A 461,373-nucleotide genomic window follows, 5' to 3' on the forward strand; every position below is an offset into this window, starting at 1 on the left:
TCCTTAAATATGGCCTGATTATCTTTCAGCCCCAGTATTAACTCTACCAACTCACTATTAGGTAAATAAGCCGCATTAAGCATAACATTTTCTTCCAATTCTACCATTGGATATTTTTCCGACAAATAATCTTCTGTAACCGTTGTCGTTGTTGTATCTAGATATAATTCCCACTTTTCTCTGATCGTTAAAATACCAACTCTAATGTCTGCAACTGGCCTAGTATAAGTAAATGGAAGTAATTGGTTACGTACTGTTCCGTCAAAAAGGATATAATTCATCGTTAAAGTTATAAGTTAAAAGTTAAAGACTCAAGCATTCCACTCTGCATCTAACAACTTTAATAGTTATGGTATCAAAAGTAAAGTAATTACTAAAAATAAAAAAGCCTTTCATAAAATGAAAGGCTTTTAAAATATAATAATCGCTTCGTTTATTTTTTAAACTTTGCGTATTTTGTTTTGAATTTATCGATACGACCAGCGGTATCAATTAATTTAGACTTACCTGTATAAAATGGGTGAGACGTTCTAGAAATCTCCATTTTTATTACTGGATATTCAACACCGTCAACTTCTAAAGTTTCGCTTGTGTTTGCAGTAGATTTTGTTAAAAACACGTCATCGTTTGACATATCTTTAAATGCTACCATTCTATAATTTTCTGGATGTATACCTTTTTTCATCGCTAAATGCTTTTTTATCTTAACTAAATTCGAGGTGCAAATTTAAGTATTTTTTACAAACTAACAACATATTTTCGAAAAAACTTTTATAGTTATTTTTTGTAACGTTTTGTTGTACTTTTATACTAACAAGTAATTAACTCACTTAAATAATTTAAAATGGAAAACGAAAACACATCTATTAAACCTATTGCAACCAACTATGGTCTTTATTACGCTCTTTTTTCTATAGCAGTAATTGTAATCTTATATGTTACAAATATGCAAAAGAACCTTGTAATTGGTACTATAAACGTATTAGGAACAGTAGCTGTATTTGTTTTAGCGATTATAGCTTATAAAAAAACAAACAATAATTATTTAACACTTGGTCAAGCATTAAAAGTAGGATTGGGTACTGCTGCTATTGGTGGTATACTAATAGCGCTTTACACTTATCTTCATTATACTTATATCCAACCTGAATTTATTGAGGCAATGAGACAAGTTCAAATAGTAGAATTACAAAAACAAGCTGAAAATATGAGCTCTGAAGACGCAGATTTAGCAATGAAAATGCTTGATTTTTTTAGTTCTGCAGGATTTATAAGCACTGTAAGTATTATTGGATCTCTAATTTTTGGATTAATCGTTTCTTTAATAGCAGGATTGGTACTTAAAAGCGAATAATAATTTTATCTTTGAAAATATATTTCAAATTAAATTATGGACATATCTGTAGTCATACCACTACTTAACGAAGAAGACTCTTTAACAGAATTACACCATTGGATTGCAAATGTCATGCAATCCAATGGTTTTTCTTATGAAATACTTTTTATTGACGACGGTAGTACAGACCTATCTTGGCAAACTATAGAAACACTTCAAATAAAAGATAAAAACGTTAAGGGAATACGATTCTTAAAAAACTTTGGAAAATCCCAAGCATTACATGCCGGTTTTGCTCAAGCAATCGGTGATGTTATTATTACCATGGATGCTGATTTGCAAGATAATCCAGAAGAAATTCCTGAATTATACAGTATGATTACCAAACAAGGCTTTGATTTAGTCTCTGGTTGGAAAAAGAAACGTTTTGATAATAAAATAACCAAAAACCTACCTTCAAAATTATTTAATTGGGCGGCACGTAAAACGTCTGGTGTCAAACTAAACGATTTTAATTGTGGATTAAAAGCCTATCATAATAATGTGGTAAAAAACATTGATGTTAATGGCGAAATGCACAGATATATTCCCGTATTAGCAAAAAATGCTGGTTTCTCAAAAATTGGAGAAAAGGTTGTACAACATCAGGCTAGAAAATATGGCGAAACAAAATTTGGTATGGATCGCTTCATTAATGGCTTTTTAGACCTAATTACAATTTGGTTTTTATCAAAATTTGCCAAACGCCCCATGCACTTATTTGGAGCACTTGGTGTTATTATGCTTGGTATAGGTTTTATGTTTGCTATTTATTTAGGAATTGATAAACTATTTTTTAACACGACTGGCAGACTAATTACACAACGACCACAATTTTATTTAGCGTTAGTCACCATGATATTAGGTTCTCAATTTTTTGTTGCAGGTTTTTTAGGCGAAATAATTTTACGTCAAAGAACAGAAACAAAACGATACTTAATAAAAGAATCCCTAAATTTAGAAGCCCAAGCTATTAAATAACAGCTTCTTAAATATTAACCTTTTTGCAATTCCTTATTTTTGCAATCAATACTTATAACAATGAGACACATCGATCCAGAACTTTTAGAAAGAGTCAATACTTGGCTAACACCAGCTTTTGATAAAGACACACAAGATTATATAAAAAACCTTATTGCGGTAGAACCTACAGAACTTAAAGAAAGTTTTTATAAAAACTTAGAGTTTGGTACTGGTGGTATGCGTGGCGTTATGGGTATCGGAACCAACAGAATTAACAAATATACTTTAGGTAAAAATACACAAGGAATCAGCAATTATATGCACCAAGTTTTTCCAGGAGAAACACTTAAAGTCGCCATTGCTTTTGACTGTAGACATAATAGTAAGAGTTTAGCAAAAGTTGTTGCAGATGTTTTTTCTGCAAACAATATTAAGGTCTATTTATTTGAAGACCTACGCCCTACTCCCGAGTTATCCTTTGCTTTAAAACATTTAGGATGTCACTGTGGTATAGTACTAACAGCATCACATAACCCACCAGAATATAATGGTTATAAAGTGTATTGGCAAGATGGTGGACAATTAGTACCACCACAAGATGCTGAAATTATTAACCTAATTAATGCGCTTGATTATGCCGAAATTAAATTTGAAGCAAAACCTGATTTAATTGAATATATAGGTGAAGCTGTAGATAACGTATTTATTGATGCAGCAGTAAAAAATGGAAGTTTTGACACGCCTCAAAAAGATAAAGACAATTTAAACGTTGTATTTACATCGTTACACGGGACGTCAATCACCACTATTCCAGAAACTTTTAAACGTGCTGGATACAAAAAGGTACATATTGTTGAAGAACAACGTGAGCCTAATGGCGATTTCCCAACAGTAAAATCTCCAAACCCAGAAGAACCTGAAGCACTTAAAATGGCTTTAGATTTGGCTGAGAAGGTTGATGGTGACATTGTTATTGGTACAGACCCTGACAGTGACAGAGTTGGTGTTGCAGTAAGAGGCCTTGATAATAAAATGATTTTATTAAACGGAAATCAAACCATGGTTATGATGACCGAATTTTTATTACAACAATGGAAAAGCAATAACAAAATAAATGATAATCAATTTATAGGAAGTACTATTGTATCTACTCCAATGATGTCCGCTTTGGCAAATGCCTTTAACGTCGAATGTAAAATTGGTCTGACCGGTTTTAAATGGATTGCAAAAATGATTAAAGACTTTCCTAATCAAGAGTTTATTGGTGGTGGAGAAGAAAGTTTTGGGTTTATGGTTGGTGACTTTGTAAGAGACAAAGATGCTGTAACTTCTGCTTTACTTGCTTGCGAAATTGCAGCCCAAGCTAAAGCAAAAGGAAGTTCTTTTTATAAAGAATTAATACAACTTTACACTAAACATGGCTTTTATAAAGAGCGTTTGATATCTATTACTAAAAAAGGTATTGAAGGTGCTCAAGAAATCAAACAAATGATGATTGATGCTAGAGAAAACCCGTTAACAACTGTTAATGGATCTAAAGTCATCAAAATTGAAGACTACCAACTATCGGAAGCAAAAAATACGCTAGACAATACTACAACTGTAATAGACATCCCTAAATCTAATGTTTTAATTTACTATACAGAAGATGGTAGTAAAATTGCGTTAAGACCAAGTGGTACAGAACCAAAAATAAAATTCTACATCAGCGTTAACACAACATTAGACAATGTGTCAGAATTTGAAGCTACGGAACAAAAATTGGAAAGTAAAATTGATGCTATATTAAAAGATATGCACCTAAACTAAATGAAAAAAATAATACACCAACTTTTACCATTTGTAAAAAAGTTTAAAAGGCACGTGGTTTTTAACGTGATTTTCAACTTATTATATGCCCTATTTAGTGCTTTAGCATTTATCTCTTTAATACCAATGCTTAATGTATTATTTGGTCAAACCACTACAGAAACAACAGCTCCTGTATGGACTGGGTTATCAGATCTAAAAGACTACGGAGAACAATTATTAAACTATAAAGTTAGCGGATACTTAGATAACGGTAATCCACAAATGGCATTAGTTATTGTTATTGCATTAGTTATATCGACCTTTCTATTTAAAAATTTATTTGGATATTTTGCTAATCAACATATGATGTATCTTAAAAATGGCGTATTAAACGACCTAAGAAAAGATATGTACCAAAAAATTATAAAACTTCCTTTAAGCTTTTATTCTAAAAGACAAAAAGGAGATGTAATGGCTAGGATTTTAGGAGACATAAACGAAATGCAAAATTCGTTTTTTATTGCATTGGAGCTCATCGTAAGAGAACCAGCAACTATTGTTTTTTCTTTAATATTCATGTTTTCATTTAGTTGGAAATTGACGTTGTTTGTTTTATTATTTATACCCTTTGCAGGATTTTTAATATCCAGAATAGGAAAAAGTCTAAAAAGTAACTCGTTAAAAGCACAACAAGAATCGGGTAAATTAATTTCGATTGTAGAAGAATCTCTAACAGGTTTAAAGATTGTAAAAGGTTACAATGCTGAAAACATTTTTTCTAATAATTTTACGAATTCCTCCAATAAAATTCTGAAACTATCTAATAGAATAGGTGTAAAAAACAATCTTGCCGGACCTGTAAGTGAGGTCTTAGGTATTGCAACTATTGCTGTTCTTTTATGGTATGGAGGTCAACTAGTACTTGTTGAAAACATTATAAAAGGAACAGACTTTTTAGCATTCATGGGCCTTGCCTACGCGATACTAACTCCTGCTAAAGCTATAAGTAAGGCTTCTTATAAAGTCAAAAATGGAATGGCTGCTGCGGATCGTGTATTTGAAATTTTACATGAAGAAGACGCGTTACCAGACTTACCTAACGCTACTGTTTTAAAAGGTTTTGAAAGCGAATTAAAAGTTGATAATATCTCCTTTAAATATGATGATAACTACGTCTTAAAAAACTTTAGTATCAATGTCCCTAAAGGAAAAACAATAGCACTTGTAGGACAATCAGGTAGTGGAAAAAGTACAATAGCAAACCTAGTGACCCGTTTTTACGACATTAATGATGGTAACATTACTGTTGATGGCCAAAATATTAAAAACGTCACTAAAAAATCACTACGCAGCTTAATGGGACTTGTCACTCAAGACTCTATCCTATTTAATGACACCATTAAAAATAATATCTTAATAGGTAAACCTGATGCCACAGAAGCCGAAATAATTGATGCTCTAAAAATAGCAAATGCTTGGGAATTTGTTAGCGAATTACCAAACGGTATCGAAACGAACGTTGGTGATGCAGGTAACAACTTTTCTGGAGGACAAAAGCAACGATTAAGTATTGCCAGAGCTGTACTTAAAAACCCTCCAATTATGATTTTGGATGAAGCGACCTCAGCTTTAGACACTGAAAGTGAACGTTTAGTGCAAGTTGCACTAGAGAATATGATGAAAAACAGAACATCTATTGTCATTGCGCATAGACTTTCTACTATTCAAAATTCGGATGAAATTATAGTCATGCAAAAAGGCCAAATTGTAGAACAAGGTACGCATACAGAACTCTTAAATAAAGACGGCATGTATAAAAGATTAGTAGAAATGCAAAGCTTTGAATAATATGTAAACAGAATAAATCAAAAAAGGATAAACATGAGTTTATCCTTTTTTTTTATACATAGTTAGATTTGGGGCTAACAACATAAATATTCTTATGGCACAAATTTAATATATATTTTAGTCGCAAACAAGTAGAATCTGCTTTTAATCGATAAAAACAAACTCTTTGTCGGTATTTAACAGGATAAACGCATTAAAAAGAAAGGTTTGCACAATTTATTAAATAATATGCTTTTTAATTAAACTATTAATCTATTTTAGAGTCTAAGTTTATGTATGTCAGACAATGAAACTATTTTAATAAAGCAACTACAATCTGATAGAGATAAAAATGCTGCTTTTAAAACTCTAATAACGCGCTATAAAGAGCGATTATATTGGCACATCAGACATATTGTAAAGTCTCACGACGATGCTGACGATGTTTTACAGAATACATTTATTAAAGTCTTTAAAAACATCAGTAAATTTAAAGGAGACAGCCAATTATATTCTTGGATTTATAGAATTGCAACTAATGAGGCTTTAACCCATTTAAAAAGAAATTCAAAATTAAAAAATATTAATAATGAAGAGGTTCAGGATCTATTAATTAATAATTTAGAATCTGATGTTTATTTTGAAGGAGAGGCTATTCAATTAAAATTACAAAAAGCAATAGCGACGCTTCCAGAAAAGCAACAATTAGTTTTTAATATGAAATATTTTCAGGACTTAAAATACAGTGAATTATCCGAAATATTAGAAACCAGCGAAGGTGCACTTAAAGCATCTTATCATATAGCCTCTAAAAAAATTGAAGCATATTTAAAAGCAAATTAAACCATTTAAGATTTTGATAGTCTTACTAGTACAATGAAAAAAGAAAATCTAAATACAATTAATACTTCTGGATTTAAAGTCCCAAAAGACTATTTTGAAGGATTAGAAGATGCTATTCTAACACAAGCACTATTAGAGACGCACACTAAAGCTTCAGGTTTTAAAACTCCAGAAAATTACTTTGACACGCTCGATTCTGCTATCTTATCTAAAATAGATAAACCAGAACCAAAAGTATTTAACCTATTTAGCAAAAAAACAATATTATCTATATCAAGTGCTGCTGCAGCAATCGTTTTATTATTTAATTTAAATTTATTTAAAACAACACCAACTTTAGACGCCTTAGATACGGTAACAGTAGAAAACTATATTTTAGATGAAATAGAGATTAATGATCTTAACTTATTAATTGGTGATTCTGAATTATCACAAACAGATTTTATTACTTATGATTTAATAGAAATCGATGACTATATAGACGATATAGACTTAAACGACTTATATCAAGACTAAAAAAACACGACAATGAAAACACCTCTTATAACATTATTTGTCTTACTCCTATCTTTTAGTGCTATCGCGCAAAAAGACAAAGCAAAACAGCATGAAAAATTAAAAGCATTAAAAGTTGCACATATCACAGAGCAATTAGACTTTACACCTAAGGAAGCTGAGGCCTTTTGGCCTATTTACAATAAGTTTGATGAAGAAAAACACATCTTACGAGATGTGTCTCAAGCTAAAAGAAACAATATTGATGTTAAGAAATTAACCGATAGTGAAGCTAAAGCTTTAATAAAAGACATGCAAGACTTGGAAGAAGCCAAAGTTAAGAGCTATAAAGTATATATAGACAAACTCTCCCAAATAATAAGTTATAAAAAAATAGTCTTATTATTTAATGCAGAACGCTCCTTTAAAAGAAAAATGATTGAAGAGTTTAGAGGTAGGCATAAAGACAATAAGAAATAAAAAAAAGAAGCCAATTGGCTTCTTTTTTTTGCTCTGATTTAACTTCTTTTAGTTTTACATCATTTGATAATAATAATAATAATAATAATGTAATTCTGAAATAAATTCAGAATGACGCTATTTATACTATTAAAAACGGTCTATTTAAAAGTTAATTTACTAATTTTCTTATTACCTGCTGCATACGCGGTAGTCTCATTTATAAACCTAAGCGTATAATACCCATCATCGCTTAAATGCGTCCAAGTATTACCAGCATCACTACTGTAATCAATACCCTTAAAACCAATAGCCACTAATTGCTGCGCATTACTATTTGGCACGTATTGCACACAACTTCTGTAACCAGGTCCAGAGCCATCAGACATAATTTGCCATGTTTTTCCGCCATCAGTAGTCTTTATTTTATTAGCCAAATTAACATCTGCTTTAGTATAATCTCCCCCTACAGCAAAGCCATTATTTTCATCATAAAAATCTAGACTATAGATCCCTGTTGTTTCAAGACCTTGTATCATTGGTGTATCAAAGACCTCCCAACTACTTCCTTTATCAGGAGAATATAAAATACGACTAGCCTTACCACCTGTGGCTACCCAAGTTTTATCGCCTACAATAGCTATATTAGTATCACTTGCAGCAAAAGCAGCTTCACCCTCTTTTGCTTTTGGTAAAACATCACACGATAGTTTTGTCCAAGTTTTTCCTCTATCTCTAGTAATAATAACACTTAAACAATCGTCTGTAGGATCTCCGATCGCAATACCTTCACTGTCATTCCAAAACTCCATAGAATCATAAAATGCTTTCTCATGATTTTCTTGATACACCACCGTATTTTTATGCAAATCAACATCCAAATTAAAGACTAATGCAGGTGACCCAATGCTTAATCCAAACGCACGGTTTTTTGTCACTGCCAAAGCTCTAAAATTTGGCGTTATACTATCATGTTTTACAGTAATTGGAAATACTGATTTTACTTGATCAGTAACCGCAGTATTTTTATTAAAATACATTCCAAATTGGCCATTAGATGTAAGATAAACCAAACCTGTAGTGTCCATTATTTCAATAGCTCTTACATTTAAAGCATCATCTTCAATTAACGTTTCAATCTGAACAGCAGTAAAGGTTGTTTTAATTGGTTTTGGTACCGTTTTATATTTACCAACACCACAGCCTCCTAAACCAACTATTAGTGACAAACTAAAAATAAGGCATATTACTTTTTTCATAAGTTTTAATATTTCTATAAAAATAGAAAAGCTCCACCATTACAGCGAAGCTTTTCAAAAAAAATAATCAACCAAAATTATTTATCTTCAATTTCTAAGGTTTTAATATCTGCAATTAATTGTTGTACAGCAGTTTTATTTAAACCATTATATATTCCTCTGATGTGTTTATCCTTATCGATTAACACAAAGTTTTCAGTATGTAAAAAATCATCATCTTTCTTTACGCCTCCCAAGTCTTCTTCAACAAAATAAGCTTGTCGTCCTAAATCATAAATTTGTTTTCGATCTCCAGTTACTAAATGCCATTTATTAGAAATAACACCTTTGCCTTCTGCGTAGTGTTTTAATGTTGACACAGAATCTTTAACTGGTGTTACTGAATGCGACAATAATAAAACCTCAGCATCGTCCTTAAATGCTTCTTGTAAAACAGACATGTTTTCTGTCATTTTTGGACAAATCCCAGGACATGATGTAAAAAAGAAGTCTGTAACATAAATTTTATTCTCAAACGTCTTCTCTGTTACTTTTTGACCATCTTGGTCCGTTAAATTAAACTCAGGTATTTTATGGAATGTACTTAAAGCTTCACTTTTACTATCCAACCAATGCGGTGTAAAACTAGCATCACTATAGTAAGGAAGACCATCTACCCTACTACTTTTCTCTTCTACTTGCTCTTTACAGCTTAACACAACAAGAGACATTAGAACTACAATTATTAAATTATATTTTTTCATCTTGTACTATTTCTTCTTCTAATTGAAAACATAAATTGGCTCTTTTTAATCCAAAAATACGCCCATTTTTGGCTTCGTAATTATTGTAAATTTTACCATTACGACGCCATGCTTGTTGCATACCTTCTTCTCTACCATTTACAATAGTCATCTGTTTAAATTTTTCGCCAGAAAAATACCATTGTTTTTGAACCCCATTTGCAATTCCGTTAACAAAAATAGACTCTGATCTTAAATTACTATTAGACCACCAAGATCTAGAAATACCATTTAATTTCCCTTTGGAATAAAAGGCCTCAAAACTTAATAATCCATCTTGAAACCACTTTTTAAAAGCACCTTCTTTTTCTCCATTTTTATAAACGACAGTTTCTGCTTTTGTACCGTTTGGATAATATAAAACCGAAACCCCATTAAAAGGCTTGTCTTGATAATACACAAGCCCGATATTTTGTTTAAAGACTAATTTAGACTTAGGGATTACGACTTCAGAAATTTCAATCTGACCACTACTTGCCATCTCTTTTTTAACCGCTTTATCTTGGCAATTAAAAAAGATTATTAAACTGAATAAAAAACAGTTTTTATTGAATATTGCTTGGAGTTCCTTGATAGTCACCTGGAAATAATATATAGTATGCGTTTAAATATAATTCGTTTTCAATATGGTAATGGTACTCTGCGGTTGTTGTATGTTGCGTTGTACTTGTATGTCCTCCTGATGCATCTAAATCTGTAGGGTATGTTCCTGTAGCGTTACATTTACGTCCATAAAGAAAAAAACCATCGGCTATAATACCAATTAACTCTTCGTCATCATCAGACCAAGCTTTAGGCTCTAAATGGTAATGGTAACTTTGCGGTCCTGTATGTGCTGCTGTATAATCTAAAGATCCAACTGCATTATCTAAAGGGATATTTGGTCCTTCCTCATCGTTATAAATAACTGATCCAGATACTGATATTCCAATTGCACCTAACCCCGTTGCTGTAGAACTACTTGCCAATTGTGGATCTGCAGATACTGTTAATGAATATGAACCGTTAAAATCGTCAATATTCCCAGGTGCCATTTGATCGTAACTTGTTACTGTCGGCTCTACCCATAAAGCGTGATTTGAGCTAGAAACAGTAGTCATTGTTTCTCCTTCAGGACCAACTAAACTTCTTGACACTGTATTTGACCAATATGGAGATGTATGATCAGGTAACCCATTAGTTTGTATTGTTACATTTGAACCACTTAATGCTATTGACGTGTTAGTTGTACTAAACTCGTTAAAAGCAGCATGTAATGTTGCAGTAGTCCCTTCTGTATCTGTATCTGTATCTGTACTAGATGAGGCGTCATCATCACTACATGATACAAAGACTGTACATGCGGTTAATATTAAAAAAGATAATTTAAATACGTTTTTCATTTTATATAGTTATTAGTGATTTATGTTCTTTTAGATGCGTGTTATAAAAATAACTTGCGCTTTTTTTATAAATTAATTTCTTCCGCCTTGAGAAGGCCCTCTTCGCGGTCCTTGATCTCCACCTTTTGACGCTTTTTGCAACTCTTCTTTAGTAATAAAACCATTTGAATTGGCGTCTATTTTAGAAAAGTCTTCTTTTAAAGGCCCTTTAACTTCCTTTAATGAAAGTTTCCCATCCTTATTAGCATCCATTTGTTCTATTATTTGAGATGAATCAGGACGATCACCTTGTCCATTTGGTGGCCCTTGTTGTTCTGCTTCAACTTCCCCCATAACGCAACGCCCAACATAAGGAAACTGGCTAGTCACTAAATACATATACTTACCAGCTACAGTAATACCATTACACTCATCTAAATCTCCATAATCAGCGACATACTCGTAATCTGAGCCATATGTCCCGTCATGATGACCACCAACAGAAATATCCATATGTTGTTTTGGATTGTCATAAGTACAATCTTCTCCTGCTCTTGTCCCATCTAATAATTTAAAACTTGGTTTGTATTGTCCACTTTTAGAATAGTACATAGGAAAACCATCATGTGCAAATCCAATATGAACTAAATCTTGCCCACTATCAAATTTAGAAATCATTGATGTTGGTGTTCCATGATAATGATACGCTCCGGTAGGTTGTACGTGTGCATGGTTAAAATCTAAACCAAGATCTATAACATCTTGAATAGCCTCGACACGATAATTTTCTCCTGTGTCACAAACAACGACCTCAGCAGTTTGAGGTTCAAATTTAATTCCGTTTAAAGCGACTCCTGGCTCTCTCATCCATTGTGCTTTTCCTGTATATCTTGGTGTTACCGGAAATTTATAAGTGATGTCTTGAGAAGCTATAGTGTTAGGATTTCCAGGATTTGGAAAGGTTCCTGTTTCATGGTTTGGTAATGAGTTAGTCACCATAACACGTGTATCTCCAACAATTGTTACTTTAGTTTTTGTTCCAAAAGCACTGTCCTCTAAATCATAATTACCGTAATAATTAGCTGTTGATTTAACGACACTTTCTGTGTCATGCGAATGGTTTCCTGAACCATCATGAGTATGAGATGTTGTCTTTTTTTTACTGTTGCAACCAAACAAAAGACCTACAATTATGATTGCTAAAACTTTAAATACATGTTTCATCTGTCAGTTTAAATTAATTACAATTAATCTTTGTTTTTACGTTTAGGTTTGTCCTGACTATTATAGAATACTTTTAGCTCATCCAAATCAAGTTCCGCATCACTATTAGTATCTATCTCACTAAAATGATCCATTAACTCTAATTTCTTTTCAACAGCAACTTCTAATTCATTTAATGTTCCATCTCCGTTATCATCAACTTCTTTAAGTATTTTTTTAGCTGAAATCTTTTTAGGTTTTCTGGTGTCCAATGACGCTTTAAGCTCATCCAAATCTATTACCTCATCTCCATTAGTATCAATATCATCAAAATCTTCTGCTATTTTTCCTCTTTTATCATTTGCAGCTTCGTCTTTATCGATAACTTCATCTTTATTAGTGTCTAATTTTGAAAGAATCTCTGATGCATCCGGTTTACCACCTCGATCTTGGCCTTTTCCGCCACCTCTTCCGCCTTGACCACCGCCACCCGGAGGTCCTTGAGCAAATACGCTAAAACATAATAGCATAGAAAAGACTGTAAGTACTGTTTTAAGATTGTTTTTCATTTTGGTTTGATTTTTTTTATATAATTATTTGTAACGATTACTACCGGAATAAGAAAAAGAACAAACAAATAACTTTTATTAATTTTTTCTTTTTTTAATTCCGCTTTATTCTCACTAAATTCTAGTGCGACTTTATAGTTATTTTCTTTATTTAAAATAACTCTGCTTGTTTTATTATCTATTACAATTGAAAACACGGATTGATGCTGATTATTTTCCTTAAAAGCGTCAATCTGCACGTCCAAAGTATTGATGTATTTAGGAAAAAGATCTATAATAAATTTCAAATCAGTTTCATGGTTTCCTAATTTTATCCCGCCTTCTAAAAGCTTAATTGTAACCCCATTTACAATTAAATTAAAATTATCTTTTATATACCCAATTGCTTTTTGTTTATAATCCGTTGCTGATAGTGTTTCCAGATTTAAATCACTAAAATGTTTTTTTAAAGCTTCATTTAAACCGTTTTGACTTAAACTGATATTTAATATATTAATATCTTGGTTCACCTCTAAATAATACATTGCTGACAATGGATTATGCGCCTTAACTGCTGTAACCACGGTGAATAACATTAGCAGTATAATGATTTTTGTTTTCATAATTTATTGGAATGAAAAACTATTAATCGCGGCGACACCTTTTAAACATTTTGGTACATTAGGCGCGTCTGTTGTACTTGCTACATAATGATAAACACCATCAGGATATTCTGTAGTACTTCCAGTAATACCGCCACACTCATCTAAATCAGAAGGTTCTACTTGATAAGCATAAATTGGAAATCCGTCTTTAGCAAAACCTATTAACTGACTTCCTGACACTTGGTTAATTAATGTACAAGCAACATCATCTATACCGTTAGCTTCTAAAACTTGATTCATTACTTCTGGCACAAAATGCCAATGGTAATACCCTGCAGGATCATGATGACCACCACAAGGATCTAAAGAAGGAATATTACCACCAGAGATTCCAGGAACACCGGGACCATTAACTACAGATGGTGGATCTCCATTAATTGGCACGCCATCTAAAGACAAACCAACCAATTCTACCGTATCAATCACATTGTTACTTGATGCTAAAACTGGCGTCGCTGGAATTAAAAAAGTTAGCAATAAATTATTATTAGGAGCAGCTTCTAAACAATACGCAAAATCTGGATTTGTTGCGCCAGAATTGAAATCATCGATATGTATATCGCCATTATCATCCACAATATCATAGCCATCAGCTTCCATTGCATTAAACAAGCTAGCTTTCATGACTTGAAATCCCGCATTTGTCGCGCCGTCATAAATCCCTAATCCTCCAACATCATCAATAGTCGTTGGACAGTATGGACCATTTTCTACCGGATTACTGGTAAACACTAATTGATAACAGTCTCCTTGCGAGCCATCTTCCAATGTACAATCGACTTTCTCATAGGACACCAGTGATGTCGCATTAAAAAAAGATTCTTGGATTATATCGTCACTTTGATCTTCTGCACCTATACTATCACTATCATCACTGCTACAGCTAATAAAAGAAAATACAACCGATACTATTAATCCAAAAATTAGAGTTTTATTTTTCATATTGTATTTTTTTTTGAGATTACTGCTTTTAATAAAAACCCTAAACCTAAAACCATTAATAAAGCAGCAAGTATTAAAGGAGAAAAGAAGCTAGCTTCATTTACTGTAACTACAACAAACTTGTTATCCTTACTCGCTAACTTTAGATTATGATTATTTTTTTTATTTAAAACGAAATGTTCTTTATTAAAGCCATCTTTTAACAGGACTAAAGCGCTTTTATTATTATAAACATCTTTAAATGCTGTGTTTTGAACAGAAACAGTCTTTATAACTGAAGGCACTCCAAGTATTTCACAAACCACTTTTGTTTCATGCCCTAATTTGACAATACCCTTACTAAGTGTAATGTTTTGGTTATCGTTAAATGTAATTACCAAATTATTTTTAATGTGTTCTAAGACCATTTCCTGAAATTGTTCTGGAGTTTTATATTCAGGAAAATGTGTTCTGACTTCTTTTTGAAATGCTGTTAAAGACGCACTAATTTGTAGTACCCAAACGTTATTTTCGTTTTGAACCAACATAGTCGTAGAAACTTCTGGCTGATGCGCTTTCGCTGAAACACCAATCAGTAAAAAAAGAATTAATATAAATTTATTAAGCATAATTATATGTTTTAACTCAAAGCGTTGAAACTATTCGCTTACGGCGTAAGCTCCTTTTAACCCATTGATAAAATTATTATTACCAGCTTCATCTACATGATAATGGTATCCTCTGGTGTCATCTGTATGACCTCTTAACTCGTCTAAATCTGAAGGTAAGTTACCAGCTTCATCTTCTAACTCAAAAATACCATGACCATCTAAAGCATAACCTATTAAAGCAGAGTGCCCATCGTCTTGCACTATTTTAGTACTAAACCCTGTAGCTGCATGATAGTGATATCCTTGATTTACGTTAATGTGTCCACCTGCATCATCAAAAGGTGCTAATGTATATGCTGCAAGAATATTATCTGTAGGTGCCGGTGCAGAAAACTCTATACCATTTAATGCTAGCCCACGTGTTGATGGCACTTCGTCTACAGGTTCTCCACCAGGCCCACCTGGCCCACCTGCGCCGCCTGCTGTAGCAAATAGTACCGCTTCATCCTGAAGTACTGGAGTAATAGGTATTAACCATGTTTGCGTTAAATCCGCGATGTAAGACGGAAGACACTCTACACAAAAATTTGCATACTCCTCGCCTACATTTGGATTTGCTGCATTAATACAATCATCTTCTGTTGCTGTGATATAAACATCTCCATTGGCATCATACATCATCCAATTATCGTCATTATAAAAAGTGGCAAGGTTTTCTATAAAAGCACCATCGACATCGTAAACAGTCCCACCTTCTAACCAAATCCCACCATTGTCTGCGGTATCACTTATATTATCCGGACACCAAGGCCCCATGGCATGATCTGAAGGTGCACTACTAGTTACAATTTGATAACAATCTGTTATTGTACCATCTGATAATGTACAAGGCACTGTAGTAATAGTAACAGAACCACTATCTGTAGTAAAGTAAGTCGCATCCAATGTCACCACCTGAGAATCTGTATCTATATCTGTATCTGTTGCGCTGGTATTATCATCGCTACTGCAAGAAATAAAACTGATAACAATTACTATTAGAGCAGGGATTAAAGCCCCCTTAATTAATGTGTTTTTCATGGTGTTTATTACTTTTAAAGTTGTTTTTATTTAATTGAACTATTCTTTAGATGACTTATCTAAACAAAACTTGCGCTTGCATAGCACTTTATATTTAATTATCTATCTCCTTATTTAGTTTATAAGACATGGTCTGCGTTTTCACTCTTAAAATCTTACTATTAAGCAGTTGATTTTCCGTCTGCAAAAGTCTATCTACCAGAGCATTTTGATAGGCTCGACTATTTAAAAGATCCATATAATTAGAGGTTCTAGTAAACGTTTTAGTTTTTTTATAACTTAAACCTCGCTCCGATATAATATCTATTAAGGATATGTGAGATTCGATAGCTGGTTGTAAGCGATTAATAATTATGTTTTCGATTTTATTTTCTTGACTTTCAAAACTATCAAGCTCATTTGGATAGGAAGCAATTAGATCTTTTAATAAAACACTTTCTATAAACTCAAATTTATTAGTACTATTAATCGAGTTTACTGCTCCATTATGAAGTTGAGTTGGTTTATAATTAACTTCTAGAATACCTTTTTTAATTTTATCCGTTAATTGTTCTTTCTCTAAACCAATACTTTTAATAGTCTGATTAATATTTTTTACATCTAAGGTGTATCTATCAATCGACGAGTCTAAAAGTGTCAAATTAGCATCTAATTCTTCATTTAAGGTTTGGTATATTTTTAGTTCTACAATCCTGTTTTTTCTTATCTCATTCATACTATTAATCTTCCACGCTATTAATATCCCAATAACAATTAATAGTATCTCTCCCAAAGCATACACCATATAGCTTTTTATTTTTCCTGAAAAGACTAATGAAAGTCTAATTTTCCTGAATACTTTCATTATTACTTATGTTTTAAAAGTTCAAAATTCATCCTATTTAAAGAGAAAAGGCCTCATGAGTTTTACCTCATGAAGCCTTTAACTACCAATCAACCAAAACTTATCATTTTATATTTAATCTAAATAATCACTCACTGCTGCAGCACGCGTTGTAACGTGTGTATTCAACTCGTTAACTGCATTTTGAAAGTCTGAACTATTTTCTAAAAAGCTATATCCTGAAACTTCCGATGTTGCATAAGGCTCAATTAAAGCTGCATAAGTTGCATATTGAGATTGCATTGTGCTGACACTAAAAGCATCATCCACCACTTCTTGTACATATGTATCATATTGTGTTTTATATACTACATCTTGATACAAATAGCCTATTAATGGCCATTCTGAACTATTTAATCCAGAAAAGTCTAATGGTAACGAACCTCCCATTTTTCCTAACTCTAAGGCTTCATTATTATCCCAAGGAATCCATGTTAATTTACTCGTATCAGGATTATTATATAAAAAATAATTATGTGTCATTCTACCATACGTATCCCAATTTTGAACCACTGTATTTACTGCTAAGTATTTTAAAAACACATCCGTATCTAATACAGCATCAAGGTTTGTTCTCCAAGTCTCAGGATCCGATGTTCTAGATCCATCATTTACGATAGCTAACAAACTAGCCACATCATTAAAATCACCTTCATCTTCGTTTGTTTTTTTAACGTATTCACTTTCATTATAAGATCCTAATGCAAAACTAGCGGCATCACCATCTGGCTTGTATAAATTACCATCGTCATCAGAAAACTGTGTATCTAAAACCGTATCATCCACTTCTTCTACCATAGTGTACACTCCAAAATACTGTGGTCCATCTCCATGATCCACATACACTGTATAAAATGCGGTATGTGATGCTACTAACCCTGCATTTCTGAAAACATCTGTAGCTACTTTTTCGCGTAACATAGACTTGTCATCAAAATTATTTTTAAGACTTAATTTTTTAAAGCCATAAAAACGTTGGTTATCTATTTGTGGATAATCATCTTCAAACTCGTCAAAATCTAATTTAAGAGATAGTTTCAAAATCCCATTTTGCCAACTCGTTTGCAAGCTAGAATTCCCTTTAAATCTAACACCTACGCGATACCATTCTTTACCATTATAAAATACTTCTGCAGGCACAAAAATTGGATCTTCATCAGTTTCGGTTAAGCCGCCACCTCCGCCTCCAGGACCTCCAGCGCCAGCTCCAAATGTTCCATAAAGATTTGTCATATCATCCAACATACTTTGCCAGCGTGTCTCTGTAACAACAATATCCAATCGCTTAACTGCATTATCTTCAAAAACTTCATCAAAATTGGGATCCGCATCTTTACTATGCGTTTCTGCTGTCCAATCTGGAGTTTCAAAATCTGAATCGTCAGTATCTACAACCACTTCACCTTCTTCTGTTGTTGTTACGACATCATCATCGTTATTACAAGAACTAAAGGTTACTAATGTTATACTAAATACTACTGCGACTACTAATAGATTTAATTTGCTTTTTATGTATTTCATATTGTCTTTGGTTTAATGGTTATAATAAAAAATTAGTTACGTTGCCTTCTTTCTGGTTTTGGCGCTTTTTTAAATTCGGCTTCAGATATAAACCCATCTTCATCCGTATCTATCGTGTCAAAATTATCTTTTAAAGGTCCCTTGATTTCTGATTTAGATAATTTACCATCCTCGTCCTTATCCATTTCTTCTAATAACTGGCTAAATGTTGGCGGTTCTTTTTTCTGTCTATCATTAGATTGTGCGTTAACACTATTTACACTTAAAACTGTTACTCCAAAAACTAAAACGGCTGCACTGAATATGTTCTTTTTCATATCTAAATAATTTATTTGTTATGGTATTTAGATGTCTAGTTTTAAAATAACTTGTGCTTAGTTATGTTAAACAAAACACAAAAAAAAGACCTTCATTTTACTGAAGGTCTTTTAATAATTATTTTAATGTTGCACTTTATTCTGGTCTTTCTGGATGTTCTGGACCAGGCATACCAAATCGTCGTGCTTTTTTTATAATACTTTTAAACTGCTCTTTTTGAGTATCATCGCACAACTGATAAATACCTCTTAGTCTTTTAAACAATTCATTCTCCCTTAAAATAACTTTACCCGCTATAGATGTCGTTAAATTATTTATTTCCTGTTGATTTACAGAGGCAGCGGTGATATTATTAAACAGTTGATCTTTTAATGATCTAATTTCATCTCCTACTGAGCGCATTACCGCATGATGCTTAGTTTCTAAGCTTTTAAACTGTTCTAACTGTGTGTCATTAAACTTTAATTCTGTAGCAATAAAATTACCCGACTCCTTTGGTCCATTCTGACCAGGACGTCCTATATAATTGAATAGAAAAAAACCATTCATTATAATTAAAACAATTAATAAGAGATATAAAACTGTATTTTTTTTCATGATTATAAATTGATTAATGAGCCGTCCGTATCTGAGTTTAACCCGTAATCTGAGGCAAAACTAGAAATAGCTTCATTATATTTTGTACTTTTTATTTGTTGTATTGCATATACATTTAACACAACTACGCAAACCAATGTTGCTAACTGTAATTGTGGCGTAAACCAACTCCATGTCTTAGACACGACTTCTTTTTGTGTAAATAAGCGTTGCATTGTTTTGTCTTTAAAAAAAGGAGAGACAGTAACGGCATTGATATTTTCAGAAGCATTAAGAGTCTGATCTATTTTATCTTGCATGTTTGTATTTGTTTTCATAATTCTTAGTTTTAGATGTTTTATTTTCAAAAAACTTGCGTCTAATTATGGTTTTTATAAAATTCTTTTAAAATAATTTGTAAATTCTTTTTAGCTCTAAACAATAAAGACTCGATAGAACCGATACTCTTTTTTGTTATTTCACTTATTTCTTTATAGCTTTTATCATCAATTTTATTTAATGTAAAAACAATACGCTGTGCTTTTGGCAGTTTATTAATGGCTAAAAACAGTGTTTCACTAGTTTCTTTTTGCTCCATGACTAATCCAGGATGATTAATCTCTGTAAAATAGCTGGCTTTATCTAAGTTATAATCGTTTCCTGATAGCGATTGTAAAAAGGCAAAACGCTTCTTAGCTTTTCCTTTCCTGATAAACTCTAAACATTTATTGGTTGCTATTCTATAAATCCAAGTAGACAATTTAGACTGTCCTTTAAATTTATTTATAGAATTAAAAACCTCCACAAACACCTCCTGCGCAATGTCTTCTGCATCCTGTTTATTGGGCACAAACGACAAGCACGTCCCAAACACCTTTTGTTGGAAATCGTCCAAGAGCTTACCATAGGCAGCACTGGTTTGGTTTTTAAGTTGTTCTATAAATTCAGTTTCGGTCAAAAAAAGTAATTATTGTGTTAACAATATTTAGATGCATTAGTTAAAAAAAACTTGCGTTTATTTTTAAAATATTTTTTTCAAAAGGTAAAACTATATATCTTAATACAAAAAAGCATCAAAAATTAGTGTTATTTAAGTAACTTTGCACGTTATTAAATACAAAAAAATGCGCTTACACAAAAATTTATGCTTTGCAACAGTTGATGGTTTATTATTAATCTTTAACGAAGGTCATTATGCTGATAAAGTTGTACAACAATTACTTAAACGTGACAAACGTTGGGGAAGTCGTGACAGAGGTTTTGTTGCCGAAACGACTTACGATATAGTACGTTGGAAACGTCTTTATGCAGAAATTGCTGAAGTAAAAGAACCATTTAACAGAGACGAAATCTGGCGTATGTTTGCGGTTTGGGCTACTTTAAAAGGAATTACCCTTCCAGATTGGAAGTATTTTGAAAATACACCAACAAGAAAAATTAAAGGTCGTTTTGACGAGTTATCTAAAACTAGAAAGATTAAAGAATCTTTTCCAGATTGGATGGATGCGTTAGCCGAAAAAGAATTAGGTGATAAAGTTTGGTCTAAAGAGGCTACTGCTTTAAACCAACAAGCTGATGTTGTTTTAAGAGTGAATACCCTTAAAACGACTAAAGAGAAATTAAAAGAAGAATTATTCGATTTAGATATTGAAACTGAAGAAGTACCAAAGCATGTTAATGCTTTAAAACTTGTTGAGCGTGCCAATGTATTTACAACGGACATGTTTCAAAAAGGACATTTTGAAGTTCAAGATGGATCGTCTCAGTTAGTTGCTGAATATTTAGAGGTAGAACCTGGAATGCGTGTTGTGGACACTTGTGCTGGTGCTGGAGGTAAAACACTACACCTTGCATCCATAATGGAAAATAAAGGTCAAATTATAGCTTTAGATATCTACGCTAATAAATTAAAAGAACTAAAACGTCGTGCAAAAAGAGCTGGCGCGCATAATATCGAGCCAAGACATATTGACTCTACAAAGGTTATCAAAAAATTATACGATCAAGCGGATCGTGTATTAATTGATGCGCCCTGTTCTGGATTAGGTGTTTTAAGACGTAACCCTGATGCGAAATGGAAAATGCAACCTGAATTTATCGAAAAAATCAAGGAAACACAAGCCGAAATTTTAAATAGCTACTCTAGAATGGTTAAATCTGGAGGAAAACTAGTGTATGCGACATGCTCTATCTTACCTTCTGAAAACCAAGAACAAGTCGCTAAATTCTTAGCTTCAGAAAACGGAAAAGAATTTTCTTTAGTAAAAGATAAGAAAATTTTATCGCATCAATCTGGCTTCGATGGTTTTTATATGGCTTTATTAGAAAGAAAATAATTATAATTAAACACAACTACTATGAAACACTTTTACTTACTTTTTTCATTTTTAATCTCTGCATTAAGTTATGCACAACTAGCACCTCCGACTGAGCTTCAAGCGTATTACAGTGGCGTTGACTTTACAAAAACACAACTAGATTTATTTGATGATTTAGCGGTAAAAACAGCTATAAAACATACAAACGGTTTAAGTTATACTCCTGGAATTTGGGAGGCTAGTAAAGTAACTGATGAGGATTTAGACAACACTAATAACGTCCGTTTATTTTACGGATATAGTGATACAGACGGTAATTATATTACTGATAGAACAAGAAGTAAAACTTTAAACGGTGGTAGCACAGGTACTGACTGGAATAGAGAACACGTTTTTCCAAACTCGTTAGCAAATCCTAGTTTAAACAGTTCGGGTACTTCTGGACCTCCATATGCTGATGGACACAACTTAAGACCGTCTGATGTGCAAATGAACTCTAATCGTGGAAACAAAAAGTTTGCTGCGGGATCTGGTAATGCTGGAAACACAGGTAGCAGCTCTAGTTTATGGTATGCAGGAGATGAGTATAAAGGTGATGCTGCCAGAATAATTATGTATATGTACACTAGATATGGTACACAATGTCTGCCTTCTTTCGCTGTTTCAGGAACAACTAATAGTATTGACCCTAACATGGTTGATTTATTATTAGAATGGAATGCTGAAGATCCTGTGTCTTTAATTGAAGATAACAGAAACACTTACCATAGTGATTTATCTAATACATATGCACAAGGTAACCGTAACCCTTTTATTGATAATCCTTATTTAGCAACTGTTATTTGGGGAGGTACCCCTGCAGAAAACAGATGGGGAGCACAACCACCAGCAGATACAGAAGCGCCAACAGCTCCTACAGGATTAGTTGCAAGTAATCCAACGGAAGATACTGTTGATTTAACTTGGACGGCTTCTACAGATAATACTGCTGTCGTAACTTACATTATATACGTAGATGGTGTTTTATATACTTCTACAAACGGAACAGCAACGACATTTACAGTTACAGGATTAGATCCAGAAACAACCTATGCTTTTACAGTTTTAGCTAAGGATGCAGCTAATAACTCTTCAGCACAAAGTACTTCAGATTCTGCAACAACATTAGCAGGCACACCTGCAGGAACAAGTTGTGTTACCCCTGTAGAACAAGATTTTACTTTAATGCCAGACAATAGTAACTCATATTCATCAAGAATATGGACCGATAGCTACGGAGAATGGAATGCTACTAGAGCTAGAACAGACCAAATGATAGATGGTTCTAGAGCAATAGTACTTGACATGAGAACTAACAGTGCAGGTAGCTTAACCTCTCCACTTATCGCAGGAGGTATTGCAGATCTTACATTAACAACACAGCAAGTATTTTCAGGATCAGGAGGTACACTTAGTATTTACGTGAATGGTGTTTTAAAAGGAGACGTCACTTATGACTCTACTGTACAAACAACCACTATTTCGGATATTGACACTGAAGGAAACATTACCGTAGTTATTCAAGATGACAATACTTCTAATGGTGCAAGAGTAGCTATTGATAATTTATTTTGGACATGTTATTCGACATTAAGCACTCGTAAATTTGAGTTAAATCAAGTAAAAATATATCCAAATCCCTTAAACGGAACACTTTTAAATATTGAAGTAAAAGAAGCTACTGCTTTTAAGATCTTTGATCTTTTAGGTAAAAAAATATTAACTGGTAACGTTACACCAACTAACAAAGAAGTAAATGTATCGCATCTTAGTAAAGGTGTTTACATCATGAAATTAGATTCTGATAATGGAACGATCACAAAAAAAATAATTAAAAATTAATTTTTTAATTTCTGAAAAAAAGCGATTCATTTCTGAGTCGCTTTTTTTTTGTTCAAAACCTAGTGAATAACTCTTAAATTAAGCCACAATTATTAGCTACAATTACCACTAAAAAAACTAAATTTGTTTCTTTATAAAAAACAACACTCAAACTAAAAATATAATGATTCATTTCTTCGGAAACCAAAACAGTAAAGTATTTGCTGTTCAAGCAACAAAAGAATTATCAACTCAAACCATCTCAAAGTTGATATGGTTGTTTGGCGACCAGCCAAAAATAGAACAAGCATCTCTGGATGCTTTTTTTGTTGGTCCCAGAGCTGCTATGATTACACCTTGGAGTACTAATGCTGTAGAAATCACCCAAAATATGGGTATTGAAGACATCATCAGAATTGAAGAATTTGAAACTTCTAATCAAGAATTCGACGCCTTTGATCCCATGATCTCTGAAAAGTATAATGGATTAAATCAAGAGTCCTTTACTATAGACATTAAACCTGAACCAATTTTAAATATTGAAGATATCGCAGCATATAACCAGCAGGAAGGTTTAGCTTTAAATGACGAAGAAATAGACTACTTAGAAGGTGTCGCTAAAAAAATTGGTCGACCATTAACGGATTCTGAAGTTTTTGGATTTTCTCAGGTCAACTCAGAACATTGTCGTCATAAAATATTTAACGGTACTTTTATTATTGATGGTGAAGAAAAACCAACGTCGCTTTTTAAGTTAATTAAAGAAACATCAAAACAATATCCTGACAATATAGTCTCAGCATATAAAGATAATGTTGCTTTTATAAAAGGTCCAAAAGTCGAGCAGTTTGCACCTACACGTGCCGATATCCCTGATTTTTACACCAAAAAAGATTACGACTCTGTTATTTCGCTTAAAGCGGAAACACATAACTTCCCAACCACTGTAGAACCTTTTAACGGTGCTGCAACGGGTTCTGGAGGAGAAATCAGAGATAGACTTGCTGGAGGAAAGGGTTCTTTACCGTTAGCCGGAACCGCTGTTTACATGACGTCTTATTCTAGACTAGAAGATAATAGACCTTGGGAACAAGGTATGAATGCTCGTCCTTGGTTATACCAAACACCAATGGATATCTTAATAAAAGCAAGTAATGGTGCTTCAGATTTTGGAAATAAATTTGGACAACCTTTAATTTGTGGTTCTGTATTAACTTTTGAACATGACGAAAATAAAGATGCCACTCTGAGCGCAGCCGAAGGGTCGCAACGTAAATTAGGTTACGATAAAGTAATCATGCAAGCTGGAGGTATTGGTTACGGTAAAGCCGACCAAGCACTAAAAGATACGCCTAAAAAAGGCGACAAAATAGTAATTTTAGGAGGAGAAAACTATCGTATTGGTATGGGTGGTGCTGCAGTATCATCTGCAGATACAGGAGAACTTGCATCAGGTATAGAACTTAATGCCGTACAACGTTCTAACCCAGAAATGCAAAAGCGTGCCGCTAATGCAGTTCGTGGAATGGTCGAAAGTGAAGAAAACTTTATAGTATCTATACATGATCACGGTGCTGGTGGACACTTAAATTGTCTATCAGAATTAGTAGAGGATACCGGAGGAACTATAGACTTAGATGCTTTACCTGTCGGTGATCCGACATTATCTGCTAAAGAAATTATTGGTAACGAATCTCAAGAACGAATGGGCCTAGTTATTGCTGAAGAACATTTAGACTATTTAAACCGTATTGCAGATCGTGAGCGTTCTCCAATGTATACTGTTGGTGAAGTTACCGAAAACCATAGATTTACATTTCAATCTAAAACCAAAGGCGATAAACCTATGGATTTAGCCTTAGAAGATATGTTTGGAAGTTCTCCAAAAACAATACTAACAGATACTACCATTGATAGAAATTATGGTGATATATCTTATAATACAACTGATTTTAACACCTATTTAGGCCAAGTACTACAATTAGAAGCTGTGGCCTGTAAAGATTGGTTAACAAACAAAGTAGACCGTTGTGTTGGTGGTAAAGTAGCCAAACAACAATGTGTTGGACCGTTACAAATCCCATTAAATAATCTAGGTGTAATGGCCTTAGATTACAATGGTAAAGAAGGTATTGCAACGTCTATTGGCCACTCTCCTATTTCTGGATTAATTAATCCAATTGCAGGAAGTAGAAATAGTATTACAGAAGCTTTAACTAATATAATGTGGGCCCCTTTAGAAGAAGGCTTACAAAGTGTATCTCTATCTGCAAACTGGATGTGGCCTTGTAAAAACGAGGGAGAAGATGCACGTTTATATGAAGCTGTTAAAGCTATATCGGAATATGCTATAGATTTAGGAATCAATGTTCCAACTGGAAAGGATTCATTGTCTATGAAACAAAAATATCCTAATGAAGATGTTATATCTCCAGGAACAGTAATTATTTCTGCAGCAGCACATTGTAACAATATTAAAAATGTAATTGAACCTGTTTTTAAAACTAACGGAGGTGACATTTATTACATAAACATATCTCAAGACGACTTTAAATTAGGTGGTAGTAGTTTTGCTCAAATACTTAATAAAATAGGAAACAGTGCTCCTAATACTAAGGATGCTAAATATGTAAAAACAGTATTTAATACAATACAACAGCTAATAAAAGACAACCAAATTAGTGCTGGTCATGATGTGGCGTCTGGTGGGTTAATCACTACTTTATTAGAATTATGCTTTGCTGATACTAATCTTGGGGCGACATTAGATATTACTGCTTTAAATGAAAAAGATTCTTGCAAAGTATTATTTGCTGAAAATTCAGGGATTGTTTTTCAATCTAAAGATGATTCGATAGAAAACGTACTTTCTAATGCAAATATCACATTCTATAACATTGGAAAAGTAACTACTAGTGATACTTTAAATATTACAAACGGAACAGAAAAATTATCTCTGACTATCTCTAAATTAAGAGATACATGGTACAAAACCTCTTTCTTATTAGATCAAAAGCAAACAGCAAATGGTTTAGCACAAGCACGTTTTGATAATTTCAAAAACCAACCATTACATTATAAATTCCCTGAACATTTTACAGGAAAATTACCAAATATAGATTCTACAAAATCAAAACCTAAAGCTGCAATTTTACGTGAAAAAGGAAGTAATTCTGAACGCGAAATGGCAAACGCTATGTATTTAGCAGGTTTTGATGTTAAAGATGTACACATGACTGATTTAATTTCTGGTCGGGAAACATTGGAAGACATTCAGTTTTTAGGTGCTGTAGGAGGATTTTCTAATAGTGACGTTTTAGGATCAGCAAAAGGTTGGGCTGGAGCCATAAAATATAACGAAAACGCTAATAAAGTAATTAACAACTTCTTTAAAAGAGAAGACACACTTTCTGTAGGTATTTGCAATGGTTGTCAATTATTTATGGAATTAGAACTAATTAACCCGGAGCATGATGTACATGGCAAAATGCTACATAACGCTTCAAAAAAGCACGAAAGCGCTTTCACTTCGGTAACCGTTCAAGATAATAACTCTGTTATGCTTTCTTCTTTAAAAGACACTACTTTAGGCGTTTGGATAAGTCACGGAGAAGGTAAATTTAATTTACCTAAATCAGAACAAGACTACAATATAGTTGCAAAATATGGCTATGATAGCTACCCATCAAATCCAAATGGATCAGACTTTAATACCGCTATGTTATGTGATAAAACAGGACGCCATTTAGTCATGATGCCACATATTGAACGCTCTACATTCCAATGGAATTGGGCTAATTATCCTGAAAATAGAATAGACGAAGTCTCCCCTTGGATAGAAGCTTTTGTAAATGCTAGACAATGGATAGAGAATAAAAAGTAAAATTATACACCATAAACGTTAATATTTTTCTTACGTTTATGGTGTAATAATTTAGAACATAAAGCTCTTAATGAATTTTAGATATATTGAATGTACTAGCACTAACCAGTTAGTACAAAATTTTTATGAACTTAATGTTGGAGACAAAAGAATCCCATTGAGTTCAAAGATATTACCTACTGCGCAATCGCATATTTTATTTATCGACACAGCGTCTGATTTAGAAACTAACTTCAAAAATGCCACCTTTAAAAACAAAGGCGTGGTCATTTTAGGGCAGTCCTATAAATCATATGCACTAAAGGCTGATGAGCCTTTTTTTGCTTTTGGAATCAACTTTCATCCAACTGCACTATATAAAATTTTAGAAACAGATATTTCCAAATTAACAGATAAACATATTAATCTTTCACAGATTAATAATAAATTATTTGAACTTTTAGAACCTATTTTTAAGGAAAATATTAAAGGTGAAACGTTAGCAGAAAGGATAGAAATACAACTTTCTAAACTAGATCTTTACGAAAGTAAAAACACAATACTTGTGGATGACGTTATAAAAGTAATCTACGATAAGGAAGGTAAAATTAATGTTGAAGAACTACTCAAACTCTTTCCTATATCACAAAAAAATTTAGAAATTCAGTTTAAAAAAATCGTTGGACTTACCCCTATAAAATTTATCAAACTATATAAATTTTTAAGTTTAATGAAACAATATGAATCTAAAAAATCAACTATAGCAAGGCTAGTTGACTATTATGACTATTACGACCTATCACATTTCTCGAAAGACTTTAAGTTATTTATGAATCAAAAACCATCGGATTACTTTAAATCTGATAACGAATTATTGAATAATTACTTAAAAGTTTAATATTTACGATTATTTACAATTCATTTTAACAGATTTTACATAATTTAGCTAAGGATTTATGTGTTTTATTTAATTTAAATGAAAGTTAAGGGATTCATTTAGATAATAGTTAGTTATTAAATAAAAATCAACAAAGCATTTATTCACGCTATCAATCAGTTAGCTTCGGAGCTGTTTAATTACAGCTCCTTTTTTTTACTTATGTTTGAATTGGGCTTAAAATTTCATACTTTGCAATACTTATTAACTTCGCAAACTAACAAATGATAGAAATAACTAGACTCTTCGATTTTCCGTACTATCAACTTGAGAAATACAATCTTCAAAATTCTTTATCAACAAAACATGATGGTAAGTGGGTATCTATTTCTACAAAAGAATACCTAGAAAAGGCCAATACCATTAGTAGAGGTCTACTAAAACTAGGTGTTGCTAAAAACGATAAAATTGCAGTAATATCATCCACTAACCGTACAGAATGGAATATAATGGATATTGGTATATTACAACTAGGTGCCCAAAATGTACCAGTATATCCAACCATATCTCAAGAAGACTATGCGTACGTACTTAATCACGCTGGAGCAAAATATTGTTTTATTTCATGCCAAGAAGTCTATGAAAAAGTAAAAAAAATTAAAGACCAAGTGCCTTCTTTACAGGAAGTTTACTGTTTTGACCAAGTAGAAGGTTGCAAAAATTGGAATGAAGTTTTAGCCCTAGGTAAAGACGAATCCAGTCAAAACGAAGTTGAAACTTTAAAAAATAACGTTAAAGCAAGTGACTTAGCGACCTTAATATACACATCAGGAACTACTGGAAGGCCAAAAGGAGTAATGCTATCACATGACAACCTTGTAAGTAATGCGCTAGAAAGTTTTAAAAGAATACCAATTGAACTAGGAAGTTCTAGAGCTCTAAGTTTCTTACCATTATGTCACGTGTATGAGCGTATGCTAATCTATTTATATCAATATTGCGGTGCATCTATACACTACGCCCCTATCGATCAAATAAGCGAATACGCGCAAGAAATTAAACCCCAAGTTATGACTGCCGTACCAAGACTTTTAGAAAAAGTGTACGACAAGATTATTGCTAAAGGTGCTGCCTTAACCGGAATAAAGAAAAAATTATTCTTTTGGGCTGTGGACGTAGGACTGGAATATAAACCCTATGGAGAAAATGGATGGTGGTATACACAAAAATTAAATCTTGCTAACAAATTAATTTTCAGCAAATGGAAAGCTGCTCTTGGTGGAGAAGTCGCTGTAATGGCCTCTGGTAGCGCAGCGTTACAACCTAGATTAGCACGTGTTTTTAATGCTGCCGGTTTTGGAGTTATGGAAGGCTATGGTTTGACAGAAACCTCTCCAGTTGTGTCTGTAAACGATATGCGTAATGGCGGATTCAAAATTGGTACTGTAGGAAAACTATTAGATCGTACAGAAGTTAAAATTGCTGAAGATGGAGAAATCTGTGTAAAAGGACCACAAGTTATGATGGGGTATTACAAAGATGACGCTAAGACTGCTGAAGTTATCAAAGATGGCTATTTTCATACTGGCGACATTGGAGTTATTGATAATGAAGGGTTTTTAAAAATAACAGATCGTAAGAAAGAAATGTTCAAAACCTCTGGTGGTAAATATGTTGCGCCTCAATTATTAGAAAACAGATGTAAACAATCTAGATTTATTGATCAAATAATGGTGGTCGGTGAAGGCGAAAAAATGCCTGCTGCCCTAGTACAACCTGATTTCGATTTTCTTAGAGAATGGGCGAAAATCCATAATAAGTCTCTGGGTACTAATGAAGAATTAGTAACTAACCCTGAAGTGATCGCTCGTTTTCAAGAAGAAGTCGATGCTGCAAACGAAAATTTTGCAAAATGGGAAAAAATAAAACAGTTTAGACTTACTGCTGAGGCTTGGACAGTTGAAGGAGGTCACTTAACACCTACTTTAAAACTTAAACGTAAAATAATAAAAGAAAAATATAAAGCATTATATAATGATATTTATGGTTATTAATAATTCAATACCACTAAAAATAGTGGTTATATATTAACTAAAAATATTTTCTATTTCAAAAAAAGCTATCTAAATTTAGGTAGCTTTTTTTATGCACAAATTCTAAATTTACTATGCGTGCATAATAAATTTTTACTATCTTTGGAATATAACTAAATAATTGAGTTTTCAATATGAAGGACAAAACCATAGATTATGTACTTAGAACCACATGGTTAGCAGTCAATAAAATGTACAATGAAGAAGCTGCTAAATTTGGGACTACGATGGCTACTGGTTTCACTTTATTAAGTATTGACCAAGAGGAAGGGACGCCTTCTACCTCATTAGGTCCAATAATGGGTATGGAAGCAACCAGTTTGTCTCGTATCTTAAAACGAATGGAAGAGTTAAATTTAATAGTCCGTAAACCAAATCCAAATGATGGACGTGGTGTACTTATCTATTTAACAGAGTTTGGTAAACAAAAACGTAAAGATGCAAAGGAACGCGTGTTGGTTTTTAATGAAGCTATAAAAAAACATGTTTCTGATGACAAGTTAAAACACTTTTACGAAGTTTCTGACACGATCAACGAATTGATTTCGAATAAAAAAATATACAACCAAAAAGAACACATTTAAAAATAATATGAGCAAACGTAGAATTAAAAAGGTTGCGATTATAGGTTCCGGTATTATGGGATCTGGTATCGCGTGTCACTTCGCCAATATTGGTGTAGATGTATTACTATTAGACATTGTTCCTAGAGAACTAAACGACAAAGAAAAAGCTAAAGGATTTACTTTAGAAGACAAAGTCGTAAGAAACAGATTAGTAAACGATGCTTTAACGGCATCTTTAAAATCTAAACCATCGCCAATTTACAGCCAAGCTTTTGCTAGTCGTATCACTACAGGTAACTTAGAGGACGACATTGCTAAAGTTGCTGATGTAGACTGGATTATGGAAGTTGTAGTCGAAAGGCTAGACATCAAAAAAATGGTGTTTGAAAACTTAGAAAAATACAGAACTCCAGGAACGTTAATTACGTCTAACACCTCTGGAATCCCTATTAAATTCATGAACGAAGGTCGTAGTGAAGATTTCCAGAAGCATTTCTGCGGAACGCACTTCTTTAACCCTGCACGTTACCTAAAATTATTTGAAATAATACCTGGACCAAATACTGACCCTTCAGTTTTAGAATTTTTAAATGAATATGGCGAAAAATTCTTAGGAAAAACATCTGTTGTTGCTAAAGACACACCTGCTTTTATCGGAAATAGAGTTGGTATTTTCAGTATCCAAAGTTTATTTCACGCCGTTAAAGATTTAGATTTAACTATCGAAGAAGTAGATAAATTATCAGGACCAGTAATTGGTCGTCCAAAATCGGCAACCTTCCGTACGGTTGATGTTGTAGGTTTAGATACTTTGGTTCATGTGGCCAACGGAATTAGAGAAAACTGTCCTAATGACGAACGTTTAGAGTTATTTGAATTACCAGATTTCATCAACACGATGATGGAAAACAAATGGTTAGGAAGTAAAACTGGACAAGGTTTTTACAAAAAAACGGTGTCTGCTGAAGGTAAAAAAGAAATTTTATCTCTTGACTTAAACACTTTAGAATACCGTACTGCTAAACGTGCAAAATTTGCAACTTTAGAATTAACGAAAACGATTGATAAAGTTGTTGACCGTTTTAAAGTATTAGTAAAAGGAAAAGATAAAGCAGGTGAGTTTTACAGAAAAAGCTTTACTGCATTATTTGCTTACGTATCTAATCGTATTCCTGAAATTTCAGACGAACTTTATAAGATTGATGATGCCATGAAAGCTGGTTTTGGTTGGGAACACGGACCTTTCCAAATATGGGATGCTATTGGAGTAGAAAAAGGAATTGAATTAATGAAAGCGGAAGGTTTAGAACCTGCTGCTTGGGTTAACGATATGGTTGCTTCTGGTAACACGTCTTTTTATTCTGTAAAAGAAGGCGCTTCTTTCTTTTATGATATCGCGTCTAAAAAACAAACTAAAATACCTGGTCAAGACAGTTTCATTATCCTTGATAATATTAGAAAAACAAACGAAGTGTTTAAAAACTCTGGTGTTGTTATCGAAGATATCGGAGACGGAATCCTTAACCTAGAATTCCAATCTAAAATGAACACTATTGGTGGAGACGTTTTAGCTGGATTAAATAAAGCTATTGATTTAGCCGAAAAAGATTTTGCTGGTTTAGTCGTTGGTAACCAAGCTGCAAATTTCTCTGTTGGTGCAAATATCGGAATGATTTTTATGATGGCTGCAGAGCAAGAATATGATGAGCTTAACATGGCTATTAAATACTTCCAAGATACAATGATGCGTATGCGTTATTCTTCTATCCCAACTATCTCTGCTCCTCACGGAATGGCTTTAGGTGGTGGATGTGAATTATCATTACACGCAGATAAAGTAGTTGCAGCAGCAGAAACTTACATGGGACTTGTAGAGTTTGGTGTTGGTGTTATTCCTGGTGGTGGAGGTTCTAAAGAAATGGCTTTAAGAGCGCAAGACCTTTTCCATAAAGGTGATGTACAATTAAACGTTTTACAAGAGCATTTCTTAACTATTGGTATGGCAAAAGTATCGACTTCTGCTTATGAAGCATTCGACTTAAACCTATTACAAAAAGGTAAAGATGTTGTTGTTGTAAACAAAGACCGTCAAATAGCAGTTGCAAAACAACACGCTATGTTAATGGCTAATTCTGGTTACACACAACCCGTAAAAAGAGATGACGTTTTAGTACTTGGTAAACAAGCATTAGGAATGTTTATGGTCGGGACAGACTCTATGGAAGACTCTAACTACATTTCTGAACACGATATGAAAATCGCTAATAAGTTAGCTTACGTAATGGCTGGTGGAGATTTATCTGAACCAACACGCGTAACAGAACAATATTTATTGGATTTAGAGCGTGAAGCTTTCTTAAGTTTATGTACAGAACGTAAAACTTTAGAACGTATTCAGCACATGTTAACAAAAGGTAAACCTTTAAGAAACTAAGAAAAATGAAAACAGCATATATAGTAAAAGCATATAGAACCGCAGTTGGTAAAGCTCCAAAAGGCGTGTTCCGTTTTAAAAGAACAGATGAATTGGCAGCCGAAACCATCAAGTATATGATGAAGGAATTGCCAGGTTTAGATCCAAAGCGTATTGACGATGTTATTGTTGGTAATGCAATGCCAGAAGGTTCTCAAGGTTTAAATATGGCACGTTTAATCTCTTTAATGGGATTAGATATTGTGGATGTTCCTGGTGTAACTGTAAACCGTTTTTGCTCTTCTGGAGTAGAAACTATTGGTATGGCAACTGCAAAAATACAAGCTGGAATGGCAGATTGTATTATTGCTGGTGGTGCGGAAAGTATGAGTAGCGTACCAATGACTGGTTTTAAACCAGAATTAAACTACGATATCGTAAAATCTGGTCATGAAGATTATTATTGGGGAATGGGAAATACTGCAGAAGCTGTTGCAAAACAGTTTAAAGTATCTCGTGAAGACCAAGATGAATTTGCATTCAATTCGCATATGAAAGCCTTAAGAGCGCAAGCTGAAAATCGTTTTCAAGATCAAATAGTACCAATTGAAGTGGAACAAACTTACATTGATGCAAACGGAAAGAAAGCGACTAAATCTTACACAGTAACTAAAGATGAAGGACCTCGTGCAGGAACTAGTAAAGAAGCTTTAGCTAAACTTAGAGCAGTATTTGCTGCTGGAGGAAGTGTTACCGCTGGTAACTCGTCACAAATGAGTGATGGTGCTGCTTTTGTAATGGTTATGAGTGAAGACATGGTTAAGGAGTTAGGTTTAGAACCTATTGCAAGAATGGTAAACTATGCTGCAGCAGGTGTTGAGCCTCGTATCATGGGTATTGGACCAGTGAAAGCTATTCCAAAAGCATTAAAACAAGCAGGATTAAAACAAGACGATTTATCTTTAATTGAGTTAAATGAAGCTTTTGCTTCTCAATCTTTAGCAGTAATTAGAGAGTTAGGTCTTAACCCAGATATTATTAACGTAAATGGTGGTGCCATTGCATTAGGTCATCCATTAGGATGTACAGGTGCAAAATTATCTGTACAACTTTTTGACGAAATGCGTAAGCGTGACATGCAAGGCAAATATGGTGCAGTGACTATGTGTGTTGGAACAGGTCAAGGGGCTTGCGGAATATTCGAATTCCTTAATTAATACAATACATAATTTCTGTCCGGTCGAGCGCAGTCGAGACCTTTTTAATCGGATAGTATAGAAAAATAGTACTCGACTACGCTTGAACAGACAAACAATAATAAGTATAACAAGATTATAATATAGTTATGGCAACAGAAGAAAAAGATATATTAAGAGGAGGTCAATTCCTTGTAAAAGAAACAAAATGTGAAGATGTGTTTACTCCTGAAGATTTTTCAGAAGAGCAAGCAATGATGAAAGACTCTGTAATGGAGTTTAATGATCGTGAGATCATTCCTCATAAAGCACGTTTTGAAGCTAAAGATTATGCATTAACTGAAGAAGTTATGCGTAAAGCTGGAGATATGGGGTTTTTAAGTGTCGCAGTACCTGAAGCTTTTGGTGGAATGGGAATGGGATTTGTTTCTACAGTATTAACATGTGATTATATTTCTTCTGGAACTGGATCATTTAGTACTGCTTTTGGTGCCCATACAGGAATTGGTACTATGCCAATTACTTTATATGGTACAGAGGAGCAAAAACAAAAATATGTACCAAAATTAGCCTCTGGTGAGTGGTTTGGAGCTTACTGTTTAACAGAGCCAGGAGCTGGTTCTGATGCAAATTCTGGTAAAACAACTGCTGAGCTTTCTGCAGATGGTAAATCATACAAAATTAACGGTCAAAAAATGTGGATCTCAAATGCAGGGTTCTGTAGTGTGATGATCGTTTTTGCTCGTATTGAAGGTGATAAAAATATTACTGGATTTATAGTGGAATATAATGGAGATACACCTAACGGAATTACTTTAGGTGAAGAAGAACACAAATTAGGTATTCGTGCTTCTTCTACGCGTCAAGTATTTTTTAACGACACCGTTGTTCCTGTTGAAAATATGTTAGCGGGTCGTGGTGAAGGATTTAAAATCGCCATGAATGCACTTAACGTTGGTCGTATCAAATTAGCTGCTGCTTGTTTAGATTCTCAAAGAAGAATTATATCTACAGCTGTAAATTATGCTCAAGAACGTAAACAATTTAACACACCTATCGCAAACTTCGGAGCTATCAAAGTAAAGTTAGCTGAAATGGCTGCAAGTGCTTATGCTGGAGAATCTGCAACTTATAGAGCTGCAAAAAATATTGAAGATCGTATTGCAATGCGTGAAGCATCTGGAAATACACATCAAGAAGCAGAATTAAAAGGTGTTGAGGAATATGCAATTGAGTGTTCTATCTTAAAAGTTGCGGTGTCTGAAGATGTACAAAACTGTGCTGATGAAGGTATCCAAATTTTTGGAGGAATGGGATTCTCTGAAGAAACGCCAATGGAATCTGCTTGGAGAGATGCTAGAATTGCTCGTATATACGAAGGAACTAATGAGATTAACAGAATGTTATCTGTTGGTATGTTAGTTAAAAAAGCAATGAAAGGTCATGTTGATTTATTAGGTCCTGCTTCAAAAGTTCAAGAAGAACTAATGGGTATACCTTCTTTTGAAACTCCTGATTATTCTGAATTATTTTCAGAAGAAAAAGAAATGATTAAGAAATTGAAAAAGACATTCTTAATGGTTGCTGGTGGAGCTGTTCAAAAATATGGTCCTCAATTAGAAGATCATCAACAATTATTAATTGCAGCTGCAGATATCTTAATTGAAATCTATATGGCAGAATCTGCAATTTTAAGAACAGAGAAAAATGTGAAACGTACTAGCGAAAAAGAGCAATCTGCTCAAATCGCAATGGCTAAATTATATTTATATCACGCTGTAGATATCGTTGAAGAAAAAGGAAAAGAAAGTATTATTTCTTTTGCTGAAGGAGACGAACAACGTATGATGTTAATGGGACTTAAACGTTTTACAAAATATGCAAACTATCCAGACATCGTAGATTTACGTATCGAAATTGCTGAAAAAGTAAAAGCAGAAAATAAATACTGCTTCTAATAATTCAATAATTAGACTAACTCAAATAATTCTAATTATAAAGCCAATTCAACCAATATTAAATTTGGATTGAATTGGCTTTTTTATTTTACTTTATGGTGTTTAGTCTTTATATAAAAATTGTTGTAACTCCTTGTTATCTTTAAATTCTAATAAACCATCATATAAAGCTTTAACAATATCTTGTTGATGAAGAAAATCATTAAGTCTAGTTCTATCTATTTCATTTGATAAAAAACCAAGTTCTACTATCACACCTGGACAATCAATATTTTTTAATAAATAAAAATTAGCCGTTTTCATTTTAGCCTTTTCAACAAGTTCATTATCCAGATGTTGATTATATATAGCCATTCCAACAGCCATTGAAGCTTTTTCATTTATAGTTTCATTGGTATAATAAACTTCTAAACCATTCGCATTAGAGTTTGATGCATTATTGCAATGTAAACTAAGCATTATATCTGCGTTTTGAGCATTAATAAAATCAGCTCTTTCCTGTAGTGATAGGAAATTATCATCTTCCCTTATCGTAATAAACTTAATCTTATCATCGCTTAAAAGTGATAGTTGATTAGAAATATTGAGCACAATATCTTTTTCGTTAAAAGAACCGGAATCTTTTCCTCCATGTCCTGCATCGATGACAACAGTTAAAGTATCTTCTATTAATGAATCTTCAATGTCTTCTTTACAAGAGCTAAATGCAAAGATGCCTGCAAAAAGAAAAATGACCGAAGTAATTTTTAACGTTCGGTTTAATACTGATGATTTTGATTGATGTAACATAATTATTCGATTTTTGATTTGAATGAAATTAAATCCGCTAGTTAGAGGAACGCGGTATTCCTTTTGTCCTAAGTTAATAATGGTATTTGCATACGTCTCAATATCAATGCCTGAAGAAATGGTTTTGTCATCTGCGATATATTCGTGGTTTTGAATAATAGACTTTTTATAGAGCCAAATAAATGGGTTAAACCAAAATACACAAATCAAAAGTTCAACAAGTATAATATCTAAAGTGTGCAGTTCTGCAGAATGAGCGGTTTCGTGTTTTATGATATTAAAATAAGCCTCATTTTTACTAGTATATTTTTTATTAATAAACAGATAATTGAAAAAACTCGATATCATTTCAGAATCATTGTGCGTTATTAATTTAAGTCTACCAAGGCGTTCATAGTTTTGTCTCGTTAGATTATAAATTTGATAGATATTCTTCAAAAAACGAAATACCAGAAAAAAAGTGATTACAGAATAAATATAAAATAAAGGACTTCTCTGTGATGTATTCACCATTTCAGTATCTCCAAAAGACACCTCCTCTAAATGTTCTGATGCGGCAATAGATTCAGTTATTTTTTGAATAGGCAGTTCTGCGATTTTTGGTACGGCATTAAACATTTTAAATTCTAAAAAAGGTGCCACCAAGCAAAGTAATAATGAAGCTAAGAGAAAAAAACGATTGAACTGAAATGTTTTTTGTTTTCTAAGTAATAGAAAATAAATAGCATAAGAACACCCCAAACTAATAATTGTAAATATGAAATAACTTATCATTTGTTCTTCTTTTTAGCGATTTTTTCTTTTAAAAGTTCCTGAAGTTCTTCTAATTCTTCCATAGACAAATCTGCGTTTTTAGTAAAAAAAGAAGCAAATTGTGCTTTAGAATCGTTAAAAAAATGCTGAATCATTCCATTAACTTGCTTTGTAAAATAGTCGTTCTTTTTAATAATAGGAAAATAAGCTTTGTCTCGTCCTAATCTCTCAAATCCTATATACTCCTTATCAACCATTCGTTTTAATAATGTAGAAATAGTAGTATATGCTGGTTTTGGTTCTGGAAACTTCTCCACAATATCTTTCATAAACCCTTTATCAAGAATCCATAAACACTTCATTATTTGAAGTTCTGATTTATTTAACTGTTTTATATCCACAAGTATAGTTTTATTACTACAAATGTAGTAATAAAAAAATAAAAAACAAATTTTATAAATTTACTACTAATCCATTTTAAAAATTATTAGTTAAAAACCACTTCAAATTGAAGTGGTTTTTTATTTTTCATTAATTTAGAGAAAAATTAAAACTATGAAACAACTTTTCGTTCTACTTTTCTCAATATTTCTATTTATAAGCTGTAAAGACACTAAAATTCAGCATATAAAACCAAATAAAGAATCTAAAGTTGTACATAAAACTAATATTAGTCCAACAATAGACGGAAAAGCTACCGAAGCTATTTGGCACGCTTCACAATGGTATCAAATTGACCAAAAATGGTTAGGAGAAGCGTATTCTGTAGACGATTTTAAAGGTCAATATAAATTAACTTGGGACGCCAATGCCTTGTATGTATTAGTAGAAATACAAGATGACGCACTTACAACACAACATAAAGACCCCTTAAAATTATGGTGGGATAATGATTGTGTCGAAGTTTTTATTGACGAAGATAATAGTGGTGGCGAACATCAGTACAATCATAATGCATTTGCTTATCACATCGCTTTAGATGGTAATGTTGTCGATATTGCTCCTAATAACATCCCTACCCTTTATAATAATCACGTGATATCTAAACGGACTAGTGTTGGAAATACGTCCATTTGGGAACTTAAAATAAATATTTTTGACGCTAGTTTTGTTGATGGAAAGCAAAACAATCCTGTGGTATTAAATCCTAACAAAAAGATGGGTTTCGCTATTGCCTATTGCGATAACGATACTAGTAAAACACGTGAAAACTTTATTGGATCTGAAATTATAGAAGGAGAAGACAAAAATAGAGGATGGATAGACGCTTCCGTTTTCGGAACTTTAATTTTAAAAGAATAAGTATGAAAAAAATAAGCTTAATTATAAGTTTCCTAACTTTTACTATAATTACATCTGCACAAACTAGCCAAAAAATATATGATATTATTGACGCCGTTTCCGCAGAACGCATAGAAAAAGACATTCAAAAATTAGTCGATTTTGGTACTAGAAACACCTTTAGTGATACTATTTCAGAAACTAGAGGAATTGGTGCGGCACGACGATGGATAAAATCAGAATTTGAAGCCATTTCTTCGGACTGTAAAAATTGTTTAGACGTGACGTATCAAAAAGACTTTGTTACTAAAGAAGGTAACAAACGTGTACCACACGATGCTTGGATTGTTAATGTTGTGGCTATTCAAAAAGGAACGAAATATCCAAATCGTTATATTATAATGAGTGGTGATATCGATTCTCGTGGAAGTGATACCATGGAGTTTACAAAAGATGCTCCTGGAGCAAATGACAATGCGTCTGGCATGGCCGGAACTATTGAAGCCGCTCGCGTATTATCTAAATACAAATTTGAAAACAGCATTGTTTATGTTGGGTTATCTGGAGAAGAGCAAGGTCTTTTTGGCGGTGGTGGTTTAGCAAAATATGCTAAAGAACAAGGTTGGGATATTATCGGAATACTTAACAATGACATGATTGGAAACATTAAAGGTGTTGATGGTGTTATTGATAACCGTACGTTTAGAATATTCTCGGAACCCGTTCCTGCTAACGAAACTGAAAAAGCACGTACACTTAGACGTTTTTATGGTGGAGAAGTCGATGGCATTTCTCGTCAATTAGCCCGTTACGTGCATAAAACAGTAAAAACATACATGCCAGAAATGAATCCGATGATGGTTTATAGATTAGATCGTTTTGGACGCGGTGGACACCATAGACCTTTTAACGACTTAGGTTTTGCAGGAATCCGTATTATGGAGGCACACGAAAACTATGTCCAGCAACACCAAGATATTAGAGAAGAAAACGGTGTAAAATATGGCGATATTATAGAGCACGTCAATTTTGAATACGCAAAAAAACTAACGACTGTAAACGCCATAAATATGGCTAATTTAGCTTGGGCACCTCCTGCTCCAAAAACAGTCGCTATTGGTGGTATTGTAGAACCTTCCGTTAAATTTAAATGGGATAAAGTTGAAGGTGCAGTCGGTTATAAAATTTACTGGAGAGATACCACGTCTCCAACTTGGGACCACAGTCGTTATGTTGGTGATGTCTCAGAATTTATGCTAGATGGCATCGTTATTGACAACTATTTCTTCGGGATTGCTTCTGTTGGAAAAGACGGTTTTGAAAGCCCTGTGGTGTTTCCTAATAAAATAATAAGATAAATTTTAGAATGAATAAAACACTAATTTCAACCTTAGTTTTAGTTATTACGCTCTGTGCTAATGCCCATGCACAAGGCTTACTTCAAGAAAAAAACAACTTTACTCATCAAGATACGCTTCGTGGAAGTATCACGCCAGAGCGTGAATGGTGGGATTTAACCTATTATCATTTAGATATTAAAGTTAATCCTGAGACCAAAACTATTGTTGGTAAAAACACAATCCAATATACCGTTTTAAAACCAAACCAAGTATTACAAATCGATTTACAAGAACCGTTAGTACTTACTAAAGTGACTCAAAATGATAAAGCATTAGAGATAAATCACGATGGAAATGCACACTTTGTTACACTTAAAGACCAACAAAATATAGGCGAAATAAATAGCGTAATTGCGTATTACGAAGGTAAACCCCGTGAAGCCATTAGAGCGCCTTGGGATGGCGGAATCTCTTGGAAAAAAGACACCAATGGCAATCATTTTGTAGCCTCATCATGTCAAGGACTTGGAGCAAGTGTTTGGTGGCCAAACAAAGACCACATGTATGATGAAGTTGATAGTATGGATATTAGTGTCACTGTACCAAAAGGTTTAATGAATGTTTCTAATGGACGATTAAGAAGTGTTGAAGAAAAAGAAAATACCACCACCTTTAATTGGTTTGTAAGTAACCCAATTAACAATTATGGGGTCAATATAAATATAGGTAACTATGCTAATTTTTCAGAGGTCTTTAAAGGCGAAAAAGGTGATTTAGATATGAATTACTACGTTTTAAAAGAAAACCTAGATAAAGCTAAAGTGCATTTTAAAGATGCTCCTAAAATGATGAAAGCATTCGAGCATTGGTTTGGTCCTTACCCTTTTTACGAAGATAGCTTTAAGTTAGTCGAAGTTCCTTATTTAGGAATGGAGCACCAAAGCTCTGTAACTTACGGAAACAAATATATGAATGGCTATTTAGGGGATGATTTATCAGGAACTGGTTGGGGTTTAAAATTTGATTTTATAATTATTCATGAATCTGGACACGAGTGGTTTGCCAATAATATTACCAATATAGATATTGCCGATATGTGGATTCATGAGAGTTTTACATCTTATTCTGAAAATCTATTTTTAGATTATTATTACGGAAAAGAAGCTGCTGCAGATTATGTCATTGGTAAAAGAAAAAACATAAGAAACGATAGACCGTTAATTGGCGAATATAATGTGAACAATGAAGGTTCTGGAGATATGTATTACAAAGGTGAAAATATGTTACACACCTTACGTCAATTAGTTAATGACGACGAAAAATGGAGGCAAATACTACGCACACTAAATAGCAAATTTTATCATCAAACAGTAACAACACAACAAATTGAAGATTGTTTAGCTGAAGCATCTGGTTTGGATTTAAAAGGCTTTTTTAATCAGTATTTAAGAAGTATTAAAATTCCTGTTTTAGAATATAAAATTGAAGGCAAAAAATTGCACTACAAATGGACTAATACCGTAGATAACTTTGTAATGCCTATTCAAATTGAAATTAATGGTCAATCGCGATGGATTTCACCTACTGCAAAAAATCAAACTTTAAAATTAAAGTCTAAAAATTCTAAAATCGGTGTTGATAGAGACTTTTATATTACAGTAAAAGCTCTTTAAAAATGAATTTAGAAGAATACTATTTTAAATCAGACACAGCATGGCGAGAATGGCTGCACATCAACCACGATAGTGATGATGGTATCTACCTCATCTTTTACAAAGTCAACCACAAAAATGAAAGTATGCGTTGGGAAGAAGCTGTAAAAGTAGCCTTGTGTTATGGTTGGATAGATAGTACTGTTAAGAGTTTAGGAGATGGAAAACGGAGACAATACTTCTGTAAACGTAATCCTAAAAGTGTGTGGAGTGCACTTAACAAAAGACATGTCACAGCCTTACTTGCTGAAAATTTAATGCATCCAAAAGGCTTAGAAATAATTAAAACAGGTAAGAAAAACGGAAGTTGGACCGCGTTAGATGCTGTTGAAAAAGGTATCATTCCAGAAGCATTACAATTGGCATTTGAAGATAATCCTAAAGCTTTTGAAAACTACAACAACTTTGCCCCATCTTATAGAAAACATTATTTGTATTGGTTAAACCAAGCAAAACGAGAAGCAACAAAACAAAAGAGAATTGTAGAAATTATTAAATTTTGCGAAGCGAATATTAAGTCTAGAGATACTTGGTAGAATATAACTAAGGTTTTACAACTGTCTTTTTTTATTCAGAGCGCAGCGAAGAATCCGAACTAGAACAGAAGTTACTTAGGTATAAAAACTGCTCCGCGTTTTAGGCAAACTCTCCGATTTTGGTTTCAACCAAAACCCCCTCTCTTTAACTAAAGAGAGGAGCGCCATGCTATTAAAAACAGTATTTATAAGGCTTTAGTTCTCCTATGCTAAATATTGTTATTGATCTTTATCTCTCAAGTTTCAAATGGTTTTTAATTATTGTCATTAAGAGTCCATTGAAAACCTCTTCAACTTCACCCTTTTTTCTTATAGATACTTCAGTCCAATCTCCTTCTGAAGGATAATATATTATAATATCATTCTTCCTAAACAGCTTCAATCTCTATAAAAAATAAACTTCTGTCATTCAGAGCGCAGCGAAGACTATCAAATAGAATAGAGCTTACTTAACGTCAAAAAACTGCTCCACGTTTTAGGCAAACTCTCCAATTTTGGTTACAACCAAAACCACCTCTCTTTAACTAAAGAGAGGAGCGCCATGCTATTAAAAACAGTAATTATAAGACTTTAGTTTTCCTATGTCAATTATTGTTATTGATCTTTATCTCTCAAGTTTCAAATGGTTTTTAATTATTGTCATGAGGAATGCAACGGAGATTCTCTTTAACCTCACCCCGTTTTCTACTTTTTAGATGCTTCAGTCGTATCTCCTTCTGAAGGATAATATATTATAATATCATTCTTCCTAAACAGCTTCAATCTCTATAAAAAATAAATTTCTGTCATTCAGAGCGCAGCGAAGACTATCAAATAGAACAGAGCTTACTTAACGTCAACAAAACTGCTCCGCGTTTTAGGCAAACTCTCCGATTTTGGTTTCAACCAAAACCCCCTCTCTTTAACTAAAGAGAGGAGCGCCATGCTATTAAAAACAGTAATCATACGACTTTCTTTTTCCTATGTCAATTATTGCTATTGATCTTTATCTCTCAAGTTTCAAATGGTTTTTAATTATTGTCATGAGGAATGCAACGGAGATTCTCTTTAACCTCACCCCATTTTCTAGTTTTTAGATGCTTCAGTCGTATCTCCTTCTGAATGACAACTGGTGATAATTTATTTTGTTATTCAAAGTAATATCGGGAATCACCTTAAATAATAGCTTTATATTTATATGATGTTTATGCTCTCTAAAAAAGACAGTAATGACTCAAAACTGAAAGGCTTTCACTTTTTTTCGACTTAATATAAAATCGCAACACAATGAATATTCAAAAAATAAATTTTACTAATGCAGAAGGGCAACAATTAGTTGGTCGTTTAGAACTTCCAATAAATCAACATCCTCATAATTTTGCCATATTTGCGCATTGTTTTACTTGTAATAAAAACTTATCTGCAGTAAAAAATATTACTCGCGAATTAACCTCTAATGGCTTTGGTGTATTACGTTTTGATTTTACTGGATTAGGAGAAAGTGAAGGCGATTTTGAAAATACTAATTTTTCAGGAAATGTGGATGATTTAATTAGTGCATCTAATTATTTAAAAGAAAACTATACTGCTCCTACCCTTTTAATTGGACATTCTTTAGGTGGCGCTGCTGTTATTTTTGCAGCCTCTACAATAGATTCCGTTAAAGCTGTTGCAACAATTGGAGCGCCTTCAAATCCAAAACATGTCGAGCATTTAATACAAAATAGTGTTGACGAAATAAAAGCTACAGGAAAAGCAAATGTGAGTATTGGCGGGCGTCCGTTTACGATCAAAAAACAGTTTTTAGACGATATAGAAACTAAGTCACTACCAGATGTGGCTAAAAATTTACGTAAAGCATTATTAGTCATGCATTCACCTCAAGACACAACCGTTGGGATTGAAAATGCCGAAGAAATTTATATCGCTGCAAGACATCCAAAAAGTTTTGTAACACTTGATGGTGCCGATCATTTATTAATGAAAAAAGAAGATTCTGTTTACGTCGGAAGTGTGATTGCTACTTGGGCAAAACGTTATATTTCTATTCCTAAAATAGACAGCGTTTCCACAACACACCAAGCGGTTGCAAGCTTAGATGCTGAGGATGGTTTTACCACACAAATGACCGTTGGAAGTCATACTATGATGGCAGATGAACCTACTAGTTTTGGTGGAAATGATTTTGGCCCTTCGCCTTATGAGTTTGTTTCTGCGGGATTATCTGCTTGTACAGCAATGACTGTTCAGATGTATGTTAAACGCAAAGGTTGGGATTTACAAAACATTGAAGTGCACACCTCACATACTAAAGTAGCGAAGCCAATTATTGAAAATGGTGAACAAAAAGAAATTAAAGTAGACACCTTTAATAGAGAAATCAAATTAAAAGGAAATTTAGACGAAAAACAGATACAACGCATTCTTCAAATTGCAGATAAATGTCCTGTGCACAAAACGTTGCATAGCGAAATACAAGTGGTCACCACATTGGTTTAGATGAATGTATCTAAGGTCCTTTTTAACGCTTTTTGAAATTAGGCAACATTAAAATTAACTAATTTTTAAGAAATCTTATTATTTTAAATCTTCAGAATAGTTGTTTATTATGTTCCGTGAAACAAAAGAATAAAAATCTTGCAAAATCCACACGTTGGTATCGTAAAATGCATAGCCTTGTCGCTATCTCATTATTACTTTTTATTACTATTATGAGCGCTACAGGCTTGTTATTAGCATGGAAAGATCAACTAGGTTTTAAACCAGCAACTGTAAAGATCAACACCAATACTAAACCTTTGCTTTCTTTAAGTCAAATTGAATACAATGCCATACACTACATTGATAGTCTTAAGCTGTCAAATACAATAAATAGAATAGATTATAGACCAAGAAAAGGAATTGCTAAAGTTAGATTTGAAGAGCATTTTACCGAATTACAAATAGACTGCTATACAGGCGCTATTATTTCAGAAAAAACAAGAACCGCCGATATCATTGAAATGATTCACGACGGTTCTATTGTAGATTATTTGTTTAATTTAAAAAGTAATCCTTTAAAATTATTCTACTCTACACTTATTGGACTTGGATTACTTTTTATTTCTTTTAGTGGTTTCTTGTTATGGTTAAGACCTAAACAAATCAAAAAGAACAAGCGATTACTATCAGAGTTCTAATGCAATTATTGATAGTAAGTAGCTCTTAAGACTTTATAATCTTATAACTTTCTCCATCAATATCCATAAAGTAAATACCAGAATTAAATTCACTTAAATCTAATTTGGCCTCTAAAGCATTCACTGTTTTTAAAATTAATTGCTGACCACTTATAGAATACAAAGTGATTATTCTTGCTTTAGACGTTTTAAACGACACGTTTAAATAATCTAAAACAGGATTTGGAAAAATTTTGAATTCATTTTGAGTAGCTCCATTAACACTTAGTGTATTTTCTTCTAATGCATTATACATATTACCTGATAATGCAAACATATATATCGCTCTTAAAGTTGCTCCAAAATAAGCAGCTGTAGGTTGGTTTTTCAATTCTGAATACCCATTGTTTACAAAAGATTGATTAATAGAAGTCATTGCTGCAGAAGCATAAGCTCCAGTAAAAGTAGGATCTTTATACCCCGTATTTATTGCAACTCCTGCCTGAGAATAACCAGGGTAAATTTCATTAAATCCACCTTGTGCATTTACAAAATCAATACATAATTGATTGTAAGCAGCCGCTTGTGTATCTCCATACCAAACATAATCGATAGCCATACGCCATGGTGTTCTTGCTGCATCGTAATTATAAGAACGTCCTTGATCATAAGCCCAAGCCACTTCATTTGAATACGTCCCATCTGCTTTACACCAATCAGAAACCAAATTATAACTCGCGTTATTTTGCGAAAGGTTTGCATTTAAAATAGCATAACTTGTAGTTGCTACCGCATTCCAGAATGCTGTGTCGTTTGAATACACTCCAAATGCTCTAAAATAACCAGGTGTAAAATAAGAGGGATTTGTAGTATTACTTCCCCCCCAAGCATCGCCTGGTTTTAAAACATTAGTTCCGTTTTCCACTTCGTGTGTTTTAATAATACTTATTAAAGACAAAGCATCACTTTCGTAGTTTATTGCTCCAGTACTTTCCCATTTCTTATCAGCAACGATTAAAGCATAAGCGGCATCTAATTCGGCATCTGTAGCGCCATTATTACCAATAACAGTAGTGCATCCTTCAATCTTCCAATTCATAACGCCATTAGCATTTAGAAAATCTTGATAATATAGCCACAAACCATCAAACAGTTCTTTATCGTTTGCATATACAGATAATAACATACCATAAGCAATGCCTTCAGAAACTGATTGACTTGACGTATCAAATTTTATACGGTAGCGTCCATTATTGCAAGGTTCGGCAAAAGTATTTCGCCAAGAAACGTAGACATCGTAGATGTCGTTTGTTGAAATATTTGTTGGTTGAGTACCAAATTGATAATCTCTATTTTCAAAACTAACCGTTGCTATTTGAGCGCTGGCCGTTAATGAAAACAATAAGTAGGTAAAAAAAGTTAGAATGTAATAATTTTTCATATTTGGGATAATTTTAATTCGTTCTCAATATATACGCACAAATTGTAATAAAAGGACTTTACAAAAATATTTTTTTTGTTTTTTATAATTGAATAGTCAGTAAAAACACCATTAGTTGTAACAAAAAAGTGTTTAAAAAATCACTTTTTTAAACACTTTAAATCTTAGTCGATACTATTCAATACACCGTTATAGTCCACTGATAAAACTACCATAAGGATCTTTAAATTGAATCCCTTCTGTAAATCTATATTTACTTAATTGCTTATACTCGACTAATGCCCAAAGCACAAATTCCTTAACAAAGTAACTGTCCTCTTTTAGTGTTTTTGGTTGATGCTTGCCTAATAAATCATCTAAAGGAGACACCGCATCTAGTAGTGCTTTATATTCTTTATCACGTAAACCATCTAATAATTCAAAACCTTCAGAATTGTTAAAAAACCAAGATACAATATCATCATAAGGACTGTCATCCTCTTGTTTTTGAAGCTTTTCTATCTTAGGGAAAAACTCAGGAAACAAACTTTTAACAGCTTCACCAATTAAGTTATAAGCCACTTGTGCTGCTCCTTCTTGCTCTCCTTCATACACCAACTCTACTTTACCAGTAATAGCAGGGATAATTCCTAAAAAGTCCGATAATCTAACGGTTGTAGTCTCATCTCCATTTTTTAAAGCACGTAATTCTGCTGTACTTAATAAGTTTTCGAAAGCGGTAATACTCAAACGTGCACTTACTCCACTTTTTTCATCAATAAAATCACTATCACGGGCTTCAAACACGATTTGCTCTAATACATCTTTAGCCAATTCTGGTACGTGAATACTTTCTTTTTGGCGACCATCAGATTTAGCTTCTTGTTGCGTTATGATTTTTGCAGTTTCAATATCTGTAGGATAATGCGTTAAGATCTGAGACCCAATTCTATCTTTTAAAGGTGTTACAATACTTCCTCTATTAGTATAGTCTTCAGGGTTTGCTGTAAATATAAACTGCATATCTAAAGGTAAACGTAATTTAAATCCTCTAATCTGTATATCGCCTTCTTGCAAAATATTAAATAAAGCGACTTGTATTCTAGCCTGTAAATCTGGCAATTCATTAATAACAAAAATACAACGGTTTGCACGCGGAATCATTCCATAATGTATTACTCTGTCATCAGCATAACTCAACTTTAAGTTCGCTGCTTTTATTGGATCTACATCACCAATAATATCTGCAACAGTAACATCTGGAGTTGCTAATTTTTCGGCAAAACGCTCGCTTCTATGCATCCAAATAATTGGTGTATCATCTCCTTTTTCTGCAATCAATTCCGTTGCAAAACGTGAAATAGGTCGTAATGGATCGTCATTAATTTCTGACCCCTCCACCACAGGAATATACTCATCTAATAAATTTAGCATTAAACGTGCTAAACGGGTTTTAGCTTGACCACGTAATCCTAAAAAGTTAATATTATGTCGTGATAAAATAGCACGTTCTAACTCCGGAATCACGGTGTTTTCGTAACCATGTACCCCTTCAAAAACAGTCGTTTTACTTTTTATTCTTTCAATTAAATTATCTCTTAATTCATCTTTAATAGACTTGCTTTTATATCCCGCTTTTTTTAATTCGCCTAAAGTCTTTATATTTTCTATTTCCATATCTAATTTTTAGAAAAGAGATAATAGACAAAAGAAAATAGACTTAACATTACGTCTTCTCTACTCTCTTTTTTCTATCCTCTTTATTCTTTTATTTTTTTTATTAATTGGAGTGAGAAATTTTTCACTTTTCACTCTTAATTCTTAACTAAAACACTATCCTTTAATTCTCTTTTTCCTATTGGTTTCGTAATCTTCAAAAATCATCTCGCCTAATCCTTTCAAGCCTGTATAAAAGGCTTTTCCTTGATTGGCATGCGTAAATTCTTCAACAAATTGCATTAGATAAGGATCTTGAGCAATCATAAATGTAGTGATCGGAATATGCAATTTTCTAGCTTGTTGCGCTTGGGCGTAGCATTTATTAGTGATGTATGGATTTAAACCGTTACTATCCTTATAATAGGTTCCGTCAGGCAAACGCAAGCAACTTGGTTTACCATCGGTTATCATAAAAATTTGCTTGTTAGTATTACGTTTACGACGTAATAAATCCATTGCTAACTTTAAACCTGCTACTGTATTGGTATGATAAGGTCCAACATTCAAATAGGGTAAATCCTTAATTTTAATTGGCCAAGCATCGTTACCAAAAACCAAAATATCTAAGGTATCTTTTGGGTAGCGAGTTGTAATTAATTCGGCTAAAGCCATCGCTACTTTTTTGGCAGGTGTAATCCTATCTTCACCATACAAAATCATACTATGACTAATGTCAATCATTAACACCGTACTCATTTGTGATTTGTGTGTGGTTTCCTCGACCACCAAATCGTCTTCCGTTAAATTAAAATCACTAATACCGTGATTAATTTGTGCATTTCTTAGACTTTCCGTCATAGAGACTTTATCCAAACCATCACCAAATTGATAATTTCTGAAATCGCCCGTATGCTCATCTCCTATTCCTATACCTTTACTTTTGTGGTTTCCGGATCCGCTACGTTTTATATTTCCAAAGATTTGGTCTAATGCAGATTGCCTAATAGCACGCTCAGTCTTTGCTGTAATAGCGTTACCTTTTTTACCGTCTGGTTTAATTTCTTCACGTATGTAGCCTTTAGCTTTAAGGTCTTCTACAAAGTCGTCAATTGAATATTCTGGAGTCGTTAATTTGTATTCTTTATCTAATTCACGAAGCCAATCTATAGCTTCATCAAAATCTCCAGAAGTATGTGTAATCAACTCTTTAAATATATCAAAAAGCTTCTCGAAAGTGGATTGTGAAGGGGCTTCATATGGTTTAAACACAAAGCCTTTTCTGTTATTAATTTTGTTTTTCATGCCCTATAAAAATACGACATTTTAACACCAAAATAAATGTCTTAACAGCTTTTTAAGATAATGTTGAGTAACTTTAGGCAAACTTATCAACCCAATATGAAAAAATTATCCTTACTCCTTTTATTACTCTGCTCGACTGTAGGGTTTTCGCAAGAATTCTCTATGGATTTAGTTAAAAACATGAAACCAAGAAACATTGGTCCTGGCGGAATGTCTGGTCGTGTCACATCTATAGATGTCGTGCATAACAATCCTGACATTATGTATGCCGGTACAGCTTCTGGTGGCGTATGGAAATCGACTTCTGGCGGTATTAAATGGGATCCTATTTTTGAAAAAGAAGTGACTGCATCTATTGGTGCGATAGCGATACAACAATCTAACCCAAGTGTGATATGGGTTGGAACCGGAGAAGGTAATCCTAGAAACAGTTTAAATGGGGGTTACGGAATTTACAAATCTTTAGACGCTGGAAAAACATGGCAATCTATGGGCTTAGAGAAAACCAGACACATCCATCGTGTGATTATTGATCCTACAAATCCTAATATCGTGTATGTAGCTGCCATTGGTAGTCCGTGGGGAGAACACCCAGAACGTGGTGTTTTTAAAACAACAGATGGTGGTAAATCATGGAAAAAAATATTGTTTGCAAACAACAAAACAGGAGCTGCAGACTTAGTCATGGATCCTACCAATCCAAATAAATTGATTGCAACGCTTTGGGAACACAAACGTGACCCTTGGTTTTTTAAATCTGGTGGAACAGGTTCCGGATTACACATCACACATGATGGTGGAGAACATTGGACAAAAGTAACAGACAAAGAAGGTTTCCCTAAAGGGGAATTAGGACGTATTGGTGTGGCCATTGCGGCTAATAAACCGAATATTATCTATGCATTGGTCGAAGCTAAAAAAAATGCCCTTTACAAAAGTGAAGATGGTGGGTTTAAATGGAAAAAAGTAAATGATAAAAGTGACATTGGAAATAGACCGTTTTATTATTCTGAAATATACGTAGATCCTCAAAACGAAAATCGTGTATATTCTGTTTACACCTATATTAATGTTAGTGAAGACGGAGGTAAAAACTTTAAACAGTTAATGCCGGCTTATGGTGCAGACAACGGTGTACATCCTGATCATCATGCGTGGTGGATCCATCCAACAAATGGAAACTTTATGATAGATGGAAATGATGGTGGTTTAAACATTACTAAGGATGGTGGGAAAAACTGGCGTTTTATCGGAAATATTCCTGTGGCCCAGTTTTATCATATTAATTTAGATAACGACTATCCGTATAATGTCTATGGTGGTATGCAAGACAATGGCTCTTGGAGAGGTCCTGCCTATGTTTGGCGAGCTCAAGGCATACGTAATAGTTATTGGCAAGAAATTAGTTTTGGAGATGGTTTTGATGTAGTACCAGATAAAGACAACTCGCGTTATGGCTGGACAATGAGTCAACAAGGGTCGGTAAGCAGATACGATTGGCAAACTGGTAATAATTATACTGTAAAACCGATACATCCTGATAAAGATGTTACACTAAGATTTAATTGGAATAGTGCTATAAACAGCGATCCATTTGATAATAACACCATTTATTTTGGTAGTCAATTTATACACAAATCGACCGATAAAGGCTTGACCTGGACTGTCATTTCGCCTGATTTAACAACTAACGATCCTGAGAAACAAAAACAACACGAAAGTGGTGGTTTAACCATGGATGCTACAGGTGCAGAAAACCATTGTACGATTTTAGTTATCGAACCATCTCCAGTTGAAAAAGACGTATTTTGGGTTGGTACAGACGATGGTCGTGTCCACGTGACCACAAATGGAGGACAAACCTATGATGATGTTTCTAATAAATTAAGCGGTTTGCCTAAAGGAAGTTGGATCGCACAAATAAAAGCAAGTAATAAAAATAAAGGTGAAGCGCTGCTTATCGCGAATGATTACAGACGTTTTAATTACACACCTTATGCCTATCGTACTAAAAACTACGGAAAGACTTGGGAGCGTATCGTAGATGAAAACGATGTTAAAAGTTATGCCTTATCTATTGTTGAAGATTTAGTAGAACCAAACTTGATGTTTTTAGGTACAGATGATGGTTTATACATATCAGTTGATGCTGGTAACAAATGGACTAAATGGACTGAAGGTTTCCCTACAGTATCCGTAAAAGATTTAGTAATCCACCCAAGAGAACACGATTTAGTGATAGGTACTTTTGGACGTGCTGCTTGGGTCTTGGATGATATTAGACCATTGCGTGCTATTGCAAAAAACAAGCAAGTGCTTAATAATAAAATCCAATTGTTCTCTCCTCCTACTGCTTATCAAGCCGCATACCAACAACCAACAGGAAGTCGATTTGGTGCAGATGCTATGTTTCACGGAGAAAACAGAGGACGTGGTGCACAATTCACCTACTTAGTTAATCCGATAAAAGTTGCAAAAGAAGAAAAAAAAGATAATGATGATGATGATGATGATGATAAAACTGAAGATGAATCGGAAGACACTAAAAACAAAATCAAATGGGATTCTATTTCGCTTAAACTATACAACGGAGACAAGTTAATCAGAACCTTAAAACGAAAAGTCCCTGAAGACAAAGGCTTAAATAAATGGACTTGGTATATGGATGAAAAAGGTGGTGATAGACCGTCAAGAACCGTTCGTAAACAAAAAAGAGAACCAGGTGGTGTTTCTGTAAAACCGGGAACCTATAAAGCAGTTTTAGAATACGGAGATCAAACATCAGAAACGATGATAACGGTGGCTTCAGACCCTAGATTAGACGTATCTACTAAAAATACAGACGACGTTTATACCGCACTTAAAGATTTACAAAATATGCAACAAATTGCTGCCGATGCCACAAAGCAATTAGCTGAAAACAAAACGTTAGCTAAAAAATATAAAACAGAATTAACGGCTTTAGATAAAGACAAATATAAAGCAGAAATCAAAGCCTCTAAAACCATAATTAAAGACATCGATAGCATTTTAGATATTTATATTGGAAAACAAGATAAAAGACAAGGAATTACTAAAACACTAGATGTTAGTATTAATAACAGGTTACGCACGGCGTCATGGTACATAGGATCAAGACAAAACGGATTAACTGTGACAGAGCAAACACTGCTGCAGCATGCCAAAACAGATTTAAAAGCGGCGTTAGACAAAACAAACACCTTTTTTAATGCGTCTTTTAAACCTTATTATCAAACCATTCAAAATATAAATATGACTAAAAGTATTGATGAAATAAAAACCTTTACTCTAGATTAATTGTTGGTTATTTGCAAAAGCATAATTATCTGCTTAACTTTATAATTATTAAGAAAAATCTTTTTTAAAATGAAAAAAATAACACAATTAGTATTAGCATTATCTCTTGTTTTTGCAGTAAGCTGTAAAGACGACACTAAAAATCCTGAGGCTAAAAAAGAAACAACCGAAACGACTGAGCCTGTAGCAAAAACTGAAAATTTTGTTGTAAAACCCGAGGGAACGACGGTAAAGTGGACTGCTTACAAAACAACAGAAAAAGTCCCTGTTGGAGGACAGTTTAATACTTTAAACTTTGAAGAAAAGGCAGGAGACTCTCCACAAGACGCGTTAAATAACTTAAGTTTCTCTATTCCTATTAGTGGCTTATTTACAGATAACGATGCTAGAGATTTAAAATTAAAAACTTCATTTTTTGGAGAAATGTTAAACCCTGAATTTATCAAAGGAACGATTAAGTATACTGACAACAAATACGTTGCTTCTATTACTATGAATGGTGTGACTAATGACTTGCCTTTAGACGTGAAGATTACGGACGAAAGACGAGTAGCAATGTCTGCAACTATGGAGTTAAAAGACTGGGATGCTTTAGGCGCTTTAAGCATTTTAAACAAAGTTTGTTTTGATTTACATAAAGGCGCTGATGGTGTTAGTAAAACATGGGAAGATGTTTCTATTGAAATCAACACTTTTTTAAGAAAAAACTAATACTATTTTATTATATTGGTAAAAAAGCAGCTAGTTTTAGCTGCTTTTCTTTTCCACAATCCTAAATACTATATATGTCATTAGAAACATTAGTATCTAAATTTCAACAGAAAGACGAGCGTGCTTTCGAATCCTTATATAACATGTACAGCGAAAGCATGCAAGGTGTTATATACAATATAGTAAGAGACCAAGACATTGCTCAAGAAGTCATGCAAGATGTTTTTATAAAGGCATGGCATAAAGCTGAATCTTACAACGCAACAAAAGGTCGGTTTTTTACTTGGATTCTTAACATTGCACGAAATGCTGCTATAGATAAAACAAGATCAAAGTCTTTTAAAAACTCTGGTAAAAACCTTAACTCCGATTTTTTCGTAGATATTATAGAGTCACAAGATAGCTTAGACAATAGTACTGACGCCATTGGTATCAAAAAATTTGTCGACAAACTAGCTAAAAAATGTATTGAAGTTATTGAGCTACTATACTTTAAAGGTTTCACACAAAAAGAAGCATCAGAAGAATTGAATATGCCAATAGGTACAATCAAGACAAGAAATAGAAATTGTATTAAAGAATTAAGAGAAGCCGTATTATAATATGAACATTAACGACTATATAAACTCAGGTATACTGGAACTTTATGTTGCTGGTACACTTTCTGAAACAGAAAGCAAAGCCGTGTATGACGTAATGTTAAAGCACCCAGAAGTATTACAAGAAGTCTTAGAGATAGAAACCGCAATTGTTAAACTAACTGCTAGCCTTTCTCCTCAAAAAACGATTGCTTTTAATACCATTAAAGACCAATTAAATAACGCTTCAGATGAAGGTAAAGTTATTAACCTAAACCGTTCTAAATCTAAATGGATCAGCTATAGCGGTTGGGCAGCTGCTTTAGTACTAGCAGGTGGTTTGCTTTGGACTATTGACCAGAAATCTACACTAGAAGATCAAATACAAACGGTAAATATTGAAAAAGATTTTATCGAAATCCAGATGGAAACCTCCAAAACGGATTTAGCCGAAACTAAAAACTTATTAAATATAATTAGAGACCAAAGTATTATTAATATCCCATTAAAAGGTCAAGCAGTTGCTCCTGAAGCATACGCGACTGTGTATTGGGATAAAAAAGATGATACTGTATACTTAGATTTACAAGGTTTACCAGAACCTCCTGAAGGTAAGGTCTATCAAGTATGGTCATTAACTTTAAATCCTTTAACACCTACTAACCTAGGTACTATTGACGATTTCATACAAGATGACAATAAGATTTTTACACTTAAAAATACTAATCAATCTCAAGCCTTTGGTATAACCTTAGAGCCTGCGGGTGGAAGTCAAACACCAACGCTAGAACAATTATATACGTTAGGAGCTTTAGCTGCTTTGTAATAAAAGCTATTACTATCACAAAAAAGACACCTAATTAGGTGTTTTTTTTGTGTGAATTTTAAATTAACGTCCCTACGCCATTTTATAAACCACGTCCTTTCTCTATAAAAACGATAATAATCATTGTTACTAATATGACACAAGAAAGTGTTTGATAATATAATTATCAAACACTTTCAAAACAAACCAACAAAAAAAACAACCTTACCTTTTCATAGTATTAAACATAGTGTATATTAGTTGTACAATTAATTATTTTCCCTAAAATTAATTGCACTATACTCACGTTATTTTTATGAGTAAGGTTTTATTTTACTTAAAACGAATAACTTAACGTCGTTTTAAAACTAAACGGTGTACCAGGTGTAAAATGAATTTCTTCTACTGCCTGCACTTCATTTTGTAATCTTGACTCTGTTAAAAACTGAGTTTCTTTCCAATTGGTATCAAAAACATTTTCAATACTTACTCCTAATTTCCAGTGATTATCAAACGCATAGTTGACGTTTAAATCTGTAACAAAATAGCCTTCGGCTTGAACCGAATTATCTTCATTTGCAGGTCTATCATCCACATATCTGTAGTTAATTCCTCCTGAAAAATTATTAAGATCTTTAAAAGATAGTCCTCCCACCAATGTAAAGTCTGGCGCTAATGGGATATAATCATTACCATTGACTTCCTCTAAACTTCTTGCTCTAGTTACTGTTGCATCTGTATTAAAGTAAATATTATCAGTTAATTGATATCTAACGCCAAAGTCAATACCGTAACGCTCGGATTTTCCACTAGGCTCAATAATTCCGGCATCTCCAACGTACACAAATTCTTCTTCAGAAAACAAATACCATAACGCTGTGTTCAATACTAATTTTTCTGTTGGTTTCCATACATTTCCAAAATCTACTCCATAGGCTTTTGGTAAAGCATTATCTATCTCTTGATTTAATACCACTCTAGAATCGTTAGAATGGAACCCAATCCCCGATTTTACAAACCATTGTAAATTATTATTTTGATTATATTGGATGCTTAACTTAGGAAGTAACGCGACTTCGGTTTGTGATAAATTACTATACGTAGCGCTTAATTGATCTTGGTACTGAAACTTCATATATTCTAAACGTAAACCTGGTGTAATTTTAACATTACCTAAATCGATTTCAGCATTAAAAAAACCATATAAATTACGTTGATTTACATTACCCAACTGGATATTTTCCAAGGTCTCTTTTCTGTTTAATGTATGCGACAATTCGATATCATTAACATCATCATACCTTAGCCCAACTCCTGATGTATAGGTGACATCAAAATTATTATAGTCTCTATTTTTTTTAAATTGCGTATTAAATCCAAAAACGTTTCGGTCTTCTTTCTGTTTAATTTGATCTCCATTTATAGGGTCTTCTAAAAAGAATGTGAAATTTGAATACAACTCAAAATTGTAATTAGAATAAAACGCATTAGTTTGCATAGACACATCGTTATCCAAAATAGTACTGTACTGAACATTAAAATTAGTACGACTAGTCTCTCCTCCCTCAGTATCATCCACTGCTCCAAAATTTGAAAGCGTACCATCATCAACTAAACGTTGTGGTATTTGACCAGAAGCATCCCATTGACTTGTAAAATGACTTAATGTTAGTCCTATTTTAGAATTGTTATTTAAAAAGGCATTATACTTTCCTATTACATTTAATCTGTCAAAATTTTGTGGAGATTCAAATGGACCATCGGTTTCAATATATTCCACCGCGACATAAGCATTTTGAGAATTTTGATTCTCTAAAAGAGTAAACATCCCTAATGTTCTTAACGAATTAAATTGACCTGCAGAAAAACTAATTAGATTATCATCCAACTTATCTTTAGTCTTAAAATCAACAAAACCAGCTGTATTAAAATCCCCATGATCTGAATAGTAAGGTCCTTTTCCAAAACTAATATTTTGTATTGTTTCTGGAATTAGAAAATGTAAATCACTATACCCTTGACCATGTGCATGTGACACCATATTAACTGGCATACCATCTACAGACAAACCAATATCAGTACCGTGATCAATATCGAAACCTCTCAAGAATAGCTGCTCTGCTTTACCACCTCCGGCATGCTGCCCAATAATTAAACCTGGAACTTTTCTTAAAATTTCCTGAGACGAATTAATTGGATTAGTCGCTAGATCTATTTTAATCATACTATTCATAACATCCAAAGGTTCACTTAAAATTAACTCGTCCAAAACAAAAGCTTTAGCTTCAAGGTTTATTATTAGAGTGTTTTCTAATAGCGCTTTAGTTAAAACGACCGTTCTTTTTTGATACCCTAATAACCCAACCATAAGACTATCTCCTACATTGGTGTTATTAATTATAAATTGTCCAAATTGATTTGTATGCGCATGCTCTTTAGAATTTTGATTATAAACATAAGCTGTTTCTAAAGGCTGGTTGTTTTCCATGACAGATCCTTTGACTGTCTGTGCATTAGCCATCCAAACTAAATTGACTAATAAAATAAACGTGATTACTTTTTTCATAACCGCAAATATTATAATTTATTGACACTTTTGAAAGTCAACGGGCCTAATTCGTAACTACTATTTTGTAGTTCTTTTTTAAGTTGAGCAACGTCTTTAAATTTACCATTAGCTTTATAGATTTCTGCGATATGGTATTGCGCTTCTGGTTCAAAGGTTTTTCCAACAACATATTGTTCTGCTATGTTTAAAGCTTTAACTGTATTACCATTGTTAAAATAACTCCACGCTAATAAATCGTAAGATATAGGTGTTGGTCTATTTTGCACTTCAATTTTTGCCAATGTAATAGCCGTTTTACTTTTAGCATCTGCTAATATTTTAGAAGAATACACATTATACATATCTCCATAATTCGTGTCTTCTAATACTTCAAAATAAGAATTTAAGTACGCTTTTTTTGCAACTTCATTATTATCGTATTCTGCAATTTCTGCTTTAAACAACAAATAGTCAGGGGCGTTATGTAGTTGCGTTAAAGCTTCTAAAATACGATTTGCTTCTGTTGTGTTTTTCTCGTAGGAATACACAATCCATGCAATCCCTTTTTTAGCATAAGCATCATCTGGATTAATTGCTAAAGATTTTAAATAGTAGTTGTAAGACTTCTCTACTTGCCCATCATGCCCATAAAAATCGGCTAGGTTTGTATATGACCATTCCATTAAACCCTCTAGTTTAGAAGCTTCTGCCTTTTTAGTAGCTTTCTCTAAGTATTTTATTGCGGAAGCTAAGTCGCCTTTATAATCGCTCCATTTTGAGAGTCTTATTAAATACCCAAAATCGTTTAAATCTTTTACTTTTTCTAAATAGTTTTTAGCAAGAACATAGTTACCTAATTCCATGTGCACATCAAACATCATTTTTTGAGTACCATCAAGGTTTTGTCCATTATTTTCTGCTTTTTCAACTAATTGTAAAGCGTCTTTAAATTTATGTTGTGAAATATAATTACGTGCTAAAGCTCTTAAATGACCCGCCGAACTATATTGTGTTTCTTCATTTAATCTTACTAAAGCTTGTTCTGCTTGCTTTAGATATTTGATATATCCAGTAGACTTGAATAATCTTGATTCTGCGCTAGCAATTTTTGATAAATAAGAAATCTGATTGGGAGTCGCTTCTAATTTATTATTCCAAAAATTATATTCTGTAGACGCACTTAATGTTTCTTTACTAGTCTCTGTAGTTAAATACTTATTATAATCTTCTGGGTTAGTAATTGTTTTCGTTTTTTCTGAACAACTCGTTGCCATTATAATAACAAGTAGTAGCATGTATAATTTAGTGTTCATATAGTCTTGTTTTGTTGTTTGTTTTGTTTTGATGGTTGTATGGGAAATGGTTGTTAAAAAATCTAGAGCATTATAAATAATGCCCTAGATTTAGTTTTGGTCTACCATGGAGACGCTAAATAAGGGAAAGATGTTGAAAATGCTTTATCATTTTCGTTAACATTATCGTTTGATAGTGTTGGATTTTCTGTAAAATCTTCTCCACCAAAAATCAATAATAATTCGACAGTAATCACGTCATCTGCTAAAGTACGACCAGTTAAAACATTTGTACCGTCATAAAAAGTAGTTGTCCCATCAAGAGACACGTTAAGTACATCTGTAGCTAATAAGGTTGTAAAAGCTGCTGCATCTTGACCTAATGCATTAGTATCTCCTACATTTGCAAAAGCGGGGCTTAATCCGGTTAAATTAGTTTCAAACATGGCTTGAAAAGCTGCATTTTGAGCAGTAGGTATTGTTGTATTAAACATGTCTTTAGATCCTGAAGACACAAATACAGTGTTTACAGCTGGTCTACCCATTTGATCATCTTGCATGTACGTCCCAGAAAAGTCTGTCCCTGTTGGTTGCATTGCAATTGCATCGTCATCGTCAGAACAATTAAAAGCGATTAATGTTACTAAAAGGACGGTAAATATATTTTTGAAATTTTTCATAATTTGTATGTTTTTAATAGTTAGTTATTATTTAGACTTAGATTCTACCCAAGTATTGATTGTTCCTGTTCCACCAATCATAGATTTTGGTACCTCAACAACGATAGACATTACGTTTGTACCTGCAAACGTATCCGTTCCTGGGTTATTAAAACCTGGAGCAGTGCCACCAATAATTGCAGTATATTGATTAAAATCAAAGAAAAATGGATCATCTCTTGGTCCAGCAAAAGCAGAAATACCTGCAGATGTTTCTACTATTGGAGTCTCTCCATAAGCTGATATATCTACTACTGTTTGTGTTGCAGACTGCATAACAGTACTACTTAATCCTGTTGTTCCCGGTGCAACTGGTCCAAAAAAGTACATTTTACCATCTCTTGGTATCGCCTGGATAACTAAATCTTCTACATTGTCTCCTGTATTGTCAATGTTAAATTCGATCATCACGTTTTCATCAAAACTAGCACTACCTGTTGCAGATGGACTTAGTAAGCCTTGTACGTTAGCCACAAACACTAAGTTATCTGTGTTCTCGCCTTGAAACGCGTAAAAATCTGTGATATCACTTGTACCACCTTGTACTGCTGGAGCATCAATGTGATCCGCTGATAAGAAGAAGAAACCTGCTGCTGCAAATACACCTACTCCTAAAATAAATTTTAAATTTTTCATAATGTTTTGAGATTTTTTGTTAATTGTTATTTTTGGTTCTCGGATACACTTACGCAACAATTGCAATAGCGGTTTTATAAAAGTTTGGTTAATTTGAAAAAAAAGGAAATAATAATTATAAAAAAGTATCTTTATACCGTAAATAAAAAACAACAATGAACCCATCTGCGTCAGGCTGGATTAAAAAACTAATAAGAGAGCTAAAACCCCAAGATCTCTTTAAAGACAACGACTTGGAAGTGTACTACAGACACTTTAGAGATTGCGGTTTTATATATGGAAGTAATGTTACTGTTGTAAATAATTGGGTTGAAAACGACGATTTTGAAGCCGACGAAATTTGTAAAATAAATTTAGTCATTGCTTTACTTATTGCCTATACCAATCATAATACTACAAACGACTTCTATACTGAAGTCGCTAATTTTTATAATACTATAAACAAAGAAAGAGTCTCTTTTATACAAGCTATCATAGGCTCTAAAGATGTTAAGGATCAAGCCGAGCGTATTATTAATAAGCGTATTCAGATTGATGACAATTTAATAGATAAAAGTTTTAATTACTTTATAACTAACGCCCTATTATTTGTAGATGTCTTAGCGTTTAGAAATTATTTGAAGACAGGTAGTGTTAATGACGACATTATTAAAAATTACGAGGCTATTATAGAGAGTATTGTTTTAAACACTTTAAATAGCAAAAAGGCAAAGTCAGATTATGACAAAAGCTTAATTAATCTTTTTGAACAATCCTTACGTTACCAACGTGATAGTGTCTTAGTCTTTAACGAAGCTATTGCTAGTGTGGACTCTAACCTATTTTCTAGGTATTGTTTAGACCTTGCAGCTATGGCTACTTGGACAGATGCAAAATTAGATAACGAAGAAGAAATATTTTTAAATACTTTAGGCGAAAATCTTAACCTAACACAACACCAAACCAACGAAGCTTCAAAAACGATAGAAGTATTTTATAAAACGTACCGACAAAAAGTGCCCCTTTTAGGCTCTAAAAATATTGTCAAAACATTTTACGATAACTCTACTAATATGGTGTTTAAGTTAATTAAACGCAATAGTAAAAAATTAACGCAAGAGCTTTTAGAAAGTAAAGAGTTAGTTATTCTTTTATCTAAATCGACGATTAGAGATTTAAGCAAAGAAGAACAAAAAAAGGTACAAGACCAACTACTAGATGTTTTTAAATCCATACCTAGCTTAGCGATTTTCTTGTTACCTGGCGGTGCATTACTACTACCATTAGTCATCAAATTTATACCTAAATTATTGCCCAGTGCTTTTGATGATAATAGGATTGAGGACGAAGAAGAATAATTAAGACAACCATTCTTTAAAGTCCTTAACACGCTCTCTAGCGACAATAACCTCAGCTTCATTATAGTTATTTAACTTGATTTGTAAGCGCGAGTTAGTGTAACTTATCATATCCTTGATGGCATTAATGTTTACAAAATACTTTCTGTTTATTCTAAAAAACGTTTCTGGTTCCAACTCCTTTTCTAACCCCTCTAGAGTCGTATCTAATAAATAATTACGCCCTTCTGTAGTATAGAGATAAGTCCCTTTATTTTCGCTGTAAAAGCATTCAACATCATCAATATTTACTAATTTAAGATGTTGTCCAACTTTAACCGAAAATCGTTTTTTGTACACTCTATCGACTGGATTAACCAATAACTTTTTGATATCTTCAAAGTCTAATGCAATGCTTGTTTTCTGCGGAAGCCTAGCCTTATATTTTGTCACCGCAGTTTCTAAATCTTGGTCATCAATAGGTTTTAATAAATAATCGATACTATTTAATTTGAAAGCTTGCAGGGCATACTCATCATAAGCAGTTGTAAAAATAATAGCCGATTTAACCTCAACCGCTTCAAATATCTCAAAAGACAACCCGTCACTAAGCTGAATATCTAAAAATATTAAATCCGGATGCGGGTTAGTATTAAACCAATCTATAGATTCTTCTACCGAATGTAACATGGTTTCGGCTTCCATATCTAATGTCGTAAGCATACGTTGCAGACGTCTTGCAGATGGTTTTTCATCTTCTATTATTATGACTTTCATTGGTACTATTATTTGGTTGGTTTATTTTAATATTTCACTTTTACTATGCGACACCTTTCGGTAAAAAAATCAACGACTAATAAGTTCAGACTGCTTCTACTCTTTTGTCAATCTACACCTTGTGCTTCATGCCTTATGCCTTTTCCCTAATGCCTTTTGACTTATTCCTTTTGCCTTATCCCTATTTTAACTCACCACCTACTCCCAGCGTCTATTTTCTTTATCCTTATTCATATATTTTTCTATTTGACGTTTTTCCCAGTTTTTACCAAATAAAAAGTTGGTTCCAAAAACACCTAAAAAATGAAAACCTAAACCGATTCCCCAGAATAATGCAGTAGAGAACGTTGCAAAACTCCAAAATGGCAAATTAGAATTCCTAGAAATAGTAATCACTAAAAAGATATTAACCACCACATAAACTGCCAAGTGCCAATAAAAGCCCTGTATTTTTTCTACTTTTTTTTTGGCTCTTAAATAGGCTTCCTCTTTTTCATAGCTGCGTTGTAGGTCGGCATCAGCGTCGTTATAAGATTCTTTATTATGTTCCATACTATTTTGTTTTTAGTTCCAACGTTGTTTGCCTTCCTCTTCATTCATAAACTCCTTTATCTTACGGTCTTCCCAATTCCTACCCAAAACACCATCGTTAACATAGACTTTATAGGCATGAAACGAAATCCCAATTCCCCAACCAAATAATGGCCATACAAACCATTTGTAGTTCCAATTGGTATAATAGTTTACAAAAATTAAAAACGGAATAACAATACAATACGAAATTAGGTTATAGTAAAACTCCTTTAACTCTTCAACATGTTTACGTGCTCTTATATATGTGTCATCAAATTCTTTTTGAGGTATTTGTTTCATCACTGATAATTCTTTAGTTAGCATAGGTATTGCCACTCTAAAACTAGATGAGTTTTGGCTAATACTTATACGTTTATTGGTTAATAATGCGTAGCGTTGTTTGATGTTTTCAAGACCAACACCGCTACTCTTTTTTACAATTGCTTTGGGTTGTAAATTATTTTCTACTATAAGGTTTCCGTTAGCTTCATAAATCTTAATATGTAATGGTCGGTTACTAGTTACAACGTTGTGTTTTACTGCATTTTCTAGTAATAACTGTAAAGCTAAAGGGACTACTTTGCTATCTGGGTTTATAGTTTGCTCTGGGATATCAAAAATAATACTGTCTTCAAATCGCATTTTTAATAAAGACATATACGTTATGGCAAACTTTAATTCTTCATCAACGGTAACTAATTCTTTATTTTTTTGTTCTAAAACGTAACGGTATACCTTAGATAAACTAGTCGTAAATTTTTGTGCACTATCTGGGTTTTCTTCAATTAAACTAGTTAATACATTTAAGCTATTAAACAAAAAATGTGGATCTAACTGATTTTTTAAAGCGTCAAACTTAGCACTAGCAGTCCCCGCAATCACTTTTTGTTCTTTCAGTTTATTTTTCTGGTATCTGTTATAAAAATAAACCACATGAAAAACAGAAACGATAGTCAAGGTCATCCACAATCCAAAAGAATAGCCTTGCCAAGTCTCCTTACTAATAAAAAAGGAAAACGAATTACCTATATAAATTACGGACGTAAACCCTCTTAAAAGAAACAGTCCAAATAATGTAATTAAAGTAGAGCCTAAAACCCCCAAAACAACTCGTTTAACGTACTGTCCAGCCATCCATTGGCGACGTTCCATATAGGCGAAAAAAGTCATATTTGATAACCCTAAAACAAAGGAATATAGTTGATAGAATACAAAATCTTCAATAAATTGCCCAACCGTATTGTAACTAAAGCCATTAGATAGGTATTGTCCAAAAACAAAAACCACGCAACCAATAGCAAAGGTTAAAACAATCTTTTTAAAAATGTTATTCATAGGTATCACATTATACTGCATTAACAATTACTGTGCTTTACATGTCGCAGTTAATTGCTTTGCACGCGCCTCTCCCCAATTAGGATCAAACGCCGTTTCAGGTTTAAAGTTAGTAAAAAGTTGTAAAGATTTTTCTATTTGAGCACAAAATGGTTGGGTATCCTGACCAAAAAACTTAGCACTTCCCATATCCCATTCGGCTTTACTTAACATAACTCTTGGGTTATCAGGTGCTAATTGGTTGGCTTTGACGTATAATGCATTTATTTTTCCTGATAACGTCATACCATAAGTTGCCCCATCACTGGCAACATATACAGTATACAACAGGGCTTGAAGCACCATAATTTCGGCATTATCTTTAGATCTACTAGAAGCAGCATCTACAAAAGCTTGTGCTTTTTTAAGTTGAGCATCCAAAGCCTCTTTATCTTTTAATATAGAAAATCCGTCTAAAATTAATACCTGAGCAGCATAGTAGGATGGTAACCAGTTTTGCTTTTCAACAGTGGCAATACGTTCAAATACGTTGGAAGCCTCAGCCATTTTACCGTCTTCCCAAAGCGCAAAGGCTTTAGTCATGCCAGATTGATAAGTCGTTTGCGCTTGTAACATTGTGGTTAAAAACAAGGCAATTGTAATCGCTATTTTATACATAGTTTTTAGAGTTTTATAATAACACTACAAATATCAACCGATCCTACAGTATTTAAAAAAAGGCTTAACCCAACTGTCACTTTTTCAGGCTGAACTGTAAGCTTTTATAATTACGGCCATTTATGTATTGGATTTACAACCCAAAACCACTAACTTTAAGTCTTCAAAAAAACCTACTTATGTCCATTACAACTGTCGAATTTATCGTGTTTACTACCATTGGGTTGCTAATACTACTCAATGCTATGCTAAATATTAATAGATACAAAAACGATACTATTAATGTGGTGATTAAAAACTGGAGTTATAACAAGTACTTTTTTATCACCTTCCTTTGGGGCGTTTTTGGAGGACACTTTTTTTTAGGAAGTAAAAAACCAATTCTTAATATTTTTATTACCCATTGGGAAATCCCGCCAATTGCATTAGCTATTATTGTTATAATCATGATATTATATGGTCGGAAATTACCAAAAGACTTGATTATAAAAACAAAATACCAAGTCCTATTATTAATTACAGGTTTATTATATGGTCATTTTATATGGTCGCAACGTCATGAGGAGTTTATTCAATTTACATTAAACAATTAAAAACTATGCAACCTATCAACCAATTGTTGGCCAACGATGCTTTTGTAAAAAGAATCCAATATCTTATCATCACACTATTTATACTTCTAATTGTTTTTGATATTTATTTGGCTGTGGACAGTACAACAGATAACGACACTATTAGTCGCATTATAAAAACTTACACCGACAATGGCTTGTATGTTTTAACTTTTTTTTGGGGCGCCTTATCCGCTAATTTCTTCTTTACTACCAAACATGTTTTATTAGTTAGTGGTACAGTAGGTAGTATTATTTTAGTCGTCTTTGCCATTTTTATCTATTGGTTTAGCTTAGGAACAAAAGTGGAAACTCTTATTGGTCCAACCGAAAATGACATACGTTGGGCACATGGTGTTTACATGGCGTTTGGTTTTTTAATGGCCCTTTTATTATGGAGACAACGCAGTACTAAGCGTTAATAAATATACGTAGTTCTACGTATTTTATTTGAGAGTTTATAGTTGTAGGTTTATGTTTTAGAATAAAATTGAAGAGATTACGGGTTTCCGTAATTTTTATTGTGGGGAAATGCTTTGTTTTGGAACTAAGTTAATAGCTATTAATCTCACAAAACTATATTTATGAAATTAGAAAACATATTAGATAGAATGGGTTCTATTGAAAAGAACTCTTTTATTAAAATAATTGATACAATAATATCAAAGACCCCTAAAAACATAAAGGAAATCAATAAGATTTTGAGTTCAACTGACAAAGGCTTAAAGTCTGTAGATAACCAAAATATATCTAAAATATTTTCGTTAACTGAAAAAGAATTTCAAGAACATATAAAATGTGAATTTCAGGAAATCGCTTCCCAATTAGATATTTTAATAGATATAATTATACGTGATGGTAATTGTATAATAAAACAAGACTGGTTTTCTAGATTATATGAAAGTGAAATAAAACAGCTTAAAACTAGAATAAAAGGACTTAATGCTGATTTTGAAGATGACAAATCCGAACTGAGTCCCCTAAGAAAAAGGGATTATAAAATCTACAAGTCCTGTTTACACACGGCTTACAATAATGACATCGCAAATAATCGAGAAGCAAAAGTTTCCTCCGATGAATTATCAATTATATTAACACTTTCAAAACAGCTGGGACTTTCTCAAGAAGAGGTTAAACTAATTAACTACTCCATTTTATCTATAAAGAAACTTGATATCCAAGATGTTATCAAAGGATTAAAAAATATTGGCGTAATATTTTTTTCAAATAAAGAGAACACCATCTATGTTGCTGATGAAATGGTAAGAATATTAAGAAAAATTAGAGAAAAAGAAGTTGGAGATAAATTTTACAGAAGAACTCTAAAACTATTAAGAGAACCAATAGTAAACCAAATTTGTAAAGAACACAATATAGATAGAAAGTTATCCTACTCTGAAAAAATTGAAGAGATAATAAAAGAAGGGGTTTCATTTACAACTCTCCTTTTAGAAGATATTTATAAAACTGGAAGCACATTAACTGAAAAGAAAAAAACACTTAATGAGTTATGCGAAAAGGGACTAAACATAAATACTTTAAAAGGCAGCACTTTAGATGAAAAAATAAGTAGTCTGATCGAGTATTTTGAAACTGTAGAACGTGATGAAAAAGTTGGTATTTCTTTAGATGGATTTGATAAATTACTTACGGAGTTAAATCAATCTTTACCGAAACTAAATAAGCAAATAAAAGATCAATTTGAACTACAAGATGAATATGTTTTAAAAGCTGATTTCTTACTAGATTATAATATCAAACCTAGAGATATTTTAGATTTAATAACAAGAGAAGATTTAACAAAATTTATAAAAGACAATGGTATCAAGCAACGTGGAGATGATATTTTAAACATTCTGGAACATTATAAAGACGTTGAAAATTTATATCTAGAAAACTATGAAAATGTTGCTTATAGAAATCTTAACTTACTAAAAGAGAACGGAATCATTATAAAGGAGAGTGAGTTAGGTATAAAATTTGAAGAATTAACAAAGGTTATTTTTAACAGCTTAGGATTTAATGTCGATGAAACGTTCAAGAACAATTTAAATACCCAAAAGGATATGATGGATATTCTTTTAAATTTAGGTAATGATGAAATAATTATAGTCGAGTGTAAAACAAGTAAAGAAAGAGGATATAATAAATTTAGTTCAGTATCAAGACAGCTTAAATCTTATCAAAACTTAGCACTTAAAAATAATTTACGTATTGTTAAAATTTTACTTGTTGCACCAGAATTTAGTGACGATTTTGTTACAGATTGTGAAATGGATACCGAAATGAATTTATCATTAATTACAGCTTCCACTCTATCTAATATTTTCGACTTCTTCAAAACATCAAAACACAAAGAGTTTCCACATGTTTTATTCAGAGATATTGTTATTAACGAAGAACGAATTTTGAAAGCCTTGAGTAAATAGTTTAAATATTATGCTGTAACTTTACCCAAAATCAAAAACATGTCATCTACATTCGCTGCAATAGATTTCGAAACTGCAAAAGGACACCACATTTGTTCGGTTGGGATTGTAACGTTTAAAGATGGAGAAATTATTGAAGAGTTTCATGCTTTAATTCAGCCTCCAAACAACGACTACAACTACCATAATGTACAAGTCCATGGCATTACTGAGGACGACACTCGGTTTTCTCCAAACTTTAAAGCAGTATATCCGGAAATTAAAAAACGTATTTCTGGAATTGTAACGGTTGCTCACAATGAGTCTTTTGACCGAACCGTATTACTAAAAACGATGAGTGATTATAATATTCCGCATACGGATTTGGTCATGGAACAACGTTGGGAATGCACTCTTAAATTGTATCGTAGTAAAGGTTATAAACCTGCTAAATTAGATGCTTGTTGTAAAGTCCATAATATTGCTTTAAAACATCACGATGCTTTGTCTGATGCGAGAGCTTGCGGGAAGTTATTTATAATTGCACAGTTTGAGTCTTTACCTTTATTTTAAAAATTATCAATACACTACTCCTATCGTCGTAGCACTCGAACTGACGTGGTATGATTACCCCTGATTAATGTAGCAAAATTATAAGCATATTACATTGTAGCTCTCCTCTTTAATTTAAGAGGAGAATGAATTTTAATTTCCCTTAAAAGGAAATAAAAAGAAAGAGGAGTTTTTACTATAATAACAGTTCTCAATACACCACTCCTCAAGTAACAACACTCAAACTGACGTACTATAATCACTCCTAATTAGTTTAGCAAAGTTATAAGTATATTATATGTAGCTCTCCTCTTTAATTTAAGAGGAGAATGAATTTTAATTTCCCTTAAAAGGAAATTAAAAGAAAGAGGAGTTTTTACTAAAATAACAGTTCTCAATACACCACTCCTCAAGTAACAACACTCAAACTGACGTACTATAATCACTCCCAATTAGTTTAGCAAAGTAATAAGTCGATTATATGTAGCTCTCCTCTTTAATTAAAGAGGAGAATGAATTTTAACTTCCCTTAAAAGGAAATCAAAAGAAAGAGGAGTTTTTACTATCATAAAGTTCTCGATACACTACTCCTACCATCGCAGCACGCGAACTGACTTACTATGATTACTCCTAATTAGTTTAGCAAAGTAATAAGTAGATTATATGCAGCTCTCCTCTTTAATTTAAGAGGAGAATGAATTTTAATTTCCCCTAAAAGGAAATTAAAAGAAAGAGGAGTTTTTATTATCATGAAGTTCTCGATACACTACTCCTACCATCGCAGCACGCGAACTGAGTTAATATCATTACTCCTAATTAGTTTAGCAAAGTAATAAGTCGATTAGATGTAGCTCTCCTCTTTAATTTAAGAGGAGAATGAATTTTAATTTCCCTTAAAACGAAATTAAAAGAAAGAGGAGTTTTTACCATCATAAAGTTCTCGATACACTACTCCTATCGTCACAGCACGCGAACTGACTTACCGTGATCACTCCGAATTAATTTAGCAAACTAATCAGTCGAATATATGTAGCTCTCCTCTTTAATTTAAGAGGAGAATGAATTTTAATTTCCCTTAAAAGGAAATAAAAAGAAAGAGGAGTTTTTACTAAAAACCAACTAACACCAAGCTCCTAAAGATTATCCAATTGATTATCCGTCCCCTTCTCGCTAATAGTCCAAAAGAACCCTACAAAGAAAAACTGATCTGCTGCAGGCCGTAATGTTCGGCTATTAAACTGTCCATTTAAATCTGGGGTATCTGCATATTGATAACCGGTAACATTTTTAAAACCTAAGGCATTGTTTACAGAAAAATACAAGATTTTTTGTGGACTTAGTAAATAGGCCCAATTAACACTTAAACTGTTATAGCTTTTTGTTTTTTGATTTAAAAACCCACTTGAATTTGGATTGGTATACGTGCGCCCTGATGCAAATCCATAACTAAAACCTACTTGACTTTTCCAGCTATCTATCCAATATTTACCAACAATTGATAAATTATGTGTGTTAGCAAAATTAGGCTGTGCTGCTTCTTGGTAGTTTTTATAATCTCGTGTGGTATCTAATAACGAATAGCTTACCCAATAATCGATATTCCTGAGGCTTTTATTATCTCTAAAAAACAGGTCTAAGCCTTTAGCATAACCAGATCCTGAATTATTATAATTACTACTAAAGCTAGTAAAATCAGTATCGTATTTAACTAAATCGCTATATTTTTTATAATACGTTTCTGCTCTAAATATTTTACCATCTGCATTATATTGATAATTTAAAATGTAGTGTTCTGCTTGTTGCGCGTCCAAATTTTGATCAAATTTTAAAATCGCACTATTGGGTTGTTGGTAAAAATTACCATAAGCCAATGACAATTGACTTTTACGTCCTGTTTTATAGGCTAAAGACGTTCTTGGTGACATAGTAACCTTATCAAACAGCGCACTATATTCTGCACGTAATCCAACTTTTAAGGCTAGATTTTTAGAGAAGAACACATCTGCTTCTGTAAATGCACCTGTAAGATTGTTGTGATAACCATAGTTGACCTGATCTACAAAAACATCATGATAACGCTCATCAAATGTAGTCGCAAACTGCTCGATACCAAAGTTTAATTTAAACCGATTACTAAATCGGTGTTTTAATTTTAGCTTGGCATGAATTGAATTTTCTGTGGAGTGAATGCGGCTATCAAACACATTAACTTTACCTTTAGCATAGGTATAACTTAAACCGCTGGATAAGGTCCAATTACTATTTAAAACCGCTTTATACGAACCATTAAAATATAAGTTTTTGTTATCTAAAGCAAATGGTAATCCGTCTGCATAATTAATATCGTCTTGTATTAGACTAAAATTACTAGTATCAAAAGCGGAATATAATTTAAGGATTCCGTTGTCTGTTTTGTGTCTAAACACAGCTTCTCCAGAAATGGTTTCGTAGGGCTTTTTCCAATCGTTACGATCTTGAAACAATTTTAAATAGGGCGCTAAATTAATATACGACGCATTAACACTTAAGCTGTTTTTACCCCAAATTTGAGTATTACCAAGACTGGCCCCAACACTCATAATTCCTATATCGGTTTTTTCTTGATCTGGTTGATTGACGGTATTTAATTCTAAAACACTAGACAAAGCTTGCCCGTATTCTGCACTATACCCTCCTGTTGAAAAGGTTATTCCGTCAAATAAAAATGGCGAATAGCGTCCACGAGTAGGGACGTTATTAATGGTTGGAGAATACGGCGTAAAGACACGTATGCCATCTATAAAAATCTGAGTTTCTTCTGCATCACCGCCTCGTACAAATAATCGTCCATCTTCGGAAACGGTTGATGTCCCTGGCAAAGTCTGTAAAGCACCAACAAAGTCACCTAAAGCACTTGCTGTAGTTACCACGTCTAAAGGTTTTAAAACGGAAACCTTACTATTGTCTCCTGCCGCAAATGTCCCTGCCGAAATAACAACTGCATCTAAAGTATTAACATCGTCACGCAATGTGATGTTTAAATTTGATAAGCTTGTAACGTCTTTGGTGATTGTTTTAGCTTCATAAGACACAAAGGACACCACTAAGTTTTGTTGTCCAACTGCTGTTGTTGTAAATAAAAATTGTCCGTTTGCTAATGTACTAGCGCCATCATAAGTCCCCTCTAAATAGACATTAGCCCCCACTATTGGCTGATGTTTAGTATCCATTACTGTTCCAGAGATTGTGGTTTGGGCTTGTGTGGTTAGTGTTAAAAGGAGGATTAAAAAGGATAATAAAGGTTTCATAGATTGGTCGTTTTTGATTGTTTGATGCTACAAAGATGGACTGACGACCTAGGATTAGAAATAATTTACTCCCGAAGTGTTGATTTTTACTGCTGAGTTGCGTTAAGGATTGAACGGTGTGTTTGAGCTCCTCGCAGAGAGCGAGTAGAGAAAGCCTGGCCTTTATCCTGAACTAAATTCAGGATAAAGGCAACGTCCAAAAAAATAATTTTAAATTTGTGTAACATCTTTATAATTTTAACTACTAATAGTTAAACTAACCAAATAACCATTGAGTAAACCATTAGAACAAAATTTTGTTGAATTGCTTGAACAGCATCAAAATATTGTACATAAAGTTTGTAGACTTTACACCAATAATTATGATGCGCACAACGATTTATTTCAGGAAATAACCATCCAATTATGGAAGGCTTTCCCGAAGTTTAGAGGGGACAGTAAATTTAGTACTTGGATGTATCGTGTGGGCTTAAATACGGCTATTACACTTTACAGAAAGTCTAAGCGCACGATCAATACGCAACAATTTGACACTGTACAATTTAAAATTAGTGCTGAAGAATACGATAGCACAGAAGAAGAACAATTAAAATTATTATACGCTGCAGTCCACCAATTAAATGATATAGAAAAAGCCCTAGTCTTTCTATATCTTGAGGACAAAAATTATAAAGAAATAAGCGAAACAATGGGTATTACAGAAGTTAATGCTAGAGTGAAGATGAACCGAGTGAAAAACAAACTGAGAACCATTTTAAATCCTTAACCTATGGATGAATTAGAATTATTAAAAAAAGATTGGGTTAAAAGCGATGATCGATTTGAAAAAAAATCAGCTTCCCAAATATATCCCATGTTATTTAAAAAATCGTCTAACATTGTGAAGACGTTATTTTATATAAGTATTGCCGAATTAGTATTTATATTATTGTGTAATTTTACACCTTTTTTGATGTCGGACAATTATCATAAGCATTTTACTGAGACTTTTGGGGATGGTATTATGCAAAAAACACTATTACTCCTATCCTATCTTGTTATCGTTATTTTTATATATTTATTATATAAGTCTTACAAAACAATATCTGTCGTTGACAGTACAAAGCAGTTAATGACTAATATTTTAAAAACGCGTAAAATTATTAAATACTACGTGGTTTATAATTTATTTATGATTGTAGTATCTGCGCCATATTATACTTATTTATCATTAAAAACTAAAAACACAGATTTTAATGTTACAGCTATGTCCACCATGGAATTATCCAAATTTATAGGTATAGTGACAGTATTAACGATAATAGTTATGGCCATTATATTTGGATTTTATAGTTTAATATATGGTATTTTATTAAAGCGTTTAAACAGAAACTATAAAGAGTTAAAAAAGATTGAAGTCTAAAGATGAGACCTTAATAAAACTAAAAAAGCATCAAAATAAAATTTTATTTTGATGCTTTTTTATTGGATATATCTAAACCTTAATAATAGGTAATGTGATTAAATATCACCTAACCACTCTCGTTTTTTATTCAGTTCTTCTTGTGCTAGTAACTCTTTTTGAGGGATTACTTTTAAGAACGATGGGTGTTGCTCGATAGCATATTCTATTTGTTCTACGATATCTGCGATAGAGTCATTTTCGTAATCGATTTTTAAAGGTTCCTTGATTTCGAAAGACTGGTAGACGTTTTTCTTTTTAATACGTAATCCTTTTTTATCAAAACTACGTCTAAAACCATCAATTACTATAGGCACGACTATTGGCTTATAGCGTTTTATAATATGCGCTGTTCCTTTACGGATTGGTTTAAATGGTGTGGTTGTTCCTTGCGGAAAGGTAACGACCCATCCATCATCTAATGCTTTTTTTATGGCAGAAATATCAGACATTTTAACCTGTCTATTCACATCTTTACCTTCACTACGCCATGTACGTTCTATACTAATAGAGCCTGTGTAAGCAAATATTTTAGGTAATAAACCAGATTTCATGGTTTCTTTAGCGGCAACGTAATAAAAATTTAATTTGGGATTCCATAAATACCCGACGTTTTTAATAGAGTCTTGACGATCACTTAATGCCGCATTAAACACATGAAACATTGAAATAACATCCGCAAAATAGGTTTGGTGATTGGAGATAAATAGGACGTTAGTATCTGGTAAATCTCTTATAACATCAGAACCTTCAATCTGTAATTCGTTAAAGCCTCTAAAACGCCTATGTGATAAAACACCAAGTATTCTAATCAGCCATTTTTTTACAAAAAGTATATGTCCAAAAGGATTTCTTTTAAATAACCCCATAGTTTTATTTTACATTTAGTATTCACAAATATAGAAAAACCTTTAACTTATAGGGTAGCTTTTAACAAGTCTTTGACTTCGCTCAACATCATTGCTGTTGCACCCCAAACTAAATGCGTACCCAAATAAAAGGCAGGCACCTCAACATCAGTATCATAACTTGTCTTAACTTTTTTAGACGTTACATTATTATCATCTAATAAATCCGACAGGTAAACTTCCAATAAATCCTCCACTTCATCATCCTGTTTGGTAAAAATAGGTGTTTGTGATGCCGCACCTATATAAGGCTGCACGTTAAAGTTGCTTGGCGGGATATAAACTTGTGTCATTTTTTTATAAACAGTCACTAGTTTTGGATGCACACCAACTTCCTCATGCGTTTCTCGCAATGCGGTATGCATTAAATCTTTATCCTCCAACTCTACTTTACCGCCAGGAAAACCCACTTGTCCAGAATGCACGCCCTTATAGGTTTTTCGTAAAATTAAAATTAGTTTAGTTTGCGCCTCTAAATCAGGATAAAACAGTGCTAACACAGCGCTCTGTCTCGCGTTTTTAATATTTACGCCTTGTTCCTTAACTAATTCCTTCCTATAAGATGGTACCATTTTAAGCTGAGAAGCTTCGGCTGGCAAAGGGATATTTTTTATTTTTGGCAACGCTATGATAAATTCATTAAAATTCATTTTAAAAATGCGCGTATTATTATTGGTTGGTTTTTGTTTTTTATGTCTTAACTGTGAAGATAAACAATCCAAGTCTAAAACCAAAAACAACACTTCTAAAATAGAGACTAAAGCGATAGTAAAAGACACGACTCCTAAACGAGAATTCCCACGGTTAACAGAGGATAATGTCATGGAGTTTTTCTTAGGCTATGAAGCTAAAAACAAAGAAAACAAAGTGCGTATTGTAACCTCTTCTGGAGACATTGATATTTTACTATATGATAAAACTAAATTCCACCGTGCTAATTTTATATTTCTAGCCAAACAAGGTGCGTTTGATAATACACAGTTTCATCGTGTGGTCAAAAACTTTATCATTCAAGGTGGAAATACAGATAATGGACAAGTCACCTCTAGACGTCGTAAAATTGGTAAATATCTTTTACCTACTGATACTAATCGTGGTTATACACATAAAAGAGGTGTTATATCTATGCCTAGTGGCGAAATTGAAAACCCGCACAAACTAGCCTCTCCTTATGAGTTTTTTATAACGCAACAAGACGCGTACCACTTAGATGGCGATTATACTGTTTTTGGAGAAGTCATAAAAGGAATGGACATTGTTGACAAAATAAATGCTGTTGACGTGGATGAAGCGGAATGGCCGCTAAGAAACATCTATATTAAAACCGTAAAAATCATTGAATAGTTCCTCGCTTTTGAGTATTTTTAAGCTGAAAAAAAATCACTCTTTATTTATGAAAAAAAACACATTATATTCTATCCTAACTTGCACTATTGTGCTATTTAGTACGAGTTGCAAAAAAGGCACCAAAACTGCAGAACCCGCAAAACCAATGTCTGATAATATACTGCTTAAAGACTACACCGGGCCTTACGGAGGTGTTCCTGCTTTTGACAAAATGAAAGTTGATCAAATAGAATCTGCTGTTCTTGAAGGTATGGAAAAAGGTCTAGAAGATATAGATGCTATTGCCAACAATACAGAAGCACCTACTTTTGAAAATACTATTGAAGCTATGGAACGTGCTGGTAGCGGTTTAGATAATGTCTTTACTTACTACGGTATTTTTAGTAGTAATATGAGTAGCCCAGAATTTAGAGAAGTACAAGGTAACCTAGCGCCAAAATTATCTGATTATACTTCTAAAATTAATCAAAACGAAAAATTATTTAAACGTATTAAATCTGTTTATGATGCGTCGCAAAGCAAACCTTTGCCAGTAGATCAACAACGTGTTGTTGATCTTATTTACAAACGTTTTGAAATGAATGGTGCCGAATTAGATGCCACTAAAAAGAAACGTTATGCTGAAATAAACAAAGAGCTATCCACACTTTATAATAAGTTTGGAGATAATGTATTACATGATGAAGAAAATTATATCACCTATTTAACCAAAGACCAATTAGATGGTTTAAGTGAAGGGTTTATTAAGTCTGCTGCAAAAATAGCTACAGATAATGGTAAAGAAGGGCAATATGCCATCACCAACACGAGATCTTCAATGGATCCTTTTTTAACGTATAGTACAAATCGCGAATTACGTAAGCAAGTTTGGACCAACTATTACTCTAGAGGAGATAATGGAGACGAATTTGATAATAACACACTTATCGCTGATATTTTAAAACTACGTAGAGAACGTGTTGAATTATTAGGGTATAAGAATTATGCAGAATGGCGTTTACAAGACCGTATGGCTAAAACACCAGAAAATGCTATGGGATTAATGGAAGCCGTTTGGCCTGCCGCTATTGCCAGAGTCAAAGAAGAAGTTGCAGACATGCAAGCTGTCGCTGATGCGTCAGGAAATAAAATTGAAATTGAATCTTGGGATTACCGTTTTTATGCAGAAAAAGTTAGACAGAAAAAATACGACTTAGATAGCGACGAGGTGAAACAATACTTACAACTGGACAAGTTAACACAAGCCTTATTTTATACTGCTGGTCGTTTATTTAACTATAAATTTACGCCCGTTGAAGCTGGAAAAGTACCCGTATTTCATGAAGATGTAAAAGTTTGGGACGTGACCGACTTAGCGTCTGGAAAACATATTGGTTTATGGTATTTAGATCCATTTGCAAGACCTGGAAAACGTTCTGGAGCTTGGGCAACTACGTATAGAAGTCATACTACTTTTGATGGCCCAAAAACAGTCTTAGCGTCAAACAATTCAAACTTTGTAAAAGCGGCTCCTGGAGAAGCTGTATTAATCTCTTGGGATGATGCACAAACCTTTTTTCATGAGTTTGGACATGCGTTACACTTCTTCTCTTCTAATGTAAAATATCCTACTTTAAATGGAGGTGTTCGTGATTATACAGAATTTCAAAGTCAATTATTAGAGCGTTGGTTATCTACAGATGAAGTCATCAATCAATTTTTAGTTCATAATAAAACAGGCGAACCAATTCCTGCAAGTCTAGTGGCTAAAATCAAAAAGGCCTCAACCTTTAATCAAGGGTTTGGTACTACTGAATATTTAGCGTCTGCATTAATGGATATGAAATTACACCTCGCTGATCCTAAAAATATTGATATTGACAAATTTGAACGTGAAACGTTAGTCGAATTAAATATGCCAAAAGAATTACCAATGCGTCACAGAACGCCGCATTTTGGTCACGTTTTTTCTGGTGAAGGTTACGCCACTGCTTATTATGGTTACATGTGGGCAGATGTTTTAACTAGTGATGCCTCAGAAGCCTTTAAAGACGCTCCAGGAGGGTTTTATGATAAAGAAGTTGCTGACAAATTAGTCAAGTATTTATTCGCGCCAAGAAACAGCATGGATCCTGCTGAAGCGTTTAGACAATTTAGAGGACGAGATGCTAAAATTGAAGCCTTATTAAGAGACCGCGGATTTCCTGTGACAACAGAAAACTAAGACCTCTATAAATAATTACAGCTCCTTTTATCCAGCACTATGCTGTGATAAAAGGAGCTTTTTTATGCAACATATTTTCTATTAATACTATTAATACCGAAAGTACAGGCTTATATTTCAAAGACAAATTATCATTTAATAATAATAATTTGACAGCACAATATATAAAACCACTAAATTTGTGCACAAACCAAATGACTAACCTTGTAATGCGTTTCTCTTAATTTATGATGAAAAAACTACTGAGTTTTATCTGGCCGCAAACGACTAAAATAGACACCGATTTTAATGGCATATTAGAGGTCACTTGGATAAACGGTCGAAAAGTATTAGATAGTAAAAATGCAAACTATTCTTACGGAACCTTGCAGCGCATTCTAGAAACAGGTCTTTCTAAAATAGATATTAAAAATAGTCAATCTATCTTACTTTTGGGATTAGGTGGCGGAAGTATTGTGCATTCTTTAAAAAATAAATTTGATTATAAAGGGACATTGGATGTCTTAGAGATTGATGAAAAAGTAATTTCTATAGCAAAAAACGAGTTTAATCTATCCTCCTTTGACAATATCAATATCTTTAATTGTGACGCTTTAGATTTTGTAAACATGTGTACCTCTCACTACGATGTAATTATAGTTGACCTGTTTATTGATCAAGAGGTGCCTTCCCAATTCTTAACAGAAGCTTTTAGTAATCACTTAGCTCAAATTACAAATCCAAAAGGGACTATCCTTTATAATTTGGGGATAAACTTAGACAAGCAAGACAAACAATATCAAGTGATTACTTGTTTTAAAAATCACAGTCTTTTTACTTGTACTGTCTTAGAACATGTAACAGGTACCAACACACTTATGATTGCAAAAAAAAGTAAATAATTAAAAACTATAAAATTTGATTCTATTTACTAGTATTTTCAATACAGTACTTTGTTACCTGCCGTTTTTATTTCAAATCTTCTATTCAACTGGATATTTTCCAACTGCTTCTATTCCTTTTTCTGTAAATTTTAATATTTCTGTTGTTACTTGATAACCTGATTTTTTATATTCGTCAACTACTACTTTTCCAATTTTTGAAGCAAAGAATTGAAAATCATTTTCGGAAAAAATATAACAAAAATCTCGAACTGGAATAACAGCAAAGAAAGGAAAACTAAAATCGGTCTTTACTTTTTCCGCCATTGAAGGTGCTAATAATAGAGCACTTTTTAAATTCGGATATTTTGATTCTAACATTCCCAGTTTTCTATTCTCAAGGATGTCAAATTCGATTACTGATTCAGATAATAATTTGTCAGCATTTTTTTTGGCTTGGTTTTCTAAATCAAGTTCCGTAATATTCCATTTCGAAAGGTCATTTTTAGAAATTAAACTAAATTTATCATTTCCAGTATGAATATATACTTTATCAATTTCATTGGTGATTTTAAAATTTATAAATTCTTTACAATCAAAATCATTGGGGTGTAAAGAAATATAGATGTCATTTTTGGCTAAATTCCAATCTTCAGGAATTTCTATAGAATAATCTGCTAAAATTCCGACTAAATCAGAAATGTGTGTTTTATCTTTATCTCTTGCATAATTTTTTCTTACGTTATCCAAACTGACTTCTAAAGTCAAATCTCCCTTTTTAATAAGAATCAATTCTGCAGTATCAATTGATTCTATTGTCATTCCTTTATTTTCAATTTGTACTTTGAATTGGTCAAAAACGAGATCTTCTTTTATGTCCTTTTTTTGTCGCATTCGTGATTTTTTTTTAATACCAGGTAACGGTTAGTGCGGTTTTCTGTGCGAGGATTTTCCGTAGGAAAATCAGAAGTAGCAAAAGTGCACTGTTCTTTGTTTAAACACTAATCTACGCATTATTTTTATGCGATGTTGTAAAACGTTTTTTATTTAAATTCTAATTTTGTCCATAATCTAGACTTAACCACTTTCTTTTTATATTTCGCTGTTCGAACTGTTATTTGTTCCGTTGCTTGCTTTATTTTTTTGTCAATTTTGTCTGATTGTGGATAAGACTTAACTTTTATATCAACAATTTCCGCTTTTTCAGTTACAGTCAGATAAACATACACGTCACCTTTAAATTCAGTTTCAGAATTCAGTTTTTCGCTAATCAGTTCTTTTAGATTATTTTCCGCACAATCAATTTGTTCTTTTTCCGAAATTCCGGTTTCACAATCATTTTCAAATGGCAATTCCGTAAGAATTGCATAATGATAAATTCCTTCTTTTTTTTGTTTGAATGGCTTTAACTTATATCCTTTTTCAGCTGAATCGTCTGCGTCTAAAAAATATCCTTTCGGAATTTGTCCAATCGCTAACATTGGAATCAGAAGTAAAATTGTCAAAAAATTTAATTTGTATTTGTTCATTTTCTTGTTTTGGTCAAATGTTTTACAACGGTCTTGTCTGTGGCTCGTAGCGTGTAAAATTGCGATTATTTTCGGATTAAGCACAAGCCAGATTTTTAAATTTTACTATTTATCTTTTTTATTGGAAATCGTCAAATTTAAAAATTTGGCGACTTTCCAAATATGCCTTAATTCCGTTTAATCAACTGTCTAGCTATGAGCTATATACACCTTGAGTTTACAATTCATTAAATTTATACATAAAATAGAAAGCACAAAAGAGAGGCATAAGGTTATTATACACGCAGAGACTTTAGATCTCGTCAACATTGAAAATCCCCTCTCTTTTTCTAACCAGATTTCGTACAGTTCTGTGAGGCTTTTAGACCTCGATTTTAAGTCGTTGAAACTCGCGTAGTATGTCCTTTACTCATTTTATAATATTTAAATAAATTGGAAATCGTGAATCTTCGTTCCTTGATTTCAAAAAACACTTTGTTATGAATAAAGATATAAAATATTTTGGACTTGACATCAGTCATTTAGTATTTGATGTTACAGATTCCGAAGGGAATTATTACCAGTTTAAAAATAGTATTTCAGGCTTTAAAAAGTATGTAAAGCTGTTAGATATTAATAGTCATTCTGTAATGGAGGCTACAGGTTATTACCATTATCAGTTGGCTTATTATTTATTTGAAAATGGTCATAAAGTATCAGTAGAAAATCCATTGTCAGTTAAGCGTTTTATCCAGATGAGGCTGTCTAAAATCAAGACAGACAAAAGTGACTCTAAACTAATTTGTGACTATGCGAAACATGTAGAATTAACGTTGTGGAAGCGTAGCTCCAAAGAAGTGCAAGAGTGTCTTCAAATCACCATAACCCTTACCGTGTATACAAAGCAATGTACAATGTTAAAAAACAAACTACATGGTGAAGCCGTTTTGGGAGAACCAAGTAAAGCTGTTGTAAGATCATTAAAGCGTAGTTTAAAACACACTGAAAAAGAGCTAGAAAACTTAGAAGTACGTTTATTTCATTTGGTAAAAGAGGAGCATAAAGATTTATTTACTCGTATAAAAAAAGGATACCAGGAATTGGTAGAAAAACAGCTATTATGCTCATCGTTTTAACAGGTGGATTTGAACGTTTTTCTAGCGCAAGCGAATTATGCAGTTATGCTGGATTAACTCCTGTGATTAGGCAAAGTGGTAGTGGAAAAAGCAAAAAACTAGCCTTAATAGCGGTTTGTAATAAGTTATTAAAACAGGCATTTGCTATTGCTAAATCAGGGTTAATATTTGATAAAGAATATAAAAATACGTTAGTGAAAAATTAATGACATTTTACTTGTTTTTTAACACAGTACTTTGTTGGCTAACGTTTAACTCTTTACTATTTTTAATGTACTTGATCTATTCTTAGTTGATATTTTTAAAAAATAAACACCTTCTCTCAAACTAGAAGTATTTATTTGAAGTTGTTTTTTATTGAAATAGGTATCCTCTAATACTAGTTTTCCTAATATAGAATAAAGTTTAATATTAATTTCGTTCTCTTGATTTACAAATTCAACATTCAGGTTTACTGTAAAAGGATTAGGAAATATCTTGAGTTTTTCTTTTATATTTTCATCAATACTAAGTTCATCACAAGTAATTGGGTTAGATTGATTGAAATAGCTTTCATTAAAATTCGGAAGGCCTAATAATGAACTTTTGCCACCTAGAGAAACACCTTCTAATTGAAAATTACAAGAAGAGCCTTGAGCATTTGGATTATTAATTACTCCAAGTGAATTTACAGAAAGGTTAGCAGACCATCGAGCAAGATATATTTTACCATCAGGACCATTTTGTAAACTCCCAAATGGTGTAGGATTGACACCTTGATTTGGAAATAGTTCTTCAAAAATTATAGTTTTTGTTGAGGGAATATCTAAACTTTCCATATCGTACTGATACAAGACATTGGTGACTCCTTGACTAGTAAGATTATATCCTGATGAGATATAAAGTTTGGAATTGTCTGGCGAAAAAGATAAGCCATAATTATTTTCTAAATTGTTTATGTTTCTAGGAAGATTAGAGTGAAAAGTAATTATCCCTGTTAGTGCATTAAAACTATACAACTTAGAATCATCTCCATTGCCAGAAAAATTATTTGTGTAAGCAAGAAATGAGCCGTTTGGAGAAAATTTCATAGTATGGCAACACGAATCATCAATGTTTCCACTATTACTTATAATTGGTTGCTCAATTCCAGTTTCTGATATTTTATAAATGTAAAAATTATTATTTGAGAAATTTAAAGTTGCTAACCAAATATCTGAACCATCACAATGATTTATTGCACTCATTTTTTCTGATGCATTTAAATGCAATAAAGTATTCTTTGTTGTATTGACAATATCTCCATTACCATTATTTAAATTCATATTCATTTCTGAATATCTTAATCCATTTGGTCCGCCAAAAGCATCAGCATAAAAAATGTAATACATGCCTTCGGTTTTGGGTTTTTGTATTATCAATATTTGACTAGTAGAAACATTACCAAATAAACCAGTTCCATTTGGAGTTACATTGTTATTAGAATCCCAAACATTTACACCATCTGTATAAAATAATAAATTACCAAAAGTATCTGAAACTGAAGCACAAGACTCTATACTGTTCATGAGACTATCAGTTATTTCAATCGGACTACCAGTTGAAAAGTCAAGACCAGCTTCATTTCCAAAATACCACTTGTCGGAAGTACCTTGACCTTGCGCTATAATTGTAAAGACTATTATGGAAAATTGAATAATATATTTCATTCTCTAAATGTTTGCTAACGGTTTTGTGGTCGAGTAGACAAGAGGGATTTCACCTCAAGTCTCTCACAGAACCGTACGTGATACTCTCGCATCATACGGCTCTTGTTATACAAATCTAAAGTACTAAATTACTTGATAAAACCCATGTGCCAATGATAAAATAAGTTAGGAAATTGTTCCTGCACTCTGTTAAACCATTTATAGGCACGTTTTATACTCGTTTTATAGCGCTTATACCGTTTTCTTGCCCACCTCACTAAACGATTGTTGAGTAATTTGAAAACCTTGTGTAGCATAGATATTCTAAATTTACCGTAGTAGCGTATCCAACCTCTAATAATAGGGTTTAAACGATGCGCAATGCCTACAATACTCTTACAAGTCATTCTATGTACTTTCAATTCTCCTAATTTATCAGCAATGCGCTTCTTGGAACTTATACTTATGGCACAATCAAAGCCTAAAAATAATCCTTTAATTTTCTTAGATTTGGATGTTCTAGGCTGAAAAGAGTAGCCTAAAAAATCAAATTTAATAACTGAATAATTTTGTTGTCTTCGATAATCCTTACAGTACACGATTTTGGTTTTCTTTGGATGTAATTCCAATCCTATTTGTGTCATTCTGTTTCGAATTGCCTCTAGCACATGTTCTGCGTGTTTTTGACTTCTACAGTGTACAATTACATCGTCGGCATAACGTGTAAATTTCACGGTAGTGTCGGTGTGTTCTAGCCATTTGTCAAAACCATAATGTAGAAATAGGTTTGCCAGAAGCGGGCTTATAACGCCTCCTTGTGGTGTTCCTTTTCCTTTGTTTTTAATGATTTCTCCTAATTTAGTTAAAACAGGGCTTACTAACCATCGTGCAATATAAAGCTTTACCCAGTTTTCTGGAATGTGCTTTTCTACTGCTAGCATCAGTTTGTTGTGGTCGATAGTGTCAAAGAAACTTTTAATGTCTAAATCTATTACCCAATCGGTTTTCCAGCAGTTTTCTCTAACAGATGTTAATGCTTGATGTGCATTTCTGTGAGGTCTATACCCATAGGAATTGGAACTGAATATTTTCTCTAAACCAGGTTCTATATACATCTTAACCACCATTTGTCCCACGCGGTCACTTATAGTCGGAATTCCTAATTTACGGATGCTTCCATCCTTCTTTGGTATTTCTACCTCTTTGACTGGTGGCGGAAAATAACTCCCCGATGCCATCCGATTCCAAAGTTTGTACAAGTGTTTACTGCGTTTAGCATCGAACTGTTCCATGCTTATCGAGTCCACTCCTGCACTCCCTTTATTGGCTCGCACTTTCTTATAAGCTTCCCATACCATGGTTCTGCTTATTGGTATTGATTTTGTTTCATTCCATAAATTCATCCTCAATTTATTTGAGTTGTTAAATGTAATGCAACCGTATAACCTAATCCCTTCGCTCCATTTCCATTACAGAATCTTCAGCACTACTACGGATTAGTCCGTCCCTGAATATAACATCGGTATTCTACCTCTAGATTGATTCTATTGTGTATTTTCCTTAACATTTATAATCAGGTTCTCGAGTTCCGTATATAAGCCTAAATAAAAGTCATGCCCCCTGAATGACGCCTGCCGTATAGCCAATAAATAGGTGACCGCTATACTCTTCACTCCGTATCATACTTCGTAGCTTTTGACAGAATGTAGCAACTTCTCGACACCTCTAAAGGGGTTCAATTGCGTTCATCTCTTTTATTCGTACCTGACCACGCTCTTGGCGTGACCGTTTCCTAAACGCTCAGTACCTTAGCTCTTTACCAAAGCACCTTTAGGTGGTTTAATGCCTCTTCCTATAAAGCGACATTGGTGGGTCGGGTCCACCATCTTATTTACAGTTCACAATGAGTATTTGTTGCCGCTCATTGCTTGCTCGACACACTATGATTAGTGGCGTGTTTAAGTAACTTAATATAGCAAATAAAAACCGAATAGAAATGAAGTGCACCCAAATGTTTAGACAAATTTATAATTAATTTTATACGGTGTGCCTGTTGCACAACTCTGTTGATAAAGTTATAGCAATGGTTTGTTATTGACAAGATATTATTTGTAAATTACTGGTATGCAAGGAAAAAAGACCTATCAAGAACAGTTGTTTACTCATTTTCTATTGAGCGAACGTATTCCCGAACACAATTTCTACCGACGCCTTAAATCGGTATTGGATTTAGAGTATCTCTATAAACTTACAGCGCCTTATTATGGGACTAGTGGTCAGAAAAGTATTGACCCAGTTGTGTTTTTTAAACTGTGTTTGGTAGGATATCTAGAAAACATAATAACTGATCGTAAGTTGATACAACATAGTAGTATGCGCTTAGATATTTTGTTTTTTATAGGTTATGGTTTAGAAGATAAATTACCATGGCATTCAACAATAAGTCGTACTCGTAAACTTTTTCCAGAATCTGTTTTTGAAACTGTATTTACAAAAGTATTAGAGCTTTGCACCTTAAAAGGCATGGTCAGTGGTCATACGCAAACGATAGATTCTGCACCTATAAAAGCAAATGCTTCTATGGATATTATAGAGCTAAAAGTTCCTTAAGAGGATCTAGCCTCTCATTTAGAAAAAATAAGACATATTAGTGCTCGAGATAAAGCGGCTTTTCGACAAAGTAAAACAAACAAAGCAAATATATCCGATAAGGTTATTAGTGGTACCAGTCAAGAACTAAGTGCTATCAAGAACCGAAATATAAAATGGGCAAAAGACCAAGACCAACGCCCCGGAGCAGGAGCTAAAGATAGTCGCTATACCAGTAATAAGACGCATTACAGTCCAACCTATCCAGACTCTAGAATTAGTGTAAAGCCAGGTAAGGCTAGAAAACTGAATTACATGAGCCAGTTAAGTGTGGACACAGGTGATCATGTGATTACGGATATTAAAGCTTACCATGCAGACAAACGCGACAATCAATACCTTCCAGATACTGTAGGACGCTTACGTTCCAGATTAAATTTATTTGGCTTGCTTTGGCGCAACTGCGTCGCAGATACTGGTTATAGTAGCGGAGAGAATTATGCTTTTTTAGAACAGATAAATTTAGTAAGTTTCATTCCGCCACATGGTACTTATAAAGGCGGTCCAAATGGGTTTGTTCATGATTTAGATCAAGACCACTATGTTTGTCCAGAAGGTGAGATTATTCCTTTTAAGAAAGTCTTTAACGACTACAAGACAGGACGTTTGAAAAAGGAATATCGCGGGAGCACTTATCAATGTAGAGATTGTCCAATAAAAAAGAGTTGTTTAGGTAAAACTGCAAAAGAGAAAAAGTTTTCAGTGACCTATTTTAAAGCAGAATACGAACGTAATATTGCACGTGTAGAGAGTAATCGTGGTCGTTATATGAAAGGTAAGCGTCAAAGCACTGTAGAACCTGTTTTTGGTACACTGACACAGTTTATGGGGTTAAGAAAAATAAATACCATTGGTATTAAACAGGCCAACAAGGTTATGCATCTGTCGGCAATAGCTTACAACCTTAAAAAATATTTAAAGTTTGTACAAAAACTAACAAAAAGTGAAGGAAAAGCACTTGGCGTTTTGTTTTTTGAAATAATGGCACTTTACAAGGCTACAAACTTCCATTTAAGCGTATCAAAATTAAGGTAAATCTTAATAAACAATAAAAATTGAGCCTCTTAAAAAGGCTTATTTTGCTTATTCTATTAGAAAATTATGGGGTTGTGCAACGGTTACCGGTGTTAGCCATAGGATTTGGTTTTATCATTTAGTAAAAATGTCTTTTCAACTTTAAAAATTGTTTTTCGAATAAATGATATGAGATTATACTAATGCCGATTGTTATAATTAAAGATGTTATTCCTAATAAATACCAATTAGAAAAAGATAGATACTTAAAAACCGGAATTAGTAATAATACTATGATAGTATGATATAAGTATAATCCATATGTATAAATACCTAATTTGCTAAACCATAAATTGTCATTTATGTGAATAGAATTATTTCCTAATGTGAATAGTATAGTAACTGAAAATAAAAGGCTCAAGATAAAAGGTGATAAATGCTCAATAAATACGAAGTTAATATTTGGGATTATAAAAACAATTGCAACGTTTAAAATTAAAAAGATATATTTAAAATATCTTGGAATTTTTTCTAAATAATTTATAAAAATTTTCTTATGCATCAAAATATATGCGGGTATTGCTCCAAAGGCAAAGTAATCAAGATGAGAAAATATATCAATATGACTTATTCCAAAATGAGTGTAAATTTGCCGAGATATATTAGCAATAATAATGCTGGATATAATAAGATACGGGATTTTTTTTGCAGAAATAAAATAGAGTAATACCGCCCACAGAATATAAAAATGTTCTTCAATACAAAGTGACCACATAACCCTTAAAGGTGCTCCATCAGGAAATGTATTTGTCATCATCATTTTATAATTCTCACCAAAGAATATTGATGTCAATAAATCAGGTTTGTATCCTTCATTGTTAAAAGGCAAGTTTAGGGCATTCAATATATATGGAGATAAATATGCAAACGCTATCATAAGGTAAAATAATGGCCAAATTCTCAGAATACGTCTGGCGAAAAATTTCTTTAGAGATATTTTATTTTGGTGTTTTTTTTCATAGAGTAAAATATAAGTAATTAAAAATCCGCTTAATACAAAAAAGAATGTTACACCAATTCCTCCACTTTTAAGAAAGAAATCAATATGTATGTTTCCCGTCTTTGGTAAGTGTAATAAAAAAACCAAAAGAAAAGCGAAAAATCTTAAAGCATCAAATGTGTGAAAGTGTTTTCTACTCATTCTGTATAAATCTTGTTCGGTTTAACATCTTATGGCTAACGGTCTTGTATATGAGATGTAGCAAACCCGCAACGACCATAGAATTAAGTACAAAATAGCAATTTTTTATATACTTTGTTAGCTTTTAGTGCTTTTTTGTCCGCTTAATAATTCATTCCGAATTTTTGTTTTTCTGTTAATTTTTGTTTTCAGAGTTTGTGTAAATTCCGCAGTTTTCGATTCCGCAAACGAGCTAAAAAGTCAGACGCAACTCAATTCAGAGTTTGAGTGAGAATTCAGCGTTTTTTTCAAAATTCGGAAACATAATTTTTCGGTTTTTACTTTCTTAAAACTCAAAAAATAAAGAGGCTTTTTTCAATTCCGTAAACTTGCTCGAGCATTAAAGCTAACGTATTTGTATAAGGATAGTGCGGTTTTGTGCAAGGCTAATTTTCCGCAGGAAAATCAGACTTAGCAAAATTGTATTATCCTTTGATTAAGCACTAAACTACGCATTATTTTTATACGGTGTTGTGCAACGTATTTTCATTTAAAAGTCAATTTCATTCAGTTCTTCAATTCCGTTTTTTTCATTTGACAATTCAAGTTTTAGTTGACTTAAAATTATATCATTTTCTATAATTTCAGACAGAAAATTCCAACTTTTATAATCAGGTACAAAAAATGAGTTAGGCAAACACAAATCAGTTTTTGATTCGGAATAATATATAATAGTTTCAAATCCGTTTATATTCAGTTTTTCAGTCTTAAATTCAGTCGATTTTGATTTCAAACCATTTAATGTGACGTATGTTTTATAGTTTTTTTCGTTTAATTTCTCAGATTTAATATGCAATAAAACTTCTCCAGAATATTTACACATATTTAAAGAATCTTTTTCAATTACGTGTTTTGCTGTTTTTTCCGCAATCCTTTTTTCAATAGCATCAGAATCCGTTTTTTTACAACCAATAATTCCAAATAATAATATTATGAGGATTTTCATTTTATTCATTCTAAATGGTTTTCAGAGTTCGTTTTGGATATGTTGCACAACGTTTATGTAGTCGAGTAGACAAGGGGAGTTTAACCCTAAACCTCTCACAGAACCGTACGTGATAGTCTCCCATCATACGGTTCTTCTAATTTTAATTACAAATATAAGCTCCTCCTTTTACAAGTTGGCTAACAGTAATTAAAATTAGCTAACCCCTTTGCTCCATTTCCATTGCAGAAACTTCATCACTACTACGAGTTAGTCCGCCCCTGAAAATAACATTGGTATTCTACCTCTAGTTTGATCCTATTGTGTATTTCCTTTAGTATTTATAGTCAGGTTCTCGAGTTCCGTATATAAGCCTAAATAAAAGTCATGCCCCTGAATGACGCCTGCCGTATAGCCAATAAATAGGTGACCGCTATACTCTTCACTCCGTATCATACTTCGTAGCTTTTGACAGAATGTAGCAACTTCTCGACACCTCTAAAGGGGTTCAATTGCGTTCATCTCTTTTATTCGTACCTGACCACGCTCTTGGCGTGACCGTTTCCTAAACGCTCAGCACCTTAGCTCTTTACCAAAGCACCTTTAGGTGGTTTAATGCCTCTTCCTATACATTGGTGGGTCGGGTCCACCATCTTAGTTACAGTTCACAATGAGTATTTGTTGCCGCTCATTGCTTGCTCGACACACTATGGTTTGTTGCGTGTTTGTGTGCGAGGATTTTCCGACGGAAAATCAGAAGCTAACAAATATACAACTACCATTCGTTAACCTTGAAATAGCAATAAATTATATACGGTGTGCCTGTTGCACAACGTGTTGTTAAAGGTATATAAATTTCGTATATTTAGTAATGCAAGGCACAAAAATATATCAAGAGAAATTATTCAACAATTTCCAGTTGAGTCGTCGGGTTCCCCAAGACAATTTTTATAGACGATTATCAGAAATTTTAGACTTAGAGTTTCTACGGAATCAAACAAAAATCTATTACGGAAACTGTGGACAAAAAAGTTTAGATCCCGTGGTGTTTTTCAAATTCTGTTTAGTGGGTTATTTAGAGAATATCACTAGTGATAGAAAACTAGTATCGCATTGCAGTCTTCGACTGGATATTCTTTATTTTCTAGGCTATGATATCGATGAAGAATTACCATGGCATTCCACGGTAAGTAGAACACGTCAACTGTACCCAGAGTCAGTTTTTGAAAGTCTATTTACTCATGTTTTCAAAATGTGCGTAGACATGCAAATGGTAAGCGGCCATACCCAAGTTATAGACGCCGCACCTGTAAAAGCAAACGCCTCTATGGATAGCTTAGAACTTAAAGTGCCAGAAGAAGATTTAGAAGCTCATTTACGCGCAGTACGACATATAAGCAATAGAGATAAAACGTTACCCTTTCGTAGCTCTAAGGTTAATAAAGCCCCAAAATCGCAACAAGAATTATCAGCAAGCCGTCAGGAATTACAAGCGATAAAGAGCCGAAACAAAAAATGGTCAAAAGATCAAAACCATCGCCCTGGAGCAGGAAATAAAGGTTCCCGTTATACTAGTAATAAAACGCATTATAGTCCAACCGATCCCGATGCTCGCATAAGTGTAAAACCAGGAAAAGCGAGAAAATTAAACTATTCAAGTCAGCTCACGGTAGATGCCGCACATCATGTAATAAGTGACATCAAGGCCTATCATGCCGATGGCAAAGACAGTCAGCATTTACCAGATATTGTATTGCGAGTAAAAAGACGCTTATGGCAATCTGGTCTTACCATAGATACCTGTCTCGCGGATACTGGTTACAGTAGTGGCGAGAATTATGCTTTTTTAGAAAAGCAAGATATTACCAGTTATATTCCCCCACACGGCACCTTTAAAGGAGGACCAGATGAATTTATTTATAATGAAAAAGAAGACCATTACACCTGCCCTCAAGGGAAGATTATCCCCTTTAAAAAGGTGTTTTACGAAAAGAAGAACAACACCAAAAAGAAGGCCTATAGAGGTTCAAAAAAACTTTGTATAGATTGCCCAATACGAAGCGCTTGTTTAAGCAAAACGGCACAAGAAAAGTCATTTTCGGTAACGTATTACCGCGCAGAATACATGCGGAATATAGCACGAGTTGATAGTGAAAAAGGAAGCTATATGAAAGGAAAAAGACAAAGCACGGTAGAACCTGTTTTTGGTACACTAACCCAGTTTTTAGGCATGGGAAAAGTGAATACCCTTGGGATTAAACAAGCTAATAAGTGTATGCATCTATCCGCAACAGCCTATAATCTTAAAAAGTATTTAAAATATATGAAAAACCTGCCAGAAAGTATAGCAGGACTACTTGCTTTTATTAAAAGTACCAAAAACTACCTAATAAGCCTTCGAATGCTATGTTTTAAGCCACTTCAATTTTAGAGAAAATATGGCGTATTAAAATCAAAAATAGCTTAAAATCAAAGATTTTAAGCTGTTTTTGTGCTTTTTTAAGGGGTTGTGCAACGGTTACCCTTGTTGTATGGCGTTTTTTGCTTTTTCAACTAATTCTAAAACTTTATCAGATTTAGTCTCTGTAGGTCTGTTGTTATCAAAAATTTCTATTAGGTCAGTAAGTACTGATTTTAAGTCTAGGTTAATAGCAATAGATAAAATTTTATCTTGAGCAGGATAAGCCATTGGAAAATTGTCATTTCCTTTAATGATACTATGACTTTTGGCTTTATCCCATATGTTTATAAACTCTTTTTTATTTTCATCATTATTTAATAGCATCTCTGTAAAAACGAAATCAATAACCCAAGGATTAGCACTTGGTCCTTTTTCGATTTCCCATTCGATTAATTTATGGAATTTTGGCAAGGCTAAAGAATATTGACTTGAACGAAATAGAGAAATTGTTTCATTTCCTAGATAAAAAAACTTGTTATACTCTTCCGTTGCTTGATTGTATAATTCTTGATATATTATTGCAGATTTTTTGTAATTTTCAATTCCTCCTTTATCACTTAAACTATAAGCTAGTTCTTTTTTCTCTTTTAAGCTAAGTGAGTCCAAGTTTTTTGAATTCAGTAATTTAACCTCATTTTCTTTGGAGATAACTAGTTCTAGAGTTTTTTGAAGTTCGTTTTTAAATTGGGTTTTCGAATTAGTATTCAGTTCATATTTACTTATCAACTTTTCGCAAGCGTTTATTGTTTTTCTTAAATCATCTACGTGAATATTCTTGGCTTCATTAAATAGAACATAAGCGTAACAAAAATCTAAGTCAACATTTGAAGATGTTTTAGTTTTTTCTTTTTTTAATATTTCTACAAGTAATGTCCAGTTGGTTTTTTTCCATTCAACCTCAAATAATTCTTGAATATTACTGGTCAGGTTTTTTAGTTCGAATGGATATTTTGTATTTATGGATTGCATAATTAATACTACTTGATTTTGTGATTCAGTATTCTCATTTTTACTCTTACAAGAAAGTAGAGTTAAACATATTGATACAAGAATAATTGTTTTCATTTCAAATTGTTTTATTTAATGCCATACAACTAGTTATATGATGACTTTTGTTCCACATATCCCCTAAATATTACGGGATATGCGGAACTTTTGTTCCTGATTTTGGTTTTGAAAGGCGAAGCTACAATTTATAAAGTAGTCTTACAATACGTAGAACTACGTGTTTTTTTAGAAGAGGATTAATGACTAAAAGTTAAGACTTTTAATGTGTGGACTATTACAGAAAACTTCATTTAATTATTCAACTCTTAATATTTAGGATTGGTCACTCAAAGTTATAACAGCATATATTAGGTTTGGACTAACTCTTTAATCAGAAAGTAGTATTAATTGTCCCTATACAAGTTAGGCAAACTAACTTTAAACTTAACAGCTATTAATCTAATTGCAATAACAACAACTCCTGCTATTACAAATACAAAATCCGAAGCTATAGGAAGTTTGATCACTAAAAAATAGGTTGCTCCTCCTAAAATACAAGCAGTAGCGTACACCTCTTTTCTAAATATTACTGGTATTTCATTACACAAAATATCTCTAATAACCCCTCCAAAACAAGCAGACATTGTCCCTAAAAAAACACAAATTATAGGGTGTAAACCTGCAGATATTCCTTTTTCTATACCAACAACCGTATACAATCCAATACCAATAGTATCAAATAACAATAAAGACTTTCGCAAATAATCAATTTTAGATCTAAAAGCGACTGCAAAAATGGTTGATAAAATAACAACGTAGATAAAGGTCATGTCTTTCATCCAACCTACCGGAGTCTCTCCAATTAAAATATCACGCAACGTTCCTCCTCCTACTGCAGTTACAAACGCAATAATTAAAATACCAAAAGCATCCATACGTTTATTAAGCGCAACTAATACGCCAGAAATGGCAAAAGCAATGGTCCCTAAAATGTCAATAAAGTAAAACATATTATATATAAAAAATGCAAAATTAGTTTTTATAAAACAAAATCACCTAGTATAACACGCTTTTAATAGTAAAAAAACAAAACTAAAGAAACAACACTTATTTATCGTTAATCTATCAAAGCCAACACATTACCCTATTAGTTTTAGTATTATATTTTTTTAGATTATATTGTCTTTGCTATTAATCAATATATAAAAAAAATGAAACGATTAGTTTTACTACTAACTGTTACGCTCTTATTGTGCCTATCTCAAAACCTACAAGCACAAGACGCCTATTCCCCTTGGACTGTCAGCTTAAGCACTAATGCCATCAATAATCCTATTAGATCAAGTCCTGCTGATTTAGGTCGCTATAAAACATGGGATTGGGATCCTGCTGGCTTTAAAATAGCGTTGGCTAGGCATTTAAAAGGTAAATTATCTTTTGAGTCCACCATCACTTTAAACGGAATTAAACAAAATTATATAGATATTGACGATAAATTCCCGCTAATATCATTAGACGGAGACTTTAAATATAACCTCTCTAACAGCTTTGCAGTAACACCATATTTGATACTGGGTGGTGGTTACACTTGGTTAGATACTATTGGAGCAGGAACCCTAAATGCTGGAGTTGGTATTACTATTTGGTTAACTTATAACTTTGGCTTAACGGGACAAAGTCTTTATAAACATGCTTTTGAAGACTATGGATTACAACATTATCAACACTCGGTTGGTATAATCTTTAAATTTGGAGGTACCGATAGTGATAATGATGGCATTGTTAACACAGAAGACCAATGCCCTAATGTCTTTGGATTGGCTCGTTTTGATGGCTGTCCTGATAGAGATAAAGACGGTATTCCTGACAAATACGATAATTGTCCAGATACGCCAGGTCTCCTTAATGGTTGTCCAGATAGTGATAAAGATGGTTTTGCTGATCCTTATGATAAGTGTCCAACTATTGCAGGAGACAAAACTAATAAAGGATGTCCTTTAGCTGATAGCGATGCTGATGGTATCCCTGACAAATTTGACCACTGTCCAAAAATCAAAGGCGTCAAAAAAAATAATGGATGTGCTGAAGTAGTAAAAAAAGAACCAATAAAAACAGTAAAACCAATGCAACCTGTTCTAATATATTTTGAATTAAGTAAAGCAGAAATTACTCAGGATAGCAAAAAAACATTAGATAATGTTGCTGTATTTATTAACCAATCCACAATAACAACTTACCAGATTTCTGGTCATACAGACAACACCTCTTCTAACCAAACCAATTTAAAATTGTCTTTACAGCGTGCCAATGCGGTAAAAGCCTATTTAATTGATAAAGGTGTCGATAAAAACAAACTAAACACTAAAGGATTTGGAGAAGCCTTACCTATTGACACAACCGATACCGAAGCTGGAAAACAAAAAAATAGGCGTGTAGAAATCATCCCTTTACAATAAAAAGACAATTGGTCTGTTAAAAATAACAGTTGAGTCATTAGTTTTAGTGTTAGCGCTTTGTTAATTGCATTTTTGATGTGTTAACCAATAAAAACAACACACAATGAACACAATAATGACTTCAAACCGAATTAAAAGACATGTATTAAACACTTTAATTTTATTTATACTAAGTATCACATGTACTGTTGCACAGTCAGAGAAAGAATTAAAACAAGGACAGACCGTAACTGCAACTATTAATAATGCAAAAAACAATACTGGACAAATAGTATTTGCTTTACATACAACAGAGACTTGGATGAAAGGTCAAGGTATTCAACATGAAAACATGAGCATTGAAAATAACACTGCTACTGTCACTTTTAAAAATGTAAAACCAGGGACGTATGCTATAATGGTATTACATGACGAAAATAAAAATAACCGTATGGATTTTGAAAATGGTATGCCTTTAGAAAACTACGGAATATCCAATAATCCTATGAGTTATGGTCCGCCACAATTTTCTGAAGGCCAATTTAAAGTAACATCAGAGGATTTAGATTTTAAAATCCGGTTCTAAACACATTAACAATCGATTCGTTATTAAGCCACTTTATAGTGGCTTTTTTTAGTCGATATAATTTGGATTTAAAATTTATTTATCTACCTTAGTACTACTCCCCTAGATCTTATCAAAACTATATTATGAAATGTCGTAGAATCATTTATACTAGTCAATCTACAAAACAATTTAATAAGCGTGACTTATTAGATCTTTTGCATGATTCCCGTGCTTTTAATACAATGGATAATATCAGCGGTGTCTTAATGCACAAAAATGGGTTATTCCTTCAAATTATTGAAGGCAAGTCTAAAGATCTTGAAAATCTTATTGAGCGTCTTCGCAGAGATACAAGACATAACAACCTAAAGATAATTGATGATCAATCAATAGAAGATAGAACTTTTGCGAATTGGAGTATGGGGTGTGCCGATTTTGACGATCCAACATTAAGTCTTATACCTGGTATCAGAACAGATTTAAGCGCCCCTACTGTGATTAACAACTTAATTACAAACCTACCAGAGCTTGTGACTTTATTACTTCAAAATAACGACTAATTATATGTGTATTATAATTGGTTAAAAATGGTCTCGAATACATATATCAAAGTCCTTTTTAGAATTCTAATTGACTGAAATAAAAAAAAGAGCAACCTAAGTTGCTCTTTTTTGTTATCATTTAATGTAATTATAGGCTTTTTCCTAACCAAGCATTCATCATCCAAATTGTTTTTTCTTGCTCAGAGATAAAATCGCTAATCATAGCGTTTGTTCCTTCATCATTTGCTTCTCCTGCTGCATCTAAAATATCACGTTCTAACTTTAATAATTCAGTTAAAGACGTCACAATTAATGCCACTGCATCTACATCTACAGAAACGTTATGTCCAACAGGTACTTTAGCTGATTTGATATAATCATCAAAAGTATGTAAAGGTGTTTCTCCTAATGTTAATACACGCTCTGCAATTAAATCTACCTTCATATTAGCATCCGTATATAACTCTTCAAATTTGACATGTAAGCCAAAAAAGTTTTTACCTCTAATATTCCAATGAATACCTCTTAAATTTTGATAATATATCTGAAAATTAGCTAACAATTGGTTTAGTTGCCCTGCTAATTCTTCTGTCTTTTTTGTGTCTAGTCCTAGTGCATTTACTGTCATAATATCCTGTTTTATTGGTTAAACAAATTTACGATTAAATAATGCGGTTTAAATATAAGTTTTATTGATAGATGTTATATTTTTATAGTCTTAAACTATAATCATGACTATTACTCAATTATCATATGTTTTGGCTGTTGCCGAAAACCAAAATTTTACTAAGGCAGCACAAAAATGTTTTGTAACGCAGCCTACTTTAAGTATGCAAATTCAAAAATTAGAAGATCAATTGGATGTTTTAATTTTTGACAGAAGTAAAAAGCCGATTGAACTAACTGAAGTTGGTAAAAAAATAGTCACGCAAGCCAGAAATATTGTAAACGAATCGTATAGAATACAAGATATTGTTGATCAAGAGAAAGGATTTATTGGCGGCGAATTTAGACTAGGTATTATACCTACAATTATGCCTACTTTATTACCTATGTTTTTAAACAACTTTGTAAAAAAGTATCCTAAAGTTAAACTTAAAATTGAAGAGTTAACAACAGAAGAAATCATAACACGTATTAATGATGGCCATTTAGATGCTGCAATTGCTGCAACACCTTTAGAAAATGAAACTATTAACGAACGTGTTTTATATTTTGAACCTTTTGTAGCTTACGTGCCACAAAACCATAGATTAAGAGATAAAAAAACGTTAGAAACGTCTGATTTAGAAATTGATGATATGCTTTTATTAGAAGACGGACATTGTTTTAGAGATGGTGTTATCAACCTTTGTAAAGCGTTTAAAAATCATAACGATGATAAGTTTCAATTAGAAAGCGGAAGTATTGAAACGTTAGTAAAACTATCTAATGAAGGTTTAGGGATGACCTTACTGCCTTACTTACATACTTTAGATTTAAACGAAAAAGCAAAACAGAATCTACATTACTTTGCAGAACCTTCTCCTGCTAGAGAAGTCAGTTTGATATATCACAAAAGCGAACTTAAAATGCAAATCATTGAAGCATTAAGAGATGTTATCGCCGGAGTTGTTAGAGGTGCCATTGCTTTCCAAAATGTGCAAATCATTAGTCCTATTCAAAAAAAATAGAATAAAAAAAAAGCGACCAAATGGTGAGTCATGGTCGCTTTTTTTTAATTATTAAAGTGCAAAATTAACATAAACGGACACGCGCTGTTTTGACTCTACATTATCACCAAATAAACGTTGACTAACTGGTAAAGTATAACTCGCCCCAAAAATAAATTTTTCGATAGCCAGCTCAGATCCTAAACTAAAATTCAAGATGTCACCATCCGTATCACTCAACGTTTCTCCATATTGTGTTATAGGATCATAAATATCTCCAGACACTCCCACAAATGGCATAATATTCATTTTCTCTTTAGGTATTGCTGTAAAAAAATTAACGGCATAACTAAATTGATCTCCAAATTGGTAGTCATTTTTATTTTCACCTTTTAAATAATAGCTTAATAACGTATTGACTCCAAAGCTATCATTTCCATAATTATATCCTAACGAAAATACGCCATCCACACTTCCAGTCCCTACTTGAAATCCTGGATTAATATTATCTGTTAAGCGTTGTTCAAATTGTCCTGTTGGTAATTTAATACCCAGTCCAAATTGCAAACTATGTCCTGACGGTACCTTTTTATTATCAAAATCAATTTCATTTTCTGCTTTCTTTTTATAAAAAACATGTTTGTACCAACCAACAACACTAGCATCACCTAACCCATTCAAGTTTTCTTTAACCCCATTAAAATCTCGTGTTAAATCTTGATAAGGCAAACTAGCGGTAACATAAAACGATTCGTTTACTGGGATTTGTGCCCATAATTGAACGGTATTAAACGTTTCTTTACTTGTTGGCGAATTTTCAAAAATCCCATTTTTAGATTCAAAATTTTGATAGATATATCGCAAGCCAATAAAATTAGCATTACTTAAAGTACCAAAACCAAAGCTTCCACTGCTTGTTGAGCAACCACATAAATCACATAACACCTGGAAAGGTTCATGCTTTGTGCAAGGGTTTACAGGATTATGAGCTTCCGCTTTAGCGAAACCTAGCATTACCATCCCAATAATTATATATTTAATATTCTGCAAAGCGCTCATCTTCTAAAAATTGAGTATCTGTTAGTGTTTTTAAGAATGTAATTAAACTTTCTTTTTCGTAATCTGTAAGTGAGATACCATAAGTACCATCAGCTCTTAGTAATGTTGGGTCTACATTTCCGTTATCCACAGCATTAGCATCGTAAAAATCTAAAACAACTTCTAATGTGGAAAATCGCCCATCATGCATATATGGATACGACACTTCTACATTACGCAGACTTGGCACTTTAAATTTGTATAAATCGTTTGGATCTTCTAGGATATTAAAACGGCCTTTATCGTCTAACTGAGGATTTACAGGTAACCCATTATTTCTAAACGTTTGGTCGGTAAATAAATCTGAGCTGTGACATCCAGAGCATTTATTCTGAAATGTATTTAAACCATCAAGCTCCATAGTTGTTAAGGTCACATTATCTTCGTTTCTAACATATTTATCGTATTTAGAGTTGGAAGACACCATCATTAACATAAACTGTGATAAGGCTTTTAGCATGTTTTCGCTATTAATTTCGCCATCGTCAAAGGCTTTTTCAAATTGCTCTTGATAATAACTATCCTGTTGCAACTTGACAATAACATTACTTAATGTTTCCCCCATTTCTAAATCACTAGTTAATGGTATAATAGGTTGTAAATCTAGATGTGTGGCAGCACCATCCCACATAAAAGAGGTTTGATATGCTAAATTTTGCATGGGTTGTGCATTTCTAAGTCCGATACCACCATTAACACCATGACTTAATGTATGTCCATGATGCGTAAAAGCAAATGCTTGCTCATGGCAAAAAGCACAAGCAATAGCACCGTTAGAAGACAATTTCCCTTCGTAAAACAACTTTTTCCCCAGCTCAAAACCGGCTTCTGTAATTGGATTATTATCCAAATTATAAGCGATGTCTGGAAAATTAGATGGTAATTCTAACTGTAAAGGTATTGGTACATAGTTGTCCTGTTCTGTACTTTTAGAACAAGAAAACAGGGATACCAAGCCTATTATAATAAGGCTTACTTTTTTCATAAGTATGAGATTTAATAGACCATTGAAAATCATCAAATTTTCAATGGTCTATTAGTTATATTTAATCGTTATGTACGTGGTGTACTTCAAACATAGTAGATATGTTTGTTGCGATTACTGGTGTCTCATTAGCATCTGTATGTACTTGATCATAACCATCTGCAAAGTTTACAGCGGTACTACCATCAAATACTTTAGCGATATCAGCTTTAATATGTACTTCTGGAGACTTATCTGTCCTTACTAATACTGTATTAGGAAAGCTTAAAGTGACCTCTCTATAATTATCTAAAGATGTTCCAACGCTACCCATATGTACATTTAAAGGTTGATCAATCATTGTACTTGTAGAATAAGTCCCATCTAATCTGATAAATTTATAACCCGAAGCCCAACTCCACATCATTTCTTCTGCATCTGCTAAATCTAAAAAATCACCTTGACCTTCTGCGCCTAAAGCAAATCGATCTTGATCAATTCCAATACCAAAAGTAACAGAGACATAATCTGCAGCATCCACATTCTCTAATGTCACATAAATCTCTCCAGCATTATTACCTTCTGATTCATCAATAATAAAAGCGTTGTCTTCTGCAGGATATTCAAAAATGTTTCCGTTTGTATCCGTAAACCTAACATTACTAATAATATATTTTAGATTATCTAATTTAAATGACTCCGAATTAGATTTACTGTAAGACGTGCCAAAGATAAAATCCTGGTCACCGACACCATTATCATATTTTAAAATAAGTGCTCCTGATTGGCCAGATAAATCGTCTGAAGTTGAATCATCGTCTGATGAACATGCTGTAATTACTGCGCACGCTAATAGCGCAAATGTATATTTGAATAATTTCATTTGTATAATTTTTAATTTTAAGTAATAAGTTAATAAGCCTATTATGGCTTACGCCGAAAAATAAAAATTATGCAATAGGAGGTTTAAAATGGAAAGGTTCAAAGTTGAAACTATACCTTTGATTGTAAACTAAAGCGTTTTCCTTTTTTAGTTGAAGTAAAGCATTATTATCCTGAGTATATTGATATTCAGAATAGAATACAGGAAAAAACGACTCAGCTAAGCTACTTATAGCATCACTGTTAGTATCATCAGTACTTGTAGGGACTTGCAATTGCTTTGCTAAATGACACTTACCATTACAAGCCAATTGTGGTTTTTCCTTATTAACACAATAGGTATCTATAATATAATCTATATTTAACTGAAAATAAGCCACATAACCAACATAATATATTGGTCGTATAGCAAAAGACAAAAACAATAGTATTGTAAACAGCTTTTTCAGAAAAAAAATGATTTTTGCAAAGTTATATTATTTAGATGAAATTAATAAAATAAACTTGTGCTATTTAAAACAAAAAAGTCGGAAGAAAAACTCTTCCGACCATGACTAACCCGTGGGTCGCTTTTTATATCTTTATATTAAGGTTTTAAATAAATTAAACATTGGTCTAGTTTTGGGTTTTGTTGCACTAGAGATTCTATATAAAGCTTAAGCTCTTCAATCTCATATGGTAGTAACCGCTCTAGAGCTTTTTGTACTTCTTTACAAAACAAAGACGTGTCAAAACTAACTTTTTGTAGTACAGTTTTAGTGTACTCAAACATTGCTCTTGCCATAATTAATATTTTTTTAAGTTGATTTAAAGTAGTGTTGTAAAATAGGCAAACAGTTTAAAAGTTTCGATTAAAGGTAACGATAAAAAGCTATCCAAAAATGAAAACTATCAAATTTTAACAGTTAAAGCAACGTTAAAATCACAAAACTAAAAGCGATTATCGCCATCCAACAAATTCCCTAAACCGCCTAAAATACTACCTTCTCCCCTACTTTTTTCGCCACTTGGAATACTCTGTAAAACACGTCCTGCTAATCTACTAAAAGGTAACGATTGGACATAAACAATACCTGGACCTTGTAATTTTGCAAAAAACATACCTTCACCACCAAAAATGGTGTTTTTTATACCTCCAACAAACTCTATATCATAATTTACGTCTTGTGTAAACCCGACGATACAACCTGTATCGACTCTTAAAGTTTCTCCTCTTTTTAATACTTTCTTTGCCAAAGTTCCGCCAGCATGTACAAAAGTTAAACCATCGCCTTCTAATTTTTGCATAATAAAACCTTCGCCACCAAATAAACCGCGACCCAATTTTTTACTAAATTCGATTCCAACACTAACACCTTTTGCTGCACATAAAAAAGCATCTTTTTGGCAAATAAATTTACCTTTATGCTCCAATAAATCTATTGCTAAAATTTTTCCAGGGTAAGGTGATGCAAAACTAACCTTACGCTTTCCTGTAAGATTATTATAAAACGCGGTCATAAAAAGGCTTTCTCCTGTTAACAAACGTTTACCTGCACCAAATATTTTTCCTAAAAAGCCTGTATCATTTTGAGAGCCATCGCCAAAAATGGTTTCCATTTTAATACCATCGTCCATCATCATAAAGCTTCCTGCTTCCGCAATAACACCTTCTTCTGGATCTAACTCAATCTCTACATATTGCATTTCTTCACCAAAAATCTCATAATCGATCTCGTGTGCGTTTAAACTATTATTAGATCCTCCATTTTTTTGATACATATTACTAAGGTTTTAATTTATTATATGTTGTTTATTTATATTATTTGTTACAATAATCTATTAACTTTTTACTTTTACTGACCACTCAAAATTAAAAGTAGAGACTACTACTCCATCTGCATTTGTACCTACAGATTGCATCCAAAGTGTTTGACCTTTACCTGTTTTAATGGCTTCAGTTAAAACGTCATCTACTTTTTTACCATCATTACATACAAACGTAATTCTACCGGTTGCCTTTTTTGTAAACGTAGCGTTGTTAGTTGTAACTAGCATAGATATTTTTTTTCCAGACGCTTTAATCTTCATTATCATCATAGCACCAGTAGAAAACTCTGCTGCCATACCTTGAACTGCCCAAAACATAGATTTAAAAGGATTTTGATTAATCCATCTATGTTTTACTGTCGTTATGCACTGTTCGTCATTTAACACTTTTGTCCGCACACCACACAAATAGGCCGATGGTAACTTAAGCATTGTGAATGTATTGAGTTTACTAGGAGATATCTTCATTTATAAATCTATTTTCAGCTAAATTATTGAAAATAATCGAGAATCCAATATGTTAAAAATATGTTAAATTACAGTACTTTGTATTACATAATACCTTTTTAAAGACATATATTTGCATAGACAACTATTATATACTTTTAAAATATGATCACCAATCATCAAAAAAACCTAGCTACTTTTATTCATTTATCGACTTTTTCTCGATTTATATTTCCATTTGGAAACATCATTGCTCCAATCATATTATGGATTGCTAATAAAGATAAATCGGACTTTATTGATACACATGGTAAACAAGCTATTAATTTTCAGTTTAGCATTTTATTATACGCTATGATTATAGGCATACTGACCATTCCTTTTTTTGCTTTTAGTCTATTTGACCATTTAGACATTTTAGACTTTCATGCTTTTGAAGGTATCCATATCAATATTAGTGATCCTTCTCCCCTATTTTACATTGGTGGAAGTTTAGGGTTATTAGCTGTTATTGGATTTATATTAGAACTAATTTTTATTATCAATGCTAGTTTAAAAGCTAAGGATGGGCAAGAATACCAGTATCCGTTTACAATCGAATTTATAAAATAACTAGTCCCCATCAATCAATCAATCAATCAATCAATCAATCAATCAATCAAAAAACGAACAGTTAATCATTATGAAACAGTTTACAACACTATGACAAGTGCAATACCTCTCAGACGGTCACTAAACATCGATATCTGTAATGCAAATGACATCATACTTGTAAAAAACACCAGAAAAGACATATGAAAATAGAAAATACAAAAGCACAAATGCGAAAAGGTGTTCTGGAATACTGCATCTTGTCAGTCTTGAAGGACGAAGATGCCTACGTTGCAGAAATCTTAGGCACGCTTAAAGACGCAAAGTTGCTAGTAGTAGAAGGTACAATATATCCGTTATTAACACGACTTAAAAACGCAGGATTACTCAACTATCGTTGGGAAGAATCAACTTCTGGGCCACCACGTAAATATTACGGTTTAACAGAAACAGGTCATCTTTTTTTAAAGGAATTAACCACGACTTGGAACGAATTACAAAATGCAGTAAATATAGTAACATCAATTAAATCAACTAACAATGAATAAAACAGTCAATATAAATTTAGCAGGTATATTTTTTCATATAGATGAAGATGCGTACTTAAAATTACAGCGCTATCTTGAGGCTATAAAACGTTCATTTACTGACTCTCAAGGGCGTTCTGAAATTATAGCTGATATAGAAATAAGAATAGCGGAATTGTTTTCTGAACGTATGAAAACAGACCGTCAAGTGATTAGCAATACAGAAGTTGATGATGTAATTACCATTATGGGACAGCCGGAAGACTACCTTGTTGATGACGAAATTTTTGAAGATGAGCCTGAGCAAAAAAGTTACTCAAAATCAAACACGTATTCAAAATCTAAAAATGTAAACTCTAAAAAATTATTTAGAGATACTGAAAACAGTTATGTTGGTGGTGTTTGTTCTGGATTAGCACATTACTTTAATATCGAAGTTATTTGGGTAAGATTAATTTGGGTACTCTTAATTTTTGGAGCAGGAACAGGTGTCTTTTTATACATCTTACTATGGGTTTTTATCCCAGAAGCGACGTCTACTGCAGATAAGCTAACCATGACTGGAGAAGAAGTTACCATTACAAACATCGAAAAAAAAATTAGAGACGGGTTTGATAGCGTAACAGAAAATGTAAAAAATATAGATTTTCAAAAACATGCAGACAAATTTAAAGAAGGGTTTGAACAAGCGTCTGATAGTTTTTCCGAATCAGTAAAAAAAATAGATACTAACAAGATTAAATCGAGTAGTAAATCGTTTTTTGAAAGCTTAGGAAGTGTAAGTTCATCTTTATTAAAAATAGTTTCAAAATTTATCGGTATAGCACTAGTTGTATCCTGTGTTGCTGGTATTATAGCCTTAGCCATTGGCTTGATTTTTGGAACCTTTTTTGATGCTGATTTTACATTTTTTACGTCCGACTTTGTAAGAACATATGATGGTACCGATGGTCTGTTTTGGTTATTCCCAGTCTTAATATTTATAGTAAGTGTAATTCCTATTATTTTCTTTATTTACTTAGGTTTAAAAATATTAGTCAAAAACTTAAAACCAATGGGTAGTGTTGCTAAATACAGCTTAATTGGTTTATGGATCATGGCCGTTATTGGATTAGCTATTGTCGGTACAAAACAAGGTTTAGGTTATAAAGAACAGGCTTCTGACATAAAAACACAGCAATTAACTAACATTAAAACCAATGACACTTTAGTGCTTAGTATGAATTATGACGACACCTTTGCAGAGCGGTTTATAAGAGATTATGGTCTGCAATATACAAATGATGACAACGGGAATGACGTCGTGTTTTCTCAAGGTATCAGACTAATTGTTAAATCCACAAAGGACAGTGTGGCTAAGCTGAGAGTTAAAAAATCTGCAAGAGGTATCAATTTGGGTAAAGCTAAAAACAGAGCTAAAAACATCAATTACAATTACACACTAGTAAATAATAACTTAATTCTAGACAATTATTTTACAGTGCCTAAAAATGAAATATCTAGAGATCAAGAAATTGAATTAACACTATACCTGCCAGAAGGAAGTGTTTTATATGCCGAAGAAAGCACATACAATTACCATAGAAACAACACCCATTATTACAACGATATTTTAAATAATGGAATGGAAGAACAACATTTATTAGTAAAACGTGCTAAATTGGAATGTTTGGATTGTGATACTGAAAATAATGACGAAAATAACAATAATCAATCTAATACAACACCTCAGGACGCCTCTATAATAGTAGTTAACGAAGATGGTTTAGTCGCAAAAACAGAAAATTTAGATGTCATCATTAACGATGAAGGCGCTAAAGCAAGCACAAAAAACGTCAAAGTAACTATTAATGAAGAAGATGGCATTAACATAACAAGCAATAAAGACAATAAATAGTAATCATCAATCAAAAAATCAAATCACTATGATCACAGTAATCGAGTATCTAGTAACAACCATTGTGCTTATTTTTTTTTAGAACAGGCACCAAATTAAATCAAAAATAATCAATCAAAAAACCAGCCATTTCAAGCTTTAAAAAAAGTTTGGGATGGTTTTTGCTTATCTTTGTGCGTAACATATATTATATTAATAATGACAAAACAATTACTCCCTCTACTTTTTATTTTAATGACTACTATTACATTTGCTCAAAAAAAGCAAAAAGTAAAAGGAAGTCGTGTCTTAACAACAAAAACGACTGGCATAAATGCTTTTCAGCGTTTGGTTTTAAATGAAGAATTTGAAGTAAGATTAGTCAAAGCAGATTCCACTAAAGTGTCTATAATGACTGATGATAATTTACATGAATACATTAAAATTATTTCTCAAGATAGTACCTTAACTTTAAAAACAACAGGTAGACTTCAAGAAAAAAAATTAGAAATTATTGTTTATTATAGTGATATATTAAATACTATCGAGCTTAAAGAAGATGCCGAGATCAACTCGACAAGCAGTTTAGATTTCAAAGACTTAACACTTACCACTTCTGGAAACGCTAAAGCCTATTTAACTATAGAAAGTAATTTGTTTAAATTAATAAATAACGATAAAGCTAAAGCTGAACTTAACATCACTGCAAAAGCTGCAACTTTAGAATTAAACAACAGTAGTAAAGTAGAAGCTTTGATAAATGCCTCTAAAATAGTAGTCGATCTATTAGAAAGCGCTGATGCTAAAATTGAAGGTGATACTGAAAACTTAATATTAAATGCTGATAATTCTTCAGAATTTAATGGCGAAAATCTAACGACAAAAAATGCTACCGTTACTGCAGAGAACAGAGCTGAAGCTAGTATTGCAGCAAGTGACAACTTAGTCATTAATGCATCAGGAACCTCAATACTTGAAATCTATGGAAGTTCTAAAATAACTATTGAACATTTTGAAGGTAATGCTATCTTAAAAAAGAAGGATTAAAGGAATATAAAGACATAAAAAAACCGAAGCAAATGCTTCGGTTTTTTTTATTTTAAAAAGTTTAAGCTCTAATTATAATTAGAAGTACTTACTTCAAAACTAGAATCTTTAGCTGCTAAGTAACGTTCTGCATCTAAAGCAGCCATACAACCTGTACCTGCAGCTGTAATAGCTTGTCTGTACACATGATCTGCAGCATCTCCACTTACAAAAACACCATCTATATTCGTTTTAGATGTTCCTGGTTTAGCATTAATAATATACCCCGTTTCATCTAAATCTAAAAACCCTTTAAAGATATCTGTATTTGGCTTATGTCCAATAGCTACAAAAAATCCTGTTGCAGGTATTAAATGTGAGTCATTCGTTTTGTTATTAAGTACTTTAACACCTGTTACAACCTGACCATCTCCAATAACTTCTTCAGTTTCTGTATTGAATAAGATTTCGATGTTTTTAGTGTTTTTAACACGTTCTGACATGATTTTAGAAGCTCTAAACTCATCACGTCTTACCAACATCGTTACTTTGGTACACAGTTTTGATAAGTAATGTGCTTCTTCACAAGCACTATCTCCTGCTCCAACAATTACGACTTCTTGATTTCTATAGAAAAAACCATCACAAACAGCACATGCAGAAACACCGCCTCCTAATTTCAAATATTTCTGTTCAGACTCTAAACCTAAATATTTTGCACTAGCTCCGGTAGATATGATTATGGTGTCGCAATGAATTTCTTTCTCTTCATTAACCCAAACTTTATGGACATCTCCTGAAAAATCAACTTTAGTAATCCAACCGTTTCTAACATCTGTTTCAAAACGTTCTGCCTGCTTTTGCAATTCCATCATCATAGCTGGACCTGTAATTCCATCAGGATATCCAGGAAAATTTTCAACTTCGTTAGTCGTTGTTAACTGTCCACCTGGTTGAGTACCTTGATATAAAACAGGTTTCATATTAGCTCTAGCGGCATAAATCGCTGCAGTATAACCTGCAGGTCCAGAACCTATTATTAAGCATTTTACTTTTTCTATTGTCTCTGACATATTAAATTCGTTTTATCTTCTACAAAAGTAGAATTTTTATAAGGAAACTTACACTAGACTCATTAAAAGTTATTATTAAACCATAAGGACTTCTTATATCATAATTTTTAAGATCTACTTATCCAAAATACAGTGAGTTAAAATTCTAGCTGAATTAAATTAGATTCAAAAAAAATAAAATCACAGGTCAAGCCGAAATTAAAAAACTAGAGACTCCATTTTTATGAAGATTATAAAAACACTAACCTGTTAACATTCTGAGATTGTTTTATAAAGTTTACCAACAAATAAACTCAGAAAAATAAAGCAACAAATCTTTGCTGCAAAAGCCAAACTACCAATAATATGACCGAAGCCAAGAATAGCTGATATAAAGGCTAACATGATAAAAAAGATGGTCCAACGCATAAGTAATAGTCTATAATTTTACACAAAGATAAAAACCAAACAACATTCAAAAAAAAGCTTTAACATGCTATTACAAAGAGTTTAACGGACATTAACATACCGGGTTAATTATTAAGAACTAATTAAGAAGTCTACTTAAAACTGCAAAATATAACTGATCTGTCTTTCTTAAAAAACGGTGTAAACCAAAACAAATTCTCTAATAACCATCGTCGGTTACAAGAGAATTTGATTGTATCATATATTTTTAGGCTGTGTTATTACCTCACTTAATTATCTTTTTTAATAACATCATCATTCCAAATTTAGAAAACATCCGATACCCTGTCTGTAACCATTGTGGTGGTTGAATCGCTTCTTTAAAATCGCCCTTAATTCCTTTTAATTCTTCCCAAGCAATTTGTTTTTCTAAACTCAGTTTTTTCAATGCTCTTTCTATGTCTGCTTCCGTCTTAAATTGTGCCATATTAATCAAAAAAGGTTTTAGAAATTGATTGGATAACTTTACTATTAATTTGCTTTCTGTTAAAATAAATAACAACAGAGAACAACATAAAAACTAGACCGACTATTAAAAAGCCTAAAGAAAAACTATCCAACATACTTCCTATAGCAATAGCACTACCCACTGCAATAAAAACAAATCCTATGAGCACCAATCCACCAATTAAAAGGGCTTTCAGTACTAAACTAACAGATGTTGTTAGTTGCTGAAAAACCTTAAGCTTGTAGTACTCGTGGGATTTCTTTAAATAATCTTCTCCTTTATCGATAGCCTGATTTGAAGAGTCTTGTATAGATTCAAAAACAGTCATACTATTTCTGCAATTTTTTATTCTTAGCTTTTAAATCTTTTAATTTACTTTCTAAAGAGGTAATGACATCGTCTGCCTTGTAACTTGCACTAGACACAATACTTTCCAATTGCGTATCTAACGTATGTTTTTGAGAGGTTAATGTACTTGACACTTGATCTTTTAAATGTATTGCCTCGTTAGCAATTTTATCTTTAGTGGCGATAGCCTCTTCTTTTAATTTTTTTCTTGTACTACTTCCTTTGTCAGGTGCAAATAAAATTCCTAATGTTGCTCCAATTGCGCCTCCTAATAAAAGTCCTAATGCTGTATTTGTGTTCTTACTCATCTTCTTTTTCTTTTTTAAATTATTAATAAATAACTGCATTTTAAAGTAGATAGTTATTCGTCCCTACTGACACAAAGTTATAAATCATTCATTTAATTATTCTTAAATAAAATGTAAATTAATTGATAAATATATGTTAAATGAGAATTAATAAAAGCATATACTATGGATAATCCATAATTTTAACAAAACAAAACTAAAAAAAATGAAACACGCAATCCATACTAAAAACCCTTATTCAGGACAGTCCCTTGACCACTATAAGTATCACACGACATCAGATATTAATACAATCCTGGAGCACGCTCAAAAAGCGTTTAATAATTGGAAAACAACAGATATCAAGCATCGCACAAAATTATTAAAAAATGTAGCGAATATTCTAGAAGATAAAAAAGAAGAATTTGGACAACTCATGACTCGCGAAATGGGTAAACCAATAAGTCAGAGTATTGCTGAAATTGAAAAATGCGCCAAGCTATGTGATTTTTATATTGCTAATGCTGATAAATTTTTATCTGATCAAATTATCAAAACGGAAGCTCACGAAAGCTTTATAAGTTACGATCCTTTAGGGACTATATTATCTGTAATGCCATGGAACTATCCTTTTTGGCAAGTATTTAGATTTGCAATTCCAACATTAACAGCAGGTAATGTCGGCTTACTGAAACACGCTTCAAATAGTACAGGAACTGCTATTGCCATCCAAAAACTATTTTTAGACGCTGGGTATCCTGAAGGTTGTTTTCAGACATTGGTAATTAATCATGAAGACATGGACGCTATTATTGGTAATGATATAGTAAAGGCAATTACCTTAACAGGTAGTGAAAAAGCGGGAAAAAGCATTGCGACATTAGCTGGTAAAAACTTAAAAAAGACAGTATTAGAGCTAGGCGGAAATAATGCTTGCGTTGTATTAGACGACGCTAATTTGGACAAATATTTAGATACAATGGTTACCGCTAGAATGCAAAATAACGGTCAAAGTTGTATCGCTGCAAAGCGTTTTATTGTCACAGAAAAAATTTACGATTCGTTTTTAGAACAATTCACTCAAAAAGTAAAAGATTTAAAAATTGGTAATCCTGAAGATACAGACACTTATATTAGCGTTATGGCTAGAGAAGATTTAGCTAAAGAATTAGAAACTCAAGTCTCAAAATCTATTGAAAAAGGAGCGACTGTACATTATGGTAATTCTAGAGACGGTGCTTTTTACCAACCGACTATTATTACAAATGTAAAACCTGATATGCCTCTTTTTGATGAAGAAACATTTGGACCAGTAGCGGCAGTAATTAAAGCGAAGGACAAAAAAGAGGCGTTAGAGTTGGCCAAAAATTCAAGATTTGGACTAGGGACTATGATTTTTACAGAGAACATTAAAGCTATTTATAACGAGATAAGCGACATTCCTGATGGTGCTTTATTTATTAATGATATGGTTAAATCTGACCCAAGATTGCCGTTTGGCGGAACAAAAGCTTCTGGTTATGGTAGAGAATTATCTAAAGAAGGAATACTAGAGTTTGTAAACATAAAGACGGTTTACATCAATAATTAATTTATCGGCAAAAAAGCGGTAAAAAACCACAAAAAAGACAATAAAAAAAAGCCTCAGTAAAACTGAAGCTTTTTTTGTCGGGGTGGCAGGATTCGAACCTGCGGCCTCCACGTCCCAAACGTGGCGCGATAACCGGGCTACGCTACACCCCGAATTGATTATCAATTCCGCTAAACTATTTGTTTTTTGGAGGTGCAAATATACACCTTTTCTTTAAACCACAACTATTATTTTAATAAAATTTCAAAAAAAGTCACTTTAATTATTAAATTCTGAATTCTGAATGCAAAGTAATTTATAATTCCCCATATTTCAGTAACATTCATCCTAAAGATTTTATTAAATTTGCCTATTGAATTTAATAAAAAAATATGCTGATAATAGGAATTGCAGGAGGTACTGGTTGTGGTAAAACAACGGTTGTTAATCAAATTTTAACCCAGTTGCCAGAAGGAGAGGTTGGTATAATTTCTCAGGATTCGTATTATAAAGATACGAGCCACCTGTCTTACGACGAAAGAATTAAAATTAATTTTGACCACCCTAGATCTATAGATTTTGAACTTTTAGAGCAACATCTTAAGGAATTAAAAGCAGGACAAGCTATAGAACAACCGGTATATTCTTTTGTAAAACACAACAGAACTGGGGATACTATAAAGACAAAGCCAAGAAAAGTGATGATAGTGGAAGGTATTTTAATATTGACACATCCTGAACTTAGAGAAATGTTTGATATTAAAATATTTGTTCATGCTGATAGTGACGAGCGTTTAATTAGAAGATTAAAACGTGATATTACAGAGCGTGGTAGAGATATAGACGAAGTTTTAGCACGTTACCAAAATACACTAAAACCAATGCATCAACAGTTTATACAACCAATGATGGAATATGCAGATATTATTATTCCAAACAATAAATACAACACCGTTGCTGTAGATATTGTAAAGACTATTATTAACGAGAAACTACAATAATATAAGGCAATGAAGTGGTACAAAAACATATATATAATTATCCTAATCGGGTTTGGCGTTTGGATGGTTTTTTTTGACACCAACTCATTACAAAGTCATATTGAAGTTAATCACGAAAGAAGCAAACTAGAGGACGAAAAAGAGTATTATAGAAAGGAAATCGTAAAGGATAAAAAAGCAATTAAAAAGCTGACCAGTACTGATGGTCTAGAAACTTTTGCGAGAGAGAAATACTATATGAAAAAGGAAAACGAAGATATTTATATCATCGAATACGAAGACAGCTTAAAGACCAAAAACAATGAGTAATCCACTTTTTTCCGCATTTGAAAAAGTATCTTCTAAAGCTTGGAAACAAAAAATCCAAGTCGATTTAAAAGGTGCTGATTATAACAATACCCTTGTCTGGAAAACTAACGAAGGGATTGACGTACGTCCATTTTATCATCAAGATGAAATGACAGAAACCTTTACTATCCAACCACAACATTGGGCTATCGGGCAAATCATTTTTGTTCAAAACGAAAAAGCGTCCAACAAAAAAGCCTTGAATGCTATTGAAAGAGGTGCTGAAACCATAAAATTTATTATTCCTAGTAACACTATTTCAATTGAAGAGACTTTAGAAAACATTGATCTAGAAACTGCTAGTATTCAACTAGAACTTCTTTTTTCCGCCGAACAGTTTATTAATAACCTGGCCAAAATTTCTGCGAAAGCACAAATAATACACGATCCCATTGGACACTTAGCAAAAACAGGTAATTGGTTTGAATCTTCAGAAAATAGATTAATTACAACTAACCAAATTACAATTGATACCACTACGTATCAAAATGCTGGAGCTACAATGGTACAGCAATTAGCATACGGTCTGTCGCATTTAAACGACTATTTTAATGCTGCTGACTTTGCTAAAGCAGAAATACAAACGATTCATTTTAATGTTTCTGTAAGTACTAACTACTTTTTCGAAATAGCAAAACTCAGAGCGTTTCGCGTCTTATATAATACTTTAGCGCCCGAATATAATTGTAAAGCGCAATTAAAAATAAACGCAATACCAACAAAACGTAATAAAACTATTTACGATTATAACACCAACATGCTACGTACTACTACAGAGTGCATGAGTGCTATACTTGGTGGAGCAAATACTGTTTTTAACTTACCTTATGACGCACTTTACCACAAGGATAATGAGTTTGGAGAACGCATAGCACGTAACCAATTGTTAATTTTAAAAAAGGAAAGTTATTTTGATGAAGTTAATAATGCTTCGGACGGAAGCTATTATATTGAAACTTTAACCGCTCAATTAGCAGAAAAAGCATTAACTTTATTCAAAGATATTGAAGCCAATGGTGGCTTTATTGCACAATTGAAAGACGGTCAAATTCAGAAAAAATTAAAAGAAAGTGCGACTAAAGAACAAGCACAATTTGATAGTGGAAACATCACACTTTTAGGAACTAATAAACATCCCAATGCTGAGGATAAAATGAAACACAATCTTGAGTTGTTTCCTTTTTTGAAAATGAATCCAAGAAAAACACTAATCGAACCAATTATAGAAAGACGATTAGCTGAAACATTAGAACAAAACCGATTAAAAACTGAATAAACGATTATTAAACTATGAACACACGTATTTTTAAAATTGCATTAGTAGTCATTATGGCTGTAAATTTAAGCTGTAAGAAAAGTGAAGCAAAATTATCAGAATTTAAATACGCAGATCAACCTAATGCTGTAGCTTGTAAATCAGGTTATGATGATTTACTAAAAGAAGCTTTGTACGCTTTTGAAAGTGATATTTTAAATAAGTATGACCAGAAAGGTCAAAATAAATTAAGAGCTTACAGAGCATATATCAGTAATGTTGTCTCTAATAGAACAGAGCTTGAAAAAACAGTAACACCGCATACCAAGGCTGTTTTTGACGTCTTAAAATCAAAAACAGAACTATGGGATGGTAACCACTTAAATTACAATAGTGTTGTTGTTAGCTGTATCTTAGAAAACATGATGGATAAAGGTCTTAAACAAAGTTTAAACTCGTTAATAACAACTAATAGTATGCGCTCAGAATTGTTTGCAGCACCTTTAAGAAGCAGTACTTCATATGCTAGAGACACCTATTTAGCAACCTTTGTCGCTTTAGATTTATACTATTCAAAACTTAATACTGTAGATTTTACTAACTTAGACTTAAGTGCAAACATCGCTAAAGCACAACCTATAGACTTTAATAAAAAGCCTACAGCGACTCCTATTCAGGAAAAAGCGCCAACTAAAGAAGTTGATCACACAGGACACAATCACGACTAATGGCTAGAAAAGACCTTCAACATATAACCTTAAAATCTGCAACTAGTAGTGATAAGCAACAGCCTATCACCTCTTTTTTAACTGCGGAAGATATTACTGTCAAATCAGTATACACCAAAGCCGATTTAAAACAAGTCGAGCATCTTGATTTTGTAGCTGGGTTAGCTCCAAATCTTCGAGGTCCTTATTCGACGATGTATGTTAGAAGACCTTGGACAATTAGGCAATATGCAGGTTTTAGTACTGCTGAAGAAAGTAATGCGTTTTATAGACGTAATCTAGAAGCTGGGCAAAAAGGACTATCTGTTGCTTTTGATTTAGCAACACATAGAGGTTATGATTCTGATCACGAACGTGTGGTTGGTGATGTTGGAAAAGCGGGTGTAGCCATAGACTCGGTTGAAGATATGAAAGTCTTATTCGACCAAATCCCATTAGATAAAATGTCAGTTTCCATGACCATGAATGGTGCTGTATTACCAATTATGGCATTTTATATTGTGGCTGCAGAAGAACAAGGTGTTAAACCTGAATTATTAGCAGGAACAATACAAAACGATATTTTAAAGGAGTTTATGGTGCGTAATACCTACATCTACCCTCCTACACCATCAATGAAAATTATTTCGGATATTTTTGAATACACCAGCAAGAATATGCCTAAATTTAATAGTATTAGTATCTCTGGTTACCACATGCAAGAAGCCGGAGCTACTTGTGATATTGAGTTGGCCTACACACTAGCCGATGGATTAGAATATATCCGTAAAGGCTTGGCTGCTGGCATGGACATTGATACTTTTGCTCCTAGATTATCCTTTTTCTGGGCTATTGGGATGAATCATTTTATGGAAATTGCCAAAATGCGTGCTGCACGTATGTTATGGGCCAAGTTGGTTAGCCAGTTTAATCCTAAAAACACTAAAAGTTTAGCCTTACGTACACATTGCCAAACTAGCGGATGGAGTCTAACGGAACAAGACCCGTTTAATAATGTGGCCCGTACAACTATTGAAGCTACTGCTGCTGCTTTTGGAGGTACACAAAGTCTACACACTAATGCATTAGATGAAGCTATTGCTTTACCAACAGATTTTTCTGCTCGAATTGCTAGAAATACTCAAATATATTTACAAGAAGAAACCAATATCACTAAAACGGTTGACCCTTGGGCAGGTAGTTATTATGTCGAAAAACTAACGCAAGATATTACAGAAAAAGCATGGTCTTTAATTGAAGAGGTTGAAGAACTTGGAGGAATGACTAAAGCTATTGAAGCTGGTATCCCCAAATTACGTATCGAAGAAGCTGCGGCTAGAAAACAAGCACGTATAGATTCTGGTCAAGACATCATTGTTGGCGTTAACAAATATGTTTTAGATGAAGAAGATGCTATTTCAACCTTAGAAGTGGATAATCAAACGGTACGTTTACAGCAAATTGAAGGTTTAGAAAAAATTAAAGCTGAAAGAAATACAGTTAAAGTAAATCAAGCTTTAGCTAATTTAACGGAAGCTGCTAAAACAGGTGAAGACAATTTATTAGCTTTAGCAGTAGTCGCTGCCAAAGAAAGAGCAACACTAGGAGAAATTAGTGATGCATTAGAAGCTGTTTTTGGACGTTATAAAGCACAAATTAAATCCTTTTCTGGCGTGTATAGTAAAGAAATTAAAGATGACAAATCTTTTGCAAAAGCAAAACAACTAGCGGATCAATTTGCAGAACAAGATGGGCGTAGACCACGTATTATGATTGCTAAAATGGGACAAGACGGTCACGATCGCGGTGCCAAAGTAGTCGCTACAGGTTATGCCGATGTTGGTTTTGACGTGGATATTGGGCCCCTATTTCAAACACCGCATGAAGCTGCCAAACAAGCGGTTGAAAATGATGTGCATATTTTAGGTGTTTCTTCATTAGCTGCAGGACACAAAACCCTAGTTCCACAAGTAATTGAAGAGCTAAAAAAATACGGTCGTGAAGATATTATGGTTGTTGTTGGTGGTGTTATCCCGAAACAAGATTACCAATATTTATTTGATGCTGGTGCTGTTGCAGTTTTTGGTCCTGGAACAAAAATTAGTGAAGCCGCTATTAAAATTTTAGAAATTTTAATTGACTAATCTACAGTTGGATTGAATGCTTTTTTTTGAGCTGTAAGTTTTTTTGTTTATAATACTTGGACAAATAACGTCCTATCTATTTCTTTTTATCTATTAGATTTATTTCACAATCAGTAACAATTAAAATGAAGGTCTACCCAATTACTCCTTGTATAGTAACCACAGTATTTATAGGGTGATCAAAAAGCATTAAGCAATTACTAAGTCAATAATTGTAATTATTCATTCAACACTTTATAGGTTGTTCAATTACCAAATAAAATAACACTATATGTATTATATTAAGTATTCTATGTCAAAAGCTGCTATTATAGGTCTTTTCCTTGTGCTGTTATTTTCAAATGAGGCTTACTCACAAGCTTACACCAAACAAGAGTTACAGGATTCGTTAGCTAAAATGCCCTATTTTTCAATCCATAAAGACAATTATTTTATTTCAGGTATACCGACTAATAAAGATATTAATAGTACAACTGCGGATGCCAAATATCAAATCAGTTTCAAGCAAACCCTAACCAGAAGCCGATTACCATGGGACACTTATATCTATTTAACTTACACCCAAAAATCGTTTTGGAATATATATGAAGAATCCTTTCCGTTTAAGGATATCAATTTTAACCCGTCTTTAGCTGTGGGAAAGTTCATTTATGATAAAGAAGAACGTTTAAAAGGTGTAGCGACACTTTCTTTGGAGCACGAATCTAATGGAAGAGACAGTATTTATTCTAGAAGCTGGAACCGCTTAAGTTTAGAATACACCACAAACCTCTCCAAAAATACGATTGCCAGCTTTAAAGCTTGGTTACCTTACAGTTACAAAGAAGGAAATCCTGATCTTCTAGACTATGTAGGTATCGGTCAAATTAAGGTATCGCATACCTTTAAACCAGACAAATTAATATTTGATCTTAGATTAAGAAAAGGATTGAATTTAGACGGTAAAGGCTCTATACGAACACGGGTTTATTATAACCCCTTTAGTAATAATATTTCGAACCAATATTTAATGTTAGAGTGGTTTTTAGGACAATCAGAAGGTTTACTAAATTATCAAAAATCGCGAAGCATGATACGATTTGGCTACGTTATAAGAACCAACGAATTTAGATGGTTTAGAGGTAAAGAATAGTCTCTTTTAAATTAACAGACCACCAGTATTACATCCTGTTATATTTTGACTGTTTACGCTCAAATTCATTATAAATTAGCTTCAACCAACAATACTACAAACTATATTTTAGTCCTATTATAGCCTTTAGATTGTAAAAAACAGTGCTTCCTTTGATTCTGAAATTAAAAAACGACAGGTTTAGACGCTACTTAAGACAGCATCCGATATCATAGACACAGTTTTAACCGCTTTCATTCTAGTAATAATATGTTACTACATGGTAACACGCAGTTTTAATTGCAATCATTTTTTTTCCATAAAAACTTATAAATCAGAGCAACTCTTCTCCTTTTTAATAATTTAAAGCTTATGCTAGATTATTATTACGGTTTGTTATTCTTCTATTTTTCAACTAACTTCACTTCGCCGTTATTATAATGTATACCACCAAAATGAGATAAGTTAAACAAAATTAACACTTTGACAGCGACAACAAACACCAGTATCCTAAATAGATAAATAGAGTTAAAACAATCTTTGGAACAACAAAACTGCCTACTATCTAAGTCATGAAAAAAGTAAAAAAAACACAATAATGAAACAAAGCCTAACCTACTATATTACTTTATTTGTGATTCACCTAAAAGGTTTAAAAAAAGAGTTTAGTAACGATCCTATAGATTTCAAAAAAATCAGAAAAAATGATGTTCATCATCCAAAAGGAACATTTTTCAAACAAAACATAAAACGAAGTTTTAAAATTTCAGACTCCCTAATAACTGAAGTTGGTTTAGGCAACAACGTTAACAAATTGGTACTATTTATTCATGGTGGCGCTTTTATTTCTGGTCCAGCTCAACATCATTGGGATGCTGTAAAAAAAATCGCTAAACAAACAAATTATAAAATTTGGATGTGCGATTATCCCAAAGCTCCGGAAAATAAAATAGTAGACATATCAAGAAATATAGATGCAATATATAAAATAGCATTAGAACACTATCAATCCAATCAGATCTTTATAGTTGCGGACTCTGCAGGAGGAACACTGGCCACTAGTTTAATCCAAAGATTGATTAAAAAAAACATAGAATTACCCAAGAAAATAATTCTTATTTCCCCTGTTATGGATGGAAGTATGTCTAATCCTGAAATTGAAAAAATAGATGCTATTGATCCCATGATTTCAAAAAAAGGGGTTTTAAGTGCAAAACAAATGTGCGTCGGAAATAACGATTTAAAAGACTCAATGATTTCACCACTATACGGAAGTTTTGAAAAATTCCCACATACTATTATATTTTCAGCAAAGCATGATATTACTTATCCAGACCAAAAATTAGCTGTTCAAAAATGTATAGATTCTAAAATAAATCTTGAACTAATTGAAGGACAAAACATGCCTCATATTTGGCCTTTGCTTCCTATAATGAAAGAAGCAAAAACAGCTTTGAATAAAATTATAGAAACACTAAAGAACTAACCAACCGGATTGTTAAACAAAACATACCCACTACTATTTTAACCATTACACCTCCTAGAATAAATAGTCATCACATTATTTTAAAAAACTATTATATCCGCTATTAATGACATTAAATATTTTCGAAATTTTAGTTTTGGTTAGTTTAACTCAAGGCCTTTTTTTTTCCATAGTAATCCTAACTCAAAAACCTTTTAGAGTAAAAGCTAACAAATACCTAGCGTATAACGTCTTTTTACTAGCATATATTGGCATTACAGAACTGGTTAGAGCTAAAGGATTTCATAAACAGAACAACGTTATTAGTTACCTTATAGATGATATTCCATGGTTATTATTATTCTATATACCACTATTTGTCTATTTTTTAAAATCGGCTGGGAATAAATTTAGTAACAGCAAAAAATTAATATTTCTTATTATTCCTTTTATAATTTTTTTGATTTTATTTAATCTCATTATTTTACATCATGAATACAAATTAATTTATTGGCAAGTAATTCAAGATGAATATCGCTTTATCTATGATGTCGGTTATTATTTCGCCATCCTTTTTAATATTGTTTTATGTATTCTTTCCTATTTTATTATTCAATCTAGCACGATTAGTTATAACGAAAAAAAATGGTTAAAAAACATATGGTTTTTTAATGTTATACTTTTATTAATATGGGTATTAGATTCGTTTCTACCAAAAAATAGTCTGCCATATACCAATGATGATATCACCTACCCTGTTTGGTTTGGCGTTTCATTTTTTGTGTATTGGCTGATTTTCAGGGGACTGATTCAGTTAAAACTATCACAAGAAAAATCTGAAATAAAGGGCTTATTACAAAGTAAAAATGAGCAAATCATTCCGAAAAAAGAAACTGAACAAACGACGGTAAACAAAGAATTCTCTATAAAAAACGAACATTTTGAAAACTTTTTAGAGTTAATCGTTCAAGAAAAACTATACCGAAACCCCGATTTGAGTAGAGATATTGTTGCAGATAAGCTAAATATGAGTCCCGGTTACCTGTCGCAACTAATAAGTGCATCTATCAATTCAAATTTTACTACATTAATTAATGACTATCGGATAGAAGATATCAAATGGATGTTATTAAATCCAGACTTTAACAAATATAGTCTTGTAGCCATTGGTTTGGAAGCTGGGTTTAAATCAAAATCTACATTTTATAGTGAATTCAAGAAAAAAACAGGTTACACTCCCAATCAATTTAAACTAATGAAAAAAAAGTCCTAATTAATTCACTTTTAACTTTCCCGGACTCTTAAAACACTGATTGACATTACTATTGCTATATCAATTTTAAACATGATTAGTAATGAAAGTCAATGTATTCACACTCTTTTTAATTTTTATTTTTAAAACAAGTGCCTTTGCTCAACAAGAAAAACCTCCGTCACAGACGTATTTAGGTTTAGGTATTGGAGTCAGCTTAGACCGATTAAATGACACTAATTTATCACCTCTTAACCAACAAGGAACAGCATTATTTTATAGAATTCTATATGAGCGTCATTCACGAAACATCTTAAAATTTGACATTAAATATGGTGATGGTATTTTAAAATCCGGACGTAAAAACAGACTAGAAACTTCTTATTACAAAGGAAGTATTGGTGCTACTTATTTAAAAAACCTATCTACTAACAATAGCACTACTAATGTCTATATTGGTGGAACGTATAAATTGGATATATTATATATGGATTGGTATGATCAAGATGCGTTTAGCTATATATCTACCCATGGTTTATCTCTAGATGCCTCGATTTCTCAGAAATTAACAACAAATCAATTGGTACAAAGTACTATTTCCGTTCCTGTTGCGCAATATTTAAGCCGTCCACCTTATAACGGTATAGACGAATACATAAAAGAAAACCAAGATGATCCTATAAACATCATTTTTAATGGAAGACTAACATCGCTTAAGGCATATAAATCTATAAACTGGAACATAAATTATAATTACCAACCATCAAATCACTTAAATCTTAGGCTTGATTATGATTTAAACATCCAAAAAGCAAAAACTATAAGTGAATTTAAAAGCTTATCAAACAGAATTTCAACAAGTATTTTATACAAATTTTAATATGAAAAATCTACTATTTATAATCGTTATCATTTTATTCTCATCGTGTAATAAATTAGTTCTTGATAACGATGAAACCGACTCTCAAACTAATAATTTTGAAATTTTTTGGAAAGATTTTGATGAGCATTATGCGTTATTTAATGTCAGAAATATAGATTGGAATAACCTATATGATGTTTATAAACCACAAATAAATGATGACCTATCGGACGAAGCGCTTTGGGACATTCTATCCAATATGATAGAACATTTAGATGATAGTCACACCTCCTTGTTTGATGGTAATGGACATAGTTATCGTTCTGGCGCGACCTTAAATGATCAGTCTGGAAATGAAATCAGCGAACGACTTATAGTGACAAACTATTTAGATTTCGTGACTAGAGTACCATCCGAAGATAATCTAGCCTACGGCAAAATTAAAAACAAAAATATTGGATACATCTATTTAGGCACAATGGATGGAGAAAATCCTGGTATAATTGACAATATAATACAAGAATTAAAAGACTATGATGCATTGATTTTTGATATCAGACAAAATACTGGCGGTGACGATCGTTACTCTGCAAGAATTGCTAAAGCCTTTTCAGACGGCAAACATTTTATTTATACCGTGGAAACCAGAAATGGATTACATCATGATGATTTTGATGAGAAGACCATAGAATATACACACTTAAATCAAGACATGCCTTACTTAAAACCTGTAATTATTTTAACAGATCGGGCCACAATAAGCGCAGGAGAAATCTTTTTATCGCATATGAAAGCTTTTGAACACACTATACAAATAGGAGATACAACAGCAGGCGATTTTTCGACCGTTAGCAATATGCGCTTTTTACCTAATGCATGGCATTATAGATATTCAATACAAAAAGTCCTATTACCTAACGGTCAAAGTTTAGACGGAATTGGACACGTTCCTGATGTTTATATAAAAAACACAGAAGCAGATATTAATGCTTCAATGGACAAAGTTATCGAAAAAGCATTGCTATACCTTTGGGATGAATTTCAAATCGAATAAAACAAATTAGAATATCTAAATATGGGTATAAACACAAATAATAATTTTTAATTAAAATAAAAAACAACAATTTGTATCTTGCAAAAGTAAACCTTTGAATAACAACTATTTTACATCTAAAATTTTTAGTATAACTATAGAAAATTACAGAATGATGAAAAAAATACAATTAATAAGTCTGTTAACACTAATGACGTTACTGTCTTGCAAGGATAAAAAAGTAGCAGAAATTCCTGAACAAAAAGAGACCTCCATAGTTAATGAAGATCCGCAAGTCCAAGAAATAACTAAGAAAAAAATAACAAATGAATTTTCATGGGATGCCATTTCTGAAACAACAGCGGATATTGGAGTCTACCCTTACATCACACCGCCTAAGGGTATGCTTATCGATAAAAATCAATCGCAATCATATGAGTTCGATAAACTAGAACTGTTCGATGGGCTTCATTTTTTTGTTCTTGAAGGAAAAGTGGAAAGAATGCATATCATAATGGATGGCGATAAAAAATGGGAAAACTATTTATTTGATAAAAGCATTTCAGAATATCTAAAATCAATCGGAGCTAAATTAATTTTTGAAAATCAAATCCCATCAGAATTAACACAAAAATGGGGAGAAAACCCTAATGATATATATAAACATATGCACGAATATTATGCTGGAGATGTCGTTAATAATCCTATTAGCATGTATGTACTTAAAACAGCCAATAAAAAAATAGGCTTTCAAATCTCTTCAGAATCAAAAACTATAGGAGTTATAGAATACACCGACTTTAAACAAAGTATAAAAAAAATTACAGCAGATGACATTTTAGATGAAATTAACAATACAGGCTATGCTACCCTACATATTAATTTTGATACTGGTAAATCAAGAATTAAAGCAGATTCTTATGATATTATCAGCGAAATAGTAAAAATGATGAAAGCAAATACAGCTTTAAAAATTAGCATAGAAGGTCATACTGATAGTACTGGAAACGAAAAATCAAATATGATCTTGTCTAAAAACAGAGCTAAATCTGTTCTTATGTCACTAACAGATGAAGGTATTGAGGAATCTAGACTAAAAAGTGAAGGTTTTGGCCAAAGTAAGCCGATAGAAGACAACTCTACCGAAAAAGGAAAAGCAAAAAACAGAAGGGTCGAATTAAGAAAGTTATAATAGTTTGTTTTAACCAAATTAGTTATGGGGACATGAAGATACTGAATACAAATTGTCATTTACAAAAAAATACAGCACACTTCAATAAAGAAAAAAACTAAGATTCTAAAAACTGACTAGCTCCTTCTTTTATCATTACAATGCAAGAGCACTATTATGAAACAAACTCTTATTTTATTTATATTACTCAATACATCTCTATCCTATTCACAGAATGAAACCACTAGCACTAAATTATTTACAAAAAACATAGATAGTATTCAATTTTCTATTTGGGACATACAGACTAAGGAAATGTCTACCGCTAGTAGTGAAGAAAAAGAATATGAAAAAGAATATGAAAAAGAATTAGGGAGTGTTACCCTATCTAACAAAGACAAAGACTTACTGATTACTAATCTACTAAACCCAAAATCTTATAATGGAAAAAGCGCTCTATTATACCATTATAATTTAATTTTTGATTTATACAAAAACGATTCTATTTCTGTTATAGTAAAAATCTCTACGTTAACTGGAAACATCACTATTGATAATAAAGTATCAGGAGTTTACTTTAGAAACAATTGCACTTTACAATTTGGAGAAGTTCTAATAGCTCTATTAGACTATTATGACTTCTCAAATTATTTTAACGAGGTGCATTTAAATGGAATAACTGATCATACAACTACGGAAGATTAATTAGAGTATTTACACCATTTTTAACAATTGAATTATTAAAATCATTATTCTCATTACACAGATTAGCAAAAGTTCTAAATTGTCATTTTTTTCGATTAATTTCGTTCAGCGATAAATAAACTCATTTAATCGACTAAAACGAATGAAAAACACAATTACAATTTTCAACAAAAAACTTAACACAATACTCTACATCGGACTCTTACTAACTAGTATTCAGTCTTTTGCTCAAAACACTATTTATGTAGACAATCAATTATCTTCAAATTGCTCAGGTGACTACTCTATTCTTAATCGAAATTGTTCGGGTACGGATGGTGATGCCTTTAATACATTAGCTGGTGCCGCAGCAGTCGCTGCTCCGGGAGACACAGTCATTATTCGTGAAGGTGTTTTCTCTACCCAATTAGCACCATTGCATTCTGGTACGGCATTGAACAGAATAGTGTATAAAAACTTTGATAACGAAGATGTACTGATTACTGGAGTCACACTTTCTCCTGCTGTTTTGCTTTATGAAGTCGATTATATTACTATTGATGGTTTAAAAATAGAAAATGTTAGACGTTGGCTAAATGCACTTGGAGCAAACCACCTTATCATAAAAAATAACACATTTAAAGATGCAGTTGATGGTGGCGGTAGTTCTAAAACAGGTTTATTTTTTCAAGAATCCGATCACAATAGGATCACAAACAATATCATTGATAATTCAACTCAAGATAATATAGCGTTGATTCAATCTAACTATAACTTAATTGATACAAATACAATAACTAATGCAGCACACGTATTATGGACCGTTAAGTGCAGTAATTATAACGTAATTCGAGAAAATTATTTCCATAATGATTTACAAAAAATAGGCGAAGTTTATGATTGTGACAATGTAGGTCATGGAGACTCTCCTTATTTAAAAATCACATCACTTGATGATACCAAGCACAATGTAATTGAACAAAATATTTTTGCATTTACAACCTCTCCTGTTAATGCCTCTCCCTATTCTGGTATTCAATATGCGGGTCAAAATGGTATTATTAGAAATAATATTTTTTACGAATGTCAAGGCCCTCCAATATCGTTAACTTTATATTCTGATGAAGCGACTTTCAATTATGGAAATAGAATTTACAATAATGATTTCTATAATAATGAATTTGGTGGAATAGACATCTCTGGGTCAACCAGTCATACCTTTTATGACCAAGAAATAAAAAATAATATCTTATATAAAAATCAATTTATCCAACGTGATTTACGTTGGTCATGGTATGATGCTCTTGACACTAAACCCGTCCAAATTTTTACAGGACGAACAACAGATGTTGTATTAGACAACAATAATATATTCAATTCTCAAATTGATGAATTATATACAATTGCATACGGAATTCGCAATTCTTTATCCAATCCTGATCCAGAATCATTAACATGGTGGGAAACCAATCATCCTCAATTATTTTTAAATAATCTTCAAGCAAATCCTGATTTTGTAGATGCTTTAGCTTACGATTTTCATTTATCACAAGGCAGCCCAATGATTAATGCTGGTGGATTTTTAACTAACACACCTACCGCAGGGAGTGGAACGACAATGGTCGTAGCAGATGCGACTTATTTTACCGATGGTTTTGGTATCACTGCTTATTATGGAGACACTGTCCAATTACAAGGCCAAACCGTAAGCGCTAGTATTACCAATGTAAATTACACGACTAATACATTGACATTAAACACCCCATTGACATGGACCGCTGGTCAACTACTAAGCAAAGCATATAAAGGAACAGCACCTGACGTTGGTGCTTTTGAATATGACGAAAACACACTAAGCACCATCGACCTAGAAGCGGAGAAATCACCTTTTAAAGTGTATCCTAACCCTACATCATCTGTAATCACTATAGCATTAAATACTACAGAAACTAGCACTATAACTAACTTATCAATTGTCAATCTATTAGGGGCAACTGTTTATTCTAGCACCATAAATAACAAAAGGATAGTACCGTTTGACATGAAAGACCTGCCAAGTGGTGTTTACTTTTTAAAAATCGACATGGACAATAAACAAGTCGTCAAAAGAATTTTAAAAAAATAGAATTAAAAGACAATACCAATCGGAATGTACACCATGTAAAGACTTACCCTGCACATTCCGATGTATTATACTAAAACGACTTTATTGTTATTCTACTCAAAAAACTAACATTGGCTACTATAAAAAAAATAAAAATGTTGTCAACTGATATTAACTTGAGAACAACCTATAGCCAACACACTAAGTTAAAGGCTTAAATCACTACTAGAAATCAGCACGATATTTGAATCCACTTCCATTTCATCTAATGTTAACAACTATCATTTTATTTACTCATAAATAATTGTATTTTTACGGTGGACTTTTAGCTGTAGTTAAAAGCTAAATTTTCAATAAAATCAAATTAAATTAATGGGTAAAATAATAGCAATTGCCAATCAAAAAGGTGGTGTTGGTAAAACAACAACCTCTGTTAACTTAGCAGCTTCACTAGGTGTTTTAGAAAAAAAAGTACTTTTAATTGATGCTGACCCACAAGCTAATGCAACCTCTGGTTTAGGTATAGATGTAGAGTCTGTAGAAATAGGGACCTACCAATTACTTGAGCATACCAATAGCGCCAGACAGGCTGTTTTAAAAACAGATACGCCTAATCTAGACATTATCCCTTCGCATATCGATTTAGTAGCGATTGAGATAGAACTTGTTGATAAAGAGGAACGTGAGTATATGCTTAAAAAGGCATTACAAGACATTAAAGACGATTACGATTATATATTAATAGATTGTGCGCCGTCTTTAGGCTTATTAACCCTTAACGCTTTAACTGCTGCAGATGCGGTAATTATACCAATTCAATGTGAATATTTTGCACTAGAAGGCCTTGGTAAATTATTAAACACAGTAAAAAGTGTCCAAAAAATACACAATCCGGATTTAGATATTGAAGGTTTATTGTTAACGATGTACGATTCGCGTTTACGCTTATCTAATCAAGTTGTTGAAGAAGTTCAAAAACACTTTAATGATATGGTTTTTTCAACCATTATACAACGTAACGTAAAACTTAGTGAAGCGCCAAGTTACGGAGAAAGCATTATAAATTATGATGCCTCTAGTAAAGGTGCGAGCAATTATTTAAGTTTAGCGAAAGAAATTATTACAAAAAACTCCTAATTTATGGCGAAGGCAGTAAAAAAACAGGCTTTAGGACGCGGACTTTCAGCATTATTGAAAGATCCGGAAAATGATATCCAATCTGCAAAAGATAAAAATGCAGACAAAGTAATAGGTAATATAGTCGAATTGGATTTAGATTCGATTGAAATGAACCCATTTCAACCACGTACTAATTTTAATGAAGAAACACTGCGTGAATTAGCATCTTCTATTAAAGAATTAGGTGTTATACAACCAATTACAGTAAGAAAATTAGGTTTTGAAGATTACCAATTAGTATCTGGAGAACGTCGTTTTCGTGCTTCAAAATCAATCGGATTAAAAACAATTCCTGCCTACATCAGGATTGCAAATGACCAAGAAAGTCTTGAAATGGCTTTGGTGGAAAATATCCAACGTCAAGATTTAGACCCAATAGAAATTGCAATGTCATACCAACGTTTAATTGACGAAATTCAATTAACGCAAGAACAAATGAGCGAGCGTGTTGGAAAAAAACGTAGTACTATTGCTAACTATTTACGTTTATTAAAATTAGATCCAATCATCCAAACAGGGATGCGTGATGGATTTTTATCCATGGGTCACGGTCGTGCTATTATTACTATTGAAGATCAAAATATACAATTAGAAATTTACGAGACTATTTTAACGGAAAAATTATCAGTTAGAGATACCGAAACTTTAGTTCGTAACTACAACACGACCAAAGAAGTTGTAGTGCCTGTTAAAAAAGAAAAGCAAACTGAAGAATTGCCAATATATGTTAAAAAAGGCGTTAGTGCTTTTTCAGAATACTTTGGACATAAAATCGACGTTAAAGTAGCTAGTAATGGTAAAGGTAAAATCACTATTCCTTTTCATTCTGAAGAAGATTTTAACCGTATAAAAAAACTAGTAGAAGGTGGTCAATAAGTCCTATTTTATTTGTTTACTCTTTTGTTTATTTTGTGCACTATCTTTTGCTCAAGACGAGTCTACTACAACATCAGCAGATAGTACTGAACAATCTGAAGAGCTTCCTAAAGTTTTAAAACAAAAGAAAAAAAAGAAAGCTGATAAACCAGTTATTATAGACACAGACGTTTTAAAAAAAACAAGACCCTATGATCCATTAGCGCCATCAAAAGCGGCATTTTACTCGGCTATTCTGCCAGGTTTAGGACAAGCTTACAATGGTAAATACTGGAAAATACCAATTGTTTACGCTTTTATAGGCGGTGGTATTTATGTTTATATGGATAACAACAAGCAATACAATCGTGTCAGAGATGCCTACAAAAGGCGTTTAGCGGGTTATACTGATGACGAGTTCCAAGGTCGGTTAACAGATGATGGACTTCGTGAAGCGCAAACAAATTATAGAAGAAACAAAGAGTTGTCCTTGTTAGTTACAGTTGGGTTTTATGCTTTAAATATTCTTGACGCTAACGTGGACGCACATTTACTACAGTATAACATCAATGACGACTTAAGTTTAAGACCACATTATAAAATTGAAGAATTTGATAATAAAGGACGTCTTGGACTATCTTTAAATTTCCAATTTTAAAACACGCATGAAAATCGCTTTACTAGGCTATGGTAAAATGGGTAAAGCAATAGAGACTATTGCTTTACAACGTGGACACACTATAGTAATTAAAACATCACGAGACACAAACTACAATATAAAAGAGGCAGACGTCGCTATAGATTTTAGCGTTCCAGCAGCAGCTTTTAATAATATTAGCAACTGTCTCAATAATCAAGTTCCTGTAATTTCAGGTACTACAGGTTGGTTAGATAAATACGATGACATTGTTTCGCTTTGCGAAAAACAAAAGGGTGCTTTTATATATGCCTCCAATTTTAGCTTAGGCGTCAATATCTTTTTTGAACTCAACGAAACTTTAGCCAAAATGATGGCTAAGCTTAATGACTATAAGCTTGATATTGAAGAAATACATCACACCCAAAAGTTAGACGCACCAAGTGGTACGGCAATTACATTGGCAGAAGGTATTATCAAAAATAATACAAAGTATCAAGCTTGGCAATTAGATACTGCTCCAGACAATAGTATTCCTATTATAGCTAAACGTATTCCCGAAGTTCCTGGAACACATGTTATACGCTACACAAGTCCTATTGACACAATTACAATCGAGCACGAAGCACATAACAGAGAAGGTTTTGCGTTAGGAGCTGTCATCGCAGCAGAATGGTTAGTAGGAAAAACAGGAGTATTTACTATGAAAGATGTGTTAAATATTGGGTAACTTTAATAATTTTAACAACATTTGCACTTATCAAATTTTTATTAGACAATAATTATTACAAATATGGACATTACACAGTGGATTATCTTTTTCTTAGTTATTCAAGTTTTACATGGATTAGCCACGTGGAAATTATATAAAAAAGCAGACCGACAAGCATGGGAAGCTTTTGTACCCGTATACAATGCTGTAATATTAATGAAAGTTATAAATAGGCCTTGGTGGTGGACTATTCTATTGTTTTTACCTATTGTAAATCTTATTTTATTACCTGTTGTTTGGGTTGAGATTGCTAGAAGTTACGGTAGAAACTCTGCTATCGATACTTTTCTAGCCATATTTACTTTAGGTTTTTATAGCTTTTATTTAAACTATGTCGCAACCGATATAAATCATATAAAGAGTAGAGACTTACAACCAAGAACAGAATTAGGAGATTGGGTAAGTTCTATTTTATTTGCAGTTGTTGCTGCGACTATCGTCCATACGTATTTTATACAGCCATTTGTTATACCAACCTCTTCATTAGAAAAAACATTGTTAGTTGGCGATTTTTTATTAGTTAGTAAAGTACATTATGGTGCAAGAGCACCTCAAACGACAGTTGCCCTTCCGATGATACACGATGCGCTTCCCGGCACTACGACACCTTCCTATTTAAAATTCCCACAATTACCAAAATTTAGACTTCCCGCTTTTCAAAGTATAAAACGAAATGATATTGTTGTATTTAACTGGCCGGTAGATACTTTAGTGGTTATTAATAATCCTTATGGAGAAGTACGTCACAAACCCATTGATAAAAAAACAAACTATGTCAAACGTTGTGTTGGTCTACCTGGTGATACTTTATCTATAAAAGATGGGTACGTTTATATCGATGGTGTTAAAAATCAACTTCCGGACAGAGCAAAACTTCAGTTTTTTTATAAAGTAATATTAAGTGACGTTACTCCTGAATCGATATATCAAAAATATAAGATTACAGAAAAACAAGAACGTTACGTCTTTAAAACAAGTACTTCAAATTTTAACAAAGCAGAGTTTCAAAACTATTTAAAAGTAAAAAAAATTGACGTTTCTATAACAAAAAAAGATTCTTTAGAAGTTAATTTTCTTGCTAATTTAGATCAAAAGTCTTTTGATTTATTAAAATTAGATATGGCAGAAACAGCCTTGTATGTTAATCTTACAGAAGATTTAGCATCAATAATGAAAAGTGATCCAGATGTTTTAAGCGTTACTAAAGATTTATCCTCTAGTACAACAGAAAATATTTTCCCAAATGCACCAGGTTACACTTGGAACAGAGACTTTTTTGGACCGATTTATATTCCGCAAGCTGGAAAAACAATCGCATTAAATTTAGAAACCTTACCGATCTACAAACGTGTATTGACTGCTTATGAAGGTAATACGCTTAAGGTTAACGGAAATCAAATTTTAATCAACGATAAAGTTGTAGACTCTTACACATTTAAACAAGATTATTACTGGATGATGGGAGACAACAGACATAACTCTCAGGATGCTAGAATGTGGGGATTTGTTCCCTTTGACCACGTCGTTGGAAAACCTGTATTTGTATGGATGAGTTGGGATACTAATGGCAAAGGAATTAATAAAATACGTTGGAATAGACTATTTACCACCGTTGGAGGTGACGGAAAATTGACGTCATACTTTATTCCCTTTTTAGTGCTTTTAGGATTAATTTTTGGATATAATAAATATAGAAAACGTAAGACCGCTTAAAATACAATTTCGCATTACTGCGAAACTAAAGTATGCTAAATACTATATTTTTAAATGTTCCTAAAATAAACAGCATAGTCACCTATTTTCATTACTAAATGAATATACTTATACATCCAACATATTTTCCAAGTATAGCACAGTTTTGTGCTATTGCTAAAGCTGATAGTGTGACTTTTGAGAAGCATGATAATTTTCAAAAACAAACGTACAGAAATAGGACGTACATTTATGGTGCTAATGGTAAACTACAATTAAGCGTACCTGTTATTCATAGCCATAAAGCACGTCAACTATATAAGGATGTAAAAATAAGTGCAAAGGATAACTGGCAATTAGTACACTGGAAAAGTTTAGAGTCTGCTTATAAAACATCTCCGTACTTCGAGTTTTATGAAGATGAGATTCGTCCCTTATTTCAATTAAAATCAGATTATATTTTTGATCACAACTTAAAATGTTTCGAAATAATCACAGAGTGTTTACAATTAGACAGCACACCTAAATTTACTTCTATCTTCGAAAAAACACCAACTGATTTAACAGACTATCGTTACTTATCTAATGCTAGAAAAGAACAAAACATTCCACTTACCCCTTACACCCAAGTCTTTGGAGAAAAGCATGGTTATATTAATAATCTGAGCATTCTCGATTTATTATTTAATGAAGGAACCAATGCAGTAAGTTATTTAGAAACGCAAAAACTTCCATAAGTGATACAGCCAATGATACATTATGGCATCCATTTTGGGCTACCACTTTTAGTTGCACTGCTTTGTTTTAAATCCTATTGGAAAAAGGCCTTTATTATCATGTTATTAGGCTTTTTAATAGATATCGATCACTTGCTAGCCACGCCTATCTTTTCGCCTAACAGATGCAGTATTAACTTTCATCCCTTGCATAGTTATTATGCTATAGCAGTGTATATAATATTGCTAGTGCCTAAAAAAACAAGAATTATAGGACTTGGCTTAGTCATCCATATTATAGCAGATACTATCGACTGTTATTTGATGTCTTACTAAAAGGAAATTTTAGTTAGGATTGGGTAATGATCGGAATACTCCACATCATACGTTTTAAAATTATCAACCGTCCAAGATTTATCCACAAGTAAAAAATCTATACGTAATGGAAAAAACTTAAAATTATAAGTCCGTCCAAATCCATTTCCTTGTTGCTTAAAACTATCTTTCATATCTCCTCTTATGGTTTTATACACATAAGAAAACGCAGAGTTATTAAAGTCGCCGCTAATAATAACTTTATAAGGACTTTTATTTTTATGCTTTAAAAATAGTTCGGTTTGACTTTGCTGTAATTTAAATGCTTCCCCAATACCATTAATTAATTTTTCAGAGTTCTCTGTTGTCAAACTTTGCTCTCTAGGATCAATACGTAACGATTGCAAGTGCAAATTATAAACGCGGATAGTATCGTTCCCTTTGACTATATCAGCAAAAATAGCGTTGTTTGCTGTATTAGGGAATTCTACCGAACCTGAATTAATTATAGGAAACTGAGAAAATATCGCTTGACCTACTCTAGACTTTTCACCCTCTAATTTTATGTACTTGTATTTATAAAAAGAAAAATCTAAATTGTCTTGCGAGTGGTATTCTTGAATATTTAAAATTTGTGGTTGCTCCTTTTTTACAAAATCTACTAACTTTTCATCAATTCCCTTTTCTGGAATCCATTCATATAAATTAAACAAACGGACATTATAGTTCATGACTGTCAACCCCTCTGCACCATCCGCTTCCCAATTAGAAAACTTATACAATGAACCAAATAAAAAATAACCAATGGATATCACCACTAACGACAATAAGAGCTGTTTTTTGATTTTAAATAACCAGTACACAAAAAATAAAACATTAAGTAATATCAAAAAAGGCACCCCCAAACTTAGCACGGATAAGGTCGCAAATGTTTTAGGTGGAATATTAGGCAATACATAAGAAAGCAAGAGTAGAAAGGCAACAACAGAATTGATGAAGAACACTACTTTTTCGAAAAATGTTAAGTTTTTCATGCTTTATTTTACAAATATTTGACGACTATTACTTGTTATGGTATTCATCTTTTAATTACTTTTTTATCAAACGTTTCCAAATTATTTATTATCAGTAATGTACAAACTAAAAAACAATTTAAAAAGGACAAGTCTATTTACCTGCTTTAAATAAAAACTGTTTCTCTTCTTTAGACAAACTATCATAACCACTTTTACTAATCTTATCTAAAATGATATCGATTTTTTTCTGATTATTAAACTGATTAAACTCATCTTTCTTATAACCCGCTACTTTACTTTTTTTGTAAACAGTCTTCATTTTAGGCTTACTATTACTCTTAAACAAAGTACTTACCCTATCCATAAAACGTTCAAAACTGCCCCCTATATCTTGTCCTTTAGCTAATTGCTTGGCATATAAAAAGCCTAAAGCTGCACCACCCAAATGTGCTAAATTACCACCGGCATTATTACCTCCAATAATATTTAAAACATCAAAAGCAATAATAGCTGTTCCAATCCACCATAGTTTTAAATTAAAAGTAAAAAAAGGCATCTCTTTATTAGGCATATAGGTACATAAAAAGATAAGTATCGCTCTAATACCAGCCGATGCGCCAATTAAATATGCCGTATCCGAAAATATTTGTGGTAATACATTATAACCAAATAAGAACGTCACTCCTCCAGCAATAATGCCCATAAAATAGATATTCAAAGCCATTTTTGGTTTAAATAAATTTAGCATCATACGACCTAAAAAGAACAACCATAACATATTAAATAAAATATGTATCGGATCAAAATGAAGAAAGCCATAAGTTATAATAGTCCATGGTTTATATAAAAAACCATAGATATCACTTGGCAAGTATAACCACGTAAAAAAACCAGGAATAACACGTCTAAATATAATAGCAAATAAAAATACAACAACATTAATTGCTATTATTTTTTCTAAGACATTAAGTCTAGCATATTTATATTTTAGTTGTTCTAATTGACTCATCTATCTATCCCAACGGTTTTTATTGAATTGCGTTTTACGCCAGTACCACATAATAAAAAAGCCCATTAGTGCGCCTCCAACGTGAGCCAAATATGCCGTATTACTTGGACTAAAAAAGGACTGTCCAGTAAACGCAGATATTACATCTAATAGTATAATCCCCGGAATAAAATATTTTGCTTTGATTGGTATTGGTAAAAATAGCATCATTAATTCTGCATTAGGGTTCATCATACCAAAAGCGGCTAAAACCCCCATTATACACCCTGATGCACCTACCATAGTACTATTATATGCAAAGTAAGATTTTTGTAAGCTGTTTATCATATCGGTTGAAAGCCCTTCTAAAACCTTACCACTATTCATCATTGAAGAAAACTGATCAGCAGTTACACCAGAATTTAGTACTTCCGTATACCCTGGCAAATAATTCCAATAATAGCCTGCTAATTGAAACAATACTGCTGCTAAACCTGCTGAGAAATACAAAAACAAAAACTTGTTACGTCCTAAACGTTGTTCCACTGGGCCTCCAAACATCCACAAAGCAAACATATTAAATAATAGATGCGTAAAACCACCATGCATAAACATATGTGTCACCACTTGCCAAGGCTTAAAAGCATCACTTGCTGGAAAATGCATTGCAAATAAATCATAAAATAAACGACCATCTCCAACGGTCATTGTACCAACAAACATGAGTACATTTAAAATTATTAGATGCTTTACTGTATCTGTTATTCTCATCATAACTTACATAAATTTTTTATCTAACTCGTCCACAGTCATTGTTATAAATGTGGTTCTATTAGCTGGTGAGACGTTAGGTTCTGTACAACCAAACAAACGATTTACCAAATGTTCTTGTTCTTGGTTGGTTAATGATTGCCCTGTTTTTATAGCTAAGCTTTTAGCCATAGATTTAGCTAATAAATCAGTTGCTGAAAAATTACTATCAGGCACTTCATTTTCAACATCACTAATTAACTGTTCTAAAATTATAGAGACCTCACTTTCTGGAACATTTACTGGAACACCAGTTATTTGCACCGTTTCATTTTCAATAGATTGAAATATAAACCCAGTAGATTCTAAGTCTTCTTTCAATTGGTTAATCAATGCAATTTCTTGATTCGAGAAATGTAATTCCAAAGGAAATAGTAATTGCTGACTAACGCCTTCTTTGATTGTAATATGTCTTAAAAAATCTTCATACAATACGCGTTGATGTGCACGATGTTGATCAATAACTAACATCCCCGATTTTATAGTACTAATTATAAATTTATTATTAAGTTGATACGTTGTTTGCTTCTGCTCTACTGCATTCTCATTCTTAAAAATACTTTCATTCTGTGGTTGACTTTCAAAATGAATTTCGCTAAAATCCGTATTCGTTTTTGTGCCTTTAGACTCTAATCCAACATATAAACTCTCCCAATTAGCACTCGTCTCCTTTTTGTATGTCGGAGTACTTGCCACCGTTCTCACTTTGGGTGTATCCTCTTTAAAGGGGTTAAAACTGCGATCCACTTCAACACTAGGCATTCCCTTTTGTTCGTAACTATATGGTGTATCTAAATTAGCATCACGGTCAAAATCTAAAACAGGTGCAATATTAAACTGCCCTAAACTATGTTTTACTGCCGATCTTAAAATAGCATATAATGTATGCTCATCATCAAACTTAATCTCTGTTTTTGTTGGATGAATATTAATATCTATAGTTTGCGGATTAACCGTTAAATTTAAATAATAGCTTGGCTGGGCGCCATCTTTTAATAAACCTTCGAATGCTGAATTAATAGCATGATTAAGATAAGCGCTCTTAATAAAACGATTATTAACAAAAAAGAACTGTTCGTTTCTAGATTTTTTAGCAAATTCTGGTTTTCCTACAAATCCGGAAATGGTAAGGACTTCCGTCGCCTCTTCAACTGGTACTAATTTTTCGTTAGTCTTGTTTCCAAAAATATTAACGATACGTTGTCTATAATTACTTTGTGGTAAATTAAAGGTCTCACTTCCATTACTAAACATCGAAAATCCAATAGAAGGATGTGCTAATGCTACACGGTGAAACTCATCAATAATATGTCGTAATTCTACCGTATTCGACTTTAAAAAATTGCGTCTAGCAGGAATATTGAAAAACAAATGTTTGACTGACAATGACGTTCCTTTTGGTGTGACAACAACCTCTTGAGACTTAATATCACTACCTTCTATAACAATAGCTGTCCCAACATCTTCATCCGCTTGTTTTGTTTTAAGCTCGACATGGGCAATAGCCGCAATACTAGCCAAAGCTTCTCCTCTAAACCCTTTGGTATTTAATTGGAATAAATCCTCTGCAGATTTAATTTTAGACGTCGCATGACGCTCAAAACTTAACCTAGCATCGGTAGTTGTCATGCCTTTACCATTATCTATAACCTGAACTAGTGTTTTACCAGCATCTTTAATGATAAGTTTAATACTGGTTGAATCTGCATCGATTGCATTTTCTAATAGCTCCTTTACAACGGAAGCTGGACGTTGTACAACCTCTCCTGCTGCGATTTGATTAGCAACGTGATCTGGTAATAATTGAATAATATCTGCCATACGTTTAGTTAGGGAAGAATATGGATAAATCGAAGCCCATAAATAATAAAAATAGAAATATTAAAACTGCTATAATTACTAAAATACGCCTGTTTGCTGCTTTGTCTGGACTGTTTTTAAACTCGTCCAAAGCAGTATTAATTTTTTGTTTGAAGTTAGGATTTTCACCTACAGTAGTTCTATGCTCGTCAAATTTGTGTTTTATTTCAAACGGATTGCCTTCTCCTTTATAAAAACGAGGTGTATAATCAAACTTTTTATTTTTACGTTTAGATAGCAATCCCATAGCACAACTCTATTTAATTTTAGTTTCTAGATAATACATTAAAATAGCAATAAAAACAAGCACACCTATCAGTAAAAATAAGGTAGTTCCTTTTTTAGAGCTCGAGGATTTACGCCTTGTATCATCCCAACTACTATTTAAACTTGCTTTAAGTTTAGTAGCTGCGGTTTCCTCTTTAGAAAATCGAGACTGATAGCTAAATTTTTTGTTTTTCTTCTGACTAAACAAGTCTTAGTAGTTTTAATGTGAATATCACTCAAAAATACTGAAAATACTACAGAACGACAGAATATGAATGCTAAAAATTGTTAACAGACATTAAGCGTTGTGACGTAATGTTGCCATTTTAAGAGCTGCAACACCCGCTTCCACACCTTTATTACCGTGTTTTCCGCCAGAACGATCTATAGATTGTTGCTTATTGTTATCCGTAAGTACGCAAAAGATAACAGGCGTTTCATCAATAACATTAAGGTCTTTTATCCCTTGTGCTACTGCTTCGCATACAAAGTCAAAATGCTTAGTTTCTCCTTGAATAACACTTCCAATAGCGATAACGGCATCCACCCTTTGGTTTTGCATTTTCTTACAACCATAAATTAGCTCATAACTTCCAGGAACATCCCAAATTGCAATGTTCTCTAATTTTACACCGTGCTCTAAAAGTGTGCTTTTAGCACCTTCTAATAACCCTTGTGTGATATCCTCGTTCCATTCTGAAACAACAATCCCAAACCGAAATTGCTCTCCGTTTGGGATTGTTGTCTTATCGTATGCTGATAAATTTGTTGTTGCCATAAATGTAATTAGTTAGACATTGCTTGCGCTTTTCCAATAAATACTTCCGCTTGAGTAGCTTCAGGTGAATTTGGATAGTTGTCTTTAATTTTATTTAATAATTCTAATGCTTCAGAAGCGTCTCCCATATCTAAAGCCGTTACTCCTGCCTTAAATAAATAAGTTGGCGTCGTAAACTCATTTTGACGTAAGTTAGCTGCTTTCTTATAATAGTCTAATGCATTTGATTTTTCATTTGTTTGAGCATAAGCATCTCCAATGGCACCTTTAGCTAAAGGCGCTAAAGCCTCATCTTCACTTTCAAACTCGTCAAGATAATCAATAGCCTCTTGGTATTTTTTTGTGTTTAAATAAGCCATACCTGCATAATAGTTAGCAAGGTTACCTGCTGCTGTACCACTATATTGATCTGCTATATCAACTAATCCTAATTTACCTTCTCCTCCTTTTAAGGCTAAGTTATATAAAGAATCTTGACCTACAGTAGCTGTTACTGCTTCGTTAAAGAATTTTTGTGCTTGGTACATTTCATTCATAGCTTCCCCTTGTTTTGGTTTAACTATAAATTGTTGGTATCCTAAATAGGCTAAAGCAAAAGCTGCTACAACACCAATAATAATAAAAATGTTTTTCTGATTTTTCTCTACAAACTCTTCTGCCTTATTTGCAGATTCGTCTAATGTATTAAAAACTTCAGCGGTTGTTGAGCTGTCTTCAACTTCAATTTCCTTTTCTACTGTTGTTTTTGGTTTGTATCCTCTTTTCTTGTAAGTCGCCATATTAATTTTATTAATGCGCACAAAAATATAATTTTTCTTCAGAAATAAAAGGTTATTTATTTGATATTTTTCAATAATTTGCACATCCTTACAAGGCTCCCCTATTTAAAGCCCTCTATTTTAGTAATAACTCTATGATTTTAAAGTCCTTATCACTTTTAAACTATAAAAATTTTGACTCCAAAACCTTTACGTTTAACGAGACTATTAACTGTCTTGTGGGTAATAATGGTGTTGGAAAAACAAATGCACTGGATGCTATTTACCATTTATCCTTTGGTAAAAGCTATTTTAACCCGGTTGCTTCACAGAACATTAAATACGATGAAGAGTTTTTTGTTATCAGTGGAGAATACGATAAAGAGGAAAAGAAAGAAAACATTGTTGTCAGTTTAAAAAAGGGGCAAAAAAAAGTCATCAAACGGAATAGTAAGGCTTACGAGAAGTTTAGTGATCACATTGGTTTTTTACCTTTAGTAATTATTAGCCCAGGAGATAGAGATCTAATTATTGATGGTAGCGATACCAGACGTAAATTTATTGATAGTGTGATTAGCCAAAGTGACAAAGGCTATTTAGCAAGTTTGATTAATTACAACAAGATTTTATCGCAACGAAATTCGTTATTAAAGTATTTTGCTGCTAACCACACCTATAATAATGACACTATTGAGGTCTATAATCAGCAATTACAGCTATATGGTACAGAGATTTTTAAAAAAAGAAAAGAATTTTTAGACAATTTTATCCCATTATTCAAAGCGCGTTATAAAGCTATTAGTAACAATAATGAAGACGTTAGCCTAAATTATAAAAGTGATTTATTTGAAAACGACTTAGACCAACTGTTAAGAAAAGCAATCAATAAAGATAAAGCGTTACAATACACTAGTGTTGGGGTGCATAAGGACGATTTAGAATTTAATATTGGAGACTACCCTATTAAAAAATTTGGGAGTCAAGGGCAACAAAAATCGTATTTAATCGCTTTAAAATTAGCCCAATTTGATAGTCTAAAAGCCATTAGTGGGGATAATCCTATTTTGCTTTTGGATGATATTTTTGATAAATTAGACGAAACCCGTGTTGCACAAATTATCAAATTAGTTAACGACGAAAATTTTGGACAAATTTTCATCAGTGATACGCATGCAGAACGTACAGAAAATGCCGTAAAACAAGTTCACCAATCTTATGAAATATTTAAGCTATAACATGAAAAAACTAACCTATATTTTACTTATATTGATAGTAAGCTGTTCTCAAAATCCAGAAAACTTTAAACAACATGTCTCTGGCTATTGGGAAATAAGCGAAGTGATTTTAAAAGATGGTACAAAAAGGCAATATAAAATTAATGAAACCATAGATTATATTGAACTAAATAAAGATTCTGTTGGGTTTAGAAAAAAACTAAAACCTAATTTTAACGGAACTTATGAAACGTCAAAAGACTCCGAGCAATTTGTTTTTAAGATAGAAAATGACAGTCTTAATTTATATTACAAAACACCTTTTGCACATTGGAAAGAAACAATTTTAAAAGCAAGTAAAGACAAACTACAGGTTATAAACCAAAATAAAGATTTATACATATATAACCGCTACACACCTATAACAATAGACTAATGGCAAAACGTAACAACAATTTATTAAATATATCGGACGCATTAAAAAACTTTGTCACCGAAAACAACCTTGAGAAAGGCCTAGACAAAGTTAATGTTAGAGACGCTTGGGCAAAACTAATGGGTAATGCCATTAACAATTATACGACTGCTATCGAACTAAAAAAAGACATCCTTTATGTGCAATTAAGCTCTAGTGCTCTTCGTGAAGAATTAAGTTATGGTAACCAAAAAATTATAACTTTATTAAACGAAGAATTAGGCAAAGACATTATTAAAAAACTGGTTTTAAGATGATTAAACTAATAACACACTGTTTTTTTGATAAAAAAATTCAAAAAAATAATGTTTAATTAATATTTTATATTTTATCTTTGAGACTATTATTAACAAATTTTTTTATTACAATGGCACAAGGCACAGTAAAATTTTTCAACGATTCAAAAGGATTCGGTTTTATAACTGAAGATGGATCAGACACAGACCATTTCGTACACATTTCTGGATTAATCGACGAAGTTCGTGAAGGAGATATCGTAGAATTCGACTTACAAGAAGGAAGAAAAGGTATGAACGCAGTAAATGTAAAAGTAGTATAATTATATATTTTCTATTTAAATCATTACAAAAAAAACCTTTCCAAACGGAGAGGTTTTTTCTGTTTATATCACTAATAATCAAATAATTGAAAATAAATAAAATAAAAGCCCATTGTTAAATTTATTGGTCTCATATTTGTATTATTAAAATAATCAATATTAAATCTTATTACGATGAGTAAAGGCACAGTAAAATTCTTCAATGACGCTAAAGGTTTCGGATTCATTACAGAAGAAGGTGTAAACAAAGACCATTTTGTACACATTTCAGGATTAATTGACGAAGTTCGCGAAGGTGACGAAGTTGAATTTGACTTACAAGAAGGAAAAAAAGGATTAAACGCAGTTAACGTTAAAGTACTTTAACAACTACCATATATCTTTAAAATTAAAGCCTTTCTATTTAGAGAGGCTTTTTTTTGTGCTTTAATTTTAAAAGACACCCAAAATTAAATCATCCTCCTTTTAGGTTTATGCTGCAGTTTCTGGTTTAATAGAAATCATGCACTTCAATTAGCACTTAGCCTACATTCACTTTTAGTTTGAACTACAATCTGGTTATAAATAATTTGAATTGGAACTAAACTCTTTTTTTTAGCTGAATAAAATTCTACTTCAAAAAAAGTCAGCAAAACAAGGAAAGTATTCCCTCCTCTCTCCCCTTTATTACAACCAAAATGTACAAAACAAAAAAAAATCCAGCTAATAGCTGGATTTTTTTTAAATCTATAGTGTTTTAAACTTAAAACATTTCACGTCCAGAAAAATGGAAAGCACCTTCAATAGCTGCATTTTCATCACTATCACTTCCGTGTACTGCATTTTCTCCAATAGAAGCTGCATATAACTTACGGATAGTTCCTTCAGCTGCATCAGCGGGATTAGTAGCACCAATTAAAGTTCTAAAATCGTCTACTGCGTTATCTTTTTCTAAAATAGCAGCTACAATAGGACCACGTGTCATATACTCTACTAACTCACCGTAAAAAGGTCTTTCACTATGCACAGCGTAAAATGCTTCTGCATCTTGCTTAGTCATGTGTGTTAACTTCATTGCAACGATTCTGAAACCTGAAGCGTTAATTTTTTCTAAGATTGCGCCAATGTACCCTTTTTCAACAGAGTCAGGCTTAAGCATTGTAAATGTTCTGTTAGTTGCCATTTTTTTATTTTAATGTTATCTAATTTGTTTAAAAATTAATCCGCTTTACTTACTAAAAACGATTGTTAATTTTGTGCAAAAGTACGGCATTTATTAATAAAAACAATAAATTCAATTATTAAAAAATCGTATATTCGTGGGCTATGACAAATCAAGACTACACAGACATAAATCAGTTATTGGCAACGCCAAAAAAAATTGTAATTGTAAGCCATAAAAACCCAGATGGAGATGCTATAGGCTCTAGTTTGGCTTTGTTTCATTACTTAACAAAAACCAATCATCAAGCTACTGTTGTGCTACCAAATGACTATCCTGAGTTTTTAAAATGGATTCCTGGACAGGATTTAATTCTTAAATATGAAAGTCAAAAAGAAGATAGTGATCAAAAATTAGCTGAAGCTGATATAATTTTCACTCTAGACTTTAACGCGTTTCATCGTGCCGGAGACATGGAAACTGTTTTAAATAACAGTACTGCTTTAAAAATAATGATTGATCACCATCAGCAGCCAGATGACTATGCTAAATACACATATAGTGATGTTAGCATGAGTTCTACTTGTGAAATGGTCTATAATTTTATAAAAAAACTAAATGGTTTAGACCATATTGACAGTAATACAGCCACTGCTATTTATGTTGGAATAATGACGGATACTGGATCTTTTAGATTTAGATCTACCACTAGTGCAACGCACAGAGCTATTGCCGACTTAATAGATAAAGGTGCTGATAATACTATGATCCATAATCAAGTCTATGACACTAACAGCTATAACCGCTTACAACTATTAGGCTGTGCATTAAGCAACTTAAAAATAGTTCCAGAATCGAGAGCTGCGTATATTACATTATCTCAAAAAGAACTTCAGCAATTTGATTATAAAAAAGGAGATACAGAAGGCTTTGTAAATTATGCATTATCCCTTAATAATGTTGTATTAGCTGCCATTTTTATTGAAGACTTACAACAAGGTATTATAAAAATATCTTTACGCTCTAAAGGTGATTTTTCTGTAAACGAAATGTCTAGATCACATTTTCATGGCGGAGGTCATACCAATGCTGCCGGTGGAAAAAGTGATGTTAATCTAGAACAGACCATTGAAAAATTTATTAGTATATTACCTCAATACAACACCGCATTACATGAATCGTAATTTAGCCTTAATATTATTAGTGTGCATTACTGCATTAAGCTGCAAGACCCCCGAGGCAAGAAAGCCTGTTTCTGTAAATTCTGGCTCGCTTATAGACGCCTCTATCGCTAGGAACAAAGCCTTGTATCAAAAAGAAACCAAAGTTATTGAAACCATTATAGCGTCACAACCAGAACATCAATATCAGACGTCTGGCAATGGATTTTGGTATCATTTTAATACAAAAATAGACAACGATAGTTTAGCGAAACCCGCTTTTGGAGATCTTGTAAAGTTTAATTATGACATTAAAGACCTTAACGGAACTACAATTTATACTAAAGAAGAACTTAAAACTCAAAACTACGCTATGGACCAGCAAGAGCTGTTCTCCGGACTTCGAGAAGGTTTAAAATTAATGCATGCGGGTGAAACTGCTACATTTATTTTTCCATCACAAAAAGCGTACGGGTATTATGGAGATGAAAATAAAATTGGAACTAACATTCCGATAATTTGCGAAGTTTCTGTACTTTCGGTAACCCAAAAAGAATAGTTATAAACCCTAAACACAATGAATAAATTAATTAACACGATGAAACTATTACTAATTGCCTTAATGGTAAGTTTGACAACCAATTCTTGTCAAGAAAAATATCCAACCTTAGAGGACGGATTATATGCTGAAATTGTAACTAATAAAGGAACAATGGTCGCTAAATTATTTTACGACAAAGTCCCTGTAGTGGTTGCTAACTTTGTAGGATTAGCAGAAGGTACACATCCAAAACTAGAGGACTCTTTAAAAGGAAAACCGTTTTATGATGGTATTATATTCCACAGAGTAATGGATAAATTTATGATCCAAGGTGGAGATCCAACAGGAACAGGAATGGGAAGTGCTGGATTCAAATTTTTTAGCGAGTTTGACACTAGTTTAAGTCATGACAAAGCTGGAATATTATCTATGGCCAACTCTGGAGGTTATGATACTAACGGAAGTCAATTTTTTATCACAGAAGTACCAAAACAAAATCTTGATGGTTTTTATGCAGACGGTAGCCTAAAAAACTGTAACGGACGTGGTGTAAGTTGTCACTCTGTTTTTGGAGAATTAGTAGAAGGTTTAGAGGTACAAGATTCAATCTCTAATGTTGCTGTTGCACCAAGAAGCAACAAACCTGTAGAAGATGTGGTTATAGAAAAAGTTAACATTATCCGTAAGGGTAAAGCTGCAAAAGCTTTTGATGCTCCTAAAGTATTTACAGAGCAAGAACCTTTATTGTCTAAAAAGCTAGATGAGTTAAAAGCTAAAGAACAAGCACTTATTAAAGAAAAAGCTAAAGAAGCTATTAATAACTTCATTAAAGCTAACGCTGAGATGAAAGGGGAAGTAAAAGAATACCCAACAGGATTAGTAATGATTCTTGATGCTAAACCAAATGGAGTAAAGCCAAAACCTTCTGATCGTGTTTTAATAGATTGTACAGGTCTTTTTGAAGATGGAAGTTTTTTCTTTTCTACTACAGAAGAAGATGCTAAAAAATACAATCAATATAATGAGGACGCAGCAAAACAAGGAGCTTACCAAGCATTTGCAATGCCTTATAACGAGTCTGCTACTCTAGTCCCAGGATTTAGAGAAGCTATGTTAAACATGAATATTGGTGATAAAGCTAGAATTTTTGTACCAAGTTATTTAGGATATGGTGCTTCTGGACGTGGTCCTGTACCACCAAATGCTAACTTAATTTTTGATATAGAAATTGTTAGCTTAGAAACAAAATAAACAATTTGATTATTATAAAAAAAGCACTCTCCGGAGTGCTTTTTTTTGTTTTACAACATTTTAAACTATCATAATCTATTGCTAATTATTGTTGTGATATTATGACTAAATTTTAAAATTGAATGCTTATTAAGCATTTATAAAAATTAGAATTTTACAAATAAATAACACTTTAAAACACCTGATATAATGTCGTTACAATCCGACCTTTATTATTATCTAAAGTGTAAGATAACAATGGTGTGTTTTTTATTACTTTAAAATTAAACGGAGGTGCCAATACATTAACACCACTTTGTTTTTTAAGCCTAATTCCCTGTCCTGAAACAATGTCCATATTAGGTATAAAGTCACCATTAGGTACATGCTCGGTTATTATAACATACTTATAATGGTCTAACTTTTGGACAACACTGGCTACCTCAGCATTTGACAAATGCTGCAATACTTGTCTTAATATAATACAATCTCCTGCAGGTAAATCCGCTACTGCAATATCTAAACAATAAAATCGTAAATTATCTGCTACAAACTCCTTTTCATTATAAGCAATAAGAGCCGCAACAATATCTACTGCTTCATACTTTTTAGTATGTTGTACCAGCTGTTTTCCGATATTAAAATCACCACAACCTAAATCACAAACGACCAATGGTTTTTTAAAAGATGTTAAAAAGGCGATTAAAACTTCGATATAAGGCTTTACTATCTCGGGGTCATGTGATCCCTCTCCAGAATAAAAATCAGACTGATTATGCCCCCAAAGTTTATTAGTGTACACCTGTGCCATAGCGTCTTTTGTTGGCCAAGGTTTTTTATTTTTTTTAATCTCTTTATGTTCCATAAAAATGAGGTATTATAATTCAAACCTACAACGTTAAATGCACATTATACAGCTAAAGCAAACCTACAAATTATAAGCAAAAGGGAGAACATAAAACAAACCATTTGTATCCTTAACATTTAAGGATGTGTAAATAAGTATGTCATTTGATAGTGTCAAGTTTTTCAAGTAACTTCGTATAACTTCTAGTATATTAATCTGTACTAAATATATTTCTACTGTAAAATGAAGTTACTATAACAACATACTTCCCATAAAACATACAAGCATCATATCTACTGAAACCCATATTGTCCCTAACCGCTCCACCCCTATTAGATTACAAGATTATGGCGTCGGTATTTTCAATTCGATTTCAACTAAATCCGCCTTAAAAAAAGCCCTTAAAAAAAAATACATTTCGGTTAATAATGTTATCGCCACAACTGCTACATTTATAAATGGAGGAGAATCTATTACACTATCTCTTGTAAAAGAAGTTAGTCAAAATAAAAAATTGATTTTTAAATTAGACGTTTTATTTGAAGACGAGTATTTAGCACTAATCCACAAACCTGCTGGTATTTTAGTTAGCGGTAATAGTTTTAAAACTGTTGCCAATGCCTTACCACAAAACATAATACAAAGTCAACTTTCGGATGCTACAATTCCGCAACCAGTACACCGTTTAGATTTTGCGACAACAGGTATTTTATTAGTCGGAAAAACAAGTAGCAGTATTCGGGCATTGAATAAACTATTTGAACAAAGAGTTGTAACTAAAATATACTATGCAGTAACCATAGGCAATATGCCTACTAAAGGGATTATATCGACTACAGTGGATGGTAAACTAGCTGAATCCAACTATACGCTATGCGAATCCGTCTCTTCTGAGCGATTTGGCACATTAAACTTAGTAAAATTAGAACCACAAACAGGAAGACGTCACCAATTACGTAAACATCTATCAGGAATAGGACATCCCATTTTAGGGGATAAAGACTATGGCTTAGAGAACTTAATTTTAAACGGAAAAGGCATGTACCTACACGCCTATTCTCTAACATTTGTACATCCCTTTACAAATAAAAAAATACATCAAATAGACCCATTCCCAAAACGGTTTAAAAAACTATTTAACACCTTAAAGTAACTTGCTCTATTGCTGTTTAGCGCTTTCAAAAAAATGCCTTTTGGTTTTATTTTCAAACGGAATTAGTCATTATTTTTAATTAACTTCGTTTAACGATGTCTATAATTTATTGAAATAGAATCGAATTACAAATCAAAACAAACTATCAATATGAAAAGAGAACTAAAAGTAATTGAGTTTAATAAAAAACAAAAATTATTAGATTTTGTAAATAGTAGAGCATCTAAACTGGAAATTGTCTCTATTTCTGGTAGTCAAAATGGGTCTTATCAACACTTTTTATGGTACTACGATGTTTAAAAAAACGGAATTAACAGTGAGAAAATAAAATTATTACGGACTAAAATTACTATTCCATTGGACCTTATTATAACACTTGTAAAAATGTAACACTATAAAACCAAAGTACATTTATATTATTATTTAGGTGCCTTCAAAAAAGGTTTGGGTTGATGCAAATAAGGTTTCTGTTGAAAATATTTGATTTCTATCCATAATAATTGGAGTTTTGACCTATCTTATATAGCAAAATAATATTTATGAATCTAGAATTCTTAAACAAACGCAATTCAAAGATTTTTGAGTTAATTTTCATTTCATCCTTTTGGTTGTTACTATTTACTGCTCCACTATTCTTTCAATGGTTTAATAGAGATAGTATAAAGTGGAACATCATTATTAATGTTTGGTTTGATTATTTGCCGTTACTTATTATCTTTTGTATAAATAGAGGTGTTTTAATTCCTTTTTTATTATTTAAATCTCGCCTTTCTTTTTATGTACTTTCTGTAGTTCTTTTAATTACGCTGACCGTACTAGGCTCTATAACCATACGCAAACAATTAAATCCACAACAAACACCACCTTTACATGGGCAAACTTTATTACAGTTCCCAGATTCTAATAAAGACCTAAAACAAAGAAAAACCGGAAACCAAGAAGCCCCCCTATCTACAACACCACCTTATATAAATCTTATATTATTATCTATTTTATTGGTAGGTTTTGATACCGGAATGACCCTTTCTGTAAAATGGGCACAAGGATTACAGCAAAAAGCCGAGATTCAAAAAGAAAACATTAAAAATGAATTGGCTTTTCTGCGTAACCAAATTAGCCCACATTTTTTAATGAATACACTTAATAATATTCATTCGTTAATTGATTTTGATACTAAAGAAGCCAAAAGTGCTATCGCCAAACTTTCTGTATTAATGCGCCATCTGTTATACGAATCAGATGCTACTCCAACAACTTTAGTTAAGGAAGTTAATTTTATTAAAAGTTATATAGAACTCATGAAATTGCGATTTTGTGAAGAGGTAACGATCCTATTTAACTTACCAGAAACGCTTCCTGATATTACTATCCCCTCATTACTTTTTACAAACATTCTAGAAAACGCCTTTAAATATGGGATAAGTTATGAGAACAAATCATTTGTACACATTAATCTGCTGCTTCACAAAAATGAATTAGAATTTAGTATATTGAACAGCGTCCATAAACATAAACGTAGTGAACAACAGCCTGGAATAGGCCTCAAAAACACCGAAAAACGCCTTAAACTAATCTATAACACTAATTATACATTTACCCACGCTGAAGATGGAAATGTATTTAGTGCAACTATTAAAATCCCCATATGATTACATGTATAGCCGTAGATGATGAACCTCTAGCACTGAGACAGATTGTTTCTTATATTGAGCAAACTCCTTTTTTACAACTGACCGCAAAATTTACCAATCCCAAAAAGGTTGATCAATATCTAAAAACCAACACGGTAGACTTATTATTTTTAGATATTAATATGCCAGATCTTAATGGTATGGAATTGGCAAAATCACTAGAAAATCCTCCCAAAATAATTTTCACTACTGCTTATAGTGATTACGCCATAGAGGGCTATAAAGTAAATGCTATAGATTATTTACTTAAACCCATTCAATATGAGGATTTCTTGTTAGCAGCAATCAAAGTGGAAGACTTTATTAAAAAAGAAAGACTTCTTAATACCGAAATAAAAAAAACAGGTGATTATCTGTTTATCAAATCGGGACAAAAACATATTCGAATCAATTTTAATGACATCGAATATCTAGAATCTCAAAAAGAGTACGTCTGTATACATCTGATAAACAGCGCTCCTGTAAAAACGTTAATCCGTCTTAAAAACATTGAAGACGTTTTACCTAAAGAGAATTTTATGCGTATTCATCGCTCCTTTATTGTTAATCTTAATCATATTGTTACGGTAGAGCGCAATAGGATTATTTACAGTGACAAACGTTTTATTGTAGTCAGTGATACCTATCAAAAATCATTTAAATCTTTTATTAGTAATCATTTTTATAATTAAATTTCTATTGATTACATGTGGGCTTTCGTTGATATTATTTTTTTTTATTGATAGCTTTAAGTTCTTTGCGGTCTATTAATTTTAAACACAAAGAGATGACAATTTATAATAAAAAACTATTTACCACACTGGGTATAGTTCTGTCGGTTATTTCAATAGCAAAAAGTCAATCCACTTATCCTATTGTAGATACAGGTGTAGACACATTTTACAGTGATAAATCCATCATATCAACACCTACCAAAGCAGAATCCTATTACGGACAAGATGCCACTTACAAAGGCAACCAGCCTTCTTATACCAATAATAACAACGGTACTATTACCGATCTTATTACAGGTTTGGTATGGGAGCAAGATATGGGAGAAAAAATGACTTTTGATGAGGCCTTTAAAAAAGCTAAAAACTCAACTCTTGGCGGGTATACCGATTGGCGTGTTCCCACAATCAAAGAATTATATTCACTGATCTTATTTACAGGTAAAGTCAAAGGAGCTGTTGCTATAGACTTATTTATTGACACAACCTATTTTAATCAACCGCTTGGAAATAAAAATATTGGCGAACGTGAGATTGATGCGCAAACCTGGTCGGCTACTGAATATGTAGGGCAAACCATGAAGAAAGACGCCACTGTTTTTGGTGTTAACTTTGTGGATGGACGCATTAAAGGATATCCTAAATACAAACCTAGAACAGGTAAAAAAAACACGATGTATTTTCGTATGGTGCGAGGAAACACGGACTATGGTAAAAACAATTTTATTGATAATGGCGATGGTACTATAAGTGATTATGCTACTGGGTTAATGTGGCAAAAAACCGATAACGGTAAAGGACTAGATTGGGAAGCCTCTTTAAACCATGCCGAAAACTTAAAACTCGCCAACTATTCCGACTGGCGCTTACCCAATGCTAAAGAATTACAAAGTATTGTAGACTATTCTCGATCCCCTCAAACAACAAATTCGCCAGCTATACACCCAATATTTAATACTACCACAATAGATGATCCTGAAGGACAATCTGGACAATACCCCTATTTCTGGACAAGCACCACACATTTAGATGGCAGAAATCCAACTGCTAGTGCTGTTTATATTGCTTTTGGTGACGGCCAGGGAAAAATGAGGGGTACACTAATGGATGTGCATGGTGCTGGTTGCCAAAGAAGCGATCCTAAAAGCGGAAATCAAAACAGTTATCCTCAGTTTTTTGGTCCTCAAGGAGACGTGAGGTATGTATATAATTATGTACGATGTGTAAGAACAATTAAAAAATAGAGTTTCATTGATATAATCAGGTATTCTATTGATACTACTTCTTTTTAATACCTAATGACACTAAATTTGACCTCGTAACATAAAAACCAATATTATGGATATTAAACCTATTACTCTTTTAGTAATCTTCATACTTGCCAATTTATTCTTTTCGTGTGATAATGACGACTCTGAAGTCTCAGATAATGATTCTGTTATAGGAACAACAACAGATAAAACTTATCCAATTGTAGATACAGGCGTTTTTGAGTTTTACAGTGATACTGCTATAATAACAACACCGACTGTAGGACATGCTTTTTATGGACAAGATGCCACTTACAATGGAAATCAACCATCATATACCAACAATGGTGACGGTACAATAACCGATAATATTACAGGTTTAATGTGGCAACAAGATATGGGAGATAAAATATCTTATGTGGATGCTGCAGACTTAGTAGAAACAATCAATCTTGGTGGATATACAGACTGGAGAATACCTAGCATCAAAGAATTGTATTCCTTAGCTAATTTTACGGGACGATGTTATGGAGATGATGCTGTCGATATGTTTATAGATACTAATTATTTTATACAACCAATTGGAGATGAATCCATAGGAGAAAGAGAAATAGATGGGCAAACATGGTCTAAAACACATTATGTAGGACTTATAATGAATGGAGATGAAGCCGTTTTTGGTTATAATTTCGTGGATGGAAGACTAAAAGCTTATCCTAAATATAATCCAGCAACAGGAGCCCCTAATGCTATGTATTTTAGAATGGTTAGAGGTGGCCAATCTTATGGAGAAAACAATTTTACAGATAATAGTGATGGTACCATTACAGATCATGCAACAGGTTTAATGTGGCAACAAGTGGATAATGGTACTACTTACAATTGGGAAAATGCATTAGATTACGCCGAGTCACTTACCCTTGCTGAACATGATGATTGGAGGATGCCAAATGCCAAAGAATTACAGAGTATTGTTGATTATACAAGAAGTCCTTCAACTACTGCTTCTCCTGCAATAAATCCTTTGTTTTCTTGCACCCCAATTACTGATCCCGAAGGTAATCCAGGGCAGTATGGGTATTATTGGTCAAGTTCGCCATTACAAGATGGGCCAACACCATATACTGATGCTGTTTACTTCTGCTTTGGAAAAGCACAAGGAGTAATGACTGGTAATTTAATGGATGTACATGGTGCCGGAGCGCAACGTAATGATCCAAAATCTGGTGACGCTACTCTTTTTCCTGATAATTTTGGACCACAAGGAGATGTGCGTTATGTGTACAATTTTATTAGATGTGTAAGAAATGTAGATTAACCCCCTTTAAATAGACCTTTTATAAACAAATAAAAATAGAATATATATGAAATTAAAATTTATTAAAAACTACGCCCTAATACTAATTCTTGTTAGCCTTGTTAGTTGTAGTGAAGATGAAGAGAGCATCACCAATGATGAAGTATCAACTTCTGAACCAATAGAAACCACTGAAACTACAGAAATTCCTGCTATATATTTCAAAATTTATGGAGCAACAAATATTACAAGTGATGGTACTTATGTTACTATTAATACAAATGGTATGCCAGATCACAAGAGTGTTTATTATCCTATTTCGGATGAATTATACGAAGATTTTAGCGGTACCACTTTTGATGGCTATCCATTTGTAAAAAACCCAAACGTGATTGAATCGTTTGATTACAGCTTTAAAATCCCGTTAAATCCAACAGAAGCTACTAACCATGTAGCAACACCACTTGGAGCTATAGGCGTTTCATTAAACGGTGTACCTCTATTTAATCAATACGCAGGGCCTGATCAGCCACTTACTGACGAGTTTCAAAGTTTTGATAAATATTGGGGACATCCAACAGGAAACGGAACATTCCATTATCATATTGAACCATTATATTTAACAACCGTTACAGCTACCAAATCGTCCCTATTAGGTTTTCTTTTAGATGGTTTCCCTGTTTATGGACCAGAAGAAAACGGAACAGATGTTACTGGATTAGATGCCTACCATGGTCATAATCATGCAACTGAAGATTATCCTGATGGCACATACCATTATCATATTACCAATACAGATCCTTATATCAACGGAAACGGATATTATGGAACACCTGGAACTGTAACACAGTAATGAAATACATTTATTTAATCCCCTTCTTTATTTGCTTCTGTTCATGCAAAAACAAAATAGATGAAGCTGTTGTTTATCAATCAATTCCAGCTTCATTTGTTTTAAAAGCAGTGACCATATCAAAAAACAATTTACTTTATGTAGAAGATAAAATCTATTCTGGTTATGTCTACAAACTCCATCCAGAAACAGCAGATACACTTTTAATAGAAAGTTATTATAACGGATTAAAAGAAGGGGGTTCAAAAAAATGGTATGCGGATCATGAATTAATGGAGATGCGCCATTATACTTCAGGTAAAAAAAACGGGAAACAAATAGCCTTTTGGAACAACGGAAATAAAAGGTTTGAATATATCGCCAAAAATGATGCCTATGAAGGCGAATTAAAAGAATGGAATAACGATGGATTGTTATTTCATTTAGCTCATTATGTCAATGGACAAGAAGAAGGAGCACAAAAACTATGGTATGATAACGGTAAAATTAGAGCCAATTACGTCATCATTAATGGTAAGAGATATGGATTATTAGGAACTAAAAATTGTGTAAATGTATCGGATAGTATTTTTTTTAATAAGTAGTCTTTTTTTTATTAGTTGTAATGACAGTAAAAGACAGGAGCATCACAAAAAGGACAACATAGATTTACCTTACTATAACGACCCAACTTTTACACCCGTATTTATTAAAGATAAATCTAGCGTTCAAAAAAAAATCACACATACTATTACTGATTTTGAATTCTTAAATCAAGATAGTGTTCTAGTGAATCAAAATATTATTGAAAACAAAATACATGTCGCTAATTTTATTTTTACTAGTTGTGGTAGTATTTGTCCAATAATGACAAACCATTTAAAAATAGTTAATGATAGTTTACAAAATGACAAAGACCTTGTTTTACTATCTTATTCCGTAACTCCTTGGATAGACACCCCTAGTGTATTAAGTGCTTACAAGAAAAATCATAATATCAGTAACAAGAATTGGTTATTTTTAACTGGATTAAAAAGTGAAATCTATAAGTTGGCTAGACAGTCGTATTATGCCGAAGAAGATATTGGTTTTAGTAGAGATAGTACTGAGTTTTTACATACAGAACATTTAATTTTGGTAGATAAAACCAAAAGGATTCGAGGAATATACAACGGAACTGTGGCTCTGGATATGACAGCGCTAATCAATGATATACGCACTTTACAAAACGAAAAATAATATATTTAGTAATCTTAAGTCTAGTAAAAAATGGCCCATCTAAAATGTTAGATTTACATTTAAATTCTAGAACCTATATAAGCACAGGAAAAGTTAAGATATAAAAAAACATCTACCAATCTTAACATTGATATAGTAATTTTTATAAATGACTTGACAGCTTCTCAAATTTAAAAGCTTCAAGATTTTATTGAATTGAAAATTGGCACAACGATAACGCAATAAAACAACGAATTGTAAACTTTAAAATGTAAAAAAATTCTCCTACAACTCCTACACCTGCTTTTAAATCTTTGACTTTCTCAAAATATTCAATTAACTTCGTTTAGCAATCTATATCATTTAACCTTACGGAGCCCAGTTAGCTGTATATTGTGCACATACTAAAAAACATAATTAAATGAAAAACACCACAATTGATATAAACGAATCAACTGTAAAAAATTATGTAGAATCATTACGTCCTGAAGATCTTGAAATCCGTACAAAACTGGATTTCGGATATTCTTATGATAAAAAAGTAGTCATTATTTATAAAATAAGACCAGTGTGGAATAATCCAAAAAAAACTCAGAATATCGAGTATGTCAAAATCAGATTTTATAAATCAAAACAAGAGTGGCTTTTATACTGGAAACGAGCAAGTGGAAAACGGGAAATTTATCCTTCTTCTAAGGGGGCAACGCATTTAGAAAAAATAATAGAAATGATAAAAAACGATAAACATGGGTGTTTTTTTGTATAATACTGAACAGAATAGCGTTAAGAGAATCGCGGAAGAATTAGATTCTGGATTTGATTGTTATTATAACTCAAAATCCGATGACATTATAGCAATCCCAAGTGTTTCACTATTTTCAAACGAGGAAGATTTAAAAGAAGCTTTTCAAACTCAGTTAGAAACAATCGAAAAACATCACACCGATTTTATCAAATTTGAAGTTTTGCAAAGTTTTCAGTCCTTTAAAATTATGGAACAATTTGTTCAGCTGATCACAGATCAATTGCTTAAAGCAGAATTGGAACAAATTTTAACAAACAAAAAACCCTTTCAAAATTTTAAATACAAAATTGACCATTCGGAGTTTAGACAAGACTGGTTTGATTTTAAACGCAATGCGTTAGAAAAAATAGTAGTAAATCAATTAAACAATCCTTTATAAAACACAACTACTGATTTAAAACACTTCTACTTATCCTAAATAAATTATTATACTAAATTTAATAAAAAAAAATTTTCAGGAATCTATTTTATTATTTCTAACACAAAATTCTATCCTTTTTTGACCACTAGCTAGTTGTGTACACTACTCACATTTATCTTGTCTACTTTTTTATACAAACGTAATTCCCCATTTGACTTTATCATTTTTTTCAACTAACTTCGTTCAAATTAAAACATAACACATTGAAAAAGAAGCATTAACAGTAATTAAAACAAGGTATTTGACGATACTGAATATCTAATAAAAATGAATGAAGGAATGAAAAAATTAATATCTCTAGCCATATTCTCAATATCTCTAAACCTTTTTGCGCAATCAAACACAGACATTTTTTTATTGGATATAACAAGAACTAATAATAAAATCGAATTGATAAATCTTAAAAATATTTCGAATAGTGAAGGTTATGACAACCAACCTTCTTTTTATGATAACAATACTGTTCTTTTCTCTTCCACAAGAAACAATCAGACCGATATTAAAAGTTACAATATAAGTAGCCGTGACAATTCTTGGAAAACAAATACTTCCTTCGATAGTGAGTATTCACCATTAAAAATACCCGATGAAGAAGCTGTTTCTTTTGTGCGTACAGATAAAAGCGGATTACAACGATTGTATCAATATAACTTGGAAACTAAAAAATCTAAAATAATTTTAAAAGACTTAAAGGTCCGTTATTACGTTTGGTACAATCAAAATATTTTGGTTTCATCAGTTTTAGTAGATGACAGAATGGATTTAGTTATCTCTAAACTAAAGGATAATTCCGATCTAACATTGCATAAAAATGTTGGGCGCTCATTACATAAAATTCCAAATTCTAATTTAATTGGTTTTATAAGTTTCGAAAACAATTCCACTATAATAAAAACCCTCAACCCTATAACGGGAGATATAAAAATTATCAAATCATTACCCATCCCGATTACTGATGTTTGTTGGCTATCAGAAAACAAAATCTTGATTCCTGATGGTAAAATAATTGCCCAATTCAATACTTTAGAAGATAGTATGAGTATTTTACACCATTTTAAAGAAGATGAAATAAATGGGATTTCCGCAATTTCGATAAGTCCTGACAGCAAACATTTGGCTCTGGTTTCAGAAGAATCACCAGTTCATTTAATTCAAAAACAATCTCTTGCATTTAACAATAAGGATTTAAAAAGTTTTGCATCCTACTATTCTGACAATGTAATTGTTCAAAACTTTCCCAATGATACATTATATGTGGGTAAATCTAAACTAATATCAAATTATAAAGATATCTTCTCAAGTAATCCCGAAGCCAACGTTCAGGTTTTAAAACGAATAAAAAAAGGAAATATAGTCATCGATGAAGAACGTATAACCATGAACGGTATAGACAATCATCGCGTTGTATTGTATCAAATACATAACGCAAAGATAGTTAGCAAGACTTTCATTCAGAAGAAAGAAAAACTACCCGAAGCAGAAGCTATTGTTCAGCAACAATTAGTAGCATTCAATGCAAAAAACATTGATGCTTTTGTTAAGACCTTCGATAGCGAAGTAAAAGCTTATGACTTCCCGAATAAACTTTATGTAGAGGACAAAAAACAGTTACATAAAACTTTTAGTGATTTCTTTTCCCAAACAAACGATTTACACTGCAAAATCACAAACCGAATAATTATTGGAAGTATAGTTATTGATGAAGAATCTTTGACAGTTAATGGCGACAACTTCAATGCGATTGCCATTTATGAAATAGAAAATGGCAAAATTTTAAAAATGACTACAATAAGATAAAATCATAGACTCATAAGGACAAATACATTGCAAAGACAAAAAAATGGTATTGGTTTAACTATTAAGAGCTAACCTTATGTAAAAAGGATGATGCAGGGAAAGTAAAAATGACAACAATGGATTATTAAACACAAGAAATGTTTTTGGACACAGATGAACAAATAACTATTGAAGAGTATTTAAATGTCCTTATAAAAAAATCAGGATAGCAGAATGCAAATTCCAACGGACTTGGATGAGTTTATGAATAGAAGTCTTATGGGTTTAGCTTTATAATAGAAAAAATAAAATGTTTAGCTAAGTTATAAATCGAAACACTAATCCTTACCACCTGCCTTATATTTTCTTATACTTAACGCTAAACGAAAAAATATTGAGGTCTTTTACTCTTTTAAAACAAGTCACCTTAATTAAAAGCTTCTTATTTTTTTTTATAGATCTCCTTTAATATTTGTGATACAAAATTCCAGTATTTTTGAGTCGACGCGCACTAAATATTTTAATCACCTTTATATTGTCTTCTTTTTTATACAACCATAATTCTCCATTTGACTTTGTCATTTTTTTCAACTAACTTCGTTTAACTTCGAATATAATTCATTGAAATGGAATCATATTCGCTATACGTTGTAGCCAATAAAAAAATGAGCAACTTTGACTTTCATAGAGATTTAAAAAACGAAATTGTTGAGATTCTAAATAGTTCTGGAATAGCTATTTCTTTAGAACAGAATATTCAGAAATTATTAATAGACTTTTTTAATTTACAGTCAAAGATTTTAGAACCTAAAAAGAGAAATGTACATATAGTCCCAAATTTTGAGCCGGAAATTAAGGAACACCACAAGAGTTTAGAAATTAGAACAATTATTAAATATGCAAAAGAAGGAGAAAATCTGAATAGCTTTCAAACAGATAGGATTATTCAATCCAAACAAATTGACCATTTAAGTAATGAATGGAATATATATCATTTTCATTTATCATTAAATCCGGACAAGAAGCCTAAATTTGTGAAAAGAGGTAACCTTCTATTATTTGCTTACATTGATGAAAAAAATATTATTTTTCTTGGACTTGATAAACATAAAAATTCATTTAGTGATTTAAAGTGGATACAGATTCTAGAAAAAAACTTTCCTCATATAATGGAAAAGTTTTTAGCACCTGACTTGCCACCTGTTGAACAAAATTTCAGTACAACAGATAGGGAAGAAATTTGGAAAAGTGGAATATCTTCTGGATTTATGAATATTAATGGAAAAACATATTTATGCCCAGGATTTGGAAAAGTCTCTAGTGGTCATAATATTCAGGTTGTTATGAAAAGTAATTATATTCTACATTGGATTTCTCGTGTTGAAAATATTATTGATAAAGAAAATGAGTATTTTAAAAATAAAGTAACTTTCCTAAAGTTAAGGATTAGTCAAAAAACCATCGAAATATTTGAAAATAAAGAAGGTAATATTCTTTTTGAGTATCCAAGCCTTGATATAAAAAAATAACTGGCTACAACACCGGTAACCGTTGCACAACCCCTTAAAAAAGCACAAAAACAGCTTAAAATCTTTGATTTTAAGCTGTTTTTGATTTTAATACGCCATATTTTCTCTAAAATTCAAGTGGCTTAAAACATAGTATTCGAAGGCTTATTAGGTAGTTTTTGGTACTTTTAATAAAAACAAGTAGTCCTGCTATACTTTCTGGCAGGTTTTTCATATATTTTAAATACTTTTTAAGATTATAGGCTGTTGCGGATAGATGCATACACTTATTAGCTTGTTTAATCCCAAGGGTATTCACTTTTCCCATGCCTAAAAACTGGGTTAGTGTACCAAAAACAGGTTCTACCGTGCTTTGTCGTTTTCCTTTCATATAGCTTCCTTTTTCACTATCAACTCGTGCTATATTACGCATGTATTCTGCGCGGTAATACGTTACCGAAAATGACTTTTCTTGTGCCGTTTTGCTTAAACAAGCGCTTCGTATTGGGCAATCTATACAAAGTTTTTTGGAACCTCTATAGGCCTTCTTTTTGGTGTTGCTCTTCTTTTCGTAAAACACCTTTTTAAAGGGGATTATCTTCCCTTGAGGGCAGGTGTAATGATCTTCTTTTTCATTATAAATAAATTCATCTGGCCCTCCTTTAAAGGTGCCGTGTGGGGGAATATAACTGGTAATATCTTGCTGTTCTAAAAAAGCATAATTCTCGCCACTACTGTAACCAGTATCCGCGAGACAGGTGTCTATAGTAAGACCAGATTGCCATAAGCGTCTTTTTACTCGCAATACAATATCTGGTAAATGCTGACTGTCTTTGCCATCGGCATGATAGGCCTTGATGTCACTTATTACATGATGTGCGGCATCTACCGTGAGCTGACTTGAATAGTTTAATTTTCTCGCTTTTCCTGGTTTTACACTTATGCGGGCATCGGGATCGGTTGGACTATAATGCGTTTTATTACTAGTATAACGGGAACCTTTATTTCCTGCTCCAGGACGATGGTTTTGATCTTTTGACCATTTTTTGTTTCGGCTCTTTATCGCTTGTAATTCCTGACGGCTTGCTGATAATTCTTGTTGCGATTTTGGGGCTTTATTAACTTTGGCTGATCGAAGTGGTACTGCTTTATCTCTATTGCTTATATGTCGTACTGCGCGTAAATGAGCTTCTAAATCTTCTTCTGGCACTTTAAGTTCTAAGCTATCCATAGAGGCGTTTGCTTTAACTGGTGCGGCGTCTATAACTTGGGTATGGCCGCTTACCATTTGCATGTCTACGCACATTTTGAAAACATGAGTAAATAGACTTTCAAAAACCGACTCTGGGTACAGTTGATGTGTTCTACTCAACGTGGAATGCCATGGTAATTCTTCATCGATATCATAGCCTAGAAAATAAAGAATATCCAGTCGAAGACTGCAATGGGACACCAGTTTTCTATCACTGGTGATATTCTCTAAATAACCCACTAAACAGAATTTGAAAAACACTACGGGATCTAAACTTTTTTGTCCGCAGTTTCCGTAATAGATTTTTGTTTGATTCCGTAGAAACTCTAAGTCTAAAATTTCTGATAAGCGTCTATAAAAATTGTCTTGGGGAACCCGACGACTCAACTGGAAATTGTTGAATAATTTCTCTTGATATATTTTTGTGCCTTGCATTACTAAATATACGAAATTTATATATCTTTAACAACACGTTGTGCAACAGGCACACCGTGTAAAAAACATTGCTTATTTTAGTTAAACCGAAAGGCTGTTGCTTTTTTTATTTATCATAATCTTTTAAAAGCTTGGTACAAATACTACTTTCAATTTATAACACCTACTTGGCTTTCTCCAAAATTCAAACTAACTTCGTTGTAAAACGGCTGTAACACACTGACCTATAATACTAAACATTAATATTAGCAGTGATGATAATTCCCCTCAAATGAGACACCTACACTTTATTATAATTACATTTTTATTAACCTCTTTCAGTGGTTTGGCTCAATTTGGAGCCGATTATTCTTCCTATGGTTTTAATTTTATCAATGACGCCAACAACCAAGGTTTAAAACACTGGACAGGAAATAATATTGACGACACTAATAAATTTTACATTTATAAGCAGGACGAATTAAATAATTACGCACTTGAATTAAAACCTGTAAACGAAACTTTAAGCATAAACTATAACGATTTTGGTTACATGGATTTAAATCCTTGTGCTTTTAAAATAAATATAAGAGTCAAAATAAATCACTATTCAGGTAATGATGATGCGCTAACATTTACACTATTTACTGGTGCTAAGAAGGTAGAAATTGATTTTAAATCTAACGGAATATTCTATACTAACAACTCAAATACTTCCCAGTTAATTACAACTGCTGCTCCAATAAATCAATGGGTAACCTACTCTATCGCTCTAGATAGTTGTAATGACATGGCGTCAATAATGTTAGAAAACGATGCCACCAATAGTTACACCTTAAGCTTACCAGACAATACAACTGCACAAAATATAAACCTAACAGCCACAAGTAATGGTACAACACCTTTTACATCAGAAATAGACCATTTATTTATCTATAGTAATCCTATTAAATGGTGGTTAGGACCGTCAAGTGCATTTATCAATGATACGCCTGCGGGCTACACCAGTACAACAGGAGATAGACAGCATTTTTTAACGTTACCTAATGGCGAAAAAATTGGTATTAATGAAAACGGTGGTGGTTATGTTACTTTTACCGAGTTAACTCCTGGTGGCCCAAATCTAGATCCATTTCCTAAATTTGGATCCGGTGGCACAAAAACACTGAGAGGTTATTTTCATACTAATAAATTTAACCCGGTACAAGCTGGTGTTTCAAGCACATCTGGCGGACATTTAGCAAGCGTTATCTCGCTTCCTAATAAATTAATGGTCGAGAGTTTTCCGTTACACTCCTATTTCCAAGATGATTTTATTGAAAACACACCTTTAGTATTTCCTAATAATGAAACACTTGAAGACGAAAATCATCCTGCCATAATTGATGATGATGTCTATGACGAGTTTGGTCTAGATATGAGACACGAATTAATGAGCGAATTAGACTTTAATACCTCAATAGAAAACGTCACACAACCAAACGGAATATCTACCGTTAGACATGCTGCCGAGTGGGAATATATAAGACATCCTTCTTTTATCCTTCAATTTCATGAAGTCACCGTTAATAAACGACCAGAATTTGAAAGCTTTATTGGTGCCAACAACGATATGGGAGACATGAGACATAAGTTTGAATTCAGACTTAATAAAGACTTGGGTTACGAGTGGATTTTGTGGAGAGACAACAACAACACATGGCAATCATTGCATGTGGAAGCAGTTGGAGATTCTAAACAAATTCAAATTAATATAAACACACCATTAGAAAACCGCTTTTTAGTCTTTTCTACATCCTCCAATCCTGACACCCCTGGAGCTGTCTCTTGGTTTTATCCTGAAAGTAATTTTAATGCTAACAGTACTTTACAAAAAAGTAGAGTAAACAAAAACACAATGATGTCCATGGATAGAAGAAACTCCATGAAAATAGTTGCCGATTGGAGAAAAACAAACTGGTGTAGGATGAATTTATATATTAGAAACGAAGGCTTAGCCGCACCATGTAATGGAGATCCAAATCTGTATGAAGCGTTCCAAATGGAAGCTTTACAACTGTTTGGCACACCAAATCAAATCCTTAATAACGTATTAAATTACACCATTACTTTAGATACTGAAACAGTAAGTTTAAATAAAACAACCATTTCTTACCCAAATCCTTTTTTATCCAAAATAACAATAAAAGGATCTAACCTTCTAAACGAAACACTTAAACTTTATAACGCTTTAGGTAAAGATATTAAACATGCATTACACGTAACATCGCGCACAAACAAGAAAATACAACTTAAAATAAAAGGCTTAAATTCTGAAATATATTTTCTAAAAATTGGAGACAAAACTATAAAAATTCATAAAGAATAATTCTACTTTGGAGTTATAAATTAACTTCGTTTTGATTAAAATTCAGGTTTAGCTAGTAATTAACCCAAACAAAAGTGTTTTTTTTAACCGCCCTAAGTTTCATACAAAAGACGTTAACCAAAACTAAATTAAAAAAGACCTCTCCTTTTTTTTATGAATCTCCTTTAATTTTTCTAATACAAAGTTCCAGTGTTTTTGAGCAGACATAAGCTATATATTTTAATCACCTTTATCTTAACTGTTTTTTAGGCCCAACAATAATTCCCCAATTGACTTTGTCAAAATTTTAAACTAACTTCGTTTAGCCTCTAATATAATTCATTACAACGGAATCATATTCGCTATAGGCTAGCTATAAGTAAATAAAAACCCTAAAAAATAATGAAGATTAAAATAACCTCATTAATACTAATAAGTTTCTTTACTGGATATTCTCAATCAACGAGTTTTGGAGATAAAATAAAAGGTAATGTCAAAGAATATACTGAAACATGGTATAACGCAGAAAAGAATGATAATGATTATATCAAGCTCGAAAAGAAAAATTACGATACGTATAGAAAAAATGAAAACGATGTATTTGTTAAAGTAAATTTTTTTAGTGTCGAAAAACATGAAATACCTCAAAACTCATATAATAATAAAAATCAAATAACTGAAACGATTAATTACTATGAAGATGGTGAAATTATGAATAGAACAAAATATATTTATAAGAACGACAAACTTTTCGAAGATAGCTCTTATAATGATTCTGATACAATTATCTCAAAAACTAAATATTATTATAAAAATGATTTAAAAGTCAAGGAAATAAAAATAGGATATTCATATTTCGCAGGATACTCGGTAGACACGACTAAAATATCTTTTGAATATGATAAAAATAAAAATTTAATCAAGAGAACTTATAAATCTCAATATCAAGAAGATGTCGACACTTACAAATATAATAATGAAAATTATTTAACTGAAACTCATTCTTTAGCTATTAATGGTGAATTTGTTTACAAAAGAAAATACATTCAATTTGACAATAATAATTGGACTCAAATGGTTGTTGATGAAGCAAAACAACCTGACGGTAAGTCCAGATGTTATTTTATCGAAAGAGAGATAATATATGAATAACCTACAGCTAACACCGTGTAAAAATAATTGCTTGGTTAAATCTTACTCGGAAAATCCTAGAGGATTTTCCTTTTAGACATTATTGGAATGAACAAACCAATCAAAATGTTACCGTGATTTTACTAACTAATGGCGCTTTAAACTGGACAATTAGACCTAATCAAATACACTCTAAAATTGTAACTATGATATTAGAAGGATAGTAAATTATGCTGTGTAAAAACAACTATACAACTAAGAAGACTAGTATTTTACATAAGCAGACAATAGCCAATTTGACGTTATCAAAATTTTCTACTAACTTCGTTTAGCTTTGGATGTAATTCATTTTAATCAAATTATTTACACACCACAACGATTTAAATAAACTATGGTATTAATTTATTCTTTAAGTATTTTTACTCTTATTTCAATCGGAATCTATTATTTTATTTGGAAAGACAGACTGAATGACAAAAAGAATTTGGAAAAAGATTGGCAGACGTTTCTTAAATATGAATCTTTAAATGACATAAAAGGAATCGCTATTAGTGGTGATAAATTAATTTGGAATAGATACCTGTTAACAGAACAACTTGATGCAATAATAGATGTGGTAAAGTCAAAAACATCTAGTTTCCCTGAATTGAAAAATTTAGAAAATAATGCATTTAATAAAAAGTTACATTTTGATCGACCTTTACCTTCTCCTGGTAGTAGTGGAGGAATAAAACAAAGTTGGTAATTTACCCCAAAATAAACAAAGACAGTACATAACAACAACGAGAAATCTTTACAATAAATTAAATGCTTAACGTATTTAGTCTAATTAGTTACAATTAGAAAACCCCTCGCTTTCTAACCCATAGCCACTCTCTTGCACGCATACGTAACTAAACATTTAAGTTCCAATGAAAATTAAAATAAAATATATTGCTTTAGGTCTTTTTCTAATTGATGCGATTTTTATAATAATCAATATAAAATATCGTGATCAAACACTAAGTGTGGTACCCGTTTTAAATCAGACTAAATTCTTTTTTTTCTTAGGAACTCTTAGTTTTATTGCTTACTTAATTTTATTAAAACAAAAAAAATCATTACAACTTGCTGCGATTATTACCATTACTTCACTAAGTATTGCGATGTATAACAACTTGCGATTAGCAAAAGATAATTATGATAGAATCCAGTGTCTTAAAGGAATATCTGAGTATTTTCAATACTTTGAAAATGACTCGTGTTCAAAAATTGAAAAGAAGTTTAAAGAGGATGTCATAAACGGCACAATAAAATATTTTCAAGATGAATATAATTTCGATTTGGAATTTGAAGAGAGATTAAGAGACAAATATAATGTTGAACTAGTCGGAATAAGTTGCACTAGATATAGCGCAATGAATTGCTACAACGACCTAGTAAAGGATCACATCAAAAAACTAAAGGAAAGATAACTATCTGCAGTATTAAACTTAATATTCAACTTAATATTTAACCATTTGACTTTATCAAAATATTCCGCTAACTTCGTTTTGAACCAAATATAATTAGTTAAAACAAAATCTCATTCGATTTACATTATACTTAATTTCTCTAAATTGAAAAACAAAACATATATAACCATAATTCTATTGTTTTTAAGCTTTCATACTTATTCACAATCTAACAGCAAAGCATTTAATGAATCATTAATTATTTCAATTAACCAAGATTCTATTTCGGCTTATGCTTTTATAGCTAAAGGCGCTGCGCCAAAAGAAACTGTTATTTTATTACATGGACTTCCTGGCAATGAAAAAAATATTGATTTAGCAGAAAAATTAAGACAGGATGGTAAAAATGTAATTTACTTTAATTATCGAGGGTCATGGGGAAGCCAAGGTCAATTTTTATATTCAAACTGTTTGGAAGATATTTCGAAAGTTATAGATTACTTAACAAATGACATAATCTCTAAAAAATTACGGATTAAGAAAAACTCCTTTTGTTTATTAGGACATAGCCTAGGAGGAGGAATTGCGGTACTTCATGGCGTAAAAGATAATCGTGTAAAAAAAATAATAGCTCTATCGGCATTTAATGCTGGTTACGAACTAAATAATGATAGCTTTGATGAACTAAAAAGTTTTCAAAACTACTTAAACAAACAGTTTATGCTAAATATTGATACTGAAAAATTTATTAGTGAGGTATTAAACCATTATATATCATGGAACTTATTGTTTGTAAATTCATATCAATTTGACAAACGTCTTATATTTATAGATGAAAACAAGAACAACTACTCTTGGGTAAAAAGTATTAAAAATAGTGAGTATTTGATAATAGATTCTGATCATTCTTTTTCAGATAAGCGCAATGAATTAGCTATTGAAGTCCTAAAATGGATAAATAAAAACTAAAGACTATTGTGTTGTTGTTGTTTTTATAATACCTCATTACTGTTTTCGCTAATTATTAAAGCTTTTTTAAGTTGTAGTAAACAATAGTGGCGTATATCACTTTACTTTTTGTTTAACACAAGAGTAATTCCCCATTTGCCTTTATGAATATTTTAAACTAACTTCGTTTAGCTTCGAATATAATTCATTACAACGGAATCAAATTCGCTACAGGCTAGCACTAATTAAAAATGACAAAAAAAGAACAAACAGGATCAATAGAAACGATATATCTTGCAGGCGGCTGCCTTTGGGGCGTGCAAGAATTTTTAAAACACATCCCTGGGGTGGTTGATACTCAAGCCGGCAGAGCTAATGGCGTTACACAATCCACTAAAACAACCTATGATGGTTTTGCAGAATGTGTCAAAACAGACTTTGACTCTTCCCTTGTTTCGTTTGAAGAGTTAATACATTACTTGTTAGAAATCATTGACCCTTATAGTATCAACCAACAAGGAAATGATATAGGAGAAAAATATCGCACAGGCATCTACAGCACTGATCAAAATTACCTATTAAAGGCAAAGCAGTGCATTAAAACATTAGAACAAAAGCTAAATGACCAAAATAAAACCACAAAAAAAATAGCTATTGAAGTACTTCCTTTAACAAATTTTATCCCTAGTGACCCAGAACATCAAGATAGACTAACCTTACACCCTAGTGACTACTCTTATTGCCACATTCCTTTAGACTTACTGTATAAGTATAAAACCAATAACTAATATTTAACTAGGTGCCTAGAATGTTGTCAAGACTGTAATTTAAAATAAGAATCACCAATCGTAATCGGCTTATATATTCATAATTAACAAGCACTTAGAACTATTCCTTTACATATTTGTTTCTTTTATTTAGGTATTGGTTAATGGCAAGAGAAGCAAAAATAAGACTACCACCAATTAAAATCTTCTTAATATCTGCCTCTTTATTCCATATAAGAAGGTTGACAATTAATCCTAACGGAATCAACGCATTGTTCATAATTGCTAACGCGCCTGTATTTACCCTAATAACACCTTGGTTCCAAAAAAAATAACCCAAACCTGATGCCACAGCGCCTAAGTATAGTAATACGCTCCATTGTATTGTTGTCGTTGGCATCTTTTCGGTTGAGCCAAAAATAAAAAAAGCAATCAGCGACACTATAAACGCCCCAATAAAAAATAATCCAAAAATAGTATGCTTTGGTGTGTTTTTCAATTCAGGTGTAGATTTTAATACATACTTGTAGGCCACTTGACCAACAGCAAAGCATAAATTAGCACCTTGAGTGATCAAAAAACCTAAAACTACATTTTCACTAATACTTGAATATTGAATATATGCAGCACCTAAAACAGCTATTAAAGCCGTTAGTAAATAGCCTTTATGAAATTGCTTGCTTAAAATATCATTTAACAACGTAATGTAAATGGGTGTAAACACACTAAAAAGTAACACTTCAGGCACAGCCAGATAGTTAAACGACTGAAAATAAAAACAATACATCAAACCTAATTGCACCGCACCAATTGCAGTCAGTTTAAAAATTGTTTCTGCTTTAATTTTCTTAAGTCTTAAAAAAGGTAAAAATAGCAGTGTAGCGATACCTATACGCATCAATACAGAAAACCATGCATCAACAACCCCAGAAAGGTATACACCAATTAAACTAAACGAAAACGCCCAAATAATAGTCACTCCTAATAAATACCTCATAAATACATCCTTAATCAAATAATGAGGGTAAATAGTACACAAACTACTCATCCCTTTAGCTAAAATCTTTAATTCAAAGCGAATATATAAAATAAGCTAAATTAAAGACGGTGAATTTTAACTAATCCTTTGGTTACAGTTATTACAATACTCCAGCTAGGGTCTATACTTGAATGTGACGATGAAACAAAAGAAAGCATTAATTACCTGTTTGACGTTGTCGTTTATTTAAACTAATTTCGTTTAACTTCGATTATGGTTTATTAAAACGGAATCATATTCGCTATACGTTACTAATAATTAAAAAATAAAGCTTAGCAATGACAGATTTTATATTACTACAAAAAAGTATAAAGTACTTATTTATCTGTTTACTTATTAATTCTTGTAAACAAAATTTTGACTTAACAGATGCGCAAATCGACTCTACTAATATCGATGATATTACAAATACAAAAACAGGAAAACCAAATTTTGACTTAGCTGAAGTAAAACTCGACTCCACTAATATCGATGATATTACAAATGAAAAAACAGGAAAACCGAATTTTGACTTAACTGAAGTAAAACTTGGGGAAACTAATATCGATGATATTATAAATGAAAAGACAGAGGATAACAATTTTGTTATAGATGGTAATAAATTCAGAAGCTCAAGTTCTAAAAAAATATTAACTATTAATAATATAGAGCTACAGAATCAAACCAGAGATTCATCTTTTTCAAATTATGTATCATTTGGATATAATAAAAAGAATATTATCACAGATTATACATTAGCATATTATACTCTAAAAGAAGACCCTAAAATTGTTTATAATCAATTAAAAGAAAAAATAGGACCTCCAAGTTTCAAACATTTTAGAAGTGATTATGACAAAGAAAATAAAAATTATGACGCTGTTATATGGGAAGACAAAGAAAACAACAAATTTTATAGGTTGAGATACCATTTGTGGGAAGAGGAGGGCTTAAGAGAATTAAGACTAACTGTATTAATTAATAGTGAATCTGATACGGAAGACCCGACATATTCCGGTCAACCATTTTATTTCTGGAAAGATTACATAAATGAACGTAAAAGATTAGGAAATGAGGATTATACTTATCAAGAATTCATCAAAAAAGGAGGCACATATCGTTTATATTCAGAATAGAATACAGCATAAACTATAGGTAGTAACACCGTATTAAATTAATTACCTACTCTAACCTACTTAAAAAAGTCCTTGCTGACTTTCTATCTGTGATTATTCACTAAATTTAGTGCCTGAAATGTGCAACTAAATCACACATAAACACCTCAAAAATAGTACTAAATAAAAAAGCACAATCCTAAGATTGTGCTTTTTCTATTTTATATAATACCATTTAAAAAGATTACTTTTTAGGAATCTCCTTTAATAGCTCTAATACAAAGTTCCAGTATTTTTGAGCAGACGATATTTATGCGTATTAATCAACTTTATCTTAACCTTTATTTTGGTAAAAAAGAGACTACCCGTTTGATTTTGTCAAAATTTTAAACTAGTTTTAGATATTATCTATATAAATCATATTCGCTTAACACTTTAAACAATGCTAAAAACCTTCATTTGCATATCGATCTTTCTAACTTCTCTTTTGAGTTTTTCTCAAAACATAAAATCTATTATCGAATTCAAAAAGGCAGGAGATAGTTTGACAAAAAACAGACTGACTGAATTTGACAAATCTGGAAATTTAGTTCGTGAAGTGCGTTATGAAAAATACGATTCAAGATCAAAAACGTTGAGAAACAAAATTAGAACTTTAGAATACAAAAACGAACAACGGATTTCTGAATTATTTTGTGAATATTTTGTTGCCAAAGACACTTGCATACTTCGTTCTTTCTCCACATTTGTATTTGACAAAGAAAGCGGAATTGAAAAAGAAATTAAATTTGAGTCTGACTCATTAATCCGGTTTATAAGAGAAATAAAAAGACAAAAGCGAATTAAAAGCTCGAAAACCTACTCTTGGGAATTTATGCCAGTTGAAAAGCCTAATTATGAAAAGGCTATGGTTTTTATTGATACAACTTTTTACGACGAAATGAACCGTAAAATTAAACGTGTAAGCTATAACAACCGTGCAGAAAACCCAGTAATTGAACTTTATGATTATTCAAAAAAATCATACACATATCAAACCAAAGGAACTTCTCGAGATACAATACTGACTTTTGATTATAGTAATTTACAAAAGTTGACGGATAAAAAATCGTTGGACTATATTTCTCAAAATAAAGAACAGTACAAGTACGAAATTGAATATTATTAAAAAAGATTACTTTTTAGGAATCTCCTTTAATAGCTCTAATACAAAGTTCCAGTATTTTTTAGCAGACGATATTTATGCGTATTAATCAACTTTATCTTAACCTTTATTTTGGTACAGCATTAATTGCTAATTTGACTTTGTCTTTTTTTTCAACTAACTTCGTTTAACTTCGAATATAATTTATTGAAACGGAATCAGATTTGCTATACGTCCTACGCAATTGGAGGGAAATTTTGCATTTATACCAATTTTTGGTATATTTGATATAAATAGTATCAAAATGAACAAAAACACCTCAATATCACTCGGGAATTATTTTGACCAATTCGTACAAAGTAGTATTAGTGAAGGAAGATTTAAAAATGTTAGCGAAGTTATTCGTGCAGGATTAAGACTTTTAGAAGAAGAAGAAAATAAAGTTATTGCATTGAAAAAAGCAATTCAAGAAGGAATAGATAGCGGAATAGCACACGATTTTGACCCGAAAAAACATCTTGAATCTCTAAAAGCGAAAAAGCGCTCGAATGGCTGAATATAAACTAACGAACAAAGCTGTTGCGGATTTATCTAAAATTTGGGAATATACATTTGAGGTATGGTCGGAAAAACAAGCAGATAAATATTACGATGGACTAATATCAAATTGTGTAGAAATTGCTGAAAATCCAGATTTAGGAAAGACTTATGAAGGAATTTCAAAGCAACTTTTAGGAATAAAATCAAATCGACATATAATATTCTATAGAACTTTAAACGAAAATTATGTTGAGATTACGAGAATATTACATGAAAGAATGGATTTAAAAAAAAGAATAACTGAATAAAAACTGCGTAGAACATCGCATAAAAATAATGCGTAAATTAGTGCTTAAACAAAGAACAGTGCACTTTTGTTACTTCTGATTTCCCTTCGGAAAATCCTCGCATACAAAACCGCACTATTCATACATAACCGCTAAACGAACATCAATAAATCACATAAAAAAGCACAATCCTAAGATTGTGCTTTTTCTATTTTATATAATACTACTTAAAAAAATTACTTTTTAGAAATCTCTTTTAATATCTCTATTATAAAGTTCCAATATTTTTCAGCAGACGATATTTGTGTGTATTAATCAACTTTATCATAACCTTTATTTTGATACAGTATTAACTGCCAATTTGACTTTGTCCTTTTTTTCAACTAACTTCGTTTAACTTCGAATATAATTCATTGAAACGGAATCATATTCGCTACACGTTGGGCAACATAAGGAACGTAGTAAAAAACAAAAGAATCTGATAGCAATATACTGCTTATTATATAACAACTTATTAGAAAACTAAAATGAGACGAGCAAATTACCTAGGACTTTCTTATCAATTTTGGACTTTAACAAAAGAGTCAATAAATGAAATGAAAAAACAAGGAAACAAAAGTCTCATAATGTCTCCTTATGATCCTGATGAGACAGATGAAGAGTTCCGCAAAAAATATTACCAAAAAACCAAATGGAATGATTTCAATATTGGAGTTCCAGTTTTATTTAATTTTTATCATGGACTTGAACTTTGTATGAAAGGGTTACTACAAGAAATTGAACAGTTTCCTTTAAAAAAGAAAAATCATGGACTAACTTCGTATTACGAATTAATAATAAAAAACAGAACTAAGTTCACTCCCGAGTTAATAAACTCTTTAGACAAAGTGTTAAACTCTGAAAATAGTTTCTCTGATTTTTTTAATAGCAATAATAGTAATGTCGATAATTATTATCAATTATTAAGATATCCTGAAAGCTATAAAGGAGAACATATTTTTCATCATGTAGAGATTAGAGGAAAAGAAAGAATAGGGTTAGATAATTTTGAGTCCATTAAAAACAGCTGTGAAGAGATTGAAAATTATATTATCGAATGGCTAAAACTAACGTAGCCCAACACCGCATAAAGTTAATGTGGGTTTTTATAGTTTACCCAAAGGTTTGTGTTTTTTTATTATGTCACTTCTACTTATTCATCTATTTTTAGGTCGACTAAGTTAAAAACACAAAATAAGTAAAAGCTTAGTGCTCGGTCGAGAATCTTACGATTATCAACTCCCACACTAACCTTATACTAAACGTTAAACAAACATCAATAAATCACATAAAAAAGCACAATTCTAAGATTGTGCTTTTTCTATTTTATATAATACTACTTAAAAAAATTACTTTTTAGGAATCTCTTTTAATATCTCTATTATAAAGTTCCAATATTTTTGAGCAGACGTTATTTGTCTGTGTATTAATCAACTTCATCATAACCTTTATTTTGATACAGCATTAATTGCCAATTTGACTTTCTCATTTTTTTCAACTAACTTCGTTTAACTTCGAATATAATTCATTGAAACGGAGTCATATTCGCTACACGTTGTGCAACATTTCCCAAAAACCGAAAACGAATGAAAAAAACCTTTATCGCCCTTTTAATAATAGTAACTTTTTTTAGTTGCAAAGAAGAAACTAAAGTCGATGCAAATTACGTCATTGCTAAATTTCAAGACAATGCAGACAAAATAAACGTTGTAGAATATCAAATGCATAGAATTGACTCATCTGAAAATGATGACAATCCTTGGTATAATACTGGAACCGCTATTATTGAAAGAGACATAAATGATAAAATATTTGGTATTTCATTTTATGGTAAAAGAGATGATATTGATAAAGAGTATATTTATGATACAGGCAATGGATTTACAATTTCCAAACCTACCAAAAGTTATGAAGTAGAGTCCGAATCTTATGGTTTTCTAGGTAGTCCAGGTGGACAAATGGTTTATAAAAATGTTTTCAAGCTTGATTCAATATACAAAAAAGTATCTGTGTCTGAGACCGATAATTCTTATTTGATATCTTTTGAATTTGAAAATGATACAGTTTATAACGTATCAGACAGAACTAAAGTTTATGAACTTAATAAATCAAACTTTTTCCCGATTGAAATTAAACAATCATCAAAATTTCTTGGAAACAAATCATTTTCAATAGCAAATTTTAGCAATGTTAAAATCAACAAAAATGTTACACATTCTATAAGGGATTTGAAACAAGATTTTCAGAATTACACAATTATACAGCCTGAAAAAAGTAAGCCAAATAAATTACTTGCGAAAAAACTTCCTTTACTTGAACTACCTGATTTATTTGACAAAAATAAAATCGTAAAGGTTAATAACGACAAATTGACTTTGATAGACTTTTGGGAAGTCTGGTGCGGACCTTGTATTGCATCATTTCCTAAAGTGGAAAACTTAAAAAACAAATTCACATCCGAATTAAACGTAATCGGCATAGTTTCGGAAGACCAAGAAAATGCGATCAAGTTGATAAAAAAGAAAGGTACAACGTTTCAAAATTTAGTTGGAAACGACGAATTAAAAAAGACCTTTAGTGTTAACAGTTGGCCAAGGTATTTTTTGGTAGATAAAAACGGAATTGTTCAAAAAGAATATTTTGGATTTTCGGAACAAATAGAAAAGGATATTATAGAATTTAAAACTAAATAAAAAACGTTGCACAACACCTTGTATAATTAATTGCTAGGTCACTGCCGACTTACGAACATTCCTTCGGAATATTCTATCTGTGTTTTATTTGCTAAATTAGTTGCTTAAATCACGCAACTAATCACGTCAAACAAACATCAATAAATCACATAAAAAAGCACAATCCTAAGATTGTGCTTTTTCTATTTTATATAATACTACTTAAAAAGATTATTTTTTAGGAATCTCTTTTAAGATCTCTAATACAAAGTTCCAGTATTTTTGAGCAGACGATATTTGTGCACGCTCATCAGGACTATGTGCGCCTTTTATGTTTGGTCCAAAACTAATCATTTCCATATCTGGATAGTTTTGCCCTAAAATACCACATTCTAAACCAGCGTGACAAGCAGCAATATGTGCTTTTTCGCCATTTAACTTTTGGTATAAATTATCTAACACTTTTAATATAGCGCTATCCATGTTTGGTGTCCATCCTGGATAATCTCCTGACAGCTCAACCTCACAACCTGTAAGCTCAAATGCTGAACGTAACGTGTTTGCTAAGTCCATTTTACTACTTTCTACAGAGCTACGTGTTAAACACCCTATTTTTACGTGACCATCCTTAACAATTACTCGTGCAATATTATTAGATGTTTCTACCAATTCTGGAATATCTGCACTCATACGGAACACACCGTTTAAAGCAGCGTAAATAGCACGTGTTAATCCTTCTTGAACACCAAGATCCATCATTAGTTCTGGAGTTTCTGTTTTAGAGACTTCAATCACTAAATCTGGTTCCATAGTTTTAAGTTCGGTTTTAATGCTATTACCTAACTCCTCCATTTCGCTGATAAAAGCAGCTTCGTGTACAGTGTCTATTGCAACTACTGCTCTACTTTCTCTTGGAATAGCGTTACGTAAACTTCCACCATCAATTTCCGAAATACGTAAACCAAAGTTTTCAAAACCATCAAATAATAAACGGTTCATTATTTTATTAGCATTACCTAAACCTTCATGTATTTGCATACCTGAATGTCCACCTTGTAAGCCTTTTACTTTTACTTCAAATCCTGTTTTAAATTCAGGTGTTTCTTCTTGCTCGTAAGTTCTTGTTGCTGTAACATCAATACCTCCTGCACAACCAACACCAATCTCATCATCCTCTTCTGTATCTAAGTTTAATAAGATTCCGCCAGTTAACAAACCACCTTTTAATCCCATTGCACCTGTCATACCTGTTTCTTCATCAATTGTAAACAAGGCCTCAATTGCTGGATGTGGTATATCTGTACTTTCTAAAAGTGCCATAATGGTCGCCACTCCTAATCCGTTATCTGCACCAAGCGTTGTTCCTTTTGCTTTTACCCAGTCACCTTCCACTACCATTTGGATCCCTTGTGTGTCAAAATCAAAATCGGTATCTGCATTTTTTTGGTGTACCATATCTAAATGCGATTGCATGACAATAGTCACACGATCTTCCATACCTGCAGTTGCTGGTTTTTTGATAATCACATTTCCAACCTCATCTTCTATAACTTCTAAACCTAAATTGGTACCAAAGTCTTTCATGAATTTAATCACGCGCTCCTCCTTTTTTGAAGGTCTTGGTACTGCGTTTAAATCTGCGAATTTATTCCATAATGCTTTTGGCTCTAAAGCTCTAACGTCTTGACTCATTTGTATCGTTTTAATTGAATTACAAAAGTACAAATTGCAGATGCATTTAGACACCTTTTTAAGTTAGAAATAACATTAGGTGTTGCTGTTGATGGTAGATAAAAATATTAATTGAAAAATTATACCAATAAACATAAAATAGTCGAACCTGTTTTGCTTTATGCAGAATTGACTACTTGTCTTCTATACCTAAATGAATAAATAAACGACGTACTTTCATTCTCCAACTTGTTCTTACTCTTACCCAACTTTTACCGCCTTTAACAATTAAAATAGTATCGTTAGAATGCATTGGTTTAATTCTGTTTTGACTTACGTTACCATCAAATTTTAATAATAAACTAGGATTTAGAGTAGGACATTCTTCTTCGTCCAAATCAAAAACATTTTGATGTTCGACTTTATTAAACGTTTGTTTTTTAACTTTTAAAGCTTCAAATAAATCTATAATATTTATTTTTTCAGTAATAAAATCTAAATCGTAAATATCTTTTTTAGCTGCACGACTAGAACCACTTATTAGTTTAAATAGCCCAATATCTTTAGTGGTTACTAACCTTACCTCATCCACAACCTCTATAGCATCCATCATTTTCATATTTTGAATGATTTCTACTTTAATAATTGCACCACATGTTTTAGTTACCCAAAACCTTAGGTATGTGTGCTGATTGCTTTCTTTATCAAAAGGATATTCTAAGCCTGTAATATTCGTTTCACCAAAAAAGCTTTTAACTTCTTCTTCTATAGTTTCAAAATGCTTGACACCTACTATTTCTGGGCAAAATAAATCTATATCTTGAGATTGTCTATGATTAAAACGAAAGGCTAAATTTGTACCACCTGCTAATGCAAATTGAGATAAACTTGGTAGTGCTTGTAATTGTTTTATGGTTTGTAAGAGTACTGGAGTTACTGCACTCATTAACTAGAACTTATAACGTAAAAATGTAGGTTTATTGTAACGTGTTGCTACCATACGACATACATTATTACTAATACGCTCTTTAGTGTTTTTTAAAACTGTATAAATTTCGTTCGTATTATAAGCGCTTTCTATAACTGCAATGTCTTTAGAAAAAGTTTCTTTAGTTGTAGCCATAAGCATTCTAGGAATAATAAGTGCTTTATCTTGTTTAGTAGATAATTGACTTATATCCATATCCCAAAACACATGTTTAGGAGAAATATTAGCTATGTTTACTTTTGTTTTCAAAACTCTTTTTACTTTAGTATATAATACTTAGTAGGTTACAAATGTACAAAATAGTATTTATATAGTACACACTTAAGTATTACTTTGTATGTATTACACAATATTTGTACCATCATCCCTTATTATATTAACTGAATTATGAGTTGTTTATTATTTGATATTGTTTTTTGCTTCTTTAAAATCCTGAACTATATCTTCAAGTATAAATTTATGAGATGCTAGCTTACTACTTATATCACTTAAAGTAGTATTTGTATAATCTCTTATATCATAACCAAAAGCATTTTCTAATTGAGTATCTATTTGGTTAATTCTTTTTGCAATAGCACTTAACTCTGTTTTTATTAATTCTATTTTAGAATCTTCTAAACCTTTATATACTGTATCAATACTAATAAAAGGCATAGAGACATCTTCTGCATTAATTAAGTAATTATTTGTATCTACTTTTTTAAAACCTACATTTAAAGCCACCTTACAAGAACTACTAAAATACACTTCACCTATTTGAGATGCTGTAATAGTAATATATTGTTCTTCTCTTTCTAATACATCAAAAATATAAGGTAGTATGGTGTTTTTTAATGCTATTGAAAGATAACCTTTACCTCTATGCTCTGGAGTTATATACCAATGTAAATCGCGAGACATAACTAAAACAGCACCAACATAATTAGATTTATTTTTAATAAAGAAAAAGCGAAATGGAAGTATGTCTTTTGTCTTTTGAGACTCCCACACTTTAGCAAAATCTACATCTTTACTTATTTGATGTTTAAAAATTGTTTTATGATATGTGTTTGCATTTAACTTATTTATGAAAGATTGTATTTGCTTATTTGTCAATTTATGAATTTTTTATTTCAATTATTTCAATTGGATAATTAAAAGTACTCATTTCTCTTACGCATTGTATTAATGAGAACTTAGCAATATTAGATTCTAATTTATCTAAATTATTTCTTATTACAGGCACTCTTTGCGTATCTGATTTAAAAGCCATTACAAATACTATTTCTTTACCACCAGTTGCGAACTTTTGTAAAAAAGCATCTTTATCTGTTATTTCGTAACCGTTATTGTCAGCTCTACTATTATAACTATCTACCACATCATTAACAAATGAATTATCACCAGAATTTCGAGAAATCATAAACCTATTAGCAGATATTACTACTTGGTTACTTAAATCTCTGATTTTAGCATCAAAACCTGTTTTAATATGAATAAAATATATGGTATCATCATTCTCAAACATTATATCGCACAATTCTATATTTTGACCCAGTGCTTTGTCGAAAACCAAATATCCATTTTCATCTCTGTATTTTGAGTTATATGAATCTTCAGAACCACCTATCCAAGGATAAAATAGAATATCAAGTTTAGAATGATGTCTATTAATCATTTGACTGCATAAACGATTCATAGAATCCCTAAAGTCATCTTTTACTGAATACCATTTAGAATCTATATGAAAGATAGGTCTGTTTTCATATTGTAGTTCACACGTAACATAGTGCCAAAAGTTTGCCCATACATAACGCTTTTTACTATTCCCTTTAAAACCATCAACCCGTAATCTCCACATAATTTTATTAAAATCTTGTTGTGTGGCGTTTAAGTCTAGTTGATTAAATACAAATTCTAAACCTGCTTTATATATTTTATTACGATCATTTACAATAGTAAAATCTTTGCGTTGACCTTTCTTTTTTATTTCAAATCTATCACATTCATAAAATTGCTTTAGCTTAGAAGGATGTACAAAATCTATATCAGACTTTCGAGGACTAGTACCTCTTGCAACTGAGAACCTATTAAGCATATCCTCTCTAAGTTCTATCATCAATATTTTCACAAACTCATCATCTGTAAGACCTCGTTCTTTTATTTCTTCAAACGATGTTAATGCTCTCCTTTTTTGTGTTGTCATTATTTCATTAATCCTCAGAAATAATTGATGTAACTCTTTAAATGATATGCTGTGTTTTATATGGAAGTAAGATGTTATTTCTAACTGAACATTTTTATTTCCAAAATCTATAAAATCAAAGTAAGTATCTTTTATTTCATCATTTAAAATAAGATTAATACTAGAGGGTATATTAACAAAGTTTAATACATCACTAAGCCTTTGGCCTTCTTTAAATATTCTATTACTTTGTGTTAAAGTACCTGAAATCCCCCTTGTAGTTAGTGATATAATTTCTTCATCAAGTGTAGTTAGATATTCATAAAATTCTAAACCGAAACGATAATTTTGGAATGATTTAATTACCATAGTACCACCTCCACCAATAACTGCAAATATTTTATCTTCTACACAAGCAAACAACACAAAGGATAATCGAACTACTGTAAAATCAAGACCTTCTAATAAAGAAGGAGGTAAGAAGTTATCCCAATGTGCTTTTTTTTCTTTTTCATTATAGACGTATGTATAATAGTGAACACCATCTATAACATTAGGCACTAATTCATCATTAACAACTTCTGTTTCTTCTATCCTTGTTTTATGATGCTTAACTAATGTATTTACTATTTGATGTTTTGTTTTACCTATTAAATCCCTATGTGTAGTATCAATTTGGAAAATCTTTATTTCGTATTGTCCATTTGCTCTAAGTCTAATGTCTTCCATATTTTTTACCCTTAATTATTCTCTACAATTGCTATCTCATCCTCCGTCAAACCATTCAATTCATATACCATAAAATCATGTTGTTCATATAAACAATAAATGTATTAATATAAATTGATTTCACTTTACGGTTTCCCTCAATAATAACTGATTTTCAGTTTTTTAAAACATTTCTTATTCCCTTATAAACAAAAAACAACCTCAGTCCATACTCCTGATGGTAGAGGCATCCTTTTTTGCAAAAAAAGATATAACGGACAGCAGGTAGAAACCTTTTAAATAAACCTAAGTGATTGGTCCTAATTTTTAATTATTTTTGAATCATGCTAAAAAATAAAAAACTGTGGATTGCCCTACTGATTATACCAATGTATATATTGGTTAAAGTTTCGGCTAAATTCCCAGACACTGTGGAGGTTGTGTATAGTAATGGTTTGTATCCTGTTATTTCTAAATTATTTAGATATACTTTGGGTTGGTTGCCTTTTAGTTTTGGCGATTTATTATATGCTTTTGGGATCATTTTTATCATTCGCTGGTTAATTTTAAACGTAAAACGCATCTGGAAAGATACAATAGGCTGGCTGATTGATGTGTTTGCTACTGCGAGTGTTATTTTTATGGCGTTTCATTTATTTTGGGGTTTTAATTATTACCGAAATCCTTTGCATAAAAATTTAAATTTAGAGGACGATTACACCACTGAGCAATTAGTTACAGTGACTAAAAGCTTGATTAAAAAATCGAATACCATACAACTAGAAATTACTAAAAATGATAGTTTAAAGGTCGAATTACCGTTTACTAAATCCGAAATCCTAGCTTTAACGCCTAAAAGTTATGAGGCTTTAAAAACTGATTTTCCGCATTTGGAATACCACCCTAAAAGTTTAAAAAAATCGTTATTTAGTGTCCCATTAACGTACATGGGTTTTAGCGGTTATCTTAATCCATTAACTAGCGAAGCACAGGTGGATTATATGATTCCGGTGTATAAATTTCCGACCACTGCTGCGCATGAAGTGGCACACCAATTGGGTTACGCTAAAGAAAACGAGGCTAATTTTATTGGCTTTTTAGCAACCATTAGCAATACTAATATCTACTTTAAATATTCTGGTTACACCTTTGGTTTAAGGCATTGTCTAGGCGAAGTTTTTAGGCGTGACCCTGATCTCTACTACCAATTATTACCAACTATTAACAAAGGGATTTTAAAAAATTATCAAGAGGTCAGAGATTTTTGGAATGACTACCAAAACCCGTTAGAGCCTATTTTTAGATCCACATACACAACGTATCTAAAAGCTAACAACCAAGCTAAGGGTATGGATAGCTACAGTTACGTGGTGGCTTTATTGGTTAATTATTTGGAAAATAAAACCTTATAAAAACGTTAAAACTTATTTGAGGTTTGTTTGGCATATTGGCTTATGCTTATATTTAGTTTTTAAACAACCTTAAACTATCAACCAATGATTAAAAAATGGGCAGCATTAAGCCTGCTGTTGTGCGGTTATTTTTCTTTTGCACAAGAGTACGTTCCAAAAAACGATGGCGTAAAAACCAACACGTCTAATTACACAGCTTTAACAAACGCTAAAATTTATGTCACTCCTAATCAAATTATTGAAAAAGGAACCTTGCTTATTAAGGATGGTAAAGTAGTCTCTTCTGGAGCGTCTGTTACTATCCCGAAAAACGCTGTTGTTATTGATGTGACTGGTAAATCTATTTACCCTTCTTTTATTGATATTTATTCAGATTTTGGTATTAAAAAACCGAGTAGCGCATCTGGTAATAGAAGAAACCCACAATATGATGCTAGTCGCGAAGGTTTTTACTGGAATGACCATATTAGACCTGACCAAAATGCAATAGACTTATTTGAGTTTGATAGTAAGAAAGCTCAAGAATTACGTAAAGCTGGTTTTGGTGTTGTAAACTCGCATATTGATGATGGTATTATCCAAGGGACTGGTGTTTTAGTAACATTAGCAGCTTCTGGTAGTGATGCTACTAGATTATTGGACGACAGGGTTGGTCAGTATTCTGGAACGTCTAAAAGTAAAACCTCTAGACAGGCTTATCCAACATCTTTAATGGGGACTATGGCTTTATTGCGCCAAGTAAACCATGATGCAGATTGGTATGCTAAAGGTAATATTAAAGAAAAAGACCGCGCTTTAGAAGCCTATATAGCTAACAAAAATCTGGTTCAGTTTTTTGATGCTGGCAAAAAGATAAACGCGTTACGTTTTGACAAATTAGGAGATCAATTTGGTATCCAATATGTATTTGTTGGTGGTGGTGATGAGTATGAGTTGATCAGCGATATTAAAAATACCAACGCCAAATTTATCTTACCATTAGACTTTCCGGATGCGTATGATATGGAAGACCCGCTTTTAGCACAGTCTGTTAGTCTTGAAGATTTAAAAGCTTGGAACCAAAGTCCTGCTAATCCTAAAATTTTAGCCGAAAACAATATTCAGTTTGCGTTAACGACTCACAAATTAAAAGATGCTAAAGCGTTAATGCCGAATCTTTTAAAAGCTATCGCATATGGTTTAGATAAAACTAAAGCTTTAGAAGCATTAACGACTATTCCTGCCGGAATTATTGGAAAATCATCAGAACTTGGTCATCTTAAATCTGGTGCTTATGCTAACTTTTTAATTACTTCTGGAGATGTTTTTGATAAAGAAACAACCATTTACGAAAACTGGGTGACTGGTATCAAAGACGAATTAACAGCAATGAATAACCAAGATTTACGTGGTAACTATACTTTTAATTTTGACAATACGGCGTATGAGTTAGAAATTTCTGGTGAGATTGAAAAACTAAAATCTAAGGTTAAAACAAGTACTAAAGAATATGGTTCTAAAATAAGCTTTAGTGATAATTGGATGCAATTAACGTTTGCTGCTGCAGATAGTACTAAAAAGGACTTTATAAGAGTAGTCACTAACGTTACCAACCCAAAAACATTAAGCGGTAAATTGTTCTATCCTAATGGTAACGAAGGAACATTTTTTGCAACTAAACAGGCAAAAGACGCTAAAAAGGAAGACAAAAAAGACAACCAGGACAAAGACGATAAAACACCAACTATATATCCTGTAACATATCCAAATATGGCGTATGGTATGGAAAGCCTACCACAGCAAGAAACGTTATTGTTTAAAAACGTAACGGTTTGGACTAACGAGAAAGATGGTATTATTAAAAATACAGACGTTTTAATTAAAAACGGAAAGATTGCAAAAATCGGAATCAATTTAAGTGCTGGTAATGCAACTGTTATTGATGGAACAAACAAACATTTAACGTCAGGAATTATTGACGAGCACTCGCACATTGCAACAGAAAGTGTTAACGAAGCAGGACACAACAGTACTGCCGAAGTAACTATTGAAGATGTTTTAGATGCAGAAGATGTAGACATTTACCGTAATCTTGCTGGTGGTGTTACTAGTATCCAAATATTACATGGATCTGCTAATCCAATTGGAGGACGATCGGCTATTATTAAATTAAAATGGGGCGAAAAAGCCGATAATCTAGTGTACCAAAACAGTCCTAAATTCATCAAATTTGCTTTAGGAGAAAATGTAAAACAAGCCAATTGGGGAGACAATGCTAAAACACGTTTTCCGCAAACCAGAATGGGTGTTGAGCAAGTGTTTACAGATTACTTCCAACGTGCCCAAGAGTATGATGCTTTAAAGAAAAGTGGAAAACCTTACCGTAAAGATTTAGAGTTAGAAACTATTGCCGAAATTTTAAATAAAGAACGTTTTGTCTCTTGTCACTCTTACGTGCAAAGTGAGATTAATATGCTAATGAAGGTTGCAGAAAAATTTAATTTTAGAATCAACACATTCACACACATTTTAGAAGGTTATAAATTAGCTGACAAAATGGTAGAACACGGTGTTGGAGGCTCTACATTCTCTGACTGGTGGGCTTATAAGTACGAGGTTAACGATGCCATCCCTTTTAACGCACCAATCATGCACAATGCTGGTGTTTTAGTGGCTATTAATAGTGATGATGCAGAGATGTCTAGACGTTTAAATCAAGAAGCTGCTAAATCTGTAAAATATGGAGATATTAGTGAAGAGGATGCTTGGAAATTTGTAACCTTAAATCCTGCTAAATTATTACATATCGATGATCGCGTGGGTAGTATTAAAGTTGGTAAAGATGCAGATGTTGTGTTATGGAGTGATAATCCATTATCTATTTACGCTAAAGCTGAAAAAACGATCATAGAAGGAAAAGTTTATTTTGACTTAGAGCGTGATGCTAAACTAAGAGAGACTATTAAAAAGGAAAAAAACGAATTAACCATGCTAATGCTACAGGCTAAAAACAAAGGGTTAAAAACAAAACCTATTGAGAAAAAAGAAAAAGAGCTATTGCATTGTGATTCTATTGACCACCAACAGTAGTCAATACCTAAAGTAAAACGTAAAATATACACTCATAAATGTTTCGCTTAAGCGGAAATAAAACGATAATAAATCATGAGAACACTCAAAATATTAATCCTGACATTATGTGTTTCGGCAATTAGTTTTGCACAACAAACGCCTGGAGATAAACAAGCCCAAGCCATTACTATTGAAGGTGCCACTGCACATTTAGGAAATGGTGATGTTATTGAAAACGCTTTAATAATGTTTGAAAATGGTAAACTAACCTTTGTTGGTAGTGCTAACACAAAAATTGCAAGACAAGGAACTGTTATTGATGCCAAAGGTAAACACGTGTATCCTGGCTTTATTGCACCAAATGCGACTTTAGGTTTAGTTGAAGTTGATGCTGTACGTGCTAGTGATGACGAAGACGAAGTTGGCGCTATGAATCCGCACATCCGTAGTCTTATTGCTTATAATACAGAATCTAAAGTAGTAGAATCTATGAGACCTAATGGTGTTTTAATGGCGCAAATCACACCTCGTGGTGGACGTATTTCTGGTACATCAAGTGTTGTACAATTAGATGCTTGGAACTGGGAAGATGCAGCGATTAAGGCTGATGATGCGATTCACTTAAACTGGCCAAGCAACTACTCTAGAGGACGTTGGTGGTTAGGAGAACCAAATGTTTTAAAAGAAAACAAAAACTACGCTAAAGAGATTGAAGAACTATCTAGTTACTTTGCACAAAGCAAAGCCTATAACGCTAATAAAACAACACCAAAAGACTTACCTTTTGAAGCGCTAAACGGTTTAATGGATGGTAGTAAAAGACTTTTTGTACATGTAGATTATGAAAAAGGAATTACAGATGCAATCAATTTTGCTAAAGCAGAAAACATAAAACACCTTGTTATTGTTGGTGGTTATGAAGCTAATAATGTTGCCGACCTATTAAAGCAAAACAACGTCCCTGTATTATTGCAACGTACACATTCTAGACCAAAAGGAGATGATCATGATTATGACTTGCCATACAAATTAGCAACGCAATTAGTAAATTCAGATATTTTAGTTGGTTTGGAAAATGCTGGAGACATGGAACGTATGAACACTAGAAACTTACCATTTTTAGCTGGGACAACCGTAGCACATGGATTAACAAAAGCACAAGCACTAAGCTTAATAACATTAAACACTGCTAAAATATTGGGTGTAGATGACATCGTAGGCTCTTTAGAAGTTGGTAAAGACGCTACCCTTTTTATTAGCCAAGGCGATGCTTTAGACATGAGAACAAACAAATTGGACCAAGCTTTTATCCAAGGTCGTACTATTAGTTTAGAAACGCACCAAACAGAATTATACAAGCGTTATTCTGAGAAGTATAAGAACAAATAAATTTAAAAACTATTAAGACACTTCGACTGCGCTAAGTGTGACAGCAATACTACTAATTATCATTTTAGTACCAATGTCAGGCTGAGCGCAGTCGAAGACCTTGTAAAACAAAAAAAACTTAATACTATATAAGCACTTCGACTGCGCTCAGTGTGACAGCAAGACTACTAATTATCATTTTAGCACCAATGTCAGGCTGAGCGCAGTCGAAGACCTTGTAAACATAAAACTTAATACTATATAAGCACTTCGACTGCGCTCAGTGTGACAGCAATAGTACTAATCATCATTTTAATACCAATGTCAGGCTGAGCACAGTCGAAGACCTTGTAAACATAAAACTTAATACTATATAAGCACTTCGGCTCCGCTCAGTGTGACAACAATACTACTAATTATCATACTATCACTAATGTCAGGCTGAGCGCAGTCGAAGACCTTGTAAACATAAAACATTAACGTAATTCAACACTAAATGAGCACTTCGACTCCGCTCAGTGTGACAATTAAATCAACAAAATAACCTTAAACAAAGAAAGCGACCCGATGGGTCGCTTTCTTATTAAATTTATAACTAATAATTACTCCACTACAGTTGCAGCTTCTGGCTTTGCAAATGTATTAGCACCTAATGCTTGCTTAGACAAAGTAACATCAGTAAACTGTAAATCGTTACGTTTTTTAACTGGTAAATTATCTTCAACAATATACCATGTTAAAGTCTCAGGTAATACAATACCTTCAACTGTATGCCAATTACTATATTTAATAAACGACCATTTTTCGCTTTTAGCTTTACTATTAAAAGTAACAGTATATGCTAACCATTCCATTTTAAATGTTGTTGGGTTATAATACAACACATACTCATCATCAGATGACTCTCCTACACCATTATCATAACTAATTTTAATTCCAGGATAATCAACACCTTCAAAACTTAAAGGTTTTGCAACTTCATAATTAATTCCGCTATCAGCCAATACAAATGGCATTGTATGAAAATAGAACATTAAATTATAGTAAAACTTTGGGTTACCTTTATAAACCTCATCACTTTTATTATCTAACCAAACGGTCTTACCATCATATCCTAAAACGTGATCTGGCATTGTAATTAAAGACTGTCTAGATTTTAAATTTACAGCAGTTACCTCTTTACCGTTTGGCTTATTCATTGTAAATGAAACAGATTGCATCTGGTTCCAATTATCAATACCTCCATGTGCTTCAAATACTTTTGAAATATTTTCAGGATAATTTGACTTAGCAACTACAGGCGTTGCTTTAGGTAGCTCTGAAGCTTTTTCTGTCATTGTTTTAGTTTCATTTTTACATGAAATAAAAAGTAAACCAATACATAAAGTGTAAAATAAGTGTTTCATTTAAAATTGTTTTTTTTTAGAATTCTAACTTATGTCGAAAGTAATTAGCTTTACTTACAAAAAAAGCTCCAGTAATTAACTGAAGCTTTTGATATATTATAAGAGTGTATAATCTACTCTACAAATGTTGCTTTTTCTGGCTTAACAAATTGTGCAGCCTCAGGTGCCGTTTTTGTGATTTTTACATCTGTAAACGTATTTGGCGCTTTAGGTGTTGTTGGTTTATCATCTTTAAATCCATAACCTGTAATGGTTTTAGGTAAGATCAATCCATTAACCTCTTGCCAATCACTGTAACGTCTAAAATGTAATTCTTTAGTATCAATTCCTGGTACAAAATTTACTGTATACCCTAACCATTCCATTTTAAAAGTTTCAGGGTTATAATATAAAATATAAATATCTTCAGGTGTTGCTCCTACTCCATTATCATAAGATATTTTAATTCCTGGGTAAGTGCCCCCTTCAAAAGTAAGCGACTCTGCATCAGAGAATTTAATTCCGTCGTCAGACAAAATAAAAGGCATAGTATAAAAGTAGAACATTAAGTTATATCCAAATTTAGGATCATAACCTTTAAACTCTTTCCCTGTTTTATTTAAAAACCAAGGTTTCTGTCCATCAAATCCGATTGCATAATTTTCAGATTTAAGCAATGCTTTTCTGTTATTTAAATCTGTAATTGTAACTTCTTTTCCATCAGGCTTATCTTGAGTAAACTCTAAAGACTTCATAGATTTCCAAAGGGCTACACCTCCATGTGCATCAAATACTTTAGTTAATTTTTCTGGGTACATTTTTGTTTTTACCGCTACCATCTTTTTAGTAGTATCGGCTTCAACTTTAGCTTCAGTTTTAACTTCTGGTTTTGTTTCAGTCTTACAAGAAAACAAAATTAAGGCTAGGGATAATGTGTAAAATAAATGCTTCATTTTAAAAATTTGGTTTTTAGTATTCTATACTAAGTCGAAAGTAATTATAATTACTTACACAAAAAAGTTACGAAACTTATATTAAAAAATAGCCACCCATTTTTATAGTATTAATTATTTTTTAGCATTTAAATTATTGAATTTTCATCTTTTAAACCCAATCTTTTAAAGGACAAACTCCTATAACTATGTATACTGCGAGATTTACCTTAAATTTGCAATCTTCATTACAAGATATAAATGGCAAATAAACAGATTAGCAGTACTCAAAATCAATTAATTAAACATATCGTTTTATTAAAAGAGAAATCGCGTGAACGAAAAAAAACAGGAACTTTTATTATTGAAGGCGAACGCGAAATACAATTAGCTCTAACTGGTCAGTACATTATTGAAACCATTTTTTATTTCCCTGACATTTATGATGTTAGCAAGTTAAATACGTTCCCAGAAGCAATAGACTGTATTGAAGTTTCAAAAGAGGTGTATCAGAAAATTGCTTATCGCGCCACTACTGAAGGGATTATAGCTATTGTTAAAAGCAAACCACACCATTTAGAAAACATTAGTTTCACCAATAAAAAACCGCTAATATTAATTGCAGAAGCACCAGAAAAGCCAGGAAACATCGGTGCTATTTTGCGTACTGCTGATGCTGCCAATGTAGATGTCGTAATTATTGCCAATCCTAAAACAGATCTATATAATCCTAACATTGTACGTTCTAGTGTTGGCTGTGTATTTACTAATCAAATTGCAACAGGGACGACAGATGCTATTATTACTTTTTTAAATAAAAACAACGTTGCTATTTACAGCGCTATTTTACAAGATGCTGTCGATTACCATAAACAAGATTACACACAAGCTTCTGCTATTGTTGTTGGCACAGAAGCTGACGGACTAAGCACTGCTTGGCGAGAAGCCTCTAAACAGAATATAAAAATACCCATGCAAGGCGCTATAGATTCTATGAATGTCTCTGTTGCTGCTGGGATTTTAATTTTTGAAGCTAAACGTCAACGTGATTTTAAATAAAACCTATGACTGCTAATACTCTTTTTTACATCATTATAGCCATTATAATTATCAGTTTTATAATGGATACTATTTTAGATGCGCTTAATGCAAAACATTATAATGATCAATTACCATCAGATTTACAAGATGTATATGATGACAAAGAATACAGTAAATCGCAACGTTATAAAGCTAAAAACTATAAATTTGGGCTATTAACTTCCAGTTTTTCTTTAGTATTAACTTTAGCTTTTTTCTTTTTAGATGGTTTTGCATATATCGATCAAATCGCGAGACAGTTAACAGATAATTATATTGTGGTCACGCTAATTTTCTTTGGTATAATAATGTTAGGCAGTGATATTTTAACCACGCCATTTTCATATTATAAAACCTTTGTTATCGAGGAACAATTTGGCTTTAATAAAACATCTAAACAAACCTTTATTTTAGATAAGATAAAAGGTTGGTTTATGACCATTATTGTCGGAGGCGCCATTCTTGCGGCATTAACTTGGTTTTATCAAACTACAGGATCACAATTCTGGTTATATGCTTGGTTATTAGTGACGTTATTTACAGTAATTGCAAACTTATTTTATTCTAGAATCATTGTCCCTATTTTTAACAAACAAAGTCCATTAGAAGACGGCACTTTACGCATCGCTATCTCTGAATATGCTAAAACTGTAGGTTTCAATTTAGAGAAAATTTTTGTTATTGATGGCTCTAAACGAAGCACAAAAGCTAATGCTTATTTTTCTGGCTTTGGGAGCGAAAAACGGGTCACACTTTACGACACCTTAATAAAAGACTTAGATGAAGACGAAATTGTTGCCGTATTAGCGCACGAGGTTGGTCATTACAAAAAGAAGCATATTGTTTTTAATTTAATAACATCTATTTTACTAACAGGGTTAACCTTATTTATTCTATCATTATTAATAGGAAATCCTTTATTAAGTGATGCATTGGGTGTGTCAACGCCCAGTTTTCATATTGGATTAATTGCTTTCGGAATTTTATATTCGCCTTTATCAGAAGTAACAGGTCTATTAATGCATTGGTTTTCGCGTAAATTTGAATACCAGGCAGATGATTATGCAAAAAAAACATATAAAGCAGAACCTTTGATTACATCGCTTAAAAAATTATCTAAAAATAGTTTAAGCAATTTAACACCGCATCCCGCTTATGTATTTATGCATTATTCACATCCTACTTTATTAGAACGTATTAAAAACCTGAAAGCATAAATCTGTTTGAGTGATAATGTAATGACTATTTTTATATTACTTTATTAGAAAACAACGCCATAAGTAAAGACGCATAAGAGTTTCACCCTAAAAAAATGACAAGAGCTACAAAAAAGAATAAAAAATATATTGGGTTATCTCCTGACGAGTTAATTTTTAGAGGACAACAAAAAGGAGACCAAGTCTATTTAAGAATTATAGATTTTGATTCTGAAAATCTAACAGAAAATGATGTCAAAACAGTTAAAGAAATTAGTGCCTTTCAATACAAAGACACCGTTACCTGGATAAACGTTGATGGGCTTCATAATACTGTAATCATGCAGGAAATAAATACAGCCTTTAACCTTGACACTTTAGTTGTAGCAGAAGTCCTAAATACGGATGCACGTCCAAGAGTGATCGAGTACGACAACTGTACATTAATAACAATTAAAATGCTTAGACTTGATGAAGCTACAGGAAAAACACTTGTGGAAAATCTAAGTTTAATATTAACAAAAACGGTATTAATTTCATTTCAAGAACAAAAAGGAGATGTTTTTGAACCTGTTAGAGAACGTATCAGAAAACAAAAAAAGAGAATCAGAAATGGAGGTACGGATTATCTAACCTTTGCTTTATTAGACATCGTCGTCGATAATTATTTATATGTTATTAGCGTTTTAGGAGAAAAAATAGAAACCTTAGAAGAAAACCTACTCCTTAATCCAAAGCAAAATATTATTACCGAAATTAATAATTATAAGCGTGAGTTAAACTTTTTACGAAAATGTATAAAACCGGCTAAAGAAATGATTTTTTCATTAGCAAAAACCGACTCTGATTTTATAACAGAAAGTACTTATGTTCATTTTAAAGAGCTTGAAGATAATATCAGTCAAGCCAATGATGCTTCTGACGATTATCGTGAAATCTTATCAGATCAGTTAAACATTTATCATACAACCATTAGCAGTAAGCTTAATGATATAATGAAATTTTTAACTGTCTTTTCTGTAATATTCATACCCTTAACTTTTATTGCTGGTATCTATGGTACTAACTTCGAATATGTTCCAGAACTAACCTATAAGTACAGTTATTTTATAATGTGGATCATAATGATAATTGTTGCAGTAGGTATGTTATTATTTTTTAAAAAGAAAAAATGGTTTTAATAGCATTGCTAAAACCTTTGGTATTTATTAACTAATTCTTTCTTGATAATAATTAAATTGAATATAAAAATTACGACTATAAATATGCTTTACAAAATTTTATTTTAACTTGTATAAAATTACTATCATGAAAAATATATGTCTTATTTTAATCCTGTGTGCACTGTTTTTTGGATGTAAAGAGCAACCCGCAAATTTAGATCCTGTACCAAAACACGATAACTTTACAATAGTATCAAAAGAGGTTAATGAGACTAGAGTTATTAATGTTTGGACTCCAAAAGGATATAATAAGGATAATAGCACTTATCCTGTACTGTATATGCCGGACGGTGGAATTAAAGAAGATTTTCCGCATATCGCGAATACGCTTTCAAAACTAATAGACTCTAAAAGCATCCCTCCCATTATCCTAGTAGGTATAGAAAACACAGACCGAAGAAAAGATTTGTCTGGTTTTTCTAAAATTAAAGCAGATGAAGACTATTGTCCACTAACCGATGGTGCTAAAAACTTTAGGGCATTTATAACTAAAGAATTATTTTCAGAAATAAACAAACGCTATCGTACAACTCCTAAAAAAGGAATTGTGGGTGAGTCTCTAGCTGGTCTTTTTGTTGTGGAAACATTATTATTAGAGCCTAATGCATTTGATTTTTATATTGCAATGGATCCTTCATTATGGTGGAATGATATGTATTTAGTAAAAAACGCAACATCATATTTACAACCAGTATCAGACAAGGATATTAAGTTCTGGTTTGCCGGTTCTAATGCTGTAGATATCTCAACAGCTACAAATAAACTTGCTGAAGTATTAAAATCTAATGCACATCAGTATTTGGCTTGGGAATATTCCGACGAACCTAACGAAGCACATAATACTATTTTTAGAGCAACAAAAGAAAAAGCATTCAAATGGATAATGAATTAAGTAAAACTAAAAACGTATGACAATCTGTACTTTAACTGAAGTTGAATAATTAAAATAAAAATCATGTTTAGACATCAGGGCAAAAGCAGAACTTTAAAACATAATCTGCGAATTGCTACGATTTTATCTTTTGTTGCCGGTATTGTAAATGTTTCCGGATTTTTAGCTTTCAAGCAATTGACCACTAATGTTACGGGACATTTTGCATTATTTATTAATGACGTCGCTAACTTAGATTTTTGGAAAGGCACTATTTTTTTCCTTTATATCTTTTCGTTTCTGTTTGGTTCTTTTGTATCCAGTTTCCTAATTGAAAAATATAGAAAAAATAAAAAACTAAATGTCTTCGTTGTACCAACAATAATAGAATGTCTGATCTTAATCACTGTTGGTCTTTTAAGTGATTTTATAGTCATTAAACACCCTAATTTAATTATTTGCTTACTCCTTTTTGCAATGGGACTTCAAAACTCTTTTGTAACCAAAATATCAAATGCAGTCGTGAGAACAACACACCTTACTGGTCTTTTTACCGACTTAGGCATTGACTTATCTTTAATACTATTCCCTAAATCAGAGAAACAAAAAGAAAAACTAAAAGCAAATATCAAACTTAGAATTTATATCATTTTATTCTTTTTTGCAGGAGGATTAATGGCTGGTTTTTTATATTCAAGACTAAATTTTAAATTGAACACTTTAATTGTAGGAGCCTTTATTTTATTAATAAGCATCGTTTATGATGATGTTAGGTATAGACTAATAATGGCGCGTAGAAAATATAATCAAAGAAAAACAATTAGCCGATAAGAAATCTAAAAATCAACTTGGTTCTAAAACCTACAATAGTATAAGTGGTAAAAAAACACTATTACCAATACCGAATGATTTTTAATCCATACTTTAGCGTTCTGTAACCACTATTATTTTAGACTTTCATTGTTTCATAATAAAACAAAAAGTACTAAAAAAGAGCAATACTTATGTAATAACCACAGCATAAAATATAACCAAAAACGCATTTTAACCTAATGAAAAAAGTAATCTCCCTTATTTTTGTGTTTCTTTTCACCTTAAACACATTTGCAAAGACCAATAAAAACTGTAATTCTCTATTTTCAGAAAATCTACCTACAGAATACACACTTACCATTAATGTAACTAATGGCTCTGTTTTAAAACTACTTGAAGATGAAATAATAGATCAAGAAACATTTGAAGAAAACACTACAATTAGACTTATTACCCGTCCTGCTGTTGGTTACAAATTTTCGCACTGGACTGGTGATATTACTGGAAACAGACTTATTTCGGATATCACTATGACAGGCAATAAAACAGTTACCGCTGTTTACGAAGTATGGGAACCTGCTACAGGAATACCGGTTCCGGAATTTGGGGTTTTTGAAAATTATCGTATGTATGATGTTGTCGCTAATCGCAATCCAGAACTGACCTATAATCAAAATACTGAAGGAGGCTATTATACCCACTATATAGATAATACAGATCCAAATGCAACTAACTCTAATAACAATTATGGGTCTTTAGCTGTTCCAAGAACATCATTACCAAGCGCTAGTAATATACCTCCAGGTTCTGTCATAGAATATCATGGTGTATCATATCCGAGAGGTTATACAGTACTTGCACTAACAGGTACCGTGGAGAGACCAATATTTATCCGTGGAGCATCAGCTGATCAACGTGTCACTTTTTCTGGTAACAGTTCTTTTTACATGAATAGCGAATATGTTATTATGGAAAATTTAGAATTTGAAATGAGTCTAACTGTTCGTTCTTATAATACTAAACAGGCACATCACGTAGCTGTTAGAAACTGTAATACAAAAGCATTATCTGCACTTTCTTGGGAAGACGGTGAATCGTCTGAAGACATTGTGTTTTACTGCAACTATAACAACTCTAATGCTTTTGATCCTGCCGATGGAATTTTTTCTGAAGCCGATAGTATGGGAATAGGTATTAATGGTAATTCGAACAGAATATGGATTATTGATAACATAATAACAAGAGCCGGAGGTGATGCTGTAGGAAATGGGCATGCTGCCAATTATACAGCGAAAAATTATTATGTTGGAAGAAATATAATGTATACCTGCGGAGAGAATGCTATAGATATCAAAGAAGTGGATAAAGTCATTGTTTCCGAAAATGTTATGTTTGACTACAACGGTTGGTCTTCAGGTAGTGATGGTTCTGCAATGGTCATGCATTACGGTCCAACATTATCTCCTAAAAATGTATGGATTTTAAACAATGAGATATTTGAATGTACCTCCACAGGTATTCAGGTTGGTGGTGATCAAGTACATGATGTCTATATCATTGGGAATTTAATTCATGATATACATAACGATTCTAATACTGCAAAGGGTTATATATCTTGGTCAAGTCAAATGGTTTATATGATTAATAACACGTTTTTTAATGTCGATAATGGTATAAATTCTAGTATTAGTAATCCAACTGCAACACTATTTGCAGTTAATAATATTGTTTCAAATATAAGTCCTAATGGTTATCATATGTCCATTGGAGGATCAGCACACATGTCTAATTCTGTTTTTGAGAATAATATTTTTTACCAACCTGACGGGGTTTCTAATATAGAATGGGGATCAAACTCATATACACTTAGTCAATTTATGACAAATACAAGTAAAGGAGCTGGTAGTATTGAAGCTTACCCTATATTTGAAAATTCTGAAAATATTGATTTTAGATTACAATCAAATTCACCTGCAATAGATGCTGGTATAGAACATTCTACTTATCAATTATACGAAACGCTTTACGGATTAAACATAAAAAATGATGCTAATGGCGTCATTAAACCTAATGGTGATTATTTTGATATTGGTGCTTATGAATTCGATTTCTCTAATGATAATTCGCTATCTAATAGTACTTTTTCGAATTCTGATATTTACATGTATCCTAATCCTGTCATTGATATATTAGTATTAGAAAACATGTCCAATGTAAAGGACATTTCAATTTTTAATGTCACAGGTCAATTAATTAAAAGTGTTTCAAATTTGAATAACACAATAAATTTAGATGTATCCCAGCTGATTACAGGCGTTTATTTTATTAAATTTAATACGGAAAATGGAGTAAGCACAAAAACTTTGATTAAAAAATAAAGCTCAAGCTTACTTGTCTTTTACAAGAATCCATGTCATTTTTTATTCACACTAAATCAGCAACATAATATTAATACTCGGCTTGCAAAGCACTATGTAAATTATAATGACTAAAATTAAATCCGGAATCTTCTGTTTTTTGGGAACTGACCCTTTGACTTTCAAACAATAGAATATGCATTTCTCCTAAAATTAAATTCATTACAAATTCAGGAATATTAGGTAAAAGTAATGGACGCTTTAATTGCTTTGCTATCGCCTTAGTTAAGTAGCTATTGGTTTCTGGATTTGGAGCTACACCATTATAAACACCTTCTAATCGATTAGTTAAAACATGTAAAAACAAATTAGCCAAATCAGTAACATGTATCCAAGATTGCCATTGCTTTCCAGAACCAAATGCCGCCCCCATACCAAATTTAATTGGTTTGGCCATTTCTGGTAAGGCACCTCCTTTTGAGGATAAGACTAAACCAATTCTTATTTTAGAAACCATTATGTTTAAAGTAGAAAAAGCATCTACCGCTTGCTCCCACTGTTCTACGACTTGCCCTAAAAAAGAGGAACTCACCTCCGTTGTGTCTTCTGTATAATAATTAGTTAAGGAATTAGGGTAAACACCTATTGCACTAGCAGAAACGATCTGCTTAACTTGATTAGGAGTGTTTTTAAGCGTGTCAAATAGTAATTGAGACGTTTTGATACGACTTAACAAAATCGTCTTTTTATACGCTTCTGTCCAACGTTTAGAAATACTTGCTCCTACTAAATGAATAATGGCATCCACCTCATCTAAACAGTCTTTATCGATTTGGTTATTTGATGGATTCCAATAAAACCCTTTATAGTTTTCGGAATTAGATACTTTCGATTGACTAGTGGTTAAATAATTAACAGCAATATTATTTTCGTGACATTGCTTAACAATTTCAGATCCAATTAATCCTGTTGCTCCTGTAATTAATATGCGCATTGTTTTTTATTTAAAAATACAATTTTAGATAGCGACTAATACCCTGTTTAAGTAAGGTTTAACACTAAATAAAAAGAATTTCAAGTCATTGATTAAAAAAGCGATAATGTTATACCTAAATATTAAATCTTAGTTAAGAAACGGCTAGCCAGCTAAACCTTTATTGCTCTTAAAATATGACGCTTATTTGGTGGCCCTGGCAGTCTTTCGACCTTAAAACCGACACTTATCATAGCGCGTCTTGCTGCGCCTTGAGCACAATAAGTAATTAATACACCATTTTTTTTAAGCGCTTCAAACATGATTTCAAAAATAGGCGCTGTCCATAATTCTGGCTGAGCCCCCGGACCAAAAGCGTCGTAATAAATGACATCAAATTGATTGCTTATTTTTAGATTAAAAATATCATGATTGCGTTTCTCGAAAGTAAACTGACTTGAAAGGTGATGTTTTGTCTCCCAAGACACCTCGTGCATGGTTTTAAAAACGGACTGCTTATCCGTTTTCGAAAACAATTCAGGATAATTTAGTTTTTCTACAATATCGAGTCCCACTGGAAAGGTTTCAATACCAACATAATTTATATTAACAGGCAATGCTTCTGTTTTTAAAAACGTATTAAAAGCATTAAGACCTGAGCCAAAACCAACTTCTAAAATAGAACAGGATTGTTCTACATCTTGTTCCGTTTCCGAAGACAAAACAGAAAACAATCCTGCATTTATGTAGACAAAATTAGACTCTTCTATTGCGCCGTAAGTAGAATGGTATAAAGCATTATACTTAGGATGCAATAAGGTAGAAGATCCGTCTTTTGTTAATTCAATTTGTGGTTCCACTATTTTATATCTACTAATAACACACCATCTGCTTCAAAAGAATACGTACGTTTTGGTTCTGTAATAGCTTCTATCTCTTCTTTAGACGCGCCTTTATCTTCTGCATAGTGACGTTGCTCCTCTACCGGTACTTCTTTAACATAAGCCATACCATTTACAATCACTAACTCACCCGCAATATCTTTAGGCATAAAAAAACCATAATCTTTAAATTTGACCATAACTTCATTACCATCTCCTAAATCTGCCGTCATCCAACAACCTTTAGCTTGACACACTTCTTTTACTTTTAAAGTTACTTTTGCAGGTATACTATCTCCTGATTTTAAAGTTCTATATTTAGCAATCATCGATTTAGAAGCCATAGCATCGTTAGCTATAATCTCTTTTCCAAAAGGTTTATAACTAATCGCTTTTGCTCTTTCTTCCGCTGCTTTAACCGCTTCGTCTTTTTTAACGTCATTTTTACATCCCACTATTGTCAACAATAATGCAAATAAGATTAAATAATTTTTCATCTTGTGTTCTATTAAATTTTGTGATTCAAAGATAGTATTTTAAGCGCAATAGTATACTTCCTAATATATTATTCTGTATTTTTGTATCTAAATTTTAACCACAATATATGGCAACTTTAACCAAAAACGATATAAAAATTACAAGAACTGAAACGTCTAAAATAAGTTCTATTGATTTTAACAATTTAGCTTTCGGACAGGTGTTTTCTGATCATATGTTGACGTGTGACTATAAAGATGGTAAATGGCAAATTCCAGAAATCATTCCTTACAGTCCTATAACTTTAGACCCATCTGCTAAGATTTTTCATTATGGACAATCTATTTTTGAGGGTATGAAAGCTTACAAGGATACAGACGGAGAAGTCTTTATGTTTAGACCACTTGAAAATGTAAAACGTTTGAATCTATCCGCAAAACGTTTATCAATTCCTGAGTTACCAGAAGATTATTTTTATGAAGGTTTAAAAGCACTTTTAGAAGTAGAAAAAGATTGGATTCCTACAGCTGAAGGAAGTTCATTATATATTAGACCTTTTATTTTTGCATCAGGTAATGGGTTTCATGCGTCACCTGCAGATGAATATAAATTTATAATTTGTACTGCCCCTTCTGGAGCTTATTTTTCTGGAAAAGTAAATGTATTAATTGAAGAAAAATATTCACGAAGTGCTAATGGTGGTGTTGGTTTTGCAAAAGCCGGAGGAAACTATGCTGGGCAATTTTATCCAACTCAGTTAGCGAAAGCAAAAGGGTATCAACAAGTCATTTGGACGGATGATACGACTCACGAATTTATAGAAGAAGCTGGAGCAATGAACGTTTTTATACGTATCAATGACACCTTATTAACTTCGCCTACTAGCGATCGAATTTTAGATGGTATCACCAGAAAAAGTATTTTACAACTCGCAGAAGCCGAAGGTTTAAAAACTGAAGTAAGAAAAGTAAAAGTTAGCGAATTGGTGGAAGCTTCTAAAAATGGAAGTTTAAAAGAAATGTTTGGCGCTGGTACTGCTGCCGTAATTTCGCCAATTTCCGGTTTTGGATTTAGAGATGAAGATTTTGAAATTCCTGAGCAAGAAAACGCTTTTGCATCACAATTAAAAAATCGTATTGTAGACATACAAACTAATAAAGTAGAAGATCCTTTTGGATGGCGCGTAAAACTGTAATTCAAGTGTATCGTTTTGTCTAATTTTAGAGTACAAAAAAAGCAACCTAATGGTTGCTTTTTTTGTACTTATATATCACTAGACTATTTATCTAATATCCCTTTAATATTTGGTTTAAAGTAATTAGGGCCTTTTAATACTTTTCCGTCTTCACGATAAATTGGTTCACCATCTTCTCCTAATTTACTCATGTTACTACGTTGTATTTCGGCAAAGACTTCTTCAATTTTATACTGCATACCATGTTCGATAATTGTACCACATAAAATATAAAGCATATCTCCTAAAGCGTCTGCAACCTCCACTAAGTCATTATTTTGTGCAGCCTCCAAATATTCGGCATTTTCTTCTCGCATTAACTCGAAACGTAATTTGTTTTTTGCGTCACCCAAATCTGCCTTTGGTGCCTCTTTATGTCCTATTTTAAAAGCTGTATGAAAAGCTTTTACTGCTTCAATTTTATCTTGCATGTAATTGTTGTTTTATTCCTTGATGTTAGTCTTCAGTTTTAGTAATTTTGCTTAAAAATAAATTATGTTTAGTAAAGGACAAATGGTTTTTGGAGTTTTATTCGCTATTGCTTTTATTTTTGTACTCATTAGAATGTACAGAAAGGATTTAAACTTACATAAAGTCCATTTTAAAGGTGTGCTTTGGGTTCTTTTAGCTTTTCTTGGTTTTATAGGAATGATTGTAGCGATTAAAGTTATTTTTAAATAATAACGAATCCTATTAAAATAAAATGCTTTTATTTGTGCTTAAACCAAACCTATTTAAGTATGAAAATTGTAAAACCTACTGCTACCATTGTAGCATTTTTATTGTCTTCTTTTTCTTTCTCACAAAGCTATGTTGGATATGCTGCAGATAATTATTCTGGTATACACGGTGTAATAGACAACCCTTCAAATATTGTTGATTCTAGATTTAAAACAGATATTAATATAATGTCGGGAAGCGTTTTTGTTGGTAGTGACTATTATGGTCTTGACTTTAGTAATATTTTTGATGAGGATCTAGACATTGATGATAGTACGAACCTTTTTCCTTCTGATAAGAATAATTTTTTCTCAAATGCTGAGTTTGTCGGACCGTCTTTTATGTTTAACATCGACGAAAAAAATAGTGTTGGTATTATCACTAGAGTCCGTGCTTTTGCTAATGTAAATAATATTAATGGAGGGTTATACGAAACCTTAAATGAAGAATTTGATGAGGCGTCAGATTTCAGCTTTGATTCCAGCGATTTAATTACCAATACTCATGCTTGGGCTGAGATTGGTTTTGCATATGGTCGTGTTTTATATGATGACACTGACCACTTTTTAAAAGGAGGTATTACTCTTAAATTATTACAAGGTGCTGGCGTTAACTATTTTAATAGTCCAGGGTTTTCTGGTAGCTATAATGCATCTGCCCAAACCATTTCCACAAATGGTAGTATTAATTATGGAAGTACAATTGGTATTAATGATGATGATGATTTCGACTTTAATGATCTACACACAGGATTTGGTGCTGATATTGGAGTAACTTATGAATGGAGAAGAGATAATGGCACGGATAATAAGGGCCTTAATAAATATCTTTTAAAAGTTGGACTATCAATTACTGATATTGGATCCATTACTTATGATAATGTTACGCAATATAGTTTTGACTTAAATAATCAAACAGCAAGCACCGTTGGATATGATGACGCTGAAGAATTTTTAGATAACAATTACACTTCTGTGGAAACAACAAGTAAACAAAAAGTAAATTTACCTACAGCCTTACGTTTTTCTGCAGATTACCATATAGACAAATCAATATATTTAAGTCTATTAGGAGCCTTTTCTCTAGTTCAAAACAACACTGAATACACTAACAAAATAAATAATGCGGTAACTATAGCACCACGAATAGAAACCAAATGGTTTAGTTTTTATTCTCCTGTTAGTTTTAGACAATATCAAGATTTTGCTTGGGGAGCAGGTTTTAGATTAGGCCCTTTAACTTTAGGTTCCGGATCTATACTATCAAACATGATATCTAAAGAATCTAAAACGGCTGATTTGTATCTTGGTTTAAAAATTCCAATTTATCAAAGTAAAAACTAAAAATTGATATCATAAAAAAAAGCCTTAATCTAAATTTAGATTAAGGCTTTTTTAGTTTTACACTTCGTTTATTTTAACTACAAACTTAAATTAGTTTACTTCTGGTAAAAAACTATGGTTTTTACTATAGTCCAACATTTGTCCTTCAAAACTTTCTGGTTGTGTTACTTTAATTGCAGTAATCTCTCCAGCCGCATTAGTTTCTGGAACTAATACAGGATTTACAAAACCGCTATACGCTGGAGATGTAAATTGCTTATTACGTTCTAAAACTTCGTTATGAATATCTTTATCTACTTTTACACCATAACCTTCCACTAAATCTTCTACAGCTTTATAATCGCCTTCAGACTTAATACGTTGTGTTTCTTTTAATAATTGTCCGAAAAGTCCGTGTAGTTTTTCGTAGTCGTTGATGTTAAAATATGTTTTTCCATCACGAGTGATTTTTTCTATAACCTTGTCCGTTTTACCTTTTTCAAAGACCCAAGCACTCACCCATTGTCTGTTACGCATATGCGCTTCTTCCACATCATCACCTAGATTTAATCTAATTAATTGTGTCATTAACCCATTACGGATGTAACCATCATAAGCAGCCATACCCACTTTTTTCCAATCGTCTACCAATCCTAAATCTTGCAATTTTGGGTTGTATAAGTAGTATAACCCTACTAAATCTGCACGACCTTCTTCTAAAGTTGAAGCGTAATTTTTTAATGTCTCTTTAGTCTCTCCTACTCCTGGATTTAATTGCCCTGAAGCATGACCAATAACTTCGTGTAACGCTGTATGTAATTTATCAGCTATTTGTCCGTATTTTTCTTCTAATACATATTCTTCATCATCATTTACAAACTCTTTTAAGCGACCTGTACTTCCTGCGTTATTATACGCATGAATAATGTTTCCTAAAGACACTGATTTACTTCCAACAGCTGCACGAATCCAGTTTGCATTTGGTAAGTTTACACCAATTGGCGTACTAGGTGATGCATCACCTGCTTCTCCAGCAACATTTACTACTTTATAAGTTACGCCTACAACACTTTTCTTTTTGTGCGCATCCATTAAAGGTGAGTTATCTTCAAACCATTGTGCATTTTCAGATAATACAGCCATTTTTTCTGACATATCAAAATCATTAATCTGTACAACCGTTTCATAAGATCCTCTATATCCTAAAGGGTCATTATAGACTTCGATAAAACTATTAATATAATCTACATTTCCAGCAGTTGCTGCTGTCCAAGCAACGTTATAATCGTCCCATGTTTGTAAATCTCCAGTTTTGTAATAATTAACCAAAAGTCCTAAAGCATTTCCTTGTGCTTCATTTTCTGCAACACCTTGTGCTAATTCTAACCATTTTACAATTTCATCAATTGCAGTACCATATAAACCACCTGATTTATACACACGCTCTTTTAACACGCCATCTTCTTTAACTAACTGAGAGTTTAAACCATATGATAGTGGTTTTTCTGGGTTTGGAGATTTCATTTTTTTATAAAATGATTCCACATCAGCATTAGTGACATTTGGTCCATAAAAATTAACCGCAGACAAACCAACGTTATCCACACCTTTAGATAGGTTTACTTTTTTACTATCCTTATCGTTAAATAAAACATCAAAGGCTTCGCCAACCAAAGTTGTATTGGTAGCCGTCATAATCTCCTTTAAATACTCTTGAGAGAATTCAGGTTTAAGCTTGTCGTTAGAATAATGATGGTGGATTCCATTACTAAACCATACACGCTTTACATAGCTTTCAAAAGCAGCCCAGTTATCAGACTTTTTATCGCCTTTATAATTAGTATAAACATTTTCTAAAGCTTTTCTAATTTTTAAATTGTGTCTATAATTCTGGTCCCACATAATATCGCGACCTGACAATCCTGCTTGTGTTAAATAATAGACTAATTTTTGTTCTTTTAACGTTAGGTTTTCCCATCCTGGAATTTGGTAACGTAGTATCTTAATGTCAGCAAATTGCTCCACATTAAAGTCAAAAGCAGCTTCTACTTTTGGAGACTCTTCGGTTTTAGGTTTTTCGGCCTTATCATTACCACAAGACACTAATAGTGTTGCAACAAATGCAGCACCTAATATTGATTTTAATTTCATAATTAAATAGTTTTTTAAAAGTCTTTAAAGATAAGAATTTAACAAATTCAAAATTGATTATCTTTGAAATAACTAACTTTTAATTTTCCCTAGAATGAAATATATAAAGTACCTATTATTTCTTTTGTTGATTACCTTTATTGCAATAGCTATATATGTTGCTGTACAGCCTAATGAGTACACCGTCACTAGAAGTAAAACCATACAAGCGCCTGCTAGTTTAGTTTATAATGAAGTCATTGATTTTAAAAACTGGAAAGATTGGAATGCTTGGATTGAAGAAAATCCTGAAATGATTATTACGTATCCCGAACAAACAAAAGATATTGATGGCTCTTATACTTGGTTAAGTAAAGGTGAGACGGGCAGAATGACAACTATTGCCGCCAAACCCAATACAAGCATCACCCAGAATATGCAACTTGGAGACCAGCCTAGTGCGCAAGTAGATTGGACATTTACACCAAATGAAGATGGTAGTACAGAAGTAACATGGACTATTTCTGGCCATGACTTACCTTTTGGTTTTAAAGCCTACAGCGCTTATTCTGGAGGGATGGATAAACAAATTGGTCCTTATTATGAACGTAGTTTAGAACTTTTAGACAGAAAAGTTGTAGAAAGCATGAAACAACATAGTACCAAAGTTGATGGTATTACTGAACATGGTGGTGGCTTTTATCTATACAAAACAACATCGGCATCGGGTAAAAATATTAGCAAAATAATAGCGCGTCAGCAAGAAGAAATTATAAGCTATATGTCAAAAAACACTATTATTCAAGCAGGAATGCCTTTTACTATTTATAATGATATGAATCCTAGCACCGGAAATGTTATCATGACGCAAGCAATCCCAGTTATGAATAATGTTATTAATGATAATACTAGTGAAATCCTTTGCGGCTACATGCCAAAAACAACTGCATTAAAAACGACTTTAAAAGGAAATTACACGTATCTACCAAAAGCCTGGGATACAGCTTATAAAGCTATTACGGAATTAAAATTAGAACGATCAGAAGACAAACCTTTTGAGATTTACATCAATGACTCCAAAAAAGTACCCAATCCTTCACTTTGGAAGACCGAAATTTACATTCCTATTAAATTAAATGACACACTAACCTCTACCCTTTAAATGAAACAACTAGTTTTAGTTTTTGTAGGTGGCGGTTTTGGAAGTGTGCTTCGTTATATTATTGGGAAAGCCCTTAACAATACAGAAAATGGAATTCCGTATGGGACCTTTGCCGCCAATATATTAGGTAGTTTGCTAATAGGAATTATTCTAGGCTTAGCTTTAAAAAACGACACGCTTAATAATAATCAAACGCTATTATTAGCAACAGGTTTTTGTGGTGGTTTTACAACGTTTTCAACCTTTGCTTATGAAAATCATGTGTTTTTAAAAACTGGAGATTTTACTAGTTTTGCATTATACACTATTACTAGTTTTATACTTGGTTTTTTAGCTGTTTTCTTTGGAATGTGGTTGGCTAAGCAGTTTTAATCTTCCACCTTTTTATACTTTTTGACTCCGGCTTCAATACGCACATATAAAATATTTTCGTTTGGAACAATGGGACAAGAATACCTTTTATTATAAGCGCAATACGGATTATAAGCTTTATTAAAATCTATAACTATTTGATTGTTTTCTGGTAATTTAACTTCAATATAACGCCCACCTTTGTAACTCTCAGCTCCATTTGTATTATCCATAAATGGTAAAAACAAAGCTTCCTCCTGACCGACTTCTTTAGCCATTTCTAGATCTTGATACACATTTAACTTTAAAACTTTGTCTTTAATTTTAAAAGTCGCTTCACCATATTTTACGTAATCAACTAATCTATCTGTTGTTGTTTTCATTTTAAAAGACACTTCATTTGGTGTTCTTTTAAAAGAAGCCGTAACAAGATACGTACTATCAAACATAAAAAAATCTAAGTTTCTAAACAGCTTACGATCACTGTCTGTCAACGGTGACTTAGCTGCATCTTTAAAATTTGCATTCATTTCTCGTTGGTATTCAGTATCGCCTAATAAGGGTAATTTATCTTGTCCACAACTTGAGGTTGTAATTACAATAAAAAGAAAAACAAAATATCTCATACGGTATCTAATTTAATATGAATGCTTTAAAAATTCAATTCAAAAATACAACTAATTCAAAATTTTGTTTAGCTTTGACCCAAACAAATTAATAAAAAATGAATTTAGTCATTACATATTTAACTAAACAAACCTCTTGTAGACATACAAGTAGTTGGACCTGTTATATGTTATGATGATTTAGATATCAATTTATACAATACAAAAAAGTCCAACCTAACCGTTGGACTTTTTACATTTATACTAACTACTAAACCAATGAAAAAACTACTCAAAAATTACATAAGCACTTTTGACGGACTGTCAAAAGAAGTATGGTGGCTGTCTTTAATTACCTTAATTAACAGAGCCGGCACCATGGTTATTCCATTTCTGTCTTTGTATTTAACAGAAGACTTAGGATTTACATTGTCAAACGTCGGTACAATAATGACCGCTTTTGGATTAGGTTCTGTCATCGGATCATGGTTAGGCGGAAAATTAACCGATAAGATTGGTTACTATAAAATTATGGTCTTCAGTTTATTTATATCTGGTTTCATGTTTATTGGTTTACAATACCTAAAAACTATTTACACGTTGTCCTTAGGAATTTTTGCGTTGATGGTTGTTGCAGATATGTTCAGACCAGCCATGTTTGTAGCATTAAGCGCCTACAGCAAACCAGAAAACAAAACTAGAAGTGTTACTTTAATTAGGTTAGCTATTAATTTAGGGTTTTCTGCAGGTCCCGCTGTTGGAGGTTTAATAATTGTAAGCTTAGGTTACGGTGGTCTATTTTGGGTAGATGGTATTACTTGTATTGCTGCTACATTATTATTAATAAAAGTATTAAATCCTAAAAAGACACGAGTACAGGATGACATTAAAGTAGACAATCCCTACTCTGCGTATAAAGACAAACCGTTTATACTCTTTTTATTTGCCTTGTTTTTGTTTGGTTTTATATTCTTACAGTACTTTTCTACCATGCCTTTATATTACAGAGAACGACACTTGTTAAGCGAATTAGAAATCGGTTTACTACTTGGTGCCAATGGCTTTTTTATCTTTTTATTAGAAATGCCATTAATTAAGTATTTAGAAAATACACGCTTTTCAAAAATAGCATTGATATTATTTGGCGCCTTTTTAACCGCTATAAGTTTTCTAATTCTTAACTTTTCTAGTTGGTCAGGAATTTTGATTTTTGCCATGTTTTTAATGACTGTTGGCGAAATGATAGCCTTTCCATTCGCAAATGCTTTTGCATTGCAGCAAGCAAAAAAAGGAAATCAAGGCGAGTATATGGCGTTATATTCTATAGCCTTTTCTTTTGCTCACATCTTTGGTCATAAATCAGGAATGGAACTTGTGGAAGGGGTTGGTTATGATAATACGTGGTATATTATGACCCTACTAGGTGGTTTGTGTATGTTACTGTTATACTTCTTGAATCAATTTATGAAAGGAAAAAAATTAGCCAAATGAATTTAAACCAAGTGACTATATCATCTGCTGATTTAGAAAAAGCGGTAGAATTCTACACTCTACTAGGACTCAAACTTATCGTAGATGCTTTACCTCGATATGCAAGGTTTGAGTGTCCTGATGGAGACGCTACATTTTCTATTCATTTTAATGAAAATAAACAACAACACAATAATACTGTAGTTTACCTTGAAGATGAAAATTTGGAAGCTTTAGTTTTTCAACTGAAACAAAAAGGTATTACTTTTATATCAGAACTAGAATACAAGTCTTGGCTTTGGACCGAAGCCCATTTACTAGATCCTGACGGAAATAAAATTATATTATTTAAAGCTGGTGAGAATCGGAAAAATCCACCTTGGCGCATTAACTAAACTATGAAACACTTACTATACCTTTTTACTATATTACTTGTTGTAAGCTGCAATTCTTCTGAAACTAAAAAAGAAAATCAGACTAATACCACTACCGACACAACAAAGACACAGAAAGTAAAACAATTCCCTGATTTAAAACCTGACCGTTATAATGTCGCGTTTTTAATTATGGATGGTACATTTAATACGGAACTAACGGCGCCTTTTGATATTTTTCAACATACTATTTTTAGAGATAGCATCAAAGCCATGAATGTATTTACAGTTGCTAATACAGACCATCCAATCACTACTTTTGAAGGGATGCGATTACTACCAGATTATAATTATGTTACTGATAGCTTACCTAAAATTGACATTTTAGTTGTCCCAAGTGCAGAGCATCATTTAGATAGTGATTTAGACGATATGGTAATGCTCAATTTTGTTAAGCAGGTCGCTAAAACTGCAAAATTTGTAACTTCACATTGTGATGGTGCTTTTGTATTAGCAGAAGCTGGTCTTTTAAACAACAAAGTATCCACGACGTTTCCAAGCGATATAGACACGATGCGTAAACGCTATCCTGATTTAGATATTAAAAAAGACGTGCTTTTTGTGCATGATGGTAAATATATTACGTCGGCTGGAGGCGCTAAAAGCTTTGAAGCTGCTTTGTATTTATGCGAGTATCTTTACGGAAAAGACGTCGCAAAATCTTTAGCTGGAGGTTTGGTTATCGATTGGGATGTTACTACTATACCACATTTAATTGTAGACTAATTAATGCTTCGTAATCGCATTATTTTTAACCACATGCGATAAAATAATTTGTGTTTTACACTCGCCATAAACAATTAACTGATCTATAAAAGCTTCTAAATGTTTGTGGTTTTTTAAAATGACTTCCATAACGATATTCTCGTTACCTGTAATTCGGTAACAATTAATGACTTCGTCAAAGGTTTTTACTTTCTCTAAAAAAGGTTTTAGTTTTCCCATAAACGCTTGTAAAGTAATCAATGCTTTTAATTGATACCCTACTTCATAAGGAGAAATTAAAGTAATATGATTTTGGATGATTCCTAGATCTTCCATTTTTCTGATACGCTCAGAAACTGCTGGTGAGGTGATTCCTACTTGCCTACCAATTTCGGCATTAGATTGTCTTGCATTTTGTTGCAAACACTTTAAAATTTTCCAATTAAGGGCGTCAACACTCATATTAAAGCAAGTTTAAAAAATAATTTAATTATTAAAGCAAATATAGCTTTTTGATTTAAAATCGAAAGTTAAATATACAGTCTTGTGATTATTTTTGATAAAAAGAAAAATTAAAATGTCTGTACAACCACCTTCTCATCTTTCAGACTTGCCAATATACAAGCAAGCTATGCAGATTTTCATGTTATCCAGAAGTATTTCTGCCTATTTAAATCATGATTTATCTTATTTATATGAAGACGGAACGGAAGATGCTAACATTTACTTTTCTGGCGATCTTGTGCAACATTCAGAATCTCTAGCACCTGAAATTATTAATGCAGAATTAGAACACTGTCATCACAAAAGATACAGACATATAGCATCTGTAAACAGATTAACAAATAGACTGTATAGAAACTGTAGTCGATTAGAGTCTTGTAATAGTAATGGTAAAGACTATTTACCAATATTAAAAAGAGAAATCAGAAAGTTTAGAAAGCTACAAACTACTTGGATGTTAACACTGTAGATTTTAAGTAAAATCTACTATTCTTGCGTTATACATAAATGAGTCTTGGAACGCCTTAATTTTAGCATTAAAAGTCTCAGAGTAAATCACAAACTTTGCTTTAGGTGCACTTTCACTTAATCGCAATACGTAATTATGATAATTATTTCTGGCAATAAAGTCAGCATCATGTATCATAAACAATTGTAATTCGCCTAAATGCAAACTATTTAAATGATATAATTTACTTAATCGTTTTGGTGTCGTTATTAAAATATCAACACCATAATACACCTCTTCACGTTGCTTTTCTAAATCATACTCTTCATAAGCACAATACAAACGTAAATCTGTTCTTTTAGTAAATACTTCAAAACGTTCCTTTAAATCTAAAGACGTTTGTTTATCTTTTACTACAATTAATGCTCTTGGAGAATCCTCATAAGCCTCTGCTCCTAATTTTTGAATCGTGCTAATAATCATAGCTGTCGTTTTACCACAGCCTTTTGGACCGATAGCATATAAATCGCTTCCTCCTTTTATTAAAGGCATTACTTGTTTTTGAAACGCATTAGTAGTTTCTAAACCTGCTTTTTCAATATTTTCTTTTAATGAAGGATGGTATTTTTTGAACGACATTTATGTATTTAAATAAGATATAATGAGACTACTTGTAAACTAGTAGATTGCAAAGATACTAATTAATGACACATTTTACAGTCTGCTTTGTCTTTGATTTCTCCTACCAGAAAACCATCGTCATTTATTATAAAATCACAACAATCAACAAAACCTTGAGCAATTAGTTTTCGACCCCGTTGTATTTGGGATTTTATGGTTGGCAAAGGCAAGTTTAACTGTTCCGCTATTTGCTTTTGTTTCAAGCCTTTTATATCACTTAAAAACAAAGGATCACGATACTTTTTAGGCAAACTTTTAATAATCCCATGCAAACAATCAACTTCTGTATGCTCTAGTTTTTGTTCTTCAAAAATAAAATCTTCATCCGTAGTTTCATACACTTTTTTTTTACTTCTAAAATAATCTAGAACCGTATATCTTGCTATAGAAAACAACCAAGACTTAAGTTTGTCTTGATTCTTTAAAGTATTTAATTTAGTGTGCACTTTTATAAACGTTTCTTGCAATAAATCGTCCGCTACCACAGCATCTTTTACTTTACTAAAAATAAAATATTTGATGTCGTCTGCATGTAATTTCCAAATGTCTTGAGTATCCATATCGATGTATTAAAAGAAACGCTAATCTTAGTATAAAGTTACCAAAACTAGCGTTATTATCACTTCTTTTAAGTGTTGCTTAACAGTTGCAATTTGTACAAGTACAAGTATCGCAAGTACAGTTTTGACAATTTCCTTTTGAGCAACCTTCACAGTTACAAGTACAGTCTTTATTTTTCATGATATCTATTTTTTTATGTTCATATAATAGACGTGATACCATTAAAAAAGATGCAAAACATGTGAATTATTTTTTAATACTTGATTATTGGACGACTATAGTAGCCTCATGAACAATTGGAAAATGACATGAATTAGCTATAAAACATAAGCTGTTTGCCTTTTTATGTAAACTTAACGCCAAGTCTTTTTGACTAGCGTCTTTTATGGTCACTATTGGTTTTAATCGTACGGTTTTAAAACTACCACTACCTGAACTATTGACTTCTAAATCACCTTCAGCATCATCTGTATAGTTTAATACTTCTATATTATTTTGAGCACAAACATATAAATAAGACATCATGTGACACGATGTTAAAGCAGATAGCAATAAATCTTCTGGATTGTATAATGCGTCATCACCTCTAAATGGTTTTGCTGCGGATACTTTTAAAGGAGTTACTTTGTTCTCTATGACAACTTCATGATTCCGACTAAAGGTTCTTGGGTTTTTCGTGCTTTCGCCTTCATTTATATTCCAATTAATGGTTGCTTTGAAGGTGTGTTTGATACGCATAGATTATGTTGTTTTTGCAATTTACTTTCTTTACTAAAAATTTTATTTAAGAGACATCAATGCTTCTAAATCTTTAATCATATTATCAAGCTGGTTCATATAATTACCGTAAAGAACTTTAGTTGATACTCTATAAATAAATATAAATAAGAATGCAAACACTATAACCGCACTAAATATCATCATAATCAATTGAATACCACTAAATTTATCTAAAACACTTATATAAAATGCTGTGTTTTTATAAAATAACCAATATCCTGGCAATATAAGTAACGGAAATATTAATCCAACAACTCTAGTTGTTGATTTTATAGTCCTTTTTATGGTACTTCTATAACTTACTAAGTATTCATAATTTGAATTACTAATTTTAATATCTTCAAATAAGTACAATATTTTTTTATTGTAAAAGAATAAAGTAATCAATAACCCCATTACATATAATCCTAATATTATATGTCCATAAACACTAAGTCCTAATCCTAATACCACTGCCATTGGAAGTAAGCTTTTATTGTCTAATTGGTAAGTGCGTTGTAATTTTTCGATTAGAAGATTTGATTTCTTCTCATAATAATTAAAGACTTTATCTACTTTTAAATCTTCTGGGTTTTTAAATCCATTTTCCCAAATATTTTCAATTGATTTTTCCATCTAATAATACTTTTAATTGTTGTTTTATTCTTAATATTTTTACTGAGATATTATTTGGTGTAATTCCCAAAACCTCTGCAATTTCCTTATATGGTTTCTCCTCTAAATACATTAAAATTAAAGCCCTATCTGTTTCTTTTAGTTTCTTAATAGCATCATACAAAAGGTTTAAAGATTCGTCAGCAAAAGCTGTGTTGTTTATACTTTGGGTATCATATACACCATTTGTTTGCTCTTCTACTTTTTTATACTTCTTTTTAGTATTCGTTAAGCAAACATTTAAAGTTATTCTATAAACCCAAGTAGACCATTTAGATTTTTCTTTAAACAAATCTTTACTCTTCCATATTTGAAGACAAACTTCTTGATAGTAATCCTCAAATTCTTCTTGACTATTTGTATAAGCTCTACAAATTTTAATGATAATGCCCACGTGAGGCTCTATTGACACTATATAAAAATCTCTACTCAAAATTGTTTTCTTAATTAGTATTAACAATATAAAATATATTACAAAAATGTATAAAAAAAATACACCTCGAAGGTTTTAAAACCTTCGAGGTGTATTAAAAAAGATTATATAATGAACTTAAAAGCCTGCTTACATGTTACGTCTATACTGCCCCCCTACTTCAAATAAAGAGGATGTAATTTCTCCTAAACTACAGACTTTACAAACATCCATTAAAGCTTCAAAGATATTTTCGTTATTAATAGCTTTTACTTGAAGTTCTTTTAATAATGCTTTAGTATCATTCGCATCATGAAGATTTGCCAAGGTTTTAATTTGAAACTGCTTCTCTTCTTCTGTTGCTCTAATCACTTCCGCAGGAACAACCGTAGGAGATCCCTTAGAACTTAAGAACGTATTTACCCCAACAATTGGGAACTTCCCGTTATGTTTCAACGTTTCGTAGTATAAACTTTCCTCTTGTATTTTACTACGTTGGTACATCGTTTCCATTGCACCAAGAACACCACCTCTTTCTGTAATTCTATCGAATTCTAAGAGCACCGCTTCTTCTACTAAATCTGTTAATTCTTCAATAATGAAAGAGCCTTGAATTGGATTTTCGTTTTTATTTAATCCTAATTCTTTATTTATAATTAATTGAATGGCCATCGCACGTCTAACCGATTCTTCCGTTGGCGTTGTAATAGCCTCATCATACGCATTAGTGTGTAATGAATTACAGTTATCATAAATAGCGTATAATGCTTGAAGCGTTGTACGAATATCATTAAAGTCAATTTCTTGAGCATGTAAACTACGTCCTGACGTTTGAATATGATATTTCAACATTTGTGCTCTTGCATTGGCGCCATACTTGCGCTTCATTGCTTTTGCCCAAATTTTACGTGCCACACGACCAATTACAGCATATTCTGGATCGATTCCGTTTGAGAAAAAGAATGATAAATTTGGACCAAATTTATTGATGTCCATACCACGACTTAAATAATATTCCACGTAAGTGAAACCATTAGATAACGTCAACGCTAATTGTGTAATCGGGTTTGCACCTGCTTCTGCAATATGATACCCAGAAATTGATACTGAATAAAAGTTACGGACGTTATTCTCGATAAAATACTCTTGAACATCTCCCATTAGTCTTAATGCAAATTCTGTAGAGAAAATACAAGTGTTTTGCGCTTGATCTTCTTTTAAAATATCTGCTTGAACCGTCCCTCTTACTTGAGCAATGGTATTCTTTTTAATCTCTGCATAAACATCTGCTGGTAATACAAGATCTCCTGTAACACCTAAAAGCATTAAACCTAAACCATTATTCCCTTCTGGTAACTCGCCATTATAAGACGGACGCACTTTTCCTTTATATAATTTTGCGATTTTAGCTTCTACTTCTTTTTCTAGACCGTTTTCTTTAATGTAAAACTCACATTGTTGGTCGATAGCAGCATTCATAAAAAATCCTAATAGCATAGGCGCAGGACCATTAATTGTCATACTTACCGACGTCATAACATTTGCTAAATCAAAACCAGAATACAGTTTTTTAGCATCGTCTAAACAACAAATACTAACTCCTGCATTACCAATTTTACCATAAATATCTGGTCTTAAATCTGGGTCGTTTCCGTAAAGCGTTACACTATCAAAAGCGGTAGACAAGCGTTTTGCTGGCAAACCTGCACTTACATAGTGAAAACGTCTGTTGGTACGTTCTGGTCCACCTTCTCCTGCAAACATACGTGCTGGATCTTCTCCTGTACGTTTAAAAGGATATAATCCAGATGTATATGGAAATTCTCCTGGTACGTTTTCTTGTAAATTCCAACGTAATAAATCGCCCCAAGCTTGATACTTTGGTAAGGCTATTCTTGGAATTTGCAAGTGTGATAATGACTCAGAATGTGTTTCAATCTTAATCTCTTTATCTCTTACTTTAAAACTATAAATTGGATTTTTATATTTGTTCACTTTCTCATCCCAACCTGTAATCACTTCCCAATTGTAAGGATCTAAGTTTAATTTTACACGGTCAAATTCGGCAATAAGCATTTTAATAAAATCCTTTTTGTCATCCTGAACTAGTTTCAAGATCTCATCCTGATCAAGACCTTGTTTTCCTATAAAAGACTTTTCGACTCCGCTCAAGGTGACATCTCCTACAGAACCAATTGTTTTAAAGATACCGTATAATCGTTGCGCTACCTCAACTTGTGTGCTTGCTGTTTTGTCATAGGCACGATTACTTTCTGCAATTTCAGATAAGTATCGTGTACGTGATGGTGGAATAACGAAAATTTTCTCGCTCATTTCCTGTGAAATTTCAAATGTCGATTTTAAAACCGAATCCGTTTTCTCCACTAACTTATCCATGATGGCTTTGTAAAGCGTGTTCATCCCAGGATCGTTAAATTGCGACGCAATAGTCCCATAAACTGGTAAATCATCTTGGTGTACATCCCAAAGGTTATTGTTACGCATGTACTGCTTTTTAACATCACGAAGGGCATCTAAAGACCCACGTTTGTCAAATTTATTGATGGCAACCAAATCTGCAAAATCAAGCATGTCGATTTTTTCTAATTGTGTTGCTGCACCAAATTCTGGGGTCATAACGTATAAAGCTACGTCAGAATGTTCCATAATCTCTGTATCAGATTGTCCAATTCCAGAGGTTTCTAATATAATTAAATCGTATTCCGCAGCTTTTAAAACTTGAACGGCTTCATTTACATATTTAGATAATGCTAAGTTAGATTGACGTGTTGCTAAACTACGCATGTATACTCTTGGCGAATTGATAGCATTCATTCTAATTCTATCACCTAAAAGTGCGCCTCCAGTTTTACGCTTAGAAGGATCTACAGATACTAAACCTATTGTTTTCTCTGGAAAATCGACTAAAAAACGACGCACTAGCTCGTCTACCAAAGATGATTTACCTGCTCCACCTGTTCCTGTAATTCCTAAAACTGGTGTTTTAGACGCTTTATTTTTAATATGAATTTTATCTAAAGTCGCTTTAGCAACGTCAGGAAAGTTTTCTGCTGAAGAAATAATCCTAGCAATTGCTTTAGGGTTTTTAGTAGGTAAAATGTCTAACTCGTTACTTAAAGTATCACCAATAGCAAAATCCGATTGTTCAACCAAGTCATTAATCATACCTTGTAATCCCATGGCACGTCCATCATCCGGAGAATAGATACGAGAAATACCGTAATCCATTAAATCCTTGATTTCTGAAGGTAAGATTACACCTCCACCACCACCAAAAATCTTGATGTGCTCTGCACCTCTTTCTTTTAAAAGATCGTACATATATTTAAAATACTCGTTATGACCTCCTTGATATGAGGTTAAACAAATAGCATTTGCATCTTCTTGAATCGCTGTATTTACAACTTCGTCTACACTTCTGTCATGACCTAAATGTATGACCTCTACTCCTGTAGATTGAATAATACGACGCATGATATTAATGGATGCATCATGACCATCAAATAAGGCTGCTGCAGTAACAATTCTTACTTTATACTTTGGCTTGTATGGTGTTGCTTGTGTCATTCTTAGAATATAATCTGTTTTAGACTTGCAATTTACGGAATATTCAAAAATATTGCTATATAATCTGTAATTATATAAAACTTAAAAACAAAAAAAGCAACCATGCTTTTTTAGAGTAATTTAGTAGTCAATACCTATTGTAAATGAAAAAACTAACCATACTTATAAACTGTAAAGACCAATCAGGAATTATTGCTAGTGTTACCAATTTTATAGTCAATAACAAAGGAAACATTGTTTATATAGATCAACATGTCGATAGAGAACAAGACATTTTTTTTATGCGCTTAGAAAGCGAATTTGAAATTGACACGTTTGAAATCGAAGCCTTTAAAGTCAGCTTCAAATCCAATCTTGCTGACAAGTTTATTATGAAATGGCGTATTTACTCTTCTGCAAGCAAACCTAAAATGGCCTTATTCGTATCTAAATATGACCATTGCTTATACGATATTTTAGGACGTTATAATTCTGGAGAATTAGAAGTAGACATTCCTTTTATCATTAGTAATCACGCGACCTTAAAACCTATTGCAGACAGTTTTAATATTCCATTTTACCACATCCCTGTAACTAAAGACACTAAGGCACAAGCGGAAGACCAACAGTTAGAATTATGTAAAAAACATGGCATTAATTTTATTGTTTTAGCACGTTACATGCAAATCGTATCTAGTAAAATTATTAGTCAATATCCAAACAAGGTTATTAATATACACCACTCCTTTTTACCTGCTTTTGTGGGTGCAAAACCATACCACTCGGCATACAAGCGTGGCGTAAAGATTATCGGGGCAACTAGTCATTATGTTACAGAAGCATTAGATGCTGGCCCGATTATTGAACAGGACGTAACACGCGTATCGCATACACATGCTATTACCGATTTAATTGCTAAAGGCCGTGATTTAGAAAAAATAGTATTAGCCAATGCCATAAAACTTCATATTAAACGTAAAGTGATGGTTTTTAATAATAAGACCGTTATTTTCTCTTAATAATCATTTTTATAAATCCTTTTAACTCTTGTTTTTAAATAGCATTAAAAAGAAAACAAGAATAAAACGCAGTTTTTGAATTAAAAACGCATCTTATTAATAGGTATATTTGTACCTTAAATTATACAACATGAAAAAAATATTAGCCTTACTTATTGTTTTAAATTTTACTGCTTGCGCAGAATTACAGCAAGTTGTTAACCAACTACCTCAAGCAGGAGGCATTAGCGATTTAGATATTGCAGGCGGATTACGAGAAGCTTTAGACTTAGGAATTGACAAACAAGTTGCCAAACTGACTCAAACAGATGGTTTTTTTAAAAACGATTTAGTTAAAATTTTACTTCCAGAAGAATTACAAAAAGTAGACAAAGCATTACGTGACATTGGTTTAAGTAGTTTAGCTGATGAAGGTTTGAAAGTTTTAAACAGAGCTGCGGAAGATGCAGTTGGAGAAGCAACACCTATATTTATTAATGCAGTTAAAGACATTACTTTTACAGATGCTAAAAATATATTATTAGGTCAAAATGATGCGGCAACACAATACCTAACTAGTAAAACGCAAACGGCACTATACGATAAATTTAACCCGGTAATAAAAAACTCTTTTAGTAAAGTTGGTGCTGATCAAATTTGGGCCAATTTAATTACTAAGTACAATTCAATTCCTTTTACTAGTAATGTTAATCCTGACCTAACAGATTACGTGACTGGAGAAGCTTTAAAAGGTGTTTACACTATGATTGCTGTAGAAGAACAAGAAATCAGAACTAAAGTTGGGTCTAGATCTACTGCCTTACTTCAAAAGGTTTTTGCTTTACAGGATTAATTAATTTTAGTAAAGTTAGCATAATATTAAATTAACATTTAAACTAAAATAAATTTTGATATTTGCAATGTAAAATAAGCACTCTTATTTTATTTTACTGAGTTAGTTTAGTTAGTTATCAGAGTCTATTTTTTGTGGTAAAGAATGGGCTCTTTTATTTTTTAGGAATATTTTATTGCCTTTTTCTTTTTTTATTTAAATAAAAAAAGTAATTTAAATACCTGAAAACTAACGATATAACAAAATGAATAACCCAGACCTACTTAAAGCGCATCAAAACAAGTTAAAAAAACGCTACAAGCAACTTGTGGAGCACTCCTACAATTTACGACAAACAGATCATGAGGCTAGTGACGTCTCTGCATTTAAAGCCGTCAAACTTTTAGACAAACTTAACAAGCTTAATTATTTAGCTAGAGAAAGTTCGCAATCGCTCTCTTAAATCTTTAAAATAACTAAACGCATTAATTAATCTTGAGCCATACCAAGAAAAGTATTCGCCATCTACTAAGATGGCTTTTGCTTGATTTGTAATTTCACCAAACATTAAAGTGTGCTCGATTTTAAAAGGGAAAGGCTCGCTGGATAACAAAACCACCTCTAGATTATCTTCTTTTTGTATTTTAGTAATATCTACTTCTGGATACCGATCTTGATTAGCATAAATATTTTCAAGTTTATTTAATTCTAAAAGATGATTAATAAACGTACCATTAGCAGCAACCATCCAAGGGTCTTTCCAGATAAAATAAGCAACTTTTAAAACTGGCTGATCCGTTATATATTGTCGGAAATCTTTTAAATTATTATTAATTTCATCTTTAATATCCTGTGCTTTGTTAGTTACATTAAAGATTTGACCATACTGCATTATCAAATCGATACTCTCTTCAATAGTCATAATATCTGACACATGTACCGGACAAATAATTTGACAAGCAATCACTATAGCTTCCGTATTCTCTTCTTTATTACATAAAATAATATCTGGCTGTAAAGCCTTTATTTTTTCGATATTAATCTGCTTGGTCCCTCCTACAACTTGTTTTTTCTTTTTTAAATGAATGGGATGGACACAAAATTTAGTAAGCCCGACAATGGCATCTTCTAATCCCAGATCATAAAGCAATTCCGTTTGAGAAGGCACTAATGAGACAATTCGGATTGGTGTCGAATCAAACTCTAACAGATTGCCTATTTGGTCCTTAATTTTCATTTAATTATTGCTTTAACTGAATGTGATTTTCATAATGTGTTTTCAAAAAAAACGCTTTGTTGTTCTTTTAATTATAAAAAGAATGACTCCGTTTAATTATCCTAATAATGTGATGCTTAACTAAATTCAGCATGACGTGACGGTTTTGTTTTATCTATGAATTGTAATAGTCGGAATATGACAATCCGTTATGGTAATAATTTAATTGGTATAATAGTAATGATATTGCGATACTGAAACAAGTTCAGCATGACGTTGCGGTTTTGTTTTATCTCTGAATTGTAATAATCTGAATATGACAATCCGTTATGGTAATAATTTACTTGGTATAATAATAATAATAATGTGATACTGAAACAAGTTCAGCATGACGTTACGAAATAACATCATTTTTATATAATAATGTGATGCCGAAATAAGTTCTGCATGACGTTGCGAAATACTATTTATTATTTAAAATAACTTCCATTTGTTGCTGTAAGTCTTCTGCTTTAGTCGCTGCTGCTTGCGCAAAATCTTCGTTATTTGAAGCGTAAATAATACCTCGAGAAGAGTTTATCAATAACCCTACATTTTCACTCATTCCATATTTACACACGTCCTGAAGGTTTCCACCTTGAGCGCCAACACCAGGAACTAATAAAAAACTATTTGGAATAATTTTTCTAATCTCTGCAAAATATTCAGCTTTTGTTGCTCCAACAACGTACATCAAGTTTTCAGAGTTCTCCCAGTTTTTAGACGTTTCTAAAACTTGTTTATATAATTCCTTGCCGTCTACTTGCTTGGTCTGAAAATCAAAAGCACCTTGATTAGATGTTAATGCTAGCATTATAGTATGCTTGTCTTTAAAGGCTAAGAAGGGCTCTACTGAGTCCTTTCCCATATATGGAGCCACAGTTACACTATCAAACGCTAAGTCTTCAAAAAAGGCTTTAGCGTACATTGTACTGGTGTTACCAATATCGCCACGCTTAGCATCTGCTATTGTAAAAATATCCGGATGGTTAGCGTTAAGATAATTAATTGTTTTCTCTAATGCTTTCCAACCTTTTATACCATATGCTTCATAAAACGCTGTGTTAGGTTTATAAGCGACACATAAATGATGTGTTGCATCAATTATGGCTTTATTAAACTCGAAAATAGGATCTTCTGTTTCTAATAAATGTTGTGGAATTTTATTTAAATCGACGTCCAGTCCAATACACAGAAAAGACTTCTTTTTAATAATTTGTGCTGTTAGTTGTTGTGTTGTCATTGTTTAATTTAAATAGTAAGAAATACCAAAAACAGTACTTTCTTTTTCTTTTCTATAATCAAAAGTATACATTTCATATATTTTAGAATCCATAAAATTACCATAGAAACCATTATCTGTTTCTGTAAAAGTTAATTTATCTTCTTCAATACAACTTTTAATACTTTCAAACTCAAATTCTTCTTTCAATAATGAAGTAATCCAAATGATGTTTTCAAAAATCGCTGCTTTATTAGCTTCAAACTCTAGATTTCTATCATATAAAAATTCTGCAGATAATAAAAAATGGTCACAACCTCCTCTTGTGATAGTCAGAAACCAATGGTCATTTAATACTATTTCAGCAGATTTACTATCATCATCCCAAGTATAGCCTTCTAGCTCCTTTATTCCTTTTAAAAAGGCATCTGTTTGTGTGCTTTGATCAAAAATACAGTCTTGATTCTGTCGGTTTTGATTTTCTGATTTTTCAGACTCTATACTCACCGACTGTTTGACATCATTAAGTCTAAGACTACTTAACGTTCTTTCTTTTTTACAAGAGAATAGTAAAACTATAATAAAAACAAAAAAGTGTAGCTTCATGTAAAATAAATTCTGAATTCTGAATTACATTAGAAATAAAAAAAAGCCTCAATGAAGAGGCTTGTTATTAAATATGTTCGTCACTAGCTTTCAGTTTTTCTGTATTGTCTGCTAGTTGTAATTCGTCAATAATTTTTTGGATATCTCCATTTACAATATTCTGTAAATCATAAAGCGTTAGCCCTATTCTGTGATCAGTAACACGTCCTTGAGAATAGTTATACGTTCTAATCTTAGCACTTCTATCTCCAGAGGTTACCATCGTACCACGTAAAGCGGCATCTTCTTCATTCTTTTTAGCCAGCTCCATGTCATATAAACGCGAACGTAATACTTTAAAAGCTTTTTCTTTGTTTTTATGCTGCGATTTTTGATCTTGACATTGCGCTACTAATCCTGTCGGAATGTGCGTTAAACGTACTGCAGAATACGTTGTGTTTACAGATTGACCACCTGGACCTGAAGAACAGAAAAAATCTACTCTTACTTCTTTTGGGTTAATCTCTACATCAAACTCTTCAGCTTCCGGAAACACCATTACAGTAGCAGCACTTGTATGCACACGACCTTGTGTTTCTGTTTGCGGTACACGTTGTACACGATGCACACCAGCTTCAAACTTTAAAGTTCCATAAACATCGTTACCAGTAACTTCAAATTGGATTTCTTTAAACCCTCCATTTGTACCTTCACTATAATCTACCGTATCTACTTTCCATCCTCTAGCTTCACAGTATTTACTGTACATTCTAAATAAATCTCCAGCAAAAATACTAGCTTCATCTCCTCCCGCTCCTGCACGTAACTCGACAACAGCATTCTTAGAATCTTCAGGATCTTTAGGGATTAAAAGTACACGTATATCATCTTCTAATTTAGGGATTGCCTCTTTAGCTTCGTCATATTGCATTTTAGCCATTTCGACCATTTCAGCATCACTCCCATCAGCAATAATTTCTTCCGCTTCTTTTAGATTTTGAGTAAACTCAAGATATACCTCTCGCTTATCCATTAAAAGGCGTAAATCTTTATATTCTTTATTTAGCGCGACGTAACGTTTTTGATCAGTAATAACATCAGGTTGGATAATTAAATCACTAACCTCATCAAAACGTTGCTTTACTATTTGTAACTTCTCTAACATCTTCTTCTTAAAATTGTGAAACAAAAATACGATAATTTATGAATTTGCAATACTTTATAGTAGTTTGCTTACAATTAAAATATTAGCGTGTTTTTAACGTTAAATCTATATGCTAAACCAATTATTCGCTATACTCTATTACTATAGAACCTTCGCTTTATGGTCCTTTGCTATTAATATTTTGCTATTAATTACGGGTAACTTCTACATAATAGTCGCACTTATTACAAAATTATTTTTAGTCATTTTACTCCATTATTTGGTTATTGAAACGGATGCCAAGCAAAAACTAACCTTTTACAAGAACTTAGGACTCTCTGATTTAAAATTATTTGGTATCTTATACTTTATAGATGCGCTAGTAACTATTGTTTTTTTTATTATAATAAACCAATTTAGATAACCAAATTTTGATTTTTGAAATTGATAATGTAGAACTTTACTTTAAAAACAAACGTATATTAAATGGTATTTACCTCAAGGCTGAAACAGGTAAAGTAACAAGTCTACTTGGTAGTAATGGCTCTGGAAAAAGCTGTTTATTAAACATTGCTTTTGGCACGCTTAACGCGAAATACAGCCACATCCGATTGGACAGTAAACCTGTATTAAAACCATTATATCTTACAAAAACTGCTGCTTTTTTACCACAATATAATTTTACTCCAAATCAAGCAAAAGTTAACGCCTTATTTTTACTATTTGATATTAGTTGGACAACCTTTATTGCGGACTATCCTGAATTTAAAATACACAAAAACAATACAATAAATAAATTATCAGGAGGAGAACGACGTGTTATCGAAATCTATTTAATACTAAAAAAGAACGCTGAAATTATTTTATTAGACGAACCCTTTAATGGCGTTGCTCCTTTGTATATTAAAAAAATACAGACCCTAATTATAGAAGAGAAACAACACAAAGCTATTATATTAACAGACCACAGATACGCAAAAGTTATTGCCGTTTCTGACACGATATATTTGATAAAAAATGGCTGTTCTAAATTGATCGACAATATAACCGAATTGGAAGATTATAGTTACTTAAGTAATGGGAGTTTATAATGTACTCATTTTTTCTTCACCCTCCTCTTCAGAAAAAAACAGGTAATTTCCTAAATGCATAAAACCAATAAAGTATAACATTCTTTCGAAATAGAAAAACTCACGAACTACAATAAAATGACCTATAAACCAGCACAAATCTGTAAAAACGAATAAAAAAGTAAAGATTATAAAATTAACGGCTTTTTGGGAGTCATTACAAAAATAATATTTTGCTGCTAATGCGGCTGTTATAACACAGACGACCCAGTAAATTTGTATTGAAATTAATTGACTTGCATCTACTGCTACTGTTATATCGGTGACTGACTTATAACCGATTAAAATATTCATCAAGACAACAATTACGAACAATATCTTTAGGTTTCTTCCTAATTTTTGACGTCTAATTCTACTATAAAGAAATAAACTTAATATGGAGAACGCTATTACTTTGACTATCGCATACAGCTCTATCATATAAGGTTCCTTATAAAATAAATCAACACTATCTGCGATAATTAACAATCCAATTATGGTAATTATTAATTTATCTTTAATTTTAAAAATAGAAAATAGCACTAAAAACAAAAGACTTGTTACCAACCTAACTATTTGGCTGTACAAAAAATCCACAAAAAATATTGAGGCTATATTTATTATAACCACTATAAGAGTAAATACTTTTAGTGTCCGTTTTGTTTTCAATAATTGCATTCATTTTTAAAAATCTACGACTACCCCAATCCCAAGTAACTGTTTCCATTGTACAGTAGCACCTCTTTCTACATACTCGTCTTCAACTTCAGTCTCTTCTACAATTTTAATATCATTATCATATCTTAAATGAGAACCTAATGTTGCTTTTACAAAATCATTGACTTTGAAGTCAAACATAATCTCCCAATCCAAATCTATATTTCCAAAACTATTAAGGTAATCTGTATACAGACTTATTCTGTTTTTGATGTAAATATTTTCTAAAACTTCGGTTTCATAAGAGTTAGTTACTAATATACCCATTTCTGTCCGTATAGTTTCACCATCTTTAATTTTATTTCCTAGCGCATCATATGTTGCTGGATCAACCCCAAAGGAACCTTTATCGGCTAATTCATTATCTAAAACAAATGTGGATTTAAAAGTCAAAGGAGACATGTAAAAGGATAACTTCTCAATGTTCTTTCCATATTCTACTCCACCTCCAACAAATAAATAACCTGGAGCCATAAATCTAGAAATTGAATTGTCTCTATCTGGATAGTTATAACCATTAGAATATTGGGTTTTAAAGTTGAACCGTCCTGAATAATACCAATTAGTAATGGTATCTTTTCTAAAACCAATAGTAGAAATAAGCTCAAGCTCATCTTCCGTCTTTCTTAACTTTTGACTTTCTTGCTTATTAACACCGTAGCGTGTTCTTACCTCGCTAAACCAAATTAAATTATTCTTTTTATAACGCAAACTTGAATTAATAGCTAATAATGCAGAAATTGAATTTGCTCCACCCGCATTCCAATTCACAAAGGTTACTTCGTTAAGATCAACCCCAATCTTATTTTTTTGTTTCCATAAAATGGTATCAACAACTTTTACTTCAGTTTCTGGTTGTGCCATTACACTTTGCACACAACACATAAAGCACATTATAAAAATGTATCTCATATTTAAAAAAATTAGTTTCGTAATTAATACACAAACGTTCCGTACGGGCTTTCTATTGTCAGCTTTTTAGAATCAGATGCTTCTACACGACCAATAATCTGAGCATTAACATTATAAGATTTAGATATTGAGATAATTTCTTCTGCTTTTTCTGGAGAGACGTATAGTTCCATTCTATGACCACAGTTAAACACTTGGTACATCTCTTTCCAATCCGTTTTAGATTGCTCTTGAATTAATTTAAATAAAGGTGGAATTGGAAATAAATTATCTTTTACAATATGAAGATTATCAATAAAATGAAGAATTTTAGTTTGTGCGCCTCCACTACAATGTACCATCCCATGGATATCTTTACTGGTAAACTTAGATAAAATATCCTTTATAATTGGCGCATAAGTCCGTGTTGGTGATAATACTAATTGCCCTGCATCTATTGGAGACCCCGCAACACTATCCGTTAATTTTACTTGTCCAGAATACACTAAATCTTCTGGTACAGAGGCATCAAAACTTTCTGGATATTTTTTAGCTAAATAATTATCAAATACATCATGTCGTGCAGAAGTTAGTCCATTACTACCCATCCCTCCATTATAACTTTTCTCGTAAGTGGCTTGACCAAAACTTTCCAAACCAACAATAACATCTCCTGCTTTAATATTAGCATTATCTATAACATCACTACGTTTTATTCTAGCAGTTACTGTCGAGTCTACAATAATAGTTCTTACTAAATCTCCAACATCAGCTGTTTCTCCTCCTGTACTATGGATTGTAACACCAAAACCTTTAAGGTCTTCAATTAATTCTTCAGTTCCATTTATAATAGCAGAAAGAACTTCACCTGGAATACGGTTTTTGTTTCTTCCAATAGTTGAAGACAACATAATATTATCCGTTGCTCCAACGCATAACAAGTCGTCAATATTCATTATTAATGCATCTTGAGCAATCCCTTTCCAAACAGAGACATCTCCAGTTTCTTTCCAATACATATAGGCTAAAGACGATTTTGTACCCGCCCCATCCGCATGCATAATCAAGCAATAGTCTTGATCATTAGTTAGATAATCTGGTACAATTTTACAGAATGCTTTAGGAAACAACCCTTTATCTATGTTTTTTATCGCATTATGCACATCTTCTTTTGATGCAGATACACCTCTTTGACTGTAACGTTTTGAAATTTCTGAGCTCATTATGTTGTGTTAAGCAACAAAGATATTTATAAATAAAAAGCACACAAATAATATGTGTGCTTTTATACTTTTAATTACGACCAAATTGTTAATTACTTCCAATCAGGCATTTTACCATCATTAACAAGTAGTGTTCTCGTTTCTTCTAAATCTAAACTCATTTTATAAATATTGTTCTGAGAGATACCGTCATTAGACGTATTTACAAAAATTACATCTGCTTCGTTCGGCGCAAAACGCACGTCTAAATCGTTAGTCCCTGCTTGCTTTGATGTTGATAAATCTTGTGACATAGCTGTAGCAATTGTATAAATAAACATGTGCGTATTGAGTTGCCTGTATTCTGTATTTTGATTTCCAGAAACATCATAGGTATACAACAACTTTAAACCATCAAAACTATAATCTAATCCTCCTGCAGCTCCGTTTACATTCTGCAAGACATAATCCTGAATCACACCTGTAGCATTAATAGTATAAATCTCCACATTATAACCTACCGCATTATTTGTTTTAACTACCATACTTTGTGTACTTTGATTCCAGTCTACTTCCGTAATAAAATTACCATTAAGTGTTTGATGTAGTTGTACTACACCAGAACCATCTGTATTAATTTGGTATAACTTATCAAAATTAGAATATACAAACGCTGTGTTATTACTTTTCCACTCAAAATCTAATTCCTCTAAGTTAGACCCATTTACGGCAATATTATTTGTTACCTGAGTAATGTTACTACCATCAAGATCCATAGTGTAAATATGTGTTTGTCCGCCATTAGATCTTAAAAATGCTAATTTATCAAGACCTGTTGCTTTTCTTGGTCTCCAACTATTACTACTTAATGATGTTAGTTGATATTCGTTACCCTCACTATCAACTGAAAAAATAACATTGTTCTCATTTATTTTTCTAGTAAAAAACACTCTATTAGCAGGAAACCCAATTGTTGTAAAATTAAATGTTTCACTTAAAACCAAAGCGTTAATATTATCAGAAGCTGAAACTTGCCAGAAATATTTAGTATTGTAATCCAATCCAGAAACCGTTAAGGTTGTATCTATTACATCTGTATATATTAAAACATCAGAATTGTGATCGTTTAAAATTTGAACTTCGTATACCAAATCATCTTCTTCAGGATCAAAACCCTCCCAAACTAGGTCTAAACTTAAATATTGATTTATAGCATCATTAACTGGGCTATTCAATATTGGCGTGTTGGGTGCATCATTATTCGCCGTCTCAACATCTAACTCAAAAATTACGTTAACTTCATTATCTTCAACAACCGTTATAGATTCAAATTTAGATAAATACCCATCTTTCTGAGCTTCTATTGAATAGGTCCCTACTGAAGCTGTATTAATTACAAAATCACCAGAAGCATTTGTAAAAACTATACTAGTACTTGGACTTGTTGATATTTTTGTATTTTCTAAAGGTTCGTTTTCTCCTTTAGACACTACCTTACCTGTAATTACACCTGCACCACTAAGCGACACTTTATCTTCACTACAACTTATTAACACCGTTAACATGAAGAATAAACTTATATATTTTGAAGTTATTTTCATCTGTTTCAATTATTTAAATGTTAAATTAAAATTTAACAGAATGTTTAATTATTATTTTTAAGTAAACGTTTTGCTTTATTTTTTTCTTGCATTTGCCTACGATTTTCTTTCTTCAAGAGTTTTAATTCTGCTTTTTCAAGTTTTTTTAACTTTTTACGTTTATTAAATTTAGTATCTGGTTTAGATAAGTAAAAATTTATTCCTATTCCAAAACGATAAAACATATCATCTATTTTACCAGAAACAACACCATCAATTTCGTCTGAAAACACAAGATTATGCTCTCCATATAGATACACTCCTAAATTATCTTTTATCAAATACTCTAACCCAAAACCAACTTGTAATTTAGGATCTATAGTTTTAAAATAATTAGAAGCATTTGTACCTACACCTCCAAAAAGGTAAGGTGTAAAATTGTCGTATGGTAAAACTTTATACTCTATATTTAAATCAAAAGACATAAACCCCTCATTAATAAGCTCTTTATTTTCTAAATTATATTTATTATAAGTAAACCCTAAGTCTAGGTATGGATTTAAGGTCCGTTTAAATCCTATTTTACTATTAAATTCGGGTTGAGGATTAGGCAAATCCCCATTAATAAGAGCCCCTCCTAAGGCTGTAGAAACAACATAATCTCCTCTTCTTTCTGTTAGAAAACGCTCGTATAATTCTGTGGAAATCGCTTCATCCTTTTCTGCATCAAAATCTTGAATAAGCTTAACTGTAGACTCTTCACTTAATCTAGGCAACCATATTTTATCTTTGATCCCTTCAACAATTAAATTTTCGACTGCTTTCTCAATAGCTTCCTTCATTGCTAATTGTACTGGCTCATTTTTCGTGAAACCTATTTCCGTTTCAAGTAATCGCTGATATTTAACATACTTAAATAGGGTTGCAGATACGGCTTGAGACAAAATAGTTTTTGAGATATAAACTGTTTTTAAAATTTTACCTGTCGACGTAGACACTGCTCTTAAATACACCGTAATTCGATCTTGTCTATACTGAGTAGAACTTCCAATACCCAAATATCTTGCACCTGCTCCTCCTGTAATAATATTTGTATCATAAGATATAACGCCACCTTCCAACAGCACACCTGCATACAGAAGCGCAGGTAACGTAGGTTCGTTTGGATTTTTATTTTTCCGATACTCGTCTCTTGTTGATCTAATTATATTTCTTTCGTTAAGTAAATTTCCTAAGTTTTCTCTTTCTATTACAGTAAACCATTTAGAATCCTCCAAAGCTTTAATTAACATCGTTGTCCCTCCTTGAGATACCGCCGTACTAAAAGTGCTCCCATTTTCAACTGCTTTATACTGACCAGTTTGGTCTTTAAAATTATAAACACCTGCGACTACCGGTTCTTGAGGCAATGGAAACTCTTTTAACCTATTAGTCACAGGACTTGTTTCTCCAATCCTTGCTCTTTCCCGCTCATATGGTTGATTAAAAAAGGCACCACAACTGGTTAGTAATAAAAATAACACAACTCCAAAAGCAGGTCTATAATTTAACATGATCTTTGGTTAAGGGATTAATTAGGAATTATAATTTGTGTCTGTTCTCCTGTATCTACATCTAGAATATTAACAACTAAACCTTCTGCAGAATCATAAATCTCAAGAGCTAAACTTCCAAAACTAAAACTACCTTCCTGCAGCTCGTCTCCTAATTGTGTTTGAAAAAGAGATCTTGATAATTGACTTAATATTTGCCTATTTAAATTTTCACCAAAAGCTTCAAGCGAACTTTCATCATTACCTTCACTAGCGTTAGGGTCTGTAAAAGAATTTTGCGCATTAGCAGAACTTAATAACCATTGATAGTTAAATGTCTCTCCTCCAAATGCAGGATTAATTGGTTGATAGGATAACTGCTGACCAATACAAAAGTATCCTGTAAAAAATAATAGCAGTACAAGTCGTTTTTTCATGATAAAAATAATTAATAGCGTTTAATTGTTTTTGATTCTTTTTCCTGTCTTTTAAAATGCTTATAAACACGCACTATAGCGTAATCGTTCATCTTAGTTAAATACTCTGTACTTGGTCTTACAAAAAACGAAAACACCTCATCATCACCGACTATTACTTCTATTTTTGTATTCCTGCCTAGTGCTAAAATCTCTTTAATAGTAACAACTTTATTTCCGTTTATATTATTTTGCGAATACAACGCATAAAACAGCTTATAAAAGTCCCTTCCTGGTTTCGTTTTTGTATCCTCTACAACAATTCCATTTAATTCAAGACCATCTTTTACGGCAACACTCACATCTTTAGAGTTTTCCTGCGCTTGACGTAATTGCTGTTCTCGTTTTTTCTTTTTCTCTAATCTATCATTAGAATCATCATTAAAAACAATGCGATCTTGACCTATTATATTATGATCTAAATCATAAATTAAAAGCACACATATTTTCTTATCCGCTTTATTTAAATTAAATGTGATAGAATACAAATCGACCTTCTGATTAGCCAATAATATAAATCTTTCATGTTTCTCGTCTTCTATCGTATTTGCGTCTTCTTCTTTATTAAAAACGACTAGTTTATAAATTAAACTTTTTGTGATTTCTGTTTTATTAAAAGCAGTTCCCTTAATACTTGTAAAATCATTTTGTTGATCTATCTGTATTTTAGCCTCAACCTCATTATTAATACTCTGTTCTGATACTTTTACGGAAAACTCATTAATTTTATCTGCTATATCTTTTCTAACCTCTAGACTGTTTTGTTTTTCATCATGCAATACAACTCTGTCTTTACCAATAAGGATCTTATCAGAATCGTACACTAAAAGTAGAATTATAAGTTTTGATTTTTTATCAAAATTAATTGACAACGTAGACAAGTCTTTTTGTTGGTCAGAACTGATATCAAACGAACCACTTTGTTGATTTTTTGACTTATTATTGTTTTGATCTGTTTTAAATACAGACAACTTATAACTTAAATTTTTATTCCCTTTAGTTTTATTAATTGCAATTCCTTTAATCGTAATGTGTTCGTTATCTTGATTGATATGAAGCTTAGCTTCTACTTCCATATTATACACTTGGGAATACACCCCGATTGTAAACAGAAACATAACAACTGATATTGTTATTGATTTTATAGAAAACAAAGACATATAATAAGTCTTAAAAATTTCTAATAATTATAGATTGGCCCTGCCCTTGCATAGAAATTTTTATTTTTTCGGATAAAGTATTAGTCCCAAACATGGTTAAATTCTGATTATCACCCGTTTGATTAATTGTCGCATTTCTAACATCAGATTTAAATGGACTATAATCTAGAAAAGCGTTATTATCCCCATGTTGTATAACGGTTTCATTTATTTTTTTACTGTTTAAATCTAAAACAGCAAGATTCTCATCTCCATTTTGCACAATAACAATAGTACTTTCTAAAGATTTTGAATTACTAATTAAATCATTATCATCTCCTATTTGTGCAATAAAAATAGACTTATTGGTCGTCGATAAGTTTATTGTAGTAGCACCTTGATTTAATAAGAAATTTTCTTGAGAAGACTGTGTTTCAAAACCTGAGATATGATTTTTTGCATCTGTAGTTTCAAATGTTTGAGCTGTAGCTAGGTTGTTTGTAATTAGTATTGAAACAGCTATTAAAAGTTTAAATATAGTTTTCATAGTCTTATGTTTTATTAGAGATATTAAACAAGTAATGATTAATATCGATCTGTTATAAAAAGTATAAGAGCAAATTAATGCTCTTATACCTTATAATTATTTTAATAAAATAATCTATTCTATAATAGCTTAAACTTAGTTACTTTGTGTAACAGTAGACGTGTTACCATTTCCAATTTGATCGACATCACTTGTATGAGTAGTACCTGTTTGTGTAACAATACTATTATTAGCATTACCATCTTGAAAAACATCACTAGTATGTGAGAATCCAGCTTGAGTTACATTACTAATATTACCCATTCCATTTTGTGTAACTGTTGATAAGTGTAAGTCTCCGGATTGTGCAACTGTACTTGTATTAGCATCTCCTGTTTGAGCAACAATTGACGTATTATCATTACCAGCTTGTGCTACAGAAGAACCATTAGAGTTACCTAGTTGATCTACGTCAGACGAGTTATTATCTCCATTTTGAGCCACTGAACTGTTGTTCAAGTTTCCTACTTGGTCCACATCAGAATCATTTAAATCTCCTACTTGAGCCACAAAAGACCCATTATTATTACCAATTTGAGAAACATAAGATTCGTTATCATTTCCTGTTTGAATTTGAGAAGAACCATTTGCATTTCCTATTTGATCAGTAGTCGATAGATTAGAGTTTCCTGTTTGAAAAACAGCACTACTGTTAAAAAAACCATCTTGATTAACATTAGAATCGTTCAAGTTACCATCTTGATCGACGTCAGAAGTGTTATTCCCACCGTCTTGCGACACATAAGATGTATTATCGTCACCAATTTGGTCTACATCACTTGTATTGTAATTTCCAGGATATCCTTGAAAAACATCAGAATCGTTATTATTACCATCCTGCTTAACATAACTGTCATTAAAATTTCCCCATTGGTCAACATTAGAATTGTTATTGTCACCATCCTGATCTACGACACTAACATTATCATCCCCTGCAAACCCCTGTAATACATCAGAAATATTATCATTTCCATCTTGATCAACACTGGAGTCGTTTCTATCACCACCTTGGTCAACATCAGAAATATTAGAATCTCCATCTTGCCAAACATAGGATACATTATCGTCTCCTTGCTGATTTACAGTACTAATATGATTATCTCCATTGTATCCTTGATATACATCTGAGTCATTATTGTTTCCATTTTGAATAACCTCATTATCATTGAAGTCACCCCATTGGTCTACATAAGAATCATTAGCAGTACCGTCTTGATCGATTGAAGATACATTGTCATCTCCGTCTTGCCAAACAAAAGAATCATTAGCAGTACCATCTTGCTCCACCACACTGTTGTTACGGTTTCTTAATGGACCATAACCACTTGCTTGTCTAACTTCAGATAAGTTTGAAGTTCCGTCTTGATCTACAGAAGAATCATTATCATCACCAACTTGATCCACATCGGAATCATTTGTTAGTCCTACTTGACTAACTGCTGAAGTGTTGTTGTTTCCTACTGAATTTACTGAACTGTTGTTCGATTGTGCAAACATCATTGTTCCACACATTAGCGCAGCTGCGCTGAAAAATACTTTTTTCATGTTTAAATATATATTGATTAATAGCACTTCAAAGGTATAGAATTTATAAGTTTACAAAATTTGAATCCCCAAAAAAATCACTCGTTTTAACTATATATTCGTTAACATTTCAATTTTAAACGTTGAAACGCAAAGTCAAATAAGTTTTTTCTTACAATATTTTCACCTTAAAAACCAGAGCTAACTCACTGAAACACTTAAACATACGTAGAACTACGTAGAAAAATCCAGGGTAAAAAGCGCAAATACCAACATACTAGAGCCCTTTTTCTGTAACTAAAATCAGAAAAAGACCTTCACTTATAAATCTTATATAAAAAAACTAATCTATTTCAGTTTCGACTTAATTTAATACTTGGACTATAATGCCCTAATAATGATTCCACAATTAAAAATATGAAGCATTAACACAAACCAATCCCCGAGCAAAAGAGCACATCAAATTAAAGTTTAAAACAAAAAAAAGCCCCAACTTAATGAGGCTAATTTCTTAATTTATCAGATTACTTTGTAAACAACAACTCTCGATACTTAGTTAAAGGCCACAACTCGTCATCAACTAACAATTCTAATTTATCGCAATGGTATCTAATATCTTCAAACAATGGTTTTACCTTACTACAATAGGCTAACGCTTTCTTTTCTATATCCTCGTTCTTATTCGATTTTTTACGTGCCTCAGTCATTTTAGTAACATCAACGTTAATCGATTCTATATGGGTAGAAATTTCTTCAATTAGATTTAATTGTTCTTTCGCATATTTTTTAAAATCACTACCAAAAATCTCTTTTAGTCCTTTTACATTTTTTATTAAAACATTTTGATACTTAACAGCTGTCGGAATAATATGATTACGTGCTATATCCCCTAAAACACGACTCTCTATTTGTATCCTAAGGACATAATCCTCCATTTCAATCTCATAGCGTGCTTCAGATTCAATTTTATTCATCACCCCCAAACCTTCAAAAAGATCCAATGTTTTTTTAGAGATTTTTGCTTTTAATGCTTCAGGCGTTGTCTTATTATTGCTCAACCCTCTTTTCTTAGCTTCTTTCTCCCAAGCCTCTCCATAACCATTACCTTCAAATAAAATATTTTTAGATTTTTTAATATATTCTCTAAGAACATTAAAGATGGCATCATCTTTTTTCATATCCTTTTTATCTATCAAAGCATCTACCTCAACTTTAAAATCAATTAATTGTTTAGCAACAATACTATTTAGCACTGTCATTGGATTAGCGCAGTTAGCAGTAGACCCCACCGCTCTAAACTCAAATTTATTTCCTGTAAAAGCAAAAGGAGACGTTCTATTACGATCTGTATTATCCAATAGTACATCTGGAATTTTACCAACAACATTAAGTTTTAAATCTGTTTTTTCTTCTGGAGACAACTTACCATCTGTCACATTCTCCAATTCATTTAAAGTCTTAGTTAATTGCTGTCCTATAAACACCGAAATAATTGCAGGGGGTGCCTCATTTGCTCCTAATCGATGATCATTACTAGCAGACGCTATTGCAGCACGTAACAACTCCTCATTATCATTGACCGCTTTTATGGTATTTATAAAAAAGGTCAAAAACTGCAAATTACTCATTGGTGTTTTTCCTGGACCTAATAAATTAACCCCTGTATCCGTACTTAAACTCCAGTTATTATGTTTCCCAGAACCATTGACTCCTGCAAAAGGTTTTTCATGAAATAATACTTTAAAATTATGCCTATCGGAAATCTTATCCATCACATCCATTAATAAGGAGTTATGATCCACTGCTAAATTAGCTTCGTCATAAATCGGCGCTAATTCAAACTGGTTAGGCGCTACCTCGTTATGCCTAGTTTTTACCGGTATACCCAATAGCATACATTCGGTTTCCAAATCTCGCATAAACGCCATCGCTCTATTTGGTATAGTCCCAAAATAGTGATCATCCAATTGCTGTCCTTTTGCAGGCGAATGCCCTAGCAACGTGCGACCTGTCTGAACAATATCAGGTCTAGACATAGCTAAATCGCGATCTATTAAAAAATACTCCTGCTCCCAACCTAGTGATGCGTTTACTTTTTTAACGTTTTTATCAAAATATTTACATACTGCTACAGCCGCACTATCTACTGCTTGCAATGCTCTTAACAAAGGTGTTTTATAATCTAAAGCCTCTCCTGTATAAGACACAAAAACAGTTGGAATACACAATGTTGTTCCGTAAATAAATGCTGGCGATGTAGGATCCCAAGCAGTATAACCACGTGCTTCAAATGTATTTCGTATTCCGCCATTAGGGAAACTAGAAGCATCAGGCTCTTGTTGCACCAATTGCCCTCCTCCAAATCTTTCTATAGCCAATCCAGCACCAATAGTTTCAAAAAAAGCATCGTGTTTTTCTGCTGTCGCCCCTGTCAATGGTTGAAACCAATGCGTATAATGCGTTGCTCCTTTTGAGATAGCCCATTCCTTCATTCCTGTAGAAATATGATCTGCCACAATTCTGTCAATCTTTTTACCTAATTGTATGGCATCTCTAACACTTTCAAAACCTTCTTTTGTTAAATACTGACGCATGGTCGATTCATTAAAAACATGATTTCCAAAAATTTCAGAACGACGTTGTTTTTCTTCAATAACAATCGGTTTACGTTTTAAGGATTCTTTTATGGCATGAAATCTTAATGTTGACATATCTTCTTTTTAATTAAATTATTTTGCGAAATTACAAAAATAGACACTAACAAAATATGATACCCTAAAAAAAACAGGGTTATTAACATGCTTTTAATAAATATTTGATTTATACCCTTCTTTTTTTATGGGTAAAATCATTTTTACTTTATATTTGCTATAACATATAACTAAAAAAGAATTTTTTATCATGAGTAAATCTAAATTAGAATATATCTGGCTGGATGGGTATTTCCCAACACAAAATATGAGAAGTAAAACTAAAGTTGAAAATGATTTTAGTGGAAAACTAGAAGACTGTCCGGTTTGGTCTTTTGACGGTTCTTCTACAAAACAAGCTTCAGGAGGTGCTTCTGACTGTTTATTAAAACCTGTTGCTATTTATCCAGATCCTGCAAGAAGAGATGGCTATTTAGTAATGACTGAGGTTTTAAATGCTGATGGTACACCACACGTATCTAACGGTAGAGCTACTATTGAAGATGAAGATAATGATTTCTGGTTTGGTTTTGAACAAGAGTATTTTATCATGGATACTAAAACACAAAAACCTTTAGGATTTCCTATTGGTGGATACCCTGCGCCACAAGGGATGTACTACTGCTCAGTTGGTGGTTTACATACTCATGGTAGAGCATTAGTCGAAGAGCATGCTGATTTATGTATTGACGCTGGTTTAAATTTTGAAGGAATCAACCAAGAGGTTGCTTCTGGACAATGGGAATACCAATTATTTGCACAAGGCGCTAAAAAAGCAGGAGACGAAATTTGGGTATCAAGATACCTTTTAGATAGATTAACAGAACAGTACGGTTATTATATAGAGTACCACCCAAAACCATTAGGAAAAGATATGGATTGGAATGGTTCTGGAATGCATGCTAATTTTTCTAACACGGTTTTAAGAACATGTGGATCTCAAGAAACATACGAGAAAATTTGCGAAGCTTTTAGACCAGTAGTTAAAGAACACATTGCGGTTTACGGAGAGTTTAACGACCAACGTTTAACTGGTGATCACGAAACAGCATCTATCCATGACTTTAGTTATGGTATTTCTGATAGAGGAGCATCAATTCGTATTCCAATTATCACAGTAGAGAAAGGATGGAAAGGTTGGTTAGAAGACCGTCGTCCAGCATCAAATGGTGATCCATACAAAATAGCAGGTCGTATTATTAAGACAGTAAAATCTGCTAATATTAGCTAATAGCTGATCACTAGTTAAATCCAATAAAAAACGCTTTCTATAAATTAGAAAGCGTTTTTTTTATGCTCGATTAGTTTTTATTATCCTTTAAAAACTAAAAAGATAAACGTACCGTACAACGCTACTAAAGCAAAACCTTTATACTTATTTATTTCATTACGCTTTGGTAACAATCCCAACACTAACACTAGTGCTGCAAAAATTAACATCCAAAAAATATCTCTCGATAATATTAGAGACTCTGTTACAGGAATAGTCTTAATCATTGAGGTTAATCCTAAAACAGACCCTATATTAAAAATATTAGACCCAATTAAATTCCCTAAAGAAATAGCTTTCTCTTTTTTAGCAGCAGCAATAACAGATGCAGCCAATTCCGGCACACTTGTACCAATAGCAATCATCGTTACACCAATAACAGCCTCACTAACCCCTAAGCTAGTCGCTATTGACGTTGCTCCTTTAACCAACCACTCACTACCAAAATATAATGCTGCAGCACCAATTAACAACCAAATTCCGATTTTAAAATTAGAAACAACAGCTAACGCATCATCCACCTCCTCTAAATCTTCAGTAGATTTTTGACTTCTTATTAAGTATATTATAAACACAATTAAACTAACAAATAAAACCAAACCTTCAAGTGCCGTTAATTGGTTATCGTTCCATAAAAAATAATATAACGCTATAGAAAACAACATCATAACAGGCCATGTTAATCTATAAAAGGATTTATCTACACCAATAGCTCCAACGATAGCAGTAATCCCCAATACCAAGCCTATATTAGCTATATTAGATCCTACTACATTATTAATAGCAATAGCAGGAGACCCTTTTAAGGCTGCTTGTAAACTGACTAATAACTCTGGTGCAGATGTCGCAAAAGACACCACCGTCATACCTATTACTATTTTAGAAATATTTAGCTTAAAGGATAAAGCCACAGAAGATCGCACTAAAAACTCTCCACCTACTACTAATAATATAAACCCTAAAATAAGATATGCTACACTCATAAAAAATATATTTTTTGCGAAGATACATTTTGAAATCCTAAATAAGAATTAGCGCCTCTGTTTTTTACGTTATCATGGAATGCTTTTTATCCAAAACTAAAAAAACAGTTAAAAAACTAAAAAAATAGTTATATAACTGTTTTTTTAGTTATGTTTGTTTCAGACAATTAATAACACTTTGATTATGCAGAAATTAACCAATAAAGAAGAAGAAATAATGCACATTTTATGGAAGCTTGAAAACGCTTTTGTAAAAGATGTGATGGCAGCAATCAAAGAAGACAAACCACACTACAACACATTATCGACAATGATTAGAAATCTTGTCGAAAAAGGATACGTTAGCTATATGGCTTTTGGAAAGACTCATCGTTATTACCCTATCATAGCCAAAGAAGACTATCGCAATAAATTTATGAATACTGCCATAGACAATTACTTTAACAGTTCTTACAAAAATGTAGTGTCGTTTTTTGCTAAAGAAGAGAAAATAAGCGTTGACGAGCTAAAAGAGATTATTCGTTTAATAGAAAACCAAGACTAACCATGGACTACTTTTTAAAAGCTTCGGCAATTATCATACTATTTTACGCGTGTTACAAGTTGTTTTTACAACGTGACACTTTTTTTCAAGCCAATCGTTGGTTTCTTCTAATAGGTTTGTTTGCTTCCATCCTACTACCTTTAATTATTATTCCTATTTATATAGAATACACACCAACACCAGTACAATTCTTTGAAACTACAATAGCCACAAATCAACAAACCACAGAACAATCTAGCTTTGATTATTGGCAACTACTACCTTTTCTATATGCAACAGGAGCACTATTTGTTTTAACACAAGTGACACTTCAATTTATATCATTACACCGACTATTAAAAAATGAGAAAAAAACAAAAAAAGATCAGTTCATCTATATTGAAACTGATACCAAAATTGCGCCATTTTCATTTTTTAATCGTATAGTTTTTAATAGCAATCAGTTTACCAAGTCGGAACTGCAACATATTATAGCACACGAAAAAGTACATGCTACACAATTACACTCCATAGACATCTTGGTAATCCAAATAGCAAGCATCTTATTTTGGTTTAACCCTTGTGTTTGGCTCTACAAAAAAGCATTACAACAAAATCTCGAATTTATAGCAGACCATGAGGCGCAAAACAAGATAAAATGCGCAAAAAGCTATCAGACTGTATTATTAAAAGCTAGTTTAACTACAAATCAATTAGCTATTACCAATAATTTTTATCAATCATTAATCAAAAAACGAATCGTTATGTTACAAAAATCAAAATCAAAAACAAGAAATCAACTTAAGTTGACCATTGTGCTACCCTTTTTAGCACTATTCTTAATGAGTTTTAATACAGAAGAAGTTTATATCGCTAAAGCGGAAACTATGCAGGACGCAACAGGATCTAATCTTTTTACAATAACTTCAAACTCTACAGATCAAGACATTGAAGCTATTAAAAACCAGCTAGAAGCGCAAACAGATGGTTTGAATATTAAGTTTTCTAATTTAAAAAGAAATCTAGAAGGTAAAATCACAAAACTTTCAATTGAAACAAAATCAAAAAGCTCAAACAAGTTTAATCACAATGCAACTTATGGAAACGACTTAAAAATCCCTGTTTCTAATATTCATTTAAAAATTGAAAATGGAGTATTAGTTTTTGAAAACCAAAATCAAGAAGTAGTAATGCACGCAACAGACAAAAGTGTTATTACTGACAAAACAATCACAAAACAAGATAGCGTTTCACACACTGAAAATACCATTATCAATTCTCAAACAAAAGCTACTAAAGACTTAGCAAACAAACTACTTATTACAGAAGAAGGAGATAAACCATTGTATGTTATAGACGGTAAAATAACAGAAGACAAACTAGATATAGAGCCAGAAAATATAGCATCAATTTTCGTACTCAAGGGAGATATGGCTACAAAAAAATATGGATCTAAAGGAAAATATGGCGTTATTGAAATTACCACAAAACAAAAACATGCTATTACTTCAAATAAAGAAGAGATAATTATCACACAAGATAGCAATGGAAATTTAGTAAAAAACGGTATTATCTACTCTCCTATCAACAATAATACTCCAATACTAAATAAAAACATCACAGTAACAGACACGCTACGGTTTAAAACAAAAAACAACGGGAAACCGCTTGTTTTTATAGACAGTCAAAAATCAAACGAACAAGAGTTATCAAATTTAAAACCTGAAAACATCAAATCTATGAGTGTCTTAAAAGACGAAAAAGCAATAAAAGCTTATGGTGAAGAAGGAAAAAATGGCATTATATTAATTACGACTAAACAAAACAACAAAACCACTTCAATTACAAAAAAAGAATCTAATAAAAAAAGTGGTCCTTGGAAAATATCAAATCCAGAAGTTATTAGCCTTACTTACATAGGCGACGAAGATGCCACTAAAAATGGTAGTACTTATTTTATTAGCATGATAACACCAAAAGAAATTTTAGAACAACACAAAAGATCTTTACAAACTCAAGGTATAGAGTTAAAATACTTAACTATTAATCGCAATAACAAAGATAAAATCACTAAACTTAAATTATCTGTGGAAGATAAAAAAGGTAAAAAATCTAAAGTCACTTATCAAGCAAACAAAGGAATTAGTACTGTAAAAATTAGTCTAGATGGAGTTGGAAATATTGATATTACTTCGGAATAAATAAGCTATAAAAAAAAGACCTTCAATTGAAGGTCTTTTTTTTTAATGTTTAATACACTACTGTAATTACTCAATAATAATCTTTTTTGTAATGCTTTCTCCTTGCGATTTAACAGTAACCATATATAGACCACTAGCTAATTTTAAATCTAAATAACTATTATTACTAATCGTTTGTGATAAAACAGCTCTTCCTTCAGCTGAAAACACAATAACCTCATAACTTGGTTTGTTACCAGACACATATAATTTATCGGACGCCGGGTTAGGATACACTTTTATTGTTTCGGTTGTAAAACCAACAACACTTAATGCTTGACTCCATGGGTTACCTAACTGATCTCCCCAAATATATTCTACTAAGTCTGGTTGATCTATAAACGGATTTCTATTAAACTGCCATTCGTAAACTACATTATTCCTATTCATTTCAAAATCATCTGGCGGATCATTTCTATGCCACTCTAAAAGTGTCGCTAAATCACCTAATTGACCTGATGTGGTCGGATATCCATTTTCAATACTTAATCCATTATATCTAATTTGCATATATAACACGCTTCGTGCAACATCTCCCTTAAAACTCCCTAAAGTCCCCGAAGGACCATTGTACTCTCCGTAATGTTGATTGCTCCTTACACTGTTTTCAGGACCGTCTGCTGCTCGCAAAGCATGTGCATCACTATTACCATGACGTAAAGAATCTGCATTAGTTGTCCAAAACACATCTTTTCCATCTCTAAAATCATCTAAATCTATACTCGCATAACCTGCTAAAGAGCGTGGATAAGTGTGCTCTCTGTTCCAGGTCCCTGTATTATTTGAGGTTGTTTGAAAATCTAGTTTAGGTTTTCCTACTTCTGTATAGACTAACCACACCTGATTGCTATTCTCAGGATTTTGATCGGCTGCTTCCAAAATATCAATAATATCGGCATATGTCTGCGCTCTAACTACTGTAGGATCTGCAATTATATCTTGTAAGGCTTGCTCCAAATCACCCTCGGACAATCCATCTAAACTATCGTAATATCCTGCAGGCTGTGTACTTATAACATTACCAAAAGTCGAGTTTAAAGGCGTTCCAAAAGATGCCACGACAAAATCATTATCAACAACTCTAGTTTCTAAATTATTATTCAAAGCGATATATGTTGTTGGTAATGTTGCTACTGCTAGTTTTAAAACCTCATCACCTTCATCCAACACATCATCTACTATACTAATGGTCGTTGTTATCGTATTCTGACCCGCTGGAATAACAACCGATGTACTCCCCGTAAAATCAGAAGCATCAAAACCACCGTTATTTAACGTAAAATCAATAGTTAAATCAGAAGTCACATTTTGTTCTGTAGTAAACGTTATAGCAAACGTATCACCTTCATTAAACTGCCCTTCTGTAATTGTTGTAAAAATGCCATTTAACACGATACCACTGCCATCATTTAATGCTCTAGGCGTTGGCTCTGTTGAAACATATGTTATACTATCAGCATTTCCTAAACCATCATCAAAACGCTGTATTGAATTTGTATTATTACTGGACCCTTCATTAATTTGATCTGTAACTCCTAATAATGCCATCAACTCTGCATCGTTAGAATCACTAGTATCATAAACCAAAGCATCTACTAAATCCGTTTGTGTTGCTAAAGTCCCTTCTAAAAAATCTGTATCATCACCCAAATACAAAGCAACTGCATCTGCTCCGTTTTGTATTAAGTTGGGCGGAATAATTATTTGAGGAAAAGGAGAAACTAAATCACTACCAATTAAAAGCAATCCATTGACATCTGTGACATATCCATCTAAATCTAAAGCAAAATAACTAGAATCATTTCCAGAAAAAGAGCCATTAAAAAGAACCAGCACATAACCATCTAAAGCAAAATTAGGAACACTTGATAGTAATTCTATAAATTCGTGATTATCTATATTATTACCTTCAAAAGTGGTATCGCAATCTAATTCGTTTATAACAACTGTTTGAGAATACCCCATACTTGCAAAAAGGAATAAGACTAATAAAGTAATTTTTTTCATCGTTATGTTTTTTTTTTGCGAATATAGCGCTTGATACAAGCGGTCCTGTTGTTCCTATATTAAATTATAATTAACAAAATTTACAAATTTAATTTCTAAACAAAGTCAAAGCACTCTCTTTAAAGAAATGAATTGTAATAAAACTAATTTAAACGACTTGCTTTTCGTTTTTATCTTTTTTCATTACAATAGTTCTGTATGGGAACGGAATTTCGATATCCTCTTTATCAAACCGCTTCTTAACACTTTCTAAAACATCTATTTTAAGCTGAAAGCTATCACTATAATTTTGCGCCCAAGCCCAAGCACGAATTGTCATTGAGGAATCATTAAGTTCCGTTAATGCCGTTTTTACCACTGGCTTACCATCCTGTATATCCAACTCTGTGCGGTTATCAAAAATAAGCGGATGATTTTCGCACTCTTCCTGCATTATCTTCTTTGCTAAATCAATATCGCTATCGTAAGAAATTCCAATTTCAATACGCTCGCAACACTTCAATTCGCCTAAATCATAATTAATTAGTTTTTCTTTATTCATGATTGCATTTGGGATTACAATCATTTTATTTTCAAAATTTCTAATCACTGTATGGCGCAATGTTATATCTGTCACGCGACCAACCATTGTATCTGTTACTTTTACCGTATCCCCGATTTTAAAAGGCTTAAAAACAATTATAAAAACACCACCAATTAAGTTAGACAGTGCTTCCTGAGAAGCGACACCAATTATAAGCGCGACTACTCCAGCACCACCTATTGCTGTTTGCGCAACACCTTTCAAAGACGGAAAAGCCAACAAACACAACACGAGTCCAAACAAATAAATCGCTACTAAGACAACAGATTTTAAAAACTTAATACTTGTGGGATCCTGATTACTTTCTATCCTCTTCTGAACATCTAATTTAAACCATAAGTTAACAGTCGTCGCTACAATTATAGTTATAGCCGAAACAAGACCAAGGTACAAGACTGTTTTAAAATCTTTTATAACAACACTTTTTTCATCATTTTCCACAAAAAGATAACTTAACGCTATAACGCCTAAAACAATCCAAAGTGTATTAAGAATCTTTTTAAGCAGGTTTGTAGACTTTCCTTTTTCATACGGAAACTTCCTTTTCTTTTCCTTTATAACCCACTTATGCAACATGTTAGTTAAAACACGTAAAACAATAACGATAACGATAACAAAAATACTGTAAATAATATCTTGTCTATGTACTTGAAAAAATTCTGTCATTGCAACTATTTATTATTCTATTTTTTTTTGGCAGATTAAAACTGAATATAAACGAACCACAACACCATTCGGTAACCAAAGGATTCGCTCTCTACTCTATTAATTCACCTTATTTTAGATGATTATACTATGTCTCATTATAGTGATTACTCTAGCTGCAAATTTACTACTAGTTTGAATAGCTAAAAAACACTTCTATTAAAGTTTTGTTATAAAACAAGTGGGAAACGCACTGTTATTTTACGCTTTTGTGGAATATCTTAGAAACAAACTCGAATGACTCTGCTAAGAAAATAAATTTTAAAAATGAAATTAATGAATTCTACTTATTTACATTTTTATTATATGAAAATTCCCTTGGTTAAAAATAACCTCTCAAAAAACCCTCTACAATTATAACAATTTATAATAATAATTATAAAATATAATTACATATTGAAACTTCAATAAAGAGAAATCAAAAATAATTAAAACCGTTTACGTTTATACGCTTATATAAGTAAAGTCAAATATATCTATATTCATGATTTTGCTTGGTAGATACTATTGAAAAAACATATCTTCAAAAAACAATCCTAAAATGGATGTTATTATTAACCCTTAAAACTTTAAAATTATGCTAACACTAGTCAAACTAATAGTCGACGTTTTAACATCGGTTATACTTTAGAACATAAAATGTAAAACTTAGTCTAGAATAAGTTTTACCATTTTATTTTAAAACACTAAAGACTATTTGGCTAACAACAACTAAAGCAATAATTTTGAATTTAAATTAAAGGGTATGAAACAATCATTTTTCAAGTTTCTAGCAAAAGCTAATAAACTTGTATTACCAAGCTACACAAAGCAAAAATTAGACTTAAGCAAAGCCACTAAACTACAGATGGCTATTTTTGGATGGAAACTATTTGTTACAAAAAATGCATTAAATTAAATTTTATTAAAAAAACTTTGATACTTATATAAAAAAGATATATATTTGCACCCACGAAAAAAAGGCCTCGTGGCGCAACTGAATAGCGCACTTGATTACGGCTCAAGAGGTTACTGGTTTGAATCCAGTCGAGGTCACTAAAAAAATCCGCACACAACTGTTAATCAGATTGTTGCGGATTTTTTATTTTTATATGTGTCACTATTAATTAATTGGAATAGCATCGCGTATTAAATCTTTAAAGTTATAGGCATCTAGAGCAGACTATTTTATTACCTTTCGGTAGAAAACTATCCAACTAACCTATAATTTATGAAAAACAATATTATCACCATTTTTTTATTGGTATTATTCACCAATACTTTTGCCCAAAAAACAATAGAAAACCCCGAATACGGGCTTATCAGCATTCCTGGCTCAATTACAAAAATAGAAATATTAGATACCGCTACCGTTTTACATTTTCATATAAAGTCTTACCGTGAAAGAAAAATTATTATTTCTGACAAAAGTTATATCGAAGTTATTGGTAGTAACAAAAAGTTATTGGTCACAAAATCTGAAGGTATAAAACTTAACGAAGTGAAAAAAGCTTCTGATACAGGCGAACTTTTTTATAGCCTATATTTTCCAAAGTTAGAGACTAATGTAAAAACTATAGATTTTGTTGAAGTCCACGACAATGAAGACGAGTATGCATATGCTTATGATATTGTTATAGATCAAGAAAACGCATCTATGCTACCTTTAGCACTTCGTGGTAATTGGATGCGAATGGATGGTAGTAACCTTTGGGATTATGGTTTTTATACTAATAACGCGATAATAGATAGAGCCGTTTGGAACTATAAAAAAGTGACTAATAAAGGAAAAAAATATACCATTACACTAGAAAGAGAAGGAGCCTTAAAAATTGTTTATGCAAAACTTAATAAAAATGGTCGTGTCGCTTTTGGAGCCACCCCTAAACAACTCGTTGCCTATAGTTTAACCAAGTTACATAACCCAAATTTTAAATTAGAAAACGACCTACCTTACGAGTCTGCATCTTTATTAAAATTAGACTCTACAACCTATTCTGGTATAATAAAAGGATATACAGAACGCGTAAAAGAAAAAGCATATGTTAGTATTTTAATCTATGACGCTTTTACTTTAAAAGTAGAGCCGCTAAAAGTTAAAATTAAAACCGATGGTAGTTTTTCAATTAAGTTCCCTGCAAATTATCCACAATTCATCATGGTGAGTTCTACTTATACAAATCAGCAACAAGTTAATGTAGAACAAGGAAAAGAAACCTTTCATTTTATAAACGACGGAACACCTCTTTTTATGGGAGATTGCGCCATGTTAAATGATGGATTAACAGAAATGAAATCTATAAATTCTTTTTTTAATAATAAAATAATGAAAGAACTAGCAGAAAGCACAATTTCAGTGTCGCCTGAAGACTATAAAAAAGCATGTCTTAAACTTAGAGATAAAGACCTTACTGCGCTTAAAGAACTTAATCAAAAACATTTTTTTAGTCGTAAAGCCCTCCAAATAAAAAAAATGACGCACAATTTTTTTGCAATGAAGTCTATTCATGATTATGAACGTAGAAGAAATGACCAAATTAAAAATTTACCCCCAGAAAAAGAAGGGACAGTAATTATAGACTATAAAATTGAACCTTCATTTTACGACTTTTATTCAAGCGATATATTTAATGATCGTTTAGGGCTTTTAGCAACACCTTATTTTGGTTTTGTTGCTAATAACTTAACTTCTGATAGTAGTTTTAAAAATGAGAATGATTCTGCTCGGGATATCGAAAATAATATACAAGACCGCTTAAATTTAGAGAATACTTTTTTGATGGATTTTATAAGGTTTCGACGATTTTATGGTGATTTTTTTAATGAAGAAAATAACTTTACAGAGGCAGATATAGAAAATGCGAAGCAAGAGATTAAAGATCCTTTTCTTTCAGATTACTTAACAATTACCGCTAAAAGAGTAAAAGCAACTCACGAAAAAAGCACTTCTAACATCAATACAGTAGAAAAGGCTGAAGGCGAAGAATTATTTGAAGCCATGATTAAAAAATTTAAAGGCAAAGTAATTTATGTCGATTTTTGGGCAACTTGGTGTGGAACTTGTATCCCAACCATTAAAAACACTCAATCGTTTAAAGAAGAAATGAAAGATAAAGATGTTGTCTTTTTGTATATATCGGGCGAAAGTAAAAGATCACCAGAAAACACATGGAAACAAGCCATCGCAGATATAAATGGAGAACACTATTGGCTTACAGAGGAGCAATGGAACTACTTACTAAACAAATTCAACTTTAATGGAATTCCTCGTTATATGGTAATCAATAAAAAAGGTGAAGTTGTTAACGATAATCTGATACACCCTTCTATCGAAGAATTAAAAGTGATTTTAAACGAGGAGTTGGCAAAAAAATAGACTCTGAAACTTTTCACATTACTTTTTTTGTGATAAACCACATCGCTAATTAACTTAAGACAAATTCCATATATACAAAAGAACCCCCTAAGTCCTTAGGGCGTTCTTTTTATCCTCTTATTTTTTTCTTATGTTGCACTGTTGCTAAATTGTAATTGGTGTTTTACCGTTACTACTTGATTAATTGTAGGATTGGTAAAAGGCTTTAGCAACTACTATATTTAATTTGAAATATTAGTACTAATGGTGCCTTTTATATTACGTTCTCATCTGAATCAAATCATAAAAAAAAAAAAAAAACATAAAGCATTTTGATATCCAATTAAGACCACTACTAAAACCAGCATATTTCAAAGCTTTTTGAAATGGTTATTTTTTTATTTGCCAACTATTTTCAAAAAAAAATATAAACTAAAGTACTTTCTAAACCAAATCTTAATTAATTTACACCAGCAACAGACAATACTTATAATACAACATGACTCTAACAGATAAAAAATATCAAAGTATCTATTTAATCATTCTGATTACAGTAGTCATATTATTCTGGAACACTTTGTTGATTTATCCTATTAAGTTATTTGTCGTTATGCTCCACGAAATGAGCCACGGTTTAATGGCTATTGCCTTTGGTGGTCAAATAATAGAAATACAAATTAGCAAACAAATCGGAGGCTATTGTCTTTACAGTATTACACCTAGTTTCTGGAGTTCGTTTATGACGGGAAGTGCTGGTTACCTAGGAAGTTTATTTTGGGGGGCTTTGATTTTAATTTTAGCTGTAAAATCTAAAAAAGATAAATACATTACCTTAATCATTGGCATTATATTAGTAGTACTCTCCTACTTTGTATTGCAATCCGGTGAGTTTTTTGGAACGTCAATGACCTTTGGCTTAGGACTTTTTATGCTTATTGCTTTTAGATATTTTAGCAACTTCTTCCATGACTTATGGTTAAAATTTTTAGGCATTATCTCCTGTGCTTATGTCATACTAGATATAAAAGGGGATCTAATTGATAACTCAAACATTGGCAGTGATGCTGATGCAATTGCTGCACTTACTGGTTTACCCAGCGTATTGGTTGGCGTTATATGGATGTGTGTTGCATTAATTATTATGTTTATTGTTTTACGCTATGTCTACAAAAAACAAAAATACAAAGCCTGAATTTGAACAAAATACACTTAAAAATATACTGTTTTTTTATTTCTAATGCTTACTTTTAAATAATCAACACTATTATTATGAAAAAAAACATGGGAGCTTTGGATAAAAGCTTAAGAGTATTAGCAGCTATAATTATAGCCTTACTTTATTATCTAAATATAATTAGCGGAACAGTAGCCTATGTTTTAATGGCACTAGCTATTGTTTTTTTAATCACTAGTTTTATCAATTTCTGTCCTCTTTATACTATTTTGGGAGTCAATACTTGCAAAAGAAAATAACAAGTATAAAAAAAAGAGTCTTTAATTATAAAGACTCTTTTTTTTAAATAATTTCTGCACTTAATCCTGCTTCTAGCAACATGGTGCATCTGGGTTCCAGCTCTTTGTAAGAGCCTGTTTTAACCGTACACTGTCCTTTATAATGCACTAAAATAGTACATTGTTCTGCTTGTTCTGGCGTATGATCACAAGCATAAATTAAACTATCTATTACGTGATCAAAGGTGTTAACATCATCGTTATACACAACAATCTCGTTATTTGGTTTCTCTAAGGTCTCTACCTCGTGTTGTTCTTGTACTTTCTCTTTTGTACTCATCCGTACTTTTTTTTATAAAAGTAAAAAAATATTAGACATAAAAAAAGGCTTCTGTCGTCACAAAAGCCTTTTATTACTGTATTTAACTTAATATTAGTACATAATATTAAGCGCACTGATGTCATCTACTCCAAATTCTCCATCTTCTCCACTACTAAAACAAGCTAACATAATTGATGTTGATGGACTATTTCCACCTAAATCGATTGCACCAATTGATCCTGCTCCTTCATTTTGATTTTGACCACAACTAGCTCTATCAAACCAATCTGTGTGTCTGAATCCAACTGAGTGACCTATTTCATGTGTAATAACATGCTCCACAACATTTGTATCATAATTGTCTAAACCATAAATCTGAACAAATTTATGTGGGTTACCATTACTAGGAAAACCAGCAGATCCTCCTGCTCCTGACTGACTTGGATTATGGTATACCACCATATCTTTTGACTCATAATCAGTTCCAAATGTTAATTGAAAAGAAATTGACACACCACTTAAAGCATTGTAATTATTTACAGCCCATTGTAATGCTGTTTGTTCTTTAGTAGACAATGCATTACTTCCGCCTGTATATCCAATTATAGTTATTGTTTTTCCTTGAGATACTAAATTATTAGTACGGTAGTTTCTATCACTTGCAGATACTGATTCAAGATTTAAGATTTCGTTTTCACTCATAAAAACATCACCTTCTACTTCAATCATTTCTTTAGTGGTACCATCTGGCAACATAAAATCTACTATTTTAACATCTTTAGTATTGATTTGTGCATCTGCTAATTTAGCAAGTAATTCTGCTGAGACCTCTTTAACCGCAACTTCCTCTTCTACGATCGTTTCTTCATCTTTTTGACATGACTGTAATCCTAGAATAAAACATAGGCTAGTTAGAGCCATAAATTGAACTTTCTTCATTTTTGGTTGAATTTTAAATTAATTAAATGGTTTGCTTTACGTAAACTTTTTCACACAATTTTAAAAATTGTTTATTTAAAAAATTTTGCTATTAATCTTATGTGAGATAATTATCACAGCAAAGATAATTGATAAGAAAAGAAGATTATTGTGGTTTTAACCGTAAATTTATGTTTTAATTAACAAAAAAGTTAAAAATTTGTTTTATTCTCAATAGTATTACTTTTTACACTGTTCTTTATTCCTTTTCAAATTTAAGTGCAACCCAATTATTTCTTGTTAATGTCTCTTTTAAAACAAGTTGGTTATCGTTACATTCTTTTTCTATCATTGGGATGTCTTCTTGGTAAAAGCCACTTAAAAACAAGGTGCCTTTTGCATCTAGACATTTTGAATACGTTGCAATGTCGTTTAATAAGATGTTACGATTAATGTTTGCTATAATGGTATCGTACTTTTTATCTTTTAAAAGCGCTGCTTCCCCTTCATAAACAGAAATATGCTTACAATTGTTACGCTCTACGTTTTCTAAGCTATTTAAGTAACACCAGTTATCAATATCTATAGCATCTAATGGTTTTGCACCTTTCATCTCTGCTAATATCGCTAAAACAGCTGTACCGCATCCCATATCTAAAACAGACTTGTCTTTAAAGTCATTTTTAAGGATATGTTGTATCATCATGTGTGTGGTTTCATGATGCCCTGTTCCAAAACTCATTTTTGGTTCGATGATAATATCATATTCTGTATCAAACTTGTCATGAAATGGTGCACGTACGGCACACAGATCATCAACCACAATTGGATTAAAGTTTTTCTCCCACTCTTCGTTCCAATTGGTTTGCTCAATTTCATCAAACGTATATGTAATTTCAAACTCGTCTGACTTTAATATTTGGATATCATCCAAAATAGTGTCTGTGTACTCTTCTTTTTGGATGTAAGCAGTCACACCTTCTTCGGTTTCTACAAAGCTTTCAAATCCTGCGTAACCCAATTCCGCTATCAGAATTTCTGTTCCTGGTTGGATTGGTTGCACTTTAAAGTAATACCCTATGTAAATAATATTTGACATTTTAATTTGTACTGTATTTTGCAGATTAGCCTGCGTTAGCGGTTGTAGTGGCATCCTTTTTTTGCTGCCATATATGGCAAAAAAAGATACAACGGAAGACGCGACCCTTGTGGTAACGCCCAAAGTATTTTGATTTTTTTTTAGTATTTAAAAGGCGTTTACGATCGCGTAAAAATCTTCAGCTTTTAAGGCTGCTCCACCAATTAATCCGCCATCTACGTCTGGTTTAGAGAAAATCTCTTTGGCATTTGTTGGTTTTACACTCCCTCCGTAAAGGATGCTCATGTCCTCTGCTACTTGACTACCGTATTTGTCGTTTAATGTTTTACGGATAAATTTATGCATGTCTTGTGCTTGTTCCGGACTAGCTGTTTCTCCTGTTCCGATTGCCCATACAGGCTCATAAGCTAACACGATATTTTTGAATGCTGAAGCGTCTAAATGAAACAAAGCATTTTTGATTTGTCCTTCCACTATCGCTTCATGGTTTGCTGCTTTACGATCTGCCAGCTCTTCTCCAAAACAAAAAATAACACGTAAGTCTTTTGATAAGGCTTGGTCTACTTTTTTAGCTAAAATTGCATCGTCTTCATTAAAATATGCACGACGCTCTGAGTGTCCTAAGATTACGGTTTGTATACCGACACTTTTTAACATGTCTGCACTAACCTCTCCAGTATAAGCTCCATTTTCAGCGAAATGCATGTTTTGTGCAATCACTTCAATATCATCATGTCTTGTCGCTTCAAAAGCATGCCATAAGTTAGTATATGTTGGCGCAATCATAACCTCTGCATTAGATGTTTTTGTTTGCTTTTTTAAATCAGTAATTAATACTTCTGTTTTTGGTAAATCATTATTCATTTTCCAGTTTCCAGCTACTATGTTTTTTCTCATGACGTTCTGTTTTATTCTAATTTAACTTTTGGATCTAACCAAGTGTATATTATATCTACAAAAATATTAATTATAATGAATAGTAAGGCGATAATTAACACAGAACCCATAATTACAGGTAAATCTAAGGTGTTAAGCGCGTTTACTATTTCTTTTCCTAATCCGTTCCATCCAAAAATATACTCCACAAACACTGCTCCTGCTAGCATACTTGCAAACCAACCTGAGATCGCAGTCACCACCGGATTTAGTGCGTTTTTAATGGCGTGTTTTTTAATGATTTGAAACTCTGATAAGCCTTTTGCTCTAGCTGTCCTGATATAATCTTGATTAAAGACTTCTAATAAGGAGTTACGCATTAATTGTATCACGACAGCTAATGGTCTAATCCCCAAAACGATTGCTGGCAGGATTAAATTTTTCCATTTAATGTGCATTTTTTCGCCAAAGTCATCCAACTCGTAAAGGCTTCCTGTCATTTCTAGATTGGTATATTTATGTAATACAAAACCAAATAACCATGCAAATAATATGGCACTAAAAAAGGACGGTACGCTCATCCCTAAAGTACTTAATATCTGAATGATTTTGTCTAAAAACGTGTCTTTTTTTAATGCTGAAAGTACGCCTAATATAACACCTAAAAAGATCGCGATCAGTATCGCCGATACTGCTAACACAAACGTATTGGGTAAAGTCTCTGATAATACTTGGCTTACTTTTTTACCTTGTTTGGTAAAAGATTCCCGCAAGTACGGAAATTTTATAACTGTAGTTGTGTTACCTATTGCAAACAGTTGTGTTGCTGAATATTTATTTTGACTTAAATAGGTATAGTCGCCTTCTGTTTTAGAATGAAATGAAAGTGGTGACAAATCGTTTAAATAATAAAAATACTGCGTTGCCACCGGCTTATCAAAACCATACTTTTTTTTAATAATGGCTAATTGCTGACTATCCTCGTTTTGACCCAACATCATTTGTGCTGGATCTCCTGGAAGGACACTAAATAAAAGAAATATAACAGTTACCACACCAAATAAGGTGAGTAATGCATACAGGGTTTTATTTAGTAAATACGGTATCAGATTGTATTATTTATTTTGTTTTTAGTTAAAAACAGTGTGCTTCTCGATATAATTTATGATTACCTCACAAATCACTAGCCGTGCCGTTATTCTTTTTTTAGCGTGATTTTGACCACACCAGTAATATTCTTCTCGCTGTCTATGTTTAATGAGTCCAATTGTGTTCTGTCTTTAAACACATCCATTCTCTCAATAGTTTCAGGATCTAAAGCCTCCGTTTCTGCTTTAGTTACCAAAGCATCATCAATAAAATAAGCTACAACCTCCTCAATTACTTTAGGTGCTGGTCGCTCGACTTTAGGTAATGCTAATTGATCAATATCATTCCAATGTATTTTTTGGATAATCGTTCCTTTTTCTAATTTTAAAAGTCCTGGATTAGATCGGATGATTGTCTTTAAAGCGGTCTCGTCGCAAAAATAATAATCAAAATCCAGTTTGTATTGGGATTTAACCACCGCTACTTTATCAGGTCCAGATGCTGTTAAACCAATCACATCATAACCATTTGCTATAGCCATATCTGAAGCTATTTTAATAGCTTCTAAACCTTTCGCTTCTGATAGTGCTAGATTATAATTAACGATCAATACAACGTGTGGTCTAGTTAAAATATCTTGTGTAAAGTCCTCACCATCTTTTTCAATTGAAAAATCATGGATTGGTGGCTCATACCCTTCTGATATAGTTTCAGTAGTTACACCAACATACTGACCTGTAGATTCTGGATAAGATCCGCTTGTAACGTATGCCTTTTCCGTACCATTCTCATCAAATACCCAAGTGTATTCTATTACTGGCTGTGGTGCATCTTCTGGAACAATCATGTTATCTGTAATATTGTTTCCTACTTTAAAAGGTCTAAAGTCTATTGATGGTAAATGCATTAACACGTGGTATGCAAATCCTAAACACGCTATAAAACTTAGTAAAGACAGTATGGTTGTGGTTAACTTACCAAAAAATGGTTTGACGTGTTTTATTCCAAAGAAAATAATTAGGATTAAAATTAACAGAAAAACATCTTTACCAAAGCTTTCCCACGGGTCCATCTTCATGGCATCACCAAAGCATCCACAATCCTTTACTTTATCAAAATAAGCAGAATAAAACGTTAGAAATGTAAAAAAGATAATCATTAATAATAAACTCCAAATTGTAAATTTAGGCTTGTAACCAATAATTAAAAAGATACCTAAAAGCACTTCAAAAACGACTACTATTATTGAAATCCCTAAAGCATAAGGAATAAAAAATGGTAAATCTAAAACGGTTGGACCAAAATACTCCTCTAATTTAAAAGCAAATCCAATAGGATCATTAAGCTTTATAAATCCCGAAATAATAAAAAATATACCAACAAATATTCTTAAAAAACCGACTATGTATTTCATAACTATATATAAATATCAAATTCCAACAACTAAATTCCAAAACACTCTGCTTAACAAATTAAAAAAAAACAAATTCGTAATTATGTTAATTTATTAATTATTGCAGACAGTATTTTTCTAATTTCGCTTGCTTCTATTATTAATGTTTCTATTCTGTTTGACTCTTCTTTATTCAAATCTTTCAAAAGTTTTAGCCAGTATTCACTTTCTTTAGCTTCTTTTCTTGAAATTTTAATTCTAAATATTAAATCTTTATTTCCTAATTTCTCATTTCCTTCAATATAATTAGCGCCAACTGAGCCCGAAGACCTAACCAATTATTTCCCATCTTCTATATTAGAAATTGTTCTATTTAAATCCTTAACCAAAACACGACAATCCCTTGCAAACTCGTAAGTTCTATCTTCTAAATTAAAAGTTTTTGTAGTGCGCAATCTATTTGGAATTTAGTTTTTGTTTTTTGGGATTTTAGTCATTAGTTAAATGTATCATTGCAAAAATGGCGTAATTAATCATATCTTGATAATTAGCATCAATCCCTTCGCTTACAATTGTTTTTCCTGAATTGTCTTCAATTTGCTTAACACGTAATAATTTTTGTAAAATCAAATCTGTTAAGCTACTTACACGCATGTCTCTCCAAGCTTCTCCGTAATCATGGTTTTTATCTTGCATTAACTGTTTTGTTGCTTTGACCTGTGCATCGTATAAAACGGTAGCTTCCTCTACTTCCAAATCTGGTTGCTCTACCACGCCTTTTTCCAATTGAATTAAAGCCATAATGCAATAGTTGATAATCCCGATAAATTCGCTTTGCTCGCCTTCATCCACTTTACGCACGTCATTTTGTTGCAACCCTCTAATACGTTGCGCCTTTATAAAAATCTGATCCGTTAAAGAAGGTAAACGTAAAATTCGCCAAGCACTTCCGTAATCCGTCATTTTATTAATAAAAAGGTCGCGACAGGTTTTTATAACAGCATCGTATTGTTTTGAAGTATCTTGCATATTTGATAAACTCTAATTGAATTTTGCGTAAATTTCGCATAAAATTATTTAAAGTTCAAGGTTTAGGGTTTAAAGTTTTACTAACGTTATCCCAACACCATATATAAGTGTACAAATGACAATAAATTGTAAAGGCAAACTTATAGATTTAAGTACTCCAAAAGTAATGGGTATTTTAAATGTAACACCCGATTCTTTTTTTGATGGCGGACGTTATAAAGACGAAAATTCTATTTTAAATCAAGTCGAAACCTTATTAAACCAAGGGGCAACTTTTATAGATATTGGTGCTTACAGTTCTAGACCAAATGCGCCTTTTGTGTCTGAAGACGAAGAATTGCAACGTATTTTACCAATAATTAAACTTCTGGTAGATAAATTTCCAGATATCAATATTTCAGTAGATACGTTTAGAAGTACTATTGCAAAAGCAACAATCGAGGCTGGAGCAGCTTTGATTAATGATATTTCGGCAGGCCATTTAGATAACAACATGCTGCAAACCATCGCTGATTTACATGTCCCGTATATTATGATGCATATGCGAGGTACGCCTCAAACCATGCAAACGATGACGGTTTATGATAATTTAGTCAAAGACATAAACTTTTATTTTTCAGAGCGTATTGCAACAGCTCGTGCTTTAGGCATTATTGATTTAGTTTTAGATCCTGGTTTTGGTTTTGCTAAAACGTTAGCACAGAATTTTGAATTATTAAACAAATTTGAACTTCTAAACATTACAGAATTACCTTTACTAGCTGGTCTATCCAGAAAATCTATGATTTACAAAACGCTAGACACTACAGCAAATGACGCTTTAAACGGGACTACTGCTTTACACATGATTGCTTTGCAAAAAGGCGCTAAAATACTGCGTGTGCATGATGTTAAAGAAGCCCAAGAATGTATCACACTTTACAATCAATTACATGCTTAACAGATTATTATTTATCAGTATAGCACTTTTATTTTTTTCCTGCGGAAATGAAAAAGTACTGCAACTACCAGAAATACAAAATGCTACAATCACTGAGATTTTAGACGTCTCTCCAGCTTACATTTTTTATGATGAAACCAAGCAAGATAGCGTTGAGCTAAATCGAAAAAACTTAATTATATCAACCAACTGGCTGGTTAATGTAGATAAGCGTTTAACACTAGAACAAGCGTTACCATCTATAATAAAATTACAAGAAAAGAAACGCAATGCAACCATGCATAAAAATGAAAAAGCACGGAATTATTATACTTGTAATGATACTAGTATTAAAAATTTAGGCTTTATTGATTTTACTGATATTGTTTATGTTATTAAAAAAGGTGAGAATCACTCTACAAAAAATTTAAAACCTATTAATGAAAAAGAATTCAAAACAGAACATGTTCCAAACAATGGGATCTACGAACATGTTCATCAAATTGTAGACATTTATTTTGACAAAAACCATATAATATCAAGCAATAAAGCACTACTAAACGAAGGTAATCTACCAAAATATTTAAGAAACTTAGCATTGACAGGAAATGGATATTTTATTGATCTAAAAGTGAATTTCTCCAAAAATTTAACTTTTCAAGAATACATTACTTTTAAAATAATTATTTCAACTTTAGAGTCTGAAACTATTTCAATTTCAAACAACGAATTCATTTATTAACCCAATTATATTAAATTTACAAAAACCGCTTTCCTTTGGATATATTTAAAGACATTTTAAAATTTAGTTGGATAGACATGATAGATGTAGTGTTAGTTGCACTGCTACTCTACTACGTTTACAAACTAGTTAAAGGGACAGTTGCTATTAATATTTTTATTGGTATTGTAGTCATCTATTTTATCTACTTGACAGTAGAAGCTTTACAAATGGTTTTATTAACCAAAATTTTAGGAGGTTTTATAAGTGTCGGTTTTATTGCCTTAATTATTGTATTTCAGCAAGAAGTAAGAAAGTTTTTATTAATGATTGGATCAACCAATTTTGCCAGTAGACGTAAATTTTTAAGTCAATTAAAGTTTTTAAAAATAGAAACTGGTACGTTAACAGATATTGATGCTATCATCTCTGCTTGTAATAAAATGAGTAGCACAAAAACAGGTGCATTAATCGTTTTAGAACGAAATAACAATCTTGATTTTTTAGCGAATACTGGTGATGAAATGAATATAAAAGTCACCCAACCGATCATAGAAAGCATCTTTTTTAAAAACAGCCCACTACATGATGGCGCCATTATTATACAAGATAACATTGTCAAAGCAACACGTGTTATTTTACCAGTAAACAACGAGAAGACCATTCCGCAACGCTTTGGTTTACGTCATCGTGCTGCTGTTGGAGTGACTGAGCGTACGGATGCCATTGCCCTTGCTGTAAGTGAAGAAACTGGGCAAATTTCTTGCTTTAGAAATGGCGAATTCCTGCCGTTTGAAAACACCGTGGAATTAGCTCAAATTTTAAAGAATGATTTAGAATAAGCTTTGCTTTAATTTCTTAGAAAGCTATAAATCAACCCACACATACTAACCATTTTATACTAATTGAAAGAGTTTAGCAATGCACATTAATTACAACGAAAAAGACAAAACAATTGACATTAAAGATGGATTAAAAACCCAATATTTAATGATTAAAGCATTAATGATTCTAAATCTTGTTAATGCCATTCTTAATGCGTCTTACATAAGTGACACTGGGATTGGCTTAATGCAAATTATCTGGATAGTATTAGGGATTACATCAATAGTGGTCTTATATTTTTACTTTTTCAAGAAATCAAGCCAAGAGAAAATTGCAGTTAAATCAATCGAACAATTAACAGAAAAAACCGTCTTTGGATCAAAACGACTGTCTTTAAAATTAACTAATGGAAAAAGTCGGGATATCGTTTACTTAAAAACACCTGAACAAATTACTAACGTCAAAAAAATACTTACAAAAATAGGTATCACTATTTTAGATTAATTTGGGTATCTAGATAAAAAACCTAGTCGCTTTCTTAAGTAAGTAATTAAAATCCTCAACTAAATACCAATAGTCAGCTCTTTAATTTATAAATCATAAGACTATAGTCTTCACAGGAATTAGGCTACTTTTTCAGGTTGTAAAAACTGTACTTCGTACAAGTTTTTATAATACCCATTGTCTTTTTTAAGCAACTCGTCATGCGTCCCTTGCTCCACAATTAAACCTGCATCCATAACAATTATATTATCTGCTTTTTGGATGGTTGCTAATCTGTGCGCGATAACTATAGACGTGCGACCTTTGGTAATTTTCTCAGTTGCCGTTTGTATTAATTGCTCTGAATACGAATCTACAGAAGACGTTGCTTCATCTAATACCAAAATGCTAGGATTGGTTACATAGGCACGTAAAAAAGAAATTAGTTGTCGTTGTCCTGAAGATAACATCACACCACGTTCTTTTACATTATACTGATAGCCATTAGGTAAACTCATTATAAAATCGTGTATTCCAATATCTTTTGCTGCTTGCACAACATCAGCTTCTGTAATATTTGGATTGCTTAATGTGATATTGTTCAAAATAGTATCCGCAAATAAAAATACATCCTGTAATACTACTGCTATTTGTTGTCTTAAAGAGACTAATGTGTACTCTTTTATATCCGTATTATCTATTGAAATTGTCCCAGAAGTGATTTCGTAAAAACGGTTTAATAAATTAATAACCGTACTTTTCCCTGCTCCTGTAGCGCCTACAATTGCGACAGTATCTCCTGCTTTTACATCAAAACTAATGCCTTTTAAGACCTCTTCATCTTCAACATAACTAAAATGTACACCATCAAAATTGATACTTCCTTTAAAGTTTTTAGCAATAAGGTTTCCTGAATTATCTATTTGCGAAGTTGTATCTAATATTTTAAAAACTCTGTTTGAAGCAATCATCCCCATTTGAAGCGTATTAAACTTATCCGCTATTTGACGCAATGGTCTAAATAACATAGGAATCATGGTAATAAACATAAATAAATCTCCAGGTGTAACATTACTGCCTTCTACTAATATGTTTAAACCTCCAAACCAAACAATTAATCCTGTTGTTAACGAGCCCAAAAATTCAGCAATTGGAAAGAAAATAGAGTTATACCAAACCGTTTTTAACCACGCTTTTTTATGGCGATTATTAATTTCTTTAAAATTTTTATATTCAGTATCTTCTCTTGTAAATAACTGTAAAATTTTCATTCCTGTGACACGTTCTTGTACAAACGAGTTCAAGTTAGAGACTTCGTTACGCACATCTTCAAAAGCGCGCTTCATGTATCGTTGAAAAATTTTTGTAGCAAATAATACAATTGGTAACGTTACAAATACAATTAAACTTAACTGCCAATTGTAATATAACATTGCGCCAGAAATCACGACCATAACCAATAAATCTCTGATTATAGTAAATAAACCATCCCCAAAAACAGAAGCGATACGTTCCATATCCGTAACTGCTCTAGTAATTAACACTCCAACTGACGATGTATTAAAGTATTTCATCTTAAAACTAAGAATATGATCAAACAGTTTAACACGAATATCCTTTACCATTTTTAAGCCTAACCAAGACGAAAAATAGATAAAAAACAACTGAAGTACCACTTGTGTTACTAATAGCACAATCATTAATATGATTAGAAAAATAAAACCATTATAGTCTTTTTTAACTAAATGTTCATCAATAATCTCTCTTAACAATACTGGTGTTGCAATACTTAAAGCTCCTAAAATAAGCACCGAAACTATCAATCCGTAAAATACAGATCTATACGGTTTAGTGTATTTAAACAACCGTTTAAATAGTGCTTTGTCAAATATGTTTTCTTTTGTCTTAGTCATTTAGTTTTATTGTATCTGGGTAAGCGACTTCAGTTAAATATAATCCTTGCGCTGGTACTGAAAACCCGGCATTACTTCTGTTTTTAGATTTTATAATAGTGTGTAACTCGTCAACTTCCATTTTCCCAACACCTATATTGATAAGAGTACCTACTATGGCTCTTACCATGTTTCTTAAAAAACGATCGGCTTTAATAGTAAAATGTAATTCGTTATCCATTAATTGCCATTCCGCTTTCATAATATCACAATTGTACGTTTTTACATCTGTGTGAGTTTTTGAAAAACACTGAAAATCTTTGTATTCGAACAATATTTTTGTCGCTTCATTCATTTTTTCAATATCTAAAGCGTGCTTCAAAAAGTAAGATTGATCCACATTAAAAGGGCTTTTTTGTAAAGCCACACGATATAAATAGGCTCTGCTTGTTGCATGAAAACGCGCATGACTATCTTCCTTCACTTTGAATATAGATTGGATAGCAATATCTACTGGTAAAAACGAATTTAATTTATACTGCACTTTTTCTGCATCAAAAAGAATATCTGTATCCCAATGAGCAAACAATTGTTTGGCATGTACACCAGCATCAGTACGACCAGCTCCCATAACAGCAATAGTTTCACCTAAAATAGTGGATAATGCTTTTTCTAAAACTTCTTGTACAGAAATAGCATTAGGTTGCTTTTGCCAACCATGATAATTTTTCCCATTATAAGATAGTTCTATAAAATAGCGCAAGAAAACAGTATTTTTACATATTAAAAAGCAAAGATAATATAAAGACAGAAGCTTGAAGTCCGAAGCTTAAAGTTTTAAGAATAGTTTACCTAAAAAACACAAAAAGCCCTTTAACACAAATGAAAAAAATATTACTACTCTCCGATACGCACAGCCATATGGACGATACTATTTTAAAACACGTCAAATTAGCTGACGAGGTTTGGCATGCTGGTGATATTGGAGACCTTAAAGTAACCGATGCTATTCAAGCCCTAAAACCACTGCGTGCCGTATGGGGCAATATTGATAATGATAAAGCACGTGCCGAATTTCCGGAAAACAATAGATTTACTATAGAAGGTGTAGATGTTTGGATTACACATATTGGTGGGTATCCCAATAGATACAATATTAGGATTAGAGATGAAATAAAAGCTAATCCTCCAAAATTATTTATTTGTGGACATTCTCATATTTTAAAGGTTATACCGGATAAAAAGTTAGGATTATTACACATGAATCCTGGTGCTATAGGCATACATGGCTTTCATAATGTAAGAACCATGTTACGCTTTACAATAGATAATGGTAAAATTGATAACTTAGAAGTTATTGAGTATCCTAGAAAATAAAAAAACCGAAGCTTTCGCTTCGGTTTTTTTTCGCACTAATACTACTAAGATGTTAGGTTTAACGTAAACGATCCACAGATTTGACAAGATCTTCATCCTTCTTAATGGCTCTATTTGATAAAATCAAAAAGACGATAGATATAACAGGGAGGAAAATCGCAACACCTTTCTCAGAAACATCATTTGCTTCTCCAGATGCATTTAGCGTTCGATACACGAAAAATCCTAGTAAAATTAAGTTTAATATCTGATTTAGTCGTCCCAACATAAATTGAGACTTTCTATTTTTAAATTTAAATATTGAAATTACAGCTAATAACGCAGATCCTATAAACAAACCAAAAACAACTCGCTCGTCTTTAGCAAAAACCATAATATCGTTAGTTGTTGTCCATAAATCAAAGACAAAAATTAGTCCTCCTGAAATAATAGCAACAATTAATAAATATACCGTTTGAATACGTTGTAACATATTATAATCTCAAATATTGAATAACAAAAATATAGTTTCTTTTCTTATTAAAGAAACATACTGCATTAAAAATTATCTTTATTATAAAACCTAATCGCAAGCTTCTGTGTTCCAATTAAAAAGGAATAAACATAGAGGACTGAATAAAAAATTGAAATAAAAGTTGTATAATTGCAGTAACGCAATGCAACACTCACACTAGCAGAACGTTAATTCTTCAGAAGTATATCTTATTTTCTTCAAGAAATAATCAATTCAAATTACATCAACACATAAGTTAATTCAACATCAATGTTTGAAATCTCACAATTAAAAGAAATGAAGCTTCCTGAATTACAGGATATGGCTAAAAAACTGAATGTCTCTAAGTTTCGTTCATTAAAAAAATTAGATTTAGTATATCAAATACTAGATAAGCAAGCAGCAGATCCAAAAGCTGTTTTAGAAGTAAAAAAAGAGGATACTCCTGTTAAGAAAGCCCCTGTAAAAAAGGCCGCACCGGTTAAAGCTGAAACCACTGAAAAACCAGTAGCAGCTCCAAAGCCAAAAAGAGCTAGAGTTGTAAAGCCTGCTAAACAAAAGGGAACCGCAAGTCAACCTCAATTAGATTTAACACCCGAAGCCGCACCTAAACCTGTCGCTAAAAAGGAGGTTAGTGAGAAGGAAGTGGTCGCAAAAACACCTGCTAAACCACAACCCAAAAAACCGGTTCACAACCATCAGAAAAACAAACAGTCTAACGACAATAAGGACGACAAACAAAGCGATAATAAGCAACCAAATCGTCCAAAACATAACAATCAAAAAAATAGTAACCAGAAAAATAGCAATCAAAAAAACGGTAACCAACATAACGGAAACAAAGACAGTCGTAACCGTTATAGAGAACCAGATTTTGAATTTGATGCTATTATAGAAAGTGAGGGTGTTTTAGACATCATGCAGGATGGTTACGGATTTTTACGCTCTTCTGATTATAACTACTTATCATCACCTGATGATATTTATGTCTCACAATCTCAAATTCGTTTATTCGGATTAAAAGTTGGAGATACTGTTCTAGGACAAGTTAGACCTCCAAAAGAAGGCGAAAAATATTTCCCTTTAATTAAAGTCAGCAAAATAAATGGTCAAAACCCTAATGTGGTAAGAGACCGTGTTGCTTTTGAGCATTTAACACCATTATTCCCTCAAGAGAAATTTAATATTGCAGAAAAGCAAGCGACTATCTCTACAAGAATCATGGACTTGTTTGCACCAATAGGTAAAGGACAACGTGGTATGATTGTATCACAACCAAAAACAGGTAAAACCATGCTTTTAAAGGATGTTGCCAATGCCATTGCAGCAAATCATCCCGAGGTATACCAAATGATATTACTAATTGATGAGCGTCCAGAAGAAGTAACAGACATGCAACGTAATGTTCGTGGAGAAGTTATTGCCTCTACTTTTGACAAGGAAGCACACGAGCACGTAAAAATTGCTAACATCGTTTTAGAAAAAGCAAAACGATTGGTAGAATGCGGACACGATGTTGTGATCTTATTAGATTCAATTACGCGTTTAGCTAGAGCATATAACTCTGTACAACCAGCGTCAGGAAAAATTCTTTCGGGAGGTGTAGATGCTAATGCTTTACATAAACCAAAACGTTTCTTTGGAGCTGCACGTAATATAGAAAATGGGGGATCTCTAACTATTATTGCAACAGCATTAACAGAAACAGGTTCTAAAATGGACGAAGTAATTTTCGAAGAATTTAAAGGAACAGGTAATATGGAACTACAATTAGATCGTAAAATATCTAATCGTCGTATTTTCCCAGCTATCGATTTAACATCATCAAGCACACGTCGTGATGATATTTTATTAGATGCTACAACCATCCAACGTATGTGGGTGATGCGTAAATATCTTGCAGACATGAATCCTGTAGAAGCTATGGAATTTATAAATGATCGCTTTAGACAAACTAGAAATAACGAAGAGTTTTTAATCTCGATGAATGGTTAAAAGCTAACACATACATAATACAGAAAAGCCTTAACAATCGTTAAGGCTTTTTTTATGACCTAATATGGCCGACATATGTATCACGTTTATTTTTATTCTAAACGCTAGCACAACCCATTGAAACCACATCTACAAGCTACATCTTAATACCATAGATAGAAGATTACATAATGATATTATACCCTTCTTAAATAGAGTCAAAATATCGATACCGCGTCTCTTCGTACTTCTATATTAAAGCTAATACACATAAGAAGTTAATAGAACAACCGTATTTTTATAGGTTTACATCAATTAAAATAAGACACAAAAAAAACGCCTCATATAAATGAAGCGTTTTAAAATTTTTAAAGTAAAACTAATTACATCGCAGCAACGTGCTTAGATAAACTAGATTTCAAGTTAGAAGCTTTGTTAGCATGTATAACGTTTTTCTTTGCTAATCTGTCTAACATAGAAACGATAGAAGGAAATAAAGCTTCAGCTTCTTTCTTGTCTTCTAACTCACGTAATTTTTTAATTGCATTACGAGTAGTCTTATGTTGGTACTTGTTTAACAAACGCTTAGCTTCGTTACTTCTAATTCTTTTTAAAGTTGACTTGTGATTTGCCATTTTTGTTTCCTTATTTTTTTATAAAAATTGTAGCCCGTAGGGGAGTCGAACCCCTCTTACATGGATGAAAACCATGCGTCCTAGCCGATAGACGAACGGGCCATTTAATTATTGAGAGCGCAAATATAAAACATATTTTTTAAACTTGCAAACTTTTCAAATAACTTTTAAATAACTTAGCAACGTTGCCATTGCGGGTGCAAATATACAACTATATTTAAGTATTGCAACAATTTTTATAAAAAAAAACAAAAAAACTTTAATAAGCTTTTGCAAATAACACGCGACGTGCTGATTCTCTGCCAGTAAGCACACAAATTCCTTTTTCAATTTTTCCGTCTAAAGGAAGACATCTAATCGTAGCTTTAGTAATTTCTTTGATTTTATCTTCAGTTTCTGCCGTTCCATCCCAATGTGCAGAGATAAATCCACCCTTTTCTTCTAAAACTTTTTTAAATTCTTCAAAAGTTTCTACTTCTGTAATGTGTGTATCTCTATAATCTAAAGCTTTCTTATATAACGTATCTTGTATTTCCGTCATTAAGCCCTCTACCCTATCTGTTAAAGTATCTAATGCAACAACCTCTTTAGTTAATGTATCACGTCTAGCAAGCTCCACAGTACCGTTTTCTAGATCTCTTGCTCCTATCGCTATCCTTAATGGTACACCTTGCAATTCGTGTTGTGCAAACTTAGCTCCTGGTCTATACGTATCCCTGTTATCAAACTTAACGGATATGTTTCTACTTCTTAAGTCTGTCATTATACCATTAACAACTTCTGTAATAGCTTCCAATTGTTCGTCTGTCTTATATATAGGAACAATAACAACTTGGTTTGGTGCTAATTTTGGAGGTAGTACTAATCCATGGTCATCACTATGTGTCATAATTAATGCTCCCATTAATCTTGTAGATACTCCCCAAGATGTTGCCCATACATATTCTTGCTTCCCTTCTTTTGATGTAAACTTCACATCAAATGCTTTAGCGAAGTTTTGACCTAAAAAGTGAGACGTCCCAGCTTGTAGTGCTTTTCCATCTTGCATTAAAGCTTCAATACAATAGGTTTCATCCGCTCCGGCAAAACGTTCACTTTCTGTTTTCAATCCTTGAATAACAGGAATAGCCATAAAGTCTTCTGTAAACGTGGCGTAAACACCATTCATTAATTCTGCTTCAGCAATCGCTTCTTGTTTTGTTGTATGCGCCGTATGCCCTTCTTGCCATAAAAATTCTGCTGTACGTAAAAATAAACGTGTACGCATTTCCCAACGTACAACGTTAGCCCATTGATTGATTAATAGAGGTAAATCTCTATATGATTGCACCCAACCTTTAAAGGTACTCCATATAATAGCTTCACTAGTTGGTCTTACGACTAATTCTTCTTCAAGCTTAGCATTTGGGTCAACTCTTAGTTTTCCTGGCTTATCTGGATCGTTCTCCAGCCTATAATGTGTAACTACTGCGCATTCTTTGGCAAAGCCTTCAGCATTCTTTTCTTCTGCTTCAAATAGGCTTTTTGGAACAAATAATGGAAAATAAGCGTTCTGATGTCCTGTTTCTTTAAACTTTTTATCTAATTCTGCTTGCATTTTTTCCCATATCGCATAGCCATAAGGTTTTATGACCATACAGCCTCTTACTGCCGAATTTTCAGCTAGGTCAGCTTCTACAACCAATTCATTATACCATTTGGAATAATTTTCAGCTCTACTTGTTAGTTTTTTACTCATATACAGTATTTTGGCACAAAAATTGTGATTATGTTAAATAATAAAATAGTTCAGCAAAACTAACTATTTTTACAATGTTCAACAATTAAAAACAACACGATATGAAATTAAATAACTACTTATCTAAAAAATTACCATCGTTTATGGTTCTTACGGCTGTTTTAGCTTTAAGCTCTTGTGGATCTTATCAATATGTTGGACAAACAAGTGATGGCATTTACGGATCTACTACCGAAAATGCGCCACAAGAAGATATTGCAATACCAGCAGAAAATAATAACAACTACTATTCCAATTATTTTAAAGAAAAAGCTTTAGAAGCAGAAGTATATAATAGTGAAGATGAAATTTTTACAGATATAGATTCTTACCAAGGGTCATATGATGATTCTTTAGAGGAAAATACTCAAAATGCTGGCTGGGGAGCTACCAACGAAAACGTCGTCATTAATGTTTATGATAGTGGTTATAACAACTATGGATGGGGCTATAACAACTGGGGATATAACAACTGGGGATACAACAACTGGGGATACAACAACTGGGGTTATAATAACTGGGGATACAACAGACCTTGGGGCTATAACAACTGGGGATGGAATGCTGGTTTTAACTATGGATATGGTTGGAATAATGGGTTTAATAATCCATATTGGGGACACTCTTATTACGGAAATGGCCATGGCTATGGTTATACTTACAACCGCGGTTACAACAGGAGAGGTTTGTCTTACAACGCTGGAAGACGCGGAACAAATGCAAGCAGAAACTCTTTATCAAATTCAAGATTAAATTCAAGAAATACTGTAACTAGATCAAGAACAACTCCTAGAACTAGAGCTAACAGTACAACACCTAGAACTAGAGCTAACAGTACAACACCTAGAACTAGAAACAACAGTACAACGCCTAGAACTAGAACTAATAGTACAACGCCTAGAACTAGAACTAGAAACAATAGTACAACTCCTAGAACTAGAACTAATAATTCCACACCAAGAAGCAACAATTCTACACCAAGAAGCAACAATTCTACACCCCGAACAAGTACAACTACAAGAAGCAGTTCTTCAACGAGAAGTAGCTCTTCGTCAAGTAGCAGTTCAAGAAGAGGTAGAGGTTAAAATTTAAAAAAAAGATCTATGAAAAAAATAACTATATTAATTATGGGTATCTTATCCATATCTGTTAGTAATGCACAAAGCATTAGTGACGCCTTACGCTATTCTAGTGGAGAAATAACTGGAACAGCTCGCTTCCAAAGTATGAGTGGTGCGTTTGGAGCACTTGGAGGAGACTTAAGTGCAATAAGTATTAACCCAGCAAGTTCTGCTGTTTTCACTACTAGCTATGCTTCATTTACATTAGGAACCGAAAACAATTCTAACAGTACCAATTATTTTAATGGCACAGACAATTCTTCTAACACTTCATTAAATTTAAATCAAGGTGGAGGTGTTTTTATATTTAAAAATAGTAACAATGATTCTCCTTGGAAGAAGTTTTCTTTAGCTATGGAGTATGATATCACAAAAAATTATGACAACGACTGGAGAGCTAATGGAACGGGAAACACTAGTATTGGTCAATATTTTCTTGCCAATGCACAAGGCTTGCGTTTAGATGAAATATCAGCTTTTCCTGGCGAGTCTACTTCTGATGCTTACGCAGGAATAGGAAGTGCTTATGGTTATGGAAACCAGCAAGCTTTTTTGGGTTATGACTCGTATATTTTAGAACCCAATTCGTTTGATGATGATAATACGCAGTATACAAGTAACATAGAAGGAAATTCATTTCAACAAGACTATACTTATTCTGCTACAGGATATAATGGAAAAATTAGCTTTAACCTAGGAACACAATATGGAGAAAACACCTATTTTGGTTTAAATCTTAACTCTCATTTTTTAAATTATGAACGTTACACTAGTTTTTACGAAACAAACAATAACACGAGTTCTCTAGTTAAAGAAGTCTTATTTGACAACACATTGTCTACAAACGGTTCTGGTTTCTCTTTTCAATTAGGAGGTATCTTTAAATTAACCAATGAACTAAGAGCTGGAATAACTTACGAATCTCCAACATGGATGACGCTAGAAGATGAAACGACACAATATGTTGAAACACTTGTTGCTGATGATACTAATGGTGATTTTTACCAAATAGTTAATCCTAATATTATAAATATATTTGAAAGCTATAGAATACAAACTCCTAGTAAGATTACAGGAAGTTTAGCTTACGTTTTTGGGACACAAGGCTTAATAAGCTTTGATTATTCTAGAAAAGATTACAGTAAAACAAAATTTAAACCAACTTCTGATCCAAGTTTCAGTGCTCAAAATGCTCTAATGGAAAATGTGCTAACTGCCGCTTCCACTTTTAAAATTGGTGCAGAATACAAAGTAAAGCAATTTAGTTTTAGAGGAGGTTACAGAATTGAGGAAAGCCCATATGCTAACGGTACAACTGTTGGTGACTTAACAGGTTATTCTTTAGGTTTGGGTTACAACTTTGGTAATACTAATTTAGATCTAGCATTTAACCAATCAAGACAAGATAGAGATGAACAATTTTTTAATACAGGATTAACAAACCCTGTTATTCTAGACACTAAAATTTCTAATGTGACCTTAACCTTAGGATTTAGATTATAATTAGTACTTCATTTATTTTATAAAACGATATAAAACCTGAACAATGTGTTCAGGTTTTTTTATGCCCAAACCTATAGTAATCAGCAATACCAGACCGTAATTAAAAGTGCATATTATGTTAGTATAATCAGCACTTGTAAAAGTTTAGAAGATTGAATTAAAAGGACACAAAACACCTCTCTAGTAGTATAAAAACATTGTATCTAAACAGGAGTAAGACGAAAGTCTTAAGATATAGATGGAGAAGCTTTTTTACTTTATAGCAAAGTTAAGAATTGTTATCAATCTAACGTGAGTATAAAAAAAAGCCTGAACATATGTTCAGGCTTTTTTTTAGTTATAGTGATTAGGTCACTATTTTAGTTTATCGTTTTAAGGTAAAGTGTGCCTTAAATTGTTTTTTACTATTATTTGGATCGTTTGGCTCTCTATAGTCAACCGTAAACCAATAGTCACTAGTTGGCATTGGGTTGCCGTTATACGTTCCATCCCATCCTAGTCCTGTTGGACTTAGTTGTTTTAATAACTTTCCATAACGATCAAAGATGTAAATCACGGCATCAGGCTGATCATCGATTCCGTAGATATTCCACGTATCATTAAAGCCATCGTCGTTTGGTGTAAAGAAGTGTGGATAATCCATTATAGAGATTGGTAAACTAGACTCTCCACAACCATTGATATCTCTTACCGTTACAATATGGTCTCCTGCGCCAACATCGGTAAAGGTATACGTCCCATCATTGGGCATATTAACTTCCCATGGTCCGTCGTCGATACTAAATTCGTATACTGAACTTCCACTACCTGTTGCAGTGACATAAATATTATGCACTTCTGCAAACGCTTCTGTTAATAACTCTACAGCTATTGTTGGTGGTTCACTTTCTTCAACTATAGTTGTAGCTACTGTTTGACACATTGTAACACTACTTGAACTAATATCAGTAACAATCACAGAGTAGTTACCACCTTGCGTTGGTTCTAAACTATTTCCGGTTTCTCCTGGAATAGTAACGTTTTCTAATAACCATTCAAAAGTATAGTCCGTCGTATTTAATCCTGTTTCGATTATTGGTGCGCTCACTACTTCTGTACCATTAGTGTTGATACATAATAAATAACTTGCCTCTAACTCAACCTCTGGTAATGGGTTAACTTGTAAGGTTAGTTCTGCTGTTTCATAACATATTGAAGTATCAACCATGGTTCCGGTTCCTGAGCCATCATCAATCATTGTATCATTATCTACACGGACATAAATAACTTGTGGGTTAATTATGTTTTCATATAATAATGGTAAAGGATCTATTGCTGCATCTGCATCCGCTTGCGTTGCATAGTAACTTACAATATAGTTTGCTGGATCTTGTCCATCTAAAACATCTGGATTTTGAGTAACTAAATCAAACGGTGTACTATCATTTGTAGTATCCCCATCGGTTTCCATATTGTCATCACATAACTCGTAAACAATTGGAGCCATATCAGGATTAGCTTGTGCACCCTCTTGTACCTCGATCGTAAAACTTGTTCTAGCGATACAACCTGTAAGATTATTTGTAATATCTACAGAGATGATTTCTGGGTTAGTAGCATTAGTATAGTTTGATGGATTACCAATAGTAGTACCATCTGCTGCATAAAACGTCAATGTAAAATCTGTAGCACTTTGCGTACCTAAAATTTCGTCTGTTTTACTTACTAAATCAAATCCATATTGACCATCACTAAATAACTCGCAATAGATATAGTCTTCGATTGGACTAACCTCTGGTAATGGATTAACGATGATATCAAAACTAACAATGGTATAACAACCTGTTCCTGATGTTCCTATTTCGTCCGTTCCATTTGTTACACGCACATAAATAGTTTGTGGTGTAATAGCTACTCCTGGATTTGTTGGATCTTCATTGCTATGCATTGTTGGATCTGCTATTGGCGTTGTCCCCATTAAAGCGTTATCTAAATCCGTATAATAACTTAAATGTCTTGGATCACTTGGATTAATACCTTCGCCATTTAATATAACTGCCGCATCTTGAGTTAAATCAAAGAGTTCGATTAAATCGTTTGGTCCTACAATATTAACATCATCACACAACTCGATATTATCTGGATTTTCTAATGGTGTTGGATTTGGTAACACACGTATAGTTAAAGTCGTAAATGAGAAACACCCTGTGATAGAATTGGTAACTCTAACATAAACCGTTTGAGGATTTGCTGGATTAGTACCAACCATCATGTTAGTATATTGTGTTGGATCTGCAATGACATTAACGTCGGCTTGTGCATCTGCTTGTGTCTCATAATACGCGACTATCCAACTCACATTCCCAGCTATGATTTCGTCATTTTTAACCGTTAAATCAAAGGTAGCGATGTCATCGTTGTTTTCATAATAATTAGCATCTAACTCGTCACAAATAGCTAATGGTGTTGGCTGTACTAATACTGGAGGAAATTCGACTATAATTTCAAACTGTCCCGTGGTCACACAACCATTTGTATTACTAACTAATCGGATATAAATGGTTTGAGGATTAGTCACATTGGTATAATTACTAGTGTTAACTATTGGACTATTTCCACTCTCTGCATTTAGTGCTGTAGTATGATACGTTAAAGTAAAATCTGCAGGATTTTGTGTCCCTAAAATTTGTGGTGTCATAACGGTATCAAAATCAAACTGATTGAAACCATCATTATTATCATCACACACTATGTAATCGTCTATTGTTATTGGCACAACTGGTGAAGGCTGCACATCTAATGGTAAAATAACTATTGTAAAACAACCTGTTATATCATTTTCTGCACGTACGTATACATTTTGGTTACTAGGTACAATATTGGTGTATGGACTAGTTAACGGATTAATGTCGCTAGTGGCATCTGCTTCTGTTTCGTGATAGCTAATACTAACACCTGACTCGCCATTTAAGATACTTATCGTTTGACTGTCTAAATCGAAAAGAGCAAATCCATCATTATCACTATCACATTCTATTAATGTACTTGGATTAGCTTCTGGTGAAGGGGTTGGGTTAACTCTTAAATTTAAGGTAATTGTACTAATACATCCTGTCACATTATCTTCTGCTCTTACATAAACTGTTTGTGCATTAGCCGTATTAACATAAGGACTGAAAATTTGATCAGAAGCGGTACCATTACTTGCTCCCGTTTGAGTAAAGTAATACGTTAATGTAATTCCTGTTTGTCCATTTAAAATTTGTGCATTAGCATCTTCCAAAGTAAATGCTTCTTGCGCTAGTGCTGGAACTTCTCCTGGTAAATCAGTATCATTACATAACTCTAATGGTGTTGGCTGTACTAACACTGGTAATGGATTGACTATTAAATCCATTGGTGTTGTTGTTGAACATCCATTAGCATTATCCGTTATTACAACCCAAATCGTTTGCATATTTACCGTTGTATTAGTAAATGCATTTGGGGTCGCTATTGCATTTTGTGGTACTGCCGCATCTGCTACTGTCGTATAAAAGGTAATTGTATAATCTACAGTTGCTAAATCGTTAGTCGTATCTGTATCTAACTGATTTAGTATTTCCGGATTATTTAACTCTAAATCAAATAGAGCAATGCCGTCTGCATCATTATCACAAACCTCCAATGGACTTGGATCAGTTATTTGAGGCGTTGGATTGACGATTAGCACTAAATCTTCATAACTAGCACATGCAGTTGTTATAGTTGCACTTTCAACACGCACATAAACCACCTGAACATCCTCTACGATATTATTGTAAGGACTTGTTAATGGGTTAACATTAAGCTGTGCATCACTAACTGTTTCATGATAAGTTACTGATAACCCTGGTACCCCGCCTGTGATTTGAGCTTCAGAGTCTGTTAATGTAAAGACACTAAACCCATCACTATCTGGATCACAAACTACTAAATCTGTTGGCGCAAAAGTGATTGGTGCTTGCTCTACTTCTAATTGTAAAGTCGTGGTTGTGTAACATGTTGTATTTACATCCTCAACTCTAACAAATACCGTTTGTGGATTACTAATATTGTCATAGGGTATTGGTAATGCATTCATTGCCATATCTGCATCTAACTGTGTCAAATAATATGTTACAGCATACGCTGGATTCCCCCCACTTATTTCATTATTTTTAAGACTTAAATCTATTGAGGTTAAGCCATCTGGTGTACCATCATCACAAACTGATAATGGCGAAGCGGTTACCGCTACAGGTTCTGGATAAACTGTAACCGCAATTGTGGTGGTTGTTGGACAAGATCCATTAGTCGTATAATCAATGTTATATGTAACATTAGAACCTCCTCCCGTAATTAAACCGGAAGCGGCATCTAAAACGGCCACATCACCTGCAACAGGAGACACATTAAATGTAAACACTCCACCTGTTAAACCTGTAATTGTAGCTATTGCTCCATCACATGTTGGTGTGTAAGTAAATGAAGAATCATCTGCAGGAAGTACATTTAATACTTGAGTACTTGATTGTATACATGCTCCAGCAGTTGTATACTCAATAGTATAACTTGCTCCTGGAGTTGCCGACGTTACTGTACCTGTATTAACATCTATTACTGCCGTGTCTGTTACTGCAGGATTGAATACATAAGTTCCTCCTGGTGTAATTACAGAATCTACGATACCACCATTACAATCTGGTAAGACCGTAAATGCTGGATCATCTTGATTTAAAACTGTTACGTTTTGGAAACTATTATCAGAACAAGGACCTGAAGTTGTATACTCAACAGTGTACGTTGCTCCCGGAACACCGTTTGTAACCTCCCCTGTTAACGCATCTATAATTGCTCCATCTGTATTTATTGGATTAAAGACAAAGGTTCCTCCTGTATCTCCAATAATATTCATTGTTGCTCCATCACAATTTTCAATTACAGAAAAAGTAGCATCTTCAACTGGATAAACTGTTACAGACTGTGTGCTACTATCAGGACAAATTCCCGCAGTCGTGTATTCCACTGTATACGTTGTACCAGGAGTTCCATTAGTTATTGTTCCTGTAACTGAGTCTATTACTTCAGGGCCTGTTACCGCTGGATTAAAAGCATAAGTTCCTCCAGGAGTAGCGACAGTATCAACAGTTCCCCCATCACAAGAAGGCACCATAGTAAAGGATGCATCATCTGTTGTTTGCACGACTAAAACTTCATCTGTAGATGATGGACATGTCCCCGTAGTAGTATATTGTATAGTGTAACTAGTTCCAGAGATACCATTAGTTACTTCTCCCGTTATTGTGTCTATTGTTGCTCCATCACCTAAATCAGGGTTTAAAGCAAATGTTCCTCCAGGGGTAACAATACCACTCACTGTTCCACCTGAACAATTTGGTGCGACCACAAATGATGAATCATCAGAAGGATTTACAATTAATTCAAAAACTGGTAAAGCAGATGCAGTATAACATGCATCATTACCTATAACCTGCACTCTTACATAAATTTCTTGAGGATTAACTGTATTAGTATAATCACTAACCAATTCTGTACCAGCAACACCGGCATTAGCTTCGGCAAAACTTAAATAATACGTGACTACAAAACTTGTCGAAGATTGCGTTCCTAAGATAGCTGTATTTTGACTTTCTAAATCAAAAGCTTCAAAACCATCATTTGAGACATCATCACAAGTAATCATATTTGGCGCAGGATTAATTATTGGCTGCGTTGTTATGTTTAAAGTGAACATTTCGGTTTCAAAACAACCCGAATTTAAGTATTCTATTCTAACATAAATAGTTTGAGGCACCCCTAAAACAGCAGACGAACTATAATTTGTAGGTGTCGCAATTGCTGAAGTTCCATTGGTTGCATCAGTTTGATTTTCATAATAAGTAATATTCAAGTCTCCAGAAACAGCAGATGGCGCAGTAATAACTGCATCATTTTCTGTTAAATCGAAAATATATGGTAATGCTCCTGGATTACATAAAAACAAATCATTAGGTAACCCATTATCTAATTCCGGTAAAACATCGATACAAACGACCTCTGTATATTCACAACCAAAATCATCTGTAGTTCTATAAGTATAACAATGGGTTCCTGCTGTAGCCGGTTGCACCGTAATATCATTTCCTGATGTACTTATTATTGAAGGGTCAGCATCCCATCCCTCTGTAACAGTAACTGGTGTAAAAGATAATTCTGGAGGTTGTAAAGCTGGATCAAACTCTATATTCCATGAAAAAATTGTTCCATCATCTACTGATAAATTATCAACCACTCGAATGGTCCAATCTCCATTTAAAGGGCTTCCTAACAAAGAATTAAAAGAGCCTGTAGGCAGATAAGTACCAGGTGCCCAAGAATTACCAGGAGGATTTGTACCTGCCGTAATTGTAGCCCCATTATTAACTGTTGTTGCTGCATTAGCAGACCAGCAATAATCTGCTCCCACTCCAGGTATTTGATTATCTAAATTATCCGCACCTCCAAAATAGGTACCTCCACCTGCTTGATCATAAAGTTGAGTTTCAGCTCCTGTAGGGCCAATAATAAATATGTCTAAATCTCCTGAAAAAGAATGTTCCATATTAATACAAACACTAACAATCTGATTAACATCAGTTAAAGTTTGAGCAGAATCATAGCAATCAACTGTTATTGATGTTTCATAAGTTGCACCAGATAAATCTGGTAAAACTGTAACACCACTAACAGGTGATGTACAACTGTTGATAAATTCAGTTGGTGTAACGACACCGTTTATAGTAGTAGAATCGCCAAAACAAATTACGCTATCTACTGCCTCTGTTCCCGTAAAATCAGGTTCTGTACCAACTTGCACAACTTGATTAATTAAATTAGTATTTGTACAACCTGAAGGGTCTGTATTAGTGTTAGTATCATTCACATTTAAGTTAACAATATACACGCCTGGTGTTGTGTACGAAAACGTTGCCGATTGTCCCGAAATAAAGTTCCCATCTCCTAAATCCCATTCGTAAGTAGCTCCTGTACCATCGACAGAAAAGTTTGCACTTCCGTTTAATGTAATATCTTCTCCTGGACAAACCCAAATATAACCATCTCCATTTGGTGCTGGTGACGCACTGTCCAACTGAGAAACAATTGTTTGACAAGGCTCAAAACAAGAAATATTTGCTGCCCATCCTGCTGCATTCGGAGCTCCATCGGAAGTAAATTCAATAGTTAAACATCCTGATAAATTTGCAGCTGTTGCTGTTACAAGTCCAGGATTAGCAGAAGCTCCCCCCCCCGTAAATTGTCCAAATGCTGGTGCAGAAACATCATCACCATTATAAATGGTCATAATATCGGTATTCAATCCTGTACTAAAAGCTGTAAAATCTAATTGGACTAAATTCCCTGGTGTATCAGGGCAAATAGTCAAAATAAAACTCTCATTATCAGAATAGTTGGCAGACGGCCCTCCTGAATCGTAAAATACGCCTCCACATTGACTAACTGTTGTGCTTTGCATAAGTACATCTTGCGATAAAGCAATAAATGAATTTAATAAAATAAGGGCTACTAAAAACTTTTTCATTGGTTTGTGTTTATGATACATCGTTGGTGTAAACTAATTTGCAGGTTATTTTGTAATGGTTTGAGACTTGATAATAATAAAATACTCCGTATTATCTATCCTGTAAATACTTGACCCAATTCCAAAAAACTGAAGATTATATTTCAAGACATTAAAAGTTGAAGGGTCATAACTTTTATCCATAACTAGAGTACCGTTATAATTATTAAAAAGCCCCGCGTCACTAATAAGTTGATACTTATTTTTATTACCAACTAAACTTGGTATTTTTTTTATGGACACTCTGTTTCTAAGCAAATGTTTAAAGTCTTTTACACGTTGTGGATTACTTAAAACATAAGTTTGTAATTTATCTTGATAAACCTCCTGCAGCATACCCATTTCTTTTGCTGTTAATGGTGCCGCAACATTTTTCTTATATTTAACTAATTGTGTTTGTTGTTTCTTTTGGGTTTGTGCTACTCCTTGCTGAGCAAACAACAATAATCCAAATGCTAGTGTAAAGAAAACTTTAAATTTCATGGTTTTTTAGGATATAATTAGGTTTGAAAATTAAGAAAATTTTAATTAACATTATGTTAATATTACGACCTTAATTTAGGTTTTTCCTATTCTTACCCATATAACAAGTACATTTAACAAAACCCTACCCTCAATCAAATTTATTTATTGTTTATCTTTGCAAACTATTTTAAACACCATTTTACAGACTTTATTTAAATGAAGATTGAAAACAATATAGACGACAACGATGCTATTGGCGAAAACCATATTGGCACAAATCACGATACTCCATTAAGAGCGGATGCTTTTGACTTATCAGATGCTGATAAAATTGAGAGTATAAAAAAAGACGTTACTAAAATATTAGAGACTTTAGGTTTAGATTTAACTGACGACAGCTTAAAAGGGACACCTAACCGTGTTGCAAAAATGTTTGTTAACGAGATTTTTGGAGGATTACACCCAGATAAAAAACCAAAAGCATCGACTTTTGATAACAAATATCAATACGGAGAAATGCTAGTAGAAAAAAACATAACCGTTTATTCTACTTGCGAGCATCATTTACTTCCTATAGTAGGACGTGCACATGTTGCTTATATTTCTAACGGTACTGTAGTTGGGTTGTCTAAAATGAATCGTATTGTAGATTATTATGCAAAACGCCCACAAGTACAAGAGCGATTGACCATACAAATTGTTAAAGAACTACAAGAAGCTTTAGGTACGGATGATGTTGCTTGTGTTATAGATGCAAAACACTTATGTGTAAACTCTAGAGGAATTAGAGATATTGAAAGCAGCACAGTAACGTCAGAATTTGGAGGACAATTTAAAAAGAAATCTACTAGACGCGAATTCTTAGAATATATCAAACTGGAGACAAAATTTTAGTAAACAGCAATGGAACTTTACAAGCATCAAAACATAAAAATATACAACTCCTTAACAGGAGAAAAAGAGAACTTTAAATCTATTAACGAAGGTTATATTGGCATGTATGTTTGTGGACCAACCGTTTACAGTAATGTCCATTTAGGAAACGTGAGAACCTTTATGTCCTTTGATGTGATATTCAGGTACCTTAAACATCTGGGATACAAAGTCCGCTATGTTAGAAATATTACCGATGCTGGACATTTAGAAAATGATGCCGACGAAGGTGAAGACAAAATTACTAAAAAGGCAAGGTTAGAAGAAATCGAACCTATGGAAGTTGTACAACGCTACACTGTCGATTTCCATAACATATTAAACACATTTAATTTTTTACCGCCAAGTATAGAGCCTACCGCAACCGGTCATATTATCGAGCAGATAGAGCTAATTAAAACCATTATTGATAATGGTTTTGGTTACGAAGTTAATGGTTCTGTCTATTTTGATGTCCATAAATACAACGAAACTAACAATTACGGCATTTTAAGCAAACGTAAGTTAGAAGATTTAATACATAACACTAGAGCACTAGACGGGCAATCGGACAAGAAAAATCCACAAGATTTTGCCCTTTGGAAAAAAGCAGAACCTACGCACATCATGCGTTGGCCCTCACCTTGGAGTGACGGTTTTCCTGGATGGCATTTAGAATGTACTGCTATGAGTACTAAATATCTTGGCGATCATTTTGATATCCATGGTGGTGGAATGGACTTAAAGTTCCCGCATCACGAGTGCGAAATTGCTCAAAATCAAGCAGCACTAGGAAAATCTCCAGTAAACTATTGGATGCACGCCAACATGCTAGAGCTTAACGGACAACGCATGTCTAAATCTACGGGTAACACTGTAAATCCTGACGAGTTATTATCCGGTAATAATGCCTTTTTTAGTAAAGCCTACACACCAAGTGTTATCAGATTTTTCGTAGCACAATCATCATACCGCAGTATTTTAGACCTTACTGATGACGGTCTATTAGCCAGTGAAAAAGGGTACAATCGTTTGATGGAAGGCGTAAGCCAACTAGACCATTTAAAAACATCAAAAACATCTACAATAAACATTGACGCTTGGAAGCAAAAATGTTATGATGCCATGAATGATGATTTTAACACACCAATTGCCATTGCAAACTTATTTGAAGGTGTTAAATATATCAATCAGATAAAAGAAGGGTCTGAAACTATATCCGAAAAAGATTTAGAGACTTTTAAAACAACAGTCAATGCTTTTGTTTTTGATATTTTAGGATTAAAAAACGACAAATCAGCAGCTGGAGCCGGAACAGATAAATTATCTGGAGCCGTACAATTATTAATCAAACTACGTCAAGAAGCTAGAGTCAATAAAGACTTTGCTTTATCCGATCAAATCAGAGATGAGCTAGCAGAGGCGGGCATACAACTTAACGATGGTAGAGAAGGCACAACCTTTTCTACGAATTAAATAAATTAACAAAGTCCTTTCTTTACGAGAGGACTTTTTTATTATGAAAAAAATACTAATCGCTCCCTTTTTATTTTTAATTAAGGTTTATCAAACCCTGATTTCCCCCTTTACACCAGCAACTTGTAGATATCAACCCACCTGTTCAAGTTACAGTAAAGAAGCGTTACAAAAACATGGACTACTTAAAGGATTAAAACTAAGTATCAAACGTATTTTTAGTTGTCATCCATGGGGCGGTAGCGGTTACGACCCCGTACCGTAATTATTTGGGCGTTTTAACAGGCTGTCCGTTATATCTTTTTTAAGAAAAATAAAAAAGGATGCCACTTCCATCCTTAACGCAAGCGTACAAGCTTTTAGTCTCTTCTTTAATTTATTGCTAAACCTTTGCTAAGTAATTCTGATAAATAAAGCATAAATGCTATATTTACAACTCCAAAAAATAAACTATGTACATACTTAAATTCGATTGGAATCCGTTAACAGGAATCGATATTATAGGAAATTTTAAAATACATTTTTATAGCTTAATGTGGATTGCTGCATTTGTTATAGGACATGCTATAATGAAATATATTTTCAAACGTGAAAAAATAAAGTTAGAATTTTTAGATCCTCTATTTATACACACTGTCCTTGCAACCATGCTTGGTGCACGTCTAGGACATGTTATATTTTATCAACCTGAATTATTTTCGCAAGACTTTTTTAGCGTCTTTCTACCATTTAAATTCAGAGGTGGTTTCGAATTTCAAGGCTTTCAAGGATTAGCAAGTCATGGTGCAGCAATAGGTATTATTATTGGTATGTTTTTATACCGCAAAAAATACAATTACAAATCATTAATGTGGATTTTAGACCGTATTGTTATACCTGTAGCTTCGGGTGCCATATTTATTAGATTAGGTAATTTTATTAATTCTGAAATCATTGGAAAAATTACTGACTCTGACTTTGGTGTTCGCTTTGTACAAAACTTTTACAACAAATATGAGATCGTACAAAAAACGGGAATTAAAGACGTTAAAAAAGCCTATGCTTCTATAACTGATAATCCAAACATGGCGCCATTACTAGAAGCGGTACCTTTTAGACATCCTGCACAATTATACGAATCGTTTTGTTACATTTTTGTATTTTTGATACTATGGTTTATTTATACTAAAACGACCAAAAAAGATCAAACCGGATTTTTATTCGGATTATTTTTAATACTACTTTGGAGTGTTAGATTTTTTGTCGAGTTTGTTAAAGAGCCACAAGGTGATGAGTTTATCAATTGGTTTGGACTTAACACAGGACAATGGTTAAGTGTGCCATTTATTTTAATTGGTCTTTATTTTATGTTTGTCTTTAAACCTAAAACTGCTATCAAATAATGAAACACTATTTTAAATTTACCACCCTTCTTTTATTATGCACTTTAACACTTGGTTTTACATCTTGCAAAGAAGACAAGCCTGTTGCACCCGTAAAAATTGACTTTAAGAAAGAAGGAGAATTAACGCTTTTTAAAGGCGCTACAGATACTATTGCTAAGGTATTTAACATTGAGGTTGCTAAGACAGATTACGAGATACAAACGGGCTTAATGTATCGTGACAGTATGAAAGATAATCAAGGGATGTTGTTTGTTTTCCCTGATGTAAAGCAACGCTCATTTTACATGAAAAATACACGTATCCCTTTAGACCTTATCTTTTTTGATCACAACAAACGTATTGTTAGTTTTCAAGAAAACGCAAAACCAATGGACGAAAGTGGTTTACCTTCTAATACACCAGCCCAATTTGTTTTAGAGCTTAATGCAGGAATGGCACAAAAGCTACTACTTGATGTAGGAGACAAAATGGACTATTTTGAATACCTCTTAGAAAAATAAAATTAATATTTAGATTATATAAAAAAAGCCTAATTGTTACTATTACAATTAGGCTTTTTTTTGTGTCCTTAAATTTGCTTTCTGCATACCCTTTATTAGATTGAATATCCACTAAACAAGATCACAGTATTATAAAACAATAACACTTTTAGTATTTGAGGTTATAATTAACGGACTAAACACTAAGGCCATTCGTTTAGTAAAAGGTTTATATTACCTCTGAGGTCGCGTTAAGGATTGATGTGGAAATCCTTTTTGTGAGGTACGATCAAAAAGATTGTAGCGGAAAGCCTGACGCACTTTTGCCAATAACAGCAAAAGTGGGTAACGCCCTAAAAAATCATATTGATTGCTTTAAAAAGAGTATTTCGCTCTACTCGCAATGACGCAAAACAAAAAAGCCTTTCTAAATTAATAGAAAGGCTCTTTTTTTATACTGTTTAGTTTATGACTACTTCACTACTGTTTCGTCAACCACTACTTCTTTCTTTTTTAATGCGTCTGCTGCATTTCCTTTTTTAACAAAGTCATACATGATTGGCGTTGCAATAAATAATGATGAGTATGTACCTACAACGACACCAATGATTAAAGCGAACATAAATCCTCTAATTGAGTCTCCTCCAAAAATAAAGATTGCTAATAATACGACTAAAGTAGTTAAAGACGTATTTAACGTACGACTTAAAGTACTACTTAATGATGTATCAATTACTTTAGTAAATGGCCACTCTGTGTGCTCGTTGAAAAATTCACGAATTCTATCAAAGACAACCACCGTATCATTTAACGAGTATCCAATTACTGTAAGGATTGCTGCAATAAATGCTTGATCGATTTCCATTGAAAATGGCATAAACTTGTATGTTAAAGAGAATACCCCTAATACGATGATAACATCGTGGAATACTGCTGCTACCGCACCAAGTGAAAATTGCCATCTTTTAAAACGGAATAAGATATATAAGAAAACGACTATTAATGATCCTAATACAGCCCAAAAAGAAGCTTGCTTAATATCGTCTGCAATAGATGGACTTACTTTGTATTGATCCATAATACCAACTTGCTTATCTGCTTTTGATAAGTCTTTAAACGCTTCAAAAGACACGCCTTTTAAATAAGGTTGTAAGGTGTTATATATTTTAAGTCTTACTTCCTCGTCTACTTCGTTAGCTGTTTCGTTAATTTTATATTTCGTTGAGATCTTTAAGTTATTATCATCTCCAACAGTTTTTACAGTAGCACTTCCAAACACATCTTGTGCTGATAAAAGTCCTTCTATCTCAACTGCACTTACTGGTTCTGCAAAACGAACTTGAGTGGTACGTCCTCCAACAAAATCAATACCTTGATCTAAACCATTAGTAAATAAAGATCCTAAACTTACTACTAATGCTACTGCAGAAATAATATAAGCAACTTTACGTTTTGTAAGGAATTCGATATTAATGTTTCTAAATAAGTTTTTAGTTAATCCTGTTGAGAATTCTAATTTACCACCTCTATTTGCATACCAATCTACTAATAATCTAGTAATAAAAATCGCAGTAAATAATGATGTACCAATACCTATTAATAAAGTCGTTGCAAATCCTTTAATTGGACCTGTACCAAAAATAAATAAGATTAAAGCTGTTAAACCTGTTGTAATGTTGGCATCTAAAATTGAAGATAATGCATTACTAAATCCATCTTTTATGGCTATTTTTTGGTCTTTCCCTTTCGATAACTCTTCCCTGATACGTTCAAAAATAAGTACGTTTGCATCCACAGACATACCAATAGTTAATACGATACCTGCAATTCCAGGAAGTGTTAATACTGCTCCAATACCTGATAACACACCAAATATTAATAAGATGTTGAATAACATCGCGATGTCAGCAAACAAACCTCCTTTACCATAGTAAAACGCCATCCAGATTAAAACTAATGCTAATGCAATACCAAATGACATTGTACCACTATCAATAGCTTCTTGACCTAAAGATGGTCCAACTACACTACTCTGAATAATTTCTGCACGAGCTGGTAATTTACCTGCACGTAATACATTTGCTAAATCTGTTGCTTCGCTTAAATTAAAGCTTCCAGAAATCTCTGTACTTCCTCCCGCAATTGGTCCAGAGTTTGACGATGGCGCAGAGTATACCGTGTTATCTAAAACAACAGCAATTTGACCTTGAGTTTTAAAAGCTTCTCCTGTCATTTGCTCCCAAATCTTAGCACCCTTACTGTTCATTTGCATACTAACCACTACCCTGTTAGCTTGATCATAAGATTGACGTGCATCCGTTACAACAGCACCATTTAATGGCGGTACTTTATCTCTAGTACCTTTTAATACAAATAGGTCTACTAATTCACTATCTTCAGATGGTTTTCCAAATAAAAATTTAGTATGTTTTAATTCTGATGGCAATAACGCTAATACTTCTGGCATTGCTAAGTAGCTTGCTACTTTGTCTTTATCTGCTATATTAAATTGTGCTAGTGTTGCTCCAAACCCTGGTCCAGCAATTAAATCAATTAATGGATTAACTTCATTAATTGTTTCGTTTTCCTCACCTGTTAAAGCTGCTATTGCTTTTTCTTCTTCAGTTAATTCTTTTACTTCTCCATCAGCATCTGCTTTTGTAGTAGTATCTTTTAACTTTGTTTTTAATAACTCATTTGCAGACACTAAAAACTGATTAAATTGTTCTCCTTTAAGACCTTCCCAAAACTCTAATTGGGCTGTTGTTGTAATCAACTCAGTTGCACGTGCGACATCTTTTACACCTGGCAATTCTAATAATACACGCCCGGTGTTACCTAAACGTTGGATGTTTGGAGAAGTGACACCAAACTCATCAATACGCTTACGTAATACTTCAAAAGCAGACACAATAGACTCGTCAACTTTAGTCGCTAAAACTGCTTGAGCATCACTATCTGACATATTAAGATCAATCTCTCCTACTAATGCTCTGTTTGCAAAAATATCTGGAGACGCTAATTTCTTATCTCCTTTTATAGCATCGAATGCCGAAAAGAAATCTTCTAGATATGTGTTTTGACTATCTTTCTGAATTTCGTCTGCATCGTCTAATGCTTTTTTAAATGTAGGATCCTTACTATCGTTTGACAATCCTGTTAATAAATCTCTAACAGAGATTTGAAGTATTGCTTCTAATCCTCCTTTAAGGTCAAGACCTAACTTCATTGAGTTTTGCTTAACATCTCCGTAAGTGTTTCCAAGAAAAACGCTCTCTTTTGATGTTGCTAATGTGTCTAAATATTTAGCAGCATAGTCATTTACTTTTGCAGAGCGGTCTTTGGCTCCTGCTTCAATTTTACTTTCAGCTAATTCTGTTGCATTGTTTTCAATCGCATTATTTTTAAATGTGAAAGACAGTTGGTAGATACTTACCAACCCAAACAATACAGCGAATAGTTTTACTAATCCTTTATTTTGCATGGTTTTGTTTATTTAATGTCAAATGTTTTGATCGCGCAAATATATAAGATGCGTGAAGATTTGACAATATTTTTAATGATTTAAAATGAATTGTTTAAAGCTTAAACAAACGTTATTTAAGGCTTTCAAGGTGGTAATCGATTTTATATTAAAATCGTTAAACAGTCGGTCCTGCTCTACCTTCTGGAATATTAAAAGTTCCTTTATCAATACTAATAGAGATATTAGTATTGACTTTTTTAGCCACAACTTGTGACTGATTTAGTTGTAATATAATTTCAGTGATGCCTGAAAAAGATACAGTAACCTGAGAGGCTCTAGTATAGTCTTGTTTGAACTCTACAATATATTTACCATCAAAACCAACTCCCGATTCCGTTGCTGTTTTGATTTCAAAAACATCAAATTTATAATTATTGTTTGCCGGACTATCAGATTGATTATTTTGACTAACCAATGCGATTAGTTTTTCTTTTAATAAAACTGATTTTACACTTTCAATAGAGGCATCACTATAATACGTTATTTTTAATACTCCATTGTCATGAAGTACTTGTGTATCATTGACACCAATGCTTCTAAGTTGACTTTTAATAACAGAAATAGTCGCTTCTGTTTGAGAAACAGTAGTTTGATTATCCGTAAATTGAAATATAATTTCTTGATTAGGTACAGTAATTTGTTGTTGACTAACAACAAAAATTGTAAGCGCAGTAAGTAATGCACAAAAGTACCATTTTGACCTCATGCGCCAAATATAAAAAATAAGCTTGTACTACTATAATCTTTATGTAAATAAATAGGGTTTAAAACAAAAAAAGAGCAGCTATTACGCTGCTCTTTTTTTATCATATAGTATATAAAAGACTATTGTCCTTCCATTTTCTCGTATCCTTCTGGAACATCGACCTTAAATTTATCTTCAGAAACCGTTTCTTTTTTAATTTCAGTCACTTCCGATATGATAACCATATCAGTTCCCATTTGGTTTACTTTCATTGTCATATGTAAAGGAAAACCTTTTAATTTATCTCCTAAACCTGAAGTTTGTTGTGATGCTACAGGAATAGCCTCAGTAGTAAACATAACCATTTCTACATCAGATCCGTTTTGCGACATTTTAACGATGTATTGTTTACACTCGTATCCTAAAACCGTTTTTACTTCTTCTCCTTCTGTAACAACAACATCTTTTGCTAACTCTTTAGCTTCAGTCGTATCAGTTAACATATATTTTTTTCCCATCATTGGGTTATCCATTAATACTAACATTTTACTTTCGCCATCATTGTTAATTGTAATAACGTTACCAGACATTGGACTATTTAACTCTCCTCTTGAGTTTTTATCTTTGAAGTAAGTTGTTGTCAACATCTCTCCCATCATATCAAACTGAGCCTGAGCTTGCTCGTTATCACTAGACATCGTTGTTTTAGTAATAATAACACCTTCTGTTACTTGATCTTGTGCAACCATAGATAAACTAAAAGCTGCTACTAATAAAAATACTATTTTTTTCATTTTGTGAAATTTGTTTCGATTAATTGTTTTTTTGTTTTGTTGTGCTTATTAATTATTGACAAATACAATGCTATAACAATTTTACAACTTAAATAGAAAGCGATAACATTGCTATCTATTTATTTTTATTAAAACTTATAAGATGTAATTAAATGGTTGTTTTCATTAATAAAAACGACATTATCAACCTCATCAATTAGGTAATTTGGTGTTTTATCCAAAAGGCTAATTTCCGCATCAGGATTACCTGTTTTTTTATTGATCATGTATATCTTATGTATTGTAGGTTTATCATCAGCCTTCACCTTAGTAACAATAAACTTATGATCCTTTACTGTTTTAGAATTATAGTATCTACTTTTAGTAATTTCGAATACAGTAGCCATATTATTACCTTGAACTATATACATACTTGCAATATTTGAAGTTTCAGTTCTTGCACCGTTTTGATCTAACGATGTTACATAAGCACCATTCGAAATTGATGATAAAGCACTAATATTATCTAAGGATCCTTGTATATCTAAATCTACACCTGCAATATTTAACCCTAATTGTGCTAACCCTTTAAGTCCATTTAAATTTGATGGTGGCTCATAATACTTAGTGTATTTAACTTGTCCTGATGGTTCTAATAACGACATGTGTTGATCTGCATTTATTAGATATCCTGCACCTTCAATATATTCTGCAACTAAAGGTGTTTTTCTTTTTACCTTTTCTAATTCTACATCTTCAGCAAAAAGAGTTACTAAACCTGTTTTTAAATCAAACTTATAAGCTTTTTTGTTTTCAAATAGAATGACCTTATCCTCTTTGGTATCATAAGTAACTGCAGGAATTGATTTAAACTTAACATCTTTATCCCAAACATCTTTACCTTTTTCAAAATCTAAGATATTAGAACGTTCTGTTGAAATATACATGACTCCTTTAGGAATCACTGAAGTGTAATACGCATATCCTTTCACTTTACTCGTCCAGATTTTATCTCCGTTATTATCGACCAAAGAAATAGTACTATCATCTTCATCTTTACCAATAGCGATAAAATTATTTTCGTATGGAATTACTTCGTCTAAAAAATCTATTTTAAAACTCTTTTTCCACTTAAATTCATTAGTCGCTGGATCTATTATATTAAAACCTTCCGTTTCTACTAAAATTAAATTATTATCATTATCAGGTCTAATATCAATTAAAGTTCCTCTTAATTTAAGTTTCCCAGGAGTGATATCACTTCCTGTGTTAGGATCTAAAACTACTAATTTATTAGACTTTTTAACACCTACGTACAAACTGCTATTGCCTTCAGAATACACTAAAGCTTTTATATCTTTTTTAGCTTCGTATTCCCAATTAATGTTACCACTAGCTATATCTATAGCATAAATTTTCTCTTCAACACCAACTAATAAATCTCCTTTTTTATTAAAATAAGGACCTTGATCTATAAAAGAGCCGCTAAAAAGTTTTGTTAACATACCTCCCACTTCTCCTACACTTGTAATCCATTGTTCTTCCCAAGTCTTAAGACTAAAGCTCATTAATATGCGCTCTTTATTTTTTAAAAGCTCAAATAAAATGATACCTTGATCTGCTAGTATATTGAAGTTTTTAATTCTATAACCTTCGCCTTTTGTATCAAATAAGATATCCCCATTACTAGAATTAACAATAATCCCTCTTGTTTTCCCTGCTATTGGAACATACTCTACATAAAATAATGGTAAACCATCTATGTTTAAAAACGAATTTCTATCAACTCCCTTCAACTCTTGATTATGCCATACTATTTCTCCTGTAATATTATCCATTGCCAATAATCCTTTAGCTCCAGAAGCGATAATAGCGCCAGTATTAGTTTGCTCAATCCAACCAACTTGGTATAACTGTTCTTTAAGATCAACTTCCCATTTTTTTTCTTGGGCTGATACAACGTTTAAAAACAACAATAATAGTAATGTTAATGCAATTTGTTTTTTCATTATAATGTGGGGTTTTTAAAATTTCCAGTTGTAAAAGTAGGATTTTTAAAGTTAAAACGTAGAAAAAAAATCAAGTATCAAAATGGGTTTCAAAAAAAAAGACTGTCTTTTCAGACAGTCTTTAAAAAAATATTTTAACGTAATTATTATAATTCTAATAATCCATTAGTTTTCTTAACACCTTCAGCAGATTCTACTAATTTTGCTTTTTCAGCATCAGTTAAACTAATTTCTACTATTTTCTCGATTCCGTTTGCTCCTAATACACAAGGAACTCCAATAGATAAATCACTTAATCCAAATTCGCCTTCTAATAAAGCAGAACAAGGGAAAATCTTTTTAGTATCACATGCGATAGCTTGAACCATTCCTGATACAGCTGCACCTGGAGCATACCAGGCAGAAGTACCTAATAAACCTGTAAGTGTTGCACCACCTACTTTAGTATCTTGTACAACTTGTTCCATACGGTCTTCAGATAAAAACTCTGAAACTAAAACACTGTTTCTTACCGCTTTATTTATTAATGGCACCATTCCTTTATCAGAATGACCTCCAATTACCATTCCATCAACATCACTAATAGGAGCTCCTAAAGCCTCTGCTAATCTGTATTTGAAACGCGCAGAATCTAATGCACCACCCATACCTATAATTCTTTCTTTTGGTAAACCTGTCGTTTTGTGTACTAAATAAGTCATAGTATCCATTGGATTACTTACTACTATGATAATTGTATCAGGAGAATTTTTAATTAAGTTAGACGATACTGTTTTTACAATACCTGCATTAATACCAATTAATTCTTCACGTGTCATTCCTGGTTTACGTGGAATACCAGAAGTAATAACACAAACATCACTTCCTGCTGTTTTAGAATAATCGTTAGTGACACCCGTTATTTTAGTATCAAAACCATTTAAAGAGGCTGTTTGCATTAAATCCATTGCTTTACCTTCTGCAAAACCTTCTTTAATGTCTAATAAAACGACTTCTGATGCAAAGTTTTTAATTGCAATATACTCTGCACAACTTGCACCTACTGCTCCTGCTCCAACTACTGTTACTTTCATATCTTATTTAATATTTAAAATTAATTGTGTTTCTTACTGTTCTACAAAATTAACATTTTAAAATTACTTTTTATTAAGAAAACTATAAATCTAAGAGATGATCTTTAATCCTAAAAAAAAGATTCTAAAGTTTATCAGTAATCAAGACGGTTAAAAAAAAATGCTATTATAAATTAATTTATCTCAAAGTCTTAAATATATTAATCAAAATTAAGTATTTCCTTTTTTTACAGGTCAAAATAGATTTTAGAGTAAAAAAAAAGGAAACATTAAAAAATGTTTCCTTTACAATATAAAATTAACTGAACTAATTAAGCATCAATGTTTGCATAAATAGCGTTTTTCTCGATAAACTCACGTCTTGGTGGTACCTCATCCCCCATCAACATAGAGAATACTCTATCTGCTTCTACACCGTTATCAATCTGTATTTGACGTAATGTTCTAAACTCAGGATTCATTGTTGTATCCCAAAGTTGTTCTGCATTCATCTCTCCAAGACCCTTATAACGTTGGATTTTTGAAGACTCACCAAACTCTTGCATAATCTTAACACGCTCTTCATCACTCCAAGCATATTGTTTTTTCGCTCCTTTTTTAACTAAATACAAAGGCGGTGTTGCAATATAGATATGTCCGTTTTCGATTAGTTCTTTCATATATCTAAAAAAGAAAGTCAAAATTAAAGTTTCAATATGCGAACCATCAATATCGGCATCACACATGATTACTATTTTATGATATCTTAATTTAGAAAGATTTAAGGCTTTACTATCTTCTTCTGTACCGATAGTAACACCTAAAGCTGTAAAGATATTTTTTATCTCTTCGTTTTCAAACACTTTATGTGTCATCGCTTTTTCTACATTTAAAATCTTACCACGTAAAGGTAAAATTGCTTGGAACGCTCTATCACGACCTTGCTTTGCAGTACCACCTGCCGAATCTCCCTCGACTAAGTATACTTCACATTTTGCAGGATCTTGCTCAGAGCAATCAGATAATTTCCCTGGCAAACCACCAATACTCATTACTGTTTTACGCTGTACCATTTCACGCGCTTTTTGCGCGGCGTGACGTGCTTGTGCTGCAAGGATTACCTTTTGCACAATGATTTTAGCATCGTCTGGATTTTCTTCTAAATAATCAGATAACATTTCTGAAACAGATTGACTCACTGCTGCAGAAACTTCTCTGTTTCCTAATTTAGTTTTTGTTTGTCCTTCAAATTGAGGTTCTTGAACTTTTACCGAAATAATAGCTGTTAAACCTTCACGGAAATCATCTCCTGCAATATCAAACTTTAATTTGTCTAACATTCCCGACTCATCCGCATACTTTTTAAGCGTATGTGTTAAACCACGTCTAAAACCAGAAAGGTGTGTCCCTCCTTCATGTGTATTAATGTTGTTTACATAAGAATGTAAGTTTTCTGCATATGATGTATTATAAATCATTGCAACCTCAACAGGTACGCCATTTTTTTCACCTTCAAAAGAAATAACATCTTTCATTAAAGGCTCTCTTGTAGCATCTAAAAACTTGATAAATTCTTTTAATCCTTCTTCAGAATGAAATGTTTCACCTTCAAAAGAACCATCTTCCTTTGTAAAACGCTTATCTATTAAATGTACTGTAATACCTTTATTCAAATATGCTAATTCACGCATTCTACTAGCTAAAGTATCATAGTTATAAATTAACGTTTGTGTAAATATTGTTGGATCTGGTCTAAAAGTAACTGTTGTTCCTCTTTTATCTGTATCTCCAATGGCTTTTACTGGGTATAAGGCTTTTCCTTTAGAATACTCTTGCTCCCAAATTTTTCCTTCTCTATATACAGTTGCTGTTAAATGATCTGATAATGCATTAACACAACTTACACCAACACCGTGAAGTCCACCAGATACTTTATAAGAATCTTTATCAAACTTTCCACCGGCACCAATTTTAGTCATTACAACCTCTAAAGCTGAAACACCTTCTTTTTTGTGCATTCCTACAGGAATACCACGACCATCATCTTCTGTAGTAATCGAGTTGTCTTCATTAATCGTAACTGTAATATTATCACAATGACCAGCTAAAGCTTCATCAATCGAGTTATCTACAACTTCATATACTAAATGGTGTAAACCACGTACTCCTACATCCCCAATATACATTGAAGGACGCATACGCACATGCTCCATACCCTCTAAAGCTTGGATACTATCTGCCGAATATCCATCTTTATTGAACTCTTCCTTTTTTTCGCTCATATTTATATTGTTTATGATCTATTTCTGATTTAAGCATAAAAAAAGATGCGACTAAGCACCCTATTGAATACAAACAAATATACAAAATTAATAAGGTTTTTCAAGCTAATTTAAGCGTATAGCATAAAAATTATTAACATTTACTTAAAAACAAAAAAGCGCCTTAAATCGTCTAAAAAACACCTTAAAACAAAAAATAACCGATTTTTATAATTCCTAAAATACAAAAGAACTAAAAAACGCTAAGAAGCTTTATTTTAAACACATTTTAATTTCATTTTTGTAATGCTTTTAAACAAAAAAGATATTTAAAGCATCTTAATTAAAATTATCATTATGTAAACTATAAGAAAAACTGACCTAGCTAGCAACACTATATAAATTATTTTTATACTTTCGTACACCTAAATTGACTTAACCAATCTATGAAAAATTATTTTTCTTCTACATACAAGAAGATGATAGTTATAATGGCAGCTTCTGGCTCGTTATTTCTAATCATTTGTTTTGTTTCTTTTTTTATTTTAAAAAATCAAAACAAAACGTATTTAGCTATTTTAACATGTAGCTTTGTAGCACTGTTAGTCATTTTTGTTTTTTTCTTAAGAAAAATGATTGCCGAACCCTTAAGTTTAATTATTAAGATTCTAGAAAAAAATGACGAATCTGCTATCGCTAAATTAAAAGAGGCCTCATTAGAATTTTCGCGTATTGGTGACTTGTTTCTAAATAGCAATCAACAAAAAGAAGAATTACAAAAAGCTAAAGAAAAAGCTGAAGAAAGTGAAGTTTTAAAAGCTTCCTTTTTAACAAACCTATCGCATGAAATAAGAACGCCTATGAATGCAATTCTTGGGTTTTCTGACATTTTAAGTACTCAAGAACTATCTGAAGCCGAAAAAAAAGAATACATAACTGTTATTACACGTAGTGGAGAGAATCTTGTATTGATTATTGATGATTTAATTGAAATGTCAAAAATTGATACCAATCAAATAAAACCTAATTATAGTGCTTTTAACTTACAAGAGGTTTTAAATGAGGTTAAACAAACTATTGAAATTAGCATTCCTAAAGACAAATCTTTAAAATTATTTTTAGACCAACCCAAACATCCTGTTGTTTTTCAATTAATAAGTGACGAAACAAAATTCAAGCAAATAGTTGTAAACCTAGTTAATAACGCAGTAAAATACACAGAAAAAGGAGCTGTCAATTTTGGATACAATATTAATCCTGATAGTAATATGTTAGAATTTTATATTCAGGATACAGGTATTGGAATGACCAAAGATGATTCTAAAAACATCTTTAATAGATTTAACCGTATTCAGAATGATAAAACGATCAATTTAAGTGGTCTTGGCTTAGGACTAGCTATTTCAAAAGCTTACATTGATATGCTAGGTGGAGATATTTGGTTAAAATCAGAAGAAAATGCCGGTACGACCTTTTACTTTACAGTCCCTTTAAAACTAAATGGGCTACCTATTACACCTAAAAAAGAAATCGAATTAAATCCTGTTGACAAAATAAAGCCTTTAAATATTTTAATTGCTGAAGACAACAACATTAACTTTATGCTAATAAATCGCGTGATGACCATGCGAAATTACACGGTTATAAGAGCGAAAAACGGAGAAGAAGCAGTTGATATCTGCAAAAAAAACGATTCAATCCAATTAGTTATTATGGATTTAAAAATGCCGAAAATGGGCGGTTTTGAAGCTAGAAAAATAATTAAAGAGTTTAAACCATATCTACCTATAATAGCGCACACAGCCTATTCTTCTGCAGAAATTAACAGCGAAGTTTATGAAGCAGGTTTTATTGATTGTCTTTCCAAACCTTTAGACAAAACAAAACTATTTAGGATTATCGATAGGATTCAACATCTTACGCCCGACCCGAAACCAACACAGCCTATTTTAGACTAAAAAAAATGCCCAATAAATTATTGGGCATTTTTTTACTACTTCGTTTTTAAATTCTAATATGCTTTATCGTGCACGTTTGCGATAGCACGTCCAGAAGGCTCGTTCATGTTTTTAAAAGCTTCATCCCACTCTAATGCTGTTGCCGTACTACACGCAACACTTGCTTCTTGTGGTACGCTTAAAGCTGCCGCATCACTCGGGAAGTGTCCTTCAAAGATAGAGCGGTAATAAAACTCTTCTTTATTTTGTGGCGTTTGTATTGGAAATCTAAACTTAGCATTAGCCATCTGCTCATCCGTCACCGCCTCTCCAACAACTTCTTTTAAAGTATCAATCCAGCTATAACCAACGCCATCACTAAATTGTTCTTTTTGCCTCCATGCTACGCTTTCTGGCAACATATCTTCAAAGGCTTTACGAACAACCCATTTTTCCATACGCTCTCCATTAATCATTTTATCTTGAGGGTTGATACGCATGGCAACATCCATAAATTCTTTATCTAAGAAAGGGACACGCCCTTCGATCCCCCAAGCAGCTAAACTCTTGTTCGCTCTTAAACAATCGTACATATGCAACTTATCCAGTTTACGAACGGTCTCCTCATGAAACTCTTGTGCATTTGGCGCTTTATGAAAATATAAATATCCTCCAAAAATCTCATCGGCTCCTTCACCAGACAATACCATTTTAATTCCCATAGACTTAATAACTCTTGCCATTAGATACATTGGTGTAGACGATCGTATTGTTGTTATATCATACGTTTCGATGTTATAAATTACATCTTTAATAGCATCTAAACCTTCTTGAATGGTAAACTTTATCTCATGGTGGACTGTTCCAATATGATCCGCTACTTTTTGGGCTGCCGCTAAATCCGGAGAGCCTTCTAATCCAACTGCAAAAGAGTGTGTTTGTGGATACCATGCTTCTGAAGTATCATCACTCTCAATACGTTTTTGTGCATATTTTTTTGCAATTGCAGATACCACTGAAGAATCTAATCCTCCTGATAATAATACACCATAAGGCACATCACTCATCAACTGTCTATGCACCGCTGCTTCCAAAGCTTCTTTTACTTCTGCAATACTTGTTTCATTTTCTTTTACAGCATCATATTCACTCCAATCTCTGTTATACCATTTTACAAATTCACCATCTTTACTAGACATATAATGTCCTGGAGGAAATAATTCAATTTTAGTACAAACGCCTTCCAAAGCTTTTAATTCGGAAGCCACATAAAAAGTTCCGTTTTGATCCCAACCAATATATAATGGGATAATCCCCATGTGATCACGAGCGATAAAATATTCATCTTTTTCAACATCATAGATTGCAAACCCGAAGATACCATTCATTTCATCTACAAAATCGACTCCTTTTTCTTGATATAAGGCTAAAATAACTTCGCAATCACTTTCTGTTTGAAAATCATATTTACCCTCAAACTGTTGACGCAATGCCCTGTGGTTGTATATTTCGCCATTTGCTGCTAACACTAGTTTATTATCTGGGCTAAACAATGGTTGTTTTCCAGATGCTGGATCCACAATAGCCAAACGCTCGTGTGCCAAAATAGCTTTATCATCACTATAAATACCTGACCAATCTGGTCCACGATGACGGATAGTTTTGGACATTTCTAAAACCTGAGGTCTTAAATCTTCACTTTTCTGTTTAAGGTCAAAAGCACATACAATTCCACACATAATCTTATATATTTTAATTCTTTAATTCTAATTGATGTAGCAAATATGATTATTATGTTTCAATATTAAAACACCAAACCCATTAATGCTTACATATTAAAACAAAAATGTAGTTATTTACAAAAATCAGACACTTTTGCGTTTTAAAAAAGGAATCTTAGCTTTACAATCTGAAAGTAAAACCATTTCCAATGAAAATATTACACCTATGTATCGCTTTGTTTTGCATTAATCTAAGCGCACAATCTACTTGGCAAACGCTACCAGAGATACAACCCAATATTAACAATCAACGTTTTGACGATGTCTTTTTTCTAGACGCCAACACTGGTTGGGCAGCAAATGGATATTACGCCTCTGTACATAAAACTACAGATGGCGGAATTACTTGGTCAGAACAATTAAACCAAACAGACTTAGGCAGTAACCACTATTTTAGGAATATTGAATTTCTAGATCAAAACATTGGTTTTTTAGGTACTTTAAATGGCCTTTTTTACAAAACTATCGATGGCGGAGTAACCTGGACCACTGTTACTAATATTACTCCAAATCCTGTTGCTCTTTGTGGATTAAACACCATTGGAACTTCTACCGTTTTTGGTTGTGGCGCTTATTTTAATCCTGCGTTTATTATCAAATCTACGGATAGCGGTTTGTCTTGGCAATATATTGACATGTCAGCTTATGCAGAGGCCTTAGTAGAAATCTACTTTGTAACAGAAAACCTTGGTTACGCGGCAGGAAGAAATAATAATGGCGGCACTTTATTAAAGACAGAAGACGGAGGAACGACTTGGACTGAAATATACAACTCTACTGTTGTTGGCGATTATGTTTGGAAAATACAGGTTTTAGATAGTAATCCAAATATTATTTTTGGAGCTGTTGAATCTACAGCAGAAACGTTAGGTAAATTTATAAAATCTACAGATGCCGGAAGCTCTTGGTTTACAACGGACGGTCCTGAAACAAATCTTCAAGCAGTTGGTTTTATATCCGAAACGCATGGTTGGATCGGAGGACACACGACTGGTTTCCATGAAACTACTGATGGCGGAGTAACATGGACCAATTTAAACATTGGCTCTAATCTTAATCGAATTTTTGTTGTATCTCCAAATTTAGCTTATGCTTCTGGAAAAACTATATATAAGTATACAGACCAAACTTTAGGCACTAACACTATTTCAGAAACAGAAAAATCCCCCTTACAAGTTACACTTCTAAAAAATCCTGTTAGCGCTGATTTAAAATTTTCTATAGCTTTTAAAAGTGATGATAATCTATTAATCGAATTATATGATGGGTCGGGTCGTTTTATAAAACAACTCTCTAGAGAACAAATAAAAGCATCAGACGTCCTAAGACAATACAATTTTGATGTTAAAGACTTAGCTTCTGGGATTTACTATTTAGATTTTCACAATAACAGCGGAAGACAATCTATAACATTCATTAAAAATTAATACATATTACTTAAACCTGCATAAATAACTACTGTTAATAGTATAAATAAGACTAAATTCATAAAAACACCAAGAACCAATTGCTTTCTATTTCTTTTAAAAAGAAATAGAATCAATATAATATCAAAAAAAACAGAAAATAAAAAAGGAACCACACTATTTAATGGCATTGCAAATAACAATCCAATACATAGACTACCTAAACCAATCAAAACACCTAACAGAACATCTAAAGAGTTTTTCAAGATTAAATAGGACTACGGTATGTTTAAATATTTATGCGTCTGTAATGACACTTTCCATTTTGGATTTGCCATAACGTAATCTACAATCATAGGGATCATAGTGTCCCGCTTGCTCCACTCTGGTTGTAAATATAAAATACAATCGCCGTTAACTTTAGCAGCTTGCGCTTCAGCAAACTTAAAATCGTCCTTATTGTAAATAATACATTTTAGCTCGTGTGCTTTATCATAAACACCCTGAGTCGGTAGTTTCATTTTTTTAGGAGATAAACAAATCCAATCCCATTGCCCGGTTAACTCGTAAGCACCAGAAGTTTCAATATGGATTTTACAACCTTCAGCTTTAAGCTTATCCGTTAATGCTGTCATATCCCAAGTTAATGGTTCCCCACCCGTTACAACTACAGTATCACTATACTTTTTAGCATTAGCAACTATAACATCTGTACTCGTTGGTGGATGTAAATTAGCATTCCAACTTTCTTTAACATCACACCAATGACATCCCACATCGCAACCACCAATTCTTATAAAATAAGCAGCAGTTCCTTTATGAAATCCTTCGCCTTGGATAGTATAAAACTCTTCCATTAAAGGCAGCATCAATCCTTTGTTAACTAAATCTTGTATCTCTTGTTTCATGGACTGCAAATATAATCTTATCTATTGGAAGTTTTAAGCATTTAAAGTTGAAAGTTTTCAATGATTTACGCTAAGATTAGTATTTTTACATCAAATATTTTTAACAATGAGCAGACAAGACGAATTTTTCAAACACATCACAGAGGGAAACACTTGTAAAGGCGACTATATCACTTTGGGATCTGCTATGTTAGATGGCGAAACCGTTAAGGATGCTTTTGTAAATGTACCTTTAAAAACCATGAATAGACATGGTTTAATTGCAGGTGCTACTGGAACAGGAAAAACTAAAACACTTCAAGTTTTAGCAGAAAACCTAAGTGATAAAGGAATCCCGGTCTTACTTATGGATATTAAAGGGGACTTAAGTGGTATTGCACAACCAAGTCCTGGTCATGAAAAAATTGACGAACGTCATGCTAAAATAGGATTACCTTTTGAAGCAAAAGGCTTTCCCGTCGAAATTCTAAGCCTATCGGAACAAGACGGTGTTAGACTACGTGCTACGGTAAGTGAATTTGGACCTGTATTATTATCAAGAATTTTAGACCTTACAGATACACAATCTGGAGTAGTGTCTGTTATTTTTAAATATTGTGACGACAATAAATTACCGTTATTAGATTTAAAAGATTTCAAAAAAATATTACAATACTGCACTAACGAAGGTAAAGAAGAGTTTCAGGACGAATACGGACGTATCTCCTCCGCTTCTACCGGAGCAATCCTTAGAAAGGTTATCGAAATAGAACAACAAGGTGGCGATTTATTTTTTGGCGAAAAAAGTTTTGAAGTCGAAGATTTGTTAAGAACCACAAGGGATGGTCGTGGCTATATTAATATTATTAGATTAACAGACATCCAAGATAGACCAAAATTATTCTCGACTTTTATGCTAAGTTTATTAGCAGAATTATATGAAACTTTACCAGAACAAGGTGACTCTGGTAAGCCCGAATTAATTATGTTTATTGATGAAGCACATTTAATTTTTAACGAAGCCTCCAAAGCATTATTAAACCAAATAGAAAGCATTGTCAAACTAATCCGTAGTAAAGGGGTTGGCTTATACTTTGTCACACAAAACCCAACCGATGTCCCAGAAGGTGTATTAAGTCAGTTAGGTTTAAAAATCCAACATGCCTTACGTGCCTTTACTGCAAAAGATAGAAAAGCAATTAAATTAACAGCACAGAATTACCCTGACACAGCGTATTATGATACTGCAGAAATCCTAACGTCATTAGGTACGGGAGAAGCTTTAGTTTCTGCTTTAGACGAAAAAGGAAGACCTACACCGCTTGCATCAACTATGATGCGTGCGCCAATGAGTAGAATGGATATTTTAAGCGATAATGAGTTACAAGCCTTACTTGACGACTCTAAACTCGTTTTAAAATACAACGACACCATTGATCGTGAAAGTGCTTATGAGTTATTAAACAAAAAAATAGAAAAGGCTGAAGCTTTGCAAATTGAAGAAGACGCTAAGGCAGAAAAAGAGAAAGCAGAAAAGAAAACTAAAACAACCACGACTAGAAGACAAAGCACTGCTCAAAACCCAATAATTAAAGTCTTAACAAGTGCTACATTTATTAGAAGTGTTTTTGGGATTTTAAAACGTGTTCTGAAGTAATAAACTAGTACTCTAGTATCATAAAAGAATGTCGCTTAAGCGGAAATAAAAAAAACAATATAACAACAATGAAAAAAACAATAGTAGCGCTAAGTATTATCGCATTAGTATTTACATCTTGTAACAAAGGGGCAGATCCCTTTTTGGTACAAAATCAAAACATAGGATTATTAACAGACTCTACACAAGTCAAAGAGTTGAAAACTATTTACGCAAACGACTCGATAATAAGTCCAATTGGAGGAGACGAGTTTTCGAGTACTTTAAACACTATTGAAATTTATGAAAAAGGTGGTAAACATTTGTTAAGCTTAACCCCTAAGCAATTACTAGATTCTACAGCAACGATATCTAGTATTATAATAAAAGATGCCCGATTTAAAACTGACAAAGGAATTACAAGTGCTAGTACATTTGGTGATATTAAAGCAAAATATACCATTACTAAAATTCAGAATTCCTTTAAAAGTGCCTCTATTTTTGTAAAAGAAAGCGATGCCTTTTTCTTAATTGACAAAAAAGAATTGCCAGCAGAATTTAGATTTGATATTAAAAAAACAATAGAGTCTGCTAATATCCCAGACACTGCAAAGATTAAGTCTTTTATGTTGGGTTGGTAGTTCTAACTTTTATAGACGCAATATTATAGTATACTCCAAATTTTAAAACATGGAAAGCAAAAAAAAATACACCATACAAAATAGCCCTTTTGTTGTTCCAACAACGGATGGCAAATTAATAGAAGAACATGTTGGTTTGGCTACAGACGGGAATAAAGAGCTTAGCATTGCACATATGGTTGCTCCTGCTGGTTGGAGCGAACCGTTTCAAACACCAGAATTTGACGAATACACGTATATAATCAAAGGAAAAAAGCAATTTATTATTGAGGGGGAAGAAATAATATTGGAAGCAGGTCAATCTATTAAAATAGAAAAAAACACCCGCGTTCAATACTCTAATCCATTTACAATAGCTTGCGAATACATTGCTATTTGCACACCTGCTTTTTCAATTGATTTAGTAAACAGAGAAGATTAAAAATGAAAAAAACAATAGCTAAAGTACTTCCAAAAATAATTGGTAACGGTTTAAATGCCGTGAGCTATGTTGCGCCAAAATATGCAAGTGCAAAAGCATTAGATATCTTTGCAACACCAAGACAAGGTCGTTTTACAGAAAAACATCATCCTTTTTTAGATACAGCCAAGCAACTAACATTACCGCACGATAACCACGACATACAGACCTATAACTGGTCAGGATCCAAAACAACCATTATGCTAGCACATGGCTGGGAAAGCAACACTTATAGGTGGAAGCAACTCATAGAGATGTTACAACAATTAGATTATAACATTGTGACTTTAGACGGACCGGCGCATGGTAAATCAAGCGGTACACAGTTTAATGCTATATTGTATTCAGAATTTATAAATGTAGTGGCTAACCACTATAACCCAGATGTAATTATTGGGCATTCCGTTGGCGGTATGGCGTCTGTCTTTTTTCAGCACAAATATCAAAACGAAGGTTTACAAAAAATGATATTGCTTGGTGCTCCTTCAGAGTTTACAAACGTGTTTAAAAACTATGTCAATATGCTAGGTTTTAATAAGCGTATTGAAAATGGATTAAATGACTTAGTTTTAGAGCGTTTTAATTATAAACCATCTCATTTTTCAGCTGCTAAATTTTCAAAAGAAATAAATTTACAAGGTCTTATTATTCATGATAAAGGTGATAAGATTATTCAATATGATGAAGCAGAACTAATTTCATCAAACTTTAAAAATTCAACATTAATTACCACAGAAGGTTTTGGTCACGGATTACGCGACGATAGTGTAAACAAAGCTATTATTAACTTTATAAAAGCGTAACACATTTTGGAAGAAAAATTAACAAGACTTAATAAATACCTCAGCGAAGCTGGTTTTTGCTCGCGTCGTGAAGGGGACAAATTAATTGATGCTGGACGTGTCACTATTAATGGCATTGTGCCAGAAATGGGAACAAAAGTAACGCCGAGTGATGTTGTTGCTGTGGATGGCGAGATTATTAAAACCAATACAGAAAAACCGATCTACTTAGCCTTTAACAAACCGGTAGGTATTGTTTGTACAACAGACACTAATGTAGAAAAAGATAACATTATAGATTACATTAACTACCCTAAACGTATTTTTCCAATTGGACGTTTAGATAAATTAAGTGATGGTTTGATCTTTATGACAGATGATGGAGATATTGTAAACAAGATTTTACGTGCTAGTAATAATCACGATAAAGAATATCTAGTAACCGTTGACAAGCCTATATCGCAAACCTTTATTAATAGAATGGCGAGCGGAATATATCTTGAAGATTTAGACCGTACTACTAAAAAATGTTCTGTTAAAAAAATAGATTCTCATACGTTCAGAATTATTTTAACCCAAGGTTTAAACCGACAAATTAGACGTATGTGTGAGTACTTAACGTATGAAGTAACATCACTTAGACGTGTTAGAATTATGAATGTCAAATTAGATGTTCCTGTTGGAGAATACCGTGAGTTTACAGAAAAAGAGTTAAAAACATTACACTTACTTTTAGAGGACTCGACTAAAATACATGAAGCTAAAACAGCCAAAGAAAACACGACTAGAATAAGTAAAGCGAGTAAAGAGAGACAAACTCGAGATACTACGGAGCACAAAGCAGAACCGTCTAGAGATGATTTAAAGCAAGAACAACCTATTAGAGAAAATAGAGAACGTCCAATTAGAAACCGTCGTAAAGAGGATTAAACCATGAGCAGCGTATCTCCTTTTCATTTAGCAATTCCAGTACATAATTTAGAAGCCTGCCGTCTGTTTTACCGAGACATTTTAAATTGTGAAGAAGGACGTAATAGTGACCAATGGGTTGACTTTAATTTTTTTGGACACCAATTAGTCATTCACTTTAAAGAAAAAACGACAACAGAAGCTGTAGCCAATGAAGTCGATGGAAAGCACGTCCCTGTGCCGCATTTTGGAGTGGTTTTAGATTGGGCTGTTTTTAACGCATTAGAAGATGATCTAAAATCTAAGGACATTACATTTATTATCGAACCCTATGTTAGATTTGAAGGTTTGGTTGGCGAACAAAAAACGATGTTTTTCAAAGACCCTTCTGGCAATGCTTTAGAGTTTAAATCGTTTAAGGATATGTCTCAAATATTTGCAAAATAACGTCAAATTAATTTATCAAAAAATAAAAAAACCTCATCACTAATCAGTGATGAGGTTTTTTATTTTAGAATAGGTCTTCTACAAGCCCTGTATTTACAACTTTTTAATGCTTCTTTTTAAAAATAAAAAATGGAAAGTAAATTATTAAAAACGCAGGAATTAATATTAACTGACCAATAATAACATACGTTGGCCAGTCTCCAAAATAATCTAAAACAGAACCCGCTTTGGGCTTATAATTTAAATACCCATAATTAGCATTCAGGATTTTATTAATTAACATAAGCGCAACAAAATAGACCTGCAACGCTACAAAAGACTTTACTACACTTTTTAGTGTAGGTTTCATTTTAAAAATAACAATAGCGTATACTATTATAATCAGTAACCCTAAATGAACCACCCAATATCTAAAATAATCAAAGACAGGAAAACCTATTTTTATATCTGGAGTAATCACCCCTTGAGAAGTTCCTAAAATTATCCAAAAGAGTAAAATTTCAAATACTCTAAATGATTTAGTAGAAGTGAAAACAAAAATAAACAACGCCATAAAGCTACATAGAAACAGAGGTAAGTCCGTTTGCAAACTATAATCACCTTGACTAATTTTATATAAATGAAAAACAGCTATAAAGGCAGATACAAAAAATCCTAGCATTTTAAATACTTGATTTTTTAGTCGCTCTGATTTATTCTTCATAACAAAAACAAGAGCAAAGCATAGTAGTACTGCTAAACCAATAGGCAATAGGTGTTCTAAGCTTCCAAATTGTACGTGAGCTAATAATGGCATAAAAAAACCTGAAATGATTAATTTCAGGTTGTAAAATAAGTGTTTATTTTTATAAATCTATGATCTTTGTATGTGACGTTCTCTAGCCAACAATGTGTTTTTTAACAACATAGCAATAGTCATTGGTCCTACTCCACCAGGAACAGGTGTTATATGACTCGCCTTTTTACTTACGTTTTCAAAATCTACATCACCAGTAATACGGTAACCACGCTCTTTAGTTTCATCTGGAACACGCGTAATACCAACATCAATAATAACGACATCATCTTTTACCATTTCTGCTTTTAAGAAATTAGGCACTCCTAATGCTGAGATAATAATATCTGCCTGACTCGTAATTTGTGTGATATTTTTAGTGTGACTGTGTGTAAGTGTTACTGTACTGTTTCCAGGAAATCCTTTACGCCCCATTAAAATACTCATTGGTCGTCCCACAATATGAGAACGTCCAATAACGACAGTATGTTTTCCTTTAGTGTCTACGTTATATCTGTCTAACAATTCTAAAATCCCGAAAGGTGTTGCAGGAATAAAAGTAGACATATCTAATGCCATTTTTCCAAAATTCATTGGATGAAAACCATCCACATCCTTATCAGGGTTTACGGCCATTAAAACCTTTTGTGTGTCAATTTGATCAGGTAATGGTAATTGAATGATAAAACCATCAATAGCATCGTTATTATTAAGCTCCTCAATTTTATCTAACAACTCAACTTCGCTAGTGGTATTAGATAATCTAACCATTGTAGATTCAAAACCAACACGTTCGCAGGCTCTTACTTTACTACCAACATATGTTAAGCTTGCACCATCATTACCAACAATAACTGCTGCTAAATGAGGGACTTTCTCACCATTAGCTATCATCTTATCGACTTCCGCTTTTATTTCGTTTTTGATATCGTTACTAACCTTTTTTCCGTCTAGAATTGTCATTTTTTGTGATTGTATTAAGTTTGCTGTCCTCAGTTGGCAGTCTACAAATTAATAAGTATTATAAAAACAATGTAAAAAGCAAAAACAGCCTATTACTGACTGTTTTTTACTAATTATTTATTTCATATTTTTCATGGCTTGCATCATGGCTTTTCCTTTACCACCTTGCATCATTTTCATCATCTTGCTCATCTGATTAAATTGCTTTAGTAACTGGTTAACTTCTTGTACAGACGTTCCAGATCCTTTACCAATTCGTTTTTTACGACTGGCATCGATAATCGCAGGATTAGTGCGCTCTTTTACCGTCATAGAATGGATAATAGCTTCGATACCTTTAAAAGCATCATCATCTATATCTACATCTTTCATCATTTTTCCAGCACCAGGAATCATTCCAATAAGGTCTTTCATGTTCCCCATTTTTTTGATTTGCTGAATTTGTTTTAAGAAATCATCGAAACCAAACTGGTTTTTAGCAATTTTCTTTTGAAGTTTTCTAGCTTCCTCTTCATCAAACTGCTCTTGTGCACGTTCTACTAAAGACACAACATCTCCCATCCCTAAGATACGATCTGCCATACGAGATGGATAGAATATATCAATAGCTTCCATTTTTTCTCCAGTACCAATAAATTTAATTGGTTTATTTACTACAGATTTAATAGATATTGCTGCTCCACCACGTGTATCTCCATCTAATTTAGTTAAGATTACACCATCAAAATTAAGAACATCATTAAAGGCTTTCGCTGTATTTACAGCATCTTGACCTGTCATTGAGTCTACTACAAATAAGGTTTCTTGTGGCTGAATTGCTTCATGGATGTTAGAAATTTCTTTCATCATCGCTTCATCAACAGCTAAACGACCAGCTGTATCAATTATAACAACGTTATGTCCATTTTGCTTTGCATGTGCAATACCCGCTTTTGCAATAGCAACTGGATCAGTATTTCCTTTATCACTATAAACATCAACTTTTATTTGATCTCCTACAACATGTAATTGATCTACTGCAGCAGGACGATAGACATCACAAGCGACTAATAAAGGTTTTTTTGTTTTTTTGTTTTTTAAGAAGTTAGCTAACTTACCTGAAAAGGTTGTTTTACCAGATCCTTGTAAACCAGACATTAAAATAACCGTTGGGGCACCAGACAAATTAAGGCCTTCTGCATCACCTCCCATTAATTGAGTTAATTCGTCTTTTACGATTTTAACCATTAATTGTCCTGGTTGTAACGTGGTTAAAACGTTTTGACCAAGTGCTTTTTCTTTTACTCTATTAGTAAATTCTTTAGCAATTTTAAAGTTAACATCGGCATCTAAAAGTGCTCTACGTACTTCTTTTAGGGTTTCGGCAACGTTTACTTCTGTAATGCTACCATGTCCTTTTAGTACGTGTAACGCTTTATCTAACTTTTCGCTTAAATTATTAAACATAATTTTTTCTGGTTTTAAGAAGCACAAAAATAGCAATTTGAAGCGTATTTACGAAGTTTCATATACAAATAATTCCATAAAAAAAGGCTGCTAAAATTAGCAACCTTTTAATCAACTTAACTTCAACTAAATTTTTAATTACAATCTTTATCTAAAACTAGTTCGTTATTACTATTATTCACATCATGAAGTATCAGCTGTTCTCCGGTACATTCTACAACATTATAATCTCCATTTAAGACCTGAACATTCCCTCCAGATATATCTGAAAAAGCAACGATTACTTGTCCTCCACTTCCTGAGGTCGACCAGTTACCAGTATAGGTTTCATTATCCGAAGCAATGGTCATCGTTTGATTATCCTGAAAATTAATATCAAAAATATCAAAACTGCTATCTCCTGCATAATTTGTAATGGTCCACACACACATCTGTAAGGTGCCATCAACATCGCCTTCGGTGCAGGTAGTGGAACAATTTTCTACAACTAATGACACTGTAAATATTTGAAATGTGTTAGGATCATTTGCTACCTCAACTCTAGCATAAAGCACATCTGGGTTTACCAAATTGGTGTAAGGCGATGCTAACGGATTGATACTTGTTTCTGCATCCGTATTGGTACTATAATAGTTTACCAGCATATTATTTTGGGCACAGTCTTGGTAGATTGCATCAATATTAAAAGCTGTGAATAAATCTAAATCACCATCATTATCACATACTGTAACCGTTACATCTTCAAAACAATCAAATGGATTAGTCGTGTTACAATCATTCAATAATAGTAATGTATCATTCCCTTGTTCTAAAATTAATTCGCCGGAAGCGCATTCTACCACTTTCCATTGTCCATTATATTCTTCTAAGCCATTAAAATTTATAAACACATAAACGTAACCATCAATTGTAGAAATATCCCAGCTACCATCAAAAAGCAAATCACCTTCATATAAAGTTGATATACTATTATTTTCTAGAAAATTAAATACTGTAAATGAAGGCGTATATCCATTTATACTTGGTATTTGACCACAGTTTAGCAAATAAGTGCTAACCTCTAATTGTGTACAGTCATTATCATCTGCATACTCGTAATCATCATCTTCATCACAATCACCTTCGGCATCACTTATTACAACCTCTAGTTCTTGAATGTTATTAACTTCGATAGCTTCACCGTTAGCCAAAATCATTGTAACAGGAAAGTTTAGACTTGCCAATATTGGTCCGTGTAACGACTCTAAAAACTGATATAAAACTTCATCGTTACTTATTGTTGTTACTTCCGTAACTTGGAAATCTGTATTGTAAATAGAAAATGCAATTGGATACTCGAAATCAATACACTCGATATCATCGTCTGCTTCATTTTCGCCATTACAGTTCGCCATTTGTAATTCCAACTCTTCTTGATTATTAATTACAATTTGAGTATAATCATTTAAAACAACTGTAATAGGAAATGTAATTCCAACGCTATCATCATCTGTATTAAAGGCCTCCAAAACCGCTTGCAATGCATTATAATCCGTAACCGTTTCAATAGTTATAGTGACACCATTTGCCGTAACTGTGACGGGCAATACCACCTCTAAGCAATTAGCATAATCGATAATATTGTCAATAGAGCCATCATTTAAGGCTGTATTACTCATCAAATTGGCAATAGTAGAATTACCAGATATTATATCTTCTTGTTGATTAATAATTTCAGATTCTTCATTTTGACAAGACGCAAATAACAAAAAAACTAATACTGGTAAAAAAAGGATATTTTTAAAATTCATATTTATGTTATGATTCGTTAATTTTTATTTTTCAAGGCAACACATTTTTGCTTTCGTTAATAAAACATTTATTTTTAAGAAACTCCTACCCTAAAAATCAAAAAAAATAGTTCTACTTTGTAACTCGATAAAATACTATGTCAAAAAATTTACATAAAGATATTTGCGATAAATCAAGATTTGAAGCGCTATTTAAACAGCATGCAAAAAACCTACATAACTTTTTGTATTACAAGTTTGGTGAACTTTTAAATCCTGAAGATAAGGCACAAGAAGCATTTATTAAATTATGGGAAAATTGTAAAAAAGTAACACCCAATAAAGCGAAAAGCTTTTTGTTTACAATCGCTAATAATTTAATGTTAAACGAAGTCGCACATCAAAAAGTAGTTTTAAAACATCAAAAAACAATAACCTCACATCATACTAATCTATCTCCGGAATTTTTAATGGAAGAGGATGAATACCGACAAAAACTAGAAAAAGCAATATCTAATCTTACCGAAGCACAACGCGTTGCTTTTTTAATGAATCGTGTAGAAGGTAAACGTTTTAAAGAAATAGCAACCCTTTTAGGTATTAGTACAAAAGCAGTAGAAAAACGTATATATGGTGCTTTAAAAAAATTAAGGCTAGATATAGAAGAATTATAAAATAAAAGATTTTTAGGGTAGGAATTTTACAGCTTACCTTGTTATATGTTTGAATTGCAGTTATGAATAAAGAAGCATTAATATTAAAATGGTTAGATAATAACTTATCCCCTCAAGAGCTTGAAGCATTCCAAGCTTTAGAGGAGTATGACGCTATTACAAAACTATCTAATTATACAAAAGGTTTTAAAGCTCCAGAATTTAATACTGAAGCGGCTTTGCAAGCTACATTATCTAAAATTGAAAGTAAACCAGTGTCTAAAAACAACTGGCTAACACCTTTCCTAAAAATAGCGGCCATACTAGTCATATGCTTTAGTGCATATTATTACACGACAACTTTAGATACGACTATTACGACGCAATACGCAGAAAAAACACAAATAGAACTTCCCGACAATTCTAAAGTCAATTTAAACGCCTTATCCAAAATCACATATAATAGCAAGCAATGGAATGCTAATAAACGTAACATTGAGCTTGAAGGGGAAGCCTTTTTTAAAGTAAAAAAAGGAAGTACTTTTAATGTTATTACAGCAACAGGGATTGTAAGTGTTGTTGGCACACAATTTAATGTCAAACAACGTGCAAATTATTTTGAAGTCACTTGCTTTGAAGGCGTCGTTAGTGTTGCTATTAATACAAAAAAAACAACCTTAACAGCTGGTGATTCTTTTTTAATTATTAATGGTAATCAGATAAAGCGTTTACAAACTGAGAATCAACAACCTGATTGGACACATAATGTAAGTCGTTTTATTAGTGTACCTTTAAGCGAAGTATTTGCTGAATTTGAAAGACAATATAATGTCAAAATAGAAGGTAATACTATTAAAAAAAGCACATTGTTTTCTGGTAAGTTTACGCATAATGATATTAATATCGCATTGCAATCTATAACGCAACCACTACAATTACAATATAAAAAAGTTAACAAAACTATTATTTTAACGCGTGAGTAAATCGTTAAAGACTGCACTATTTTTAATTGTATTACTAGTTTGCAACTTTTCTGTTTATGCACAACACGAAAGACTCCCCCTTTTAGATGTTCTGTCGACTATAGAGTATAAATATAAAGTCAGTTTTTCTTATGCTGATAAGGTGATTAAAGGCGTTATGGTTGATTACAACCCAAAAGACAACCTTACCACTACCCTAGCCAAACTAGAATCTCAAACCGACTTAATTTTCAACCGATTAGACGATCATTTTATTACAGTCTCAAATAATAAAAACAGCTTTTCTTTTCAAAAACTAGAAGAAGTTACTATTTCTAATTATCTAACTACCGGAATTAGTAAAAACAATTCTGGTGCTATTACAATTGCACCAAAATCTTTCGCGATTTTACCTGGATTGATAGAACCCGATATTTTACAAACCATCCAAAACCTTCCTGGTGTTTTAAGTGTCGATGAAACGGTATCCAATATTAATGTACGAGGAGGTACACATGATCAAAATCTAATCTTATACGACGGTATAAAAATGTACCAATCTGGACATTTTTTTGGTTTAATCTCTGCTTTTAATCCCTACTTAACAAAAAATGTAGCGGTTACCAAAAATGGAACAAGTGCTAAGTTTGGAGATGGCGTCTCTAGTGTTGTTGACATGCAATTATCAGACAATACAGAAGAAGATTTTAGTGCTGGTATTGGAATAAACATGATAACTACGGATGGCTTTGCTATAATCCCTTTAGCAAAAAAAACGCAATTACAATTGACCACAAGACGGTCTATTACAGACGTTTTAGATACACCAACCTACAATCAGTATTTTAAACGTGTCTTCCAAGATTCTGACGTCACTAATAACGACATTGCCACAACAACCAACCAGACGTTTAAGTTTAGTGATATTTCTTTAAAATTTTTACACGATTTTAGTCCAAAAGACAAACTTCGTTTTACTTTACTTAATGTTTTTAATCAATTAGATTTTGAAGAATCTTCAAATACTTCGGATACAGACAATATCACTAATCAATTAAAACAACAAAATCGAGCATCGGCATTACAATACGAACATGTCTGGAACGACAAATTAAACACCGCTATAAAAGGGTATTATTCCAACTACGACTTACGTTCTTCAGACTATGACCTTATTAATAATCAACGATTAACACAAGAAAACAAAGTCATTGATAATGGCTTTAATATTGATGCTAATTACAATTTTAATAAAACGGTAGTCGTTAATGGTGGGATGCAGTTTAAAGAAATAGGCATCAGTCATCTTGAAGAAGTTAATGCTCCTATTTTTAAACGGAATATAAAAAATGTCCTTCGCACGTATAGCGCTTACGCGGAAACCGTGTTTAATTCTAAAAATAAGAAGACACATCTTAAATTAGGATTACGACATAATTATTTCCGAAAATTTAATATTTCAATAACCGAACCTCGTGTCTATATCAGTCAGCGTTTTTTAAAAGCATTTAGAATAGAATTATCTGGTGAATATAAAAGCCAAAGCACCTCACAACTTATAGATTTACAAAACGACTTTTTAGGTATTGAGAAACGGCGATGGGTTTTAGCTAACAATAATACAATACCAATTCAAAAAAGCAAACAAATCAGTTCTGGAATCACTTACAATAAAAACAAGCTATTATTAAGTGCAGAAGGGTATTTTAAAACCGTAGATGGGATAACAACCCGTAGTCAAGGTTTTCAAAATCAATATCAGTATACCAACGCTTTAGGTAACTATAAAGTTAAAGGGGTAGACCTATTAATAAACAAACAATTAAACGCTTTTAGCACTTGGGTAAGTTACAGTTACAGTCGCAATAATTATACGTTTAACGACTTAAATAACAGCACTGCTTTCCCTAGTAATTTTGATGTTACGCACCAAATAAATTTTGGAAGTACGTATCACTGGGAACAATTAAAATTAGCTTTTGGAGTCAATTGGCATTCTGGAAAACCATTTACACAACCAGATAGTACTAATCCAAATACAGGAAATACAATACACTATCAAACACCAAACAGTAGTCGATTACAAGCCTATTTAAGAGCTGATTTATCTGCAACATATCAATTTAAGCTTGGCGAAAACAAAGCTGTTGTTGGAGCTTCTATTTGGAACATCTTAGATCAAGAAAATATTTTAAATACATACTATACTATAGATAACAATCAAATCTCTAAGGTTGAAAATGTGTCTTTAGGTATAACTCCCAACGTCAGTTTTAGGGTTAAGTTTTAGCTTTGGTTTTTATAAAAAATAACTCTATCTCTTGATTGCTATTTTTAATGCTTTTTTTTGAGGTAATTTGTAAATTACTGGTGTCTCTATATTTAAATTAATCGAAGAGTAGTCTTTGTTATATGATTATTCTTTTTGACACATTCAACTATCCATTTTTTCTTATTCTAATATTTATAAAAATATTGTACGTCCGTAAACACTCCTAATTTGTCGTTAAAAGCGTATAATTAGTTATTATAAAGCAAGTTATTATGGCTGTTTTTTATATTTGGTGTTCATTTTACGGATGAGCATAGTTGTAGATTACATTTTAAGTCACAAGTGATCAATAAGGAGTTGTTTGTCATCGTTATAGCTCAAGGAATCATTACTGGCTTCAGAACAAATGGAGTTACCAATGTAAATCATGTAAGGCTAAAATATCACTTCGTAGCGGAACTATTATGGAGAGTTCTAAATTGTCATTTATCATTTGGTACAAAATTATTTTTTTTACTAAGTAACATTAAGAAAGGATTTTCCAGTAAAGAAACACAACGTCAGCTTGGCTTGAAACGCTACGAGCCTGTGTGGGCAATGGTTTATAAGTTACGCAAGGCTATGGGCAAACGAGACGATAGCTATACTCTTGAAGGCATAATAGAAGCGTCTCAGCAGGATCACAAAACACAGAAAGCAGACCGTGGTAGCAAGATAAAGTCTAATGAGATGATTATGGCGGAAAGTACAGTTTTAGAGGATCTAGAAACAGGAAAAACAGAGAAATATGCTAGATACTTTAAAACAAAAGTTCTTCCAGATCATAACATCGAAATACAGATAAAACACTACAAAATACCATTAAAAATGATCAATCGCTAGTCATTACAGACCAGAGTACATCCTATATAAACATTGCGAATTATGTGGACATATATATTAGTAAAAAATCTAGTCAACAAACAACTAAAGAGACTCTAAAGTGGGTGCATTTGCAATCAGTAATACTAAAAGGAATTTTGTGTAACCTATCATAAAATAAAAGTAAAACACCTACAACTTTACTTAAATGAATTCATTTATAAGCTTAATCCAAGGTACTTTGGATAAAATATTTGACAGATTAATAATAGCTAGTATTACAGCAAGTGGATACCCAATACATACAATTAAAAATATTATTTTTTTTATTGTGAATAGATTCTAATTGCTAGAATCTATTATTTCCTCAAATAAACACGATTAAAAATGTGTTTTTCATATAAAATAGTCATTCTTTTTAAAGAAGATCCAAAATAGGTTAATTGAACGTATATAAAATTTAATGCTTAAAATATTTTAATCACCAACCTCGATAACTTAAACTGTTATCACTAAAACCGTAATTATGAAAATTAAACATTTATTATTTTGTGCAATTGGTATTTCTATTATGTTGACTTCCTGTCAAAACGAAGAAATTAATCAAGATGAAGATCAACTAATTCAAGAAGAAGTATTGGATCAAAGCGAAGTTGAACTAGCCTATCCAGATCAAATTGGCTCTTTACACAAACTATACTATGGCTTGTCTGAGCTTACTGTTGAAAAAATAGAAGATACTTATGTATTAGATGGCGATATTGTTTTTAGATTAAATCAATTAACTACAACTCCATCTAATGACACAGATAGAAGTGTAGGCCGAACAGGAGGCAGATGGAACAACAACATCGTATATTACCAAATTAATTCTACCTTATCTAATCAACAGCGCGTTTTTGATGCTATTGCCCATTGGGAAGCTAACACATCTGTTCAGTTTGTGCAACGTACAAACCAATCAGACTATGTGTATTTTACACCAGGTAGTGGTTGTTCTTCTTTTGTAGGTAGAATTGGTGGAAGACAAAATATTACTCTAGCTAACGGTTGTACTACGGGAAGTACAATTCATGAAATTGGACATGCAGTAGGTTTATGGCATGAGCAAAGTAGAATTGATAGAAATAATTATATTAATATAAATTTCCAAAATATTCAAGATAATAGAGAAAATAATTTTCAAACCTATGCACAGCAAGGTCAAGATGGTGATGAATACACCTCTTCTCTAGATTTTAACTCTATAATGCTTTATAGTTCTTATGCCTTTTCAAAAAATGGACAACCAACTATAGTCAAAAATGATGGTACTGCATTTAATTCTCAAAGAAGCGGACTATCATCTGGAGATATCCAAGGTATTAATATTATGTATCCTGGAGGAGAAACAGGAGGACGTTTATGCGATGGTGTTTCTGCATGGTCTAGTTCTCAAAATTACCAAGTAGGGGCTAAAGTTACTTATCAAGGGTCTTTATATGAACGAACAAATACAAGGTGGGTAATTATTGGAGAATGTAACTAATCTATAGTTAATAGAATTAAATTTAAAAGACATAAACCAATTGGTTTATGTCTTTTTTTTGGTTTAAAAAGGAATTAAAAATGATATGTTTTAGTGTATCTCGCTTTAGTTTCTGAAAATTTTCTGTCGTGAGTTCTCGAGTTTAAAAGTTTAAATTTTATGATTGTTCCCAAATTTTAAAAGGTAAAATTTTAGCCTAGTAGTTTGGCAACGTTATTTTATACTCAAGTTTTGGTTCAGAAGAAATTTGATATTGTGTATCAATTATTACTGAATCTTTTAAATGTTCAGGAATATTCTGAATACAAATTGGTGTAGTCAAACCGCTATCATTAACACCTATTTTTTCATCTTTATAAACTTGTATTTCCGTAATAATAACAAGTTGATCAAATCCTTTTAACTTTTCACTTTCAATGACAGTTTTCATTTTTGAAAATGATTTTTGTCCCAGGGCTTCTGTTTTTGATTGATTTTGAGGAAATACAGATGCTTTACTAACGTCTAATACTTTCTGTACTTTAATAAAATGTTTTTTTTGAAGTGTTTCTGTTGCAATTCCTATTTTTTTAAGGCCTAGATATAACTCGATTTTTTCAGGTATAAATATTGTATCAAACGTTACTTGTTCCATTAAATTTAAAAAGATAGGAACCTGCTGTTCCTTTGCCAATGCATTTTGCATGGTTTCACTTATAATAATATCGGGTTGATTTTTAGAATCTATTTTAAATTTAGTTGCATCACTATTTATTAAGTCTATGTCAAAGTCTTCTAGTTCTAGTTTTGAAATTATATTTTGTAATATTTTAAAGGTAAATGGATTAACTTCCAATAAGGTGTATTTAATATCTTCTTTAAGGTATCTAAAAATAATAGGAAGTATAAGTGTAGCAAAAGGTCCTGTTCCAGCATACAGAATATGAATTTGTTTTTTATCTTCCTTTCTTTTGTCTTCAATAGCTTTATTTATACCTCTAATAAATTGTCGGGTTCTCAACAAGTCGTCAAGGCAAAGTGCAGCCCAAAACGTACCAAGAGCCTTTCCATTGCTTAGTGCTATGTCCTTTTTTCCTTCTTCTACATCCAGATCTTGCTCACAAATGGTGTTCAAAATAGATTTAAATGCTTTAGAGGCATTTGACAACTTTTGGAAATCAAGTGTGTCTTCAAAATATTCTGATGTAATTCTAATTATTTCTTTTTGAATGTCCATTGTTAATTTATAATCGATGTTATTAATTTTATCTAACCTGTTTATGCATGGTTATGTATTGTTTAATACTAAAATTAATAAATTAAAAAGAATTGAATAGAATATCCGAAGGAATATTCGCAAGTAAGCAGTGACCTAGCAATTAATTATACAATTTAATGTAACCAGTTTTTTTATTTCCAGTTTGTTTCATTGTTCAAAGTCAGTCCCATGGATTTAAATTTTCGTCTTAATTCATTCGAATTATTAATTTCATTCTTTGGAATAATCAGCGAAAGTCCTGTGGATATTTTTAAAAAGAAATGATTTTGAGTCTCGTCAATCTTTTCTATTTCTGATATGTATATTTTTAATTCTCCTGCTTTGTCTTTAGAGAAAATGGAATCTTCTTTTATTTCTATTGTCTCCATTTGTCCAAACCGTTTTGAATAATTCTCATGGATAAATGTTTTGTATTGCTTTTTGTGCGACCATTTGAAATATTTTGGATAGAAAAAACCACTCGTAATGGCTATAAGTCCTAAATATAATGTTAAGGCAATATTCTGGTTTAAATAGAAGTAAAAAGCTGCTAAAACTGACCCAACTGTCATTAGAATCCAACCCTTTTTTTTCTGCTTATTTATCCTTTCAGATTTAGAAGCGTTAAATAATTGAAAGTCTAAAAAATCTTGCTCTTTTATTTTGTATTTGAGTGTCATACTTGAAATGTCTAGTCCTGAAATATGGCTAAAGGTTAAAATTGAAATTGAACTGATAATTTATATACCATATTTAGTGTTTTATAATCTAAAGGTATTCCAAAAGGGAATAGACTTCCATTTAAGCGTATCAAAATTAAGGTAAATACTTAATAAGTAATAAAAAAACAAACCTTTTAAAAAGGCTTGTTTCACTCAATCGATTAAAATAGTATGGGGTTGTGCAACGGTTACCGGTGTTGTGCAACATTTTTTAATTTTATTTAATATTTTATCATTTATGCAATTGTTTTAAATAGCGTTGTTCATTGATAGTGCTTTTAACAATAATAACAATAACAACAATAAGAGAAATACCCCCTGAAACTATAATGTAAGTATAGAATCCATTAGAAAAGTACACCTTAAAGTAAGGCAACAGCAAATAAAATCCAAATATGTAAACTGTTATACAGACTGGTGTAATAATATAATTTATAATTTGTCGGGTTTTGTAATACTTTTTCAGATAGGCGAGGTAAGATTTTTGAGTCATCGAAATGAGTTGCTTTTCTTTGCGATATAACGAAAGAAACTCCAAGATAATTCGTAATGTAAGACTTGAAATCATAAAAATCAAACCTAAATTGAAGGTATTCCACTGATTGAATGCATAATAAAAAGCATAGATTATCAATACAACCACTGTTAACGACAAAACAGTGATACTGATATATTGACTGTTACGTTGCTTCTTTGCTTTTGTGATTATATCTTTGGGATTAAAGTTTGATATATCATTAACTTGAATATCCCATAATTTATTTAAGTTATCATTTTCCATTTGTGATACATTTTAAAAGTGATTTTCGAATACGACTCAATCGTGTTCTTAATGTTCCGTGTGCTAAACCCACGGTATCTGCAATAGTAGTTTGTGGGATGTTTTCTAGTTCTAATAATATCAATGCTTTATTTTGCTCGTTTAGTTGATCTATACAGTGATACATTTTTTTGATATTACCTTCATTGTTGTCATTGTTGTCATCATTGTCACTATTTGACAATAAGTCTTCATTAATAGTGATGCTTTTTCTTGATTTACGTAAATCGCCTAAACAAACATTTACTGCAATTCTATAAATCCAAGTGTCTATAGACGATTTTCCTTTAAATGAGTTTCTATGTTTCCAAACCTTTATAAAAGTCTCCTGAAGCCATTCTTTTGCAAGCTCATTATTACCTGATGCATACCCTAAACATAATCTGTGGATTTTAGAAGCGTGTAAATTATAGATGTTAGTAAATTCTTGTTCTGAAATCATTATTTAGTTGATAATATCGTTTGCATTTGTTTTAAAAACCATTCAGGTTTGTCAAGCATTATAAAATGAGCACTATCTTCCGCTATAATAAAATTGTAATCTTTTAAATTTACATATTGATTTTTATAAGTTTGCTTAACCATTTCCTCTCCATATGGTTGTGACGCTGCAATTATAGTAACTGGAATCGAAATGTTTTTTAAATCTTCTCTAAGATCTAATTTAAGGTAGTCTGTATATCCATAAACATATGTTTTTCTGTCAGATTCTAGTATCCAATTTTTAATTTTTTCTTGAGCTGATTCTTTAAGACTCATACCTTTCGACATTGCTGTGGCAGTTTGCTCAAAGGCTACAGCATCTAGTGCTAGTTGTTGATTATTATATGGACTTTCATAAATTAAGTTTTCAGGGTTGAAATCAGGAATCATCAATGCGCCAGAAGCAGGAAGCGCATCAATTAATATAATTTTAGAAAGTTTTAAATCGTTTTGTGCAGCAAGCCAAGTGGCAATTGTTCCGCCCAAACTGTGACCAATTATGGTAGCATTTTGTAAATCATTTTTTAATATATATTTTTTTAGAGACTCGTTGACTTTAGGTAACCAAGGAAATTCTATTGCTTCTTTTCCTCCAAAACCAGCTAATGTTACTATGTGGCATTCGTAATTCTTTTCAAGTTCCTTTACAAATGGATTCCAAATGTCTCCAGGAACAGCAAAGCCAGGAATTAATACTATAGGTTTACCTTTTCCTGTAACTTCTACACTGATAGGTTGACTTTCATTTTTTGCATAAATAGATAAAGAAAATACGAATGAGACTAATAATAAAATAAGATTTTTCATTGTTTTTAAGTTTTGATTTCCCTTTAGATGTGGAAATCAAAAAATGTTACATCTTATTTTAAAAGTGACATAAAATAGGGTCCATTTATTCTTCGATAATGGTTGGTCTAAATGTTAGTTAAGGGACAAAGTTTACACAATACATTACTTATTTTACTTAAAATCAGCAATCTGTTTTTCAAATTTTCCGCTGTCTTTGAATGCGCAAAGATTTCCATCTGGGTCCAAAAATTTCGCAATCGTTCCCCAAGAATGTTCTTGATAATCAACTTTTATATTTTCTGCGGTTAGTTTTTCCACAAGTAATTTTACATTCGGCACATTCATCCGCAAGCAAGTTCTAAATCGTTCCGTTTCTGTTTTTTGTCCAATATATTCATCATCCAATTCCACCATTAGATATGATTGTCCAAATTTAAAGCAAGTCAGATTTTCGCTTTCAAACATTTTTTTCAGTCCGAGAATACTTTCATAAAACTCAACACACTTTTTATATTCGATTGCATATAATATAATTCCTGTTCGGTTAAATTCCATTCAGATTGGTTTTTTCAGCTGTCTAGTCCTGAAATATGCTACAGGTTAAAATTGAATTTAGGCTGATAATTTATATACCCTATTTGGTATTTTATAATCTAAAGATAAATGTAATCTTACTTCGTTGTATAAATTAATTGCCTTTTTTGTAGGTCTCTTTGCGTGTGTTACACTATCAAAAGTGTGGTCTAGGTAGAACTCCTCTTTTATATCTGTGTGTATACATGACTACAGTATTGTATCATTTGGTACGTTTAATTCGCCGCATGATACTTATAAAGCAGGTCCAGATGGATTTGTTCACGATTTAGATCAGGATCACTATGTCTATCCAGAAGGAGAGATTATTCCTTTTAAGAAAGTCTTTAAAGTTTGCAAAAAAAAGTGAAGGAAAAGCACTTGGATTTTTGTGTTTTGAAACAATAGCACTTTATAAGGCTACAAACTTCCATTTAAGCGGATCAAAAACAAGATAAAACCTAATAAATAATAAAAAACAAGCCTTTTAAAAAGGCTTATTTTGCTTATTCTATTAGAAAATTATGGGTTGTGCAACGGTTACCGGTGTTGCCCACAGTTTTTATTCCTCGCTGTATTCATAAATTCGTTCGGTTTTCCCGTTTAATTTTCGGAAATGACCAATTATATTTTCAAATTTTGGTTCGATTTTAAAAGTTCCATATTCGTCTATAAAACCCCCTTTTCCATTTATTTTCACAGGTGCTAAATCATATTTATAACCTCGAGCATCGTCAAATTTGAAATCAATAATTATGTCTCCTTTATTATTAATATAGCCATATTTTCCATTTCGTTTTGCTATTGCCAATCCATTCTGACCAAAATATGTAAGGCTCTCATAAATCGGTTTTATTAGAATAGTACCAGTTGTATCTGCTAATCCACACTTCGCGTTAGTTAAATACCAACAGTTATATTTCTGTTTTCTCCTTTTTGTTCAAATTCTTACATGATTCAACTTGCATGCACTTCTACTAATTGTTGCCAACGTGATTGTCTACAATTACTATCATGTTCAAGCACCTAATTTGGTAAATAAATAACAGATATAATATGCCACAAGAATATCCGTAAGTAATCTACAACCCTTTAATTTTAAAATTTTGACTTCTATTAATTAAATTTAAATTAAAAGAGTCGGCTTTTTTACTTACGATCAAATACCGTTGCCTAAGCATAAGTTTGGATTATTAATTGATTTTTCCGTCTACCTCTTTAAGTATTTTGTAAACCGTTTCTTTATTACCCTCATTATATCTTCTTACCCAAAATGAATACAAATAAAATATTCGCTTACTATAACCAAAATCGATATCAGAGCCATATTCAAGGGAAGTTTTAAAATCACCACCATTGTATACAAATTCGCTTACTGTATCACTACAATTTTTTATAAACTCATCCCTCATATCATGATATTTATATTCTTTCATAATGTGATGTAGTCTTTGGCATTCATCATCATCCATTTCATCATAGGTTAAAAGTAAACCTTTTAAAACATCATATAGTTTTTGATCTTTGGGTAAAAAATCGTTGTTAAACAAAAACGCGATGTAATCTATCAAATTGGTATTAAAAATTTCATCTATATTCTCTGGAGTTCTATCAAAATAACTATATTCTTTGTTTAATTTTGTCATTACTTCTGTAGAATATTCTGAAAAACGTTGAAGCCACATGTCGTTTCTAGCAATAAAAATAGAATTTTCAGCAATGAACCGTTCAAAGTAGTTATTATTAATATCCAACTCAGCTATTATATAGTTTAAAATGTCCTCATTAAAATCAAATGCTGAGAATTCGTCATCTAAAATTTTTGATTCTACTGCGTTTTTTTTCGAGTTTAATTTGTCTGTTTCAATTTCGGCAGGGAATTGATCTTTAAATTTTTTAACAATAGAAAAGACTACCTCAGAATTTCCTTCATTGTATCTTCTTGCCCAAAACGAGTAGATTTTAAATAATTTATAATCTAAATCATAATTACTCTCAAAATCCATTATTTCGGTCACATCTGTTGAATATTTGGATGTGATTAACTCATAATATGCATGGACATCTTTTTCTGTTGAAGCTTGCATTAAAAATTCTGGATCATTTTTTAATTCTTCATACGCTTTTATAAAACCATCTAGCCACAAATTAGTCCTACTACTAATATAATTATTGTTATCGATAATCATTTTAACCAATATTTCTATTTCGTTATCTCCAAAAAAGTTTTTAATATTTTCCGGTGTTCTATCAAATACCTTCATAAAGTAATGTCCTATAAATGCATCGCCATTTATCTCAAGGCTATCAATAAATTCCCCCTTGTACAATAAGATTGTAGATACTTCTAATTCGTTAAAAAAAAAGGTTTTTTGTAAATATTCAAAGTTTTCAAAAATATTCTTTTTAATTAAATTCAAACTATCATTCAAAACCACTGTATCTTCTGTGTTAATCAAGCTCGCATTTGAGGTTAAATTTTCTATTGTATCAAGACTTCTATTAAAAGGCACTAACTCCTCTGTAGTACTTTTTAATTCTTTAGGTTTTTTTTCGTTTTGACATGAGGCTGTCAATACTATTGATAGGGTAATTATAATTTTTTTTAAAAAGTTCATAATAAGTTTAAGTATTATTTAGTCGTGTGTAAAAGCAATTAAATTACAGGTAGAACGTCTGCGAGGACTTTCGAAAGTAAGCAATAAATTATATACTGTGGTGCCTACAGTTATTTATTCGCTATCTTTTGAAATGATTCATTCGATATGTATCTTTTAGCTTCGTATGATAATTTTATATCAAGTTTGTTAGCTTGAATTTGACTTTTACGAATATTTAAACGAGTAATATCAGACAATACTTCGCCAGAAAGAGTTTTATAAAATACCTCTATAAAAAAAACATTATTATCCTCCGTTATTGAAATTTCCTGTTGAAAACTTGATTGCTCATTTGGTTTTATAAAGTCTAATGTAGTAATACTATAATTCAAGATATCATCATAATAACTATTATCTAAAATTTCTTGATACGTATTAGCTTTTGTAATAGCAACTACTGGGTCTAAAGCAGGTTGAATTCCAATATTATTAACAATTAATTTTATTAAAAGTTTTGGCGCTGAATAAGATGTTAATTCAAATTGGGTTAATAAATATGGTGTTTTTCCTGATTTAATGAGTGTGTCTAATTTTATATTTGTTATGTCTTTTTCTAAATCAATAGATAACCTTTCTTTCAAATCTATACTATTGCTAAATGAATAGTACCAATTATTAATATTTGCATTTGTTAGCTTTGAATGTTCCTTAATTATATCAAATAGTCCTAAATCTTTAGCTCCAACCCAGTTTAATTTAGTAGCATCTTTTGTTTTTCTATATAAGTTATAATCAGCTTCAAGCCTATCTCTCATATAAAATAAAACGGGTTTATTTTCTTTAATAGCTTCCTTGTATTCAAGGTGAGTTGCTGAAATATCTTCAAATCCAGAATTACCTAATTTTGGACCATATCTTTTAGAAAGAATTATAACCACAAGGTCTGAATTCCTTAAATTAATTAAACAAGTTTCAATAGAGTTGGTATTCGTTTTAATATTAAAATCACTATTCAATTGATCAGACATTATTGATGTCAATCCTGACTCCTTTAAAAGTAAGTTTATTTCAGCACGAATATCTATTAAATCGTAACAAGTTGAACTGATAAATATCTTCATTTTTTTTTAATTGTAGGTAACGTGATTGTGTATGGTTAGATTCTGTGTTAATTTACAACAAAAAATTCATATTTTTTTTATATTTTTATTTTTCAAAACGGCTTCGAGCTAGTTTCTAAAGGGCAGTTTCTATTTCTAATAGAGTTGCTCTTTTTTGTTGCTCATAATTTTGAATAAAACCTTCTTTATTTTTATAAACGACGTAAATTAATTCTAATAATTTTCTTTGAACAGCAATCAGTCCTTTCATTTTCACACCACTTTTAGCCGTTAATCTCAAATATAATTCTTTATGGGTTTTATTATATTTTACTGCAGATAATGATGGTAAATGCATCGCTTTTCTCAAATTACGATTTCCTTTTTTTGATATCCTTGTTTTAGACCTTATAGATGTTCCAGATTGTTTTTCTTTTATATCTAAACCTGCATAACTGGTGATTTGTTTTTTATTTCTAATCAGTTCAAATCCATTTGTTTCTGCTATAACAATTACCGCTGTTAGCATCCCTACACCAGGAATTGTGCAAATATTTTTTAATTCTTTTTTTAATTGAGTATCCTTATTTACTATATTTTGAATTTCTATCTTAATCTCCTTTTCTTGTTGGTTAAGAAATTCAATTCTAGTTTTTAAACGCTTTAAACTACTTTTATTAGGTTCTGCTTCAGTTTTTTCTGCATGCAGTTGGTTCTTCACAATTACGCGTTCATCTACTATTTGGCTTCGCTCTCTGGTAAGTTGCTGTAGCTCTTTGTATACTTTTTTTGGTTTCGTCCAACACTCTAATTTTCGTTCTAAACCAAATTGACAAATGGCTTGTGATGCTGTTTTGTCAGTAATGGTTCTTACATTAAGAGTTCTCATATAATTACTAATCTTATTTGGTAATACGATAGTTAAATTACATTTTTTTTTATCTAAATAATACGCGAATTTTTGATGATAAACACCTGTTGCTTCCATTACAAACTGTAGCTTTATCTCTTTATTTATAATTGGATCTAGCCATTTGAGTAAGGCAGCAAAACCTATTTTATTATTTTTAAAGACTTTGTAAGCATAAAGATCTAACGTGAAATCATTATACATTTTTCCTAGAGTTACTACTAGTTCTTTTTGAGCTACGTCAATACCCAAGACTTGTTTTAAGATTTGTTTCATTTTACATGGTTTTTAATAGCATATAAAGTGAGTATCTTTCCTCGTTTTTTCTCCTAGTGGATATTCTGGATATAACTATTTATAATTATTCCTTACATTCTGTTCAAACTCTAAAAGATATAAAAAAAGTGAGGTGATTTCTAACCAACAATATACTTTTAGAGTTATTTAGTTGCGTGCGTACTCTCACTTTTTTCACTTTATTCTTGCTAAATTTATATATGAATTAACTTCCTTTACAAACATAGGAGTTGCGTGGTTAAGCAACTAATTTAGCAAATAAATCACGGATAGAAAATTCCAGCGGAATTTTCGTAAGTCGGCAGTGACCCAAGCAATTAATTATACACGGTGTTGTGCGTTCGTTTTTTATTAGTTACATCCGATTTTTGGAACGCATAACATTGGTGGTAAACCTCCAAGTATTGAAATTCCAATATTTTCAGATTCGTGATTAAAATATAATATCTTGCTTTCTATTCGTGTTGGTAATTCGTCAGGCATTCCCATTCGGTAGATTATTGCTTTCTCGATATTTTCATTAATAAAAGCAATATTACTTATTCCACGAGGCGATTCCATTTCTCCGATTCCGATAATTTTAAAATTTGTAAGTACGTGATAGAAATTCTGATTATCTAAATCCCTTAATTGACCTAAATATGTAATTTCAGTTTTAGTATGTTCGTCAGTCAATATTTGTTTTTCCGATACTTTTTTTTCAGAAATAAATTGCTTGTAAAATTTTAATTCTGATTGACCAAAAGTATATTTCTCAGTCAATTCCTTTCCGTGCATATTATCATTGAAAACTAAAGTGTCTAAAATTAAGTCAGATTTAATTTTTTCCGTTTCTGCTTGGTATTCCGCAATTCGGTTATTCCACGTGTCAATTTGCTTCTGCTTTTGATTACAGCTAATCAACAGAATTAAAATTGGAATTATATGTGTAATTTTTCTTTTCACGATGGTTTTCTCAAATGACGCACAACGTTGTTCTTTACTTTATACTCATTATAAAAGTAGTTATTACTTTTACTAGGAAACAAGAGGAGAACTAGAACGTTGTTTAGAATAATAGTTCCATTATACGTATAAGTCCTCTTGTCTTTCTTAGGTTGCTTTAGGACCATTTGGAATACCAGGAATCACTTCCTAATAAAGGTGATAGTCATAGCAACATTTATTAATCATTCCTCTTTGAGTAGGAACAATATTTAAAAATATGAAAAAATATGTAGATGTTATCGGTATTGATGTATCTAAATTAACAATTGATGCACATATTTATAATAGAGGCATTCACCGTGTGTTTTCCAATACTTCAAAAGGTTACAAAGCACTATTATCTTGGGTCGAAAAGTACCTTGGTAAAGACCTCTATTTTTTTTGTTTTGAGAATACAGGTCATTACTCTACAAATCTTAGTGTTTATTTATCAGAAAACAACATAGATTATGTAGAAGAAAGTCCTTTGACCATTAAACGATCTTCCGGAATTATTAGAGGAAAAACAGATCAGCTTGATTCCGCAATGATTGCGAGATATGCATGGCTTTACAAAGAAGAGTTGACTCTAAGTAGTCCAAAAGCGCAAGATATTCAAGAGCTAGGACGTTTGTTATCCTTTAGAGAACAGCTAGTACGAGACCGTACAGGTAAGATGAGTAGTCTTAAAGAAATGCAGACTTTGCTTAGTAGTCCATCGACTGATGATTGTTGTATAATTGTCAAAAAGATGATTCATTATCTTACAAAACAAATTACAACACTTGAGCAAAGTATTAAAAAACTAATACGAAGTGATGAGTTATTGGAAAAGAATTATCAGCTTTTAAATACCTTAAAAGGGGTTGGTTTAATATTATCTTGTCAATTGTTATACCACACGAACAATTTTAAGCGGTTTGATAGTTGGCGTCAGTTTTCAAGTTATTGTGGTGTAGCTCCTTTTGCGCACAGTTCAGGAACCAGTATTTACCGGAAAAACAGAATTCATAAGATAGGAGACCGGAAAATGAAAACACTCTTAACACTTGCCAGTGTTAGCGCAATACAGTGCGATAAAGAATTAAAACAGTATTACGAGAAAAAAGTTGCAGAAGGTAAACCAAAACTGGTGGCTTTAAATAATGTTAGAAATAAGATTTTGTCAAGAGCTTTCGCAGTGGTAAAAAGAGGAACACCTTATGTCGAATTACAAAAATTTGCAGCCTAGTAAAAAGGTCTTTAAATAATTAGGTTTTGACCTTGGAATACGTATAAGATTAGTTGCGTGTTTTAAGCACTAAAGTTAGCAAATAAATCACAGATAGAAAGTCCGCGAGGACTTTCGTAAATTAGCTAAAACCAGCAATTAAATTTATACGGTGTTGTAAAACGTTTTTACTTATACATATTTTTTCTTTGATTAAATAAATCATTTTCAGATTCTAGTTCTTTTGCTATTTCCTTTCCTAATTCATTTAATTCAATTTCTAAAGGCTCATCAAGATTTCCTTTTATTAAGTCGTAAAAAAATAGTTCTTCTAAATCTCTAATAAAGTCCGAAGATTTCCCCCATTTGTCAACTAAGTTTTCCCACTTATCTTTATGCAGATATAATTCAGAAAGAGAGCGAGAGTCTCTTACCTTAGATTTTAATCGGAATTTGTCTCTTCTCCTTAAAATCGCTTTAATTTTTGTTTTTTCAGAAGGTTGAGATTTTGTTGATTCAATTATTTCATTTACAATATCGTCTGTTTCTTCTTCTTCTTTTTCTTTTCTTTTTTCTAAACGTTTTTCGTCTCTTTCGTTATTATACTTTTGTTCTAAATATTTGGAATAAAAAGAATCTTCCTGCATTTCAGGTCTGAATCTCGTTTGTAATAAAAAAAGACTTATCAAAAATATTGGAACGTTAACAATTGTTGCAATAACCAATGCACCTGTTACCCAAGATGGTTCTGTTATTTGTGAACTAGCAGTCAAAAATGATGCATTCACTAAAATCAATCCAATTAACCAAGCAGCTAGTAATTGAATTGGTTTTGTTATTTTATCTGGATTTATTCTTTGGTTATTCATTTGTTTTAAATGTTTTACAACTCGTTATATGGAAACTTTTGTTGCGGATATCCCCTAAATATTACGGGATATCCGCACTTTTTGTTCCTGATTTCGGTTTTAAAAAGCTAAGCTACAACTTATAAAATTGTCTTACAATACGTAGAACTACGTATTTTTTTTTTGTGAAGAGGACTAGGCAAAAAGCTAAAGATTTCAGTTTGTGGACTATTACGGAAAACTTCATTATAATACAGACATACTATAACCAATTAAAATAAAGGATGTCGCTCCTTGATAACACTAAGTTAGAAGTGGCAGAAAAACGATTTAATTTAGAATTCGAAAATTTACTATACAAACGTGCTGCTGTTGTTAAACAAAAAGGCCTCTTTAATAATTAAAGAGGCCTTTTTAATATCTATTTTAAAAGTAATTAATCCCGTAGTAAAGGCATGGTGCTACAACGTAATAATCCTTCTTGTTTAGCTATCTCTGCATATGGTACTTCTTCAACAGTAAAACCATTGTCTCTTAACCATGTGTTTAATCGGGTAAAGTTTTTTTCAGAAATAATAACATTTTCAGAAATACTAAAGATGTTACTATTCATATTAAACATTTCGTCCTTAGAAATAATAAAACAATTCTCTTTTCCAAAGTATGCTAACAACCATTCAAATTCAGTGTCATCTCTAAAACCTTCTTTGTGCAAAATAGCTTTATTGGTCCCTATGGGTTGAAAACAACAATCTAAATGCAATGCATTATCATGCGCATTAGTTTGTGACTTATTAAGATCAAAACTTTTAACCTTTTTATGCGGAAATTGTTCCGTAATAAAATCTACGCCTGCCTTATTTGTTCTAGCGACAATATAATCCGAGTAATCTGCTCCTCTATACGTTCCGATAAAAATATAATCGTTACACAGCATCACATCTCCTCCTTCTATATGCACTTCTTCTGGTGGACGAATGACCTTTTTAGGATCTATTTGATCAATGATATATTGAATAGCCTCTAGTTCGTTCTCACGTTCGGGAAGGATATTTGCTTTAACAAAAACATCGTCAATCACAAAAGCAATATCACGAGCAAAAATTTGATTACAATCCTGGATTAATTCTGGTCTATATACTTTGACATCATACTTATCAAAAATAGCAGCAACTGCTTCCATTTCTTTAACCATATCCGACTCTACAGGATATGTTCCTGCTTTGATATGCAATAAAGATTTAGGATCGTAAGCCTCTTCTAATTTAGGCGTTGGCCCATTACTAACTGCTGTTCCTAAAACAACTGCGCGTAATCTTGATGTTTCGTTTTTTACATTTAGTTCTAACATAAAATAAAGATATAAAAAAGCTCCATAAAGATTTATGAAGCTTTTTATTATAGTAATAATTAAATTTTATCTTTCAGAAACGGCTTTGAAAGGTCTAAGGTTTTCTCCGATATAAATTTGTCTTGGACGTCCAATTGGTTCTTTACGGTTACGCATTTCTTTCCATTGTGCAATCCAACCTGGTAAACGTCCTAAAGCGAACATTACCGTAAACATTTCGGTTGGAATCCCCATACCTCTATAGATAATTCCTGAATAGAAATCTACATTTGGATATAATTTACGATCTACAAAATAAGGATCACTTAATGCTTCTTCTGCCAAACCTTTTGCGATGTCTAAAACTGGATCATCAATTCCTAAATCCGCTAATACTTCGTCAGCTGCTTTTTTAATAATTTTTGCTCTTGGATCAAAGTTTTTATACACTCTGTGTCCAAAGCCCATTAAACGGAAAGGATCTTGTTTGTCCTTAGCTTTAGCCATGTATTTTTTAGTGTCTCCACCATCTTCTTTAATACCCTCTAACATTTCTAAAACCGCTTGGTTTGCTCCACCATGTAATGGTCCCCAAAGTGCAGATATACCAGAAGATAATGACGCAAATAAACCAGCATGAGATGATCCTACAATTCTTACTGTAGATGTAGAACAATTTTGCTCATGATCTGCATGTAAGATTAATAATTTATCTAAAGCATTAACTAAAATTGGATTTTGAACATAGTCTTGATTAGGTTTTTTAAACATCATTTGAAGGATGTTTTCTACATATCCTAAAGAATCATCTCCATAATCTAATGGTAATCCTTTTTGTTTACGCATTGTCCAAGCAACTAACACAGGAAACTTACCCATTATTTTACATACTGTATTGTAAACATCTTCTTCTGAGTCTACATCTACAGATGACGGGTTAAATGCTGTTAAAGCACTTGTTAAAGACGATAACACTCCCATTGGGTGTGCTGCCTTAGGAAACGCATCAATTATTTTCTTTACATCATCATCCACTACAGATTGTTCTTTGATGTCTTCTTCAAATTTATGTAATTGTGCTTTAGTAGGTAACTCTCCAAAAATCAATAAAAATGCAACTTCTAGGAAATCTGCTTTTTCAGCTAATTCTTCAATAGAATATCCTCTGTATCTTAAAATTCCTTTTTCACCATCTAAAAAAGTAATAGCACTTTCGCAAGACCCGGTATTTTTAAAACCTGGATCTATAGTTGTTACTCCACCTGTTACAGCTCTAAGCGTTTTGATATCTATTCCTATTTCGTTTTCTGTACCAACAATTAAAGGAAACTCGTGTTTTTCTCCATTAATTTCAATCGTTGCTTTATCTGACATATATCTTGATTTATTGTAAGTTAATTTGGATTGTAAATTTACAAAAACTATAACGATTTAGAAAGTGTATTTATAATGGTTTTAACAATTTAACTATAGCTTAAACCTATTAATACCCTTTTACACAAAAAAAACCTTTCAATTTACATTGAAAGGTTGATAATTTACAAGTTATATAAATTTTATTTTTTTATTTTAAATGCCTTTTCTCCTGGATAATAAGCCACCTGTCCTAACTCTTCTTCAATACGCAATAATTGATTGTATTTAGCCATACGATCACTACGAGAAGCAGAACCTGTCTTAATTTGTCCACAATTTAAAGCTACTGCTAAATCTGCAATAGTATTATCTTCTGTCTCCCCAGATCTATGAGACATAACAGATGTATAACCAGCATTATGAGCCATATTAACAGCTGCAATAGTTTCTGTTAAAGTTCCGATTTGATTAACTTTAATTAATATTGAATTTGCAATATCTTCTGAAATCCCTTTAGATAAGCGCTCTACATTAGTAACAAATAAATCATCACCAACTAATTGTACTTTGTCTCCAACCTGTTCTGTCAAATATTTCCAACCTTCCCAATCATTTTCATCCATACCGTCTTCGATAGAAATAATAGGATAGTTTCTTGATAACTCTGCTAAATAATCAGCCTGTTCTTTACTAGATCTTATTTTTCCTGTTGGTCCTTCAAATTTAGAATAGTCATATTTTCCATCTACAAAAAATTCGGCTGCAGCACAATCTAATGCGATCATAACGTCATCCCCTAAAGTATAGCCCGCATTTTTAACTGCTAATGCTATCGTTTCTAAAGCATCTTCAGTACCACCTTCAAGGTTTGGTGCAAAACCACCTTCATCGCCAACAGCTGTACTTAAACCTCTGTCATGTAACACCTTTTTTAGGTTATGGAAAATTTCAGTCCCCATTTGTAACGCATGTGTAAAGTTTTTAGCTTTTACAGGCATTACCATAAATTCTTGAAAAGCAATTGGTGCATCACTATGCGAGCCTCCATTAATAATATTCATCATTGGTACAGGAAGCGTATTAGCACTTACCCCTCCAATATATCTGTATAAAGGCATCCCTAATTCTGCAGCAGCTGCCTTAGCAACCGCTAAAGACACACCTAATATAGCATTGGCTCCTAATTTAGATTTATTAGGTGTTCCATCTATTTCGCACATTAAAGTGTCAATATAATTTTGTTCAAAAACATTAACGCCTAAAAGTTCTTCCGCTAAAATAGAATTTACATTATCTACAGCTTTAGTAACTCCTTTACCCATATACTTATCTCCACCGTCACGTAACTCAACAGCTTCATGTTCTCCTGTTGAAGCTCCTGATGGTACAGCTGCTCTACCAAAAAAACCATTTTCTGTTTCTACATCTACTTCAACCGTTGGATTACCTCTAGAATCAAAAATTTGTCTCGCGTGAACGTTGATTATAATACTCATATATATGTGATTTTAGTTTATTAGATTCAAATTTAACGTTTAATTCTCAGCTATATATAGGTTTTATTGAAGAAATACAAAAAAAACTAGCTATAACGTTTTAGTAAAATATAAAAGGCAACGAAAGTTTAAAATCGTTGCCTTTTTACTATTATTTATTTTTTATATTACTTATAAATTGGTCAAATAAGTAAGACGAGTCATGTGGTCCAGGACTTGCTTCTGGATGGTATTGTACTGAAAACACATTTTTAGATTTCATTTTCAAACCAGCAACGGTATCATCATTTAAATGTAGATGTGTGATTTCTAAATCTGGATGCGCTTCTGCCTCTTCTCTATTAACAGCAAAACCATGGTTCTGAGATGTTATTTCTCCTTTACCAGTTATTAAATTTTTAACTGGATGGTTTATCCCTCTGTGACCATTATGCATTTTATAGGTAGAAATACCATTAGCCAACGCAATCACTTGATGTCCCAAACAAATTCCAAATAACGGTAAATCTCTACTAATTATCTCTTTCGCTAATGCCTGAGCTTCCACTAAAGGTTCTGGATCTCCTGGACCATTAGACAGAAAATAGCCATCAGGATTCCAAGCACTTAATTCTTCAAAAGATGAATTATATGGAAACACTTTAACGTAAGCATCACGCTTCACAAAATTTCTTAAAATATTCTTTTTAATACCAATATCTAATGCTGCTATTTTGATTGGTGCATTTTCATCTCCAACAAAATAAGGCTCTTTAGTCGATACTTTAGAAGCCAATTCTAAACCATTCATCGTAGGTATTTCTGCTAATTGTGCTTTAAGCTTATCTATATTATCCACCTCTGTAGATATTACAGCATTCATTGCGCCATTATCTCTAATATAACTCACTAATGCTCTAGTATCCACATCCGAAATAGCTAAAAGATTATTTTTATTAAGAAAATCTTCTAATGATCCGTTTGAGTCTACTCTAGAAAAATCATAACTAAAATTTTTACAAATTAAGCCAGAGATTTTAATAGAATCCGATTCGACCTCGTTATCATTAACCCCATAATTCCCAATATGAGCGTTAGTGGTTACCATAAGTTGACCGTAATAAGAGGGATCTGTAAAGATCTCTTGATATCCTGTCATTCCTGTATTAAAACAAACTTCACCGAATGCTGAACCTTCTTTACCTACAGCTTTACCATGAAAAATGGTTCCGTCCTCTAATAAGATTAGAGCTTTATTTAATTTTTGATACTTCATAGTCTTTAAAAAAGTTTAACAAAATTGCATAAAAAAAAGGATAATCTAAAATAGATTATCCTTTTTATATCAAATGCTTATTAACATTTATTCTTCTTCGTTAGATGCTACTGGTGGCGTTACTGTTTTAGCACTACCTCCTCTTCTACTTCTACGAGTCGTTTTCTTAGCTTTATTATCTGCATTGTAGATTTCATTGTAATCTACTAATTCGATCATAGCCATATCAGCGTTATCCCCTAAACGGTTACCTAACTTGATAATTCTTGTATATCCACCTGGACGATCTCCTATTTTAGCGGCAACATCTCTAAATAATTCAGTTACAGCTTCTTTTTGACGAAGTCTTGAAAATACAATACGTCTGTTATGCGTCGTATCGTTTTTAGACTTAGTAATCATTGGCTCAATAAATCCTTTTAAAGCTTTTGCTTTTGCTACAGTAGTGTTAATACGCTTGTGCTCTATTAAAGAACAAGCCATATTTGCTAACATTGATTTTCTGTGAGCAGTTTGTCTACCTAAGTGGTTTACTTTTTTTCCGTGTCTCATGACATTTTTTGTTTAATCACCATCTTGCTGCAACTCTTAAGAGGAGCAAAATATGATGTATTAGTCTTTATCTAGTTTATATTTTGATAAGTCCATTCCGAAATTAAGACCTTTGACATTTACTAGCTCTTCTAGCTCTGTTAAAGATTTTTTACCGAAGTTACGGAACTTCATTAAATCGTTTTTATTAAATGATACTAAGTCTCCTAAAGTATCAACTTCTGCAGCCTTTAAACAATTAAGAGCACGAACAGATAAGTCCATATCTACTAATTTTGTTTTAAGTAACTGTCTCATGTGAAGTGATTCTTCATCATAAGTTTCAGTTTGAGCAATTTCATCCGCTTCCAATGTGATACGCTCATCAGAGAATAACATAAAGTGGTGGATTAAAGTTTTTGCGCCCTCCGTTAAAGCATCTTGAGGACTAATAGATCCATCGGTTTGAATTTCAAACACTAACTTCTCATAATCCGTCTTTTGCTCTACACGATAATTTTCAATGCTATATTTAACATTTTTTATTGGCGTGTAAATTGAATCTGTAAAGATTGTTCCAATTGGCGCAGAAGCTTTCTTATTTTCTTCAGCAGGAACATAACCTCTTCCTTTTTCAATCGTAATTTCCATATTGATGCTTACCTTAGAATCAAGATTACAGATAACTTGATCTGTATTTAATACTTGGAATCCTGAAATAAACTTCTGAAAATCTCCAGCAACTATTTTATCTTGTCCAGAAATTGAGATAGAAATAGACTCATTGTCTACATCTTCTATCTGACGCTTAAAACGAACTTGTTTTAAGTTTAAAATAATTTCTGTTACATCCTCCACAACTCCTGCGATCGCTGAAAACTCATGATCTACACCTTCAATTCTAACAGATGTAATTGCAAATCCTTCTAGAGAAGATAATAAAACTCTTCTTAAAGCATTTCCTACTGTTAAACCGTAACCAGGTTCTAAAGGTCTGAATTCGAATTTACCTTCGAAATCAGTAGAATCAATCATGATTACCTTATCAGGCTTTTGAAAATTAAATACTGCCATATTGTTCTTCGTTTTAATTGTTATTTAGTTGCGCGATTTAAAAGTTTGAAGATCACTAATAAATCCTTTGGCTAAATACCAATATGATTATTTATTATTTAGAGTATAATTCTACGATGAATTGCTCATTGATGTTTTCTGGAATCTGGATTCTAGCAGGAACAGAAACATAAGTTCCTTCTTTTTTCTCGCTATTCCAAGTGATCCACTCATATACATTACTTGAATTTGCTAAAGAACTAGCAATTGCTTCAAGTGATTTTGACTTTTCTCTAACGGCAACAACATCTCCAGCTTTTAATTGGTAAGATGGTACGTTTACTAAACCACCATTAACCGTAATATGTCTGTGAGATACTAATTGTCTAGCGCCACTTCTTGAAGGAGAAACTCCCATTCTAAATACAACGTTGTCTAATCTAGACTCACATAATTGTAATAAAACTTCACCTGTAATTCCAGGAGAGGCAGTTGCTTTTTTGAACATGTTTCTAAACTGACGTTCTAATATACCATAAGTATATTTCGCCTTTTGCTTCTCCATTAATTGGATTGCATATTCAGATTTCTTTCCACGTCTTCTTGCGTTTCCGTGTTGCCCAGGAGGGTAATTTCTTTTTTCGAAAGATTTGTCATCTCCGAAGATAGCTTCACCAAACTTACGAGCTATTTTAGTTTTAGGACCAGTATATCTTGCCATTTCTTTAATTGATTTAAGAGTGATTGTGAATTAAGGTCTTAATCTTATCCTTCGACAATCGTTAATCTCTTTGTTGATACTTGTTAATAATTTCAGTTTGCAAATTTATACAAAAAATTAATACCATCTGTATAACAGACGATATTAATTTTTTTGATTTGCTTTATTTGAAAGAGTAATTACACTCTTCTTCTTTTAGGTGGACGACACCCGTTGTGTGGTAAAGGAGTAACATCAATAATTTCTGTTACTTCTATTCCTGCATTGTGAATTGAGCGAATAGCAGATTCTCTACCATTCCCAGGACCTTTCACATACACTTTAACCTTCTTTAAACCAGCTTCTTTAGCTACTCCAGAAGCATCTTCTGCCGCTAACTGAGCTGCATAAGGTGTGTTTTTCTTAGATCCTCTAAATCCCATTTTACCTGCAGATGACCATGAAATAACGTCCCCTTTTTTATTGGTAAGTGAAATAATGATGTTGTTAAATGAAGCAGTAATGTGAGCTTCTCCAACAGCGTCAATAATAACTTTACGTTTTTTTGTGCTTTTAGCGTTTGTCTTTGCCATACTACTTATTATTTAGTTGCTTTTTTCTTGTTAGCAACTGTTTTTCTTCTACCTTTTCTAGTTCTAGAGTTGTTTTTAGTACGTTGACCTCTTAAAGGTAAACCAGCTCTATGACGTATTCCTCTGTAACACCCAATATCCATTAAACGTTTAATGTTTAATTGAGTTTCAGAACGTAATTCACCTTCAATAGTAAAAGTTCCAACAGCATCTCGAATTGCTCCGATTTGATCATCTGTCCAATCTTGTACTTTGATGCTTTCGTCTACTTTAGCTGCTGCTAAAATTTCTTGAGATCTACTTCTACCTACTCCGTAGATATAAGTTAAAGAGATTATTCCTCTTTTCTGCTTTGGTATGTCTACACCTGCGATTCTTGCCATAATTACCCTTGTCTTTGTTTGAATCTAGGATTCTTTTTGTTAATGACGTAAAGTCTACCTTTTCTGCGTACGATTTTACAATCTGCACTTCTTTTTTTAACTGATGCTCTTACTTTCATCGTATTAGTATCTATAGGTTATTCGAGCCTTAGTTAAATCGTAAGGACTCATTTCTAATTTCACTTTATCTCCTGGTAACAATTTAATGTAATGCATACGCATCTTACCCGAAATATGTGCGGTCACAATATGACCATTTTCTAATTCGACACGAAACATAGCATTTGATAATGCTTCTATAATCGTACCGTCTTGTTCTATTGCTGCTTGTTTTGCCATAGTGAAAAATATTAAGCTACTGCTTTTCTGTTTTTACCTGTTTTCATCAAGCCATCATAATGCCTATTTAACAAGTAAGAATTTACTTGTTGCATAGTATCTATTGCAACTCCAACCATAATTAATAAAGATGTACCTCCAAAAAATAAGGCCCAACCAGATTGTACATTTAATAACTTAACGATAAATGCTGGGAACACAGCTATTAAAGCAAGAAACATAGAACCAGGTAAAGTTATTTGAGACATAATTTTATCCAAATACTCTGAAGTTTCTGATCCAGGACGAATACCAGGAATAAATCCTCCGCTTCGTTTTAAATCATCTGCCATTTTATTTGTAGGAACCGTAATTGCGGTGTAAAAATAAGTAAAAATTACAATTAATAATGCAAATACAAGATTATACCAAAATCCGAAGATATCAGAGAAATTTGATTGCATCCATAAACCAGTCGCAGTATCCTTTAATAATGACGATCCTCCGATAAGCCCTGGAACAAACATGATTGCTTGAGCAAATATAATTGGCATTACACCGGAAGCATTTAATTTTAAAGGAATATACTGTCTTGATCCAAATACGTTTTTCTCATAACCTCCAGTTGCAGAACGTCTAGCGTACTGAACTGCGATTTTTCGTACAGCCATCACTAATAAAATTGATAGCAATATAATAACAAACCAAATTACGATTTCAAATAATATCATCATAACGTTGTTACCAGTCTCTAATCTTGATGCAGCATTTTGTAAAAAAGATTTAGGTAAAGTAGCAATAATACCAACCATAATTAATAATGATATACCATTACCAATACCTTTATCTGTAATCTTTTCTCCTAACCACATTGCAAAAATAGTACCTGTTACAAGAATAACTATTGATGAGAAATAAAACACACCACCTTGTCCAAGTAAAAAAGCAGAGTTTGGAATACCAAACATAGGCTGTAAACTTGCTAAATAACCAGGCGCCTGTACTAAACAAATAGCAATAGTTAACCAACGTGTTATCTGAGTGATCTTTTTCTGACCACTAGCTCCTTCTTTTTGTAGTTTTTGTAAATAAGGAATCGCAATTCCCATTAATTGAACTACAATAGAAGCAGAAATGTACGGCATAATTCCAAGTGCAAATACAGAAGCATTGGCAAATGCCCCTCCTGTAAACGCATTTAAAATTCCGAAGATACCTTCAGATGTACCAGTTTGTAAACTCTCTAATTGAGTAGCGTCTATTCCTGGTAATACTACTTGTGCTCCGAAACGATAAACTAATAACAGTCCTAGTGTAACTACGATTCTGTTTCTTAACTCTTCAATTTTCCAAACATTCTTTAATGTCTCTATAAATTTCATCCGTTCAATTATTCTTATAAAGTTACAGCTTCTCCTCCTGCAGCTTCAATAGCAGCTTTTGCAGTAGCAGTAAATTTATGAGCTGTGATACTTAATTTAGCTTTTAATTCTCCTCTTCCTAAAATCTTAACTAGCTCGTTTTTACCAGCTAAACCAAGACCTACTAAGGTATCAAAATCTAAAGTATCTTTAATTTTCTTATCGTCAACTAATTGTTGAATAACATCTAGGTTTACACCTTGATGCTCTATACGATTAATGTTAGTAAAACCAAACTTAGGTACTCTACGTTGAAGTGGCATTTGCCCTCCTTCGAAACCGACCTTCTTAGAATAACCAGATCTAGATTTAGCTCCTTTGTGACCACGTGTTGCAGTACCACCTTTACCAGAACCTTGACCTCTACCTATTCTTTTACCTTGATTTTTAACTGAACCTTCTGCAGGTTTTAAATTACTTAAATCCATTTTCAGTATTATTATTTAGTTTCCTCTACAGAAACTAAGTGATTTACTTTTGCTACCATTCCTAAGATATTAGGAGTAGCCTCGTGTTCTATAGTTTGCCCAATCTTTTTAAGACCAAGAGCCAATAAAGTTCTCTTTTGTCTTTGTGTTCTATTGATTGCGCTTTTAACTTTTGTTACTTTTATCTTAGACATTGCTGTTGTGATTATCCGTTAAAAACTTTTTCTAAAGAGATACCTCTTTCACGAGCAATCGTTCTTGGGTCTCTTAGTTGTAATAAAGCATCGAAAGTTGCTTTTACAACATTATGAGGGTTTGATGAACCTTGAGATTTAGATAATACATCATGTACACCTACTGCCTCTAAAACTGTTCTCACAGCTCCACCAGCAATAACTCCTGTTCCAGGAGCTGCAGGTATAACATTTACTCTTGCACCACCAAATTTACCTTTTTGTTCATGAGGTAAAGTTCCTTTCATGATAGGGATACGAACTAAGTTTTTCTTAGCATCCTCTATTGCTTTTGCAATTGCACTAGCAACATCCTTTGACTTTCCTAAACCATGTCCTACAACACCTGCTTCATCTCCAACCACTACAATTGCTGAGAAACCGAATGCTCTACCCCCTTTTGTTACCTTAGTAACTCTCTGTACACCAACTAAACGATCTTTAAGATCTAATCCACTTGGTTTTACTAGCTCTGCGCTTCTATATTTTTTAAACATAATTTCTTAGAATTTAAGTCCGCCTTCTCTAGCTCCTTCAGCTAATGATTTGATTCTACCATGATATAAATAACCACCTCTATCAAAAGCGATAGTTGCAACACCAGCCTTTAAGGCTTTTTCTGCGATAGACTTACCTACTAATGTAGCTACTTCTACCTTGTTTCCTTTTGCAGCAATATCTTTATCTCTAGAAGATGAAGCGACTAATGTTTTACCATTAACGTCATCTACAATTTGAGCATAAATTTCTTTATTACTTCTAAAAACAGCTAATCTTGGTCTTGCTTCTGTACCAGAAACAACCTTACGGATTCTGTTTTTAATTCTTAATCGTCTTTCGTTTTTTGTTAACGCCATAACTATTATGCTGATTTACCTGCTTTTCTTCTTAATATTTCTCCAACAAACTTGATACCTTTACCTTTATAAGGCTCTGGTGGTCTAAAACCTCTAATCTTAGCAGCAACTTGACCAACTAATTGCTTGTCAAATGATGTTAAAACTATTTTTGGATTTTTACCTTTATCAGAAACTGTTTCCACCTTCACTTCTGGAGCTACACTTAAAACTATATTGTGAGAAAAACCTAAAGCTAATTCAAGGACATTTCCTTGATTTGAAGCTCTATAACCTACACCTACTAATTCTAATTCTTTAGTCCATCCTTTAGATACACCTTCAATCATGTTGTTAACTAATGAACGATATAAACCGTGCTTAGCTTTATGGTCTTTAGTTTCTGCTGAACGTGTAACCAATACGTTACCTTCTTCAACTTTAACTTCTACAGTATTGAAATTTTGAGTTAATTCTCCTAATTTTCCTTTAACTGTTATTGTGTTATTGTCTACTGTTACCGTTACTCCTTCTGGAATGGCAACTGGATTATTTCCTATTCTTGACATTTTCTTCTGGATTTTAGATTAGTAAACATAACATAAAACTTCACCACCTACGTTTTCTCTTTGCGCTTGCTTACCTGTCATAACTCCATGAGAAGTTGAAACGATAGCAATACCTAATCCATTAAGAATACGTGGTAATTCAGTTGAACCAGAATATTTTCTCAAACCAGGCTTACTGATTCTTTGTAATTTTCTAATTACTGGTTCTTTTGTTTCCTTATTATACTTTAAGGCGATTTTGATAGTACCTTGAACGGTACTATCATCGAACTTATAACTTAAAATATATCCTTGATCGAATAATATTTTAGTCATGTCCTTTTTTAAATTTGATGCAGGAATTTCTACAACTCTATGATTAGCACGCACTGCGTTTCTAATTCTAGTCAAGTAATCTGCAATTGGATCTGTATACATATGTATTGATTTGCGGACTGGGTTTTCGGACTATTCCGAACCTTAGACCATTTATAATTTTACCAACTTGCCTTTCTAACACCCGGGATTAACCCTTGGTTAGCCATCTCTCTAAACATTACACGAGAAACACCAAATGTACGCATATAACCTTTTGGTCTACCAGTTAACTTACATCTATTATGTTGACGCACTGGTGATGCATTCTTTGGTAATCTTTGTAAAGCTTCATAATCTCCAGCTTCTTTCAAAGCCTTACGTTTTTCAGCATATTTAGCTACAGTTTTTGATCTTTTGACCTCACGGGCCTTCATTGATTCTTTAGCCATATCTTAATTTTTTTGAAAAGGTAAACCTAATTCAGTTAATAATGATTTTGCTTCCTTATCAGTTGGAGCAGATGTTACAAATGTAATATCCATTCCGTCAATTTTATTAACTTTATCGATATTTATTTCTGGAAAGATAATTTGCTCAGTAACTCCTAAGTTATAATTACCTCTACCATCAAATCCTGTAGCTTTAATTCCGTTAAAATCTCTAACACGTGGAAGTGCTGAAGTTATTAAACGGTCTAAAAACTCATACATTCTTTCTCCTCTTAACGTAACTTTCGCACCAATTGGCATTCCTTTACGTAATTTGAAAGATGCAACATCTTTTTTAGATATAGTAGCAACTGCTTTTTGACCAGTAATCGTAGTAAACTCATCTACTGCGTGATCTACAAGCTTTTTATCTGCAACTGCAGCTCCAACTCCTCTAGATAATACTATCTTTTCTAGTTTTGGAACTTGCATTACATTACTGTATCCAAATTCTTCTGTAAGAGCAGCAATTACTTTGCTTTTATACTCTTCTTTTAGTCTCGGTGAATATCCCATAACTATATTACTTCATTAGATTTTTTAGAAAATCTGACTTTTTTATCACCTTCAACTCTGTAACCTATTCTAGTTGCTTCTCCTTTTGAAGTTAACAATGATAAGTTAGAAATATTGATTGGCGCCTCTTTTTCTACGATACCGCCTTGAGGGCTTTGTGCACTTGGTTTAGTATGTTTCTTAACCATGTTCACACCTTCAACTATAGCTTTGTTTTTTTCAATAAAGACCTTTTGTACTTTACCTTCAGAACCTTTATGGTCACCAGCTATAATTTTGACTGTATCTCCTGTTTTAATTTTAAGCTTTGTCATTTTTTTATCAATTAAAGCACCTCTGGTGCCAATGATACAATTTTCATGAATGATTTATCACGAAGTTCTCTAGCTACAGGTCCAAATACACGTGTTCCTCTCATTTCACCCGTTGGGTTTAAAAGCACACAAGCATTATCGTCAAATCTAATATAAGATCCGTCTGGACGTCTAACTTCTTTCTTTGTACGTACAACAACTGCTGTAGACACAGCTCCCTTTTTAATGTTTCCATTAGGAGTTGCATCTTTCACAGTGACAACAATTTTGTCACCTACAGAAGCGTATCTTCTCTTAGTACCACCTAGAACTCGTATTGTTAATACTTCTTTAGCTCCAGTGTTATCTGCTACTCTTAGTCTTGATTCTTGTTGTACCATAATTACTTCGCTCTTTCAATTATTTCAACTAATCTCCAACATTTAGATTTACTTAAAGGTCTTGTTTCCATGATCTTTACAGTATCTCCGATATTGCAATCGTTTGTCTCATCGTGTGCAACATATTTCTTTGTTTTTAACACGAACTTTCCGTACATAGGGTGTTTTACTTTTTTAACTTCAGCAACCACAATTGATTTCTGCATCTTGTTACTAGTAACGATCCCGATACGCTCTTTTCTTAAGTTTCTTTTTTCCATCTTGTAAGCAGAATTATTGTAAATCTCTTTTAGTTAATTCTGTTGCAATTTTTGCAACCGAACGTCTTACTTGACGTAATTGAATTGGGTTCTCTAAAGGAGAAACTGCATGAGCCATTTTTAAATCTGAATAGCTCTTCTTTGTTTCACTAAGTTTCTCTTGTAACTCAGCTACAGATAATTCTTTAATTTCTGATTGTTTCATAATATCAAATAAATTATGCTTCGTAATCTCTAGCGATTACAAACTTAGTTTTTACTGGTAATTTTTGAGCTGCAAGTCTTAATGCTTCTTTAGCAACATCTAAAGGCACTCCTCCAACTTCAAAAAGGATTCTTCCTGGTTTAACAACTGCTGCCCAATATTCTACTGCACCTTTACCTTTACCCATACGTACTTCAAGAGGCTTTTTTGTAATAGGCTTGTCTGGAAATATCTTTATCCAAAGTTGACCTTCTCTTTTCATGTGACGTGTAGCGGCAATACGAGCTGCTTCTATTTGACGTGATGTTAAAAAATTAGAATCCAATGATTTTATTCCAAAAGTTCCGTTTGAAAGTAAGTGACCTCTACCCGAGTTCCCTTTCATACGTCCCTTTTGCATTTTTCTAAATTTTGTTCTTTTAGGCTGTAACATTTTTTCTGTTCTTTAAAAAATTACTTTCTACGACGTTGTTGTGGCTTTCCACCTTGGCGTCCACCTTTTCCTTGCTTCTTAGCTAAGCCAACAAGAGGAGAAAGTTCTCTTTTACCATATACTTCACCTTTCATTATCCATACTTTGACCCCTAATCTACCATAAGTAGTATGAGACTCAACTAAAGCATAGTCAATATCGGCTCTGAATGTTGATAAAGGAATACGTCCTTCTTTGTAGTGTTCTGAACGTGCCATCTCTGCCCCGTTTAAACGTCCACTAATTTGGATTTTAATTCCTTCAGCATTCATACGCATTGTAGCAGCAATAGCCATTTTTATAGCACGTCTGTATGAAATTCTGTTTTCAATTTGACGAGCAATGCTAGATCCTACTAAAAATGCATCAAGTTCAGGTCTTTTAATTTCAAATATATTAATCTGAACTTCTTTCCCTGTAATTTTCTTAAGCTCTTCTTTTAACTTGTCTACCTCTTGTCCACCTTTTCCAATAATAATACCAGGTCTAGCAGTAGTGATAGTAACGGTTACAAGTTTTAAAGTTCTCTCAATAATTACACGAGATACACTAGCTTTAGATAAACGCGCGTGAACGTATTTTCTGATCTTATCGTCTTCGGCAAGTTTATCACCATAATCGTTTCCTCCATACCAGTTAGATTCCCATCCTCTGATAATTCCTAAGCGATTTCCGATTGGATTTGTCTTTTGTCCCATATCTATCTTAGCTTTGTGTGTTATTGTTAGCTCCTACCACGATTGTTACGTGGTTAGAGCGTTTTCTTATTCTGTGAGCACGTCCTTGTGGTGCTGGACGCAATCTTTTTAACATAGATCCACCATCTACTCTTATTTCTTTAACGATTAACTCAGCATCTTCGATACTTGCATCCTCGTTTTTTGCCTGCCAATTAGCTATCGCTGAAAGTAATAATTTCTCTAAACGATTTGAAGCTTCTTTTTGACTGAATTTCAAAATATTAAGTGCCTTTTCTACGCGTTCACCTCTTACTAAATCGGCTACTAAACGCATTTTTCTTGGTGACGTAGGACAGTTATTAAGTTTAGCGAAAGCGATTTGCTTTTTACCTTCCTTAATAGCGTCTGCCATTTGTTTTTTACGACTTCCCATAGCTTACTTTTTACCTTTATTTTTAGCACCCGCGTGACCTCTAAAAGATCTTGTTGGTGAAAATTCTCCTAATTTATGCCCAACCATGTTTTCTGTAACATAAACTGGAACAAACTGACGACCGTTATGTACTGCGATTGTTTGTCCAACAAAATCCGGAGTTATCATACTTGCTCTTGACCAAGTTTTGATAACCGTTTTCTTGCTAGCTTCAACATTAGCAGCTACTTTTTTCTCTAATTTATAGTGAACGTAAGGTCCTTTTTTTAATGATCTTGCCATGATTTCTTATTTCTTTCTACGTTCTATAATATATTTATTACTCGCTTTAGTTTTAGAACGTGTTCTATATCCTTTAGCTGGTATACCGTTTCTAGAACGTGGATGTCCACCTGATGACTTACCTTCACCACCTCCCATTGGGTGATCTACTGGGTTCATTACAACTGGTCTTGTTCTTGGTCTTCTACCTAACCATCTACTACGTCCTGCTTTACCAGAAACTAATAATTGATGATCAGAGTTAGATACTGCTCCAATTGTCGCTGCACATGTTACTAGAATTAATCTAGTTTCACCTGAAGGCAATTTAATTGTAGCAAACTTACCATCCCTAGCCATTAACTGAGCAAAAGCTCCAGCACTTCTTGCCATTACAGCACCTTGTCCTGGTCTTAACTCTACACAAGAAATAATTGTACCAAGTGGAATATTTGCTAATGGCATTGCATTTCCTATTTCAGGAGCTACACTTTCACCAGAAACAACTGTTTGTCCAACTTGTAAACCATTTTGAGCAATGATATAAGTCTTTTCACCATCTTGATAATTTAACAAAGCGATGAATGCTGTTCTATTTGGATCGTATTGGATTGAAGCAACTTCAGCAGGAATACCCGCTTTAGATCTCTTAAAATCGATAATACGATATCTACGTTTATGACCACCACCTTTGTAGCGCATTGTCATACGTCCTTGACTGTTTCTACCACCTGATCGTTTTTTCGGAGCCAATAGGCTTTTTTCCGGCTTATCAGTAGTAATGGCGTCAAATCCGTTTACTACTCTAAATCGCTGACCTGGTGTGATTGGTTTTAATTTTCTTACTGACATTTGTCTTTAATTACATGTTAGTGTATAAATCAATCATTTCACCTTCCGCCAGTTGTACAATTGCTTTTTTCTTAGCATTTGTTTTACCATGTTGAATACCAGTTTTAGTAAACTTGGTACTTCTATCTGGACGGACATTAATAGTACGAACTTTTTCAACAGAAACTCCATAAGCAGCTTCCACTGCTTTTTTGATTTCTACCTTGTTCGCCTTAGTGTTCACAAAAAAGCTGAAACAATTGTTCAACTCGCTGTTAGCGGTTGCTTTTTCTGTGATTATAGGTTTAATTAAGATATTCATTTTGTTTCTATTTACTTAAATTCGACTCAATAGCTTCTAAAGAACTCTCTAGAAGAATAACTTGATTTGCATTTAATATTTTATAAGTACTTAATTCTGAGCTCATTACAACTTCAGAGCCTTTTAAATTACGTGATGACAAATATACATTATTATTTGACGCACCCAACACAAACAATGATTTTTTGTTTTGTAGGTCTAACGCATTTAAAATTGCTGTGAAATTTTTAGTCTTTGGAGCATCAAAATTAAAGTCTTCTAAAACAATAATTGACTTTTCATTTGCCTTAATACTAAAAGCTGATTTACGTGCTAAACGCTTTAAGCTTTTGTTTAATTTGAATGAATAATTTCTAGGTCTTGGTCCGAACATACGTCCACCTCCTCTAAAAACTCCTGACTTAATACTACCAGCTCTGGCTGTACCAGTACCTTTTTGTTTTTTAATCTTACGTGTACTTCCAGTAATCTCAGCACGCTCTTTAGCTTTGTGAGTTCCCTGTCTTTGGTTAGCTAAGTATTGCTTAACATCCAAATATACAGCATGATTATTAGGTTCAATAGCAAAAACACCATCAGAAAGGTCTGCCTTTCTACCTGTTTCTTTTCCGTTTATATCTAAAACTGCTACTTTCATTATTTTCTAATAATTACATAAGCGTTTTTATGTCCAGGTACACAACCTTTAACAACAAGTAAGTTCTTTTCTGGAACTACTTTTAAAACTCTTAAATTTTCAACTTTAACTGAGTCTGTTCCCATTCTACCTGCCATACGCATTCCTTTGAATACTCTTGCAGGATAAGAAGCCGCTCCAATAGATCCTGGTGCTCTTAAACGGTTATGTTGACCGTGAGTAGCTTGACCTACACCCGCGAAACCATGACGTTTAACAACCCCTTGAAATCCTTTTCCTTTTGATGTACCTGATACATCAACAAATTCACCTTCAGCAAAATGCTCAACAGTGATTGCATCACCTAACTTGTACTCCGCACCAAAACCTTTAAATTCGACCATTTTGCGTTTTACAGAAGTCCCTGCTTTCTTCACATGACCTAAGTCAGCTTTAGTAGCACTTTTTTCTGTCGCGTCATCGAAACCAAGTTGAACAGCACTATAACCGTCAACTTCTTCAGTTCTGACTTGGGTAACGATACATGGTCCAGCTTCGATTACTGTACATGGCATGTTTTTACCATTTTCATCGAAAATGCTGGTCATACCGATTTTTCTTCCAATTAACCCAGACATAATTTTTATTTATTTGTTATTACTATTTATTAAAACACAAGGCTGAAAATACGTTTCAGCCTTGAATTGTATTTTAACCGTTTTTCCTTCGCACGCAGCTTAGGACATGTTTCGCTTAATCAACGTTAAACGAATAAGTTTACTTAAACTTTAATTTCTACCTCTACTCCACTTGGTAATTCAAGTTTCATCAAAGCGTCAATTGTTTTAGAAGATGAAGAGTAAATATCTAATAATCTCTTGTAAGAGCTTAATTGAAATTGTTCTCTTGACTTCTTATTAACGTGAGGTGAACGCAATACAGTGAAAATTTTCTTGTGTGTTGGTAATGGAATTGGTCCAGTTACAACAGCTCCTGTACTCTTTACTGTTTTTACAATCTTTTCAGCAGACTTGTCTACTAAGTTATGATCGTAAGACTTTAATTTTATTCTAATTTTTTGACTCATTTTCTTAACTTTTTAAGATTGTTCTCCTTTAGCTGCTTTTATCACTTCTTCAGATACATTTGAAGGTGTTTGAGCATAGTGTGAAAATTCCATTGTTGACGTTGCACGACCAGAAGATAATGTTCTTAAAGTTGTTACATAACCAAACATTTCTGATAATGGCACGGTAGCTTTTATTGTCTTTGCACCAGCACGGTCACCCATACCTTCCATCATACCTCTTCTTCTATTTAAATCTCCTACAATATCACCCATGTTTTCTTCTGGCGTGATAACTTCTAGCTTCATAATAGGCTCCATGATTACAGCTTTTGCAGCTTTAGCACAGTTTTTAAATCCTAATTTAGCAGCTAATTCGAAAGATAACTGATCAGAATCCACATCATGGTAAGATCCATCTCTTAAAGTAACTTTCATTGAATCAACTTCAAAACCTGCTAATGGTCCATTAACCATCGCCATTTTAAATCCTTTTTCAATTGAAGGTATAAATTCCTTAGGAACGTTACCACCTTTAATTACAGATTCAAATTGAAGACCAATAACACCTTCATCAGCTGGTTCTACTGTAAATACAATATCAGCAAACTTACCACGACCACCAGATTGTTTCTTATAAACTTCTCTGTGATCTGCTACGGCAGTAATAGCTTCTTTATATTCAACTTGAGGTTGTCCTTGATTTACTTCAACATTAAACTCACGTCTTAAACGGTCTACAATAACGTCAAGGTGAAGCTCACCCATTCCTGAAATAATAGTCTGTCCTGAAGCTTCGTCTGAACGTACTGTAAATGTAGGATCTTCTTCAGCTAATTTAGCTAAGCCCATACCTAATTTATCAACATCAGCCTTAGTTTTTGGCTCAACCGCAATACCAATTACTGGATCAGGAAAGTCCATCGATTCTAATACGATAGGATGATCTTGATCTGAAAGTGTATCTCCTGTTTTGATTGACTTAAATCCAACAGCAGCTCCAATATCTCCAGCTTCTATATAGTCAATTGCATTTTGCTTGTTTGCATGCATTTGGTAGATACGTGAGATACGTTCTTTTTTACCAGAACGGTTATTTAACACATAAGAACCAGCATCTAAACGACCAGAATAAGCTCTAAAAAATGCTAAACGACCTACGAAAGGATCTGTAGCAATTTTAAATGCTAAGGCAGCGAAAGGCTCCTTAACACTTGGCTTACGAATTTCTTCTTTGTCAGTATCTGGGTTAATTCCAACAATACCTTCCTTATCCATTGGAGAAGGCAAGTAACGACATACAGCATCTAATAAGAACTGAACACCTTTGTTTTTAAACGCAGAACCACAAATCATTGGAATAATTGCCATGTCCATTACAGCAGCCCTAAGTGCTCTGTGCACCTCGTCTTCTGTAATAGAATCTTCATCTTCCATAAATTTCTCTAAAAGATTCTCATCATAACTTGCTACTTCTTCAATTAAAAGTGCACGATATTTACGAGCTTCCTCTTTCATATCCTCAGGAATTTCGATAACATCGAAAGTTGCTCCTTGAGTCTCATCATGCCATACAATAGCACGATTCTTTACTAAATCTATAATACCTTTAAAATCCTCTTCGTCACCAATGTTTAAAACGATTGGCACCGCATTAGATTTTAACATATCTTTTACTTGTTGACAAACACCTAAAAAGTCAGATCCTTGACGGTCCATTTTATTAACGAAACCAATTCTAGGCACTTTATAGTTATCAGCTAATCTCCAGTTAGTTTCAGATTGAGGCTCAACACCATCAACTGCACTAAATAAGAATACTAAACCATCCAATACACGTAAAGATCTATTTACTTCTACAGTAAAATCAACGTGACCAGGAGTATCAATAATATTGAAGTGATATCCTTTTGTTTCAGGAGTAGGTTCTGCGTTCTCTAATGGAAACTTCCATGTACAAGTTGTAGCTGCAGACGTAATAGTAATACCACGTTCTTGCTCTTGCTCCATCCAGTCCATTGTTGCAGCACCATCGTGTACTTCTCCAATTTTGTGTGAAACACCTGTATAATAAAGAACACGCTCTGTTGTTGTTGTTTTACCAGCATCAATATGAGCAGCAATTCCAATATTTCTTGTATATTTTAAATCTCTAGCCATGTCTTATTAAAATCTAAAGTGAGAGAATGCCTTGTTTGCCTCAGCCATCTTGTGCGTATCCGTACGTTTTTTAACTGCTGCTCCTTCTTCTTTAGCTGCTGCTAAAATCTCTGAAGCCAAACGTAATGCCATAGATTTCTCATTTCTCTTACGAGAAAAACTGATCAACCATTTCATTGCAGTTGACACCTTACGGTCTGCACGTATTGGATTAGGTATTTGAAATGTAGCTCCACCAACTCTACGACTACGTACTTCTACGTGCGGCATAACATTAGATAATGCTTCTTTCCAAATTTCTAAAGCTGTTTTTTCTTCGTCTGTTTTCTTTGTTTCTACAATGTCAATTGCATCATAAAATACTTTGAAAGCTACAGACTTCTTCCCGTCCCACATCATCATATTAACAAATCTAGTTACTAACTGATCGTTAAATCGAGGATCTGGTAAAAGCGGTCTTTTTTTTGCTGCTCTTTTTCTCATGTCTTCTTCTTAAGTTTTTAATTAACTTTTAGGGCGTTTTGCACCATACTTAGATCTACGTTGTGTTCTACCTGCAACACCTGCTGTGTCTAAAGCACCACGAACGATGTGATATCTAACTCCTGGTAAATCTTTTACCCTTCCACCTCTAACCAATACTATCGAGTGCTCTTGTAAATTGTGACCTTCTCCACCGATGTATGCATTTACTTCGTTACCGTTTGTCAAACGAACCCTTGCTACCTTACGCATTGCTGAGTTAGGTTTTTTAGGTGTCGTTGTATAAACACGAGTACACACACCACGTCTTTGAGGACACGAATCTAAAGCAGCCGATTTACTCTTCTTGGTTATTTTGGCTCTTCCTTTTCGTACTAATTGTGAAATTGTTGGCATATAATTCTGATATAATTTTATGTTACCTCTCTCTAAGAGGGGTGCAAATGTAGTGATTAAATTCAAGTAATCAAACCATAATGCATTAATTTTCAACAGAATTTAAAATTATTTTTATACCACATATAAATTAGTTACTTTTTTACGTTAGTTATACTTTTGACACTTAATTAGACAAACTTGCATTTTAAAAACTACATTACTGCTCTTGCACTACTCCTTTTTTCGCAAACAATTTGGTGTCAAGATTTACAACTCCGAATTACTGGTCTCAGCCCTGAAGAAAACGAAGCACTCTCTGATTACAATTATGACGTCACACATTCTTCATTAGAAACTTTAAAACAACATGTGTTTTCCTTTCAAAAACAACTAGCCAAAAACGGCTATACAAACAATGAATTGATTTCACTAAAATTGGGACAAGACTCGCTTTATCTCGCTCAAATTCATTTAAAAAATAAGATTGAAAAAATACTCCTATATATAGCCCCTCTTTTATTTACAAAAACTTACTTTTCAAAACTCCCCTTACCCGAAATAAAAAACGACTCTATCTCTATTCCTTATAATAAATTAGAACACGAACTTACCTTATATAACAAAATCATAAGCGCTTCAGGATTCCCCTTTTCCTCTGTCCAACTTATTGAGATAAAACAAAAAAACAGCACAACGCTTTCGGCTAAATTAATTATCTCAACACAGAATCAAAAAAGAAACTTAAATAAGATAACACTAAAAGGATACGAAAAATTCCCAAAATCGTTCCTAAAACGTTACTTAAAAATTAAACACAATACCGTATTTGATATTGAATCCATAAACAAAAAACTATTAGCTTTAAATAATTTAAGCTTTACTAGACAAACTAAAAGTCCTGAGGTTTTATTTACAAAAGATTCAACACAACTTTATCTTTATTTAGAAAAAACAATAAGTAATAACTTTGATGGATTTATTGGTTTTGCCACAAATGAAGACACTAATAAAATTGAATTTAATGGCTATTTGAATTTACTTTTATCAAACAACCTAAATTACGGAGAAAGTCTATACTTAGATTACAAAAGTGATGAAAGCGAACAGAAAAATTTAAATCTAATTGCCACTCTTCCTTATTTGTTTGGTTCTCCTCTAGGACTAGAAACAAGTCTTAACATAACAAAAAGAGATTCTACCTTTATTACCACAAAACAGAAAGCTAGTTTATTTTATCAACTTAATTACAAAAACACAATACACGGAGGAGTTGAAAATATAGCTTCCAGTAATTTATCGACTACAGATTTAAACAATGTCATTGATTATAATTCCATTTTTTACACTTTCAAATATCAATATTTCCAGCTTCAAAATAATGAAAAATTATTTCGGACTAAATCACAAGTAAAAATCGAATTGGGTTTAGGTAGTAGGAAAACAATTTCATCAAATGAAAAACAAAACAAAATAGATATAGATATGAGTCATATTTTTAATCTTAATACCACAAACAGTGTTTATATAAAAAGTATAATACAAATTATTGACTCAGAAAACTATTTAGAAAATGAACTTTTTACATTTGGAGGAATCAACAGTATTAGAGGTTTTGCCGAAAACAGTTTAACGGCTAACAACCTCTTTACTCTAAACACAGAATATCGGTATAAAATTAGTCCTAACATATTTGTAAATTCAGTGCTAGATTTCGCTAATTTTAAAAACAAAATATTGGATCAAAAAGAATCTCTTTACGGCTATGGTTTTGGATTTGGAATACTAACAAAAGGCGGCTTACTAAGGTTTATATATGCTAATGGCAAAACGGAGACCGACACTTTCAATCTCTCTAATTCTAAAATACACCTTAGTTTAAAAGCTGTTTTTTAACCTTAACTACAAAACCACTTCCAAGACATGTTAATTAAATATTAAAAAAAAACACATAAATATTGTTTTATTAACAAATTATAGTGATTTTTGGGATAGACTAATTTAATATATTAATATGAAAACAAATTTAAATCGATTTTTAACACTGTTTCTAGTGATGGTAGCCAGTCTATCATATGCTCAGGAACGAACAATCTCAGGAATGATTACTGATGAAAACGGCCTACCGCTACCTTCCGCAACAATTGTTGTTCAAGGGACTTCTGTTGGTAGTACGTCAGATTTTGATGGAAAGTATACTATCAAAGCTAGTAATGGTCAAGTATTAAACTTTAGCTATGTAGGTTATGATTCTGTTGACAAGACAGTAACATCATCTAGTACTCTAAATGTAAGCTTACAACCTGGCAATACTTTAGACGAAGTTGTTGTAACAGCCCTAGGTATTAAAAGAGAAAAGAAAAGTTTAGGTTATGCTACTCAAGAAGTAGGTGGTGAAGAAGTTTCTAAAATTAAATCTTCAAACTTTGTAAACTCTTTATCAGGTAAAGTAGCAGGTTTAGATGTAAAATCATCAGGAACTTTAGGAGGATCTACCAATGTAGTGATTAGAGGTAGTTCTTCTATTGCTGGAAACAACCAAGCTTTGTTTGTTATTGATGGTATTCCTGTTAACAATGGTAATTCAAATAGTGCTGACCAAAAATCTGGTCGTGGTGGTTATGATTACGGTAATGCAGCTTCAGATATTAACCCTGATGATATTGCCTCAATCAACGTTTTAAAAGGAGCTGCAGCAACTGCACTTTATGGTTCTAGAGCATCTAATGGTGTTGTAATGATCACAACTAAAAAAGGAAAAAAGAGAAAAGGTATTGGTGTAACTTTTAACTCAAGTTATACTGTTGGTCAAGCTGATTCTGAAACTTTACCTACTTATCAAAACAAATATGGTGCAGGTTACGGACCATATTACGAAGATCCTTCAGGTTATTTTGGATATGTAGACATCGATGGTGATGGAAACCCAGATTTAACTACTCCATTTACAGAAGATGCTTCTTATGGTGCAGCTTTTGATCCAACATTAGATGTTTTCCAATGGAATTCTATATACCCACAACTTGATACATATCAACAAGCTACACCATGGGTAGCTGGAGAAAACAATCCAAACTCTGTATGGAAAAGTGCAGCAACTAGAATTAACTCTGTCTCTCTTGACGGAGGTAATGATACAAGCTCATTCAGACTAGGTGTCACTAACATGTTACAAGAAGGAAACCTTCCAAATAGTGAAATCAAAAGAAATACTGTAAACTTTTCTGGATCTCACGATTTAACAGAAAAATTAACTGTATCTACAACATTTACTTATACTAAAACAAACGGTAAAGGTAGATATGGAACTGGTTACGATTCTAAAAACGTAATGCAAGCATTTAGACAATGGTTTCAAACTAATGTTGATTTTGGTGAACAAGAAGCGGCATACTTAGCAACAGGACAGAATATATCTTGGAACCCTACGTCTGCAACTAACTTAACTCCTCTTTATTCTGACAACCCATATTGGACGTTCTACGAAAATTATGAAACAGATCAAAGAAATAGATACTTTGGAAATTTTGCTTTAGATTATGAAATCAACGATTGGTTAAGCTTTTTAGGTAGATTTACTTTTGACACTTACTCTGAACTTCAAGAAGAAAGAACAGCAGTTGGTAGTAAAGATCCATCTGCATACAGCAGGTACAACAATAACGTAGCAGAATATAACTACGATTTTATCTTAACTGCAAACAAAAATCTTACGGAAAAATTAAACTTAGAAGGTAACATTGGTTTTAACCTAAGACGTAATGACAGAAATAGTATTTTTGCAGAAACTAACGGAGGGTTAAACTTAGCTGGATTATATGCATTATCTAATGGTGTAAACCCTATGAATGCGCCTACAGAGTATGACGCTACATCAAAGGTAGACGGCCTATATGCTAGAGCTAGTTTAGGTTACGATGGTTTTGCTTATTTAGAAGGAACATATAGAAGAGATAGATCTTCAACATTACCTATAGATAATAATACTTATGGATATTACTCTGTAGCTACTAGTTTAGTGTTCTCTAAATTTATCGACGCAGAATGGTTTTCATTCGGAAAGCTTAGCGCCAATTATGCAGAGGTAGGATCAGATACAACTCCTTATAATGTTTTTAACACTTATTTTATTGGAACACCTTACGATTCTACAGGTAGTGCAACTAACCCTGGTGCAAGAAACAATCTTAATCTTCTACCAGAAAGACAGGAAAACTATGAATTTGGTTTAGATACTCAATTTTTCAATAGAAGATTAGGTCTTAATGTATCTTACTACAACACACAAAACAAAGATCAAATTACAAGTGTACCAGTTTCAAACGCTACTGGTTATACGTCTGTTTTGTTAAATGCAGGTACTATTGAAAACAAAGGTTTGGAAGTACAATTAAATGTTACTCCTATTAAAACTGAAAACTTTAGTTGGGATGTAAGTCTTAACTGGGCTAAAAACAAAAGTGAGGTACTTTCATTAGCTGATGGTATTGACAACTTACAACTAGCATCTCTTCAAGGAGGTATATCTATAAACGCTACTCCTGGTCAACCTTACGGAGTTATTAGAGGTACTGATTTTGTATACCACGAAAATGGTCAAAAAGTGATTGATGCAAATGGATATTACGCAACATCTGCTACAAACAACGAAATAATTGGGGATATCAATCCTGAGTGGACTGCTGGTTTAAACAACAGTTTTAACTACAAAAACTTTAACTTAAGTTTCTTAATTGACATGCAAAAAGGAGGAGATGTATTTTCTCTTGATACGTGGTACGGTTATGCGACAGGATTATATGACTTTACAGCAGGAAATAACGAATTAGGAAACCCTGTTAGAAATCCTGTAACTAGTGGAGCTGATAGTGGTGGTGTACTTTTAGCTGGTGTACAAGCTGATGGAACAACAAATACAGTAAGAGGTGATGCAACTACTTTTTCTAACCCATGGGGTTATTCTAACACTCCAAACAGTGCACACGTTTACGATGCAGGTTTTGTTAAGTTAAGAGAAGCAAGTATCACATATAACTTTGACGATACAATTTTAAACAGCGTACCATTTACAGCTGCCTCTATCTCATTAATTGGAAGAAACTTATGGATTATTGATAAAAGTGTTCCTTATTCAGATCCAGAAGCTGGTTTAAGCTCAGGAAATGTTCAAGGATACCAATCTGGTGCCTACCCTACTATTAGAGAAATAGGAGCGTCTTTAAAGTTACAGTTCTAAAAATAAAAAAATTATGAAAAAAACATTTATAACAATATTATCAGTCATGACACTGTTCGCTTGCCAGACAGACGAACAATACGAAGACTTAAACAGGGATCCAAAAAATCCAACGCAAGTTGATGCTGAATTTTTATACAATTCTGCGACAAAAAGTTTGTTTGATCAAATGGCTAGTACAAATACAAACAGTAATGTTTTCAGATTACTAGGGCAATATTGGACAGGGACAACTTACACGGATGAAACGAACTACAACCTCGTAAACCGTAATATTCCGCAAACCCATTGGTCAGAAATGTACAGAGATGTATTATTAGATTTACAAACAGCTAAAAATCAATCAACATCTCCTGCAAGCATTGCACAAATTGATGTTTTAATGATTTACACTTGGCAACAAATGGTAGATACCTTTGGTGATATTCCTTACTCGGATGCATTAGGATTATCTACATTACCAGCATATGATGATGCTGAAACAATCTATTTAGATTTATTAGACAAAATAAATGCTGCCATTCCTAATTTAGTTGGAACAGGATTTACTACTGCTGATAAAATATATGGTGGAGATATGGTTGCTTGGAATAAATTTGCTAACTCTTTAAAGTTAAAATTAGGGATTCGTTTATCAGATTTCAATCCAGCATTATCGCAGTCTACTGTAGAATCTGCTTACGCTGCAGGAGTATTTACTTCTAATGCAGATAATGCATTATTCTCTTACGACTCTGCTCCTCCAAACACAAATCCATTATGGGTTGATTTAGTACAAACTGGTCGTACAGATTACGTTGCTGCTAACACATTAGTAGACGTAATGAATGGTCTATCTGACCCTAGAAGAGCAGCTTATTTTGATGAAAACATGGGTGCTGGAATATACGTAGGAGGGATTTATGGAGATAATAATTCTTTTGGAAGTTACACACATATTGCCGGTTACGATGATGGACTTGACTTACATGATCCAACATTTAAAGGTGTATTGTTAGACTTTTCTGAAGTCTCTTTTTACCTTGCTGAAGCAGGTCATAGAGCTTGGGCTGTAGGTGGTACTGCTGCAGATCATTACGCTAATGGTATTACAGCTTCTTTTGACTATTGGGGTGCTCCAGGAGCAGCAGCTTATTTAGCTGATCCTAGTGTTGCTTATGCTACAGCTAGTGGAGATTGGAGACAAAAAATTGGAACTCAATTTTGGTTAGCAATGTACAATAGAGGTTTTGAAGGATGGACTGTTTGGAGAAAATATGACAATCCAACATTCAACCTACCTGCTGTAACAAGTAATCCTGTTCCAACGAGATACACATATCCTGTAAATGAACAAAACTTGAATGAAGCAAACTGGACTGCAGCTTCTACTGCAATCGGGGGAGATACTCAAACAACAAAATTATTTTGGGATGTGAACTAATAGTTCTATCTAAATAATTTATAAAAACCTCATAAGCCTGTCTTATGAGGTTTTTTTTGTTTTAGAAAAAAAAATAAAATAAAATTTTATTAATCACCAAATTGAGATAAAACATTTAATAATATCTTAACATTTGGAAGCAATAATAACAAACCATTGAAAACACAGACAGCTTATTTTTAACAAATAATTCACATTACACCCTACTAATCAATTTATTATAAAACGATGCGCTACACTAGTACGTAGAAAGCCCGTTAAAAAATGATGCAATTCATATATAGCAAGACAACAACGCAATAATTGAATATATGCAAACACTACGCTCAAAACGTTGCATAATTCGCTCCTATAAATCAAATATTATGACGAAAAAGTTGTTTTATTAAGTTTTTATTATGATTTTTGGCTCAGACTAATTCAAATAAAAATAAAAATGAAAACAAAGTTTAGTGGAATTTTAACGCTATTTCTAGCGTTTGTTGTGCAAATAACGTTTGCACAGGACAAAACAATTTCAGGAGTCGTTTCAGACGAAAATGGTTTACCATTACCGTCAGCTACAATAATAGTAGTCGGAACTTCAAATGGAGCATCAACAAATTTTGATGGTACTTACTCTATAAAAGCGAAAGCTGGAGATAAGCTACAATACAGTTATGTTGGTTACAGTAACAATCAAGTTACAGTTGGTAGTAGCAATACGATCAATATCTCATTATCGCCTGATAATACTTTAGATGAAGTAGTGATTGTTGCGGCCTACGATGTTAGACGTACAAAGAAAACAACTACATCAGCAATACAAACTGTATCGTCAGAGACCATTTCAGGAAGACCAAATGCGTCTTTAGTCCAAACATTACAAGGACAAGCTGCTGGTTTAAACATTACTACTAACTCAGGTCAGCCTGGAGGAGATAGTGAAATTAACTTAAGAGGGGTTGGATCAATCTCGGGAAAAACGGAACCTTTATTTATAATGGACGGAATTCCAATTGATCAAGATAACTTTAGAAGTTTAAATCCTAATGAAATTGCATCTGTATCTGTACTAAAAGATGCTGGAGCAACCTCAATTTATGGAAATAGAGGAGCAAATGGTGTAATTATCATTACAACAAAAAGAGGAAAGAAAAATAGTCCTTTAGAAATCACTTATACCGGTATTACAAGTGTATCGGAATTACAAGGTAATGACTACGATTTAATGAACTCTAAACAACAATTACTTTTAGAAAGAGCAGTTGGAAGTGGTAGAGGGGCTACTATTGGAGATGCAGAAATTGATGCTATTTCTAAATTTGCAAATACAGAATGGATCGATGTTTTCTTCAGAACTGCTTTAACACAAAACCATACAATAGGTATTACTTCAGGTGGAGAAAATTCTAACTCTTTTACATCTATAGGTTATTATGACACACAAGGAATATTAAAACAAAGTGGATTACAACGTTTTAACCTTAGAAGCAACATCAACGGTAATTCTCAAAACGATAGATTTAATTATGGGACTTCTTTGTCTCTTAACTTTTCTAAAAATGAAGAGCCAAACAATATTGGAGAAGGCGCCGTTAACCGTAACTATGTTTTAGGAGCTTATCAATCGTTACCTTACAGATCTCCATCTGAATACACAGTAGGAGCTGGGGGTGATTTAGCCGGTACATTTGTAAATACACCGTTATTATTATTAGATAGATTAGCCACTTTTGACCGTAGTGAAAATGAAATCAAAATATTAGCTAGTGTAAACGCTGGTTATAAATTAACAGAGAAATTATCAGTTAACACGAGAATAAGTGCTGACTTTACTGATGAACAAACTATCGCTGCTGAAGGTCCTGATGGATTTAACTCTCAATTCTTTGCTGGAGTTGGAGAAGATTTCCCTGGTAGAGTAGATCAGCAATCTACAAGAACAATATCTGTAGATATAGTAAACTCTCTAAATTACGCTACTAAAATTGGTGAAAAGCATACATTAGATGCTGGAGTATACATGGAATACTACAAAGCGCATTTAAGAGCTTTTGGATTTAGATCAAATGGTTTAGACCCAAAAACATGGTATGCTGGTGACGGAAGTGGATTTGTTGATGATAATGGAGATAACGACTTCTATGTAGACGACGTTAATGCTGCTTACAACAATGCAGGTTTATTCTCTTACTTTGCAAACGTTGATTACGATTTTGACAGTAAATATGGTTTCGGAATTACAGGACGTAGAGATGCTTCTTATAGATTTAGCGACTCAAACAAATGGGGTACATTTTATGCTGTTTCTGGACGTTGGAATATCGACCAAGAATCATTTATGGAAGGATCTAAATTTAACATGTTAAAACTAAGAGGATCTTACGGTACTTCAGGGAATCAAGATATAGCAGGAATAACTGGCCAATTTGCAGACTTTAGTGCAAACACTTTGACTCAAAATTTATTTGCTACAGGTTCTGGTTACGGAAATCAAAACTCAATTGTACAATCACAAATTGCTAATCCTGACTTAAAGTGGGAAACTACAACACAAGCAAATATTGGTGTAGATTTTGAAGTATTTAATTCAAGATTAAGAGGTACAGTAGATGTTTATAAAAAAGATACTGACGATGTATTTCAATTCCAACCAGCATCTGCTTATACTGGTACAGTAGGACAATCTGTAAACGCAGGTAGCTTAGTTAATAAAGGTGTTGATTTAAGCTTAGGATATGATCTATTAAAAAGTGATGAAGGTTTAAATCTTACTCTAAACTTTGTAGGTAACTATAACAAATCGGAACGTTACGGTGCTCAAGACACTACAATCGAAGAAGGAGGGAAATTATTTCAGTATTACGAAATCAGATATGCTGGAGTCAACCCTGCTAATGGTAACCTATTATTCTTAGATGCTAACGGTGACTTAACAGAAACACCTGATGAAGATACTGATAGAGTATTTACAGGTAAAAATAGATTCCCTGACTACCAAGGAAGTTTCGGATTTGAAGCAGACTACAAAGGGTTTTACGTCTCTACACAATTTAACTACGTAATTGGTGCCGACAGATTTGATTTCAATTATTCTGGATTTGTGGACCCAAGTAATGTAGGTAGTTTTAGAAGTTCTAACGATCTTACTAGAGCATGGACACCAAATAACAGATATACAGATATCCCTTCTCTTACAGCTACTAACCTAAACTTTTCAGGAGATCGTTTTTTACAAAGTGCTGATTACTTAAGATTAAGATTTCTTAGTTTTGGATATAACTTCGATAGAAAAGTCCTAAACAAAATGAACTTGAAAACATTAAGATTGTTTGCTAACGCAGAAAACTTCTTAACAATTACAGGATGGAGAGGTGATGATGCAGAAGGTATTGGAGCAACTCAAAACAATTACCCTACGCCAAAAACATTTTCAATAGGTTTAGAATTAGGTATTTAAAAAAAAACAAAAATGAAGAAAATAAATAAATTTTACGCGATACTTTTAGCGTTGATTACCTTTGCTTGTAACGATGCTATAGACATAGAACAACCAGGACTGTTATTATCTGAAAATGCTTTTCAAAGTGTTGACGATTTACAGGCAGGTTTATATGGTGCCTATAATGGCTTTGACTATACAGGAGAAATATTGTTTAACGGTATTTACACTGATGAATTAGCCTTAGGGTTAAATAATGGAGGTCAAAATGCTAGTGAGTATGATTTGGTTTTAACACCTGCAAGTGTATTTCCTGTAGTAATTTGGACCAAATACTACATAGCGCTTGCCAACGTTAACCGACTAATAGAAGCTTCAGGTAGCATTCAACCCGAAGATGGTGAATTAGACACATACAATTTAATATTAGGACAAGCTTATGCTTTAAGAGCATTTGCTCACTTCCAATTACAAACATATTATACTACTGACTATACTGATGATTCAGCTATGGGAGTTATTGCTTTAAACTATGTTCCTGAAATTGGAGAACAATTATCAAGAAACACTAATGGAGAAGTATTTTCTTTTATTGAATCTGACTTAGTATTAGCTAATAACTTACTAGATAATAGTTCTACAGATCCTACCTTTATTAATAAGGATTTTGTAAAAGCACTTTCTGCTAGAATGGCTGCCTATAGAGGTAATTATACAGTAGCTGCAACGTTAGCTTCAGAATTATTAGCTGACTACCCAATTGCTAGCTCTGCTGATTACTTTAACATCTGGGAAGATACTAGTAATGCTGAAATTATCTTCAAATTAGAAAGAACAGCTAACGACTCTTATGATGCGCAAGAAACAGGAAGTGGAGGTACTGCTGGGAGTTTATTTGCTTTTGCGAATAGTACCATTGATGGTTCTCCTTACATGGAAATGGACCGTCACTTATTTAACGAATTAAGCACTGCAGATATCAGATCTTCTCGTTATATAGACCCTACATCTGTTATATCTCCAGACTACCAAAATTCTCTAGATTATAAAAGTGAAGATATTTTAGTAATTAGAAAATACCCTGGATCTGAAACTGTAAACTTAATGAATGATTTAAAAGTTTTTAGATCTGCTGAAATGTTATTTATTATGGCTGAAGCTGCTGCAGAAAACAATCAATTAGTTGATGTCGCTACTCTAATTAAGCAATTAAGAGATGCAAGATTTGGATCTGCTCAACCTTTACCAGTTTATGCTACTCAAACAGAAGCTTTCGGTGCAATATTAGACGAAAGAAGATTAGAGCTTGCTTATGAAGGTCATAGATGGGTAGATATTAAAAGACTTGGTGCAAAAGGTAACAGAACTTTAGACAGAGAGCCTTTAGACTGTGCATTGGCAAATGCTGTCGAATGCAGTATGCCAAATACAGATAAAAGATTTACAATGCCAATTCCATTAAATGAAATTGATATAAATCCTTTACTAGCTCAAAACCCTGGATACTAATTCTAATACAAAACAAAAATGAAAAACATAAGAAAAATATTAACACTGTCATTGGTCGCTTTTAGTTTCTTCGCTTGTGAAGAAAATGAAAACGTAACATATGACGGATCACTAACTGGTGTAGGATTTACATCAGCAACAACATCTGCTATTGTACCATCTGAAGGAACAACAGTAACTGTAGAGGCACAAGTCACTAACCTGTCGGAATCTGCAAGAACGTTTAATGTAACGGTTGACATGGACGCTACAACAGCTCCTTCAGCAAGTAATTATTCATTTGGAACTATAACAATTCCAGCTAACTCGTTTGAAGGTACACTAGATGTAGCCCTTAACGATACTGATTTAGTTGATATGGTGTCATACGATTTAGTATTAAAACTAGATTTAAATCAAGGTATCGGAGTTGTAGGGTCAGAAATAACGACTATTAAATTTAACAAATATTTGATTTGTAATGATATAATCTTAACATTAAATGAGGACGCATATGCCGACGAAAGAAATTGGAACATTACTGACAGCTCAGGTGCTATTGTAGTACAATGTTCTGACTACGGAGATTGCCCAACTGGTGCTGCTTCTGGAACAATTGCTGCAGCACAGTATGTTTACGCTTTTACTTTACCTGACGGCTGCTACACATTTAACATAACAGATGTATTTGCTGATGGACAATTTGATACTAATATCACTGGAGATTATTCTTTAGACTGTTCTATTATTAATCATGCTTCTGGTTCAGGAAACTGGGGAGCCTCAGAATCAACTGATTTTTGCGTTAACCCATAATAAAATAAAAAGATGAAAAATATAAAACATATACTTTCAATATTCACTATCTGCCTATTTATAGTTGGCTGTGATAGTGATGACAATAAATTAACAGGTGGTAACTCTGATTCTGGATGGGTTGAATTTGATTCTAGCGGATCTACAGCACTTGATGATGCCGAAGTAGCATTACCTTATTCTCTGCCTTATGGTACGAATGTAAATGGATTAGAAATAAGTTACAAAGTAGAATTAGTAAATGGTGATTTCCCAAGTGAAAATTTAGGTACATTTACTACAACTTTAGATGAAGGTCAAACTACTGGAAACATAATGTTCCAACTAGTATCCAATGAAACTGCTGGTTATGAGTTACTGTTTACATTACTTACCTCTAGTAATCCTGAGTATCCAATTGGATTATCAGACGGTAGCCAACAAATAACACACACGCTGACTGTTAATTGTACTACTAAATTGAAAGTACCTACCGCAGCATTTACAGGAGACTACGCTATTACAACATCTCCACTAAGTCCATTTGGAGAAACCATATTTAATGACCAAACTGTAACACTTACTGGTACAGGGAGTGAAAGACAATTTAGCGTTGTTTATTTAGCCGATTTAGGTGTTGGACAACCAGCTATGGATTTTGTATTTAGTTTTCAAACGTGTCAAACGATCTTGGTAAACGAATCTCAAGTAACTAATCTAGCTTGTTCAGATATTGAGGCATTATTAGGGCCTGACACATCAAGTGCAGGTAGTTATCTTGAAAATGATGATAGTTCACTTACTATTTCTGCTACTGAGTTTTATGCACCAGCATGTGGCGTAGACGCGCCAGTACCTTTTACAATAACCTTAACAAAGTTATAATAATAGTAATATTATATAGTTTTAAAAGAGCCTGCAATTTGCAGGCTCTTTTTTTATACCTTTACCTCATGGAAAAAACAACTCAAATATTTGGCCTTAGAGCTATTATTGAAGCTCTAAATGCGGGAGAACATGTGGACAAAGTCTTTTTACAGAAAGGACTTAAAGGCGACTTATTTCAAGAACTAGAAACAGTTCTAAAAAGTAAAAGGGTGAACTGTTCTTATGTACCTGTTGAAAAATTGAACCGATTAACAAAAAACAATCATCAAGGTGCTGTTGCACAAATAAGCCCTGTAAAGTTTTATGACATTGAAGAGCTTTATGAATTGGTTTCAGCCAAAACTAAAACACCTCTTTTTTTATTGCTAGATCAATTAAGTGATGTTAGAAACTTTGGTGCCATAATCCGCACTGCAGAATGCACAGGTGTCGATGGAATAATAATACAAAGTAAAGGCGCTGCTCCTGTAAATGGAGACACGATTAAAACTAGTGCTGGTGCTGTATTTAAAGTACCATTATGCAGAGTTGATCATATTAAAGACGCCGTTTTCTTTTTACAGTCATCGGGCATAAAAGTAATTGCAGCTACAGAAAAAACAGACAACACGCTGTATGATGTCTCTTTTAAAGAACCTTGTGCGATAATAATGGGATCTGAAGGACGCGGTATTAATCCTTCTATTTTAAAAATAGCAAATGAAAAAGCTAAATTGCCTTTATTAGGGGAAATAGAATCGTTAAATGTAAGCGTAGCTTGCGGCGCATTTCTATACGAAGCGGTTAGACAACGTTTATAGTTCTTTATTTTCTTTAAAAGTATAAGTAATAGTTAAAGGTAGAGTTACTTCTGGAAGAGTACTTTCGGGTAGCTCCTCCTCTACTATGGTTTCTATAAAATTACCGTTTTCATCAAAATGCTGTAAAAACACATCATTTTCTTCATTATAATCAGGGTCTTCCCAGACATATCGTTTAGGCTTAGTTATTTGTTTTTTAAATACCATAGCAAACAATAGTCCTACCAATAATCCGCTTAAATGCCCCTCCCAAGAGATGCCTTCCTCAAGTGGTAGTGTATTCCAAATCATACTTCCGTACAAAAAAGCAACTAATAAAGACAATGCAATAAGCCTATAGTGTTTTGCAAAAACACCTTTAAAAAAAATAAAGCTTGCTAAAACATATATCAGTCCACTAGCTCCAATATGATATGACGGTCTACCAATACACCACGTTAAAAAACCCGATAATATAATACCATAAATTAATATTTTAAACGCTATTGGTCTATAAAAATAAAAAAGTGCTGTGCTTAATACAAATAGCGGAATAGTATTATGCCATAAATGTTCTATTCCAGAATGGATAAACGGACTAAAAACGACACCTATTAGACCTGAGGGTTTTTGAGGGTAAACACCTAAAAAATTTAATGAAAACCCAAATCTAATTTCTATGGCAAATATTAACCATAGCAACATTATAAATGCTATTGGATAAGCTACAACGTCTAAAGTAAACTGAAAAGGTTCTTGCTGTTTCATTGTTAATAAATATAGCAAATAGTTATCCAATTTTATTGTAATGTAATAATGTCAGTCAGTTACGGCGTGAGGGATGGATCGTTATGTTTGAAATCCTTTTTGCCTAAGCAAAAAGATTGAGTAGTGACAGCCCGACTATTTTGTGAAGAATGAACAAAAAAGGCACGCCAACCAAAAAAATAATTTAATTTTACATTATGAACACGCCTTTAGCCGAAAGATTACGTCCACAAACTTTAGATGACTATATTAGTCAGTCGCATTTAGTGGGGCCCAACGGAACATTAACCAAACATATCCAACAAGGTCTTATACCCAGTATGATACTTTGGGGGCCACCTGGTATTGGAAAAACAACTTTGGCTAATATTATTGCAACCACATCAAAACGGCCTTTTTACACTTTGAGTGCTATTAGCTCTGGTGTTAAAGATGTCCGTGAAGTTATTGATAAGGCTAAAAATAGTGGCGGACTGTTCACTGCTAAAAATCCAATTTTATTTATTGACGAGATTCATCGTTTTAGCAAATCACAACAAGATAGTTTACTACAAGCTGTAGAAAAAGGTTGGGTGACTTTGATTGGAGCGACCACTGAAAATCCAAGTTTTGAAGTCATTTCTGCTCTATTGTCAAGGTGTCAGGTTTATATTTTAAAAGCGTTTGAAAAAACAGACTTAGAGAACCTTTTAAAGCGAGCTATTGCAAAAGATGAGTACTTGTCTCAAAAAAACATAAAACTTAAAGAAACCGCCGCATTATTACGTCTTTCTGGAGGTGATGCTAGAAAATTATTAAATATTTTTGAGTTGGTGGTTAATAGTGAAACTGAAGAACCTATTACTATCACGGATGCTATGGTTTTTGATAAAGTACAGAATAATACAGTACGTTATGATAAAACCGGAGAACAGCATTACGACATTGTATCCGCTTTTATAAAATCCATTAGAGGTAGCGATCCTAATGCTGCTGTATATTATTTAGCTAGAATGGTTGAAGGTGGTGAGGATGTTAAATTTATTGCTAGACGTTTACTAATATTAGCTAGTGAGGATATTGGTAACGCTAATCCAACCGCTTTAGTTATGGCAAACACAACGTTTCAAGCAGTGAGTACTATTGGTTACCCTGAATCTAGAATTATCTTAAGTCAGTGTGCAACCTATCTAGCATGCTCTCCAAAAAGTAACGCTGCTTATATGGCCATAAATCACGCACAACAATTGGTAAAACAAACTGGAGATTTAAGCGTGCCATTAAATATTAGAAATGCGCCCACAAAATTAATGAAAGAGATTGGTTACGGCGAAGACTATAAATACAGTCATAACTACGCCAACAATTTTGTTAGTCAGGAGTTTATGCCAAAAGAAGTTAGTCATACTAAATTATACGAACCTGGTAATAATGCAAGGGAAAATGCCCAACGTGACTTTTTAAAGTCTCGATGGAAAGAAAAATATGGGTACTAGAATGTAATCTCTATATTTTTCACTTTAAGATTATCATTAATATACTCCGCTAAGACCCACTGGCTATTCATTTTATAGACTACTGCTTCTGAGCCTTTTACAAAATAAACATCTTCTTTTCCAGAGTATAAAATGGTGTATACCGTGGTATTACTATTATTTTTTAAATGATAACTAACAACAGAACCTGAAATTAAATCGGCTGTATACACCTCTTTTCCAGACACCTGTGAGGACACGTCATTAGGCGTTGTATTTACTAGCAAGTTAGGTGTACTTACATCAGATTTAACTATTGTATCCGGTTTATCTTTTTGTACCACATCATTTTGAGCAACTGTTTTCTCCTTGTAATTATGCGTAAAGGTTTGAAACGTTTTAATAGTGTTACGCAAAGCGACATTATAAGCAACTTTATATATTTTATCTCTAGAAACACCTTCTTCAGAAGTAAATACACTTTCGTTTTTACAATTCCTAAAACTGATTTTTAACTTCGTTTTAAACATACTGCTATCTTCAGTAACATCCGCATACACCACTAAACATCCATTATTTGCAGCATCTTCTGGCAAGTCTTCCGAATCTAGAAAAACAATAAAATTCTGTTTCTGCAATAAAAACTGAGTTAATCCATTTAATTGATAATCATTAGCTTTTTTTTGACAAGAAAACTGTTCTGGTACCACAATATATTTGTAATCATTTAATTGTTTTTGAGCATTTAAAGTGATTGAAAAACTAAGTAAAAAAAGGAATGCTAAGACTATTTTATGTTGAAATTTCATGAGATTACAAATATTTTTTAATGTCTATTAAATGATCGATAAATTTTATTTCTGGCTGTTTGTCTACTTTATGATAGTTAAAGCAGATAGCATCCAATCCAATATTTAATGCACCTAAGATGTCTGCTTCATAATTATCACCAATCATTATACTATTTTGAGTTTCGGCTTTAGCCAAATTTAAAGCAAAATTAAATATATCTGGATTGGGCTTTTTTACTCCTGCCGTCTCAGCACTTGTTACTGTATCAAAGTAATGGTCCAATTTTGATGATTTCAATTTATTGTTTTGTGCCTCTTTAAACCCATTGGTAATAATATGTAATTTGTATTTAGGCTTTAGATAATCTAAAATCTCAAAGGTGCCATCAAAAACATGATTAAAACTAGACAAATAAGTAATGTAATCCTCAGATAATTGATTGATCACCTGGTCTTCCACTATAAATTCTAAAGCATCAAAAGTTTCTTTTAATCTGCTATACCTTAAATTCTCTTTGGAAACTTTTTCATCTCTATATAATTTCCAATACTTTAAATTTATAGGCTCATACAGTTTTAAAAAATCTACCAGAGTAGCGTTAACTTCATGTTTTTTGAAGATAAACTCAAAGGTTAATGCTGAATTTTTATCAAAATCCCACAGTGTATGGTCTAAATCAAAAAAGATATGTTCTACTTTATTTCTTTTTGGCATCCAATATTATATTAAATAGTGATTTAAAATGTTTCCAGCGATCTTGCTTACTAAACGTATAATTATGAAATACAGGTACAAACGTGCCATTTACCTTTTTTATTGTATTTATAAGTCTATTAAGTGCCTGCTCTTTATCTAACAGCGAACTATATTTTAAAAAAGCAAAATCTATAGCTTGATATGGCACCACTTTAAGTGGTGTTTGCACTTCAAAATCTAAGTCATAAAACAAAAAAGGTGTACACGTGCCTGCTCTAAACCCCAAATGATTAACATAACCCATAGTATAATCTTCAGGTATTTCTAACTCGACTAAATTACGATAAGACTCTGGTAGATTAACTTTAGAAAACGATTGTCTAGACCCAAGGATAGCATTATTAATAATCGCTTCCATCCTACTCTTTTCTTCTTTAAGCAACTCTATATCTGTTAACGCAAAAAAAGAAATTTTAATACCTACTTGACAATAATCTGCAACGTGTTTTATTAACGACACAAATTTTTGTTTTTGAGGATTTATATTTTTATCATAGGTCGAAAAATCTCCTAATAAAAAGAAAAATACAAATTTATACTTGGAAGATTTTTGTTTATTTATAATATACTTATAAGTATCGTACGGATCACGTTTAAAACCAGATAATACGGAGTAGCGCTGATACAAACGTTTAAATCTAAAAGTCAAAACATCTATAAAAGTACCACTTAGAGTACGCATCATTCCTTTTAATTTATACTCGTAAGCAACTGGGACATCAATGACAGGTATGACATTATATTGTTGCTTGGTAAACTGATAATCAGGATAATTATTCTCTAAAAGCTTTTTAAATTTATAGGCCCAAATATCAACTACTGGTTGGTCTAAAAAGTTGTTTTTAAACGCCATACTTTCTTGTGCTGTAAAACGACCATAATCATCTTTTACATGAGGTAAGTACTCTTCATATCTACTGATCAAGTAAAAAGATGCTGCAAAAATATCAAAAGGCATGGCACTTTTTTCTCCTGCAGGAAAAAAACATTTAGTGTCTTCCCAAGGCAAAACGGAAATTTCTATATCTGACAAACCTTGTTCAAATAAGAACTCACTACTACGTATAAAAATTTCGTTACCTAAAGGTTGTCTTGTATACGACATCTTTAAACTATCGTGCGCGATAAACTCCTCAATAGTTGTTGTAAAACTAACCGGTAAGCCCAAAATCCTAGTACAAATTTGCTTAAAAACATATTTGATTCTAGGGGTTATTTTATGTGTGTAAACTAAAAGCATTTTTTACGTAAGCAGGGATAGGTATGCACTGAATTATCTAGTGACTCAAAAATAGGACTTTCAAAAAGTAAAACATCAAATTATAACTATAAAATTGAATAAATTGCTCCTAACCTTTTGCCTTTAAATATTTATCATTTAAAGTATAGACTCGTCTGCAAAGCTAAAATAAGCGTTTTCCGTGACAATCAAATGGTCCAACACTTTTATATCTAAACTTTGCGCTGCTGTCTTTAGTTTTAAAGTCACATCTTTATCAGCCTGACTGGGTTTTAAAGTTCCGGATGGATGATTGTGTGCCAATATAAGTCCAACTGCTCCAACTTCTAAGGCTGTTTTTAAAACTAACCGTGTATCCACTAAAGTGCCAGTAATACCGCCTTTACTCAATTGATTTTTATAGATCACTTTATTGGAGTTATTTAAATATACAATCCAAAACTCTTCATGCGGTAACTCGCCAATAATAGGCTGCATAAGTTCAAATACAGATGCGCTAGAGGTTATTTTCTTTTTCTGCAAAGCTTCCTCTCCTCTGCGTCTACGTCCTAATTCTAAAGCTGCAATTATACTAATCGCTTTAGCCTCTCCAATACCCTTAAACGCCATTAATTGTTTAATGCTAAGTTTACCTAACTCACTTAAATTATTATCTACACTAGATAAAATGCGTTTGCATAGCGATACTGCACTCTCTGTTCTATTTCCTGATCCAATTAAAATAGCCACTAACTCTGCATCACTTAAGATTGCTTTTCCTTTATATAATAGTTTTTCTCTAGGTTGATCATCTTGAGACCAATTTTTAATTGAAAATGAAGTACTTTTATCTGACATTTTATAAAACTACACATTATTTTGTAATTTTTAAATGAAATAAACAGATCTAACTTTATAACAGACCATTTTGTATCCTCCTAAAAAACATCAAGATAGCGACAAGCAACACTTAAGACAAGTGATAAAAACATATCCGTTAGCCACTGTGATTTCGGTTAAAAACAATACACCATTAGTGACACATTTACCACTAATTTATCGTGAAAGTGATGGAAAATTAATTGGCCATATTGATATTTATAATCCGCAAACTGAATTATTACAAAATCAAAACGATATTACTATTTTATTTTCTGGTCCACAATGTTATATTTCTCCAAGTATTTACACAACAGCCCAGCTACCAACATGGAACTATATAAAAGTGCATTTAACTGGAACCGTCTCTAGAATTGATAATACTGACGATTTAAAGCAATCTTTAATTACAATGACTGAATTTTTAGAAGCTCCAGATCATAAATATATTTTGGACGCTAATAATCCAAGGTTAGACAGCAACCTAAAATATATTAAATTGTTTGAAATATCTATTGCCACTTGGGAAGGTAAATTTAAACTCTCACAGGATAAAAAGCCTAAGGATACGGAAAATGCAAGACAAGAATTATTAAAAGCAAATCAAGCTAGTATTAAAACGTTTTTAGATCAAGTATTCTAAAATTACTCTAGCATTTTTAAAACAACAATCACTATACACTAACACTAATTAAATAATAAAATGGACATCTTAATTAAAATTATCATCGCAATAGTTGCAGTATTACACCTATATTTTTTATATTTTGAAATGTTTGCTTGGGAGACTACAGGACGCAAAGTCTTTAAAACGATACCTAAAGAACTATTTGGACAAACTAAGGTTATGGCTGCTAACCAAGGTCTATACAATGGTTTTTTAGCCGCCGGATTAATTTGGTCTTTTTTTATAACTGATCCACAGTGGTTTTCTAATATTGCCTTGTTCTTTTTAGGCTGTGTTACTATCGCCGGTATTTATGGTGCTTTATCATTGTCTAAAAAAATATTTTTCGTCCAAGCTGTACCTGCATTAATAGGTATTGTATTGGTATTAATTAACAGGTAATACATCTCTTTTAATGACATTTAAAGACGCCTGCTCTGATAAAAATTAAATCTCAATTTAAAATCTATTATTTCCAAAAACTTATACTTCTTAAGAGAACTTATACTTACGTAGCAGAGCTTTAATTTAGCCTTACCACTTATCAAAAAAAACAGCCATTATTATAACACTATAATAATGGCTGTTTACGTATTGTACAAAAAAAAGATGGACTTTATTTAGTACTCGTTATTTATTTAATCTCTACTACTTCAAGATCAAAAATAAGATCTTTACCGGCTAATGGATGGTTTGCATCTAAAACGATAGTGTCTTCTTTAACCTCAACAACTAGTAAATTAGTTTCACGGCCATCAGGAGCTTTAGAAACTAATCCCATCCCTACTTCTGGTTTCATATCCTGAGGAAGATCTGTTTTACTAACTTCTTGTCTTAAAGCTTCGTTAATATCTCCGTATGCTTCTTCTTTAGCAATTGTAATCGTTTTCTTTTCATTTAACTTCATGTCAATTAACCCCTTTTCAAAACCAGGTATTAATTGCCCTTGTCCTAAAGTAAACTCAATTGGTTCTTTTCCGTCTGAACTATCAAAAATTTGTCCATCAGATAATTTACCTGTGTAATTTACTTTTACTGCGCTATTCTCTTTTACTTGACTCATACTGTAATTTTATAATTTTTAAAAATAGGTTTTGCATAATTCTTACACAGCTCCTATTTTAATTTAAATATAGTATAGCCATAAACGCTAAAACCAAGCCAAATACTAAATAACAAAGGTGTTAATGTAAATAACTACAACTAGCAACTTAAAAACGACTATCGCAATCCTTTAATAGTCCCAAACGACAACATTAAAGCCAGATTTGAATGCAACAGATCTGTAATCAGAAAATATGTCAGTAAAATCAGTTTTTTATATTTTTTCATGCCAAATTCGCGAAAAACAAGTCATAGAATAGCTCGTAATTATTAAAAACGTAAAAAATCTTGGGTTTTATTTTGAGTATACCGCATAAAAAAGCTCACAATAAAAATTGTGAGCTTTTTTGATATTCTATTCCATTAGATCTTTAACAATTGTTAAGAGTCTCTGCTTCCTCTTAGCGCTAACTTTAGTCTAAATATCCCATTTCGCGCATCCAGTCGTCATTAAACATTTTTCCAACGTATCGACTTCCGTGATCATGAAATAATACAACTACAACGTCGTCTTTAGTAAAGTGTTCTTTTAATTGTAACACCCCTTTTATTGCCGCTCCTGCACTATTACCTAAAAACATACCTTCTTCTTTGGCCAGTCTTTGTGTATATACTGCTGCATCTTTATCAGTTACTTTAGTAAAACCATCGATAATACTAAAGTCTACGTTTTTTGGCAGAATATCTTCTCCAATACCTTCGGTAACGTAAGGATAAATTTCATTTTCATCAAACTCGCCAGTTTCATGGTATTTTTTAAAGACACTTCCGTAAGTATCAATTCCCCATATTTTTATGTTAGGGTTTTGTTCTTTTAGATATTTTCCAACACCAGAAATTGTTCCTCCTGTACCAACACCTACTACAAAATGTGTGATTTTACCTTCCGTTTGTTTCCAAATTTCTGGACCTGTACTTTGGTAATGTGCTTTAGCGTTACTTGGGTTATCATATTGATTGACATACCATGAGTTTGGTGTTTCTTCTCCCAAACGTTTTGATACAGAATAGTATGATCTTGGATCATCAGGCTCTACAGCTGTAGGACATACAACTACTTCTGCCCCTACTGCTTTTAAAATATCTACTTTTTCTTTACTTTGCTTGTCCGCCATTACAAAAATACATTTGTAACCTTTTATAATAGCAGCCAATGCTAATCCCATACCTGTATTACCTGAAGTCCCTTCTATAATAGTTCCCCCTGGCTTAAGACGTCCATCTGCTTCTGCATCTTCTATCATTTGTAATGCCATACGGTCTTTAACTGAGTTTCCTGGGTTAAAAGTTTCGTATTTAGATAACACTAAACATGGTAATTCTGCTGTTAGCTTATTTAACTTTACTAATGGTGTATTACCGATAGTTTCTAATATGTTATTCGCGTAGTTCATTTCTATTTTTTATTATTTTTTAAAGGTGAAATGTGTTCGTCTATATAAAGTTGTAATAGTTAACTTCTAAATAAGACTCGGTTCATTTCTGTTTTTTATTGTTTTTTAAAGGTGAAATGTGTTCGTCTATATAAAGTTATAATAGTTAACTTCTAAATGAGACTCGGTTCATTTCTGTTTTTTATTGTTTTTTAAAGGCGAAAATTAATTTGTCCTTATAAAATTTAAGCTTGATTTAATGTTTTCTTTTGAATTTGCAAAAGTAAGGTAATTGTCTAAAGTTGAAAGTTAAAACTAAATTAATTTATTTTGAAACTGAACTTTAGTGAGTTGCGTTAGCGGTAGAAACGGCATCCTTTTTTGTGCGCGCTTATGCGCAAAAAAGATATAGTGGATGACGCGACCTTTTCCTGAACAACTTTCAGGATAAAGGTAACGCCCAAATTATTTAATCAAAACGAATAGCTTTAACTGGCGAAATTTTTGAAATGATATAAGAAGGGATCAATAACATTAATAAACATAACACAAAAGTTCCAATATTTAGTGCCACTATATAGCCTAAATCAATGTATACGGGTACTGCCGAAACATGATAGGTTTTTGGGTCCAATGGAAATAATCCAAAATATTTTTGAAGCAATAATAAACTTATCCCAATTAAATTACCCCAAAACAAGCCTTTTAATATTAAATACCCCGCATTGTACAAGAAAATCTTACGGATACTAGTATTAGCACTCCCTAATGCTTTTAAAATACCAATCATTTGAGTACGCTCTAATATCAATACTAATAATGCAGTTATCATATTAATACCTGCAACTAAAATCATAATACCGATTATAGCATAAATGTTATTATCAAAAATCTTTATCCATTCAAATATAAATGGGTATACCTTATCTACCGTTTGTGCTTTTAACGTAGATGGCACTTCTTTATAAATGGCTTCTCCAACCGTTTGCAGATTATTATAATCGTCTATAAACACTTCAAAACGCCCTACTTGATCATCGTCCCATTTGTTTAAACGTTGAATATGCTTAATATCCCCTATAACAAAAAGCTGGTCCATTTCTTGCAAACCAGAATTATAAATACCTACAATATTATAGGTAATTACATTTGGTGGTTTTGTAGTATCCGCTTTTAAAAAATAGGTATTTATACGATCGTTTAATTTAAGTTCTAATCTATTGGCTAGATATTGAGAGATTAAAATATCTTCATTTCTTTTTTTTGTATAATCTGGTAGTCGTCCCTCTACTAAAAATTCTTTGAAATATTGCCAATCGTAATCTGCTCCGACCCCTTTTAAAATAATGTATTCAAAATCGTTTTCTAATCGTATTATCCCTGATTTTGTAGCTGTCCCTTGGATATGAGTAACCTCTGGCACACTAGTAAATTCAGGATAAAAATCTTGATTGTTAGTTATTGGTCTGAGACTTTCTTCTGAGTTGTTATTATCATAATTACCGATAATACTATGCCCATTAAAAGCTATTACTTTTTCTCTGATTTTTTGTTGTAGACCAATCCCTGTTGCAATTGCGATCATCATTACAATAATACCCAATGCAATTGCTACGATTCCAATTTTTATTATTGGTGCCGATATACTACTTTTATACGCTTTACTATCAATTATGCGTTTAGCTATAAAAAACTCGAAATTCAAACTAGATTATGCGATTTAATGTTTTCAAAAATACAGTTTTATTATTTGTTTTAGTATTAATTTCTTGTGCTTCTAAAACGAAAGGTAATTTAACTGAGGCAAATCAAATTTTGGCTCAAACAGAAACCAAAATAAACACCCCTATTATTGCCCCAATTAGTGTTGGTGCAAATCAAACGACAGCCTATTTACCGCTGTTAAAAGGAAAACGTATTGGTGTTGTAGCCAATCAAACTAGTGTTATTTTTAAGACTAGACAATCTACTCATAAAGCAACCACTAATCAAAAACACACACATATAGTTGATTCTCTTATTTCCGAAAAAATAAACGTTATAAAAGTATTTGCTCCAGAGCATGGCTTTAGAGGTAAAGCGGATGCTGGCGAAGTTGTAAAGGATGGTATTGACACCAAAACAGGTTTACCTATTATTTCTCTTTACGGAAAAAACAAAAAACCTAGTGCGGAACAGCTACAAGATATTGATATAGTCCTTTTTGATATCCAAGATGTTGGTGCTCGATTTTACACTTACATATCGTCTTTACATTATGTTATGGAAGCCTGCGCAGAACAAAACAAACAATTGATTGTCTTGGATAGACCAAACCCTAATGGACATTATATTGATGGTCCTATTTTAGAAATGGAACATTCTAGTTTTGTTGGAATGCACCCCGTACCAGTAGTTCATGGATTGACTATTGGTGAATACGCAAAGATGATTAATGGTGAAAAATGGCTTAAAAATGGCGTACAGTGCAACTTAAGCGTTATCACTATGAAACATTACAACAGACAAATGGCTTATGACTTACCTATAAAACCATCTCCTAATTTACCTAATGCACAAGCGATAAACCTATATCCTAGTCTATGTTTTTTTGAAGGTACAAACATAAGCGCCGGACGTGGTACAGGTTTACAGTTTCAAATATATGGTTCTCCTTTATTACCTATAACAAATTATACTTTTACACCTAAAGCCAACGACGGTGCAAAATACCCAAAACATGAAAACGAAATATGTAATGGCTATAACTTAAGTGAGACAAAATCACTTAATGGATTAAACTTAAACTATCTTATTACAGCTTATACCACTACTAAAAATCAGTCTGACTTTTTTATTAAAAACGGTTTTTTTACAAAGTTAGCTGGAACAAAAAAATTACAGCAGCAGATAGAAGCTGGCTGGAACGAAGACAAAATAAAAGCCACTTGGACAAGTGGCTTAGATAGTTTTAAGGTTAAAAGGCAACCCTATATATTGTATAACTAATCTTTAATTAGTCATCATATTTTTTACCGTTAGGTCTTAAGTTTTCTTTTCGATACTCATTTCTTGTTTGTTTATCCAACGAAGTGTTATTATCTATATCAGAAAGATTATACTTAACTTCTTTAACCTCTGTTTCTTTAGATGGGCGGTCTAATTTATGACTAGCGAGTTGTTTGCTGTTTTTTTTTTAGCTTCCGCTTCTGCTTTGTCTTTTTCTGCCCTCAATCTATCAGCTTCAACTAAAGAACGAGCACTTAGCGCTTTTTGTTCCGCTCGTTTTTTCAAACGTGCTCTTAATTCTTTTTCTCTAACTAACGCTAAAGCTTCCTCCTTTTTAGCTCTAGCCTCAACCTCTCTTCTAAAACGACCTATTTGATCTTTTTCAGCCTTACTTTTTTCAGCCTTAGCTGCGATATTAGCTAAAAACGTTTCTCTATCTGGCATACCTCTTCTCTGTTGTTCTGTATTAGACAAACTTGCACGCAACACATCTTCTTCTAAATCAGTAATAGCATCTGTTGGTGTATCGATTACTTCAATACGATTTAAAGAAATCGGGTATACCGCATCTTCTCTATAAGCTACTACAGTATAGTGACCTACTTCAAAGTGGTGTAAAGGAATTCTAGCCTCTTTACTTCCTAAATCCATTAAAACAGATTCTTTTTGATTATGAAATAAAAAGCTAAATCTATAAATTTCTGTATTACTTTTTAAAATGATAGTATCTCCTGTCTTATTCAGTATATGTATAAGACCAGCTTTAGAAGCATTAACATTTTCAACAATTGTCGTTTTGATGCTTGAGCCTTGAGAAAACGCAGAAGCAGTTACTACAAGTAACAAGAAAATTGTATTTATTATTTTTTGACTATTCATAATTTTGAATTATATCATTATACTAAAAATCAGATATAAGGGCGCTACAAATTTATAATGAATAAGGGATAATACATATCAATCTATCCTAAAATTATACAATTTTAGTCGAACGTCACAAAAAACTCGACGAATAGTTAATTTATCTGATAATCAATTATTTATAAAAAAAATAATTATTAACAACGTAAATAACTACTTATCAGACAGATAACCAAGAAATGACCCAGAATCGAATATTATTAATGAATTTTAACATAAAAAAACAGAACCCTTATGGTGGTTAATCTCCTGCATATTTATCTTGTTTACTAAAAGGCTGTTTTAACAAACTCGTTAGATGGCTATTTTTCTCCTCGTCTGGACACGTATCTACACCATATATAATTTTACTACGATCCAAGGATAAGTAAGTCCCAAAAAGCCTATCCCAAATAGAGAAGATATTACCATAATTAGAATCCGTATATGGTAATTTATAATGATGGTGTACTTTATGCATATCCGGAGATACAATTAGATAACTAAGCCTTTTATCTGCTTTTTTAGGTAATCTAATGTTAGCATGAGAAAACTGTGTTGCTATTAAAGATAACGCTTGATATAAAAACACAATGGCTATTGGTGTACCAACAATAAAAACACCAAACAAAGTAAAAACAAATCGGATAATACTCTCTAAAGGATGATGTCTATTTGCCGTAGTTATATCTACATTATGATCCGAATGGTGTACCAAATGAATGCGCCAAAGCATTTTAACTTTATGCTCTACATAATGCGCTAAATACGCTCCAAAAAAATCTAATAATAAAACACCTAAGACTATATACAACCATAAAGGCATGTCGGGAAGCCAATTTATAATCCCAAAATGGTTTTGTTTAACCCAAAACGAAGTGCATATTAAGACACTAGCTAAGGTAAAATTAATGGCTATTGTTGTTCCTGTAAAAAAAAGATTTGGCCAAGCATGCGACCATTTATTATAGTTGAATTTAACTAAAGGTAGCACACCTTCTAAAAGCCAAAATAGCGATAGCCCTGAAACAAGAATTAATGCGCGATGGAGCGATGGTATGGTCTCAAAATAACTAATTACAGATTCCATGTACACCAAACCTATTTGTTAATAATAAACTTAACTTTATTTAAATCTGATTGCAACACGTCTGGTTTCCATAATAATGCCTCTTCAATTTTATCTAAACTTCTAAAAGTTGTATAGTTAAGAAAGGCAAATAAAGACCGATTAATCTTATAAATATTTTCCAAATCATACCGTTTTAAAAATCGACGGGCTTTATTAAGTTTCCCAGAAATCAAAAACGCTTTTATCTCTAATAAATCGTATTTTTGAAGCAATGCTTGTTTCTTTTCCAATGCACTCTTTTCCAGTAGTTCTTTTGCTTCTTGCCTATAGATATAGGATAACCTAATTAACTCCTCCTTTAGATAATCTTCGACATATATTGTAAAATCAAGATATTTATTAGCCAACCTAAATGCAGACGCATAGTTTTTATTTTCAAAATAAGCTGTTAATTCTGCTTGTAAAAAAGAAGTATCTAGAGCATATTTTTTAATAAATGTTGTTAGATTTTGAGCAACAAATTGATCCTGAAAAGCACTATCTAAAATATTTCCGTTGGGATCCATTACTTTAATTCTATCATCATTAAAATGCAGAATATACTGAGCGTCTCTTTTACCATCAATCAAACCAACCAACTGACTATAATTAGACTCGCTAAGAACAACAGGGACAAAATATTCCCAAACTAAAGTTTTAATCCTGTCATCCCCGAATAGCTCAGCAACAATTTGCCCCCCTTCTTTATCTTCAAGTATAATTGGATAAGAATAATTTGCAGCATCTTCCCAAATAACTAATAGCATCTTATTTTTAGATAATGCCAACCTTTTTGCCAAAGTAAAAGAGGTGAGCCACTCTTGGGCCATAGAAGTTGTAATTGTACCACAACCTATTAATAGTGTAAGTAGTAATTTTTTCATAGTACTAAAAATACAAAATAATAGTATTAATACTTAATTCGTTTTTTCATCTCTTCAACAATATTAAAAGCCGCAGGACAAATAGCCACATTTTTTAATGTTAAATTTGATATTTGTTGGAATTTTTTACGATCTGTATGCGGGAATTCTGCACATGCTTTAGGGCGTACATCATATATAGAACAGTAATTGTCTGCCCCTAAAAACGTACACGGTACGGATTGTAGCACATAATCATTTTCTTCGTCAAGACGCAGATACGTATCAATAAACTGTTGTGGCTTTTGTCTAAAATGTTTAGCAATACGCTGAACATCCTTATCCGTAAAAAGAGGCCCCGTAGTTTTGCAACAATTGGCACACGTTAAGCAATCCGTTTTTTTAAATTCGGCTTCATGCAATTCTTGCATAATATAATCTAGTTGCTTTGGTGCTTTCTTTTTTAGCTTAGTAAAAAAGGTTTTATTTTCCTTATGCTTATCTTTGGCAAGCTTTGGGAGATCATTTAAAAATTCTTCCATCTTACAAAAATAGTATTTTAAATGAAAGACCTTTTCGGAAAAGCCTTATTAGATTATCAGAATAATAATTATACAGAAGACCTAATGACGTCTACTAACATATCTGATGAGGATGAATTGCCAATTCCTTATCTTTTTAGAGACTTTAAAGACATGCCTAAGTTAGAGCAACACGCTCTAAACTTATCTAAAGGTCACGTTTTAGACGTTGGCTGTGGTTCTGGAAGTCACAGTTTATATTTACAAAGTAAAGGGCTTAAAGTAAAAGCTATTGACATCTCTACTGGTGCTGTTACTGTAAGTAAAGCAAGAGGCGTTATTACTATCGAAGAAAAAGCACTTTTAGACGAAACCGATACTTTTGACACTATTTTATTATTGATGAATGGTACCGGCATATTTCAAACCTTAGATCAAGTCTCTACTTATTTAGCACATTTAAAATCTTTATTACATAAAGACGGTCAAATATTAATAGACTCTAGTGATATAAAATATATGTATCTAGATGAAGATGGTGGGTTTTGGCAGGATATGAATGCCAACTATTATGGCGAGCTAGACTATTTTTTAAGTTATAAAGGCGAAAAAGAAACCCCAATGAAGTGGTTATATTTAGACTACAAGCTATTAAAAGACGCTTGTAATGCTATTGATTTAAAATGCGAAATGCTCGCTGAAGGCGAGCATTATGACTATTTAGCAAAGTTATCTATTTAAAGATCAAATCCTTTTTCTGATAATTTTGCTATCATACTTTTATATAAATCCCCGCTCCACAACACAGAGATATCACCCATTGAAGCATTCATAGAATCTTGAGAGCTTACAATTTTTTGACCAGTATCACTTTTATAGAATTCTGTTAAAATTATTTTATCCCCTTCTGTCAATGCCTCAGGTTTAAACATATTTTTACCAGCTGTAGTAGTGTATAATGCATTCATGTTTTTAACATCTTTATGTGTAAAATGAGCTCTGTAAGCAGATACTACCATTTGCGCTAACGTTCCCATTGCATTGGGTTTTTCCTTTTTAAGTTCGGTCCAAACTGCTGCAGGCACTTCTTGAGATGCAAATTGCTCTTCAAGCATAGTAAACATTTGGTCAACCACACCTTCGTAGTAGGTCATGGTTCCATTGCTTTTAATACATGTTTTAACATCTTCACTGTATTGATCAACTTGTGCGAAACCTACAGTCCCTATTGTTAAAAGACATACTAATGCTATAATATTTTTCATTTTAAATGTGTTTATGTTATTACCAAAGAACAACTACTGTGCCACTCCTCCAATATAAGTCTCATTTACTTTAATGTTTGGAATTTCTTTTTCATCCACAGTCATTATATTTTGGTCCAAGATAATAAAATCGGCAAACTTACCAATTTCGATACTTCCTTTTTCTTGTTCCTCAAAGTTTGAATAGGCCGCCCAAGTTGTCATTCCTTTTAAAGTTTCTTCTCTTGATAACCCATTCTCTTTATTAAAACCTCCTTCTGGATATTGCTTAGTATCTTGTCTAGAAACGGCTGCATAAAACGTTAAAAACGGACTTACTTTCTCTACAGGAAAATCAGTACCTAAAGCCACTCGCCCACTTTTTTCTAATAACTTTTTATAGGCATAAGCCCCTTTTACTCTCTCTTTTCCTAAACGGTCTTCTGCCCAATACATATCACTTGTTGCGTGTGTTGGTTGTATAGAAGGTATAATATTCTCATTTTTAAAATATTCAAAATCATCATCTGTAATAACTTGAGCATGCTCCACTCTCCAACGTCTGTTCTTTTGACCTAATAATGTTTTTTCATAGGTCTGTAATACAAATCTATTAGCAGAATCTCCAATCGCATGCGTGTTCATTTGGTATCCTGCTTTAGCGATTCTTTCTGCTAAATTCTTATATTCTTCAATCCCAATAACTAAAGCACCAAAATGATTATGTTGATCCGTATACTCTTGTTTTAATGCTGCACCTCTAGACCCCAAAGCGCCATCCGCATAAACTTTTACCGATTGTACATTTAAACGCGCTGTCTTAATTTTTCCTTTAGTTAAATAATAGTCCAGGTTTGCTTTTCTATTACTAATCATAGCATAGATACGCATATCCAACGCACCAGCTTGTTGCAGGCTATCCACCAATTCTATGACTTGCTTATCCAATCCTGCATCAGAAACAGTAGTTAACCCTAAGGCTGTACATATTTTTTGAGCTTCCAATAAGGCATCAATTTGTTGTTGCTTTGTTGGCTCCGGAAAAATAGCTTCCACCAATTCCATTGGATTATCAATCAAAACACCTGTTAGTTTCCCGTTTTCTTTTAAAATCTCTCCACCTTCAACTTTAGTCTCTTTAGTGATTCCTGCTAAATCTAATGCTGCTTGATTACATAACATAGCATGACCATCTATTCTTGTTAACGCAACAGGAATATTAGGATATAATTTATCTAATAATACTTTTGTTGGATAAGATTTATCTTCCCAATCGTTTTGATCCCAACCTCTACCTATAATAAATTCAGATGGTCTGCCATTATTAAAATCTAAAACCTTTTTTATTACATCATCGTAACTTTTTGTATCTCTAAGATTGACTTGTAATTGGTTTAAACCAAGTCCATAAAAATGACAATGTGCATCAATAAAACCTGGTACAACAGTTTGACCAGCTGCATCAATAAGTGCTTTTGGTTTATATTTATTCTTTATATCTGCAGCTGTACCAACTGCTACAAATTTACCATCTTTTACCGCAAAAGCTTCTGCCTTAGAAAAGTTAGAATCGACTGTATATACATTAGCATTCGTGATAATTGTATCCACATCTATTTTATCTGAAGCACAAGATGTAATGATTAAAAATAAGAATAGGGTTTTGGTGAATTTCATATTTTAAATTTTTGAGTAAATATAAGCATAAAAAAAAAGCCTCGAGAGGAGGCTTTTTTTTTTATGCTTAATAATTTTAGAATGTGATTATATCGAAATATGCGTATTTAAAAATCAAATTTATAAGTTCCTCCTGCCAAAAACTGAATACCCTGCACTGGTGTGTTTTGCCATTTAGTATATTCTTCTCCTATGATATTATTAGCTTTTGCAAACACAGAAAAACGATCGTTTATATGATAACCTACATGTGCATTGGCATCAAAATAAGCATCTAAAGATACAACTCCTGTTACAGATGGTATTACACTAGAAATACTAAATTGGTCTTTACGTTCTCCAACGTAATATAAATTAGCGCCGGCAAACCATTGCTCATTAATTTGATAGTCTAAAAAGACTGATGCTTTTAAATCTGGTAGATTCCAAGCTTCTGTTTCATTTTTAACATCATAAGAAAAATACTCTCCTTTTATTCCTAATGTAAAGTTTCTGTTTATATCAACGTTTAATTCTGCTGCGACACTTAATGTTGTCACGTCATCATAAGTCATCCCAAAAGAGTTACCATAAGTATAAGCTTCTGGTGTTTGCGTGATATCATTATTTACGAATAATGCTTTATTTTTTTCGGATTTATAATTACCACTTACCGTGTAACTCATTGCATTAGACAGCTTTCCTTTTAATCCTCCGAAAGCATTGTATTGTTGATCTGTTGGCGATATAAAAAGATTAGGTGAAACAAATTGATTATCCTCTACAAAATCATAATACGAATTTTGAATCAATCCACCTTTTACCCCTCCAAAAACAATTAAAACATCATCTATAAGTCTGTAACTAGCTGCAATATTAGGGTAGATAAAGAATTTACTTTCACTAGCTTCTGTATTATTTAAATAGACCGCTGTAACACCTAAATCGACCGTCAAATCATCTTGTTTTAGCTGAAATTTTGGAGCAACCCCAAATTGAAAATTACCATAATTAAGCTCCGTTGGTGCTGCATAAGCTTTATCAAAACTACCGCCTAAATAATCGACAAACACTTCTACATCGACATCGTTATCCTGAATGTTTATTGTTCCAATAGCATTAGCCTTAAATCGATTTTCTCCAGAACCATAATCATCACCAAAGCGTCTAAAAAGAACACTTCCTGAAGACACAATCCCATCTTCAAACATAATGTCTCCTCCAACATATGCATTGGTAAAACTATGCCCCACATCTAACGTATCTGCAGTTTCCTGATTAAACAAAGGTTGTTGTAAACCGTACCAATTATAAGTTTGATACTGAAAACCTCCTAACGCGGTCCATGTATAATCACGATCTGATTTAGTATAGGTTACATTAAGTTTTGAATCTGAAAACCCACTATCCGTTAAAACTTCATCGATATCACCTTGAGAGGAATGGTGACCAATATAGGCACTAAATGCCTGGTCTCTACCAATAGCATGATTTAAATAAGCTTCCCCTAAAATAGTGGTGTACGTTCCAACTCCTAAAGTCGCGTAATTGTTATACACCTTTATTTTTTTTGCTTTATCCACAACCGCTGCTTTTCCTTTTGCTGGTGTAAATGTTGATGCCACAGGAAAAGAAAAAATATTATATTTAACGTCTTTCTTTGTTCCCGTATCGTTATCATCCAATGACGGTGTTTCTTTTACTTTAAAAGCATCAGAAATTGATGGTGTATATGGTTTTATTACATCAATAACACCTGTTTGTATTGTGTCTCCCTCCCTTTCTTGCGCTAATGCGAAGACAGAAATTAACAACGATGGTATTAATAAAATGATTTGTTTTTTTATACTAAACATAATTTATATTTATGAATTACGATGGTCTTGATTACTGATTTTTAGTCCTCGGTGATTACTGACGAGTTTGTTTTAGCTTCTTCTGCTTTTATTCTAGTCAATTCGGTTTGTGCTTCTGTTTTCACATCCTCAAAATTGCTAAAGTTTTTGATTACACTTTCAAGGATATAAGTGGCTTGAAAAGCATCTCCTAAAGCATAAAAGTTTTTAGCCATTATTACTAATCCTTTTGCTCCGTAGTATTTATATCCAGAATAATCTTTTGCTAAACGCTGTGTTACTTTATTAGACTCGTTATACAGTCCGTCTTTATTTTTAAAGTATGCGTTGTAGTACAATGCTTCTGCTGCCGTTTCGCCAGTTGCAAATGTTTCGACTTGCGTATAAGCGGTTCTTGCTTTAGGTTGATCGTTAGTTTTAATAGCAGCACGTGCAATTATAACATATGCATCACTTCTTACTTTATTATCTAAATTAACATTGCTAAGCACTTTTTCCGCGTAAGCGACTGCTTGACTATATTTATCTAATTGATAATTAGCCTGCATTAAGTTAGATTGTGCAAATAAACTGTTTTGAGGAAAATTAGCCTCTAGCTCTAAACGTTTTAATGTTGGAATTGCAGCATTCCAATCTTTTTTATCTAATTGAATTTGAGACAAACGCAACAATGCTTCTTCAGAAAACTCGCTTTGCGATTGACCTACAACATAAGCATAATGCGGTTCGGCATTAGGTTTTAGGTCTTTTTTGAAATACAATTGCGCCAAGTAAAAATGTGCTTGAGTAGCATGTAATCCGTTTGCAAACTCACTTAAATATCCATTAAATTGTTTGATAGCAGCATTTACGTTTTCATCCAAATATTGTTTTTCTGCTGCTTGATAAGTTGCATTATCTAAATCAGCATCAGTAACTTCTACAAAGTCCAATGTTCTAACCCAAGTTGCGTACTCGTCAACTTTTCCTAAATCAATATAAATTAGTCTAGCTGTTGCTACCGCTTGGTTAGCTTCCGGAGTACTTGGATACGCTTTAGCCACCGCTTTAAACGTTGTTAATGCTTCTTCATTTTGACTGGCATTATAATACACTAATCCTTGACGTAATTGCCCTTTGCGTGTAAATGGACTTGTACTATATTCTTTTTTTAATTGATTATAAATAGCAATTGCTTTCGCATCTTCTCCTGCCTTTACATAACTATTACCCAATGCATACATGGCATCGTCTCTTAATTTAGATGTTGGGTATTTAGCAATAAACTGTTTTAATTGCTCTGTTTGATCACTTTCCTTACCAATGTAACCATAACTCATAGCTTTTTGAAAAAACGCATAATCATTTTCAATTTTTCCAACTTCCATTGCCTTATCATAAGTCGAAATAGCGTCACTATAGCGACTTGATACAAAATAGCCATCTGCCAATCTTAAATAAGCATCGTTCAATCTAATTTTGTCCGTTTGATTTTTCTCTATAAATTGACTGAAAGACGTCGTTGCTTGACTATAATTTTTCTGTTTAAAATATGTGTAAGCGATATTGTAATCTAAGTTTTCAAACTCGGTCGTTGTAGATGCTTCACTTTGTTGTGCAAATTGTTTGAATCCAATTAAAGCATCATCATAGTTTGTTAAGTTATAATCCGCTTCTGCTTTCCAAAAAGTGGCTCTTGCGGTATACTTTTGATCTTGTTGTTCGTTCAACGATTTATCAAAAAGGTCTTCTGCTTCTTGATATTTACTTTCATTAAACAATTCTAAACCTCTATAAAATGCTACTTTTTGATACGCAACCTTACTCTCAAAGCTATTTTTGTTTTTCAATAACACTAATGCTTCTTTGTAATTTTTAGAAGTAATATACGAGTCTATTAATAACGACTCCACCTCTTCCTTATATTTTGTATCGGGATACTTTTCTAAATAACTATTTAAAACTTGTGGTACCGATTGATAAGCATTTCCTATTTGATAACTAATCTTAGCATAGTTTAACCACGCATCTTCTTGAATTTTTAAATCATAATCCATTTGAGACGCATTTCTAAAGGCATTTAATGCTTCTTGCTTTTTACCCACATTAACATAACTTTCTCCTAAATGGTAATAGGCGTTTTGCGCAACACTGTTGTCAGCACTTACAATTTTATTAAACTCAGAAATTGCTTTATCATACTCCTTTTGTTTATAATAAGCATACCCTAATTGATAGTAATCGGTATTATTCCATTTCCCTTTTTTACCGTTGTAATCCGTTAAGTACGGAATGGCTTCGTCATATTGTTCAAGATTAAAATAACTTTCTCCTATAATTTTATTTAATTCTGAAACTTCACTTCTCTCACTAGTCTCTAATTTAGATTTAGCTAACTCAATAGCTTTATCAAATTTCCCTAATTTAAAATTTAAATCCGCTTGGTAATAGCTTAGTTTTTCTTTATATTTTTCTTCGTCTCCAACTTGCTCAAAGTACTTATTGGCTTCGTCGTAATCATCTCCTTCATAAGACATAAATCCCAAATAGTATTTGGCTTGAGAGCCGTATTTCTGAGACGTTTCGACACGTGTTAAATACTTCCTTGCTTCTTTATAATTTTTAGTTGTAAACGACGCGTATCCATTATTAAAATTATAAGTTTCCTTATCTCCTTTTGCTAAAGACCCCTCGTCCACTTTAGCATACCATTTTTGAGCGTAGGCATATTTACCATTTATAAAATAATATTCTGCAACGTCTAAAAAGGCCGTATTTCGTTTTGTACTTGTTGGATAATCTTCGACAAAACGCTCCATTAATACATCTGCATTTTGCTGGTTTAATCTAATCGCTGCATTTGCAATATAGAATGCACAATTACTTTGAACATTCTCATCATCCGTCGTTTTTTTAATTTGACTAAACAAATTCTGAGAAGCTAAATATTGCTGACTATTGTAAAGCTGTAATGCTTTTTGGTAATCCCCTAAACTACTTGTATATACTGCGGATTGTTGTCCAAATAACTGAAAACAAAACGCTAAGGTTATGAAAAATATAAGTTGCTTTTTTGCTAACATTGACACTGTTTTTAAATTGAAAATCAAAGATAAATTAATCTATAGGTCTAACGCGTGATTTAACTAATAATTATATTGTGAGTGAATAATTCCAAAAATAATCTTCAATTATTTCTAAAAAAATTAACAAACTTAGATGCTTAATAAATTATTATTTTTCTGTCCTTTTTTTTACTATTAATTGTTTACTTTGTCACTTACAATTTTGTGCACTCCAAATGCGTTATCTTAATAGAAAGAATTAAATTTATTTTATGTCAGACACTGTTTTAGAATTAAAAAATGTTTCAATTTTTCAAGGCGAAAGCTTAGTACTTTCTGATGTAAATCTAGAAATGAAAAAAGGTGATTTTATTTATCTTATTGGTAAAACGGGGTCTGGGAAAAGTAGTTTTATGAAAACGCTTTATGGCGATTTAAAATTAACCAAAGGCGAAGGTCATATTGTTGATTTTGACTTACTAAAATTAAAAGAAAAAGAGATTCCTTTTTTACGTCGAAAGCTGGGTATTGTCTTTCAAGACTTTAAACTACTTACAGATCGTACTATAAATGACAATTTACTATTTGTTTTAAAAGCGACCGGTTGGAAAGACAAAGTAAAAATGAATGAACGCGTTGCTTCTGTATTAGACAAAGTAGCTATGAAAACTAAAGGTTTTAAATTCCCGCATGAATTATCCGGAGGAGAGCAACAACGTATTGCTATTGCTCGCGCCTTATTAAATGACCCTGAACTAATATTAGCCGATGAGCCTACAGGAAATCTAGATCCACAAACAAGTATCGAGGTTATGGAAGTACTGTTAGAAATAAATAAAAATGGGAACACTATTTTAATGGCGACTCATGATTATGCTTTACTTTTAAAATACCCAAGTAAAACACTAAAATGCGACGATAATAAAGTCTTTGAAGTCGTACAACGTAAAGCTTCTTTATGAGTTAAACTCAAATCTTTGAATATTTCTCTTCCTCTATTATACTTAAATCATTGGCTTCAAAAAAAATTAAGTCTTAAAAATTATTATATCCCAGTAAGTTAATATACATCTGTAGGCCTTACTATTTATCAATACATTTAATTTTTGAGATATTTTTTAAATCGGTTCCGACATCTTTATTAAATAATAATTGATAAAAATAAATAGAATGAATAACGTTAGATGATTTAAAGATTAATGAATTAAAATTGTCAGGATGAAATTATAAAAGAAATAAAATCCTATCTTAATAAGTCTTATTCTTACTGTATTTACAATACTGTTTAATCTGTTTATAATTATCGAATATTATACTGCAAAACACTTCTAACAAAAAGCATCATTAAAAAGGTAGTTAAGAACTAAGTTTTTTTTAAATCATGAATTAATTATTCAAAAAAAAAAAAAACTAAATCACTGCACGATAACATATTATAAATTAGAAATTATCTTTTGAATTGAATTATTAGTATTAAAAGCTTTTAATCTATTTAATCTATTAACTCTTTCTTCCAAAGATATTTTCAACCCATATAATTTATTAATTAACAACAACAAATCTTCTTCTGTTTCAAATAATTCACAACACGTTTCTAATTCTGTTCCCTCAATTATTTTATGATTTGAAAGGACATAAGAATCAGTAAATAAGCTATTTAATAGCTTTAATTTTATTCCCGAAGATTGATAGCTAAGTAATATATGAACTGCTGTTTTACTAAAAAGCAGCTCTAAATCAGATAAAAATTCTATTTTTTCAAAAACAATATTTGCCGATTTTTTAATTTTGAGATTTAAAACTAGATTTTCAAAACTACTAGCAATAACCAATTTTTTATCTGTTTTAACAGAAAAAAATGAAATTAAAAACTCTGCCGCTCTAATATTATCAGACAATCTTAAATCTCCATGAAACAAACAAAACTGACTACTCTCAGTTTTTAACAATTCTTTTTTACTTTGAAAAACTGGTAAGTAAACTACATTATTAAATAAGGAGGAAAAATATATATTTTCTTTAGGAGATATAGTAAACAAAATATCTGCATTTTTTAAGACAGATTGATATTTTTTCAACCTATAGGCTTCAAATAAATAATAAATCTTTTTAAAAAAGCTATCCTCTAATTTGCCAATGTTTTTATAATAATTGTGTTCTATATTATGTAATCTTACAAATGTTTTAATTCCTTTTCTAGACATTAAATCTAATGTCCTTGTAGAGTTTAGTCCTTCATAAAGTATTGGAAAACCAATTTCTATAAGCTTTTCGGTTAATTTATTACACGTTCTACTTTTAACTATAAAAGGTATCCGTGAAAAATGAATAAATAAATTTGTTTTTCGTTTATACAAAAATACCTTTTTACAAAATTTTCGAATATAAAGATCTTCTTTATCTAACTGGTTTTTGTTATAAAAAAAATGGAGATAGACATCTATATTGTTAGCGTGTAAACTTTTAATCTTATAAAACACATCTATCACTCCTCCATAATTTGGAGGATATGGATTGTCAAAACAAACGATTTGAATAGATTTACACATTAACCAAATTTAATTGTTTTTATTTATATTTGAAGACAACAAACAAAATATTTATGAGCCCTTTTTTTTCAGTTGTTATAACACTTTACAACAAAGAAAAATATATTAAAAGCACTTTAGAGAGTGTATTAAATCAAACATTTACAGATTTTGAAATAATTATTATCAATGATGGATCTATCGATAATAGTTTAGATGTTATAACTTTATTTAAAGATGAAAAAATAAAAATATTTACATCAAAAAACAAAGGGGCATCACAAAGCAGAAATAAAGGAATTGAATTAGCAAACTCAAATTACATTGCTTTACTTGATGGAGACGATTTGTGGGATGAAAACTATCTTAATGAAATGCATAAAGCAATATCTACAAATAAACACCTTAGTGTTTTTTGTTGTGCTTTAGCTCAAAAATACAACAATAAATGTATTCCTGTTAACTATAACTTTATACCAAAACAAAAATACGAAACACATAATTATTTTAAATCAAGTTTTAAATTTTCAATTTTAAGTAGTTCTAGCATTATTTTTAAAAAAGAAATTATTGAAGTTAGTGGTGATTTTGACAACACAATTGTTTCTGGAGAAGATATAGATATGTGGGTTAGAATAGGGTTAAATTATGACATTCTTTTTATAAATAAAATTCTTGCTTTTTACAGACATATTCCTGGTAGTCTATCTAACTCTATATTTGAAGCTTCAAAAAAACCGACTTTTGAAAGATATAAATGTCTAGAAAAAAACAATAAATATTTAAAAAAATTTTTAGACTTAAATAGATATTCTTTAGCTTTAATGTGTAAAATTAATAATCAAAAAAAAGCTTATCACTTTTATAAAAATCGATTAAACAGTTCTAATTTAAGCTTACTTAAAAGAACATTATTATTTTGTCCTAAATGGATTTTAGACATCCTACTTTGTATAAAATCATTAAAAAAAGAAAAAACACATTACAAACCTTTATAATTTTTAAAGGCCTTATACTCTCTTATATAATCATCTTCATCGTAAACTTCTGATGCTAAAACTAAACACACAGCACCAGAAGAAAAATTCTCAAGTTCTCTCCAAACCCCTGATGTAATTAACAACCCTTTATTAGGCTTATTTAATGTTACAGATTTAGTCTTTATACTATCCTTTAAAATAACATCAAAACTACCACTTAATGGTATTAAAAACTGGACTAACTTTTTATGTGCATGTCCACCTCTATATGCATCACTTGGCACATCATATAGATAATATACTCGTTTTATATCAAACGGGATAGTATTATTTTCTATTACAGATAGGTTTCCTCTGGAATCTTTAATTTTAGGAAGATCTATAATTCTTACATCGTCAACTTTTGTCTCTTTCATTTATTAATTTAATAATTTACTCCATTCCTTTGCTATAATATCCATAGAAAGATGGACCGTACTTTTTTCAGCATTTTGTTTACATTTTTGATATAGTCCTTCTTCAAATATAAACCTATTCATAGCATTTGCTAATGCCTCAACATTATTATTTTCCACTAATAAACCATTATACTCATGCTTAATAATTTCACTTGGTCCTGATTTACAATTTACTGAAACAACCGGTATCCCAATAGATAATGCCTCAGGGATAACCATAGGAAAACCTTCAAAACGACTACTTAAAACCATAAAACGAGCATGTTTTACGAATGGAAAAGGGTTTTTTTCAAATGTTTTAAAAACAACCCGTTCTCGCAATTTAATTTGGTTTACATATTTTTTAATAGACATTAAATCTTTACCATCACCTAATAACATTAAAGAATAATTATTCTCTGGTAATTTTGATTCTTTAAAAGATTGTAGTAGTAACTTTAAATTTTTATGATAATCATCTAATCTTCCATAATAAATAATATAATTATCTCTTTCAATAAGCTTGTTTTTCTCAGCCAACGATTGTTTTTTAATTTCATCAAAAGCAAAAGCATTATAAATAGTTTGAATACTCTTGAGGTTAAATTTATTTTTGAATTTATTAGCTGCTTCTTTAGATACAGCTATCATTATTTCATTTTTATAAAGATATTTATTTAACCATGTATATTTTGTAAATACTTTTGAAGTTTTAAAATTATGAATAACATAAATAGTTGGCGAATTATAAATCAACTTAGTAATTATAAATTCCCTATAAGCTTGAACTCTTGATCTATTGTCAATTATATAATCAAATTTATGTTGTCTTAAAAATAATTTAAATTTAATTAATCGACTTAATCGACTATGCGATTGCTTTAAGTCACCTAAGTTTAGCAACTCTCCTGAATACTTGTATTCTACATCGGGTAAAATAGTAACTATATAAACTTCATAGCCTAAACCATCTAACATTCTAGACAAGAATGCAGAAGCTCTTTCTGCTCCTCCCTTTCCTAGTGAAGATGCTACTATACATATCTTTTTTTTATTGTTACTTTGCAAAATATTATTTTATTAAAGTCAAAGATAGTAAATGAATATATTATTAGTAGGTGAATACAGTAGATTACACAATTCTTTAAAAGAAGGTTTAGAAGCTTTAAATCATAAGGTTGTTATTATTGGTTCTGGTGATGGATTTAAATCCTTTCCCGTTGATTACAAAGTGTATTCTGTTTTTAGAGAAAACAAAGCGCTACTACTACTCTCCAAAGCTATATTAAAAGTTTTTCGAGTTAATATTATAAAAATAGAACTAGCAATCAAATACTATTTTGTTTTTAATAAACTAAAACAATTTGATGTTATTCAACTTATCAATGAAGCCTCTCTTAAAACAACACCGCGTTTAGAAATAGCATTATTAAAAAAATTATTTAAGAAAACTAAAAAAGTGGTCTTACTATCTTGCGGAGAAGATTATTATAGCGTGTCCCACGCTCTAAAAAACAAAAAAAAATATAGTATTCTAACCCCTTATTTAAATGACAACTCTTTACTAAAAGAATATGCTTTTACTTTAGAATATGTTACTAAAAGACACCAGAAGCTCCACACGTTTTTATTAAACAATTATAACGGCGTCATTGCATCTGATTTAGATTATCATCTACCTTTAATTAATTACTCTAAATATCTAGGTATTATCCCCAATCCTATAAACACTGACTTAATTAGTTATAAACCGTTAGATTGTGATACAAAAATTCAAATATTTTTGGGAATAAATACTCAAAACGCAATCAAAAAAGGGATTGTTTTTTTTGAAAAGGCTTTAGAGCGTATTTCATTAAAATACCCAAACAAAGTAGATATAACCATAACCAAAGATTTACCTTATAAAACTTATATAAATAGTTATAACAAAGCACATATCATATTAGATCAAGTATACGCATTGGATCAAGGCTATAATGCACTAGAAGCTATGTCTAAAGGTAAAGTTGTTTTTACGGGTGCCGAAAAAGAATGGTTAGATTATTATAATGTAAAAGAGGATAACATCGTGATTAACGCACTCCCGGACGTGGATTATTTAGTTAAAAAATTGGAATGGTTGATTAATAATCCCAAAACGATTAAAACAATATCATCAAATGCTCAAGCCTTTGTTACTGCAAATCATAATCATATAAAGATTGCCGAACAGTATATTGCTACTTGGGAAAAACTTTAAGTTATTCATCTTCTATTTTTTCTGGAATAACACCAAACAATGAAGAATAAAATATTAATAAGATAATAGCGTAGTACAATACATTTGTAACAAAATACGCCATGTTTGCCCCAACAACTCCAAACTCATCTATTAATATTTTACTAGTAAAATATAATGTTACTACAGAAAAAGCTTCAGTAACAATATAGTGCCAGAACATTCGCTTTGCAAGAAACTGATAAGCAATTACTACAGACAGCACTTTAATAAAATCACCCAATAATTGCCAGAAAAATAATTCTTCAACGGGAACAAATTCGTCAGTCAAAACAACCTGAACAATAAAATGTCTTAAAAAATAAATGGCAATTAATCCAACAGCAAAAACTGGAATAATAGACTTATAAAATCCAAAAACCTCTTTTCTAAAATCCTTTATATTATCAATCTCAGAAAATCTTGGCAAAATATACATAGTTAAAAGCGTGGTTACAAATAGTAAATAATACTTTGATATTCGATTCATCGCTTCCCAAAAACCAGCTTCTTTTAGCCCGACATTATCAATAATATAGCTTCTAATTAATATCGCGATTAATGGTAGAATTATTGCTGAAAACAAAGCCATACCAGAATAAGAACTTAGTTTTCTGGCAAAACTCAAACTAAAGTTACTAGCTTTTATTAATGGAATAAAATTTCTTCTATTAATAATTCCTACTACAGTAATTAAAAATATCAGCGATTCCGCAACTACTACCGCTATTAAAGCGCCATCAATCTGCTCTTGCCAAATTAATAAAATAGTGATAATCGCTCCTAAAATTTGACCAAAAATATTAAAGACAATTAAATATTTATATTTGGAAAATCCATTCAAAATGGAAAAAGCAAACATATTTAAGGCATAAAAAGGAATTGCTACTGCAAAAATTTGAATGATATAAGCGTAATTATTGTTCTCTTTAAATATTAAATCATTAATGTAATCTGCTTTAAAATACACTAAAAATGACATCAACAACGTTGATATAAAGCCTAAGTAAAATACTGTAGATAAAATTTTACTAAGCTGAACGGTATCTTTTTTGAATTGTGCGATATATTTAACCACCCCTTTATATAATCCAAGTATCGATATAGATTGTATTGAACCTACAAAATTTCTTAAATTCCCGACTAATGCCATCCCTTCCGAACCAATAAAAATCGCTATGACTTTTGAAGTTAAAAACCCCGCAATTATTTTCACAATAACAGACACAGAGTTAAGTGAAGCCACTTTAACTAAGACATTCGTATTTATATAATCTAGAACTTTTTTCAATTAGTAATCATTAAGGGTTTTAATTACTGTCGTTACCTCCAAATCAGTCATGATAGGACTAATAGGTAAACTCACGCAAGTGTCGTGAATTTTTTCTGTTATCGGAAATTTTAAAACATTAAATCGTTTAAGTGCTTTTTGTTTGTGTGGTGGAATTGGATAATGAATAGCGGGCTGTATATTATGCGCTTTTAAATACTGAATAAAATGATCCCGATTATCTACCAAAACAACAAATAGGTGAAACACATGATTCTGCATACCATTAAACTTAGGTAATTTAATTCTTGAGTTTTTTACTTCTAACAAATAACGTTTTGCAATAGCTACACGCTGTACATTATCCGCATCCAAAAATTTAAGCTTAACATTTAAAAACAACGCTTGAATTTCGTCTAATCTATTATTTACTCCCAATACATCATTTATATATTTAGATGATGTGCCGTAATTTCTTAATTTAAAAATAACATCAGCTAATGCATTATTATTAGTAGTGACCGCTCCTGCATCTCCTAAAGCTCCTAAGTTTTTACTTGGATAAAAACTAAAAGCTGCTGCATCGCATAAGTTTCCAGATCGTTTTGATGTTACACTATCAATAGCACCTGTGGATTGTGCAGCATCCTCAACAACTAATAACTGGTTACGCTTGGCTACCGCATTGATTTCAGAAACATCACACAATTGCCCATATAAATGAACAACCAATATCGCTTTTGTATTTGCGGAAATATGTTTTTCAATTTCTGATGCTTCTATATTGAAGCTATCCGCATTCGGTTCAATCAAAACAGGTTTTAAGCCCACTTCCAGAATAGCCAATATAGATGCAATAAATGTATTTGCAGGCACAATAACTTCATCTCCCTTTTGCAATACGCCCAATTCTAAATAACCTTTAAAGATTAAAGCTAAAGCATCAAAACCATTACTGACACCAATACAATATTTAGCTCCACAATAATCCGCATAATTAGATTCAAAAGTAGTTACACCTTGTCCTAAAACATAAACTCCAGAACTTAAAAATGCATTGAACTCCGATTTGAATTCTGACTCAAAACGTGCATTAATTTTTGGTAGGTCTAAAAATTTTATCATATCAATACCGTATCTAAAATTTTATAACTGCTAGTATCCACCGTATAAAAATCTTGTGTTACTGTTCTTGCTCCAAAACCTTCTTTCCAATATTGTAAACCTTGATTAACTTGTCTTCCGTTATTTACATTAGATACTCCAAAATCAAAAAATCGTTTATTATTAAATACAGACGTAATTAAATGATGATGCAAAAAATCTAAACTTCCTAATTCATTTTTTTGGCTATTACCCGATATATACTGCGAATGCGCCACATATTTACTTTCAAATATTGTAGCCCCAGCAATTATCTGATTATTTTGATAGACGTTAAACTGACGTATTTGCTTCCCGAAATAAGTGTTTAATGCTGTTATTTCTGCTAAACTATGGACCGGTTTTACATTATGTTTCTCATTTAAATTAGGTTCTAATACTGTAGTCCAAAAAGATTCAAAACTATCTTCTTCTTTAATAAGCAAACCGTGTTTTTTCCCTCGTTTAACGCCTTCTAACCTGTCTTTAGAAAATTTCAATGCCTTTCTGTAATCAATTACAGATAATGCGTCTCGTCTAATGAGTGTAGCTTCCAGCAAAAACATGATATAAGACTGTTCATCATTTGGCAATGCATTATAAATATAGGGCAACATTTTTAATTGTAATTCTTTGACTTGAGCATCGCTCAAATATTTTAAAAGTGCTCTAAAAATTAATAAAACAGTATTCAATTTTAAATTTTCTTTAAACACTAAGCCACCATACGTCAACCCTTGATGAGAGTAAACACGATCCTCAACGGTATTTGCTGGTAGTATTGCAACAAGTTTTTCTCCTTTAAACACAAGCAATGAGAAATCATTAAATCTGTCTTTATGGTACTCCATAAAATTTCGATTAAATAAAAACGTTGCGTTCTTGGAGGCGACAACAAAATCGTTCCAAACGTTAAAATATTCGGGGTTATATGTTTGTATTGAAAAAATAATATTACAATTTTAGGCCAGCCTAAATTACTAATTAAAAAAGCAATTGTAGTACATTTATTTAGATAATGGTTCAAAAACAGTTTCTCCTTGGTTATCAATATATTTATAGACTCCAAACGGCGCGCCTTGATTGATCATAATATAACTACTATCATCTTCAAGATGATCCAAATAACTCTCATTTTCACTTAAATAAGAAAAAAGGATTCTAAAAAAATTAACTGGAGTTTTAAATTTAGTATCAAAGTCTGGGGGCATACCATTCCATTTAATTGCCAACATAGCAGTATAAATAGAATATATTAAATCCGGATCTGTTTGTTTAATTCGTGCTTCTAACGTGGTATTAAAACCAACAAATCCACCATGATCTGCAGTTATAATAATTAGCGCATTTTTATCCTGACTATCTATCAACGTAATAATCTCTTGTAACCATAGATTAGCTTGTTGTAACTTATTTAAGTAGTTTTCTTTTTCGTTTATTTTATTTACAGAGGCACTTGAACTATTAGTAACATGAGAAGGCAATAGCTTTTGAATAAAGTAAAAATTAGATGTCAACGTGTCTTTTGGTAATACCGTTTTTAAATCAGAAATAACATCTCTAACCGGTCCCAGTCCTTTGTACCTAAACGGTACGTCTTTATATTTTATGTTACTATAATCAAATCCCAAAGTTGGTCTATTTAGCAAAAAATAGTACTTATCCATCAAAAGATGTGTCTTATACATATTGTTTTTAAAAATCTCTAAAACAGCGTTTTTAGAGATAATATTTTCTCTAGAATGAGACAACTCAGCAAAAGAGTAATCCGGATTAGAATAGTAATGGTGCTTCATTGCTAAAAGTGAACTATTAGAACTTAAAGTCGAATAATAATTACTTCGATAGTCTGAATAATTTTTAAAACCAGCTACTTTTAAATAGCTGTTAAAACTAGAATTGTCATAGCCATAAGGGCCTTCGCTTAACTTATCCACATTAGCATAACCATCTACTTGAATAAAATAAACATTAGGAGTTGTCTTAAATACAACCTTGGTAATAGCATCGGGTTGCTCTAACCATTGTTTAGAATACGTGACGTGTTTAAAAAGAGTAGGAATAAGCGTTATTAAAGCCATAATCACCAATAGAAACTGAAATACGAGTATTTTTTTTAAATGTTTACTTAAAAACATTGCACAACACAACCCTACAAAAATTAACCCAATGACGTAAAGCAACTGAAACCTAAAGGTAATTATCAAAATGAAACTGCCAAAAAAACCTATATCTAATAAAAGAAAAAGCTTGAATTTATTAGTTTCTAAAAGTTCATTTTTTTTAGAAAAGTAATTTAGAATACTAAAGATTAAAACCGGAACGACAATAAAGAAAAAACTAAAGAACAGTAATTGACTTACCGAGTTTGCTTGCGTGTAATTCGCATTAAAATAATATAACATGGGATATAAACCCGAAGCTATACCGACTAAGAGCGGAAGATTATTTTTATTATTTATAAAGTTGACAAGCTGTTTTTTCATTTAACTTTCATTAAATACAACACACGATGCGTGTCTTGAATAGCTAATTTTTCTATGATATAAAAAGAAGTACTATATTCCTTTTCAAAATTACTAATGTTATAAAAATCGAAGTAATCCTTAAAATCAGTCTTACTATCTAATAATCTTTGCACCCAAGAATCTTCTCGCTTAGGGAATTCGATAATTAAATATTTAGAAAACGATGCAAAAAATTGTGCAGACATTTTAAACGACACATTTCCACTAAGTGACATATGGTGTATGACTGCCAGAGCTAAAGTTGCTTCTGGCGCAAAAGCTTGTATGCGATTTAAAAACGATAAACGCTCTGTATTATTAAACCCGATACTTGCAGAAGGATTTAAAACATCCAACACAAACGGCATCATATAAGACTCTTTGTTTTCTTTAATTGTTTTAAAGTTAAAGTCTACCGCGTTATTATCAATATCACAAACCAAGGCCTGCTGTAATTGACGTTCTATTTTTCTAACAAACGTACCATCATTGCCACCAATATCAATAATAGTATTAGTCTTTAATGTATCAATCCATTGATTAATAATTGTCGCCTTTTTAATAAAAGCACTAGTACTATAATTTGTTTTATCATAATAATCACCCCACTCACTATGCTCTTTAAGTGTTAGCTTTTTTATATAATCATATAAGCTTTGAACAATATTTAACTGTGCTTTTTTAGATAATATAGATGCTTTAGATTCGCCTTTATAATCTTGACTATGCTTGTCTTCAAACTTTGCTAATAAATGAATATTAGTATACAAAAACGGGTTAAGTTTAGTTTTAAAAGGCAACATAGATGCCAACATTTTAATTGGAATACCGTCTATAAAATTGCTTATTAATTTTATGGATTGCGCACCATGATAATGTGATAATACTAAAGGTCCTAAAAAATGAGATATAAATTGTTTGTATCCTCGCCAGGGTGAATCTTCGACATAAAAATCAAAAGAAAGCGTATCAATAAAAATAGCTTTTCCGTTGTAAAACGCAACATTAAAGGCACTAGCATCTTTTAAAGAAAACCCATGCTCTAAGGCGTACTTCTGAAGTTTTAATGTCAATAATGCCGCTTCTTTGTATTGATTAAAACTCCACTCGTATGGATAAGTAATAAACGGAATGTGTTCCGGTTGAATTATAATTTTTTCAGCTGTAGCTGAAACTTCTTTATGGGCAACCAAAAGCTTGTTATCAAATAAGGCTTTAAAAAATCCAGAAGTATTTAAGGCTTCATACTGCTTAAAATAGATAGGATTAATGGTTCTTTTGATAACACCATCGTCTACAAACACATATCCAGAAGGATCTCTAAATGAAGCACTATGTTTAGATATGGTAGTCACTATTTAGACGTTTTATCCGTATCAGAATCTTTAACATTAATATCATCAAAAAGATCATCATTCTCCTTTTTGTCCAATCCCAAAAAGGCTTTAACCTTATACATGATATTTTTTGAAAATAAAAGAATAGCCGCAACTGCAGCCACGATAGATTGAATAATCATCGCACCTAAACCCGGATCAAAATAGAGACTATACATTTGTGTTTTTTGTAAATATAAACATTGTTACAAATTTATATTAAGAATATAATGTAATTATTAAATCAGAGAAGCTTTAACCTGACTCCCCTTTTGTCTTTTTAACATCGCCATTAATACGCCAATCAAAAAAAGTAAGTATTGAATTTATAATGTAAAACACATATTTAACAATGTTTGCAACATTGCCTTGTATGACATTTTTAATAATTTGTGCTAGGTTATAAAAAGACCACGTTAAAAAAGTCTGCTCGTATTTAAAAGCGGTACTTACATTACCAACTAAGGATATTCCAAATATAATAGCAACGGTGTGTTTAAAAAATTGATTTTTAATAGTCGTTCCAAACCAATAAAATCCTAAAAAAACTAAAGTATAGGACACTATAAAAGCTAAAAGTATAAGTAACCAATATTTAGCATCTGCTTTTTTAACCTGCTCTCCTTCACTCCACTTTTTGGTAGCAATAATGGCAATAACAAATGTTAAGGGATAGGTTATAATGGCAGAATGGTTACCAAACAAGTAATCTATAACACCAGAATTAATGGTTGTAAACAAACCTATCCAATTACCTAGATTTTGTTGTTTAACAATCATTCTAGCAGCTAATAAAGATACAACAGCTCCTAGTGTAGACAATAAACCAATTGGAAAAGCGCCTTTAGATATGTACTCACTAAAACCAGAAAGAGGTACCCCAAATTGGATACCTCCCTGATAATATATTGTTTCATGAAACCCTCTGTAAAAACAGATAACGGTTACCAAAATTACACCAACTATATCTATATATTTAGAGTGTACTACACGTCTAAGTGTTGGATTAGGTAACTGTAAGTGCTTCACTTATTAAGCAATCTTGTTTCTCTTACGATCGTTTTCTGTTAAATAGATCTTACGTAAACGAATATGGTTTGGTGTCACCTCTACATACTCATCTTTTTGGATATATTCTAATGCTTCTTCTAAACTAAACTTGATAGCTGGTACAATCTTAGCTTTATCATCTGCTCCAGAACTACGTACATTACTTTGCTTTTTAGCTTTAGTAATGTTTACAGCCATATCATCTTGACGAGAGTTCTCACCAATTACTTGACCTTCGTAAATATCTTCACCTGGCTCAACGAAAAACTTACCTCTATCTTGTAATTTATCGATAGAGTAAGGTATAGCTTTACCATTTTCCATAGAAATTAAAGATCCAGAAATACGTCCAGCGATAGCACCTTTTAATGGTTGGTATTCTTTAAAACGGTGTGCCATAATTGCTTCACCAGCAGTAGCTGTTAATAACAAGTTACGTAAACCAATAATACCACGAGAAGGAATTAAGAATTCACAAATCATACGATCTCCTTTTGCTTCCATACTTAATAATTCACCTTTACGTAAAGTTACAAACTCTACAGCTCTACCAGAAACAGTTTCTGGAAGGTCAATTGTTAATTCTTCAACTGGCTCACATTTAACACCATCAATTTCTTTGATAATTACCTGTGGTTGTCCAATTTGTAATTCATAACCTTCACGACGCATAGTTTCAATTAAAACTGATAAGTGTAATACACCACGTCCAAAGACCATAAATTTATCTGCACTACCAGTTTCACCTAGTTTAAGTGCTAAATTCTTTTCTAATTCTTTTTCTAAACGATCTTTAATATGACGAGACGTCACATATTTACCATCTTTTCCAAAGAAAGGAGAATCGTTAATTGTAAATAACATACTCATTGTAGGCTCATCAATAGCAATTGATTTTAAACCTTCAGGGTTTTCGAGATCTGCAATTGTATCACCAATTTCAAATCCTTCAATCCCTACAACAGCACAAATATCTCCTGTTTGTACGCTTTCTACTCTCTTACGTCCTAAACCTTCAAATATAAATAATTCTTTAACTCTACTTTTAGTTGTAGACCCATCTCTTTTTACAAGTGAGATTTGTTGTCCTTCTACTAAACTTCCTCTTTGTAATCTACCAATCGCGATACGACCTGTAAAAGAAGAAAAATCTAAAGAAGTAATAAGCATTTGAGTTGTTCCTTCAGGAAAAACAGGCGTAGGAACATGCTCTATAACCATATCTAATAATGGTTCAACATTTTTAGTTTCGTTTCTCCAATCATCACTCATCCAGTTATTTTTTGCCGAACCATAAACGGTTGGAAAATCTAACTGCCACTCTTCTGCTCCTAATTCGAACATTAGATCAAAAACTTTTTCATGTACTTCATCTGGAGTACAGTTTTCTTTATCTACTTTGTTTACAACCACACAAGGTTTTAAACCTAAATCAATCGCTTTTTGTAATACAAAACGCGTTTGAGGCATTGGTCCTTCAAAAGCATCAACTAACAATACAACACCATCAGCCATGTTTAATACACGCTCTACTTCTCCTCCAAAATCGGCGTGACCTGGTGTATCAATGATATTAATTTTTGTGTCTTTGTAAATTACAGAAACGTTTTTAGAAGTAATTGTAATTCCTCTTTCACGTTCTAAATCATTGTTATCCAAAATTAAGTCTCCTGTGTTCTCGTTTTCACGAAACAATTGACAGTGGTACATGATTTTATCAACCAACGTAGTTTTTCCGTGATCGACGTGTGCAATAATTGCAATATTTTTAATATTAGCCATAATGGTGCCTTATTTTAAGCGTGCAAATGTACTCAATTTTTATCTAAAAATACGTTTTAATTAAAATTTGACAAATTCATCATTAAAATTTGTAACATTTTTAATCAAACAGACACAGATAGTTATGTCTAATTACAAGAATAGCTTATTAATTATTTTAATAATATTCAATAAAAATTATTATATGATTAGATTTGTCAACTTACTAATCAACTACTTAAAAAAATTACACTAGAACCATGAAAAAATTTATTTGTCTACTTGTTATTGCATTTCTATTTGCCAGCTGTGGTACCAAAAACGAAGAATCCTACTTTATCCCTAAAGATGCTGTAGCTGTAATGTACGTCAATCTTAAAACGCTTTCAGAAAAGGGCAAAGACTTAGATTCAAAAAACTTAAGCATTAATACTTTAATAGAAGACAAAGCTCCTGAAGAAGTAAAAGCGTTTGTATCCGAATTTATGACCTCAGAGAATCTAAACAAAACGTTTAGAAAAGAATTTATTCTTGGATTTGGTTCTTTTAAAAGACTCTCTGGATTTGGTGGTTTAGCATTACCAATTAAAGACGCTGCTGCTTTTGAAGCCTTTATACAACCACTATTAGAAAAATTACATGACTTAGAAAAGGAAGAGAATGTTGGTCAAGACAAAGACTTCACGGTATATTCTACCAGAGAATTAGCTATTGGTTGGAATAATAAAACAGCATTAATAATTGGTGCAAATAATTATGCTGCTGCAGAATTAAAAGACTTAACTAATTTAAAGAAAGACGAGTCTATCTTAGCTACAAATTATTTTGACGATTTCTTTGATGTTAAACAAGATATGGGTTTACACATAACATCAACACCTTTAGGTGATGCTTTTGATGGATTACTTAATGCTTTCGCGGGGGTAAAAGTGAATTTAGAAGACAATAACCTATCGTATCATGGAAGCTTTGAAGACGACCATATTTACACCAACACAAATCTGAAATTAAATAAAGACTTCACCTCTTTATTAGGTTATAAAAAATGGATGACCACCTCTTACAGTAAATCTATGCTTGATGCATTACCAAATAGCCCATTACTTTTAGCAAAAATATCAATAGACCCAGAAGCCTATTTTGATCATATTACAAGTTTAACAGATAATAAAGTACTACCTGTTCAGGCTAGGGAGGAATTGAAAAAAAACCTTGAAAGCGCTAACAGTGAATCTGAAAGAGAAATCGGTATGGGCACTAAAGATATCGCAAAAATATTTGATGGCTCTGTAATGTTTGCTATAACAGAAGGTAAAACAGTTAAAGACTCTGTATACGATTATAATTACTACACTGGAGAAAAAACGTATACAATAGTAGACAAAAAGATTCCTAATATGTATGGTGTTATTGCCATTAAAGACAAATCTAAATTTGACAATTTGTTAGCTAAGATCCAAGAAAAAGGAGCTCCTTTTGAAGAGGTAAGCCCTAATTACTATGAAATCGAAAAAAACGCGTTTATGGTAATCACAGACGATTTTATATTTTTCACTAATGATGTAAATAAAGCAAATGAAATTAAAACTAATGGAAAACTAGCAAATAAGTTATCTGATTTTGAGCATAAGGACAAACTATCTCACTCAATTTATCTTTACACCAAAGGAAACATTGCAGAACTAAGTAATGATTTTGCGCAATCTTTAGGCAACATGTATAATCCTTATGGCGGATACAATGCTTACGGAAGTGATAATACAATGGAGCGCTTTAAAGATAAAAGCATTGCTATATATGATAAGTATTTTGGTGAAAATCATTATTTTGTTGACACTGACGGCGGAGAGTCTTTTACTTATACTAAAGGTGACAAAAACTCATTAATTCAAACTGTTTTATATGGTGATGAACTAGCAAAGACAATGAATACTTTAATGGATGACGTTAAAAATGAAGAACAAGAAATGATTACAAATGATGAAGAAATAACAGAAACCACGATGGATGCTCCTGCGGAAGATGATGAAGATTCGGAAAATATAGAAATAATAGAAGTTATTGACGAAGACGACGATTCTGTTTACGACATAGAAGAAACGGTTATCGAGGATACTGAATCAAACTAGTTGACGTGCAAATTACTATCCAAAACATAATACCAAACTTTTTTACTCCAGCTTCATCCGAAGTCTGGAGTAAAAATTTTGAGTTACTACCAAATTCAAAATATTTAATAAAAGCAGTTTCAGGAAGTGGAAAAAGTTCATTTTTCAACTTTTTATATGGTCTAAACAACCGGTATTCTGGATCTATACTTTTTGACAAAACGACTATTGCTTCATTTACTGAAGACCAATGGACATCTATTAGACGAGATAAAATTTCGATTGTATTTCAAGGTCTCCGACTCTTTCCAGAATTGACGGCTTTAGAAAACATTCAACTAAAAAATAGTCTAACCAATCATAAATCTGAATCTGAGATTTTAGAAATGTTAGCACAATTAGACGTGGATCAATTAGCTCATAAAAAAGCTGAGACCTTATCTTACGGTCAGCAACAGCGTATTGCTATTGTTAGAGCCTTATGCCAACCGTTTCAGATTTTATTATTAGATGAACCCTTTAGCCATATAGACCAAGCCCAGATTACAAATGCGGTTACTCTAGTGACACAGGAAGCAGAAAAAAACAATGCAACTTTAATAATTGCCAGTTTAGGTGATACTTACAATATCGATTATACAAAAACACTATTGTTATGATTGACAAACTTCTAAAAAAACAAGTTGATAAATCTCAGCTGCTCTTTTTTGCGTTAAGCTCTAGTTTAGGTTTAGCCATATTGTTAATTGTGATCCAATTATTTATTGATACACGATCTATATTTAGTTCTGAAAATGACTTATTAGGTAATCAAAACTTAATTATTTATAAAGATTTAGGAAGAGACAACGCCTTTACACCAAAAGAAATAGCCGAACTTGAACAACAACCCTTTATTAATAAAACGGGAGGCTTTACACATGGGACTTACCGTGTGCTTGCCAGTGTTACACTGCCAAACTACACCGGTATTACTACCGAGATGTTTTTAGAAGCTGTAGGTGACGAATTTTTAGATATTAAAAGTGCCGATTGGAAATGGCAACCAGGAGACCGAGAAGTTCCTATAATCATTCCTAAGAATTACATAAATCTTTATAATTTTGGATACGCAGCAAGTACAGGAATGCCACAAATTAATGAGAAAATTATTAGACAAATTCCCATCGACTTAAAACTAACTGGGTCTAGTAAAACAGAACGATACCCTGCTTATATATTGGATGCTTCCGAAAAAATAAATTCTATTTTAGTTCCGGAATCCTTTTTAAAATATACCAACAAAACATTAAGTCCTTTAAAAGAATCTAAAATATCTAGAATAATCCTAGATGTTATCAACCCATCAGATCCTAAATTATTAGAATTTTTAGCCTCCAAAAAATACAACTACCTATCTAATGATGTGCAAAACTCCAAACTAAGTTATGTCCTTAAATTGATATTGAGTATTGTTTTAGGTATTGGATTACTCATCACTATATTATCAATATACTTGGTTATTACCAATATTAATTTATTGATTTTAAAAAATAAGCAAACGATCACACAACTTCATTTTTTAGGATACTCTAAGACGCAAATAGCTAAAGTATATCACACTATCGCTTATAAAATCTTAGCCATTTCAATTATTGTCGCTTTACTATTAAGTACTATTAGTAAATTTTTGATTTCGCCGTATTTAGAACTGTTACAAGTTGAAAAAACCATGACTTCCATTATTTATTTGGTTGTGATAAGTGTTGTTCTTTTTATACTTTTGGCCATGTATTATCGCAAACACACCAATAGTAAAATCAAACAGATGATACAACCCAACACAAGTCTACTAACTACTGAAAATTAACTTATCTTTGCAGTATAAATTATTACAATTATGATACTTCAAGATATTCCTAAAATAAAACATACAGATAGTAACAATTTCTTTTTGCTTTGTGGGCCTTGCGCTATCGAAGGAGAAGATATGGCCTTTAGAATTGCAGAAAAAGTGCTAACGATTACTAACAAGCTTGAAATCCCTTATATTTTTAAAGGAAGTTTTAAAAAAGCTAACCGTAGTAGAATTGATAGTTTTACAGGTATTGGTGACGAAAAGGCATTAGAAATTTTAGCTAAAGTTTCTGAAAAATTTGATGTCCCAACCGTTACTGATATTCATGAAGTTAGTGATGCTGCAAAAGCGGCGCAGTATGTTGATGTCTTACAAATCCCTGCTTTTTTAGTACGTCAAACAGACCTTGTCGTTGCTGCTGCTAAAACGGGAAAAGTAGTCAACCTTAAAAAAGGACAATTTATGAGTCCTGAAGCTATGAAGCATGCGGTACAAAAAGTAAAAGATGCTGGAAGTGATAAGGCTTGGATTACAGATCGCGGAACTATGTTTGGTTATCAAGATATGATTGTTGACTTTAGAGGCATCCCAACAATGCGTCAATACGCACCAACAGTATTAGATGTAACACACTCTTTACAGCAACCAAATCAAAGTGCTGGTGTAACAGGTGGACGTCCAGATATGATCGAAACAATTGCACGTGCGGGCATTGTTAATAACGTAGACGGTTTATTTATAGAAACGCATTTTGATCCTGCTAATGCTAAAAGTGACGGTGCAAACATGCTACATTTAGATAACTTAGAAGCATTATTAAGTAACTTAACGGCTATTAGAAAACTAGTCACTACTTTTTAAATACATACACAAATTACTATTTTACAATGAAAAACAAACCGCTAAACACATTAGCCTTGTTATGTTTTACCCTATTTTCAATAGCGACAATAGCCCAAGACACCAATATAGAAAGATACACTGCTAACAACAAAGGAAAGTTTTATGTTAGCTGGGGAGGAAACAGAGAAACCTTTTCTAAATCTGATATTAGATTTGAAGGTGAAGGCTACGACTTTACCATACACGATGCTACTGCAAAGGACAAGCCCAAAGGTTGGCATGTAGATTACATCAACCCTACCCGAATGACAATACCGCAGACTAATTTTAAAGCTGGGTATTTTATTTCTGACAACTATAATATTGCGCTTGGTGTGGATCACATGAAGTATGTCATGAACAGAAACAGAACAAGAACTGTGACTGGATATATTGATCTTCCAGCTGACGAAGACGGCAGTGTTTTTAATCAAGAATTTAATGGTGACTCGTACTTTTTATCAGAAGATTTTTTAAAATTCGAACATACCAATGGACTAAACTATGTGTATTTAGAACTGAATAGATTTGATGATATTTCATCTTTATTCAAGATCAACAATACAGATATCTTTCAATTAAATATAACTGAGGGTTTTGGTGCTGGCGCTTTATATCCTAAAACAAATACTACTTTATTAGCCAAGGATCGCTATGACGAGTTTCATTTAGCGGGATACGGAACCCATTTAAATATTGGTCTAAACCTTACTTTTTATAAGTACTTTTTTATTCAAGCAGATTTAAGAGGTGGTTTTATAAACATGCCGGATATTAGAACAACTAGTAATGCTAATGAGAGTGCATCACAACACTTTTGGTTTTTACAACGTGCTATAACTTTTGGTGGCCGATTTAGAATATAATCAATACAAACTATAAGCCTCTCGCAATATAGCTATTACAACTGCATCATTGACATCGTCTAAAGACTGATATCTTAAAGACATCATTTTTTTTCGCTTCTCAGTAACGTGATGCGATTTAAAGACCGTGATTTGATTGCCTTTTATGATTCGTATTAAAATAACAAAAGGGCTTTCCATTTACATAATAAAACGGAAAGCCCCACTTGTACTTTAATTCTGCAATACTTATAGCATGGACAACAATGACCTGCAAGCGCAACAAAATAGAGCGGTAAGGCTCCGATTGCTTTAAGATATAATCTTCCGCAGGATTCAATTGTTATTATAAAATATGCAATAAACTTAACACCCCTATTGCTAATAAAGCGATACCAATAATAGCTTTAAAAGGTAATAATTTATCTGATATTTTTCTTAATGTTTCTTCTAATGCTGGTACTTTTCCAAAGACGTGTGTCAATAATAGTAACCCTCCAATAATACTTACAATACCAAAAAGGCTAAACCCTCCGCGCAGTATACCTAATAATGGTAAAACAATTAATGCGCCACCTATTACGGTTTGAAAAGGCGCTAATACTCCTGCTATTTTATTAAAAAAATTTGCTTCCCCATCCAATTTATCTAAAGTTGCTAGCCCTAATAATAAACCTCCTGAGATGTTTGCTATGTCTAAAAGTAATCCTGTCAATGCCATAATATTTTTTGTTTTTAAATAGTTAGTTTATAAATCTATGAAAAATAAATAGTACTTACCCCTAAATGTTAAAATGAATATTAAGAAACTTTTAACTTGCATATTTAAACGATTTACGGTTACTTTGTAATTCAAAGTACTTTTATCATGAGCGACCAAGATTATTTAAAAGACATAAGCACTATTAAAAACTTAATGAATAAATCGTCAAGATTTATTTCGTTAAGTGGTTTATCTGGCATATTAGCAGGTATCTATGCCTTAATCGGAGCTGCTCTAACCTACTATTTAGTAACAAACTACAGTTACGGAACATTAACTTTAGATGGCTGGGTTTTTAGATATGTTTTTATAATCTTATTTATGGTGGCTTTTTTAAGTGTAGTTACTGGTGTTTTTTTAACCACTAAAAAAGCAAAGCAAAATGGAGAAAGCATTTGGGATGGTTCTTCTAAAAGATTACTTTTTAATTTTTTAATCCCATTAGTGGCAGGTGGCCTATATATTTTAATTATACTTAGTCAAGGACGTTACGGGCAAACTGGAGGTTTAATGCTTATTTTTTATGGTTTAGCATTAGTTAGCGCTTCAAAGTATAGTATAGGTGATATTAAGTATTTAGGATTTACAGAAATTATCTTAGGTCTAATAGCAACCTTATATCCTGGTTACGGTTTCTGGCTATGGGTTATAGGATTTGGAGTGATGCATATTATTTATGGGACTTACATGCATTTTAAATATGATGTCAAAAAATAAACAATACTTTCGCTAAAGCGGAAACAAAGTATGAACATAATAACTAACATCAATAAAGTATTTGACCACAGAATAAGACTTGGTATCATGTCCGTTTTGATGGTTAATGAATATGCCGATTTTAAAACATTAAAAGAACTACTTGGTGCCACAGATGGAAACCTAGCCAGTCATACTAAAGCGCTTGAAAAAGCGGAATACATTATAGTAGAAAAACAATTTATAGATCGCAAACCCAATACACGTTATAGTGTTACTAAATTAGGTCAAGCCGAATTTAAAAAGCATATCAGCGCACTTGAAAAATTAATCAAAAAACAATAACACTATTTTTTTATCAATCTACTTTGAAAAACAAAGTACTTTTAATTTACAATTATGAAACACCTCATCCTTATTATTGCCTCACTATGTTTTAGTTTCTTATTCTACCAACAAAGCATTGGTTTAAACCTAAGTCTGTTTTCCATAATTAGTATAGGAATATTATGGTGGCACAACAAACCGCAGTTTAAGAATCAAACCACTATAATCTATGCATCTATATATTTAATAACCGCCATTCTAGTATTTATACATGCTACTGCTTTAGCTATATTTACTAATATCTTTTCATTTTTTACTTTAATAGGATGCGTATCATCCAACAAAAATTCAATTTACGTACAATGGATTAATGGCTTTTACTCTGTCATTGCAGGTTATTTTCATCGCAAATTTGATAATAAAGACACTCCAGAGCAAACCATTTTAAAAAAAGACATTGATATTTTACATTGGGCAAAACTGGTCGGTATCCCGTTAGTATTCATCATTATATTTATATTACTTTACAAAAATGGGAACCCAATATTTGAAGATGTAATTACCAAAATTAATTTCAACTTTATCAATCTTCAATGGAGCCTTATGACTGTATTGGGTTATTTTTTATTAAATAACATTAGTCAACCAGCCACAATAGAACCCGCAACCACTTTAGATTTAAATACCGCTAACCTATTAATTGAAAGAAAAAATACGTCCGAAGAAAAAAACAAAAAAGACAATCAACTAGGGACTACTCTACTTGCGTTTCTTAATGTTCTGATTGTATTTTATAGTATTACAGATCTGATGTATTTGTTGACTAATACAGTTGATAGTGCCAACCATTTATCGATGCAAGTACACAATGGAATTAATGCTTTAATAGCTTCCATTGTCATAGCCATCCTTACTATTTTATTCTTTTTTAGAAGTGATTTAAATTTCTATAAAAAAAATAAAACTATTAAAAATTTAGCCTATTTGTGGATTGGATTAAATATTATACTAATTCTATTGATTTCAATTAAAAACTACCAATATGTCTCTGCATTTGGCTTTACCTATAAACGTCTTGGCGTTTTTGCTTACTTATTATTGACCTTTTTCGGCTTGATTACCACATTTATAAAAGTATTTAAAATTAAAAATCTATGGTATTTATTCAGAGTAAATACTCAAATCGCTTTTGCTATTTGCATTTTATCTGCTACTATAAATTGGGATTATTCAATTACAGAATTCAATATTAATAACGCCAAGGTTTTAGACATCACCTATCTCATACATCTCAAAGGAAACAACTCCACGTTATTAAAGACCTATGCGCAACAATACAAATTATCAGAACCTATCAATACTCAAATTAATCAAAAATGGACAACACACAACCAAAACCTATCTCTTATGAATTGGCAAGAATATAGTTTAGAAAATTTTACTAATACAACTAAAGGTTATCACTAATGCCAATCCTAGAAAACACTTTAAAAAGCACGCTATTAGCGGCAAGCATCTTTTGGTTATTTTATATAGACCATATTTATCCAAGTAGGATTATAACCTATGTATTAATTTCATTCTTGCCCATATTTATATGTTGTTTAATGACGATCGCTGCCTCCATTTATCCATTTTTTTTTATTGGAGGAACAAGTAAAATAGCTAGACAAAAAACATTTACCATTTACTTTCCATATTATGTTATGATCGCTTTTAGTTTTTCTGGAGTATTACTTATATCAACCCGATTTGATCCTTTTATACTAGCCTATATCACCTCAGCTTTTATAACAACAAGCCAATCCTGGCTATGGTTTGCAAAACAATAAGTCTATGAAAAAACAACGTAAACAATTAATCGCTTGGCTATTTAAAGTCACGCAACCTATTTACACAACCTATTTTAAAACTAACCAACCTTGGGGTATTAAAAAAGAGCAATTATTAGAATACAGCCCTAATACTTTTGGTCATCATTTAGGATTGTTTTTAGACAGTAATGGATTTGAATTAATTCCTAAAGTAGAACGTCACGACGCCTATCACGTGATGACTGGTTATAATAGTAATGAAGAAGAAGAAATTGCTTTACAATACCTCTGTTTTGGAAATGGAAAACGTAGCTTATACCTATTTGGTGTTATTGCAATTGGCTCTATAATATTGCCCGAATACTGGAAGTACTATTTAAAATCCTATCGTATTGGTAAAAGTGCCAATACCTTTTACAACTTAGATTACAAAGGATTACTTAATACCTCTATTAGTAATTTACGTGGTTCCATTTTTATTAATTTAAACTATTAAACATGAAAAAACAGATCACCCGTGGCATCAAATTAGCCATCCTTTTATTACTTGCTGTTTTACTAGCTAATTTTCATATTACTTATAATGCCGAAGGAAAACTGTATAGTACTATTCACACTATTCCTAAAAACAGAGTTGGTTTAATACTAGGCGCAGGTAAATATGTTGGCCATAGTAACCATGTTAATTTGTATTACAAATACCGTTTAGAGGCTGCGTTCCTACTCTATCAAAATAAAAAAATAGAATACCTTTTAATCAGTGGAGATAATAGCACCGTCGATTATGACGAGCCTTCCACATTTAAACAAGACCTGATGCAGTTAGGTGTTCCTGAGGATAAAATAATACTGGACTATGCCGGATTTAGAACATTAGACTCGGTAGTCAGAGCAAAAAAAATATTTGGCTTAAACAGTTTTACAATCATATCACAACAATTCCATAACGAACGTGCCATCTATTTAGCCGAAAATAATGATTTAAACGTCATAGCTTTTAATGCAAAAGCTATTAAAGGGCGTTACGGACTTCGTACAAAAGTTAGAGAATATTTAGCCAGAACCAAAGCTATTATAGACGTCGTAATTAACAAACAACCTAAATTTTTAGGTCCTAAAATTGAAATATAAATGACACTAAAATTTAATCCCTTATTTACACTCCTAACGTTTACATTATTAATAATAGAAATTGCTATTGCTTACTTTTTAAAAGACGGCTTTATACGTTTTACTGTAGGCGATTTTCTAGCCTCTATTTTAGTGTATTGCGCAATAAAAAGCATTTTTAAAATGAAAGCTATACAGATTGCGATAACGGCTCTAATTATTTCCTTTACTATCGAATTTGCTCAATTAATTAACCTACTTGATTTTTTAAATTTAAGAACAAATAAATTAGCATCTATAGTCCTTGGAAGTCATTTTAGCATTGAAGATTTAATCGCTTACGCTTTAGGCATCATAACCATCTATTTTATAGATATAACCTATATTTCAAATGAAAACCATTAAACAGTTCATCTCCGCTGAAACAAAAACCCTTTCAGTACTAATACTATTATCTTCTTTTAGCATACTATTGCTCCTATTCAGAATAAAACTAACACAATCCCATTACTTTTTATTTTTAGTATGGAATCTTTTTCTGGCAGGAATCCCTTATGTTATCAGTAGTTATTTAAACACTTTAAAGCATATCAACACCAGTTCACTTATGGTTATTAGTATTATTTGGTTACTGTTTTTGCCAAATGCACCTTATATAATTACGGATTTATTTCATTTACGTTATAGCAGTACTCATCTGATATGGTTAGATACTTTAATCATTGTTGTATTTGCAATTACGGGCTTATTTTTATTTTTCAAATCGGTATTGACAATGGAACGTATTGTTAAGACTTACGTCGAAAAAAAAGCGGTTACTTTTATGTTTCCCTTTTTATTTATACTCGTAGGTTTCGGCGTTTACTTAGGTCGTTTTTTACGGTTTAACTCTTGGGAAGTTATTAATAAACCTTGGGTCATAATCACTACCATTTTTAAAATATTAACACAACCTAGGACACACAGTGCCGCATGGTTATTTACAATTTGCTTTGGATTGTTTTTAGGTGTGTTTTATTATGTATTTAAAGTGCTGAGTTTTGAAAACAAAAAAGCTTCCTAAATTAGGAAGCTTTTTAAATTATTGCTTAATTTTTTAAAAATCTAATGGATCATTAGGGTCAGTTCCAGCTGTTGCTTCTTCACAATCATTAACGCCATCACCATCACTATCCGCATTATTAGGGTCCGTAATATTCCCATTGGGACTACACGTTCCAAAACCATTATCTAAACCAGAAATCTCATCGCAATCCGCAATACCATCTTGATCACTATCTATAAACTCTAATCCCAATAAATCCAACTGTCCTATTGCCGACTGATTAGTCGTCGTATTTGTTGTTACCACAAACAGCTCATCTAACAGGCTAGAATTAGTATAAATACTAGTGTTGATTATTGCATTGATAGACGCTTCTGCATCAGCTTGTGTTTCAAAATAGCTAAAATCTGTATTTGTATATATCACACCATATGTTTCTGTCAAATCATATTGTGCATTACTAGCATCGCAATTAGTCGCATAAATTTCCGAATTAAAAACAATAACATCCTGAGCATCTAAATAATCTGGTATTTGATCTCCGTCACTATCCTCATTCATTGGGTTTCCATCATTATCATAATCTTCATCCATGGTCTCTATACCATCTCCATCATCATCTGTATCTAAATAATCAGGTATCCCGTCTTGATCTGTATCATCATCCTCAAGGTCGTTATTTCCGTTAAGATCTTCATTTAAATCTAAAACCCCATCAGCATCACTATCTGATAAATCTGTACAAGACAACTGTGTTCCTAAATCTGTTGTTACGGTAGTAAAATTACCTGTTACTGCATCCGTACTTTGACCATTTGTTACATCAAAAAATTGAGCAGAAAAACTAGTGTCCGTAGCGCAGTAATCGATTATCAAATCCAACTGTCCGTTTGTTATTGGAATTATAGAGGATACATTGTTATAAAACAATTGTACATAACCATTTGTTGCTGCATCACCATTACAATCATTAAATACACCAAGCAAATTAGTTGTCAATGCAGTGGCCTCTGGTATTATAATAGTCATATTTGTATCTTCCGAATATGATCCAATAGTTTCAATGTAGTTAGTTCCAACACATCCATAATTTGTAATTGTTAGCGTTAAAGCTTCCTCTGCAGGAATTAAACCACAAATTAATCCATTTTGATCTGTATAACCTCCAGAATACGAATTCCAACCTGTAGCTGTTCTTTGTAATTGCACATAATTATTAGGTAAAGGATTACCATTACTATCCTGTAAAGTCACACAGAACTCTAATGCTGCAAATGGCGCATCACAATTCCAAAAACTAAAATGCGAAACCTCTCCCACATATTTATTACCCTCTAAAGTAGCAAAGCCTTCTTCTTTCCAATACCCATAAACCTCATCAAAATACCATAAGGGTAGTGTTGCTGGTAAACTAGTCGCATTGGTCGGTACCGGAATACTAATGGTAGCAAAGGTCTCATCTGCCATAGTTAAATCCTCACCATTTTCGCCAACTAACTCTACCGCAATCATACCATAAGTTTCCAAAACACGTAAGTCTCCACTTTCATTTTCAGCAATCAATGCACCTGGCATTTGTAAGCTCATAGTATCGTTATCAGGGTTTAAATGTTTTATTACAACAGACACATCGCCTTGGTACTCATAACCAAATTCGGTTTGATATTCTCCAGGTAACTCCACCGACACCCCACTAGGTAAATCAAAATTTAAAATTTGTCCTGAAGCAACCGTTGCAATAGGGTCTATATCTAATAGCATAATAGCCACTTGATTTACACCATCTGTGGGCACCAATGTTCTAGACCCGTCTATAAAACCATTTTTACTTGCTTTTACATACGCGAATTTTTCATAAACAATGGCTTCTTCTACAGAAAACACACCATTAGCATCTGTAATTGCCATAGAGGATCCAATAGTTATAGTTACTCCAGAAATTGGAGTATTGTCTTCGTTAACTACCGTACCTATAAAACGCGCCGTTATGCTGCTTCCAAAATTATCCATAAACGGATTGCTTGTTAAACCATCCACCTGTTGTTGATTTAATGGAATATTATTGTCTTTCTCACAAGAAAAAGAAAATAGCATTGCTAATAATGGGAGTATAAACTTTAGTTTTTTCATTTATCTAATATTGTAATTGTTGCATAAATAGAACCAGTCGAAAGGCAAAAATCCTAACTAGGATATTACTCTATTCCATCTACATAGTCTTGTAAATAGCTAAATCGTTTGGTTAATTTACCATTTTCGGTAATCTTAGCGCGTTTTAAAACGCCATCCGCATCACCATTAAAAAAAGCAGGAATGACATGTTTTAAAAACATATCCCCAAAACCTTCACTGGCATCCTTTGGCAACTCGCATGGTAAATTATCTACAGCCATAACCGTAATGGCCTCTTTATCATCAAATGCGACTTCCTTTTCTGTTTTAGGATTATATCCATAAAAAGGATCTGCAATAGTCGATGGTCTAATAGTTGTTGCTACTGGGCCATCAATATCACATGATATATCCGCCACCAATTGTATTCTAAATTCAGGGTGTTTAGCATCGTCTCTAGTAAATAGGTAAGGTGCTCCATCTCCAAAAAAGTGCCCAGCTATAAAAAAGTCTGTTTGTTTAGCATACGGCATAAAGTTACTGTCATACCCTGTTGCATCTTTATAAAAGGCCCATTTATCGCCAACCTTACCATCTTTACGTTTAGAATACTCCATAACGTCAACCATACAGTACACAGGCTCCGTAAACTCTGACGTTAAATATAACGCATCACTTACTTGTTTTATTTTCAGGTGGTCCAAAATTTCTTTAGCGCCTTTTGCGACTTTCCCTGTTCCTGATAATAAGATCTTAATATTAGGTACTGTAATCTTATCCAACTCACTTTTTACAGCCTCTAAATCTTTTAACTGCTCTACTTTAGGTAATACAAATAGCTTATCCCGTAATCCTAAAGCTCTAAATCCATTGTAAGCACCAACTAATCCTGCATAACGACCAAAACCAATTAACCTTGCGCCACTTTGTTTTACAATAGTTTCATGATCATACATTTCTATATTCTTATCCAAAATAACCTTTAAAAGGGTTCTATTATAAGGTTGTTTTTTTATAGTATGACTAAAGAAAAAATATTTTTTATTAGGTATCAAAGCATCAATAGGCACTTCTTTAACACCAAACATAACATCCGCATCTGAAACATTGTCAGACACTTGAAATCCTAACTCTTGATAATCGGTATCATTAAACACTCGGATATCTGAAGACTCAACAACCAACTCCGCTTCCGGGAAATTAGTTTTTAATTGCTTCAAGTCTTTTGGAGAAAAAACCACACGTCTATCTGGTGGATTTTTACGTTCTTTTATTATTGCGAATTTCATATTATGCGTTTGGAATAATTTTTGCACTAATTTAGTGGTTATTGCAAGGTTTAGCAAACTTTTTAGTAATTTTGCATCCTTGCTATTTTAAACTGCTTATGCTTTGCTTTGTAGTTTGAGTGAGTTGCGTTAGGGATTGCAACGACATCCTTTTGCTTTTTTTTGCAAAAGATATAGTGGAAAGCCCGACCATTTTTGCCCTTAAAAGCAAAAATTGGTAACGCCAAAATATTATAATTTATTACATCTGGGGTCGACTGGTTTTGACAGCAAGATTAATTAGATTGTAAGCACGTCGTGTAATGGTATTGAAACACGTTAAAGACTAGACCAACTTTTTAATCGGCGAGAATAACTACGCTTTAGCTGCCTAATCCGAATTATAGTAGGATTAAGCCTCGGTACACTAGGTGTACGAGCTTTATGTCTCCGGAAAGCCTTGATTGACGGCGTTCCATTTGAGGCATCGAAAATGTCAATATAGACTTAGTAGCGCTTTGATGCTTTGTTGAAACTAAAAAAGATAAGTTGTAAGTGGGTTGTCTTTAACCAGCTTACAATCGAAAACCTAAGAAAAGAATAAACGTGTAGAAAGCCTTTTGGTTACTTGTTTGGACGAGAGTTCGATTCTCTCCGACTCCACAAAAACCCTTTTAACAATCTAGTTATTAGGGTTTTATTTTTTAGAGATGCTGTATAGGTGTCAATTTTGTTCAAAAACGTCATTATTGCTTTTACTTTTTTTACAACCTTGAATTTCTCTATTTGCTAGTCGTACTATTTCCCTTTAAAATATATCTAAAGGGTTTACTTTCCCTTATACACTCACAGCAACACCAACTTAAACAGTTGATTAACAATATATAAACATCGGAAATCTGATTAAAACTATATTACGTTTTAAAACACCTTTCTATCACAAATTAAGTGACTAGGCACATAACCATAAATTTTCTTAAACGCCACTGTAAAATGTTGAGGGTGTTTATATCCTACATGATAGGCTGCTTCAGCTATAGTAAATTTTTCTTCTAAAATAAGCTGTTTAGCTTCTTCCATTCTTAAACAGGATATATACTTAAAAATGGTAGTAGAAAATATGAGTTTAAAACTTTGCTTCAATTTAGTAGTATTCATACCAGCAATAACAGCTAATTCAGGAATTGTTAAGGATGCTTTTAAATGAGTATTAATATAGTCTTCTACTTTCAATACGGCGTTATAATCGATTTCTGATAAATTATATCGTGCGTTCTTATTAATATCTTCATTAGTTTGTGCTAATAGTAAAATTAGTAATTGCTTTATTTTAGCTTCTAGATAGGGCTTTTTTAAATCTTTAGGATAGTTACAAAATATAATTTCATCGATATGATTTTGTAAATCAGTGGTTATAGGTTGACTTTTCTGCCACATAAAAAATGCAATTTGACTAGAAATAGCGGTACCAAATCGATGTAGTATTTGTTTAAAATTTTTGCCAATAATGGTTTTTAAATAATTTTCAGTAAATAGGATTTCTAAGGTTTTTCGATGCCCTTTCTTATAACTTAAAGTACCATGCACTTTTGGCAAGTAAAATAAGTTATAATGATTATTAGGAATATAAACCTCAGGACAATTCTTATCTAAAGGCTTATAAAGACTAGATCCCTCAATTTCGAATTGTAATTTAAAAAATGGAAAATCATGATGTACGTCCACATTATAATCTTCAGTATTAACATCCCTGACTAACACTCTCAAACCATTAATTGACATTTCTGTCACCGTCCCTTTTACTGACTTATAATCAATAGCTATTGTTTTTTCAGTAAAACCTGAAGTCTTAAAATCTTTTTCAAAAGTCTTGACCAACACATTATTTTCGAAAATAGAACTTTTTAAAATAGTCTTCATGGCTTCCTTTTGCGTTGGTTAAAAATCGTTTTGCGTTATATCGTACTATGTTTAATCATCTACATTTGCACAAAAATATGAATATTATTTATAATTAGTCTAAATTAAAACAGTCTAAAACAAAAGTATCTACCGTATCCATAAGTAAGTCCATAAAAAATACTGTAATACGTCCTATTATAAATTGATATTCCTAGTTAAACAAACTAACAATTTACATTTCAAACAAAAAACAAATTAATATTATGGAAGTATCCAAACTCCTAAAAACAATAATGGTGTTGTTTTTTATAACCACAACGTACGCCCAACAAACGACAAGTACTATAAGCGGAAAAGTTCTGACATCCGATAACAACCCTGCAGCTTTTATAAATGTAATCGTTCACCCTATAAATAAAGGTGCCATTACAGATGCGAATGGAACTTACACTATCAAAAATGTACCTTACGGAAATTATACTCTAGACTTTTCTTTAATTGGAATGCAAAAACAAACCATTGAGATAGAAGCAAATGCTTCCGAAATCACAATAGAAGATATTCAATTAGATGAAAACGAAGAACAATTGGGAGAGGTTATTATTGTTGCACAACGTTTAAATCAATTTGCACATAAAGACTCTGAATATGTTTCAAGAGTCCCTTTAAAAAACATTGATAATCCACAATCATACTCAGTAGTAACCAACGCTTTACTAAAAGAGCAAATCACAACTGACTTACCATCCGCTTTTAAAAGTATAACAGGAGGTGGGTATGTACAAACTAACGATGGTAATGTAAGCGTTTACTTAAGAGGCTTCCGATCCGATGTTCATATTAGAAATGGAGGCATCGCTTGGGTTAAAGCCCCAATTGATCCGCAAAACATAGAACGCATAGAACTTATCAAAGGACCTGCTGCGTTATTTTACGGCTCCAATGTTAACAACATTGCAAATTTTGGTGGTATTGTAAACAAGGTCACTAAACAAGCCTATAATGGAAAAAAACTTGATTTTGGTTATATCACAGGAAGATGGGATCAAAACAGAGCGACTGTTGACTATAATACGGTTTTAAATAAAGACAAAACTGTTTTTTTTAGATTAAACGGTGCTTACAATAGCGAAGGCAGTTTTCAAGATCAAGGTATTATCAAAGAGTTTATGTTAGCCCCTTCTTTAACCTTTGAATTATCTAATCAATTAACAGTAATGGCCAACTTGGAATATAACCAAGGTAAACGAAATTTAAGTTTTGCAAGAGGTGTTGCAGGAACGCTTATTTCTGACAACGTAAACTCATGGGATGATTTGAGTTGGGATTATGATACTAATTATGGGACTAACGAAATGGCTGGGTATTTCTCTTCCTTAGTAAGCCAAATAAAAATAGATTATCACCTAACTGACACTTGGACTTCTAAAACAACCTTTACAAAAGCGAGTACTTTTACAGATGCTAATTATCTTAGAGCGGTTATGTTAGATGAAACAACCGTCGGTAGATATTACCTACAATTAGATCCTCGAGAAACACAAAACACACATATCCAACAAGATTTTTTAAATGTTACCGAAAGTGACAAAATTGACAATAAATTTGTTTCAGGAATTAGTTATTTCAATAATTTAGACGATACACAACGTACTGGTGTTTGGAATGCTATAGATCCCGTAGACACAACAAATCCAGTGATTACAGGACTGACAAACGATCAATTTGAAGCCAATTTAGCAGATCAAACAAAAAACAAAACCATTACTAAGTTTCAAACTTTAGGCTTTTATGCTTTTGATGCAATAACTATAAATAAACAATTAACCTTTACTGGAGGATTACGTTTCGATCGTTTTATGGCTCATAACACCATCGCAAATGGAACAGAGGGCTCTAATGGTTACAACCAAAATGGAATAAGTACAAAACTTGGTTTAGCCTATAACCCGTTTGATGATAAAGCCTCTTTATTTGCTAATTATATGGATGGATTAAGTAATAATGCACCATCAGATAATGGTAACGGAGACATTGTAACTTGGGATCCGGAACGTGCTAAACAATTTGAAATTGGTACTAAATTAAACTTTTTTGATGGTAAATTATTAAGCACCATAAGCTACTATAATATTAACATTGATAATGATATAATTATTGATGAAAATGGTATTAGCTCTCAAACAGGAGAAACCCTTAGCAAGGGTTTTGAAATTGACCTTATAGCTAATCCTTTACCAGGATTAAATATTGTAGCTGGATACACTAAAAATAATGCTACTCTAGAAAAAGTAAACTTTGGTAATGAATCGGTTATAGGACATAGTTTAAGTTACACTCCTGAAACCGTATGGAATTTCTGGTTGAGTTATCAAGCTTTAAAAGGAAAAACTAAAGGTTTAGGCTTTGGTTTAGGCGCTAACCATATGAGTGAAATCTATAATAGCACAGCCAATAATTTTGGATCCGATGCTTATACAACTGTCGATGCTACTGTATTTTATAAAAAAGAGAAATATAAAGTAAGCTTAAAAGTAGACAATCTTTTTGACCAAGAATACTATAATGGTTACGGAATCCCTCAAAAACCCTTTAACTTTAAAGTAGGTTTATTTTATAGTGTCTTTTAGTAAAAACAAACAATAATATAAAGAGAACGTTTTCTAGCGTTCTCTTTTCTAGTTTAATATCATCATACTTATGAGAAATTTAATAATTTATACCTTTTGTCTATTTTCGATGTTATCACACGCTCAAAACATTGAGATTGGACAAGTCAAAACACTACAATCAACCATACTAAATGAAGCAAGAGACTACTGGGTTTACCTACCTGAAAACTATAACAACACTAACTTTAAAAATCAAGAATATCCTGTAATTTATTTATTAGATGGCGAAAAATACTTCCATGTAACCTCTGGTATGGTAAAAAATCTATCAAATGGGTATTACCCTCTAATTCCAGAATGTATTGTTGTTGCCATAAAAAACACAAATAGATCTAGGGATTTAACACCAACACCTGTTGATAGTCTATCCTATCAAAATGGTGGTGCCGATATATTTGAAACGTTTATAACTAACGAATTAATACCTGAAATCACTAAAAACTACAACACTTTAGATTACAAAATACTTATTGGCCATTCTTTTGGAGGGCTGTTCGCTATAAATTCCTTTTTAAAAGAAACACCACAATTTAATGCTTACATCGCAATAGATCCTAGTTTATGGTGGGATAATGAAGTCCTTGTCAAAAAATTAAAGAACAGTATTACAACAACAGATTTTAAAGGCCGTACTTTATTTTTTGCTAATGCTAACTCCATAGGAAACCAAAAAACACCTAGTCAGCAACATGAAGCTCATTTTACAGCTAAAAAAAATATGATCGCACTTCTGGAAGCTACCGTACCAAAAAACTTAAATTTCCACACTAAGTACTACAAAAATGAAGACCATGGTAGCGTGGTATTACCATCTCTTATTGATGGTCTACGATCTATTTTTAAAGGTTACAGAATTAATGTAAAAGAACTTATTAAAACCCCTTCATTATTAGAGCAACACTATCTAGACTTATCGGAAAAGCTTGGGTTTACATTTAAACCACAAGGCCCTTATTTAGATAGGGTAGTCGAATTAGCTATAAAACGCGGTGAAAACGAGAATGCTATAATTTTAAATACTATCAATAAAAAAATAGATCCTGACAATGTATATTTAAAGAATAAGATGAATTAAATAATGCTTTTAAACATGAGAAAATACACCTTCAGAAAACTCATTAATGATATCCATCTTTGGCTAGGTATAATTAGCGGTATTGTACTATTTGTGGTTTGTTTAACCGGAACTATTTTAGCTTTTGAAACAGAACTAGTGCTACTACTCGATAAACAAGACCATTTTTCAAAAAAAACAAAAGAAAAGCTACCGTATCAAGACATCATTACATCTTTAGAGGCTGATAATCACGTTGTGAAAGACTTTATTTTCTTTAAAGAGGACACACAAAACCTACAATTCACTTTACTCACTAAAACCGAAGCTAATTCAGGGAAACCTACCAGAGGTAAATCTGTTCAAATAAATCCGTTTACAGGCCAAGAAATAAAAACAAAAGGTAAAACAAAAGCTTTTCTTCACACAGTAGAAGAGTTACATCGTTTTTTACTACTTGACAGAACAATAGGACGACCTATTGTTGGTGTTTGCACTATCATTTTTATACTATTATGCCTTTCCGGATTAGTACTTTGGATGCCTAGAAAAATAAAACAATTTAAAAAATGGAAATCATGGAAACAGGGCTTCTCTATAAAAACAAAGGCTAATTGGAAAAGAATAAACTACGACATCCATAATACCTTTGGCTTTTATGCTCTTTTCCCAATGTTACTTATGGGACTAACAGGACTACTCTGGTCTTTCCAATGGTATTATAATGGTTTAGAAACTGTTTTAGGCGATAAAATTGGAAAATCAAGATATGATACCATTATACCTCTTGACACTGTATATAACGACAAGCCGACCGTTAATTACATCGCATTATTAAAAAACACAGATAGCATATTATCCTATCAAAATGCTGTGACTAGAGTTACACTACCATTAAAGAAGAACCAAAGTATTATGATAAGAAAAAAAAGCAACTCTTTTTTAGCCTATGATGCTGCAGATAAACTTCAATTTAACCCTTATACCAATTTGCTTATTTCAAAATCACTTTTTCAGGATGAAAGTTTTGGCTCCAAAGTCGCCAGTTTAATAAGAGGCATTCATGTGGGGGCGTTTGTTGGTTTTATAAGTAAACTTATTTATTTTTTATGTTGTTTAATAGCAACGTCATTGCCAATTACCGGGACTATAATCTGGATTAACAAATTAAAACAAGTCAAATTGACTTAACAAAGTCTGTAAAATAAATAGACCAAATCAGGTCTGGTAATCAAAACCTACTCAAAAAAAAAATCCCAACCTTTAAAGATTGGGATTTTTTATAATATTTACTTTTTTCGGTAAGGCAGTCCTTCATGTTCCCATTTGGAAAAGCCGCCTTTCATGTCATAAATCTTTTTAAAACCTAGATCAATCATTTTTTCTGCGCACTTAGCACTTCTACCTCCTTTTTGGCAATATAACATCACTGGCTTTTCTTTGTCCAAAGTTTGAATATCTTTATCAAACGTTGGCGACATAAAATCGATATTTTGTGACATTGCGATGTAACCAGCCTCATGCTCTTTAGCTGTTCTTACATCCACTAATTGCACATTATCCAATTGTAATAATGTTTGCATCTCTTCTGGAGATACTGTTTTAATCTCACCTACCGCCTGTTCGCTGCAACTAAAAACGACTGCAAGTATAAGGCTTAAAACTATTGTTATTTTTTTCATAATTATATATTACTCAACTGCTCCATTCCACTCATTAAAACCTCCTACAAGGTTATATGTGTTTTCAAAACCTAATTGATTCATTATGGCACAGGCTTGTGCACTTCTTCCTCCTGATCTGCAATACACATAAAAGTTTTTAGTTTTATCTAATTCTTCCACAGCATATATAAAACCTTGTCCTTTATATATATCAATATGTATTGTATTTGGTATTTTTCCTTCTGCTACCTCTCCATCTGTTCTAACATCCAGTATAACTGCGTTATCATCTTTTTCCAATTGGGCTACCCAATCTGATTGTAATAAATCTGCCATTTTGTTGTACTATTAATTTATGGCTCAAAATTAACGTTTCTTTAGTATATAGACGTAAAAAAATCTGAAATGTTACATTTAATCTCTCAAATTAAACATTATTTATGCTTCATTTAAACTTATATTACGCCCAATTACCGTAAACACCTCTGTTATACACTCTTTTTCTTTTAACAGAGCATATATCTCATTCTATACAGTATTAACAGTTATTCCATCTCAACAATTGCTCAATTATCATTTAACTGTTCACTGTTAAGGAGAAAAACAACAAACCTATTAAAACATTCCTTTAGGACTAAATACAATTGACATATGTCTAATTTTAAAACATTAAAAGTCCTTAATATTTTCATCTCGACACCGCTTATTTAGACGGTACTATTTAGAGCAGATAAGTTAATTTAAATATAAAAATGTGCTCTCATTTCATATTTAACAAATAATTAAAAGCTAAAAATTTGAAAAACTAAAATTTGATTTATATATTTGAACTTTACAATAAACATGAACACAAAATTAAATCATACTTGGTGGTGGAATTCTCGAAACGCAAACTTCGTGAACTAATCCTATACGTATTATTTAAATAACTATACAAAAAGGCTTGTCATTCACGACAAGCCTTTTTTTTTATTCTGAAATTTTTCAGAATCATAAAACAAATTAATAGTAGTTCTTAATCAAGAGATACTGAAATAGAATCAACCAAAATGAAAACATTCAGTTTATACACACATTACAAAAAGATCCTAGCGGACACCATTACGCCTGTAAGTATCTACTTAAAAATTAGAGATAAATATCCTAATAGTATTTTATTAGAAAGTAGCGATTACCATGCTAATGATAATAGTTTTTCTTACATCTGTTTTAACCCTATTGCGTCTATCAAAGTCGATGACACTTCAATTACCCAGACATTTCCTGATGGTAGTGAAATGAAAAACAAGGTGCGTAATGTTACCGAAATGATTCATAAGTTTACCAAACGTTTTAAGGTTAAATCTGACGAAGACTTTAAATTTATAAACAACGGAATTTTTGGGTACACAGCTTATGATGCTGTAAAACATTTTGAAGATGTTAAAATTTCTAAAAAACCAAATTCGTTAGACATTCCTGATGTCTATTATGCAGTTTATCAAAACATCATTGCTATAAATCACTTTAAAAACGAAGCTTATATTTTTGCACATTGTTTTGAAACCGAAAATAATATCGATGAAGTTCTACAATTAATAAGCTCGAAAAATTTTGCATCTTATACATTTAAAACGGACTCTGAAATAGAATCAAATTTAACGGACGACGAATATAAAGAGCAAGTGGAACTAGCTAAACAACATTGTGCTAGAGGTGACGTGTTTCAATTAGTATTATCCAAAAAGTTCTCGCAAGCCTTTAAAGGTGACGAGTTTAATGTCTATAGAGCTTTACGAAGCGTTAACCCATCCCCTTATCTTTTCTATTTTGATTATGGCGATTTCAAAATTTTTGGTAGCTCTCCAGAAGCGCAACTAGTTGTTAATAACGGTCAAGCCGAAATCCATCCCATAGCAGGAACATTTAAAAGAACAGGAAACGACGAAGAAGATCAAATATTAGCTAAAAAGTTAGCACAAGATGCTAAAGAAAACGCAGAGCATGTCATGTTAGTCGATTTGGCAAGAAACGATTTAAGCAGACATGGTAGCGATGTAAAAGTAGTTACTTACAGAGAGGCTCAGTTTTTCTCTCACGTGATACACTTAGTTAGTAAAGTTACAGGAAAGGTACATGACAATACACCGACTATGCAAGTGGTCGCAGACACCTTCCCTGCCGGAACATTAAGCGGGGCACCAAAACATAAGGCCATGCAACTAATAGAAAAATACGAAAAAACAAGTCGTGGATTTTATGGTGGCGCTATTGGTTTTATGGACTTTGACGGAAATTATAATCACGCCATAATGATTAGAACATTTATGAGTAAAAACCACAAATTACATTGGCAAGCAGGAGCTGGATTAGTTTCAAAATCAAATCCTGAAAGCGAGCTACAAGAAGTATACAACAAACTTGGAGCATTAACGACTGCAATACAGTTAGCTGAAGACATTTAATCCAACAGCTCGTATTTAGTAAAAAATGGAATTGCAAATAAAAAGTTTTCGCTTAAGCGGAAATCAAAAAATATATAAATGAAAGTATTAGTAATAGATAACTACGATAGTTTCACCTACAACTTAGTTCACTATTTAGAAGATTTAAATTGTGAAGTTATTGTAAAACGAAACGACAAATTAACACTTGAAGAAGTGGATGCTTTTGATAAAATAGTATTATCTCCGGGACCAGGAATCCCTGAAGAAGCAGGCTTATTAAAAGCGATTATAAAAATGTACGCCCCAACAAAAAGTATTTTAGGGGTTTGTTTAGGCCAACAGGCCATTGGAGAAGTTTTTGGTGGCTCTTTAATTAATTTAGAAGATGTTTATCATGGTGTTGCAACTAATGTAAATATTGTGGTAGATGACGAGGTCTTATTTAACGACATGGATAAAACGATAGAAGTAGGACGTTATCATTCTTGGGTAGTTAATCCTAATTTACCTGATGCTCTAGAGGCCACTTCCTTTGACGAAAATGGACAAATCATGTCCTTAAGACATCGCGTTTATGATGTTAGAGGCGTGCAATATCATCCAGAAAGCGTCTTAACACCTAACGGAAAGCAAATATTAAAAAACTGGGTTAATAGTTAATGTATTCCGTTTTTGTAAGTAAAACTTACGCCAATAAAAATTTTTAATATCACAAATTCCCTTTTATAAAAAAGGCGTTAAATATAGACAATGAGACAAATACTAAACCGATTAATAAACCAAGAAAGCATCTCTAGCGAAGAAGCAAAACGGGTATTAGTTAATATTTCCAAAGGCATCTATAATCAAAGTCAAATCGCTTCTTTCCTGACGGTTTACATGATGCGAAGCATAACATTAGAAGAGCTTCAAGGATTTCGTGATGCGTTATTAGAATTATGTATTCCTGTAAATTTATCCGATTTTGATCCTATCGATTTATGTGGTACTGGAGGCGATGGCAAAGACACCTTTAATATCTCCACTCTAGCCTCTTTTGTAACTGCTGGTGCTGGCGTACATGTTGCAAAACATGGTAATTATGGCGTCTCCTCTGCTTCAGGATCATCTAATGTCATGGAAGCTTTAGGAATTCACTTTTCTAATAAATCTGATTTTTTAAAGTACTCAATAGAAAAAGCAGGCATCTGTGTGTTACATGCGCCATTGTTTCACCCTGCCATGAAAAACGTGGCCCCAATACGAAAAGAACTAGGTGTTAAAACCTTTTTTAATATGCTCGGACCGATGGTAAACCCAGCGTTTCCGAGAAATCAAATGGTAGGTGTTTTTAATTTAGAATTACAACGTATTTATGGATACCTCTATCAAAACACTGATAAAAATTATAGCATCGTACACGCTTTAGATGGCTATGATGAAATCTCTTTAACAGGAAACACAAAAATAATTTCTAACAGTTCTGAAACGATGTTAAGCCCTTCTGATTTGGGAGTAGCACAAATCGAACAGTCTGATATATTTGGAGGAGATACCGTAAAGGATGCTGCTAAAATTTTCAAAAACATAATTAAAGGAAAAGGGACAGAAGCACAAAATAATGTAGTTTGCGCAAATGCAGGTTTAGCCATAGCAACCGCTAAGCAAATTCCGCATTTAGAAGGTTTTGAACTCGCTAAAGAAAGTCTAGAAAGTGGACGTGCCAAAGCGAGTCTAGAAAAACTAATAGAATTAAGTAAATAAAAGTAAACAGTAGCGGTATCTTGTATACACTTGGATTGCTAACTATAGAAACAAAAATGAATATTTTAGATAAAATCACAGCAGACAAACGTGTCGAAGTTAACCTTCGCAAACAACTAATTCCTGTCAAGCAACTGGAACGCTCTATTTTGTTTGAACGCCAAACCGTTTCTCTGGCAAAAAAAATAAGAGAAAGCAGCACGGGTATTATTGCAGAACACAAACGTCGTTCACCATCAAAACAAGTCATAAATCACGATTTAAATGTCTTTGATGTCGCTAAAGGATACGAAGACGCAGGCGTTTGCGGTATGTCTGTCTTAACGGATGGAAAATATTTTGGTGGAAGTTTAGATGATTTATTAACGGCTAGAGCAAGTTGTAATTTGCCGTTATTAAGAAAAGAATTTATCATAGACCCTTATCAAATTATCGAGGCTAAAGCGTATGGTGCTGATGTTATTTTACTAATCGCTGCTATTTTAACTACAGCAGAAATTAAACAATTTTCAGAACTCGCTAAAAGTCTAAATCTTGATGTACTTTTAGAAGTACATAATGAAGCCGAACTGCATAAATCATTAATGCCAACATTGGATATGCTAGGTGTTAATAATCGAAATTTAAAAACATTTGAAGTTAGTCTAGACACAAGCAAACAATTAAGCAGTCTAATTCCTAATGATTTTGTAAAAGTATCAGAAAGCGGCATCAGTACTATCGACGCTATTAAAACACTACAACCTTTTGGTTACAAAGGGTTTTTAATCGGTGAAAATTTTATGAAAACCGATAATGCAGGAGCGCATGCGAAACTATTTATAGAGAATTTAAAAAAATAAAAGTTATGAAATTAAAAGTATGTGGAATGAAAAATGAAAACAACATCTTAGATGTTGCAGATCTTGATCCAAATTATATGGGTTTTATTTTTTATGAAAAATCATCTCGTTATTTTGATGGTGTGATTCCAGAATTACCAGAACACATTAAAAAAATTGGAGTATTTGTTAATTCTACTTTCGATTATATAAAAGGAAAAGTTGAGAAATACAACTTACAAGGTGTGCAATTGCATGGAGATGAATCTCCAGAGTTATGTCAACGTTTAAAAGAACTTGAACTGTATGTCATTAAAGTATTTTCTATAAAAAACCAATTTGATTTTAAAGTTTTAGAACCTTATGAAACGGTTTGCGATAATTACCTATTTGATACCAAAGGTAAAGAACCAGGTGGTAATGGCTACACTTTTAACTGGAACGTTTTAAAAAGCTACCCTTCTGCAAAACCTTATTTTTTAAGTGGAGGTATTGGATTAGACCAAATGGACGCTATACTTTTATTTTTAAAAAGACCAGAATCTTACTTGTGTCTTGGATTTGATTTAAACAGCAAATTTGAAACTGCTGCCGGATTAAAAGACACCACAAAATTAAACGATTTCAAACAAAAACTGATAGCTAACAATTATGAGCTTTAATATTAATGACAAAGGTTATTATGGCGAATTTGGTGGTGCTTACATCCCAGAAATGCTATATCCAAACGTAGAAGAATTACGTCAAAACTATCTTAAAATAATGGCAGAACCTTCTTTTAAAGAAGAGTTTGACCAATTATTAAAGGATTACGTTGGCCGTCCTTCCCCACTCTATTTTGCAAAACGACTGAGTGAAAAATATAACACAAAAATATACTTAAAACGCGAAGACTTAAATCATACTGGCGCTCACAAAATCAACAATACAATTGGTCAGATTTTAATGGCGCAGCGTTTAGGAAAAACACGTATTATTGCTGAAACTGGCGCAGGTCAACACGGTGTTGCAACTGCAACCGTTTGTGCGTTAATGGGCATGGAATGTATCGTCTACATGGGCGAAATTGATATTGCACGCCAAGCTCCAAACGTAGCTCGAATGAAAATGCTAGGAGCAGAAGTCCGTCCCGCATTATCAGGAAGTCGTACTTTAAAAGATGCTACAAACGAAGCTATTAGAGACTGGATTAACAATCCTGTAAACACGCATTACATAATAGGAAGTGTTGTAGGACCACACCCTTATCCGGATATGGTGGCCCGTTTCCAAGCGGTGGTTTCAGAAGAAATTAAATGGCAATTAAAAGAGAAAGAAGGTCGTGACAAACCTGACTACGTTATTGCATGTGTTGGCGGAGGTAGCAACGCAGCAGGTGCTTTTTATCATTATTTAGATGATACTGAGGTTAAACTTATAGCAGTAGAAGCAGCAGGAAAAGGGATTCACTCTGGCGAAAGTGCTGCAACATCAGTATTAGGTAAAGAAGGGATTATTCACGGAAGCAAGACCTTGCTTATGCAAACAACCGATGGACAAATAACAGAACCGTATTCGATTTCTGCAGGATTAGATTATCCTGGTGTTGGTCCAATGCATGCGCATTTATACAAAACAGGTCGCGCGGAATTCATCTCGATCACAGACGACCAAGCCATGACATCTGGTTTGCAATTAAGTAAATTAGAAGGTATTATTCCTGCAATAGAAAGCTCGCATGCTTTTGCTGTTTTTGAGGATAAAAAGTTTAATCCAGAGGATGTCGTTGTAATTAATTTATCAGGACGTGGTGATAAAGATTTACAAAATTACATCGACTATTTTAAATTGTAATATTTGGGCGTTACCGTAAGGGTCAGGCTTTCAAGGCTCGCGCTCTGCGCAGCGCTCAAACAAACCTTTTCAAACCTTTAGGTTCACGAAATCAATATTTTAAAATATTAATCTGTGAGTAATCCTTAACGCGGGATAGCTATATAGCTAGCAATTAGTAAAAATGATTAGAATCTGAAACAAGTTAAGTATCAAAAATAAAACTAACAATAGAAAAAGCCCCCAATCAATTCGCAGAATTGAACGCCAAGGCGAAGAATAAATAAAGAAAAGCTCCGAAAACAGGAGAACATAGTTCGACGCGGAGTTTTCGTATTGGTTTCAGTTTGTAAAACTGAAAATTCCTTGGCTTGGATGTCTTTTTTTGATTCGTTTTTTGGACAAGCAAAAAATGAATATAGATAAATTCAAAAAACTGGATTAGTGCAAACAAAAAATAAATTCATTTAAAAATGAACAGAATAAATCAAAAACTAAAAGAAGACAAAAAGCTATTAAGCATATACTTCTCTGCAGGTTACCCAAGTCTAAACGACACCGTTTCCATCATTCACAACCTTGAAAAAAACGGCGTAGATATGATTGAAATAGGATTACCTTTTAGTGATCCCTTAGCAGATGGACCAACTATACAAGCTAGTTCTACACAGGCATTAAAAAACGGAATGACAACAGATACGTTATTCAATCAACTAAAAGACATCCGACAAACAGTATCTATTCCATTAATAATTATGGGTTATTTTAATCCTATGTTACAATATGGCGTGGAAGCATTTTGCAAAAAATGTCAAGAGACTGGTATTGACGGATTAATAATTCCTGATTTACCCGTAGATGTTTACAATGACCAATACAAAGCAACATTTGAGAAGTACGGTTTAATAAATGTCTTTTTAATTACGCCACAGACTAGCGTGGAGCGCATCAACTTTATCGACTCGATATCTAACGGATTTATTTACATGGTAAGTAGCGCTAGCGTAACAGGAGGTAATTCTGGTTTTGGAATAGCACAAACGGATTACTTTAAGCGTATTGCAGACATGAAATTAAATAATCCTCAAATTATAGGTTTTGGTATTTCTGATAATAAAACATTTACACAGGCGACACAATATGCAAAAGGAGCAATTATTGGAAGTGCTTTTATAAAACACTTAACTAACAATGGCAACACCAATATAAAAGCCTTTACAGACACTATATTAAATTAAAAAGCAAATTCATGGCAACAATCACGTTTAGAGAAGCAACACTGGAGGACAAACCAATGCTATTACAATTTGAACAACAACTTATTGCCTATGAGCGTCCTTTTGATCATATTTTAAAAGATGATTGTTCGTATTACGATCTTGACTTTTTAATACAATCAAAAGACACTAAACTAATCGTTGCTGCAGTTGACAATACACTTATCGCTTCAGGCTATGCCAAAATTGTTAAAGCAAAGCCCTATCATAAAATTACAGAATACACCTATATGGGGTTTATGTATGTAGACCCAGAATATAGAGGTCAAGGTGTGATTCAGAATATAATTGAGAAATTAAAACAATGGTCCATTAGCATTAATGTCTTTGAAACAAGATTAGAAGTATATAGTGATAACACCTCAGCTATTAAAGCTTATCAAAAGAAAGGGTTTAGAAACAGAATGATCGAAATGAAAATGGATCTTAAATAAATCTTTAAGACACTTTAACAATAAACACCATTAGTTTAACGACACCTTGTGACACAGTAGCATGTCTAATTACTATCTTTATTACGAACCAAAAAAAAATAAATTATGGGAATGATAAAAGATAGAAAGAAATTTAAAACAACGGTTAGACAAACAAATCCTACCAATCCAACAGGAAACACAAAAATGGAAACTAACGATTTTGATAGTGATAGTGAAACCATAAAAAAACAGCAAAATAAAACGAATAGCTAATCATATTTAGCTTAGTTATTACATGCCTATTCAGTATATTTGAATAGGCATTTTTTTATGAAACTACTTAACGACTTCCGACTAATTCTGTTACTATGTTTAACCTTAGGCTTAGCTCCTTTTTTTCCAGAACCTCATCTTTGGGGTAAGTTAAAATGGATTACCGGAGGCGCAACAGGCATGCATCCTAAAGATTGGTTTGATGTGTTTCTGCATGGCTTACCTTGGGTGCTTTTGATTAGAGTGATAATTGTAAAATTGACAAAAAAATAAACATGCTTAATATTGTATTAATAGAACCAGAGATCCCTAATAACACAGGTAATATTGGACGTTTAGCTTTAGCTTCTGGTTCCAGATTACACCTAGTAAAACCTTTCGGCTTCGAACTTAGCGATAAACGTTTAAAACGTGCAGGATTAGACTATTGGAAACATTTAGATGTGATTATATACGACTCGAAAGAAGAGTTTTTTAACACTAATAAAAATGAGAATTTTGCATTCTTTTCTAGTCACGGGACACAATCACATTGGGATATTCCTTTTAAAGACAATCAATTTTTAGTCTTTGGAAAAGAGTCTGTTGGTTTAGACAAAACGTTACTCAAAACACATTCAAATTCACTTTACAAAATACCGCTATACAGCGAACATATTAGAAGTTTAAACCTCGCCAATTCTGTTGGTATTGTCGTTTTTGAAGGTTTAAGACAATTATCAAAGTAACTCATGGATTCAAAAAGAAGTAAACTCATAAAATCCCTATCAGAATACGCACAAATTGCACTTGGAATTGTTTTAGCAAGTATTGGTTTAAAAGCCTTTTTACTTCCTAACGGCTTCTTGGATGGTGGTGTTACTGGTATTGCCCTATTAATAAACAGATTAGTACACACCAATATTTCTTTACTATTAATACTACTAAGTATTCCTTTTTTAATCATTGGCTATTTTACGGTATCAAAACGGATTATTTTAAAATCTGTGATCAGTATTTTAGGCCTTGCATTATTTATCCACTTTGAAAATTTTGGAATTATAACAGAAGATAAGTTTCTAATCTCCATATTTGGTGGATTATTCTTAGGGTCTGGTATTGGAATTGCCATCAGAAACGGGTGTGTTTTAGATGGATCAGAAATATTGGGTGTCTTTATAAATGACCGTTTTGGAATAAGTATTGGTAAAGTGATCCTACTATTTAATGTTATTCTATTTACTATCACTGCTTTTGTGATCTCTAAAGAAATAGCCATGTACTCGATCCTTACTTATATTGTAACGGCTAAAGTCACAGATATGGTTATTGAAGGGTTTGAGGATTTTATAGGTGTATCTATTGTGTCTAAAGAATTTGATAAAATAAAAGTCGAAATCATTAAAGAGCTTGGTACAGGAATGACCATTTACAAAGGAAAAAGAGGTTTTATAAACCAAGGTGAGACGGAAGATATAGATATCATACATACCATTATAAACCGTATTGACATAAAAAAAATGTATCGTATTATATCCAATATAGACGAAGACGCCTTTATTGTCGAGTTTGACGTAAACAACGTTAAAGGCGGTGTGTTAAGACGGTACTTAGATAGAAAAAAAGGCGTGAATTCTGCTAAATTCTTATCAGAAACCCCCATGCAATAAGTTTACTTATTTTTCTTCAAATACTGTAAATACATGTTTTCAACCTTCGTTCTAGCCCAAGGTGTACGACGTAAAAATTTTAAACTAGATTTAATTGAAGGGTTGTCGGTAAAACATTTAATTTTTATAACATGCCCCATATATTCCCAGCCATAATGCGATTCTAAATCCGTTATGATTTGTTCCAGTTTTATACCGTGTAAAGGATTGTTTTTTTGTGTTTCCACTAGATATTTTCTATTAAACTTTTAATTTTTACTGCCTTCTCAAAATGATCCAATTTATGAGTTTGTATCCACCAAGTAGCAGCTTCCATTAACAATTCTGGATCATCATTTTTGTTTTTAAAAAAAGCATAAAAAGAGACTCCAACGGAGTCTCCTTTTTGAGCAATTTTTTTATTGCAAACGTCTATGATTTTATCTTTTAAAGCAAGTGTCATAAAAACAATTAGCGTCTATTATCGTTATTTCTACTTTTAGATTTAGTTCTATTACGACCACCTGAATTTGATGACGAATTCCCCTTAGATTTAGATTTTTCGCCTTTAGGCTTATTATTTCTAGGTTGTTGTCTTCTATTTTGCCCTGGTTTAATTGGTGCTGTAGAGGCGTTCGGGTCAGGTTCAAAACCTTCTAAAATATCAACTGGTAATTTCATACCAATTAATTTTTCGATATCTCTTAAAAAAGTTGTTTCGTCTGCACTTACTAAACTTATCGCTTCTCCATTAGCTCCTGCACGACCAGTACGACCAATACGGTGTACATAATCTTCTGAGATATTTGGGATTTCAAAATTAATAACGTGTGGTAATAATGGAATATCTAAACCACGTGCAGCAATATCTGTCGCGACTAGCACACTAATACTTCCACTTTTAAAACCTGCTAAAGCTTTTGTACGTGCCCCTTGACTTTTATTTCCGTGGATTGCAGCAGCTTTAATACCTGCTTTAATCATTTTTTCTACTAATTTATTCGCACCATGCTTAGTACGGTTAAAAACCAATACTTGCTTCCAATTACCATCAGTAATTAACTTGATAATTAAATCTGTTTTTTTAGCTTTGGCTACTCTAAATACTTTTTGAGTAATAGCTTCAACTGTTGTGTTTTCTGGTGTTGCTTCAACTTGCACTGGATGATTTAAAATCCCGTTTGCTAATTTTCTAATCTCTTTAGAAAAAGTTGCAGAGAACATTAAGTTTTGACGTTTGTCCGGCATTAGTTTCATTACGCGTTCTATATCACGCAAAAAACCCATGTCTAACATACGGTCTGCTTCATCTAACACGAAAATCTCAACACGTTTTAAAGATAGTAAGCCTTGACTTTCTAAATCTATCAAACGTCCTGGCGTAGCCACTAATACATCAATACCCTGACGGATAGTTGCAGCTTGTGGTTTTTGATTAACACCTCCAAAAATTACAGCACTGCGCAAGTTTAAAAACTCACTATACTCTTTTACGTTAGCATACACTTGTGCAGCCAACTCACGTGTTGGTGTTAAAATTAACGCACGTATAGGTCTATACTTTTCTTTCGGGTTTTCCGATAAGATATGTAATAATGGTAATGTAAAACCTGCTGTTTTACCTGTTCCTGTTTGTGCCGAAGCCAATACGTCATGCCCTTCCAATACTGGAGGGATGGCTTTTTGTTGAATTGGACTTGGTGTAGTATATCCTTTTTTACTAATTGCTTTTAGTAAGGCTTCGGATAGGCCTAAAGATTGAAATGACATAAATACCGTTTATCGAGATAAACACTATTTAGTTAGGTTACCTCTTTTAATATGATGCAAAGGTACTGTTAAATAATGGTTTTAGTATTTTTATTGGGTTTTGTTTAGGGTTTAGGTATTTAATTTTACAAAAAAATCATGCTAAATTCGGGTAAGCCTAAATAGGATTCTATAAACAAGAACCCTATACACAATTAAGCATATTCACTTTCAATAATCATATTATGAATTGCACTATAATTCTATTTTTTTTGATTTCTCTATGCTTAAAAGATTAAAATCTAGGAGTAAAACAGAACTAATAAAACAGATGTTCAATAATTCAGAAACTATTTTAGGATTGTATAATGATAACTATGTTTCTGAAATAAAAAAGCATCTAACTGAATTAAATAAAGGTAATGAGGAATAACTTATTGATTATAATAAATATAAGTCTAATTTAGAAACCAGAACACCTTTTAAATTTAGAGGATTTAAACAATTTTGAAATAGTTTATGATTCTTCCCTTACAAAAGCAAAACAATTAAAGTTTCATTACAATGGATAAGGTGGTGTTTACAGACGTTTTTCCAACCGGGCTTTGTAGAATTTAATATTGAAGCATTAAAACCTTATCTAACAAAAGAATTTAAAGACCAGTTAGGAATGTACTAACGAGGCTAATTCTCCTTTACAATTAGTAATTTAATTATAACCCACTTACAGTGATTCTTGCAAAGTTTTCATCTATTAAATTAGGCGTTTAACACAAAAGGATATCTTACCTAAGCTAAGACTCTACCATTTTATAGCTTACTACAACAATGAACGTTTGTGTTTTACATGTATTTCATCGGATTTTATTATTCTTTTTTTGTACATTAGTGCCTTAGTAATAAATATAAAATTTATGAGTTTTTTAGCTAAGCTATTTATTGAAGATGAAGTTAGGAATATCCTAAATGTCAACCAAGTATACTCTAGGTTAGCAGATGTTAACGGACGACCCATAACTAAGGCTGTTGGCCATAAATTAGAGTTTGCAATAGAGTCTACAATAGATGATAGTTTTTTTTACGAAAGTATGTTTTCGCAAACCGATCAATGTGAAGGAGAAATTGTGTTTTATAAACGTGATGGTATAAGTACCTTGTTTAAAATGGAATTTGCCAACGCACAAATATTGAATTTAGCTGAATCTTTTAATGCCATAGATAGTCTACCATTACATATGAATATTGCTATTGGTTGGGGAATCATGAAAATGAAAGGTGTAACGCATCAAGAACCTTGGAATCCTAACAATCCATTTATAGAGATTGAAGAAACGACAAGACAAGAGGAAGAAAAAGAAGTCACTCGCTACTTTGTAACGGATACTGAAGGTAATGAGCTTGACGAATATAAAACAGGTGAAAAAATCATTTTAAATATAGAAACCAAAAATCGCATTGGAGATAGTATAACTATTCATTTAAATGATAAAACTCACGATTTTAAATATGGTGGTCAAATTCTTGAAAATGACAAATTAAGTAATTACACTATCAATAGTGATTTAGAACAAATAGAATTAGACGTAATTAATCAACAATAAAATGGCTGTAAATACTTTTAAATTAGAATTTGAAGACGGGGTTACTAAAACCTTAGAAGTTGTCGTTGTTAGTCCTACAGATATCATCATGTTTGTGGCTGGAACACAAGACCCTGTAAATATAGCCGCATTAAAACATCAAGCAAACCATAACTATTGGAAAGCTAGCAAGGATAATCTTTGGGGTAATGTTAAAAAACTAAAACCTCAATTCCACGACTTGAATATTGAAGCCGATTTTTTTAGCTGGAGTGGTGACAATAGTGAAGATGAAAGAAATAGAGCAGCCGATAGATTATTAGATTTATTTACTAGAGAATATCCTAAATTTAAAAATAAAGAAACGCATTTACATTTAATAGGCCATTCTCATGGCGGTAACGTTATTAATCAATTTACAGAGTTAATTACTACAGATACTCGCTTTCCTAAATTATGGGAAATAAAAAGTATCACCTATCTATCGACACCTTTTTTTAGAGAAAAACATCAATTAAATCACTCTAAATTACATAAAGACTGCCAAATTATAAATGTGCATAACGACTATGACATTACACAACGATTTGTTGCCGATTTTTCTTTAGATAATTTAGAAAATCTAATCGCAGGGTTTAATAGTTTTGAATTTGATAAGGCAAAACAAAGAATTGGACTAATATTATCTTCCGGTGTATTTGCGCCAATAACCTCAGCAACTTCAATTATTAGCGATTCTACTCAAGGGGTTTTAATTTGGGAAAGAGTATCGTTACTATTAGATAATGTTAATCAGATTTTAGATTTGATTATTAATATGGTTAATAACCCTAAGCTAAAAAAACTAAGCACCGAGAAAGCAGAAATAAACCAACTTTTAACTGAATTAAAAGCCTGGATACCAATCGCTCAAACCAATTTAAACACAAGAGTTACTGAATACCAGCAAACAATAGAGAATATTAATAGTAGTAGTGAGGAAGAGGGCCTTTGGGGAAAATTTAAGGATAATTTAGGCAAAGCAGCAGATAGTATTGCTAATAGTTTTAGTGACACATTCGAAACTGTAGATTTAATGTCTGATTTACATATGGAAGCACCATTGAGAGTCATTAATAAAATTCTATTTATTGACAAAGGGCTTGAAGACGCTTATCTTTTAGGACTATTAGAGCGAATATTTTCAGAGCAATCGGGTGTTACAGATACTATTGATAACACAACATGGGACCCAACCGAACAAATCCAAGGTAAATTTAAAGTCACTGATGTCCCAATTACTAATGAAGATGCTTATCACTCTAGAGGATTAAAATCCAAATTTGAAAAGTTTGTATCTGGTGCAGAGAAAAGCATCGCAGATGGAAATTTAAAAGAATTCCTGATTAGATTAGTTAGCCAACTTATATCTAGTCAATCTATAAATGACATGAGTACCATTTTATGGTGGGCAGACCTTATATTTAAAGATGAAGCCGATGACGAATTTAAAAAATTCAGAAAGGATTACCTTCCAAAGTACAGTCAATTAATAGAGAAATATGAAGCGCATTTAATAGCGCCTCAAGATAAGCCTATAGAGAAAAAAACGGAGACAGATACAAAAACGCCTGACGGATTTACTGAAGCTGCAAAACTTGCATTTACTACCGAGTTAAATGCTATAAATAGCATAACTAAACAAAACTGGGAAGCAACAGTTTTGGAAGAAAAAGAAAAAAAGAGAGAGGATGAAGAAAAGAATCCTCCTGCACCACCAGTAATTGGAAGTTTGGCCCATTTTGCTACAGTTTCTCACGGTTTAAGCCATACGAAATTATGGGATGAAGTAGAACAAGAGCTAAAAAATAGTTTTAGTTCAGGAAAAAACCCTGGCTATAAAGAATAGATTATGAAAAAAGCACTGCAGTACTTACTATTCATACTTTTATCAACAATCCTTTCTGTCTTTTTATTCTATTTATATGTGGAGGACAACACCTTTGAGGTTTTTGGAATGTTTTACATTGCTCCTCCTGCAGGGATTTTAACAGGAGTGATCTTTTTATTGGTTAACCATTTTCTATTAAAAAAACATCAAAGTAAAACGACCTTTTATCTAATAAGAGTATTGCTATTCATTTTAATTTATGCAACCGTTTGTTCTATAATGTTGTTTGGAGGAGATATCATCTATAGCCTTACTAGTTAAAATCAGTCTTTATAAATAATGCTTAAAATGAAGTTGGTCACTTCTTTTCTTCTCACTATTTATATCACGAAAAAGCTATATTTAACACTGGTAAATTACACACAACAGCATTTGGATACTATCTCGGGCTCTAGTTAATATTTTATTTTCTATTGTAAATCAGTATGTTTTAACCTAACCTAATAATACGACAAATAGTTATAGTCCGATTTGTGAGTATCGTTCAAGTATACTAGTTTTTGTTGATGGTCCTATTTTAGACATTCAAGGTACTCTCCTATTTTTATTAATAGCTTTTTTTTCATTTAGAAGAAAAACAAAAACACCTGTTTTTTTTTATTAGAATAGCACTCGTTATTTTCATCGTCCTATTAATTTCATGTATACAAAAGTTTTTTTTTTTAAACATCAATAGGTACAAAACAAAGTATTCATAATTAACTGGTTGATTAACATCTGTTCGACTAGTGATACTTTTATACACGACATTCACTATTAACAATGAAATATCATTAAATTCAGTGATAACAAAACGGGTAATCTAATATACATTTGTAATTACAGCCATACAGCGATTAAGTCCAATTCATATCAACGCGGTATACACAAATTACTAAATAAATTTAGAAAGTATTAATTACACCGTATGACCTGCCGCATAGGACAAGTAAAATCTCTATTTTTGTATTAAATATGAATAAAATCAAATACTTATTATGTATTGTCCTTTGCTTATACTTACCCCAAATAAGTAACGCGCAAGAACTAAACACGACTTCAATTGAAGCCTATATTTCTGTATATCAAACAGAAATAAATACAAACCCAGAAAAAGCTCAAAAAGCAGTAAAAAAATGGCTGGAGTTAAGTATCAAGCAAAATGACGTCATAAAAGAAGCACAGGCGCATTATGCTTTAGCTAATATTGGTAACATTACCGGAAATTACAAGCAGACCATAAAAGAAGCTCCCATAGCAATCTCCATACTAAAAGCACAGCATATGGAAATGGGACTACCTGCGAGTTACAACGTTTTAGCCTTAGGTTATAAAAACTTAGGTCAGTATCCAGAAGCTATGGATAGTTTTCTATTGTGTCTTAGTTATGCCGAAAAAACGGATGACAAACAACAACAGGCAAATGCGTATCAGAACATATCAACTTTATATATTCTACAAAAAAACTATGAAAAGGCAGCCAATAATTTAGATAGAGCTGCTCAAATATACAGAGCATTAGGTGACGATAACGGTGTCTTAGTTACGCTTTTCAATTTTGCTAACATTTTAAAAGAACAAGGACGCTACAAAGAGGCTTATAAACATTATAAAACCGTCTTAGACTACCGTATAAAAGAAGGCAACAAAGCTTCCATCGCCTATGTAAAAATTAACCTTTCACAATTACTAGTCGAAGAAGGTAATTATGAAGAGGCTATCCCACAACTTAACGAAACCTTAAGTTTATTAGAAGAATTAAAATTTACATCAGACATGGCTATTGTCTTAAACGACTTAGGCCTATGTCATTCTAAATTAGGACATACCGGACAAGCTATTGCTTACTTTGAAAGATCTTTAAAAATAGGAAAATCAAAGTCCTTAGCAAAATATAACTCTAAATTTTACAAGAACCTTTCCAACCTGTATAAAGACATTAAAAATTACAAACAGGCTTTATATTATTACGAAAAAACAGTTTCGGTTACAGAAAATATAAACTCGGTTGATAAAGAAAATTATGTTGCCAATCTACAAGAGCAATATGAAACGGAGCTAAAAGAAACCCGGATTAAACTATTAGAAAAAGAACAAAAACTTAGTGAAGCCGAACTAGAAAAAGCAGCTTTAAATTTAGAGAAGACCGCTCTAGATTTGGATAGACAGCGTATGGTGCGTAATATTTTTATTGCTGGTTTTATAATCTTGTTGGGGGTCTTAATATTGTTACGCTATCTGTATTTGCAACGTCTAAAAATCCAACGTCAATTAACACTTCAAAAAGAAGAGAATGCAAGACAAGAAATTAACCAGTTAGTAAAAGATCATAAGCTATCGGTTATAGAGCAATATCAAGAAGGCCAAGAAGAAGAACGTGCTAGATTATCTAGAGAAATCCATGACGGAATTGGTAGTGACCTAGCCAGTATTAAAATTGGTTTTGAGCATTATTTAGAATCTAAAAAGTTTAGCCCACAAGGAAAACGATTATTACAAGCTATTGAGCAATCTTGTAAAGATGTCCGTTTACTGTCTCATCAATTACATCCGCTACCATTTTCCAAAATTGGTTTTAGTAGCTTTTTAAAAGAAGCTTTAGAGCAACTAAAGAATACGAATGTCTTTTCTATAACCTCTTTTTTATATCCTGAGGACGCTATAGACGAACTTCCGGAAGCACTTTTAGCAGACACCTATCGTATAATCCAAGAGCTACTAAACAATATTATTAAGCACGCCAAGGCTACAGAGGTTGAAGTACAACTAACCAAACACGCAGCCTATTTAAATCTAGTCGTTAGTGATAATGGTTCTGGCTTCAAAACAAATAACAAACCAGGTATTGGTATCAGAAATATTAAAGAACGTGTCCATAAAAGACACGGAGAGGTAACCATAGATAGCTCGCCACAACATGGAACTTCAATAACAATTGATTTTCCTTTATAACACCATTAAGAATGAAACAAATAAATCTTATCATAGCAGACGACCATTTAATGTTTTTAGAAGGTCTAAATACCATTTTAAGTGAAATGGAAGAAATTAACACCATACATATCGCTACCGAAGGGAAACAAGTTCTGCGTTTACTAGAGCAGTTTCCTATAGACTTAGTGATTAGTGACATTAATATGCCGAAAATGGATGGTTTAGAACTATTAACCGAACTTAAAAAGAAGAGCAATCCTCCAAAAGTGATTATTTTAAGCATGCTGGATAATCATCGAACCATCTATAAGGTTATTCAAAAAAAAGCAGATGGATTTGTTCCTAAATTTACAAGTAAAGCAGAATTACAAAAAGCAGTAAAAACGGTCATTGATGGCGAACAATATTTTTCTGAAGCCATAAAACACAAATATATGGAGAGTGTTTTTGAAAGAAAAAAATACAAAGACATTGAGCTTTCTAAAAGAGAAAAAGAAGTCCTAGAATTATTATCTCAAGAATTGACGTCTAAAGAGATTTCTGCTAAACTTTTCATATCTGTTAATACCGTAGAAACCCATCGTAAAAACATACTACTTAAAACAGGATCTAAAACCACAACTGGAGCTGTAAAATATGGTATAGAAAGTGGTTTGTTTGACAACTAAAACCAGTAGTCATCAAGTTCCTTTTTTAAAGCTAGACTATTAAACACCTGTTATGCCTTTAAGTAATATTCTTTAAAATATAATTTACAAAAGACACTAAATAATAACGCTTCTATTTAATCACTTCTTTTAATATAAATGCGGTAGAAACTTAAAATATTATAAACCAACACTTTTACAAATAAGTAATTTTCTCTTTTCTAAAATTTTAGGAATACTTTAAGTACTCGCATAAAAATCAAGAACCAAAAGAGCTTGCTTGCATTTCTAATCCATCTATTGTGTACACCATTTAATAAAAAGAAAGGTTTTTATAATTTGAAACCTAAAAGCGACTTATTATGCACAAAATAACACTGTAATATTTATAGTGAATAATAGCAATAGGACAATTACTTAATTAAAACACCTTGTTTTGAACTTATTTTACAACAGCTTTTAAAAAATTATCTGAAGCGTTTTTTTTTTAGATCATATATCTAGATTTAACGATGCTTGCCAAGACACTCCCCCATTACAATACATCTTGGAATTGCTAACCGATTTGTTTAAATCCAATTTCCTTAAAACTAAGGCATTTGAATCATTACCTTTTATCATCACTGAATACAGTGAGTCTTTTATATCCCAAAATAAGGTCTTAAATAAACAAGACTTATGCTCTAATTTTGCCCTAAGACATTAAATAAATAATAAATACAACATAATTATGGGACTACAAGAAAAGAAAGCAATACGCATGGTTGAAGAGCAATACTTAGCGGATTATCAAAAAGAAATTAATGAAGCTGCAGGAAAAGAACTACCAATAACAATTAATTGGGATACGTTTGAATTAGACTATATCAAATTTGTACCAAGTGTATGTTTACAACGTTTGACAGATGGACTTACAAGTATTTGTGCAGATGACTTAGGGAAAGAAGCTGTTCAAGAAGGTATAAATACGATCGTGATTAACTGTATTCAAAATGAAGGTGCTGAAGAAAAAAAATCTTTAAAAATCGAAGATGGTGTATTTACACTAACAGCATGTTGGGGAGGTCATCACTCCGGTTGTTTCCCTGATATTGCATTAAAAACATTTATAGAAAACAACTTATAGTACTTAAAAGGCCTGAAATTAATTTCAGGCCTTTTTTTAAAATTAAGATATTTCATTTTTTAGAAAGTTCACATTCATTATATACAGAATCTAATTGATGAAACTCTTCTACATTATTTATGATAATATAGAGTCTATTGACGCTATCATTTTTAAAACTTTTTATAATAATTGAATATTGATATCCTGTCTCTTTTTACTTTTTTCTCTACACCCTAAAAGGCGCTTCACTATCTACATCATCAAAATCTCTTTGAGATACCAATTTATTTTCTAAAGGCTCATAGATTTCAGATTTCATATTACTACCATTAAATTTAGAGGTCCAGTATACCAACTTCTTTAAATTCATATTTATAAAGTCTTCGGATACTTTTTCAGAAAAATCACAACCACTAATACTTAATACTTCAAGCTGTGTTAATGTGGCTAATTCTACAGGTAAAATGACCTGTTTAAAGTTATTTATTCCTAAAACACGTAGGTTTTTCATCTGAGCAATCCAGGTCGGTATTTTTTCCTCTCTGTTATGTGCGCTAATAAAAAGTGTTTCTAAATTTAATTCAGAAATCGATTCAGGATATGCGCTGCCATTTTCATCTAAGCCTTCTAACCAAAGATGTTTTAGAGAACTCCAATGCGATATTGCTTCAATACTTTCATCGTTAATATGATCACAATGTATCAGTTTTACCGCTTCAATAGTGTCAACGTTTAGGTTGTCTATGGTTTTAAGCGCGACACTCTGCATTCTTAATTTTTTAAGCTGAGGCAAGGTTACCGCAGGAAAAGCATCAAAACCTTTGGCTTCAAATATCCCTAAAAACTCAAGGTTTGGTGTCTGGCTTAATAAACGCTCTAAAGTTTCAGTAGTTCCGTTATAATCATCAATCCTTAGTACTTTTAAATTGGTGTGTTTAAAAGCGGTTAATGCATTGTTATGTTCTGGATTGGCTTTTTTAAATGTGATGGTAAGTTCTTTTAAATTGACGAAGTTTTTAAATAAGCTATCTAATTGACTCACATCACTGGTAAAATCAAACGATTCAATGTTCTCTGGATGTCTAAAGGTTTCAAAATTTAAAACATTATTGACGTCATTATTTCTATGTCCAAGATTAAATTTAGCTGTACTAATTACTGCATAAAATTCCTGTAAATTAAGAATTGGTGTGGCTTTAATTTCCAGATTAAACACATCAAACGGTTCTGTTCCTGCTTTTATGCCTTTAATTTCAGAAATCGTTAAATTGGTAATATGTTTTGGCAAGCAATCGGTATTTACAACTAAGGCACTCGCATTTTTAATCGTCAGGTTTTCTAACTGAGCTATTTTTGAAAATACATTTGGGAAAACTCTAACCGCTAATTTGATATCTTTAGTATGCCACTCTTTAAATCTGTATAACTCAATATTTTTAAGTTTTGTACATTGCTCAATCCCTTCAAAAAGCCAATCTAATTTATGTTCTAATTTGTAATTAAGCGTTGTTAGATTTTTAAATACAGCTAATGATGTTTTGCGTAGGGTTTCTGGTGCTTCACAATCTACAGTTATCGTCTTTAAATTAGGAAAAAACGAAGCATTGTCTAACACAAAGTTCAGAAGTTTAGGCGAATCTATTTCTATAGACTCTCGCAGACTAACTTTCGTCATTGGTGTAATATTAGTTTCTTCGCTATATGTAATTTTTGTTTCTAATTTAGGTCTAGGTGTATCTCCAAAACATCTAGACGCATCTCCAAAAAATAAGGTAGATGATATGGAGTTTATCTTAGGGGCATTAAGCTCAAAAAGTTCTAATTTTGGTAAATCTTCAAATCCACTTGGTAAGCTATCTATGCTTTTAGATAAAATCTGAAACTCTTTTAGTTGCTTTAAGTGGCTAACATCTTTAGGTAATGCTGTTAATTCATTTAAGTAAAACAATTCTATACGTTTTAAAGATGCAGGAAACACAACTTGAGACAGGTCTTGCACGCCTACATAACGTAGTTTGAATACTTTTAATTCAGTAAGGTCTGTAAGCCAATTAAAATCAGTCAGATTCATATTAGGAATAATTTTTCCAATCCAATAATCACCTTCTATACATATTTTTTTTAAGGCTGTTAACTGAGACATTGTACTAGGAAACCTTTTTAAACAAGGCGCAACAAGCTTTAATTTTTTTAAATTTGATAAATTACCAAAATCCTCTGGTAGTTGTTCATAATCACCTTCTAGATCTAATTCTTCTAAAGACGTTAATTTTGATATCTCATTAAGAATACTATCATATTTATTACCAAAATCTTTTAAATGGATTTCTAAACTTTTTACGCCGTTAAATCGGCTTAATATATGTGGATGTTCTAACAAGCGATCTAAAAAATCTGTCGAAGAATGAAAAAGCCATAGTTCTGATCCTCCACCAATTAGGTTATATAATTTAAGAAGGTCTAAGTCTTCAGACAGCAATCCATATTCTAAAATAGAAATCATTCTGGCTACACGCTTTCCTTTTTGTGTTATTTTTTTTCGACTTTTAAAGGCTAATTGCAAAGCTTCTGGGGCTTGTTTTTTTATGATGTTAGCACACTCTGTTCTATTTTTTTTATTAGATGTTGCTTTTGCAATCACAAAAATTTCATAATAAAAATCCTCTGGAAAGTTTTTACACTTTTTAATGTCTTCATAATACTCATCCATTGTATAAAACTTGAAAACAGGTGTTTCTGCTGGTTTTGTCATAGTAATCGTTAATTTTTTAAGTATAAATTTCTTTTGGAAACAGTTTTTTTAGATACAGTACGTTGTGCTTTAATTTCTTTAACAGTACAGATTATATTTTTCATCTCTGTTATCAAAATCCTCTTTTAATATTTTATTTCCAGCTAATGCGTAAAATTTAGACCACTTCATATTGTTTCCATTAAATTTTGAAAACCTATAAATTAATTCCTCTAAATTCAGATTCTTAAATTTATCAGACACTTGTTCTGTAAAATCACACCTTCTAATGCTCATTATTTTTAATTGGGTTAATTCAGCTAATTCTTCCGGTAATGGGGAATACTTAAAGCTTTCTATGCCTAAAACTCGTAAGGATTTCATTCTTCCTATCCATTTTGGTATTTGTCTTTTAGTTAAAAATCCATCAATAAAAAAGGTGTCTAAATTTAAGTCTGCAATGGTCTCTGGGTAGGTTTCAAGATCTCTACTAATGCTTTGTAACCAAAGAAATTTAAGCGTTTTCCAATGCGATGCCGTAACCATAGCATCGTAACCAAAATTGTCACACGATAAAACTTTAAAAAGTTCTATGTTGGGCACTGTTAAGTTTTCTATAGACTGTATATCATCGCTATAAAATAATTTCAGTGTTTTTAGTTTGTTTAAAGTAACCTTAGGTAAATCTACAAGTCCTACACACTCGTAAATTTCTAAAAATTCTAGATGAGGCGTATGCTCCAATAATAACTTAATAACATTAGTGTTACCATTAAAATTTTTAATGGATAAGTTTTTTAAATTATGGTGCGTATAAGCGGTTAAACCATTGTTTTGTTCGACATTATCTTTATTAAAATCAATGGTTAGTGATTGTAAATTACAAAGTGTTTTTAATGCTTTGTCTAAGCCTTTTACATTACTATTAAATATAAAATCTTTAAAGCTTTCAGGGTCTTTAAAATTATCAAAATCCAAAGTCTCATTTTTAACACTGTTTACATCGTCTAACTTAATTTTTTTAGCACGTATGACCGAATAAAATTTTTGCAATGCGGTAATAGGTGTACCTACTACTTTTATATGATTTACCTCAAAATCTTCAACACCGGGCTCAATGACTTTTATATCTGTAATGGTAAGACTGTCTGTCTTTATAGGTAAATAATCTGTATTTAAAACTAGTGCTTTTGCACTTTGTACGCGTAAGGTTTGTAAATGCTTTACTCTAGAAAATGCTTGAGGGAAATTAGTAACGTCAGCGTTCGTTATTTCAGCATCAGCTCCATTATATATACCAGAAATAAAAACGTCTTCTAGCTTTTTACATTTGTGAATACCCTCTAAAACCCATTCTAAATGATGCGCTAACTTATACTTAAGGTTTTTAAGTTTTTTAAATGCAGAAAACGTATGTGGACTTCTTCTTTGTGGTGCATCACAATTAATTTCTATCTCTTTTAAATTAGTAAAAGACAAGGCATTATCTAATACAAAACTAAGAAGCTCCGGATTGGTGAAAACGATTCTTTTTAGTTTAGTTACAGGTGTTACTCCATAAGGCATAAACTCTGTATACAAAACTAGTAGACGTTTAATATTTGGTCCAAAAATAAAAGATGCAGGAACTTTTTTTAATTTAGATAAATGAATAGCTTCAAAAACCTCTAAGGTTTTAAATTCACTAACAGATGCAGGAAATTGTTCTAGCTCCCTCATACCACTTAGCCTTAATTTTTTCAATTTGGGCAAGTGACCAAGTGTTTCTGGTAAAGCGGTTAAATTCTCAAACCTAAAAAGCTCTAATTTTTTTAAACTTAGCGGAAGCTCAACATCAGAGAGGTCTTGTACCGCAAAAGAGCCTATTTTTAAATCCTTTAAACTTGTCAATTCTTTAAGCCAAGTAAAGTTAACTATGTTAGGGTTAGGCTCGTCTTCACCATAAGGAAAACTCCCCCTAAACTCCAACTTTTTAAGTGCTTTTAACTTGGTTATTCCTACGGGAATCCATACCAAGTTAGGTGCTGTTAGAATAAACTCTTTTAAGTTAACTAATCGTTCTAGTTCTTCTGGTATGTATTTATAATCAATTTCAAGCTCAAGTTTTTCTAATGAAATAAGTTGCGTTATGTTGTTTACAACGCTACTAAAACCTTCTTTCTGTCTAGAGGTGCTAATTGTTAATTCTTTAACACCGTTAAACTGACTTAAAAGCCGTGGTGTTTTTATGAAAAGTTCAATGACTTCTTTACTTCTATATTCAAGCGAAAGCGTTAAACGCTTACAAACAAGTGTGTATAGTTTACAAAGGTCTAAGTCTTCTGAGAGTACGCCATACTCTAATATAGCAATCAGCTTCTTGTTAAAAGAATAAGAATCCTCTATTAACGTTATTTTTTTTCGACTCTTAAAGGCGAGTTGTAAAGCTTCTGGTGCCTGTTTTTTTATGATATTGGCACATTCGGTTCTAATCTGCTTGTTTTTAGTAGATTTAGCAAGTACAAAAATCTCATAATAAAAATCTTCTGGGTAATTTTCACATCCTTTAATTTTTTCAAAAGATGTTTCGTCTTCGTAAAAGTTGAAACCAAATTCGTGTTTAGCAAATATCATAAGGCAGTTTAATTTTATGTTACAAACCTATTTTAAAACACGGTGTTATTTGTCACTGTATTCTGTGATATTTTAAATTCTAGTTAAATCTTTATAAAAAATATCATTAAATACAGTGAGTAAAAAAAGACTGTTTACTTTTATCTTGCGATCAGTTATTTTAAAAAAAATAGAATAACTAACATTTATAATATACATAAAGTATTACAAGATATGATTCCAGTAGAAGATGCTAAAAAACATGTAAGTAAACATAAAAAACCAGAAGTAGATCGCTTTGAATTTCGTCAATTCTCCGAACCCTATCGTGTTTTAGGCAAAATTTTAGGTCGTATAGATAAAGATAAAAGGGTCTATTATAATATTAATGATTTCATTACTGTATTTGATGATGCTATTACCGTAAACCCATGGAGAACCCAAGAAGGCATGCGTTTAGGAATGCAACTGTATGGTATCATTCAAACACCATATTTAGCAGATATGTGGGACTTTATGGATACGCTTCCTTATCAAAGAGACTATAATAGAAAAGCCTTTAGATCTGTAAAGACACAAGATACATTACGCAATAAATTACAATTTTTTACTCGGTTTTTACAATTAAGCAGAACTGGGTATGGCGGCTTAACACTACACGAGCACTTTCAATACAGCACCTATTTTCAAGGTTCCAATAGTTATTTTTTAGCCACATTACTACATAATGGGAATGGTATTTTTGATGAATTGTTAGACGATATTATTCAAAATGAAGATGAAATCGGAGGTGTTAGCGCAGATATTATAAAAGCGTTATTACTTTCTGAAGATGAAAAACACTGGAAGATGGTGGGTAAATTATTACTCGCAGCCCAACGTCAAGAAGGTTTAAGACAAACTATTTTAGAATCTCTAGACGTTTCTAATCTTGGTGCTCTAAAACATATGATTACTATCGTTTTAGAAAATGACTTAGCGCGTTTTACAAGTGTTAATAGAGCTGTTTGTACTTGGTTTGGATTAAAGTGGGAAACGCCTAAAAAAACAATAATTAATCGTGTGTTAGAGCTAGCACAATCTTTAATTCTAAATTCGGAAGACGTTGATAACCTACTAAAAAGCAAAGATAATTTAGAAGTTTTAGTGGCTTTATGGTCTATTGCTATAATAGATGTAGACAAAGCCAATACAAAAGCTTTGGACATCGTTTATACTTCAGAAGATCGGAATAAAAAGATTCTAGCTTTATATTTTATTCATACAACTGATAAAACCAACGATTCTTTAGTCGAATATTTCAAAAAAGAACTTGGTAAAGATTACGCCTTAGACCATTGGATGGCGGTAAATTTACCTCTAACTACTTTAGACAACGACACCTTCCTAAAATTATTTGAAGTTGCAAAAACAGCAGAAGACAAAGGTAAAACTTTCGAGAGTAAAATATTTTCGTGGTGGAGCTTTACGCCTTCATCTTATTATTTCTATCAGTTTTTAATTAATGGCGCCAATGAAGAACAATTAGAATTAATAACCAATGATTTAGAAATACTTCCAACAGAGTTTAGAGAAAGCTACATCCGTAAAGTATTTCCAAAAGATTACAGCTATTCCTTTTATAATTACGAACAGGATGCAAAGAAAAAGGAGCGTTTAAATTACGATGAAAACTCTTGGAAAAGAGCTTTAGCAAGAAAAGCAATTTATAACAGAAATGAGTTATTAATGTCTACCGGACTTAGCCTGTTTAGTAGGATGCATCTTTATGATAAAGATTTAGAGATTGCCGAAGATTTATTAAGACGAAAACATAAAAACTTACGTACCTCATTAATTAAATTGTTAGTAGAATTACCTGCCGACCGTTTAAGAACAAGTGCTACAAATTTAGTAACAGCAAAAAGTATAGATCAGCGTATCGCAGGTTTAGAGATGTTAACCCTTTTACACGACGAAAACAGACAGTCTAACTTTGTAGAAGACCAAATTCGTCTCTATACCGAACGTCCTAAAATCACCAAAAACGAACAAGTTTATTTAGATAAATTTTCTGATAATGCCGAAGAATTCGATTTCAGTAATGGTTTTGGTGCTATAGATTATGATAACTTAACAGCATTGTATATTCCACAATCGCGTTTCGATAAAAAAACAAGTTTCTTTAACAAATTAGGAATTACAACCTCTGAATTTTCTGGTTTTAAATTCAAAGAATTTATAGATGCGAATAAAATTATCAAGGAAGTCAATACGTTAATTGATATTGTCACTAAAAACAGAAATCACGAATATCAAACAGAACTATATAAGGGAGAAATAGTCACCACTTATATAGACAAAGGCATTCGTGATATTAAAAACTTAGGAAATGATGCAACACCAGAAGAACTGTTGTATAACTTACCTTTAGCAAACGTATGGATTGCTTGGTACGAGCAAAGCACCCTTAATGATTTTGAAATGTATGCTGCAATTCGTTACATTATTAATCATGATAATCCACTTGGAGACTATAAAGAATTAGGGTCTTTTGCTCGACAATATTATCCGGAATTAAGTGGTTTAAAACTAGGAAAAGAAGATTCTTACAATTCTAAATCTGATGCCTATAATAAAATTTTAATTCGTCTATTTAAAGTCTATGCAGAACAAAGAATTATAGCCAATTTTAAGCTAGATATTATGGAAGATATGATCGCTAATTTTCCTAAAAACCTCAAGTCAATACAGTATCAAACCTCAAATTATCGCTATAATAATAAAACGTATAATTGGGCAAATATTATTTTACCGCTTGTACCAAGTTTAAGTATGAATAGTTTAGAGTTTCTCACAGAAGCACAGCTTCAAAGATATTGGGGACTTTATATGTATTTAGTTGCGCAAGATATTGTCTACCCTAATACAACTACAGATGTAAAAGTGATTACTAAACAATTTAGCAGACCAGGCATTGTACCGTTCCCAAGTATTGCTGTTACTTTAAGTCTTTACAAAAAAGGATTACTCAACGATGACGATTTACGCTTTCAAGCCTTACATTCTCGTGAATTAATGGTCATTATGGATGGTGGATTTAATCATAGAATGAATTATAAGTGGATAGAAAAAGACTGCGTACCTAAGCACGTATTAGCACCTTTAAAAACCAATTTATTAGAAACAGAATTAGAACGTGGCGATTTAGAAACCACTGCTACAGGATACATGAACGGTATTCACCGTGTAGAAGGTGTAGATTATGTCTTTAGAATATTAGAACGCTTAGGAAAAGATAATTTTGAACGTGGTTACAGTTATTATGGCGAGAGTAAAAAAACTATTTTTAGTGGCCTTCTAAAAAAATCTATTTTTAAAGATACTGAAAGTTATGCCGATTTTGCAGCACGTGCAGACACTTCTAAAGTGACTAAAAAACGATTAATAGAATTAGCGTGTTATGCTACTCAATGGACAGGTGTTATTGGAGAATATTTAGGTTTAGAAAAATTAGAAGATGCCGTTTGGTGGTTTCAAGCACACGCATCAGATCGAATGAATAGCGAACAAGAAACCATTATTTCTCGTTATTCTAACATTCCAAAAAGCGATTTTGCACTTGGTGCAATAGATGTCGATTGGTTTAATAGAGTGTATAAAACCATCGGAAAAACCAATTGGAAATTACTACATGACGCAGCCAAATATATTTCTGATGGAAACGGACACCGACAAGTAAAACTATATTCTAGTGTCATGTTAGGCGAAGTAAAAATTACCGAAACGTTAAAGAAAATTAAAGACAAGCGCGACAAAGATTACGTGCGTGCTTTAGGATTAATTCCGTTAAGCAAAACCATACCAGAAAAAGATTTATTAAAACGTTACAACCTGTTGCAAGACTTCTTAAAAGAAAGCAAACAATTTGGAGCGCAGCGACAAGAAAGTGAAGCTATTGCTGTAGAAATTGGTTTAGACAATTTATCTCGTAATGCTGGTTATCAAGATCGTGTACGTTTTAGTTGGGCTATGGAAGCGAAGGCAACTCAAAAAATCATGGAAAATTCTAAAATTTCCATAGAAGAAACGGAGATAGAATTGGTCATTAACAATCTTGGTAAAACAGATATTAAAGTTACCAAAGCCGGGAAATCATTAAAAAATATTCCTGCAAAATTACGTAAAGACAAACAAGTAATTGCTTTAAAAGAAAGCAAAACATACCTGTCTAGACAATACAGTAGAACGCGTTTATCGTTAGAAAACGCGATGGTAAAAGAAGATGAATTTACGGCACAAGAAATTCATAATATGATGCAACATCCTATTGTAAAAGTAATGTTGAGTAAATTAGTAATGTACGTTCCAGAAAAAGAAATTTCAGGGTTTTATAATGAAGGTATTTTAACAGATGCTACTGGGAAAACGCATCAATTAGCAACAGACGATCTTTTACTAATTGCGCACGCTTCTCATTTATACAAAGCGACCGAATGGGATATCTATCAAAAATATTTATTTGCAGAACGTTTAACACAACCTTTTAAACAAGTCTTTAGAGAGTTATATTTAATTACCGATGATGAACGCGAACACAGTAATCGTTCAGAACGTTACCAAGGTCATCAAATTCAGCCTAAAAAAACCGTAGCACTTTTAAGAACTCGTGGTTGGACGGTTAGTATGGAAGAAGGCTTGCAAAAAGTATATCACAACCGTGGTTTTATAGCAACCATGTACGCTATGGCAGATTGGTATTCGCCCTCAGAAGCAGAAGCGCCAACCATAGAAGATATCTGTTTTCATTCCATAGATAACTACCAAAGAATTCCGCTTACCGAGATTCCGTCTGTCGTTTTTAGTGAAATTATGCGAGATATAGATCTTGTGGTAAGTGTTGCACATGTTGGTGGTGTAGATCCTGAAGCAAGTCATAGTACCATGCAAATGCGTGCTGCTTTGGCTGAAGAATCTGCAAGATTATTCAAACTTAAAAACATTACCGTTAAAGAACGTTTTGTGTTTATTAAAGGAACCTTTGGCGAATATAGTATTCATTTAGGAAGTGGCCAGGTCAGCAAAAACGGACTCGCTTTATCTATAATTCCAGTCCATAGTCAGCATCGCGGACGTATGTTTCTACCATTCGTGGACGACGATCCAAAATCTGCCGAGATTATTTCTAAAATGAAATTACTTTCAGAAGACAATAAAATTCAAGATCCAACAATTTTAGCACAGATAAATAGTTAATACAATCATTAGGGCGTTACCTCGCTTAGGCGAGGTCGGGCTTTCTGTTGCAAGTCCTCGTGCTATCGCACTGTGGGCTTTCCACGACAATCCCTAACGCAAAAAAAACCGTATTTAAATGGAACTCACATTACAACTAAAAAAATTAGGTAAAAAAAAGGTTAAACAAGTCCCTTTTACACTAGAAAAAAGCCCTAAAAACTTGGAAGACTTACTAATTGGTTGTGTAAAAAATCAAGTAGAAGCTTTTAATAAAAAACGAACAGAAGTCAATGTCATTGGTTTTTTAAGTCCTGCAGAAATAGAAGAAAAAGCAGAAAGTGGCAAAGTAGAATTTGGCGAATTAGCCAATACCGATTTAGCCAATCTGCAAAAAGCAATCGATAATGTTTTACTCGCTTTTAAAGACGGATTGTTTGTGGTATTTGTAGACGAAGATGAAATTACAGATTTAAAAACGCCTTTAGACCTAACGTCAGAAAGTGTTATTGCCTTTATAAGAATGACCTTTTTAGTAGGTACGTATTGGTAGTTTTTTTTTATCAGCAAATATGAAAACAGAAAACATACACTGCCAATTAGCAACACAAATTTCTAACCATAATACAACCTGGGGAAATTTATTAGCGAATACAAATTTTGGAAACGAAGCTTCTAGTTATTGGACTGTTACATTACAACCAATCCATATTTCTGTAGATAGTATAAACAATTCTTTCACCTTTAAAAACGCAAAATTTTTATTTGATGTTAATGTAGGTGTTTCTTCTGGTGATGATATTAGACTTTTTACAAAACAAGTTTCCGGACACGGCACATTTCAATTTGTGGACGCTAAAATTATTCAACTTCAAACATTAATATTAAACAAGGCTTTAACCACTCAAAATAAATAAAAACAAAACTTTAAATAACATAAATTATGAAACAAAATACAAACGCAATCATTTTTGCAATAGCCATAGTTGCATCTTCAATTTTCTTAGGGAAAGCATATACCGACAGAAATAAAGTAGACGGAAAAATTGAAGTTACAGGCTTAGGAAAAACAGATTTCTCATCAGACTTAATTGTTTGGGAAGGAAGTTTTGGCTCTGTAAATACGGACTTAAAAGAGGCTTACATCTCTTTAGAACAAAAAAAAGCAACCATAAACGATTATTTAACTAAAAAAGGAATTAAATCAGAAGAGCTTATTTATAGCGCCGTTTCTACAAACCAAAAAACAAAACAACTATACACGCCTACTGGCGATTATGCAGGTGAAGAATTTGTAGGGTATCAACTCTCACAATCTGTAGAAATCGAATCTAAAGAAGTCGATAAAATAGAGAAAGTATCTCGAGAAATTACAGAATTATTAAATCAAGGGGTTCAGTTTTATTCACAAGCGCCAAGATATTATTATACAAAACTCGCAGATCTTAAAATTGAAATGATTTCTAAAGCGACAGAAGATGCAAGACTAAGAGCAGAAAATATAGCTAAATTTTCAGGTGGAAATTTAAGTACTTTAGAATCTGCTAAAATGGGAATTTTTCAAATCACAGGGCAAAACTCTGGAGAAGACTACTCTTGGGGAGGAACTTTTAATACTGCTAACAGAGAAAAAACAGCTTCAATTACCATGAAATTGGTTTATAAAGTAGACTAATCCCCTACTCTATTTATATGTTAAAAAAGGTATTCTTATCCGCTAGAATACCTTTCTTTATATCTGAAACTGAATAACAAAAAAGACCTTCAAAATAAAGAAGTAAAACAAATTAAAATGGTTGAAATTATACAAGCGAACACCGAGCATTCCGACTTAATTGCAAAACTAGCACAACAGACCTTTTCCGAATCTCATGGCCATAGTGCTTCTAAAGAGGATATAAACAACTTCATTTTAAGAAACTACAATACCGAAGTCATTCGTAAAGAACTCGAAAACAAACAGGTAGATTATCATCTCATCTATTTTAATAAAACCATAGCTGGATTTTCAAAAATAGAATTGCAATGTCCTAATATAAATATAAGCGAGAAAAACATAACCAAATTAGACCGTATCTATCTTTTAGAAGCCTTTCAAGGAAAACAATTAGGTGTAAAATTAGTCGATTTTAATATTGCTCTATCTAAAAAACAGCACCAAAACGGAATTTGGTTAGTCGTTTGGACAGAAAACCAAAAGGCGATAAATTTTTATTCAAAAATGGGCTTTGAGATTGCTGGAGCTTATGATTTTAAAATATCTGAGACGCATACAAACCCTAATCATGTTATGTATTTAAAATACTAAAATAAATACTTAACTATAGATTTAACAAGGTGTTCTTCTTTAGAAGAACACCTTGTTTTGTTGATGAATTAGATAAACCATTATATCTCGAAATAGCTGAATACCATGACAAAAAAACTGAGATGCTTCTTTAATTTTGTAATAAATAATAAAAAAAATCAACATTATGAGCGGTACACTTCACGGTAAAGAAAAATCTCAAGAAGAAATAGAAAAAATAATAGAGCAAACTAAAAATAGTGATCAAAAGATCTATCCTATTTTAAAACCAGGAAATTGGGTTGGATTAAAAGCAGGAGCTTTGAATTCTACTTTAATTCCGTCCGAAGATGGCGCTGAAGTTGTGATTGGCTATGGTATGGATACGCCAGACAACTTTGTGTTTTTAACTAAAAAACATTTAGAAACTATGGATAGCAAACAAATTACACAAGAAGCTTTTGAAAATTTAGCAAACTGTGATACGGGATTAGAATTTGTTGAAGCTTTAGATAATAAAGCAGTTGGTGCTAACGGAAACGATTTTTCAAGTGAAACCATTCTTTCTAGAACACATATGTTAAAAGCACATGCCATGTTAGACGCTGAAGAATTATTAGTATCTATTCCTAGAAGAACCTGTATGACTATTATTTCAAGACAAACAGATGAAGAAATAATGAATAAATTTGTTTACTTACACAACTATACTTGGGAGGATGATAGTTTTAGTAATGCGCCTATTACTAATTCTCTTTTTATCGTAAAAGACGGGAATATTGTTGAACATATCCCTTTATAATTCAATTAAAAAACACAGACAAAAAAAGGCATTCTTAAAATTAAGAATGCCTTTTTTTTTTATGGTTTCAATGCTATATAATTAAGCGTTATAGCTAATTCATCACACTTAGAAATAGCTGAATCCCGTGATAAAAAACAACAATTGCTTCTCTAATTTTGTACTAATCAATAAACACAAAACATTATGAGTGGTACACTTTACGGAAAAGAAAAATCTCAAGAAGAAATAGACAAAATAGTTGAACAGACTAAAAATAGTGATCAAAAAATCTTTCCTATTTTAAAACCAGGAAATTGGGTGGGTTTAAGAGCTGGAGCATTAAATTCTAATTTAATACAGACAGAAGCCGGGCAAAAAGTAGTGATTGCCTATGGAATGGATACACCAGATAATATTGTATTTCTTACGCAACAGCATTTAAAAACTATGGATCAAAAGGAAATTACAAATGAAGCTTTTAGAAACTTAGGAAATTATGAAACAGAATTCACCTATTCTGAAGCATTACAAAATAAGGTTCTGACCTCTAGCGGAAACGATTTTTCTAGTGAACGCATTCTAAATGAAGCACATATGTTAAAAGCCCACACTATGTTAGAAGCTGACGAATTATTTGTTTCTGTTCCTAGACGCACGTGTATGATGGTGATTTCAAGAGACTCAGACGAAGCTTTACTCGGAACATTTTTAAACCTACACAAGGATGCTTGGGAAGACGAAAGCTACGGAAATGCGCCTATAGCGAATATTCTTTTTACCATGAAAGCAGGTCGTATTACGGGACATATCGCCTTGGATAATTTGTCTGAAGACGAATAAAACTTAATGCTTCAATAAAATTAAACATTAAGTTTAGCGTGCTATAAAAAAGGTATTTACAACAACGTGAATACCTTTTTTCATGTATTAAACAGAAAGAAATTCCTGTTATGAAGCAAACCATTAAATTCATAAATAACTGAATACCGTGATAAAAACAGTGGCCTGCTTCAATAATTTTGTGGTAAACAATAAAACAAATAAGATGAAAATCAATCCACTCAATAGAAAAGAAAATTTAGCAGAAATTCAGGCTATCGTAACAAAAGCAAGCCAAGGCGAATACAAAGTGTATCCTATTGTAAAAGCAGGAACTTGGGACCGTTTAGATGGTGAGATTTTACAAACTACTGCCATAAAAGGCGATAATGAAAACGATTCCTCTAAAATAGTTGCTGTTTATGGGATAGACACACCAGATGGTTTTGTGTATTTAACTATGGCCGATTTAGAAATTTACGATGGAACAAAATTGCTTGATGATGCGTACAAAAACTTAGACGACTTAGAAAGTGTCTTAGAATATGCTGAAGCGCTAAACAATAAAGCACTTATTTCTATAGGCTCTTATTTTGCTAGTGAACGCGTTTTTAGCAAAGTAGAAATGAGCAAAGCTCATGCTATGCTAGAATCGGAAGAATTATTTGTGTCAACATCTGTATATGGAGAGCTAATGATTATTTCACAACATGCGGACAAAGACACTAAAGATAAGTTTGCTTACTTACACAAATACAACTGGAATGATGATGAAAATTCTAACGAGCGTATAGCAGACCTTGTATATTCCGTAAAAAACGGAGCAATTGTAGGACATATTCCATTATAAGTCTAACAATTATTGACACTTACACATTTCTTTATTGTTTAGTTATTTAAAACTAACAATAAAGAATTTTACCAATTTAAAACCCACAAGATTTGAAATATTTAGACCTTAGCACAAATAGAAGAGTTGAAAATTTAATGACTGATGTCTTTGAAGCCATAAGCACTTTAGAAAAATCCGAACTTAAAATAAGTGAACTCATGGAGACGCAAAGCATCTTTGAACTTGTTTTTGAAATCGTTAAAGACACAGGGTTTTATAATCATGATGAAAATTTCAACTTAATTAAAGCGTTAAATGTTGACACTAATGATCATGATACAAAAAATGTTTTATACACCACATGGACAGCAATGGGCATTAATCTAAATACTTCAAAAACACAACAAGAATTTAATGCTAAGTTTGCTTTGTTTGTACCTATTATTTTAAAACGCATGGAAGCAATTAACTGTATTTCTGCATAAAATTTTACATTATTTACGATTCTCAATAATTCGATTTGCCTAATAAATAGTCACGATTCGTATTAACAAATTTATATTATGACATTAGATATATCCAACCTTCAACGGTATTACACCAATTTAAAAAAAGAAGAAAATTACCCTAAAGCTTATCTCTACGAGCTTTTTGTTGTTGGTAAAACTTCTAGAGATGAAATTATTATTGATGAGGTTTCTAAAATATTAGAAGCACACGGTACGCCAGAACTTCTTAGTGCTTTTAACACTCGTAATAAATTGCCTGAAAATGGTGAAAATTCAGAGAAGATTTTAAACGCCTTACTTAAATACGGACTTAAAGATCCATTGTTTCCTATTGGTAAAATCTACAATGCTTTTCAATTTTCGTCACTTTCTATTAGAAAAGAAACGATTGCAGAAACCCTAGAAAAGCAACCTGATCTTATTTCGCGTTTAAATGGTATTAGCCACCTAAAAATAGATGATGTGTTTAGTAACGGTTTGCCAAAGGAAATTTGTGATATTGCCTCTTTAAAAACTTTAGAAATTGAGGGTAATTACCAAGCATTACCAGTTTCTATAGGGAATTTACAACAGCTAGAAAGTGTTACTTTAGAATTACCAAAACTCGCTTCATTTCCAGAATCATTTTGGTCTTTAAAAAACACAAAAGAATTAGAATTAAGCAACATAGAAACAGACTTTCAAGAATCGCTTCAGCTAGAAAAACTTACAAACTTACAAGAGTTGGATTTCATTTTAGTCAATTTAAAAGACGCCTCTCAGTTACAATTACCAACAAGTTTAAAGGAAATAAGTTTTATTCGTTTAAAACATTTAACCCAACTTCCTGCGCATATTTCTATGCTTAAAAACCTTAAGAAATTCGATTTGTACATGTGTCCTAATTTGAGTGAAATCCCTAACGGATTCAACCAATTAGACAATTTGTTTGTACTGAAGTTAGATGCCATTCCTTTAATTAAAACCATTGAAGACACTAACATCTTTACCAAAAATTGTAAAAACATCACTTTAGATGATGACTTAGAAATTGTACCAGGAAATTCGCCAATTCTAAATACAGAATTATTAATTAATGATGTCGAAATCTTAAATTACGTATTATCGCATCCAGAACGTTTTACACAATTAGAAAAACTAAAAATTCAATATATCACAGATTTTTCTGCTGTAACGCTCGGATTTGGGCAATTAACAACACTTAAAGCTATAGATATTCATCAGGGAAGCCAAATGGAAACCTTGTTTCAACATATTGAAAACTGTACGCAATTACGCTATTTAAAATTATACGGTGCCAACATAGAAAGCATTCCTGAAGGTTTAAAAGACTTACAACACTTAGACTATTTATGTTTTAACAGCTGTAGAAGTTTAGTTTTAGAGGCTAAAAATTTACCTTCTAAAATTAACGAATTGCATTTATTTGATATTAAGGAATATGTTGCTTCAGAAAAATTATTAGAAACAGAACAGGCTTATTTTGGTAATTTAGCGATTGAAGATCCAAAAATGTTATTTAATAACATAATTACAACATCGCTTCATTTTTCGGGTATTAACGAATGCGAAAACACAGAAGAAGACTTAATACAATACTTGCCAAAACCAGAAGTATTGACCACTCTAAAGGCTTATACTAATACGGGGCATTTTCAAAATGTACTTCATTATTGTACCAACTTAGCATATTTACATTTAGATAATAATGAAGCTAGCCTTTTGGCTTTAACACCTAAACCTGCGCCTCAATTAAAACATTTAAAATTAGATTTTTATAAAGCTGAAAATCTAGAGGACATTATTGCTAATATGCCAAATCTAGAAACCTTAGAAATGGCCCATTATGACGTTACACCTAGATTTCCTAAAGTTAAATTGCAACATCTAAAAACTTTGGAACTAAGTTATACGTCTTTTGAAACGCTTGAAACTTTAGACGCACCTGTTTTAGAATCTCTGTATATCGCGTTAAGTTACCAATTTGGAATGGAGGCTTATGCTAAATTAAATCAGTTTAAAGCTTTACAAAAACTAAAGCTTATGGGCA

At 32.5% G+C, this 461,373-nt stretch carries 432 protein-coding genes, 3 tRNA genes, 1 other RNA gene and 5 pseudogenes (2 of these 441 only partly in view); 221 read left to right on the plus strand and 220 right to left on the minus strand.

The window, feature by feature from the left end:
* Both H0I26_RS16830 and H0I26_RS16835 read right to left on the minus strand, forming a co-directional pair.
* A protein-coding gene (locus H0I26_RS16830; protein ID WP_218700097.1) for a GlmU family protein crosses the window boundary here: on the minus strand, positions 1 to 281 show its 5' end (the start). Its footprint begins 895 nt before the window's first position; the window shows 281 of its 1,176 coding nt (coding positions 1–281); its start codon is at positions 279 to 281; the stop codon falls past the left edge of the window.
* 152 nt (positions 282 to 433) lie between these two features.
* A complete protein-coding gene (locus H0I26_RS16835) occupies positions 434 to 685 on the minus strand; it encodes a type B 50S ribosomal protein L31 (protein ID WP_090839648.1) in 252 nt (83 codons plus the stop codon).
* Positions 686 to 844: 159 nt separating this feature from the next.
* Here H0I26_RS16835 and H0I26_RS16840 point away from each other — a divergent pair, with 159 nt between their 5' ends.
* From H0I26_RS16840 to H0I26_RS16870, 7 genes are all read left to right on the plus strand, one after another.
* Positions 845 to 1,354 carry a DUF4199 domain-containing protein gene (locus H0I26_RS16840; protein ID WP_218700098.1) on the plus strand — a complete coding sequence of 170 codons (510 nt, stop codon included), beginning with the start codon at positions 845 to 847 and terminating at the stop codon, positions 1,352 to 1,354.
* A gap of 36 nt (positions 1,355 to 1,390) precedes the next feature.
* On the plus strand, positions 1,391 to 2,356 hold the full coding sequence (locus tag H0I26_RS16845; protein ID WP_218700099.1) for a glycosyltransferase family 2 protein: 966 nt from the start codon (positions 1,391 to 1,393) through the stop codon (positions 2,354 to 2,356).
* Between the two features lie 60 nt (positions 2,357 to 2,416).
* Positions 2,417 to 4,147, plus strand: coding sequence for a phospho-sugar mutase (locus H0I26_RS16850; RefSeq protein ID WP_218700100.1), 1,731 nt, complete (start codon positions 2,417 to 2,419; stop codon positions 4,145 to 4,147).
* A complete protein-coding gene (locus tag H0I26_RS16855; RefSeq protein ID WP_218700101.1) occupies positions 4,148 to 5,977 on the plus strand; it encodes an ABC transporter ATP-binding protein in 1,830 nt (609 codons plus the stop codon).
* Between the two features lie 276 nt (positions 5,978 to 6,253).
* A complete protein-coding gene (locus tag H0I26_RS16860) occupies positions 6,254 to 6,799 on the plus strand; it encodes an RNA polymerase sigma factor (protein ID WP_101019606.1) in 546 nt (181 codons plus the stop codon).
* Positions 6,800 to 6,832: 33 nt separating this feature from the next.
* Positions 6,833 to 7,315: a hypothetical protein gene (locus H0I26_RS16865; RefSeq protein WP_218700102.1), complete on the plus strand. Its 483-nt coding sequence runs from the start codon at positions 6,833 to 6,835 to the stop codon at positions 7,313 to 7,315.
* Between the two features lie 12 nt (positions 7,316 to 7,327).
* Positions 7,328 to 7,774: a sensor of ECF-type sigma factor gene (locus tag H0I26_RS16870; protein ID WP_136583918.1), complete on the plus strand. Its 447-nt coding sequence runs from the start codon at positions 7,328 to 7,330 to the stop codon at positions 7,772 to 7,774.
* Positions 7,775 to 7,914: 140 nt separating this feature from the next.
* Here the strand turns inward: H0I26_RS16870 and H0I26_RS16875 are convergent, their stop codons facing one another.
* From H0I26_RS16875 to H0I26_RS16950, 16 genes are all read right to left on the minus strand, one after another.
* Complete coding sequence (locus tag H0I26_RS16875) at positions 7,915 to 9,012, minus strand: WD40/YVTN/BNR-like repeat-containing protein (protein WP_218700103.1); 1,098 nt, start codon at positions 9,010 to 9,012, stop codon at positions 7,915 to 7,917.
* 77 nt (positions 9,013 to 9,089) lie between these two features.
* The gene (locus H0I26_RS16880) at positions 9,090 to 9,755 is read right to left on the minus strand and encodes an SCO family protein (protein ID WP_218700104.1); all 666 of its coding nucleotides are present in this window, start codon (positions 9,753 to 9,755) and stop codon (positions 9,090 to 9,092) included.
* Entirely contained in the window at positions 9,742 to 10,275 is a 534-nt protein-coding gene (locus H0I26_RS16885) for a toxin-antitoxin system YwqK family antitoxin (protein ID WP_256935171.1), read from the minus strand. Before H0I26_RS16885 ends, H0I26_RS16880 begins: the two co-directional genes overlap by 14 nt.
* Positions 10,276 to 10,339: 64 nt before the next feature.
* On the minus strand, positions 10,340 to 11,176 hold the full coding sequence (locus H0I26_RS16890; RefSeq protein ID WP_218700105.1) for a YHYH protein: 837 nt from the start codon (positions 11,174 to 11,176) through the stop codon (positions 10,340 to 10,342).
* A 72-nt stretch (positions 11,177 to 11,248) separates the two neighbouring features.
* On the minus strand, positions 11,249 to 12,379 hold the full coding sequence (locus tag H0I26_RS16895) for a YHYH protein (RefSeq protein ID WP_218700106.1): 1,131 nt from the start codon (positions 12,377 to 12,379) through the stop codon (positions 11,249 to 11,251).
* A gap of 23 nt (positions 12,380 to 12,402) precedes the next feature.
* The gene (locus H0I26_RS16900) at positions 12,403 to 12,927 is read right to left on the minus strand and encodes a hypothetical protein (protein ID WP_218700107.1); all 525 of its coding nucleotides are present in this window, start codon (positions 12,925 to 12,927) and stop codon (positions 12,403 to 12,405) included.
* Positions 12,924 to 13,529: a hypothetical protein gene (locus H0I26_RS16905; protein WP_218700108.1), complete on the minus strand. Its 606-nt coding sequence runs from the start codon at positions 13,527 to 13,529 to the stop codon at positions 12,924 to 12,926. The genes H0I26_RS16900 and H0I26_RS16905 overlap by 4 nt, the downstream gene beginning before the upstream one ends.
* A gap of 3 nt (positions 13,530 to 13,532) precedes the next feature.
* Positions 13,533 to 14,513, minus strand: coding sequence for a YHYH protein (locus H0I26_RS16910; RefSeq protein ID WP_218700109.1), 981 nt, complete (start codon positions 14,511 to 14,513; stop codon positions 13,533 to 13,535).
* On the minus strand, positions 14,510 to 15,121 hold the full coding sequence (locus H0I26_RS16915) for a hypothetical protein (protein ID WP_218700110.1): 612 nt from the start codon (positions 15,119 to 15,121) through the stop codon (positions 14,510 to 14,512). Before H0I26_RS16915 ends, H0I26_RS16910 begins: the two co-directional genes overlap by 4 nt.
* 30 nt (positions 15,122 to 15,151) lie before the next feature.
* Positions 15,152 to 16,183: a YHYH protein gene (locus H0I26_RS16920; protein ID WP_218700111.1), complete on the minus strand. Its 1,032-nt coding sequence runs from the start codon at positions 16,181 to 16,183 to the stop codon at positions 15,152 to 15,154.
* A gap of 94 nt (positions 16,184 to 16,277) precedes the next feature.
* A complete protein-coding gene (locus H0I26_RS16925; protein WP_157814185.1) occupies positions 16,278 to 17,027 on the minus strand; it encodes a hypothetical protein in 750 nt (249 codons plus the stop codon).
* 114 nt (positions 17,028 to 17,141) lie between these two features.
* Positions 17,142 to 18,587, minus strand: coding sequence for a CotH kinase family protein (locus tag H0I26_RS16930; RefSeq protein WP_218700112.1), 1,446 nt, complete (start codon positions 18,585 to 18,587; stop codon positions 17,142 to 17,144).
* A gap of 32 nt (positions 18,588 to 18,619) precedes the next feature.
* Complete coding sequence (locus H0I26_RS16935) at positions 18,620 to 18,904, minus strand: EF-hand domain-containing protein (protein ID WP_218700113.1); 285 nt, start codon at positions 18,902 to 18,904, stop codon at positions 18,620 to 18,622.
* Between the two features lie 136 nt (positions 18,905 to 19,040).
* The gene (locus tag H0I26_RS16940; RefSeq protein ID WP_218700114.1) at positions 19,041 to 19,502 is read right to left on the minus strand and encodes a Spy/CpxP family protein refolding chaperone; all 462 of its coding nucleotides are present in this window, start codon (positions 19,500 to 19,502) and stop codon (positions 19,041 to 19,043) included.
* 2 nt (positions 19,503 to 19,504) lie between these two features.
* Positions 19,505 to 19,819, minus strand: coding sequence for a hypothetical protein (locus H0I26_RS16945; RefSeq protein ID WP_218700115.1), 315 nt, complete (start codon positions 19,817 to 19,819; stop codon positions 19,505 to 19,507).
* Positions 19,820 to 19,860: 41 nt separating this feature from the next.
* Positions 19,861 to 20,439, minus strand: a complete 579-nt coding sequence (locus tag H0I26_RS16950; protein WP_101019643.1) for an RNA polymerase sigma factor — start codon at positions 20,437 to 20,439, stop codon at positions 19,861 to 19,863.
* Between the two features lie 166 nt (positions 20,440 to 20,605).
* On the opposite strand from H0I26_RS16950, the gene H0I26_RS16955 reads away from it, so the two are divergent.
* The 9 genes from H0I26_RS16955 (at position 20,606) to H0I26_RS16995 (ending at position 36,624) form a co-directional block, all read left to right on the plus strand.
* Positions 20,606 to 21,817: an RsmB/NOP family class I SAM-dependent RNA methyltransferase gene (locus H0I26_RS16955; RefSeq protein ID WP_101019646.1), complete on the plus strand. Its 1,212-nt coding sequence runs from the start codon at positions 20,606 to 20,608 to the stop codon at positions 21,815 to 21,817.
* 21 nt (positions 21,818 to 21,838) lie between these two features.
* A complete protein-coding gene (locus tag H0I26_RS16960) occupies positions 21,839 to 23,680 on the plus strand; it encodes an endonuclease (RefSeq protein WP_218700116.1) in 1,842 nt (613 codons plus the stop codon).
* Positions 23,681 to 23,843: 163 nt separating this feature from the next.
* Positions 23,844 to 27,542 (plus strand): phosphoribosylformylglycinamidine synthase, encoded by a 3,699-nt coding sequence (gene purL, locus H0I26_RS16965; RefSeq protein WP_218700117.1) that lies wholly within the window; start codon positions 23,844 to 23,846, stop codon positions 27,540 to 27,542.
* Positions 27,543 to 27,612: 70 nt separating this feature from the next.
* Positions 27,613 to 28,419, plus strand: coding sequence for a DUF6597 domain-containing transcriptional factor (locus tag H0I26_RS16970; RefSeq protein WP_218700118.1), 807 nt, complete (start codon positions 27,613 to 27,615; stop codon positions 28,417 to 28,419).
* 263 nt (positions 28,420 to 28,682) lie between these two features.
* Positions 28,683 to 30,452 carry an AMP-dependent synthetase/ligase gene (locus tag H0I26_RS16975; protein WP_218700119.1) on the plus strand — a complete coding sequence of 590 codons (1,770 nt, stop codon included), beginning with the start codon at positions 28,683 to 28,685 and terminating at the stop codon, positions 30,450 to 30,452.
* Between the two features lie 173 nt (positions 30,453 to 30,625).
* A complete protein-coding gene (locus H0I26_RS16980) occupies positions 30,626 to 31,075 on the plus strand; it encodes a MarR family winged helix-turn-helix transcriptional regulator (protein ID WP_218700120.1) in 450 nt (149 codons plus the stop codon).
* Positions 31,076 to 31,082: 7 nt separating this feature from the next.
* The gene (locus tag H0I26_RS16985; RefSeq protein WP_218700121.1) at positions 31,083 to 33,491 is read left to right on the plus strand and encodes a 3-hydroxyacyl-CoA dehydrogenase NAD-binding domain-containing protein; all 2,409 of its coding nucleotides are present in this window, start codon (positions 31,083 to 31,085) and stop codon (positions 33,489 to 33,491) included.
* Between the two features lie 5 nt (positions 33,492 to 33,496).
* Positions 33,497 to 34,687 (plus strand): acetyl-CoA C-acyltransferase, encoded by a 1,191-nt coding sequence (locus tag H0I26_RS16990; RefSeq protein ID WP_101203173.1) that lies wholly within the window; start codon positions 33,497 to 33,499, stop codon positions 34,685 to 34,687.
* Between the two features lie 128 nt (positions 34,688 to 34,815).
* Entirely contained in the window at positions 34,816 to 36,624 is a 1,809-nt protein-coding gene (locus H0I26_RS16995; RefSeq protein ID WP_101019664.1) for an acyl-CoA dehydrogenase family protein, read from the plus strand.
* 102 nt (positions 36,625 to 36,726) lie between these two features.
* Here the strand turns inward: H0I26_RS16995 and H0I26_RS17000 are convergent, their stop codons facing one another.
* Entirely contained in the window at positions 36,727 to 38,187 is a 1,461-nt protein-coding gene (locus H0I26_RS17000; RefSeq protein ID WP_218700122.1) for a M56/M15 family metallopeptidase, read from the minus strand.
* Complete coding sequence (locus H0I26_RS17005) at positions 38,184 to 38,567, minus strand: BlaI/MecI/CopY family transcriptional regulator (RefSeq protein ID WP_218700123.1); 384 nt, start codon at positions 38,565 to 38,567, stop codon at positions 38,184 to 38,186. The genes H0I26_RS17000 and H0I26_RS17005 overlap by 4 nt, the downstream gene beginning before the upstream one ends.
* 154 nt (positions 38,568 to 38,721) lie before the next feature.
* Here H0I26_RS17005 and H0I26_RS17010 point away from each other — a divergent pair, with 154 nt between their 5' ends.
* The 6 genes from H0I26_RS17010 (at position 38,722) to H0I26_RS17035 (ending at position 46,193) form a co-directional block, all read left to right on the plus strand.
* Positions 38,722 to 39,468, plus strand: a complete 747-nt coding sequence (locus tag H0I26_RS17010; RefSeq protein WP_218700124.1) for a CBM9 family sugar-binding protein — start codon at positions 38,722 to 38,724, stop codon at positions 39,466 to 39,468.
* Between the two features lie 2 nt (positions 39,469 to 39,470).
* A complete protein-coding gene (locus H0I26_RS17015; RefSeq protein ID WP_218700125.1) occupies positions 39,471 to 40,805 on the plus strand; it encodes a M28 family peptidase in 1,335 nt (444 codons plus the stop codon).
* Between the two features lie 8 nt (positions 40,806 to 40,813).
* Positions 40,814 to 42,460 (plus strand): M1 family metallopeptidase, encoded by a 1,647-nt coding sequence (locus H0I26_RS17020; protein WP_218700126.1) that lies wholly within the window; start codon positions 40,814 to 40,816, stop codon positions 42,458 to 42,460.
* A gap of 2 nt (positions 42,461 to 42,462) precedes the next feature.
* Complete coding sequence (locus H0I26_RS17025) at positions 42,463 to 43,035, plus strand: YdeI/OmpD-associated family protein (protein WP_218700127.1); 573 nt, start codon at positions 42,463 to 42,465, stop codon at positions 43,033 to 43,035.
* 1,266 nt (positions 43,036 to 44,301) lie between these two features.
* On the plus strand, positions 44,302 to 45,513 hold the full coding sequence (locus H0I26_RS17030) for a bifunctional alpha/beta hydrolase/OsmC family protein (RefSeq protein WP_218700128.1): 1,212 nt from the start codon (positions 44,302 to 44,304) through the stop codon (positions 45,511 to 45,513).
* Positions 45,514 to 45,629: 116 nt separating this feature from the next.
* Entirely contained in the window at positions 45,630 to 46,193 is a 564-nt protein-coding gene (locus H0I26_RS17035; protein ID WP_218700129.1) for a PepSY-associated TM helix domain-containing protein, read from the plus strand.
* Positions 46,194 to 46,218: 25 nt separating this feature from the next.
* Here H0I26_RS17035 and H0I26_RS17040 read toward each other — a convergent pair whose 3' ends face one another.
* The 3 genes from H0I26_RS17040 to H0I26_RS17050 form a co-directional block, all read right to left on the minus strand.
* On the minus strand, positions 46,219 to 47,613 hold the full coding sequence (locus H0I26_RS17040) for a glycosyl hydrolase family 8 (protein WP_218700130.1): 1,395 nt from the start codon (positions 47,611 to 47,613) through the stop codon (positions 46,219 to 46,221).
* A gap of 189 nt (positions 47,614 to 47,802) precedes the next feature.
* Positions 47,803 to 49,269 (minus strand): sigma 54-interacting transcriptional regulator, encoded by a 1,467-nt coding sequence (locus H0I26_RS17045; protein WP_218700131.1) that lies wholly within the window; start codon positions 49,267 to 49,269, stop codon positions 47,803 to 47,805.
* Between the two features lie 156 nt (positions 49,270 to 49,425).
* Positions 49,426 to 50,553: a vWA domain-containing protein gene (locus H0I26_RS17050; RefSeq protein WP_218700132.1), complete on the minus strand. Its 1,128-nt coding sequence runs from the start codon at positions 50,551 to 50,553 to the stop codon at positions 49,426 to 49,428.
* 96 nt (positions 50,554 to 50,649) lie between these two features.
* On the opposite strand from H0I26_RS17050, the gene H0I26_RS17055 reads away from it, so the two are divergent.
* From H0I26_RS17055 to H0I26_RS17070, 4 genes are all read left to right on the plus strand, one after another.
* The gene (locus tag H0I26_RS17055; protein WP_218700133.1) at positions 50,650 to 53,871 is read left to right on the plus strand and encodes a VPS10 domain-containing protein; all 3,222 of its coding nucleotides are present in this window, start codon (positions 50,650 to 50,652) and stop codon (positions 53,869 to 53,871) included.
* Positions 53,872 to 53,940: 69 nt separating this feature from the next.
* Positions 53,941 to 54,582, plus strand: coding sequence for a YceI family protein (locus tag H0I26_RS17060; RefSeq protein ID WP_218700134.1), 642 nt, complete (start codon positions 53,941 to 53,943; stop codon positions 54,580 to 54,582).
* A gap of 74 nt (positions 54,583 to 54,656) precedes the next feature.
* A complete protein-coding gene (locus H0I26_RS17065; RefSeq protein WP_101019697.1) occupies positions 54,657 to 55,184 on the plus strand; it encodes an RNA polymerase sigma factor in 528 nt (175 codons plus the stop codon).
* Between the two features lies 1 nt (position 55,185).
* Positions 55,186 to 55,986, plus strand: a complete 801-nt coding sequence (locus H0I26_RS17070) for an anti-sigma factor domain-containing protein (RefSeq protein ID WP_218700135.1) — start codon at positions 55,186 to 55,188, stop codon at positions 55,984 to 55,986.
* Between the two features lie 316 nt (positions 55,987 to 56,302).
* Here H0I26_RS17070 and H0I26_RS17075 read toward each other — a convergent pair whose 3' ends face one another.
* The 4 genes and pseudogenes from H0I26_RS17075 to H0I26_RS19890 form a co-directional block, all read right to left on the minus strand.
* Positions 56,303 to 58,531 (minus strand): TonB-dependent receptor, encoded by a 2,229-nt coding sequence (locus H0I26_RS17075; RefSeq protein ID WP_218700136.1) that lies wholly within the window; start codon positions 58,529 to 58,531, stop codon positions 56,303 to 56,305.
* Between the two features lie 11 nt (positions 58,532 to 58,542).
* Positions 58,543 to 59,826, minus strand: a complete 1,284-nt coding sequence (locus H0I26_RS17080) for a tetratricopeptide repeat protein (protein ID WP_218700137.1) — start codon at positions 59,824 to 59,826, stop codon at positions 58,543 to 58,545.
* A 101-nt stretch (positions 59,827 to 59,927) separates the two neighbouring features.
* Positions 59,928 to 60,854 (minus strand): annotated as a pseudogene (locus tag H0I26_RS19815) (DUF4331 family protein).
* A 33-nt stretch (positions 60,855 to 60,887) separates the two neighbouring features.
* Positions 60,888 to 61,325: pseudogene (locus tag H0I26_RS19890) on the minus strand (DUF4331 family protein); the annotation flags it as partial.
* Here H0I26_RS19890 and H0I26_RS17095 point away from each other — a divergent pair.
* Positions 61,316 to 62,497 carry an LETM1-related biofilm-associated protein gene (locus H0I26_RS17095; RefSeq protein WP_218700140.1) on the plus strand — a complete coding sequence of 394 codons (1,182 nt, stop codon included), beginning with the start codon at positions 61,316 to 61,318 and terminating at the stop codon, positions 62,495 to 62,497. The pseudogene H0I26_RS19890 and the gene H0I26_RS17095 sit on opposite strands and share 10 nt — an antisense overlap.
* On the opposite strand, the gene H0I26_RS17100 is transcribed toward H0I26_RS17095, so the two are convergent.
* From H0I26_RS17100 to H0I26_RS17115, 4 genes are all read right to left on the minus strand, one after another.
* Positions 62,498 to 63,253 carry a LytR/AlgR family response regulator transcription factor gene (locus H0I26_RS17100; protein WP_218700141.1) on the minus strand — a complete coding sequence of 252 codons (756 nt, stop codon included), beginning with the start codon at positions 63,251 to 63,253 and terminating at the stop codon, positions 62,498 to 62,500. It lies immediately after the preceding gene.
* 198 nt (positions 63,254 to 63,451) lie between these two features.
* Positions 63,452 to 63,805 carry a 2TM domain-containing protein gene (locus tag H0I26_RS17105; protein ID WP_101019713.1) on the minus strand — a complete coding sequence of 118 codons (354 nt, stop codon included), beginning with the start codon at positions 63,803 to 63,805 and terminating at the stop codon, positions 63,452 to 63,454.
* 12 nt (positions 63,806 to 63,817) lie between these two features.
* Entirely contained in the window at positions 63,818 to 65,161 is a 1,344-nt protein-coding gene (locus tag H0I26_RS17110; RefSeq protein ID WP_218700142.1) for a 2TM domain-containing protein, read from the minus strand.
* A 27-nt stretch (positions 65,162 to 65,188) separates the two neighbouring features.
* Positions 65,189 to 65,818 (minus strand): hypothetical protein, encoded by a 630-nt coding sequence (locus H0I26_RS17115; RefSeq protein ID WP_218700143.1) that lies wholly within the window; start codon positions 65,816 to 65,818, stop codon positions 65,189 to 65,191.
* A gap of 179 nt (positions 65,819 to 65,997) precedes the next feature.
* Here H0I26_RS17115 and H0I26_RS17120 point away from each other — a divergent pair, with 179 nt between their 5' ends.
* The 4 genes from H0I26_RS17120 (at position 65,998) to H0I26_RS17135 (ending at position 69,410) form a co-directional block, all read left to right on the plus strand.
* Positions 65,998 to 66,411, plus strand: coding sequence for a hypothetical protein (locus tag H0I26_RS17120; RefSeq protein WP_218700144.1), 414 nt, complete (start codon positions 65,998 to 66,000; stop codon positions 66,409 to 66,411).
* A 5-nt stretch (positions 66,412 to 66,416) separates the two neighbouring features.
* Positions 66,417 to 66,851, plus strand: a complete 435-nt coding sequence (locus tag H0I26_RS17125) for a hypothetical protein (RefSeq protein ID WP_101019723.1) — start codon at positions 66,417 to 66,419, stop codon at positions 66,849 to 66,851.
* A gap of 162 nt (positions 66,852 to 67,013) precedes the next feature.
* The gene (locus H0I26_RS17130; RefSeq protein WP_218700145.1) at positions 67,014 to 68,858 is read left to right on the plus strand and encodes a hypothetical protein; all 1,845 of its coding nucleotides are present in this window, start codon (positions 67,014 to 67,016) and stop codon (positions 68,856 to 68,858) included.
* 39 nt (positions 68,859 to 68,897) lie between these two features.
* Positions 68,898 to 69,410, plus strand: a complete 513-nt coding sequence (locus H0I26_RS17135; RefSeq protein WP_136583867.1) for a 3'-5' exonuclease — start codon at positions 68,898 to 68,900, stop codon at positions 69,408 to 69,410.
* A gap of 1,112 nt (positions 69,411 to 70,522) precedes the next feature.
* On the opposite strand, the gene H0I26_RS17140 is transcribed toward H0I26_RS17135, so the two are convergent.
* A complete protein-coding gene (locus H0I26_RS17140) occupies positions 70,523 to 72,676 on the minus strand; it encodes a TonB-dependent receptor (protein WP_218700146.1) in 2,154 nt (717 codons plus the stop codon).
* A gap of 271 nt (positions 72,677 to 72,947) precedes the next feature.
* Between H0I26_RS17140 and H0I26_RS17145 the strand changes: the two genes are divergently transcribed.
* Both H0I26_RS17145 and H0I26_RS17150 read left to right on the plus strand, forming a co-directional pair.
* Positions 72,948 to 73,442, plus strand: coding sequence for an RNA polymerase sigma factor (locus H0I26_RS17145; protein ID WP_136583865.1), 495 nt, complete (start codon positions 72,948 to 72,950; stop codon positions 73,440 to 73,442).
* Positions 73,443 to 73,445: 3 nt separating this feature from the next.
* Positions 73,446 to 74,078, plus strand: a complete 633-nt coding sequence (locus H0I26_RS17150) for a hypothetical protein (RefSeq protein ID WP_218700147.1) — start codon at positions 73,446 to 73,448, stop codon at positions 74,076 to 74,078.
* A 98-nt stretch (positions 74,079 to 74,176) separates the two neighbouring features.
* On the opposite strand, the gene H0I26_RS17155 is transcribed toward H0I26_RS17150, so the two are convergent.
* Both H0I26_RS17155 and H0I26_RS17160 read right to left on the minus strand, forming a co-directional pair.
* Complete coding sequence (locus H0I26_RS17155) at positions 74,177 to 74,986, minus strand: lysophospholipid acyltransferase family protein (protein ID WP_101019736.1); 810 nt, start codon at positions 74,984 to 74,986, stop codon at positions 74,177 to 74,179.
* Between the two features lie 47 nt (positions 74,987 to 75,033).
* Entirely contained in the window at positions 75,034 to 75,675 is a 642-nt protein-coding gene (locus H0I26_RS17160) for an NUDIX hydrolase (RefSeq protein ID WP_218700148.1), read from the minus strand.
* A 7-nt stretch (positions 75,676 to 75,682) separates the two neighbouring features.
* On the opposite strand from H0I26_RS17160, the gene H0I26_RS17165 reads away from it, so the two are divergent.
* The 3 genes from H0I26_RS17165 to H0I26_RS17175 all read left to right on the plus strand — a co-directional run bounded on the left by H0I26_RS17165 (position 75,683) and on the right by H0I26_RS17175 (position 79,456).
* Complete coding sequence (locus H0I26_RS17165) at positions 75,683 to 76,369, plus strand: peptidylprolyl isomerase (protein WP_218700149.1); 687 nt, start codon at positions 75,683 to 75,685, stop codon at positions 76,367 to 76,369.
* 49 nt (positions 76,370 to 76,418) lie between these two features.
* A complete protein-coding gene (locus H0I26_RS17170) occupies positions 76,419 to 78,575 on the plus strand; it encodes a M3 family metallopeptidase (protein ID WP_218700150.1) in 2,157 nt (718 codons plus the stop codon).
* 227 nt (positions 78,576 to 78,802) lie between these two features.
* A complete protein-coding gene (locus H0I26_RS17175) occupies positions 78,803 to 79,456 on the plus strand; it encodes a spermidine synthase (RefSeq protein ID WP_218700151.1) in 654 nt (217 codons plus the stop codon).
* An 81-nt stretch (positions 79,457 to 79,537) separates the two neighbouring features.
* Here the strand turns inward: H0I26_RS17175 and H0I26_RS17180 are convergent, their stop codons facing one another.
* Positions 79,538 to 80,329 (minus strand): hypothetical protein, encoded by a 792-nt coding sequence (locus H0I26_RS17180; protein ID WP_218700152.1) that lies wholly within the window; start codon positions 80,327 to 80,329, stop codon positions 79,538 to 79,540.
* Positions 80,330 to 80,478: 149 nt separating this feature from the next.
* Complete coding sequence (locus H0I26_RS17185; protein ID WP_218700153.1) at positions 80,479 to 80,964, minus strand: hypothetical protein; 486 nt, start codon at positions 80,962 to 80,964, stop codon at positions 80,479 to 80,481.
* Positions 80,965 to 81,443: 479 nt separating this feature from the next.
* On the opposite strand from H0I26_RS17185, the pseudogene H0I26_RS17190 reads away from it, so the two are divergent.
* A pseudogene (locus tag H0I26_RS17190) lies at positions 81,444 to 82,285 on the plus strand (IS110 family transposase).
* Positions 82,286 to 82,330: 45 nt separating this feature from the next.
* On the opposite strand, the gene H0I26_RS17195 reads toward H0I26_RS17190, so the two are convergent.
* Both H0I26_RS17195 and ltrA read right to left on the minus strand, forming a co-directional pair.
* The gene (locus H0I26_RS17195) at positions 82,331 to 83,767 is read right to left on the minus strand and encodes a T9SS type A sorting domain-containing protein (protein ID WP_218700154.1); all 1,437 of its coding nucleotides are present in this window, start codon (positions 83,765 to 83,767) and stop codon (positions 82,331 to 82,333) included.
* Positions 83,768 to 83,895: 128 nt separating this feature from the next.
* Complete coding sequence (gene ltrA, locus H0I26_RS17200; protein WP_218700155.1) at positions 83,896 to 85,149, minus strand: group II intron reverse transcriptase/maturase; 1,254 nt, start codon at positions 85,147 to 85,149, stop codon at positions 83,896 to 83,898.
* A gap of 721 nt (positions 85,150 to 85,870) precedes the next feature.
* Here ltrA and H0I26_RS17205 point away from each other — a divergent pair.
* Both H0I26_RS17205 and H0I26_RS17210 read left to right on the plus strand, forming a co-directional pair.
* Positions 85,871 to 86,356, plus strand: coding sequence for a transposase (locus tag H0I26_RS17205; RefSeq protein ID WP_218700156.1), 486 nt, complete (start codon positions 85,871 to 85,873; stop codon positions 86,354 to 86,356).
* 255 nt (positions 86,357 to 86,611) lie between these two features.
* Complete coding sequence (locus H0I26_RS17210; protein ID WP_256935345.1) at positions 86,612 to 87,430, plus strand: transposase; 819 nt, start codon at positions 86,612 to 86,614, stop codon at positions 87,428 to 87,430.
* Positions 87,431 to 87,548: 118 nt separating this feature from the next.
* Here H0I26_RS17210 and H0I26_RS17215 read toward each other — a convergent pair whose 3' ends face one another.
* Together H0I26_RS17215 and H0I26_RS17220 are read right to left on the minus strand one after the other, a co-directional pair.
* Positions 87,549 to 88,610 (minus strand): acyltransferase family protein, encoded by a 1,062-nt coding sequence (locus H0I26_RS17215; protein WP_218700157.1) that lies wholly within the window; start codon positions 88,608 to 88,610, stop codon positions 87,549 to 87,551.
* 529 nt (positions 88,611 to 89,139) lie between these two features.
* Positions 89,140 to 89,595, minus strand: a complete 456-nt coding sequence (locus H0I26_RS17220; protein WP_218700158.1) for a hypothetical protein — start codon at positions 89,593 to 89,595, stop codon at positions 89,140 to 89,142.
* A gap of 850 nt (positions 89,596 to 90,445) precedes the next feature.
* On the opposite strand from H0I26_RS17220, the gene H0I26_RS17225 reads away from it, so the two are divergent.
* Positions 90,446 to 92,005, plus strand: a complete 1,560-nt coding sequence (locus H0I26_RS17225) for an IS1182 family transposase (RefSeq protein ID WP_218700159.1) — start codon at positions 90,446 to 90,448, stop codon at positions 92,003 to 92,005.
* Between the two features lie 87 nt (positions 92,006 to 92,092).
* Here the strand turns inward: H0I26_RS17225 and H0I26_RS17230 are convergent, their stop codons facing one another.
* Positions 92,093 to 93,100 carry a hypothetical protein gene (locus H0I26_RS17230; RefSeq protein ID WP_218700160.1) on the minus strand — a complete coding sequence of 336 codons (1,008 nt, stop codon included), beginning with the start codon at positions 93,098 to 93,100 and terminating at the stop codon, positions 92,093 to 92,095.
* A gap of 326 nt (positions 93,101 to 93,426) precedes the next feature.
* Positions 93,427 to 94,032: a trimeric intracellular cation channel family protein gene (locus H0I26_RS17235; protein ID WP_101019770.1), complete on the minus strand. Its 606-nt coding sequence runs from the start codon at positions 94,030 to 94,032 to the stop codon at positions 93,427 to 93,429.
* A 201-nt stretch (positions 94,033 to 94,233) separates the two neighbouring features.
* Here H0I26_RS17235 and H0I26_RS17240 point away from each other — a divergent pair, with 201 nt between their 5' ends.
* The 3 genes from H0I26_RS17240 (at position 94,234) to H0I26_RS17250 (ending at position 96,585) form a co-directional block, all read left to right on the plus strand.
* Positions 94,234 to 95,478 (plus strand): OmpA family protein, encoded by a 1,245-nt coding sequence (locus H0I26_RS17240; RefSeq protein WP_218700161.1) that lies wholly within the window; start codon positions 94,234 to 94,236, stop codon positions 95,476 to 95,478.
* Positions 95,479 to 95,581: 103 nt separating this feature from the next.
* A complete protein-coding gene (locus H0I26_RS17245) occupies positions 95,582 to 96,043 on the plus strand; it encodes a DUF2141 domain-containing protein (protein ID WP_256935177.1) in 462 nt (153 codons plus the stop codon).
* A gap of 125 nt (positions 96,044 to 96,168) precedes the next feature.
* Entirely contained in the window at positions 96,169 to 96,585 is a 417-nt protein-coding gene (locus tag H0I26_RS17250; RefSeq protein WP_218700162.1) for a BLUF domain-containing protein, read from the plus strand.
* A 130-nt stretch (positions 96,586 to 96,715) separates the two neighbouring features.
* Here H0I26_RS17250 and H0I26_RS17255 read toward each other — a convergent pair whose 3' ends face one another.
* Positions 96,716 to 97,195, minus strand: coding sequence for a Dps family protein (locus tag H0I26_RS17255; RefSeq protein ID WP_218700163.1), 480 nt, complete (start codon positions 97,193 to 97,195; stop codon positions 96,716 to 96,718).
* 103 nt (positions 97,196 to 97,298) lie between these two features.
* Between H0I26_RS17255 and H0I26_RS17260 the strand changes: the two genes are divergently transcribed.
* Entirely contained in the window at positions 97,299 to 98,240 is a 942-nt protein-coding gene (locus tag H0I26_RS17260) for a hydrogen peroxide-inducible genes activator (RefSeq protein ID WP_218700164.1), read from the plus strand.
* Positions 98,241 to 98,291: 51 nt separating this feature from the next.
* On the opposite strand, the gene H0I26_RS17265 is transcribed toward H0I26_RS17260, so the two are convergent.
* The 7 genes from H0I26_RS17265 to H0I26_RS17295 all read right to left on the minus strand — a co-directional run bounded on the left by H0I26_RS17265 (position 98,292) and on the right by H0I26_RS17295 (position 103,440).
* The gene (locus H0I26_RS17265) at positions 98,292 to 99,269 is read right to left on the minus strand and encodes a hypothetical protein (protein ID WP_218700165.1); all 978 of its coding nucleotides are present in this window, start codon (positions 99,267 to 99,269) and stop codon (positions 98,292 to 98,294) included.
* Positions 99,256 to 100,302, minus strand: coding sequence for a cytochrome-c peroxidase (locus tag H0I26_RS17270; protein ID WP_218700166.1), 1,047 nt, complete (start codon positions 100,300 to 100,302; stop codon positions 99,256 to 99,258). Before H0I26_RS17270 ends, H0I26_RS17265 begins: the two co-directional genes overlap by 14 nt.
* Before the next feature lie 61 nt (positions 100,303 to 100,363).
* Entirely contained in the window at positions 100,364 to 101,164 is an 801-nt protein-coding gene (locus H0I26_RS17275) for an MbnP family protein (RefSeq protein WP_218700167.1), read from the minus strand.
* Between the two features lie 67 nt (positions 101,165 to 101,231).
* Positions 101,232 to 101,582 (minus strand): hypothetical protein, encoded by a 351-nt coding sequence (locus tag H0I26_RS17280; RefSeq protein ID WP_218700168.1) that lies wholly within the window; start codon positions 101,580 to 101,582, stop codon positions 101,232 to 101,234.
* A gap of 167 nt (positions 101,583 to 101,749) precedes the next feature.
* Positions 101,750 to 101,947 carry a hypothetical protein gene (locus H0I26_RS17285; protein WP_101019788.1) on the minus strand — a complete coding sequence of 66 codons (198 nt, stop codon included), beginning with the start codon at positions 101,945 to 101,947 and terminating at the stop codon, positions 101,750 to 101,752.
* Between the two features lie 146 nt (positions 101,948 to 102,093).
* The gene (locus H0I26_RS17290; protein ID WP_218700169.1) at positions 102,094 to 102,924 is read right to left on the minus strand and encodes a TIGR00266 family protein; all 831 of its coding nucleotides are present in this window, start codon (positions 102,922 to 102,924) and stop codon (positions 102,094 to 102,096) included.
* Positions 102,925 to 102,984: 60 nt separating this feature from the next.
* Positions 102,985 to 103,440, minus strand: a complete 456-nt coding sequence (locus H0I26_RS17295; protein ID WP_218700170.1) for a DUF4442 domain-containing protein — start codon at positions 103,438 to 103,440, stop codon at positions 102,985 to 102,987.
* Between the two features lie 144 nt (positions 103,441 to 103,584).
* On the opposite strand from H0I26_RS17295, the gene H0I26_RS17300 reads away from it, so the two are divergent.
* The 4 genes from H0I26_RS17300 to H0I26_RS17315 all read left to right on the plus strand — a co-directional run bounded on the left by H0I26_RS17300 (position 103,585) and on the right by H0I26_RS17315 (position 107,460).
* Entirely contained in the window at positions 103,585 to 104,031 is a 447-nt protein-coding gene (locus H0I26_RS17300) for a DUF4870 domain-containing protein (RefSeq protein ID WP_218700171.1), read from the plus strand.
* 182 nt (positions 104,032 to 104,213) lie between these two features.
* Positions 104,214 to 104,558 (plus strand): PadR family transcriptional regulator, encoded by a 345-nt coding sequence (locus H0I26_RS17305; RefSeq protein WP_101019801.1) that lies wholly within the window; start codon positions 104,214 to 104,216, stop codon positions 104,556 to 104,558.
* Positions 104,551 to 106,434, plus strand: a complete 1,884-nt coding sequence (locus H0I26_RS17310) for a PspC domain-containing protein (RefSeq protein ID WP_218700172.1) — start codon at positions 104,551 to 104,553, stop codon at positions 106,432 to 106,434. The genes H0I26_RS17305 and H0I26_RS17310 overlap by 8 nt, the downstream gene beginning before the upstream one ends.
* Positions 106,435 to 106,632: 198 nt before the next feature.
* Positions 106,633 to 107,460: a GIN domain-containing protein gene (locus H0I26_RS17315; RefSeq protein WP_218700173.1), complete on the plus strand. Its 828-nt coding sequence runs from the start codon at positions 106,633 to 106,635 to the stop codon at positions 107,458 to 107,460.
* Between the two features lie 68 nt (positions 107,461 to 107,528).
* On the opposite strand, the gene trxB is transcribed toward H0I26_RS17315, so the two are convergent.
* From trxB to H0I26_RS17340, 4 genes are all read right to left on the minus strand, one after another.
* A complete protein-coding gene (gene trxB, locus H0I26_RS17320) occupies positions 107,529 to 108,512 on the minus strand; it encodes a thioredoxin-disulfide reductase (protein WP_101019809.1) in 984 nt (327 codons plus the stop codon).
* A gap of 673 nt (positions 108,513 to 109,185) precedes the next feature.
* Entirely contained in the window at positions 109,186 to 109,386 is a 201-nt protein-coding gene (locus tag H0I26_RS17330; RefSeq protein WP_101019814.1) for a hypothetical protein, read from the minus strand.
* A 1-nt stretch (position 109,387) separates the two neighbouring features.
* Positions 109,388 to 109,735, minus strand: coding sequence for a hypothetical protein (locus H0I26_RS17335; protein ID WP_101019816.1), 348 nt, complete (start codon positions 109,733 to 109,735; stop codon positions 109,388 to 109,390).
* A gap of 1 nt (position 109,736) precedes the next feature.
* A complete protein-coding gene (locus H0I26_RS17340) occupies positions 109,737 to 110,063 on the minus strand; it encodes a YtxH domain-containing protein (protein WP_101021028.1) in 327 nt (108 codons plus the stop codon).
* A 205-nt stretch (positions 110,064 to 110,268) separates the two neighbouring features.
* Between H0I26_RS17340 and H0I26_RS17345 the strand changes: the two genes are divergently transcribed.
* Positions 110,269 to 111,633: an NAD-dependent succinate-semialdehyde dehydrogenase gene (locus H0I26_RS17345; RefSeq protein WP_218700175.1), complete on the plus strand. Its 1,365-nt coding sequence runs from the start codon at positions 110,269 to 110,271 to the stop codon at positions 111,631 to 111,633.
* A gap of 77 nt (positions 111,634 to 111,710) precedes the next feature.
* Here the strand turns inward: H0I26_RS17345 and H0I26_RS17350 are convergent.
* A tRNA-Pro gene (locus tag H0I26_RS17350) sits at positions 111,711 to 111,785 on the minus strand.
* Between the two features lie 219 nt (positions 111,786 to 112,004).
* Here H0I26_RS17350 and udk point away from each other — a divergent pair.
* The 20 genes from udk to H0I26_RS17450 all read left to right on the plus strand — a co-directional run bounded on the left by udk (position 112,005) and on the right by H0I26_RS17450 (position 132,936).
* Positions 112,005 to 112,613 carry a uridine kinase gene (gene udk, locus H0I26_RS17355; RefSeq protein ID WP_101019820.1) on the plus strand — a complete coding sequence of 203 codons (609 nt, stop codon included), beginning with the start codon at positions 112,005 to 112,007 and terminating at the stop codon, positions 112,611 to 112,613.
* 9 nt (positions 112,614 to 112,622) lie between these two features.
* Positions 112,623 to 112,922, plus strand: a complete 300-nt coding sequence (locus H0I26_RS17360; protein ID WP_101019823.1) for an FtsB family cell division protein — start codon at positions 112,623 to 112,625, stop codon at positions 112,920 to 112,922.
* Positions 112,915 to 114,237 carry a methylmalonyl-CoA mutase subunit beta gene (locus H0I26_RS17365; RefSeq protein WP_218700176.1) on the plus strand — a complete coding sequence of 441 codons (1,323 nt, stop codon included), beginning with the start codon at positions 112,915 to 112,917 and terminating at the stop codon, positions 114,235 to 114,237. Before H0I26_RS17360 ends, H0I26_RS17365 begins: the two co-directional genes overlap by 8 nt.
* 14 nt (positions 114,238 to 114,251) lie before the next feature.
* The gene (locus H0I26_RS17370; RefSeq protein WP_218700177.1) at positions 114,252 to 114,944 is read left to right on the plus strand and encodes a hypothetical protein; all 693 of its coding nucleotides are present in this window, start codon (positions 114,252 to 114,254) and stop codon (positions 114,942 to 114,944) included.
* Positions 114,944 to 117,067, plus strand: coding sequence for a methylmalonyl-CoA mutase (gene scpA / locus H0I26_RS17375; RefSeq protein ID WP_101019830.1), 2,124 nt, complete (start codon positions 114,944 to 114,946; stop codon positions 117,065 to 117,067). The genes H0I26_RS17370 and scpA overlap by 1 nt, the downstream gene beginning before the upstream one ends.
* A 271-nt stretch (positions 117,068 to 117,338) precedes the next feature.
* Entirely contained in the window at positions 117,339 to 118,199 is an 861-nt protein-coding gene (locus H0I26_RS17380; protein WP_232735089.1) for a phospholipase A, read from the plus strand.
* A gap of 577 nt (positions 118,200 to 118,776) precedes the next feature.
* Positions 118,777 to 119,664 carry an alpha/beta hydrolase gene (locus H0I26_RS17385; protein WP_218700178.1) on the plus strand — a complete coding sequence of 296 codons (888 nt, stop codon included), beginning with the start codon at positions 118,777 to 118,779 and terminating at the stop codon, positions 119,662 to 119,664.
* Between the two features lie 106 nt (positions 119,665 to 119,770).
* Positions 119,771 to 120,916: a helix-turn-helix domain-containing protein gene (locus H0I26_RS17390; protein WP_218700179.1), complete on the plus strand. Its 1,146-nt coding sequence runs from the start codon at positions 119,771 to 119,773 to the stop codon at positions 120,914 to 120,916.
* Positions 120,917 to 120,998: 82 nt separating this feature from the next.
* Positions 120,999 to 121,775 carry a hypothetical protein gene (locus H0I26_RS17395; protein WP_218700180.1) on the plus strand — a complete coding sequence of 259 codons (777 nt, stop codon included), beginning with the start codon at positions 120,999 to 121,001 and terminating at the stop codon, positions 121,773 to 121,775.
* A 1-nt stretch (position 121,776) separates the two neighbouring features.
* A complete protein-coding gene (locus H0I26_RS17400) occupies positions 121,777 to 122,811 on the plus strand; it encodes a S41 family peptidase (RefSeq protein ID WP_218700181.1) in 1,035 nt (344 codons plus the stop codon).
* A gap of 151 nt (positions 122,812 to 122,962) precedes the next feature.
* Positions 122,963 to 123,982 (plus strand): OmpA family protein, encoded by a 1,020-nt coding sequence (locus H0I26_RS17405; RefSeq protein ID WP_256935186.1) that lies wholly within the window; start codon positions 122,963 to 122,965, stop codon positions 123,980 to 123,982.
* 156 nt (positions 123,983 to 124,138) lie between these two features.
* Positions 124,139 to 124,666 carry a hypothetical protein gene (locus tag H0I26_RS17410; protein ID WP_218700182.1) on the plus strand — a complete coding sequence of 176 codons (528 nt, stop codon included), beginning with the start codon at positions 124,139 to 124,141 and terminating at the stop codon, positions 124,664 to 124,666.
* A gap of 142 nt (positions 124,667 to 124,808) precedes the next feature.
* On the plus strand, positions 124,809 to 126,770 hold the full coding sequence (locus H0I26_RS17415) for a right-handed parallel beta-helix repeat-containing protein (RefSeq protein ID WP_218700183.1): 1,962 nt from the start codon (positions 124,809 to 124,811) through the stop codon (positions 126,768 to 126,770).
* Positions 126,771 to 127,121: 351 nt separating this feature from the next.
* The gene (locus H0I26_RS17420; protein WP_101019845.1) at positions 127,122 to 127,886 is read left to right on the plus strand and encodes a ParA family protein; all 765 of its coding nucleotides are present in this window, start codon (positions 127,122 to 127,124) and stop codon (positions 127,884 to 127,886) included.
* A gap of 3 nt (positions 127,887 to 127,889) precedes the next feature.
* Positions 127,890 to 128,804, plus strand: a complete 915-nt coding sequence (locus tag H0I26_RS17425) for a ParB/RepB/Spo0J family partition protein (protein WP_101019847.1) — start codon at positions 127,890 to 127,892, stop codon at positions 128,802 to 128,804.
* Complete coding sequence (locus tag H0I26_RS17430) at positions 128,794 to 129,441, plus strand: DUF5683 domain-containing protein (protein WP_218700184.1); 648 nt, start codon at positions 128,794 to 128,796, stop codon at positions 129,439 to 129,441. Before H0I26_RS17425 ends, H0I26_RS17430 begins: the two co-directional genes overlap by 11 nt.
* A gap of 7 nt (positions 129,442 to 129,448) precedes the next feature.
* Positions 129,449 to 130,150: a 4-hydroxy-tetrahydrodipicolinate reductase gene (gene dapB / locus H0I26_RS17435; RefSeq protein ID WP_218700185.1), complete on the plus strand. Its 702-nt coding sequence runs from the start codon at positions 129,449 to 129,451 to the stop codon at positions 130,148 to 130,150.
* Positions 130,151 to 130,213: 63 nt separating this feature from the next.
* Positions 130,214 to 131,905, plus strand: a complete 1,692-nt coding sequence (gene lepB, locus H0I26_RS17440) for a signal peptidase I (RefSeq protein WP_218700186.1) — start codon at positions 130,214 to 130,216, stop codon at positions 131,903 to 131,905.
* Positions 131,906 to 132,003: 98 nt separating this feature from the next.
* The gene (locus H0I26_RS17445) at positions 132,004 to 132,621 is read left to right on the plus strand and encodes a WbqC family protein (protein WP_218700187.1); all 618 of its coding nucleotides are present in this window, start codon (positions 132,004 to 132,006) and stop codon (positions 132,619 to 132,621) included.
* The gene (locus H0I26_RS17450) at positions 132,622 to 132,936 is read left to right on the plus strand and encodes a DUF6122 family protein (RefSeq protein ID WP_218700188.1); all 315 of its coding nucleotides are present in this window, start codon (positions 132,622 to 132,624) and stop codon (positions 132,934 to 132,936) included. It abuts the gene before it with no gap.
* On the opposite strand, the gene H0I26_RS17455 is transcribed toward H0I26_RS17450, so the two are convergent.
* From H0I26_RS17455 to H0I26_RS17485, 7 genes are all read right to left on the minus strand, one after another.
* Positions 132,933 to 133,949, minus strand: a complete 1,017-nt coding sequence (locus H0I26_RS17455) for an endonuclease/exonuclease/phosphatase family protein (protein WP_218700189.1) — start codon at positions 133,947 to 133,949, stop codon at positions 132,933 to 132,935. The genes H0I26_RS17450 and H0I26_RS17455 overlap by 4 nt on opposite strands.
* A gap of 133 nt (positions 133,950 to 134,082) precedes the next feature.
* Positions 134,083 to 134,940, minus strand: coding sequence for a rhomboid family intramembrane serine protease (locus H0I26_RS17460; protein ID WP_218700190.1), 858 nt, complete (start codon positions 134,938 to 134,940; stop codon positions 134,083 to 134,085).
* Positions 134,941 to 135,693, minus strand: coding sequence for a rhomboid family intramembrane serine protease (locus tag H0I26_RS17465; protein ID WP_218700191.1), 753 nt, complete (start codon positions 135,691 to 135,693; stop codon positions 134,941 to 134,943).
* A gap of 3 nt (positions 135,694 to 135,696) precedes the next feature.
* Complete coding sequence (gene mutL, locus H0I26_RS17470) at positions 135,697 to 137,550, minus strand: DNA mismatch repair endonuclease MutL (protein ID WP_101019869.1); 1,854 nt, start codon at positions 137,548 to 137,550, stop codon at positions 135,697 to 135,699.
* A gap of 4 nt (positions 137,551 to 137,554) precedes the next feature.
* Positions 137,555 to 137,836, minus strand: a complete 282-nt coding sequence (locus tag H0I26_RS17475) for a riboflavin synthase subunit beta (RefSeq protein ID WP_101019871.1) — start codon at positions 137,834 to 137,836, stop codon at positions 137,555 to 137,557.
* Positions 137,837 to 138,154: 318 nt separating this feature from the next.
* Complete coding sequence (gene ribH, locus H0I26_RS17480) at positions 138,155 to 138,634, minus strand: 6,7-dimethyl-8-ribityllumazine synthase (RefSeq protein WP_101019877.1); 480 nt, start codon at positions 138,632 to 138,634, stop codon at positions 138,155 to 138,157.
* A gap of 8 nt (positions 138,635 to 138,642) precedes the next feature.
* Complete coding sequence (locus H0I26_RS17485; protein WP_101019879.1) at positions 138,643 to 139,413, minus strand: tetratricopeptide repeat protein; 771 nt, start codon at positions 139,411 to 139,413, stop codon at positions 138,643 to 138,645.
* Between the two features lie 134 nt (positions 139,414 to 139,547).
* Between H0I26_RS17485 and recF the strand changes: the two genes are divergently transcribed.
* The 5 genes from recF to H0I26_RS17510 all read left to right on the plus strand — a co-directional run bounded on the left by recF (position 139,548) and on the right by H0I26_RS17510 (position 142,006).
* Complete coding sequence (gene recF / locus H0I26_RS17490; protein ID WP_218700192.1) at positions 139,548 to 140,627, plus strand: DNA replication/repair protein RecF; 1,080 nt, start codon at positions 139,548 to 139,550, stop codon at positions 140,625 to 140,627.
* 1 nt (position 140,628) lies between these two features.
* Positions 140,629 to 141,042, plus strand: coding sequence for a lipocalin family protein (locus tag H0I26_RS17495; protein ID WP_218700193.1), 414 nt, complete (start codon positions 140,629 to 140,631; stop codon positions 141,040 to 141,042).
* Positions 141,042 to 141,338 (plus strand): DUF721 domain-containing protein, encoded by a 297-nt coding sequence (locus H0I26_RS17500; protein WP_101019883.1) that lies wholly within the window; start codon positions 141,042 to 141,044, stop codon positions 141,336 to 141,338. Before H0I26_RS17495 ends, H0I26_RS17500 begins: the two co-directional genes overlap by 1 nt.
* A 110-nt stretch (positions 141,339 to 141,448) precedes the next feature.
* Positions 141,449 to 141,640: a cold-shock protein gene (locus tag H0I26_RS17505; protein WP_101019886.1), complete on the plus strand. Its 192-nt coding sequence runs from the start codon at positions 141,449 to 141,451 to the stop codon at positions 141,638 to 141,640.
* A 174-nt stretch (positions 141,641 to 141,814) separates the two neighbouring features.
* On the plus strand, positions 141,815 to 142,006 hold the full coding sequence (locus tag H0I26_RS17510; RefSeq protein ID WP_101019888.1) for a cold-shock protein: 192 nt from the start codon (positions 141,815 to 141,817) through the stop codon (positions 142,004 to 142,006).
* Positions 142,007 to 142,382: 376 nt separating this feature from the next.
* On the opposite strand, the gene H0I26_RS17515 is transcribed toward H0I26_RS17510, so the two are convergent.
* A complete protein-coding gene (locus H0I26_RS17515; RefSeq protein ID WP_101019891.1) occupies positions 142,383 to 142,802 on the minus strand; it encodes a nucleoside-diphosphate kinase in 420 nt (139 codons plus the stop codon).
* Positions 142,803 to 142,945: 143 nt separating this feature from the next.
* Here H0I26_RS17515 and H0I26_RS17520 point away from each other — a divergent pair, with 143 nt between their 5' ends.
* Genes H0I26_RS17520 through H0I26_RS17530 form a run of 3 tightly spaced genes read left to right on the plus strand, consistent with a single transcriptional unit; the run spans position 142,946 to position 145,733 of the window.
* A complete protein-coding gene (locus H0I26_RS17520) occupies positions 142,946 to 143,965 on the plus strand; it encodes a DHH family phosphoesterase (protein ID WP_218700194.1) in 1,020 nt (339 codons plus the stop codon).
* Complete coding sequence (gene gldI / locus H0I26_RS17525) at positions 143,955 to 144,500, plus strand: gliding motility-associated peptidyl-prolyl isomerase GldI (RefSeq protein WP_101019897.1); 546 nt, start codon at positions 143,955 to 143,957, stop codon at positions 144,498 to 144,500. Before H0I26_RS17520 ends, gldI begins: the two co-directional genes overlap by 11 nt.
* An 18-nt stretch (positions 144,501 to 144,518) precedes the next feature.
* Positions 144,519 to 145,733 (plus strand): peptidylprolyl isomerase, encoded by a 1,215-nt coding sequence (locus H0I26_RS17530; protein ID WP_256935187.1) that lies wholly within the window; start codon positions 144,519 to 144,521, stop codon positions 145,731 to 145,733.
* Between the two features lie 172 nt (positions 145,734 to 145,905).
* Here the strand turns inward: H0I26_RS17530 and H0I26_RS17535 are convergent, their stop codons facing one another.
* Entirely contained in the window at positions 145,906 to 146,577 is a 672-nt protein-coding gene (locus H0I26_RS17535; protein WP_218700195.1) for a class I SAM-dependent methyltransferase, read from the minus strand.
* Positions 146,578 to 147,073: 496 nt separating this feature from the next.
* Here H0I26_RS17535 and H0I26_RS17540 point away from each other — a divergent pair, with 496 nt between their 5' ends.
* From H0I26_RS17540 to H0I26_RS17600, 13 genes are all read left to right on the plus strand, one after another.
* Positions 147,074 to 147,712 (plus strand): RluA family pseudouridine synthase, encoded by a 639-nt coding sequence (locus tag H0I26_RS17540; RefSeq protein WP_317618206.1) that lies wholly within the window; start codon positions 147,074 to 147,076, stop codon positions 147,710 to 147,712.
* 150 nt (positions 147,713 to 147,862) lie between these two features.
* Positions 147,863 to 148,012 carry a hypothetical protein gene (locus H0I26_RS17545; protein ID WP_157814190.1) on the plus strand — a complete coding sequence of 50 codons (150 nt, stop codon included), beginning with the start codon at positions 147,863 to 147,865 and terminating at the stop codon, positions 148,010 to 148,012.
* Between the two features lie 239 nt (positions 148,013 to 148,251).
* On the plus strand, positions 148,252 to 149,361 hold the full coding sequence (locus H0I26_RS17550) for a sensor histidine kinase (RefSeq protein WP_218700196.1): 1,110 nt from the start codon (positions 148,252 to 148,254) through the stop codon (positions 149,359 to 149,361).
* Positions 149,358 to 150,074: a LytR/AlgR family response regulator transcription factor gene (locus H0I26_RS17555; RefSeq protein WP_218700197.1), complete on the plus strand. Its 717-nt coding sequence runs from the start codon at positions 149,358 to 149,360 to the stop codon at positions 150,072 to 150,074. The genes H0I26_RS17550 and H0I26_RS17555 overlap by 4 nt, the downstream gene beginning before the upstream one ends.
* A gap of 95 nt (positions 150,075 to 150,169) precedes the next feature.
* On the plus strand, positions 150,170 to 151,357 hold the full coding sequence (locus tag H0I26_RS17560; protein ID WP_218700198.1) for a DUF1566 domain-containing protein: 1,188 nt from the start codon (positions 150,170 to 150,172) through the stop codon (positions 151,355 to 151,357).
* Between the two features lie 94 nt (positions 151,358 to 151,451).
* Positions 151,452 to 152,681: a DUF1566 domain-containing protein gene (locus tag H0I26_RS17565; RefSeq protein ID WP_218700199.1), complete on the plus strand. Its 1,230-nt coding sequence runs from the start codon at positions 151,452 to 151,454 to the stop codon at positions 152,679 to 152,681.
* Positions 152,682 to 152,727: 46 nt separating this feature from the next.
* Entirely contained in the window at positions 152,728 to 153,513 is a 786-nt protein-coding gene (locus tag H0I26_RS17570) for a YHYH protein (RefSeq protein ID WP_218700200.1), read from the plus strand.
* Positions 153,513 to 154,097, plus strand: a complete 585-nt coding sequence (locus tag H0I26_RS17575) for a toxin-antitoxin system YwqK family antitoxin (protein WP_218700201.1) — start codon at positions 153,513 to 153,515, stop codon at positions 154,095 to 154,097. The genes H0I26_RS17570 and H0I26_RS17575 overlap by 1 nt, the downstream gene beginning before the upstream one ends.
* Positions 154,066 to 154,731 carry an SCO family protein gene (locus tag H0I26_RS17580; RefSeq protein ID WP_218700202.1) on the plus strand — a complete coding sequence of 222 codons (666 nt, stop codon included), beginning with the start codon at positions 154,066 to 154,068 and terminating at the stop codon, positions 154,729 to 154,731. Before H0I26_RS17575 ends, H0I26_RS17580 begins: the two co-directional genes overlap by 32 nt.
* Before the next feature lie 400 nt (positions 154,732 to 155,131).
* The gene (locus tag H0I26_RS17585) at positions 155,132 to 155,476 is read left to right on the plus strand and encodes a DUF3024 domain-containing protein (protein ID WP_218700203.1); all 345 of its coding nucleotides are present in this window, start codon (positions 155,132 to 155,134) and stop codon (positions 155,474 to 155,476) included.
* Entirely contained in the window at positions 155,457 to 155,894 is a 438-nt protein-coding gene (locus H0I26_RS17590) for a UPF0158 family protein (protein ID WP_256935188.1), read from the plus strand. The genes H0I26_RS17585 and H0I26_RS17590 overlap by 20 nt, the downstream gene beginning before the upstream one ends.
* Before the next feature lie 321 nt (positions 155,895 to 156,215).
* The gene (locus H0I26_RS17595) at positions 156,216 to 157,733 is read left to right on the plus strand and encodes a nuclear transport factor 2 family protein (RefSeq protein WP_218700204.1); all 1,518 of its coding nucleotides are present in this window, start codon (positions 156,216 to 156,218) and stop codon (positions 157,731 to 157,733) included.
* A gap of 644 nt (positions 157,734 to 158,377) precedes the next feature.
* The gene (locus H0I26_RS17600) at positions 158,378 to 159,241 is read left to right on the plus strand and encodes a hypothetical protein (protein WP_218700205.1); all 864 of its coding nucleotides are present in this window, start codon (positions 158,378 to 158,380) and stop codon (positions 159,239 to 159,241) included.
* Between the two features lie 106 nt (positions 159,242 to 159,347).
* On the opposite strand, the gene H0I26_RS17605 is transcribed toward H0I26_RS17600, so the two are convergent.
* On the minus strand, positions 159,348 to 160,907 hold the full coding sequence (locus H0I26_RS17605) for an IS1182 family transposase (RefSeq protein WP_218700206.1): 1,560 nt from the start codon (positions 160,905 to 160,907) through the stop codon (positions 159,348 to 159,350).
* A 271-nt stretch (positions 160,908 to 161,178) separates the two neighbouring features.
* Between H0I26_RS17605 and H0I26_RS17610 the strand changes: the two genes are divergently transcribed.
* The 6 genes from H0I26_RS17610 (at position 161,179) to H0I26_RS17635 (ending at position 167,533) form a co-directional block, all read left to right on the plus strand.
* Positions 161,179 to 163,254: a T9SS type A sorting domain-containing protein gene (locus tag H0I26_RS17610; RefSeq protein WP_218700207.1), complete on the plus strand. Its 2,076-nt coding sequence runs from the start codon at positions 161,179 to 161,181 to the stop codon at positions 163,252 to 163,254.
* Positions 163,255 to 163,635: 381 nt separating this feature from the next.
* Positions 163,636 to 164,385, plus strand: a complete 750-nt coding sequence (locus H0I26_RS17615; RefSeq protein WP_218700208.1) for a hypothetical protein — start codon at positions 163,636 to 163,638, stop codon at positions 164,383 to 164,385.
* A gap of 370 nt (positions 164,386 to 164,755) precedes the next feature.
* Complete coding sequence (locus H0I26_RS17620; RefSeq protein WP_218700209.1) at positions 164,756 to 165,109, plus strand: hypothetical protein; 354 nt, start codon at positions 164,756 to 164,758, stop codon at positions 165,107 to 165,109.
* Positions 165,110 to 165,275: 166 nt separating this feature from the next.
* Positions 165,276 to 165,818 carry a hypothetical protein gene (locus H0I26_RS17625; protein ID WP_218700210.1) on the plus strand — a complete coding sequence of 181 codons (543 nt, stop codon included), beginning with the start codon at positions 165,276 to 165,278 and terminating at the stop codon, positions 165,816 to 165,818.
* Positions 165,819 to 165,962: 144 nt separating this feature from the next.
* The gene (locus H0I26_RS17630; RefSeq protein ID WP_218700211.1) at positions 165,963 to 166,766 is read left to right on the plus strand and encodes an alpha/beta hydrolase; all 804 of its coding nucleotides are present in this window, start codon (positions 165,963 to 165,965) and stop codon (positions 166,764 to 166,766) included.
* A gap of 230 nt (positions 166,767 to 166,996) precedes the next feature.
* Positions 166,997 to 167,533 (plus strand): peptide-methionine (S)-S-oxide reductase, encoded by a 537-nt coding sequence (locus H0I26_RS17635; RefSeq protein WP_218700212.1) that lies wholly within the window; start codon positions 166,997 to 166,999, stop codon positions 167,531 to 167,533.
* A gap of 100 nt (positions 167,534 to 167,633) precedes the next feature.
* Here H0I26_RS17635 and H0I26_RS17640 read toward each other — a convergent pair whose 3' ends face one another.
* Positions 167,634 to 168,509, minus strand: coding sequence for an EamA family transporter (locus tag H0I26_RS17640; RefSeq protein WP_218700213.1), 876 nt, complete (start codon positions 168,507 to 168,509; stop codon positions 167,634 to 167,636).
* A 320-nt stretch (positions 168,510 to 168,829) separates the two neighbouring features.
* Here H0I26_RS17640 and H0I26_RS17645 point away from each other — a divergent pair, with 320 nt between their 5' ends.
* From H0I26_RS17645 to H0I26_RS17670, 6 genes are all read left to right on the plus strand, one after another.
* Positions 168,830 to 169,666 carry a hypothetical protein gene (locus tag H0I26_RS17645; RefSeq protein WP_218700214.1) on the plus strand — a complete coding sequence of 279 codons (837 nt, stop codon included), beginning with the start codon at positions 168,830 to 168,832 and terminating at the stop codon, positions 169,664 to 169,666.
* 466 nt (positions 169,667 to 170,132) lie between these two features.
* A complete protein-coding gene (locus H0I26_RS17650; RefSeq protein WP_218700215.1) occupies positions 170,133 to 170,813 on the plus strand; it encodes a hypothetical protein in 681 nt (226 codons plus the stop codon).
* A 280-nt stretch (positions 170,814 to 171,093) separates the two neighbouring features.
* Entirely contained in the window at positions 171,094 to 171,345 is a 252-nt protein-coding gene (locus H0I26_RS17655) for a type II toxin-antitoxin system ParD family antitoxin (protein ID WP_218700216.1), read from the plus strand.
* Complete coding sequence (locus H0I26_RS17660) at positions 171,338 to 171,637, plus strand: type II toxin-antitoxin system RelE/ParE family toxin (RefSeq protein WP_218700217.1); 300 nt, start codon at positions 171,338 to 171,340, stop codon at positions 171,635 to 171,637. The genes H0I26_RS17655 and H0I26_RS17660 overlap by 8 nt, the downstream gene beginning before the upstream one ends.
* Positions 171,638 to 172,143: 506 nt before the next feature.
* A complete protein-coding gene (locus tag H0I26_RS17665) occupies positions 172,144 to 172,731 on the plus strand; it encodes a hypothetical protein (protein ID WP_218700218.1) in 588 nt (195 codons plus the stop codon).
* A gap of 510 nt (positions 172,732 to 173,241) precedes the next feature.
* On the plus strand, positions 173,242 to 174,348 hold the full coding sequence (locus H0I26_RS17670) for a TlpA family protein disulfide reductase (protein ID WP_218700219.1): 1,107 nt from the start codon (positions 173,242 to 173,244) through the stop codon (positions 174,346 to 174,348).
* A 210-nt stretch (positions 174,349 to 174,558) separates the two neighbouring features.
* Here the strand turns inward: H0I26_RS17670 and H0I26_RS17675 are convergent, their stop codons facing one another.
* The 5 genes from H0I26_RS17675 to H0I26_RS17695 all read right to left on the minus strand — a co-directional run bounded on the left by H0I26_RS17675 (position 174,559) and on the right by H0I26_RS17695 (position 179,879).
* Positions 174,559 to 176,019 carry an aminoacyl-histidine dipeptidase gene (locus H0I26_RS17675; RefSeq protein ID WP_101019950.1) on the minus strand — a complete coding sequence of 487 codons (1,461 nt, stop codon included), beginning with the start codon at positions 176,017 to 176,019 and terminating at the stop codon, positions 174,559 to 174,561.
* A gap of 172 nt (positions 176,020 to 176,191) precedes the next feature.
* Positions 176,192 to 176,944 (minus strand): nucleotidyl transferase AbiEii/AbiGii toxin family protein, encoded by a 753-nt coding sequence (locus tag H0I26_RS17680; protein WP_218700220.1) that lies wholly within the window; start codon positions 176,942 to 176,944, stop codon positions 176,192 to 176,194.
* Positions 176,945 to 176,947: 3 nt separating this feature from the next.
* Positions 176,948 to 177,235, minus strand: coding sequence for a DUF6922 domain-containing protein (locus tag H0I26_RS17685; RefSeq protein WP_218700221.1), 288 nt, complete (start codon positions 177,233 to 177,235; stop codon positions 176,948 to 176,950).
* A 150-nt stretch (positions 177,236 to 177,385) separates the two neighbouring features.
* Positions 177,386 to 178,081 (minus strand): GNAT family N-acetyltransferase, encoded by a 696-nt coding sequence (locus tag H0I26_RS17690; RefSeq protein ID WP_218700222.1) that lies wholly within the window; start codon positions 178,079 to 178,081, stop codon positions 177,386 to 177,388.
* A gap of 1 nt (position 178,082) precedes the next feature.
* Complete coding sequence (locus H0I26_RS17695; RefSeq protein ID WP_218700223.1) at positions 178,083 to 179,879, minus strand: DUF6119 family protein; 1,797 nt, start codon at positions 179,877 to 179,879, stop codon at positions 178,083 to 178,085.
* A gap of 323 nt (positions 179,880 to 180,202) precedes the next feature.
* Here H0I26_RS17695 and H0I26_RS17700 point away from each other — a divergent pair, with 323 nt between their 5' ends.
* The 3 genes from H0I26_RS17700 to H0I26_RS17710 all read left to right on the plus strand — a co-directional run bounded on the left by H0I26_RS17700 (position 180,203) and on the right by H0I26_RS17710 (position 185,710).
* A complete protein-coding gene (locus H0I26_RS17700) occupies positions 180,203 to 181,270 on the plus strand; it encodes a DUF3810 domain-containing protein (RefSeq protein WP_218700224.1) in 1,068 nt (355 codons plus the stop codon).
* An 84-nt stretch (positions 181,271 to 181,354) separates the two neighbouring features.
* Complete coding sequence (locus H0I26_RS17705; RefSeq protein WP_218700225.1) at positions 181,355 to 184,339, plus strand: amidohydrolase family protein; 2,985 nt, start codon at positions 181,355 to 181,357, stop codon at positions 184,337 to 184,339.
* 75 nt (positions 184,340 to 184,414) lie between these two features.
* Positions 184,415 to 185,710, plus strand: coding sequence for an amidohydrolase family protein (locus tag H0I26_RS17710; RefSeq protein WP_218700226.1), 1,296 nt, complete (start codon positions 184,415 to 184,417; stop codon positions 185,708 to 185,710).
* A gap of 581 nt (positions 185,711 to 186,291) precedes the next feature.
* Here H0I26_RS17710 and H0I26_RS17715 read toward each other — a convergent pair.
* Both H0I26_RS17715 and H0I26_RS17720 read right to left on the minus strand, forming a co-directional pair.
* A complete protein-coding gene (locus H0I26_RS17715) occupies positions 186,292 to 187,095 on the minus strand; it encodes a DUF6503 family protein (protein WP_218700227.1) in 804 nt (267 codons plus the stop codon).
* Positions 187,096 to 187,208: 113 nt separating this feature from the next.
* Positions 187,209 to 188,027, minus strand: coding sequence for a DUF6503 family protein (locus tag H0I26_RS17720; RefSeq protein ID WP_218700228.1), 819 nt, complete (start codon positions 188,025 to 188,027; stop codon positions 187,209 to 187,211).
* Positions 188,028 to 188,267: 240 nt separating this feature from the next.
* On the opposite strand from H0I26_RS17720, the gene H0I26_RS17725 reads away from it, so the two are divergent.
* The 6 genes from H0I26_RS17725 to H0I26_RS17750 all read left to right on the plus strand — a co-directional run bounded on the left by H0I26_RS17725 (position 188,268) and on the right by H0I26_RS17750 (position 195,567).
* Positions 188,268 to 189,065: a TrmH family RNA methyltransferase gene (locus H0I26_RS17725; RefSeq protein ID WP_218700229.1), complete on the plus strand. Its 798-nt coding sequence runs from the start codon at positions 188,268 to 188,270 to the stop codon at positions 189,063 to 189,065.
* Between the two features lie 5 nt (positions 189,066 to 189,070).
* Positions 189,071 to 190,303, plus strand: coding sequence for a M48 family metallopeptidase (locus tag H0I26_RS17730; RefSeq protein WP_218700230.1), 1,233 nt, complete (start codon positions 189,071 to 189,073; stop codon positions 190,301 to 190,303).
* Positions 190,304 to 190,398: 95 nt separating this feature from the next.
* Positions 190,399 to 191,463, plus strand: coding sequence for a magnesium/cobalt transporter CorA (corA, locus tag H0I26_RS17735; RefSeq protein WP_218700231.1), 1,065 nt, complete (start codon positions 190,399 to 190,401; stop codon positions 191,461 to 191,463).
* A gap of 127 nt (positions 191,464 to 191,590) precedes the next feature.
* Complete coding sequence (locus H0I26_RS17740; protein ID WP_218700232.1) at positions 191,591 to 192,397, plus strand: alpha/beta hydrolase; 807 nt, start codon at positions 191,591 to 191,593, stop codon at positions 192,395 to 192,397.
* Positions 192,398 to 192,460: 63 nt separating this feature from the next.
* Positions 192,461 to 193,207: a YoaK family protein gene (locus tag H0I26_RS17745; RefSeq protein ID WP_101019977.1), complete on the plus strand. Its 747-nt coding sequence runs from the start codon at positions 192,461 to 192,463 to the stop codon at positions 193,205 to 193,207.
* Positions 193,208 to 193,428: 221 nt separating this feature from the next.
* A complete protein-coding gene (locus H0I26_RS17750) occupies positions 193,429 to 195,567 on the plus strand; it encodes a T9SS type A sorting domain-containing protein (protein WP_218700233.1) in 2,139 nt (712 codons plus the stop codon).
* Between the two features lie 70 nt (positions 195,568 to 195,637).
* On the opposite strand, the gene H0I26_RS17755 is transcribed toward H0I26_RS17750, so the two are convergent.
* The 3 genes from H0I26_RS17755 to H0I26_RS17765 form a co-directional block, all read right to left on the minus strand.
* Positions 195,638 to 196,540: a TIGR01777 family oxidoreductase gene (locus H0I26_RS17755; RefSeq protein ID WP_218700234.1), complete on the minus strand. Its 903-nt coding sequence runs from the start codon at positions 196,538 to 196,540 to the stop codon at positions 195,638 to 195,640.
* A gap of 152 nt (positions 196,541 to 196,692) precedes the next feature.
* Positions 196,693 to 197,379, minus strand: a complete 687-nt coding sequence (gene mnmD, locus H0I26_RS17760) for a tRNA (5-methylaminomethyl-2-thiouridine)(34)-methyltransferase MnmD (protein WP_218700235.1) — start codon at positions 197,377 to 197,379, stop codon at positions 196,693 to 196,695.
* Positions 197,379 to 197,897: a DUF4920 domain-containing protein gene (locus H0I26_RS17765; protein WP_101019984.1), complete on the minus strand. Its 519-nt coding sequence runs from the start codon at positions 197,895 to 197,897 to the stop codon at positions 197,379 to 197,381. The genes mnmD and H0I26_RS17765 overlap by 1 nt, the downstream gene beginning before the upstream one ends.
* Before the next feature lie 107 nt (positions 197,898 to 198,004).
* Between H0I26_RS17765 and H0I26_RS17770 the strand changes: the two genes are divergently transcribed.
* Positions 198,005 to 199,072 carry a branched-chain amino acid aminotransferase gene (locus H0I26_RS17770; protein ID WP_101019987.1) on the plus strand — a complete coding sequence of 356 codons (1,068 nt, stop codon included), beginning with the start codon at positions 198,005 to 198,007 and terminating at the stop codon, positions 199,070 to 199,072.
* Between the two features lie 83 nt (positions 199,073 to 199,155).
* On the opposite strand, the gene H0I26_RS17775 is transcribed toward H0I26_RS17770, so the two are convergent.
* Entirely contained in the window at positions 199,156 to 199,542 is a 387-nt protein-coding gene (locus tag H0I26_RS17775) for a nucleoside triphosphate pyrophosphohydrolase family protein (protein ID WP_101019988.1), read from the minus strand.
* Between the two features lie 64 nt (positions 199,543 to 199,606).
* Between H0I26_RS17775 and H0I26_RS17780 the strand changes: the two genes are divergently transcribed.
* Positions 199,607 to 199,792, plus strand: a complete 186-nt coding sequence (locus tag H0I26_RS17780) for a hypothetical protein (RefSeq protein ID WP_101019990.1) — start codon at positions 199,607 to 199,609, stop codon at positions 199,790 to 199,792.
* Positions 199,793 to 199,851: 59 nt separating this feature from the next.
* Positions 199,852 to 201,174, plus strand: coding sequence for a DUF5723 family protein (locus tag H0I26_RS17785; RefSeq protein WP_218700236.1), 1,323 nt, complete (start codon positions 199,852 to 199,854; stop codon positions 201,172 to 201,174).
* Between the two features lie 90 nt (positions 201,175 to 201,264).
* On the opposite strand, the gene H0I26_RS17790 is transcribed toward H0I26_RS17785, so the two are convergent.
* Positions 201,265 to 203,304: a dipeptidyl peptidase 3 gene (locus H0I26_RS17790; RefSeq protein WP_218700237.1), complete on the minus strand. Its 2,040-nt coding sequence runs from the start codon at positions 203,302 to 203,304 to the stop codon at positions 201,265 to 201,267.
* 94 nt (positions 203,305 to 203,398) lie between these two features.
* On the opposite strand from H0I26_RS17790, the gene H0I26_RS17795 reads away from it, so the two are divergent.
* Both H0I26_RS17795 and crcB read left to right on the plus strand, forming a co-directional pair.
* On the plus strand, positions 203,399 to 204,445 hold the full coding sequence (locus H0I26_RS17795) for an SRPBCC family protein (RefSeq protein WP_218700238.1): 1,047 nt from the start codon (positions 203,399 to 203,401) through the stop codon (positions 204,443 to 204,445).
* Positions 204,446 to 204,817: a fluoride efflux transporter CrcB gene (gene crcB, locus H0I26_RS17800; protein ID WP_218700239.1), complete on the plus strand. Its 372-nt coding sequence runs from the start codon at positions 204,446 to 204,448 to the stop codon at positions 204,815 to 204,817.
* Here the strand turns inward: crcB and H0I26_RS17805 are convergent.
* Complete coding sequence (locus H0I26_RS17805) at positions 204,814 to 205,422, minus strand: DUF1684 domain-containing protein (RefSeq protein WP_218700240.1); 609 nt, start codon at positions 205,420 to 205,422, stop codon at positions 204,814 to 204,816. The two genes, crcB and H0I26_RS17805, sit on opposite strands and share 4 nt — an antisense overlap.
* A 258-nt stretch (positions 205,423 to 205,680) precedes the next feature.
* Here H0I26_RS17805 and H0I26_RS17810 point away from each other — a divergent pair, with 258 nt between their 5' ends.
* The 3 genes from H0I26_RS17810 to H0I26_RS17820 are packed head-to-tail and all read left to right on the plus strand — an operon-like array spanning position 205,681 to position 208,031.
* A complete protein-coding gene (locus H0I26_RS17810; protein WP_218700241.1) occupies positions 205,681 to 206,892 on the plus strand; it encodes an MFS transporter in 1,212 nt (403 codons plus the stop codon).
* The gene (locus tag H0I26_RS17815) at positions 206,889 to 207,266 is read left to right on the plus strand and encodes a VOC family protein (RefSeq protein WP_218700242.1); all 378 of its coding nucleotides are present in this window, start codon (positions 206,889 to 206,891) and stop codon (positions 207,264 to 207,266) included. Before H0I26_RS17810 ends, H0I26_RS17815 begins: the two co-directional genes overlap by 4 nt.
* Positions 207,267 to 207,269: 3 nt before the next feature.
* Positions 207,270 to 208,031 (plus strand): DJ-1/PfpI family protein, encoded by a 762-nt coding sequence (locus H0I26_RS17820; RefSeq protein ID WP_218700243.1) that lies wholly within the window; start codon positions 207,270 to 207,272, stop codon positions 208,029 to 208,031.
* Here H0I26_RS17820 and H0I26_RS17825 read toward each other — a convergent pair whose 3' ends face one another.
* Positions 208,032 to 208,472 carry an Lrp/AsnC family transcriptional regulator gene (locus H0I26_RS17825; RefSeq protein WP_218700244.1) on the minus strand — a complete coding sequence of 147 codons (441 nt, stop codon included), beginning with the start codon at positions 208,470 to 208,472 and terminating at the stop codon, positions 208,032 to 208,034.
* A 115-nt stretch (positions 208,473 to 208,587) separates the two neighbouring features.
* Between H0I26_RS17825 and H0I26_RS17830 the strand changes: the two genes are divergently transcribed.
* On the plus strand, positions 208,588 to 208,983 hold the full coding sequence (locus tag H0I26_RS17830) for a hypothetical protein (RefSeq protein WP_218700245.1): 396 nt from the start codon (positions 208,588 to 208,590) through the stop codon (positions 208,981 to 208,983).
* Between the two features lie 3 nt (positions 208,984 to 208,986).
* Here H0I26_RS17830 and H0I26_RS17835 read toward each other — a convergent pair whose 3' ends face one another.
* The 6 genes from H0I26_RS17835 to H0I26_RS17860 form a co-directional block, all read right to left on the minus strand.
* Positions 208,987 to 209,601 (minus strand): DEAD/DEAH box helicase, encoded by a 615-nt coding sequence (locus tag H0I26_RS17835; protein ID WP_101020013.1) that lies wholly within the window; start codon positions 209,599 to 209,601, stop codon positions 208,987 to 208,989.
* 62 nt (positions 209,602 to 209,663) lie between these two features.
* The gene (locus tag H0I26_RS17840; RefSeq protein ID WP_218700246.1) at positions 209,664 to 210,203 is read right to left on the minus strand and encodes a sigma-70 family RNA polymerase sigma factor; all 540 of its coding nucleotides are present in this window, start codon (positions 210,201 to 210,203) and stop codon (positions 209,664 to 209,666) included.
* 265 nt (positions 210,204 to 210,468) lie between these two features.
* Complete coding sequence (locus H0I26_RS17845; protein ID WP_218700247.1) at positions 210,469 to 210,942, minus strand: OsmC family protein; 474 nt, start codon at positions 210,940 to 210,942, stop codon at positions 210,469 to 210,471.
* 42 nt (positions 210,943 to 210,984) lie between these two features.
* Positions 210,985 to 211,599 carry a hypothetical protein gene (locus tag H0I26_RS17850; protein WP_218700248.1) on the minus strand — a complete coding sequence of 205 codons (615 nt, stop codon included), beginning with the start codon at positions 211,597 to 211,599 and terminating at the stop codon, positions 210,985 to 210,987.
* The gene (locus H0I26_RS17855; protein ID WP_218700249.1) at positions 211,583 to 212,071 is read right to left on the minus strand and encodes an RNA polymerase sigma factor; all 489 of its coding nucleotides are present in this window, start codon (positions 212,069 to 212,071) and stop codon (positions 211,583 to 211,585) included. Before H0I26_RS17855 ends, H0I26_RS17850 begins: the two co-directional genes overlap by 17 nt.
* A 129-nt stretch (positions 212,072 to 212,200) precedes the next feature.
* Positions 212,201 to 215,638 (minus strand): methylmalonyl-CoA mutase family protein, encoded by a 3,438-nt coding sequence (locus H0I26_RS17860; protein ID WP_218700250.1) that lies wholly within the window; start codon positions 215,636 to 215,638, stop codon positions 212,201 to 212,203.
* Between the two features lie 143 nt (positions 215,639 to 215,781).
* Here H0I26_RS17860 and purU point away from each other — a divergent pair, with 143 nt between their 5' ends.
* The 3 genes from purU (at position 215,782) to H0I26_RS17875 (ending at position 217,910) form a co-directional block, all read left to right on the plus strand.
* Entirely contained in the window at positions 215,782 to 216,636 is an 855-nt protein-coding gene (purU, locus tag H0I26_RS17865; protein WP_218700251.1) for a formyltetrahydrofolate deformylase, read from the plus strand.
* Between the two features lie 130 nt (positions 216,637 to 216,766).
* Positions 216,767 to 217,468 (plus strand): DUF4197 domain-containing protein, encoded by a 702-nt coding sequence (locus H0I26_RS17870; RefSeq protein WP_101020025.1) that lies wholly within the window; start codon positions 216,767 to 216,769, stop codon positions 217,466 to 217,468.
* A 244-nt stretch (positions 217,469 to 217,712) separates the two neighbouring features.
* Positions 217,713 to 217,910 carry a Lacal_2735 family protein gene (locus H0I26_RS17875; RefSeq protein ID WP_101020027.1) on the plus strand — a complete coding sequence of 66 codons (198 nt, stop codon included), beginning with the start codon at positions 217,713 to 217,715 and terminating at the stop codon, positions 217,908 to 217,910.
* On the opposite strand, the gene H0I26_RS17880 is transcribed toward H0I26_RS17875, so the two are convergent.
* The 4 genes from H0I26_RS17880 to prfA all read right to left on the minus strand — a co-directional run bounded on the left by H0I26_RS17880 (position 217,878) and on the right by prfA (position 221,674).
* Positions 217,878 to 218,684, minus strand: a complete 807-nt coding sequence (locus tag H0I26_RS17880) for an ABC transporter substrate-binding protein (protein WP_218700252.1) — start codon at positions 218,682 to 218,684, stop codon at positions 217,878 to 217,880. The two genes, H0I26_RS17875 and H0I26_RS17880, sit on opposite strands and share 33 nt — an antisense overlap.
* 442 nt (positions 218,685 to 219,126) lie before the next feature.
* Entirely contained in the window at positions 219,127 to 219,945 is an 819-nt protein-coding gene (gene pyrF, locus H0I26_RS17885) for an orotidine-5'-phosphate decarboxylase (protein WP_218700253.1), read from the minus strand.
* 3 nt (positions 219,946 to 219,948) lie between these two features.
* Positions 219,949 to 220,530, minus strand: a complete 582-nt coding sequence (locus tag H0I26_RS17890; RefSeq protein ID WP_218700254.1) for a hypothetical protein — start codon at positions 220,528 to 220,530, stop codon at positions 219,949 to 219,951.
* A 67-nt stretch (positions 220,531 to 220,597) separates the two neighbouring features.
* A complete protein-coding gene (gene prfA / locus H0I26_RS17895; protein WP_101020037.1) occupies positions 220,598 to 221,674 on the minus strand; it encodes a peptide chain release factor 1 in 1,077 nt (358 codons plus the stop codon).
* A 410-nt stretch (positions 221,675 to 222,084) separates the two neighbouring features.
* Here prfA and H0I26_RS17900 point away from each other — a divergent pair, with 410 nt between their 5' ends.
* Positions 222,085 to 222,744: an ABC transporter ATP-binding protein gene (locus H0I26_RS17900; protein WP_218700255.1), complete on the plus strand. Its 660-nt coding sequence runs from the start codon at positions 222,085 to 222,087 to the stop codon at positions 222,742 to 222,744.
* Here the strand turns inward: H0I26_RS17900 and H0I26_RS17905 are convergent.
* The 10 genes from H0I26_RS17905 to H0I26_RS17950 all read right to left on the minus strand — a co-directional run bounded on the left by H0I26_RS17905 (position 222,739) and on the right by H0I26_RS17950 (position 235,120).
* Positions 222,739 to 223,077, minus strand: a complete 339-nt coding sequence (locus H0I26_RS17905) for a hypothetical protein (protein ID WP_218700256.1) — start codon at positions 223,075 to 223,077, stop codon at positions 222,739 to 222,741. The genes H0I26_RS17900 and H0I26_RS17905 overlap by 6 nt on opposite strands.
* 369 nt (positions 223,078 to 223,446) lie before the next feature.
* On the minus strand, positions 223,447 to 224,391 hold the full coding sequence (locus H0I26_RS17910; protein WP_218700257.1) for a DUF3078 domain-containing protein: 945 nt from the start codon (positions 224,389 to 224,391) through the stop codon (positions 223,447 to 223,449).
* Positions 224,392 to 224,414: 23 nt separating this feature from the next.
* Positions 224,415 to 225,593: an AIR synthase related protein gene (locus tag H0I26_RS17915; protein WP_218700258.1), complete on the minus strand. Its 1,179-nt coding sequence runs from the start codon at positions 225,591 to 225,593 to the stop codon at positions 224,415 to 224,417.
* Positions 225,594 to 225,685: 92 nt separating this feature from the next.
* Complete coding sequence (locus H0I26_RS17920; RefSeq protein WP_218700259.1) at positions 225,686 to 227,173, minus strand: carboxypeptidase regulatory-like domain-containing protein; 1,488 nt, start codon at positions 227,171 to 227,173, stop codon at positions 225,686 to 225,688.
* 44 nt (positions 227,174 to 227,217) lie between these two features.
* Positions 227,218 to 228,705, minus strand: coding sequence for a CsgG/HfaB family protein (locus tag H0I26_RS17925; protein WP_218700260.1), 1,488 nt, complete (start codon positions 228,703 to 228,705; stop codon positions 227,218 to 227,220).
* Positions 228,706 to 228,722: 17 nt separating this feature from the next.
* On the minus strand, positions 228,723 to 229,121 hold the full coding sequence (locus tag H0I26_RS17930) for a curli production assembly/transport component CsgF (protein ID WP_218700261.1): 399 nt from the start codon (positions 229,119 to 229,121) through the stop codon (positions 228,723 to 228,725).
* Between the two features lie 11 nt (positions 229,122 to 229,132).
* Complete coding sequence (locus H0I26_RS17935; protein ID WP_218700262.1) at positions 229,133 to 230,278, minus strand: curli production assembly/transport protein CsgE; 1,146 nt, start codon at positions 230,276 to 230,278, stop codon at positions 229,133 to 229,135.
* A gap of 52 nt (positions 230,279 to 230,330) precedes the next feature.
* A complete protein-coding gene (locus H0I26_RS17940; protein ID WP_218700263.1) occupies positions 230,331 to 230,846 on the minus strand; it encodes a hypothetical protein in 516 nt (171 codons plus the stop codon).
* A 135-nt stretch (positions 230,847 to 230,981) separates the two neighbouring features.
* Entirely contained in the window at positions 230,982 to 232,430 is a 1,449-nt protein-coding gene (locus tag H0I26_RS17945; protein ID WP_218700264.1) for a hypothetical protein, read from the minus strand.
* 503 nt (positions 232,431 to 232,933) lie between these two features.
* Complete coding sequence (locus tag H0I26_RS17950; RefSeq protein ID WP_218700265.1) at positions 232,934 to 235,120, minus strand: glutamine synthetase III; 2,187 nt, start codon at positions 235,118 to 235,120, stop codon at positions 232,934 to 232,936.
* 190 nt (positions 235,121 to 235,310) lie between these two features.
* On the opposite strand from H0I26_RS17950, the gene H0I26_RS17955 reads away from it, so the two are divergent.
* On the plus strand, positions 235,311 to 236,330 hold the full coding sequence (locus H0I26_RS17955; RefSeq protein ID WP_101020056.1) for a glutamine synthetase beta-grasp domain-containing protein: 1,020 nt from the start codon (positions 235,311 to 235,313) through the stop codon (positions 236,328 to 236,330).
* Between the two features lie 80 nt (positions 236,331 to 236,410).
* Here H0I26_RS17955 and H0I26_RS17960 read toward each other — a convergent pair whose 3' ends face one another.
* Positions 236,411 to 237,352, minus strand: a complete 942-nt coding sequence (locus H0I26_RS17960; RefSeq protein ID WP_218700266.1) for a calcium/sodium antiporter — start codon at positions 237,350 to 237,352, stop codon at positions 236,411 to 236,413.
* 184 nt (positions 237,353 to 237,536) lie between these two features.
* Here H0I26_RS17960 and H0I26_RS17965 point away from each other — a divergent pair, with 184 nt between their 5' ends.
* Positions 237,537 to 237,896 carry a BlaI/MecI/CopY family transcriptional regulator gene (locus H0I26_RS17965; protein WP_218700267.1) on the plus strand — a complete coding sequence of 120 codons (360 nt, stop codon included), beginning with the start codon at positions 237,537 to 237,539 and terminating at the stop codon, positions 237,894 to 237,896.
* 2 nt (positions 237,897 to 237,898) lie between these two features.
* The gene (locus tag H0I26_RS17970) at positions 237,899 to 240,076 is read left to right on the plus strand and encodes a M56 family metallopeptidase (RefSeq protein ID WP_218700268.1); all 2,178 of its coding nucleotides are present in this window, start codon (positions 237,899 to 237,901) and stop codon (positions 240,074 to 240,076) included.
* Between the two features lie 66 nt (positions 240,077 to 240,142).
* On the opposite strand, the gene H0I26_RS17975 is transcribed toward H0I26_RS17970, so the two are convergent.
* Together H0I26_RS17975 and H0I26_RS17980 are read right to left on the minus strand one after the other, a co-directional pair.
* Complete coding sequence (locus tag H0I26_RS17975) at positions 240,143 to 242,122, minus strand: endonuclease (protein WP_218700269.1); 1,980 nt, start codon at positions 242,120 to 242,122, stop codon at positions 240,143 to 240,145.
* 148 nt (positions 242,123 to 242,270) lie between these two features.
* Entirely contained in the window at positions 242,271 to 243,371 is a 1,101-nt protein-coding gene (locus tag H0I26_RS17980; protein WP_218700270.1) for a mechanosensitive ion channel family protein, read from the minus strand.
* A 784-nt stretch (positions 243,372 to 244,155) separates the two neighbouring features.
* Here H0I26_RS17980 and H0I26_RS17985 point away from each other — a divergent pair.
* From H0I26_RS17985 to H0I26_RS18005, 5 genes are all read left to right on the plus strand, one after another.
* A complete protein-coding gene (locus H0I26_RS17985) occupies positions 244,156 to 244,308 on the plus strand; it encodes an SsrA-binding protein (RefSeq protein ID WP_136583732.1) in 153 nt (50 codons plus the stop codon).
* Positions 244,309 to 244,371: 63 nt separating this feature from the next.
* Positions 244,372 to 244,445, plus strand: a tRNA-Arg gene (locus H0I26_RS17990).
* 175 nt (positions 244,446 to 244,620) lie between these two features.
* Entirely contained in the window at positions 244,621 to 246,765 is a 2,145-nt protein-coding gene (locus H0I26_RS17995; protein ID WP_218700271.1) for a TlpA family protein disulfide reductase, read from the plus strand.
* Between the two features lie 478 nt (positions 246,766 to 247,243).
* Positions 247,244 to 247,936, plus strand: a complete 693-nt coding sequence (locus H0I26_RS18000; RefSeq protein ID WP_218700272.1) for a M50 family metallopeptidase — start codon at positions 247,244 to 247,246, stop codon at positions 247,934 to 247,936.
* Positions 247,937 to 248,013: 77 nt separating this feature from the next.
* Positions 248,014 to 248,217 carry a DUF2892 domain-containing protein gene (locus tag H0I26_RS18005; RefSeq protein WP_218700273.1) on the plus strand — a complete coding sequence of 68 codons (204 nt, stop codon included), beginning with the start codon at positions 248,014 to 248,016 and terminating at the stop codon, positions 248,215 to 248,217.
* 43 nt (positions 248,218 to 248,260) lie between these two features.
* Here the strand turns inward: H0I26_RS18005 and H0I26_RS18010 are convergent, their stop codons facing one another.
* The 8 genes from H0I26_RS18010 to H0I26_RS18045 all read right to left on the minus strand — a co-directional run bounded on the left by H0I26_RS18010 (position 248,261) and on the right by H0I26_RS18045 (position 254,922).
* Positions 248,261 to 248,536, minus strand: coding sequence for an ATP-dependent Clp protease adaptor ClpS (locus H0I26_RS18010; protein WP_101020076.1), 276 nt, complete (start codon positions 248,534 to 248,536; stop codon positions 248,261 to 248,263).
* Between the two features lie 93 nt (positions 248,537 to 248,629).
* The gene (locus H0I26_RS18015) at positions 248,630 to 249,457 is read right to left on the minus strand and encodes a M57 family metalloprotease (protein WP_218700274.1); all 828 of its coding nucleotides are present in this window, start codon (positions 249,455 to 249,457) and stop codon (positions 248,630 to 248,632) included.
* A gap of 238 nt (positions 249,458 to 249,695) precedes the next feature.
* Positions 249,696 to 250,535 (minus strand): 50S ribosomal protein L11 methyltransferase, encoded by an 840-nt coding sequence (gene prmA / locus H0I26_RS18020; protein WP_218700275.1) that lies wholly within the window; start codon positions 250,533 to 250,535, stop codon positions 249,696 to 249,698.
* Positions 250,536 to 250,682: 147 nt separating this feature from the next.
* Positions 250,683 to 251,432, minus strand: coding sequence for a triose-phosphate isomerase (gene tpiA / locus H0I26_RS18025; RefSeq protein ID WP_218700276.1), 750 nt, complete (start codon positions 251,430 to 251,432; stop codon positions 250,683 to 250,685).
* A gap of 11 nt (positions 251,433 to 251,443) precedes the next feature.
* Positions 251,444 to 252,520, minus strand: coding sequence for an ABC transporter permease (locus tag H0I26_RS18030; RefSeq protein WP_218702114.1), 1,077 nt, complete (start codon positions 252,518 to 252,520; stop codon positions 251,444 to 251,446).
* 86 nt (positions 252,521 to 252,606) lie between these two features.
* A complete protein-coding gene (locus tag H0I26_RS18035) occupies positions 252,607 to 253,914 on the minus strand; it encodes a BT_3928 family protein (protein ID WP_218700277.1) in 1,308 nt (435 codons plus the stop codon).
* 80 nt (positions 253,915 to 253,994) lie between these two features.
* The gene (locus tag H0I26_RS18040) at positions 253,995 to 254,231 is read right to left on the minus strand and encodes a four helix bundle protein (RefSeq protein ID WP_256935191.1); all 237 of its coding nucleotides are present in this window, start codon (positions 254,229 to 254,231) and stop codon (positions 253,995 to 253,997) included.
* A gap of 151 nt (positions 254,232 to 254,382) precedes the next feature.
* Positions 254,383 to 254,922: a DUF1599 domain-containing protein gene (locus tag H0I26_RS18045; protein ID WP_090840084.1), complete on the minus strand. Its 540-nt coding sequence runs from the start codon at positions 254,920 to 254,922 to the stop codon at positions 254,383 to 254,385.
* 115 nt (positions 254,923 to 255,037) lie between these two features.
* Here H0I26_RS18045 and folP point away from each other — a divergent pair, with 115 nt between their 5' ends.
* The 4 genes from folP (at position 255,038) to H0I26_RS18065 (ending at position 257,891) form a co-directional block, all read left to right on the plus strand.
* On the plus strand, positions 255,038 to 255,862 hold the full coding sequence (folP, locus tag H0I26_RS18050) for a dihydropteroate synthase (protein WP_218700278.1): 825 nt from the start codon (positions 255,038 to 255,040) through the stop codon (positions 255,860 to 255,862).
* Positions 255,855 to 256,583 carry a hypothetical protein gene (locus H0I26_RS18055; RefSeq protein ID WP_218700279.1) on the plus strand — a complete coding sequence of 243 codons (729 nt, stop codon included), beginning with the start codon at positions 255,855 to 255,857 and terminating at the stop codon, positions 256,581 to 256,583. Before folP ends, H0I26_RS18055 begins: the two co-directional genes overlap by 8 nt.
* A 35-nt stretch (positions 256,584 to 256,618) precedes the next feature.
* The gene (gene cdaA / locus H0I26_RS18060; protein ID WP_101020092.1) at positions 256,619 to 257,404 is read left to right on the plus strand and encodes a diadenylate cyclase CdaA; all 786 of its coding nucleotides are present in this window, start codon (positions 256,619 to 256,621) and stop codon (positions 257,402 to 257,404) included.
* Positions 257,405 to 257,483: 79 nt separating this feature from the next.
* Positions 257,484 to 257,891, plus strand: coding sequence for a hypothetical protein (locus H0I26_RS18065; protein ID WP_218700280.1), 408 nt, complete (start codon positions 257,484 to 257,486; stop codon positions 257,889 to 257,891).
* A 119-nt stretch (positions 257,892 to 258,010) separates the two neighbouring features.
* Here the strand turns inward: H0I26_RS18065 and H0I26_RS18070 are convergent, their stop codons facing one another.
* Both H0I26_RS18070 and truA read right to left on the minus strand, forming a co-directional pair.
* Positions 258,011 to 259,783 (minus strand): ABC transporter ATP-binding protein, encoded by a 1,773-nt coding sequence (locus tag H0I26_RS18070; protein ID WP_218700281.1) that lies wholly within the window; start codon positions 259,781 to 259,783, stop codon positions 258,011 to 258,013.
* Positions 259,776 to 260,525: a tRNA pseudouridine(38-40) synthase TruA gene (truA, locus tag H0I26_RS18075; protein WP_218700282.1), complete on the minus strand. Its 750-nt coding sequence runs from the start codon at positions 260,523 to 260,525 to the stop codon at positions 259,776 to 259,778. The genes H0I26_RS18070 and truA overlap by 8 nt, the downstream gene beginning before the upstream one ends.
* A 119-nt stretch (positions 260,526 to 260,644) precedes the next feature.
* Here truA and H0I26_RS18080 point away from each other — a divergent pair, with 119 nt between their 5' ends.
* Positions 260,645 to 261,139, plus strand: a complete 495-nt coding sequence (locus H0I26_RS18080) for a metallophosphoesterase family protein (protein ID WP_218700283.1) — start codon at positions 260,645 to 260,647, stop codon at positions 261,137 to 261,139.
* 58 nt (positions 261,140 to 261,197) lie between these two features.
* Here H0I26_RS18080 and H0I26_RS18085 read toward each other — a convergent pair whose 3' ends face one another.
* Entirely contained in the window at positions 261,198 to 261,611 is a 414-nt protein-coding gene (locus tag H0I26_RS18085) for a DUF4293 domain-containing protein (RefSeq protein ID WP_101020103.1), read from the minus strand.
* Between the two features lie 291 nt (positions 261,612 to 261,902).
* On the opposite strand from H0I26_RS18085, the gene rho reads away from it, so the two are divergent.
* Positions 261,903 to 263,627: a transcription termination factor Rho gene (rho, locus tag H0I26_RS18090; protein WP_218700284.1), complete on the plus strand. Its 1,725-nt coding sequence runs from the start codon at positions 261,903 to 261,905 to the stop codon at positions 263,625 to 263,627.
* A 362-nt stretch (positions 263,628 to 263,989) separates the two neighbouring features.
* On the opposite strand, the gene rpsT is transcribed toward rho, so the two are convergent.
* The 3 genes from rpsT to proS form a co-directional block, all read right to left on the minus strand.
* Positions 263,990 to 264,241, minus strand: coding sequence for a 30S ribosomal protein S20 (rpsT, locus tag H0I26_RS18095; protein WP_101020108.1), 252 nt, complete (start codon positions 264,239 to 264,241; stop codon positions 263,990 to 263,992).
* A 30-nt stretch (positions 264,242 to 264,271) separates the two neighbouring features.
* Positions 264,272 to 264,343, minus strand: a tRNA-Glu gene (locus H0I26_RS18100).
* Positions 264,344 to 264,500: 157 nt separating this feature from the next.
* A complete protein-coding gene (gene proS, locus H0I26_RS18105) occupies positions 264,501 to 265,979 on the minus strand; it encodes a proline--tRNA ligase (protein WP_101020110.1) in 1,479 nt (492 codons plus the stop codon).
* Positions 265,980 to 266,080: 101 nt separating this feature from the next.
* Here proS and H0I26_RS18110 point away from each other — a divergent pair, with 101 nt between their 5' ends.
* Positions 266,081 to 267,103, plus strand: coding sequence for a hypothetical protein (locus tag H0I26_RS18110; protein ID WP_218700285.1), 1,023 nt, complete (start codon positions 266,081 to 266,083; stop codon positions 267,101 to 267,103).
* Between the two features lie 18 nt (positions 267,104 to 267,121).
* On the plus strand, positions 267,122 to 268,642 hold the full coding sequence (locus tag H0I26_RS18115) for an OmpP1/FadL family transporter (RefSeq protein WP_218700286.1): 1,521 nt from the start codon (positions 267,122 to 267,124) through the stop codon (positions 268,640 to 268,642).
* Between the two features lie 364 nt (positions 268,643 to 269,006).
* Here H0I26_RS18115 and H0I26_RS18120 read toward each other — a convergent pair whose 3' ends face one another.
* Both H0I26_RS18120 and H0I26_RS18125 read right to left on the minus strand, forming a co-directional pair.
* On the minus strand, positions 269,007 to 276,200 hold the full coding sequence (locus H0I26_RS18120) for a T9SS type B sorting domain-containing protein (protein WP_218700287.1): 7,194 nt from the start codon (positions 276,198 to 276,200) through the stop codon (positions 269,007 to 269,009).
* A 45-nt stretch (positions 276,201 to 276,245) separates the two neighbouring features.
* Positions 276,246 to 276,722 carry a hypothetical protein gene (locus tag H0I26_RS18125; protein WP_218700288.1) on the minus strand — a complete coding sequence of 159 codons (477 nt, stop codon included), beginning with the start codon at positions 276,720 to 276,722 and terminating at the stop codon, positions 276,246 to 276,248.
* Between the two features lie 198 nt (positions 276,723 to 276,920).
* On the opposite strand from H0I26_RS18125, the gene folE reads away from it, so the two are divergent.
* The 5 genes from folE to H0I26_RS18150 all read left to right on the plus strand — a co-directional run bounded on the left by folE (position 276,921) and on the right by H0I26_RS18150 (position 280,977).
* Complete coding sequence (folE, locus tag H0I26_RS18130) at positions 276,921 to 277,598, plus strand: GTP cyclohydrolase I FolE (protein WP_101020122.1); 678 nt, start codon at positions 276,921 to 276,923, stop codon at positions 277,596 to 277,598.
* Positions 277,599 to 277,607: 9 nt separating this feature from the next.
* Entirely contained in the window at positions 277,608 to 279,092 is a 1,485-nt protein-coding gene (gene cysS, locus H0I26_RS18135; protein ID WP_218700289.1) for a cysteine--tRNA ligase, read from the plus strand.
* Positions 279,093 to 279,135: 43 nt separating this feature from the next.
* Entirely contained in the window at positions 279,136 to 279,357 is a 222-nt protein-coding gene (gene yidD, locus H0I26_RS18140; protein ID WP_218700290.1) for a membrane protein insertion efficiency factor YidD, read from the plus strand.
* A 187-nt stretch (positions 279,358 to 279,544) separates the two neighbouring features.
* A complete protein-coding gene (gene lgt / locus H0I26_RS18145; protein ID WP_218700291.1) occupies positions 279,545 to 280,474 on the plus strand; it encodes a prolipoprotein diacylglyceryl transferase in 930 nt (309 codons plus the stop codon).
* Positions 280,474 to 280,977, plus strand: a complete 504-nt coding sequence (locus tag H0I26_RS18150; RefSeq protein ID WP_101020129.1) for a DUF192 domain-containing protein — start codon at positions 280,474 to 280,476, stop codon at positions 280,975 to 280,977. Before lgt ends, H0I26_RS18150 begins: the two co-directional genes overlap by 1 nt.
* Positions 280,978 to 281,428: 451 nt before the next feature.
* Here H0I26_RS18150 and secDF read toward each other — a convergent pair whose 3' ends face one another.
* The 6 genes from secDF to gyrB all read right to left on the minus strand — a co-directional run bounded on the left by secDF (position 281,429) and on the right by gyrB (position 291,283).
* Positions 281,429 to 284,440, minus strand: a complete 3,012-nt coding sequence (secDF, locus tag H0I26_RS18155) for a protein translocase subunit SecDF (RefSeq protein ID WP_218700292.1) — start codon at positions 284,438 to 284,440, stop codon at positions 281,429 to 281,431.
* A gap of 157 nt (positions 284,441 to 284,597) precedes the next feature.
* The gene (locus H0I26_RS18160) at positions 284,598 to 285,188 is read right to left on the minus strand and encodes a hypothetical protein (RefSeq protein ID WP_218700293.1); all 591 of its coding nucleotides are present in this window, start codon (positions 285,186 to 285,188) and stop codon (positions 284,598 to 284,600) included.
* A gap of 119 nt (positions 285,189 to 285,307) precedes the next feature.
* A complete protein-coding gene (locus tag H0I26_RS18165) occupies positions 285,308 to 285,961 on the minus strand; it encodes a DUF4412 domain-containing protein (protein ID WP_218700294.1) in 654 nt (217 codons plus the stop codon).
* Positions 285,962 to 286,089: 128 nt separating this feature from the next.
* The gene (locus H0I26_RS18170; protein ID WP_218700295.1) at positions 286,090 to 287,949 is read right to left on the minus strand and encodes a hypothetical protein; all 1,860 of its coding nucleotides are present in this window, start codon (positions 287,947 to 287,949) and stop codon (positions 286,090 to 286,092) included.
* 146 nt (positions 287,950 to 288,095) lie between these two features.
* Positions 288,096 to 289,022 carry a malate dehydrogenase gene (mdh, locus tag H0I26_RS18175; protein ID WP_136583691.1) on the minus strand — a complete coding sequence of 309 codons (927 nt, stop codon included), beginning with the start codon at positions 289,020 to 289,022 and terminating at the stop codon, positions 288,096 to 288,098.
* 311 nt (positions 289,023 to 289,333) lie between these two features.
* Positions 289,334 to 291,283, minus strand: a complete 1,950-nt coding sequence (gyrB, locus tag H0I26_RS18180; RefSeq protein ID WP_101020142.1) for a DNA topoisomerase (ATP-hydrolyzing) subunit B — start codon at positions 291,281 to 291,283, stop codon at positions 289,334 to 289,336.
* Between the two features lie 425 nt (positions 291,284 to 291,708).
* Here gyrB and H0I26_RS18185 point away from each other — a divergent pair, with 425 nt between their 5' ends.
* A complete protein-coding gene (locus tag H0I26_RS18185; RefSeq protein ID WP_101020144.1) occupies positions 291,709 to 293,220 on the plus strand; it encodes an ATP-binding protein in 1,512 nt (503 codons plus the stop codon).
* A 53-nt stretch (positions 293,221 to 293,273) separates the two neighbouring features.
* On the opposite strand, the gene asnB is transcribed toward H0I26_RS18185, so the two are convergent.
* Positions 293,274 to 294,938: an asparagine synthase B gene (asnB, locus tag H0I26_RS18190; RefSeq protein ID WP_101020146.1), complete on the minus strand. Its 1,665-nt coding sequence runs from the start codon at positions 294,936 to 294,938 to the stop codon at positions 293,274 to 293,276.
* Positions 294,939 to 295,129: 191 nt separating this feature from the next.
* On the opposite strand from asnB, the gene H0I26_RS18195 reads away from it, so the two are divergent.
* Complete coding sequence (locus H0I26_RS18195; protein WP_218700296.1) at positions 295,130 to 296,407, plus strand: YCF48-related protein; 1,278 nt, start codon at positions 295,130 to 295,132, stop codon at positions 296,405 to 296,407.
* Here H0I26_RS18195 and H0I26_RS18200 read toward each other — a convergent pair.
* Complete coding sequence (locus H0I26_RS18200) at positions 296,404 to 296,652, minus strand: hypothetical protein (protein WP_218700297.1); 249 nt, start codon at positions 296,650 to 296,652, stop codon at positions 296,404 to 296,406. The two genes, H0I26_RS18195 and H0I26_RS18200, sit on opposite strands and share 4 nt — an antisense overlap.
* Before the next feature lie 12 nt (positions 296,653 to 296,664).
* Positions 296,665 to 297,294 (minus strand): 7-carboxy-7-deazaguanine synthase QueE, encoded by a 630-nt coding sequence (locus H0I26_RS18205; protein ID WP_218700298.1) that lies wholly within the window; start codon positions 297,292 to 297,294, stop codon positions 296,665 to 296,667.
* A 106-nt stretch (positions 297,295 to 297,400) separates the two neighbouring features.
* Between H0I26_RS18205 and H0I26_RS18210 the strand changes: the two genes are divergently transcribed.
* From H0I26_RS18210 to H0I26_RS18235, 6 genes are all read left to right on the plus strand, one after another.
* A complete protein-coding gene (locus H0I26_RS18210; RefSeq protein ID WP_218700299.1) occupies positions 297,401 to 298,930 on the plus strand; it encodes a helicase HerA-like domain-containing protein in 1,530 nt (509 codons plus the stop codon).
* A 68-nt stretch (positions 298,931 to 298,998) separates the two neighbouring features.
* Entirely contained in the window at positions 298,999 to 299,550 is a 552-nt protein-coding gene (locus H0I26_RS18215) for a hypothetical protein (RefSeq protein ID WP_218700300.1), read from the plus strand.
* Between the two features lie 49 nt (positions 299,551 to 299,599).
* Positions 299,600 to 299,971, plus strand: coding sequence for a cupin domain-containing protein (locus H0I26_RS18220; protein ID WP_218700301.1), 372 nt, complete (start codon positions 299,600 to 299,602; stop codon positions 299,969 to 299,971).
* Positions 299,972 to 299,973: 2 nt separating this feature from the next.
* Positions 299,974 to 300,813 (plus strand): alpha/beta fold hydrolase, encoded by an 840-nt coding sequence (locus tag H0I26_RS18225; protein ID WP_256935192.1) that lies wholly within the window; start codon positions 299,974 to 299,976, stop codon positions 300,811 to 300,813.
* 6 nt (positions 300,814 to 300,819) lie between these two features.
* Positions 300,820 to 301,722: a 23S rRNA pseudouridine(2604) synthase RluF gene (gene rluF / locus H0I26_RS18230; RefSeq protein ID WP_218700302.1), complete on the plus strand. Its 903-nt coding sequence runs from the start codon at positions 300,820 to 300,822 to the stop codon at positions 301,720 to 301,722.
* A gap of 3 nt (positions 301,723 to 301,725) precedes the next feature.
* A complete protein-coding gene (locus H0I26_RS18235) occupies positions 301,726 to 302,148 on the plus strand; it encodes a VOC family protein (RefSeq protein WP_218700303.1) in 423 nt (140 codons plus the stop codon).
* 103 nt (positions 302,149 to 302,251) lie between these two features.
* Here H0I26_RS18235 and H0I26_RS18240 read toward each other — a convergent pair whose 3' ends face one another.
* The 4 genes from H0I26_RS18240 to H0I26_RS18255 form a co-directional block, all read right to left on the minus strand.
* A complete protein-coding gene (locus H0I26_RS18240) occupies positions 302,252 to 302,944 on the minus strand; it encodes a TIGR02206 family membrane protein (protein WP_218700304.1) in 693 nt (230 codons plus the stop codon).
* 57 nt (positions 302,945 to 303,001) lie between these two features.
* The gene (locus H0I26_RS18245) at positions 303,002 to 303,886 is read right to left on the minus strand and encodes a bifunctional 5,10-methylenetetrahydrofolate dehydrogenase/5,10-methenyltetrahydrofolate cyclohydrolase (protein ID WP_218700305.1); all 885 of its coding nucleotides are present in this window, start codon (positions 303,884 to 303,886) and stop codon (positions 303,002 to 303,004) included.
* A 117-nt stretch (positions 303,887 to 304,003) separates the two neighbouring features.
* The gene (gene ffh / locus H0I26_RS18250) at positions 304,004 to 305,332 is read right to left on the minus strand and encodes a signal recognition particle protein (RefSeq protein WP_101020166.1); all 1,329 of its coding nucleotides are present in this window, start codon (positions 305,330 to 305,332) and stop codon (positions 304,004 to 304,006) included.
* Between the two features lie 134 nt (positions 305,333 to 305,466).
* Positions 305,467 to 307,122 carry a hypothetical protein gene (locus H0I26_RS18255; RefSeq protein ID WP_218700306.1) on the minus strand — a complete coding sequence of 552 codons (1,656 nt, stop codon included), beginning with the start codon at positions 307,120 to 307,122 and terminating at the stop codon, positions 305,467 to 305,469.
* 137 nt (positions 307,123 to 307,259) lie between these two features.
* Here H0I26_RS18255 and H0I26_RS18260 point away from each other — a divergent pair, with 137 nt between their 5' ends.
* From H0I26_RS18260 to H0I26_RS18280, 5 genes and pseudogenes are all read left to right on the plus strand, one after another.
* Positions 307,260 to 307,775, plus strand: coding sequence for an RNA polymerase sigma factor (locus H0I26_RS18260; RefSeq protein WP_218700307.1), 516 nt, complete (start codon positions 307,260 to 307,262; stop codon positions 307,773 to 307,775).
* 62 nt (positions 307,776 to 307,837) lie between these two features.
* A complete protein-coding gene (locus H0I26_RS18265) occupies positions 307,838 to 308,737 on the plus strand; it encodes a FecR family protein (RefSeq protein ID WP_218700308.1) in 900 nt (299 codons plus the stop codon).
* Positions 308,730 to 311,006 carry a TonB-dependent receptor plug domain-containing protein gene (locus tag H0I26_RS18270; RefSeq protein WP_256935193.1) on the plus strand — a complete coding sequence of 759 codons (2,277 nt, stop codon included), beginning with the start codon at positions 308,730 to 308,732 and terminating at the stop codon, positions 311,004 to 311,006. Before H0I26_RS18265 ends, H0I26_RS18270 begins: the two co-directional genes overlap by 8 nt.
* Positions 311,007 to 311,264: 258 nt before the next feature.
* A pseudogene (locus tag H0I26_RS18275) lies at positions 311,265 to 312,195 on the plus strand (IS1595 family transposase).
* Between the two features lie 180 nt (positions 312,196 to 312,375).
* Complete coding sequence (locus tag H0I26_RS18280; RefSeq protein WP_218700309.1) at positions 312,376 to 313,377, plus strand: M12 family metallopeptidase; 1,002 nt, start codon at positions 312,376 to 312,378, stop codon at positions 313,375 to 313,377.
* 196 nt (positions 313,378 to 313,573) lie between these two features.
* On the opposite strand, the gene H0I26_RS18285 is transcribed toward H0I26_RS18280, so the two are convergent.
* The 7 genes from H0I26_RS18285 to H0I26_RS19940 all read right to left on the minus strand — a co-directional run bounded on the left by H0I26_RS18285 (position 313,574) and on the right by H0I26_RS19940 (position 318,205).
* The gene (locus tag H0I26_RS18285) at positions 313,574 to 314,593 is read right to left on the minus strand and encodes a hypothetical protein (RefSeq protein ID WP_218700310.1); all 1,020 of its coding nucleotides are present in this window, start codon (positions 314,591 to 314,593) and stop codon (positions 313,574 to 313,576) included.
* A 173-nt stretch (positions 314,594 to 314,766) separates the two neighbouring features.
* The gene (locus tag H0I26_RS18290; RefSeq protein ID WP_218700311.1) at positions 314,767 to 315,294 is read right to left on the minus strand and encodes a YcxB family protein; all 528 of its coding nucleotides are present in this window, start codon (positions 315,292 to 315,294) and stop codon (positions 314,767 to 314,769) included.
* A 274-nt stretch (positions 315,295 to 315,568) separates the two neighbouring features.
* A complete protein-coding gene (locus H0I26_RS18295; protein WP_218700312.1) occupies positions 315,569 to 316,117 on the minus strand; it encodes a hypothetical protein in 549 nt (182 codons plus the stop codon).
* Positions 316,107 to 316,598, minus strand: coding sequence for an RNA polymerase sigma factor (locus H0I26_RS18300; RefSeq protein ID WP_218700313.1), 492 nt, complete (start codon positions 316,596 to 316,598; stop codon positions 316,107 to 316,109). The genes H0I26_RS18295 and H0I26_RS18300 overlap by 11 nt, the downstream gene beginning before the upstream one ends.
* A complete protein-coding gene (locus H0I26_RS18305; RefSeq protein ID WP_218700314.1) occupies positions 316,598 to 317,446 on the minus strand; it encodes an alpha/beta fold hydrolase in 849 nt (282 codons plus the stop codon). Before H0I26_RS18305 ends, H0I26_RS18300 begins: the two co-directional genes overlap by 1 nt.
* Before the next feature lie 153 nt (positions 317,447 to 317,599).
* A complete protein-coding gene (locus H0I26_RS18310) occupies positions 317,600 to 317,983 on the minus strand; it encodes a VOC family protein (protein WP_218700315.1) in 384 nt (127 codons plus the stop codon).
* Between the two features lie 57 nt (positions 317,984 to 318,040).
* Entirely contained in the window at positions 318,041 to 318,205 is a 165-nt protein-coding gene (locus tag H0I26_RS19940; RefSeq protein WP_218702117.1) for an integrase core domain-containing protein, read from the minus strand.
* On the opposite strand from H0I26_RS19940, the gene H0I26_RS18320 reads away from it, so the two are divergent.
* The gene (locus H0I26_RS18320; RefSeq protein WP_218700316.1) at positions 318,198 to 318,371 is read left to right on the plus strand and encodes a hypothetical protein; all 174 of its coding nucleotides are present in this window, start codon (positions 318,198 to 318,200) and stop codon (positions 318,369 to 318,371) included. The two genes, H0I26_RS19940 and H0I26_RS18320, sit on opposite strands and share 8 nt — an antisense overlap.
* Positions 318,372 to 318,563: 192 nt before the next feature.
* Here H0I26_RS18320 and H0I26_RS19825 read toward each other — a convergent pair whose 3' ends face one another.
* The 6 genes and pseudogenes from H0I26_RS19825 to H0I26_RS18345 form a co-directional block, all read right to left on the minus strand.
* Positions 318,564 to 318,701 carry a hypothetical protein gene (locus H0I26_RS19825; RefSeq protein WP_256935346.1) on the minus strand — a complete coding sequence of 46 codons (138 nt, stop codon included), beginning with the start codon at positions 318,699 to 318,701 and terminating at the stop codon, positions 318,564 to 318,566.
* A pseudogene (locus H0I26_RS19830) lies at positions 318,696 to 318,875 on the minus strand (WG repeat-containing protein); the annotation flags it as partial. The pseudogene H0I26_RS19830 and the gene H0I26_RS19825, both read right to left, overlap by 6 nt.
* Before the next feature lie 319 nt (positions 318,876 to 319,194).
* Positions 319,195 to 320,619 (minus strand): hypothetical protein, encoded by a 1,425-nt coding sequence (locus tag H0I26_RS18330; protein WP_218700318.1) that lies wholly within the window; start codon positions 320,617 to 320,619, stop codon positions 319,195 to 319,197.
* Between the two features lie 110 nt (positions 320,620 to 320,729).
* A complete protein-coding gene (locus tag H0I26_RS18335; RefSeq protein WP_218700319.1) occupies positions 320,730 to 321,722 on the minus strand; it encodes a DUF4062 domain-containing protein in 993 nt (330 codons plus the stop codon).
* Between the two features lie 115 nt (positions 321,723 to 321,837).
* Positions 321,838 to 322,887 carry an IS110 family transposase gene (locus H0I26_RS18340; RefSeq protein WP_218700320.1) on the minus strand — a complete coding sequence of 350 codons (1,050 nt, stop codon included), beginning with the start codon at positions 322,885 to 322,887 and terminating at the stop codon, positions 321,838 to 321,840.
* A 372-nt stretch (positions 322,888 to 323,259) separates the two neighbouring features.
* Entirely contained in the window at positions 323,260 to 323,853 is a 594-nt protein-coding gene (locus H0I26_RS18345; RefSeq protein WP_218700321.1) for a hypothetical protein, read from the minus strand.
* A gap of 259 nt (positions 323,854 to 324,112) precedes the next feature.
* On the opposite strand from H0I26_RS18345, the gene H0I26_RS18350 reads away from it, so the two are divergent.
* A complete protein-coding gene (locus tag H0I26_RS18350) occupies positions 324,113 to 325,105 on the plus strand; it encodes a transposase (RefSeq protein ID WP_218699631.1) in 993 nt (330 codons plus the stop codon).
* Positions 325,106 to 325,272: 167 nt separating this feature from the next.
* Here H0I26_RS18350 and H0I26_RS18355 read toward each other — a convergent pair whose 3' ends face one another.
* The 37 genes from H0I26_RS18355 to rpsL form a co-directional block, all read right to left on the minus strand.
* Positions 325,273 to 325,953 (minus strand): hypothetical protein, encoded by a 681-nt coding sequence (locus H0I26_RS18355; RefSeq protein WP_218700322.1) that lies wholly within the window; start codon positions 325,951 to 325,953, stop codon positions 325,273 to 325,275.
* A gap of 415 nt (positions 325,954 to 326,368) precedes the next feature.
* On the minus strand, positions 326,369 to 327,283 hold the full coding sequence (locus tag H0I26_RS18360) for a dimethylarginine dimethylaminohydrolase family protein (protein ID WP_101020205.1): 915 nt from the start codon (positions 327,281 to 327,283) through the stop codon (positions 326,369 to 326,371).
* Between the two features lie 66 nt (positions 327,284 to 327,349).
* Entirely contained in the window at positions 327,350 to 328,636 is a 1,287-nt protein-coding gene (locus H0I26_RS18365) for a citrate synthase (protein ID WP_218700323.1), read from the minus strand.
* A 182-nt stretch (positions 328,637 to 328,818) separates the two neighbouring features.
* The gene (gene eno / locus H0I26_RS18370; protein WP_101020209.1) at positions 328,819 to 330,114 is read right to left on the minus strand and encodes a phosphopyruvate hydratase; all 1,296 of its coding nucleotides are present in this window, start codon (positions 330,112 to 330,114) and stop codon (positions 328,819 to 328,821) included.
* 151 nt (positions 330,115 to 330,265) lie between these two features.
* Positions 330,266 to 331,369, minus strand: a complete 1,104-nt coding sequence (gene carA / locus H0I26_RS18375) for a glutamine-hydrolyzing carbamoyl-phosphate synthase small subunit (RefSeq protein ID WP_218700324.1) — start codon at positions 331,367 to 331,369, stop codon at positions 330,266 to 330,268.
* An 87-nt stretch (positions 331,370 to 331,456) separates the two neighbouring features.
* Positions 331,457 to 331,921, minus strand: coding sequence for a 50S ribosomal protein L17 (rplQ, locus tag H0I26_RS18380; protein WP_101020214.1), 465 nt, complete (start codon positions 331,919 to 331,921; stop codon positions 331,457 to 331,459).
* A 60-nt stretch (positions 331,922 to 331,981) separates the two neighbouring features.
* Positions 331,982 to 332,974, minus strand: coding sequence for a DNA-directed RNA polymerase subunit alpha (locus H0I26_RS18385; RefSeq protein ID WP_101020216.1), 993 nt, complete (start codon positions 332,972 to 332,974; stop codon positions 331,982 to 331,984).
* Between the two features lie 94 nt (positions 332,975 to 333,068).
* Entirely contained in the window at positions 333,069 to 333,674 is a 606-nt protein-coding gene (rpsD, locus tag H0I26_RS18390; protein WP_101020219.1) for a 30S ribosomal protein S4, read from the minus strand.
* Positions 333,675 to 333,853: 179 nt separating this feature from the next.
* Complete coding sequence (gene rpsK / locus H0I26_RS18395; RefSeq protein ID WP_090841244.1) at positions 333,854 to 334,246, minus strand: 30S ribosomal protein S11; 393 nt, start codon at positions 334,244 to 334,246, stop codon at positions 333,854 to 333,856.
* Positions 334,247 to 334,254: 8 nt separating this feature from the next.
* Positions 334,255 to 334,629, minus strand: a complete 375-nt coding sequence (gene rpsM, locus H0I26_RS18400) for a 30S ribosomal protein S13 (protein WP_090841247.1) — start codon at positions 334,627 to 334,629, stop codon at positions 334,255 to 334,257.
* 2 nt (positions 334,630 to 334,631) lie between these two features.
* On the minus strand, positions 334,632 to 334,748 hold the full coding sequence (gene ykgO, locus H0I26_RS18405) for a type B 50S ribosomal protein L36 (protein WP_013305171.1): 117 nt from the start codon (positions 334,746 to 334,748) through the stop codon (positions 334,632 to 334,634).
* A gap of 4 nt (positions 334,749 to 334,752) precedes the next feature.
* The gene (infA, locus tag H0I26_RS18410) at positions 334,753 to 334,968 is read right to left on the minus strand and encodes a translation initiation factor IF-1 (protein WP_007094967.1); all 216 of its coding nucleotides are present in this window, start codon (positions 334,966 to 334,968) and stop codon (positions 334,753 to 334,755) included.
* Positions 334,969 to 334,979: 11 nt separating this feature from the next.
* Positions 334,980 to 336,329 carry a preprotein translocase subunit SecY gene (secY, locus tag H0I26_RS18415; protein ID WP_101020222.1) on the minus strand — a complete coding sequence of 450 codons (1,350 nt, stop codon included), beginning with the start codon at positions 336,327 to 336,329 and terminating at the stop codon, positions 334,980 to 334,982.
* A gap of 14 nt (positions 336,330 to 336,343) precedes the next feature.
* Entirely contained in the window at positions 336,344 to 336,796 is a 453-nt protein-coding gene (gene rplO, locus H0I26_RS18420) for a 50S ribosomal protein L15 (RefSeq protein WP_090841251.1), read from the minus strand.
* An 11-nt stretch (positions 336,797 to 336,807) separates the two neighbouring features.
* Positions 336,808 to 336,990 (minus strand): 50S ribosomal protein L30, encoded by a 183-nt coding sequence (rpmD, locus tag H0I26_RS18425; protein ID WP_028283887.1) that lies wholly within the window; start codon positions 336,988 to 336,990, stop codon positions 336,808 to 336,810.
* A gap of 11 nt (positions 336,991 to 337,001) precedes the next feature.
* Entirely contained in the window at positions 337,002 to 337,526 is a 525-nt protein-coding gene (gene rpsE, locus H0I26_RS18430; RefSeq protein WP_101020225.1) for a 30S ribosomal protein S5, read from the minus strand.
* A 6-nt stretch (positions 337,527 to 337,532) separates the two neighbouring features.
* On the minus strand, positions 337,533 to 337,886 hold the full coding sequence (rplR, locus tag H0I26_RS18435) for a 50S ribosomal protein L18 (protein WP_101020228.1): 354 nt from the start codon (positions 337,884 to 337,886) through the stop codon (positions 337,533 to 337,535).
* A 5-nt stretch (positions 337,887 to 337,891) separates the two neighbouring features.
* The gene (gene rplF, locus H0I26_RS18440) at positions 337,892 to 338,434 is read right to left on the minus strand and encodes a 50S ribosomal protein L6 (RefSeq protein WP_218700325.1); all 543 of its coding nucleotides are present in this window, start codon (positions 338,432 to 338,434) and stop codon (positions 337,892 to 337,894) included.
* Positions 338,435 to 338,452: 18 nt separating this feature from the next.
* A complete protein-coding gene (gene rpsH / locus H0I26_RS18445) occupies positions 338,453 to 338,851 on the minus strand; it encodes a 30S ribosomal protein S8 (RefSeq protein ID WP_101020232.1) in 399 nt (132 codons plus the stop codon).
* A 59-nt stretch (positions 338,852 to 338,910) separates the two neighbouring features.
* Positions 338,911 to 339,180, minus strand: a complete 270-nt coding sequence (rpsN, locus tag H0I26_RS18450; protein ID WP_101020234.1) for a 30S ribosomal protein S14 — start codon at positions 339,178 to 339,180, stop codon at positions 338,911 to 338,913.
* Positions 339,181 to 339,183: 3 nt separating this feature from the next.
* Complete coding sequence (rplE, locus tag H0I26_RS18455; RefSeq protein ID WP_101020237.1) at positions 339,184 to 339,735, minus strand: 50S ribosomal protein L5; 552 nt, start codon at positions 339,733 to 339,735, stop codon at positions 339,184 to 339,186.
* 2 nt (positions 339,736 to 339,737) lie between these two features.
* Complete coding sequence (gene rplX, locus H0I26_RS18460; protein WP_101020239.1) at positions 339,738 to 340,049, minus strand: 50S ribosomal protein L24; 312 nt, start codon at positions 340,047 to 340,049, stop codon at positions 339,738 to 339,740.
* A gap of 11 nt (positions 340,050 to 340,060) precedes the next feature.
* A complete protein-coding gene (rplN, locus tag H0I26_RS18465) occupies positions 340,061 to 340,429 on the minus strand; it encodes a 50S ribosomal protein L14 (protein WP_101020241.1) in 369 nt (122 codons plus the stop codon).
* 2 nt (positions 340,430 to 340,431) lie between these two features.
* Positions 340,432 to 340,689, minus strand: a complete 258-nt coding sequence (gene rpsQ / locus H0I26_RS18470) for a 30S ribosomal protein S17 (protein WP_028283878.1) — start codon at positions 340,687 to 340,689, stop codon at positions 340,432 to 340,434.
* Positions 340,690 to 340,702: 13 nt separating this feature from the next.
* On the minus strand, positions 340,703 to 340,894 hold the full coding sequence (gene rpmC, locus H0I26_RS18475; protein WP_090841268.1) for a 50S ribosomal protein L29: 192 nt from the start codon (positions 340,892 to 340,894) through the stop codon (positions 340,703 to 340,705).
* A 13-nt stretch (positions 340,895 to 340,907) separates the two neighbouring features.
* On the minus strand, positions 340,908 to 341,327 hold the full coding sequence (gene rplP / locus H0I26_RS18480) for a 50S ribosomal protein L16 (RefSeq protein WP_101020244.1): 420 nt from the start codon (positions 341,325 to 341,327) through the stop codon (positions 340,908 to 340,910).
* 20 nt (positions 341,328 to 341,347) lie between these two features.
* The gene (rpsC, locus tag H0I26_RS18485; RefSeq protein ID WP_090841273.1) at positions 341,348 to 342,064 is read right to left on the minus strand and encodes a 30S ribosomal protein S3; all 717 of its coding nucleotides are present in this window, start codon (positions 342,062 to 342,064) and stop codon (positions 341,348 to 341,350) included.
* Between the two features lie 7 nt (positions 342,065 to 342,071).
* Positions 342,072 to 342,479, minus strand: a complete 408-nt coding sequence (gene rplV / locus H0I26_RS18490) for a 50S ribosomal protein L22 (RefSeq protein WP_101020246.1) — start codon at positions 342,477 to 342,479, stop codon at positions 342,072 to 342,074.
* A 3-nt stretch (positions 342,480 to 342,482) separates the two neighbouring features.
* Positions 342,483 to 342,761 (minus strand): 30S ribosomal protein S19, encoded by a 279-nt coding sequence (rpsS, locus tag H0I26_RS18495; RefSeq protein WP_101020249.1) that lies wholly within the window; start codon positions 342,759 to 342,761, stop codon positions 342,483 to 342,485.
* 6 nt (positions 342,762 to 342,767) lie between these two features.
* Complete coding sequence (gene rplB / locus H0I26_RS18500) at positions 342,768 to 343,592, minus strand: 50S ribosomal protein L2 (protein ID WP_101020251.1); 825 nt, start codon at positions 343,590 to 343,592, stop codon at positions 342,768 to 342,770.
* 10 nt (positions 343,593 to 343,602) lie between these two features.
* Entirely contained in the window at positions 343,603 to 343,893 is a 291-nt protein-coding gene (rplW, locus tag H0I26_RS18505) for a 50S ribosomal protein L23 (RefSeq protein ID WP_090841281.1), read from the minus strand.
* Between the two features lie 7 nt (positions 343,894 to 343,900).
* On the minus strand, positions 343,901 to 344,530 hold the full coding sequence (gene rplD, locus H0I26_RS18510; RefSeq protein WP_101020253.1) for a 50S ribosomal protein L4: 630 nt from the start codon (positions 344,528 to 344,530) through the stop codon (positions 343,901 to 343,903).
* On the minus strand, positions 344,530 to 345,147 hold the full coding sequence (gene rplC / locus H0I26_RS18515) for a 50S ribosomal protein L3 (RefSeq protein WP_101020255.1): 618 nt from the start codon (positions 345,145 to 345,147) through the stop codon (positions 344,530 to 344,532). Before rplC ends, rplD begins: the two co-directional genes overlap by 1 nt.
* 143 nt (positions 345,148 to 345,290) lie before the next feature.
* A complete protein-coding gene (rpsJ, locus tag H0I26_RS18520; RefSeq protein ID WP_010181931.1) occupies positions 345,291 to 345,596 on the minus strand; it encodes a 30S ribosomal protein S10 in 306 nt (101 codons plus the stop codon).
* A gap of 12 nt (positions 345,597 to 345,608) precedes the next feature.
* Positions 345,609 to 347,735: an elongation factor G gene (gene fusA, locus H0I26_RS18525; RefSeq protein ID WP_218700326.1), complete on the minus strand. Its 2,127-nt coding sequence runs from the start codon at positions 347,733 to 347,735 to the stop codon at positions 345,609 to 345,611.
* Positions 347,736 to 347,741: 6 nt separating this feature from the next.
* Positions 347,742 to 348,218: a 30S ribosomal protein S7 gene (rpsG, locus tag H0I26_RS18530; RefSeq protein WP_101020259.1), complete on the minus strand. Its 477-nt coding sequence runs from the start codon at positions 348,216 to 348,218 to the stop codon at positions 347,742 to 347,744.
* A 21-nt stretch (positions 348,219 to 348,239) separates the two neighbouring features.
* On the minus strand, positions 348,240 to 348,614 hold the full coding sequence (gene rpsL / locus H0I26_RS18535; RefSeq protein ID WP_028283866.1) for a 30S ribosomal protein S12: 375 nt from the start codon (positions 348,612 to 348,614) through the stop codon (positions 348,240 to 348,242).
* A gap of 180 nt (positions 348,615 to 348,794) precedes the next feature.
* On the opposite strand from rpsL, the gene H0I26_RS18540 reads away from it, so the two are divergent.
* The 8 genes from H0I26_RS18540 to rlmB all read left to right on the plus strand — a co-directional run bounded on the left by H0I26_RS18540 (position 348,795) and on the right by rlmB (position 362,647).
* Positions 348,795 to 350,489 carry an outer membrane protein assembly factor gene (locus H0I26_RS18540; RefSeq protein ID WP_218700327.1) on the plus strand — a complete coding sequence of 565 codons (1,695 nt, stop codon included), beginning with the start codon at positions 348,795 to 348,797 and terminating at the stop codon, positions 350,487 to 350,489.
* A gap of 118 nt (positions 350,490 to 350,607) precedes the next feature.
* Entirely contained in the window at positions 350,608 to 353,829 is a 3,222-nt protein-coding gene (locus tag H0I26_RS18545) for a SusC/RagA family TonB-linked outer membrane protein (RefSeq protein WP_218700328.1), read from the plus strand.
* 13 nt (positions 353,830 to 353,842) lie between these two features.
* Positions 353,843 to 355,252 carry a SusD/RagB family nutrient-binding outer membrane lipoprotein gene (locus H0I26_RS18550; protein WP_218700329.1) on the plus strand — a complete coding sequence of 470 codons (1,410 nt, stop codon included), beginning with the start codon at positions 353,843 to 353,845 and terminating at the stop codon, positions 355,250 to 355,252.
* A gap of 436 nt (positions 355,253 to 355,688) precedes the next feature.
* The gene (locus H0I26_RS18555; RefSeq protein ID WP_218700330.1) at positions 355,689 to 358,694 is read left to right on the plus strand and encodes a SusC/RagA family TonB-linked outer membrane protein; all 3,006 of its coding nucleotides are present in this window, start codon (positions 355,689 to 355,691) and stop codon (positions 358,692 to 358,694) included.
* A gap of 12 nt (positions 358,695 to 358,706) precedes the next feature.
* Complete coding sequence (locus H0I26_RS18560) at positions 358,707 to 360,185, plus strand: RagB/SusD family nutrient uptake outer membrane protein (RefSeq protein WP_218700331.1); 1,479 nt, start codon at positions 358,707 to 358,709, stop codon at positions 360,183 to 360,185.
* 18 nt (positions 360,186 to 360,203) lie between these two features.
* Entirely contained in the window at positions 360,204 to 360,980 is a 777-nt protein-coding gene (locus tag H0I26_RS18565; RefSeq protein ID WP_218700332.1) for a DUF4843 domain-containing protein, read from the plus strand.
* Positions 360,981 to 360,992: 12 nt separating this feature from the next.
* Positions 360,993 to 361,844, plus strand: a complete 852-nt coding sequence (locus H0I26_RS18570) for a hypothetical protein (RefSeq protein ID WP_218700333.1) — start codon at positions 360,993 to 360,995, stop codon at positions 361,842 to 361,844.
* A gap of 68 nt (positions 361,845 to 361,912) precedes the next feature.
* Positions 361,913 to 362,647, plus strand: coding sequence for a 23S rRNA (guanosine(2251)-2'-O)-methyltransferase RlmB (gene rlmB, locus H0I26_RS18575; RefSeq protein WP_218700334.1), 735 nt, complete (start codon positions 361,913 to 361,915; stop codon positions 362,645 to 362,647).
* Here rlmB and H0I26_RS18580 read toward each other — a convergent pair.
* The gene (locus H0I26_RS18580; protein WP_218700335.1) at positions 362,642 to 363,394 is read right to left on the minus strand and encodes a rhomboid family intramembrane serine protease; all 753 of its coding nucleotides are present in this window, start codon (positions 363,392 to 363,394) and stop codon (positions 362,642 to 362,644) included. The two genes, rlmB and H0I26_RS18580, sit on opposite strands and share 6 nt — an antisense overlap.
* A 197-nt stretch (positions 363,395 to 363,591) precedes the next feature.
* Between H0I26_RS18580 and H0I26_RS18585 the strand changes: the two genes are divergently transcribed.
* Positions 363,592 to 364,869, plus strand: coding sequence for a replication-associated recombination protein A (locus H0I26_RS18585; RefSeq protein ID WP_218700336.1), 1,278 nt, complete (start codon positions 363,592 to 363,594; stop codon positions 364,867 to 364,869).
* Here H0I26_RS18585 and H0I26_RS18590 read toward each other — a convergent pair.
* The 4 genes from H0I26_RS18590 to radC form a co-directional block, all read right to left on the minus strand.
* Positions 364,866 to 365,657, minus strand: coding sequence for a hypothetical protein (locus H0I26_RS18590; protein ID WP_218700337.1), 792 nt, complete (start codon positions 365,655 to 365,657; stop codon positions 364,866 to 364,868). The two genes, H0I26_RS18585 and H0I26_RS18590, sit on opposite strands and share 4 nt — an antisense overlap.
* A gap of 4 nt (positions 365,658 to 365,661) precedes the next feature.
* Positions 365,662 to 366,354: a YjjG family noncanonical pyrimidine nucleotidase gene (locus tag H0I26_RS18595; protein WP_218700338.1), complete on the minus strand. Its 693-nt coding sequence runs from the start codon at positions 366,352 to 366,354 to the stop codon at positions 365,662 to 365,664.
* Positions 366,338 to 367,636: a polysaccharide deacetylase family protein gene (locus H0I26_RS18600; protein ID WP_218700339.1), complete on the minus strand. Its 1,299-nt coding sequence runs from the start codon at positions 367,634 to 367,636 to the stop codon at positions 366,338 to 366,340. Before H0I26_RS18600 ends, H0I26_RS18595 begins: the two co-directional genes overlap by 17 nt.
* 138 nt (positions 367,637 to 367,774) lie before the next feature.
* The gene (radC, locus tag H0I26_RS18605; RefSeq protein WP_101020294.1) at positions 367,775 to 368,473 is read right to left on the minus strand and encodes a RadC family protein; all 699 of its coding nucleotides are present in this window, start codon (positions 368,471 to 368,473) and stop codon (positions 367,775 to 367,777) included.
* 70 nt (positions 368,474 to 368,543) lie between these two features.
* On the opposite strand from radC, the gene H0I26_RS18610 reads away from it, so the two are divergent.
* Complete coding sequence (locus H0I26_RS18610) at positions 368,544 to 369,137, plus strand: FMN-binding negative transcriptional regulator (RefSeq protein WP_256935200.1); 594 nt, start codon at positions 368,544 to 368,546, stop codon at positions 369,135 to 369,137.
* 60 nt (positions 369,138 to 369,197) lie between these two features.
* Positions 369,198 to 369,563, plus strand: coding sequence for a DUF1304 domain-containing protein (locus H0I26_RS18615; RefSeq protein ID WP_218700340.1), 366 nt, complete (start codon positions 369,198 to 369,200; stop codon positions 369,561 to 369,563).
* Positions 369,564 to 369,795: 232 nt separating this feature from the next.
* Here the strand turns inward: H0I26_RS18615 and H0I26_RS18620 are convergent, their stop codons facing one another.
* From H0I26_RS18620 to H0I26_RS18630, 3 genes are all read right to left on the minus strand, one after another.
* On the minus strand, positions 369,796 to 370,224 hold the full coding sequence (locus H0I26_RS18620) for a peptidylprolyl isomerase (RefSeq protein ID WP_218700341.1): 429 nt from the start codon (positions 370,222 to 370,224) through the stop codon (positions 369,796 to 369,798).
* A gap of 454 nt (positions 370,225 to 370,678) precedes the next feature.
* Positions 370,679 to 371,659 (minus strand): PLP-dependent cysteine synthase family protein, encoded by a 981-nt coding sequence (locus H0I26_RS18625; RefSeq protein WP_218700342.1) that lies wholly within the window; start codon positions 371,657 to 371,659, stop codon positions 370,679 to 370,681.
* 448 nt (positions 371,660 to 372,107) lie between these two features.
* The gene (locus tag H0I26_RS18630; RefSeq protein ID WP_218700343.1) at positions 372,108 to 373,343 is read right to left on the minus strand and encodes an ABC transporter permease; all 1,236 of its coding nucleotides are present in this window, start codon (positions 373,341 to 373,343) and stop codon (positions 372,108 to 372,110) included.
* Positions 373,344 to 373,351: 8 nt separating this feature from the next.
* Between H0I26_RS18630 and H0I26_RS18635 the strand changes: the two genes are divergently transcribed.
* Positions 373,352 to 374,626: an exo-beta-N-acetylmuramidase NamZ domain-containing protein gene (locus H0I26_RS18635; RefSeq protein ID WP_218700344.1), complete on the plus strand. Its 1,275-nt coding sequence runs from the start codon at positions 373,352 to 373,354 to the stop codon at positions 374,624 to 374,626.
* Positions 374,627 to 374,776: 150 nt separating this feature from the next.
* Here the strand turns inward: H0I26_RS18635 and H0I26_RS18640 are convergent, their stop codons facing one another.
* From H0I26_RS18640 to H0I26_RS18655, 4 genes are all read right to left on the minus strand, one after another.
* A complete protein-coding gene (locus H0I26_RS18640; RefSeq protein WP_218700345.1) occupies positions 374,777 to 375,505 on the minus strand; it encodes a hypothetical protein in 729 nt (242 codons plus the stop codon).
* A gap of 283 nt (positions 375,506 to 375,788) precedes the next feature.
* Positions 375,789 to 376,616 carry a sterol desaturase family protein gene (locus H0I26_RS18645; RefSeq protein ID WP_218700346.1) on the minus strand — a complete coding sequence of 276 codons (828 nt, stop codon included), beginning with the start codon at positions 376,614 to 376,616 and terminating at the stop codon, positions 375,789 to 375,791.
* Between the two features lie 11 nt (positions 376,617 to 376,627).
* Positions 376,628 to 377,521, minus strand: a complete 894-nt coding sequence (locus H0I26_RS18650; RefSeq protein ID WP_218700347.1) for a hypothetical protein — start codon at positions 377,519 to 377,521, stop codon at positions 376,628 to 376,630.
* 26 nt (positions 377,522 to 377,547) lie between these two features.
* Positions 377,548 to 378,042, minus strand: coding sequence for a YkgJ family cysteine cluster protein (locus tag H0I26_RS18655; RefSeq protein WP_090841341.1), 495 nt, complete (start codon positions 378,040 to 378,042; stop codon positions 377,548 to 377,550).
* Between the two features lie 21 nt (positions 378,043 to 378,063).
* Between H0I26_RS18655 and H0I26_RS18660 the strand changes: the two genes are divergently transcribed.
* Positions 378,064 to 378,762 (plus strand): class I SAM-dependent methyltransferase, encoded by a 699-nt coding sequence (locus tag H0I26_RS18660; RefSeq protein WP_218700348.1) that lies wholly within the window; start codon positions 378,064 to 378,066, stop codon positions 378,760 to 378,762.
* Here H0I26_RS18660 and H0I26_RS18665 read toward each other — a convergent pair.
* The 4 genes from H0I26_RS18665 to H0I26_RS18680 all read right to left on the minus strand — a co-directional run bounded on the left by H0I26_RS18665 (position 378,759) and on the right by H0I26_RS18680 (position 385,839).
* Positions 378,759 to 379,286 (minus strand): DUF2059 domain-containing protein, encoded by a 528-nt coding sequence (locus H0I26_RS18665; RefSeq protein WP_218700349.1) that lies wholly within the window; start codon positions 379,284 to 379,286, stop codon positions 378,759 to 378,761. The two genes, H0I26_RS18660 and H0I26_RS18665, sit on opposite strands and share 4 nt — an antisense overlap.
* Before the next feature lie 33 nt (positions 379,287 to 379,319).
* A complete protein-coding gene (locus tag H0I26_RS18670; protein WP_218700350.1) occupies positions 379,320 to 380,942 on the minus strand; it encodes an amidohydrolase in 1,623 nt (540 codons plus the stop codon).
* A 107-nt stretch (positions 380,943 to 381,049) separates the two neighbouring features.
* Positions 381,050 to 382,777 (minus strand): TonB-dependent receptor, encoded by a 1,728-nt coding sequence (locus H0I26_RS18675; RefSeq protein WP_218700351.1) that lies wholly within the window; start codon positions 382,775 to 382,777, stop codon positions 381,050 to 381,052.
* 41 nt (positions 382,778 to 382,818) lie between these two features.
* Positions 382,819 to 385,839, minus strand: a complete 3,021-nt coding sequence (locus H0I26_RS18680) for a tetratricopeptide repeat protein (RefSeq protein WP_218700352.1) — start codon at positions 385,837 to 385,839, stop codon at positions 382,819 to 382,821.
* A 254-nt stretch (positions 385,840 to 386,093) separates the two neighbouring features.
* Between H0I26_RS18680 and H0I26_RS18685 the strand changes: the two genes are divergently transcribed.
* The gene (locus H0I26_RS18685) at positions 386,094 to 386,783 is read left to right on the plus strand and encodes a cell division ATP-binding protein FtsE (RefSeq protein WP_218700353.1); all 690 of its coding nucleotides are present in this window, start codon (positions 386,094 to 386,096) and stop codon (positions 386,781 to 386,783) included.
* Between the two features lie 471 nt (positions 386,784 to 387,254).
* On the opposite strand, the gene H0I26_RS18690 is transcribed toward H0I26_RS18685, so the two are convergent.
* The gene (locus H0I26_RS18690) at positions 387,255 to 388,178 is read right to left on the minus strand and encodes a hypothetical protein (RefSeq protein ID WP_218700354.1); all 924 of its coding nucleotides are present in this window, start codon (positions 388,176 to 388,178) and stop codon (positions 387,255 to 387,257) included.
* A 245-nt stretch (positions 388,179 to 388,423) separates the two neighbouring features.
* Between H0I26_RS18690 and H0I26_RS18695 the strand changes: the two genes are divergently transcribed.
* Positions 388,424 to 389,347 (plus strand): glycosyltransferase family 2 protein, encoded by a 924-nt coding sequence (locus H0I26_RS18695; protein ID WP_218700355.1) that lies wholly within the window; start codon positions 388,424 to 388,426, stop codon positions 389,345 to 389,347.
* Here the strand turns inward: H0I26_RS18695 and H0I26_RS18700 are convergent.
* Together H0I26_RS18700 and H0I26_RS18705 are read right to left on the minus strand one after the other, a co-directional pair.
* A complete protein-coding gene (locus H0I26_RS18700; RefSeq protein ID WP_218700356.1) occupies positions 389,332 to 389,745 on the minus strand; it encodes a sugar 3,4-ketoisomerase in 414 nt (137 codons plus the stop codon). The two genes, H0I26_RS18695 and H0I26_RS18700, sit on opposite strands and share 16 nt — an antisense overlap.
* A gap of 3 nt (positions 389,746 to 389,748) precedes the next feature.
* Positions 389,749 to 390,834 carry a glycosyltransferase gene (locus H0I26_RS18705; protein ID WP_218700357.1) on the minus strand — a complete coding sequence of 362 codons (1,086 nt, stop codon included), beginning with the start codon at positions 390,832 to 390,834 and terminating at the stop codon, positions 389,749 to 389,751.
* A gap of 31 nt (positions 390,835 to 390,865) precedes the next feature.
* On the opposite strand from H0I26_RS18705, the gene H0I26_RS18710 reads away from it, so the two are divergent.
* Positions 390,866 to 392,008 carry a glycosyltransferase gene (locus H0I26_RS18710; RefSeq protein WP_218700358.1) on the plus strand — a complete coding sequence of 381 codons (1,143 nt, stop codon included), beginning with the start codon at positions 390,866 to 390,868 and terminating at the stop codon, positions 392,006 to 392,008.
* A 1-nt stretch (position 392,009) separates the two neighbouring features.
* Here H0I26_RS18710 and H0I26_RS18715 read toward each other — a convergent pair whose 3' ends face one another.
* The 8 genes from H0I26_RS18715 to typA form a co-directional block, all read right to left on the minus strand.
* Positions 392,010 to 393,317: an O-antigen translocase gene (locus tag H0I26_RS18715; RefSeq protein WP_218700359.1), complete on the minus strand. Its 1,308-nt coding sequence runs from the start codon at positions 393,315 to 393,317 to the stop codon at positions 392,010 to 392,012.
* On the minus strand, positions 393,318 to 394,421 hold the full coding sequence (locus H0I26_RS18720) for a DegT/DnrJ/EryC1/StrS family aminotransferase (protein ID WP_218700360.1): 1,104 nt from the start codon (positions 394,419 to 394,421) through the stop codon (positions 393,318 to 393,320).
* Positions 394,418 to 395,290, minus strand: a complete 873-nt coding sequence (locus H0I26_RS18725; RefSeq protein ID WP_256935201.1) for a GNAT family N-acetyltransferase — start codon at positions 395,288 to 395,290, stop codon at positions 394,418 to 394,420. Before H0I26_RS18725 ends, H0I26_RS18720 begins: the two co-directional genes overlap by 4 nt.
* Before the next feature lie 156 nt (positions 395,291 to 395,446).
* Complete coding sequence (locus tag H0I26_RS18730) at positions 395,447 to 396,925, minus strand: hypothetical protein (protein WP_218700361.1); 1,479 nt, start codon at positions 396,923 to 396,925, stop codon at positions 395,447 to 395,449.
* Positions 396,922 to 398,301, minus strand: a complete 1,380-nt coding sequence (locus H0I26_RS18735) for a class I SAM-dependent methyltransferase (RefSeq protein WP_218700362.1) — start codon at positions 398,299 to 398,301, stop codon at positions 396,922 to 396,924. The genes H0I26_RS18730 and H0I26_RS18735 overlap by 4 nt, the downstream gene beginning before the upstream one ends.
* On the minus strand, positions 398,301 to 398,501 hold the full coding sequence (locus H0I26_RS18740; protein ID WP_218700363.1) for a hypothetical protein: 201 nt from the start codon (positions 398,499 to 398,501) through the stop codon (positions 398,301 to 398,303). The genes H0I26_RS18735 and H0I26_RS18740 overlap by 1 nt, the downstream gene beginning before the upstream one ends.
* A gap of 76 nt (positions 398,502 to 398,577) precedes the next feature.
* The gene (locus H0I26_RS18745; RefSeq protein WP_218700364.1) at positions 398,578 to 399,351 is read right to left on the minus strand and encodes a nicotinamide mononucleotide transporter family protein; all 774 of its coding nucleotides are present in this window, start codon (positions 399,349 to 399,351) and stop codon (positions 398,578 to 398,580) included.
* A gap of 3 nt (positions 399,352 to 399,354) precedes the next feature.
* Complete coding sequence (typA, locus tag H0I26_RS18750; protein WP_218700365.1) at positions 399,355 to 401,154, minus strand: translational GTPase TypA; 1,800 nt, start codon at positions 401,152 to 401,154, stop codon at positions 399,355 to 399,357.
* 239 nt (positions 401,155 to 401,393) lie between these two features.
* On the opposite strand from typA, the gene H0I26_RS18755 reads away from it, so the two are divergent.
* Genes H0I26_RS18755 through H0I26_RS18775 form a run of 5 tightly spaced genes read left to right on the plus strand, consistent with a single transcriptional unit; the run spans position 401,394 to position 406,826 of the window.
* Entirely contained in the window at positions 401,394 to 403,262 is a 1,869-nt protein-coding gene (locus tag H0I26_RS18755) for a DUF4836 family protein (RefSeq protein ID WP_218700366.1), read from the plus strand.
* A 5-nt stretch (positions 403,263 to 403,267) separates the two neighbouring features.
* On the plus strand, positions 403,268 to 403,900 hold the full coding sequence (locus tag H0I26_RS18760; protein WP_218700367.1) for an ATP-binding cassette domain-containing protein: 633 nt from the start codon (positions 403,268 to 403,270) through the stop codon (positions 403,898 to 403,900).
* Entirely contained in the window at positions 403,897 to 405,090 is a 1,194-nt protein-coding gene (locus H0I26_RS18765; protein WP_218700368.1) for a hypothetical protein, read from the plus strand. Before H0I26_RS18760 ends, H0I26_RS18765 begins: the two co-directional genes overlap by 4 nt.
* 30 nt (positions 405,091 to 405,120) lie before the next feature.
* Positions 405,121 to 405,939, plus strand: coding sequence for a 3-deoxy-8-phosphooctulonate synthase (kdsA, locus tag H0I26_RS18770; protein WP_090841388.1), 819 nt, complete (start codon positions 405,121 to 405,123; stop codon positions 405,937 to 405,939).
* A gap of 26 nt (positions 405,940 to 405,965) precedes the next feature.
* Positions 405,966 to 406,826, plus strand: coding sequence for a hypothetical protein (locus tag H0I26_RS18775; RefSeq protein WP_218700369.1), 861 nt, complete (start codon positions 405,966 to 405,968; stop codon positions 406,824 to 406,826).
* Positions 406,827 to 407,151: 325 nt separating this feature from the next.
* On the opposite strand, the gene H0I26_RS18780 is transcribed toward H0I26_RS18775, so the two are convergent.
* Positions 407,152 to 407,526 (minus strand): hypothetical protein, encoded by a 375-nt coding sequence (locus H0I26_RS18780; RefSeq protein ID WP_218700370.1) that lies wholly within the window; start codon positions 407,524 to 407,526, stop codon positions 407,152 to 407,154.
* Between the two features lie 147 nt (positions 407,527 to 407,673).
* On the opposite strand from H0I26_RS18780, the gene H0I26_RS18785 reads away from it, so the two are divergent.
* The 8 genes from H0I26_RS18785 to H0I26_RS18820 are packed head-to-tail and all read left to right on the plus strand — an operon-like array spanning position 407,674 to position 412,578.
* Positions 407,674 to 408,285: a hypothetical protein gene (locus H0I26_RS18785; RefSeq protein ID WP_101020379.1), complete on the plus strand. Its 612-nt coding sequence runs from the start codon at positions 407,674 to 407,676 to the stop codon at positions 408,283 to 408,285.
* A 30-nt stretch (positions 408,286 to 408,315) separates the two neighbouring features.
* A complete protein-coding gene (locus tag H0I26_RS18790) occupies positions 408,316 to 408,609 on the plus strand; it encodes a winged helix-turn-helix domain-containing protein (RefSeq protein WP_218700371.1) in 294 nt (97 codons plus the stop codon).
* Positions 408,610 to 408,663: 54 nt separating this feature from the next.
* Positions 408,664 to 410,058 carry a DUF4173 domain-containing protein gene (locus tag H0I26_RS18795; protein ID WP_218700372.1) on the plus strand — a complete coding sequence of 465 codons (1,395 nt, stop codon included), beginning with the start codon at positions 408,664 to 408,666 and terminating at the stop codon, positions 410,056 to 410,058.
* Complete coding sequence (locus H0I26_RS18800; RefSeq protein ID WP_218700373.1) at positions 410,058 to 410,423, plus strand: hypothetical protein; 366 nt, start codon at positions 410,058 to 410,060, stop codon at positions 410,421 to 410,423. The genes H0I26_RS18795 and H0I26_RS18800 overlap by 1 nt, the downstream gene beginning before the upstream one ends.
* 4 nt (positions 410,424 to 410,427) lie before the next feature.
* The gene (locus H0I26_RS18805; RefSeq protein ID WP_218700374.1) at positions 410,428 to 410,901 is read left to right on the plus strand and encodes a Coq4 family protein; all 474 of its coding nucleotides are present in this window, start codon (positions 410,428 to 410,430) and stop codon (positions 410,899 to 410,901) included.
* Positions 410,902 to 410,903: 2 nt separating this feature from the next.
* The gene (locus H0I26_RS18810) at positions 410,904 to 411,536 is read left to right on the plus strand and encodes a vancomycin high temperature exclusion protein (RefSeq protein WP_218700375.1); all 633 of its coding nucleotides are present in this window, start codon (positions 410,904 to 410,906) and stop codon (positions 411,534 to 411,536) included.
* On the plus strand, positions 411,537 to 411,920 hold the full coding sequence (locus H0I26_RS18815) for a DUF2809 domain-containing protein (protein ID WP_218700376.1): 384 nt from the start codon (positions 411,537 to 411,539) through the stop codon (positions 411,918 to 411,920).
* Positions 411,907 to 412,578 (plus strand): DUF1361 domain-containing protein, encoded by a 672-nt coding sequence (locus tag H0I26_RS18820; RefSeq protein WP_218700377.1) that lies wholly within the window; start codon positions 411,907 to 411,909, stop codon positions 412,576 to 412,578. The genes H0I26_RS18815 and H0I26_RS18820 overlap by 14 nt, the downstream gene beginning before the upstream one ends.
* A gap of 33 nt (positions 412,579 to 412,611) precedes the next feature.
* Here H0I26_RS18820 and H0I26_RS18825 read toward each other — a convergent pair whose 3' ends face one another.
* Positions 412,612 to 414,690, minus strand: a complete 2,079-nt coding sequence (locus H0I26_RS18825; protein ID WP_218700378.1) for a hypothetical protein — start codon at positions 414,688 to 414,690, stop codon at positions 412,612 to 412,614.
* Positions 414,691 to 414,755: 65 nt separating this feature from the next.
* Positions 414,756 to 415,961: an NAD(P)-dependent oxidoreductase gene (locus H0I26_RS18830; protein WP_218700379.1), complete on the minus strand. Its 1,206-nt coding sequence runs from the start codon at positions 415,959 to 415,961 to the stop codon at positions 414,756 to 414,758.
* Between the two features lie 249 nt (positions 415,962 to 416,210).
* Here H0I26_RS18830 and ssrA point away from each other — a divergent pair.
* Positions 416,211 to 416,606, plus strand: a transfer-messenger RNA (tmRNA) gene (ssrA, locus tag H0I26_RS18835).
* Between the two features lie 255 nt (positions 416,607 to 416,861).
* Here the strand turns inward: ssrA and H0I26_RS18840 are convergent.
* Complete coding sequence (locus tag H0I26_RS18840) at positions 416,862 to 417,860, minus strand: helix-turn-helix domain-containing protein (RefSeq protein ID WP_218700380.1); 999 nt, start codon at positions 417,858 to 417,860, stop codon at positions 416,862 to 416,864.
* Between the two features lie 245 nt (positions 417,861 to 418,105).
* Between H0I26_RS18840 and H0I26_RS18845 the strand changes: the two genes are divergently transcribed.
* The 3 genes from H0I26_RS18845 to H0I26_RS18855 all read left to right on the plus strand — a co-directional run bounded on the left by H0I26_RS18845 (position 418,106) and on the right by H0I26_RS18855 (position 422,759).
* The gene (locus H0I26_RS18845) at positions 418,106 to 420,472 is read left to right on the plus strand and encodes a TonB-dependent receptor (protein ID WP_218700381.1); all 2,367 of its coding nucleotides are present in this window, start codon (positions 418,106 to 418,108) and stop codon (positions 420,470 to 420,472) included.
* A gap of 70 nt (positions 420,473 to 420,542) precedes the next feature.
* On the plus strand, positions 420,543 to 421,589 hold the full coding sequence (locus H0I26_RS18850; protein WP_218700382.1) for an alpha/beta hydrolase: 1,047 nt from the start codon (positions 420,543 to 420,545) through the stop codon (positions 421,587 to 421,589).
* Between the two features lie 15 nt (positions 421,590 to 421,604).
* Positions 421,605 to 422,759, plus strand: a complete 1,155-nt coding sequence (locus tag H0I26_RS18855) for a PepSY-associated TM helix domain-containing protein (RefSeq protein ID WP_218700383.1) — start codon at positions 421,605 to 421,607, stop codon at positions 422,757 to 422,759.
* 98 nt (positions 422,760 to 422,857) lie between these two features.
* On the opposite strand, the gene H0I26_RS18860 is transcribed toward H0I26_RS18855, so the two are convergent.
* Together H0I26_RS18860 and H0I26_RS18865 are read right to left on the minus strand one after the other, a co-directional pair.
* Positions 422,858 to 423,250, minus strand: coding sequence for a rhodanese-like domain-containing protein (locus H0I26_RS18860; protein WP_101020476.1), 393 nt, complete (start codon positions 423,248 to 423,250; stop codon positions 422,858 to 422,860).
* Positions 423,251 to 423,259: 9 nt separating this feature from the next.
* Complete coding sequence (locus H0I26_RS18865; protein WP_101020478.1) at positions 423,260 to 423,568, minus strand: rhodanese-like domain-containing protein; 309 nt, start codon at positions 423,566 to 423,568, stop codon at positions 423,260 to 423,262.
* Positions 423,569 to 424,281: 713 nt separating this feature from the next.
* On the opposite strand from H0I26_RS18865, the gene H0I26_RS18870 reads away from it, so the two are divergent.
* From H0I26_RS18870 to H0I26_RS18925, 12 genes are all read left to right on the plus strand, one after another.
* Positions 424,282 to 425,676 carry an anthranilate synthase component I family protein gene (locus H0I26_RS18870; RefSeq protein WP_218700384.1) on the plus strand — a complete coding sequence of 465 codons (1,395 nt, stop codon included), beginning with the start codon at positions 424,282 to 424,284 and terminating at the stop codon, positions 425,674 to 425,676.
* A 78-nt stretch (positions 425,677 to 425,754) separates the two neighbouring features.
* Positions 425,755 to 426,318: an anthranilate synthase component II gene (locus H0I26_RS18875; RefSeq protein ID WP_218700385.1), complete on the plus strand. Its 564-nt coding sequence runs from the start codon at positions 425,755 to 425,757 to the stop codon at positions 426,316 to 426,318.
* Positions 426,319 to 426,408: 90 nt separating this feature from the next.
* Complete coding sequence (gene trpD, locus H0I26_RS18880; protein WP_218700386.1) at positions 426,409 to 427,401, plus strand: anthranilate phosphoribosyltransferase; 993 nt, start codon at positions 426,409 to 426,411, stop codon at positions 427,399 to 427,401.
* A 56-nt stretch (positions 427,402 to 427,457) separates the two neighbouring features.
* Positions 427,458 to 428,243, plus strand: a complete 786-nt coding sequence (gene trpC / locus H0I26_RS18885; protein ID WP_218700387.1) for an indole-3-glycerol phosphate synthase TrpC — start codon at positions 427,458 to 427,460, stop codon at positions 428,241 to 428,243.
* A 5-nt stretch (positions 428,244 to 428,248) separates the two neighbouring features.
* Positions 428,249 to 428,884 (plus strand): phosphoribosylanthranilate isomerase, encoded by a 636-nt coding sequence (locus H0I26_RS18890; RefSeq protein ID WP_218700388.1) that lies wholly within the window; start codon positions 428,249 to 428,251, stop codon positions 428,882 to 428,884.
* The gene (gene trpB, locus H0I26_RS18895) at positions 428,874 to 430,055 is read left to right on the plus strand and encodes a tryptophan synthase subunit beta (RefSeq protein ID WP_218700389.1); all 1,182 of its coding nucleotides are present in this window, start codon (positions 428,874 to 428,876) and stop codon (positions 430,053 to 430,055) included. Before H0I26_RS18890 ends, trpB begins: the two co-directional genes overlap by 11 nt.
* 452 nt (positions 430,056 to 430,507) lie before the next feature.
* Positions 430,508 to 431,272: a tryptophan synthase subunit alpha gene (trpA, locus tag H0I26_RS18900; protein ID WP_218700390.1), complete on the plus strand. Its 765-nt coding sequence runs from the start codon at positions 430,508 to 430,510 to the stop codon at positions 431,270 to 431,272.
* Positions 431,273 to 431,283: 11 nt separating this feature from the next.
* On the plus strand, positions 431,284 to 431,745 hold the full coding sequence (locus H0I26_RS18905; RefSeq protein WP_218700391.1) for a GNAT family N-acetyltransferase: 462 nt from the start codon (positions 431,284 to 431,286) through the stop codon (positions 431,743 to 431,745).
* A gap of 105 nt (positions 431,746 to 431,850) precedes the next feature.
* Positions 431,851 to 432,000: a hypothetical protein gene (locus H0I26_RS18910; protein ID WP_218700392.1), complete on the plus strand. Its 150-nt coding sequence runs from the start codon at positions 431,851 to 431,853 to the stop codon at positions 431,998 to 432,000.
* 57 nt (positions 432,001 to 432,057) lie between these two features.
* The gene (locus tag H0I26_RS18915; RefSeq protein WP_218700393.1) at positions 432,058 to 432,273 is read left to right on the plus strand and encodes a hypothetical protein; all 216 of its coding nucleotides are present in this window, start codon (positions 432,058 to 432,060) and stop codon (positions 432,271 to 432,273) included.
* A 2-nt stretch (positions 432,274 to 432,275) separates the two neighbouring features.
* Entirely contained in the window at positions 432,276 to 432,728 is a 453-nt protein-coding gene (locus H0I26_RS18920; protein WP_218700394.1) for a tRNA (cytidine(34)-2'-O)-methyltransferase, read from the plus strand.
* Between the two features lie 3 nt (positions 432,729 to 432,731).
* Entirely contained in the window at positions 432,732 to 433,649 is a 918-nt protein-coding gene (locus tag H0I26_RS18925; RefSeq protein WP_218700395.1) for a YitT family protein, read from the plus strand.
* 2 nt (positions 433,650 to 433,651) lie between these two features.
* On the opposite strand, the gene H0I26_RS18930 is transcribed toward H0I26_RS18925, so the two are convergent.
* From H0I26_RS18930 to H0I26_RS18940, 3 genes are read right to left on the minus strand one after another with little or no spacing between them, the layout of a single operon-like run.
* Positions 433,652 to 433,876 carry a VF530 family DNA-binding protein gene (locus tag H0I26_RS18930; RefSeq protein WP_218700396.1) on the minus strand — a complete coding sequence of 75 codons (225 nt, stop codon included), beginning with the start codon at positions 433,874 to 433,876 and terminating at the stop codon, positions 433,652 to 433,654.
* Complete coding sequence (locus H0I26_RS18935; protein WP_101020505.1) at positions 433,876 to 434,091, minus strand: DUF6500 family protein; 216 nt, start codon at positions 434,089 to 434,091, stop codon at positions 433,876 to 433,878. The genes H0I26_RS18930 and H0I26_RS18935 overlap by 1 nt, the downstream gene beginning before the upstream one ends.
* Positions 434,092 to 434,099: 8 nt before the next feature.
* Complete coding sequence (locus H0I26_RS18940) at positions 434,100 to 435,398, minus strand: DEAD/DEAH box helicase (RefSeq protein ID WP_101020507.1); 1,299 nt, start codon at positions 435,396 to 435,398, stop codon at positions 434,100 to 434,102.
* 893 nt (positions 435,399 to 436,291) lie between these two features.
* On the opposite strand from H0I26_RS18940, the gene tssD reads away from it, so the two are divergent.
* From tssD to H0I26_RS18970, 6 genes are all read left to right on the plus strand, one after another.
* The gene (gene tssD / locus H0I26_RS18945; RefSeq protein WP_218700397.1) at positions 436,292 to 436,978 is read left to right on the plus strand and encodes a type VI secretion system tube protein TssD; all 687 of its coding nucleotides are present in this window, start codon (positions 436,292 to 436,294) and stop codon (positions 436,976 to 436,978) included.
* 1 nt (position 436,979) lies between these two features.
* Entirely contained in the window at positions 436,980 to 438,845 is a 1,866-nt protein-coding gene (locus H0I26_RS18950; protein WP_218700398.1) for a hypothetical protein, read from the plus strand.
* Positions 438,846 to 438,848: 3 nt separating this feature from the next.
* Positions 438,849 to 439,148: a hypothetical protein gene (locus tag H0I26_RS18955; protein ID WP_101020515.1), complete on the plus strand. Its 300-nt coding sequence runs from the start codon at positions 438,849 to 438,851 to the stop codon at positions 439,146 to 439,148.
* Between the two features lie 693 nt (positions 439,149 to 439,841).
* Complete coding sequence (locus tag H0I26_RS18960; RefSeq protein ID WP_256935206.1) at positions 439,842 to 441,818, plus strand: tetratricopeptide repeat protein; 1,977 nt, start codon at positions 439,842 to 439,844, stop codon at positions 441,816 to 441,818.
* Positions 441,819 to 441,829: 11 nt separating this feature from the next.
* Entirely contained in the window at positions 441,830 to 442,468 is a 639-nt protein-coding gene (locus H0I26_RS18965) for a response regulator (RefSeq protein WP_218700399.1), read from the plus strand.
* A 709-nt stretch (positions 442,469 to 443,177) separates the two neighbouring features.
* A complete protein-coding gene (locus tag H0I26_RS18970; protein ID WP_218700400.1) occupies positions 443,178 to 443,573 on the plus strand; it encodes a hypothetical protein in 396 nt (131 codons plus the stop codon).
* A gap of 208 nt (positions 443,574 to 443,781) precedes the next feature.
* Here H0I26_RS18970 and H0I26_RS18975 read toward each other — a convergent pair whose 3' ends face one another.
* Positions 443,782 to 446,307 (minus strand): hypothetical protein, encoded by a 2,526-nt coding sequence (locus tag H0I26_RS18975; RefSeq protein ID WP_218700401.1) that lies wholly within the window; start codon positions 446,305 to 446,307, stop codon positions 443,782 to 443,784.
* A 78-nt stretch (positions 446,308 to 446,385) separates the two neighbouring features.
* Positions 446,386 to 448,899: a hypothetical protein gene (locus H0I26_RS18980; RefSeq protein WP_218700402.1), complete on the minus strand. Its 2,514-nt coding sequence runs from the start codon at positions 448,897 to 448,899 to the stop codon at positions 446,386 to 446,388.
* 213 nt (positions 448,900 to 449,112) lie between these two features.
* On the opposite strand from H0I26_RS18980, the gene H0I26_RS18985 reads away from it, so the two are divergent.
* The 10 genes from H0I26_RS18985 to H0I26_RS19030 all read left to right on the plus strand — a co-directional run.
* Positions 449,113 to 454,113, plus strand: a complete 5,001-nt coding sequence (locus H0I26_RS18985) for a DUF4132 domain-containing protein (protein WP_218700403.1) — start codon at positions 449,113 to 449,115, stop codon at positions 454,111 to 454,113.
* Between the two features lie 118 nt (positions 454,114 to 454,231).
* Entirely contained in the window at positions 454,232 to 454,645 is a 414-nt protein-coding gene (locus H0I26_RS18990; RefSeq protein ID WP_218700404.1) for a hypothetical protein, read from the plus strand.
* A 19-nt stretch (positions 454,646 to 454,664) separates the two neighbouring features.
* On the plus strand, positions 454,665 to 455,009 hold the full coding sequence (locus tag H0I26_RS18995) for a hypothetical protein (RefSeq protein ID WP_218700405.1): 345 nt from the start codon (positions 454,665 to 454,667) through the stop codon (positions 455,007 to 455,009).
* 26 nt (positions 455,010 to 455,035) lie between these two features.
* The gene (locus H0I26_RS19000; protein ID WP_218700406.1) at positions 455,036 to 455,767 is read left to right on the plus strand and encodes an SIMPL domain-containing protein; all 732 of its coding nucleotides are present in this window, start codon (positions 455,036 to 455,038) and stop codon (positions 455,765 to 455,767) included.
* 117 nt (positions 455,768 to 455,884) lie between these two features.
* Entirely contained in the window at positions 455,885 to 456,400 is a 516-nt protein-coding gene (locus H0I26_RS19005) for a GNAT family N-acetyltransferase (RefSeq protein ID WP_218700407.1), read from the plus strand.
* Between the two features lie 166 nt (positions 456,401 to 456,566).
* Positions 456,567 to 457,181, plus strand: a complete 615-nt coding sequence (locus tag H0I26_RS19010) for a DUF1444 family protein (protein WP_218700408.1) — start codon at positions 456,567 to 456,569, stop codon at positions 457,179 to 457,181.
* Positions 457,182 to 457,367: 186 nt separating this feature from the next.
* Complete coding sequence (locus tag H0I26_RS19015; RefSeq protein WP_218700409.1) at positions 457,368 to 458,003, plus strand: DUF1444 family protein; 636 nt, start codon at positions 457,368 to 457,370, stop codon at positions 458,001 to 458,003.
* 205 nt (positions 458,004 to 458,208) lie between these two features.
* Positions 458,209 to 458,832, plus strand: coding sequence for a hypothetical protein (locus tag H0I26_RS19020; RefSeq protein ID WP_218700410.1), 624 nt, complete (start codon positions 458,209 to 458,211; stop codon positions 458,830 to 458,832).
* Positions 458,833 to 458,924: 92 nt separating this feature from the next.
* Positions 458,925 to 459,299, plus strand: coding sequence for a hypothetical protein (locus H0I26_RS19025; protein ID WP_256935210.1), 375 nt, complete (start codon positions 458,925 to 458,927; stop codon positions 459,297 to 459,299).
* Positions 459,300 to 459,377: 78 nt separating this feature from the next.
* On the plus strand, positions 459,378 to 461,373 hold the 5' portion of the coding sequence (locus tag H0I26_RS19030) for a hypothetical protein (RefSeq protein WP_218700411.1). It continues 380 nt past the right edge of the window; the window shows 1,996 of its 2,376 coding nt (coding positions 1–1,996); it begins with the start codon at positions 459,378 to 459,380; its stop codon lies off the right edge, out of view.

Origin of the sequence: Olleya sp. HaHaR_3_96, from assembly GCF_019278545.1 — a bacterium.
GTDB lineage: Bacteria > Bacteroidota > Bacteroidia > Flavobacteriales > Flavobacteriaceae > Olleya.

What these genes read in the sequence shown, in the direction of transcription:
- H0I26_RS16835 (WP_090839648.1), bottom strand. Translation starts at nt 685, where the DNA reads ATGAAAAAAGGTATACATCCAGAAAATTATAGAATGGTAGCATTTAAA.
- H0I26_RS16840 (WP_218700098.1), top strand. Translation starts at nt 845, where the DNA reads ATGGAAAACGAAAACACATCTATTAAACCTATTGCAACCAACTATGGT.
- H0I26_RS16845 (WP_218700099.1), top strand. Translation starts at nt 1,391, where the DNA reads ATGGACATATCTGTAGTCATACCACTACTTAACGAAGAAGACTCTTTA.
- H0I26_RS16850 (WP_218700100.1), top strand. Translation starts at nt 2,417, where the DNA reads ATGAGACACATCGATCCAGAACTTTTAGAAAGAGTCAATACTTGGCTA.
- H0I26_RS16855 (WP_218700101.1), top strand. Translation starts at nt 4,148, where the DNA reads ATGAAAAAAATAATACACCAACTTTTACCATTTGTAAAAAAGTTTAAA.
- H0I26_RS16860 (WP_101019606.1), top strand. Translation starts at nt 6,254, where the DNA reads ATGTCAGACAATGAAACTATTTTAATAAAGCAACTACAATCTGATAGA.
- H0I26_RS16865 (WP_218700102.1), top strand. Translation starts at nt 6,833, where the DNA reads ATGAAAAAAGAAAATCTAAATACAATTAATACTTCTGGATTTAAAGTC.
- H0I26_RS16870 (WP_136583918.1), top strand. Translation starts at nt 7,328, where the DNA reads ATGAAAACACCTCTTATAACATTATTTGTCTTACTCCTATCTTTTAGT.
- H0I26_RS16875 (WP_218700103.1), bottom strand. Translation starts at nt 9,012, where the DNA reads ATGAAAAAAGTAATATGCCTTATTTTTAGTTTGTCACTAATAGTTGGT.
- H0I26_RS16880 (WP_218700104.1), bottom strand. Translation starts at nt 9,755, where the DNA reads ATGAAAAAATATAATTTAATAATTGTAGTTCTAATGTCTCTTGTTGTG.
- H0I26_RS16885 (WP_256935171.1), bottom strand. Translation starts at nt 10,275, where the DNA reads ATGGCAAGTAGTGGTCAGATTGAAATTTCTGAAGTCGTAATCCCTAAG.
- H0I26_RS16890 (WP_218700105.1), bottom strand. Translation starts at nt 11,176, where the DNA reads ATGAAAAACGTATTTAAATTATCTTTTTTAATATTAACCGCATGTACA.
- H0I26_RS16895 (WP_218700106.1), bottom strand. Translation starts at nt 12,379, where the DNA reads ATGAAACATGTATTTAAAGTTTTAGCAATCATAATTGTAGGTCTTTTG.
- H0I26_RS16900 (WP_218700107.1), bottom strand. Translation starts at nt 12,927, where the DNA reads ATGAAAAACAATCTTAAAACAGTACTTACAGTCTTTTCTATGCTATTA.
- H0I26_RS16905 (WP_218700108.1), bottom strand. Translation starts at nt 13,529, where the DNA reads ATGAAAACAAAAATCATTATACTGCTAATGTTATTCACCGTGGTTACA.
- H0I26_RS16910 (WP_218700109.1), bottom strand. Translation starts at nt 14,513, where the DNA reads ATGAAAAATAAAACTCTAATTTTTGGATTAATAGTATCGGTTGTATTT.
- H0I26_RS16915 (WP_218700110.1), bottom strand. Translation starts at nt 15,121, where the DNA reads ATGCTTAATAAATTTATATTAATTCTTTTTTTACTGATTGGTGTTTCA.
- H0I26_RS16920 (WP_218700111.1), bottom strand. Translation starts at nt 16,183, where the DNA reads ATGAAAAACACATTAATTAAGGGGGCTTTAATCCCTGCTCTAATAGTA.
- H0I26_RS16925 (WP_157814185.1), bottom strand. Translation starts at nt 17,027, where the DNA reads ATGAAAGTATTCAGGAAAATTAGACTTTCATTAGTCTTTTCAGGAAAA.
- H0I26_RS16930 (WP_218700112.1), bottom strand. Translation starts at nt 18,587, where the DNA reads ATGAAATACATAAAAAGCAAATTAAATCTATTAGTAGTCGCAGTAGTA.
- H0I26_RS16935 (WP_218700113.1), bottom strand. Translation starts at nt 18,904, where the DNA reads ATGAAAAAGAACATATTCAGTGCAGCCGTTTTAGTTTTTGGAGTAACA.
- H0I26_RS16940 (WP_218700114.1), bottom strand. Translation starts at nt 19,502, where the DNA reads ATGAAAAAAAATACAGTTTTATATCTCTTATTAATTGTTTTAATTATA.
- H0I26_RS16945 (WP_218700115.1), bottom strand. Translation starts at nt 19,819, where the DNA reads ATGAAAACAAATACAAACATGCAAGATAAAATAGATCAGACTCTTAAT.
- H0I26_RS16955 (WP_101019646.1), top strand. Translation starts at nt 20,606, where the DNA reads ATGCGCTTACACAAAAATTTATGCTTTGCAACAGTTGATGGTTTATTA.
- H0I26_RS16960 (WP_218700116.1), top strand. Translation starts at nt 21,839, where the DNA reads ATGAAACACTTTTACTTACTTTTTTCATTTTTAATCTCTGCATTAAGT.
- purL (WP_218700117.1), top strand. Translation starts at nt 23,844, where the DNA reads ATGATTCATTTCTTCGGAAACCAAAACAGTAAAGTATTTGCTGTTCAA.
- H0I26_RS16970 (WP_218700118.1), top strand. Translation starts at nt 27,613, where the DNA reads ATGAATTTTAGATATATTGAATGTACTAGCACTAACCAGTTAGTACAA.
- H0I26_RS16975 (WP_218700119.1), top strand. Translation starts at nt 28,683, where the DNA reads ATGATAGAAATAACTAGACTCTTCGATTTTCCGTACTATCAACTTGAG.
- H0I26_RS16980 (WP_218700120.1), top strand. Translation starts at nt 30,626, where the DNA reads ATGAAGGACAAAACCATAGATTATGTACTTAGAACCACATGGTTAGCA.
- H0I26_RS16985 (WP_218700121.1), top strand. Translation starts at nt 31,083, where the DNA reads ATGAGCAAACGTAGAATTAAAAAGGTTGCGATTATAGGTTCCGGTATT.
- H0I26_RS16990 (WP_101203173.1), top strand. Translation starts at nt 33,497, where the DNA reads ATGAAAACAGCATATATAGTAAAAGCATATAGAACCGCAGTTGGTAAA.
- H0I26_RS16995 (WP_101019664.1), top strand. Translation starts at nt 34,816, where the DNA reads ATGGCAACAGAAGAAAAAGATATATTAAGAGGAGGTCAATTCCTTGTA.
- H0I26_RS17000 (WP_218700122.1), bottom strand. Translation starts at nt 38,187, where the DNA reads ATGATAAGTTATTTCATATTTACAATTATTAGTTTGGGGTGTTCTTAT.
- H0I26_RS17010 (WP_218700124.1), top strand. Translation starts at nt 38,722, where the DNA reads ATGAAACAACTTTTCGTTCTACTTTTCTCAATATTTCTATTTATAAGC.
- H0I26_RS17015 (WP_218700125.1), top strand. Translation starts at nt 39,471, where the DNA reads ATGAAAAAAATAAGCTTAATTATAAGTTTCCTAACTTTTACTATAATT.
- H0I26_RS17020 (WP_218700126.1), top strand. Translation starts at nt 40,814, where the DNA reads ATGAATAAAACACTAATTTCAACCTTAGTTTTAGTTATTACGCTCTGT.
- H0I26_RS17025 (WP_218700127.1), top strand. Translation starts at nt 42,463, where the DNA reads ATGAATTTAGAAGAATACTATTTTAAATCAGACACAGCATGGCGAGAA.
- H0I26_RS17030 (WP_218700128.1), top strand. Translation starts at nt 44,302, where the DNA reads ATGAATATTCAAAAAATAAATTTTACTAATGCAGAAGGGCAACAATTA.
- H0I26_RS17040 (WP_218700130.1), bottom strand. Translation starts at nt 47,613, where the DNA reads ATGAAAAATTATTACATTCTAACTTTTTTTACCTACTTATTGTTTTCA.
- H0I26_RS17045 (WP_218700131.1), bottom strand. Translation starts at nt 49,269, where the DNA reads ATGGAAATAGAAAATATAAAGACTTTAGGCGAATTAAAAAAAGCGGGA.
- H0I26_RS17050 (WP_218700132.1), bottom strand. Translation starts at nt 50,553, where the DNA reads ATGAAAAACAAAATTAATAACAGAAAAGGCTTTGTGTTTAAACCATAT.
- H0I26_RS17055 (WP_218700133.1), top strand. Translation starts at nt 50,650, where the DNA reads ATGAAAAAATTATCCTTACTCCTTTTATTACTCTGCTCGACTGTAGGG.
- H0I26_RS17060 (WP_218700134.1), top strand. Translation starts at nt 53,941, where the DNA reads ATGAAAAAAATAACACAATTAGTATTAGCATTATCTCTTGTTTTTGCA.
- H0I26_RS17065 (WP_101019697.1), top strand. Translation starts at nt 54,657, where the DNA reads ATGTCATTAGAAACATTAGTATCTAAATTTCAACAGAAAGACGAGCGT.
- H0I26_RS17070 (WP_218700135.1), top strand. Translation starts at nt 55,186, where the DNA reads ATGAACATTAACGACTATATAAACTCAGGTATACTGGAACTTTATGTT.
- H0I26_RS17075 (WP_218700136.1), bottom strand. Translation starts at nt 58,531, where the DNA reads ATGAAAAAAGTAATCACGTTTATTTTATTAGTCAATTTAGTTTGGATG.
- H0I26_RS17080 (WP_218700137.1), bottom strand. Translation starts at nt 59,826, where the DNA reads ATGAACACTAAATTATACATGCTACTACTTGTTATTATAATGGCAACG.
- H0I26_RS17095 (WP_218700140.1), top strand. Translation starts at nt 61,316, where the DNA reads ATGAACCCATCTGCGTCAGGCTGGATTAAAAAACTAATAAGAGAGCTA.
- H0I26_RS17100 (WP_218700141.1), bottom strand. Translation starts at nt 63,253, where the DNA reads ATGAAAGTCATAATAATAGAAGATGAAAAACCATCTGCAAGACGTCTG.
- H0I26_RS17105 (WP_101019713.1), bottom strand. Translation starts at nt 63,805, where the DNA reads ATGGAACATAATAAAGAATCTTATAACGACGCTGATGCCGACCTACAA.
- H0I26_RS17110 (WP_218700142.1), bottom strand. Translation starts at nt 65,161, where the DNA reads ATGAATAACATTTTTAAAAAGATTGTTTTAACCTTTGCTATTGGTTGC.
- H0I26_RS17115 (WP_218700143.1), bottom strand. Translation starts at nt 65,818, where the DNA reads ATGTATAAAATAGCGATTACAATTGCCTTGTTTTTAACCACAATGTTA.
- H0I26_RS17120 (WP_218700144.1), top strand. Translation starts at nt 65,998, where the DNA reads ATGTCCATTACAACTGTCGAATTTATCGTGTTTACTACCATTGGGTTG.
- H0I26_RS17125 (WP_101019723.1), top strand. Translation starts at nt 66,417, where the DNA reads ATGCAACCTATCAACCAATTGTTGGCCAACGATGCTTTTGTAAAAAGA.
- H0I26_RS17130 (WP_218700145.1), top strand. Translation starts at nt 67,014, where the DNA reads ATGAAATTAGAAAACATATTAGATAGAATGGGTTCTATTGAAAAGAAC.
- H0I26_RS17135 (WP_136583867.1), top strand. Translation starts at nt 68,898, where the DNA reads ATGTCATCTACATTCGCTGCAATAGATTTCGAAACTGCAAAAGGACAC.
- H0I26_RS17140 (WP_218700146.1), bottom strand. Translation starts at nt 72,676, where the DNA reads ATGAAACCTTTATTATCCTTTTTAATCCTCCTTTTAACACTAACCACA.
- H0I26_RS17150 (WP_218700147.1), top strand. Translation starts at nt 73,446, where the DNA reads ATGGATGAATTAGAATTATTAAAAAAAGATTGGGTTAAAAGCGATGAT.
- H0I26_RS17155 (WP_101019736.1), bottom strand. Translation starts at nt 74,986, where the DNA reads ATGGGGTTATTTAAAAGAAATCCTTTTGGACATATACTTTTTGTAAAA.
- H0I26_RS17160 (WP_218700148.1), bottom strand. Translation starts at nt 75,675, where the DNA reads ATGAATTTTAATGAATTTATCATAGCGTTGCCAAAAATAAAAAATATC.
- H0I26_RS17165 (WP_218700149.1), top strand. Translation starts at nt 75,683, where the DNA reads ATGCGCGTATTATTATTGGTTGGTTTTTGTTTTTTATGTCTTAACTGT.
- H0I26_RS17170 (WP_218700150.1), top strand. Translation starts at nt 76,419, where the DNA reads ATGAAAAAAAACACATTATATTCTATCCTAACTTGCACTATTGTGCTA.
- H0I26_RS17175 (WP_218700151.1), top strand. Translation starts at nt 78,803, where the DNA reads ATGATGAAAAAACTACTGAGTTTTATCTGGCCGCAAACGACTAAAATA.
- H0I26_RS17180 (WP_218700152.1), bottom strand. Translation starts at nt 80,329, where the DNA reads ATGCGACAAAAAAAGGACATAAAAGAAGATCTCGTTTTTGACCAATTC.
- H0I26_RS17185 (WP_218700153.1), bottom strand. Translation starts at nt 80,964, where the DNA reads ATGAACAAATACAAATTAAATTTTTTGACAATTTTACTTCTGATTCCA.
- H0I26_RS17195 (WP_218700154.1), bottom strand. Translation starts at nt 83,767, where the DNA reads ATGAAATATATTATTCAATTTTCCATAATAGTCTTTACAATTATAGCG.
- ltrA (WP_218700155.1), bottom strand. Translation starts at nt 85,149, where the DNA reads ATGAATTTATGGAATGAAACAAAATCAATACCAATAAGCAGAACCATG.
- H0I26_RS17205 (WP_218700156.1), top strand. Translation starts at nt 85,871, where the DNA reads ATGCAAGGAAAAAAGACCTATCAAGAACAGTTGTTTACTCATTTTCTA.
- H0I26_RS17215 (WP_218700157.1), bottom strand. Translation starts at nt 88,610, where the DNA reads ATGAGTAGAAAACACTTTCACACATTTGATGCTTTAAGATTTTTCGCT.
- H0I26_RS17220 (WP_218700158.1), bottom strand. Translation starts at nt 89,595, where the DNA reads ATGAAAATCCTCATAATATTATTATTTGGAATTATTGGTTGTAAAAAA.
- H0I26_RS17225 (WP_218700159.1), top strand. Translation starts at nt 90,446, where the DNA reads ATGCAAGGCACAAAAATATATCAAGAGAAATTATTCAACAATTTCCAG.
- H0I26_RS17230 (WP_218700160.1), bottom strand. Translation starts at nt 93,100, where the DNA reads ATGAAAACAATTATTCTTGTATCAATATGTTTAACTCTACTTTCTTGT.
- H0I26_RS17235 (WP_101019770.1), bottom strand. Translation starts at nt 94,032, where the DNA reads ATGTTTTACTTTATTGACATTTTAGGGACCATTGCTTTTGCCATTTCT.
- H0I26_RS17240 (WP_218700161.1), top strand. Translation starts at nt 94,234, where the DNA reads ATGAAACGATTAGTTTTACTACTAACTGTTACGCTCTTATTGTGCCTA.
- H0I26_RS17245 (WP_256935177.1), top strand. Translation starts at nt 95,582, where the DNA reads ATGAACACAATAATGACTTCAAACCGAATTAAAAGACATGTATTAAAC.
- H0I26_RS17250 (WP_218700162.1), top strand. Translation starts at nt 96,169, where the DNA reads ATGAAATGTCGTAGAATCATTTATACTAGTCAATCTACAAAACAATTT.
- H0I26_RS17255 (WP_218700163.1), bottom strand. Translation starts at nt 97,195, where the DNA reads ATGACAGTAAATGCACTAGGACTAGACACAAAAAAGACAGAAGAATTA.
- H0I26_RS17260 (WP_218700164.1), top strand. Translation starts at nt 97,299, where the DNA reads ATGACTATTACTCAATTATCATATGTTTTGGCTGTTGCCGAAAACCAA.
- H0I26_RS17270 (WP_218700166.1), bottom strand. Translation starts at nt 100,302, where the DNA reads ATGAAAAAAGTAAGCCTTATTATAATAGGCTTGGTATCCCTGTTTTCT.
- H0I26_RS17275 (WP_218700167.1), bottom strand. Translation starts at nt 101,164, where the DNA reads ATGAAATTATTCAAATATACATTTGCGCTATTAGCGTGCGCAGTAATT.
- H0I26_RS17285 (WP_101019788.1), bottom strand. Translation starts at nt 101,947, where the DNA reads ATGGCAAGAGCAATGTTTGAGTACACTAAAACTGTACTACAAAAAGTT.
- H0I26_RS17290 (WP_218700169.1), bottom strand. Translation starts at nt 102,924, where the DNA reads ATGTATCAAAAAAATGGAGGATCTAATAATAGTTTAAACGCACACGAG.
- H0I26_RS17295 (WP_218700170.1), bottom strand. Translation starts at nt 103,440, where the DNA reads ATGAAGATATCTCCTAGTAAACTCAATACATTCACAATGCTTAAGTTA.
- H0I26_RS17300 (WP_218700171.1), top strand. Translation starts at nt 103,585, where the DNA reads ATGATCACCAATCATCAAAAAAACCTAGCTACTTTTATTCATTTATCG.
- H0I26_RS17305 (WP_101019801.1), top strand. Translation starts at nt 104,214, where the DNA reads ATGAAAATAGAAAATACAAAAGCACAAATGCGAAAAGGTGTTCTGGAA.
- H0I26_RS17310 (WP_218700172.1), top strand. Translation starts at nt 104,551, where the DNA reads ATGAATAAAACAGTCAATATAAATTTAGCAGGTATATTTTTTCATATA.
- H0I26_RS17315 (WP_218700173.1), top strand. Translation starts at nt 106,633, where the DNA reads ATGACAAAACAATTACTCCCTCTACTTTTTATTTTAATGACTACTATT.
- trxB (WP_101019809.1), bottom strand. Translation starts at nt 108,512, where the DNA reads ATGTCAGAGACAATAGAAAAAGTAAAATGCTTAATAATAGGTTCTGGA.
- H0I26_RS17330 (WP_101019814.1), bottom strand. Translation starts at nt 109,386, where the DNA reads ATGGCACAATTTAAGACGGAAGCAGACATAGAAAGAGCATTGAAAAAA.
- H0I26_RS17335 (WP_101019816.1), bottom strand. Translation starts at nt 109,735, where the DNA reads ATGACTGTTTTTGAATCTATACAAGACTCTTCAAATCAGGCTATCGAT.
- H0I26_RS17340 (WP_101021028.1), bottom strand. Translation starts at nt 110,063, where the DNA reads ATGAGTAAGAACACAAATACAGCATTAGGACTTTTATTAGGAGGCGCA.
- H0I26_RS17345 (WP_218700175.1), top strand. Translation starts at nt 110,269, where the DNA reads ATGAAACACGCAATCCATACTAAAAACCCTTATTCAGGACAGTCCCTT.
- udk (WP_101019820.1), top strand. Translation starts at nt 112,005, where the DNA reads ATGCTGATAATAGGAATTGCAGGAGGTACTGGTTGTGGTAAAACAACG.
- H0I26_RS17360 (WP_101019823.1), top strand. Translation starts at nt 112,623, where the DNA reads ATGAAGTGGTACAAAAACATATATATAATTATCCTAATCGGGTTTGGC.
- H0I26_RS17365 (WP_218700176.1), top strand. Translation starts at nt 112,915, where the DNA reads ATGAGTAATCCACTTTTTTCCGCATTTGAAAAAGTATCTTCTAAAGCT.
- H0I26_RS17370 (WP_218700177.1), top strand. Translation starts at nt 114,252, where the DNA reads ATGAACACACGTATTTTTAAAATTGCATTAGTAGTCATTATGGCTGTA.
- scpA (WP_101019830.1), top strand. Translation starts at nt 114,944, where the DNA reads ATGGCTAGAAAAGACCTTCAACATATAACCTTAAAATCTGCAACTAGT.
- H0I26_RS17380 (WP_232735089.1), top strand. Translation starts at nt 117,339, where the DNA reads ATGTATTATATTAAGTATTCTATGTCAAAAGCTGCTATTATAGGTCTT.
- H0I26_RS17385 (WP_218700178.1), top strand. Translation starts at nt 118,777, where the DNA reads ATGAAACAAAGCCTAACCTACTATATTACTTTATTTGTGATTCACCTA.
- H0I26_RS17390 (WP_218700179.1), top strand. Translation starts at nt 119,771, where the DNA reads ATGACATTAAATATTTTCGAAATTTTAGTTTTGGTTAGTTTAACTCAA.
- H0I26_RS17395 (WP_218700180.1), top strand. Translation starts at nt 120,999, where the DNA reads ATGAAAGTCAATGTATTCACACTCTTTTTAATTTTTATTTTTAAAACA.
- H0I26_RS17400 (WP_218700181.1), top strand. Translation starts at nt 121,777, where the DNA reads ATGAAAAATCTACTATTTATAATCGTTATCATTTTATTCTCATCGTGT.
- H0I26_RS17405 (WP_256935186.1), top strand. Translation starts at nt 122,963, where the DNA reads ATGATGAAAAAAATACAATTAATAAGTCTGTTAACACTAATGACGTTA.
- H0I26_RS17410 (WP_218700182.1), top strand. Translation starts at nt 124,139, where the DNA reads ATGAAACAAACTCTTATTTTATTTATATTACTCAATACATCTCTATCC.
- H0I26_RS17415 (WP_218700183.1), top strand. Translation starts at nt 124,809, where the DNA reads ATGAAAAACACAATTACAATTTTCAACAAAAAACTTAACACAATACTC.
- H0I26_RS17420 (WP_101019845.1), top strand. Translation starts at nt 127,122, where the DNA reads ATGGGTAAAATAATAGCAATTGCCAATCAAAAAGGTGGTGTTGGTAAA.
- H0I26_RS17425 (WP_101019847.1), top strand. Translation starts at nt 127,890, where the DNA reads ATGGCGAAGGCAGTAAAAAAACAGGCTTTAGGACGCGGACTTTCAGCA.
- dapB (WP_218700185.1), top strand. Translation starts at nt 129,449, where the DNA reads ATGAAAATCGCTTTACTAGGCTATGGTAAAATGGGTAAAGCAATAGAG.
- lepB (WP_218700186.1), top strand. Translation starts at nt 130,214, where the DNA reads ATGGACATTACACAGTGGATTATCTTTTTCTTAGTTATTCAAGTTTTA.
- H0I26_RS17445 (WP_218700187.1), top strand. Translation starts at nt 132,004, where the DNA reads ATGAATATACTTATACATCCAACATATTTTCCAAGTATAGCACAGTTT.
- H0I26_RS17455 (WP_218700189.1), bottom strand. Translation starts at nt 133,949, where the DNA reads ATGAAAAACTTAACATTTTTCGAAAAAGTAGTGTTCTTCATCAATTCT.
- H0I26_RS17460 (WP_218700190.1), bottom strand. Translation starts at nt 134,940, where the DNA reads ATGAGTCAATTAGAACAACTAAAATATAAATATGCTAGACTTAATGTC.
- H0I26_RS17465 (WP_218700191.1), bottom strand. Translation starts at nt 135,693, where the DNA reads ATGATGAGAATAACAGATACAGTAAAGCATCTAATAATTTTAAATGTA.
- mutL (WP_101019869.1), bottom strand. Translation starts at nt 137,550, where the DNA reads ATGGCAGATATTATTCAATTATTACCAGATCACGTTGCTAATCAAATC.
- H0I26_RS17475 (WP_101019871.1), bottom strand. Translation starts at nt 137,836, where the DNA reads ATGGGATTGCTATCTAAACGTAAAAATAAAAAGTTTGATTATACACCT.
- ribH (WP_101019877.1), bottom strand. Translation starts at nt 138,634, where the DNA reads ATGGCAACAACAAATTTATCAGCATACGATAAGACAACAATCCCAAAC.
- H0I26_RS17485 (WP_101019879.1), bottom strand. Translation starts at nt 139,413, where the DNA reads ATGGCGACTTACAAGAAAAGAGGATACAAACCAAAAACAACAGTAGAA.
- recF (WP_218700192.1), top strand. Translation starts at nt 139,548, where the DNA reads ATGATTTTAAAGTCCTTATCACTTTTAAACTATAAAAATTTTGACTCC.
- H0I26_RS17495 (WP_218700193.1), top strand. Translation starts at nt 140,629, where the DNA reads ATGAAAAAACTAACCTATATTTTACTTATATTGATAGTAAGCTGTTCT.
- H0I26_RS17500 (WP_101019883.1), top strand. Translation starts at nt 141,042, where the DNA reads ATGGCAAAACGTAACAACAATTTATTAAATATATCGGACGCATTAAAA.
- H0I26_RS17505 (WP_101019886.1), top strand. Translation starts at nt 141,449, where the DNA reads ATGGCACAAGGCACAGTAAAATTTTTCAACGATTCAAAAGGATTCGGT.
- H0I26_RS17510 (WP_101019888.1), top strand. Translation starts at nt 141,815, where the DNA reads ATGAGTAAAGGCACAGTAAAATTCTTCAATGACGCTAAAGGTTTCGGA.
- H0I26_RS17515 (WP_101019891.1), bottom strand. Translation starts at nt 142,802, where the DNA reads ATGGCAACTAACAGAACATTTACAATGCTTAAGCCTGACTCTGTTGAA.
- H0I26_RS17520 (WP_218700194.1), top strand. Translation starts at nt 142,946, where the DNA reads ATGACAAATCAAGACTACACAGACATAAATCAGTTATTGGCAACGCCA.
- gldI (WP_101019897.1), top strand. Translation starts at nt 143,955, where the DNA reads ATGAATCGTAATTTAGCCTTAATATTATTAGTGTGCATTACTGCATTA.
- H0I26_RS17530 (WP_256935187.1), top strand. Translation starts at nt 144,519, where the DNA reads ATGAATAAATTAATTAACACGATGAAACTATTACTAATTGCCTTAATG.
- H0I26_RS17535 (WP_218700195.1), bottom strand. Translation starts at nt 146,577, where the DNA reads ATGGAACATAAAGAGATTAAAAAAAATAAAAAACCTTGGCCAACAAAA.
- H0I26_RS17545 (WP_157814190.1), top strand. Translation starts at nt 147,863, where the DNA reads ATGAAAAGAGAACTAAAAGTAATTGAGTTTAATAAAAAACAAAAATTA.
- H0I26_RS17550 (WP_218700196.1), top strand. Translation starts at nt 148,252, where the DNA reads ATGAATCTAGAATTCTTAAACAAACGCAATTCAAAGATTTTTGAGTTA.
- H0I26_RS17555 (WP_218700197.1), top strand. Translation starts at nt 149,358, where the DNA reads ATGATTACATGTATAGCCGTAGATGATGAACCTCTAGCACTGAGACAG.
- H0I26_RS17560 (WP_218700198.1), top strand. Translation starts at nt 150,170, where the DNA reads ATGACAATTTATAATAAAAAACTATTTACCACACTGGGTATAGTTCTG.
- H0I26_RS17565 (WP_218700199.1), top strand. Translation starts at nt 151,452, where the DNA reads ATGGATATTAAACCTATTACTCTTTTAGTAATCTTCATACTTGCCAAT.
- H0I26_RS17570 (WP_218700200.1), top strand. Translation starts at nt 152,728, where the DNA reads ATGAAATTAAAATTTATTAAAAACTACGCCCTAATACTAATTCTTGTT.
- H0I26_RS17575 (WP_218700201.1), top strand. Translation starts at nt 153,513, where the DNA reads ATGAAATACATTTATTTAATCCCCTTCTTTATTTGCTTCTGTTCATGC.
- H0I26_RS17580 (WP_218700202.1), top strand. Translation starts at nt 154,066, where the DNA reads ATGTATCGGATAGTATTTTTTTTAATAAGTAGTCTTTTTTTTATTAGT.
- H0I26_RS17585 (WP_218700203.1), top strand. Translation starts at nt 155,132, where the DNA reads ATGAAAAACACCACAATTGATATAAACGAATCAACTGTAAAAAATTAT.
- H0I26_RS17590 (WP_256935188.1), top strand. Translation starts at nt 155,457, where the DNA reads ATGGGTGTTTTTTTGTATAATACTGAACAGAATAGCGTTAAGAGAATC.
- H0I26_RS17595 (WP_218700204.1), top strand. Translation starts at nt 156,216, where the DNA reads ATGAAAAAATTAATATCTCTAGCCATATTCTCAATATCTCTAAACCTT.
- H0I26_RS17600 (WP_218700205.1), top strand. Translation starts at nt 158,378, where the DNA reads ATGAGCAACTTTGACTTTCATAGAGATTTAAAAAACGAAATTGTTGAG.
- H0I26_RS17605 (WP_218700206.1), bottom strand. Translation starts at nt 160,907, where the DNA reads ATGCAAGGCACAAAAATATATCAAGAGAAATTATTCAACAATTTCCAG.
- H0I26_RS17610 (WP_218700207.1), top strand. Translation starts at nt 161,179, where the DNA reads ATGAGACACCTACACTTTATTATAATTACATTTTTATTAACCTCTTTC.
- H0I26_RS17615 (WP_218700208.1), top strand. Translation starts at nt 163,636, where the DNA reads ATGAAGATTAAAATAACCTCATTAATACTAATAAGTTTCTTTACTGGA.
- H0I26_RS17620 (WP_218700209.1), top strand. Translation starts at nt 164,756, where the DNA reads ATGGTATTAATTTATTCTTTAAGTATTTTTACTCTTATTTCAATCGGA.
- H0I26_RS17625 (WP_218700210.1), top strand. Translation starts at nt 165,276, where the DNA reads ATGAAAATTAAAATAAAATATATTGCTTTAGGTCTTTTTCTAATTGAT.
- H0I26_RS17635 (WP_218700212.1), top strand. Translation starts at nt 166,997, where the DNA reads ATGACAAAAAAAGAACAAACAGGATCAATAGAAACGATATATCTTGCA.
- H0I26_RS17640 (WP_218700213.1), bottom strand. Translation starts at nt 168,509, where the DNA reads ATGAGGTATTTATTAGGAGTGACTATTATTTGGGCGTTTTCGTTTAGT.
- H0I26_RS17645 (WP_218700214.1), top strand. Translation starts at nt 168,830, where the DNA reads ATGACAGATTTTATATTACTACAAAAAAGTATAAAGTACTTATTTATC.
- H0I26_RS17655 (WP_218700216.1), top strand. Translation starts at nt 171,094, where the DNA reads ATGAACAAAAACACCTCAATATCACTCGGGAATTATTTTGACCAATTC.
- H0I26_RS17660 (WP_218700217.1), top strand. Translation starts at nt 171,338, where the DNA reads ATGGCTGAATATAAACTAACGAACAAAGCTGTTGCGGATTTATCTAAA.
- H0I26_RS17665 (WP_218700218.1), top strand. Translation starts at nt 172,144, where the DNA reads ATGAGACGAGCAAATTACCTAGGACTTTCTTATCAATTTTGGACTTTA.
- H0I26_RS17670 (WP_218700219.1), top strand. Translation starts at nt 173,242, where the DNA reads ATGAAAAAAACCTTTATCGCCCTTTTAATAATAGTAACTTTTTTTAGT.
- H0I26_RS17675 (WP_101019950.1), bottom strand. Translation starts at nt 176,019, where the DNA reads ATGAGTCAAGACGTTAGAGCTTTAGAGCCAAAAGCATTATGGAATAAA.
- H0I26_RS17680 (WP_218700220.1), bottom strand. Translation starts at nt 176,944, where the DNA reads ATGAGTGCAGTAACTCCAGTACTCTTACAAACCATAAAACAATTACAA.
- H0I26_RS17695 (WP_218700223.1), bottom strand. Translation starts at nt 179,879, where the DNA reads ATGGAAGACATTAGACTTAGAGCAAATGGACAATACGAAATAAAGATT.
- H0I26_RS17700 (WP_218700224.1), top strand. Translation starts at nt 180,203, where the DNA reads ATGCTAAAAAATAAAAAACTGTGGATTGCCCTACTGATTATACCAATG.
- H0I26_RS17705 (WP_218700225.1), top strand. Translation starts at nt 181,355, where the DNA reads ATGATTAAAAAATGGGCAGCATTAAGCCTGCTGTTGTGCGGTTATTTT.
- H0I26_RS17710 (WP_218700226.1), top strand. Translation starts at nt 184,415, where the DNA reads ATGAGAACACTCAAAATATTAATCCTGACATTATGTGTTTCGGCAATT.
- H0I26_RS17715 (WP_218700227.1), bottom strand. Translation starts at nt 187,095, where the DNA reads ATGAAACACTTATTTTACACTTTATGTATTGGTTTACTTTTTATTTCA.
- H0I26_RS17720 (WP_218700228.1), bottom strand. Translation starts at nt 188,027, where the DNA reads ATGAAGCATTTATTTTACACATTATCCCTAGCCTTAATTTTGTTTTCT.
- H0I26_RS17725 (WP_218700229.1), top strand. Translation starts at nt 188,268, where the DNA reads ATGGCAAATAAACAGATTAGCAGTACTCAAAATCAATTAATTAAACAT.
- H0I26_RS17730 (WP_218700230.1), top strand. Translation starts at nt 189,071, where the DNA reads ATGACTGCTAATACTCTTTTTTACATCATTATAGCCATTATAATTATC.
- corA (WP_218700231.1), top strand. Translation starts at nt 190,399, where the DNA reads ATGACAAGAGCTACAAAAAAGAATAAAAAATATATTGGGTTATCTCCT.
- H0I26_RS17740 (WP_218700232.1), top strand. Translation starts at nt 191,591, where the DNA reads ATGAAAAATATATGTCTTATTTTAATCCTGTGTGCACTGTTTTTTGGA.
- H0I26_RS17745 (WP_101019977.1), top strand. Translation starts at nt 192,461, where the DNA reads ATGTTTAGACATCAGGGCAAAAGCAGAACTTTAAAACATAATCTGCGA.
- H0I26_RS17750 (WP_218700233.1), top strand. Translation starts at nt 193,429, where the DNA reads ATGAAAAAAGTAATCTCCCTTATTTTTGTGTTTCTTTTCACCTTAAAC.
- H0I26_RS17755 (WP_218700234.1), bottom strand. Translation starts at nt 196,540, where the DNA reads ATGCGCATATTAATTACAGGAGCAACAGGATTAATTGGATCTGAAATT.
- H0I26_RS17765 (WP_101019984.1), bottom strand. Translation starts at nt 197,897, where the DNA reads ATGAAAAATTATTTAATCTTATTTGCATTATTGTTGACAATAGTGGGA.
- H0I26_RS17770 (WP_101019987.1), top strand. Translation starts at nt 198,005, where the DNA reads ATGGCAACTTTAACCAAAAACGATATAAAAATTACAAGAACTGAAACG.
- H0I26_RS17775 (WP_101019988.1), bottom strand. Translation starts at nt 199,542, where the DNA reads ATGCAAGATAAAATTGAAGCAGTAAAAGCTTTTCATACAGCTTTTAAA.
- H0I26_RS17780 (WP_101019990.1), top strand. Translation starts at nt 199,607, where the DNA reads ATGTTTAGTAAAGGACAAATGGTTTTTGGAGTTTTATTCGCTATTGCT.
- H0I26_RS17785 (WP_218700236.1), top strand. Translation starts at nt 199,852, where the DNA reads ATGAAAATTGTAAAACCTACTGCTACCATTGTAGCATTTTTATTGTCT.
- H0I26_RS17790 (WP_218700237.1), bottom strand. Translation starts at nt 203,304, where the DNA reads ATGAAATTAAAATCAATATTAGGTGCTGCATTTGTTGCAACACTATTA.
- H0I26_RS17795 (WP_218700238.1), top strand. Translation starts at nt 203,399, where the DNA reads ATGAAATATATAAAGTACCTATTATTTCTTTTGTTGATTACCTTTATT.
- crcB (WP_218700239.1), top strand. Translation starts at nt 204,446, where the DNA reads ATGAAACAACTAGTTTTAGTTTTTGTAGGTGGCGGTTTTGGAAGTGTG.
- H0I26_RS17805 (WP_218700240.1), bottom strand. Translation starts at nt 205,422, where the DNA reads ATGAGATATTTTGTTTTTCTTTTTATTGTAATTACAACCTCAAGTTGT.
- H0I26_RS17810 (WP_218700241.1), top strand. Translation starts at nt 205,681, where the DNA reads ATGAAAAAACTACTCAAAAATTACATAAGCACTTTTGACGGACTGTCA.
- H0I26_RS17815 (WP_218700242.1), top strand. Translation starts at nt 206,889, where the DNA reads ATGAATTTAAACCAAGTGACTATATCATCTGCTGATTTAGAAAAAGCG.
- H0I26_RS17820 (WP_218700243.1), top strand. Translation starts at nt 207,270, where the DNA reads ATGAAACACTTACTATACCTTTTTACTATATTACTTGTTGTAAGCTGC.
- H0I26_RS17825 (WP_218700244.1), bottom strand. Translation starts at nt 208,472, where the DNA reads ATGAGTGTTGACGCCCTTAATTGGAAAATTTTAAAGTGTTTGCAACAA.
- H0I26_RS17830 (WP_218700245.1), top strand. Translation starts at nt 208,588, where the DNA reads ATGTCTGTACAACCACCTTCTCATCTTTCAGACTTGCCAATATACAAG.
- H0I26_RS17835 (WP_101020013.1), bottom strand. Translation starts at nt 209,601, where the DNA reads ATGTCGTTCAAAAAATACCATCCTTCATTAAAAGAAAATATTGAAAAA.
- H0I26_RS17840 (WP_218700246.1), bottom strand. Translation starts at nt 210,203, where the DNA reads ATGGATACTCAAGACATTTGGAAATTACATGCAGACGACATCAAATAT.
- H0I26_RS17845 (WP_218700247.1), bottom strand. Translation starts at nt 210,942, where the DNA reads ATGCGTATCAAACACACCTTCAAAGCAACCATTAATTGGAATATAAAT.
- H0I26_RS17850 (WP_218700248.1), bottom strand. Translation starts at nt 211,599, where the DNA reads ATGGAAAAATCAATTGAAAATATTTGGGAAAATGGATTTAAAAACCCA.
- H0I26_RS17860 (WP_218700250.1), bottom strand. Translation starts at nt 215,638, where the DNA reads ATGACACAAGCAACACCATACAAGCCAAAGTATAAAGTAAGAATTGTT.
- purU (WP_218700251.1), top strand. Translation starts at nt 215,782, where the DNA reads ATGAAAAAACTAACCATACTTATAAACTGTAAAGACCAATCAGGAATT.
- H0I26_RS17870 (WP_101020025.1), top strand. Translation starts at nt 216,767, where the DNA reads ATGAAAAAAATATTAGCCTTACTTATTGTTTTAAATTTTACTGCTTGC.
- H0I26_RS17875 (WP_101020027.1), top strand. Translation starts at nt 217,713, where the DNA reads ATGAATAACCCAGACCTACTTAAAGCGCATCAAAACAAGTTAAAAAAA.
- H0I26_RS17880 (WP_218700252.1), bottom strand. Translation starts at nt 218,684, where the DNA reads ATGAAAATTAAGGACCAAATAGGCAATCTGTTAGAGTTTGATTCGACA.
- pyrF (WP_218700253.1), bottom strand. Translation starts at nt 219,945, where the DNA reads ATGACAACACAACAACTAACAGCACAAATTATTAAAAAGAAGTCTTTT.
- H0I26_RS17890 (WP_218700254.1), bottom strand. Translation starts at nt 220,530, where the DNA reads ATGAAGCTACACTTTTTTGTTTTTATTATAGTTTTACTATTCTCTTGT.
- prfA (WP_101020037.1), bottom strand. Translation starts at nt 221,674, where the DNA reads ATGTTAGAGAAGTTACAAATAGTAAAGCAACGTTTTGATGAGGTTAGT.
- H0I26_RS17905 (WP_218700256.1), bottom strand. Translation starts at nt 223,077, where the DNA reads ATGAATATTTTAATCGGTTATAAGTCAGTCACCGATATAACAGTAGCA.
- H0I26_RS17910 (WP_218700257.1), bottom strand. Translation starts at nt 224,391, where the DNA reads ATGAGATACATTTTTATAATGTGCTTTATGTGTTGTGTGCAAAGTGTA.
- H0I26_RS17915 (WP_218700258.1), bottom strand. Translation starts at nt 225,593, where the DNA reads ATGAGCTCAGAAATTTCAAAACGTTACAGTCAAAGAGGTGTATCTGCA.
- H0I26_RS17920 (WP_218700259.1), bottom strand. Translation starts at nt 227,173, where the DNA reads ATGAAAATAACTTCAAAATATATAAGTTTATTCTTCATGTTAACGGTG.
- H0I26_RS17925 (WP_218700260.1), bottom strand. Translation starts at nt 228,705, where the DNA reads ATGTTAAATTATAGACCTGCTTTTGGAGTTGTGTTATTTTTATTACTA.
- H0I26_RS17930 (WP_218700261.1), bottom strand. Translation starts at nt 229,121, where the DNA reads ATGAAAAAACGACTTGTACTGCTATTATTTTTTACAGGATACTTTTGT.
- H0I26_RS17935 (WP_218700262.1), bottom strand. Translation starts at nt 230,278, where the DNA reads ATGTTTCTGTTTACAATCGGGGTGTATTCCCAAGTGTATAATATGGAA.
- H0I26_RS17940 (WP_218700263.1), bottom strand. Translation starts at nt 230,846, where the DNA reads ATGAAAACTATATTTAAACTTTTAATAGCTGTTTCAATACTAATTACA.
- H0I26_RS17945 (WP_218700264.1), bottom strand. Translation starts at nt 232,430, where the DNA reads ATGAAAAAAGTATTTTTCAGCGCAGCTGCGCTAATGTGTGGAACAATG.
- H0I26_RS17950 (WP_218700265.1), bottom strand. Translation starts at nt 235,120, where the DNA reads ATGTCAACATTAAGATTTCATGCCATAAAAGAATCCTTAAAACGTAAA.
- H0I26_RS17955 (WP_101020056.1), top strand. Translation starts at nt 235,311, where the DNA reads ATGAGTAAATCTAAATTAGAATATATCTGGCTGGATGGGTATTTCCCA.
- H0I26_RS17960 (WP_218700266.1), bottom strand. Translation starts at nt 237,352, where the DNA reads ATGAGTGTAGCATATCTTATTTTAGGGTTTATATTATTAGTAGTAGGT.
- H0I26_RS17965 (WP_218700267.1), top strand. Translation starts at nt 237,537, where the DNA reads ATGCAGAAATTAACCAATAAAGAAGAAGAAATAATGCACATTTTATGG.
- H0I26_RS17970 (WP_218700268.1), top strand. Translation starts at nt 237,899, where the DNA reads ATGGACTACTTTTTAAAAGCTTCGGCAATTATCATACTATTTTACGCG.
- H0I26_RS17975 (WP_218700269.1), bottom strand. Translation starts at nt 242,122, where the DNA reads ATGAAAAAAATTACTTTATTAGTCTTATTCCTTTTTGCAAGTATGGGG.
- H0I26_RS17980 (WP_218700270.1), bottom strand. Translation starts at nt 243,371, where the DNA reads ATGACAGAATTTTTTCAAGTACATAGACAAGATATTATTTACAGTATT.
- H0I26_RS17985 (WP_136583732.1), top strand. Translation starts at nt 244,156, where the DNA reads ATGAAACAATCATTTTTCAAGTTTCTAGCAAAAGCTAATAAACTTGTA.
- H0I26_RS17995 (WP_218700271.1), top strand. Translation starts at nt 244,621, where the DNA reads ATGAAAAACAATATTATCACCATTTTTTTATTGGTATTATTCACCAAT.
- H0I26_RS18000 (WP_218700272.1), top strand. Translation starts at nt 247,244, where the DNA reads ATGACTCTAACAGATAAAAAATATCAAAGTATCTATTTAATCATTCTG.
- H0I26_RS18005 (WP_218700273.1), top strand. Translation starts at nt 248,014, where the DNA reads ATGAAAAAAAACATGGGAGCTTTGGATAAAAGCTTAAGAGTATTAGCA.
- H0I26_RS18010 (WP_101020076.1), bottom strand. Translation starts at nt 248,536, where the DNA reads ATGAGTACAAAAGAGAAAGTACAAGAACAACACGAGGTAGAGACCTTA.
- H0I26_RS18015 (WP_218700274.1), bottom strand. Translation starts at nt 249,457, where the DNA reads ATGAAGAAAGTTCAATTTATGGCTCTAACTAGCCTATGTTTTATTCTA.
- prmA (WP_218700275.1), bottom strand. Translation starts at nt 250,535, where the DNA reads ATGTCAAATATTATTTACATAGGGTATTACTTTAAAGTGCAACCAATC.
- tpiA (WP_218700276.1), bottom strand. Translation starts at nt 251,432, where the DNA reads ATGAGAAAAAACATAGTAGCTGGAAACTGGAAAATGAATAATGATTTA.
- H0I26_RS18035 (WP_218700277.1), bottom strand. Translation starts at nt 253,914, where the DNA reads ATGAAATACATAGTCGGTTTTTTAAGAATATTTGTTGGTATATTTTTT.
- H0I26_RS18045 (WP_090840084.1), bottom strand. Translation starts at nt 254,922, where the DNA reads ATGCAAGATACTTCAAAACAATACGATGCTGTTATAAAAACCTGTCGC.
- folP (WP_218700278.1), top strand. Translation starts at nt 255,038, where the DNA reads ATGACAATAAATTGTAAAGGCAAACTTATAGATTTAAGTACTCCAAAA.
- H0I26_RS18055 (WP_218700279.1), top strand. Translation starts at nt 255,855, where the DNA reads ATGCTTAACAGATTATTATTTATCAGTATAGCACTTTTATTTTTTTCC.
- H0I26_RS18065 (WP_218700280.1), top strand. Translation starts at nt 257,484, where the DNA reads ATGCACATTAATTACAACGAAAAAGACAAAACAATTGACATTAAAGAT.
- H0I26_RS18070 (WP_218700281.1), bottom strand. Translation starts at nt 259,783, where the DNA reads ATGACTAAGACAAAAGAAAACATATTTGACAAAGCACTATTTAAACGG.
- H0I26_RS18080 (WP_218700283.1), top strand. Translation starts at nt 260,645, where the DNA reads ATGAAAAAAATATTACTACTCTCCGATACGCACAGCCATATGGACGAT.
- H0I26_RS18085 (WP_101020103.1), bottom strand. Translation starts at nt 261,611, where the DNA reads ATGTTACAACGTATTCAAACGGTATATTTATTAATTGTTGCTATTATT.
- rho (WP_218700284.1), top strand. Translation starts at nt 261,903, where the DNA reads ATGTTTGAAATCTCACAATTAAAAGAAATGAAGCTTCCTGAATTACAG.
- rpsT (WP_101020108.1), bottom strand. Translation starts at nt 264,241, where the DNA reads ATGGCAAATCACAAGTCAACTTTAAAAAGAATTAGAAGTAACGAAGCT.
- proS (WP_101020110.1), bottom strand. Translation starts at nt 265,979, where the DNA reads ATGAGTAAAAAACTAACAAGTAGAGCTGAAAATTATTCCAAATGGTAT.
- H0I26_RS18110 (WP_218700285.1), top strand. Translation starts at nt 266,081, where the DNA reads ATGAAATTAAATAACTACTTATCTAAAAAATTACCATCGTTTATGGTT.
- H0I26_RS18115 (WP_218700286.1), top strand. Translation starts at nt 267,122, where the DNA reads ATGAAAAAAATAACTATATTAATTATGGGTATCTTATCCATATCTGTT.
- H0I26_RS18120 (WP_218700287.1), bottom strand. Translation starts at nt 276,200, where the DNA reads ATGAAAAAGTTTTTAGTAGCCCTTATTTTATTAAATTCATTTATTGCT.
- H0I26_RS18125 (WP_218700288.1), bottom strand. Translation starts at nt 276,722, where the DNA reads ATGAAATTTAAAGTTTTCTTTACACTAGCATTTGGATTATTGTTGTTT.
- folE (WP_101020122.1), top strand. Translation starts at nt 276,921, where the DNA reads ATGAAGATTGAAAACAATATAGACGACAACGATGCTATTGGCGAAAAC.
- cysS (WP_218700289.1), top strand. Translation starts at nt 277,608, where the DNA reads ATGGAACTTTACAAGCATCAAAACATAAAAATATACAACTCCTTAACA.
- yidD (WP_218700290.1), top strand. Translation starts at nt 279,136, where the DNA reads ATGAAAAAAATACTAATCGCTCCCTTTTTATTTTTAATTAAGGTTTAT.
- lgt (WP_218700291.1), top strand. Translation starts at nt 279,545, where the DNA reads ATGTACATACTTAAATTCGATTGGAATCCGTTAACAGGAATCGATATT.
- H0I26_RS18150 (WP_101020129.1), top strand. Translation starts at nt 280,474, where the DNA reads ATGAAACACTATTTTAAATTTACCACCCTTCTTTTATTATGCACTTTA.
- secDF (WP_218700292.1), bottom strand. Translation starts at nt 284,440, where the DNA reads ATGCAAAATAAAGGATTAGTAAAACTATTCGCTGTATTGTTTGGGTTG.
- H0I26_RS18160 (WP_218700293.1), bottom strand. Translation starts at nt 285,188, where the DNA reads ATGAGGTCAAAATGGTACTTTTGTGCATTACTTACTGCGCTTACAATT.
- H0I26_RS18165 (WP_218700294.1), bottom strand. Translation starts at nt 285,961, where the DNA reads ATGAAAAAAATAGTATTTTTATTAGTAGCAGCTTTTAGTTTATCTATG.
- H0I26_RS18170 (WP_218700295.1), bottom strand. Translation starts at nt 287,949, where the DNA reads ATGAAAAAACAAATTGCATTAACATTACTATTATTGTTGTTTTTAAAC.
- mdh (WP_136583691.1), bottom strand. Translation starts at nt 289,022, where the DNA reads ATGAAAGTAACAGTAGTTGGAGCAGGAGCAGTAGGTGCAAGTTGTGCA.
- gyrB (WP_101020142.1), bottom strand. Translation starts at nt 291,283, where the DNA reads ATGAGCGAAAAAAAGGAAGAGTTCAATAAAGATGGATATTCGGCAGAT.
- H0I26_RS18185 (WP_101020144.1), top strand. Translation starts at nt 291,709, where the DNA reads ATGAAAAATTATTTTTCTTCTACATACAAGAAGATGATAGTTATAATG.
- asnB (WP_101020146.1), bottom strand. Translation starts at nt 294,938, where the DNA reads ATGTGTGGAATTGTATGTGCTTTTGACCTTAAACAGAAAAGTGAAGAT.
- H0I26_RS18195 (WP_218700296.1), top strand. Translation starts at nt 295,130, where the DNA reads ATGAAAATATTACACCTATGTATCGCTTTGTTTTGCATTAATCTAAGC.
- H0I26_RS18205 (WP_218700298.1), bottom strand. Translation starts at nt 297,294, where the DNA reads ATGAAACAAGAGATACAAGATTTAGTTAACAAAGGATTGATGCTGCCT.
- H0I26_RS18210 (WP_218700299.1), top strand. Translation starts at nt 297,401, where the DNA reads ATGAGCAGACAAGACGAATTTTTCAAACACATCACAGAGGGAAACACT.
- H0I26_RS18215 (WP_218700300.1), top strand. Translation starts at nt 298,999, where the DNA reads ATGAAAAAAACAATAGTAGCGCTAAGTATTATCGCATTAGTATTTACA.
- H0I26_RS18220 (WP_218700301.1), top strand. Translation starts at nt 299,600, where the DNA reads ATGGAAAGCAAAAAAAAATACACCATACAAAATAGCCCTTTTGTTGTT.
- H0I26_RS18225 (WP_256935192.1), top strand. Translation starts at nt 299,974, where the DNA reads ATGAAAAAAACAATAGCTAAAGTACTTCCAAAAATAATTGGTAACGGT.
- H0I26_RS18235 (WP_218700303.1), top strand. Translation starts at nt 301,726, where the DNA reads ATGAGCAGCGTATCTCCTTTTCATTTAGCAATTCCAGTACATAATTTA.
- H0I26_RS18240 (WP_218700304.1), bottom strand. Translation starts at nt 302,944, where the DNA reads ATGCCATTATTAGCTCACGTACAATTTGGAAGCTTAGAACACCTATTG.
- H0I26_RS18245 (WP_218700305.1), bottom strand. Translation starts at nt 303,886, where the DNA reads ATGACAATTCTAGACGGAAAAAAGGTTAGTAACGATATCAAAAACGAA.
- ffh (WP_101020166.1), bottom strand. Translation starts at nt 305,332, where the DNA reads ATGTTTAATAATTTAAGCGAAAAGTTAGATAAAGCGTTACACGTACTA.
- H0I26_RS18255 (WP_218700306.1), bottom strand. Translation starts at nt 307,122, where the DNA reads ATGAATTTTAAAAATATCCTTTTTTTACCAGTATTAGTTTTTTTGTTA.
- H0I26_RS18260 (WP_218700307.1), top strand. Translation starts at nt 307,260, where the DNA reads ATGTCAAAAAATTTACATAAAGATATTTGCGATAAATCAAGATTTGAA.
- H0I26_RS18265 (WP_218700308.1), top strand. Translation starts at nt 307,838, where the DNA reads ATGAATAAAGAAGCATTAATATTAAAATGGTTAGATAATAACTTATCC.
- H0I26_RS18280 (WP_218700309.1), top strand. Translation starts at nt 312,376, where the DNA reads ATGAAAATTAAACATTTATTATTTTGTGCAATTGGTATTTCTATTATG.
- H0I26_RS18285 (WP_218700310.1), bottom strand. Translation starts at nt 314,593, where the DNA reads ATGGACATTCAAAAAGAAATAATTAGAATTACATCAGAATATTTTGAA.
- H0I26_RS18290 (WP_218700311.1), bottom strand. Translation starts at nt 315,294, where the DNA reads ATGACACTCAAATACAAAATAAAAGAGCAAGATTTTTTAGACTTTCAA.
- H0I26_RS18295 (WP_218700312.1), bottom strand. Translation starts at nt 316,117, where the DNA reads ATGGAAAATGATAACTTAAATAAATTATGGGATATTCAAGTTAATGAT.
- H0I26_RS18300 (WP_218700313.1), bottom strand. Translation starts at nt 316,598, where the DNA reads ATGATTTCAGAACAAGAATTTACTAACATCTATAATTTACACGCTTCT.
- H0I26_RS18305 (WP_218700314.1), bottom strand. Translation starts at nt 317,446, where the DNA reads ATGAAAAATCTTATTTTATTATTAGTCTCATTCGTATTTTCTTTATCT.
- H0I26_RS18310 (WP_218700315.1), bottom strand. Translation starts at nt 317,983, where the DNA reads ATGGAATTTAACCGAACAGGAATTATATTATATGCAATCGAATATAAA.
- H0I26_RS18330 (WP_218700318.1), bottom strand. Translation starts at nt 320,619, where the DNA reads ATGAACTTTTTAAAAAAAATTATAATTACCCTATCAATAGTATTGACA.
- H0I26_RS18335 (WP_218700319.1), bottom strand. Translation starts at nt 321,722, where the DNA reads ATGAAGATATTTATCAGTTCAACTTGTTACGATTTAATAGATATTCGT.
- H0I26_RS18340 (WP_218700320.1), bottom strand. Translation starts at nt 322,887, where the DNA reads ATGAAACAAATCTTAAAACAAGTCTTGGGTATTGACGTAGCTCAAAAA.
- H0I26_RS18350 (WP_218699631.1), top strand. Translation starts at nt 324,113, where the DNA reads ATGAAAAAATATGTAGATGTTATCGGTATTGATGTATCTAAATTAACA.
- H0I26_RS18355 (WP_218700322.1), bottom strand. Translation starts at nt 325,953, where the DNA reads ATGAATAACCAAAGAATAAATCCAGATAAAATAACAAAACCAATTCAA.
- H0I26_RS18360 (WP_101020205.1), bottom strand. Translation starts at nt 327,283, where the DNA reads ATGTTAGAACTAAATGTAAAAAACGAAACATCAAGATTACGCGCAGTT.
- H0I26_RS18365 (WP_218700323.1), bottom strand. Translation starts at nt 328,636, where the DNA reads ATGTCAGATAAAGCAACGATTGAAATTAATGGAGAAAAACACGAGTTT.
- eno (WP_101020209.1), bottom strand. Translation starts at nt 330,114, where the DNA reads ATGAGTATTATAATCAACGTTCACGCGAGACAAATTTTTGATTCTAGA.
- carA (WP_218700324.1), bottom strand. Translation starts at nt 331,369, where the DNA reads ATGAAGTATCAAAAATTAAATAAAGCTCTAATCTTATTAGAGGACGGA.
- rplQ (WP_101020214.1), bottom strand. Translation starts at nt 331,921, where the DNA reads ATGAGACACGGAAAAAAAGTAAACCACTTAGGTAGACAAACTGCTCAC.
- H0I26_RS18385 (WP_101020216.1), bottom strand. Translation starts at nt 332,974, where the DNA reads ATGGCAGTATTTAATTTTCAAAAGCCTGATAAGGTAATCATGATTGAT.
- rpsD (WP_101020219.1), bottom strand. Translation starts at nt 333,674, where the DNA reads ATGGCAAGATATACTGGTCCTAAAACTAAAATAGCTCGTAAGTTTGGT.
- rpsK (WP_090841244.1), bottom strand. Translation starts at nt 334,246, where the DNA reads ATGGCAAAGACAAACGCTAAAAGCACAAAAAAACGTAAAGTTATTATT.
- rpsM (WP_090841247.1), bottom strand. Translation starts at nt 334,629, where the DNA reads ATGGCAAGAATCGCAGGTGTAGACATACCAAAGCAGAAAAGAGGAATA.
- ykgO (WP_013305171.1), bottom strand. Translation starts at nt 334,748, where the DNA reads ATGAAAGTAAGAGCATCAGTTAAAAAAAGAAGTGCAGATTGTAAAATC.
- infA (WP_007094967.1), bottom strand. Translation starts at nt 334,968, where the DNA reads ATGGCAAAACAAGCAGCAATAGAACAAGACGGTACGATTATAGAAGCA.
- secY (WP_101020222.1), bottom strand. Translation starts at nt 336,329, where the DNA reads ATGAAATTTATAGAGACATTAAAGAATGTTTGGAAAATTGAAGAGTTA.
- rplO (WP_090841251.1), bottom strand. Translation starts at nt 336,796, where the DNA reads ATGGATTTAAGTAATTTAAAACCTGCAGAAGGTTCAGTTAAAAATCAA.
- rpmD (WP_028283887.1), bottom strand. Translation starts at nt 336,990, where the DNA reads ATGTCTAAGATAAAAGTAACAAAAGTTAAAAGCGCAATCAATAGAACA.
- rpsE (WP_101020225.1), bottom strand. Translation starts at nt 337,526, where the DNA reads ATGTTTAAAAAATATAGAAGCGCAGAGCTAGTAAAACCAAGTGGATTA.
- rplR (WP_101020228.1), bottom strand. Translation starts at nt 337,886, where the DNA reads ATGGCGTTAACAAAAAACGAAAGACGATTAAGAATTAAAAACAGAATC.
- rplF (WP_218700325.1), bottom strand. Translation starts at nt 338,434, where the DNA reads ATGTCAAGAATAGGAAATAATCCAGTTGCCATTCCAGAAGGAGTAACG.
- rpsH (WP_101020232.1), bottom strand. Translation starts at nt 338,851, where the DNA reads ATGTATACAGATCCAATTGCAGATTACTTGACTAGAATTAGAAACGCA.
- rpsN (WP_101020234.1), bottom strand. Translation starts at nt 339,180, where the DNA reads ATGGCTAAAGAATCAATGAAGGCCCGTGAGGTCAAAAGATCAAAAACT.
- rplE (WP_101020237.1), bottom strand. Translation starts at nt 339,735, where the DNA reads ATGGGATATTCACCGAGACTAAAAGAAGAGTATAAAAGCAAAGTAATT.
- rplX (WP_101020239.1), bottom strand. Translation starts at nt 340,049, where the DNA reads ATGACAAAGCTTAAAATTAAAACAGGAGATACAGTCAAAATTATAGCT.
- rplN (WP_101020241.1), bottom strand. Translation starts at nt 340,429, where the DNA reads ATGGTACAACAAGAATCAAGACTAAGAGTAGCAGATAACACTGGAGCT.
- rpsQ (WP_028283878.1), bottom strand. Translation starts at nt 340,689, where the DNA reads ATGGAAAAAAGAAACTTAAGAAAAGAGCGTATCGGGATCGTTACTAGT.
- rpmC (WP_090841268.1), bottom strand. Translation starts at nt 340,894, where the DNA reads ATGAAACAATCAGAAATTAAAGAATTATCTGTAGCTGAGTTACAAGAG.
- rplP (WP_101020244.1), bottom strand. Translation starts at nt 341,327, where the DNA reads ATGTTACAGCCTAAAAGAACAAAATTTAGAAAAATGCAAAAGGGACGT.
- rpsC (WP_090841273.1), bottom strand. Translation starts at nt 342,064, where the DNA reads ATGGGACAAAAGACAAATCCAATCGGAAATCGCTTAGGAATTATCAGA.
- rplV (WP_101020246.1), bottom strand. Translation starts at nt 342,479, where the DNA reads ATGGGAAGTCGTAAAAAACAAATGGCAGACGCTATTAAGGAAGGTAAA.
- rpsS (WP_101020249.1), bottom strand. Translation starts at nt 342,761, where the DNA reads ATGGCAAGATCATTAAAAAAAGGACCTTACGTTCACTATAAATTAGAG.
- rplB (WP_101020251.1), bottom strand. Translation starts at nt 343,592, where the DNA reads ATGTCAGTAAGAAAATTAAAACCAATCACACCAGGTCAGCGATTTAGA.
- rplW (WP_090841281.1), bottom strand. Translation starts at nt 343,893, where the DNA reads ATGAATATCTTAATTAAACCTATAATCACAGAAAAAGCAACCGCTAAC.
- rplD (WP_101020253.1), bottom strand. Translation starts at nt 344,530, where the DNA reads ATGAAAGTAGCAGTTTTAGATATAAACGGAAAAGAAACAGGTAGAAAG.
- rplC (WP_101020255.1), bottom strand. Translation starts at nt 345,147, where the DNA reads ATGTCTGGGTTAATTGGAAGAAAAATCGGTATGACCAGCATTTTCGAT.
- rpsJ (WP_010181931.1), bottom strand. Translation starts at nt 345,596, where the DNA reads ATGAGTCAAAAAATTAGAATAAAATTAAAGTCTTACGATCATAACTTA.
- fusA (WP_218700326.1), bottom strand. Translation starts at nt 347,735, where the DNA reads ATGGCTAGAGATTTAAAATATACAAGAAATATTGGAATTGCTGCTCAT.
- rpsG (WP_101020259.1), bottom strand. Translation starts at nt 348,218, where the DNA reads ATGAGAAAAAGAGCAGCAAAAAAAAGACCGCTTTTACCAGATCCTCGA.
- rpsL (WP_028283866.1), bottom strand. Translation starts at nt 348,614, where the DNA reads ATGCCAACAATTTCACAATTAGTACGAAAAGGAAGAGCCAAAATAACC.
- H0I26_RS18545 (WP_218700328.1), top strand. Translation starts at nt 350,608, where the DNA reads ATGAAAACAAATTTAAATCGATTTTTAACACTGTTTCTAGTGATGGTA.
- H0I26_RS18550 (WP_218700329.1), top strand. Translation starts at nt 353,843, where the DNA reads ATGAAAAAAACATTTATAACAATATTATCAGTCATGACACTGTTCGCT.
- H0I26_RS18555 (WP_218700330.1), top strand. Translation starts at nt 355,689, where the DNA reads ATGAAAACAAAGTTTAGTGGAATTTTAACGCTATTTCTAGCGTTTGTT.
- H0I26_RS18560 (WP_218700331.1), top strand. Translation starts at nt 358,707, where the DNA reads ATGAAGAAAATAAATAAATTTTACGCGATACTTTTAGCGTTGATTACC.
- H0I26_RS18565 (WP_218700332.1), top strand. Translation starts at nt 360,204, where the DNA reads ATGAAAAACATAAGAAAAATATTAACACTGTCATTGGTCGCTTTTAGT.
- H0I26_RS18570 (WP_218700333.1), top strand. Translation starts at nt 360,993, where the DNA reads ATGAAAAATATAAAACATATACTTTCAATATTCACTATCTGCCTATTT.
- rlmB (WP_218700334.1), top strand. Translation starts at nt 361,913, where the DNA reads ATGGAAAAAACAACTCAAATATTTGGCCTTAGAGCTATTATTGAAGCT.
- H0I26_RS18580 (WP_218700335.1), bottom strand. Translation starts at nt 363,394, where the DNA reads ATGAAACAGCAAGAACCTTTTCAGTTTACTTTAGACGTTGTAGCTTAT.
- H0I26_RS18585 (WP_218700336.1), top strand. Translation starts at nt 363,592, where the DNA reads ATGAACACGCCTTTAGCCGAAAGATTACGTCCACAAACTTTAGATGAC.
- H0I26_RS18590 (WP_218700337.1), bottom strand. Translation starts at nt 365,657, where the DNA reads ATGAAATTTCAACATAAAATAGTCTTAGCATTCCTTTTTTTACTTAGT.
- H0I26_RS18595 (WP_218700338.1), bottom strand. Translation starts at nt 366,354, where the DNA reads ATGCCAAAAAGAAATAAAGTAGAACATATCTTTTTTGATTTAGACCAT.
- H0I26_RS18600 (WP_218700339.1), bottom strand. Translation starts at nt 367,636, where the DNA reads ATGCTTTTAGTTTACACACATAAAATAACCCCTAGAATCAAATATGTT.
- radC (WP_101020294.1), bottom strand. Translation starts at nt 368,473, where the DNA reads ATGTCAGATAAAAGTACTTCATTTTCAATTAAAAATTGGTCTCAAGAT.
- H0I26_RS18615 (WP_218700340.1), top strand. Translation starts at nt 369,198, where the DNA reads ATGGACATCTTAATTAAAATTATCATCGCAATAGTTGCAGTATTACAC.
- H0I26_RS18620 (WP_218700341.1), bottom strand. Translation starts at nt 370,224, where the DNA reads ATGAGTCAAGTAAAAGAGAATAGCGCAGTAAAAGTAAATTACACAGGT.
- H0I26_RS18625 (WP_218700342.1), bottom strand. Translation starts at nt 371,659, where the DNA reads ATGAACTACGCGAATAACATATTAGAAACTATCGGTAATACACCATTA.
- H0I26_RS18635 (WP_218700344.1), top strand. Translation starts at nt 373,352, where the DNA reads ATGCGATTTAATGTTTTCAAAAATACAGTTTTATTATTTGTTTTAGTA.
- H0I26_RS18640 (WP_218700345.1), bottom strand. Translation starts at nt 375,505, where the DNA reads ATGAATAGTCAAAAAATAATAAATACAATTTTCTTGTTACTTGTAGTA.
- H0I26_RS18645 (WP_218700346.1), bottom strand. Translation starts at nt 376,616, where the DNA reads ATGGAATCTGTAATTAGTTATTTTGAGACCATACCATCGCTCCATCGC.
- H0I26_RS18650 (WP_218700347.1), bottom strand. Translation starts at nt 377,521, where the DNA reads ATGAAAAAATTACTACTTACACTATTAATAGGTTGTGGTACAATTACA.
- H0I26_RS18655 (WP_090841341.1), bottom strand. Translation starts at nt 378,042, where the DNA reads ATGGAAGAATTTTTAAATGATCTCCCAAAGCTTGCCAAAGATAAGCAT.
- H0I26_RS18660 (WP_218700348.1), top strand. Translation starts at nt 378,064, where the DNA reads ATGAAAGACCTTTTCGGAAAAGCCTTATTAGATTATCAGAATAATAAT.
- H0I26_RS18665 (WP_218700349.1), bottom strand. Translation starts at nt 379,286, where the DNA reads ATGAAAAATATTATAGCATTAGTATGTCTTTTAACAATAGGGACTGTA.
- H0I26_RS18670 (WP_218700350.1), bottom strand. Translation starts at nt 380,942, where the DNA reads ATGAAATTCACCAAAACCCTATTCTTATTTTTAATCATTACATCTTGT.
- H0I26_RS18675 (WP_218700351.1), bottom strand. Translation starts at nt 382,777, where the DNA reads ATGTTTAGTATAAAAAAACAAATCATTTTATTAATACCATCGTTGTTA.
- H0I26_RS18680 (WP_218700352.1), bottom strand. Translation starts at nt 385,839, where the DNA reads ATGTTAGCAAAAAAGCAACTTATATTTTTCATAACCTTAGCGTTTTGT.
- H0I26_RS18685 (WP_218700353.1), top strand. Translation starts at nt 386,094, where the DNA reads ATGTCAGACACTGTTTTAGAATTAAAAAATGTTTCAATTTTTCAAGGC.
- H0I26_RS18695 (WP_218700355.1), top strand. Translation starts at nt 388,424, where the DNA reads ATGAGCCCTTTTTTTTCAGTTGTTATAACACTTTACAACAAAGAAAAA.
- H0I26_RS18700 (WP_218700356.1), bottom strand. Translation starts at nt 389,745, where the DNA reads ATGAAAGAGACAAAAGTTGACGATGTAAGAATTATAGATCTTCCTAAA.
- H0I26_RS18710 (WP_218700358.1), top strand. Translation starts at nt 390,866, where the DNA reads ATGAATATATTATTAGTAGGTGAATACAGTAGATTACACAATTCTTTA.
- H0I26_RS18720 (WP_218700360.1), bottom strand. Translation starts at nt 394,421, where the DNA reads ATGATAAAATTTTTAGACCTACCAAAAATTAATGCACGTTTTGAGTCA.
- H0I26_RS18725 (WP_256935201.1), bottom strand. Translation starts at nt 395,290, where the DNA reads ATGGAGTACCATAAAGACAGATTTAATGATTTCTCATTGCTTGTGTTT.
- H0I26_RS18730 (WP_218700361.1), bottom strand. Translation starts at nt 396,925, where the DNA reads ATGAAAAAACAGCTTGTCAACTTTATAAATAATAAAAATAATCTTCCG.
- H0I26_RS18740 (WP_218700363.1), bottom strand. Translation starts at nt 398,501, where the DNA reads ATGTATAGTCTCTATTTTGATCCGGGTTTAGGTGCGATGATTATTCAA.
- typA (WP_218700365.1), bottom strand. Translation starts at nt 401,154, where the DNA reads ATGGCTAATATTAAAAATATTGCAATTATTGCACACGTCGATCACGGA.
- H0I26_RS18755 (WP_218700366.1), top strand. Translation starts at nt 401,394, where the DNA reads ATGAAAAAATTTATTTGTCTACTTGTTATTGCATTTCTATTTGCCAGC.
- H0I26_RS18765 (WP_218700368.1), top strand. Translation starts at nt 403,897, where the DNA reads ATGATTGACAAACTTCTAAAAAAACAAGTTGATAAATCTCAGCTGCTC.
- kdsA (WP_090841388.1), top strand. Translation starts at nt 405,121, where the DNA reads ATGATACTTCAAGATATTCCTAAAATAAAACATACAGATAGTAACAAT.
- H0I26_RS18775 (WP_218700369.1), top strand. Translation starts at nt 405,966, where the DNA reads ATGAAAAACAAACCGCTAAACACATTAGCCTTGTTATGTTTTACCCTA.
- H0I26_RS18780 (WP_218700370.1), bottom strand. Translation starts at nt 407,526, where the DNA reads ATGGCATTGACAGGATTACTTTTAGACATAGCAAACATCTCAGGAGGT.
- H0I26_RS18785 (WP_101020379.1), top strand. Translation starts at nt 407,674, where the DNA reads ATGAGCGACCAAGATTATTTAAAAGACATAAGCACTATTAAAAACTTA.
- H0I26_RS18790 (WP_218700371.1), top strand. Translation starts at nt 408,316, where the DNA reads ATGAACATAATAACTAACATCAATAAAGTATTTGACCACAGAATAAGA.
- H0I26_RS18795 (WP_218700372.1), top strand. Translation starts at nt 408,664, where the DNA reads ATGAAACACCTCATCCTTATTATTGCCTCACTATGTTTTAGTTTCTTA.
- H0I26_RS18800 (WP_218700373.1), top strand. Translation starts at nt 410,058, where the DNA reads ATGCCAATCCTAGAAAACACTTTAAAAAGCACGCTATTAGCGGCAAGC.
- H0I26_RS18805 (WP_218700374.1), top strand. Translation starts at nt 410,428, where the DNA reads ATGAAAAAACAACGTAAACAATTAATCGCTTGGCTATTTAAAGTCACG.
- H0I26_RS18810 (WP_218700375.1), top strand. Translation starts at nt 410,904, where the DNA reads ATGAAAAAACAGATCACCCGTGGCATCAAATTAGCCATCCTTTTATTA.
- H0I26_RS18815 (WP_218700376.1), top strand. Translation starts at nt 411,537, where the DNA reads ATGACACTAAAATTTAATCCCTTATTTACACTCCTAACGTTTACATTA.
- H0I26_RS18820 (WP_218700377.1), top strand. Translation starts at nt 411,907, where the DNA reads ATGAAAACCATTAAACAGTTCATCTCCGCTGAAACAAAAACCCTTTCA.
- H0I26_RS18825 (WP_218700378.1), bottom strand. Translation starts at nt 414,690, where the DNA reads ATGAAAAAACTAAAGTTTATACTCCCATTATTAGCAATGCTATTTTCT.
- H0I26_RS18830 (WP_218700379.1), bottom strand. Translation starts at nt 415,961, where the DNA reads ATGAAATTCGCAATAATAAAAGAACGTAAAAATCCACCAGATAGACGT.
- H0I26_RS18840 (WP_218700380.1), bottom strand. Translation starts at nt 417,860, where the DNA reads ATGAAGACTATTTTAAAAAGTTCTATTTTCGAAAATAATGTGTTGGTC.
- H0I26_RS18845 (WP_218700381.1), top strand. Translation starts at nt 418,106, where the DNA reads ATGGAAGTATCCAAACTCCTAAAAACAATAATGGTGTTGTTTTTTATA.
- H0I26_RS18850 (WP_218700382.1), top strand. Translation starts at nt 420,543, where the DNA reads ATGAGAAATTTAATAATTTATACCTTTTGTCTATTTTCGATGTTATCA.
- H0I26_RS18855 (WP_218700383.1), top strand. Translation starts at nt 421,605, where the DNA reads ATGAGAAAATACACCTTCAGAAAACTCATTAATGATATCCATCTTTGG.
- H0I26_RS18860 (WP_101020476.1), bottom strand. Translation starts at nt 423,250, where the DNA reads ATGAAAAAAATAACAATAGTTTTAAGCCTTATACTTGCAGTCGTTTTT.
- H0I26_RS18865 (WP_101020478.1), bottom strand. Translation starts at nt 423,568, where the DNA reads ATGGCAGATTTATTACAATCAGATTGGGTAGCCCAATTGGAAAAAGAT.
- H0I26_RS18870 (WP_218700384.1), top strand. Translation starts at nt 424,282, where the DNA reads ATGAAAACATTCAGTTTATACACACATTACAAAAAGATCCTAGCGGAC.
- H0I26_RS18875 (WP_218700385.1), top strand. Translation starts at nt 425,755, where the DNA reads ATGAAAGTATTAGTAATAGATAACTACGATAGTTTCACCTACAACTTA.
- trpD (WP_218700386.1), top strand. Translation starts at nt 426,409, where the DNA reads ATGAGACAAATACTAAACCGATTAATAAACCAAGAAAGCATCTCTAGC.
- trpC (WP_218700387.1), top strand. Translation starts at nt 427,458, where the DNA reads ATGAATATTTTAGATAAAATCACAGCAGACAAACGTGTCGAAGTTAAC.
- H0I26_RS18890 (WP_218700388.1), top strand. Translation starts at nt 428,249, where the DNA reads ATGAAATTAAAAGTATGTGGAATGAAAAATGAAAACAACATCTTAGAT.
- trpB (WP_218700389.1), top strand. Translation starts at nt 428,874, where the DNA reads ATGAGCTTTAATATTAATGACAAAGGTTATTATGGCGAATTTGGTGGT.
- trpA (WP_218700390.1), top strand. Translation starts at nt 430,508, where the DNA reads ATGAACAGAATAAATCAAAAACTAAAAGAAGACAAAAAGCTATTAAGC.
- H0I26_RS18905 (WP_218700391.1), top strand. Translation starts at nt 431,284, where the DNA reads ATGGCAACAATCACGTTTAGAGAAGCAACACTGGAGGACAAACCAATG.
- H0I26_RS18910 (WP_218700392.1), top strand. Translation starts at nt 431,851, where the DNA reads ATGGGAATGATAAAAGATAGAAAGAAATTTAAAACAACGGTTAGACAA.
- H0I26_RS18915 (WP_218700393.1), top strand. Translation starts at nt 432,058, where the DNA reads ATGAAACTACTTAACGACTTCCGACTAATTCTGTTACTATGTTTAACC.
- H0I26_RS18920 (WP_218700394.1), top strand. Translation starts at nt 432,276, where the DNA reads ATGCTTAATATTGTATTAATAGAACCAGAGATCCCTAATAACACAGGT.
- H0I26_RS18925 (WP_218700395.1), top strand. Translation starts at nt 432,732, where the DNA reads ATGGATTCAAAAAGAAGTAAACTCATAAAATCCCTATCAGAATACGCA.
- H0I26_RS18935 (WP_101020505.1), bottom strand. Translation starts at nt 434,091, where the DNA reads ATGACACTTGCTTTAAAAGATAAAATCATAGACGTTTGCAATAAAAAA.
- H0I26_RS18940 (WP_101020507.1), bottom strand. Translation starts at nt 435,398, where the DNA reads ATGTCATTTCAATCTTTAGGCCTATCCGAAGCCTTACTAAAAGCAATT.
- tssD (WP_218700397.1), top strand. Translation starts at nt 436,292, where the DNA reads ATGAGTTTTTTAGCTAAGCTATTTATTGAAGATGAAGTTAGGAATATC.
- H0I26_RS18950 (WP_218700398.1), top strand. Translation starts at nt 436,980, where the DNA reads ATGGCTGTAAATACTTTTAAATTAGAATTTGAAGACGGGGTTACTAAA.
- H0I26_RS18955 (WP_101020515.1), top strand. Translation starts at nt 438,849, where the DNA reads ATGAAAAAAGCACTGCAGTACTTACTATTCATACTTTTATCAACAATC.
- H0I26_RS18960 (WP_256935206.1), top strand. Translation starts at nt 439,842, where the DNA reads ATGAATAAAATCAAATACTTATTATGTATTGTCCTTTGCTTATACTTA.
- H0I26_RS18965 (WP_218700399.1), top strand. Translation starts at nt 441,830, where the DNA reads ATGAAACAAATAAATCTTATCATAGCAGACGACCATTTAATGTTTTTA.
- H0I26_RS18970 (WP_218700400.1), top strand. Translation starts at nt 443,178, where the DNA reads ATGGGACTACAAGAAAAGAAAGCAATACGCATGGTTGAAGAGCAATAC.
- H0I26_RS18975 (WP_218700401.1), bottom strand. Translation starts at nt 446,307, where the DNA reads ATGACAAAACCAGCAGAAACACCTGTTTTCAAGTTTTATACAATGGAT.
- H0I26_RS18980 (WP_218700402.1), bottom strand. Translation starts at nt 448,899, where the DNA reads ATGATATTTGCTAAACACGAATTTGGTTTCAACTTTTACGAAGACGAA.
- H0I26_RS18985 (WP_218700403.1), top strand. Translation starts at nt 449,113, where the DNA reads ATGATTCCAGTAGAAGATGCTAAAAAACATGTAAGTAAACATAAAAAA.
- H0I26_RS18990 (WP_218700404.1), top strand. Translation starts at nt 454,232, where the DNA reads ATGGAACTCACATTACAACTAAAAAAATTAGGTAAAAAAAAGGTTAAA.
- H0I26_RS18995 (WP_218700405.1), top strand. Translation starts at nt 454,665, where the DNA reads ATGAAAACAGAAAACATACACTGCCAATTAGCAACACAAATTTCTAAC.
- H0I26_RS19000 (WP_218700406.1), top strand. Translation starts at nt 455,036, where the DNA reads ATGAAACAAAATACAAACGCAATCATTTTTGCAATAGCCATAGTTGCA.
- H0I26_RS19005 (WP_218700407.1), top strand. Translation starts at nt 455,885, where the DNA reads ATGGTTGAAATTATACAAGCGAACACCGAGCATTCCGACTTAATTGCA.
- H0I26_RS19010 (WP_218700408.1), top strand. Translation starts at nt 456,567, where the DNA reads ATGAGCGGTACACTTCACGGTAAAGAAAAATCTCAAGAAGAAATAGAA.
- H0I26_RS19015 (WP_218700409.1), top strand. Translation starts at nt 457,368, where the DNA reads ATGAGTGGTACACTTTACGGAAAAGAAAAATCTCAAGAAGAAATAGAC.
- H0I26_RS19020 (WP_218700410.1), top strand. Translation starts at nt 458,209, where the DNA reads ATGAAAATCAATCCACTCAATAGAAAAGAAAATTTAGCAGAAATTCAG.